At 63.5% G+C, this 453,810-nt stretch carries 415 protein-coding genes, 4 tRNA genes, 39 pseudogenes, 1 riboswitch and 1 other annotated feature (2 of these 460 running past the window's edge); of the genes and pseudogenes, 258 read left to right on the plus strand and 200 right to left on the minus strand.

Annotated features, from left to right (window positions below; genetic code table 11):
• From LZ585_RS06690 to LZ585_RS06705, 4 genes are all read left to right on the plus strand, one after another.
• On the plus strand, positions 1-711 hold the 3' portion of the coding sequence (locus LZ585_RS06690; protein ID WP_256445657.1) for a phosphopentomutase. Its footprint begins 477 nt before the window's first position; only the last 711 of its 1,188 coding nucleotides appear in the window; the start codon falls outside the window, past its left edge; the stop codon is at positions 709-711.
• Positions 708-1,667 carry an adenosine deaminase gene (locus tag LZ585_RS06695; RefSeq protein WP_234855612.1) on the plus strand — a complete coding sequence of 320 codons (960 nt, stop codon included), beginning with the start codon at positions 708-710 and terminating at the stop codon, positions 1,665-1,667. Before LZ585_RS06690 ends, LZ585_RS06695 begins: the two co-directional genes overlap by 4 nt.
• Positions 1,664-2,296, plus strand: a complete 633-nt coding sequence (gene upp, locus LZ585_RS06700) for a uracil phosphoribosyltransferase (protein WP_256445658.1) — start codon at positions 1,664-1,666, stop codon at positions 2,294-2,296. The genes LZ585_RS06695 and upp overlap by 4 nt, the downstream gene beginning before the upstream one ends.
• A 67-nt stretch (positions 2,297-2,363) precedes the next feature.
• Positions 2,364-3,323 carry an SPOR domain-containing protein gene (locus LZ585_RS06705; protein WP_234855613.1) on the plus strand — a complete coding sequence of 320 codons (960 nt, stop codon included), beginning with the start codon at positions 2,364-2,366 and terminating at the stop codon, positions 3,321-3,323.
• 72 nt (positions 3,324-3,395) lie between these two features.
• Here LZ585_RS06705 and LZ585_RS06710 read toward each other — a convergent pair whose 3' ends face one another.
• Entirely contained in the window at positions 3,396-3,533 is a 138-nt protein-coding gene (locus tag LZ585_RS06710) for a hypothetical protein (protein ID WP_234855614.1), read from the minus strand.
• 121 nt (positions 3,534-3,654) lie between these two features.
• Positions 3,655-4,899: a tyrosine--tRNA ligase gene (gene tyrS, locus LZ585_RS06715; RefSeq protein ID WP_234855615.1), complete on the minus strand. Its 1,245-nt coding sequence runs from the start codon at positions 4,897-4,899 to the stop codon at positions 3,655-3,657.
• 59 nt (positions 4,900-4,958) lie between these two features.
• Between tyrS and LZ585_RS06720 the strand changes: the two genes are divergently transcribed.
• From LZ585_RS06720 to LZ585_RS06735, 4 genes are all read left to right on the plus strand, one after another.
• Positions 4,959-6,086 (plus strand): anhydro-N-acetylmuramic acid kinase, encoded by a 1,128-nt coding sequence (locus tag LZ585_RS06720; RefSeq protein WP_234855616.1) that lies wholly within the window; start codon positions 4,959-4,961, stop codon positions 6,084-6,086.
• A 66-nt stretch (positions 6,087-6,152) separates the two neighbouring features.
• Positions 6,153-6,229 (plus strand) — tRNA-Asp (locus LZ585_RS06725).
• A gap of 26 nt (positions 6,230-6,255) precedes the next feature.
• A tRNA-Asp gene (locus LZ585_RS06730) sits at positions 6,256-6,332 on the plus strand.
• 85 nt (positions 6,333-6,417) lie between these two features.
• On the plus strand, positions 6,418-7,683 hold the full coding sequence (locus LZ585_RS06735) for a glutamate-5-semialdehyde dehydrogenase (RefSeq protein WP_234855617.1): 1,266 nt from the start codon (positions 6,418-6,420) through the stop codon (positions 7,681-7,683).
• A 27-nt stretch (positions 7,684-7,710) separates the two neighbouring features.
• On the opposite strand, the gene LZ585_RS06740 is transcribed toward LZ585_RS06735, so the two are convergent.
• Positions 7,711-8,334 carry a histidine phosphotransferase family protein gene (locus LZ585_RS06740; protein WP_234855618.1) on the minus strand — a complete coding sequence of 208 codons (624 nt, stop codon included), beginning with the start codon at positions 8,332-8,334 and terminating at the stop codon, positions 7,711-7,713.
• A 39-nt stretch (positions 8,335-8,373) separates the two neighbouring features.
• Between LZ585_RS06740 and LZ585_RS06745 the strand changes: the two genes are divergently transcribed.
• The 7 genes from LZ585_RS06745 to LZ585_RS06775 all read left to right on the plus strand — a co-directional run bounded on the left by LZ585_RS06745 (position 8,374) and on the right by LZ585_RS06775 (position 16,165).
• Complete coding sequence (locus tag LZ585_RS06745) at positions 8,374-8,553, plus strand: DUF3553 domain-containing protein (protein ID WP_234855619.1); 180 nt, start codon at positions 8,374-8,376, stop codon at positions 8,551-8,553.
• Positions 8,554-8,679: 126 nt separating this feature from the next.
• Positions 8,680-9,489: a GNAT family N-acetyltransferase gene (locus LZ585_RS06750; protein ID WP_234855620.1), complete on the plus strand. Its 810-nt coding sequence runs from the start codon at positions 8,680-8,682 to the stop codon at positions 9,487-9,489.
• Positions 9,486-10,334, plus strand: coding sequence for a lysophospholipid acyltransferase family protein (locus LZ585_RS06755; protein ID WP_390625105.1), 849 nt, complete (start codon positions 9,486-9,488; stop codon positions 10,332-10,334). Before LZ585_RS06750 ends, LZ585_RS06755 begins: the two co-directional genes overlap by 4 nt.
• Before the next feature lie 61 nt (positions 10,335-10,395).
• Positions 10,396-12,660, plus strand: a complete 2,265-nt coding sequence (locus LZ585_RS06760) for an adenosylcobalamin-dependent ribonucleoside-diphosphate reductase (RefSeq protein WP_234855622.1) — start codon at positions 10,396-10,398, stop codon at positions 12,658-12,660.
• A gap of 119 nt (positions 12,661-12,779) precedes the next feature.
• Positions 12,780-13,841, plus strand: a complete 1,062-nt coding sequence (locus LZ585_RS06765) for an IS630 family transposase (protein WP_234853247.1) — start codon at positions 12,780-12,782, stop codon at positions 13,839-13,841.
• Between the two features lie 635 nt (positions 13,842-14,476).
• A complete protein-coding gene (locus LZ585_RS06770; RefSeq protein WP_234855623.1) occupies positions 14,477-14,746 on the plus strand; it encodes a hypothetical protein in 270 nt (89 codons plus the stop codon).
• Between the two features lie 228 nt (positions 14,747-14,974).
• Entirely contained in the window at positions 14,975-16,165 is a 1,191-nt protein-coding gene (locus LZ585_RS06775; RefSeq protein WP_234855624.1) for an IS701 family transposase, read from the plus strand.
• 215 nt (positions 16,166-16,380) lie between these two features.
• On the opposite strand, the gene LZ585_RS06780 is transcribed toward LZ585_RS06775, so the two are convergent.
• The 3 genes from LZ585_RS06780 to LZ585_RS06790 form a co-directional block, all read right to left on the minus strand.
• Positions 16,381-17,338, minus strand: a protein-coding gene (locus LZ585_RS06780; RefSeq protein WP_139086627.1) for an IS630 family transposase whose coding sequence is annotated in 2 segments (ribosomal slippage) — positions 16,381-16,995 and positions 16,997-17,338 — 957 coding nt in all. Because the reading frame shifts where the segments join, the coding sequence is not laid out codon by codon here.
• 83 nt (positions 17,339-17,421) lie between these two features.
• Positions 17,422-18,849 carry a chromate efflux transporter gene (gene chrA, locus LZ585_RS06785; RefSeq protein ID WP_234855625.1) on the minus strand — a complete coding sequence of 476 codons (1,428 nt, stop codon included), beginning with the start codon at positions 18,847-18,849 and terminating at the stop codon, positions 17,422-17,424.
• Positions 18,846-19,685 carry a chromate resistance protein ChrB domain-containing protein gene (locus tag LZ585_RS06790; protein ID WP_234855626.1) on the minus strand — a complete coding sequence of 280 codons (840 nt, stop codon included), beginning with the start codon at positions 19,683-19,685 and terminating at the stop codon, positions 18,846-18,848. The genes chrA and LZ585_RS06790 overlap by 4 nt, the downstream gene beginning before the upstream one ends.
• A gap of 207 nt (positions 19,686-19,892) precedes the next feature.
• Between LZ585_RS06790 and LZ585_RS06795 the strand changes: the two are divergent.
• Positions 19,893-20,208: pseudogene (locus LZ585_RS06795) on the plus strand (IS21 family transposase); the annotation flags it as partial.
• Positions 20,209-20,258: 50 nt separating this feature from the next.
• On the opposite strand, the pseudogene LZ585_RS06800 reads toward LZ585_RS06795, so the two are convergent.
• The 3 genes and pseudogenes from LZ585_RS06800 to LZ585_RS06810 form a co-directional block, all read right to left on the minus strand.
• A pseudogene (locus LZ585_RS06800) lies at positions 20,259-21,552 on the minus strand (IS3 family transposase).
• A 260-nt stretch (positions 21,553-21,812) separates the two neighbouring features.
• Complete coding sequence (locus tag LZ585_RS06805) at positions 21,813-22,589, minus strand: alpha/beta fold hydrolase (RefSeq protein ID WP_234855627.1); 777 nt, start codon at positions 22,587-22,589, stop codon at positions 21,813-21,815.
• A complete protein-coding gene (locus LZ585_RS06810) occupies positions 22,586-23,185 on the minus strand; it encodes a 2-hydroxychromene-2-carboxylate isomerase (protein ID WP_234855628.1) in 600 nt (199 codons plus the stop codon). Before LZ585_RS06810 ends, LZ585_RS06805 begins: the two co-directional genes overlap by 4 nt.
• 86 nt (positions 23,186-23,271) lie before the next feature.
• Between LZ585_RS06810 and LZ585_RS06815 the strand changes: the two genes are divergently transcribed.
• Positions 23,272-24,291, plus strand: a complete 1,020-nt coding sequence (locus LZ585_RS06815) for a ribose-phosphate pyrophosphokinase (protein WP_234855629.1) — start codon at positions 23,272-23,274, stop codon at positions 24,289-24,291.
• 60 nt (positions 24,292-24,351) lie between these two features.
• Here LZ585_RS06815 and purD read toward each other — a convergent pair whose 3' ends face one another.
• Positions 24,352-25,608 carry a phosphoribosylamine--glycine ligase gene (purD, locus tag LZ585_RS06820; protein ID WP_234855630.1) on the minus strand — a complete coding sequence of 419 codons (1,257 nt, stop codon included), beginning with the start codon at positions 25,606-25,608 and terminating at the stop codon, positions 24,352-24,354.
• 62 nt (positions 25,609-25,670) lie between these two features.
• Here purD and xseA point away from each other — a divergent pair, with 62 nt between their 5' ends.
• Entirely contained in the window at positions 25,671-27,224 is a 1,554-nt protein-coding gene (xseA, locus tag LZ585_RS06825; RefSeq protein ID WP_234855631.1) for an exodeoxyribonuclease VII large subunit, read from the plus strand.
• Here xseA and LZ585_RS06830 read toward each other — a convergent pair whose 3' ends face one another.
• The 3 genes from LZ585_RS06830 to trhA all read right to left on the minus strand — a co-directional run bounded on the left by LZ585_RS06830 (position 27,225) and on the right by trhA (position 29,868).
• Positions 27,225-28,427: an MFS transporter gene (locus LZ585_RS06830; RefSeq protein ID WP_234855632.1), complete on the minus strand. Its 1,203-nt coding sequence runs from the start codon at positions 28,425-28,427 to the stop codon at positions 27,225-27,227.
• A 2-nt stretch (positions 28,428-28,429) separates the two neighbouring features.
• The gene (gene eda / locus LZ585_RS06835; RefSeq protein WP_234855633.1) at positions 28,430-29,074 is read right to left on the minus strand and encodes a bifunctional 4-hydroxy-2-oxoglutarate aldolase/2-dehydro-3-deoxy-phosphogluconate aldolase; all 645 of its coding nucleotides are present in this window, start codon (positions 29,072-29,074) and stop codon (positions 28,430-28,432) included.
• Between the two features lie 101 nt (positions 29,075-29,175).
• On the minus strand, positions 29,176-29,868 hold the full coding sequence (trhA, locus tag LZ585_RS06840; RefSeq protein ID WP_234855634.1) for a PAQR family membrane homeostasis protein TrhA: 693 nt from the start codon (positions 29,866-29,868) through the stop codon (positions 29,176-29,178).
• A 193-nt stretch (positions 29,869-30,061) separates the two neighbouring features.
• Here trhA and rpsB point away from each other — a divergent pair, with 193 nt between their 5' ends.
• The 3 genes from rpsB (at position 30,062) to LZ585_RS06855 (ending at position 32,551) form a co-directional block, all read left to right on the plus strand.
• Positions 30,062-30,847: a 30S ribosomal protein S2 gene (gene rpsB / locus LZ585_RS06845; RefSeq protein ID WP_234855635.1), complete on the plus strand. Its 786-nt coding sequence runs from the start codon at positions 30,062-30,064 to the stop codon at positions 30,845-30,847.
• 85 nt (positions 30,848-30,932) lie between these two features.
• Entirely contained in the window at positions 30,933-31,844 is a 912-nt protein-coding gene (gene tsf, locus LZ585_RS06850) for a translation elongation factor Ts (RefSeq protein WP_234855636.1), read from the plus strand.
• 122 nt (positions 31,845-31,966) lie between these two features.
• The gene (locus tag LZ585_RS06855) at positions 31,967-32,551 is read left to right on the plus strand and encodes a (d)CMP kinase (RefSeq protein ID WP_234855637.1); all 585 of its coding nucleotides are present in this window, start codon (positions 31,967-31,969) and stop codon (positions 32,549-32,551) included.
• 4 nt (positions 32,552-32,555) lie between these two features.
• Here the strand turns inward: LZ585_RS06855 and LZ585_RS06860 are convergent, their stop codons facing one another.
• Positions 32,556-32,828, minus strand: a complete 273-nt coding sequence (locus tag LZ585_RS06860; RefSeq protein ID WP_234855638.1) for an I78 family peptidase inhibitor — start codon at positions 32,826-32,828, stop codon at positions 32,556-32,558.
• A 78-nt stretch (positions 32,829-32,906) separates the two neighbouring features.
• Between LZ585_RS06860 and LZ585_RS06865 the strand changes: the two genes are divergently transcribed.
• The gene (locus LZ585_RS06865; protein WP_234855639.1) at positions 32,907-33,209 is read left to right on the plus strand and encodes a hypothetical protein; all 303 of its coding nucleotides are present in this window, start codon (positions 32,907-32,909) and stop codon (positions 33,207-33,209) included.
• Positions 33,210-33,212: 3 nt separating this feature from the next.
• On the opposite strand, the gene LZ585_RS06870 is transcribed toward LZ585_RS06865, so the two are convergent.
• Entirely contained in the window at positions 33,213-33,749 is a 537-nt protein-coding gene (locus tag LZ585_RS06870) for a superoxide dismutase family protein (RefSeq protein ID WP_234855640.1), read from the minus strand.
• Between the two features lie 122 nt (positions 33,750-33,871).
• Here LZ585_RS06870 and LZ585_RS06875 point away from each other — a divergent pair, with 122 nt between their 5' ends.
• From LZ585_RS06875 to LZ585_RS06900, 6 genes are all read left to right on the plus strand, one after another.
• Positions 33,872-34,180: an ETC complex I subunit gene (locus tag LZ585_RS06875; protein WP_234855641.1), complete on the plus strand. Its 309-nt coding sequence runs from the start codon at positions 33,872-33,874 to the stop codon at positions 34,178-34,180.
• Positions 34,181-34,308: 128 nt separating this feature from the next.
• Positions 34,309-35,238 (plus strand): MYG1 family protein, encoded by a 930-nt coding sequence (locus LZ585_RS06880; RefSeq protein ID WP_234855642.1) that lies wholly within the window; start codon positions 34,309-34,311, stop codon positions 35,236-35,238.
• Between the two features lie 520 nt (positions 35,239-35,758).
• Positions 35,759-35,866: riboswitch (TPP riboswitch) on the plus strand.
• Entirely contained in the window at positions 35,857-36,468 is a 612-nt protein-coding gene (locus LZ585_RS06885) for a Ykof family thiamine-binding protein (protein WP_234855643.1), read from the plus strand. (Overlaps the previous riboswitch by 10 nt.)
• A gap of 16 nt (positions 36,469-36,484) precedes the next feature.
• Entirely contained in the window at positions 36,485-37,237 is a 753-nt protein-coding gene (locus LZ585_RS06890) for an ABC transporter permease (protein WP_234855644.1), read from the plus strand.
• Positions 37,230-37,970, plus strand: coding sequence for an ABC transporter ATP-binding protein (locus tag LZ585_RS06895; protein WP_234855645.1), 741 nt, complete (start codon positions 37,230-37,232; stop codon positions 37,968-37,970). The genes LZ585_RS06890 and LZ585_RS06895 overlap by 8 nt, the downstream gene beginning before the upstream one ends.
• Complete coding sequence (locus LZ585_RS06900; RefSeq protein WP_234855646.1) at positions 37,967-38,956, plus strand: ABC transporter substrate-binding protein; 990 nt, start codon at positions 37,967-37,969, stop codon at positions 38,954-38,956. Before LZ585_RS06895 ends, LZ585_RS06900 begins: the two co-directional genes overlap by 4 nt.
• A 699-nt stretch (positions 38,957-39,655) precedes the next feature.
• Here LZ585_RS06900 and LZ585_RS06905 read toward each other — a convergent pair.
• The 5 genes from LZ585_RS06905 to LZ585_RS06925 all read right to left on the minus strand — a co-directional run bounded on the left by LZ585_RS06905 (position 39,656) and on the right by LZ585_RS06925 (position 44,031).
• Positions 39,656-40,192: a CAP domain-containing protein gene (locus tag LZ585_RS06905; RefSeq protein WP_234855647.1), complete on the minus strand. Its 537-nt coding sequence runs from the start codon at positions 40,190-40,192 to the stop codon at positions 39,656-39,658.
• A gap of 895 nt (positions 40,193-41,087) precedes the next feature.
• Positions 41,088-41,468, minus strand: coding sequence for a DUF6481 family protein (locus tag LZ585_RS06910; protein WP_234855648.1), 381 nt, complete (start codon positions 41,466-41,468; stop codon positions 41,088-41,090).
• A gap of 338 nt (positions 41,469-41,806) precedes the next feature.
• Entirely contained in the window at positions 41,807-42,016 is a 210-nt protein-coding gene (locus tag LZ585_RS06915) for a cold-shock protein (RefSeq protein ID WP_234855649.1), read from the minus strand.
• Between the two features lie 248 nt (positions 42,017-42,264).
• Positions 42,265-43,728 (minus strand): FAD/NAD(P)-binding protein, encoded by a 1,464-nt coding sequence (locus tag LZ585_RS06920; RefSeq protein WP_234855650.1) that lies wholly within the window; start codon positions 43,726-43,728, stop codon positions 42,265-42,267.
• A 15-nt stretch (positions 43,729-43,743) separates the two neighbouring features.
• On the minus strand, positions 43,744-44,031 hold the full coding sequence (locus tag LZ585_RS06925) for a hypothetical protein (protein ID WP_234855651.1): 288 nt from the start codon (positions 44,029-44,031) through the stop codon (positions 43,744-43,746).
• 361 nt (positions 44,032-44,392) lie between these two features.
• Here LZ585_RS06925 and msuE point away from each other — a divergent pair, with 361 nt between their 5' ends.
• The 5 genes from msuE to LZ585_RS06950 all read left to right on the plus strand — a co-directional run bounded on the left by msuE (position 44,393) and on the right by LZ585_RS06950 (position 48,990).
• Entirely contained in the window at positions 44,393-44,947 is a 555-nt protein-coding gene (gene msuE / locus LZ585_RS06930) for an FMN reductase (RefSeq protein WP_234855652.1), read from the plus strand.
• 78 nt (positions 44,948-45,025) lie between these two features.
• Entirely contained in the window at positions 45,026-46,378 is a 1,353-nt protein-coding gene (locus tag LZ585_RS06935) for an LLM class flavin-dependent oxidoreductase (RefSeq protein WP_234855653.1), read from the plus strand.
• A gap of 4 nt (positions 46,379-46,382) precedes the next feature.
• The gene (locus LZ585_RS06940) at positions 46,383-47,216 is read left to right on the plus strand and encodes an ABC transporter permease (protein ID WP_234855654.1); all 834 of its coding nucleotides are present in this window, start codon (positions 46,383-46,385) and stop codon (positions 47,214-47,216) included.
• 26 nt (positions 47,217-47,242) lie between these two features.
• The gene (locus tag LZ585_RS06945) at positions 47,243-48,220 is read left to right on the plus strand and encodes an ABC transporter substrate-binding protein (RefSeq protein ID WP_234855655.1); all 978 of its coding nucleotides are present in this window, start codon (positions 47,243-47,245) and stop codon (positions 48,218-48,220) included.
• Positions 48,220-48,990, plus strand: a complete 771-nt coding sequence (locus tag LZ585_RS06950) for an ABC transporter ATP-binding protein (protein ID WP_234855656.1) — start codon at positions 48,220-48,222, stop codon at positions 48,988-48,990. Before LZ585_RS06945 ends, LZ585_RS06950 begins: the two co-directional genes overlap by 1 nt.
• A 608-nt stretch (positions 48,991-49,598) precedes the next feature.
• Here the strand turns inward: LZ585_RS06950 and LZ585_RS06955 are convergent.
• A complete protein-coding gene (locus LZ585_RS06955; protein WP_234855657.1) occupies positions 49,599-49,766 on the minus strand; it encodes a hypothetical protein in 168 nt (55 codons plus the stop codon).
• A 974-nt stretch (positions 49,767-50,740) separates the two neighbouring features.
• Between LZ585_RS06955 and LZ585_RS06960 the strand changes: the two genes are divergently transcribed.
• Positions 50,741-51,055, plus strand: coding sequence for a hypothetical protein (locus LZ585_RS06960; protein ID WP_234855658.1), 315 nt, complete (start codon positions 50,741-50,743; stop codon positions 51,053-51,055).
• Here LZ585_RS06960 and LZ585_RS06965 read toward each other — a convergent pair.
• Positions 51,044-52,138: an ISAs1 family transposase gene (locus LZ585_RS06965; RefSeq protein WP_234855659.1), complete on the minus strand. Its 1,095-nt coding sequence runs from the start codon at positions 52,136-52,138 to the stop codon at positions 51,044-51,046. The genes LZ585_RS06960 and LZ585_RS06965 overlap by 12 nt on opposite strands.
• A gap of 162 nt (positions 52,139-52,300) precedes the next feature.
• On the opposite strand from LZ585_RS06965, the gene LZ585_RS06970 reads away from it, so the two are divergent.
• Positions 52,301-54,859: a Hint domain-containing protein gene (locus LZ585_RS06970; RefSeq protein ID WP_234855660.1), complete on the plus strand. Its 2,559-nt coding sequence runs from the start codon at positions 52,301-52,303 to the stop codon at positions 54,857-54,859.
• A gap of 430 nt (positions 54,860-55,289) precedes the next feature.
• Here LZ585_RS06970 and LZ585_RS06975 read toward each other — a convergent pair.
• A pseudogene (locus LZ585_RS06975) lies at positions 55,290-55,424 on the minus strand (IS3 family transposase); the annotation flags it as partial.
• 199 nt (positions 55,425-55,623) lie between these two features.
• On the opposite strand from LZ585_RS06975, the pseudogene LZ585_RS06980 reads away from it, so the two are divergent.
• The 6 genes and pseudogenes from LZ585_RS06980 (at position 55,624) to LZ585_RS07010 (ending at position 62,824) form a co-directional block, all read left to right on the plus strand.
• Positions 55,624-56,749: pseudogene (locus LZ585_RS06980) on the plus strand (IS3 family transposase).
• A gap of 364 nt (positions 56,750-57,113) precedes the next feature.
• Entirely contained in the window at positions 57,114-57,281 is a 168-nt protein-coding gene (locus LZ585_RS06985; RefSeq protein WP_234855661.1) for a hypothetical protein, read from the plus strand.
• Positions 57,282-57,391: 110 nt separating this feature from the next.
• On the plus strand, positions 57,392-57,982 hold the full coding sequence (locus LZ585_RS06990) for a CHRD domain-containing protein (protein WP_234855662.1): 591 nt from the start codon (positions 57,392-57,394) through the stop codon (positions 57,980-57,982).
• A 2,052-nt stretch (positions 57,983-60,034) separates the two neighbouring features.
• Positions 60,035-60,430, plus strand: coding sequence for a hypothetical protein (locus tag LZ585_RS06995; RefSeq protein ID WP_234855663.1), 396 nt, complete (start codon positions 60,035-60,037; stop codon positions 60,428-60,430).
• A 270-nt stretch (positions 60,431-60,700) separates the two neighbouring features.
• Positions 60,701-61,372: pseudogene (locus LZ585_RS07005) on the plus strand (IS256 family transposase); the annotation flags it as partial.
• Positions 61,373-61,418: 46 nt separating this feature from the next.
• Positions 61,419-62,824 (plus strand): annotated as a pseudogene (locus LZ585_RS07010) (IS30 family transposase).
• A gap of 7 nt (positions 62,825-62,831) precedes the next feature.
• Here LZ585_RS07010 and LZ585_RS07015 read toward each other — a convergent pair.
• The 4 genes and pseudogenes from LZ585_RS07015 to LZ585_RS07030 form a co-directional block, all read right to left on the minus strand.
• Positions 62,832-63,024 (minus strand): annotated as a pseudogene (locus tag LZ585_RS07015) (DDE-type integrase/transposase/recombinase); the annotation flags it as partial.
• A gap of 18 nt (positions 63,025-63,042) precedes the next feature.
• Positions 63,043-64,689 (minus strand): IS1182 family transposase, encoded by a 1,647-nt coding sequence (locus LZ585_RS07020; RefSeq protein ID WP_234855665.1) that lies wholly within the window; start codon positions 64,687-64,689, stop codon positions 63,043-63,045.
• Positions 64,690-64,764: 75 nt separating this feature from the next.
• Positions 64,765-65,184, minus strand: a complete 420-nt coding sequence (locus LZ585_RS07025) for an IS3 family transposase (RefSeq protein WP_234855666.1) — start codon at positions 65,182-65,184, stop codon at positions 64,765-64,767.
• Positions 65,110-65,226: a sequence feature (AL1L pseudoknot), on the minus strand. Its footprint overlaps the gene before it by 75 nt.
• Positions 65,181-65,540, minus strand: a complete 360-nt coding sequence (locus LZ585_RS07030) for a hypothetical protein (RefSeq protein ID WP_234855667.1) — start codon at positions 65,538-65,540, stop codon at positions 65,181-65,183. (Overlaps the previous feature by 46 nt.) Before LZ585_RS07030 ends, LZ585_RS07025 begins: the two co-directional genes overlap by 4 nt.
• Before the next feature lie 45 nt (positions 65,541-65,585).
• On the opposite strand from LZ585_RS07030, the gene istA (LZ585_RS07035) reads away from it, so the two are divergent.
• The 3 genes and pseudogenes from istA (LZ585_RS07035) to LZ585_RS07045 all read left to right on the plus strand — a co-directional run.
• A complete protein-coding gene (gene istA, locus LZ585_RS07035) occupies positions 65,586-67,082 on the plus strand; it encodes an IS21 family transposase (RefSeq protein WP_449301138.1) in 1,497 nt (498 codons plus the stop codon).
• On the plus strand, positions 67,079-67,843 hold the full coding sequence (istB, locus tag LZ585_RS07040) for an IS21-like element helper ATPase IstB (RefSeq protein ID WP_234853208.1): 765 nt from the start codon (positions 67,079-67,081) through the stop codon (positions 67,841-67,843). Before istA (LZ585_RS07035) ends, istB (LZ585_RS07040) begins: the two co-directional genes overlap by 4 nt.
• A gap of 333 nt (positions 67,844-68,176) precedes the next feature.
• Positions 68,177-68,305: pseudogene (locus LZ585_RS07045) on the plus strand (IS5/IS1182 family transposase); the annotation flags it as partial.
• A gap of 312 nt (positions 68,306-68,617) precedes the next feature.
• Here the strand turns inward: LZ585_RS07045 and LZ585_RS07050 are convergent.
• Positions 68,618-69,683 (minus strand): annotated as a pseudogene (locus LZ585_RS07050) (IS110 family transposase).
• A gap of 94 nt (positions 69,684-69,777) precedes the next feature.
• Between LZ585_RS07050 and LZ585_RS14885 the strand changes: the two are divergent.
• The 3 genes from LZ585_RS14885 (at position 69,778) to LZ585_RS07065 (ending at position 71,351) form a co-directional block, all read left to right on the plus strand.
• The gene (locus LZ585_RS14885; RefSeq protein WP_315857649.1) at positions 69,778-69,990 is read left to right on the plus strand and encodes a hypothetical protein; all 213 of its coding nucleotides are present in this window, start codon (positions 69,778-69,780) and stop codon (positions 69,988-69,990) included.
• Positions 69,991-70,142: 152 nt separating this feature from the next.
• Entirely contained in the window at positions 70,143-70,616 is a 474-nt protein-coding gene (locus LZ585_RS07060) for a cell wall hydrolase (protein ID WP_234855668.1), read from the plus strand.
• 180 nt (positions 70,617-70,796) lie between these two features.
• Positions 70,797-71,351: a hypothetical protein gene (locus LZ585_RS07065; protein ID WP_234855669.1), complete on the plus strand. Its 555-nt coding sequence runs from the start codon at positions 70,797-70,799 to the stop codon at positions 71,349-71,351.
• A gap of 81 nt (positions 71,352-71,432) precedes the next feature.
• Here LZ585_RS07065 and LZ585_RS07070 read toward each other — a convergent pair whose 3' ends face one another.
• Positions 71,433-71,627, minus strand: coding sequence for a hypothetical protein (locus tag LZ585_RS07070; RefSeq protein WP_234855670.1), 195 nt, complete (start codon positions 71,625-71,627; stop codon positions 71,433-71,435).
• A 202-nt stretch (positions 71,628-71,829) separates the two neighbouring features.
• Between LZ585_RS07070 and LZ585_RS07075 the strand changes: the two genes are divergently transcribed.
• Positions 71,830-73,194 carry an amidase gene (locus tag LZ585_RS07075; protein WP_234855671.1) on the plus strand — a complete coding sequence of 455 codons (1,365 nt, stop codon included), beginning with the start codon at positions 71,830-71,832 and terminating at the stop codon, positions 73,192-73,194.
• Positions 73,195-73,312: 118 nt separating this feature from the next.
• On the opposite strand, the gene LZ585_RS07080 is transcribed toward LZ585_RS07075, so the two are convergent.
• The 4 genes from LZ585_RS07080 to LZ585_RS07095 all read right to left on the minus strand — a co-directional run bounded on the left by LZ585_RS07080 (position 73,313) and on the right by LZ585_RS07095 (position 77,373).
• A complete protein-coding gene (locus LZ585_RS07080) occupies positions 73,313-73,675 on the minus strand; it encodes a hypothetical protein (RefSeq protein WP_234855672.1) in 363 nt (120 codons plus the stop codon).
• Between the two features lie 37 nt (positions 73,676-73,712).
• Complete coding sequence (locus LZ585_RS07085) at positions 73,713-75,446, minus strand: LuxR C-terminal-related transcriptional regulator (protein ID WP_234855673.1); 1,734 nt, start codon at positions 75,444-75,446, stop codon at positions 73,713-73,715.
• Positions 75,447-75,534: 88 nt separating this feature from the next.
• Positions 75,535-76,053, minus strand: a complete 519-nt coding sequence (locus LZ585_RS07090; RefSeq protein WP_234855674.1) for a calcium-binding protein — start codon at positions 76,051-76,053, stop codon at positions 75,535-75,537.
• Positions 76,054-76,299: 246 nt separating this feature from the next.
• Entirely contained in the window at positions 76,300-77,373 is a 1,074-nt protein-coding gene (locus tag LZ585_RS07095; protein ID WP_234855675.1) for a class I SAM-dependent methyltransferase, read from the minus strand.
• Positions 77,374-77,507: 134 nt separating this feature from the next.
• Between LZ585_RS07095 and LZ585_RS07100 the strand changes: the two genes are divergently transcribed.
• Complete coding sequence (locus tag LZ585_RS07100; protein WP_234855676.1) at positions 77,508-78,500, plus strand: GlxA family transcriptional regulator; 993 nt, start codon at positions 77,508-77,510, stop codon at positions 78,498-78,500.
• 21 nt (positions 78,501-78,521) lie between these two features.
• On the opposite strand, the gene LZ585_RS07105 is transcribed toward LZ585_RS07100, so the two are convergent.
• Positions 78,522-79,217, minus strand: coding sequence for a TetR/AcrR family transcriptional regulator (locus tag LZ585_RS07105; RefSeq protein ID WP_234855677.1), 696 nt, complete (start codon positions 79,215-79,217; stop codon positions 78,522-78,524).
• Between the two features lie 153 nt (positions 79,218-79,370).
• Here LZ585_RS07105 and LZ585_RS07110 point away from each other — a divergent pair, with 153 nt between their 5' ends.
• Both LZ585_RS07110 and LZ585_RS07115 read left to right on the plus strand, forming a co-directional pair.
• Positions 79,371-80,321 carry a homocysteine S-methyltransferase family protein gene (locus LZ585_RS07110; RefSeq protein ID WP_234855678.1) on the plus strand — a complete coding sequence of 317 codons (951 nt, stop codon included), beginning with the start codon at positions 79,371-79,373 and terminating at the stop codon, positions 80,319-80,321.
• A 219-nt stretch (positions 80,322-80,540) separates the two neighbouring features.
• Positions 80,541-81,647: a calcium-binding protein gene (locus tag LZ585_RS07115; RefSeq protein WP_234855679.1), complete on the plus strand. Its 1,107-nt coding sequence runs from the start codon at positions 80,541-80,543 to the stop codon at positions 81,645-81,647.
• Between the two features lie 146 nt (positions 81,648-81,793).
• Here the strand turns inward: LZ585_RS07115 and LZ585_RS07120 are convergent, their stop codons facing one another.
• Positions 81,794-83,017, minus strand: coding sequence for an OmpA family protein (locus LZ585_RS07120; RefSeq protein WP_234855680.1), 1,224 nt, complete (start codon positions 83,015-83,017; stop codon positions 81,794-81,796).
• Between LZ585_RS07120 and LZ585_RS07125 the strand changes: the two genes are divergently transcribed.
• The 5 genes and pseudogenes from LZ585_RS07125 to LZ585_RS07140 all read left to right on the plus strand — a co-directional run bounded on the left by LZ585_RS07125 (position 82,982) and on the right by LZ585_RS07140 (position 86,896).
• On the plus strand, positions 82,982-83,725 hold the full coding sequence (locus LZ585_RS07125; RefSeq protein ID WP_234855681.1) for a hypothetical protein: 744 nt from the start codon (positions 82,982-82,984) through the stop codon (positions 83,723-83,725). The two genes, LZ585_RS07120 and LZ585_RS07125, sit on opposite strands and share 36 nt — an antisense overlap.
• A gap of 241 nt (positions 83,726-83,966) precedes the next feature.
• Positions 83,967-84,047: pseudogene (locus LZ585_RS14945) on the plus strand (ester cyclase); the annotation flags it as partial.
• A 98-nt stretch (positions 84,048-84,145) separates the two neighbouring features.
• The gene (locus LZ585_RS07130; RefSeq protein WP_234855682.1) at positions 84,146-84,808 is read left to right on the plus strand and encodes a GNAT family N-acetyltransferase; all 663 of its coding nucleotides are present in this window, start codon (positions 84,146-84,148) and stop codon (positions 84,806-84,808) included.
• Entirely contained in the window at positions 84,805-85,584 is a 780-nt protein-coding gene (locus tag LZ585_RS07135; protein WP_234855683.1) for an isocitrate lyase/PEP mutase family protein, read from the plus strand. Before LZ585_RS07130 ends, LZ585_RS07135 begins: the two co-directional genes overlap by 4 nt.
• Before the next feature lie 121 nt (positions 85,585-85,705).
• Complete coding sequence (locus tag LZ585_RS07140) at positions 85,706-86,896, plus strand: IS701 family transposase (RefSeq protein WP_234855624.1); 1,191 nt, start codon at positions 85,706-85,708, stop codon at positions 86,894-86,896.
• 360 nt (positions 86,897-87,256) lie between these two features.
• Here LZ585_RS07140 and LZ585_RS07145 read toward each other — a convergent pair whose 3' ends face one another.
• Positions 87,257-88,456, minus strand: a complete 1,200-nt coding sequence (locus LZ585_RS07145; protein WP_234855684.1) for an IS701 family transposase — start codon at positions 88,454-88,456, stop codon at positions 87,257-87,259.
• 263 nt (positions 88,457-88,719) lie between these two features.
• Between LZ585_RS07145 and LZ585_RS07150 the strand changes: the two genes are divergently transcribed.
• The 3 genes from LZ585_RS07150 to glgB are packed head-to-tail and all read left to right on the plus strand — an operon-like array spanning position 88,720 to position 96,223.
• Positions 88,720-90,786: an alpha-1,4-glucan--maltose-1-phosphate maltosyltransferase gene (locus tag LZ585_RS07150; RefSeq protein ID WP_234855685.1), complete on the plus strand. Its 2,067-nt coding sequence runs from the start codon at positions 88,720-88,722 to the stop codon at positions 90,784-90,786.
• Entirely contained in the window at positions 90,786-94,064 is a 3,279-nt protein-coding gene (treS, locus tag LZ585_RS07155) for a maltose alpha-D-glucosyltransferase (protein WP_234855686.1), read from the plus strand. Before LZ585_RS07150 ends, treS (LZ585_RS07155) begins: the two co-directional genes overlap by 1 nt.
• Positions 94,061-96,223, plus strand: coding sequence for a 1,4-alpha-glucan branching protein GlgB (gene glgB / locus LZ585_RS07160; protein WP_234855687.1), 2,163 nt, complete (start codon positions 94,061-94,063; stop codon positions 96,221-96,223). The genes treS (LZ585_RS07155) and glgB overlap by 4 nt, the downstream gene beginning before the upstream one ends.
• Positions 96,224-96,292: 69 nt before the next feature.
• On the opposite strand, the gene LZ585_RS07165 is transcribed toward glgB, so the two are convergent.
• Positions 96,293-96,778 (minus strand): DUF4142 domain-containing protein, encoded by a 486-nt coding sequence (locus tag LZ585_RS07165; protein WP_234855688.1) that lies wholly within the window; start codon positions 96,776-96,778, stop codon positions 96,293-96,295.
• A 592-nt stretch (positions 96,779-97,370) separates the two neighbouring features.
• Here LZ585_RS07165 and LZ585_RS07170 point away from each other — a divergent pair.
• Positions 97,371-97,532: pseudogene (locus tag LZ585_RS07170) on the plus strand (transposase); the annotation flags it as partial.
• 57 nt (positions 97,533-97,589) lie between these two features.
• Here LZ585_RS07170 and LZ585_RS07175 read toward each other — a convergent pair.
• Positions 97,590-98,273: pseudogene (locus LZ585_RS07175) on the minus strand (transposase); the annotation flags it as partial.
• 142 nt (positions 98,274-98,415) lie between these two features.
• Between LZ585_RS07175 and LZ585_RS07180 the strand changes: the two are divergent.
• The 3 genes and pseudogenes from LZ585_RS07180 to LZ585_RS14995 form a co-directional block, all read left to right on the plus strand.
• Positions 98,416-98,643: pseudogene (locus LZ585_RS07180) on the plus strand (integrase core domain-containing protein); the annotation flags it as partial.
• Between the two features lie 31 nt (positions 98,644-98,674).
• The gene (locus LZ585_RS14990; RefSeq protein WP_449301141.1) at positions 98,675-98,797 is read left to right on the plus strand and encodes a transposase; all 123 of its coding nucleotides are present in this window, start codon (positions 98,675-98,677) and stop codon (positions 98,795-98,797) included.
• A 472-nt stretch (positions 98,798-99,269) separates the two neighbouring features.
• Positions 99,270-99,996, plus strand: a pseudogene (locus LZ585_RS14995) (integrase core domain-containing protein); the annotation flags it as partial.
• 70 nt (positions 99,997-100,066) lie between these two features.
• On the opposite strand, the gene LZ585_RS07190 reads toward LZ585_RS14995, so the two are convergent.
• Positions 100,067-100,921 (minus strand): MurR/RpiR family transcriptional regulator, encoded by an 855-nt coding sequence (locus LZ585_RS07190; RefSeq protein WP_234855689.1) that lies wholly within the window; start codon positions 100,919-100,921, stop codon positions 100,067-100,069.
• A 173-nt stretch (positions 100,922-101,094) separates the two neighbouring features.
• Between LZ585_RS07190 and LZ585_RS07195 the strand changes: the two genes are divergently transcribed.
• The 9 genes from LZ585_RS07195 to LZ585_RS07235 all read left to right on the plus strand — a co-directional run bounded on the left by LZ585_RS07195 (position 101,095) and on the right by LZ585_RS07235 (position 109,785).
• A complete protein-coding gene (locus LZ585_RS07195; protein WP_234855690.1) occupies positions 101,095-101,616 on the plus strand; it encodes a TRAP transporter small permease subunit in 522 nt (173 codons plus the stop codon).
• Positions 101,616-102,944: a TRAP transporter large permease gene (locus LZ585_RS07200; protein WP_234855691.1), complete on the plus strand. Its 1,329-nt coding sequence runs from the start codon at positions 101,616-101,618 to the stop codon at positions 102,942-102,944. The genes LZ585_RS07195 and LZ585_RS07200 overlap by 1 nt, the downstream gene beginning before the upstream one ends.
• A gap of 47 nt (positions 102,945-102,991) precedes the next feature.
• Positions 102,992-104,032: a TRAP transporter substrate-binding protein gene (locus LZ585_RS07205; RefSeq protein WP_234855692.1), complete on the plus strand. Its 1,041-nt coding sequence runs from the start codon at positions 102,992-102,994 to the stop codon at positions 104,030-104,032.
• A gap of 56 nt (positions 104,033-104,088) precedes the next feature.
• A complete protein-coding gene (locus LZ585_RS07210; protein WP_234855693.1) occupies positions 104,089-105,450 on the plus strand; it encodes a glutamine synthetase family protein in 1,362 nt (453 codons plus the stop codon).
• An 11-nt stretch (positions 105,451-105,461) separates the two neighbouring features.
• Entirely contained in the window at positions 105,462-106,844 is a 1,383-nt protein-coding gene (locus LZ585_RS07215) for an aldehyde dehydrogenase family protein (protein ID WP_234855694.1), read from the plus strand.
• Between the two features lies 1 nt (position 106,845).
• On the plus strand, positions 106,846-108,006 hold the full coding sequence (locus LZ585_RS07220) for an iron-containing alcohol dehydrogenase (protein ID WP_234855695.1): 1,161 nt from the start codon (positions 106,846-106,848) through the stop codon (positions 108,004-108,006).
• A 181-nt stretch (positions 108,007-108,187) separates the two neighbouring features.
• Entirely contained in the window at positions 108,188-108,508 is a 321-nt protein-coding gene (locus LZ585_RS07225; RefSeq protein ID WP_234855696.1) for a DUF2934 domain-containing protein, read from the plus strand.
• Between the two features lie 283 nt (positions 108,509-108,791).
• Entirely contained in the window at positions 108,792-109,265 is a 474-nt protein-coding gene (locus LZ585_RS07230; protein ID WP_234853179.1) for a winged helix-turn-helix domain-containing protein, read from the plus strand.
• Complete coding sequence (locus tag LZ585_RS07235) at positions 109,252-109,785, plus strand: IS630 family transposase (RefSeq protein WP_256445605.1); 534 nt, start codon at positions 109,252-109,254, stop codon at positions 109,783-109,785. The genes LZ585_RS07230 and LZ585_RS07235 overlap by 14 nt, the downstream gene beginning before the upstream one ends.
• 115 nt (positions 109,786-109,900) lie before the next feature.
• On the opposite strand, the pseudogene LZ585_RS07240 reads toward LZ585_RS07235, so the two are convergent.
• A pseudogene (locus LZ585_RS07240) lies at positions 109,901-111,193 on the minus strand (IS3 family transposase).
• A 376-nt stretch (positions 111,194-111,569) separates the two neighbouring features.
• Entirely contained in the window at positions 111,570-112,310 is a 741-nt protein-coding gene (locus LZ585_RS07245) for an N-formylglutamate amidohydrolase (protein ID WP_234855697.1), read from the minus strand.
• A 114-nt stretch (positions 112,311-112,424) separates the two neighbouring features.
• Here LZ585_RS07245 and pyk point away from each other — a divergent pair, with 114 nt between their 5' ends.
• The 6 genes from pyk (at position 112,425) to LZ585_RS07275 (ending at position 116,658) form a co-directional block, all read left to right on the plus strand.
• On the plus strand, positions 112,425-113,870 hold the full coding sequence (gene pyk / locus LZ585_RS07250; RefSeq protein ID WP_234855698.1) for a pyruvate kinase: 1,446 nt from the start codon (positions 112,425-112,427) through the stop codon (positions 113,868-113,870).
• Between the two features lie 35 nt (positions 113,871-113,905).
• On the plus strand, positions 113,906-114,133 hold the full coding sequence (locus LZ585_RS07255; RefSeq protein WP_234855699.1) for a hypothetical protein: 228 nt from the start codon (positions 113,906-113,908) through the stop codon (positions 114,131-114,133).
• 109 nt (positions 114,134-114,242) lie between these two features.
• Complete coding sequence (rpmI, locus tag LZ585_RS07260; RefSeq protein ID WP_234855700.1) at positions 114,243-114,443, plus strand: 50S ribosomal protein L35; 201 nt, start codon at positions 114,243-114,245, stop codon at positions 114,441-114,443.
• A gap of 17 nt (positions 114,444-114,460) precedes the next feature.
• Positions 114,461-114,820: a 50S ribosomal protein L20 gene (rplT, locus tag LZ585_RS07265; protein WP_234855701.1), complete on the plus strand. Its 360-nt coding sequence runs from the start codon at positions 114,461-114,463 to the stop codon at positions 114,818-114,820.
• Positions 114,821-115,075: 255 nt separating this feature from the next.
• Entirely contained in the window at positions 115,076-116,158 is a 1,083-nt protein-coding gene (gene pheS, locus LZ585_RS07270; RefSeq protein WP_234855702.1) for a phenylalanine--tRNA ligase subunit alpha, read from the plus strand.
• Positions 116,155-116,658, plus strand: coding sequence for a hypothetical protein (locus tag LZ585_RS07275; protein ID WP_234855703.1), 504 nt, complete (start codon positions 116,155-116,157; stop codon positions 116,656-116,658). Before pheS ends, LZ585_RS07275 begins: the two co-directional genes overlap by 4 nt.
• A gap of 34 nt (positions 116,659-116,692) precedes the next feature.
• Here LZ585_RS07275 and LZ585_RS07280 read toward each other — a convergent pair.
• Positions 116,693-117,818, minus strand: a pseudogene (locus tag LZ585_RS07280) (IS3 family transposase).
• 287 nt (positions 117,819-118,105) lie between these two features.
• Positions 118,106-118,597 carry a hypothetical protein gene (locus LZ585_RS07285; protein WP_234855704.1) on the minus strand — a complete coding sequence of 164 codons (492 nt, stop codon included), beginning with the start codon at positions 118,595-118,597 and terminating at the stop codon, positions 118,106-118,108.
• A 110-nt stretch (positions 118,598-118,707) separates the two neighbouring features.
• Here LZ585_RS07285 and LZ585_RS07290 point away from each other — a divergent pair, with 110 nt between their 5' ends.
• Positions 118,708-119,118 (plus strand): SufE family protein, encoded by a 411-nt coding sequence (locus tag LZ585_RS07290; protein ID WP_234855705.1) that lies wholly within the window; start codon positions 118,708-118,710, stop codon positions 119,116-119,118.
• Here the strand turns inward: LZ585_RS07290 and mnmA are convergent.
• Positions 119,090-120,256, minus strand: a complete 1,167-nt coding sequence (gene mnmA, locus LZ585_RS07295; protein ID WP_390625106.1) for a tRNA 2-thiouridine(34) synthase MnmA — start codon at positions 120,254-120,256, stop codon at positions 119,090-119,092. The two genes, LZ585_RS07290 and mnmA, sit on opposite strands and share 29 nt — an antisense overlap.
• Before the next feature lie 145 nt (positions 120,257-120,401).
• On the opposite strand from mnmA, the gene sciP reads away from it, so the two are divergent.
• From sciP to recG, 4 genes are all read left to right on the plus strand, one after another.
• On the plus strand, positions 120,402-120,677 hold the full coding sequence (sciP, locus tag LZ585_RS07300; RefSeq protein ID WP_234855706.1) for a CtrA inhibitor SciP: 276 nt from the start codon (positions 120,402-120,404) through the stop codon (positions 120,675-120,677).
• Between the two features lie 95 nt (positions 120,678-120,772).
• Entirely contained in the window at positions 120,773-121,480 is a 708-nt protein-coding gene (gene ctrA, locus LZ585_RS07305; protein WP_234855707.1) for a response regulator transcription factor CtrA, read from the plus strand.
• A 92-nt stretch (positions 121,481-121,572) separates the two neighbouring features.
• Complete coding sequence (gene ligA / locus LZ585_RS07310; protein WP_234852965.1) at positions 121,573-123,759, plus strand: NAD-dependent DNA ligase LigA; 2,187 nt, start codon at positions 121,573-121,575, stop codon at positions 123,757-123,759.
• The gene (recG, locus tag LZ585_RS07315) at positions 123,756-125,852 is read left to right on the plus strand and encodes an ATP-dependent DNA helicase RecG (protein ID WP_234852966.1); all 2,097 of its coding nucleotides are present in this window, start codon (positions 123,756-123,758) and stop codon (positions 125,850-125,852) included. The genes ligA and recG overlap by 4 nt, the downstream gene beginning before the upstream one ends.
• Before the next feature lie 12 nt (positions 125,853-125,864).
• Here the strand turns inward: recG and LZ585_RS07320 are convergent.
• Positions 125,865-126,822, minus strand: a protein-coding gene (locus LZ585_RS07320) for an IS630 family transposase (RefSeq protein WP_139086627.1) whose coding sequence is annotated in 2 segments (ribosomal slippage) — positions 125,865-126,479 and positions 126,481-126,822 — 957 coding nt in all. Because the reading frame shifts where the segments join, the coding sequence is not laid out codon by codon here.
• A gap of 346 nt (positions 126,823-127,168) precedes the next feature.
• Positions 127,169-127,609 carry an iron-sulfur cluster assembly scaffold protein gene (locus tag LZ585_RS07325; RefSeq protein ID WP_234852967.1) on the minus strand — a complete coding sequence of 147 codons (441 nt, stop codon included), beginning with the start codon at positions 127,607-127,609 and terminating at the stop codon, positions 127,169-127,171.
• 61 nt (positions 127,610-127,670) lie between these two features.
• On the opposite strand from LZ585_RS07325, the gene hisI reads away from it, so the two are divergent.
• The gene (gene hisI / locus LZ585_RS07330; RefSeq protein ID WP_234852968.1) at positions 127,671-128,027 is read left to right on the plus strand and encodes a phosphoribosyl-AMP cyclohydrolase; all 357 of its coding nucleotides are present in this window, start codon (positions 127,671-127,673) and stop codon (positions 128,025-128,027) included.
• Here hisI and gluQRS read toward each other — a convergent pair.
• The 5 genes and pseudogenes from gluQRS to LZ585_RS07355 all read right to left on the minus strand — a co-directional run bounded on the left by gluQRS (position 128,024) and on the right by LZ585_RS07355 (position 132,479).
• Positions 128,024-128,869, minus strand: coding sequence for a tRNA glutamyl-Q(34) synthetase GluQRS (gluQRS, locus tag LZ585_RS07335; protein ID WP_234852969.1), 846 nt, complete (start codon positions 128,867-128,869; stop codon positions 128,024-128,026). The genes hisI and gluQRS overlap by 4 nt on opposite strands.
• Positions 128,851-130,187: pseudogene (gene trmFO / locus LZ585_RS07340) on the minus strand (methylenetetrahydrofolate--tRNA-(uracil(54)-C(5))-methyltransferase (FADH(2)-oxidizing) TrmFO). Before trmFO ends, gluQRS begins: the two are co-directional and overlap by 19 nt.
• 92 nt (positions 130,188-130,279) lie before the next feature.
• Entirely contained in the window at positions 130,280-130,900 is a 621-nt protein-coding gene (locus LZ585_RS07345) for a 50S ribosomal protein L25/general stress protein Ctc (protein WP_234852970.1), read from the minus strand.
• Positions 130,901-130,965: 65 nt separating this feature from the next.
• Positions 130,966-132,174, minus strand: a complete 1,209-nt coding sequence (locus LZ585_RS07350) for an alpha-hydroxy acid oxidase (RefSeq protein ID WP_234852971.1) — start codon at positions 132,172-132,174, stop codon at positions 130,966-130,968.
• 56 nt (positions 132,175-132,230) lie between these two features.
• Positions 132,231-132,479, minus strand: a complete 249-nt coding sequence (locus LZ585_RS07355) for a hypothetical protein (RefSeq protein WP_234852972.1) — start codon at positions 132,477-132,479, stop codon at positions 132,231-132,233.
• Positions 132,480-132,554: 75 nt separating this feature from the next.
• Here LZ585_RS07355 and LZ585_RS07360 point away from each other — a divergent pair, with 75 nt between their 5' ends.
• From LZ585_RS07360 to ribD, 7 genes are all read left to right on the plus strand, one after another.
• The gene (locus tag LZ585_RS07360; protein WP_234852973.1) at positions 132,555-133,139 is read left to right on the plus strand and encodes a TetR/AcrR family transcriptional regulator; all 585 of its coding nucleotides are present in this window, start codon (positions 132,555-132,557) and stop codon (positions 133,137-133,139) included.
• Between the two features lie 32 nt (positions 133,140-133,171).
• On the plus strand, positions 133,172-135,055 hold the full coding sequence (dnaG, locus tag LZ585_RS07365) for a DNA primase (RefSeq protein ID WP_234852974.1): 1,884 nt from the start codon (positions 133,172-133,174) through the stop codon (positions 135,053-135,055).
• A gap of 141 nt (positions 135,056-135,196) precedes the next feature.
• A complete protein-coding gene (gene rpoD, locus LZ585_RS07370) occupies positions 135,197-137,170 on the plus strand; it encodes an RNA polymerase sigma factor RpoD (RefSeq protein WP_234852975.1) in 1,974 nt (657 codons plus the stop codon).
• 105 nt (positions 137,171-137,275) lie between these two features.
• Complete coding sequence (gene rmuC, locus LZ585_RS07375; RefSeq protein ID WP_234852976.1) at positions 137,276-138,706, plus strand: DNA recombination protein RmuC; 1,431 nt, start codon at positions 137,276-137,278, stop codon at positions 138,704-138,706.
• Complete coding sequence (locus LZ585_RS07380) at positions 138,703-139,125, plus strand: secondary thiamine-phosphate synthase enzyme YjbQ (RefSeq protein WP_234852977.1); 423 nt, start codon at positions 138,703-138,705, stop codon at positions 139,123-139,125. The genes rmuC and LZ585_RS07380 overlap by 4 nt, the downstream gene beginning before the upstream one ends.
• A gap of 120 nt (positions 139,126-139,245) precedes the next feature.
• Positions 139,246-139,710, plus strand: a complete 465-nt coding sequence (gene nrdR, locus LZ585_RS07385) for a transcriptional regulator NrdR (protein WP_234852978.1) — start codon at positions 139,246-139,248, stop codon at positions 139,708-139,710.
• 28 nt (positions 139,711-139,738) lie between these two features.
• Positions 139,739-140,722 (plus strand): bifunctional diaminohydroxyphosphoribosylaminopyrimidine deaminase/5-amino-6-(5-phosphoribosylamino)uracil reductase RibD, encoded by a 984-nt coding sequence (gene ribD / locus LZ585_RS07390; RefSeq protein WP_234855780.1) that lies wholly within the window; start codon positions 139,739-139,741, stop codon positions 140,720-140,722.
• Positions 140,723-140,889: 167 nt separating this feature from the next.
• Here ribD and LZ585_RS07395 read toward each other — a convergent pair whose 3' ends face one another.
• A complete protein-coding gene (locus tag LZ585_RS07395; RefSeq protein ID WP_234852979.1) occupies positions 140,890-143,307 on the minus strand; it encodes a penicillin acylase family protein in 2,418 nt (805 codons plus the stop codon).
• Between the two features lie 152 nt (positions 143,308-143,459).
• Here LZ585_RS07395 and LZ585_RS07400 point away from each other — a divergent pair, with 152 nt between their 5' ends.
• The gene (locus LZ585_RS07400; protein ID WP_234852980.1) at positions 143,460-144,323 is read left to right on the plus strand and encodes an NAD(P)-dependent oxidoreductase; all 864 of its coding nucleotides are present in this window, start codon (positions 143,460-143,462) and stop codon (positions 144,321-144,323) included.
• On the opposite strand, the gene LZ585_RS07405 is transcribed toward LZ585_RS07400, so the two are convergent.
• From LZ585_RS07405 to LZ585_RS07415, 3 genes are read right to left on the minus strand one after another with little or no spacing between them, the layout of a single operon-like run.
• Positions 144,320-145,078: a hypothetical protein gene (locus LZ585_RS07405; RefSeq protein ID WP_234852981.1), complete on the minus strand. Its 759-nt coding sequence runs from the start codon at positions 145,076-145,078 to the stop codon at positions 144,320-144,322. The genes LZ585_RS07400 and LZ585_RS07405 overlap by 4 nt on opposite strands.
• An 11-nt stretch (positions 145,079-145,089) precedes the next feature.
• On the minus strand, positions 145,090-146,499 hold the full coding sequence (locus tag LZ585_RS07410) for a dihydrolipoyl dehydrogenase (RefSeq protein WP_234852982.1): 1,410 nt from the start codon (positions 146,497-146,499) through the stop codon (positions 145,090-145,092).
• A 59-nt stretch (positions 146,500-146,558) separates the two neighbouring features.
• A complete protein-coding gene (locus tag LZ585_RS07415) occupies positions 146,559-147,356 on the minus strand; it encodes a 2-dehydro-3-deoxygalactonokinase (RefSeq protein WP_234852983.1) in 798 nt (265 codons plus the stop codon).
• Positions 147,357-147,455: 99 nt separating this feature from the next.
• Here LZ585_RS07415 and LZ585_RS07420 point away from each other — a divergent pair, with 99 nt between their 5' ends.
• The 4 genes from LZ585_RS07420 to LZ585_RS07435 all read left to right on the plus strand — a co-directional run bounded on the left by LZ585_RS07420 (position 147,456) and on the right by LZ585_RS07435 (position 151,375).
• Positions 147,456-148,271 carry a TIGR00282 family metallophosphoesterase gene (locus LZ585_RS07420; protein WP_234852984.1) on the plus strand — a complete coding sequence of 272 codons (816 nt, stop codon included), beginning with the start codon at positions 147,456-147,458 and terminating at the stop codon, positions 148,269-148,271.
• Positions 148,272-148,362: 91 nt separating this feature from the next.
• Positions 148,363-150,141: an SLC13 family permease gene (locus tag LZ585_RS07425; protein WP_234852985.1), complete on the plus strand. Its 1,779-nt coding sequence runs from the start codon at positions 148,363-148,365 to the stop codon at positions 150,139-150,141.
• 131 nt (positions 150,142-150,272) lie between these two features.
• On the plus strand, positions 150,273-150,494 hold the full coding sequence (locus LZ585_RS07430) for a hypothetical protein (protein WP_234852986.1): 222 nt from the start codon (positions 150,273-150,275) through the stop codon (positions 150,492-150,494).
• A 137-nt stretch (positions 150,495-150,631) separates the two neighbouring features.
• A complete protein-coding gene (locus LZ585_RS07435; protein ID WP_234852987.1) occupies positions 150,632-151,375 on the plus strand; it encodes a YebC/PmpR family DNA-binding transcriptional regulator in 744 nt (247 codons plus the stop codon).
• A gap of 59 nt (positions 151,376-151,434) precedes the next feature.
• Here LZ585_RS07435 and LZ585_RS07440 read toward each other — a convergent pair whose 3' ends face one another.
• Positions 151,435-152,295: a LysR family transcriptional regulator ArgP gene (locus tag LZ585_RS07440; protein ID WP_234852988.1), complete on the minus strand. Its 861-nt coding sequence runs from the start codon at positions 152,293-152,295 to the stop codon at positions 151,435-151,437.
• Between the two features lie 78 nt (positions 152,296-152,373).
• Between LZ585_RS07440 and LZ585_RS07445 the strand changes: the two genes are divergently transcribed.
• Together LZ585_RS07445 and LZ585_RS07450 are read left to right on the plus strand one after the other, a co-directional pair.
• Positions 152,374-152,970 carry a LysE/ArgO family amino acid transporter gene (locus LZ585_RS07445; protein WP_390625056.1) on the plus strand — a complete coding sequence of 199 codons (597 nt, stop codon included), beginning with the start codon at positions 152,374-152,376 and terminating at the stop codon, positions 152,968-152,970.
• Between the two features lie 86 nt (positions 152,971-153,056).
• A complete protein-coding gene (locus tag LZ585_RS07450) occupies positions 153,057-153,917 on the plus strand; it encodes a DMT family transporter (RefSeq protein ID WP_234852989.1) in 861 nt (286 codons plus the stop codon).
• Positions 153,918-153,970: 53 nt separating this feature from the next.
• Here LZ585_RS07450 and glyA read toward each other — a convergent pair whose 3' ends face one another.
• Positions 153,971-155,266 carry a serine hydroxymethyltransferase gene (glyA, locus tag LZ585_RS07455; RefSeq protein WP_234852990.1) on the minus strand — a complete coding sequence of 432 codons (1,296 nt, stop codon included), beginning with the start codon at positions 155,264-155,266 and terminating at the stop codon, positions 153,971-153,973.
• A gap of 168 nt (positions 155,267-155,434) precedes the next feature.
• Here glyA and LZ585_RS07460 point away from each other — a divergent pair, with 168 nt between their 5' ends.
• The 7 genes from LZ585_RS07460 to LZ585_RS07490 all read left to right on the plus strand — a co-directional run bounded on the left by LZ585_RS07460 (position 155,435) and on the right by LZ585_RS07490 (position 161,317).
• Positions 155,435-156,196: an NAD kinase gene (locus tag LZ585_RS07460; RefSeq protein ID WP_234852991.1), complete on the plus strand. Its 762-nt coding sequence runs from the start codon at positions 155,435-155,437 to the stop codon at positions 156,194-156,196.
• Between the two features lie 64 nt (positions 156,197-156,260).
• A complete protein-coding gene (alr, locus tag LZ585_RS07465; protein ID WP_234852992.1) occupies positions 156,261-157,277 on the plus strand; it encodes an alanine racemase in 1,017 nt (338 codons plus the stop codon).
• Positions 157,274-158,038: an MlaE family ABC transporter permease gene (locus tag LZ585_RS07470; RefSeq protein WP_234852993.1), complete on the plus strand. Its 765-nt coding sequence runs from the start codon at positions 157,274-157,276 to the stop codon at positions 158,036-158,038. The genes alr and LZ585_RS07470 overlap by 4 nt, the downstream gene beginning before the upstream one ends.
• Entirely contained in the window at positions 158,035-158,748 is a 714-nt protein-coding gene (locus LZ585_RS07475) for an ABC transporter ATP-binding protein (RefSeq protein WP_234852994.1), read from the plus strand. The genes LZ585_RS07470 and LZ585_RS07475 overlap by 4 nt, the downstream gene beginning before the upstream one ends.
• A 61-nt stretch (positions 158,749-158,809) precedes the next feature.
• Entirely contained in the window at positions 158,810-159,886 is a 1,077-nt protein-coding gene (locus LZ585_RS07480; protein ID WP_234852995.1) for a PhoH family protein, read from the plus strand.
• Positions 159,879-160,373: an rRNA maturation RNase YbeY gene (gene ybeY, locus LZ585_RS07485; protein WP_234852996.1), complete on the plus strand. Its 495-nt coding sequence runs from the start codon at positions 159,879-159,881 to the stop codon at positions 160,371-160,373. The genes LZ585_RS07480 and ybeY overlap by 8 nt, the downstream gene beginning before the upstream one ends.
• Positions 160,373-161,317 (plus strand): hemolysin family protein, encoded by a 945-nt coding sequence (locus tag LZ585_RS07490; protein ID WP_234852997.1) that lies wholly within the window; start codon positions 160,373-160,375, stop codon positions 161,315-161,317. The genes ybeY and LZ585_RS07490 overlap by 1 nt, the downstream gene beginning before the upstream one ends.
• Here the strand turns inward: LZ585_RS07490 and LZ585_RS07495 are convergent.
• A complete protein-coding gene (locus LZ585_RS07495; protein ID WP_234852998.1) occupies positions 161,314-162,198 on the minus strand; it encodes an alpha/beta fold hydrolase in 885 nt (294 codons plus the stop codon). The two genes, LZ585_RS07490 and LZ585_RS07495, sit on opposite strands and share 4 nt — an antisense overlap.
• A 76-nt stretch (positions 162,199-162,274) precedes the next feature.
• Positions 162,275-162,559: an SCP2 sterol-binding domain-containing protein gene (locus LZ585_RS07500; protein WP_234852999.1), complete on the minus strand. Its 285-nt coding sequence runs from the start codon at positions 162,557-162,559 to the stop codon at positions 162,275-162,277.
• Positions 162,560-162,747: 188 nt separating this feature from the next.
• On the opposite strand from LZ585_RS07500, the gene LZ585_RS07505 reads away from it, so the two are divergent.
• The 7 genes from LZ585_RS07505 (at position 162,748) to LZ585_RS07535 (ending at position 168,460) form a co-directional block, all read left to right on the plus strand.
• Positions 162,748-163,215: a hypothetical protein gene (locus LZ585_RS07505; protein WP_234853000.1), complete on the plus strand. Its 468-nt coding sequence runs from the start codon at positions 162,748-162,750 to the stop codon at positions 163,213-163,215.
• 3 nt (positions 163,216-163,218) lie between these two features.
• Positions 163,219-166,173 (plus strand): helicase-related protein, encoded by a 2,955-nt coding sequence (locus tag LZ585_RS07510; protein WP_234853001.1) that lies wholly within the window; start codon positions 163,219-163,221, stop codon positions 166,171-166,173.
• Positions 166,170-166,448 (plus strand): RNA-binding S4 domain-containing protein, encoded by a 279-nt coding sequence (locus tag LZ585_RS07515; RefSeq protein ID WP_234853002.1) that lies wholly within the window; start codon positions 166,170-166,172, stop codon positions 166,446-166,448. Before LZ585_RS07510 ends, LZ585_RS07515 begins: the two co-directional genes overlap by 4 nt.
• A 151-nt stretch (positions 166,449-166,599) precedes the next feature.
• The gene (gene fdxA, locus LZ585_RS07520) at positions 166,600-166,938 is read left to right on the plus strand and encodes a ferredoxin FdxA (RefSeq protein ID WP_234853003.1); all 339 of its coding nucleotides are present in this window, start codon (positions 166,600-166,602) and stop codon (positions 166,936-166,938) included.
• Between the two features lie 322 nt (positions 166,939-167,260).
• Entirely contained in the window at positions 167,261-167,770 is a 510-nt protein-coding gene (locus tag LZ585_RS07525) for a CarD family transcriptional regulator (protein ID WP_234853004.1), read from the plus strand.
• Between the two features lie 160 nt (positions 167,771-167,930).
• The gene (locus LZ585_RS07530; RefSeq protein WP_234853005.1) at positions 167,931-168,344 is read left to right on the plus strand and encodes a GNAT family N-acetyltransferase; all 414 of its coding nucleotides are present in this window, start codon (positions 167,931-167,933) and stop codon (positions 168,342-168,344) included.
• A gap of 39 nt (positions 168,345-168,383) precedes the next feature.
• Positions 168,384-168,460, plus strand: a tRNA-Arg gene (locus LZ585_RS07535).
• Positions 168,461-168,563: 103 nt separating this feature from the next.
• On the opposite strand, the gene LZ585_RS07540 is transcribed toward LZ585_RS07535, so the two are convergent.
• Entirely contained in the window at positions 168,564-170,033 is a 1,470-nt protein-coding gene (locus LZ585_RS07540; protein WP_234853006.1) for an APC family permease, read from the minus strand.
• 78 nt (positions 170,034-170,111) lie between these two features.
• Positions 170,112-171,008, minus strand: coding sequence for a LysR family transcriptional regulator (locus LZ585_RS07545; protein ID WP_234853007.1), 897 nt, complete (start codon positions 171,006-171,008; stop codon positions 170,112-170,114).
• Between the two features lie 185 nt (positions 171,009-171,193).
• Here LZ585_RS07545 and LZ585_RS07550 point away from each other — a divergent pair, with 185 nt between their 5' ends.
• From LZ585_RS07550 to LZ585_RS07585, 8 genes are read left to right on the plus strand one after another with little or no spacing between them, the layout of a single operon-like run.
• The gene (locus LZ585_RS07550; protein ID WP_234853008.1) at positions 171,194-172,396 is read left to right on the plus strand and encodes an ABC transporter substrate-binding protein; all 1,203 of its coding nucleotides are present in this window, start codon (positions 171,194-171,196) and stop codon (positions 172,394-172,396) included.
• A gap of 9 nt (positions 172,397-172,405) precedes the next feature.
• Positions 172,406-173,185 (plus strand): ABC transporter ATP-binding protein, encoded by a 780-nt coding sequence (locus LZ585_RS07555; RefSeq protein WP_234853009.1) that lies wholly within the window; start codon positions 172,406-172,408, stop codon positions 173,183-173,185.
• Complete coding sequence (locus LZ585_RS07560; RefSeq protein ID WP_234853010.1) at positions 173,182-173,886, plus strand: ABC transporter ATP-binding protein; 705 nt, start codon at positions 173,182-173,184, stop codon at positions 173,884-173,886. The genes LZ585_RS07555 and LZ585_RS07560 overlap by 4 nt, the downstream gene beginning before the upstream one ends.
• A gap of 2 nt (positions 173,887-173,888) precedes the next feature.
• Positions 173,889-174,776 carry a branched-chain amino acid ABC transporter permease gene (locus tag LZ585_RS07565; RefSeq protein ID WP_234853011.1) on the plus strand — a complete coding sequence of 296 codons (888 nt, stop codon included), beginning with the start codon at positions 173,889-173,891 and terminating at the stop codon, positions 174,774-174,776.
• Between the two features lies 1 nt (position 174,777).
• On the plus strand, positions 174,778-175,776 hold the full coding sequence (locus LZ585_RS07570; RefSeq protein WP_234853012.1) for a branched-chain amino acid ABC transporter permease: 999 nt from the start codon (positions 174,778-174,780) through the stop codon (positions 175,774-175,776).
• Positions 175,776-177,374 (plus strand): GMC family oxidoreductase, encoded by a 1,599-nt coding sequence (locus LZ585_RS07575; RefSeq protein WP_234853013.1) that lies wholly within the window; start codon positions 175,776-175,778, stop codon positions 177,372-177,374. The genes LZ585_RS07570 and LZ585_RS07575 overlap by 1 nt, the downstream gene beginning before the upstream one ends.
• A 51-nt stretch (positions 177,375-177,425) precedes the next feature.
• Positions 177,426-179,024, plus strand: coding sequence for a gamma-glutamyltransferase (gene ggt / locus LZ585_RS07580; protein ID WP_234853014.1), 1,599 nt, complete (start codon positions 177,426-177,428; stop codon positions 179,022-179,024).
• 7 nt (positions 179,025-179,031) lie between these two features.
• Complete coding sequence (locus LZ585_RS07585) at positions 179,032-179,991, plus strand: 2-hydroxyacid dehydrogenase (RefSeq protein ID WP_234853015.1); 960 nt, start codon at positions 179,032-179,034, stop codon at positions 179,989-179,991.
• A gap of 54 nt (positions 179,992-180,045) precedes the next feature.
• Here the strand turns inward: LZ585_RS07585 and LZ585_RS07590 are convergent, their stop codons facing one another.
• Positions 180,046-181,416 carry a dicarboxylate/amino acid:cation symporter gene (locus LZ585_RS07590; RefSeq protein WP_234853016.1) on the minus strand — a complete coding sequence of 457 codons (1,371 nt, stop codon included), beginning with the start codon at positions 181,414-181,416 and terminating at the stop codon, positions 180,046-180,048.
• A 262-nt stretch (positions 181,417-181,678) separates the two neighbouring features.
• Here LZ585_RS07590 and LZ585_RS07595 point away from each other — a divergent pair, with 262 nt between their 5' ends.
• Both LZ585_RS07595 and LZ585_RS07600 read left to right on the plus strand, forming a co-directional pair.
• Positions 181,679-183,307 carry an ATP-binding protein gene (locus tag LZ585_RS07595; protein ID WP_234853017.1) on the plus strand — a complete coding sequence of 543 codons (1,629 nt, stop codon included), beginning with the start codon at positions 181,679-181,681 and terminating at the stop codon, positions 183,305-183,307.
• A complete protein-coding gene (locus LZ585_RS07600) occupies positions 183,304-184,626 on the plus strand; it encodes a sigma-54-dependent transcriptional regulator (protein WP_234853018.1) in 1,323 nt (440 codons plus the stop codon). The genes LZ585_RS07595 and LZ585_RS07600 overlap by 4 nt, the downstream gene beginning before the upstream one ends.
• Here LZ585_RS07600 and cysW read toward each other — a convergent pair whose 3' ends face one another.
• From cysW to LZ585_RS07635, 7 genes are all read right to left on the minus strand, one after another.
• Complete coding sequence (cysW, locus tag LZ585_RS07605; RefSeq protein WP_234853019.1) at positions 184,627-185,457, minus strand: sulfate ABC transporter permease subunit CysW; 831 nt, start codon at positions 185,455-185,457, stop codon at positions 184,627-184,629.
• Positions 185,454-186,311: a sulfate ABC transporter permease subunit CysT gene (gene cysT, locus LZ585_RS07610; RefSeq protein ID WP_234853020.1), complete on the minus strand. Its 858-nt coding sequence runs from the start codon at positions 186,309-186,311 to the stop codon at positions 185,454-185,456. The genes cysW and cysT overlap by 4 nt, the downstream gene beginning before the upstream one ends.
• Complete coding sequence (locus LZ585_RS07615) at positions 186,308-187,303, minus strand: sulfate ABC transporter substrate-binding protein (RefSeq protein ID WP_234853021.1); 996 nt, start codon at positions 187,301-187,303, stop codon at positions 186,308-186,310. The genes cysT and LZ585_RS07615 overlap by 4 nt, the downstream gene beginning before the upstream one ends.
• Positions 187,300-188,397 (minus strand): sulfate/molybdate ABC transporter ATP-binding protein, encoded by a 1,098-nt coding sequence (locus LZ585_RS07620; RefSeq protein WP_234853022.1) that lies wholly within the window; start codon positions 188,395-188,397, stop codon positions 187,300-187,302. Before LZ585_RS07620 ends, LZ585_RS07615 begins: the two co-directional genes overlap by 4 nt.
• Before the next feature lie 208 nt (positions 188,398-188,605).
• Entirely contained in the window at positions 188,606-190,597 is a 1,992-nt protein-coding gene (locus tag LZ585_RS07625; RefSeq protein ID WP_234853023.1) for a capsular polysaccharide biosynthesis protein, read from the minus strand.
• 7 nt (positions 190,598-190,604) lie between these two features.
• Complete coding sequence (locus LZ585_RS07630; RefSeq protein WP_390625114.1) at positions 190,605-191,705, minus strand: polysaccharide biosynthesis/export family protein; 1,101 nt, start codon at positions 191,703-191,705, stop codon at positions 190,605-190,607.
• A gap of 139 nt (positions 191,706-191,844) precedes the next feature.
• The gene (locus LZ585_RS07635) at positions 191,845-193,122 is read right to left on the minus strand and encodes a capsule biosynthesis protein (protein ID WP_234853024.1); all 1,278 of its coding nucleotides are present in this window, start codon (positions 193,120-193,122) and stop codon (positions 191,845-191,847) included.
• Between the two features lie 191 nt (positions 193,123-193,313).
• Between LZ585_RS07635 and LZ585_RS07640 the strand changes: the two genes are divergently transcribed.
• From LZ585_RS07640 to LZ585_RS07660, 5 genes are all read left to right on the plus strand, one after another.
• On the plus strand, positions 193,314-193,931 hold the full coding sequence (locus LZ585_RS07640; RefSeq protein ID WP_234853025.1) for a riboflavin synthase: 618 nt from the start codon (positions 193,314-193,316) through the stop codon (positions 193,929-193,931).
• Between the two features lie 53 nt (positions 193,932-193,984).
• Entirely contained in the window at positions 193,985-194,473 is a 489-nt protein-coding gene (nusB, locus tag LZ585_RS07645) for a transcription antitermination factor NusB (protein ID WP_234853026.1), read from the plus strand.
• A gap of 74 nt (positions 194,474-194,547) precedes the next feature.
• Complete coding sequence (locus LZ585_RS07650) at positions 194,548-194,859, plus strand: hypothetical protein (RefSeq protein WP_234853027.1); 312 nt, start codon at positions 194,548-194,550, stop codon at positions 194,857-194,859.
• A 411-nt stretch (positions 194,860-195,270) separates the two neighbouring features.
• Positions 195,271-196,248 (plus strand): DUF481 domain-containing protein, encoded by a 978-nt coding sequence (locus LZ585_RS07655; RefSeq protein WP_234853028.1) that lies wholly within the window; start codon positions 195,271-195,273, stop codon positions 196,246-196,248.
• A 330-nt stretch (positions 196,249-196,578) separates the two neighbouring features.
• Complete coding sequence (locus LZ585_RS07660) at positions 196,579-197,043, plus strand: MmcB family DNA repair protein (RefSeq protein WP_234853029.1); 465 nt, start codon at positions 196,579-196,581, stop codon at positions 197,041-197,043.
• Here LZ585_RS07660 and LZ585_RS07665 read toward each other — a convergent pair.
• Positions 197,024-197,242 (minus strand): DUF6324 family protein, encoded by a 219-nt coding sequence (locus LZ585_RS07665; RefSeq protein WP_234853030.1) that lies wholly within the window; start codon positions 197,240-197,242, stop codon positions 197,024-197,026. The genes LZ585_RS07660 and LZ585_RS07665 overlap by 20 nt on opposite strands.
• A gap of 100 nt (positions 197,243-197,342) precedes the next feature.
• Between LZ585_RS07665 and LZ585_RS07670 the strand changes: the two genes are divergently transcribed.
• From LZ585_RS07670 to LZ585_RS07680, 3 genes are all read left to right on the plus strand, one after another.
• Positions 197,343-197,419: transfer RNA gene (locus LZ585_RS07670), tRNA-His, on the plus strand.
• Positions 197,420-197,525: 106 nt separating this feature from the next.
• Positions 197,526-197,960, plus strand: a complete 435-nt coding sequence (locus LZ585_RS07675; protein WP_234853031.1) for a DUF883 family protein — start codon at positions 197,526-197,528, stop codon at positions 197,958-197,960.
• 9 nt (positions 197,961-197,969) lie between these two features.
• Positions 197,970-198,629, plus strand: a complete 660-nt coding sequence (locus LZ585_RS07680) for a phage holin family protein (protein WP_234853032.1) — start codon at positions 197,970-197,972, stop codon at positions 198,627-198,629.
• 51 nt (positions 198,630-198,680) lie between these two features.
• Here LZ585_RS07680 and grxD read toward each other — a convergent pair whose 3' ends face one another.
• The 6 genes and pseudogenes from grxD to LZ585_RS15000 all read right to left on the minus strand — a co-directional run.
• Positions 198,681-199,043 (minus strand): Grx4 family monothiol glutaredoxin, encoded by a 363-nt coding sequence (gene grxD / locus LZ585_RS07685; protein WP_234855783.1) that lies wholly within the window; start codon positions 199,041-199,043, stop codon positions 198,681-198,683.
• 44 nt (positions 199,044-199,087) lie between these two features.
• Complete coding sequence (locus LZ585_RS07690) at positions 199,088-199,330, minus strand: BolA/IbaG family iron-sulfur metabolism protein (protein ID WP_234853033.1); 243 nt, start codon at positions 199,328-199,330, stop codon at positions 199,088-199,090.
• Positions 199,331-199,441: 111 nt separating this feature from the next.
• A complete protein-coding gene (locus LZ585_RS07695; RefSeq protein WP_234853034.1) occupies positions 199,442-199,609 on the minus strand; it encodes a hypothetical protein in 168 nt (55 codons plus the stop codon).
• 123 nt (positions 199,610-199,732) lie between these two features.
• A complete protein-coding gene (locus tag LZ585_RS07700; protein WP_234853035.1) occupies positions 199,733-200,743 on the minus strand; it encodes an IS30 family transposase in 1,011 nt (336 codons plus the stop codon).
• Between the two features lie 330 nt (positions 200,744-201,073).
• The gene (locus tag LZ585_RS07705; RefSeq protein WP_234853036.1) at positions 201,074-202,450 is read right to left on the minus strand and encodes an ISNCY family transposase; all 1,377 of its coding nucleotides are present in this window, start codon (positions 202,448-202,450) and stop codon (positions 201,074-201,076) included.
• A gap of 311 nt (positions 202,451-202,761) precedes the next feature.
• Positions 202,762-202,983, minus strand: a pseudogene (locus LZ585_RS15000) (transposase); the annotation flags it as partial.
• Between the two features lie 122 nt (positions 202,984-203,105).
• Between LZ585_RS15000 and LZ585_RS07710 the strand changes: the two are divergent.
• Positions 203,106-204,137, plus strand: coding sequence for an IS110 family RNA-guided transposase (locus LZ585_RS07710; RefSeq protein WP_234855784.1), 1,032 nt, complete (start codon positions 203,106-203,108; stop codon positions 204,135-204,137).
• A gap of 330 nt (positions 204,138-204,467) precedes the next feature.
• Here the strand turns inward: LZ585_RS07710 and LZ585_RS07715 are convergent.
• A pseudogene (locus LZ585_RS07715) lies at positions 204,468-205,244 on the minus strand (IS30 family transposase); the annotation flags it as partial.
• Between the two features lie 369 nt (positions 205,245-205,613).
• On the opposite strand from LZ585_RS07715, the gene LZ585_RS07720 reads away from it, so the two are divergent.
• From LZ585_RS07720 to LZ585_RS07735, 4 genes are all read left to right on the plus strand, one after another.
• Positions 205,614-205,979: a thioredoxin domain-containing protein gene (locus LZ585_RS07720; protein ID WP_234853038.1), complete on the plus strand. Its 366-nt coding sequence runs from the start codon at positions 205,614-205,616 to the stop codon at positions 205,977-205,979.
• Complete coding sequence (gph, locus tag LZ585_RS07725; protein ID WP_234853039.1) at positions 205,976-206,656, plus strand: phosphoglycolate phosphatase; 681 nt, start codon at positions 205,976-205,978, stop codon at positions 206,654-206,656. The genes LZ585_RS07720 and gph overlap by 4 nt, the downstream gene beginning before the upstream one ends.
• Positions 206,657-206,828: 172 nt before the next feature.
• Positions 206,829-206,975: a hypothetical protein gene (locus LZ585_RS07730; RefSeq protein WP_234853040.1), complete on the plus strand. Its 147-nt coding sequence runs from the start codon at positions 206,829-206,831 to the stop codon at positions 206,973-206,975.
• Positions 206,976-207,127: 152 nt separating this feature from the next.
• The gene (locus tag LZ585_RS07735; RefSeq protein ID WP_234853041.1) at positions 207,128-207,553 is read left to right on the plus strand and encodes a TIGR01244 family sulfur transferase; all 426 of its coding nucleotides are present in this window, start codon (positions 207,128-207,130) and stop codon (positions 207,551-207,553) included.
• 3 nt (positions 207,554-207,556) lie between these two features.
• On the opposite strand, the gene LZ585_RS07740 is transcribed toward LZ585_RS07735, so the two are convergent.
• Entirely contained in the window at positions 207,557-207,898 is a 342-nt protein-coding gene (locus LZ585_RS07740; RefSeq protein ID WP_234853042.1) for an arsenate reductase family protein, read from the minus strand.
• Between the two features lie 104 nt (positions 207,899-208,002).
• Between LZ585_RS07740 and LZ585_RS07745 the strand changes: the two genes are divergently transcribed.
• Positions 208,003-209,062, plus strand: a protein-coding gene (locus LZ585_RS07745) for an IS630 family transposase (protein WP_234853043.1) whose coding sequence is annotated in 2 segments (ribosomal slippage) — positions 208,003-208,475 and positions 208,474-209,062 — 1,062 coding nt in all. Because the reading frame shifts where the segments join, the coding sequence is not laid out codon by codon here.
• Positions 209,063-209,208: 146 nt separating this feature from the next.
• Here the strand turns inward: LZ585_RS07745 and LZ585_RS07750 are convergent.
• The 4 genes from LZ585_RS07750 to LZ585_RS07765 form a co-directional block, all read right to left on the minus strand.
• Positions 209,209-210,516 carry a DUF3422 family protein gene (locus tag LZ585_RS07750; protein ID WP_234853044.1) on the minus strand — a complete coding sequence of 436 codons (1,308 nt, stop codon included), beginning with the start codon at positions 210,514-210,516 and terminating at the stop codon, positions 209,209-209,211.
• Between the two features lie 60 nt (positions 210,517-210,576).
• Positions 210,577-212,019 carry an NAD(P)(+) transhydrogenase (Re/Si-specific) subunit beta gene (locus tag LZ585_RS07755; RefSeq protein WP_234853045.1) on the minus strand — a complete coding sequence of 481 codons (1,443 nt, stop codon included), beginning with the start codon at positions 212,017-212,019 and terminating at the stop codon, positions 210,577-210,579.
• A 10-nt stretch (positions 212,020-212,029) separates the two neighbouring features.
• Entirely contained in the window at positions 212,030-213,601 is a 1,572-nt protein-coding gene (locus LZ585_RS07760; protein ID WP_234853046.1) for a Re/Si-specific NAD(P)(+) transhydrogenase subunit alpha, read from the minus strand.
• Positions 213,602-213,777: 176 nt separating this feature from the next.
• A complete protein-coding gene (locus LZ585_RS07765; RefSeq protein ID WP_234853047.1) occupies positions 213,778-214,407 on the minus strand; it encodes a hypothetical protein in 630 nt (209 codons plus the stop codon).
• A 199-nt stretch (positions 214,408-214,606) separates the two neighbouring features.
• On the opposite strand from LZ585_RS07765, the gene pepN reads away from it, so the two are divergent.
• Both pepN and LZ585_RS07775 read left to right on the plus strand, forming a co-directional pair.
• On the plus strand, positions 214,607-217,198 hold the full coding sequence (gene pepN / locus LZ585_RS07770) for an aminopeptidase N (RefSeq protein WP_234853048.1): 2,592 nt from the start codon (positions 214,607-214,609) through the stop codon (positions 217,196-217,198).
• A gap of 42 nt (positions 217,199-217,240) precedes the next feature.
• Positions 217,241-218,149 carry a 1-acyl-sn-glycerol-3-phosphate acyltransferase gene (locus LZ585_RS07775; protein WP_234853049.1) on the plus strand — a complete coding sequence of 303 codons (909 nt, stop codon included), beginning with the start codon at positions 217,241-217,243 and terminating at the stop codon, positions 218,147-218,149.
• On the opposite strand, the gene LZ585_RS07780 is transcribed toward LZ585_RS07775, so the two are convergent.
• On the minus strand, positions 218,146-219,006 hold the full coding sequence (locus LZ585_RS07780) for a D-amino-acid transaminase (protein WP_234853050.1): 861 nt from the start codon (positions 219,004-219,006) through the stop codon (positions 218,146-218,148). The two genes, LZ585_RS07775 and LZ585_RS07780, sit on opposite strands and share 4 nt — an antisense overlap.
• 147 nt (positions 219,007-219,153) lie before the next feature.
• Between LZ585_RS07780 and LZ585_RS07785 the strand changes: the two genes are divergently transcribed.
• Positions 219,154-220,110: an L-malyl-CoA/beta-methylmalyl-CoA lyase gene (locus tag LZ585_RS07785; RefSeq protein ID WP_234853051.1), complete on the plus strand. Its 957-nt coding sequence runs from the start codon at positions 219,154-219,156 to the stop codon at positions 220,108-220,110.
• Here the strand turns inward: LZ585_RS07785 and LZ585_RS07790 are convergent.
• Both LZ585_RS07790 and LZ585_RS07795 read right to left on the minus strand, forming a co-directional pair.
• A complete protein-coding gene (locus LZ585_RS07790; protein ID WP_234853052.1) occupies positions 220,107-220,946 on the minus strand; it encodes a TIGR02186 family protein in 840 nt (279 codons plus the stop codon). The two genes, LZ585_RS07785 and LZ585_RS07790, sit on opposite strands and share 4 nt — an antisense overlap.
• Positions 220,946-221,860 (minus strand): sulfite exporter TauE/SafE family protein, encoded by a 915-nt coding sequence (locus LZ585_RS07795; RefSeq protein WP_234853053.1) that lies wholly within the window; start codon positions 221,858-221,860, stop codon positions 220,946-220,948. Before LZ585_RS07795 ends, LZ585_RS07790 begins: the two co-directional genes overlap by 1 nt.
• A 170-nt stretch (positions 221,861-222,030) precedes the next feature.
• Here LZ585_RS07795 and surE point away from each other — a divergent pair, with 170 nt between their 5' ends.
• From surE to LZ585_RS07815, 4 genes are all read left to right on the plus strand, one after another.
• The gene (surE, locus tag LZ585_RS07800) at positions 222,031-222,843 is read left to right on the plus strand and encodes a 5'/3'-nucleotidase SurE (RefSeq protein ID WP_234853054.1); all 813 of its coding nucleotides are present in this window, start codon (positions 222,031-222,033) and stop codon (positions 222,841-222,843) included.
• Positions 222,840-223,502, plus strand: coding sequence for a protein-L-isoaspartate(D-aspartate) O-methyltransferase (locus LZ585_RS07805; protein WP_234853055.1), 663 nt, complete (start codon positions 222,840-222,842; stop codon positions 223,500-223,502). Before surE ends, LZ585_RS07805 begins: the two co-directional genes overlap by 4 nt.
• Positions 223,503-223,539: 37 nt before the next feature.
• Complete coding sequence (locus tag LZ585_RS07810; protein ID WP_234853056.1) at positions 223,540-224,676, plus strand: M23 family metallopeptidase; 1,137 nt, start codon at positions 223,540-223,542, stop codon at positions 224,674-224,676.
• A 66-nt stretch (positions 224,677-224,742) separates the two neighbouring features.
• Positions 224,743-225,039, plus strand: coding sequence for a PRC-barrel domain-containing protein (locus LZ585_RS07815; protein ID WP_234853057.1), 297 nt, complete (start codon positions 224,743-224,745; stop codon positions 225,037-225,039).
• Between the two features lie 31 nt (positions 225,040-225,070).
• On the opposite strand, the gene LZ585_RS07820 is transcribed toward LZ585_RS07815, so the two are convergent.
• From LZ585_RS07820 to purC, 7 genes are all read right to left on the minus strand, one after another.
• Positions 225,071-226,402 (minus strand): glutamine synthetase family protein, encoded by a 1,332-nt coding sequence (locus tag LZ585_RS07820; protein ID WP_234853058.1) that lies wholly within the window; start codon positions 226,400-226,402, stop codon positions 225,071-225,073.
• 4 nt (positions 226,403-226,406) lie between these two features.
• On the minus strand, positions 226,407-227,231 hold the full coding sequence (locus tag LZ585_RS07825; RefSeq protein ID WP_234853059.1) for an ABC transporter permease: 825 nt from the start codon (positions 227,229-227,231) through the stop codon (positions 226,407-226,409).
• The gene (locus LZ585_RS07830; RefSeq protein ID WP_234853060.1) at positions 227,228-228,109 is read right to left on the minus strand and encodes an ABC transporter permease; all 882 of its coding nucleotides are present in this window, start codon (positions 228,107-228,109) and stop codon (positions 227,228-227,230) included. The genes LZ585_RS07825 and LZ585_RS07830 overlap by 4 nt, the downstream gene beginning before the upstream one ends.
• Before the next feature lie 48 nt (positions 228,110-228,157).
• Positions 228,158-228,880 (minus strand): transporter substrate-binding domain-containing protein, encoded by a 723-nt coding sequence (locus tag LZ585_RS07835; RefSeq protein WP_234853061.1) that lies wholly within the window; start codon positions 228,878-228,880, stop codon positions 228,158-228,160.
• A 28-nt stretch (positions 228,881-228,908) separates the two neighbouring features.
• Positions 228,909-229,706, minus strand: coding sequence for an ABC transporter ATP-binding protein (locus LZ585_RS07840; protein WP_390625057.1), 798 nt, complete (start codon positions 229,704-229,706; stop codon positions 228,909-228,911).
• Between the two features lie 81 nt (positions 229,707-229,787).
• Positions 229,788-230,027: a phosphoribosylformylglycinamidine synthase subunit PurS gene (gene purS, locus LZ585_RS07845; RefSeq protein ID WP_234853062.1), complete on the minus strand. Its 240-nt coding sequence runs from the start codon at positions 230,025-230,027 to the stop codon at positions 229,788-229,790.
• A gap of 14 nt (positions 230,028-230,041) precedes the next feature.
• The gene (purC, locus tag LZ585_RS07850) at positions 230,042-230,803 is read right to left on the minus strand and encodes a phosphoribosylaminoimidazolesuccinocarboxamide synthase (protein WP_234853063.1); all 762 of its coding nucleotides are present in this window, start codon (positions 230,801-230,803) and stop codon (positions 230,042-230,044) included.
• A 125-nt stretch (positions 230,804-230,928) separates the two neighbouring features.
• Here purC and LZ585_RS07855 point away from each other — a divergent pair, with 125 nt between their 5' ends.
• Positions 230,929-231,246, plus strand: coding sequence for a DUF1476 domain-containing protein (locus tag LZ585_RS07855; protein ID WP_234853064.1), 318 nt, complete (start codon positions 230,929-230,931; stop codon positions 231,244-231,246).
• A 33-nt stretch (positions 231,247-231,279) separates the two neighbouring features.
• Here the strand turns inward: LZ585_RS07855 and LZ585_RS07860 are convergent, their stop codons facing one another.
• From LZ585_RS07860 to LZ585_RS07870, 3 genes are read right to left on the minus strand one after another with little or no spacing between them, the layout of a single operon-like run.
• A complete protein-coding gene (locus LZ585_RS07860; RefSeq protein ID WP_234853065.1) occupies positions 231,280-232,578 on the minus strand; it encodes an MATE family efflux transporter in 1,299 nt (432 codons plus the stop codon).
• A 10-nt stretch (positions 232,579-232,588) separates the two neighbouring features.
• Positions 232,589-233,089 carry a PaaI family thioesterase gene (locus tag LZ585_RS07865; RefSeq protein ID WP_234853066.1) on the minus strand — a complete coding sequence of 167 codons (501 nt, stop codon included), beginning with the start codon at positions 233,087-233,089 and terminating at the stop codon, positions 232,589-232,591.
• Positions 233,090-233,092: 3 nt separating this feature from the next.
• Positions 233,093-233,515: a PaaI family thioesterase gene (locus LZ585_RS07870; protein WP_234853067.1), complete on the minus strand. Its 423-nt coding sequence runs from the start codon at positions 233,513-233,515 to the stop codon at positions 233,093-233,095.
• Positions 233,516-233,667: 152 nt separating this feature from the next.
• On the opposite strand from LZ585_RS07870, the gene LZ585_RS07875 reads away from it, so the two are divergent.
• The 7 genes from LZ585_RS07875 to LZ585_RS07905 all read left to right on the plus strand — a co-directional run bounded on the left by LZ585_RS07875 (position 233,668) and on the right by LZ585_RS07905 (position 241,114).
• Positions 233,668-234,048, plus strand: a complete 381-nt coding sequence (locus LZ585_RS07875; protein ID WP_234853068.1) for a MerR family transcriptional regulator — start codon at positions 233,668-233,670, stop codon at positions 234,046-234,048.
• Between the two features lie 121 nt (positions 234,049-234,169).
• The gene (locus tag LZ585_RS07880; RefSeq protein WP_234853069.1) at positions 234,170-234,568 is read left to right on the plus strand and encodes a MerR family transcriptional regulator; all 399 of its coding nucleotides are present in this window, start codon (positions 234,170-234,172) and stop codon (positions 234,566-234,568) included.
• A gap of 4 nt (positions 234,569-234,572) precedes the next feature.
• Positions 234,573-236,345, plus strand: coding sequence for an acyl-CoA dehydrogenase C-terminal domain-containing protein (locus tag LZ585_RS07885; protein ID WP_234853070.1), 1,773 nt, complete (start codon positions 234,573-234,575; stop codon positions 236,343-236,345).
• A gap of 272 nt (positions 236,346-236,617) precedes the next feature.
• On the plus strand, positions 236,618-237,259 hold the full coding sequence (locus LZ585_RS07890) for a glutathione S-transferase family protein (protein ID WP_234853071.1): 642 nt from the start codon (positions 236,618-236,620) through the stop codon (positions 237,257-237,259).
• A complete protein-coding gene (locus LZ585_RS07895; RefSeq protein ID WP_234853072.1) occupies positions 237,256-238,467 on the plus strand; it encodes an acetyl-CoA C-acetyltransferase in 1,212 nt (403 codons plus the stop codon). The genes LZ585_RS07890 and LZ585_RS07895 overlap by 4 nt, the downstream gene beginning before the upstream one ends.
• Positions 238,467-238,934: a cupin domain-containing protein gene (locus tag LZ585_RS07900; protein WP_234853073.1), complete on the plus strand. Its 468-nt coding sequence runs from the start codon at positions 238,467-238,469 to the stop codon at positions 238,932-238,934. Before LZ585_RS07895 ends, LZ585_RS07900 begins: the two co-directional genes overlap by 1 nt.
• Positions 238,931-241,114, plus strand: a complete 2,184-nt coding sequence (locus LZ585_RS07905; protein WP_234853074.1) for a 3-hydroxyacyl-CoA dehydrogenase NAD-binding domain-containing protein — start codon at positions 238,931-238,933, stop codon at positions 241,112-241,114. Before LZ585_RS07900 ends, LZ585_RS07905 begins: the two co-directional genes overlap by 4 nt.
• Positions 241,115-241,174: 60 nt before the next feature.
• Here the strand turns inward: LZ585_RS07905 and LZ585_RS07910 are convergent, their stop codons facing one another.
• The 3 genes from LZ585_RS07910 to obgE all read right to left on the minus strand — a co-directional run bounded on the left by LZ585_RS07910 (position 241,175) and on the right by obgE (position 243,689).
• Positions 241,175-241,456 carry a hypothetical protein gene (locus LZ585_RS07910; protein WP_234853075.1) on the minus strand — a complete coding sequence of 94 codons (282 nt, stop codon included), beginning with the start codon at positions 241,454-241,456 and terminating at the stop codon, positions 241,175-241,177.
• 101 nt (positions 241,457-241,557) lie between these two features.
• Entirely contained in the window at positions 241,558-242,658 is a 1,101-nt protein-coding gene (gene proB / locus LZ585_RS07915; protein WP_234855786.1) for a glutamate 5-kinase, read from the minus strand.
• The gene (obgE, locus tag LZ585_RS07920; RefSeq protein ID WP_234853076.1) at positions 242,658-243,689 is read right to left on the minus strand and encodes a GTPase ObgE; all 1,032 of its coding nucleotides are present in this window, start codon (positions 243,687-243,689) and stop codon (positions 242,658-242,660) included. Before obgE ends, proB begins: the two co-directional genes overlap by 1 nt.
• A gap of 112 nt (positions 243,690-243,801) precedes the next feature.
• On the opposite strand from obgE, the gene LZ585_RS07925 reads away from it, so the two are divergent.
• From LZ585_RS07925 to LZ585_RS07940, 4 genes are all read left to right on the plus strand, one after another.
• Positions 243,802-245,202 (plus strand): protein adenylyltransferase SelO, encoded by a 1,401-nt coding sequence (locus LZ585_RS07925; protein WP_234853077.1) that lies wholly within the window; start codon positions 243,802-243,804, stop codon positions 245,200-245,202.
• Positions 245,203-245,277: 75 nt separating this feature from the next.
• The gene (locus LZ585_RS07930) at positions 245,278-245,955 is read left to right on the plus strand and encodes an endonuclease/exonuclease/phosphatase family protein (RefSeq protein WP_256445602.1); all 678 of its coding nucleotides are present in this window, start codon (positions 245,278-245,280) and stop codon (positions 245,953-245,955) included.
• A 68-nt stretch (positions 245,956-246,023) separates the two neighbouring features.
• On the plus strand, positions 246,024-247,298 hold the full coding sequence (gene eno / locus LZ585_RS07935; protein WP_234853079.1) for a phosphopyruvate hydratase: 1,275 nt from the start codon (positions 246,024-246,026) through the stop codon (positions 247,296-247,298).
• Positions 247,299-247,494: 196 nt separating this feature from the next.
• The gene (locus LZ585_RS07940) at positions 247,495-248,616 is read left to right on the plus strand and encodes a TRAP transporter substrate-binding protein (RefSeq protein WP_234855787.1); all 1,122 of its coding nucleotides are present in this window, start codon (positions 247,495-247,497) and stop codon (positions 248,614-248,616) included.
• A 102-nt stretch (positions 248,617-248,718) separates the two neighbouring features.
• On the opposite strand, the gene LZ585_RS07945 is transcribed toward LZ585_RS07940, so the two are convergent.
• Both LZ585_RS07945 and LZ585_RS07950 read right to left on the minus strand, forming a co-directional pair.
• A complete protein-coding gene (locus tag LZ585_RS07945; protein WP_234853080.1) occupies positions 248,719-250,578 on the minus strand; it encodes a TRAP transporter large permease in 1,860 nt (619 codons plus the stop codon).
• A complete protein-coding gene (locus LZ585_RS07950; protein WP_234853081.1) occupies positions 250,575-251,216 on the minus strand; it encodes a TRAP transporter small permease subunit in 642 nt (213 codons plus the stop codon). Before LZ585_RS07950 ends, LZ585_RS07945 begins: the two co-directional genes overlap by 4 nt.
• Before the next feature lie 600 nt (positions 251,217-251,816).
• Between LZ585_RS07950 and LZ585_RS07955 the strand changes: the two genes are divergently transcribed.
• The 5 genes from LZ585_RS07955 to LZ585_RS07975 are packed head-to-tail and all read left to right on the plus strand — an operon-like array spanning position 251,817 to position 257,285.
• A complete protein-coding gene (locus LZ585_RS07955) occupies positions 251,817-253,418 on the plus strand; it encodes a peptide ABC transporter substrate-binding protein (RefSeq protein WP_234853082.1) in 1,602 nt (533 codons plus the stop codon).
• Between the two features lie 10 nt (positions 253,419-253,428).
• Positions 253,429-254,352, plus strand: coding sequence for an oligopeptide ABC transporter permease OppB (oppB, locus tag LZ585_RS07960; protein ID WP_234853083.1), 924 nt, complete (start codon positions 253,429-253,431; stop codon positions 254,350-254,352).
• Between the two features lie 24 nt (positions 254,353-254,376).
• Positions 254,377-255,276 carry an ABC transporter permease subunit gene (locus LZ585_RS07965; RefSeq protein ID WP_234853084.1) on the plus strand — a complete coding sequence of 300 codons (900 nt, stop codon included), beginning with the start codon at positions 254,377-254,379 and terminating at the stop codon, positions 255,274-255,276.
• A 1-nt stretch (position 255,277) separates the two neighbouring features.
• Complete coding sequence (locus LZ585_RS07970; RefSeq protein ID WP_234853085.1) at positions 255,278-256,279, plus strand: oligopeptide/dipeptide ABC transporter ATP-binding protein; 1,002 nt, start codon at positions 255,278-255,280, stop codon at positions 256,277-256,279.
• The gene (locus tag LZ585_RS07975; RefSeq protein WP_315857650.1) at positions 256,263-257,285 is read left to right on the plus strand and encodes an oligopeptide/dipeptide ABC transporter ATP-binding protein; all 1,023 of its coding nucleotides are present in this window, start codon (positions 256,263-256,265) and stop codon (positions 257,283-257,285) included. The genes LZ585_RS07970 and LZ585_RS07975 overlap by 17 nt, the downstream gene beginning before the upstream one ends.
• A 49-nt stretch (positions 257,286-257,334) precedes the next feature.
• On the opposite strand, the gene selD is transcribed toward LZ585_RS07975, so the two are convergent.
• A complete protein-coding gene (selD, locus tag LZ585_RS07980; RefSeq protein ID WP_234853087.1) occupies positions 257,335-258,390 on the minus strand; it encodes a selenide, water dikinase SelD in 1,056 nt (351 codons plus the stop codon).
• Positions 258,391-258,486: 96 nt separating this feature from the next.
• On the opposite strand from selD, the gene hisF reads away from it, so the two are divergent.
• The 5 genes from hisF to aat all read left to right on the plus strand — a co-directional run bounded on the left by hisF (position 258,487) and on the right by aat (position 262,157).
• Positions 258,487-259,248, plus strand: a complete 762-nt coding sequence (gene hisF / locus LZ585_RS07985) for an imidazole glycerol phosphate synthase subunit HisF (protein WP_234853088.1) — start codon at positions 258,487-258,489, stop codon at positions 259,246-259,248.
• The gene (locus LZ585_RS07990) at positions 259,245-259,559 is read left to right on the plus strand and encodes a phosphoribosyl-ATP diphosphatase (RefSeq protein WP_234853089.1); all 315 of its coding nucleotides are present in this window, start codon (positions 259,245-259,247) and stop codon (positions 259,557-259,559) included. Before hisF ends, LZ585_RS07990 begins: the two co-directional genes overlap by 4 nt.
• A 100-nt stretch (positions 259,560-259,659) precedes the next feature.
• Positions 259,660-260,163 (plus strand): acetyl-CoA carboxylase biotin carboxyl carrier protein, encoded by a 504-nt coding sequence (locus LZ585_RS07995; RefSeq protein WP_234853090.1) that lies wholly within the window; start codon positions 259,660-259,662, stop codon positions 260,161-260,163.
• Between the two features lie 8 nt (positions 260,164-260,171).
• The gene (accC, locus tag LZ585_RS08000; RefSeq protein WP_234853091.1) at positions 260,172-261,518 is read left to right on the plus strand and encodes an acetyl-CoA carboxylase biotin carboxylase subunit; all 1,347 of its coding nucleotides are present in this window, start codon (positions 260,172-260,174) and stop codon (positions 261,516-261,518) included.
• Between the two features lie 9 nt (positions 261,519-261,527).
• Positions 261,528-262,157 (plus strand): leucyl/phenylalanyl-tRNA--protein transferase, encoded by a 630-nt coding sequence (gene aat / locus LZ585_RS08005; protein WP_256445603.1) that lies wholly within the window; start codon positions 261,528-261,530, stop codon positions 262,155-262,157.
• Here the strand turns inward: aat and LZ585_RS08010 are convergent.
• The 5 genes from LZ585_RS08010 to LZ585_RS08030 all read right to left on the minus strand — a co-directional run bounded on the left by LZ585_RS08010 (position 262,124) and on the right by LZ585_RS08030 (position 265,507).
• Positions 262,124-262,474 carry a DUF2155 domain-containing protein gene (locus tag LZ585_RS08010; RefSeq protein WP_315857582.1) on the minus strand — a complete coding sequence of 117 codons (351 nt, stop codon included), beginning with the start codon at positions 262,472-262,474 and terminating at the stop codon, positions 262,124-262,126. The two genes, aat and LZ585_RS08010, sit on opposite strands and share 34 nt — an antisense overlap.
• Complete coding sequence (gene mlaD / locus LZ585_RS08015; protein WP_234853093.1) at positions 262,471-262,935, minus strand: outer membrane lipid asymmetry maintenance protein MlaD; 465 nt, start codon at positions 262,933-262,935, stop codon at positions 262,471-262,473. Before mlaD ends, LZ585_RS08010 begins: the two co-directional genes overlap by 4 nt.
• Positions 262,936-263,310 (minus strand): NADH:ubiquinone oxidoreductase subunit NDUFA12, encoded by a 375-nt coding sequence (locus tag LZ585_RS08020; protein WP_234853094.1) that lies wholly within the window; start codon positions 263,308-263,310, stop codon positions 262,936-262,938. It abuts the gene before it with no gap.
• Positions 263,311-263,456: 146 nt separating this feature from the next.
• On the minus strand, positions 263,457-264,722 hold the full coding sequence (gene clpX, locus LZ585_RS08025) for an ATP-dependent Clp protease ATP-binding subunit ClpX (RefSeq protein WP_234853095.1): 1,266 nt from the start codon (positions 264,720-264,722) through the stop codon (positions 263,457-263,459).
• A gap of 152 nt (positions 264,723-264,874) precedes the next feature.
• Positions 264,875-265,507 (minus strand): ATP-dependent Clp protease proteolytic subunit, encoded by a 633-nt coding sequence (locus LZ585_RS08030; protein WP_234853096.1) that lies wholly within the window; start codon positions 265,505-265,507, stop codon positions 264,875-264,877.
• A 164-nt stretch (positions 265,508-265,671) separates the two neighbouring features.
• Between LZ585_RS08030 and pth the strand changes: the two genes are divergently transcribed.
• Genes pth through LZ585_RS08045 form a run of 3 tightly spaced genes read left to right on the plus strand, consistent with a single transcriptional unit; the run spans position 265,672 to position 267,387 of the window.
• A complete protein-coding gene (gene pth / locus LZ585_RS08035; RefSeq protein ID WP_234853097.1) occupies positions 265,672-266,364 on the plus strand; it encodes an aminoacyl-tRNA hydrolase in 693 nt (230 codons plus the stop codon).
• 56 nt (positions 266,365-266,420) lie between these two features.
• Positions 266,421-266,795 carry a DUF2237 family protein gene (locus LZ585_RS08040; RefSeq protein ID WP_234853098.1) on the plus strand — a complete coding sequence of 125 codons (375 nt, stop codon included), beginning with the start codon at positions 266,421-266,423 and terminating at the stop codon, positions 266,793-266,795.
• A complete protein-coding gene (locus LZ585_RS08045; protein WP_234853099.1) occupies positions 266,782-267,387 on the plus strand; it encodes a DUF4893 domain-containing protein in 606 nt (201 codons plus the stop codon). The genes LZ585_RS08040 and LZ585_RS08045 overlap by 14 nt, the downstream gene beginning before the upstream one ends.
• Positions 267,388-267,393: 6 nt before the next feature.
• Here the strand turns inward: LZ585_RS08045 and trpB are convergent, their stop codons facing one another.
• The 6 genes from trpB to rpsA all read right to left on the minus strand — a co-directional run bounded on the left by trpB (position 267,394) and on the right by rpsA (position 272,377).
• Entirely contained in the window at positions 267,394-268,620 is a 1,227-nt protein-coding gene (trpB, locus tag LZ585_RS08050; protein ID WP_234853100.1) for a tryptophan synthase subunit beta, read from the minus strand.
• 24 nt (positions 268,621-268,644) lie between these two features.
• The gene (locus LZ585_RS08055; protein WP_234853101.1) at positions 268,645-269,091 is read right to left on the minus strand and encodes a GNAT family N-acetyltransferase; all 447 of its coding nucleotides are present in this window, start codon (positions 269,089-269,091) and stop codon (positions 268,645-268,647) included.
• On the minus strand, positions 269,088-269,720 hold the full coding sequence (locus LZ585_RS08060; RefSeq protein ID WP_234853102.1) for a phosphoribosylanthranilate isomerase: 633 nt from the start codon (positions 269,718-269,720) through the stop codon (positions 269,088-269,090). Before LZ585_RS08060 ends, LZ585_RS08055 begins: the two co-directional genes overlap by 4 nt.
• 3 nt (positions 269,721-269,723) lie before the next feature.
• Positions 269,724-270,143 (minus strand): lipopolysaccharide assembly protein LapA domain-containing protein, encoded by a 420-nt coding sequence (locus LZ585_RS08065; protein WP_234853103.1) that lies wholly within the window; start codon positions 270,141-270,143, stop codon positions 269,724-269,726.
• A 60-nt stretch (positions 270,144-270,203) separates the two neighbouring features.
• The gene (ihfB, locus tag LZ585_RS08070) at positions 270,204-270,488 is read right to left on the minus strand and encodes an integration host factor subunit beta (protein ID WP_234855789.1); all 285 of its coding nucleotides are present in this window, start codon (positions 270,486-270,488) and stop codon (positions 270,204-270,206) included.
• Between the two features lie 209 nt (positions 270,489-270,697).
• Positions 270,698-272,377 carry a 30S ribosomal protein S1 gene (gene rpsA, locus LZ585_RS08075; RefSeq protein ID WP_234853104.1) on the minus strand — a complete coding sequence of 560 codons (1,680 nt, stop codon included), beginning with the start codon at positions 272,375-272,377 and terminating at the stop codon, positions 270,698-270,700.
• Between the two features lie 287 nt (positions 272,378-272,664).
• Here rpsA and modA point away from each other — a divergent pair, with 287 nt between their 5' ends.
• The 3 genes from modA to modC are packed head-to-tail and all read left to right on the plus strand — an operon-like array spanning position 272,665 to position 275,190.
• Positions 272,665-273,408, plus strand: coding sequence for a molybdate ABC transporter substrate-binding protein (gene modA, locus LZ585_RS08080; protein WP_234853105.1), 744 nt, complete (start codon positions 272,665-272,667; stop codon positions 273,406-273,408).
• A 1-nt stretch (position 273,409) separates the two neighbouring features.
• Entirely contained in the window at positions 273,410-274,105 is a 696-nt protein-coding gene (modB, locus tag LZ585_RS08085; protein ID WP_234853106.1) for a molybdate ABC transporter permease subunit, read from the plus strand.
• Complete coding sequence (modC, locus tag LZ585_RS08090; RefSeq protein ID WP_234853107.1) at positions 274,102-275,190, plus strand: molybdenum ABC transporter ATP-binding protein; 1,089 nt, start codon at positions 274,102-274,104, stop codon at positions 275,188-275,190. Before modB ends, modC begins: the two co-directional genes overlap by 4 nt.
• On the opposite strand, the gene LZ585_RS08095 is transcribed toward modC, so the two are convergent.
• The 10 genes from LZ585_RS08095 to LZ585_RS08140 form a co-directional block, all read right to left on the minus strand.
• Positions 275,130-275,975, minus strand: coding sequence for a metallophosphoesterase family protein (locus LZ585_RS08095; protein WP_234853108.1), 846 nt, complete (start codon positions 275,973-275,975; stop codon positions 275,130-275,132). The genes modC and LZ585_RS08095 overlap by 61 nt on opposite strands.
• Positions 275,972-276,919, minus strand: a complete 948-nt coding sequence (locus LZ585_RS08100; protein ID WP_234853109.1) for a diacylglycerol/lipid kinase family protein — start codon at positions 276,917-276,919, stop codon at positions 275,972-275,974. The genes LZ585_RS08095 and LZ585_RS08100 overlap by 4 nt, the downstream gene beginning before the upstream one ends.
• 65 nt (positions 276,920-276,984) lie before the next feature.
• Positions 276,985-277,185 carry a formate dehydrogenase subunit delta gene (locus LZ585_RS08105; protein WP_234853110.1) on the minus strand — a complete coding sequence of 67 codons (201 nt, stop codon included), beginning with the start codon at positions 277,183-277,185 and terminating at the stop codon, positions 276,985-276,987.
• Complete coding sequence (gene fdhD, locus LZ585_RS08110; RefSeq protein ID WP_234853111.1) at positions 277,175-277,999, minus strand: formate dehydrogenase accessory sulfurtransferase FdhD; 825 nt, start codon at positions 277,997-277,999, stop codon at positions 277,175-277,177. The genes LZ585_RS08105 and fdhD overlap by 11 nt, the downstream gene beginning before the upstream one ends.
• A 3-nt stretch (positions 278,000-278,002) precedes the next feature.
• Positions 278,003-280,909 carry a formate dehydrogenase subunit alpha gene (gene fdhF, locus LZ585_RS08115; RefSeq protein ID WP_234853112.1) on the minus strand — a complete coding sequence of 969 codons (2,907 nt, stop codon included), beginning with the start codon at positions 280,907-280,909 and terminating at the stop codon, positions 278,003-278,005.
• The gene (locus LZ585_RS08120; protein ID WP_234853113.1) at positions 280,906-282,423 is read right to left on the minus strand and encodes a formate dehydrogenase beta subunit; all 1,518 of its coding nucleotides are present in this window, start codon (positions 282,421-282,423) and stop codon (positions 280,906-280,908) included. The genes fdhF and LZ585_RS08120 overlap by 4 nt, the downstream gene beginning before the upstream one ends.
• A complete protein-coding gene (locus tag LZ585_RS08125) occupies positions 282,420-282,896 on the minus strand; it encodes a formate dehydrogenase subunit gamma (RefSeq protein WP_234853114.1) in 477 nt (158 codons plus the stop codon). Before LZ585_RS08125 ends, LZ585_RS08120 begins: the two co-directional genes overlap by 4 nt.
• 85 nt (positions 282,897-282,981) lie before the next feature.
• Complete coding sequence (locus LZ585_RS08130) at positions 282,982-283,869, minus strand: LysR family transcriptional regulator (protein WP_234853115.1); 888 nt, start codon at positions 283,867-283,869, stop codon at positions 282,982-282,984.
• Complete coding sequence (locus tag LZ585_RS08135) at positions 283,866-286,988, minus strand: efflux RND transporter permease subunit (RefSeq protein WP_234853116.1); 3,123 nt, start codon at positions 286,986-286,988, stop codon at positions 283,866-283,868. The genes LZ585_RS08130 and LZ585_RS08135 overlap by 4 nt, the downstream gene beginning before the upstream one ends.
• A gap of 29 nt (positions 286,989-287,017) precedes the next feature.
• Complete coding sequence (locus LZ585_RS08140) at positions 287,018-288,211, minus strand: efflux RND transporter periplasmic adaptor subunit (RefSeq protein WP_234853117.1); 1,194 nt, start codon at positions 288,209-288,211, stop codon at positions 287,018-287,020.
• A 194-nt stretch (positions 288,212-288,405) separates the two neighbouring features.
• On the opposite strand from LZ585_RS08140, the gene LZ585_RS08145 reads away from it, so the two are divergent.
• Positions 288,406-288,732, plus strand: a complete 327-nt coding sequence (locus LZ585_RS08145) for a DUF1330 domain-containing protein (protein ID WP_234853118.1) — start codon at positions 288,406-288,408, stop codon at positions 288,730-288,732.
• A gap of 80 nt (positions 288,733-288,812) precedes the next feature.
• A complete protein-coding gene (locus LZ585_RS08150; protein ID WP_234853119.1) occupies positions 288,813-289,562 on the plus strand; it encodes a WecB/TagA/CpsF family glycosyltransferase in 750 nt (249 codons plus the stop codon).
• On the opposite strand, the gene LZ585_RS08155 is transcribed toward LZ585_RS08150, so the two are convergent.
• Positions 289,563-290,240, minus strand: coding sequence for a sugar transferase (locus LZ585_RS08155; RefSeq protein WP_234853120.1), 678 nt, complete (start codon positions 290,238-290,240; stop codon positions 289,563-289,565).
• A gap of 319 nt (positions 290,241-290,559) precedes the next feature.
• On the opposite strand from LZ585_RS08155, the gene LZ585_RS08160 reads away from it, so the two are divergent.
• Genes LZ585_RS08160 through LZ585_RS08175 form a run of 4 tightly spaced genes read left to right on the plus strand, consistent with a single transcriptional unit; the run spans position 290,560 to position 295,194 of the window.
• Positions 290,560-291,732 (plus strand): toxic anion resistance protein, encoded by a 1,173-nt coding sequence (locus LZ585_RS08160; RefSeq protein ID WP_234853121.1) that lies wholly within the window; start codon positions 290,560-290,562, stop codon positions 291,730-291,732.
• Complete coding sequence (locus LZ585_RS08165; protein ID WP_234853122.1) at positions 291,729-292,757, plus strand: DUF2927 domain-containing protein; 1,029 nt, start codon at positions 291,729-291,731, stop codon at positions 292,755-292,757. The genes LZ585_RS08160 and LZ585_RS08165 overlap by 4 nt, the downstream gene beginning before the upstream one ends.
• A 57-nt stretch (positions 292,758-292,814) precedes the next feature.
• Positions 292,815-293,927, plus strand: a complete 1,113-nt coding sequence (locus LZ585_RS08170) for an SPFH domain-containing protein (RefSeq protein WP_234853123.1) — start codon at positions 292,815-292,817, stop codon at positions 293,925-293,927.
• Between the two features lie 7 nt (positions 293,928-293,934).
• A complete protein-coding gene (locus LZ585_RS08175; protein ID WP_234853124.1) occupies positions 293,935-295,194 on the plus strand; it encodes a zinc ribbon domain-containing protein in 1,260 nt (419 codons plus the stop codon).
• A 60-nt stretch (positions 295,195-295,254) separates the two neighbouring features.
• Here the strand turns inward: LZ585_RS08175 and LZ585_RS08180 are convergent, their stop codons facing one another.
• Positions 295,255-295,968: a VPLPA-CTERM sorting domain-containing protein gene (locus tag LZ585_RS08180; RefSeq protein ID WP_234853125.1), complete on the minus strand. Its 714-nt coding sequence runs from the start codon at positions 295,966-295,968 to the stop codon at positions 295,255-295,257.
• 40 nt (positions 295,969-296,008) lie between these two features.
• On the opposite strand from LZ585_RS08180, the gene LZ585_RS08185 reads away from it, so the two are divergent.
• From LZ585_RS08185 to lexA, 5 genes are all read left to right on the plus strand, one after another.
• Positions 296,009-296,920 carry a carbohydrate kinase family protein gene (locus LZ585_RS08185; RefSeq protein WP_234853126.1) on the plus strand — a complete coding sequence of 304 codons (912 nt, stop codon included), beginning with the start codon at positions 296,009-296,011 and terminating at the stop codon, positions 296,918-296,920.
• Positions 296,921-296,962: 42 nt separating this feature from the next.
• Entirely contained in the window at positions 296,963-297,754 is a 792-nt protein-coding gene (trpC, locus tag LZ585_RS08190; protein ID WP_234853127.1) for an indole-3-glycerol phosphate synthase TrpC, read from the plus strand.
• Complete coding sequence (gene moaC, locus LZ585_RS08195) at positions 297,751-298,224, plus strand: cyclic pyranopterin monophosphate synthase MoaC (protein ID WP_234853128.1); 474 nt, start codon at positions 297,751-297,753, stop codon at positions 298,222-298,224. The genes trpC and moaC overlap by 4 nt, the downstream gene beginning before the upstream one ends.
• Complete coding sequence (locus tag LZ585_RS08200; RefSeq protein ID WP_234853129.1) at positions 298,221-299,399, plus strand: molybdopterin molybdotransferase MoeA; 1,179 nt, start codon at positions 298,221-298,223, stop codon at positions 299,397-299,399. The genes moaC and LZ585_RS08200 overlap by 4 nt, the downstream gene beginning before the upstream one ends.
• A gap of 101 nt (positions 299,400-299,500) precedes the next feature.
• Positions 299,501-300,220, plus strand: coding sequence for a transcriptional repressor LexA (lexA, locus tag LZ585_RS08205; RefSeq protein WP_234855790.1), 720 nt, complete (start codon positions 299,501-299,503; stop codon positions 300,218-300,220).
• A 15-nt stretch (positions 300,221-300,235) separates the two neighbouring features.
• On the opposite strand, the gene hemC is transcribed toward lexA, so the two are convergent.
• Positions 300,236-301,168, minus strand: coding sequence for a hydroxymethylbilane synthase (hemC, locus tag LZ585_RS08210; RefSeq protein ID WP_234853130.1), 933 nt, complete (start codon positions 301,166-301,168; stop codon positions 300,236-300,238).
• Positions 301,169-301,251: 83 nt separating this feature from the next.
• On the opposite strand from hemC, the gene hemE reads away from it, so the two are divergent.
• A complete protein-coding gene (hemE, locus tag LZ585_RS08215; RefSeq protein WP_234853131.1) occupies positions 301,252-302,280 on the plus strand; it encodes a uroporphyrinogen decarboxylase in 1,029 nt (342 codons plus the stop codon).
• Positions 302,277-303,149, plus strand: a complete 873-nt coding sequence (locus LZ585_RS08220) for a DMT family transporter (protein ID WP_234853132.1) — start codon at positions 302,277-302,279, stop codon at positions 303,147-303,149. The genes hemE and LZ585_RS08220 overlap by 4 nt, the downstream gene beginning before the upstream one ends.
• Positions 303,150-303,546: 397 nt before the next feature.
• On the opposite strand, the gene hemF is transcribed toward LZ585_RS08220, so the two are convergent.
• The gene (gene hemF, locus LZ585_RS08225; protein WP_234853133.1) at positions 303,547-304,401 is read right to left on the minus strand and encodes an oxygen-dependent coproporphyrinogen oxidase; all 855 of its coding nucleotides are present in this window, start codon (positions 304,399-304,401) and stop codon (positions 303,547-303,549) included.
• A gap of 76 nt (positions 304,402-304,477) precedes the next feature.
• On the opposite strand from hemF, the gene LZ585_RS08230 reads away from it, so the two are divergent.
• The gene (locus LZ585_RS08230; RefSeq protein WP_234853134.1) at positions 304,478-304,897 is read left to right on the plus strand and encodes a hypothetical protein; all 420 of its coding nucleotides are present in this window, start codon (positions 304,478-304,480) and stop codon (positions 304,895-304,897) included.
• Here LZ585_RS08230 and LZ585_RS08235 read toward each other — a convergent pair whose 3' ends face one another.
• Genes LZ585_RS08235 through clpS form a run of 3 tightly spaced genes read right to left on the minus strand, consistent with a single transcriptional unit; the run spans position 304,898 to position 307,046 of the window.
• A complete protein-coding gene (locus tag LZ585_RS08235) occupies positions 304,898-305,710 on the minus strand; it encodes an SDR family NAD(P)-dependent oxidoreductase (RefSeq protein ID WP_234853135.1) in 813 nt (270 codons plus the stop codon).
• Positions 305,710-306,726, minus strand: a complete 1,017-nt coding sequence (locus tag LZ585_RS08240; protein ID WP_234853136.1) for a class I SAM-dependent methyltransferase — start codon at positions 306,724-306,726, stop codon at positions 305,710-305,712. The genes LZ585_RS08235 and LZ585_RS08240 overlap by 1 nt, the downstream gene beginning before the upstream one ends.
• A 2-nt stretch (positions 306,727-306,728) precedes the next feature.
• Positions 306,729-307,046, minus strand: a complete 318-nt coding sequence (gene clpS / locus LZ585_RS08245) for an ATP-dependent Clp protease adapter ClpS (RefSeq protein ID WP_234853137.1) — start codon at positions 307,044-307,046, stop codon at positions 306,729-306,731.
• A gap of 216 nt (positions 307,047-307,262) precedes the next feature.
• Between clpS and LZ585_RS08250 the strand changes: the two genes are divergently transcribed.
• Entirely contained in the window at positions 307,263-308,912 is a 1,650-nt protein-coding gene (locus LZ585_RS08250) for a serine hydrolase (RefSeq protein WP_315857585.1), read from the plus strand.
• 68 nt (positions 308,913-308,980) lie between these two features.
• Here LZ585_RS08250 and ccoS read toward each other — a convergent pair whose 3' ends face one another.
• From ccoS to LZ585_RS08270, 4 genes are read right to left on the minus strand one after another with little or no spacing between them, the layout of a single operon-like run.
• Entirely contained in the window at positions 308,981-309,142 is a 162-nt protein-coding gene (gene ccoS / locus LZ585_RS08255) for a cbb3-type cytochrome oxidase assembly protein CcoS (RefSeq protein WP_234853138.1), read from the minus strand.
• 12 nt (positions 309,143-309,154) lie between these two features.
• Positions 309,155-311,347: a heavy metal translocating P-type ATPase gene (locus tag LZ585_RS08260; RefSeq protein WP_234853139.1), complete on the minus strand. Its 2,193-nt coding sequence runs from the start codon at positions 311,345-311,347 to the stop codon at positions 309,155-309,157.
• A gap of 1 nt (position 311,348) precedes the next feature.
• Complete coding sequence (locus LZ585_RS08265) at positions 311,349-311,819, minus strand: FixH family protein (protein ID WP_315857586.1); 471 nt, start codon at positions 311,817-311,819, stop codon at positions 311,349-311,351.
• Positions 311,816-313,366 (minus strand): RdxA/RdxB/FixG family protein, encoded by a 1,551-nt coding sequence (locus LZ585_RS08270; protein WP_234853140.1) that lies wholly within the window; start codon positions 313,364-313,366, stop codon positions 311,816-311,818. The genes LZ585_RS08265 and LZ585_RS08270 overlap by 4 nt, the downstream gene beginning before the upstream one ends.
• A gap of 375 nt (positions 313,367-313,741) precedes the next feature.
• Here LZ585_RS08270 and LZ585_RS08275 point away from each other — a divergent pair, with 375 nt between their 5' ends.
• The 5 genes from LZ585_RS08275 to LZ585_RS08295 all read left to right on the plus strand — a co-directional run bounded on the left by LZ585_RS08275 (position 313,742) and on the right by LZ585_RS08295 (position 318,382).
• Positions 313,742-314,401: a glutathione S-transferase family protein gene (locus LZ585_RS08275; protein ID WP_234853141.1), complete on the plus strand. Its 660-nt coding sequence runs from the start codon at positions 313,742-313,744 to the stop codon at positions 314,399-314,401.
• A gap of 258 nt (positions 314,402-314,659) precedes the next feature.
• Positions 314,660-316,618, plus strand: coding sequence for a DNA topoisomerase IV subunit B (gene parE / locus LZ585_RS08280; protein ID WP_234853142.1), 1,959 nt, complete (start codon positions 314,660-314,662; stop codon positions 316,616-316,618).
• Between the two features lies 1 nt (position 316,619).
• Complete coding sequence (locus tag LZ585_RS08285) at positions 316,620-317,453, plus strand: thymidylate synthase (RefSeq protein WP_234853143.1); 834 nt, start codon at positions 316,620-316,622, stop codon at positions 317,451-317,453.
• A 1-nt stretch (position 317,454) separates the two neighbouring features.
• Positions 317,455-317,934: a dihydrofolate reductase gene (locus tag LZ585_RS08290; protein WP_234853144.1), complete on the plus strand. Its 480-nt coding sequence runs from the start codon at positions 317,455-317,457 to the stop codon at positions 317,932-317,934.
• A 19-nt stretch (positions 317,935-317,953) separates the two neighbouring features.
• Positions 317,954-318,382 carry a VOC family protein gene (locus LZ585_RS08295; protein ID WP_234853145.1) on the plus strand — a complete coding sequence of 143 codons (429 nt, stop codon included), beginning with the start codon at positions 317,954-317,956 and terminating at the stop codon, positions 318,380-318,382.
• 12 nt (positions 318,383-318,394) lie between these two features.
• On the opposite strand, the gene LZ585_RS08300 is transcribed toward LZ585_RS08295, so the two are convergent.
• Together LZ585_RS08300 and LZ585_RS08305 are read right to left on the minus strand one after the other, a co-directional pair.
• On the minus strand, positions 318,395-318,895 hold the full coding sequence (locus LZ585_RS08300; RefSeq protein WP_234855793.1) for a MarR family winged helix-turn-helix transcriptional regulator: 501 nt from the start codon (positions 318,893-318,895) through the stop codon (positions 318,395-318,397).
• Between the two features lie 127 nt (positions 318,896-319,022).
• Complete coding sequence (locus tag LZ585_RS08305) at positions 319,023-319,313, minus strand: FAD assembly factor SdhE (RefSeq protein WP_234853146.1); 291 nt, start codon at positions 319,311-319,313, stop codon at positions 319,023-319,025.
• An 87-nt stretch (positions 319,314-319,400) separates the two neighbouring features.
• On the opposite strand from LZ585_RS08305, the gene LZ585_RS08310 reads away from it, so the two are divergent.
• Together LZ585_RS08310 and LZ585_RS08315 are read left to right on the plus strand one after the other, a co-directional pair.
• Entirely contained in the window at positions 319,401-320,603 is a 1,203-nt protein-coding gene (locus tag LZ585_RS08310; protein ID WP_234853147.1) for a pyridoxal phosphate-dependent aminotransferase, read from the plus strand.
• Between the two features lie 45 nt (positions 320,604-320,648).
• Positions 320,649-321,029 carry a baeRF12 domain-containing protein gene (locus LZ585_RS08315; protein ID WP_234853148.1) on the plus strand — a complete coding sequence of 127 codons (381 nt, stop codon included), beginning with the start codon at positions 320,649-320,651 and terminating at the stop codon, positions 321,027-321,029.
• A 36-nt stretch (positions 321,030-321,065) separates the two neighbouring features.
• Here LZ585_RS08315 and LZ585_RS08320 read toward each other — a convergent pair whose 3' ends face one another.
• Positions 321,066-321,848 (minus strand): 3-hydroxybutyrate dehydrogenase, encoded by a 783-nt coding sequence (locus LZ585_RS08320; protein WP_234853149.1) that lies wholly within the window; start codon positions 321,846-321,848, stop codon positions 321,066-321,068.
• Between the two features lie 350 nt (positions 321,849-322,198).
• Here LZ585_RS08320 and LZ585_RS08325 point away from each other — a divergent pair, with 350 nt between their 5' ends.
• The 3 genes from LZ585_RS08325 to LZ585_RS08330 are packed head-to-tail and all read left to right on the plus strand — an operon-like array spanning position 322,199 to position 324,443.
• Positions 322,199-323,977 (plus strand): extracellular solute-binding protein, encoded by a 1,779-nt coding sequence (locus LZ585_RS08325; RefSeq protein WP_234853150.1) that lies wholly within the window; start codon positions 322,199-322,201, stop codon positions 323,975-323,977.
• Positions 323,974-324,102, plus strand: a complete 129-nt coding sequence (locus LZ585_RS14860) for a hypothetical protein (RefSeq protein WP_256445604.1) — start codon at positions 323,974-323,976, stop codon at positions 324,100-324,102. Before LZ585_RS08325 ends, LZ585_RS14860 begins: the two co-directional genes overlap by 4 nt.
• Complete coding sequence (locus tag LZ585_RS08330; RefSeq protein WP_234853151.1) at positions 324,102-324,443, plus strand: hypothetical protein; 342 nt, start codon at positions 324,102-324,104, stop codon at positions 324,441-324,443. The genes LZ585_RS14860 and LZ585_RS08330 overlap by 1 nt, the downstream gene beginning before the upstream one ends.
• 3 nt (positions 324,444-324,446) lie before the next feature.
• Here the strand turns inward: LZ585_RS08330 and LZ585_RS08335 are convergent, their stop codons facing one another.
• On the minus strand, positions 324,447-324,773 hold the full coding sequence (locus LZ585_RS08335) for a YnfA family protein (protein ID WP_234853152.1): 327 nt from the start codon (positions 324,771-324,773) through the stop codon (positions 324,447-324,449).
• A gap of 114 nt (positions 324,774-324,887) precedes the next feature.
• Here LZ585_RS08335 and LZ585_RS08340 point away from each other — a divergent pair, with 114 nt between their 5' ends.
• Complete coding sequence (locus LZ585_RS08340; RefSeq protein WP_234853153.1) at positions 324,888-325,775, plus strand: cation diffusion facilitator family transporter; 888 nt, start codon at positions 324,888-324,890, stop codon at positions 325,773-325,775.
• Here LZ585_RS08340 and xth read toward each other — a convergent pair.
• Complete coding sequence (gene xth, locus LZ585_RS08345) at positions 325,772-326,557, minus strand: exodeoxyribonuclease III (RefSeq protein WP_234853154.1); 786 nt, start codon at positions 326,555-326,557, stop codon at positions 325,772-325,774. The two genes, LZ585_RS08340 and xth, sit on opposite strands and share 4 nt — an antisense overlap.
• 64 nt (positions 326,558-326,621) lie before the next feature.
• On the opposite strand from xth, the gene LZ585_RS08350 reads away from it, so the two are divergent.
• Positions 326,622-327,194 carry a hypothetical protein gene (locus tag LZ585_RS08350; protein WP_234853155.1) on the plus strand — a complete coding sequence of 191 codons (573 nt, stop codon included), beginning with the start codon at positions 326,622-326,624 and terminating at the stop codon, positions 327,192-327,194.
• Here the strand turns inward: LZ585_RS08350 and LZ585_RS08355 are convergent.
• Positions 327,191-327,514, minus strand: a complete 324-nt coding sequence (locus LZ585_RS08355) for a HesB/IscA family protein (RefSeq protein WP_234853156.1) — start codon at positions 327,512-327,514, stop codon at positions 327,191-327,193. The two genes, LZ585_RS08350 and LZ585_RS08355, sit on opposite strands and share 4 nt — an antisense overlap.
• Before the next feature lie 75 nt (positions 327,515-327,589).
• On the opposite strand from LZ585_RS08355, the gene LZ585_RS08360 reads away from it, so the two are divergent.
• The 7 genes from LZ585_RS08360 (at position 327,590) to LZ585_RS08390 (ending at position 332,997) form a co-directional block, all read left to right on the plus strand.
• Entirely contained in the window at positions 327,590-328,747 is a 1,158-nt protein-coding gene (locus tag LZ585_RS08360; RefSeq protein ID WP_234853157.1) for a deoxyguanosinetriphosphate triphosphohydrolase, read from the plus strand.
• 75 nt (positions 328,748-328,822) lie between these two features.
• Entirely contained in the window at positions 328,823-329,245 is a 423-nt protein-coding gene (locus LZ585_RS08365) for an OsmC family protein (RefSeq protein WP_234853158.1), read from the plus strand.
• A gap of 23 nt (positions 329,246-329,268) precedes the next feature.
• The gene (locus LZ585_RS08370) at positions 329,269-330,087 is read left to right on the plus strand and encodes a transglutaminase-like domain-containing protein (RefSeq protein WP_234853159.1); all 819 of its coding nucleotides are present in this window, start codon (positions 329,269-329,271) and stop codon (positions 330,085-330,087) included.
• Between the two features lie 58 nt (positions 330,088-330,145).
• Positions 330,146-331,036, plus strand: a complete 891-nt coding sequence (locus tag LZ585_RS08375; protein ID WP_234853160.1) for a dihydrodipicolinate synthase family protein — start codon at positions 330,146-330,148, stop codon at positions 331,034-331,036.
• A gap of 80 nt (positions 331,037-331,116) precedes the next feature.
• Complete coding sequence (fumC, locus tag LZ585_RS08380; RefSeq protein ID WP_234853161.1) at positions 331,117-332,511, plus strand: class II fumarate hydratase; 1,395 nt, start codon at positions 331,117-331,119, stop codon at positions 332,509-332,511.
• Between the two features lie 65 nt (positions 332,512-332,576).
• On the plus strand, positions 332,577-332,768 hold the full coding sequence (locus LZ585_RS08385; protein WP_234853162.1) for a DUF4169 family protein: 192 nt from the start codon (positions 332,577-332,579) through the stop codon (positions 332,766-332,768).
• The gene (locus LZ585_RS08390; protein ID WP_234853163.1) at positions 332,761-332,997 is read left to right on the plus strand and encodes a ribbon-helix-helix domain-containing protein; all 237 of its coding nucleotides are present in this window, start codon (positions 332,761-332,763) and stop codon (positions 332,995-332,997) included. Before LZ585_RS08385 ends, LZ585_RS08390 begins: the two co-directional genes overlap by 8 nt.
• Before the next feature lie 72 nt (positions 332,998-333,069).
• On the opposite strand, the gene pheT is transcribed toward LZ585_RS08390, so the two are convergent.
• Positions 333,070-335,457 (minus strand): phenylalanine--tRNA ligase subunit beta, encoded by a 2,388-nt coding sequence (gene pheT, locus LZ585_RS08395; protein ID WP_234853164.1) that lies wholly within the window; start codon positions 335,455-335,457, stop codon positions 333,070-333,072.
• A gap of 175 nt (positions 335,458-335,632) precedes the next feature.
• Between pheT and LZ585_RS08400 the strand changes: the two genes are divergently transcribed.
• Together LZ585_RS08400 and LZ585_RS08405 are read left to right on the plus strand one after the other, a co-directional pair.
• Positions 335,633-336,898, plus strand: coding sequence for a hypothetical protein (locus LZ585_RS08400; protein ID WP_234853165.1), 1,266 nt, complete (start codon positions 335,633-335,635; stop codon positions 336,896-336,898).
• A gap of 76 nt (positions 336,899-336,974) precedes the next feature.
• Positions 336,975-337,292, plus strand: coding sequence for a TM2 domain-containing protein (locus tag LZ585_RS08405; protein WP_234853166.1), 318 nt, complete (start codon positions 336,975-336,977; stop codon positions 337,290-337,292).
• Between the two features lie 55 nt (positions 337,293-337,347).
• On the opposite strand, the gene infC is transcribed toward LZ585_RS08405, so the two are convergent.
• Positions 337,348-337,836, minus strand: coding sequence for a translation initiation factor IF-3 (gene infC / locus LZ585_RS08410; RefSeq protein ID WP_234853167.1), 489 nt, complete (start codon positions 337,834-337,836; stop codon positions 337,348-337,350).
• A 240-nt stretch (positions 337,837-338,076) separates the two neighbouring features.
• Between infC and LZ585_RS08415 the strand changes: the two genes are divergently transcribed.
• Positions 338,077-338,706: a hypothetical protein gene (locus LZ585_RS08415; protein ID WP_234853168.1), complete on the plus strand. Its 630-nt coding sequence runs from the start codon at positions 338,077-338,079 to the stop codon at positions 338,704-338,706.
• On the plus strand, positions 338,703-339,572 hold the full coding sequence (locus LZ585_RS08420; protein ID WP_234853169.1) for a glycosyltransferase family 2 protein: 870 nt from the start codon (positions 338,703-338,705) through the stop codon (positions 339,570-339,572). Before LZ585_RS08415 ends, LZ585_RS08420 begins: the two co-directional genes overlap by 4 nt.
• A gap of 120 nt (positions 339,573-339,692) precedes the next feature.
• Here LZ585_RS08420 and LZ585_RS08425 read toward each other — a convergent pair whose 3' ends face one another.
• The 3 genes from LZ585_RS08425 to LZ585_RS08435 are packed head-to-tail and all read right to left on the minus strand — an operon-like array spanning position 339,693 to position 342,442.
• Positions 339,693-340,982 (minus strand): TRAP transporter large permease, encoded by a 1,290-nt coding sequence (locus tag LZ585_RS08425; protein ID WP_315857587.1) that lies wholly within the window; start codon positions 340,980-340,982, stop codon positions 339,693-339,695.
• On the minus strand, positions 340,975-341,481 hold the full coding sequence (locus LZ585_RS08430) for a TRAP transporter small permease (RefSeq protein WP_234853171.1): 507 nt from the start codon (positions 341,479-341,481) through the stop codon (positions 340,975-340,977). Before LZ585_RS08430 ends, LZ585_RS08425 begins: the two co-directional genes overlap by 8 nt.
• Positions 341,474-342,442, minus strand: coding sequence for a TRAP transporter substrate-binding protein (locus LZ585_RS08435; RefSeq protein ID WP_234853172.1), 969 nt, complete (start codon positions 342,440-342,442; stop codon positions 341,474-341,476). The genes LZ585_RS08430 and LZ585_RS08435 overlap by 8 nt, the downstream gene beginning before the upstream one ends.
• A 219-nt stretch (positions 342,443-342,661) precedes the next feature.
• Here LZ585_RS08435 and gfa point away from each other — a divergent pair.
• From gfa to LZ585_RS08455, 4 genes and pseudogenes are all read left to right on the plus strand, one after another.
• A pseudogene (gfa, locus tag LZ585_RS08440) lies at positions 342,662-343,240 on the plus strand (S-(hydroxymethyl)glutathione synthase); the annotation flags it as partial.
• Positions 343,241-343,933: 693 nt separating this feature from the next.
• Positions 343,934-344,584 (plus strand): ABC transporter ATP-binding protein, encoded by a 651-nt coding sequence (locus tag LZ585_RS08445; RefSeq protein WP_234853173.1) that lies wholly within the window; start codon positions 343,934-343,936, stop codon positions 344,582-344,584.
• Complete coding sequence (locus LZ585_RS08450) at positions 344,581-346,983, plus strand: FtsX-like permease family protein (protein ID WP_234853174.1); 2,403 nt, start codon at positions 344,581-344,583, stop codon at positions 346,981-346,983. Before LZ585_RS08445 ends, LZ585_RS08450 begins: the two co-directional genes overlap by 4 nt.
• Positions 346,973-348,007, plus strand: a complete 1,035-nt coding sequence (locus LZ585_RS08455; RefSeq protein ID WP_234853175.1) for a lipocalin-like domain-containing protein — start codon at positions 346,973-346,975, stop codon at positions 348,005-348,007. The genes LZ585_RS08450 and LZ585_RS08455 overlap by 11 nt, the downstream gene beginning before the upstream one ends.
• Before the next feature lie 102 nt (positions 348,008-348,109).
• Here LZ585_RS08455 and LZ585_RS08460 read toward each other — a convergent pair whose 3' ends face one another.
• The 6 genes and pseudogenes from LZ585_RS08460 to LZ585_RS08485 form a co-directional block, all read right to left on the minus strand.
• Entirely contained in the window at positions 348,110-348,880 is a 771-nt protein-coding gene (locus tag LZ585_RS08460; protein WP_234853176.1) for an IS5 family transposase, read from the minus strand.
• A gap of 497 nt (positions 348,881-349,377) precedes the next feature.
• A pseudogene (locus tag LZ585_RS08465) lies at positions 349,378-349,527 on the minus strand (IS110 family transposase); the annotation flags it as partial.
• Between the two features lie 72 nt (positions 349,528-349,599).
• Positions 349,600-350,052 (minus strand): annotated as a pseudogene (locus LZ585_RS08470) (ATP-binding protein); the annotation flags it as partial.
• A gap of 32 nt (positions 350,053-350,084) precedes the next feature.
• Positions 350,085-351,422 (minus strand): IS110 family RNA-guided transposase, encoded by a 1,338-nt coding sequence (locus LZ585_RS08475; RefSeq protein WP_234853177.1) that lies wholly within the window; start codon positions 351,420-351,422, stop codon positions 350,085-350,087.
• 396 nt (positions 351,423-351,818) lie between these two features.
• Complete coding sequence (locus LZ585_RS08480; protein WP_315857588.1) at positions 351,819-352,061, minus strand: ATP-binding protein; 243 nt, start codon at positions 352,059-352,061, stop codon at positions 351,819-351,821.
• A gap of 31 nt (positions 352,062-352,092) precedes the next feature.
• Positions 352,093-352,445: pseudogene (locus LZ585_RS08485) on the minus strand (Mu transposase domain-containing protein); the annotation flags it as partial.
• Positions 352,446-352,495: 50 nt separating this feature from the next.
• Here LZ585_RS08485 and LZ585_RS08490 point away from each other — a divergent pair.
• Positions 352,496-353,731: pseudogene (locus tag LZ585_RS08490) on the plus strand (IS3 family transposase).
• A 115-nt stretch (positions 353,732-353,846) separates the two neighbouring features.
• On the opposite strand, the gene LZ585_RS08495 reads toward LZ585_RS08490, so the two are convergent.
• The 5 genes from LZ585_RS08495 to LZ585_RS08515 all read right to left on the minus strand — a co-directional run bounded on the left by LZ585_RS08495 (position 353,847) and on the right by LZ585_RS08515 (position 357,794).
• Positions 353,847-354,380, minus strand: coding sequence for an IS630 family transposase (locus LZ585_RS08495; RefSeq protein WP_256445605.1), 534 nt, complete (start codon positions 354,378-354,380; stop codon positions 353,847-353,849).
• Entirely contained in the window at positions 354,367-354,840 is a 474-nt protein-coding gene (locus LZ585_RS08500) for a winged helix-turn-helix domain-containing protein (protein ID WP_234853179.1), read from the minus strand. Before LZ585_RS08500 ends, LZ585_RS08495 begins: the two co-directional genes overlap by 14 nt.
• Positions 354,841-354,976: 136 nt before the next feature.
• Positions 354,977-356,005, minus strand: a complete 1,029-nt coding sequence (gene ltaE / locus LZ585_RS08505) for a low-specificity L-threonine aldolase (protein WP_234853180.1) — start codon at positions 356,003-356,005, stop codon at positions 354,977-354,979.
• A gap of 203 nt (positions 356,006-356,208) precedes the next feature.
• Entirely contained in the window at positions 356,209-357,300 is a 1,092-nt protein-coding gene (locus LZ585_RS08510) for a zinc-binding dehydrogenase (RefSeq protein ID WP_234853181.1), read from the minus strand.
• Positions 357,301-357,569: 269 nt separating this feature from the next.
• Positions 357,570-357,794 carry a hypothetical protein gene (locus LZ585_RS08515; RefSeq protein ID WP_315857589.1) on the minus strand — a complete coding sequence of 75 codons (225 nt, stop codon included), beginning with the start codon at positions 357,792-357,794 and terminating at the stop codon, positions 357,570-357,572.
• A gap of 183 nt (positions 357,795-357,977) precedes the next feature.
• Between LZ585_RS08515 and minC the strand changes: the two genes are divergently transcribed.
• The 6 genes and pseudogenes from minC to LZ585_RS08545 form a co-directional block, all read left to right on the plus strand.
• Entirely contained in the window at positions 357,978-358,721 is a 744-nt protein-coding gene (gene minC / locus LZ585_RS08520; RefSeq protein WP_234853182.1) for a septum site-determining protein MinC, read from the plus strand.
• Positions 358,718-359,566 carry a septum site-determining protein MinD gene (minD, locus tag LZ585_RS08525; protein ID WP_234853183.1) on the plus strand — a complete coding sequence of 283 codons (849 nt, stop codon included), beginning with the start codon at positions 358,718-358,720 and terminating at the stop codon, positions 359,564-359,566. The genes minC and minD overlap by 4 nt, the downstream gene beginning before the upstream one ends.
• Positions 359,563-359,838: a cell division topological specificity factor MinE gene (gene minE, locus LZ585_RS08530; RefSeq protein ID WP_234853184.1), complete on the plus strand. Its 276-nt coding sequence runs from the start codon at positions 359,563-359,565 to the stop codon at positions 359,836-359,838. The genes minD and minE overlap by 4 nt, the downstream gene beginning before the upstream one ends.
• A 126-nt stretch (positions 359,839-359,964) precedes the next feature.
• A complete protein-coding gene (locus LZ585_RS08535; protein WP_234853185.1) occupies positions 359,965-360,600 on the plus strand; it encodes an exopolysaccharide biosynthesis protein in 636 nt (211 codons plus the stop codon).
• 246 nt (positions 360,601-360,846) lie between these two features.
• Positions 360,847-361,608 (plus strand): transposase, encoded by a 762-nt coding sequence (locus LZ585_RS08540; RefSeq protein WP_234853186.1) that lies wholly within the window; start codon positions 360,847-360,849, stop codon positions 361,606-361,608.
• A 33-nt stretch (positions 361,609-361,641) separates the two neighbouring features.
• Positions 361,642-362,226 (plus strand): annotated as a pseudogene (locus LZ585_RS08545) (transposase); the annotation flags it as partial.
• 339 nt (positions 362,227-362,565) lie between these two features.
• Here LZ585_RS08545 and LZ585_RS08550 read toward each other — a convergent pair.
• From LZ585_RS08550 to LZ585_RS08560, 3 genes are read right to left on the minus strand one after another with little or no spacing between them, the layout of a single operon-like run.
• Positions 362,566-363,609 (minus strand): HlyD family secretion protein, encoded by a 1,044-nt coding sequence (locus LZ585_RS08550; RefSeq protein ID WP_234853188.1) that lies wholly within the window; start codon positions 363,607-363,609, stop codon positions 362,566-362,568.
• Positions 363,606-365,237 carry an MFS transporter gene (locus tag LZ585_RS08555; RefSeq protein ID WP_234853189.1) on the minus strand — a complete coding sequence of 544 codons (1,632 nt, stop codon included), beginning with the start codon at positions 365,235-365,237 and terminating at the stop codon, positions 363,606-363,608. Before LZ585_RS08555 ends, LZ585_RS08550 begins: the two co-directional genes overlap by 4 nt.
• Positions 365,234-365,662, minus strand: a complete 429-nt coding sequence (locus tag LZ585_RS08560; protein WP_234853190.1) for a MarR family winged helix-turn-helix transcriptional regulator — start codon at positions 365,660-365,662, stop codon at positions 365,234-365,236. Before LZ585_RS08560 ends, LZ585_RS08555 begins: the two co-directional genes overlap by 4 nt.
• A 378-nt stretch (positions 365,663-366,040) precedes the next feature.
• Here LZ585_RS08560 and LZ585_RS08565 point away from each other — a divergent pair, with 378 nt between their 5' ends.
• From LZ585_RS08565 to treS (LZ585_RS08595), 7 genes are all read left to right on the plus strand, one after another.
• The gene (locus LZ585_RS08565) at positions 366,041-366,592 is read left to right on the plus strand and encodes a TetR/AcrR family transcriptional regulator (RefSeq protein ID WP_234853191.1); all 552 of its coding nucleotides are present in this window, start codon (positions 366,041-366,043) and stop codon (positions 366,590-366,592) included.
• A 23-nt stretch (positions 366,593-366,615) separates the two neighbouring features.
• Positions 366,616-367,800 (plus strand): efflux RND transporter periplasmic adaptor subunit, encoded by a 1,185-nt coding sequence (locus LZ585_RS08570; RefSeq protein WP_234853192.1) that lies wholly within the window; start codon positions 366,616-366,618, stop codon positions 367,798-367,800.
• Between the two features lie 9 nt (positions 367,801-367,809).
• Entirely contained in the window at positions 367,810-370,920 is a 3,111-nt protein-coding gene (locus tag LZ585_RS08575; RefSeq protein WP_234853193.1) for an efflux RND transporter permease subunit, read from the plus strand.
• Positions 370,921-371,073: 153 nt separating this feature from the next.
• Positions 371,074-372,399, plus strand: coding sequence for an efflux transporter outer membrane subunit (locus LZ585_RS08580; protein WP_256445607.1), 1,326 nt, complete (start codon positions 371,074-371,076; stop codon positions 372,397-372,399).
• A 225-nt stretch (positions 372,400-372,624) separates the two neighbouring features.
• The gene (locus LZ585_RS08585) at positions 372,625-373,242 is read left to right on the plus strand and encodes a hypothetical protein (protein ID WP_234853195.1); all 618 of its coding nucleotides are present in this window, start codon (positions 372,625-372,627) and stop codon (positions 373,240-373,242) included.
• 109 nt (positions 373,243-373,351) lie between these two features.
• The gene (locus LZ585_RS08590) at positions 373,352-373,600 is read left to right on the plus strand and encodes a GMC oxidoreductase (protein ID WP_234853196.1); all 249 of its coding nucleotides are present in this window, start codon (positions 373,352-373,354) and stop codon (positions 373,598-373,600) included.
• Positions 373,601-373,710: 110 nt separating this feature from the next.
• A complete protein-coding gene (gene treS, locus LZ585_RS08595) occupies positions 373,711-375,783 on the plus strand; it encodes a maltose alpha-D-glucosyltransferase (protein ID WP_234853197.1) in 2,073 nt (690 codons plus the stop codon).
• Between the two features lie 193 nt (positions 375,784-375,976).
• Here the strand turns inward: treS (LZ585_RS08595) and gspD are convergent, their stop codons facing one another.
• The 5 genes from gspD to gspG are packed head-to-tail and all read right to left on the minus strand — an operon-like array spanning position 375,977 to position 380,418.
• Complete coding sequence (gspD, locus tag LZ585_RS08600) at positions 375,977-378,145, minus strand: type II secretion system secretin GspD (RefSeq protein ID WP_234853198.1); 2,169 nt, start codon at positions 378,143-378,145, stop codon at positions 375,977-375,979.
• Between the two features lie 29 nt (positions 378,146-378,174).
• On the minus strand, positions 378,175-379,050 hold the full coding sequence (locus LZ585_RS08605) for a type II secretion system protein N (RefSeq protein WP_234853199.1): 876 nt from the start codon (positions 379,048-379,050) through the stop codon (positions 378,175-378,177).
• Positions 379,047-379,409, minus strand: a complete 363-nt coding sequence (gene gspI / locus LZ585_RS08610) for a type II secretion system minor pseudopilin GspI (protein WP_234853200.1) — start codon at positions 379,407-379,409, stop codon at positions 379,047-379,049. Before gspI ends, LZ585_RS08605 begins: the two co-directional genes overlap by 4 nt.
• A complete protein-coding gene (locus tag LZ585_RS08615; protein ID WP_234853201.1) occupies positions 379,406-379,900 on the minus strand; it encodes a pilus assembly FimT family protein in 495 nt (164 codons plus the stop codon). Before LZ585_RS08615 ends, gspI begins: the two co-directional genes overlap by 4 nt.
• On the minus strand, positions 379,897-380,418 hold the full coding sequence (gene gspG / locus LZ585_RS08620; RefSeq protein ID WP_315857590.1) for a type II secretion system major pseudopilin GspG: 522 nt from the start codon (positions 380,416-380,418) through the stop codon (positions 379,897-379,899). The genes LZ585_RS08615 and gspG overlap by 4 nt, the downstream gene beginning before the upstream one ends.
• A gap of 218 nt (positions 380,419-380,636) precedes the next feature.
• Between gspG and gspL the strand changes: the two genes are divergently transcribed.
• Genes gspL through LZ585_RS08635 form a run of 3 tightly spaced genes read left to right on the plus strand, consistent with a single transcriptional unit; the run spans position 380,637 to position 383,586 of the window.
• Positions 380,637-381,644, plus strand: coding sequence for a type II secretion system protein GspL (gene gspL / locus LZ585_RS08625; protein ID WP_234853202.1), 1,008 nt, complete (start codon positions 380,637-380,639; stop codon positions 381,642-381,644).
• The gene (gene gspM / locus LZ585_RS08630) at positions 381,641-382,111 is read left to right on the plus strand and encodes a type II secretion system protein GspM (RefSeq protein ID WP_234853203.1); all 471 of its coding nucleotides are present in this window, start codon (positions 381,641-381,643) and stop codon (positions 382,109-382,111) included. Before gspL ends, gspM begins: the two co-directional genes overlap by 4 nt.
• On the plus strand, positions 382,108-383,586 hold the full coding sequence (locus tag LZ585_RS08635) for a GspE/PulE family protein (RefSeq protein ID WP_234853204.1): 1,479 nt from the start codon (positions 382,108-382,110) through the stop codon (positions 383,584-383,586). The genes gspM and LZ585_RS08635 overlap by 4 nt, the downstream gene beginning before the upstream one ends.
• A 65-nt stretch (positions 383,587-383,651) precedes the next feature.
• Here LZ585_RS08635 and LZ585_RS08640 read toward each other — a convergent pair whose 3' ends face one another.
• Together LZ585_RS08640 and LZ585_RS08645 are read right to left on the minus strand one after the other, a co-directional pair.
• A complete protein-coding gene (locus LZ585_RS08640; RefSeq protein ID WP_234853205.1) occupies positions 383,652-384,701 on the minus strand; it encodes an SCO family protein in 1,050 nt (349 codons plus the stop codon).
• 138 nt (positions 384,702-384,839) lie between these two features.
• A complete protein-coding gene (locus LZ585_RS08645; RefSeq protein WP_234853206.1) occupies positions 384,840-386,639 on the minus strand; it encodes a multicopper oxidase family protein in 1,800 nt (599 codons plus the stop codon).
• Between the two features lie 136 nt (positions 386,640-386,775).
• Between LZ585_RS08645 and istA (LZ585_RS08650) the strand changes: the two genes are divergently transcribed.
• On the plus strand, positions 386,776-388,272 hold the full coding sequence (istA, locus tag LZ585_RS08650) for an IS21 family transposase (protein ID WP_449301138.1): 1,497 nt from the start codon (positions 386,776-386,778) through the stop codon (positions 388,270-388,272).
• Entirely contained in the window at positions 388,269-389,033 is a 765-nt protein-coding gene (istB, locus tag LZ585_RS08655; protein ID WP_234853208.1) for an IS21-like element helper ATPase IstB, read from the plus strand. Before istA (LZ585_RS08650) ends, istB (LZ585_RS08655) begins: the two co-directional genes overlap by 4 nt.
• A 147-nt stretch (positions 389,034-389,180) precedes the next feature.
• On the opposite strand, the pseudogene LZ585_RS08660 reads toward istB (LZ585_RS08655), so the two are convergent.
• The 6 genes and pseudogenes from LZ585_RS08660 to denD all read right to left on the minus strand — a co-directional run.
• Positions 389,181-389,995: pseudogene (locus tag LZ585_RS08660) on the minus strand (IS3 family transposase); the annotation flags it as partial.
• Positions 389,996-390,056: 61 nt separating this feature from the next.
• Positions 390,057-390,266: pseudogene (locus LZ585_RS08665) on the minus strand (IS481 family transposase); the annotation flags it as partial.
• A gap of 839 nt (positions 390,267-391,105) precedes the next feature.
• Positions 391,106-391,873, minus strand: a complete 768-nt coding sequence (locus LZ585_RS08670; RefSeq protein ID WP_234853209.1) for an SDR family oxidoreductase — start codon at positions 391,871-391,873, stop codon at positions 391,106-391,108.
• Positions 391,874-391,919: 46 nt separating this feature from the next.
• Entirely contained in the window at positions 391,920-393,704 is a 1,785-nt protein-coding gene (locus LZ585_RS08675) for an IlvD/Edd family dehydratase (RefSeq protein WP_234853210.1), read from the minus strand.
• Positions 393,691-394,593, minus strand: a complete 903-nt coding sequence (locus tag LZ585_RS08680; RefSeq protein ID WP_234853211.1) for an NAD(P)-dependent oxidoreductase — start codon at positions 394,591-394,593, stop codon at positions 393,691-393,693. Before LZ585_RS08680 ends, LZ585_RS08675 begins: the two co-directional genes overlap by 14 nt.
• Positions 394,590-395,573: a D-erythronate dehydrogenase gene (denD, locus tag LZ585_RS08685; protein ID WP_234853212.1), complete on the minus strand. Its 984-nt coding sequence runs from the start codon at positions 395,571-395,573 to the stop codon at positions 394,590-394,592. The genes LZ585_RS08680 and denD overlap by 4 nt, the downstream gene beginning before the upstream one ends.
• A 98-nt stretch (positions 395,574-395,671) precedes the next feature.
• Here denD and LZ585_RS08690 point away from each other — a divergent pair, with 98 nt between their 5' ends.
• The 7 genes from LZ585_RS08690 (at position 395,672) to LZ585_RS08720 (ending at position 403,140) form a co-directional block, all read left to right on the plus strand.
• On the plus strand, positions 395,672-397,138 hold the full coding sequence (locus LZ585_RS08690; protein WP_234853213.1) for an FAD-binding oxidoreductase: 1,467 nt from the start codon (positions 395,672-395,674) through the stop codon (positions 397,136-397,138).
• 31 nt (positions 397,139-397,169) lie between these two features.
• On the plus strand, positions 397,170-397,889 hold the full coding sequence (locus LZ585_RS08695) for a FadR/GntR family transcriptional regulator (RefSeq protein WP_234853214.1): 720 nt from the start codon (positions 397,170-397,172) through the stop codon (positions 397,887-397,889).
• Positions 397,890-398,017: 128 nt separating this feature from the next.
• On the plus strand, positions 398,018-399,184 hold the full coding sequence (locus tag LZ585_RS08700) for a fumarylacetoacetate hydrolase family protein (protein WP_234853215.1): 1,167 nt from the start codon (positions 398,018-398,020) through the stop codon (positions 399,182-399,184).
• 1 nt (position 399,185) lies between these two features.
• Positions 399,186-399,731 carry a TRAP transporter small permease gene (locus tag LZ585_RS08705; RefSeq protein WP_234853216.1) on the plus strand — a complete coding sequence of 182 codons (546 nt, stop codon included), beginning with the start codon at positions 399,186-399,188 and terminating at the stop codon, positions 399,729-399,731.
• Complete coding sequence (locus LZ585_RS08710; protein WP_234853217.1) at positions 399,728-401,005, plus strand: TRAP transporter large permease; 1,278 nt, start codon at positions 399,728-399,730, stop codon at positions 401,003-401,005. Before LZ585_RS08705 ends, LZ585_RS08710 begins: the two co-directional genes overlap by 4 nt.
• Positions 401,006-401,035: 30 nt before the next feature.
• Positions 401,036-402,049 (plus strand): TRAP transporter substrate-binding protein, encoded by a 1,014-nt coding sequence (locus LZ585_RS08715; protein WP_234853218.1) that lies wholly within the window; start codon positions 401,036-401,038, stop codon positions 402,047-402,049.
• A gap of 80 nt (positions 402,050-402,129) precedes the next feature.
• Positions 402,130-403,140 carry a DMT family transporter gene (locus LZ585_RS08720; protein WP_234853219.1) on the plus strand — a complete coding sequence of 337 codons (1,011 nt, stop codon included), beginning with the start codon at positions 402,130-402,132 and terminating at the stop codon, positions 403,138-403,140.
• On the opposite strand, the gene LZ585_RS08725 is transcribed toward LZ585_RS08720, so the two are convergent.
• Complete coding sequence (locus LZ585_RS08725) at positions 403,110-403,649, minus strand: cell wall hydrolase (RefSeq protein ID WP_234853220.1); 540 nt, start codon at positions 403,647-403,649, stop codon at positions 403,110-403,112. The genes LZ585_RS08720 and LZ585_RS08725 overlap by 31 nt on opposite strands.
• A 466-nt stretch (positions 403,650-404,115) precedes the next feature.
• Between LZ585_RS08725 and LZ585_RS08730 the strand changes: the two genes are divergently transcribed.
• On the plus strand, positions 404,116-404,427 hold the full coding sequence (locus LZ585_RS08730; protein ID WP_234853221.1) for an H-NS histone family protein: 312 nt from the start codon (positions 404,116-404,118) through the stop codon (positions 404,425-404,427).
• Positions 404,428-404,811: 384 nt separating this feature from the next.
• Positions 404,812-405,783 carry an IS481 family transposase gene (locus LZ585_RS08735; protein WP_234853222.1) on the plus strand — a complete coding sequence of 324 codons (972 nt, stop codon included), beginning with the start codon at positions 404,812-404,814 and terminating at the stop codon, positions 405,781-405,783.
• Positions 405,784-406,218: 435 nt separating this feature from the next.
• Here LZ585_RS08735 and LZ585_RS08740 read toward each other — a convergent pair whose 3' ends face one another.
• The 5 genes and pseudogenes from LZ585_RS08740 to LZ585_RS08760 all read right to left on the minus strand — a co-directional run.
• Entirely contained in the window at positions 406,219-407,286 is a 1,068-nt protein-coding gene (locus LZ585_RS08740; RefSeq protein ID WP_234853223.1) for a DUF475 domain-containing protein, read from the minus strand.
• A 425-nt stretch (positions 407,287-407,711) separates the two neighbouring features.
• Positions 407,712-408,164, minus strand: a pseudogene (locus LZ585_RS08745) (ATP-binding protein); the annotation flags it as partial.
• A 32-nt stretch (positions 408,165-408,196) separates the two neighbouring features.
• The gene (locus LZ585_RS08750) at positions 408,197-409,534 is read right to left on the minus strand and encodes an IS110 family RNA-guided transposase (protein ID WP_234853177.1); all 1,338 of its coding nucleotides are present in this window, start codon (positions 409,532-409,534) and stop codon (positions 408,197-408,199) included.
• A 396-nt stretch (positions 409,535-409,930) separates the two neighbouring features.
• Entirely contained in the window at positions 409,931-410,173 is a 243-nt protein-coding gene (locus LZ585_RS08755; RefSeq protein WP_315857588.1) for an ATP-binding protein, read from the minus strand.
• Between the two features lie 31 nt (positions 410,174-410,204).
• Positions 410,205-410,557: pseudogene (locus tag LZ585_RS08760) on the minus strand (Mu transposase domain-containing protein); the annotation flags it as partial.
• A gap of 50 nt (positions 410,558-410,607) precedes the next feature.
• On the opposite strand from LZ585_RS08760, the pseudogene LZ585_RS08765 reads away from it, so the two are divergent.
• The 5 genes and pseudogenes from LZ585_RS08765 to LZ585_RS08785 all read left to right on the plus strand — a co-directional run.
• Positions 410,608-411,185 (plus strand): annotated as a pseudogene (locus LZ585_RS08765) (transposase); the annotation flags it as partial.
• 87 nt (positions 411,186-411,272) lie between these two features.
• Positions 411,273-412,332, plus strand: a protein-coding gene (locus LZ585_RS08770; RefSeq protein WP_234853224.1) for an IS630 family transposase whose coding sequence is annotated in 2 segments (ribosomal slippage) — positions 411,273-411,745 and positions 411,744-412,332 — 1,062 coding nt in all. Because the reading frame shifts where the segments join, the coding sequence is not laid out codon by codon here.
• Positions 412,310-413,006: pseudogene (locus tag LZ585_RS08775) on the plus strand (IS3 family transposase); the annotation flags it as partial. The gene LZ585_RS08770 and the pseudogene LZ585_RS08775, both read left to right, overlap by 23 nt.
• 30 nt (positions 413,007-413,036) lie before the next feature.
• Positions 413,037-413,876 (plus strand): annotated as a pseudogene (locus LZ585_RS08780) (IS5/IS1182 family transposase); the annotation flags it as partial.
• Between the two features lie 165 nt (positions 413,877-414,041).
• Positions 414,042-414,413, plus strand: a complete 372-nt coding sequence (locus LZ585_RS08785; RefSeq protein WP_315857651.1) for an ATP-binding protein — start codon at positions 414,042-414,044, stop codon at positions 414,411-414,413.
• On the opposite strand, the gene LZ585_RS08790 is transcribed toward LZ585_RS08785, so the two are convergent.
• The 6 genes from LZ585_RS08790 to LZ585_RS08815 all read right to left on the minus strand — a co-directional run bounded on the left by LZ585_RS08790 (position 414,375) and on the right by LZ585_RS08815 (position 421,890).
• Positions 414,375-415,280, minus strand: a complete 906-nt coding sequence (locus LZ585_RS08790) for a DMT family transporter (protein ID WP_234853225.1) — start codon at positions 415,278-415,280, stop codon at positions 414,375-414,377. The two genes, LZ585_RS08785 and LZ585_RS08790, sit on opposite strands and share 39 nt — an antisense overlap.
• A gap of 243 nt (positions 415,281-415,523) precedes the next feature.
• Positions 415,524-417,344, minus strand: coding sequence for a D-lactate dehydrogenase (dld, locus tag LZ585_RS08795; RefSeq protein WP_234853226.1), 1,821 nt, complete (start codon positions 417,342-417,344; stop codon positions 415,524-415,526).
• Complete coding sequence (locus LZ585_RS08800) at positions 417,289-417,927, minus strand: LutC/YkgG family protein (RefSeq protein ID WP_234853227.1); 639 nt, start codon at positions 417,925-417,927, stop codon at positions 417,289-417,291. The genes dld and LZ585_RS08800 overlap by 56 nt, the downstream gene beginning before the upstream one ends.
• Entirely contained in the window at positions 417,924-419,345 is a 1,422-nt protein-coding gene (locus LZ585_RS08805) for a lactate utilization protein B (RefSeq protein ID WP_234853228.1), read from the minus strand. Before LZ585_RS08805 ends, LZ585_RS08800 begins: the two co-directional genes overlap by 4 nt.
• A 2-nt stretch (positions 419,346-419,347) precedes the next feature.
• Positions 419,348-420,115 carry a (Fe-S)-binding protein gene (locus LZ585_RS08810; protein ID WP_234853229.1) on the minus strand — a complete coding sequence of 256 codons (768 nt, stop codon included), beginning with the start codon at positions 420,113-420,115 and terminating at the stop codon, positions 419,348-419,350.
• Between the two features lie 5 nt (positions 420,116-420,120).
• Entirely contained in the window at positions 420,121-421,890 is a 1,770-nt protein-coding gene (locus tag LZ585_RS08815) for an L-lactate permease (protein ID WP_234853230.1), read from the minus strand.
• A 540-nt stretch (positions 421,891-422,430) separates the two neighbouring features.
• On the opposite strand from LZ585_RS08815, the gene LZ585_RS08820 reads away from it, so the two are divergent.
• Positions 422,431-423,204, plus strand: a complete 774-nt coding sequence (locus tag LZ585_RS08820; protein ID WP_234853231.1) for a FadR/GntR family transcriptional regulator — start codon at positions 422,431-422,433, stop codon at positions 423,202-423,204.
• A 15-nt stretch (positions 423,205-423,219) separates the two neighbouring features.
• Here LZ585_RS08820 and LZ585_RS08825 read toward each other — a convergent pair whose 3' ends face one another.
• The gene (locus LZ585_RS08825; protein ID WP_234853232.1) at positions 423,220-424,044 is read right to left on the minus strand and encodes an HAD-IIA family hydrolase; all 825 of its coding nucleotides are present in this window, start codon (positions 424,042-424,044) and stop codon (positions 423,220-423,222) included.
• A 169-nt stretch (positions 424,045-424,213) separates the two neighbouring features.
• On the opposite strand from LZ585_RS08825, the gene LZ585_RS08830 reads away from it, so the two are divergent.
• Positions 424,214-424,525 (plus strand): hypothetical protein, encoded by a 312-nt coding sequence (locus LZ585_RS08830; protein ID WP_234853233.1) that lies wholly within the window; start codon positions 424,214-424,216, stop codon positions 424,523-424,525.
• A gap of 306 nt (positions 424,526-424,831) precedes the next feature.
• Here the strand turns inward: LZ585_RS08830 and istB (LZ585_RS08835) are convergent, their stop codons facing one another.
• Both istB (LZ585_RS08835) and istA (LZ585_RS08840) read right to left on the minus strand, forming a co-directional pair.
• A complete protein-coding gene (istB, locus tag LZ585_RS08835; RefSeq protein WP_234854650.1) occupies positions 424,832-425,626 on the minus strand; it encodes an IS21-like element helper ATPase IstB in 795 nt (264 codons plus the stop codon).
• Positions 425,616-427,148, minus strand: a complete 1,533-nt coding sequence (istA, locus tag LZ585_RS08840; RefSeq protein WP_234853234.1) for an IS21 family transposase — start codon at positions 427,146-427,148, stop codon at positions 425,616-425,618. The genes istB (LZ585_RS08835) and istA (LZ585_RS08840) overlap by 11 nt, the downstream gene beginning before the upstream one ends.
• 277 nt (positions 427,149-427,425) lie before the next feature.
• Between istA (LZ585_RS08840) and LZ585_RS08845 the strand changes: the two are divergent.
• From LZ585_RS08845 to LZ585_RS08865, 5 genes and pseudogenes are all read left to right on the plus strand, one after another.
• Positions 427,426-428,414 (plus strand): annotated as a pseudogene (locus tag LZ585_RS08845) (IS256 family transposase); the annotation flags it as partial.
• A 100-nt stretch (positions 428,415-428,514) separates the two neighbouring features.
• Positions 428,515-428,610, plus strand: coding sequence for a VPLPA-CTERM sorting domain-containing protein (locus tag LZ585_RS14865; RefSeq protein ID WP_256445608.1), 96 nt, complete (start codon positions 428,515-428,517; stop codon positions 428,608-428,610).
• A 298-nt stretch (positions 428,611-428,908) separates the two neighbouring features.
• Complete coding sequence (locus tag LZ585_RS08855; protein ID WP_234853235.1) at positions 428,909-430,699, plus strand: sigma-54-dependent Fis family transcriptional regulator; 1,791 nt, start codon at positions 428,909-428,911, stop codon at positions 430,697-430,699.
• 133 nt (positions 430,700-430,832) lie between these two features.
• Positions 430,833-432,632, plus strand: coding sequence for an NAD(P)/FAD-dependent oxidoreductase (locus LZ585_RS08860; RefSeq protein ID WP_234853236.1), 1,800 nt, complete (start codon positions 430,833-430,835; stop codon positions 432,630-432,632).
• Positions 432,633-432,695: 63 nt separating this feature from the next.
• Complete coding sequence (locus LZ585_RS08865; RefSeq protein ID WP_234853237.1) at positions 432,696-433,748, plus strand: 2,3-butanediol dehydrogenase; 1,053 nt, start codon at positions 432,696-432,698, stop codon at positions 433,746-433,748.
• Between the two features lie 660 nt (positions 433,749-434,408).
• Here LZ585_RS08865 and LZ585_RS08870 read toward each other — a convergent pair.
• A pseudogene (locus tag LZ585_RS08870) lies at positions 434,409-435,534 on the minus strand (IS3 family transposase).
• Positions 435,535-435,605: 71 nt separating this feature from the next.
• On the opposite strand from LZ585_RS08870, the pseudogene LZ585_RS08875 reads away from it, so the two are divergent.
• A pseudogene (locus tag LZ585_RS08875) lies at positions 435,606-436,163 on the plus strand (transposase); the annotation flags it as partial.
• Positions 436,164-436,341: 178 nt separating this feature from the next.
• Here the strand turns inward: LZ585_RS08875 and LZ585_RS08880 are convergent.
• The 6 genes and pseudogenes from LZ585_RS08880 to LZ585_RS08910 form a co-directional block, all read right to left on the minus strand.
• Positions 436,342-437,328 carry an ABC transporter permease gene (locus tag LZ585_RS08880; RefSeq protein WP_234853238.1) on the minus strand — a complete coding sequence of 329 codons (987 nt, stop codon included), beginning with the start codon at positions 437,326-437,328 and terminating at the stop codon, positions 436,342-436,344.
• Complete coding sequence (locus tag LZ585_RS08885) at positions 437,318-438,820, minus strand: sugar ABC transporter ATP-binding protein (RefSeq protein ID WP_234853239.1); 1,503 nt, start codon at positions 438,818-438,820, stop codon at positions 437,318-437,320. The genes LZ585_RS08880 and LZ585_RS08885 overlap by 11 nt, the downstream gene beginning before the upstream one ends.
• Positions 438,821-438,869: 49 nt before the next feature.
• Complete coding sequence (locus tag LZ585_RS08890; RefSeq protein ID WP_234853240.1) at positions 438,870-439,814, minus strand: substrate-binding domain-containing protein; 945 nt, start codon at positions 439,812-439,814, stop codon at positions 438,870-438,872.
• A gap of 306 nt (positions 439,815-440,120) precedes the next feature.
• Positions 440,121-441,078, minus strand: a protein-coding gene (locus LZ585_RS14950; protein ID WP_390625058.1) for an IS630 family transposase whose coding sequence is annotated in 2 segments (ribosomal slippage) — positions 440,121-440,738 and positions 440,740-441,078 — 957 coding nt in all. Because the reading frame shifts where the segments join, the coding sequence is not laid out codon by codon here.
• A gap of 361 nt (positions 441,079-441,439) precedes the next feature.
• Positions 441,440-442,791 (minus strand): annotated as a pseudogene (locus LZ585_RS08905) (IS3 family transposase).
• A gap of 225 nt (positions 442,792-443,016) precedes the next feature.
• Positions 443,017-444,243, minus strand: a complete 1,227-nt coding sequence (locus tag LZ585_RS08910) for an IS256 family transposase (protein WP_234853242.1) — start codon at positions 444,241-444,243, stop codon at positions 443,017-443,019.
• Between the two features lie 381 nt (positions 444,244-444,624).
• On the opposite strand from LZ585_RS08910, the gene tnpA reads away from it, so the two are divergent.
• The 3 genes from tnpA to tnpC all read left to right on the plus strand — a co-directional run bounded on the left by tnpA (position 444,625) and on the right by tnpC (position 447,140).
• Positions 444,625-445,074, plus strand: a complete 450-nt coding sequence (tnpA, locus tag LZ585_RS08915) for an IS66-like element accessory protein TnpA (RefSeq protein ID WP_256445610.1) — start codon at positions 444,625-444,627, stop codon at positions 445,072-445,074.
• A gap of 17 nt (positions 445,075-445,091) precedes the next feature.
• Positions 445,092-445,424: an IS66 family insertion sequence element accessory protein TnpB gene (gene tnpB / locus LZ585_RS08920; RefSeq protein WP_234853244.1), complete on the plus strand. Its 333-nt coding sequence runs from the start codon at positions 445,092-445,094 to the stop codon at positions 445,422-445,424.
• 63 nt (positions 445,425-445,487) lie between these two features.
• Positions 445,488-447,140 (plus strand): IS66 family transposase, encoded by a 1,653-nt coding sequence (tnpC, locus tag LZ585_RS08925; protein ID WP_234853245.1) that lies wholly within the window; start codon positions 445,488-445,490, stop codon positions 447,138-447,140.
• Between the two features lie 288 nt (positions 447,141-447,428).
• On the opposite strand, the gene LZ585_RS08930 is transcribed toward tnpC, so the two are convergent.
• The 4 genes and pseudogenes from LZ585_RS08930 to LZ585_RS08945 form a co-directional block, all read right to left on the minus strand.
• The gene (locus LZ585_RS08930) at positions 447,429-447,602 is read right to left on the minus strand and encodes a hypothetical protein (protein ID WP_234853246.1); all 174 of its coding nucleotides are present in this window, start codon (positions 447,600-447,602) and stop codon (positions 447,429-447,431) included.
• Between the two features lie 225 nt (positions 447,603-447,827).
• Positions 447,828-448,403, minus strand: a pseudogene (locus LZ585_RS08935) (IS630 family transposase); the annotation flags it as partial.
• A gap of 10 nt (positions 448,404-448,413) precedes the next feature.
• Entirely contained in the window at positions 448,414-449,475 is a 1,062-nt protein-coding gene (locus LZ585_RS08940; protein WP_234853247.1) for an IS630 family transposase, read from the minus strand.
• A gap of 82 nt (positions 449,476-449,557) precedes the next feature.
• Positions 449,558-449,938: pseudogene (locus LZ585_RS08945) on the minus strand (helix-turn-helix domain-containing protein); the annotation flags it as partial.
• A 94-nt stretch (positions 449,939-450,032) separates the two neighbouring features.
• Between LZ585_RS08945 and LZ585_RS08950 the strand changes: the two are divergent.
• Positions 450,033-450,185, plus strand: a pseudogene (locus LZ585_RS08950) (IS256 family transposase); the annotation flags it as partial.
• A gap of 151 nt (positions 450,186-450,336) precedes the next feature.
• Here LZ585_RS08950 and istB (LZ585_RS08955) read toward each other — a convergent pair.
• The 3 genes from istB (LZ585_RS08955) to LZ585_RS08965 form a co-directional block, all read right to left on the minus strand.
• Entirely contained in the window at positions 450,337-451,101 is a 765-nt protein-coding gene (istB, locus tag LZ585_RS08955) for an IS21-like element helper ATPase IstB (protein ID WP_234853208.1), read from the minus strand.
• Positions 451,098-452,594, minus strand: coding sequence for an IS21 family transposase (gene istA / locus LZ585_RS08960; protein ID WP_449301138.1), 1,497 nt, complete (start codon positions 452,592-452,594; stop codon positions 451,098-451,100). The genes istB (LZ585_RS08955) and istA (LZ585_RS08960) overlap by 4 nt, the downstream gene beginning before the upstream one ends.
• Positions 452,595-452,711: 117 nt before the next feature.
• Positions 452,712-453,810: the 3' portion of a UvrD-helicase domain-containing protein gene (locus tag LZ585_RS08965; RefSeq protein WP_234853248.1), read on the minus strand. The gene runs 731 nt beyond the window's last position; the window shows 1,099 of its 1,830 coding nt (coding positions 732-1,830); its start codon lies beyond the right edge, outside the window; its stop codon occupies positions 452,712-452,714.

The following is a 453,810-nucleotide window of genomic DNA, read 5'->3' on the forward strand; positions in this document are numbered from 1 at the left end:
CCGATCTGCTATACCTCGGTTGACAGCGTGTTGCAGATCGCCGCGCACGAGGATCATTTCGGGTTGGATCGCCTGATCGGGTTGTGCGAGGTGCTTGCCCCCAGCCTGCACGCGATGCGCGTGGGCCGCGTGATCGCCCGTCCCTTCCTGGGCGAGGCGCCGGGCGCGTTTCGCCGCACCGGCAACCGCCGGGACTTTGCCATCGCGCCCCCCGGCCGCACGATCCTGGACATTGCCCAGGGGGCGGGCCGCGTCACCCATGCCGTCGGCAAGATCGGCGATATCTTCAGCCATCGTGGCATCACCCGTCTGCACAAGGGCAAGTCCGACGCCGATCTGGCCGATCACCTGATCCGTCTGGGGCGCGATGCCGAACCAGGCAGCCTCACATTTGCCAATTTCGTCGAATTCGACACAAATTTCGGTCACCGCCGCGACATTCCCGGCTATGCCGCGCAACTGGAATGGTTCGACGGGGTGGCAGGCCGGTTCCTTGCCACGCTTCGCCCCGGCGATCTGGCGATCTTCACCGCCGATCATGGCAACGACCCGTCCTGGGCCGGCACCGACCATACGCGTGAACGCGTTGCGGTCCTGGGCCATGGTCTTGGCGCGCAGAACATCGGGCTGGTGGGTTTCAGCGACATCGGCGCCTCGACCCTCGCGCATCTGGGCCTGCCGCCGCCCGATCATGGAAGGTCGTTCCTGTGAAGAAGATCGAACTGCACCTGCATCTGGAAGGCGCGGCCCCCCCTGCCTTCATCCGCAGCCTTGCGGCGGAAAAGCACGCCGACCTGTCAGGCGTTTTCGATGAGCGCGGCGATTACGCCTATGACAGCTTCGACGGTTTCCTGCGCTGCTACGAGGCGGCAAGCAGCGTCCTGCAAACGCCCCCGGACTATGCCCGCCTGTTGGCCGAGGTTCTGGAACGGTCTGCCGAACAGGACGTGGTTTATACTGAGTTGTTCGTGTCGCCCGAATTCTGCGGCGGCGGCGACCTGTCGGCTTGGCGCGACTTTCTGGCCGCTATGGCCGAAGTCGCTGAAAAGGCGCGGGGCGAGGGCATCGACAGCCGTGCCATCCTGACCGCCATCCGTCATTTCGGCCCGGACCGCGCCAAGAAGACGGCGATTTGCGCGGCCGAAACAGCGGGCGCCTGGGTCACAGGCTTTGGCATGGGCGGGTCCGAGACCGTGGGCCGCGCGACCGATTACGCCTGGTCCTTCGACTGCGCGCGGGAAGCCGGGCTGGCCCTGACCTGCCATGCCGGCGAATGGCGCGGTCCCGACAGCATCCGCGACGCCCTGGCGCTTGGCTGTAGCCGAATCGGACACGGCGTCCGCGCCATCGAGGATCCGGCCCTTGTGCGCAATCTGGCCGAATCCGGCATCACGCTGGAGGTTTGCCCCGGATCGAATGTGGCGCTTGGCCTTTATCCCGATTGGCCTGCCCATCCCATTGCCCGGCTGGCCGACGCAGGCGTGCGCGTTACCGTGTCCACCGACGACCCGCCGTTCTTCCACACGACCATGCGGCATGAATACGACCGGCTTGCCGATGCCTTCGGTTGGGGCGATACGGAGTTCGCGCAGATCAACCGCTGGGCCGCCGATGCCGCATTCTGCGACCAGGCGACCCGCGACCGGCTTTTGAAGGAGTTTCCGTGAACCAGCACCTGACCGTCATCGACCACCCGCTTGTCCAGCACAAGCTGACGATCATGCGGCAGAAGGACGTGTCCACCGCCGGATTCCGGCGTCTGCTGCGCGAAATCAGCCTGCTTTTGGCCTATGAGGTGACGCGCGAACTGGAACTGACCATGACGCGGATTGAAACTCCGGTCTGCGCAATGGATGCACCGACGTTGGAAGGAAAGAAGCTTGCCCTGATCTCGATCCTGCGGGCGGGGAACGGACTTCTGGACGGAATCCTGGAAATGATCCCCGGCGCGCGCGTGGGCTTCGTGGGCCTGTATCGCGATCCCGAAACGCTGCAACCTGTGGAATATTACTGCAAGGTTCCCAAGGAGCTGGATGTGCGGCTGACCATTGTCGTGGATCCCATGCTGGCGACCGGCAATTCCTCCGTTGCGGCGATCGACATGCTCAAGGCGCGGGGTGCCACCAACCTGCGTTTCCTGTGCCTGCTGGCCGCGCCCGAAGGGGTCGAACGGATGCGCCAGGCGCATCCCGACGTGCCGATCTTTACCGCGTCCTTGGACGAACGGCTGGACGACCACGGCTATATCGTGCCGGGCCTGGGGGATGCAGGCGACCGGATGTTCGGCACCAAGTAGCCGCGTTAACCGGCGCTTCAGTCTTTGTCCCTATGCAGGATTTGTGAAGTCGAATCGCGGGTGGCGAATGTGGGTCTTGCGTTGGATGGTGCTGGTGATTTTGCTGCCGGGACGGATCTTGGCAATGCCCGAGCCGCCCCCGCCCGGGGACTTCCCGGGCGCGCAATATATCGACAGGTCCGGCTGCGTCTTTGTTCGCAAGGGCGAAGCCTGGGAACCCCGGACGGACAAGCAGGGCGCACCGATCTGCGGTTTTCCCCCTAGCCTGCCGGCCTTGGCCGACACGACGCCTGTTGAAGCCCCGCCGTCGCCCGAGGAAGCCTTGGTCGAGGTTCTGGCCCAAGGGTTGAAATCCGGCGATCTGGTAACGGATGCCCCGGCGACGCCCAAGGCCGACATCCCTCTCGACCCTGCGCAGGCGGTGCTGGATGCGACCTTGCAGGACCAGATCGACCTGGAGGCCCGGCTGCGCAGCGCCATGGCGGGGCAAGCGCCCGATGGCCTTTGCGCGCGGCTTGGCTACCGTCCAGTGGCGGGTCAGAAAGCGATCATCGGGGGTGATGTGACGCAGGGTCTTTGTCCCGGCATGACAGCGCCCGATCCCATGCCGCAGATCACAGGAACGACCGCGACATCGACCCCCGCAGTGGAAACCGAAACGCCCGCCAACCTGTCAGCCGATCCCACAACCCGCCAGGCTGTGCGCCCGCGTGAGTCGGGGCCCAGGCCTGCCTCTGTCGTCGCTCGCAGGCTGGCAACCTCCAAGGCTGAAAAATCAGCCATGGTCGAGATGATCCCGGCCAATGCCCGGTATGTGGAGATCGGCACCTATGCCGATGAGGCCAATGCGATGGCGGCATTGCGACGCTTGGCAGGCTTGGGCTATCGCACGGCGCAGCGCGATCAGAAGGTGAAGGACAATCCTGGCAAGGCGATCCTTGCCGGGCCATTTGCAGACAGGCAGGCCTTGGTGGCGGCACTTTCACGGCTGCGGGCAAATGGCTGGCCCCGCGCCGTGGCTCGCTAGGGATGCCGAGGCACAGACATGCAAAGGGGGCGCGAACGCCCCCGGGAAATACTGCTGGTCAGGGTGTCGCGCTTAGGCTGCGCGGCGCGTTTCGATCACGCGCGGTGCTTCCTCGCGGGTGAAATAAGCGAACATCTGATCCAGCACGGCATCGGCCTGGGCCTGCAACTTGCGGGCGCTGATGCTGAGGGGTTGTGTGTCTTGTGCCATTGTCATGTCTTTCGGGTCGAAGTGGTTCTCCCACGATGAAAGATAGGGGCGGTATGCCATGGTGTCCATTGCTGCGACGCAGCGTAAACCCCCCTTGCAATGCTGCCATGCAGCAGATGCATCAGCCGATCTGGACCATCCGGTGCTTCTTCTTGCCCACCGACACCTTCAGCCCGTCCCCGATCAGCGCCGCGTCCACCACCATCTGCGGATCGGACACTGCCTGGTTGTTCAGCCGCAACCCCCCCTCGGCGATCAGGCGCTTGGCCTCTTTTCCCGAAGCCGTGATGCCCGTCTGCACCAGCAGTTGCGCCACGGTCAGGCCGCCTGACAGCACATCGGCAGGAACCATCGCGGTTTCCAGGTCACCCCCCGCGCCGCCCTGTTCAAAGACCTCGCGCGCGGTTGCCTCGGCGCGGGCCGCGGCGTCCGCCCCGTGCAGCAGGGTCGTGACCTCGTTCGCCAGGCGGATCTTGGCCTCGTTGATCTCGGACCCTTGCAGGGCGCCCAGACGGTCGCATTCGCTGACCGGCAGTTCGGTGTACAGCTTCAGGAACCGCCCAACATCGGCATCCGTGGTGTTGCGCCAGAACTGCCAGAAGTCATAGGGCGACAGCATCGCCCCGTTCAGCCAGACGGCACCACCGGCCGACTTGCCCATCTTGCGCCCGTCGCTGGTCGTCAGCAGCGGAGAGGTCAGCCCCCAGACCACCGCATCGTCCACCCGCCGGGTCAGGTCTATGCCGTTGACGATATTGCCCCATTGATCCGACCCGCCCATCTGCAACCGGCAGCCATAGCGGCGGTGCAGTTCCAGGAAGTCATAGGCCTGCAGGATCATGTAGTTGAATTCCAGGAAGGACAGCGACTGTTCGCGATCCAGCCGGGATTTGACCGATTCAAAGGACAGCATCCGGTTGACGCTGAAATGGCGCCCGATGTCACGCAGGAATTCCAGATAGTTCAGCCCGTCCAGCCATTCGGCATTGTTCAGCATGGTGGCCGCGTTGTCGCCATAGGACAGATAGCGCGCAAAAACCTGCTGCATCCCGTCGATATTGGACTGGATCGCGGCATCGTCCAGCAAGGGTCGTTCCTCGGACCGGAAGGACGGGTCGCCCACCTTGGTCGTGCCCCCGCCCATCAGCGTGATCGGGCGGTTGCCGGTCTTCTGGAACCACCGCAGCATCATGATGTTCAGCAGATGGCCGACGTGCAGCGACGCCGCCGTCGCGTCATAGCCGATATAGGCCGTGACCGGCCCCTCCAGCAGCGCCCCGTCCAGTGCCGCATAATCCGTGCAATCGGCGACATAGCCGCGCTCGATCATCACGCGCAGGAAATCGGACTTGGGCTGAAAGGTCATGGGCTTCTTCCTTCTGGTCGGGGCGGATATACCGGCTAGGGCAGGGAAGGAAAAGCGCGATGATCCGGGTTCTGGGAATGATGTCGGGCACCTCGATGGACGGGGTGGACGCGGCGATGATCGAAACCGACGGCGTGCGGATCGGCGGTTTTGGCCGCAGCGGGTTCCGCGCTTACTCTGACAACGAATCCGCTGCGCTGCATGGGGCGCTTGGCCGCTGGCCGGGAGCGGCGGGGGTGGCAGACGCCGCTGCAATCTCGGTTGAAAGCCACATGGCCCTAGCCGCCGATTTTCCCGAAGCCGAGTTGATCGGCTATCACGGCCAGACCCTGGCCCATGATCCGCAGGGCAGGGGGACGCATCAGGCGGGCGACGGCGCGCTGCTGGCGCGGCAGGCGGATCGCCCGGTCGTCTGGAATTTTCGGACCGAAGATGTGCGCCAGGGTGGCGAAGGCGCGCCTTTGGCGCCGTTCTTCCATTGGGCCTGCGCGGCCTGGGCTGCGGGGCAGGGGCTGCTGCCCGCGCAGCCGGTGGCTTTCCTGAACCTGGGCGGGGTGGGCAACATCACCTGGGTCGATCCCACGGCGCCAGCGCCTGAAGCGGCGGGGGCCTGCCTCGCCTTCGACACCGGACCAGCCAATGCGCCGATCAACGACCTAACACGGCGCAGGCTGCGCCGCAGTCACGATGCGGACGGTGCGCTTGCCGCCGCGGGCCGGGCGGATGACGGCATCGTCGCGGATTTTCTGAGCCATCGCTGGTTCGACCGCCCGCCACCCAAGTCGCTGGACCGCGACCAGTTCGCGGGCCTTGTCGCCTCCGTGGAACCGCTGTCGGATGCCGATGCCGCCGCCACCCTGGTTGCCGCCTTGACAGGCGCGGTCGCGGCCGGGTTCCGCTGGCTGCCCTCCGTTCCTGCCGCCGTGCTGGTTTGCGGCGGTGGGCGGCATAACCTCGTGATCATGGAACACCTGGCGATGGCGCTGCCCTGCGATGTCCAGAAGGTCGAGGCTGCGGGCCTGGACGGTGATATGCTGGAAGCGCAGGCCTTTGGCTGGCTGGCTGCGCGTGTCCTGCAAGGATTGCCGACCTCGGGGCCTTCCACGACCGGTGTTCCCGCACCCTGTTGCGGCGGGCGGATCAGTTATCCGCGCCGCACGCGCCGATTTTTTCCGACGCGCCCTTGACGGGGGCGATGTGTCTGCGTAAACCGCCCCTCACCCCGAAGGGCGATCTGTCGGGGTGGTGAGTGTGCGGTTGTAGCTCAGTTGGTTAGAGTACCGGCCTGTCACGCCGGGGGTCGCGGGTTCGAGCCCCGTCAACCGCGCCACACACACCATTCGCCCGGATATATGCGCGGTTGTAGCTCAGTTGGTTAGAGTACCGGCCTGTCACGCCGGGGGTCGCGGGTTCGAGCCCCGTCAACCGCGCCATATCCCCCTTTTTTGATCTAACATTTCCTGTGCTTGTCCGCTAAGACGTAACCCCGCTGGCGGAGGATTGCGAATGGACACTGGCATGACCGACCAAGACAACGCAACGGCGCTGATCGCCCGGATGGGCGAGGCCGCGCGCGCGGCGGCGGTGGCTTTGGCGCAGGCCACAGCCGGGCAGAAGCACACGGCCCTGATCCGCGCCGCCGATGCGCTGCGGGATCGTCAGGCCGACATCCTGGCTGCGAACGAAAAGGATATGCAGTTTGGCCGCGACAAGGGCCTAGCCGAATCCATGCTGGACAGGCTGCGCCTGGATCCCGACCGCCTGCGCGGCATCGAGGACGGGCTGCGCGCCGTAGCCGAACAGCCCGATCCGGTGGGCGAGGTCGTGGCAGAATGGGACCGCCCGAACGGGCTGCATATCCAACGGGTCCGCACCCCCATCGGCGTGATCGGTGTCATCTATGAAAGCCGTCCGAACGTGACCGCAGATGCGGGCGCCCTGGCGTTGAAATCCGGCAACGCGGTGATCCTGCGGGGCGGGTCGGAAAGCCTGCATTCCGCCCGTGCGATCCACGCCTGCATGGTCGAAGGGCTGCGCCAGGCGGGTCTGCCCGAAGCCGCGATCCAGCTTGTGCCGACCCGCGACCGTGACGCCGTAACCGCCATGCTGCAAGCGCAAGGGCTGATCGACGTGATCATTCCGCGCGGCGGCAAGGGCTTGGTCGGGCTGGTTCAGCGCGAGGCGCGGGTGCCGGTCTTTGCGCATCTGGAAGGCATCTGCCACATCTATGTCGATGCCGCCGCCGACCCAGAGAAGGCGCTTCGCGTGGTGTTGAACGCCAAGACCCGTCGCACCGGCATCTGCGGCGCGGCGGAATGCCTGCTGATCGACCAAGCCTATCACGCCAAGCACGGTCCCGCGTTGATCGAGGCCCTGCTGGAGGCGGGGGTCGAGGTCCGCGCGGATGAAGCCCTGGCGGGGATACCGGGCACGGTTCCGGCGCAGCCCGACGACTTCGGGCGTGAATTCCTGGACATGATCATTGCCGCAAGGCTGGTCGATGGCGTGGACGAGGCCATCGCCCATATCCGCCGGTATGGCAGCCAGCATACCGAATCGATCCTGACCGAAGATGACGCGACAGCGCAGCGGTTCCTGGCCGGACTGGACAGTGCGATCCTGATGCACAACGCCTCGACCCAGTTCGCCGATGGCGGGGAATTCGGAATGGGCGCGGAAATCGGCATCGCCACGGGCAAGATGCACGCGCGTGGTCCGGTGGGGGCGGAACAACTGACCAGCTTCAAATACCTGGTCCGGGGCGACGGGACGATTCGCGCCTGATTCCCTGGGCCTGGACCGTGGCCGGGATCAGAATGCGATCTCGGCCCCCTTTTCGTCCATATCCCAGGCAGGCTGGCGGTTTGCATCGGCAAGGGCTTGGGCCAGAAGGGCAAAGTGAACCTCGGACGGGGCGGGGGTCCGGGGATCGTCGCCGCCCAGCCAGGCCCACAGGGCGGGATCCTGCTTGACCCGGTCGGCCTGTCCCACCAGCCGCCACCGGCCCCCGTCATGGACCACCGTGACGGCACCTCCCCAAGGCAGGGCGCTTTCCAGACACATCATTGCCAGCATGATCATGCGCAGTTCCACGCGGGCGAAATCGCCCTCGGCCTCCAGTTGGACACGCAGGCGGCCCTGACCAGAAAAGCCGTCCAGAAGTTGCGCCAGACTTGCCCGAGACACGCGTTGATCGCCTTGTACCTGACCGAACGCCACGCGGAACAACTGGATGCGCGCGCGTGCCGCCGCCACCGATTCCGCGATCAGCATGAGTTCGGGACTGGCGCCGATGCCCGGAAATTCCGGCGACATTTCCAGCAGTTCCACCCCGTTGCCGATGGCCCCCAAAGGTGAGACCAGGTCATGGCACAGCCGCGAGCCAAGCAGTTGCGCCAGATCGGCCTGCGCGATGCGCGTTGTATCGGGGGTCATGCGGCGTTACCTTTCACGAAGTCACGAAGGGGGTTTGCCGTGAACGAAATCCTGGAACCCGGCATGATCGTCAGACATCCCGGCGCGCCCGAATGGGGGGAAGGCCAGGTGCAATCACGCATCGGCGACCGGATCACGGTCAATTTCGCCGAAGCCGGAAAGCAGGTGATAGACGGCAGGCGGGTTTCACTGGATATCGTCTGGTCGCACGGCGGCTAAGCGGTTCATGCAGAACGATTGCAACCTTTGATTGTCTGGCGCAAGCCGTCTTGCGGCTGTCCATGACGTTTGTGGCAGCCTGCTGCATCGTTGCAATGCCCGGCCTTGCGCCATAGAAGGACCGCGATGCCCATGTCCGCCGCTGCCGCCCGCACCAAATCCGACCCATCCTTTTTCGACATCCGCCTGGCTGTGTCGGAACAGGATCTGCTGGCCGCGCAGCGCCTGCGCTATCGCGTCTTCGTCGAGGAACTGGGCGGCGACGGTCCCCTGGTCGATCACGACCGACGGCTGGAACGCGACGACTTCGATCCCGTCGTGGACCACCTGTGCCTGATCGACAACCGCCGGTCTGCGGACGACCTAGACCATGTGGTGGGCGTGTATCGCCTGCTGCGCGGCGACCGGGCCCAAGATTTCGGGCGTTTTTACTGCGATGCGGAATACGATTTGACGCCGCTGCGCCAGTCCGGGCGGCCGCTGCTGGAACTGGGCCGGTCCTGCGTCGATCCGTCCTGCCGGGGCGGGTCGGGGATGTTCCTGTTATGGAATGCGCTTGCCGATTATGTGCTGGACCATGGGATCCAAGTCCTGTTCGGCGTGGCCAGCTTTCACGGCACCGATCCGGCGACGCTGGCGCCTTCGCTCAGTTGGCTGCACCACCATCATCTTGCGCCCTCGGACCTGCGCCCCCGCGCGCAGCCCGAGGGGTTTCACAGCATGGACCTGATCCCCGCCGACAGGCTGGACCGGCGCGCCGCGCTGATCGGGATGCCCGCGCTGATCAAGGCCTATCTGCGGCTGGGCGGCATGGTGGGCGAGGGGGCGTTCATAGACCGCGCCTTCAACACCACCGACGTGTTTCTGCTGATGGACACCGCCGCGATGTCGGACAAGCACCGACAGTTCTATGAAAGCCGCTGGCAGCCGCAATGATCCCGCCGTCTTCCGTTGATCCAGGGCGAGGCGATGCGACCTGGCGCGACGCAGTGCCGCCTGTGGCCCGACCCCAAGACTTGCGCGATTGGATTCGGGTTCTGCGCCGGGGTGCGAGTGCGGTTCTGGCGCTGCTGGTGGGCGTGCTGCTGATCCTGCCCTTGCGCGGGATCGAGCGTCTGTTCCACGGTCAACGCCGCCCCTGGACAGGACCGTTGGTGCAGATCGTCTGCCGCCTGGCTCTGGCCTGCATCGGCATCCGCTGGCAGCGGCTGGGGGTGCCCATGCGCGGCCCCGGCGCGGTCGTGGCCAACCATTCAAGCTGGCTGGACATCCTGGTGCTGAACGCTGCCATGCCGGTGTTTTTCGTCAGCAAGTCCGAGGTCGCGGGCTGGCCAGGCATCAATATCCTGACGCGGGTGACGAACACCCATTTCGTCGTCCGCGATCCCCGGCTGGCCCAGGCCCAGGCCGGTGAATTCGCGGCGCGCATCAGCGCAGGCCACCGGTTGCTGTTCTTTCCCGAAGGCACCTCGACCGACGGGCGGCGCCTGCTGCCCTTCAAGCCGACGCTGTTCCAGGGGTTCCTGGACCCGGCGCTGCCACGGGGACTGGCGATCCAGCCGGCCAGCACGGTTTACCAGGCGCCCGAAGGGGCCGATCCGCGTTTCTATGGCTGGTGGGGCGACATGGACCTAGGGCCGCATCTGCTGGCCGTGCTTGCGGCGCGGCGTCAGGGAACCGCGACGGTTATCCTGCATGATCCCATTCCGGTCGCCGGGCAGACGCGCAAGACGCTGGCCTTTGCTTGCGAAGAAGCCGTGCGCCAAGGTCTTGTCGCTTGATCGTGCGACCGATTGGACCATATTTGGTAGGATAACCTTTCGCAGCCCCTAGGGACCCGTCATGACCCGCTTTGCCGCGCCCATTGCCGAACAAATCTGGGACATGAAATACCGGCTGAAGGATGTCGAGGGCCGCGCTCTTGATGCCACGGTCGAGGATAGCTGGCGCCGCGTCGCGCGCGATCTGGCGCAGGTCGAGGCGAATCCCGCGGAATGGGAAGATCGCTTCTATGCCGCATTGCAGGATTTCAGGTTTCTGCCCGCAGGCCGGATTCTGGCAGGGGCCGGCACCGGGCGGTCGGTCACGTTGTTCAACTGTTTCGTCATGGGCACCATCGCCGACAGCATGGCGGGCATCTTCGATGCGCTGAAGGAGGCTGCGCTGACCATGCAGCAGGGCGGCGGCATCGGCTATGATTTCAGCACGCTGCGCCCCAAGGGGGCCGAGGTTCGGGGGGTGGCGGCCGATGCATCCGGCCCGCTGTCCTTCATGGATGTGTGGGATTCAATGTGCCGCACGATCATGTCTGCGGGGTCACGGCGGGGCGCGATGATGGCGACCATGCGCTGCGATCACCCTGATATCGGCGATTTCATCGGGGCCAAGCGGGACAGCGCGCGGCTGCGCATGTTCAACCTGTCGGTGCTGGTGACGGATGCCTTCATGCAGGCGGTCAAGGCGGACGGGCCCTGGGATCTGGTTTTCGGGGGCCGGGTCTATCAGACCGTCCCGGCGCGCGATCTGTGGAACCGGATCATGCGCGCAACCTATGATTATGCCGAACCGGGCGTGATCTTCATCGACCGCATCAACCAGCAGAACAACCTGCATTATGCGGAAACCATCGCTGCCACCAATCCCTGCGGGGAACAGCCGCTGCCCCCCTATGGCGCCTGCCTTCTGGGATCGGTGAACCTGGCGCGGCTGGTCGGCGACCCTTTTACCCCGCAGGCGCGGCTGGACATGGCGGCGCTTGACGACTTGGTTCGCGTGGCCGTGCGGATGATGGACAACGTGGTGGATGCCTCGCGCTTTCCCCTGCCGCAGCAGGCGGCCGAGGCGCAGGCCAAGCGCCGCATCGGTCTGGGTGTCACGGGCCTTGCCGATGCGCTGCTGATGCTGGGCCTGCGCTATGGCGCCCCGGCTGCGGTGGACCAGACGCGCATCTGGATGAAAGCGATTGCGCGGTCGGCCTATCTGGCCAGCGCGGATCTGGCGCGGGAAAAGGGGGCATTTCCACTGTTCGACCGCGATGCGTTCCTGGATTCGGGCTTCATGCGGAGGATGGACGGGGATGTGCGCGACGCGGTGGCGACCTATGGGATCCGCAACGCCCTGCTGACATCCATCGCGCCCACGGGGACGATCAGCCTTTATGCGGGCAACGTGTCCAGCGGGATCGAGCCGGTCTTTGCCTATGCCTATACCCGCAAGGTTCTTCAAAAGGACGGATCGCGGACCGAGGAGGAGGTCGTCGATTACGCCGTCCAGATGTGGCGCGACCTGCATGGCGATGGACCCTTGCCCGGCCATTTCGCGAATGCCCAGACCTTGGCGCCCCAGGATCACGTCGCTATGCAGGCGGCAGCCCAGGAATGGGTGGACAGTTCCATTTCCAAGACGATCAACTGCCCCCCCGACATTTCCTTCGAGGATTTCAAGGAGGTCTATCTGTCCGCCTGGGATCTGGGCTGCAAGGGCTGCACGACCTATCGCCCGAACGACGTGACGGGCAGCGTGCTGTCGGTCAGCGAACAGGCCGAGGCGGTCCCCCAGGTCGATACCGGGGCCGATGTCGTCTATCTGACCGAGCCGCTGGACCGGCCGGCCGCCCTGGAAGGCGCGACCTACAAGCTGAAATGGCCCGCCAGCGAACACGCGATCTATATCACCATCAACGACATCATCCAGGCAGGCCATCGCCGCCCCTTCGAGATCTTCATCAACTCCAAGAACATGGAGCATTTTGCCTGGACCGTCGCCTTGACCCGCATGATCAGCGCGGTCTTCCGGCGCGGCGGCGATGTCAGCTTTGTGGTCGAGGAATTGAAGGCCGTCTTCGACCCACGCGGCGGGGCCTGGATGGGCGGCCGCTATGTCCCTTCGATCCTGGCCGCGATCGGGGGGGTTATCGAGCGCCACATGATCGCCATCGGCTTTCTGGCAGGCGAGGGAATGGGCCTGAAGTCCGACCCGCATATTGAGGCAGTGGCCGTGGGAGAACGCCCCCTCGGCCAGGCCTGCCCGAGCTGCGGCCAATATGGAATGCGCATGAACGAAGGCTGCATGACCTGCCCCAACTGCGGGCATTCGAAATGTGGGTAAAGCGTGGTGGGGTAGGCTGGTTGTGCCGCCGGCCATAATTTTTCCTTTTATACTCGGAGTCCTGCGGCAGCCGAATTTGGTGACTTGACGGCTGGGTTTGGAACGATTCAGCTACGCCTATGATCCGCCCCGGCTTTCTTTCCTCAGCAGACCGCCTCGAGCTTGAGGCGTGCGTGCGTCGTCAGCGCGAGGACCACGGCATTGCCCGCCGGGCAAATGCGATCCTGCTGCTCGACGACGGGGAAAGCTGTGCCCGGATCGCAAAATTTCTCTATCTGGACGACGATACCATTCGGGGCTGGCATAAAACCTACCTGCAAGATGGTTGGGATGCGCTTGCCTACGACGGCTGGAAAGGCGGCCAGTCCCGTATGACGCAGGCACAGGAGACTGCGCTGTGCGCATGGCTGCAAGTGCGCTTCTGTCGCTCGACGGTCGAGATCAGGGCTCACCTCGCGGCTGAGTGCGGTCTGAACTACTCCCATTCTGGCTGCATCAAACTTCTCGCCCGACTGGGCTTTGAATACCGCAAGCCCAAGCCTCTGCCGCGCGTGGCATCTGCGGAAAAGCAGACAGCTTTCATCGCATTCTACGAACGCCTGATGCGTGAGTTACCAGCAGATGAAGCCGTCTACTTCGCCGATGCGGTGCATCCGGAATACCAGACCAAGCCTGCATTCGGCTGGGTGAAGGTGGGATCAAATCCAGCGGTTCTCAGCACAGCAGGGCGCGGTCGTGTGAACATTCATGGGGCTGTAAACCTCGAAACTTTCGATGCACCCTTTGTCGAGCCCACAACCGTCGACGGGGTCAGTGCCGTGCAGCTTCTCACCAAGATCGAGGAGCGCAACCCTGACAAGCGCATCATTCATGTCATCTGGGACAACGCTGCCTACCACAAAGGACCCGATGTCAGAGCCTTCCTCGCCAAGACAGCTTGCCGTATCCATCTGATCCAGCTGCCACCCTATTGCCCTCATCTCAATCCGATTGAGCGGCTTTGGGCTGTCTTGCATCAATACGTTACCCACAACCGCTACTACCCAAGTCAGAAGCAGTTCGCCGACGCCATCCTTGCATTCATGCGTGAAACCATCCCGCAGGAATGGACAAAATTCCGCGACAAGGTCTCTGACAACTTCCGCGTCATAACCCACGAGAACTTTCGGGTTTTGCAGTAGAAGCGGTATATCGCCATAATTTTTCCTTTTGACAGGCAAAAGGTTTCTTTCGGACGTGAGAGGAAGTTGTGGCTGGCGCTATCACTTAATAATCCCGCCTGCCACAATACCCTGCTTGAAGCGGGGTTTTGGCTCGCGTCAGACGGCCTATAGCGAAGGGGTGCAGTGATGGCTCCAAGCCCAACAGAATATACAGGCACGCCGCAGCACAGTGCTGGGCAAAGTATGTGCAACGAAGGTCGGCTCGTACCGGCCAACCATGCTCTGTCATGTGCTGCAAAGGAGCCCGCGAAACGAAGCTTAAGATTCGGAACGACAAGATTGTGGTGGCGTAGTCAGTTGTGCGGGACGTAACTACCCTTCGATGCACTTGTCATAGGTAGATTTGGCTTAATCTGCCCCCTCTATCATCGTGAAGTTGGAGTATTGCAGGTGGGATTTTGCAATGGCGAAGTCCCCGAAAGATACTAAACGTCCGATAATGAAAACTGGCCCGAATAAGGGGGAGAACCGCTTTCGAAACGAGGACGGGAGATGGAGAGCCAAGCGCTCCGATGCGCGCAAACCGCGTCCAGCCAGGGTAACTCAGAGAGCGAAAAAAATGTGCTTTCTTACTACCGCGGCATGCAAAATGCGTGGCCTTCCAGACAATTGCTACGAACTTCGAGTGCTTCGCCGTTTTTAGAGATGATGTTTTGGTTAGGTCTGGCGAAGGGCGCGCTTTGGTGAAGGAGTATTACAGAGACGCGCCCAGGCGAGTTCCGCTTGCCAAATTGAACGGCGAACAGGACAATGTCTGGCGCGAGATCCAATCGACGATCGACCACATTGAACAAGGTGATTACTTGGCTGCCATCGCAGCCTATCGATTTATATTCGAACGCCTGCGCGGCATGGCCGATTAAAATTACTGTTGGTAATGCGTTGATATGTAGATCAGCGTAGGCGAGGCCGTTGCCGTTCGGGGCTGTCCAAGAGAGGAAAAGCCATTCTTATCTATCCTAACTCTCGATGAAATGCTGCAGGTATCGCCAATGACGCTCGTCGGAATGATCCCGCCTAATACTACAGTTGCGGTTTATATGGGTTTGTGGTTCCCCTGCCATGATATCGCTTAGCGGGAACTGGGTGGTATGTCTGTTGCGGACTGGACGGGAACACTGCTCGACTGGCAAGCCGCGCTCAAGGAATTGAGAGAGATCATTGCGCCGGCATTTAGGCGCCGCGAGCAGCAGCAATCGGCAAGCGCCTTCATCGATGGTGTGCTTTCGGGAGCCGAGCGCAAGACCGGCTGGATGTTGGCGGAAGAGGCCGGCTTTGAGCGTCCTTACTGCATCCAGTCGCTTCTGGGTCGATCCTCCTGGTCGGCCGATGATCTCTGCCGCCTGGTGAGATGCTATGCAATCCAGGCGCTTAGCGATCCGGACGGGGTGCTGGTGGTGGATGAAACCGGGTTCTTGAAGAAGGGGACCGCATCTGCCGGTGTGGCGCGCCAGTATTCGGGAACGGCCGGGCGGGTTGAGAACTGCCAGATCGGTGTCTTTGCCGCTTATGCCAGCCGCTTTGGGCATGCGCTTGTTGATCGGCGCCTGTATTTGCCCAAGGTCTGGGCCGAAGATGCGGCGCGTCGGGCAAAGGCGCATATTCCAGAGGACGTGGCCTTCGCCACCAAGCCGGCGATGGCACGCGAGATGATCGCCCGTCTTCTGGATGAAGGCACTCCTTGCCGCTTTGTCCTGGCCGATGCCGTTTATGGATCGGATCGCCAGTTTCGGCGCGTGCTGGAGATGCGCAAGCAGTCTTATGTCTTGGCAGTGCGTTCCACCCACATGGTGCGCTTCTTTCAAGACGAGATGCTCATCCAGACCGATCCGGCGACGCTCTTCGCAGCGCTTGACGCGGACATGTGGCATGGCTGTGCAGCAGGGGAAGGTGCAAAAGGTCCGCGTCTTTACCACTGGGCTCGCCTGCCGCTGGGAACGGCGCGAGAGAACGGGTTTGAGCGCTGGATGCTGGCGCGCAGGAGCCGCCATGATCCAGAGGCAGTGGCCTATTGCTTCGCCTTTGCTCCGGCCGGCACACCGCTTGCCGAGCTTGCCGCAGCAGCTGGGCTGCGTTGGATGATCGAGGAATGCTTTCTGCGCGCCAAGGATGATCTGGGGCTCGATCATTGTGAGGCCCGCTCCTGGCACGGCTGGCACCGGCATATGAGCCTGGTGATGGCAGGGGCGGCGTTTCTCGCCGGGCTGACCGCAGAGCAGCGCCGTCACGCTTGGGGAAAACCGAACAAAACGAGTCCAGCGCTCCAACTCAGCGTCGCATGAGCTTTGTTCGTGCCGAGCTTTACACCACGCCGACATATCTCACGACATCAGAAGTTCTGCGCTTGGTGGAGCGCGGCTCATCCTCAGCCGCGCTCCACCAACCGAAGTCATTCTGCCATGGTCATTCTGGCGCCGACAACATTAGGCCAATCCAGCAAACGCGCATCGGAGAAGACGCGCATGAAATGAAACTGTAGTGTTAGAGCGCGTTGCGTCTAATCGGTTTCATATCCGGCGGCTTTGAAGAAATTGTAGCATTCCTCATCGGTGAAAAGATCGCAGACCTGCCCGACGGCGTGCCAGAGAGCCTCGTAGGTTCGCGCGGCGGCTCTCCGGATCAGGGCCTTGAGCTTTGCGAAGGCCATCTCGATCGGGTTCAGATCCGGACTGTAGGGAGGCAAGAACAAGAACCACGCGCCAACGGCGCTCATAGTCGCCGCTGCCTTGGGACTCTTGTGCGATGACAGGTTATCCAGAATGATCACATCGCCGGGTCGCAGTGTCGGGGCCAGTTGGGTTTCGACATAGAGCTCGAACAGTTCGCGGTTCATGGCACCGTCGATCACCCAGGGCGCATCCAGCCGGTCATGGCGCAGGGCGGCGATGAAGGTCTGGGTGTTCCAGTGGCCGAAGGGCGCATGGTCGACAAGGCGCGCGCCTTTTGGAGACCATCCGGTGGTCTTGGCCATGTTCGTCTTCAGCGACGTCTCGTCGATGAAACCAAGGCGCGTCAACGCGCTGCGCATGAACGGTTGGCGTCGTGTGATCCAGATATGGCGTGCCTGCCGGATCTCAGGCCGCTTCTGCTCGAGGGCTTGCAGGTCTTTTTTTGTGTGTCAGCCCGAGACCGCGCAAAAACCGCCAAACCGAGACACGGTGAATGGCGATGCCGTGATGATCCGCAAGTTCGCCGACCAGGTCGTTCAGCGTCAGATCGGGCTTCGCCTTCATGCGCGCGGTGATCCAGTCCCCCACACCAACCAATTTGCCATGACCACCACCATGGCCTTGGGCACGCGGAGCTAACCCGCCCGTCTCGCGCTTCAGGATCACCATGTCGTTGACGAACTTCACCGAAACCCGGAACCGCGCAGCGGCTGAACGGTGCGAGTTCCCTTCCTCCACAAACGCCACAACGCGCTCTCGGAGCGCCATAGGATGCGGTCTGCCCATATCATCCCTCCACCTGTCATGCAGGCAGGGAATCACAGATCAAGCCACAGGGGTATCCTGAATCGGGAAAGCCGCAATACGCTCTAGGCGATCACTCCCACGGCATGAAGGCAGACGCCGAGGCCCGCCGCCCCGGCAAGCACCGTTGTCATCCCAAGCTTCAGCCGGAACACGGCAACAAGGGCGAGCACGGACAGCACCGCCGCGATCCAGTCGATGGAGCCTGGGACCGGCAGTTCCATGGACAGGGGGCCGGCCTCGATCCGCCGCACTTCGCGCCAGATTACATGGACCGCGAACCAGATCGCCAGGTTCAGGATCACGCCCACCACCGAAGCCGTGACGGCCGTCAGGGCCGCGGACAAGGCCCGGTTGGCCCGCAGCCGCTCCATATAGGGGGCGCCCAGGAAGATGAAGGCAAAGCAGGGCGCGAAGGTGACCCAGGTGGTCAGCAACCCTCCCAGTGTCCCTGCCAGAAGCGCGCTTTCCCATCCGGCGTCGCGGAACGCGCCCAGAAAGCCCACGAATTGCAGCACCATGATCAGCGGCCCCGGCGTGGTTTCGGCCATGCCCAGGCCGTCCAGCATCTCTCCGGGGTGGAGCCAGCCATAGGTTCCGACCGCCTCTTGCGCGACATAGGCCAGGACCGCATAGGCGCCGCCAAAGGTCACAACCGCCATCTTCGAGAAGAACAGCGCAATCTGTGCAAAGACATTGCCTTGCCCCAGGACAAGGACCAGAACGGCCACCGGCAGCAGCCACAGGATCAGCGCCGCCCCACCCGCCATCAGCGCACCACGCCGCGCCGCAGCCGGCATTTCGGCCATCTCCTCGCCAAGCAGCGTTTCGGCATCGTCGACATGGACCCCGCCGACCGACCCATGGCCGCCCGCCGGCGCAAAGGCGCGAAAGCCGGTCCGGGCACCCAGATAGCCGATCACCCCGGCCGTCAGCACAATCAGCGGAAAGGGCGCATCGAAGGCGAAGATGGCGACAAAGGACAGCGCCGCGATCAGGCGCATGGCGTTGTTCCTCAGGGCTCGCCGGCCGATGCGGACCACGGCTTGCAGCACGATGGCCAGGATGGCTGCCTTGAGGCCGAAGAACAGCGCCTCCACCAGGCCCACGTCCCCATACAGGGCGTAAAGCCAGCTCAGCGCCATGATCGCGACCATACCGGGCAGCACGAACAGCCCGCCCGCGATCAAGCCCCCGCGCGTCCCGTGCAGGAGCCAGCCGATATAGGTGGCAAGCTGCTGCGCCTCGGGTCCGGGAAGAAGCATACAGAAGTTCAGCGCGTGCAGGAACCGCCCGTCGCCGATCCACCGCTTTTCCTCGACAAGGATGCGGTGCATCACAGCGATCTGCCCGGCCGGCCCGCCAAAGGACAAAAGCGCGATCCGCGCCCAGGTGCGGGTGGCCTCGGCAAGGGTGGGAAATGGGGGCCGAGAGGCATGGGCAGCGGGCTTGCCGGGCACGCCCGGTTCAGGCGCAGTCCTGGCATCGGTCATGGCGCGGCTCCGGTCTTGGCATTGGGCCAGTTGTGGGTCTCGCCCGTGGCATCCCGTGCCCAGCGATAGAAGGCATCATAGACCAGCATTCCGGCCTCGAGTTGTTCAAGATCGTCGGCATACATCCGCGACAGGCCCAGCGAGGCGGCAAGCAGACCGGCTGCCTCGGGCGCAAGATTAAGGCGCGCGGTATCCGCGCCCCGGACGATGGTAGCCAGCCTGTCCAAGGCCGGAAGGGACAGTCCCAACTCCATCAGCAGGACATCAAAGGTGCAAAGCTCTCCGCGATGGCTCCAGAAGGTGTCTTCGATATCATAGGCCATGCCGCCCCACTGCTCGGCCACCGCCATGACCTCCGAGGGTGCGACGTAAAGAAACACCGCTCTCGGATCGACAAAGCGGCGGATGAGCCAGGGGCAGGCAATCCGGTCGATCTTGGGCCGCGCCCGGGTGACCCAGACCGTGCGGCCCTGATCGTCCCGCTTCGTGATCCTGCCGGGATTGACCCGGGGCAGCCCGGCTGCGGTCCAGGCGGCTTGCCCACCCTCCAGATACTCGGCCGAAAGCCCGAGGTGACGCAGCCACGCGGCCGCGCCCTGGCTCCGCCCATGCCCTTCGGCGCAGACCACGACCACGGCCTGGCCGGCCAGCACCCCGGCAAGACGTCCAAGCTCGTCGGAGCACAGATCCGCTTCGTTCAGCGGCCGGGCACCCGGCAGCAGGCGCGGTTCCGAGCCGCGCAGGGCTTCGCGCCGAACATCGAGAATGACGGGACATCGGGGCGTCCCGATCAGCTTTGACAGTTTCTCGGCAGTTATGGCATCAGACGCGGCCATGCGTCCCCCGGGATCAGAGAGAATGGGTGGAACGCGCACTTTGGCTGGCGCCTCGTGGGAGGCGCAGGCCCCATGTCGACGAGTAAAAATGGGAAGCCCCCTGACGTCAACCCGTCACGCGTCGATCATGTGTCACCCGAACTGACAAACTGACCCCCTGACGACTCTAGGAACTGACCCCCTCGGATCTGCCGAGAGGAGGGACAGATGAGGAGCGGTGCTTCAGAGTTTCCAGCGCGATCGCGGTCGATGCGGGGAGAGGAGATGCTTCAAGGCAGAGGAGGTGGCCGCGATGATGCGGCTGCATAAACTGGGCTGGGTGGCGAAGCGGCTGTCGAAGGAGTTCGGCTGCGCCCGCAATACGGTCCGACGCTATGTGGATGCCGGTGGCGTTGTTTCTTACACCAAGCCGGTGCACAAGACGACCTTCGACGGGCTTGATGACTGACTGCGTGAGCAGTTTTTTCGGCATGGCGGCAATGCCGATGTCATCCGGCAGGAGCTGTCCAGTGAGCATGGTGTCGCTTAGCGCGCATTGGCCCTGTCCCGTATTTGTGCTGCTCTGGTGCTCGTTCAGGCTGCTTGGCGCTCAAGGGCCAAGGGGGTTTTTCCTCCCGATGCTGAATGCCGACGGCGCGAGTTATAAAAGCCGTTGATGTATTGGAAGATGGCTGTCTCAGCCTGGCGACGCGTTTCCCACGACCTGCGCCCGATCAGTTCGGCCTTGATGGTTTTGAAGAAGGTTTCGGCGGCAGCGTTCTGCGCCTTTGAAAGATCCACAGGATCGGTCAATCCCCTGGCGCGGACCGCCTTGAACTCATGGCAGTTGCCTTTGCCGCTCAGCGACGCTTGCAGGCCATGTTCGCGCGGGACCTTCCGGTAGTCATGCGAACAGTGTTGCGAGCCGCGTCAGCTCGTGGAAGACGCGGCCCCGCGGCGGTGATCGCAGGGCGATGGCCATTCTCAATGCCCGGATCGCCAGATCGCGTTTCCTGCGGTTGGCTCGCGGCCCAGCCGATCACGCGCCGGCAGTGCAGGTCCAGGAGCGAGGCCATGTCCGCCACCGGTCCGAGGACCATGGTCGAGCGCCAGATGCAGCCAACCCTCGCGGGTCCAGATGTAGCTGATGTCGCCCGCCCATGTCGCTGCGCGGTCTTTCGGTTCTGGTCGGGCCGATCTGCCATGAAGTCACGATCCAAGCCGGGTTCGGCGCGATGTTGAAAGTATGATCGCTGTCCGTGGTCGCCTTGAATTTGCGCGTTCTTTCAACGACGATCCCGTTCTCCCGCATCAGTCGCCCGCCCCGGCGATGGCCTACATCGATGCCACCTTCCTTCAGGTTTCCGGTCATCCGCGGGCGGCCATCGCGGCCCAGGCTCAGACGCGACTGTTCCTTGACAGGGGCCCAGAACAACCCTGTCCATGCGCTGCCAGCGACTGGCCGGGCGGCTGCAAAAGGCCCGCAGCCCGCGGGGGCTGACATTCCTCACCTGGCACAGCCGGTCGATCGGGAAGGCCCCACGCTGCTCTTCGACGAACCTGAACCGCACGGCTTTTGGCTCGCGAAGAACTGGGTGGCTTTTTTCCAGGATCTCCCCCTTTCGCCGGGGAAACAATCCCCCAGACTGTTTCGCGGATCCGGCTCAAATCCTTGAGGATGCGGATCTCGCGCCCAAGCCGTTATTCTCCGGGCAAGCTCGCGGTCCTCTGCTGAGACCACATCCGTGTCGCGATGGGCGTTCCCCCATGGGTTCAAGGTCGACACGCCGGCCCCCAGATCATCCGCAATCTGACGTCGCGAAAGCCCGCTCGTCCGTGCAATGCGCACCGCATCCTTGCGAAACTCATCCGTCCTGCCTGTGCCCAGGGTTCATCTCCTTTGCCGCACATTGTGCTATCAAAGGAGCGCCACCAAGCCGCGACAGGTCCAGCTTTGTTCGTGCCGAGCTTTACACCACGCCGACATATCTCACGACATCAGAAGTTCTGCGCTTGGTGGCGCGGCTCATCCTCAGCCGCGCTCCACCAACCGAAGTCATTCTGCCATGGTCATTCTGGCGCCGACAACATCAGGCCAATCCAGCAAACGCGCATCGGAGAAGACGCGCATGAAATGAAACTGTAGTGTTAAGACCGATCCAGATTCAGGGCGATCAGTCCGGCAGTCTGGTCGGGATGGGTCAGGGGCAGCATATGACCCGCATCCGGCACGACCGCCCGGCCGACATCGGCCAGCTTTGTCGCCAGGGCATCGGCGATCCGGTGGATCACGGGCGGAGAGTTTCCACCCGCCACAATCAGCACCGGTACGTCAATGGATTCCAATCCTCCCTCGCGCAGGATGTTTGCCTTGTCCCTGGTCAGGGTATCGTCCGTCTCCGCCACCAGGCTAATTTGGCGGGTCATCGCCTCTCGTGTGGGTTGGGGCAGGCTGTCAAAGGGCTGCGCGCCCCAGATGTCGATGAAGCCACGCGCGGCATCATCCGGTCGGCCATGGGCCAGATGGTCCGCCATTGCCCGGTCTCGGGCAGTCTGGTCCGGGTCGTGGGCAGCGGCAAACAGGACGGGTTCGATCAGCGTCAGGCTGCGCACGGCGTCGGGCGCGGCCACGGCGATGCGCAGGGCCACGGTCGCGCCCAGGCTGTGACCGATCAGATCCAGCGGGCGGTCGATGAAGCTGGCGGCGATCCGGGTCACGGCGGTGTGGAAATCCGGTCCCTCGGACCCGGGTGTCCAGGGACCGCTGCGGCCATGGCCCGGCATATCGAAACCTTTCAGATCGACCCGGCCCTCAAGCCGCTTGGCGATTGGTCCCCAATAAGCCCCGCTGCCCATCATGCAATGCAAGGCAAGGGCCGGGCGGTCCTTGTCCCCCGGCCAGTGTCGCTTGTGGATGCCGGTCATAGGCTGGCAAGGTGCCGATCAAGGAAGTCCAGCCGGTCCTGGCCCCAGAATTTCTGACCGCTTTCCCGCACCACATAGAAGGGCGATCCAAACACCCCGGCCTCGACCGCCTGTTCCAGGTTGCGGCCATAGGTTTCGGCGCCGACGAACAAGCCCTTGTCGGCCAAGGCCGGGTCGAATCCATGGGCGGACAGGATGTCGCGGATGACCGTATCGTCGCTGATGTCGCGATCCTCGGCCCAGACAGCGCGCAGGAAGCCTTGCACCAGACCGCCCGTATCGCCGCCACCCGCCGCTTGCGCCGCAATGATCGCATAGGACGACGGCGCCATGTTGACCGGCCAGAAGGAGGGCTTCAGGTTCAAGGGCAGGCCCAGATGATCGGCCCAGCGGGGCAATTCCTGCGCGCGGTAATCCATCCGGCTGGGATGGCGGTTGGCGGGGCGGACCCCGCCCGTGCGGTCGAACAGTTGCAGGATGTCCAGCGGTTTATAGGTGATCGCCGCGCCATGGCGGGCGGCGATCCGTTCCAGCCGGTCGCCCGCCAGATAGGCAAAGGGACTGATCGTCCCGAAATAGTAGTCGATATTGGCCATAAGGACGATCCTTCGCGGTTTGCCCGCAGGCTAACCGGGTGGTAAGGCGGGCGCAATCTGGCGAATCCCAGCGAAAAGGCCCCCATATGCCCGTCATGACCGAACCCAAGCTGATTTCCGGCAATGCCAACCGCACGCTGGCCGCGTCCATTGCCCGGCGCATGTCGATGCACCGGGGCATGAATGTCAGCCTGTGCGATGCCCGGATCGAGCGGTTCAACGACCAGGAAATCTTTGTCGAGGTGTTCGAGAATGTCCGGGGCGAGGATATGTACATCATCCAGCCGACCTCGAACCCGGCCAATGACAACCTGATGGAACTGATGGTCATGACCGATGCGCTGAGGCGGTCGTCGGCGGCCCGGATCACGGCGGTCATTCCGTATTTCGGCTATGCCCGACAGGACCGCCGGGCCAAGGCCCGCACGCCCATCAGCGCCAAGCTGGTGGCAAACCTTCTGACCGAGGCGGGGATCGACCGCGTGCTGACGCTGGATTTGCACGCGGCGCAGATCCAAGGGTTCTTCGACATTCCGGTGGACAACCTGTATGCCGCGCCCGTCTTTGCCCTGGACGTTCAGCATCATTTCCGGGGCCGGATGGGCGATCTGATGGTGGTGTCGCCCGACGTGGGGGGCGTGGCCCGTGCCCGGGAATTGGCGACCCGGATCGGCGCGCCCCTGTCCATCGTAGACAAGCGGCGGGAAAAGGCAGGCGAAGTGGCCGAGATGACGGTTATCGGCGATGTCGCGGGCAAGGTCTGCATCATCGTTGACGATATCTGCGACACCGCAGGCACGCTGGTGAAAGCCGCTCAGACCCTGACGGACAGCGGCGCCACCGAGGTCCATGCCTATATCACCCATGGGGTCCTGTCCGGCCCTGCGGTCGAACGGGTCAGCAAGTCCGTGATGAAATCGCTGGTCATCACCGATTCAATCCAGCCCACCGATGCGGTGAAATCGGCCCCCAACATCCGCATTGTCCCGACGGCGCCGATGTTTACGCAAGCCATCCTGAACATCTGGAACGGAACATCCGTCAGCAGCCTGTTCGAAACGGATACCCTGCTGCCGATCTATGAAGGATTGTATTCCAGCCTGTGACGTTTGCGGCTGCGCTCCCCGTCGGATGCCTCCGGCGGGGATATTTAAGTGAAGAAGACGTCAGAGCGCACGCCAGCCGATATCCCGGCGGCAGAATCCGTCCGGCCAGTTGATGGCATCGACCTGGGCATAGGCGCGCCGATGTGCCTCGGCCAGTGTGGCGCCTCGGCCGGTGCAGGTCAGGACGCGCCCGCCCGCGGCGATGACCTGGCCGTCCTTGCTGGCGGTGCCTGCATGAAAGGTCATTTCGAAACTGGTTTCGGCCAGCTTGTCCAGTCCGCCGATCACGCTGCCTTTCTTATAGCTGCCGGGATAGCCGCGCGCGGCCATCACGACCGTCAGGGCATGATCGTCAGCCCAGTTGACCGAGGCTCCGGCCAGCCGCCCCTCGGCGCAGGCCAGAAGCAGGTCCAGCATCTGCCCGCCAAGCCGCATCATCAGCGCCTGGCATTCCGGATCCCCGAAGCGGACGTTGTATTCGACCAGACGCGCCCGGCCTTCGTGGATCATCAGCCCCGCGTAGAGGACACCCTGGAAGGGCATTCCCCGCGCTGCCATCTGGGCCACGGTCGGGCGCACGATCTGCGCCATCACCTGTTCCTGCAAGGCATCGGTCAGGACCGGCGCGGGGCTGTATGCGCCCATGCCGCCAGTGTTGGGGCCGTTGTCCCCTTCGCCTACGCGCTTGTGGTCCTGGGCTGTGCCCAGGGGCAAGCAGTCGGTCCCGTCGCACAGGATGAAGAAGCTGGCTTCCTCGCCCGCCATGAATTCTTCGATGACGACCGACATCTCGCCGAATTCGCCGTCGAAGATCGCGTCGATCGCCCCCTGCGCCTGTTCCACGGTTTCGGCCACGGTCACGCCCTTGCCTGCGGCCAACCCGTCGGCCTTGACCACGATGGGGGCGCCATGGGCGGTGACATGGTCGCGTGCGCTTGCGGCATCGGTGAAACGCGCCCAGGCTGCAGTGGGCGCCCCGCAGGCATCGCAGATTTTCTTGGTAAAGGCCTTTGACGCCTCGAGCTGCGCTGCGGCCTGGGAGGGACCGAAAACCAGAAAACCGGCATCGCGCAGGGCGTCGGATACACCGGCGGCCAACGGCGCCTCGGGTCCGATCACCACAAAGTCGACGGCATTTTCCTGGGCGAATTCCAGAACCTCGGCGCGCGACAGGATGTTCAGGTCTGCGCATTCCGCGACATTGGCGATGCCCGCATTGCCCGGCGCCACGATCAGGCGGTCGCATTTCGGGTTCTGCCGGATGGCCCAGGCCAAGGCGTGTTCGCGCCCGCCGCCGCCAAGGATCAGGATGTTCATGGGCCGCCCTTTCGCTTCTGGTGGCGGCGTTCTAGTCTGGGGCGGACAAGGGAACAAGACGCATGGATTTGCTGGAAGACGTGCCGGGCAGCAATGCCCATGAATTTACGGTTTCGGAACTGTCGGGCGCGGTGAAGCGCAGCCTGGAGGATCAGTTCGGCCGCGTCCGCGTGCGCGGAGAGATCGGGCGGGTTTCGCGGCCGTCGTCGGGGCATATCTACTTCGACCTCAAGGATGATCGGTCTGTCTTGGCCGCCGTGACCTGGAAAGGGCAGGCGGCCAAGCTGGCGCAGCGTCCCGAGGAGGGGATGGAAGTCATCGCCACCGGTCGCATCACCACCTTTCCGGGCCAATCCAAGTATCAGCTGATCGTCGATCAGATCGAACCGGCGGGACTGGGCGCGCTGATGGCAATGCTGGAAAAGCGTCGTCAGGCCCTTGCCGCCGAGGGGCTGTTCGATGAAGGGCGCAAGCGTCCCTTGCCAAGCTTGCCACGCGTGATCGGGGTCGTGACCTCGCCGTCCGGAGCGGTGATCCGCGACATCCTGCACCGGCTGCGGGACCGCTTTCCCACACGCGTGCTGATCTGGCCGGTGGCCGTTCAGGGCGAAGGCTGCGCGCCGCAGGTGGCGGCGGCGATCCGGGGGTTCAACGATCTGCCGCCCGGGGGGCCGATCCCGCGTCCCGACCTGCTTATCGTCGCACGGGGTGGCGGCAGCCTGGAGGATTTGTGGGGCTTCAATGAGGAGGCCGTGGTCCGTGCGGCCGCCGAAAGCCGCATTCCGCTGATTTCCGCCGTGGGCCATGAAACCGACACGACGCTGATCGACTTTGCATCCGACCGCCGCGCGCCGACGCCCACGGCTGCGGCGGAAATGGCGGTGCCGGTCCTTGCGGAACTGGCTGCTCGACTGGCGGAATCGCAGGCGCGGCTGACTCGGTGCAGCCAGCATCACATCGACCGCCCACGCCAGCGGCTGCGCGACCTGTCCCGCGCGCTTGGCCGCCCCGGCGCGCTGACGGAAGCGGCGCGGCAGCGGCTGGACCTGTGGGCCGGACGGCTGGATCCCGCTCTGCATGGGTTGGTGCGGACGCGCAGGCACCAATTGGCCGCGCGTCCCATGCCGGTGGCCCTGCTGCGGCGGTTCACGGATCGCAAGGCGCACACGCTGCATGGGCTGGAGCATCGGCTGGATGCGGCTGCGGCCCGCAGGCTGGAACGACGTCGCGATCGGACAACCGCCATGGGGCAACGGCTGGACGCCTCGCTTGTGCGGGTGATGGCCACCACACGGCGGGCGATTGCCCAGCAGGACGGGCGGCTGGCGGACCTGACGCGGCGGCTTGGCCTAGCCGTTCAGCGGTCGATCAGCAGCCGCGACCAAGCCATGCAACGGGTGGACCGGCTGCGATTGTCGCTAGGCTACAAGGAAACGCTGAAGCGCGGTTTTGTGGTCGTCCACGGTCCTGAAGGCGTGATCACCACGGTACAGGCGGCGCGGCAGATGCCGCAGGTCGATCTGGAATTCGCCGATGGCCGCGTGACGGTTCGCCCCGAGGGCGTGCCGAAACCTGCCAGGAAACCCAAGCCGCCCGAGCAGCAGACCTTGTTCTGATCAGGCTTCCTTCGGGCTCAGCATCAGCCAGATCAGCGCCGCGCCCGCCAGCACAAGGAAAGGCAGCATTGCCAGATTGACCGCGTTCCAGCCCGCGACGACCGTTCCGCTGCTGCAATTCATCAGCCCGCCCGACGATAGCGAAGCCAGGAAGACCCCACCGAAGACCACGGCGTCGTTCAGGCCCTGGACGCCGCCCCGTTCCTCGGGGGCATGGGCGCGGGTCAGCATGGTCGTCGCGCCGATGTAACCAAAGTTCCAACCCATCCCCAGAAGGACCAGGGCGGCGAAGAAATGCGACAGCTCCACCCCTGACAGCGCCGCGGCACCCGCCAGGGCCAGCAGGAACAGGCCAAGGGCAACGATCCGTTCGGCGCCAAAGCGCGCAATCAGGTGCCCGGTGAAAAAGCTGGGGGCAAACATCGCCAGCACGTGCGCGCTGACGATGTTGGCGGCATCCGTGGGGGCGAACCCGCAGCCTACGACCGCCAGCGGCGTCGAGGTCATCACCAGGTTCATCAGCGCATAGGCGACCATACCGCAGATCGTTGCGACCGCGATCTGCGGTCGGCGCACCAGTTCGGCCAGCGGACGGCCTGCGGGCTGGTTGCCCTCTGCGGCGGCAGGCCTGGGGCTGTCGAGGAACGCGAACAGGAAAGGTCCAAGCGCGTTCAGTCCGATCACCGCCAGATAGGCCGCCAAGAATGGGACTGCCGTCAGGCCATCCGTCGCGCGCACAATGGCGGGGCCGATGATCGCGGCGGCCAACCCCCCCGCCATGACCCAGCTGATCGCACGGGGGGCATAGTCGTCGGACGCAAGATCGGTCGCGGCAAAGCGATAGAACCCTTGGGCCGACATATAGACGCCGGTCAGCAGCGATCCTGCCATGAACAGCCAGAACGACCCCGCCCAAAGCCCCCAGGCCGCTAGGGCCGCGCCCAGCCCGCCCGCCAGAACGGCCAGCAAGAACCCCGCCTGCCTGCCGTGATCCTGCATGAATCGTGCCAAGGGCCGCGCAGTCAATGCGGACCCCAGGACGATCATCGACAAGGGCAGGGTGGCGACGCAGGGATTGGGCGCCAGGATCTGGCCTGCAAGCCCGCCGACAATGAAGATCACCGACATCTGTGCGCCCAGGATGGCCTGCGCCGCAACCAGCACGATCACGTTGCGCCGGGCGCGGCCCAGGTCCGGGGGCAAGATCAGCCCCTGCTCAGCCGGGCGGCAGCATGGGCGCGTTCCTGGATCGCCCCCCAGTTTTCGGCGTTGACGTCGGCATCGGTGGCAATCCAGCTTCCGCCGACGCAAACGACGTTCGGCAGGGCAAGATAGTCTGCGGCGTTACTCAGGGTGATGCCGCCTGTCGGGCAAAAGCGGACCTTGGGCAACGGCCCGGCGAGGGATTTCAGCGCAGGCGCGCCCCCACTCGATTCGGCCGGAAAGAACTTGACCATGTCATAGCCTGCATCAGCCGCGCGCATCACCTCGGATGCGGTAGCGGTGCCGGGCAACAGGGGCAGTTCCAATTCCTCGCAGGCGGCGATCAGCCGGTCGGTCAGGCCAGGAGAGACGGCAAAGCTTGCCCCCGCGTCCTTGGCGCGCTTCGCATCGTCCGGGGTCAGCACCGTGCCCGCGCCGACGTGACCGCCGGATACCCCTGACATGGCGCGGATCGCATCAAGGGCCGCGTCCGACCGCAGCGTGATCTCCAGCACCGGCAGCCCGCCCGATACCAGAGCCCGCGCCAGGCCTGCCGCGCGTTCGGCATTCTTGATCACGATCACCGGAATGACCGGGGCCAGGCTGCACAACGCCCGTGTCTTTTGCGACTGGATTTCAGGGTTCATGGCGCCACCTTCCGTTCCGCGATCTGCGGGCAAACTGCCCGCTGGCGGGTGGCGATGCAAGCGGTTTGCCGCCCTGCGGCGCAAATCACGTTATCGCTAACCTAGATCGCCGACAGCACTGCGACATAGTGGATGGCGGCGGCTGTGACCACAAAACCGTGCCAGATCGCGTTTTGAAAGCGCAACCGTTCCCAGACATGAAAGATCACGCCCACGGTATAGATGATGCCGCCGATCACGATCAGCAGCATGGACAAGGGCGGCAGGTTGTCGGCGATGGGGCCGATGGCGACAAGCCCGCTCCACCCCATCAGGATATAGAGCAGGATCGCCAGCCGGTCATACCGCCCGGGCAACAGCCATTTCAACGCAACGCCAAGGGCAGCCATGGTCCAGATGCAGACCAGCAGCACAAAGACCACCGGATCGGCGGATGCCTTGTGCAGGAACGGCGTGTAGGTGGCCGCGATCAGGATGAAGATCGCGGAATGATCGGCCCTGCGCAATTTCCATTTCAGCGCGGAATGCGGCAACATATTATAGACAAACGACACTGCAAGCGACAGGATCAGCCCGCCGCCATAGATCGACACGGCCAGAACCTCGGCCCCCGTGGCGGTGACTGCGGCCTGGAAGACCAGCACCGCCACCCCCACGACTGCCAGGACGACGCCGATGGCATGGACGATGCCATCCGCCAGCCTTTCGTGGAAATCATAGTGCCGCCCGAAGCGGAACTGGCTGTCAGTCATGAAGAACCCCTTGATCTCCTTATCCTGCCTGACCTGCGTCATCCGGGCAATTGACAGTTCGTTCAAATGCCGCGTGATCTGCGTGACCCCTTGCAAACAGGACGCGAAGGGTCTAACTGCGCGATCACTTCACAGGCAGGGGCGGGCCTTTTGCGGGGAGAAATCCGCAAGGGTCCACCGGTTGGGGCATCCGCCCTGAATCCCCTGCCAAGGCGCAAACCGGAAAGGACATGGAATGGCGCTTCCCGAATTCAATCTGCGTCAGCTCTTGGAAGCTGGCGTTCACTATGGTCACCAAACGCAACGCTGGAATCCGCGCATGGCGGAATTCATCTATGGCGACCGCAACGGCATCCACATCCTGGACCTGACCCAGACCCTGCCAATGCTGGACGCGGCGCTGCAAGTCGTTCGCGACACCGTTGCCAAGGGCGGCCGCGTGCTGTTCGTGGGCACCAAGCGCCAGGCGCAAAAGCCGGTCGCGGACGCCGCCGAACGGTCCGCGCAGTTCTATATGAACCACCGCTGGCTGGGCGGCACGCTGACCAACTGGAAGACCGTTTCCCAGTCGATCAACCGCCTGAAAGCCATTGACGAGACGATGGCCGGTGGTGCCGAGGGCATGACCAAGAAAGAGCGTCTGCAGCTGGAACGCGAACAGGCGAAACTGCAAGCCTCGCTTGGCGGCATCCGCCACATGGGCGGCCTGCCGGATCTGCTGTTCGTCATCGACGTGAACAAGGAAGATCTGGCCATCCTGGAAGCCAAGAAGCTGGGCATCCCGGTCGTGGCCGTGGTCGATACCAACTGCTCGCCCGAAGGCGTGGATTACATCATCCCCGGCAACGACGATGCGGCCCGGGCCATTGCGCTGTATTGCGACCTGGCCAGCCGTGCGGCGCTTGACGGCATGTCGGCCCAGATGGGCGCCGCCGGCGTCGATGTCGGTGCGCTGTCGGATGCGCCCGAGGAACTGCTGGACGAGCCTGCGGCCGAGGAACAGGCAACCGCCGACGCCTGACCGGCGCCTGCGTCCCAAGTATTCATGGAATTGTCGTCAGGCGGGAATATTTCCCGCCTGACGCGTTGATCAAAGGAGACGGATCATGGCTATCACCGCCGCGATGGTGAAAGAGCTGCGCGAAACGACCGGCGCAGGGATGATGGACGCCAAGAAGGCATTGACGGAAACCGACGGCAACATGGAAGCGGCCATTGACTGGCTGCGCACCAAGGGTCTGGCCAAGGCCGCCAAGAAGGCCGATCGCGTCGCTGCCGAAGGTCTGATCGGCGTGCAGGTCACGGATGGTCGCGGCATTGCGGTCGAGATCAACTCGGAAACCGATTTCGTTGCCAAGAACGCCGATTTTCAGCAGCTTGTCCGCGACATCACCGACATCGCCCTGACCACCGCGACGGATGTCGAGGTTCTGAGGGCCACGCATCTGAACGGCAAGCCCGTGTCCGAGGTGCTGACCGACGCCATTGCCCGCATCGGCGAAAACCTGACCCTGCGCCGGATGCACCTGCTGGAGGGTGATACGGTCGTGTCCTATGTCCACAACGCCGCAACCGAAGGCATGGGCAAGATCGGTGTTCTGGTCGCGCTGAACGGCGACAAGGACAAGGCACAGGCGATCGGCAAGCAATTCGCGATGCACATCGCGGCGACGAACCCCGTGTCGCTGTCCGAAGCCACGCTGGACCCGACGCTGCTGGCACGCGAGTTGGAAGTGCAGACCGCCAAGGCCCTGGAAGAAAACGCATCTTCCGCCAAGCCGAAACCCGAGGCGGTGATCCAGAACAACATCATTCCCGGCCGGATGAAGAAGTTCGTGGGTGAAAACACCCTGCTGGGCCAGCCTTTCGTGATCAATCCCGACCTGACGGTCGAGCAGGCCGCGAAGGAAGCCGGGGTCGAGATCACCGGCTTTGCCCGCGTCGCAGTTGGCGAAGGGATCGAGAAGAAAGAAGAAGATTTCGCAGCCGAAGTCGCAAAGACCCTCAGCGGCGCCTGATCCTTCGTGACGAATGCCAAGCGCTGGTCCCTGGGGCCGGCGCTTTTCATTGCCCGATTGCCTGTGGACCTTTGTCGCGGCGCCATGCGATGGAAGGGCGCGAAACCAGATCTGCGTGCCCCATGCCATTCATCATTGCCATCGACGGACCCGCCGCCTCGGGCAAGGGCACCATTGCCCGCGCGCTTGCCTCGCATTTCGGATTTCACCATCTGGACACCGGGTTGCTGTATCGGGCGACTGGAGCCAAGGGAGGCGATCCTGTCGCGGCGGCCCGGTCGCTGCAAGCCAGTGACCTAGACCGCCCCGACCTGCGCAGCGCCGAGGCGGGTCAAGCCGCCAGCCGCATTGCCGCGATCCCCGAGGTGCGCGAAGCTCTGGTGGCATTCCAACACCGCTTTGCCGCGCAGGAACCCGGCGCCGTTCTGGACGGGCGCGATATCGGAACGGTGATCTGCCCCGACGCGGCGGTCAAGCTGTATGTGACCGCATCGGATCAGGTGCGTGCCGTGCGCAGGGCTGCCGAACTGGGGGCCGACGCGGACGAGATGCTGGCGCAGTTGCAGGAACGGGACCGGCGCGACAGCGAGCGTGCGACGGCGCCACTAAGGCCCGCCCCGGATGCGGTTCTTCTGGACACCAGCCACCTGACCATTCCCGAAGCCATCGCCCTGGCCGTCGCCCAGGTTGACAGGGTGCGGGGCTAGGCCGTCAGCCGCAGCTTACCCGCCCGATCCAGCCCTTGGGATCCAGGAAGATGTTCAGGCGCCCCGGCTGATATTCCTGCGTGACAACCTGACCAGGGCTGATTTCCCGATAATGCAGTTGCGGCGGCAGATAAACCTCGCCGATATTCATGCCGACCAACGCCTGATGCCGGGCCGGATCGCAGCGCGTCGCAGAGACGGTGGGTGCATAGCCGGTGGCGCAGGCGGCCAATGTGAGGGTCAGGGCGGGCAAGGCCCCGCGCGGGAAGATGGGCATCCGATCACCTTTGTGTTTGCGTCAGAACGATATGCGGGGCAGATGCGTTCCCCATCCCATCCTCGAGGGAGACGAAAGATGAAACAAAGGGCTATTGCGATTTCCCTGGCGCTCATGCCCGCCATGGCCATGGCCTCCAGCGAGGATGCCTGGGATGAATTTCGCGACAAGGTCGAAACGGAATGCCTAGCCCTGGTGGACGTGCCAGAGTCCACGCCCGTCTCGGTCGAAGTCAATCCCTTTGGGTCGGAAACCTATGGGGCGGCCTTGGTGACAGCGGCCCATCCCGGCGGCACAGAGCGGATGATCTGTATCTTTCACAAGCAGACTGGACTTGCCGAGATCACGGCGCCCTTCACGGACGCCGCGCCTGTCGAATAGAGCCTAGTTCGCCTGGGCAAAGGTGCCGCAGCCGATGCGACCACCTGCATGGCCAGATGGTTGGCCGACATAATCGTCGGGTTGCTCGTGGATGATGATTGCCGATCCGTCTTCGTCGGCCATCAGGTCCGGCGTCAGCCCTGCGGCGAAATGCTCCACCATCAACGCACCGCTTTCCGGGACATGGATGTTCGGCAGATCGCCCGGATGGGGGCCGTTTGCCGCCATGATGCCATGTTCCTTGTCGCCTGCCAGGTGACCCCCGGCGGATTCGAAATCGGGCGGTGCGCATTCGCCGGTTTCATGGACATGGGCGCCGTGGATGCCCGCAGGAACACCCTGCAATTCCAGCGTGACCAGCATCACGCCGGACGGTGTGGCAACCGCAGTCGCGGTTCCCAGGCTTTGACCCTCGGCGGTCTTGATTTCGGCGATCATGGGTGCCTGGCCTTCGGTCGGGGCGGCGGGGGCGGCGGTGTCTTGCGCGGCGGCGGGAAAGGCCAGCAACAAGCCCAGGGCGGCAGCGGTTCGCAAGGGCATCGGATTCTCCTGTTTCTTACGGTCCCGGTTCAACGCAAGGGCGGCGAAGCCGTTCCGGGTCTTGATCAGCGCGCTCCGATTGGCGATAAGTCGCAGGACTTCCGACCGAAAGGCAGCCTCGAATGCGCGTCCGCATCTATCAACCCGCCCGCAATGCCATGCAGTCCGGCAATGCGCGGACGAAAAAATGGGTGATGGAATTTTCCCCCCAAGGCCGCGACATCGATCCGCTGATGGGCTGGATCAGCGCCGACGATACGCAAAGCCAGGTTCGCCTGCGCTTTGACACGCTGAAGCAGGCCGAGGATTATGCCCGCGAACGTGGTCTGGAATACGTCGTCCAGCCTCCGCACAGCCGCGCGACCAATGTCCGTCCGCGGGGCTATGGAGAGAACTTCGCCACAGACCGGCGCGCGCCCTGGACGCATTGACTGTTGTTGTTCGGAGCATAGTTGCTGCCGGCTAGGGGTATATTTGTTCAGTTCGGGGCAAAGATTTCGTAATGTATTGATTCTCTTTTGACCGCCTCCGGGCGGTCATCTCTTTTCCAGGACATGTCATGAATATTGCTCATCTTGTCACCCATTCCGGTGGCTTTCACGCTGACGAGCTTCTCTCCTCCGTTATCCTGACGCGACTTTTCCCAAAAGCGCGGATCACGCGGACGCGTGATGCGGCTTGGACCACACCGGCGCCGGACCGGGTGATCTATGACGTCGGCCGCGATCACGATCCGGAGCGGCTGATCTTCGATCACCACCAGAAGAGCCCACCTCTGCGCGACGACAGCCAGCCCTACAGCTCGTTCGGCCTGATCTGGCGGCACTTCGGCAGGGACTATCTGCGGGCCTTTGGTGTTCCTGATGGGGATCTGGACATGATCCATGCAGCGTTCGACGCCGATTTCGTCCTGCCCATCGACCTGGTGGACAATGGAGCCCTGTCGCCAACCGGGCTGCTCGGAGACCTGTCCCTGCCGCTCCTGCTGGAAAGCCTCAAACCCGTCTTCGACGATCGCAGCCCGGGTGCCGATGATCGGGCCTTCGAGCATGCGTTGACCATCGCTCGTGCCTTCGTTGAGGCGGCGGTTGCACGAAAGGCCGCCAAGCTGCGGGCCGAGGCTGTCGTCATGGAGGCCATCGCCGCCGCCGGAGAAAGCCGGGTCCTCGAACTCCCGATGGGCATGCCCTTCCGCTCTGCCATCGAGAAGGCGGGCGCCGATCACCTGCTGTTCGTGGTTCACCCCCGAGAAACAGACTGGACCCTGACCGGCATCCGCCGCGAGCCCGAGGGTTTCGCCCTTCGCGCCGACCTGCCGGAGGCCTGGGCGGGACTGACCGACGCGGCCTTTGAAGCTGCATCTGGCGTTCCTGGCTCACGCTTCTGCCACAACGCCCGCTTCATTGCTGTGGCCGCAGATCGTAAGGCTGCTCTGCAGCTTGCCACTCTGGCAGTTCAACATACGAAGGCCCTACGAGGAGCAGCTTGAAGCTTACACTTGTCCCAGGTGGAAGCATCTCGTCACCAAATGGGCGAAGAGCGGCTTGGCGGCGGGGCAGTATTGTAGTTGATAGCGAAATCGAAGCACACATCCACACGGCAAACGAAACGGGGCCGCACAGCCCCGCGACAGGAGGCGGAAGCCTGTCAACGTCTTTCATCCTTTACGATCCTCTGCGGCAAGCAAATCCGTAAGCATTGCGAATTACAATCCTTGTTCACCGAAAAGTCCATCAGGACGCTTTTCCTTGGATCATCTCTAAGGCATCCCGAGAAATGAAGGTAACCCATTAGATATTTTCGCCTTTTCACTACCATCTTTTCGAAAAGCCCACATTTTATTAGTCGATCAACGATACCAGAGGCCTCGTTCACGTGCAGGCCTGCTCATGCGCCCCAGCCACCACGCCGGATCCAGCAAACGGCGCCTGCAGCCGGTTGGTGCGATAGGGTCGCCGCTGTGTGCCGGACTGCATTGACAGCGGCCGCGGCAATTGTCATGGTCTGGCCGACATCAACGGGGGTGCTCCATTTTCGGGGCTGAGATACGCAAGTCGCGTGAACCCTTTTTAGCTGATCCGGGTAATGCCGGCGGAGCGAGGAACCCATGTTCATTGGCGCGCAAGTGTCGCTATATCCCATGACGTCCGATTTCGCAGGCGTCATCCTGTCCAGCCTCAGGGGGCTTGATCCCTATCGCGGCAGGCTCCGGATCGAGACGGACGATATTTCCACTTTAATGGTCGGGGGGCCAGAGCCGTTGTTCGATGCCGTGCGCGACCTTTTCGCCCGCGCCGCGCGCGATCCAGCGCATGTGACGATGCACGTCACATTCTCGCGTGGCTGCCCCGGAGAACCTGACGACCCGACCTGCCGCTGCGACACGCTGACTCGTGCGCAGGGCTTGTCCCTGGCGGAACGTCAGGCCGGGGCGCTTGAGGCGGTACGAACTGCGCCGGTCCTTGGCGTGGATATCGACGTGCAGTTTTCGCTTTATGTGCTGGGCCAGTACCGCCACATGGACGAGATCTATGGCTGCATCGACTTTCTCAAGAACTCTGGCACGTTCCTGCGGTCCAAGAACTTTTGCACCCGCCTGCGGGGCGATGCGGGGGCGGTCTTCGAGGCGCTGCGCCAAGCCTTCCTGCGCTTTGGCCCGGCCGAGGGGCATGTAACCATCGACATGACGGCCTCGGCTAACAGTCCCGGCAGGCACTGATCCCCGGGGGACGGCCATGTTGCTGCGTATCCTGCCGCCCTTGATCGTGGTTGCCTGCCTGCTGGGGGGGTGGGAGGCCTATTGCCGACTGGCCGACATCTCTCCGCTGATCCTGCCCGCGCCCTCGGGCGTGGTCCGGGCGCTGATTCTGAACCGGGTCGAGATCGGTGGCCATGCGCTGTCCACAATATCGGTTGCGGCCTTGGGCTTTTCGTTCTCGATCGGATTCGGCTTTTCCACCTCGGTCATGCTGCATTTCCTGCCTTGGACCGAAAAGGGGCTGATGCCGGTGTTCGTGGCAAGCCAGACCGTGCCGCTGGTCGCGCTGGCGCCGCTGATGATCCTGTGGTTCGGCTTCGGCTTGTTGCCAAAGGTGCTGCTGGTGATCCTTGTCACCTTTTTCCCGATGCTGCTGAGCTTGCTGTCCGGCTATCGGCAGGTGCCCCCCGCTTTTGTCGAAATTCTGTCCTCGATGAGCGCCGGGCGGTGGTTCGTCTTTCGGCGGGCCGTTCTGCCTTCGGCCAGGTCAAGCTTCCTTGCCGGGCTGCGGATCTCGGCCACCTATGCGATCGTTGCCACGATCTTTGCCGAATATGCCGGAGCGTCTCGGGGCTTGGGTATCTATATCCTGGCTGCCAAGAACAACTTCCGGGCCGATCTGGTGCTGGCCGCGGTTGTGGTGTCCGCCGGGCTGACGCTTGCGCTGCTGGGTGCGATCCGGCTGGGAGACCGCCTGACGGCTCGCGAACCCAAGATGCGCCATGCTTGACCTGCGCCACCTGACCGTCGGTACAGACAATGCAACACTGGTTCGCGACCTGTCGCTGATGGTGCCTGCCAAGGGGATCACGGCGCTTGTCGGGCCGTCCGGTTGCGGCAAAAGCTCGGTTCTGAAGTGGTTGGCAGGTATCCTTCCCCAAGGTCTGAGAGCGGAAGGGCAAGCGACGCTGGATGGGCAGCCCGTCTCTCTTCCTTGTTCGGCGATCAGCTATCAGCCGCAAAGCGATGCGTTGTTTCCCTGGTTGACATTGGCCGAGAATGCCGCCTTGGGCCTGCGGGTGAAGGGGCGGTCCCGACCCGACGCCCTGGCACGTGTCGCACCGCTGCTTCGCAGCTTCGGCCTGGAAGGGGCGGAAGGCCAGTTTCCGGCACAGCTTTCGGGCGGAATGCGTCAACGCGCCGCATTCCTGCGCACTGTCGTGCAGGACAGCCGCTATGTTCTTCTGGACGAACCCTTTTCTGCCCTGGATGCGGTTACGCGGCTGCGGATGCAGGACTGGCTGCTCGGACGGCTGGCCGAGCGCCCGCGCGGTGTTCTGCTTGTTACCCACGACCTGCACGAGGCGACCAGCCTTGCCGACCGCATCCTGGTCATGGCGGCCAGCCCCGGCCGGATCGTGGCCGAGATCCCCGTGACGCTTTCCCCTGGACAGCGAAGCGAGGCGGCCCTCGCACCCCTGCGCGACATACTGAAACTTCTTCTGTTGGAAAACACCTCATGACCATCCGCCTTTTTGCACTTGGCCTTTGCCTGGCCATCCCACTGCCCGCGTGGGCCGAAACTCCTGTAAGCGTGGCGCTCGACTGGATGCTGAACACCAACCACATCGGCCTGGTGGTCGCCCGCGACCGGGGGCTTTACGCCGCCGAAGGGCTGGAGGTCGAGTTGCTGCCCTATTCCGACACGAATTCGGCGGCACTGCTGGCAGGGGGTGCTGCGGATTTTGCCTACATGACCTCGCTTGGTTTCATGGCGGCGCGGGCAGGCGGGGCAGATCTGGTGGCCCTGTGGGCCACGATGCAGCACGATCCGGGGCGGCTGGTCTATAACAGCGACAACGCGGACATCACCCGACCTGCGGATCTGTCAGGCAAGACCTATGCGGGCTTTGGCAGCGCCTGGGAAGGGGCACTGATCGGCACGATGATCCGCAATGACGGCGGCGAGCCGGTCTGGGACACCGTGATCTTGGGCACCGGTGCCTATGAGGCCCTGGCCTCGGGCGCGGTGGACTTCACGTTGGAGGTCGCGACATGGGAAGGCGTCAACAGCACGCTTTTGGGCCGCAAGCAATCTTCATTCGCCTATTCCGACTATGGCATCCCCGACCAGCAGACCGGCTATGTCGGAACGCGCGCGGAAACCCTTGCCCAAGACCCGGATCTGGCCGGGCGCTTCATGCGGGCGACACTGGCGGGCTATGAATGGGCAGCCGATCACCCGGACGAGGCTGCGCAGATCCTGATCGCCGCCGGGGACTTCCCGAACCCGGGCCTGGTCCAGGGCTCGATGAAGGCGATTGCCGAAGGCGGTTACCTCCGCGATGGGGACACGCCTGTTGGCAGCATTGATCCGGTCCGCTTTTCCGCCATGGCAAAATTCCTGTTCGACAGCGGCGTTCTCAGGGATGTGGGCGGCAATGCCCTGGATTGGCCAGGTGACGTCTCGACCTGGTTCGACCAGGGCTGGAGAGGGCAGGGGTCGTGACGGACGCCAGCAGCGTTGGGTGCCTGTATCAAATGAAGATCTGCCATGTTTCTGGCTGAACTCCCTCCAGGGCGGCACATTCAGGTCTTCTTACAAAACCATCAAGGCCCTGATACGACGGCTGCAATGGTCTGAACGGCATCATCCATGTCAAACGGCTGGGGTTCGATGGCAAGAGACACCAGCCGCGTATGGGCACTGCAAGGTCCAGTTTGCCCGCTGACCCCTGGCAACATCTTCACCAGAAATTTCACGCGTCGGCGCGGCCAAGGCTGCGACAAGCGCTTGCTGGATGACAAGGCTCAGGATGCGGGTTGGCTGCGCGTTGGCATTAGGGACCATAGAATCCATCCTTGCATAACGCCCCCAGGATCCGTGCAGGAAACCTGCCGGATGCAACCAAGCGCGTTTATCGAAAACACTGCCGCACGCCCGGTGATCAGAAAGGCACGGACAGCGCTATTGTGCGGCCGCAGGGCCGAAACCTTCCTCCCACTCCACGAAGGTGCTGATGCAACCCGTGGCGCAAGGGTTGGGATCCTGCGCACAGGCAGCAAGAAGAACAACGGCGCAAAGAGCAAAACGGAACATGAGACTGACCTTTCACAGAGCATGAAAGGTAATTCTTTGGCGGCCGGCGAGAAAGATGTTCTTTTGTGCAGGCGAAAGCCTGCGATGCGTGTCGGGCAAAGCCCAGGCTCAACGCGGCGCCGCATAGACGGCAACCCAATAGACCGTCCTTCCGTCCGACCCGATTGCGCTTCCAATGCCATAATCGCGCAGCGGAGGAATAAGGATGTTCTGCAAGTGTCCACTGGACGCGTTCCAAGCCGCCAGGGCTTGTCCTGCGTCATAGGGTCCGGCCGCGATATTTTCCGCAGTCACGCGTGGTGCATAGCCAAGGCTCTTTACGCGCGGCCCTGGTCCCGAGGTGGAGCTTCCCTTATGAGTCATCCGCCCCCGTTTTGCCATATCGCAGGCATGGGCTGCGGCGGCACGTGCCAAGGTGGCATTGGCTTGCACCGCTGACAAACCGGCCCGGGACCGCACGGCATTCGTCGCCTGCACACCAGCCAACTGCTCGGCCGCCTTGGGGCTGAAGCATTGTGCCTTACCGGGGGCGGAGGCCTGGACGGCATGGGCATCCGCGCTTTCCGCCGAGGGGGATGTCGTGCAGGCGGCGATGCTGAGGACGAATACGGCGGCGAAAGCAAATTTGACGGCGCTGAAAGTCATCGACCAGATCTCCTTGGCTGAACTTTACACTGGCTTGGTCTAAATTGGCATGCAATCTAAAGTTGTAAAGATTAGCGGAAGGTATGGATGTGTTGGAGGGTCTAGCGCCATCGGTTGCCACGATCTTGCTTCTGGCCAAGGCCAAAGCAAGAAACCCCCGGCGTGTCGTGGCGCCGGGGGCTGCGCAATCTGGGGTGAGCGTTACCGCATTGCAATCTGAAGGTATTATGATTCTGCATAGCGTGCAAGTCTTGTGTCGAACGTGGTGCCGCAATCAATGCATTAACGCGCCAGTGCGGTGGACCATGATCTGGACCGACAATGAAAAAGACCCTCGCGTGGCAGCGCGAGGGTCTTTCGTTTAGCTGCCTGTATGCCTAGTCCACAACTACAGGTAGCGATTTATTGCGCATCACGCAACAGCCTTCATAGGCGGGTGGCTTGACCAAGTACTGCTACATCCCCGGGGCATTCAGAGAGAGCCGTCCGCAAGCTAAAGCTTCTGCGTTCGCTCGCGAGCATTTGGCGTGGTATGGAGACATGGTGAAACTGCCACTTGGGAATCAACGCCGCTGTAAGCAACCGCAAGCTCGTTCACCGGATGAAGAACTTCTTTGCGTCGCCGGATCTCGAGAGAATTGGCGACAATCCTGACCAACTATGGCGCCTGTCCTTTGGAACCCGAAGGATCAAGGGCGAATGGCAGCCCAAGGACTGCGCATCGTACGACTGCCGCACGCCGACAATCATGGCTATGGAAGAGCCTGCCACAAGCGGGCAGCCGCAGTTCTCACAGCTTCTGTATCAGCCTTGTCCGCAGGTTCCGCCAAAAGAGGTTGTGGCACAGCCTGATAGGGAGCAAGGCGGCCTTTGGGCCGCGTTGCTGATGCGCGCCTCAACCCTGGCGTAGTTTACGGGCGGCGTATCTCTGGTCGCGCATCGCCTTGCGCATGGCCTCGTCGTCAAGAACGCGGGCGATCCGTTGGTCCTGGGCACGCTCTCGGGCGTCAGCTTCGGCCGTGGCTGCCTTGGCAATGGCGGCCTCGCGCTCACGGGTTTCCGCTTCAAGACGAGCCTGTTCCTCGCGCCTTGCCTGGTCGCGGGCTGCCTGGCGTGCTTCCCGTGCTCTGGCAATCTCCATGCGCTCCTGCTCGCGCGCCTCGCGAAGAGGCTCCGCGGCTTCCTTCGCGGCCCGATAGGCCTGGAGAAGGGCGACTTTTGCGTCCATGGCCGTGCTACGGCGTTCGGACAGTTCGGTCTTTTTGGGGGTTCTCAAATCTTTGTTCCAGATAGTTTAGGTTGATCGCGGTCACGGCTTGGTATTGTCCTGCGCGTCCCTTGCAAGCCGGGCCTCGCGCAGCCTTTGGGTCTTTTCGTCCTGGACAGCCTTGATCGCGTCAAGCTCTTCAAAGGCCCGTTCGCGCGTCGTGGATGGCGGGGACGTCTTGCTGAAGTGACTTTCTGCCCGCTCACGCGGAGTCTGGTGGTCTGACATCATGCTGTCCCGATGAAAAGGGCGGCAACAAAAAAGGCCAGGCAAGCTGCCTGACCCAAATTTCGAAATGCCCCGTCAGCAGAAATCTGTCCCGCGTGCGACAAGGGCAATTCTCCGGTTTATGCGGCCTGAAGGCTGCATGCCGACATCTTGCCCGACTTGCGGTCGCGCTCCATGTCATAGGACAGCTTCTGGCCTTCGACGAGTTCGCCCAAGCCTGCGCGTTCGACGGCAGAGATGTGAACAAACGCATCCGGTCCGCCGTCGTCAGGCTGAATGAAGCCGAAGCCTTTGGCGGAATTGAACCATTTGACGATGCCGGTGGTCATGATGAACCCTTTCAAGGCAGGTGTGATAACCGTAACGCGATGGCGTGACGGCAAGGCATAACGACTTTGAAAGAGGAGATCAGCTCAGAGCGCGGTGCCAAACGCGCAACAATCATAGCTCGGCAGACAAATATCGGTAGGCTGCAGATAGGGCTGACCATTGCATTTGTCAATAGTTATCGATGCAGGCGTCGCCACCCGACGCAACTTCACCGTTGTCGCAATGCTGGCCTGGGTTTCGTGCCGCCTTACGATGCGGTCCACTGGGTGGCCTGCAGGACAGGGAATTGCAAAGGGGCGCATCCCGGGCGAAGGCTTTCGGGCTGTCCTCTAAGCAGCTCTTTGGCCAGTTGCGCGGTCTGGTTGCGTATGTCGGGAATGGCCGTGATTTCCCAGAAGGCCGCGCGGGACGCAGGGCCGATGGCGAAGATGCGGGTCGACGGAACGCCACGGCGGTCCAGCAGCGCGGCCTCGGGGCTGACATCAAGCCCAAGCCGCAGCGGGTCGATGCGTGCGCGTCCATCCCGCAGCAGGCTTGCCACGACCGGCGTTGCGTTTTCCTCGGGGTCGCGCCGGATACCCCGGCAGTCGATGATGCGCGCGGCCTTGACCCGCTGCTCGATCCCGCTGCCACGACATCGGATGACGGCCAAAAGCTGGCCGTCGCAATGTCGCTCGGCACCTTGGAAACTTGCCGCAAGAAGGCGGATCCGGCCGGTCCTGATCGCGGCACGGATCGGGGCCGCGCTTTCAGGGGGCAGGCGGTGGCGGTGAACCTCCCACCAGGGGGCGGCATGGCGCAGGAAACGCGAACGCTCGGCCAAGGGCAGCGCCTGCCAGATCGCCCGAAGATGCGGGCGCACCCCGTCCACGGCATCGCGCCAACTGCCGCCCGCGTCCTCGGCTTGCCGGGCCAGGCCACGCAACCAGGCCATCATCTGGCTGACCGGCGCCCCGAAGGGAATGTCTTCGGCCGGGACAGCCAAGGGCTGCGTTTCCGCGTGCTCACGCGGCAGCTGGGCGCGCCGCGAGACGACCAGAATGTCGCCCCGGTGCCCACGGCGCAAAAGGCTGAGAACCTGATCCACCATCGACAGGCCCGATCCCACGATCACCACCCGGTCGTCGCGGTCGGGAAGTTCTTGCTGGTCCCAGGATCCCTGCACCAGTCCCTGGGGGTCCGGCTCGGGCACGGCATGGCCCGTCGCCAGGACCGCCTTGTCGGCCTGGATGATGCGGCCATCGGACAAATGTGCCGTGACGCCGTTTGCGTCCTCGGTCAGGCCCACGCAGACATCGCGCAGGCAGCGCAGTCGGCGGGAACCCTCGCCCCGCGTCCATGGCTCGATCAGGCTGGCCATGTAGCTGCCATAGGTGGAGCGGCTTACGAAGCTGTCCCCTGCCTGCGGTCCGGCGGAAATGCCTTGTCGAGCCAGCCAGTCGCGGAAATGGTCTGGCCGGTCGGGAAAGGCGCTCATGCTGCTGGCGTGGGTGTTCAGCAGGTGGTCGGGATCGCTGGTTGAATAGGCAATGCCGCAGCCCAGCATATGCCTGCCTTCGATGATGGTGACCTGGGCCTGACCCTGTGGTGCGCGCAGAAGATGGGCGGCCATCAGCACGCCGCTGGCCCCGCCGCCGATGATGACGACATAGGGGCGGGCGCTGTCCGGCAGCGGGGCCAAGGGGGCTGCGGGGATGGGATCAAGCGTCATGGTTCCCCCGCAGGATCAGAACAGCGCAGCGGCCAGAAGCGACAGGACCACCAAATCCGCCGCGATCACGATTGCGCAGGTGGCAAGACCCGCGCCCTGGTCTGCCTGGTCATCGGATTCGCCATGGCGCAGGTGCATTTCCGTCTGGAGGTAGGTCATCGAGGGCAGTCCGAAATCGATGATAGGGCAGGGATTGCCACGAGCTTCGGTGGGCGCGCTGTCCGGCCCGGCAGCCTGCGCCCAGCTTTGCCAATAAGACATGGGCGATCCGTCAAGGTGAAGAGCGATCAGGGTCTTGGACATGGCATGGTTCCTTCCGTCTGCTGGAATTACACTACTAGCCTTGTCGTGATTTATCATTCCAAAGATCCCCAGGCGAAGAGAAGATGAATCTCCGGAAGGGGGGGCATGTGGAAGTCATCGGCAGCGTCAGCCGGTCACAGGCGAATTGCCAGGACAGGCGCGGCAAAGACTGCGTGACAAGATGTCTCTGTCTGCCTCGCCAGCCTTGCAAAGCGTAGGAAAGGGGTAAGGCAGGAAAGAACATTCCCACAATCCGTCCCGCCGCGAATAATTCTGTTCGCATGGGGCAGGATCTTTGGAATGGCCCTCACCAAAGCTAACAGCCAATATCGACAAGATCAGTCGTTATTAGGAAAGCGCAATGCCCCAACGCATCATCGGCTTCTCGGGCAGCCTCAGCAGCCCCTCTCGAACCCGGGCTTTGGTCGATCTGGCCGTCTCTCGCACCGCCCCCCGCTTTGGCTGCACCGCAGCGACCTACGAGATCGCGGACCTGCAGCCGTCCCTGGGGCAGGCACAGTCGGTCGCCCAACTGGATTCGCTGCCGCGCATGATCCTGGACACGATCCTGTCGGCGGACGCCCTGGTCGTGGGCACGCCGGTCTACAAGGGCAGCTTCACGGGCCTGTTCAAGCATATGATCGACCTGATCGATCCTGCTGCCCTTGCGGGCAAGCCGGTGCTGCTGACCGCGACGGGCGGCGGCAGCCGGCACGCCCTAGTGATCGAGCACCAGTTGCGCCCGCTTTTCGGCTTTTTCGAGGCCGCGACCCTGCCCACCGGCGTCTATGCCGAACCCAGTGATTTCCACGAGGGCCAGCCTGCATCCGATGCGCTGCTGGCGCGGCTTGACCGGGCAGTCGATCAGTTCGCGCCCTGGCTGTCCCAGACCCAAGCGGCCAGTTCCGCCGCCTGATCCCAGCAACCTGACCGGTCCGCATGAACCCGCCTTTCCGGCGGGGCGGTCCCCTTCACCCCGCAAAGGATTGACGACATGACACGCAAGATCCGCCTTGGCGCCTTCCTTCCCGGAGGCGGCCAGCACATCGCCGCCTGGCGTCACCCCGACCAGCCTGCCGACGGCGCCACCAGCCTTGCCTTTCACGCGGACCTCGCACGCGAGGCGGAACGCGGGCTTTTCGACGCCTATTTTCTGGCCGACGGCCTTGCCGTGGCCTTTGGCGGGGGCACCGAGGGCGGCAATGCCAAGGTTGCAGGTTTCGAGCCGGTGACGCTGTTCGCGGCGCTTGCCCCCCTGACGAAGAACCTGGGCTTCATCGCCACCGCCTCGACCACCTATGAGGAACCCTACAGCACCGCGCGCAAGTTCGCGTCGCTGGACCTGATCTCGGATGGCCGCGCGGGCTGGAACGTGGTCACCACCGCGACCGAGGCCGCCGCCCGGAACTTCAACCTCGACCGGCAACTGCCGCACGCCGACCGCTACAAGCGCGCGGCCGAGCATGTCGATGTGGTGAAGAAGCTGTGGGACAGCTTCGAGGATGACGTGTTCATCCGCGACAAGGAAACGGGCGTCTTTTATGACACCGCCCGCGTCCACCATGCCGACCACCGGGGTGAGCATTTCAAGGTCCGCGGACCGCTGAACGTCAGCCGCAGCCCGCAGGGCCATCCGGTGATCGTGCAGGCGGGCCAGTCCGAAGACGGACGCGGCCTTGCTGCCGCAACCGCCGAGGTGATCTTCACCGCCCATCAGCGGCTGGACACCGCGCAGGAGTTCTATCGCGACATCAAGGCCCGTGCCCGGGGCCTGGGGCGCGATCCAGGCCACATCCTGATCATGCCCGGCGTTTCACCCTTTGTCGGCCGGTCTGAATCCGAGGCGCAAGAAAAATACGACTGCCTGACCAGCCTGATCCTGGAGGAAGACGGCATCGCTCTGATCAAGGGCCTGACCGGCGGCTCGCTGGACCTGACGGGCCATGACCTCGACAGGCCTCTGCCGGAGCTGGAGCATACCGAGGGCAACCAGTCCCGGCAAATGCTGATCCGCCAGATCGCCGACGAAAACGGCTTCACGATCCGCCAGCTTTATCAGTGGGTCGCCTCGGCGCGGGGGCATTTCACCGTGGTGGGCACCCCAGCCCAGATCGCAGACACCCTGCAGGACTGGTTCGAGAATGAGGGTGCGGACGGCTTCAACATCCTGCCGCCCTGGTTGCCGACGGGGCTGACCGATTTCGTGGACCTGGTGATTCCGGAGCTTCAGCGCCGCGGGCTGTTCCGCACCGAGTACGAGGGCCGGACCCTGCGCGAGAACCTGGGCCTTCCTTATCCCGTCAACCGCCACGCCGCCGCCCGCGCGGCCGTGCAGGCAGCGGAGTAGGGCCATGGCGCTGCAATCTCTCGACGCTCCCTTCGAAGGCAGATCCTCCTCGGGCGCTGCGATCCGGCGCCGGGTGGGGGCCGGGGCGCGGGGCTTTGCCTCGCGCTATGGGCTGCTGGTCGGATTTGTCGTGCTGTGGCAGGTTTCCTCCAGGCAGGGCTGGGTGAACCCTGCCGTCTTCCCGCCCTTGGACAGCATCGCGACGGCCTTGTGGAAGGGCCTCGCCTCGGGCGCGTTGCTGGACGACATCGCGATCAGCCTGCAGCGGTCCGGGCTGGCCTTTGGCGCGGCGGTGGCGCTTGGCATCCCGCTCGGCCTGTTCATGGGCCAGATCGCTGCGGTGGAACGGGCGCTCGACCCGATCCTGCAACTGTTCCGGCAGACCTCGGCCCTGGCGCTTTATCCGGTGTTCATCCTGCTGCTGGGCCTGGGCGAGGCCTCCAAGGTCTTTGTCATCTTTTGGGCCACCCTGTTCCCGGTCCTGCTGGCGACCATCGGCGGGGTGAAGCAGGTGGACCGCAAGCTGGTCGAGATGGCGCAGACCTTCGGCGCGGGCCACCTGACCGTCTTTCGCCGCGTCGTGCTGCCCGCCACGGTGCCCGCGATCTTCGTGGGGCTGCGGCTTTCGGCCACCACGGCGCTGCTGCTGCTGATCGCGGCCGAGATGATCGGCGCGAACAAGGGCGTGGGCTTTCAGGTGATGAATGCCCAGTACAACTTCCAGATCCCGCTGATGTTCGCGGCCATCTTCCTGCTGGCGGGCCTGGGCCTTGCCGCGAACCTTGTCCTCGTCCTGTTGCAGCGGCGGCTGTGCCGCTGGGCCGAAGTGACGCGCTGATCCATCATTTTCCAAGGAACACGACCATGACCCTTTCGCTTCGCAATCTTGCCCTGACCACTGCCCTCGGCCTTGCTTTTGCAGGCGCCGCCCAAGCCGAGGTGACGATCCGCTATCTCGCCAGCCATGGGGGGCTGTCCGCCCACGAATTGGCGCAGGAGCTTGGCTATTTCGAGGGCACCGGCATCACCCTGGAAAACGTGGGCTATGCCAGCGGCGGGCCAGAGTCGCTGATGGCATTGGCGGGCGGCAGCGTCGAACTGGGCAGCGCCGCCACGGCGGCCGTCCTGAACTCTATCGCGGGCGGCAGTGATTTCGTCGCGGCCTATCCCTCGAATGGAATCAACGACGAGGCACAGTCGATCTTCTATGTGCTGGAAGACAGTCCCATCCACAGCATCGAAGACATCGCCGGCAAGACCGTCGCGGTGAACACGCTAGGGGCCCATCTCGACTATACCGTGCGCGAGGCGCTGCACCAGAAGGGACTGCCGCAGGACGCGGCCAACCTTGTCGCCGTGCCGGGCCCGCAACTGGAACAGGTGCTGCGCTCGGGGCAGGTCGATGTGGCGGCCTTCGGCTATTGGCAGACGACCTTCGAAGGGGCGGCGCGGCAGAACGGGGGCCTTCGGGCGGTCTTCGACGACACCGACATATTGGGCGAGATCGCGGGCGGCTTTATCGTCCTGCGCCGCGACTGGGTGGACGCCCATCCCGCCGAGGCCCGGGCCTTTGTCGATGGTTCGGCCAGGGCGCTCGACCATGCCCGCGACAACCCCCAGGAAACCCGTGCCATCTTCGCCCGCCTGCTGGAAGAACGTGGTGAGAACCCCGAGGTCGCCCAGTTCTTCAAGGGCTATGGCGTGCGCGAGGGCGGCCGCGCCACGGAACACGACCTGAGCTTCTGGATCGACGTTCTGGAGCGCGAGGGCCGGCTGGAACCCGGCAAGCTGAAGGCGGCGGATATCCTGTTCGCCCCGGCCCAGAACGTGGCGGCCAAGTGATGGGTGTGCATCAACCTGTCGCGGGCGGAGCGGTCACGATCCGCGACCTGTCCAAGTCCTTCACCCTGAACCGAGCCTCGCTTCCAGTCCTGCAGGGACTGAACCTTGGCATCAGGCCGGGCGAAAGCCTGGCCGTCGTGGGCCCCTCGGGCTGCGGCAAGACCACGCTGCTGCGGATCCTGGCGGGATTGGAAAGGCCAGACCGGGGCGAGGTGCTGATTGACGGGCGTCCTGTTCATGGCGTCGGAACGGAACGCGCGATCATCTTTCAGGAACCGCGCCTTCTGCCTTGGCTGACGGTCCTGGGCAATGTCGCCTTTGGATTAGAGGCACGCGGCATCCCCCGGGCGAAGGCCCAATTGCAGGCCCGCCACTACATCCGCCTTGTAGGCCTGACCGAATTCGAGGACGCCTATCCCACCCAACTTTCAGGCGGCATGGCGCAACGCGTCGGCATTGCCCGTGCGCTGACCGTGCAACCCGAAATCCTGCTGCTGGACGAACCCTTGGGCGCCCTGGACGCGATGACCCGGATCACCATGCAGGATGAGCTTGCCCGCATCTGGCGAGAACAGCAGGTGACAATGATTTTGGTCACGCATGACCTGGAAGAGGCGATCTTTCTTGCCGACCGGGTGCTGGTAATGCCACGCGAGAAGGGCACTGTCCCGCGCCTGATCGACATCGACCTGCCCCGCCCCCGCGACCGCAGCGAAAGCCGCTTCGTGGCCATGCGCCGACGGCTTATGGCGGAATTTGGCCTGCATTGAGGTTCTTCGTTGTCGTTTGTCGTCCGGCGGCGGCTTGTCATACAGCCTTTAAGTGCGCGCTAATTCATGCGTATTGATCAGACGTGCCAATAAAGGCGACGTTGGCAGTTTGACCGAGGGCGGCCTGGCGCTCATGCCTTGCCAATCAATGACCCAGCAACGCTGATGCTTTGGCCGTCGCTCGGTCGGATCGACCTATTTCTTGGGCGATTTCAGCACTGTCAACCGCCTATGGTTCCTGCTGGGCCAAGTGACTTATGCGTCGGCCGACATCGGGACTCTGCCGGGGCGGAAGCGAGAACTATCACAAGACCTCGCTTGCCGTGCAGAAGCGGTTGCCGGTGGGCCTTTTCAGCTTGCGCCTGGGCCACAACCTCAGTTTGGACGGGCTTTTCGCCGGTTTCTCCATCAACACGTTCCGAGGCGACATGATCGAATATATCCGTTGACGCTGATGGGGCTTCAGCACAGTTTCGGTTTTGAGCCTCTTTCCGCAAACGCGCCCGGTCGATGGTCCGCCAGCTTATCCAAGACCGGCGAATGTCGCCATCGGTTGCCAGGATGCCGCGGTCCGGCTCGCCCGCGATGTGACGCTCGTGCCGGGGGAACTAGATGCAGGCAAGCGCGGCCATTGCCGGAACAAGCAGGTTATAGATCGTCCAGAACAGCACGACCCACTTTCCGTCGCCCGCATCCTGATACGAGAAGCCGTCGAAGAAGATGCCCAATATCAGTGCGACGGCTGTAAGCGCCAGCAGGATCAGGAATGGCATCATTATTTGCCACTGCACGGTGATCTTCGTGCGGTCGCCGCCCTTGGGGATGACCGCGAACGAGTGACCCTTGAGCTTGAACAGCCGTGAAGGCGGCGCGGCTGATGGGGATTGCGCCGATCAGTTGGCCCACGTCGTGCAGGATCCGCACCACCATGCCCCACGTCGGAGCCCGCTGCACCTACCAGCATCTCGGGGGCCAAAGTTCCGCGAGAACTCGACGCTTTGGCGGGGATTTATGATAAGCCCCCTGCAGGGCAATGCTCTGTCAATAAGCAGGTGGTTGTCGTGGTTGCCGGCCTGGGTTTGCTTGATTGCGATCATCCAGGGCTGGCCTCACCTGGTCTATTCCTGCTTGCGGGACAGTCCGTCATGCCAGCGGCCAAGGCTGTCGGTCCGAATGCTGTAGGCAATGCGAAAGCAGAACACGAAGTGCCCGGGAAGCGTTCACTGACCTGCTGCGCCATGGAAAGATTCTGCCACGAGGAAGCGCGAAGCTACGGTAACCGATTCGAAGCATCCGGCAGTAATCAACACAGCGCCGCAGGCCACGGGCCTGATCAAGCCCACAAAGAAATGCAGGCGTCTCGAACATGGGGGCGTTCTATGTTCGAGGTTCTGGCCGGGACGGGGCAATAGGCAAACCTATCCGAGTCAAACTCTATCTAAGGTTGTTCTTAACCAAGAATGCTGATATTGTTCCGAGACTGGTCGAGCGTGATCGGCCTTCGATTGACAATATGTCGTCTGAATAGGTTTCTTGCATGTCCCCACGATCTTCATGGTTCGCGGCTGAGAAAATTCGCCCGCACAAACGGCCGAACAGTCTCCGAAGGCGGCTGTTCACCAGTCCTTGATCGCGTTCTCGCGCGGCAAGAAACCGATCCCTGACATTGACACCCCTACCATTTCGCTTTGCGCCGAAGTTTTCGACGCTTAATTGCCATTCCCGTTCTTGGGCTGACACAGGATAGACCATGCCGACGACATTCAATTGGATTTACCTTGGAATTCCGCGTAGTTCCCTGGGCACAGCTGTTATTGTCGATCCTTTGGAAACGATTTCAGGGGCCGAGAATGCGGCCGGCCTGCTGACCGCCCAAAATAACCTGGGTCCGCGGGTCTTCGGTTCGTTGGACACGCCGCTTTACGGCAACATCACGTCTGCCACGATGATCAATCGGTCCGGCGAAGCGAACGCGTTAGAAACGAACACCGCATTAGGCAGCCAGGTTGACCAGTTCTCGACCAACATCGGTGCCAGGGCAATCGCATATGGCTCATGGTGCTAAGTTGTTGAGCACGCTGCGGAGGAAGTCGTCGTCCCAGCCGGCTCGCTTGAGCTTGATGGAGAGGGAGCCGTTCGAGGTGTCCCTGCGCATGACGTCGAGGGCGCGGCGGCGCAGGACCGCGATGTTGCCGGGGCTGTTATCCTTGCGGTTGCGCGCGGCGTCCTCGCGGAAAGAGACATCAAGCTGCCAGTGCAAGGCGTTCTCGATGGCCCAGTGGGCGCGCACGGTGGCCAGCAGAACGTCCGGCGTCGGCATCCACGACAGCGCGAAGTATCGCGTCTCCGAGCTTGTGCCCGTGGCCGTTTCTCGCGTCGCCTCGACCCGACCGAAGGCCTTGAGAGCGGGGAAATCATGATGCTCTGCCAGATCCCTGGCCCCGACTACGACTGCCGTTCGGACCTCCGTCCGACCGTGACCGGCATCTTTGGTGACGGCAGTGGCGTGGCCGTCCTTCACCCTGCCGAAACAGGCCCGTGCATCAGACAGGAGCGAGTCCTGGTTGGCCTTGAGCGCCAGGCACCAGTCGCCGCCGCCGGCGTTGATCGCCGCAACCGTGCGGCGATTGCAGTGGAGCGCATCCGCCGTCACCACCTTACCCTTGAGCGCGATCAACCCGAGCGCCTCGATCGCGGCTTCCAGTTCCGTGCCCCGATCGGCCGGCACGCTGGCCAGGGTCAGGCGCAGCCGCGCCGCGTAGGCCGAGACCATCATCCGCGTCCGCGCGCTCTCGCCCGCGTGCCGGGCGCCGCGCAGGGCCTTGCCGTCGATGGCGATCACATCGCCCTCGCGCAGGAGCGCCGCAACATCGGCCAGCACCCGGCCAAAGGCGGCGTCGAGCGCCTTTGGATCGATCATCCGGAAAACGGCCGAGAAGGTGTCGTGCGACGGAACCGCATGCGTGAGCTTCAGGAAGCCTCTGAAAACGCGTTCCTTCGCACGACCGAAGGCGGCCATTTCGGCGCAGGATGAGGCACCGCACAGCACCGACACAAAGGCGATGACGAGCAACTCGCCAAGGTCATGTCGGATGTTCCCGGCGCGGGGATCGGGAACATCTTCGAAGGCGGTCAGGAACAGATGCATGGCGGCGGGAGGCTCCGAGGGATGGGTCCACTCCCAGAATCCATCAAGCCCTCAGCCGCAAGGGGCGCCGCTCAGATTGCCAAGGTCATATGCGATTCCCCTGACATCGGTGCAGGAACCCAGACGTTCAATTTCGATGCGCTCGTCAATTATACGGGCACCGTGACCTATGCAGATGGCACGACGGCGACCAACGTGACATTGCAGCTTGTCCAGGCCGAAACAGGCGAACTGTTTCTGGCACCGCCTGCTTCGACAGCAACGAATGCGCCCCTGACAGCCAAGCCCATTGCTTCCATTCGGCTGGATGCGGTCGCAAACAACAACGTGAACCTACTGGTCGACCGTCAGCTTGGCATCTTCGACGACGGGTTCGTAGATGGCACAAGCGGAAACGACTCGATCGGTGCAGGTTATATTGAACCAGGCACAAACGGTTCGGACCAGATTGACGGTGGAGACGGCATTTCCAGTCCGGCAACCGGCTTCAACGATGACCGCATTCGTGCGGGCGCCGGCAACGACACGATTGACGGTGGCCTTGGAAATGACCTCATCGACGCCAGCGACGGCAATGACCTGGTCAACCTGACCGGCACCTTCGGCAACGACACAATCACCGGGGGAACGGGCAGCGACACGCTGTCGGGCGCCGCGCTGGCGGGCGCGAGCACCGTGACCTTCAACGGCGGCACCGGCACCCTGGTCAACGGCGGCAGCACCGCCAGCTTCAACACCATCGAGGCGGTCACCACCGGCGCGGGCGCCGACACCGTCACCATCACCGGCACCACGGCGGGCTTGTTCACCACCGGCGATGGCGCGGACACCATCAATGCCGGCGGCTCGGGCGCCGACGTGATCAACGCCGGCGACGGCAATGACCTGGTCAACCTGACCGGCACCTTCGGCAACGACACAATCACCGGGGGAACGGGCAGCGACACGCTGTCGGGCGCCGCGCTGGCGGGCGCGAGCACCGTGACCTTCAACGGCGGCACCGGCACCCTGGTCAACGGCGGCAGCACCGCCAGCTTCAACACCATCGAGGCGGTCACCACCGGCGCGGGCGCCGACACCGTCACCATCACCGGCACCACGGCGGGCTCGTTCACCACCGGCGATGGCGCGGACACCATCAATGCCGGCGGCTCGGGCGCCGACGTGATCAACGCCGGCGACGGCAATGACCTGGTCAACCTGACCGGCACCTTCGGCAACGACACAATCACCGGGGGAACGGGCGGCGACACGCTGTCGGGCGCCAGCTTTGCCGCCGGGCAAGGCGCAACAGTGACCTACACGAATGGCAGCGGAACCTTTGCCAGCAGCGGGGGAACGGCCAGCTTCAACACCATCGAATCCATCGTAACCGGCGCGGGCGCCGACGCCATCAATGCTTCGACCAACGCCGTGGCAGCCAGCTTCGCTATGGGGGCGGGAAACGACAGCTTTACCGGCGGCCTTGGGGCTGAAACCGTCGACGGGGGTGCAGGCGATGACGTTATCGTGTCAGGCGGAGGCAATGACAGCATACTGGCCGGCGACGGAAACGACCGGGTCGAGGCCGAAGACGGCGACGACTATGTGGATGCCGGCACGGGCAACGACACAGTCGACGGGGGTATCGGAAACGACACCCTTCTGGGCGGAATCGGCGACGACCAGCTGAGCGGAGGCGCTGGCAATGACAGCCTGTTCGGCGGTGCCGGCAACGATGTCCTTCTGGGTGGCGATGGCAACGATTACCTGGAGGGCGGCGCGGGGGCGGATACGCTGACGGGCGGCGCTGGCAACGACTTCTTTGCGGCAACGTCAGGCGACCTGATCACCGACTTCACCGTGGGTGATACAGCCAACAACGACAGCGTCGATCTGACAGGCTTTTACAACGCCACGAACCTTGCCATCATCAACGCCCAGCGGACGACACTCGGCCTTCGGCCTTACGAGTCCGCCCTTGGCTGGCTCAAGGCGGACCAAGCCGATGATGGCGTGCTCAACAGCATCCGGACCGATGCCGGTTTCTCCGAGAACTTCACCCTGAGGATACAAAACGGCGGAACGGCAGTGAGCGCCTCGGACTTGACCGAGAATGCGACCGCTGTAGTGTGCTTTGGGGCTGATGCGATGATCGCAACGGCCGACGGGCCAGTGCCGGCGGGCGCGTTGAAGGTCGCCGACATGGTGCTGACCCGCGACAATGGTTATCAGCCCATCCGCTGGGTCGGACAGCGCACGCTGGATGCTGCCACTCTGGCGGCCAATGCCCAGCTTCGACCCATCCGCATCAGGACAGGCGCCTTGGGTCAGGGCTTGCCCACAAGCGACCTGATCGTTTCTCCGCAACACCGCATCCTGGTGCGATCGAAGATTGCCGAGCGGATGTTCGGACACTGCGAGGTGCTGGTTGCGGCCAAGCAGCTGATGGTGACCGAAGGCATTGACATCGCCGATGATCTGGAATCGGTGACCTATGTCCACTTCCTGTTCGAAGCCCACCAGATCGTCCTGTCGAACGGCGCCGAAACCGAGTCCCTTTATACCGGGGCCGAGGCGCTGAAATCCGTGCCTCGGGAAGCCCAGAAGGAAATCCTGGCGGTGTTCCCTGAACTTGCCGAGGGCAACGCCCGCCCGGCGGTGCGGGAAATGCTTTCTGGACGCATGGGCCGCAAGCTGGCGCAACGCCATGCCCAGAACGGAAAGAAGCTGGTGGCGTGAACAACCTGGGCGTGGTTGCATTTCCGCCACGCCTTTCCCAAATCGCAGCAACCAGGCCAGAAGGGAAAATCGGCCTCAAGCTTACCGAAACGAAGTCGAGCACAGGCTGACGAGGGTTAAGGCCCATGGACCAACAGTCAGGTCGAGGGGGCGAACCGTAGGTTCGAGGAAGGTGAAGCAGATCGCAAGACGGCCCGAAGGATCGTTTTCCTGCTGAACGTCAGGCGCTGCCATTACGACAATGACGATCACCTGCGAACGTCTCTTGCAGGTTTCATCGTCCCCTGTAACTTCGCCAATCGGCTCGAGACACTGAGCAGCCTCACGCCTTGCGAAAAAATCTACAAGACCGGGATAAAGCTTTGACGCGCCCCCGGTCTTCCCTCGTTCATAACGAGATTCCTTTGGGTCGATGCGCTGCTCCCCAACCTTGGACCCGCCGCTTCGGGTTCTTGTTCCTGAGCTGCAAGGCCAGTTCAGTGTAAATCCTGCGGGTCTTCTTGATGGTGATCATCCACCCCTCCCGGCGCAGCAGGACATGCCCGCGCCGACAGCCATAGCGCACACCAATCGCCGTCGGGCTCAGACCGATGGCGCCGCGACGGCTCATCTCTCGCAGATCTCCTGATCCGTCGTGCGACGGCCGCCTGGTCGGTGCGCCGGGAGGTGGAGGGAAACGTGGAGGTGTCGATCGGGTAATCCTCCCCATGGTTAAAGGGATGCGGAAGTAGAATTTTCTCGGCAAGTTGGACGAGGAGATTCAGATGAAGAAAACCCGTTTCACCGAGGCCCAGATCATGGGCGTGCTGCGTCAGGCCGAGGGTGGTTTGCCTGTGCCTGAACTGTGTCGCGAGCATGGGATCAGCAGCGCGACGTTTTACAAATGGCGTGCCAGGTATGGCGGCATGGATGCATCCATGATGGGCCAGATGAAGTTACTGGAGGACGAAAACCGGCGGCTGAAGCGCATGTTTGCCGATCTGAGCATGCAAGCCGATCTGCTCCGGGAGGCGCTTGGAAAAAAGTGACGCGGCCAGCTCAGCGTCGCGAGCTGGCCGCAAAGGCTGTGGCGACGAAGGGGATCAGCATTGCGCTGGCTTGCCGGGCATTCGGCGTCAGCGAGACCTGTTTCCGCTACAGCCCGAAGCGCGACAACGAGAACGAGCAGATCGCCGACCTGCTCATTGGGCTAACCAAGACCAGGAAGACTTGGGGCTTTGGCTTGTGTTTCCTGTATCTGCGCAACGTCCAGGGCCATGGTTGGAACCACAAACGCGTCTACCGGATCTATCGTGAGCTGGAACTGAACCTGAGGAGTGAGCCATGGAACGCCACTGGTCCGAGTGACCATGGCGAACGCCTCGCAAGCGGCTGAAGCGGGAGAAGTCCGAGGAACTGGCTGTGCCGGAAGCTCCCAACGCGGTCTGGTCCATGGACTTCATGGCAGATCGCCTTGGGGACGGGCGAGCCTTCCGTCTTCTGAACGTCCTGGACGACTTCAACCGCGAGGGCCTGGGCATCGAGGTGGACTTCTCGCTGCCGGCCGAGCGCGTCGTCCGGACCCTGAACCAAATCATCGAATGGCGGGGAGCACCAAAGGCGATCAGGGTTGATAACGGCCCGGAATATATCAGTGGCCGTCTGATGGAATGGGCCGAGGACAAGGGCATTACCCTGACCTATATCCAGCCCGGAAAGCCGCAGCAGAACGCTTACGTCGAGCGCTACAACCGGACAGTCCGGCACGAATGGCTGGACCTATACATCTTTGAAACCATCGAGGAGGTGCAGAACATCGCCACCGAGTGGCTCTGGACCTACAACAACGAACGCCCCAACATGGGCATCGGCGGGATCACCCCTGCCATGAAGCTGAGAATGGCCGCGTGAATTCTACGTCTGCGCCCCGTTAAAACGGGGAGGATTACCGGACAATCTATGCATCGTAAGACAATGTAGCCAGCAGATGACGCAGCTCGGTTGAGACGGGCTACTGTTGAGCCAATGAAGCGTGAACGCTTTTGTTAAGGCCAAAACCCACAGGGATAGCAATGTGGTCGCGGCAAAATAGGCTCCGCGACACCCAGCGAACCTGCAAACCCCGATTTTCTGCCCGGAACTGGAAGTTTTGCGCGACAAAGCCCACCGCATACGAAAGGGGCCGGAAAGACCCAAAAGAGGGCGGATGTTTATGAGGAGCAACCGGTGTGCAAGATGTTCTACTGGAGCAGCCTTTGGAGGTGGACCGTGCCGAATGCTGACTGCGCTGCCCAGCCCAATCCATCTGAAGCGGCCCCAGCGCCAGCGTCACCTCATGGCTCTGTCGCGCCTTCAGGAGCCCTTCGAGGATCTCGGGCGCGAGCAGTGTAAGGCGCAGGACGAGGATCATGTAGGAGAACTCGATCTCTTCACTTTCGGCTAGTTCGCGATCACTGCAAGGTGAAAACGCTGTGACCGCAAGACCTGTGTGTGCTAGTATTGCAACAGGTCCCGGCGCAAGGGGCGCCCCGGTTTCCTGGGAGGATGCGAACGATGAAAGCCAAGACATGGGTGCTTGCCGCGCTGCTCTGCGGCTTGACTGCCGTTCCCGGGGCCGCGGCAACGCTGACCTTCGTAACGAGCCTTAAGGGGTCAAGTGAGGCGCCGCCAAACGACTCGCCTGCAACGGGTTCAGGCAAGGTGACGATTGATACGGTCGCCGCGACTATGGCGGTCGCATTCGAGTTTGACGGACTGGTCGGTACGCTAATCGCCGCGCATATCCACGGTCCGACTGCGGAGCCGCGTACGGGGACCGCGGGGGTGATGACGCAGATTCCGACCTTTCCGGGCACTCCGTTGGGGGTGACGAGCGGCAGCTACAGCAACATCTTTGACATGACTGATATCGCGAGCTACAACCCAGCCTTCCTGTCAGCGCAGGGTGGTTCAGCGCTATCGGGCTTCGATGCGCTGATCGCGTCCATCACCGGCGGTAGAGCCTATCTCAACCTCCATTCGACCGAATATCCGGGCGGCGAGATTCGCGGCTTCTTGGCGCCAGTCCCGCTGCCGGGGGCAGTCTGGCTGATGCTGGCGGGCGTCGCGGCGCTTGTAGCGGCGGGGCGGCGGAAGATGGGTTGAGAACTGCCGAACTGGGAGGATGGCCTATAGCGTCCAGTTCGATACACCACCTTCTTGGCGACCATGCTGCCGGTTCTCTTCAGCTTACCGCAGGCGACAGCGCCGTTCGGGATCTAAAGAGCATGCTTTTTCTTCCGGGCAAGCAGCGATGGGTGAAAACCCGCGAAAGGGCCAGATGCCTGCCGTCGTGGCGAACCTCAAGCCAAAGGGGTCCGCAACCCGATCAAGGGCCAACCGACACCTGCCTATATCGCGTTCCGCACTGACCTTCATTCGGATCAGACCTGCTGCGCGGCTCGGACGAAGATACCGACGGACAAGGTCCAGCCCACAGGAAGCCGATGTGTGTCCTGGCATCGAAGCCGGGCAGTGTCTGAGCGAGATGGGCACGTGTGAGATCCAGCGTGTCCACAGGCGGGGTCCATATGTAGCCTGTGTCGGTACTCCATGAACGAGCAGCTTCATGATGACACCCACACCTTCCGAGACCCGAGGCCAGATCGTATGTTTAAAACATACTACATGCCCGTTTAGTCGCCGGCGCCACCGGCCTCGCAACTGCCTTGCGGGTACCCGCCGGTCCTCAACTGTCAGCTCTTCGCGGCTTTGTGGATCGGAGCCGCGCGTGGTAGTGTTGCATGCGACCGCGTCAGAATGGCGCGCATTTGGGTGGTACAGTTATGGTTCAGCCTGCGCGAGAACCGCAGCACCAGCCTGCTGCTGATGCTCCGTCTGGCAACATGCTGCCCTACGATCCTGAAGAATGGAAACACCGGGTAGCGGCTGCCCGCGCCCAGCGAGAGGAAGTGCTGCGGCAGCGTGCGGCAGAGCAGCAGCAGGCGTCCGAACGCCGAAGTGTCGGGCCTTCTGAACGCGCGGACCTGCCTATCATGGTACCGGCGCCAAGCGTGCCAGCACTCATAAGCGCTGTGAAAAACGAGCAGCCTGAAGCCGCAGGCGCCATACCCTATTCCTTCGGTCCGCGTCAGGTTCTCGCGGCCTTGGCGCAGATAAGGAGAAAGACCCCCTTTGGCGGTCGTGTGCCTCCGATGCTGTTGGGGCTGGTGATTGGCGGCTTGGCAGGCGCCTTCCTTGTCAGCCTTGGCGCAACCCGCCCCAGCGGCATCGATCCTCAGAGCGAGAGTGCCCCGCCGGTTTCCTCGGCTGGTCCTTTCGTGGATGCTGCGCCTTCCTATGCGACACCGGTCAGGGCGCCACCTTTGACGACATGGTCCTCGGGCCTAGGCGTTGTACCGTCTGCCGATGCACAAGAGACTGCCTTTTCATCACCTGATGTGTTGTCTGCCCCGTCATCTCGTGGACTGGAGCTGCCTGCCTTAGCGAAAGCGGCTGCTGCCCCCAGCATGCCAGCGATTGCTGCACTTCCTATCGCTTCCGAACAGCCCGGCTCCGGGACGAGCCCCGAGATGGCCGCAGTGGCACTCGGCTTGGCCTTCCGGGAGGCAAAGCAAGTTCCCTTTGTGTCACCGCCGCAGCTTGTCCGTCCCCCGGTGCCGGCGTCGGATGCCAGCGCTCAGCTGCTGTTGTCGAACGGGGAAAAGCCACCCATGCGCTTGGCCATGTATGTCCCGGAGCGTCTTGCGGGCGAGCGGCGAAACCAGACGATGGTGCAGCTCTCGGAAATAGGATGGTCGCCCGAGGAAGCATCGACACCCTTCACGATCGGTGAGACGCATGTCCGGTATTATCACCCGCAGGATCGGGCGGCAGCCGAAGAACTGGCAGCTTCGCTGAACACTGAGGCGCGGGACTTCGTTAGCTTTACGCCGTCTCCGAAGGAGGGCTACCTGGAACTGTGGCTGGGCGGCCAAGGAGCGCCTCCAAAGCCCAAGGCTGTCGCCACGCGCAGAGAAGTCGAAGCCCCGAGCCGGGCGAATGGGGCAGGGCGCGGCAGCAAGGTGCCACAAACGACCTCTGGTGCCCGCAGACGGGCGGCCCCAGGCGGAGGAGACAACGAATGGGTGCGAACCTCGAGCAGCCGCAATCTGGCTGGCGTCAGGAATAGCACCGGAGGCAACAGCGGGAGCCGCAATGGAGGCGGTGGCGAGGGTAGGGCTGGCGATCATGGAGGCAGTGGCGGCGGCAGCAGCAACGGCGGCAGTGGCAGCGCGGGCGGCGGCGGCAGTAACGGGAACAGTGGCGGCGACATTGGCGGCAGCGGGAACGGCGGAGGCAACGGCAACGGTGGTGGAAACGGCAATGGTGGTGGAAACGGTGGTGGAAACGGAAACGGCGGTGGTAATGGCAACGGCGGGGGCAATGGGAACGGTGGTGGAAACGGAAACGGCGGCGGCGGCAATGGGAACGGTGGCGGGAACGGTGGCGGTGGCAAGGGTGGCGGAAACGGTGGTGGTGGCGGAAACGGCGGCGGCAAAGGTGGCCGAGACTAAACCCAAAACTCGCACCGTCCAAACCTCCTTCTTGTAGGCGGCCCTGACCTAGCTGGACTCGGTAACCTGACGCACCTTGCACACGAGGCTTCGGGGTCGTGCGGGCAGACACGGGCCATGCGCGTGAACGATCTCTCCATGATCCGCCAGACCGGGCAGGAGGCCTACCTTGCCTTCGGCAAGCGCTGGCCATCCGAGCGTTCCTGGGTGGTTAGCCGATGCGACTTTCAGGTGCCGTATCGATGAGAGTGTCCGACCTTCTGTGTATCGGTGATCTGGTCCATGCTTCCTAAGAGGAGCATGGACGATGACGATTTCGAACGAGTTGCTGAAGGGCTGCAAGCGGCCTGATGATCTGCTTGGCGAGGCCGGGCTGATGAAAGAACTGAAGATCCGGCTGATGGAAGGGATGCTCGGGGCCGAACTGACCGCGCATCTGGCTATGAGGCCGGTGCCGAGGCACCGCAGGAACAGTCCAACTGCCGCAACGGGATTTCAACCAAACGCGTGAAGGGTTCGGATGGCGAAGTGCCCCTGTCCGTTCCGCGCGACCGGGACGGCAGTTTCGAGCCAGAGCTGGTGAAGAAGGCCAAGCCCGGATCGACGGGGTGGATAACAAGATCATCGGTCTTTACGCCACAGGCCTGTCAGTGCGCGACATCCAGGCCCATCTTGAGGACCTTTACGGTCTTCGGGTCTCGCCGGACTTGATCAGCCGTGTGACGGATGCTGTTTTGGACGAGGTCCGTGAATGGCAGCACCGGGCGCTGGACCGGATGTATCCGATCGTTATCTTCGACGCGCTGAGGGTCAAGATCCGCGATGCTGACAGCCGGATGGGCAAGAACAAGGCCGTTTACATCGCCTTGGGCGACACCTGTGACGAGGAGCGCGAGGTCCTCGGCTCTGGATCGCCGACAACGAAGGCGCCAAGTTCTGGCTGTCGGTGATGAACGAACTGCGCAAAAGAGGCGTCCAAGGCGGATTCAACCGGTCGTCGCAACACCCTGAACTTGGAGGTGTAGGTGACGACAGGAAGCCGAAAATCCGAACGATCCACGCGGCGCAAATTGTCCTCGCCAGGACGGTCGCCCATCTGGCAGCGTGAGCATCTGTGTCAGTTCTGGCGGGGGATTGCGGCAGGTCTCTCAAGTGAAGAGGCCGGTGTCGAAGCCGGTGTTTCTGCTCCTGTCGGAAGCCGCTGATTTCGGAGTTCTGGCGGAATGCCTCCCACACATCTGGCCCCATCTTCACCGCAGCCGAAAAGCCGCAATCTTTCCTTTGCTGAGCGTGAGGAAATAGTCTTGGAATGTGCTCGGATGACCGGGGTGCGCGCCATCGCTCGCAAGCTGGGGCGTTCGCCCAGCACGATCTCGAGGGAGATCAGGCGTAACTCCGCAACCCGTGGCGAAGACTTCGACTATCGGGCTATCACCGCGCAGTGGCACGCGGACCGTGCTGCCCGACGTCCGAAAGCCAGTAAGTTGGCGAGCAATCCTGCCCTGCGCAACTACGTACAGGACCGCCTCGCCGGCTTGATCACCACACCGCAGGGCGTCACTTTTGATGGGCCCTTCGTGGTATGGAGGAAACGGCGGGCAGTTCATCGGCAAAGCGGACTCTGGTCCGTGGCATGGATCCCGGAACAGATCGCACAACGCTTGAAGGTGGACTATCCTGAGGATCCGAATATGCGCATAAGCCATGAGGCAATCTACCAGGCACTCTACATTCAGGGACGCGGTGCCCTGAAGCAGGAGCTTTCCGCCTGCCTGCGTTCTGGCCGAGCGCTGCGTCTGCCGCGTGAACGCGCCCGGAACAGGGGCAAGTCTTTTGTCAGGCATGCATTGATGATCAGCGATTGCCCGGCCGAGGTCGGTGACAGGGCAGTGCCGGGCCACTGGGAGGGCGATCTCATTCTTGGTGTTGGCAGTTCGGCGATCGGCACCTTGGTTGAGCGAACCAGGCGCTTCACAATGTTGCTGCATCTGCCGCGGATGGAGAATCATGGAAAGGCCAAATCATTAAGAACGGCCCGGCCCTTGCCGGCCATGGCGCCGAAGCTTTTTGCGATGCAATCGCAGGCACTATCATGGAACTGCCAGCACATCTGCGCAGATCATTGACCTGGGACCAGGGCGCGGAGATGGCGCAACACGTCCAGCTCCATATCGATACCGGTCTCGACGTCTACTTCTGCGACCCGCAAAGCCCTTGGCAGCGCGGCAGCAACGAAAACACCAATGGGCTGCTGCGCCAATACTTTCCCAAGGGAACGGGTCTTAGCCGGCACGGTGCCGACGAGTTGAGCGCTGTTGCCAATGTGTTGAACACACGTCCACGCAAGACACTTGGCTGGCAAACACCGGCAGAGGCACTCGACAGGATGCTGAAAGTGGAGATGATCAAAGGTGTTGCGACAACCGGTTGAGTCTGCCTTGCGAACCGCGGTCGCTATGATGAATCAGCTTGTCGGCCTTGCCCGGCGCGCTGGCAGATGGCCTGGTTCAGGGCATCGAGCACGAAACCGGTCGTCATCGAGGTTGAGACACGCCAGCCGACGATCCTTCGGGCGAAGACATCGATGACAAAGGCCACGTAAACCATGCTCTGCCAGCTTGAGACATAGGTGAGATACTGTCGGCGAATTCAGGCGGCGGCCAAAGCAGCAAAGCGAGTCACACGTGTGTTGGCGCGTGGCACGCCTTCAAGCCAGTTGACGACCCGTGCCACGTTCATGGCGGCGGCAATGCAGACCTGCTGGAGACTGGTCTTCGCCAGCCCGATGTAGCGGCTGCGGCGCATGCCAAAGGCACGCACGCCTTGAGAGAGTGTGCCTTCGATGCCGGCGCGTACATGGTAGTGCTCCTTCCACTCAGGGTCGTCCATGCGGGCCCGTGCGGCGTTCAGCGCCTCGTACTCGGCCTGTGGGTGGAAGTAGATGGAGCGACGTCCCTCCTTCGCTCGCGTGCAGAGTGCGCGGGTGGCGCAGGCGCCGCAATCGGTGCGGCTGAAGAGCGCGCGGATGCGCGGCCCCCCGACATCGTCGAGCCCGGGCCGCCAAGTCACCGAAGTCTTGCCTTGGGGGCAGGTGACCTGCTCGCGCGCCCAGTCGATCACGAAGTGGCGCAGTTCATAGGCTTGCTCCGCTTCAGAGCGCCGCTTTGTGATAGCCCGCACCGGTCCTTGGAGGGTGATCCCGTGGTCGCGCCGGCTGGCCACCAGCAGGGCTGCGTCGACATAGCCGGCATCAACGAAGTGCTCGGCCGGCAGCAGTCCCTTGGCGGCCAGGCGCTCATGGATCTCGGCGGTGCAGGTCATGTCGGGCCGCATGGCCTGGTCGGTTTTGACATGGGTGACCAGATGCGCGGCCTCCGCATCACAGGTCTCGGTCACATGCACCTTGTAGCCCGACCACTCGAGCCCGAACTTGGTGCTGTAGTGCATCTCGGGATCATAGGGCGACTGCAGTCGATCCCCGACCGGCGGCAGTTCGGCCCCGGTGCGCCAGCGCAGCCGGTCCTCGTCACGTGCGTAATGCACGCGCCAGACATGGCGCAGCGTCTGGATCATGGGGTGCGCGCGCGCCGCGGGCGGAGTGTCGGGTGCCTCGAGCGCATCGAGCAGCTGAAAGCCATCCACACCGATCTCGAGAGCAAGCGCCTCGCGCTTGGCTCGGCTCCTGGGTAGGTGGTAGTCCTCGATCCGGTGCCTGTAGCGCTCGAACCAGGCAGGCTGGGCGATCGTGCGCAGCCAGTCCGGCACGACGGCAGCGAGATCATCAAGGGCGGCGCGCATCGTCTCACCGACCAATTCCAGAAGATGCAGGTCGTGGACCGCACCCAGAACATGGGTGCTGTCGGTGCGCTGCTTGCCGCGTGCCTTGACGAGACCCCGAGCCTTGAAGTGGTCGAGCATGCGATCGAGCAGCAGATGCTCGGCTCCGCCGGCGACAAGCCGTTGGCGGAATTCGGCAAGCCCGCTGAAGTGAAAGCCGGGATCGGCCAGTTCGAGCCCGAGCGCATACTTCCAGTCGATCCGGGCGCGCACCGCATCCGCGGCTTGGCGATCGCTCAGATGCTCGAGGAACTGGAACACCGTGACCAGCGCCAGTCGCCACGGCGCCAGAGCCGGTTGGCCGCGGGTGGGGTAGAAGGCCGCAAAGTCGGCGTCGCTGTAAAGCGCGCTGAACTCGTTACGCAGTCGCATGACAACCGTCCCCTTCGGGAAGGCGGCGTGGGCAATGCGAACGGTCTCGGCGGGGATGTCGCCGATCGCTTGTTGATGAAGGCTCATGGCTGACCTCCCTCCTGTTTGATCCATGCAGGAGGATGGTCCCTTCTCAGACCCAAGGCAATTCGCCGACAGTATCTAGGTGAAATCCGATACCCAGAGCTGGTTCGGCATATCCGCAACGAAGGCCCGGTTCACCTTGTCATCGGGACAGGGGTGGGCGGTATCGGGATTAGGCGTGACCACCTTCTTGCCACGAACACCGCCTTGCAATCCCATCCCCTTCATCAGCCGCCCCACCGTGCAGCGGCCGATGGCGCGTTCCTCGCGGCGCAACTGGTGCCAGACCTTGCGCGCGCCATATCTGCCTCGGCTGCCATCGAAGGCCTGCTTGATGGCGGCCATGTCCAAGCGATCCTGCCTGGCCCGATCCGACGCCAGATCGGGATTACGCTCTACGGCCTTGAAGGCATGATACGTCGATGGTGCGATCCCCAGAACCCGGCAGATCGGCCCGACACCATAAACACAACGGTGATCGTCGATGAACGCGATCATTTGCGGAACGGGCGGTCGAACTCCGCCGCTGCGAAATATGCGCTGGCCTTCTTCAGGATCTCATTGGCCTGGCGCAGTTCACGGACCTCGCGCTCCAACTCCCTGATCCGATCCTTCTCGGCGCTCGTTAGACCGCCGCGCTGACCGGCATCACGTTCGGCCTGCTGGCACCAGACACGCAGACTGTCAGGCGAACAGCCAAGCCTCACGCGCAATCGCCTTGCAAGCCGCCGTATCGCTGGCATAGCTGGCGCGGTTCTCTTGAAACAGCCGAACACCGCTGAGAACGGCAGTGAGAAATTAGTCCACGGAAGCGGCGGCATGGAGCTGCTGCGGGCGGCGTAAAAGTCGTCCACCCTTTCCCTTTCTGCGACAGCAGGGAGGGTGCGAGGATTTTCAGCGTGGAACTATATCTCAGGGTTCGCCAGGCCTGCGCGGCGGGCATGAGCCAGCGTCAGGCGGCGAAGGCCTTCAACATCTCCCGTGATACGGTTGCGAAGATGATGACGTTCTCGGTGCCGCCGGGCTACCGGCGGACGGCCGAGGTCAGGCGGCCGAAGCTTGATCCTTTCGTCCCGATCATCGAGGGCTGGCTTGAGGCGGATCGCTCCATGCCACGCAAGCAGCGGCACACCGCGAAGCGGGTGTTCGACCGGCTGCGTGACGAATGCGAGTTCACCGGCGGCTACACGATCATCAAGGATTACATCCGGGAGCGGGAACGGCGGGGCCAGGAAGTGTTCGTGCCGCTGGCGCATCCTCCGGGCCATGCGCAGGCCGACTTCGGCGAGGCGATGGTCAGGATTGGCGGTGTCGAGCAAAAGGCGCATTTCTTCGTGCTGGACCTGCCGCATAGCGACGCCTGTTACGTCCGCGCCTATCCGGCGGCTGTGGCCGAGGCTTGGGTGGATGGCCATATCCACGCCTTTGCCTTCTTTGGGGCGGTCCCCCAGTCGATTGTCTATGACAATGACAGATGCCTGGTGGCGAAGATCCTGCCCGATGGCACCCGTAAGCGGGCCGTCCTGTTCAGCGGCTTTCTGTCGCATTACCTGATCCGGGACCGCTACGGCCGTCCTGGCAAAGGGAACGACAAGGGGAATGTCGAAGGGTTGGTGGGCTATTGCCGCCGCAACTTCATGGTGCCGCTCCCCGAGTTCCCGACGTGGGAGGCGTTCAACCTTTGGCTGGAAGAGCAATGCCGCAAGCGCCAGCAGGATGTCCTGCGCGGCGAAAGCGAAACAATCGGCGAGCGGTTGCAACGCGATCTGGCAGAGATGCGATCCTTGCCTGCGTCACCCTTTGACGCCTGCGACCAAGACACCGGCCGCGTCTCGTCCCAGTGTCTGGTGCGCTACAAGACCAACGACTACTCGGTGCCGGTTGCTTATGGTCATCAGGATGTCTGGATCCGGGCTTATGTCCACGACGTGGTGATCGGCTGTCGGGGCGAGGTCATTGCCCACCATCCCCGGTGCTGGGACCGCGAAGAATTCATCTTCGATCCGATCCACTACCTGCCGCTGCTGGAGCAAAAGATCAACGCACTCGACCAGGCCGCGCCGTTGCACGGCTGGGAGCTTCCCGAGGAATTCGCCACGTTGCGCCGTCTGATGGAAGCCCGCATGAACCGGCATGGCCGACGCGAATACGTCCAGGTCCTGCGGTTGCTGGAAACTTTCGACCTGGCTGATCTGCATGCCGCGGTGAAGCAGGCGCTTCAGATGGGCGCGATTGGCTTTGACGCCGTAAAGCACCTGCTGCTTTGTCGTGTAGAACGCCGTCCGGCCCGACTGGACCTGGACTGCTATCCCTATCTGCCCAAGGCCACGGTCGAGAAGACCAAGGCCGGTTCCTACATGCGGCTGTTGTCAGGCAATGCGGAGGACGCGGCATGAACGATGTCCCGGAAATCCTGCTCGCCCATCACCTCAAGGCGCTGAAGCTGCCGACGTTTCTGCGGGAACATCAGAAGCTGGCCCGGCAATGCGCGGCCGAAGGCATGGACCATGTCCGATACCTCGCCCGGCTTGTTGAGCTGGAGTTGATCGACCGGGAGCGGAGGATGGTCGAACGCCGCATCAAGGCCGCCAAATTCCCCACTGTCAAAAGCCTCGACAGCTTCGACTTCAGCGCCATACCGAAGCTCAACAAGATGCAGGTGCTGGAACTGGCGCGGTGTGAATGGATCGACCATCGCGAGAACGTCATTGCCCTCGGCCCAAGTGGCACGGGCAAGACGCACATTGCCCTTGGCCTCGGACTGGCAGCTTGCCAAAAGGGGCTCTCTGTTGGCTTCACCACCGCCGCGAGCCTGGTCAGTGAGATGATGGAGGCCCGCGACGAGCGCCGCCTGCTTCGCGTTCAGAAGCAAATGGCCGGTTACAAGCTGCTCATCATCGACGAGCTGGGCTTCGTGCCGCTGTCCAAGACCGGTGCCGAATTGCTGTTCGAACTGATCTCGCAACGCTACGAGCGCGGCTCGACCCTGATCACCAGCAATCTGCCCTTTGATGAATGGACCGAGACCTTCGGCTCCGAGCGCCTCACCGGCGCACTGCTCGACCGGCTGACACACCACGTCAGCATCCTCGAGATGAACGGCGAGAGCTATCGCCTCGCCAACAGCACTGCCCGAAAGCGGCAACAAAAGTCCTGAGATCAGATCGCTCGTTTTGGCCCAAAGAGGCCAATGCGCCATGGCACGCGCTAGCTATTGGTAAGCGCGCGCGCCATGGCGCCGGCCACCGCCACCTGACCTGGTCTTACGCCGCCGCGTGGCCGGATTTTACGCCGCCGTTGACACACCGCGTTCGCGAAGTTCAGCCGGATAGGCGGGGTGTATCTCTGCTTTGACATAGGGTTCATCCTTTGAGTGTTTACTCTCCGGTAAGCCCGCGGCGGTTCAGGTCGGCTATCGCGTCTGAAGTCGGATCGAGGCGAGAATGCCCTCGCAGGTTCGCTCGAACCTGTGGCGCTGAACCTGCTCGACCTCAAATCCTTCGGCGAGCGCATCGCCTCACGAAGCCCGGATAGACAAACAACCGAAGTTCACATCCGTATCGCGCTCATGAACCGCTTCAACGCGCGCGGCACCGCCGAGATCGAACGCGTGGCATGAGGTCAGCGGGGGTAAGGGGTAACCCTGCATCAACGGTGAATTCTGCAGCATATGTAACCGCCCCAAGCGCAAGAGGGATTTTTGGAGCTGATCTTGGCGCGTCATCGGGTGCTGACATGTGTCCGGCCTCCTGAAGCGGCGCGATCCATGCCGCAGGGTCCGTATGGTGTTCGGGGATCAGGCTCCACATCAACGCCGCGAGCTCGATGGCACTTTGTTGCAGGCTGGTTCCCCTGATCCCGTCTCACGACCGTTGCGCCAAACTTCTCCTTGCCCTTCTTACGCTCCGACGTCCTCGCGATCTGCGGCGGCTTACGCCGTCGCAGCCGGGGCTCGATAGTCCTGGCCCTTTGCCATCAGGACCCAGACAATGCGTGCCGTTCGCGGCACGCTCGAACCAATGGCGCTTCGCCGCTCACTGTCGGCCAGTGCGACACGCACCAGCATCGGTGGCTTGCGCGACAGCATCCCCGCCAGCCAGGTGCCGGGTCGCGCCGCGGCATGGACGTGGCGCTTGATGATGACGCTGTTGGCGCCAAGGATCAGCAGGCGCCTGAGAGATCGTTCGCCCATCTTTGTCGTCGATCCAAGACGGTGCTTGCCGCCGGTCGAATGCTGTCGTGGCACCAGACCAAGCCAGGCGGCAAAGTCGCGTGCCTTGCGGAACGTCTCGGGTGGGGGAGCCAGAACCGCGATGGCCGTAGCAATCAGCGGCCCGATGCCCGGCACCGTCATCAGCCGCCGGGCGACGTCATTCTCCTTAGCGCGACGGGCGATCTCCGCATCGAATTTGGCGATCTCTGCCTCCAGATGCATGAGCGCCATGATCAAAGCCTTCAGCGTGGGGATGGCATCGGCAGGCAGGTCACTCTCCGGATCCTCGACGAGGGCGACCAGCTTTGATGCGTTGGCCGCTCCCTGGGGCACGATCTGCCCGAACTCGGTCAGGTGGCCGCGCAGCGCGTTGATCGCCTGCGTGCGCTGCCGGATCAGCAGATCGCGCACACGAAAGACCATTGCCGCGCCCTGGGTCTCTTCGCTCTTGACCGGAACAAAGCGCATCGTGGGTCGCATCGCCGCCTCGCGAGACGCGCCTCCGCATCCGCCATGTCGTTCTTCTGGCGCTTCACGAAGGGCTTCACATAGGCAGGCAGGATCAGCCGCACGTCATGGCCCAGCTTGCCGATCTCGCGGCTCTAAAAATGGGCACCGCCACAGGCGTCCATCGCCACGACGCAGGAGGGCAGCTGGCTGAAAAACTCGAGCACCTGCGCTCGCCGTATCTTTTTGCGCAGAACGGCTCGCCTGCGCCGTCGGCTCCATGCACCTGGAACACATTCTTCGCAAGATCGAGCCCGACTGTGATAATCTCCGACATGACCGCTCCCCTTTTTGTGGATCCTCGCAGACCCACCTTGGCACAGAGATGCCGTCGGGGGGCGGTTACATCATCAACGCCCGTCCCGCGAAACATGGGTTCCGGCGCCCGCTTCGACTGCTCCGCGATCGGCGATACGGTAAACCTGGCCGCGCGGCTGGAAGGCATGACAAAGGACATGGGCGTCCCCCTGATCGCGGGTGAGGCGACCGCCGCGCCGCTTGGTCTGAAAGGGGGCCTGCGCCTGCTGGGCAATGCCAATGTTCGGGACCGCACCATGGCGACACAGATTTTCACGCGGCCATGAACACGTGGAGTCAGCCCTCTTTTGCACCAAGTTTCCTTCACGGCATTCCCTCAACTCGCGTGGCTTGCCGTCCGCCCTTGCCTGCGCCAAGGTGCCGCAAAACAAATTTGGGGACCGTGCCGATGAGATCTGGCCGTGCTGCGGCAAGCTTGATGACCGCAATTGCCGCCGTGGCGGCGCTATCGGGCTGTGGAATGTTTGGAGGGCCGTCGGAACTCGAATGCATGGAGCGGGCGATGTATTTCGAATCCAACCGCTCCAGCCGGGACGGGATGGTGGCGGTGGGCAGCGTGGTGATGAACCGCGTCGAATCAGGCCGCTATCCCCGGTCCGTCTGCGGCGTCGTCGGGCAGAAGAACCAGTTTGCCCGCGGCGTGATGAAGCGCCGCATGGACGCGCGTTCGGCCCCGATGATCCGCAGCGCGGCCGTTTCGGTGTTGCGCGGCGAACGCCATCCCATGATCGGCGATGCCCAGTTCTTCCACACGGCAAGCTATCGCGCCAAATACGACAATATGCACTATGTGCTGACAACGGGCGGCAACGCCTTTTACGAGCGGCGCAAACCGGAACTGGTGCGCCAGCCTTTTCCGCTGCCCCCCATCGAAGGGATCACGGGGCGGTGACGCCACGGCCTTGACAGATCAGGCCGGCGCGGAATGTCGCGCATGGCGGTCTGGCCAGTGGAAGCACGGGAAAATCGGCGTATCATCGTGCCCTGCAACGCAGGGGCGTGACCAGAAAGCGTCGCCCGTTGGTCCAATGAATGTTGCCAGGTGTGTGTTTAACGAGATCGAGGCTGGAGAATGGCGCAACGGAGAAGATGTCTGAATGCCCGGCTGGTGGCCTTGACCGCGATGGTCTGCCTTGTGGCAGCACAGGCAGATGCGCAGCGGATCGAGGGAAATCTTCCAACGGCGCAGGAGATCTGGCGGCATCTGCCGGGAAGAACCATCGAAACCGCACCAGCACCGGCACCCGAACCAGCACCTGAATCACGCCCTGCCTCGCGGGTCGAGCGCCCTTCTGTGGACCGGCCCCGTGCTGCGGTTGCCGAAGCCGAGCCGTCCCGGACCCTAGCCCAGGCCCGCGTCGTGATCCACTATCCCGAGCGAGGGGGATTTGAGCGTGCCGAGGAAATCGTCCGCCTTTTGCGGGCATTGGGCACCGCCGAGGTGGAAACGCGCCCGGTCAGGTATGCAGTGGAACGGCAAAGCATACGCTATTTCCACGCCGCCGACCGAGAAGCATCCGCCCAGATCAGCCTGGCCCTGAGCGGAGGAGGGGGGGAAACCCCGTCCGACTTCACGTTCTTTCGGCCGTCGCCGCGCCGGGGCACCATCGAGATCTGGCTGCCGTGAACGCTGCACGACCGAGGCTCGGGTTGTTGAACCCCCGGCTGCCGATGTGCCCGCACTGCCCCGCCCACGTAGCCCCGGATCCTACAAGGACAAGTCCTCGAGGATTTCCGCGCGGACGCCTTTCAGCGGATCCTCATCATTGTGTCGCAGCAGATAATCATAGGCCGCATCGTGGCTGTCGAAGGGCATGGGGGCCTCGACGGAACTGAACTCTCGCCCCCCGCGCGACAGCTTCATGTGCGGCGCAGCGCCCATGGCAATGACAAACAGACCCATCCGATCTCTCCTTGGCGGTTCCTGTTGCAGAGCAAGGCAATCACCCCGCCCCCGCGACCAGCAACGCGTCTGGGTCGCCGCCGGCTCCAAACCCTGAGCAATGCAGCGCGTGAATCATTGGGTACGGCGTTATGAACGCGGCCCAAAGCGCCGTGGACGGCACGGTATTGACCCCGCCCTGCCGCCGGGCATGAATGGCGGCATGATTGATCATGACGCGACCCACCAACTGGCGGCCCTGCGTGCCGGAACCATCACCGCCCGGGAACTGATGGCGGAAACGCTGGACCGGATCGACAAGGCCAATCCGGCGCTCAACGCCATCGTGGCGCTGCGCGACCGCGACACACTGCTGGCCGAGGCCGAGGGGGCGCTGCCGGGTCCGCTGCAGGGTCTGCCCATGGCGATCAAGGATCTGGCCGAAACGGCGGGGATCGTCACCACCTATGGCTCGCCCGCCTTCCGCGACCATGTTCCGGCCGCCGACAGCCCGATGGTGGCGCGGCTGCGCAGGGCAGGGGCGGTGATCATCGGCAAGACCAACACGCCGGAATTCGGACTTGGCTCGCACAGCTATAACCCGGTCTATGGCGTGACGCGCAATCCTTATGACCCCACGCGTTCCGCAGGCGGATCCAGCGGGGGCGCCGGTGCGGCCCTGGCCAGCCGCATGGTGGCGCTTGCCGACGGGTCCGACATGATGGGATCGCTGCGCAATCCTGCAGGGTGGAACAACGTCTTCGGATTTCGCCCCAGCTATGGCCTTGTGGCGAACGGTGGGCCGGGGGATATGTTCCTGGCGCAACTGTCCACGGACGGACCCATGGCGCGGTCGATCCGCGACCTTGAACTGCTTCTGGCGATCCAGTCCGAACATGATCCGCGCCATCCGCATTCCAGCGGTCCCTATAGTCCCCAGGCGCCGGGCCGAAAGCTGCGCATCGGCTGGGCGGCTGACTGGGGCGGTGCCTATCCGACCGAGCCGGGCGTCCTTGATCTTTGCGAGACAGCAATGCGCGTGTTCGAGGGGATGGGCCACTATGTCACCGCCATCGAGCCTCCCTTTCCCGCCGAGGCGCTGTGGGAGGCCTGGACCACCTTGCGCAGCTGGACCATCGCCGGCAACCTGGAAGCCCTGCTGCGCACGTTGCCCGACATGGTCAAACCCGAACTGCGGTGGGAAATCGAGCGTGGCCTTGCCTTGTCCGCCGCAGATCTCCGCCGGGCCAGCACCATCCGGTCCGACTGGTTCCGCCGCACCGCCGGGTTGGAGGTCGATGTCCTGGCCCTGCCATCGGCGCAGCTTTTCGCCTTTGACGCCGACTGGTCCTGGCCGCGCGAGATCGCCGGAACCGCCATGGACAGCTATCACCGCTGGATGGAAGTCGTGGTGCCCGCGTCGCTGACTGGGCTTCCCGCCCTTTGCGTGCCGGCAGGGTTCGGCCCGGCGGGCACACCGATGGGCCTGCAACTGATCGGCCATCGCGGCCAGGATGCTGCGATCCTGAACCTGGGACGCGAATACGAGGCGGCCACCACCTGGATCAAGCGTGCGCCAAGCCCCTGAAACCGGGACTTGGCGATGCTGTTTTGGGGACCGGGGGCAATCTGACTTGGTGGTCCGTGCCACCTGCTATGTCCTGACGCCCTTTCCTATGGCCGAAGCTGCTGCCATGACGCCCCAGTCAGAGCGACACTTCGCGCCTCTCGGCGTGGCGGCTCAGCCAGCGCTGCACCTGCCATTCGGGATTGCCCTGCTGCCAGGGGGCGATAACGGCCTGCCCGCTGATCATGCAGGTCATCAGAGAGACCTCTCGGTTATCGAAAAGAAGGGAGAAGTCCCTGCAAACCGGCCCGGTGGTCAGGCAGGCAGAGATCAAAAGCTCAATCATCACCACAATCCTTGAAAGCGGCCGCCCGGATGACGTGACCGGGCCGGCCTGAAACGGCATTGCTTGGAAAGCCGCAACCGGCCTGAAGGCCGATCCGGCATGGCTGGCATCACCCAGCCACGCGTTCAGGATCGGATATTCCCGTGCCTTGATCATCTATCAGGTGATGGATGCCGCATCATGGGGCCGCAATTCAGCCGGGTGGCAAGCAGGACCGTTGGTCGGGCGGCACCGTCGGTGCCCAGGCCTGCCCGACCATATCGAGCACCTCGGGCCAGTGGACATGAGCCACAAGTTCGCCTTCGTCCGGCCAGGCGACGCAGCGCCATTCGGGATACATGGCGCAGTATTCAAGCGCGGTTTCAAAGGGCGCGTTGCCGTCCTGATGGCCATGGATAAGGGTGACGGGGCAGGCGACATGGCCCAGGCCGTCGGGCCAGTCCTCGTGGAACAGCGGCACCTCGGCGCAGAAGGCGGTCTCGGACCAAGGCTCGGTGAAGAACAGCTTCTCGACACCGGCGTAAAAGGCTGCCGCGACCTCGGGATCAGCCATGGCCCGAGCATCGGCCGGGATGCGCGCCACAATTCCATGCAGATAACGGTCGAGACCGTAGCAGGCGATGACGCCGCGCATACTGCGCATCAGGAAAGGCAGCACCTTCGGGCTGTAGCGGGAACAGGTCCGGGTGAACCGGGCCACCGGGATCAGGCGGCGATACTGGGCATCGTTCAGGATCGGAAAGCCCGCGCCAATGGCAAAGATGGCGCGCACCCGGTCCGGTGCAGCCTTGGCCAGCATCAGCGCAATGCGGATGTCGTCGCCAGGGGCGACCACGACTGCGGATGGAAGGCGAAGCTGGCGCATCAAGTTCTGCAGGTCGGCAACGGCAAGCTTCAGGGGGTGACTGCCGGGCGGGGCGGGATCGCTGCCGCAATAGCCTGCGCGGAAGGGCACCAGTACCCTCAGGCGGCGTCGGGCAAGATCCGCCTCGGCGCCACGCGGCAGCCGCCACAGCCCATAGGTGGATTGCATCCAGATCACCGGCCGTCCCGCTTGGTCACCAAAGCTCATCACCTCGATGCGCCGACCGTCCGGCATCCTGAAGAATCGCTGATGGGGCAGGGGCATCGCAGGGGCGCGGTCCGGTTCGGCACCTGCCGGCACCGACTGCACCAGCAGGACCGCCAGGCGCATCAACTCGGCCTGATTGCGGGTGCCGGTCTTTTGCAGCACCGCGTGAAGTTGCGAACGCACCGTGCCCGTGCCCCGGCCGGTTGCGGCGGCAATGCCCGCAACGGTGCCGCCGCCGACCAGCAGGCGCATCACCTCGGTTTCGGCGGGGGTCAGCTTGAAGACGCGGGCCAGAAACTCCGGGACGGTCTGCGGCCAGTCAAGTTCGCTTGTCACCGCCAGCACGCGCCGACGGCTGCCCTCGCCCTTCATTGCCTTGAGATGCACCAGGACCGGATGGTCGAACCCGGCAGGGCGAAGCCGCAGGATATCTTCGGACAAGGTGCCGGCCGCGATTTCGGACAGACGGGTTTCCAAGGCGTCGAGGTCGTCCGGGTCAACCGGCATCAGGCGGATGGAACAGCCCGGTCCCAGGCAGAAAAGACGCCGCGCCGCATCGTTGGCCGCCAGGACCGAACCATCCGCCATCAGCACCATCGCGGCCCCCAGGATCGATGACAGCAGGTCGTTGGCCTGGCGCAACTCGGCCGCCTGCAGTTGCTCGAGGATCTGCAGAACCCCGGCGATCTGACGGGCAAAGCCGGGACCGGCGAAGTCCGCAAGGCTGGGCTGGTTCAACCCGCCCTGTTCCATCTGCGCATCCCAGGACGCGATCAGTTCATCGACGCGCTCGGGACCGACCGAGGCATCAAAGAGATGCTCGACCAGTTGCCAGGATTGAACCTTGCTTTCCATGGCCCCTCCTGGAAAACAGTGTCACACCCCAGGGCGGTCCGCTCAACCACCAATCGCGGGGATCGGCAGTCAGGCCCACGGGGGCCGCTCAGGCCAGAAGATCAAGTTCGCCAAAGGTCATGACGTTCGGACCCGAAAGGCTCCAGTTCTGGCTGCCTCTGACACCCAGCAGGACGATGGTCGCGTCGTTGCTCAGGGTCAGCACCGTATCGGTCCTGCCGTCGAAATCGACATCCGCCCGAAAGCTTGCATTCGCGTTGACCCGCAGCCCGTCGCCAAGCACCAACTGGTCCTCTCCCACCCTGAAATCCCGGATGGTATCGGTGGCGGTGCCGTCTGCGGCGCGGAAGATGAAATAGTCGGTGTTCGATCCGCCCGCCAGCACATCGGCGCCCGATCCCCCTCGCAGCCTGTCCATCCCCGCCTCACCCCGCAGATAATCGGAACCCGAACCTCCGTCGAGGCTGTCGTCGCCATATCCGCCATAAAGGTTGTCGGCCCCGTTCAGGCCGAGGATGATATCATCGCCGTCGCCGCCCCAAAGCAGATCCTTGCTGCTTGATCCGGTCAGCCCGCCGCCGTCGTTGTCCGCAAATCTGATCGCCATGATGTCCTCCCTTAAGGCACAAGCAGTCGAGATCGACTCGGCGATCATGGGTCTGTGTTTCGGACGGCGCATCTATCAGGTGATAGACGCTGTGCCCTGATTCCAGGGGAAGTTACGGCTGCCGCCAGAGTAACCTCAAACGTTGCAGAGCCTGGTCTGTAAACCAAGCCCTGCAACGTCTGTCTGCCCCTCGCACAACCGCCCCAAGGCGCTGGGGCAAGGTGGCGGACCCTGGTCAGGCGGCGGTCAGGGCCGCGCCTCCAGGATCAGGTTGAAGGGCGTCTGGATCGCCTTGCGGATGCGCGAGAAGCCTGCCTCGCGGCAAACCTGCGCCAGCCGCGCCTCGCCCGCCTGCGCACCCAGGACATGCGTGCCTTCCTCGGAAATGGCATGGGCGCAGCACAGCCAGGTCGACCCGGTGTAATAGATCCGCCCGATCGGGTTCAGGTTCTCCTCGACCCGGTCCGATGCTGCCGGTTCGACCAGCATCAGCGTGCCGTCGGGGGCCAGTGCCTCGCGCGCGCGGCGCGCCGCCTCGACCGGATAGCCCAGGTCGTGCAGGCAGTCGAAGAAGCAGATCAGGTCGAAGACCCCTGGCAGCGGCGCCCTTGCATCGGCCAGCAGGAACTCCACCCGGTCCGACAGCCCCGCCTGCTGCGCATTGGCGCGCGCGGCAGTGATCGAGGCAGGATGGGTGTCGATGCCCAGAAAGCGGCTGTTCGGGAAAGCCTCGGCCATCAGAAGGGTCGAATGCCCGTGGCCGCAGCCGATATCCGCCACCCGCGCCCCCGCCTGCAGCCTTGGCACCACGCCTTCCAGCGATGGCAGCCATTCCGGCACCAGGCTGGCGCGATAGCCGTTGCGGAAAAAAGCCGCGACGCCGCAATGCAGGCCACCATCGTGATCGCCCCAGGCCACGCCCTTGCCGGTCCTGATCGCCTGGGCCGTCTGCCCCGCATCGGCCCAGGCGGCGGCAACGACTTCCCAGATGGCGGGCATGAAGACCGGGCTGGTATCGTCGGCCAGGATCGCTGCCTGTTCGGGCGTCAGTTCATAGGTCTGGCTGGCGAGATGATAGGCAACGTATCCCCCTGCCGCCTGTGCGTTCAGCCATTCGCGCACATAGCGTTCCGCGCAGCCGGCGGCCTGCGCGACCTCGTGGCTGGTCATCGGCCCCACGCCCGCCATGGCCCGGTAAAGGCCCAGCCTGTTGCCGATGGCGATCATCACGCCACCATATCCCGCGCCAAGTTCCGAGACAGCCTTGCCGACCAGGTCATCCAGCCGGGCGGTTTCGATCATCTGATTGTCCAGTGCCATGGTTCATTCCTTTCCAGAAAACACCCCCGCATCATTGCGGTTGCCGGGTCGGCGAACGAGTGCGAGACTGGCCACAAAGGGTCCGCATCGGTCAGGAGCGGCGGATGGGCGGGGATGGATCAAGGCCGGTTCGCGTGGGCATCGTCGCCATCCCCGAGGCAGGCCTTGCCACGCTGAGCGGCATCTTCGACGTGCTGAACAGCCTTGACTGGCTTTCGGGAAGCGAGGGCATTCCCGCGGATACCCCCTTTCAGGTCGAGTTGCTGGGAGAGGCGGACGGCCCGGTGCGGCTTGCCAGCGGCATCACCCTGCCACTGCACGGGGCGGCCAAGGAACGGCCCTGCGACCTGATCATCGTGCCGTCGCTGTTCGTGCGCGACAGCGGCTGGGTCCCTGGGCGCTATCCCACCCTTGCCCGATGGATCACGGAACGGCACCGGGCGGGGGCGACGATCTGTTCGGCCTGTTCGGGCCTGTTCCTGATCGCCGAGACGGGGCTTTTCGACGGGGTGGACGCGACGGTCCACTGGCCTTACGCGCGCAGGTTCAGCGCCCAGTATCCGGCCGTGCGCGTGCATCCCGACCGCGCCCTGATCGTGTCCGGATCCAGGGGCGAGCTGGTCAGTTCCGGCGCCTCGACCAGTTGGCACGATCTGGTTCTGTACCTGATCGGTCGCGAGGCCGGGCCGGCTGCGGCGCAAGCGGTCTGCAAGGTCTTTGCCCTGCAACGCCATGTGGACGGGTTGGCGCCCTTTATGGTCTTCGATCCGCCGCGCAGCCATGGCGACGCGGTGGTCGAGGCATCGCAAGCCTGGCTCGACACCCATGCCTCGGTCGCGTTTCCCGTGCGGGAGATGGTCAGCCGCTCGGGCCTGTCGGAACGCGGCTTCTCGCGCCGCTTCCAGGCGGCGACGGGCTATGCGCCTCAGGCTTATGTCCAGCATCTGCGGATAGAGCAGGCCAAGCGCCGGCTGGAGCGCACGAGCGAACCGATCGAACAGGTGGCCTGGGCCGTCGGCTATGAGGATCCCTCGGCCTTCCGTCGCCTGTTCCAGCGGATCGCGGGGATCACTCCCGGCCAGTACCGACGCCAGTTCGCGCAGCCTGTCGAGCAGTACCGGGCTTGACGCCGCATTCCAGCAAACACCTCAGGCCCGGCTGAAAAGGGCGCGGACCAGCAAGCGGAAGGTCAGGATCTGGCGTTCCAGTTCATCGGGCTTGCCCAGCACCTTGCCCAGGATGATGCCCCCTTCCAGCACGCCCGACAGCATATGCGCCAGATCCTCCAGATCGACCGGTTCTCGGGGCGGAGTGGTGGCGGCGATGTCCTGGAGGTATCCCAGGAAACGGGTGTTCCAGCGTTCCACGGCCTGGCGGTTGATCTCGCAAACCTCGCGGTCGAACAGGCGTTCCTGATAACAGACGCTTGCCACCAGGCAGCCGGGATGGCCGCTGGGCAGGTCGTGCATCACATCCGCCAAAAGCTTCAGCCCGATCAGGAAGGCTTGCAGCGGATCGTCGGCAAGGTCGCGGCCGCGGTTGAAGGAGGCGTCGAAGACGGCCTCGTCGCTGGCCACGTAACGGCGCAGCATCTCGCGGGCCAACTCGTTCTTGTCCCGGAAATGGTAGAAGAAGCCCGACTTGGTCAGCCCGGCCTCGGCGATGACCTCGTCGATGGAGGTGGCGCCAAATCCCTTGGCCAGGACCGAGGCCTCGGCGATGGCAAGGATCCGTTCGCGCGTGGCCTCGCCCTTTCGCGGCTGGATGCCGTCGAACCGTACCGGCGGTATGGTTTTCGCCTTGGGTTCCTTGGCGCCGGAAGGGTGTTCGGGAACGGGTGACATGCCCAACCCTCTGTTATTTCCCAGCTAAAATAGAAATCCATGCCTCACCGGACTGCAAGTGTTCTAGCCCGGACATGACGGGACGTGGGATAACCCGGTGTCCGATCCAGGACCGCAACCCGCAGTGTTTCCCTTATACCATTTCCGAGGTTAATGATGACGCAAAATCGCAAGACCCTTGCCCATATGAACGGCAGCCTTGTGCTGACCGATGGCGGCATGGAAACGACCCTGATCTTTCACGAGGGCCTGGACCTGCCCCATTTCGCGGCCTTTCCGCTGATCGACAGCGACGAAGGGCGGGCCGCGCTGACGCGCTATTATGAAAGATACCTGGGCCTTGCCCGGGAAAGCCGCCTCGGCTTCATCCTCGATACGCCGACCTGGCGGGCCAGCCCGGACTGGGCGCCCCGCCTGGGCTATGATCTGGCGGCGCTGAGGCGCGTCAATATCGACGGGGTACGCTTTGTGCAGCATCTGCGCGACGAATGGTCATCGGCCGTGTCGCCCTGCGTGATCAACGGGGTGATCGGCCCGCGCGGTGACGGCTATGTCGCAGGCACCATGGATCCGTCCGCGGCCGAGGATTATCACGCCTTCCAGGCTGAAGCCCTGGCCGCCGCCGGCGTGGACATGATTTCGGCCATGACCATGAACACCATCGGCGAGGCGACCGGCATCGCCCGTGCCGCAGCGGCCCTTGGCTTGCCCCATGTGATTTCGTTCACGCTGGAAACCGACGGACGTCTGGTGGGCGGCGCCAGCCTACGCGAGGCGATTGAGTCCGTGGACGAGGCGACCGGCGGGTCGCCTGCCTATTACATGATCAACTGCGCCCATCCTCTCCATCTCGAGGGCGCGATCGGCACGGGCGAAGCCTGGACCGCGCGGTTGGGCGGATTGCGGGCCAATGCCTCGACGCTCAGCCATGCTGAACTGGATGAGGCCGAGACATTGGACGAAGGCGATCCAGCCGACCTGGGCCGCCGCTATCGGGCGCTTCAACGCAGCCATCCCGGCCTGCGCGTGGTCGGCGGGTGCTGCGGGACAGACCACCGCCATGTCGAGGCGATCCGCGACGCCTGCCTGGACGCGGTCGCTTAAACCCGAACCCAGGTGTTGCCGGCTCGCACCAATGCGGTCGCCTGCTGGCAACTTTATCAGGCCCGCTGCGGGAGGACAAAGCTCCTGCCTACGCCGGCCTTGACCCCCTGTCCATCCACGTTTGCTGACGGATGCGGACCCATTGTGGCCAGTCCCGCACTCGTGCGCCACGGCAGCGATCGCAATGATGGCAGGGTATTTTTTGCAAAGGAATGAACAATGGCGACCTTCAACGGCTCCAACCTGCACGACCTCATCGACGGCACGACGCTGGATGATTTCATCTTCGGTCAAGGGGGCCACGACACGCTTCGGGGTGGCGGCGGCAATGACGTGATCCGAGCAGGAACCGGCCTGGACATCCTGGAAGGCGGATGGGGCAACGACCGGCTTTTCGCCGATATCGGCCCAAGCTCTCTATTCGGCGGCGAGGGTTCGGATATCCTTGTATCGGGCACGGGATCCGACCTGCTCAACGGCGGCAGCGGCATCGACCTTGCCAGCTATGAACAGGCCAATGGCCGGGTCGTGCTGGACCTGACCATCGGCAGGGGCTTTCACGGTGACAGCATCGATACGCTGGTGCAGATCGAAAACCTGCTGGGCGGCGATTTTGACGATGCCTTGTCGGGCAATGCCGGCGCCAACGACCTTTACGGTGGCCGCGGCAATGACAACCTCAGCGGCCTGGGCGGCAACAACCGGGTTTACGGCCAAGACGGCAACGACAATGTTTACGGCCAAGCCGTGGACGACCTGCTGGAGGGTGGTGCGGGCAATGACACGCTTGACGGCGGCGCGGGCATCAACCGGCTTGAGGGTGGCACCGGCATCGACACGGCGGATTATTCGATGCTGACAACAGCGGCCGACATCAGGCTGAATATCGGGCAGGCCGTATCGGCCGACCGGGCCGATAAATTGGCCGGCATCGAGAACGTCAAGGGCACCAAGGCGTCGGACACCATCATCGGCGACAAGGCCGCGAACCGGATCGAGGGTGGCGGCGGCGACGACCGGATCGACGGCGGGACCGGCAATGACGTGCTGGCGGGCGGCAGCGGCAACGACCGCTTCATTTTCAAGGCTTCCGATATCTTCGGAAAGGGGCAGCGGCCGTTCGATTCAGGCGATGACCTGATCCTGGATTTCTCGCTGGCCGACAAGATCGACCTGTCGGGCCATGTGGATGCCACGACCTTTGCGGCACTCAGGGCAGGGACGCGGCAGGTGGGCGAGGATGCGGTCATCACATTGGGGGAGGACACGATCACCTTGGACAACTTCCAGGCGGCCGAGCTTATCCCGTCGATGTTCCTGTTCTGAGCCTTCCCATCCGGCAAAAACTGCGTCCAGAGGCCGCCAAGCCTCTGGACTGAGTGTGATCGTCAGCCTGCGTTGCCACAGCATCGTTGATGCCCTGCGGGAAGCCCTGCTATCCAAACAACGCCCTGTTGCAATTGCTGCGTTTCTTACTGCGCATCTGCCGTTTGCAGCAGATCGGTGATCCGCCGGACCGCAGCGCGGCGGTTTTCACGCACATCGCCTTCCTGGCGAACCTGCAGGAATTGTTCGCCATAGCCTTGCACGACAAGGTTCTCGGGCGGCACCTGGAAATACTCGGACAGTGCCAGGGCCACCGATTCCGCGCGGCGGTCGGACAGCGCCAGATTTGCCGCATCGGCGCCGACTGTATCGGTATGGCCTTCGATCAGGAACATCTCCTGCGGGTTCTGCGCAACAGCGTCCTGGATCACGCTGCCCAATGTCGACAGCTGCTTGGCCTGGTCAGGAGAGATCGCCGCCGATCCGGTGTCAAAGGTGATGGCGTCGATCGTGACCGGCGGGACCAGGGCGCGAACCTGGGGAATGGACCGCACCTGGCCAAGCGTGAAACGGCGGTCGACATTCACTTGCCGTTGCAAGGCTTCGCGCAAGGCCGCCTCGTCCTGGGACACGCCGGTGGCCGTGACCGGCGCGGGGGCCGGCAGGGTGGACAGATCGACGGGTTCGACCTCGGCCGTGTCGTCGATCAGGCGGGTCTGGGTGCCGTCGGGGGAAACTAGCGTGCGGCGCAGCACGCGCAGATCGGCATCGCGGATGGTCACGACGCGGCTGCCATCGGCGCGGGTCACGACGGTGCGCGACGATCCGTCATCGAAGTTCTCGGTCGCCACGGTGGATCCGGGCTGGCGCAGCAGGGCGACCTCGTCCTTGATCACCTCCTGGCTGCCGTCGGCGCGGGTCACCACGACCCGGTCGGGAGCACTCAGCGCGACCTGGCGGTTGTTGTTCAGATAGCTTCCGACCGCAACCGCGCCCAGGCCCAGCAGCAGGGCCTTGGCCAAGTCGTTGTTGTCGTCGTCGTTGTTGTCGTCGCGCGCCTCCGCGCGCTGCTGATCGCGCCCCCGCAAGGCATCGCGCAGGCTTGTCTCGAAATCCTCGTCCGATGATCGGCTGTTCTCTCGGGTGATCCGCTGTTCGACAATCTCTCCCCGTTGGTCCTCGTTCAGTGCAGCGGCACGGGCGGCCCGCCTTTCACGCGCAGCCTGCCGGGCAGCTTTGGTCTGACGGGCATCCGCGTCCGCTGCGCGGGCCTGCTTCGGCGCAGGTTCGGCAGCCCTTTGCGGCGTGCCTTCGCCACGGGTCGTTATATTGCGTTGCTGCTGTTCTTCCTGCTGACGGGCGTCCCGCACGGCCGGCTCGGCCGGGGCATTCGCCTTGGCTGGCTGGCGCGCGCCTTGGCGGCCGCCATTGTCATCGGGGTTGGCGCCCGGGGATTGCCTTTCAGACTGTCGCCGGGCCGGGCGCTCGGACTCCTGCTCGCGTGCGGCGGGACGTTCCCGGTTCTGGTCGCGTTCGCGGCGCTCGGCCTGCTCGCGGCGCGGGGCGGCTTCCCCGCCTTGTTGAGACCTCTGGCGTTCCTCGGCCCGCCGGGGATTTCTATCCTTCTGATCCTGCTCGGCACGCTCCTGCGTTCGGACAGATTGCCGTTCCTGTTGCACGCGTTCCTGCGCACGTTCTTTCCGCTGAGAGGCTGCCTCTTGCTTGTCCTGTGCAGCCTCGCGGCGCTGGCGTTCGCGTTGCGGGCGCTCGTCCCGCTGCTGGGCGGCAGGCTTGCGGGCTTGCTCGCGTCGTTCCTCGGCCTGCCTTGCAGGTACTTCCTTCGATTGACGGCGATCCTGGCGCCGATCCGCATCTTGCGCCTGCTCTCTGGCCCGCTGCGGCTTCCGCTCGTCCTTGGGCTGGTTTTGACGTTCCGCCCGCTGCGCCTGACCGCGGCGGACAGGGGGCTCCTCCCGCTCGGCCTGGGCCAGGCGCAGCGGCGCGTCGCCATGACCATCCGCGCTTCTGCCCGTGGATGCAGGAGCGATGACAAAGGCTTGCGAAACTTGCGGCAGTAAGAGCGACAGGCAGGCTGCGATGGCAGTTGTGTTGCGAACGATCCGACGCATGGCGTCTTCCTTCCTTCAAGCGGGGTCATCACCTGGCAGAAATAACCGTTTGGCACAGGCCGAAGTTCCTTGCAGGTCGCGGCGTCACAGGCCGCCGATGATCGCCAGCAGGCTTTGGTTCGACTGCACGCCGGTTGGAACCCTGTCCGACCTGCCCGTCAACGGCAAGCGCGTGTAGTTCAGCGAGAACGTCTTCTACAAGATCGAGAAGGGCAGAATTCGGAATGTCTGGTCGGTGATCGACAAGGCTGCCGTTGCGGCGCAGATTTGAACAGTTGCAAGAGAAACCTTGACACGAAGGACCATGTGCCGGTTCGCATGCAAAAGGCGACAAACTGGCACCCTTGCGCGATGAAAGGACAGGAAATCATGGATCTGGCAGATTGGTCGGCACGGACGCGTCCGGCGCAGGCGCCAATGGAGGGGCGTTATGTGCAGCTGGAACCGTTGGAACAGGGGCACGCCGACACGCTCTATCAGGCGGCATCGGCGGACGGCGCGGAAGATCGTTTTCGATGGCTGTTCGAGACCCCGCCTCGGGACCGCGCCGAATTCGACGCCTGGATCAGGACCGCATCAGCCTCGACCGATCCGCTGTTCTTTGCCGTGATCGACAAGGCCACGGGCCGTGCCGAAGGCCGCCAGGCCTTGATGCGGATCGACCAAGCCCATGGGGTGATCGAGATCGGCAACATCATGTGGGGGCCTGCGCTTCAACGGACGCGGGCGGCGACCGAGGCGCTTTACCTGTTTGCCGACCATGTCTTTGCCCTTGGCTATCGGCGGTTCGAATGGAAGTGCAACGACCTGAACACCCCCTCCAAACGCGCGGCCATCCGCTTCGGTTTTCGGCCTGAGGGCGTGTTCCGTCAGCACATGGTCGTCAAGGGCACTAGTCGCGACACCGCCTGGTTCGCCATGACCGAGGGGGACTGGTTGCGCTTGCGCCCATGCTACGAGGCATGGTTGTCACCTGCCAACTTTGACACGTGCGGCCGGCAACGCCGCAGGCTGGAGGAATGCCTGACATGACAACCGAACCTAGCGCATCGGAAAAGCGTGTGGCTTTCCGGCAGATGCATGACAGGGGGTTTTTCCTGCTGCCGAATGCCTGGGATGCGGGCAGCGCCGTCCGCCTTGCCAGGGCCGGATTCCGGGCAATCGCCTCGACCAGTGCCGGTGCGGCCTGGGCCGCAGGCAAGGAGGATGGAGAGCTTGGGTTTGCCGAAGTGCTGGATCATCTGCGGATGCTGGTATCGGCCACACCCTTGCCGGTGAATGCCGATCTCGAGAATGGCTTTGCGGATCGGCCCGATGACGTGGCGCAGAATGTCTCGCTTGCCTTGGGAACGGGTGTCGCAGCCGTCTCGATCGAGGACTGGTCTGGAAGCGTCATGTATGAAACCGGGTTGGCGGTGGAACGCCTGCAGGCTGCCCGTGCGGCAATCGACGCCATCGACCCGGCGGCCATGCTGATTGGCCGAAACGAAAACTTTCGCCTGCCTGGGATGACAGCCGCCGCCAGCATCGCCCGCGCCGTGGCTTATGCCGAGGCCGGGGCGGATTGCCTGTTCGTGCCCTTCATTGCGGACCACGGCGCCGTGGCCGAATTGGTTGCGGCGGTTGCGCCAAAGCCGGTCAACGTCGTGGTGCATGATTACGACGACAATATCCGTGCCTTTGCGGCGCTTGGCGTCCGGCGTTGCAGCGTCGGCGGCAGTCTTGCCAAACGCTCGTGGGCGGCATTCGATGACGCGGCGACGGTCCTCAGACAATGTGAACGCGAAGCCGTCAGCCGCGAGGGGTGACGGCGACTGCCGCCGGTCGTCCATCCCGCAGCATGGCGCAACCTTGCCTAATACTACAGTTGCGGTTTATATGGGTTTGTGGTTCCCCTGCCATGATATCGCTTAGCGGGAACTGGGTGGTATGTCTGTTGCGGACTGGACGGGAACACTGCTCGACTGGCAAGCCGCGCTCAAGGAATTGAGAGAGATCATTGCGCCGGCATTTAGGCGCCGCGAGCAGCAGCAATCGGCAAGCGCCTTCATCGATGGTGTGCTTTCGGGAGCCGAGCGCAAGACCGGCTGGATGTTGGCGGAAGAGGCCGGCTTTGAGCGTCCTTACTGCATCCAGTCGCTTCTGGGTCGATCCTCCTGGTCGGCCGATGATCTCTGCCGCCTGGTGAGATGCTATGCAATCCAGGCGCTTAGCGATCCGGACGGGGTGCTGGTGGTGGATGAAACCGGGTTCTTGAAGAAGGGGACCGCATCTGCCGGTGTGGCGCGCCAGTATTCGGGAACGGCCGGGCGGGTTGAGAACTGCCAGATCGGTGTCTTTGCCGCTTATGCCAGCCGCTTTGGGCATGCGCTTGTTGATCGGCGCCTGTATTTGCCCAAGGTCTGGGCCGAAGATGCGGCGCGTCGGGCAAAGGCGCATATTCCAGAGGACGTGGCCTTCGCCACCAAGCCGGCGATGGCACGCGAGATGATCGCCCGTCTTCTGGATGAAGGCACTCCTTGCCGCTTTGTCCTGGCCGATGCCGTTTATGGATCGGATCGCCAGTTTCGGCGCGTGCTGGAGATGCGCAAGCAGTCTTATGTCTTGGCAGTGCGTTCCACCCACATGGTGCGCTTCTTTCAAGACGAGATGCTCATCCAGACCGATCCGGCGACGCTCTTCGCAGCGCTTGACGCGGACATGTGGCATGGCTGTGCAGCAGGGGAAGGTGCAAAAGGTCCGCGTCTTTACCACTGGGCTCGCCTGCCGCTGGGAACGGCGCGAGAGAACGGGTTTGAGCGCTGGATGCTGGCGCGCAGGAGCCGCCATGATCCAGAGGCAGTGGCCTATTGCTTCGCCTTTGCTCCGGCCGGCACACCGCTTGCCGAGCTTGCCGCAGCAGCTGGGCTGCGTTGGATGATCGAGGAATGCTTTCTGCGCGCCAAGGATGATCTGGGGCTCGATCATTGTGAGGCCCGCTCCTGGCACGGCTGGCACCGGCATATGAGCCTGGTGATGGCAGGGGCGGCGTTTCTCGCCGGGCTGACCGCAGAGCAGCGCCGTCACGCTTGGGGAAAACCGAACAAAACGAGTCCAGCGCTCCAACTCAGCGTCGCATGAGCTTTGTTCGTGCCGAGCTTTACACCACGCCGACATATCTCACGACATCAGAAGTTCTGCGCTTGGTGGAGCGCGGCTCATCCTCAGCCGCGCTCCACCAACCGAAGTCATTCTGCCATGGTCATTCTGGCGCCGACAACATTAGGCCAATCCAGCACCCTGCCTACGCAGTCGATCGCGCAGCACCGCGTCGATCCTTCGACTAGCATTACAGTTGCACATTTCTTCGTAGGTGTGCCTGCTTTGCCGCGGCTTGATGGGCCCTTCGCCACATCGACCATGCAATGATATGAGCCGGTTCGATCCGACGTTGGGCCAGCCGATTGGCGATGCGTCGGATCTCCTGGATTGACCAACGGATCAGCCTGGGTTTGCTGGCATCCTGCGCATGGTTTTTTTGGGCGGTTCGGCATTGGCGTGATGGCGAATGGTCGCCATCATGGCAAAGGCCAGCATGACCAACGACACATGGCGGTGCCACCCGTGCCAGGAGCGGGTCTCGTTGTGATCGAGGCCGAGTTCGTTCTTTGCGGTCTCGAAGCTGTCCTCGATTGCCCATCGATGTCCTTCGACGCGCACCAGTGTATCCATGCCCGTGCCCTGCGGACACCAGGTGGTGAAGAACGCCAACTCGCCATCAGAGATATTGCGGCGGATCAGCAGGCCTCGGGTCCAGACCCCGCGGAAATCGGCATTGAAGTCGCCTGCGTCGAGATCAGCCAGATCAAGGTAGGCCCAGTCGTGGAGGCGCTCGCCCTTTGTGCCCGAGCCTGCCGAAAGGCGCTGCCAGGCTTCTGGCGGTAAGGCTCCCGCGATGTCCCTTGCGGTTCCGCTGACGGCATGGGGTTTGGCCCAGGACGTGAAGGAATGATTGGCGCTGACGCCCAGCACATAGCCCTTGCCGGCGCGGCGCAGTGCCATTTCGATGGCGCCGACGCCATAAACGCTGTCGGCAGCCACCCAGGAGAAAGGGACATCAGCCAACAGCGCACGCTCGATCATGGCGCGGGCAAGAGCAGGTTTTGTGGCGAATTGCACAGTCTCGGGAACATGGGCCCTGGTTCGCCGCTCCAGATCATCAGTCCAGGCTTTTGGCAGATAAAGCGCCCGATCGATAAAGGCATGTCCATGGCGCGAGACATAGCTGGCGAAGACGCCAATCTGGCAATTGGTGATCTTGCCTGCAGATCCGGTGTATTGGCGCGCTACTCCACAGGACGCGTGGCCCTGCTTCAGAAAGCCGGTTTCATCGATCACCAGCACCGCCTCGGGATCAGCAAGAGTGTCCAGGGCGTAGTCCCGAACAATATCGCGCAGGGCATCGGCATCCCAAGGGGCGCGTCCCAGAATGGCCTGCTGCCGCCAAGGACCCGGATCTCCAGCCGCCTCCGCTCGCATCCAGCCCGTCTTGCGCCGTTCCTCGCCCAACAAACCGTCGAGAAACCGTTCGGCCGATGCCGCAACCCGTGCCTGCGTGAACAGCGGGCGCATGCGAGCCTTCGCAGCACGAAGCGACGAGGCCCAAAGCTCCAGTGTCTCCTCGACCGACAAGCCTGCCATCCACACCCCCCCATCAATCATGAGAGCGCATGGATTCAGACAGAAGAGGAAAATGCAACTGTAATGCTAGGTGAAGCAGGCCTTGAGCAAGGCTGGTTCCTTGATGGGCTGAAACAAGCGGCACCCTCCCCGGACAGATACGGTCCTGAATTCGAGCCAAGATTCGGGCAGGTGATAACTGCATGGGCCTTGGACCGCCCCTTAACAGGAACCTTCGCCGCCAAGTCTTGTTGTCTTGCCACGTAGCGGTCAGGGAAGAAACGATGCCAGGCGACGAACCAAAGGTCACGACAGCGCAGGACGCTGCAAGCACTGGAACAGGATCCGATGCCCGGTTGCGCGCGCTTGCCGCGCAGCGCATCGTGATCGAAGGGGTCTCGATCGAAATCGACGGTGGCCGCTTTCCCGCCAAGGCCGTGGCGGGTCAGCCGACCGCGATCCGGGCCGACATCTTTTCGGACGGGCACGATTCCCTTTCGGCCGTGCTTTCCTGGCGCCGCGCAGGCCATGGGGAAGCATCCCAGGAGGCCCAGGAATCCGCCCTGACGCTGGTTGAAAACGACCGCTGGACCACGTCGGTCGTCTTTCCCGAAAACGACTATTACGAATGCACCCTCCTTGCCTGGCGCGATCTTTTCGCGACCTGGCACAAGGAAGTCACCAAGAAGTTGGCAGCCGGGCAAAGGATCGCGCTTGAGTTGGAAGAAGGGCGCAGGTTGCTGCAAGCCGCGTTGGAGGACGGACGCGCCTCGGCGGAAGGGCGGGCCGCCCTTGTCGGACTTCTGGCCGCCGATGCCGCCCACGCCGAAGCCGGCAGCGAGGATGGGGCCGTTCAGGCAGCCCGCTTTGCGCGCATGGGCGATCCTGCCGTGGTCGCGCTGATGCAGGCGTCCGGTCCGCGCACCAACCTGACCGAATACAAGACCCTGACCCTGTTCGTGGACCGCAAGGCCGCCGCCTTTAGTGCATGGTACGAGATCATGCCCCGGTCCCAGTCGGGCGACGTGAACCGCCACGGCACCTTTGGCGACGTGATCGCGCGGCTGCCCTATGTCCGCGACCTGGGTTTCGACGTGCTGTATTTCCCCCCCATCCATCCCATCGGCAAGACCAACCGCAAGGGCCGCAACAACAGTCTGACCGCGCAAGAAGGCGAACCCGGCAGCCCCTATGCCATCGGCAGCGAGGACGGCGGCCATGATGCCATCCATCCCGAACTGGGCAGCTTCGAGGATTTCCGCCGCCTGATCTCTGCTGCCAAGGATCACGGGCTTGAGATTGCCTTGGATTTCGCCATCCAGTGTTCGCCCGACCATCCCTGGATCCGGGAACATCCCGAATGGTTCGACTGGCGCCCGGACGGGACCATCAAGTTCGCCGAGAACCCGCCCAAGAAATACGAGGACATCGTCAACGTCCATTTCTATCGCCGCGCGTTGCCCGATCTGTGGTATGCGTTGCGCGACGTGGTGCTGTTCTGGGTGGACCAGGGCGTTCGCATCTTCCGCGTGGACAACCCCCACACCAAACCCTTTCCCTTTTGGGAATGGCTGATCGAGGAGGTGCGCGCCAAGGATCCCGGCGTCATCTTCCTGGCCGAGGCCTTCACCCGGCCCAAGGTGATGAAGCGGCTGGCGAAGGTGGGCTATTCGCAGTCCTATTCCTATTTCACCTGGCGCAACGAAAAGCAGGAGATCATCGACTACCTGACCGAACTGACGCAGGAAGAATGCCGCGAATACATGCGGCCCAATTTCTTCGTGAACACGCCCGACATCAACCCGCGCTTCCTGCAGTCCAGCGGCCGGCCCGGCTTCCGCACCCGGCTGGTTCTGGCGGCGACCCTTGGCGGCAATTACGGCGTCTATAACGGCTACGAAATCTGCGAGGCGGCAGCCGTGCCGGGCAAGGAAGAATATCTCAATTCCGAGAAATACGAGATCCGCGCCTGGGACATGAACCAGCCCGGCAACATCCAGGACGACATCCGCCTGATGAACCGGCTGCGCCAAAGCCACCCGGCGTTGCAGGACTTTACCAACGTCACCTTCTACAAGGCGTCCAGCGACAAGGTGCTGTCATACGGAAAGCAGACGGGCGACGACTTCGTCCTGGTCCATGTCAACCTGGACCCCCACAACACCCAGACCTTCGAATTCGAGGTGCCCTTGTGGGAATGGGGCCTGCCCGACGAGGCATCCGTCGAGGTGCGCGACCTGATCCACGGCAACAGCTTCACCTGGCACGGCAAGAACCAGTGGCTGGAGCTTGAGCCGCACAGCCGGCCCTATGCCATCTGGCAGCTTTTCGCGCCCGGAGTTCCCCGCTGATGAATGTTGCCACGACCCCATCCGACGCCAACTTCGCCGTCCGCACCGACGGGATCGACCGCAGCCAGGCGGACTGGTACAAGGACGCCGTCATTTATCAGTTGCACATCAAGGCCTTCATGGATTCCAACGGCGACGGGATCGGAGATTTCGCCGGCCTGATGCAGCGGCTGGACTATGTGCAGGAACTGGGCGTCACGGCGATCTGGCTTTTGCCCTTCTATCCGTCCCCACTGCGCGACGATGGCTATGACATCGCGGATTACCGGTCGATCAACCCGTCATACGGGTCGATGAAGGACTTCAAGGCCTTCGTGAAAGAGGCCCACCGGCGCGGCATCCGCGTCATCACCGAACTGGTCATCAACCACACCTCGGACCAGCATCCCTGGTTCCAGCGGGCGCGCCGCGCCAAACCCGGATCGGCGGCGCGCGACTGGTATGTGTGGTCCGACACGGACGAGAAATGGCCCGAAACCCGGATCATCTTCCTGGACACCGAAAAGTCGAACTGGACCTGGGATCCGGTCGCGGGGGCCTATTACTGGCACCGCTTCTATTCGCATCAACCGGACCTGAACTTCGACAATCCCAAGGTGCTGGAAGAAGTCCTGAAGGTCATGCGCATGTGGCTGGACATGGGCGTTGATGGGCTGCGGCTGGACGCGATCCCCTATCTGGTCGAACGTGACGGCACCAACAACGAGAACCTGCCCGAAACCCATGACGTGCTGAAGGCGATCCGCGCCGACCTGGACCAGCATTTTCCCGATCGGATGCTGCTGGCCGAAGCGAACCAGTGGCCCGAGGACACCCGCCCCTATTTCGGCGAGGGCGACGAATGCCACATGGGCTTCCACTTCCCCCTGATGCCGCGGATGTACATGGCCTTGGCGCAAGCCGACCGACATCCCATCACCGACATCATCCGCCAGACCCCCGAGATCCCCGAGGCCTGCCAATGGGGCATCTTCCTGCGCAACCATGACGAGTTGACGCTGGAAATGGTCACCTCCGAGGAACGCGACTATCTGTGGCAAACCTATGCGGCCGACACGCGGGCGCGCATCAACCTGGGGATCCGCCGCCGCCTGGCGCCCCTGATGCAGAACGACCGGCGCAAGATCCAGCTGATGAATTCCATGCTGCTATCCATGCCCGGCACGCCGATCATCTATTACGGCGACGAAATCGGCATGGGTGACAACTACTACCTGGGCGACCGGGACGGGGTCAGGACGCCGATGCAATGGTCGGGCGACCGCAACGCGGGCTTTTCCCGCGCCAAGCCCCAGCAGCTTTACCTGCCCGCGATCATCGACGCCGTTTATGGCCACCAGGTCATCAATGTCGAGGCGCAGGCAGACGATCCGTCGTCGCTGCTGAACTGGATGCGCCGCATGATCACCGTGCGCCGCCAGCACCCGGCCTTTGGGCGGGGCGAGATGATCCTGCTGTATCCGCGCAACCGCAAGGTTCTGGCCTATCTGCGCGAACACGAGGGGCGGGCCTATCTGTGTGTGGCGAACCTGGCCGACAGCGCGCAGGCGGTGGAACTGGATCTGTCTCGCCATCGCGGCACCGTTCCGATCGAACTGACGGGCCGGTCGGCTTTCCCGCCGGTGGGCGATCTGCCCTATATGCTGACGCTGCCCGCATATGGCTTTTACTGGTTCGCGCTGAGCGCCGAGGAGGAAACCCCATCCTGGCATGAATCGCTGCCCGACATCCTGCCCGAGTTCATGACCCTGACCACGCGCGACGGGCGGGTGGCGACCGCCATCGGCGGGCGCGAGGGGGCGCAGTTCCGCAACGACGTGCTGCCGCAATGGCTGCCCCTGCAGCGCTGGTTCGCGGGCAAGGACAAGGGCATCGACGCCGTGCGCATGACCCCCCTTGGCGACCTGAACAACGGGGAACATGAACTGGTCGCCGTCACAGTAACCGTGGGCGACGAGGAACAGGGTTATCTGCTGCCCATCTCGGCCCGCTGGGGGGACGAAAACCTGCGTCCCGGTGCGCCGAAGCTGTCCTATACCTTGGCCAAGATCCGCCATACGGCACGAGTCGGTGCGCTGATCGACGGCGCCTATGACGAACGCCTGCCGCAACTGCTGCTGGATGGACTGAAGGAAGGCCGCACGGATGGCGACCTGCGCTTTGAAGGCACGGACGCCCTGCGCGGGATCGAGGATCCGGGCGATCCCCGGCAGCTTGGCGCGGAACAGTCGAACCTGTCCATCGCCTTCAGCGACAAGATCATCCTGAAACTGTATCGCCGCATCCGCGAAGGCGAGCAGCCCGATGTCGAGGTTGCGAAGTTCCTGACGGAAGTCGCGGGCTATCAGCACACGCCGCGCTATCTGGGCCAGGTCGTGCATGGCTCGACCACGCTGGCGGCGGCCTTTGCCTTTGTGCCGAACCGGGGCGATGCCTGGTCCGGCATCGTCGACGCCCTGGGCTTGGAGCTGCACGAGCACGAGACATGGGCCTCGACCGGCGAGGCGCGGCCGGAAGCCGTCGGCTATGACTTCCCGCTCAGCGTCGGGGCGCTTCTGGGGCAGCGGACGGCGGAACTGCACAAGGCTTTGGCGACCGATACCGACGACCCGGATTTCGCGACCGAGGATGTGACTGCCGACCAGCTTGGGCAATGGGCCTCCGATGCGGAAGCCGAGGCGCAGGCCTTGCTGGACCGTCTGGACCAAGCGCAACTGCCTGACGAGGCCGCGCCCCTGGGGCAATCGCTGCTGGAACGGCGCGACGACCTGCTGTCGCGCTTGCGCTCGGTCGCGGATATCGCGCCCAGCTTCAAGCTGTCGCGCATCCACGGTGATTTCCACTTGGGGCAGGTGTTGCTGGCCCAGAACGACGTTGCGATCATCGACTTCGAAGGCGAACCCGCCCGCAGCCTGGCCGAGCGGCGGCAGAAATCCTCGCCCTTGCGCGACGTGGCGGGGATGCTGCGGTCCTTCGACTATGCCGCGATGACAGTGGCCTCGCGCCAGCGCGACAGCTTTGGCGGGGCCGAACGCGGCCTGGACCGGATCGAGCATTGGCGGCAATCCACGATGCGCGATTTCCTGGAAGCCTATCGCGGCTATTCGAAAGGCGCAGCCAGCCTGCCCGAGGATGAGGCAGCCTGGCAAACGCTGCTGGACTTCTTCCTGCTGCACAAGGCTATCTATGAAGCAGGCTATGAACTGAGCAACCGGCCCGCTTGGATCGGCATTCCGCTGAGGGGCATCATTGAACTTCTGGGACAAAGCGGACAATGACAACAGCCTTGGCAAGTGACATCGCGGCGATCCTTCGTGGCAGCCATTCCAATCCTTTCGCCGTCCTTGGCCCACATGATGGCGAGGTGCGGGTCTTCGCCCCCCAGGCCTCCGAGGTCGCGGCGATTTCCGGCGACAAGCGGATACCGCTGGAGCGCGTCCATCCCGAGGGCTTCTTTGCCGGGCCTGTCGATAGCCGTCACTACCAGTTGGAAATCACATCCGGCGACCGGACCTGGCTGGCCGAGGATCCCTATCGCTTCGGCCTCGTGCTGGGCGAGATGGACGAATACCTGCTGGCCGAGGGCCGCCATCGCCGGCTTTACGAAAAGCTGGGTGCCCATCCGATGACCCATGACGGCGTCGATGGCGTGGCCTTCGCCGTCTGGGCCCCCAATGCGCGGCGGGTCAGCGTCGTGGGCAACTTCAACGCCTGGGACGGCCGGCGCCACCCGATGCGCAGGCGCCAGGGGCCGGGCATCTGGGAACTGTTCATCCCCGGCCTGTCGGTGGGCGAGCTGTACAAATACGAGATCATCAGCGCCCATGGCGAGCCGATGCCGCTGAAGGCCGATCCCGTAGGCTTTTCGCATGAACAGTCGCCCGGCACGGCCTCGATCATCAGCGGGCTGCCCGATTACGCCTGGCAGGATACCGGATGGATGGCTCAGCGGGCGGAACGACAGGACCGCAAGGCCCCGATCTCGATCTATGAGGTCCATCTTGGCTCATGGCGGCGCGGCGGCGAGAACGAGATCCTGGATTATGATGCCATCGCCGACCTGCTGGTCCCCTATGTCACCGAAATGGGCTTTACCCATGTGGAATTCCTGCCGGTGTCGGAACATCCCTTTACCGGCTCCTGGGGCTATCAGCCGATCGGCCTGTTTGCCCCCACAAGCCGCCATGGCTCGGCCGAGGCTTTCGCGCGGCTGGTGGACCGCCTGCACGCGGCAGATGTCGGCGTCATCATCGACTGGGTTCCCGCGCATTTCCCGTCCGACGCGCACGGGCTTGGCCGGTTCGACGGCACCGCGCTTTACGAACACGCCGACCCCCGCCAAGGCTTCCACCAGGATTGGAACACGCTGATCTACAATTTCGGCAGACAAGAGGTCGCGAACTTCCTGCAAGCCAGTGCGCTTTACTGGCTGGACAGGTTCCACATCGACGCCCTGCGCGTGGATGCGGTGGCCTCGATGCTGTATCTGGATTATTCGCGCGAGGCGGGCCAGTGGATCCCCAACCAGTTTGGCGGGAACGAGAACCTGGAAGCCATCGACTTCCTGCGCGGCGTAAATGAACGGGTTTGCGCGGATTATCCCGGCGCCATCACCATCGCCGAGGAATCGACCGCCTTTCCCAAGGTCAGCCGCCCGGTCAAGGACGGCGGCCTGGGCTTTGCGTTCAAGTGGAACATGGGCTGGATGCATGACACGCTGGGCTATTTCCGGCGTGATCCGATCCATCGCCGCCACCACCAGAACGACCTGACCTTCGGGATGGTCTATGCCTGGTCCGAGGATTTCGTCCTGCCGCTGAGCCATGACGAGGTGGTCCACGGCAAGGGATCCCTGATCCGCCAGATGGCCGGGGACAGATGGCAGAAATTCGCAAACCTGCGCGCCTATTTCGGCTTCATGTGGACCCATCCGGGCAAGAAGCTGTTGTTCATGGGCGGGGAATTTGCCCAGGACCGCGAATGGAACCACGACCAGTCGCTGGATTGGCACCTGCTGGACGATCCGCTGCACGGCGGGATGCAGAAACTGGTCCGCGACCTGAACCACCTTTACCGCGACCAGCCCGCACTGCATCGGCTGGATTGCGAACCCGAAGGATTCGAATGGATCGACGCCAGCGACGCAGAGCAAAGTGTCCTGGTTTTCCTGCGGAAATCGGACAATGGCGCCCCTCCGGTCGTGGTCCTGTGCAACCTGACCCCGCAGGTTCATCACGATTACCGCATTGGCGTCCCCCTGGCCGGGGCATGGAGCGAAATCCTAAACACCGATGATGCCGCTTATGGCGGGTCGGATGTGGGCAATCGGGGCGTGCTTCAGACCGAGGATGTCCCTTGGCATGGGCGGCAGGCATCGCTGTCCCTGACGCTTCCTCCGCTTGCGACCATCGTGCTGGCCCCGATTGTCAAGGCCTGACGCTGGCCCCTTCGATATAAATGGAAGCTGCCGTTCGTCAGGCGACCGGCAGCTTCCATCGGCTTGACGTTACTGGCCAAGCCCTTGCGCATGTTCCAGGTGCTGCTGCAGCACGGGCAGGCTTTTCTGGGCATAGGCCATCAGCGCCTCGTTGTCGCCTCCTTCGGCATAGGTTTGATACAGCGTGACTGCCGTTTCATGGGCCGTGGCCTGGTTCTGGACATAGGCGGTGTCAAAGGCCTCGCCCTCGGCATCCTGCAAGGTCTGCATCATTTCGGTATGCGGGCTGGCGATTTCGGTCGGCATGGTCAGGTTCTCGGCCTGGACAATGGTCATCAGTTCCTGGTTGTTGGCCGTGTGGTCCGTGATCATCTGATTGGCGAATTCCTGCACCTCGGTGCTTTGCGAGCGTTCAAGGGCCAGTTCGCTCGACTGCACTTCGAACAGGCCACCGCTGGCGGCCTGATTGACGAATTCCTGGGCTGTCATGTCCTGCGCCCAAGCGGCGCCCATAGACATAAGACCAACGGCTGCGGAAAGAAAAAGGGTCTTCATCTTCATCTCCTTGATAATGCATAAGCCCGGATTTATCCGAGCAGGGGTGCGACACAGCCATCCGAAGCTCTCCGGCGGACAGGGCGTCGATCCCCCTGCGGCGTACGACCTGTGAACAACAGAAAGCCCGCCGGAAGGTTCCCGGGTCAGAAAGGGCAAAACACGAGCATATTAGGTGAGCTGCCTTGGCCCTTATGTGACTGGGTGCGCGGACGGGCAAAGAATGCGGCATGAGCAATGGCGTGGCTGCTGAAAACAGGATCGCTTCACATTGCTGGGACTTCAGGGACGGGAATTGCCCCAACATAATGGGATACTGCGCAAGGTGACCCGGTGAAGGCGTCACTGGTTGAGGCCTTCTGGCGACCGTATGTTTCGCGCAGGCGTAACTCGACCGCCTGTTAATCGTCCTGGCGTCACAAGGGCCGGGCCTTGCGGGCGGATGCATTGTGATAGACTGTCGGTTCACGGTGATGGTTGGGCGGCATGGAAGGCTGTGTGGCAACCACGTTCGACGCGTTTGTGGAAGCCTTGGTGAACGTGATCGGGCATGTGGATCGTGCGGAGCCTTGATGATTGCACGGGGTTGATGATGCCCGCGCCGCGCAAAAGCGTGGCGCCGGTGGCCGCGGTGACGGCACCTTCGCGTGTTTGCGCCAGGCATCAGTCCCTTTTGCATTTTGTGGGACAAGCCCCTTGGTCAGACGAAGCGTTGAGGGCGCGCGTTCGCGATCGGGTTTTGCCCCCGCATGAAAGGCGGTGGCCCGGTAACGGGCTTTCCCAAAAAGGCAACCATTCCGTGAGTGTCGCCCGCCACGAGCGCGGCTTCCATCCCCGGGGCGCTGTCAACGATCACGAACTCAGGTCGTCTCAGGCCGCGGGCATCCAGACCGGTGAGGAACTGGCGCCCGGCTGCCGTGCTTTCGCCGCCCATGTTCCGGATGGACAACAGCACCTTCTGGCCGTCGCGGCGTACGCCGATCGCTGCCAGCACCGAGATGTTGGTGGCCTTGCGGTCCAGCCGGGTCTTGATCACGGTGCCATCGAGGATCAGGCGGTGTCCCAGTCGACCTCCACCTTGCGGCCCAAGCCCGGCTGACCACGTCCTTGCCTACCGCGCCCTCGAACAGCCCGAACAGCGCCCGCTTGACGCGCCGCGTGTTGGTGCCGGCCAGGTAGACCGCCGTTATCAGGGCCTCGGCCTTCTTCGTCAGCCGCCTGTAGCGGGGCAGTGCCTTCGATCGCCATTCGCTGACCTGGCCGGTCTCGTTCTCGATCCGGGCACGCGGCACGCGGACCGTCCCAGTTCCAAACGTGCCGGTGAGTTGCCGTTCGCGGTGCCCGTGGCGGTAGCCCCTGGCCCGCTCGTTGCCGCGCCCGTAGCGAAGCCGACCAAGAAAGCCGGCCAGTTCCTCTTCGAACATGGCTTCGATCGTGACACGGACGTTCGCCCGCAGGCGATCCTCGATCGGATCATACCCGCTTGCGTCGGCAGTGGGGAAAAGGACGAGCTGTCGGTATTCTGCTTCCTGGCGTGATCTCCCTGGCAGTTGGCGCCGCCGGGTGGGTGGGTGCCAGTCCACCCGGAGATTACGCCGCCAGCCAACTTCTACCACTTCAAAGATACGGCCAGATCTTTTGACAGCCTGGCTGATGCCCGCTGCAAGCTGGCTTTCTGGTGCTACGACTATAACCACGTCAGGCCGCATTCTTTGCTGGGCAGCAAGACGCCCGCAGAAGCACGCCGGGCGCTTGAGCTATTTGAGGGCAATGCGCCCGGCGTGCTTGCCACACCCGAAACCGAAAACTATCAACCGCTCTGCCCCCTGGAAACTGGACCGTTTGAAACAGGAGTTTGTAGCTGACCTTCCCGGGCTGGGAGAGGAGCTGAGAACGATGAAGGCATCGAAGTTCACCGAGGCGCAGAAGGCGTTCATCCTGAAACAAGGCGAGGAAGGCACGCCGGTTGCGGAGATCTGCCGCAGGGCGTGGATCCGCGAGGTGGCCTCTTTCACCTGAAGTAAGGAGGATCAGTGAAGGTTCCGGTGGACTGTTTACCCGGCGATCGCGTTATGGCGGGCTGCTGGCGGACGAGATGCTCCGGCTGAAGGCGCTCGAAGAGCGAGCTTGTGAAGGCCACGGGTTCGAGAGAGCAGGCGAACAACAGCCGGCTCAAGAAGATGGCGGCGGCCCTGACGCTGGACCGGGAGATGCTGTGAGGCACGTCATCCGCCGAAAGCTTTGACGCCCACCGGCTTGAACCGGGGGCGCCTGCTGGCTCACCTTGGCCTGATGCGCGAACTGGTTCGCGGGATGTGCATCGATTGGGGCGTGTCGATCCGCGGGGCTTGCGGGATCCTGCAGTTCGACACCTCCACGTTTCCCTCCACCTCCCGGCGCACCGACCAGGCGGCCGTCGCACAACGGATCAGGAGATCTGCGAGAGATGAGCCGTCGCGGCGCCATCGGTCCGAGCCCGACGGCGATTGGTGTGCGCTATGGCTATCGGCGCGGGCATGTCCTGCTGCGCCGGGAGGGGTAGATGATCACCATCAAGAAGGATTTACACTGAACTGGCCTTGCAGATCAGGAACAAGAACTCGAAGCGGCGGGTCAAGGCGAAGCTGCGTGATGACCGTCAGGAGGCAGTTGGCCCCAACGATATCTGGACCATGGAATGAGCCGGGCCAGAAAACAGTCCAGGGGACTGCTTTCCCGGCGAATGTGCATGACCAACTCGCCCTGGGTACGAAGCTTCGCATCCTGACCATTGTCGATACGCACTCCCGCGTTTACCCGGCTGCCGATCCCCGCTTCACCTGCCGCGGCGAAGAGGTGGTTCGGACACTGGAACAGGTCTGTGCCCAAGTCGGCTATCCCAGAACCATCCGGGTGGACAACGGCAGCAAGCTCATCTCCCGCGATCTCGATCTGTGGGCCTATGCAAGGACGTCACGCTGGACTTCTCACGTCCCGGCAAGCCGACGGACAACGGCTTCATCGAGGAGTTCACCAGCAAGCTCCGCGCAGAATGCCTGAACGCGCGTCGCCCTTGTCGCTCGGACCAAGGGCGCAACAATGGCGACTTCATGAGCCTTGCGGATGCACAGGGAAAGCTGGAGGATTGGCGCAGGCACCACAACGAAGACCGACCCCACAGCGCGATCGGGTACAAGATCCCGTTCACGCTGCATTATCCCGGCAGATCGACCATGTAGCCTGCGACGTGCTGGATCTGTCGACCGGACCATGTCGTGTCATTGGCATCACCAAGCCCGGGAAGATGCCTCAGCGTCCCAGTTTCGGCGCCCGGAAGATGCGGGTCTTTGCAAAAACATCTTCCAGCCGGTTCAGGCGGTCCTGCACCTGATCGGCGCAATGGCCCTGGACCCGGCCCAGCAGGGCCTCGACCAGCATTAGAATGGTTACCGTTGAATCCCACGCCGCCGGCATGTCGATGCGGCAAGGCAAGGTGTGATGGGCGTGGCCGGCGGCAGGCGACAGCCAGTGGTCGGTGATCAGCACGATCCTGGCTCCTTGGCGGGCCGCCAGTTCTGCCATGTGAACGGCGTTCGCCTCGTATCGCCGGATGTCGAAGATCACCACCACGTCGTCCGCCCGCAGGTCTAGAAACGCCTGCTGCCAGTCGGTCAGATGGTCCGAGACATAGGTGACACCCGGTCGGATCACGCGCAGGAGCGTTGCCATGTAATCGGCATGGGCGTGGGTCAGCCGCCCCCCCATGATGGCGACATGGCGGGCGGGATCGGCCAGAAGCGCAGCCGCCGCATCGAATTCCTGCGTTGCGATCTGATCCAGCGTTGCCTGGATGTTCGTGATGGCCTGCGCCGCAAAGGACTGCATCGGATGGCGCCGCGGTTCGTGGTCCGGCAGGGCCAGGGGCGCGGCCAGCAGGCGTCCGACCTCGGCGCGCAGGGCGGCCTGGTATTCGGCATAGCCCTTGAAGCCCAGCTTTTGCACCAGACGCACGATGGTGGGGGCCGACACCTCGGCCGCGCTTGCCAGCATGGTGATGGATCCAAGGGCCGACATGGGAAAATGCGACAAGATATGGGTCGCGGCCTGTCGTTCGGCGCGGGTCAGCGAGGTCAGGCTGGCGCGCATCCGCTGTTCGATGGTCATGGCGCCTCCGGGTTCTGGAAAGATTCTACCAAAAGAAAACGAAAAGAAAAATTCTTGACAGAACGCAAGGACCGGGAGGACGCTGAACCAAAAACAGGGAGAAGAATCGTGGCCCTGCCGCCATTTCAGCGCGTTTTCGCGCCCGATGTTCTGTTGCCCGAAGGGTGCTGCTGATGCCGGCCCTGGCGCTCGGTTTTGTGCGCATCGTCGAGGCGATAAACCGGCGCGTCGGACGCATCGCGATCTATCTGCTGTTCGTGCTGGCGGGCGTGCTGGCCTGGTCAATCATCGCCAAGGCCCTCTTCCGGCCCGCGCTGTGGACCCAGGAAATGGCGCAGTTCACCATGATTGCCTATGTCGTGCTGGGGGGCGCTTATTCGCTGATGGGGGGCGCCCATGTGCGGATGGACCTGCTGTATTCCCGCTGGTCGATCCGGACGCGCGCAGCGGTGGACAGTGTGACGATCCTCGCGCTGATCGTGTTCCTGGCCGTTATCCTGTGGGGCGGCATCGAAAGCACGATCTATGCCTTCGAGGTGGGAGAGCGGTCGCGCACCGTCTGGCGGCCCTATATGGCGCCGATCAAGATCGTGATCTGCCTTGGCACCTTGCTGATGCTGCTGCAATCGGTCGTGTTCCTGATCCGCGACATCGCCACCCTGCGCGGCACCCCCATCCCCGAGGCGCGCGTTTGATGTCATATGAGTTGATCGCGATCTCGATGTTCCTGGGGATGCTGGCGCTGCTGATGACGGGGCAACGCGTCTTTGCCGGGATCGGCTTTGTCGCCGTGATCGCGGCGATCGCGTTGTGGGGTGACCGGGGCGGGTATGACCTGGCCTTCACCAGTGCGATCAAGCTGATGAACTGGTTTCCGATGCTGACCCTGCCGATGTTCGTCTGGATGGGCTATGTCATGTCGGAAACCCGCATGGCGGACGACCTGTACCGGATGTTCCATGTCTGGTTCGGCCCGGTGCCGGGCGGACTGGCGGTGGGTACCATCCTGCTGATGGTGCTGGTGTCGGCCATGAACGGGCTGTCAGTCGCGGGCCTTGCGATCGGCGCAACCATCGCGCTGCCGGAAATGCTACGGCGGGGCTATGACAAGGTGATGGTCACGGGCATCATCCAGGGCGGATCGTCCCTGGGCATTTTGGTGCCGCCGTCCATCGTGCTGGTGCTTTATGCGATGATCGCGCGCCAGCCGGTGGGGCATCTGTGGCTGGCGGGAGTCTTTCCCGGCCTGCTGATGGCGGGGCTGTTCATCGTCTATGTGCTGATCCGCTGCGGGCTGAACCCGCGCCTTGCGCCACGCCTGTCGGCCGAGGAACGGGCCGCCATCACCTGGGGCGAAAGGCTGCGCCTGCTGCGTGCGGGGATCATGCCGCTGGTGATCTTCGGGGCGATGATGGGGCCCTTCGTGGCGGGCTATGTCAGCCTAGTCGAATCCTCGGTGGTGGGGGCGGTCATCGCCTCGCTGGTGGCGGTCATCAAGGGCCGCTGGACCCGCACCGTCTGGGAGGTATGCATGCGCGGCACGCTGAACGTGACCTGCATGTTCATGTGGATCCTGCTGGCCGCCCTTGCTTTTGGCGCCGTCTTCGACGGGCTTGGCGCGGTGCGCGCCATCGAGTCCTTCTTTCTGGAGGATCTGGGCCTGACTCGCTGGCAGGTCATCATCCTGATGCAGGTGTCCTTCCTGATCATGGGGATGTTCCTGGACGACACGGCCATGCTGGTGATCGTCGCGCCGCTCTATATCCCGCTGGTGCGCGCCCTGGAATTCGACCTGATCTGGTACGGCATCCTTTACACGATCACCTGCCAGATCGCCTATATCACGCCGCCCTTCGGCTATAACCTGTTCCTGATGCGGGCGCTTGCCCCCGACCATGTGTCGCTGGGCGATATCTATCGCTCCATCGTGCCCATCGTCGGCATCATGATCCTGACGCTGGCGATCATCATGGCTTTCCCGCAGATCGCCTTGTGGCTGCCTGGGCAGGTTTACGGACAATGACAAGAGGGCGGCGAACCGCCCCTTTTCCCAATATATCGGAGGTTCAGATGACGACACGACGCAAGTTTCTGATGACCGCGCCCCTGGCCGCAGGGGCCGCCACCCTGGCCGCGCCCGCCGTCCATGCGCAGGGCGCGCCGATCCGCTGGCGGATGCAGACCTATGCGGGCGCCGCCTTGGGCGAACACGTGGTCAAGCCCGCCATAGACCGCTTCAACGCCATCGCCGAAGGCCAGATGCAGATCGAGCTTTACTACGCCGACCAGCTTGTGCCCACGTCGGAACTGTTCCGCGCCATGCAGAACGGCACCATCGACGCGGTGCAGTCCGACGACGATTCCATGCAGTCGCCCACCGAGGTGACCGTGTTCGGCGGATACTTCCCCTTTGCCAGCCGCTACAGCCTGGATGTGCCGGTGCTGTTCAACCAATACGGCCTGAAGGAAATCTGGGACCAGGAATACGCGGCCGTGGGGGTCAAGCACATCTCGGCCGGGGCCTGGGATCCGTGCCATTTCGCCACAAAGGATCCGATCAACAGCCTGGCCGACCTGGAGGGCAAGCGGGTCTTCACCTTCCCGACCGCTGGCCGGTTCCTCGCGCAGTTCGGCGTGGTGCCCATGCAGCTTCCGTGGGAGGATATCCAGGTCGCCCTGCAGACCGGGGAACTGGACGGCATTGCCTGGTCCGGCATCACCGAGGATTACACGGTCGGCTGGGCCGACGTGACCCAGTATTTTCTCACGAACAACATCTCGGGCGCCTGGATCGGGCATTTCTTCGCCAATGCCGACCGCTGGGCCGAGGTGCCGGACAAGCTGAAGATGCTGATGGAGGTCTGCTTCGAGCAGTCCCATTACTATCGCCAGTGGTGGTATTGGGGCGGCGAGGCCGATCTGCGCGTGAACGGCCCCAAGCTGCAACTGACCTCGATCCCTGACGAGGAATGGGCCACCGTCGAGGAACGCGCCCGCGCCTTCTGGGACGAGATTGCCGCCGAATCCGAGGTCAAGGCCCGCGTCGTGGAAATCTTCAAGCGATACAACGACGTCATGGCCAAGGCGGGCCGGCCCTATCGCTATACCTGACGCCGCTGCCGCCGGGCGCCCCAGTCCGGCGGCATGATCCCTGGGATTGGACGATCATGCCTGCAAACCTGACACTCGACAGCCTGAGGACGGCCTTTGACGCCGGCGATATCGACACCGTCCTGGTGGTCTTTCCCGACATGCAGGGCCGCCTGATGGGCAAGCGGTTCCACGCCGGCTTCTTCCTGGACGGCGGCCACCAGGAGACCCATTGCTGCAACTATCTGCTGGCGCTCGACATGGAGATGAACACCGTGCCGGGCTATCGCAGCGCGGGTTGGGAACAGGGCTATGGCGATTACGTCATGCGCCCGGACCTGTCCACGCTGCGCCGCCTGCCATGGCTGCCGGGCACCGCGATGGTCATGTGCGACCTGCTGGACCACCACACGCACCAGGAGATCGCGGTGTCCCCCCGCGCGATCCTGAAACGCCAGATCGCCCGTGCCCGCGAAATGGGGTTTGACGCGTTGATGGCGACGGAACTGGAATTCTATCTGTTCGACAACAGCTATGAAAGCCTGCGCGGCGGCGTCACCGGGTTGGTGCCATCGTCCGGCTATAACGAGGATTACCACATCTTCCAGACCACCCGAGAGGAAGACGTGATGCGCGCCGTGCGCAACCACCTGTATGGCGCAGGCATCCCCATCGAGAGCACCAAGGGAGAGGCCGACGCGGGCCAGATCGAGGTGAACTATCGCTATTCCGACGCGCTCGATACGGCGGACAACCACACGATCATCAAGCAGGGAGTCAAGGAAATCGCCTGGTCGCGCGGCAAGTCCGTGACCTTCATGGCGAAATACGACACCGCCAAGGCGGGATCGGCGGCCCATGTGCATCAATCGCTATGGGCTGGTGACAAGCCCGCCTTCCATGACCCCGGCGACGACCACGGCATGTCGGCCACAATGAAGCATTTCCTGGCGGGTCAGCTTGCCGGGGCCGACCAGATGATGGTCTTTCTGGCGCCCTATGTGAACAGCTACAAGCGGTTCTGCACCGGGCTGTTCGCGCCGACCAAGGCCGTCTGGTCCTGCGACAACCGCACGGCGGGTTTCCGAGTCTGCGGCGAAGGGACCAAGGGCGTGCGGGTCGAATGCCGCATCCCCGGCGCGGATGCCAACCCCTATCTGGCCTGCGCCGCGCTGCTTGCCGCAGGCTTGGACGGGATCGAGCGCAAGCTGGAACTGGAGCCGGAGATCCGCGGCGACCTGTATCGGGCGGAAAACGTGCCCGAGGTTCCCAAGACCCTGCGCGACGCCGCCGAACGTCTGAAAGCATCGGACCTTTACAGGCGGGCCTTTGGCGGCGATGTGGTCGATCATTATCACCACGCCGCGGAGTGGGAGATTGCCGAGACCGACCGCATCGTCACCGACCACGACCTGCGCCGACTGCTGGAACGCGCCTAACAGGACCCACCATGAAAGACATCAACCTGATTTCCCCCATCGACGGATCGGTGCTGATCCGGCGCACACCCCTGGACCGCGACGCCGCCCAGGTCGCTGTGGCCCGCGCGCGCGCGGCTCAGGCGGAATGGGCCGCCCGCCCGCTGGACGACCGGATCGCCCTGGTGAAGGCGGGCGTGGCCGCGCTGACCGCCATGAAGGACGACATCGCCACAGAACTGGCGCAACAGATGGGCCGCCCCATCCGCTTCGGCGCCGGAGAGATGGGCGGCGTGAACGCCCGCACTGACTACATGGCGGACATCGCCGCCGAGACGCTGGCCCCGAAGGTAATTGAGGACAGCAACAGCTTCCGCCGCGTCCTGGCGCGCGAGGCCTTGGGCGTGGTCTTCGTGATCGCTCCCTGGAACTATCCTTTTCTGACGGCGATCAACACCATCGTACCTGCGCTGATCGCAGGCAATGCGGTGGTGCTGAAGCACGCCAGCCAGACCCTGCTGGCGGGCGAACGGCTGGCCCAAGCCTTCCACGCGGGTGGCGTGCCCGAAGATGTGTTCCAGAATGTCGTTCTGGATCACGCGACGACGGAAAGTCTGATCGCCGCGCGGACCTTCGACTTCGTGAACTTCACGGGATCGGTCGCGGGGGGCCGCGCCATCGAACGCGCGGCGGCGGGCACCTTTGTGCCCCTGGGCCTGGAACTGGGCGGCAAGGATCCGGGCTATGTCCGCGCTGACGCCGATCTGGACGCGGCGGTCGAGGGGCTGATGGACGGCGCGATGTTCAATTCCGGCCAATGCTGCTGCGGGATCGAGCGGATTTATGTCCATGACAGCCTGTATGACGTCTTTGTCGAAAAGGCCTTGGCCTGGGTGAACGCGCTGAAGCTGGGCGATCCGCTGGACCCTGCCACGACGCTGGGGCCGATGGCCCATGTCCGCTTTGCTCAAACCGTCCGCGACCAGGTGGCTGAAGCGGTGGGCCAGGGTGCGCGTGCGCTGATCGATCCGTCCGCCTTTCCGCAGGACGACGGCGCAGCCTATCTTGCCCCGCAGGTGCTGGTGGATGTCGATCATTCCATGCGCGTGATGGTCGAGGAAAGCTTCGGCCCGGTCGTGGGCATCATGCGCGTGTCAGACGACGATGAGGCGATCCGCCTGATGAACGACAGCCCCTATGGCCTGACCGCCAGCATCTGGACGCGCGACGACGATGCCGCCGCCGCGATCGGCGCGCGGATCCAGACCGGTACCGTCTTCATGAACCGTGCCGATTATCTTGACCCCGCGCTGTGCTGGACCGGGTGCAAGGACACGGGGCGCGGCGGCAGCCTGTCCTATCTTGGTTACCTTTCCGTGACCCGCCCGAAATCCTATCACCTGAAAAGGGCGTGACATGACCTTTGATGTCCCCAACCGCAACTGGTCCTATCCGACCGCGATCAAGTTCGGCACGGGCCGGATTTCGGAACTGGCCGACCATGCGAAGGCCGCGGGCCTGTCGCGCCCGCTGCTGGTCACCGACAGGGCCTTGGCTGACCTGCCCATCACCGCCGGCGCGCTGGATGTCCTGGACCGCGCGGGGCTTGGCCGCGCCGTCTTTTCCGACGTGGACCCCAACCCGACCGAGGCGAACATGGCGGCGGGCATCGCGGCATACCGGGCAGGCGGGCATGACGGGGTGATCTGCTTCGGTGGCGGATCGGCATTGGATCTGGGCAAGATGGTCGCCCTGATGACTGGGCAGCGCGCCGACTTGTCGGTCTGGGATCTGGAGGATGTGGACGATTGGTTCACCCGCGCGGATGCCGATGCCATCGCCCCCCTCGTCGCCGTGCCGACCACGGCGGGCACGGGCAGCGAGGTCGGGCGCGCGGGGGTGCTGACCAATTCGGAAACCCATCGCAAAAAGATCATCTTTCACCCCCGGCTGATGCCAACGGTCACGATCTGCGATCCCGAACTGACCGTCGGGATGCCCGCCTTTGTCACCGCAGGCACTGGCATGGACGCTCTGGCCCATTGCTTGGAGGCGTATTGCTCGCCTCATTACCACCCGATGAGCCAGGGGATCGCGCTTGAAGGGATGCGCCTGGTCTTCGAGAACCTGCCGGTCGTCTATCGCGACCCCGGCAACCTGACCGCGCGCGCCCATATGATGAGCGCGGCGCTGATGGGTGCTGTCGCGTTCCAAAAGGGTCTTGGCGCGATCCATTCTCTGTCCCACCCGGTCGGCGCGGTCTATGGCACCCATCACGGCACCACCAATGCGGTGGTGATGCCCGCCGTCCTGGACTTCAACCGTCCCGCCATCGAGGATCGCATCGCCGCCGCTGCCGCCTATCTGGGCATCCACGGCGGCTTCGACGGCTTCCGCAGCCGGATCGTGGCGCTGTGTTCTGAACTGAAAATTCCCAAGGGCCTGGCCGCGATGGGCGTCCAGGCCGACCGCCTGGATGAATTGACCGCCATGGCTCTGGAAGACCCCTCCTGCGGGGGGAACCCCATACCCATGACAACCCAAAACACCCGGTCGATGTTCGAGGCGGCCATGTAGATCGGTCGACAAAATGGCGGGCGTATGTGTAACCACAGCCGGGTGAACGCTGAAGGTTCGAAGGGTTTCTTGCACGGCCACGGATGCCAGCCATGTCCATTCCCGATGAGGCAAGCCGCATCGGTGCAGCGGGAACATTTCGCCGCACCTGGGGTTTGGCAGCATGGGCTTGGAGGATCAGATGGACGACACCGAACGAATTCGCCAGCGCGCGCATCAGATTTGGGAAGCGGAAGGACGCCCCGAAGGCCGTGAGGCAGAGCATTGGGCGCAGGCCGAGGATGATCTTCAACGCGACAGTGCCACAGGGGGCGATGCGTTGTCCGGGGGATACGAGGACGACGGCCTTTTGGAACTTCCTGCCGAACTTGCGTCAGGAGACGAGAGTGCAGCAGATGGGCGCATTGTCGAGGCTGGCGAGAGCGGGATCTCGGGTGGTCTCGACGAAGCGGAAGAAGCCATTCTGTCGCCAGTCTATCCAGATGGAGAGGACCGCCGCTGAGGCAACGCCATGACGGTTGACGGTCCCTAGCGGTTGCAGGGCCGTATGGTGCGGACATCCTGTGACGAAGATGTCGAGCGATGCGTCATAGGCTAACAGTGTGGGCACATCATTTTCCTCGCCAAGGGCATCCTGGCGAAGGAATTAGGCCTGTCATTCTTGCTCCTGCGACTTTATTTTACGCGGGTTTCCCGCCACTACAGCGTATCGCGGGCATTAGATTCAGGATTCCCCGTTTCTTGGGATGTGCTTCCCTTTTGCTGAGGCAGGTATGGGTTAGTTGATGGGCAAGCCACATCCAATGGAGCTTCGGACGCGGGGTGTCGCGTATGTGGATGAAGGCCACAGGCATCGCGAGGTGGCGCGGCACTTTCGAGTGTCGCCCAAATTCGTCAACGATCTGGTGAAGCTGCGGCGCGAGACCGGGTTGCTGAGGCCGAGGCGGCAAGGCAATGGTGGGGGACATGGCAAGCTCGCCGGCGTGACCAGTTGGCTCAAGGCGCGTGTTACGGCCAAAGGTGAGATAACGCTTGATGAGTTGGTGGTCGAACTGGCAAAAACCCACGGCATCGCCGTCCACCGTGCCACCGTCTGGCGGGTGTTGCGCGGGCTCGGACTGACACACAAAAAAGCCCTGCAGGCGCTTGAACAGAAGCGCCAGGGCGTCGCTGGCCTGCGTCATGTCTGGATCGCGAGGCGCCAGCCTTTCATGGCCAATCACCTAGAGCGGCTGGCTTTCCTTGATGGTGAGGCGTGAGCCCGCCACCGGTCCGAGGGCCACGCCGAACGGAATCAAGACGAACATGACCAAGACCACCGGCTGGGCGCCTTGTGGGCAGCGCCTCGTCGATCATGCGCCGTTCGGACATTGGCGGAGCCAGACCTTCATTGCAGCTCTGCGCCATGACCGGTTGGACGCGCCTTGGGTGATCGATGGGGCAATGAACGCCGAGATGTTCAACCTTTATCCCAAAACCCAGTTGGTCCCGACACTCCATCCCGGCGACGTTGTCATTCTGGACAACCTTTCCAGCCATAAAAGTCCTGCCGCAGCGGCAGCGCTGCGCGATGTCGGCGCGTGGTTCCTGCGCCGGACGCCATACAGTCCTGACCTCAACCCGATCGAAATGGCCTTCTCCAAACTCAAGGCGCTGATCAGAAAAGCCGCCGCCCGAACCTACGATCAGCTTTGGGCGGCGGTTGGCAAGGTCTGCGACCTCTTCTCCGACGAGGAATGCTACAACTACTTCAAAGCCGCAGGGCATGAGGTCGATTGAATGCAACGGGATCTAGTACTACAGTTGCATTTCATGTAGGTTTGTGGTTCCCTTGCCATGGTGTCGCTTAGCGCGCATTGGCCCTGTCCCGTATTTGTGCTGCTCTGGTGCTCGTTCAGGCTGCTTGGCGCTCAAGGGCCAAGGGGGTTTTTCCTCCCGATGCTGAATGCCGACGGCGCGAGTTATAAAAGCCGTTGATGTATTGGAAGATGGCTGTCTCAGCCTGGCGACGCGTTTCCCACGACCTGCGCCCGATCAGTTCGGCCTTGATGGTTTTGAAGAAGGTTTCGGCGGCAGCGTTCTGCGCCTTTGAAAGATCCACAGGATCGGTCAATCCCCTGGCGCGGACCGCCTTGAACTCATGGCAGTTGCCTTTGCCGCTCAGCGACGCTTGCAGGCCATGTTCGCGCGGGACCTTCCGGTAGTCATGCGAACAGTGTTGCGAGCCGCGTCAGCTCGTGGAAGACGCGGCCCCGCGGCGGTGATCGCAGGGCGATGGCCATTCTCAATGCCCGGATCGCCAGATCGCGTTTCCTGCGGTTGGCTCGCGGCCCAGCCGATCACGCGCCGGCAGTGCAGGTCCAGGAGCGAGGCCATGTCCGCCACCGGTCCGAGGACCATGGTCGAGCGCCAGATGCAGCCAACCCTCGCGGGTCCAGATGTAGCTGATGTCGCCCGCCCATGTCGCTGCGCGGTCTTTCGGTTCTGGTCGGGCCGATCTGCCATGAAGTCACGATCCAAGCCGGGTTCGGCGCGCTGTTGAAGGCGTGATTGCTGTCCGTGGTCGCCTTGAATTTGCGCGTTCTTTCAACGACGATCCCGTTCTCCCGCATCAGTCGCCCGCCCCGGCGATGGCCTACATCGATGCCAACTTCCTTCAGTTCCTCAGTCATCCGGGGACGGCCATGGCTGCCCAGGCTCAGACGCGACTGTTCCTTGACAGGGGCAAGAACAACCATGTCCATACGCTGCCAGCGACTGGCCGGGCGGCTGCAAAAGGCCCGCAGCCCGCGGGGGCTGACATTCCTCACCTGGCACAGCCGGTCGATCGGGAAGGCCCCACGCTGCTCTTCGACGAACCTGAACCGCACGGCTTTTGGCTCGCGAAGAACTGGGTGGCTTTTTTCCAGGATCTCCCCCTTTCGCCGGGGAAACAATCCCCCAGACTGTTTCGCGGATCCGGCTCAAATCCTTAAGGATGCGGATCTCGCGCCCAAGCCGTTATTCTCCGGGCAAGCTCGCGGTCCTCTGCTGAGACCACATCCGTGTCGCGATGGGCGTTCCCCCATGGGTTCAAGGTCGACACGCCGACCCCCAGATCATCCGCAATCTGACGTCGCGAAAGCCCGCTCGTCCGTGCAATGCGCACCGCATCCTTGCGAAACTCATCCGTCCTGCCTGTGCCCAGGGTTCATCTCCTTTGCCGCACATTGTGCTATCAAAGGAGCGCCACCAAGCCGCGACAGGTCCAGCTTTGTTCGTGCCGAGCTTTACACCACGCCGACATATCTCACGACATCAGAAGTTCTGCGCTTGGTGGAGCGCGGCTCATCCTCAGCCGCGCTCCACCAACCGAAGTCATTCTGCCATGGTCATTCTGGCGCCGACAACATTAGGCCAATCCAGCAAACGCGCATCGGAGAAGACGCGCATGAAATGAAACTGTAGTGTTAAGCAACACGGTTCTATCTTCGCTCCCTGGGCATTCGTCAGCACAGTGCGATCCATCCGGAGCGTGAATCACATCCACGCTGCCTCGTGAAGCCCCACAGGGCCTAGTGTCCTTACAACCCCGCAACCGCCAACGTCGCCGTGATCACCGGTGCCAGGCGCGCGGCCCAGTCGGCCTGACCGGCCGTATCTGCGATCAGGTCGTTGCGAACCTCGATCAGTATGTTGGGACGGCCTTTCTGCAAGGCATGGCGGTCGATCGAATCCCCCTCCAGATGGCCGTCGTACGGTTGGTTTTCGCCCGTGACCCAGCCAGCCGCACGGCAGGCCTGGACCATTGGCGGACCCAGGCGCACGTCCTGCCAGGAATAAAGGATCCCCACCTGCCAAGGCCGCATCGGACGCCCGCGCAGTTGCGGCGTAAAGCTGTGGATCGCGCAAATGCAGCGGTCAGGATGGCCCGCCGCCAGCCGGGAAAGCGCCTCGTGATACGGGCGGTGCAGCCGTTCCAGCCGCCGGTTGCGCTCTGCCGGATCGGCGTGCTTGTTCGCCGGGATCACCGTGCCGTCGTAAAGGCGCATCAGCAGGGTCGGGTCATCCTCGCCCCGGTTGGGGTCGATCACCAGCCGCGAAAAGTCGGAAAAGATCGCCGGCGCATCCAGCAGCGCAGCCAGCCGGGACGCCAGCCCCGAAGCCCCCAGGTCATAGGCGATGTGGCGGGCCATGTCCGCAGCCCCGATTCCCAGATTGCCCCCGCCCACCCAGGCCGGCACCCGGTTCGTGGCATGGTCGCACGTGACCAGCCAGCGGGACGGGCGGCCCTCGCCTTCGATCCAGAAGGCGCGTTCTGTCATCGGTCGGTCATCCTTCATCTTGATGGGTGTCTATGCCATGGTGCCAGCGGACGCCAGTTGCAGCCGCAGGCGTTCTGGACCATAGTTAGCGCAAACGGAAAAAGGCGGCCTGTAATGAGACGACATCGCAACGTGAAGATCGTGGCAACGCTGGGTCCGGCTTCCTCGACCCGCGAGATGATCCGCGCGCTGTTCGACACGGGTGCCGACGTGTTCCGCCTTAACATGAGCCATGGCAGCCACGATGACCACCGCGCCCGCTATGACGCGATCCGTTCGGTCGAGGCGGAAACCGGCCGTCCCATCGCCATCCTGGCGGACCTCCAAGGCCCCAAGCTGCGGGTGGGCCAGTTCACTGCGGGCGCCCATGACCTGGAGGAAGGGGACCGTTTCCGCTTTGACCTGAATGCCGCATTGGGCGATTCCCATCGCGTCCAATTGCCCCATCCCGAGATTTTCGCGGCCTTGACGCCGGGCAGTGGCCTGCTGGTTAATGACGGCAAGATCCGTCTTCGTGTCGAGGATTGCGGCCCCGATTTCGCCAATTGCATCGTGACGGTCGGCGGCACGATCAGCGACCGCAAAGGCGTGAACGTGCCTGACGTGGTGCTGCCACTGGCCGCGCTGTCGGACAAGGACCGGGCGGATCTGGAATTTGCCTGCGAACTTGGCGTGGACTGGCTGGCCTTGTCCTTTGTCCAACGCGCCGCCGATGTCGAGGAGGCGCGTGCCCTGGCCAAGGGGCGCGCGGCCATCCTGTCCAAGATCGAGAAACCGGCAGCGGTCGATGCCTTCGAGGAAATCCTTGCCGCATCCGACGGGATCATGGTGGCGCGGGGCGACCTGGGCGTCGAATTGCCGATCCATTCGGTCCCACCGATCCAGAAACGTCTGGTCCGCAAATGCCGGTCCGCCGCCAAGCCTGTGATCGTGGCGACCCAGATGTTGGAATCAATGATCGACAGCCCGATGCCAACCCGGGCCGAGGTTAGCGATGTTGCCAATGCCATCTACGAAGGCGCCGATGCGGTGATGCTGTCGGCGGAAAGCGCCGCCGGCTCGTATCCCATCGAGGCTGTGCGCACCATGGACAACGTCGCCCGCTCGGTCGAGGCCGACAGCAACTATCGCGCCATCATCGAGGCATCGCGCCAGAACAAGCTGCACAGCGTGGCCGACGCCATCGTCACCGCCGCCCGAGAGATCGCTGAAACAACCGACATCGCCGCCATCTGCGCCTTCAGCCAATCGGGCAAGACCGCGAGCCTTGTTGCCCGGGAACGGCCGCGCGTCCCGATCATCGCCCTGACCCATGTCGAATCGGTGCTGCGCCGGATGTGCCTGACCTGGGGCACGCATTGCGTGATCACCCCTCAACTGACCCGATTCAAGGAAGCGGTGGTCAATGCGACCCGCGCGGCGCGGGAATTCAACTTTGCCGACGAATCCCGGCAGGTCGTCGTCATCGCCGGGGTGCCCTTCAACGTGCCGGGCACGACCAACATCGTCCGCATCGCGCCTTGCGACGAACGCTTGATCTTCGCGTCCGATCCAGAATAAGCCCCAGGGCGAACGATATCATCACGGGGACGTCCATGTCCGATTACCTGCTTCTGGGCGGCATCGCGCTGTGCCTTCTGTCCGTCATCGTCGCGGTCGTGCAGCTTTTGCAGACGCGCCCGCCGCGTATGGCCGCGATCCTGCTGATCCTGGGGATCGTGGCGATCCTCGCCGCGGCCTATCTGTCGCCGCAACCGTTCAGCCTGGAACAGGTGCCGCAGGCCTGGGTCCGGCTGACCGGCGGGGCAACCACCACGCCCTGAAGCCCTTGCCAAAACCCCCAGGCGCGCTTATACGGCGCGCTTCCTATCCGTGCGTCCGGCCACCATGGCATTGCCGAGGCGTATGTTCACTTCGATCAAGGAGAAGAAAATGCCGAAGATGAAGACCAAGTCGGCCGCCAAGAAGCGGTTCTCGTTCACGGCTTCGGGCAAGGTGAAATCCGCCCAGGCCGGCAAGCGCCACGGCATGATCAAGCGCACGATCAAGTTCATTCGCGACGCGCGCGGCACCAGCGTCCTGTCGGACGCCGATGCCAAGATCGTCAAGAAATACATGCCCTATAACCGCTGATCGCTGAGGACTGAACAATGGCACGAGTTAAATCCGGCAAGGTTACGCACGCCCGCCACAAGAAGGTGCTGGAAGCGGCCAAAGGCTATTACGGCGCCCGGTCGCGCAACTTCCGCACCGCCACGCAGGCTGTGGACAAGGCGAACCAGTACGCCACCCGCGACCGCAAGAACCGCAAGCGCAACTTCCGCGCCCTGTGGATCCAGCGGATCAACGCCGCCGTCCGTCTGGTTGATGCGGAAATGACCTATTCGCGTTTCATCAATCTGCTCGCGAAAGCCGGGATCGAGGTTGACCGCAAGGTTTTGGCCGACCTGGCCGTGAATGAACCCGATGCGTTCGGCGCGATCGTCGAAAAGGCGAAAGCCGCAGCCTGACCTGTCAGGCAGGCGAAGATCTTGGGGTCGGTGTGTCATGCACCGGCCTTTTTCAATAGACCGCCCTGTATCTTTGCTTCCTGTTATTTCGGCGGAAACATCAAACGCGGTCCGGCTATTCCGGCCCGAAAGCCCGTCATGTCAGGCAAGATGAGGGTGCGGCTTCGCATGGCGATGGACCCTGAGCTGCGCTGGAGGCTTTCCCCTTGGCCGCACAAATGCTAACGCGATGCCCGACAAGGACGAGGCATCACGATGGACGATCTGACCCCCCTGCGCCAGCAATGGCTTGACCGCATCAACGGCGCCGCAGACCCGGCCGCCATCGAGGAGGTGCGCCTGTCCGCCCTTGGCAAGAAGGGCGAGATCAGTCTGAAGATGCGCGAACTGGGCCGCATGACGCCCGAGGAACGCCAGACCACCGGCCGCGCCCTGAACGAACTCCGCGATGAACTGGACGCGGCCCTCCGTGCCCGCAAGCTGTCGCTGGAAGATGCCGCGTTGGAGGCCCGGCTGGCGAGCGAATGGCTGGACGTGACGCTGCCGGGCCGCCCCCGGCCGCAAGGGACGATCCACCCGATCAGCCAGGTGACCGAGGAAGTGACCGCGATCTTCGCCGACATGGGCTTTGCCGTGGCCGAGGGTCCGCAGGTGGAATCTGACTGGTACAACTTCGACGCGCTGAACATCGCGCCTGAACATCCTGCGCGCCAGGAACACGACACCTTCTTCATGCATCGCGCGCCAGGCGACAACCGCCCGCCTCATGTGCTGCGCACCCATACCAGCCCCGTGCAGATCCGCGCGATGCAGGACCAGGGCGCGCCGATCCGCGTGATCTGCCCCGGCCGCGTCTATCGCATGGACATGGACCAGACCCACACGCCGATGTTCCACCAAGTCGAGGGACTTGCCATCGACCGCGACATTTCCATGGCGCAACTGAAATGGACGCTCGAGGAGTTCTGCCGCGCCTTCTTCGAGGTAGGCCAGGTCGAACTGCGGTTCCGCGCCAGCCATTTCCCCTTCACCGAACCCTCGGCCGAGGTCGATATCCGCTGCGACTGGTCCGGCGGGCAATTGAAGATCGGCGAGGGTGACAGTTGGTTGGAGATCCTCGGGTCCGGCATGGTGCATCCGAAGGTTCTGCAAGCAGGCGGGATCGACCCAGCGCAGTGGCAGGGCTTTGCATTTGGGATGGGCATCGACCGGATTGCGATGCTGAAATACGGGATTCCTGATTTGCGGGCGTTCTTCGAGAGCGACCTGCGGTGGCTGCGGCACTATGGGTTTGCAGCGGGGGATGTGCCGAGTGTGAGTGGGGGGTTGAGTAGGTGAGTTACGCGTCGATTGTAGTGCCTACTTTTTTCGGCTTTGTTGCGGGGGGACTAGCAATCCGGCACTTCGAGAAAAGAGAAATCAAAGCTGCGCGACATGACAACTTCACTGATTTCCGCGAAAGATTAGGTTTCTACGCGCAGATGAAAACGCCATGCGCGACAATCTACCATCCTGCTTCCTCAAACACAAATTTCGTACCATCTGGTTTTATGCTAAACGAAGACCAGCACGATATTCTTTTGGGAATATTAAAGAAGATAGAAGCCAAAAGCGCAATGGTAGCGGTAGTTCTGGTTTTGGCATTCGATCTGATGGCAACAAACCTGCCTAAGGAATTTAAAATGGCAGCAACAATCTTTTGGGGCGTAGCGAACGGATTGTTAATATCTATGTTGCTTGCCTCGATGGATGCTGCACCTCATTTAGGACAGAGGCATTTCAGAAAAATGCCAATAAGACCAGAGATCGCTGGACGAGAACTACAGTTGGTTTGGTAATCCTCCCCGTTTTAACGGGGCGCAGACGTAGAATTCACGCGGCCATTCTCAGCTTCATGGCAGGGGTGATCCCGCCGATGCCCATGTTGGGGCGTTCGTTGTTGTAGGTCCAGAGCCACTCGGTGGCGATGTTCTGCACCTCCTCGATGGTTTCAAAGATGTATAGGTCCAGCCATTCGTGCCGGACTGTCCGGTTGTAGCGCTCGACGTAAGCGTTCTGCTGCGGCTTTCCGGGCTGGATATAGGTCAGGGTAATGCCCTTGTCCTCGGCCCATTCCATCAGACGGCCACTGATATATTCCGGGCCGTTATCAACCCTGATCGCCTTTGGTGCTCCCCGCCATTCGATGATTTGGTTCAGGGTCCGGACGACGCGCTCGGCCGGCAGCGAGAAGTCCACCTCGATGCCCAGGCCCTCGCGGTTGAAGTCGTCCAGGACGTTCAGAAGACGGAAGGCTCGCCCGTCCCCAAGGCGATCTGCCATGAAGTCCATGGACCAGACCGCGTTGGGAGCTTCCGGCACAGCCAGTTCCTCGGACTTCTCCCGCTTCAGCCGCTTGCGAGGCGTTCGCCATGGTCACTCGGACCAGTGGCGTTCCATGGCTCACTCCTCAGGTTCAGTTCCAGCTCACGATAGATCCGGTAGACGCGTTTGTGGTTCCAACCATGGCCCTGGACGTTGCGCAGATACAGGAAACACAAGCCAAAGCCCCAAGTCTTCCTGGTCTTGGTTAGCCCAATGAGCAGGTCGGCGATCTGCTCGTTCTCGTTGTCGCGCTTCGGGCTGTAGCGGAAACAGGTCTCGCTGACGCCGAATGCCCGGCAAGCCAGCGCAATGCTGATCCCCTTCGTCGCCACAGCCTTTGCGGCCAGCTCGCGACGCTGAGCTGGCCGCGTCACTTTTTTCCAAGCGCCTCCCGGAGCAGATCGGCTTGCATGCTCAGATCGGCAAACATGCGCTTCAGCCGCCGGTTTTCGTCCTCCAGTAACTTCATCTGGCCCATCATGGATGCATCCATGCCGCCATACCTGGCACGCCATTTGTAAAACGTCGCGCTGCTGATCCCATGCTCGCGACACAGTTCAGGCACAGGCAAACCACCCTCGGCCTGACGCAGCACGCCCATGATCTGGGCCTCGGTGAAACGGGTTTTCTTCATCTGAATCTCCTCGTCCAACTTGCCGAGAAAATTCTACTTCCGCATCCCTTTAACCATGGGGAGGATTACCGCTTTGATTAACGATGCGTTAAGAAAAGAAGGTGCATTCTCATCCTTTTACTTACTTGTTCCGATAGTTATGACGTGTGTGCTTGTCGCATTTTTCGTGAACGAAGTAGGCTGGTGAAAATGTGGTAGGGCCGGGCCGAGTTCTGCCGTCTGTCCTCTGCTAACTGCACCGATATGGACGGATACCCCTACCCTGAACTGACTAATGCGGCACCACCCTACCGTCCCAATCTAACCACATTCCCCGCGCTCGTGATCTCTACCGCCACGATCCGCGACAACTGCACCGACGACAGCGCCATCGCGGCCGTGATGTCGTCCACGCCGGGGCGGGCGGGCAGGGCGGCGGTGCTGCCGGGCGCGGGCGGGACGCCCACCAGACGCAGCCGCAGCACGCCGTCAGCGTCAGGAGAGATGCGGTCGCCCGGCATGGGCCGCGCAGTGACAAGCGCCACCGAGGAATAGCCGCGCACAGGGGCAAAGCCGTTCACGACCAGCAGACGGCCCTCGTTCAGCGGCTCCCACCGGGCTGCGGTGATCTGGGGGACGTCGGGGCGTGCATCGGGTACCTGGGCATAGCCGCCCTCGGGTTCCAGCGTGCGGGTGGGCGCGCTGCCCCAGGAAAGCGGGTTCCAGCTGCTGTCGCCAAGGCGCCCGCAGCCTGCAAGCGCGACCGTGGCGATCAGCAAAGGCGCGGTCAGTTTGATCATGTCACCATCCCCCAGGCGTTTTCGGTTTGTTAGGCGAAAACCGCAGGGTGATAAAGGCACTTTGACCTTGCCGTCCCGCCGCGATAACCAAAGGGCAAAAGGACCGCGCCATGGCAACCCAAGCCTTCGAAGACATCGCCGAGACCTTCGACTTCCTGGACGACTGGGAAGACCGCTATCGCCACGTGATCGAACTGGGCCGTGCCATACCGCCGATGGATCCCGCGCTTCAGGTTCCCGCCACCAAGGTCGATGGCTGCGCCAGCCAGGTCTGGATCATGCCGCGGATCGAGAACGGCCGCTTCGACTTTCAGGGCGACAGCGACGCGATGATCGTGCGGGGGCTGATCGCCGTGTTGCACGCGCTTTATTCCGGGGTGCCGGTGGGGCAGGTGGGCCAGATCGATGCACAGGCTGAACTGGCCCGTCTGGGACTGGACGAACACCTTTCGTCCCAGCGGTCGAACGGCCTGCGGGCGATGATCCAGCGAATCAGGCTGCTTTCCGACGCCGCAGCGTGATCCAGCCACCGCCCAGAACGCGGGTGCTTTCGGGTTCGTAGAAGACGCAGGCCTGGCCGGGGCTGACGCCTTCCTCGGCATCCAGCAATTCGACCTCGGCGCGGGTGGCGTCGATGGGCCGCAGGATCGCCGGGCGTGGTGGGCGGGTGGACCTGATGCGGACCATCACCGGGATCTCGCCCGTGAAGGGCTGGTCGCCCAACCAGTTGATTTCGCTGATCGGCACGACCGTTGTCGCGAGGGCCGATTTCGGACCGACGACAACACGCCGCGTGTCCGGGTCCAGCCGCACGACGTACAAGGGATCGCCCAGACCCCCGATGCCCAATCCGCGCCGCTGGCCAATAGTATAGTGAATCACGCCACGGTGCTGGCCCAGGACGTTGCCGTCCATGTCAACGATATCGCCCGGTTCTGCCGCGTTGGGACGCAACTTCTCGATCACGGCGGCATAGTTGCCGTTCGGAACAAAGCAGATGTCCTGGCTGTCGGGCTTGTCCGCGACCGCCAGGCCGTATTCCGCAGCCAGGGCGCGCGTCTCGGCCTTGCTTTCCAGATGGCCTAGCGGAAACCGCAGAAAATCAAGCTGTTCCTGCGTGGTCGAGAACAGGAAATAGCTTTGGTCACGGTTCGCATCGGCAGCCATGTGCAATTCGGCACGCGCTGCGCCGTCCTTGCGCTGGATGTAATGTCCGGTCGCCATGCAGTCGGCATCCAGGTCGCGCGCCGTTTCCAGCAGGTCGCGGAACTTGACCCTCTCATTACAGCGAATGCAGGGAACCGGCGTCGCGCCCGCCAGATAGGCGTCGGCGAATTCGTCGATCACTGATTCGCGGAACTTGTTCTCGTAATCCAAGACATAGTGCGGAAAGCCCATGCGTTCCGCCACTCGCCGTGCATCATGGATGTCCTGGCCCGCACAGCAGGCGCCCTTTTTTGCCAGTGCCGCGCCATGATCGTAAAGCTGCAATGTGACACCGATCACGTCATAGCCTTCGGATTTCAGCTTGGCCGCCACGACCGAGCTGTCCACGCCCCCCGACATGGCCACCACCACCCGCGTCTGCGCAGGGGACTTGGCAAAGCCCAGGCTGTTCAATGGGGTCGCACGCACAGGCGCGCGGTGATGAAGGGTCATGGCATATCCCGGATACAATTGCGTCGAAATATAGGCAAATGCTGTCTATTCTCAAGCAGCCAGCCGCAGAAAAACCTGTCACGGTCAATCGAGCCTTAAGAGGATCCGGGCCAATGTTGTCCATACGCGACATAGGACAGGTGGGATGTTCTTGAAGAAAACCGACGCACCTCGCATTGTGACACTGCCCTGCGGCAGGATCCTCACGCTTGCGGATCTGCCTCCCGATCAGACGCGATGGGTGGCTAGCCGCAAGGAAACCGTGGTGAACGCTGTGATCCATGGCCTGATCACCAAGGACGAAGCCTTGCGGCGCTATGGCCTGTCCGAGGAGGAATTTGGCAGCTGGATCAAGGCCGTGCAGTATCATGGTCCTGCTGCCCTGAAGATAACGGCCATCCAGCGTTTTCGGCAACCATAGATTGCGCGAGATCAATCAACAGATCGTGGTAACAACATATTAACCTTATGGGTCGATGGTCGAATCCAGCGAATACACGAATCGGGGCATATATTATGAGAATTCTGTTGGTTGAGGATGATCCCAGCACGGCGCGGGCCATCGAACTGATGTTGACTGCCGCCAGCTACAACGTCTTTCGAACGGACATGGGCGAGGAAGGGATCGACCTTGCCAAGCTTTATGATTATGACCTGATCCTTCTGGATCTCGACCTGCCCGATATGCACGGGATGGAGGTTCTGCGCCATCTGCGGCTGGCGCGCGTCGACACGCCGATCCTGATCCTAACCGGGTCCGACGATACCGAAAGCAAACTGCGCGGCTTTGGCTTCGGTGCCGACGATTACATGACCAAGCCCTTTAACCGCGAGGAATTGCAGGCCCGTATCCAGGCGATCATCCGCCGGTCCAAGGGCCACAGCCAGGCGATCATCAAGACCGGCGAAATCGTGGTGAACCTGGATGCGCGCTCGGTCCAGGTCAAGGGCAAGGCCGTGAACCTGACCGGCAAGGAATATCAGATCCTGGAACTGCTCAGCCTGCGCAAGGGCACGACGCTGACAAAGGAAATGTTCCTGAACCACCTTTACGGCGGCATGGACGAACCGGAACTGAAGATCATTGACGTCTTCATCTGCAAGTTGCGTAAAAAGCTGTCCGAGGCGATCGGCGGCGAAAGCCATATCGAAACCGTCTGGGGCCGTGGCTATGTCCTGCGCGAACCCGCCCCCAATGCCGAGCGCCTGGCGATCGGCGCCTGACCGGGCGGCTGCCGCAGGATCCTTGCGGCAGCCCCTGTAAAACCCTTTGCCGAACGTCGTATAGAGCAGACAGACGGAAGGCGGAGGCAGCGATGACGGATGCAAGGCAGGATGACAGCGTAACGGCGCGACCGGATCCGGCCACGCTTGACGAACAGCGCGCGAGCGATGAAATTGCCGACCTGACCGCCCAGATCGCCCAGGCGAACGAGGATTATCACCTTAAGGATGCCCCGGTCCTGACGGATGCGGAATATGACGCACTGAAACAGCGGCTGCTGGCGCTGGAACGCGCCTTTCCTCAGCTTGCGCGGCCGGACAGCCCGACGCAGGCGGTCGGGGCCGCGCCGGCCGAAGGTTTCGGCAAGGTCACGCACGCGCAGCGGATGATGTCGCTGGAAAACGGCTTCGACGCCGAGGACGTGGCGGATTTCGTAGCGCGCGTCCGCAGCTTTCTGGGTCTGCGCGACGGGGATCTGGCCTTTACCGCCGAACCCAAAATTGACGGCCTGTCCCTGTCCCTGCGATACGAGGACGGCGTGCTGGTTCAGGCCGCAACGCGCGGCGACGGCGCGGTGGGTGAAAACGTCACCTCCAACGCCCGCACCATTCCCGACATTCCCCACCGGCTGACTGGCGCCCCCGCCATTCTTGAGGTCCGGGGCGAAGTCTACATGAGCCATGCCGATTTCGAACGCCTGAACGCAGCCGAAGGGGGCCGGATTTTTGCCAATCCCCGCAACGCCGCCGCCGGATCGCTGCGCCAGATCGACCCGAACGTGACCGCCTCGCGCCCCTTGCGGTTCTTCGCCTATGGATGGGGGCAGGTCAGCGAACCGCTGGCCGCGACCCAGAGGGGCGCTGTCGATCGGCTTGCGGCGCTTGGCTTCCAGACGAACCCGCTGACGCGCCTGTGCCATGACGCGGAACAGATGCTGGCGGTCTGGGCAGATATCGAACAACAGCGCGCAACGCTGGGCTATGACATCGATGGGGTGGTCTACAAGATCAACGACCTGTCCTATCAGACCCGTCTCGGATACCGTTCGACCACGCCGCGATGGGCGCTTGCACACAAGTTTCCCGCCGAAACCGCCTGGACGCGATTGGACCGGATCGACATCCAGGTTGGCCGTACCGGCGCGCTGTCCCCCATCGCGCGGCTGGAACCGGTGACGGTGGGCGGAGTGGTGGTGTCGAATGCCACCCTGCACAACGAGGATTACATCGCCGGGCGCGACAGCAACGGCGCGCCGATCCGCGAGGGCCGCGACATTCGCGAGGGCGACTGGGTCAAGGTTTACCGCGCGGGCGATGTTATCCCCAAGATCGCCGATGTCGATCTGTCCCGCAGACAGCCCGACAAGCAGCCGTACTGTTTCCCCGAAACCTGCCCGCAATGTGGATCCGATGCGATCCGGGAACCCGGCGATTCGGTTCGCCGCTGCACCGGCGGACTGGTTTGCCCAGCCCAAGCCATCGAAAAGCTGAAGCATTTCGTCAGCCGCGCGGCCTTTGACATCGACGGCTTGGGCGCCAAGCAGGTCGAGATGTTCTTTGCCGACGCCACCCTGCCGATCCGCGAACCCGCCGATATCTTCACCTTGGCCCAACGCGATGCCCGTTCCATTGCCAGGTTGAAGAACCGCGAAGGCTTTGGCGCCCGATCCGTCGAAAAACTGTTCGCCGCCATCGAGGACAAGCGTCGCATCCCGCTGGAACGCCTAATCTTCGCCCTTGGCATCCGCCATGTGGGCGAGGTTGCGGCAGGGATCCTTGCGCGGCATTTCGGCACATGGGACGCGCTGATCGCGGCCGTGGACGCCGCCGCGCTTGAACCCGCCTTTGCCGCCGACGACAAGGCCCGCCGGGCCGTTCTGGCCGACAGCCCCAACTGGACGGAACTGACCACGATCAACGGCATCGGCGCGGTGCTGGTTCAGTCGCTTGTCACCACCCTGACCCAGGCCGCCGAACGTGCCAGCATCGACCGCCTGATCGCTCAGATAACGGTGATCCCCGCCGCCGCCCGACAGGTCCAGCAGACCGAGATCAGCGGCAAGACCATTGTCTTCACCGGCACCCTGGAACGCATGACCCGGGCCGAGGCCAAGGCCCGGGCCGAGGCGATGGGCGCCAAGGTGGCCGGATCCGTCAGCGCTAAGACAGACCTGCTGATCGCGGGGCCGGGGGCAGGATCCAAGGCCGCAAAGGCCACCGAACTGGGCGTCGCCGTGATCGACGAAGACGAATGGTTGCGCATCGCGGGCGGCGCATGACGCAGCCAAAGGGACGCCCGCCTGCTCTTTTCCCGCTGTTCGCCGCCATCGACACCTTGCCGGGCGTAGGTCCGAAAAGCCGCGACGCCTTGGCGCAGATGGGTGTCGAACGTCCGCGCGACCTGATCCTGACCCTGCCTACCAGCGGCGTTACCCGTCGCCGGATCGCGCGCATCAGCGATGCCCGTCCGCCCGAGGTGGTGACGATCGCCGTCACCGTGGGTCGTCATTACCCACCCGCTGCCAAGGGGCGCCCCTGGCGGGTTCATTGCTCTGACGGGGCAGGGGATCTGACGTTGGTTTTCTTTCACCCGCGCAAGGAGTGGATCGAAAGCCAGCTTCCGCCGGGCGCGCGTCGTATCGTCAGCGGCAAGGTCGAACTGTTCGACGGCCTGGCCCAGATGGTCCACCCCGACCATGTTCAGCGCGAGGACGACCCGCCCCTGCCAGAATTCGAGGCGGTTTATCCCCTGACGGCCGGGTTGACGCGCAAGGTCGTGATCAAGGCCGTCGAGGCCGCCTTGACCCGTCTGCCCGAGACGCAGGAATGGATCGACCCGCAGCTTGTGGCGCAGCGCGGCTGGCCGGATTTCACGACGGCACTGCGACACGCGCATGAGCCTCAAGCAATGCGCGATCTGTCGCCCGAAGCACCGGCACGGGCGCGGCTGGCCTATGACGAGTTTTTGGCCCATCAGATGACACTGGCCCTGGTGCGGCGGGAAAGGCGTCGTCTGCGGGGGCGGCGCAGCGCAGGCGATGGCCGGTTGCGCCGGGCGGTTCTGGATCACCTGCCTTGGCCGCCGACGGGTGCCCAGATGCGCGCGACTCGGGAAATCGCGGCCGACATGGCGGGCGACGGACGCATGAACCGCTTGCTGCAAGGCGATGTGGGATCAGGCAAGACGCTGGTCGCGATGCTGGCTGCCCTTGTCGCGGTCGAGGCGGGCGGGCAGGCGGTGCTGATGGCGCCTACCGAGATCCTGGCCCGCCAACACGCCCGGGCGCTGGAACCCTTGGCCAGCGCGGCGGGCATTCGGTTGGCGGCACTGACCGGGCGCGACAAGGGCGATTTGCGCGGTCAACTGTTGGAAGATTTGGCCCAGGGTCGCATCGACATCCTGGTCGGCACCCATGCGGTGTTTCAGCGTGGCGTCGAATTCCACGACCTGCGGCTGGCGATCATCGACGAACAGCACCGCTTCGGCGTGGCGCAGCGGCTGGAACTTTCGGCCAAGGGCCAAGTTCCGCCCGATATGCTGATCATGACCGCGACGCCGATCCCGCGTTCGCTGGCATTGACGCAGTATGGCGATCTGGACATCTCGATCCTGGATGAAAAGCCGCCGGGGCGCCAGCCAATCACCACGGTGATGATTGGCGATGGCCGTCTGGACGAGGTGACGGCCCGGCTGCGCCACGTTCTGGATCAGGGCGCGCGCGCATATTGGGTCTGTCCCTTGGTCGAGGAAAGCGAGGTCACGGATCTGACCGCGGCCGAGGCGCGGTTCCAGTCGCTGCGCGCGCAGTTTGGTGACATCGTGCGGCTGGTACACGGCCAGATGCCTGCAGATCAGCGCGACGCCGCCATGACCGATTTCGCCAGCGGTCGTGCGCGGCTTCTGGTGGCGACAACGGTGATCGAGGTTGGCGTGGATGTGCCGGAAGCCACCATCATGGTGATCGAACGCGCGGAAAGTTTCGGCTTGGCCCAGTTGCACCAGTTGCGCGGCCGGGTTGGGCGGGGGACGGGGGCATCGACCTGTCTGTTGATGTATCATTCGCCCCTGAACGAAACCGGCGCGCGGCGCCTGACCACCTTGCGCGACACCGAGGACGGTTTCCGCATTGCCGAGGTCGATCTGGAAATGCGGGGGGCGGGCGACGTGATCGGCACTGCGCAATCGGGCCTGCCCCGGTTCCGCATCGGCGATCTGGAGCACCAGGCCGGGCTGATGGCCGTGGCGCGGCAGGATGCCCGCAATCTTTTGGACCGCGATCCTGCCTTGGAAAGCCCACGAGGGCAGGCCGTTCGGATGCTGATGTGGTTGATGAGCCAGGACGAGGCGATCCGTTTGATCTCGGTTGGCTAGAGCGCGTTGCGTCTAATCGGTTTCATATCCGGCGGCTTTGAAGAAATTGTAGCATTCCTCATCGGTGAAAAGATCGCAGACCTGCCCGACGGCGTGCCAGAGAGCCTCGTAGGTTCGCGCGGCGGCTCTCCGGATCAGGGCCTTGAGCTTTGCGAAGGCCATCTCGATCGGGTTCAGATCCGGACTGTAGGGAGGCAAGAACAAGAACCACGCGCCAACGGCGCTCATAGTCGCCGCTGCCTTGGGACTCTTGTGCGATGACAGGTTATCCAGAATGATCACATCGCCGGGTCGCAGTGTCGGGGCCAGTTGGGTTTCGACATAGAGCTCGAACAGTTCGCGGTTCATGGCACCGTCGATCACCCAGGGCGCATCCAGCCGGTCATGGCGCAGGGCGGCGATGAAGGTCTGGGTGTTCCAGTGGCCGAAGGGCGCATGGTCGACAAGGCGCGCGCCTTTTGGAGACCATCCGGTGGTCTTGGCCATGTTCGTCTTCAGCGACGTCTCGTCGATGAAACCAAGGCGCGTCAACGCGCTGCGCATGAACGGTTGGCGTCGTGTGATCCAGATATGGCGTGCCTGCCGGATCTCAGGCCGCTTCTGCTCGAGGGCTTGCAGGTCTTTTTTTGTGTGTCAGCCCGAGACCGCGCAAAAACCGCCAAACCGAGACACGGTGAATGGCGATGCCGTGATGATCCGCAAGTTCGCCGACCAGGTCGTTCAGCGTCAGATCGGGCTTCGCCTTCATGCGCGCGGTGATCCAGTCCCCCACACCAACCAATTTGCCATGACCACCACCATGGCCTTGGGCACGCGGAGCTAACCCGCCCGTCTCGCGCTTCAGGATCACCATGTCGTTGACGAACTTCACCGAAACCCGGAACCGCGCAGCGGCTGAACGGTGCGAGTTCCCTTCCTCCACAAATGCCACAACGCGCTCTCGGAGCGCCATAGGATGCGGTCTGCCCATATCATCCCTCCACCTGTCATGCAGGCAGGGAATCACAGATCAAGCCACAGGGGTATCCTGAATCGGGAAAGCCGCAATACGCTCTAAAATGTTCTTAAAATGTTCTTTACGAATCGTTCTGAAAATGAGAACAAATAGGCAACACGAAGGAGTTGCCCATGTCCCGTGATTTCATATGCGATCTTCTGGGTGTGACCGCCTTGACCGTCACCACTATCATTGTCCTGTGGTTGCCTGCGATCCTGCAGGCCTGATCTCTGCCCCGCGTTGCCCTGACGGCGCTTGCCTGTGCGCCCGTCGATCCCCAGCACGCGCACCTGCCGGTCCTGTCACGGGACCGGCTTTTTCATAACTGCGTGGCTTGGTCGATGGCATCCAGCGTGGCATCCCAGGCCAGCAGGATGGATGCATGGCGATTGGGGTAATCCCGCGCAGGCAACAGCGCCTCGAGATCCGCGAATGGCGCGGCGGGGGGATCCCCCGCATCCGTCAGCATCGTCCGCAAGGCATCGCGAGTGGCGGCAACTTCCGCCCGGCTTCGCCCGACAACTGCCTGCCCCAGGACCGAGGCCGAGGCTTGGCCAAGCGCGCAGGCCCGCACCTCTTGCCGAAAATCGGCGATTCGGTCGCCATCCATCGCCACATAGGCCGTGACAGACGATCCGCATTGCGGCGACCTGCGCATGGCCTTGCCGTCGAAGGCGGGCAGCGCCCCCAGGTGCGGGATGGCGGTCGTCAGCGCCAGGATCCTGCGGGAATAAAGCTGCATCAGGTCGCTGTCGGCCATCGGTCTTTCCCCTGCGCTGCACTTTGCCTAGATAGGGACGCGACCCGCGAAAGGAAACCCGATGTTCGATCCTGCCCGCCTGAAATACGACGCCCATGGCCTGATCCCGGCCATTGCGCAGGATGCCGACGGGGGCGAAGTTTTGATGATGGCTTGGATGAACGCAGAAAGCGTGGCGCGGACGCTGGACACCGGGCGGGTCACCTATTGGTCGCGGTCGCGGCAGGCATTCTGGGTCAAGGGTGAAAGCTCGGGCCATGTGCAGGAACTGGTCGAACTGCGGGTGGATTGCGACAGCGATTGCCTGCTGGTGCTTGTGCGCCAGACCGGACCCGCGTGCCACACCAACCGGCGCAGCTGCTTTTACACCGCAATCCGTGACGGGGCCGAGGTCGAGATCCTGGCGCCCCTGAGCTAGAACCCCACCAGTCGGCGAATGTCCTGCGGGGTTGCGCCGTCGTCGCGGTAATGGCGGATGGCGCGGGCATCGTCGCGCTTGGCCAGCCGCTTGCCGGCATCGTCGCGAATAAGGCGGTGGTGGTGATACCGGGGAGTGGGCAAGTTCAGCAATTTCTGAAGAAGCACATGTATGTAGGTTGAATCGAAAAGATCTTTTCCCCGCGTGACCATGGTGACGCCCTGTGCGGCATCGTCCACGACCACGGCCAGATGATAGGACGTTCCCATGCCACGCCGCGACAGGATCACGTCGCCGATGCCGTCCAGGAACTGATCACGAGACAGTGCGTGATCTTCATCGGGCAAAATGGTTTGGTCCCGGAAGGCGACGCGGCCGATGCCCAGGGCATCCAGCGCGCGGGCGGCGTCCAGGCGGATCACATCGTCCGGCCCCGCATCCGCCATGCTGCGCCCCCGGCAGGTGCCGGGATAAACAAGGCCGTCAGGCCCGGCCGGCAGGGCGCCTTCCTGCGGGGCCGACAGCGCCGCGCGGATATCGCCCCGACGGCAGCGGCAGGGATAGGTCAGGGATGCAAGCTGCTTCAGCGCGTCGCGGTAAGCCGCCATCCGATCCGATTGCCGCATCACCGGGCGCTGCCAGGCCAAGCCTAGCCAGGTCAGATCCTCGTAAATTGCTGCCTCGCATTCGGGGCGGCAGCGGTCGCGGTCGATATCCTCAATCCGCAGCAGGAACTGTCCGGGATCGGCCAGCCGTTCCGCCACAAGCGCCGCATAGGCATGGCCCAGATGCAGCAATCCCGTGGGCGAGGGTGCAAAGCGGGTTACTGTGCGGCCAGCCATGCGCTGAAATCGTCCTTGGCCCGCTGGGTATAGGCCGGGTAGCGATCCTTGCGTCCCTTCCTGCCGCTGCGCATTTCCTCCAGAGGAGGGAACAAGCCGAAATTCACGTTCATCGGCTGGAATGTCTTGGCCTCGGCCCCGCCCGTGATGTGGCTGACCAGGGCCCCCATCGCGGTCGTAGGACCCGGGGGCGGCAGGTCGCGGCCCTGCGCTTGCGCGGCGGCCATCCGGCCCGCCAGCAGACCCATCGCCGCGCTTTCGACATAACCCTCGACCCCGGTGACCTGGCCCGCAAAGCGCAGGTTGGGACGCAGGCGCAGGCGCATCCGGTCATTCAGCAGCGTGGGCGAGTTCAGGAACGAGTTGCGGTGGATTCCGCCAAGCCGCGCAAAGCTGGCATTTTCCAACCCGGGGATCATGCGGAACACCTGGGTTTGGGCGCCGTATTTCATCTTTGTCTGGAAGCCTACGATATTATACAGCGTTCCCAGGCGTTATCCCGCCGAAGTTGAACCACCGCATAAGCTTTTTCTTCGGGCTTGTGGGCATTGGTCAGCCCCACCGGCTTCATCGGCCCATGGCGCAGGGTTTCGCGCCCGCGTTCGGCCATCACCTCGATCGGCAGGCAGCCATCGAAATAACCGGCGGTTTCGCCTTCGTGGAACTCGGCTTTGTCGGCGGCCAGAAGGGCGTCGATGAAAGCCTCGTATTGGTCGCGGGTCATGGGGCAGTTGATATAGGCCTTTTGCTCGGCCTCGGTCTCGCCCTTGTCATATCGGCTTTGTTCCCAGGCCACCGACATATCGATGGTGTCGGCATGAACGATGGGGGCGATGGCGTCGAAGAAGGCGAGGGCATCCGTGCCCGTGACCGACCGGATCGCCCTCGCGAGGCTGTCCGAGGTCAGCGGCCCGGTAGCCACGATCCAGTTGCCCGTGTCGGGCAGGTCCGTTACTTCGCCCGGGACGATCTGGATCAGCGGTTCGGCCTGCAAGGCTTGGGTCACGGCCGCCGAGAAAGCGTCGCGATCGACTGCCAGGGCGCCGCCTGCGGGCAGCTTGTGGCGGTCGGCATTGGCCATGATCAGCCCGCCGGCCGCACGCATTTCCCAATGCAACTGGCCCACGGCGTTCATCACGTCATCGTCGGACCGGAAGCTGTTGGAACAAACCATTTCCGCGCAATCGCCGGTCTTGTGGGCGAAGGTGCCCTTGGCCGGGCGCATCTCGTGCAGGATGACGGGGACACCTGCGCGGGCGACCTGCCAGGCGGCCTCGGACCCGGCCAGGCCTGCGCCGATGATGTGGACTGGTTCCATGACAACCTCCTGCGGCGGGGCTAGCAAAGCGGCCCGCAAATGAAAAGGGCGGCGCCAGCGGCACCGCCCGATATTGCCTGCGGCAGCCGGGATCACTCCTCGGTTGCGGCTTCGGCTTCTTCCTCGTCACCGCCCGAGCGCAGCGCAGAGGGGGCGGCGATGTTGGCAATCACGAAGTTGCGGTCGATGGTCGGCTTCGCGCCTTCGGGCAGCTTCACGTCCTCGATATGGATCGTGTCGCCGACGTTCAGGCCTTCCAGATCGACGGTGATGTGATCGGGGATGTCACCCGCCGTCACGACCAACTCGACCTCGGGGCGCACCGTCACCAGCGTGCCGCCGCGCTTGAGGCCGGGGCATTTGTCGTGGTTGATGAAGTCCACGTGGATGAACAGGTTCACCTTGGACGTGCGGCGCAGGCGCATGAAGTCGATATGGATCGGCAGATCCTTGACGACATCCTTTTGCACGCCGCGGCAGATGACGCGCACGTCTTCCTGGCCTTCAACCTGAAGGTTGAACAGCGTGGACATGAAGCGACCGGCGCGCAGTTGCGTCAGCAGCTTGTTGAAGTCGAACTGCACGTTGACCGGGTCTTTGCCGTCGCCATAGACGACTCCGGGTACCTTACCGTCGCGGCGAGCTTGGCGGGCGGCCCCCTTGCCTGACCCCGCGCGCGGCTCGGCCACCAGATCAGGGATCTCTTTGGCCATGATATTTTCCTAACTCAGTTGTGGACGCCGCCATCCTCCAAGGGTGCATGGCAGCAGGTCGCGGCCTATACGGCAACAGGGGCGATTTGTGAAGCCCTCATCGGCGCCTGCACGTCGTATTCGTCCAGGAAGCCCTGAGGGATCATCACGTTCTGCGGCCCGATGTCCTTGACGTTGCGTTCGCCGCACAGCGCCATGCTGATGTCCAGTTCCTTGCGAATGATTTCCAGCGCCTTGGTGACGCCCGCCTCGCCCATCGCGCCAAGACCATGAAGCCAGGCCCGCCCGATCCAGGTCGAATGCGCCCCAAGCGCAAGCGCCTTCAGCACGTCCTGGCCCGACCGGATGCCGCCGTCCATGTGGATCTCGACCCGGTCGCCCACGGCCTTGACGATATGCGGCAGCATCCTGATCGAGGACAAGGCCCCGTCAAGTTGCCGTCCGCCATGGTTGGACACGATGATCGCGTCGGCCCCGAAATCGGCGGCAATGCGGGCATCATCGGGATCCAGCACCCCTTTCAGGATCAGCTTGCCGCCCCACAGATCGCGGATCCGCGCGATCTTGTCCCAGTCCAGCCGTTCGTCGAATTGTTCGGCGGTCCAGCTCATCAAGGACGAGGTGTCGCCGACGCCCTTGGCATGGCCCACGATATTGCCAAAGCCGCGCCGCCTGGTTTGCAGCATCCCCATGCCCCACCGCCAACGGAAGGCAAGATCCAGCAGCGTTGGCAAGGTCAGCTTGGGCGGGGCGGACAGGCCGTTCTTCAGATCCTTGTGCCGCTGGCCCAGGATTTGCAGATCCAGCGTCAGCACCAGGGCGCTGCAATTGGCCTTTTTCGCGCGCTCGATGATGGCGGCCAGGAAATCCTGGTCCTTCATGACGTAAAGCTGGAACATGAAGGGTTTGGTCGTATGTTCCGCCACATCCTCGATCGAGCAGATCGACATCGTGGACAGGCAGAAGGGCACCCCGAACTTTTCCGCCGCGCGGGCCGCATGGATTTCTCCGTCCGCGTGCTGCATCCCCGTCATTCCCACGGGGGCCAGGGCCACGGGCATGGCTGCGGGCAGACCTACGACGTCGGATGCCGTGCTGCGGTTCGACATATCCACGGCCACCTTTTGCCGCAGCTTCAGCCGGGCAAAGTCGGTCGTGTTTTCCCGGAAGGTTTGTTCGGTATAGCTGCCTGATTCCGCATAATCATAGAACATCCGGGGCGCGCGGGCGCGGTGCATCCGCTTCAGATCCTCGATCGAGGTGATGACTGGCATGGCGCTACTCCGCAGATTGGTCAAATTTCTTTACCAGAGCCGCAGGCGATCGGCAATCATTGCTGCGCGCGGATGCGCGCCAGGGTTTCGGGCTCGATCACCGGGCTGCGCAGGGCATCGGCGCGCCGCCGCAGCGCATCTGCCCGGGCCTCGGCCTCGGCATCGACGGCTGCCTGGGGCGCATAGTCGGGCAGGGCGGGTTCGGCCAGGATTTCGTCGGTCGGCAGCAACCGGGGATAAGGCTCTGCATCGCCCGTGCAGGCGGATAGGATCGCGGCGCAGGTCAGGATCAGGGCGTGTTTCATGGCGCCATGATTACGGCGGGGCTGACTGCGGGGCAACAGACTTTCCCGCCGCCGCCGCGCGCGCTAGAAGACCCCATGGCCCGCACCCAAGGTTCCCGTGCCGATGTCACCGGCCCCCTGATCCGCACCCATGCCCGCCGCCTGTTCGCGCGGCAGGGCTTTGCTGCCGTATCCATGCGCCAGATCGCATCGGCCGTTGGGGTGCAGGCAGGGGCGCTCTATGCCTATACCCCCGACAAGCAGGCGCTGCTGTTCGACCTGCTGGAAGCCCATATGCAGGAACTGCTGGGCGCTTGGACCGATGTTCCCGGCGATCCCCTGGCGCGGCTGGAACATTTCGTCCGCTTTCACATCGACACCAGCCTGGATCACGCCGACGCGGTGTTCCTGTCCTATATGGAACTGCGCAACCTCACGCCCGACAATTTCGCCCGGATTGCTGCCCTGCGCGGCGAATACGAGGCGGCGTTGGAATCCATCCTGCGTGACGGGGTGGCGGCGGGCGTGATGCGCCTTGACGATCCAAGGCTTGCGACCATGGCGCTGATTGCCATGCTGACAGGAGTGACCAACTGGTACCGCGAGGGGGGGCGCCTGGACCGCCGCCGGATCGGCGACATCTATTGGGGCCTTGCGCGGGGGGCTGTCGGCGCGCATTGACGCTGATGCCCGCCAAGCCCGATAATCACCCCATGAGTCTTCCCCCCGGCTTTCTTGACGAGATTCGCAACCGTGTCCCGATCAGCCGCGTGATCGGGAAGAAGGTCGTGTGGGATCTGCGCAAGTCGAACCAGGCGCGCGGCGACTGGTGGGCGCCTTGCCCGTTCCACCAGGAAAAATCCGCAAGTTTTCATTGCGATGACCAAAAGGGCTTTTACTACTGCTTTGGCTGTCATGCCAAAGGCGACGTGCTGACCTTCCTGAAGGAAGCCGACGGGATGGAGTTCATCGAGGCCGTCAAGCTGCTGGCGGCCGAGGCTGGGCTTCAGATGCCGGAACCCGACCCCCGTGCCCGCGAAAGGACCGACCGGCGCACCCGTCTGCTGGAGGTGACCGAGGCTACCTGCCGCTGGTTCCGCCTGCAATTGCAGACAGGTGCCGCCGCCGAGGCGCGAGACTATCTGGCCCGGCGCCGCCTGGATCAAGCGGCCCTGGAGAGATTCGAGATCGGCTTTGCCCCCGACAGCCGCACTGCGCTGACCAGTGCCTTGCGCGACAAGGGCTTTGACGAATCGCTGATCGTCGAATCGGGGATGTCGGCCAGGCCGGACAATGGCGGCGCGGCCTATGACCGGTTCCGCGGCCGCATCATCTTTCCGATCCGCGACGGGCAGGGACGCTGCATTGGTTTCGGCGGCCGCGCGATGGATCCGAATGCGCGGGCAAAATACCTCAACAGCCCGGAAACGCCGCTGTTCGACAAGGGACGCAACCTTTACAACCTTGGTCCTGCCCGCGCGGCGGTTGCCAAGGGTCAGCGGTTGATCGTGGCCGAGGGCTATATGGACGTGATCGCCCTGGTCCGTGCGGGGTTCGAGGGCGCCGTGGCCCCTCTGGGCACCGCCATTACCGAGGATCAGTTGCGCCTGATGTGGCGCGTTTCGCCCGAACCGGTGATTGCGCTTGACGGAGATGCGGCGGGACAGCGTGCGGCGCAGCGGCTGATCGACCTTGCCTTGCCCATGACCGGGCCGGGACAGGCGTTGCGGTTCGTTATTCTTCCCGCAGGTCAGGATCCCGACGATCTGATCAAGGCGGCGGGACCGGGCGCCATGGGCGTGCTTCTGGATGGTGCACGTCCCTTGGCCGATCTTTTGTGGTCGCGCGAAACCGAAGGTCAAAGCTTTGACAGCCCCGAACGCAAGGCGGCCCTGGACAAGCGGCTGGCGGATGCGGTCGCGAAAATCCCGGATGAACGGACACGGAATCATTACACCGAGGAGTTCCGGCGCAAGCGGTGGGAACTGTTTGGCAACAGTGCGCGCCGGGGGGATCGAAAGTTCAACGGTCGGGGCGGCGCGAAAAACCAACGCCCTGCGCTGCCTATTTCCGTCACCCCCATCGATCCTTTGGCCGCCGGCATCCTGCTGGAAGGCGCTAGCCTGCTGATCTGCGCGTTGCATCCCGAACTGATCGAACAGGTGGAAACGCGTTTGGAACGTCTGGCACCCCAACACCCGGAACGCGCGGCCCTGCTGTTCGATCTGCTGAGCAATACCCGAAGCATCTTGGGCAAGCGCGGCCTTGAAACACTGCAGGCCGATCCCAACTTGATCCCGATGCAAATAGCCGAGAAGACCCCGGCCGAGGCATCCGCCTATCTGCACGAGGCACTGGATCGCCTGGAAGCTAGGAAGATTTCAGAAAAGGAAATCCTGCGGGCAGAGAATGAAATAAGCGGCGAGGCCGACGAAGGACTGACTTGGCGCTTTCGGCAGATAGGACAAGCGCGTCACCGGATCGAAAGGTTCGATGACGACGACGCAATGGATTTGGACAAGGATCAGAAGGCCTTGTCCGACCAGTTGTCGCAGTTTGTCGATGGCCAAATCTGGCGCAAACCGCCGCGCCGCTGACCACTTACGGCTGATTCGCGGCTTGTACGAATCAGGCGCGTCGCGTGCCCTTTGATTCGGGGGTTGGCCACGCTAAATATGGAACAGATTTTCAGTGATTCGCCGTTTCCGCGAATCGCCGCCTGAAGAAGGGAGCCGTTGATGGCCGCCAAGGACGACGATCACGACAAGACCGACAAGGATGACAACGCCCATTCGCTGGACATGAGCCAGGCAGCTGTCAAACGCATGATCGCCGATGCGCGCGAACGCGGTTATATCACCTACGACCAGTTGAACGCTGCCCTTCCCCCCGAACACGCCTCGTCCGAACAGATCGAGGATGTGATGTCGATGCTGTCGGAAATGGGCATCAACGTGATCGAGGACGACGATGCGGCAGAGGAACCCGAGGGCGGGGCCATCGCCGTGGTCGGATCGACCTCTCGCGAGGTGGCGGTTTCGACCTCGGAAACCGAAAAGCTGGATCGCACCGACGACCCGGTGCGTATGTACCTGCGCGAAATGGGTTCGGTCGAATTGCTGTCCCGCGAGGGCGAGATCGCCATCGCCAAGCGGATCGAGGCCGGCCGCAACACGATGATCGCGGGCCTGTGCGAAAGCCCGCTGACCTTCAAGGCCATCACCATGTGGCGCGAGGAGCTTCTGGACGAGGAGATCCTGCTGCGCGACGTGATCGACCTTGAAACCACCTTCGGCCAGTCGCTTGAAGACGAGGAGGGCGACGAGGAGGAACTGTCCGACGAAACCGCCCCTGCCGAAACCGGTCAAAAGCGCGAGGAACTGGATGCCGACGGCAATCCGATCCTGGGCGAGGAGGACGAGGACGAGGACGAAGGCGCCAACCTGTCGCTGGCCGCGATGGAAGCCAGCCTCAAGCCCAAGGTTCTGGAAACCCTTGAGCGGATCGCACATGATTATGAAACGCTGGCGGCGATGCAGGACCAGCGGATGTCGGCCACGCTGAACGAGGACAACAGCTTTTCGGCCAGTGCGGAAACCGATTATCAGGTGCTGCGGTCGCGCATCGTGGGCCTGGTCAACGAGTTGCACCTGAACAGCAGCCGGATCGAGGCCCTGGTCGATCAGCTTTACGGCATCAACCGCCGGATCGTCACCATCGACAGCGGCATGGTGAAGCTTGCCGATGCCGCCCGCATCAACCGCCGCGAATTCATCGACGCTTATCGCGGGACCGAACTGGACCCCGCATGGGTCGATCGCATGACTCAGCAGGCGGGCCGTGGCTGGCAGGCGCTGTTCGAACGGTCGCGCGACAAGGTCGAGGAATTGCGCAACGAAATGGCGCAGGTCGGCCAATATGTCGGCGTCGATATCGAGGAATTCCGCCGGATCGTGTCCCAGGTCCAGCGGGGCGAAAAGGAAGCCCGCCAGGCCAAGAAGGAAATGGTCGAGGCGAACCTGCGCCTGGTCATCAGCATCGCCAAGAAATACACGAACCGGGGCCTGCAATTCCTTGATCTTATTCAGGAAGGCAATATCGGCCTAATGAAGGCCGTGGACAAGTTCGAATACCGGCGCGGCTATAAGTTCAGCACCTATGCGACCTGGTGGATCCGCCAGGCTATCACCAGGTCCATCGCGGATCAGGCGCGCACGATCCGCATTCCGGTCCATATGATCGAGACGATCAACAAGCTGGTCCGCACCGGCCGCCAGATGCTGCACGAGATTGGCCGGGAACCCACGCCCGAGGAATTGGCCGAAAAGCTGCAGATGCCGCTGGAAAAGGTTCGCAAGGTGATGAAGATCGCCAAGGAACCGATCTCTCTCGAAACCCCCATCGGGGACGAGGAAGACAGCCAGCTTGGCGACTTCATCGAGGACAAGAACGCGATCCTGCCGCTGGAAAGCGCGATCCAGGAAAACCTCAAGGAAACGACGACCCGCGTTCTGGCATCCCTGACGCCGCGCGAAGAACGGGTTCTGCGGATGCGGTTCGGCATCGGCATGAACACCGACCACACGCTAGAGGAGGTGGGCCAGCAGTTCAGCGTGACCCGCGAACGGATTCGCCAGATCGAGGCCAAGGCGCTGCGCAAGCTGAAGCATCCGTCGCGGTCGCGCAAGCTGCGGTCCTTCTTGGACCAGTGACCTTTAATCCACGGCCTTGCCGTCATGGGCGGGGTCGTGGGCCACGCTGCTTGCAAGTTCGGCACAAACCATGAACACTATCCCTGATTGTTCGTGAGGGCGCCGATGCCAAGCCTGCTTGAAGACCCTGCCGTCCTTCGCATCCTGTTGATTGCCGTCGTGGCAATGCTGGCGACCCTGTCCGTTCTGGCGATGGGCTGGCGAAAGGCCCGTCATTCAGCGGAAACCCGCGCCTCTGATCTCGCATTGCAGTTGTCCGCCTTGGGCGAGGAGTCTCGGGCCTTGGCGCTCCGCGCGGGTCAGCACGAAGCCCGGCTTGACGGCCAGTCCGCGCGCCTCTCCGAACTGTCCGAGGAACGCGACGGGCTTGCCGACGCCCTGCACCAAGCCCGGCAACAACTGGCCGCGTCCCGCACCGAACTGGCCGAGGCGCGGCTGCGCGCCGAAAAGGACGGCGAGGCTGCGGCTCGTGAAATCCTGACCCTGCGCGAATTGCGCGCGGAAATGACCGATCAGTTCAGGCTGATGGCGACGGAAACCCTTCGCGTCCAGCAGGGGGATCTGCAAAAGGCCCAGGGCGAACAACTGTCCGCTCTGCTGAACCCGTTCCGTGAACAAGTACATCGGTTCCAGACGGAATTGCAAGCCAGAAACAAGGTCTTGGACGAGGAAGGTGCAAGACTGCGCGAACAGATCGTCTTTCTGCACCAGCGATCCGAGGATATCTCTCGCGAGGCGGTGAACCTGACCCGTGCCCTGAAAGGCGACAAGCAACGGCAGGGCGCCTGGGGCGAGATGGTGCTGGAACGGTTGCTGGAGGATTCGGGCCTGATCGCGGGCACCCATTACGACACCCAATCCAGTTGGACGGACGAGGACGGCAAGCGGTGGCGTCCCGACGTGGTGGTCAGGATGCCGCGCGCCAAGGTCATGGTGATCGACAGCAAGGTGTCGCTGAACGATTACGAGACTGCGGTCAACGCCGAGGATCCGGCCGAGGTTCAGGCTGCCCTGCGCCGCCACGTTGCCGCAGTCCGCAACCATGTGGTGACGCTGGGCGATAAGGGCTATCACCGGATGGACGACGGATCGGTCGATTACGTCCTGATGTTCATCCCCATCGAAGGCGCCCTTTCCGAAGCGTTGCGGGCCGATCCGACGCTGGCCAGCTTTGCCATGGAACGCCGCGTGGGCCTGACGACGCCCACGACCCTGATGCTGACCCTGCGCACCATCGAGCATATCTGGGCCGTCGAGCGGCGAGAGGCGAATGCGACCGAGATCGCCAAGCGTGCGGGCCAGCTTTACGACAAGGTGGCTGGCTTCGTGGAATCCATGGAAGGCGTGGGCCGCGCCCTGGACCAGGCAGGCCGGGCGCATGGGCAGGCCATGGACCGGCTGTGCCGGGGATCGGGCAATGTCATTCGCCAGGTCGAGATGTTGCGCGAATTGGGCGCGCGGACCCAAAAGCGCATCGAAACCAGCCATGACGACGATAATGCCTTCCGGCTGGAGCCGCCGGAGGCTGCCGAATGAACCGCATCTTCACCATTGGGACGCACGGCCCCGCCTGTCACGATTTCACCCGGGACGTTGCGGCCTGGCTGTCCGACCTGGGTGCCGGGGACGGGCTGCTGACCCTGATGGTGCGTCATACGTCCTGTTCGCTGTTGATCCAGGAAAATGCCGATCCCGATGTGCAGACCGACCTGCTGGGCTGGCTTGACCGCATTGCACCGCCCGCCGATCACCCGACCATGTCATGGCTGCGCCATCGCGACGAAGGCCCTGACGATATGCCGGCCCACCTGAAGGCGGCGGTGCTGCCCGTCAGCCTACAAATCCCGGTGGCCGGGGGCCGGATGATGCTGGGCACCTGGCAGGGCGTCTATCTGGTCGAACACCGCCGGGCGGCCCACAGGCGAGAGGTTGCAGCCCTGTTCCAAGGCAATTGACCCCGAGGCATTCCCGTCACAGCCCACCCCAGGAACATTTTGTGCCTCGCCGATAATACTACCCAAATCCTGCCGATATCCTATAGTGCTGGTGATTGTCGGGGCGAAGGGGACAACTGGATGCGCTGCCCGTTTTGCGGAAATGTCGATACCCAGGTCAAGGATTCACGCCCCGCCGAAGACAATGTGGCCATTCGCCGCCGCCGTTTCTGCCCCGCCTGCGGGGGCCGGTTCACGACCTATGAAAGGGTGCAGCTGCGCGATCTGGTCGTCGTCAAGTCCAGCGGCCGGAGAGAGGATTTCGACCGCGACAAGCTGGCCCGCTCCATCCGCATCGCCATGCAAAAACGCCCGGTGGAACCCGAGCGTATTGAACAGATGATCAGCGGCATTGTCCGGCGCCTGGAAAGCACGGGCGAAACCGACATCCCCTCCAAGATGATCGGAGAGATCGTGATGGAATCCCTGTCGCGCATCGATAATGTCGCCTATGTCCGCTTTGCCAGCGTTTACAAGAACTTCCAGGACGCGGACGATTTCGACAAGTTTGTGTCAGAACTGCGCCCCGTGCCCGGCAACGACTGACGTGACCCCTGCGGAAGACCTGTGCCACATGGCCCATGCCCTGCGCCTTGCGCGGCGAGGACTTGGCAATGTCTGGCCCAATCCGGCGGTTGGCTGCGTGGTCGTGCAGGGCACGCGTATTGTGGGGCGGGGTTGGACCCAGCCCGGCGGGCGCCCCCATGCAGAACGAATGGCCCTGGACCAGGCCGGCCCCTTGGCGCGAGGGGCGACGGCCTATGTCACGCTGGAACCCTGCGCCCATCATGGGCGGACGCCGCCTTGCGCGGACGGCCTTGTGGCGGCGGGAATTGCCCGCGTCGTGTCCGCCATGACCGATCCCGATCCGCGCGTCGCCGGACGCGGGCACCGGATCCTGCAGGATGCAAGGATCGCGGTGACCATGGGCATCCGGCAGGTCGAAGCGCAGGAACTGCAGGCGGGGTTCCTGTCGCGCGTCCTGACCGGGCGGCCTTTCGTGACGCTGAAGCTGGCGACCAGCTTTGACGGCCGTATCGCCACGGCCAGCGGTGAAAGCCAGTGGATCACCGGTCCGCAAGCGCGGCTGCACGTTCATGCCATGCGGATGATCCATGATGCGGTAATGGTGGGAGGAAACACCGCCCGTGCCGACCGTCCGTCGCTGAACGTGCGCGGGCTGACCACGCCCCGGCAGCCGGTACGCGTGGTGCTGTCCTCGGCACCCTTGCCCGATCTGCCCGGGGAAGGCCCGATGCACGGCGCCTTGTTGCGGATCGACGCCCCCCCGCAGGATGCCCTTGCGCAGCTTGCGCAGAAGGGCATTACACGGGTGTTCTGCGAAGGCGGAGGGGTTCTGGCTGCGTCCCTGTTGCAGGCGGGGCTGGTCGATCAGGTGATCGGTTATACCGCCGGGATCGTTCTGGGCGGGGACGGCCGGACGGCTGTTGGCCCGATGCCGCTTGCGCACCTGTCCGACGCCCCCCTTTTTCGCCTGGTCGAGACGCGGCGCCTGGGCGACGACCTGTTCCACCGCTGGCGACGCGTCACAGGATGAAGCAGTCCCTTAACGGCTATAAACCTCGTCGCCTTCACGGCAACAGCCGGATTTGCCGCGCCGCTGGCTGAGAACGCTGACCCTGACGCTTGATCAGATCAACGAGGGGGTTCGACCTGCTTGATCGGGGGCGAGGCGATCCGCCAAGTCGTGCTGTTCGAATGTCCCTAGGGCGCGGGTTCCAGGCGGGTGACACCGGTGGCTGCCGCGCGGGCAAGTGCGGGGTCCAGCGACATTCCGATATATTCGCCCCGCCGCCACAGCCCGGCCAGATCGTCGTAATGGCGCGACAGGGGATGGCCCGATTGCCCGGTCGAGGTGATGAAGACCGAACTGTCGGGATCGGCCAGGTCGTAAACGCCGCGATAGCCGGGACCGGTGCGCGCCTCGAAGCGGTCCGTCCCGATCCCCAGCATTCCGGTATGGGAAACCGTGAAGGCGCCCCCGGAAATCGCTTGCGACAGGTTCACGATCCAGCCAAGCGCCGGGATCTGCCCCAGCCCCGGATGGACATGGCGTGCCTGATGCGCGTCGCCCCACCGCCAGCTTGTCACATCCGGACCGAATTGCTGCGTCAGATCCAGGATGGCTCGGTCCAGGGCCTGCCGCGCGACGGTTGTGCAATCCTCGGGCGGGGCGCTTTGGACGACATCGCACCATACGCCTGCGCCATCGCGATTGCGAAAGACGGAATCGATAAAGCCCGGATGCAGGATGCGAATGTCGTCTGCCAGGGGGCCAAGCTCGTCCCGGATCAGGCGGTCTTGCAGGGCGGCCATCCAGGCGGAATAGATCAAGGGCTCCGGAAGATGCTCGCTCATGGCGCCGTCCCATTCGGCCAGCAGGTTCAGCGCATCCTGCCGCTGGCGTTCCGGGGTGCCTGCGGCGGCGGGTTCGCCCGTGAACCAAAGATCGGCGCCGACCAAGGGCAGCAGGGCGCGCGCGGCTGGGCTGACGATGTCCAGTTGCGCCGCGATGAAGCTGTCGCGGGAATGAACCTCTCGGTCGTTCAGCAGATGGGACAGGCGGGCGCGCCGCAGGGCCAGGGGGCCGCGCTCCTCGGTTGCAAAGGCCAGGTTTTCCGGGGTCGGGCTGTCCTGGGTGACAGGCACCATAGCGGCCCATTCGCCCTCGGCCAGCCAGCCGGGAACCGGCAGCGCGCCACCGGTGGGATGGTTCGCCGCCCGTTGCGGCATGGCGCCAACCGTCACCTGCCGGATGCCATCCCCATCGGCCAGCGTGACTGCCATCGCAGGCGCCACGACACGGCCAAGCGCGGTGGCTGCGCTGTCGGCATCGGTGGCGCGCATCAGTCCGATCAGCGCCGACATGGTGGTGTCCGTGGCCGACAGCCCCGTCCACCGCAGCGCGGGGACATGGCCCAGCGGCGTCACATCGGCAAGACCGGGATCTAGCGTCGGCACCAGGAGTCCGTTGCGGCTGCTGCGCAGGGTGATGGCGCGGGCTGGTTCGCCCAGGATACGGATCAACTCTCGTCGCGTGGTGAATTCGGTCCAGCCTTCGGCGCCGCGATAACGGTCGGCTTTGCCGGGCTGGATTTCCTCGATGGCGATGTCGGCATCGTCAGTAGCTGCGGGGGCGATGCCCCATGCCAGTTGCGGATTGCGCCCCGAAAAGATCACCGGCATTCCCGGCACCGTGGCCCCGATCACCCCCCCCGGCGTCAGTTGCAGCCGCGCAAGGTAATAAAGCGAGGGCGCGATCAGCGGGCTTTGCGGATCGTTTGCCAGCAACGCGCCGCCCGCAGCCGTGCGGTCGGCGCCGGCAGCAAAGGCATTGGCGCCAAGCCCCTGGTTCGGGCGCATGAAACCGGCGGCGTCGCGCACGGAGGCATCGCCCAGCCGCGCCTCGGGAGGGGCAAGGCGGGCGCCGGGGAACAGGTCGGCATAGCGGGGCAGGGCGGCGGCGGAATTGCCTTCGCCGAACAGCAGATCCGACCCGCGCTCCGGCCATGTCAGCGAAAGGCGTGCCCGCAGGATCTCCTCGGCCGCAGAATTGCTGGTGGCTGCCGCCAGCAACTTCAGGATCGCCAGCGAATCGGCGGGCTGCCAATAGGCGATTTCCTGGGGAAGGACAAAGAATTCAGGCGCGCCGCGCCCAAGCGCGCCTTTGTTGACCTGGGCGATCCACTGGTTCACACCCTCGGCATAGGCGCGCAGCGCCGCCTGGGTGGCCTGGTCCTGGGAATCCACCGAGCTGGCGGCGTTGCGGTAAAGCTCCAGGCGCCGGGCCAGGTCGTCGGCGGGGAAGGCACCGGGGCCGTAAACCTCGGACAAGCGTCCCTGTGCTGCGCGGCGCAGCAGGGTCATCTGGAACAGTCGGTCCTGGGCATGGGCCAAGCCCAGGGCAAGAAACACATCCTCGTCCGTCTGGCCGAAGATATGGGGGACGTTTTCGGTGGACCGCACGATCTCGACCGGGGCCAGGATGCCCTGGACCTGCACGGTGGCGTTATAGTCGGGCAGGGACCGGACCGCGAAATACCATGCCAGGACCGCGGCCAGCACCAGCAGCACGATCAGCCCGACGGTCAGGCGCAAAAGCCAGCGGAAAAGGGTCAGCATGTCGGAGGATGATCCATGGGCCGGTCCGCTGCCTGTCGTGGGGGTGCCTGTGCGCTTGACCATGGCGCGCTGGAATGTTGGGGTGCTGCATAAATCAGGCGCGTCACCAGTTCAATGTGGGGTGCCATCCACTGCGGCAGATCGAGGGACATATGGCAAAGCTGGCATTTCTGGGACTTGGCGTCATGGGGGCGCCGATGGCGGGGCATCTGAAGCTTGCGGGCCACGACTTGACCGTCTTCAACCGCACCGCCGCCAAGGCCGAAGCCTGGGTGGCCCGGCATGGCGGCGCCCTTGCCGAAACTCCGCGCCAGGCTGCGCAGGATGCCGACTTTGTTCTGGCCTGCGTGGGCAACGACGACGATCTGCGCCATGTCTGCCTTGGTCCCGATGCCGCATTCGTCGGGATGCGGCCCGGCGCGATCTTTGTCGATCACACCACGGTGTCGGCGGCAGTCACGCGCGAACTGGCCGGGGCGGCGCAGGCAATGGGCCTGGGCTATGTCGATGCGCCCGTGTCGGGTGGACAGGCAGGGGCCGAAAATGGGCAGCTTTCCGTGATGTGCGGCGGTGCCGAGGCGGATTTCGACGCGGCTGCCCCCGTGATCGCGGCCTATGCCCGGATCTGCCGCCGCATGGGCGATGTCGGCGCGGGCCAGATTACCAAGATGTGCAACCAGATCGCCATCGCCGGGCTGGTCCAAGCGCTGTCAGAATCGCTGGCCTTTGCCAAGAAGTCTGGACTGGAGGTCGAGAAGGTGGTCGAGGTTATCAGCCAAGGCGCCGCCGGAAGCTGGCAGATGGCCAACCGCCATAAGACCATGGACCAGGGCCATTTCGAACATGGTTTCGCGGTGGACTGGATGCGCAAGGATCTGGCGATCTGCCTGGCCGCCGCGGACGAAGTAGGGGCGTCTCTGCCCGTGACCGCCCTTGTCGACCAGTTCTACAAGGATGTGCAGCGCATGGGCGGAGGCCGCTGGGACACCTCGTCCCTGATCGCGCGACTGGGTTAGGACCGCTTTGCCTCGAACCGTTTCAAGGCGGGTTCCGCGCGGGCCAGGGCTTGGTCAATGTGGTGTGGAAAGCTGCCCGGCGCGATTGCCAGCGTTGCGGAATGGGCGGCGCAGACGGTCTGGACATCGCCCCATTCCCTTGCAATCCGCAAGGCCCAGGCGCGGAAATCCTGTGCCGCGCCGGGACGGTCCAGCAAGGCTTGTCCCAGGGTCGGGTGAAAGGCAAGGCGCGGCAGGCGCAGCAGCCGCCGCACCAGACCGGGGATCGGCAGCACGTTCAGCGTGTCATCGACATGGAGGCTGCGGCTTGCGGGGTGGAAGGCCAGCAGCGACCCGGCATGGACCCGTTCGTTCTGGCAGATGTAGTCGATCCCGTCCGGCAGCGAAAATCGCAGGTCCGGGAACCGTGCCGCAACCTTGGGCGATTCGACCGCCTGCGGCTGCCAAGGCAGGTCGGGCCATTTGCGGCGGTGGCGGTCCGATCCGAACAGTTCGGCCTGCGGGAACATCCGGTGCATCGTTTCGCAATGAATGGTGTGGAACGGATGCAGGTTCAGGATCGCCTGCACCGCCCGGCCTCCATCTATCAGGGCCATGACTTGCTGGGTCACTTCATCCGCAAAGCCATAGGAATCGAGGAACACGAATCCCCCGGATGACAGGCGCACCAGCGAAGAATGCGTGCCGACATTCACCACCCCGCCGATCCGCAGCGTGCCGCGGATGTTCCAAAATCCGTTCCCCAGATCGATCATGCGTTCAGACATCATGCCCCCGGCGGGTTGCCGCTGTCGCGGCTGATGGACAGATGAAGGCTTGCCGCCTTGCAGATAGCGCGCAGGGCGGGCTTCATCCCTTCCTCCAGCGTGGGGTGGTAAAAGGGCAAGTCCAGCAGGTCACTGGCCGTGCTGCCGTTCATGACGGCCGCGACCAGCAGATGCGCCAGGTGATCGGCCCCCGGGACGGCCAGGTCGGCGCCGGTCAGCCTGCCTTGGGCATCGGAGCCGAGACGCAGCATTCCACCGGCCCGCGCCTCGATCCGCGCGCGGCCCTGGTCGGAGTAATCGGCAAAGCCGTGGATCGCGGTCTTGTCGGGCGCGGCACCGATGGCCGCGACGGGCGGATCGGTAAAGGTAATGGCGAACAGCGGCGGGCGGTCGGCAGGCGCCACATCGGGATAGCGGGCCGCATTGGCCCCTGCGATGGCGCCTTCCAGCGATGCCTCGTGCAGGACCGGGGCATCGGCATCCGCGTCGCCTGCGATGAAGATGGCGCTGTTCCCGCATTGCAGGGTGTCGCGGTCGAAATCGGGAACGCCCCTGTCATCCAGCCTCAGGTCGGCCGCATCCAGGTTCAACCCGTCCAAGGCAGGCGCGCGGCCCGTCGCGACCAGCACGCAATCGTAATCCTGATGCTGGCCGTTCCAGGCCAGACGTATCCCGTCGCCCTGCGCAGAAGGTTCGGGGGCGCAGCCCAGATGCAGCGGGACATCGCGGGCGTAAAGCTCGCGAAACGCGTCATGCACCCGGTCGCAGCGGATCTTGGCCAGCCGGTCGCCTTGGTCGAACAGCGCCACCCGAACCCCCAGCCGCCCGAAGGCCTGCGCCAGTTCCGCACCCAGCGGACCGGCGCCGATCACAGCCATGCTGCGGGGCAAATCCTGCATTTCGAACACGGTGTCGTTGGTCAGCACGCGGGGGCCAAGATCGCGATAAGGCTTCGGGATCACCGGGGCCGATCCGGTGGCGATCACCACCGCCTTCGCGGCGATCTGGCGGCCATCATCCAGTTCCAGCCGGTCGGGGGCCGCAAACTGCGCACGGGCGTCGATCCGAGCGCCATCGGGCAGGCTTTCCATCCCCTTGCGGGTGGCTGCGACAAAGCGGTCACGTTCAAACCGCAGCCGTTCCATGACCCGCCGCCCGTCCACCTGCGCCGCCGGAATGTCGATGCCCATCAGCCGGGCCTTGTGCAGGTCGGCATGGGCGCCGGCGGCAGCGATCAGCAGCTTGGACGGCATACAGCCGGTCGTGGCGCACAGCGTGCCGGTGAACCCGTCGTCGATCAGCAAGGTACGCGCGCCCGCCCGCCGCGCCGCCCGTTCCGCAGCCAGTCCCGCCGTGCCTGCGCCGATGATCGCCACGTCGCAGGACAGATCGGGCTTGGTATCGGGCATGGTCTTCTCCTGCTGGTTCGGGAATAGAACCGCAGACCCGGGCAGGGGTTCCTTGCCGCTTACAACGCCCGGTGGGCAGACCGCATCCCGTCCCGCCAAGCCTGAGCCGGATCGGCGCGTCCCGCAGTTACCCCGTGCGCCGTCAAGGCACCGGCATAGCAATCGGCAAGCCAGCCCGTGCCGATGACCGTGACATTCTGTCCCAGCCACCATGGCCGGGCCGCAGCCAGTTCCGCGCCGATCAGCAGCCCGGCCATGCGGGCTTGGGCTTCCGCAGGGCCGATCCGGGCCAAGGCACGTTCCGCGCGCACCGAGGCCAGTTCCGCCGCAAGTGCCGCCGGGCGAGACATGGCTTGCCCGACGGCGTCGGCGAAACCGGCGCTGTCGGGTCCATCGGCCAGATCGCACAAGGCCGACAGGATCTCGACCGTCAGGAAGCTGCGAAAGCTGACGACCTCACCCGCGCTGATCTGCACCCAGGCCGAGGGTCGGCCGGGCAGGCACAGCACACCGTCGAAATTCGGGTCTTTGGCCAGATGACCCAGGATCCGGGGAACGGCATTGTCGATCAGATCGGCAGGGCGGTCCTGAACCAGGCCGGGCAGGGGGTGCAACCGGATCTGCGGGTCGACTGTCACGAAGGGACCGGGCGTCGGGGGCGGGCAGGGAACGCGCTGCGGTTCCACCCCCGGCCAGCCGGATGCGATAACGGACACGACCTGCCCCCGGACCAGCAAGGGCAGCAGCAATTCGCGCAGCACCGCCGCCGGATCATCGCGGCAGGGCGCCGTCAGGGTCTGGTCCCCTTGCCACACCCGCAACTGCCCGTCTGCCCATTCAGCCGCTGCCCAATCCATCCGAACCCCCGTCGTGACGACGCGCAAGATGATCGCCTGGCAGGACGCTGTCCAGAGACGGCGCTTGAACCGCCGCGATCATGGGCGTAACGACCCCCTATGCGGATTGTTTTTCTTGGCGATGTGATGGGGCGGGCCGGGCGGCGCGCGATCGTTGAACGGCTGGCCCCCCTGCGGGCGCGGCTAAAGGCCGACCTGGTCGTGGTGAATGCCGAAAACACCAGCGGCGGGCGCGGCTGCACGGCGGGACACGCCCAGCTTTTGCTGGAATCGGGCGCGGATTGCCTGACGCTGGGGGACCACGCTTTCGATCAAAAGGACATGATGGCCTTTATCGACCGCGAACCGCGCATCGTCCGCCCGCTGAACTTCGCGAAAGAGGCGCCCGGGCGTGGCAGCACGATCATCAGCGACACCCGTGGCCGAAAGCTGCTGGTGACCCAGGCGTTGGGGCAGGTGTTCATGTCACGCCCTTACGACGATCCGTTTTCCGCCCTTGATGCGGTGCTGCGCGCGCATCCGCCCGGCGGCATGGTACAGGCTTCGCTAGTCGATATCCATGCCGAGGCGACCAGCGAAAAGATGGCTGCGGGCCATTTCTGCGACGGACGCGCAAGCATCGTGGTAGGCACCCACACCCATGTCCCTACGGCGGACGCCCAGATCCTTCCGCGTGGCACGGCATACCAGTCCGACGCCGGAATGTGCGGCGACTACGACAGCGTCATCGGCATGGACAAGGTCGAACCCCTGCGCCGCTTTATCACCGGCATGGCTCGGGATCGCTTCACCCCCGCCGAGGGCGAGGCGACCCTGTCAGGCGCCCTAATCGTCACCGACGACCGCACCGGGCGCGCCACGGCGATCGAACCCCTGCGCGACGGCGGGCGCCTGGCCCAGACCCATCCTGCCTGAGGAACAACGGCTTTCGCTTGCGGTCGCGGAGAAAACAATTCTATCTCGCCCCACGATCCGCCGGTGAACGGCGCCCAACGACAGGGGCTTCATGCTTGGATTTGACCTGACTGGAACGAATGCGTCGATCGCGATGCTTGTCATCGTAACGATCACCTTCATCCAGTTCATCCGCGAAAAGCAGCCGCCCGAGGTCGTGGCCATCGGTTCCGCCGCCACCATGCTTGTGTTGGGCCTTCTGCCTGCCGACGATGCGGCGGGCGTGTTGTCCAATTCGGCGCCCTGGACCATCGCCTTCATGTTCCTGATCATGGGCGGGCTGCTGCGCACAGGCGCGTTGGAGATGATGTCCCGGATCGTGACATCGCGGGCTGCCACAAATCCCGCCTTTACCGTTTGCGCACTGTTCGGGTTTGTGATCGTCGCCTCGGCCGTGATGAACAACACCCCTGTCGTGGCCGTGATGATCCCGATCTTCATCCAGCTTGCCAGCCGCCTGAAGATCGCGCCGTCCAAGCTGTTGATGCCGCTTAGTTACTTTACCATCCTGGGAGGCATGATTACCCTGATCGGCACCTCGACCAACCTGCTGGTCGATGGTGTGGCGCGCGAACAGGGCATGGAGCCCTTTACCATTTTTGAAATCGCGCCGGTCGGAATCGCGATTACCTTGGCGGGGATCGCCTATTTTGCCCTGTTCGGCCGCAAGCTGCTGCCCGACCGCACCTCGCTGGCGGGGTTTTTGGGGTCGCGCCGGGGCATGAAGTATTTCACCGAACTGGCGGTCCCGCAGGATTCCAGCCTGGTGGGCCAAAAGGCCGTTGACGTAACGCTGTTCAAGCGCGAGGCCGTGCGCCTGATCGATGTGCTGCGCGGCGATGCATCCTTGCGCCGCGATCTGGCAAGCGTCGTCCTGGAACCCGGCGACCGGGTGGTGCTGCGGTCTGAAATGGCCGACCTGCTGGAACTTCTGGGCAACAAGAACCTGCAAGTCGTGGACAAGCTGAGTTCGGTGGCCACCGATACGGTCGAGGTGCTGATCTCGCCCGGGGCGCAACTGATCGGGCGGCGGCTGGGCGATATGCGGCTGCGACGCCGTTATGGCATCTATGTGCTGGCGGCACACCGGCGCGACCAGAACTTGGGGCGGCAACTGGACGACCTGGTCGTGCGCGTAGGCGACACCCTGCTGCTGGAAGGCGCGCCCGAGGATATCGCCCGGCTGGCCGTGGACATGGGCCTGGTCGATGTGACCCGGCCGTCGATCCGGGCCTATCGCCGGGAACGCGCGCCCATCGCCATTGCCTGCCTGCTGTCGGTGGTGACGCTTGCCTCTCTGGACGTGGCACCGATCATGGTGCTGTCATTCCTGGCAGCGGCCGTGATCCTGCTGACCCGCTGCATCGACGCCGAGGAAGCGTTCCAGTTCATAGACGGTCGGCTGATGGCGATGATCTTTGCCATGCTAGCCGTGGGCGAGGCCCTGGAACATACCGGCACCGTCGGGCTGATCGTCGATTTCGTCACCCCTTGGCTGCGCGACCTGCCGCCCTTTGCAACGCTTATCGCGATCTATTTCCTGGGCCTGGTGATGACGGAAATCCTGTCGAACAACGCCGTGGCCGTGCTGCTGACCCCCATTGCCATCGCGCTGGCCCAATCGCTGGGCCACGATCCCCGCGCCTATGTCGTGGCAGTGATGTTTTCGGCCACCGTCGCCTTTGCCACGCCCATCGGATACCAGACGCACATGATGGTCTATGGGCCGGGCGGCTACAAGTTCAGCGACTTTGTGCGCGTGGGCGTTCCCTTGGACATCATCTGCGGCATCGTGGCCTGTCTTGTGATTCCGCTGTTCTGGCCCCTTTAATCTTCAGTTAACCCGTCCCGCCCCGCCTGCAATGCTGCCATGCAGCATTGGGCGTTGAGAAGCTGATGGCGGGCGGCCATATGAAGAACAAGGGGAGGAAATCGCCTTGTGCTTCTTGAAAGGGTTTTCCCATGGCCAACATCACCATCGACACACCGCGCGGGTCTTTCCTGGGGTTTATCGCCGCGCCCTTTGCTGCCCTGGGCCGGTTCCTGGTCCTGATCGCCGAAGCCAATTCCACGGTCCGAGAGCTTGAGCGCCTGAATCTGCGCAGCGATGCCCAACTGGCGGCCCGCGGCCTGACCCGTGACGGCGAAATCCGCCGCATCATGGGCGTGTCTGCCGCTCTCTGACGCTGAATGCCTGACCGGTTGCGCAGCGCCCGCCCCTAAGGGGGATCGGGCGCTTTTGCATTTGCATGGTGTCTTGCGAGGGACCGCCGGGCTGGACTAAAAGCGGCCGAAACCTGAAATGCGAAGGACGACCGATCATGGCAGGCCATTCCAAATGGGCCAACATCCAGCATCGCAAAGGGCGGCAAGACAAGATCCGTGCGAAGCTGTTTTCCAAGCTGTCAAAGGAAATCACGGTTGCCGCCAAGATGGGCGACCCTGATCCCGACAAGAACCCGCGCCTGCGCCTGGCGGTGAAGGAAGCCAAGTCCAGTTCCGTGCCCAAGGACGTGATCGACCGCGCGATCAAGAAGTCGCAGGGCGGCGATGCCGAGAATTACGAAGAAATCCGGTATGAGGGTTATGGCCCGAACGGCATCGCCCTTGTGGTCGAGGCGATGACCGACAACCGCAACCGTACCGCCTCCAACGTCCGCAGCTATTTCACGAAGGCGGGCGGCGACCTGGGGCAAAGTGGCTCGGTCAGCTTCATGTTCGACCGCGTGGGCGAGATCATGTATCCTGCATCAGTCGGCGATGCCGACACCGTCATGCTTGCCGCCATCGAGGCGGGTGCCGACGATGTCGAGACGGACGAGGAAGGCCACTGGATCTATTGCGCCGATACCGCGCTGAACGAAGTGTCCACCGCGCTTGAAGCATCGTTGGGCGAGTCCGAGACCGCGAAGCTGATCTGGAAGCCCCAGTCGCCCACCGAGATCGCCGATCTGGAAACGGCGCAAAAGCTGATGAAACTGATCGACACGCTGGAAGACGACGACGACGTGCAGAACGTCACCGGAAACTTTGACCTGTCCGAGGCAGTTGCGGCGCAGTTGTAGACAGCAGCGGGGGCCAGCCCCCGCGCCCCCGGGATATTTGAACCAAGGCAAAAAGGCCGTCAGGGCAGCAATGCTGCACGGGCGGCCTTTTTGATGGCATCGGTCAGGGGCGCGAGAGCAAGTCCAGTGATGCGGCTGAACTGCCAGTAAAGCGGCACCTCCAGCGGCAACGCGGGGGCCAGATCGACAAGGCGGCCTTGGGCCAGATCCTCGCGGACCAGCATTTCCGGGTTCATGCCCCAGCCAAGACCCAACCGCGCGGCATCGGCAAAGGCGTGCGACACGGGGATGCGGTGCATGGGCAGGGCCAGCCGCTTGCCGGTCAGCGCCTGCACCCAGCGGCTTTGCAGCGCGTCCTTGCTGTTGAAGCACAGCGCCGGGGCGAGGGCCAGTTGGGCAGTTGTCACGCCGCGGGGAAAATGGCGGGCGACGAAGTCCGGGCTGGCGGTCGCGCGATATCGCATGGCGCCCAGGCGCAGGCTGTCGCAGCCGGGAACGGGACGGCTGTGACTGGTGATCGCAGCCACCACCAATCCACCACGCAGCCAAGCAAGCGCGTGGTCCTGGTCGTCAATGGTCAGATCCAGCAGCCCTGGCGTGGCGGCAAGGGCGGGCATGACCCAGGTCGCCAGGCTGTCTGCATTGACAGCCAGGCGCAGCACGGGCTTGTCCGGGGACAGTTCTGCCAAACCAGATTCCAGAAGCCGGACCTGATCCAGATGCACGGCAAGCCGCAGGCCCTGCGCCGTTGGCCTGACGGGCGGTCCCCGGTCAATCAGGACGCTCCCTGTCCGATCCTCGAGGCTGCGGATCCGTTGAGAGATGGCAGAGGGCGTGACCCGCAGCGCGGCGGCTGCGGCGTCAAAGGAACCGCGCCTGATGACCTCGGCCAAGGCGGCCAGAGCGGGATAGTCGAACATTAGCAGCGCTTCATCAGAGTAAGGAATTTTCATTTTATCTGATCCGCGGGCTGTGCGACAGGGCGGGTCGGAGGTGCCATGATGATGTCCTATACCGCCGGGCTTGGAACTGGGTTGTCGCTGATCGTCGCCATCGGGGCGCAGAATGCCTTTGTCCTGAAGCAGGGGCTGATGCGGCGCCATGTGTTCTGGGTGTGCCTGTTCTGCGCCTTGTCCGATGCCGCCTTGATCCTGCTGGGGGTGACGGGCATGACGCACGTGGTCGCCCTAGCCCCCTGGCTTGCGGATGCGATGCGGTGGGCGGGGGTGGCGTTCCTGGTCTGGTATGGTGCGAGATCCTTTCGCGCGGCCTGGCATGGGGGCCATGCGCTGCGCCCCCAGGGGGACGGAGCGACCTTGGGCCGGACCTTGGCGATGATCGCGGCCCTGACCTGGCTGAATCCCCATGTCTGGCTGGATACGGTCGTGCTGCTGGGGGCGGTGTCTGCGGGCTGGCCGGATCCGCTGGCCTTCGGCCTAGGCGCCATGGCCGGTTCGTTCCTGTTCTTCTTTGCCTTGGGTTACGGGGCGCGGCTGCTGGCGCCGGTCTTTGCCCGGCGCCGCGCCTGGCAGGTGCTGGAACTGTTGATCGGCATTGTGATGTGGTTGATCGCCTTGTCCCTGATCGTGGATTGAGCTTGCGTCCCTGTGGCAAAGCGGTCCAACTGCACATCATGCAATTGGACGCGCAAACACGCCGCGATCTTGCGGGAATCGGATGGATGCTGGTGACGGGTCTGTGCTTCGTTGCCGTGAATGGCATCGTGCGAAGCTTGGAGGGCGCGGTGCCTGCGGCGCAGGCAGCCTTTATCCGCTTTGTCTTTGGGTTGCTTTTCGTCGGCCCCTTGGTGATCCCGGCGCTGCGAACCGGATTTACTCGCCGCATCTGGCAGCTTCTGACGGTGCGTGGAGGGCTGCATGTGCTGGCGACCGTCGCCTGGTTTTATGCCATGTCGCGCATCACCGTGGCCGAGGTGACGGCCATCGGCTTTCTGAACCCCATTGTCGTGACCGTAGGCGCCGCCCTGTTCATGGGCGAGCGTCTGGCCGCGCGGCGGATGATGGCGGTCGGCGTCGCGCTGATGGGCGCGCTGATCGTGCTGCGGCCGGGACTGAGGGAACTGGATCCGGGCCATCTGTCGCAGATCCTGGCCTCGGTGGCATTCGGGGCGTCCTACCTTGTTGCCAAGCGCATCACCGACCATGTGTCGCCTGCGGTAGTCGTCGCCATGCTGTCGCTGACGGTGTCGATCGGTCTTGCGCCCTTGGCCTGGATGGTCTGGGTTCCGCCGACTTGGGGCCAAGTCGTGTGGCTGGGTCTGGTCGCGGTGTTCGGGACGGCGGGCCATTACAGCATGACCCGCGCCTTCGCCGTCGCGCCGATGACGGTAACGCAGCCGGTCACCTTCCTGCAACTGATCTGGGCCAGCCTTGTCGGCGTCTTCATCTTCCACGAGCCGCTGGACGGCTGGGTGATCCTGGGCGGCGGGCTGATGATCGGGGCGATCTGCTATATCACCTGGCGGGAAGCGCGGCTGCGGGCGCGCGCAAGTGCCACCATCGTTGCGACTGCCGCCGAATAGGCGTGAAAAAACCCGCCGTGCGATGCGCGGCGGGTTTCGATCCGTTCAGCCGATCACATCCCGGCATACAGCGGGAAGCGCGCGCACATCTGGGCGACCTCGGCCTTGACCTTGGCCTCCACGGCGGCATTGCCTTCCTCGCCATTGGCTGCCAGGCCGTCCACGACCTCGACGATCCAGCGGGCGATCTGGCGGAATTCCTCCTCGCCGAAGCCGCGCGTCGTGCCTGCAGGGGCGCCCAGGCGGATGCCCGAGGTGACGAAGGGCTTTTCGGGATCGAAGGGCACGCCGTTCTTGTTGCAGGTGATATGGGCGCGGCCAAGCGCGGCCTCGGTCGCCTTGCCGGTGACCCCCTTCGGACGCAGGTCGGCCAGGCAGAGGTGGTTGTCGGTGCCGCCCGACACGATGTCGATGCCGCCCTTCATCAACTCGTCCGCCATGGCCTGCGCGTTCTTCACGACCTGCGCTGCATAGGCCCGGAACGAGGGTTGCAGCGCCTCGCCAAAGGCCACGGCCTTGGCGGCGATCACGTGCATCAGCGGGCCGCCCTGAAGGCCGGGGAACACGGCGCTGTTGATCTTTTTCGCGATGTCGGCGTCATTGGTCAGCACCATCCCGCCGCGCGGGCCGCGCAGGGACTTGTGCGTGGTAGTGGTCACGACATGGGCGTGGGGCAGGGGCGAGGGATGGGCGCCGCCTGCAACCAACCCTGCGATATGGGCCATGTCCACCATCAGATAGGCGCCAACCTCGTCCGCGATCTTGCGGAACGCGGCCCAATCCCAGGTGCGGCTGTATGCCGTGCCGCCCGCGATGATCAGCTTGGGCTTATGCTGGCGGGCGCTTTCGGCAATCGCGTCCATGTCCAGCAACTGGTCCTGCTGGCGCACGCCATAGCTGACAACGTTGAACCATTTGCCCGACATGTTCACCGGCGATCCATGGGTCAGGTGGCCGCCCGAGTTCAGGTCCAGCCCCATGAAGGTATCGCCCGGCTGCAGCAGCGCCAGGAACACCGCCTGGTTCATCTGCGAACCGCTGTTTGGCTGGACATTGGCAAATTCGCAGTCGAACAGCTGTTTCGCCCGCTCGATCGCCAGGGTTTCGACGATATCGACATACTGACAGCCGCCGTAATAACGCTTGCCCGGATAGCCTTCGGCGTATTTGTTGGTCAGGACCGAACCCTGCGCCTCGAGCACGGCCTTGGACACGATGTTTTCCGAGGCGATCAATTCGATCTCGTCGCGCTGGCGGCCCAGTTCCTGGGTGATGGCCTTGGCGATTTCGGGATCGCCGTTGACAAGGGCTTCGGTAAAGAATCCGGTCTCGCGGGTCGGGGCGTTCATGGTCTCGCGTCCTTTCGTCAGGCCAGGGGACAGGCTGTTCCGGGCCGTCATACCCCAGGGTTGACGGTGCGGAAAGCCACAAAAGCGACGAGACGGGGGTCGATGGCGACGGGGCTTGCAATGCCGGGTGACGCATCGGATGCTGCCCGCCGACAAGCAAGGACCATCATGGCGCCGAAGATCCACTTCACCGCAAGCGAGGCCGAGATTGCGCAAAACGCCCTTGCGGCGTTGTCGGCGCGCTACGGCAGCGTGTCCCTGGACCAGGCGGATGTGGCCGTGGCGCTTGGCGGCGACGGATTCATGCTGCAAACGCTGCACGCGCTGACGAACCGCGATGTGCCGGTTTACGGGATGAACCGGGGCACCGTGGGGTTCCTGATGAACAGCTATGCCGAAGGGGGGCTGATCGAACGGCTGGTGGCGGCCGAGGAAACCGTCATCAATCCCCTGCGGATGTGCGCGTTCCGGGCCGACGGATCTACCCACGAAGCCCTGGCCATCAACGAGGTCAGCATGTTGCGCGAAGGCCCGCAGGCCGCCAAGCTGCGCATCCATGTCGATGGCAGGATGCGGATGGAGGAATTGGTTTGCGATGGCGTGCTGATCGCCACACCCGCGGGTTCGACGGCGTATAACTATTCCGCGCATGGTCCTATTCTGCCAATCAATTCCGAAGTTCTGGCTCTTACTGCCATCGCACCGTTCCGCCCCCGCCGCTGGCGTGGCGCCCTGCTGCCCAAGGGCGCGCAGGTCGAGGTCGAGGTGCTGAACCCCGAACGCCGGCCCGTCATGGCCGACGCGGATTCCCGGTTTGTGCGGCATGTTGTGCGCGTCCAGATCAGCAGCGCGCAGGACGTGCGCCACCGGCTGTTGTTCGACAGCGGTCATGGGCTGGAGGAACGGCTGCTGCGCGAACAGTTCGTCTGATCCGGGCTGGAAGCGCGGCGGGATTTCTGGTTTTAGATGCGCGATCACCACAGGACGGCCCGCCATGACCCTGCATATCGACCTGCAAGCCATTGTCGCCAACTGGTCTGCGCTTGCCGCCAAGGCCCCCGGCGCCCGTGCCAGTGCCGTGGTCAAGGCCGATGCCTATGGCCTGGGCGCCGCCCGCGTGGCCGCCGCGCTGTACGAGGCAGGGGCGCGGGATTTCTTCGTGGCCCTTGCATCCGAGGGCCGCGCCCTGCGTCCACATCTGCCCCGCGACGCGCGCATCAATGTCCTGTCCGGCCATATAGAGGGTGCGGACCTGACCGGTCTGGTGCCCGTCCTGAACAGCTCGGAACAATTCTTCCGCGACCGCGCCATGCGGCCGGGCAAGCCTTTTGCGATCCAGCTTGACACCGGCATGAACCGGCTGGGCCTTGAGGCGGGCGAATGGTCTGCCATCCGCGCCGAGGCACTGGCTGCCAAGCCCGATTTCATCATGTCGCACCTGGCCTGCGCGGACGAACCCGGCCACCCCGCCAATGCCAGCCAGCTTGCCGCGTTCCGCGCCATGACCGAGGGCTGCGATGTGCCGCTTTCGCTGTCTGCAACGGGGGGGATCCTGCTGGGACCGGATTATCATTTCGACCTGATCCGCCCGGGCGTGGGTCTTTACGGCGGGCTGCCTTTTGCCGACGCGCAACCGGTCGTGCGGTTGTCGCTGCCGGTGATTCAGACGCGGACCGTCCAGGCGGGCGAGTTCGTGGGTTACAGCGCCACCTGGACTGCGGATTCCCCGCGCCGGATTGCCACGGTCGCGGCGGGCTATGCCGACGGGATACTGCGGTCGATCTCGTCCAAGGGGGCCCGCCTTTATGCGGCACGAACGGCCTGTCCCATCGTCGGGCGCGTGTCGATGGACCTGATCACTGTCGATGTGACCGGCTTGGCGGATATTCCGGCGGAACTGGACCTCATTTGCCCCGCGCAACCGGTGGATCGGGTCGCGGATTATGCCGGGACGATCGGCTATGAAATCCTGACCTCCCTTGGCCGCCGCTACGACCGGACCTGGCGGTGAACCCAGTCCGCCTGATCGGCCGGGCCGCGCTGTCGCTGACGCGCGGCATTGGCTCGGCAGCCTTGTTCACCATGCGCGGATTGTTCCTGCTGCGGCCGTTCCATGGACGCGCCTTTGGGGCGCAACTGGTGCAGATCGGCTGGTTGTCGCTGCCGGTGGTCGGCCTGACCGCGCTGTTCACCGGTGCGGCGCTTGCCTTGCAGATCCATTCCGGCGGCGCGCGGTTCCAGGCCAGCGACGTGGTGCCCGCGATTGTCGCCATTGGCATGGTGCGCGAACTTGGCCCGGTTCTGGGCGGGCTGATGGTGGCGGCACGCGTGGCAAGCTCCATCGCGGCGGAAATCGGCACGATGAAGGTCACGGAACAGATCGACGCGCTTGTGACGCTGTCCACCGACCCGATGCGATGGCTGGTCACGCCACGCCTGTGGGCGGCCGTGCTGACCGTGCCCGTGCTGGTCGGGGTGGGCGACATCATCGGCATCATGGGCGGCTGGCTGGTCGGCACGCAGTCGCTGGGCTTCAATTCCGCGTCCTATCTGGCGAACAGCGCGGCCTATCTGGAACGCTGGGACGTGGTGTCGGGGCTGCTGAAGGGTGCGGTTTTCGGCCTGATCGTTGCGGTCTGCGGCTGCTGGTTCGGGATCCATTCCGGGCGCGGCGCAGCGGGCGTGGGGCGGGCCACCAAGTCTGCCGTGGTCGCCGCCGCCGTAGGCATCCTGGCCGCAAATTTCATGCTGACCGGGCTGTTCTTCGAATGATCCAGATCAGCGGCCTGCGCAAATCCTTTGGCGGCAAGGCGGTTTTGGCGGGCGTCGATTTGGCCGTGGAACAGGGCGAAAGCCTGTGCGTCATCGGCCAGTCGGGGACGGGCAAGTCCGTGTTGCTGAAATGCATCCTGGGCCTGACGGCGCCCGATGCGGGACAAATCCTGTGGCAGGGAAAGGCGCTGGATCCCACCACCCGCCCGGCCTTCCTTGCCCGCTTCGGGATGCTGTTCCAAGGGGCGGCGCTGTTCGACAGCCTGACCGTCTGGCAGAACGTGGCCTTTCGCCTGCGCCAGCGGATGCCCGATGCCCGGGCCCGCGCCATTGCCTTGGAAAAGATGGCCCGTGTCGGCCTGGGGCCGGAAACCGCCGACCTGATGCCTGCCGAATTGTCGGGGGGCATGGCCAAGCGCGCCGGCCTGGCCCGCGCCATTGCCGACGATCCGGCGGTGATTTTTTTCGACGAACCCACGACTGGCCTTGACCCGATCAGGGCGCGGCGCATCAACGACCTGATCCGGGGCATCGTGACGGAAACCGGCGCCATGGCCATCACCATCACCCATGACATGGAATCGGTGCGCGCCATTGGCGATCGGGTGGCGCTGTTGCAGGACGGGCGCATTGCCTGGGATGGTCCGGTTTCACTGATGAACCACGCCGCGCCCTTGGCGGGGTTTCTTGGCAACACCGCGCCACTATGACCTTGTGCGAATCCCCTTGGATCGCCACCATTATGACAAGACGCCTGAGCAGGAGAAAGATTTGGGCCTTACGCCTACGCCCCCCGTCGCGACCCCTTCGAATGAAACCCTGCTGGAATTTCCCGACAACAGGCTGCTGATCGACCTGTGCGGGGCCAATGACCGTCACCTGGCCCGGATCGAGGAGGCGCTTGGCGTCCACATCCTGCGGCGCGGCAACCAGTTGGCCGTGGTCGGCACTCCCGAGGCCCAGGCCGAGGCTGCGCTGCTGCTGCGCGGCCTTTACGCGCGCCTGGAACAGGGCCGCCCCGTGTCCCTGGCCGAGGTCGAGGCCGCGTTGCGCATGGGCATCGACGATGCGGCGCCCGCCACGCCTGCGGAACAGATGGAGATGTTCGCGGCGGGCGATTACGAACTGCGCACCCGCAAGAAATCCATCGAACCGCGCACGGACGCGCAGAAAGCCTATGTCCGGTCGCTGTTCCAGAACGAACTGGCCTTTGGCATCGGCCCGGCGGGCACGGGTAAGACCTATCTGGCGGTCGCGGTCGGCGTGACCATGCTGATCGGCGGCCATGTGGACAAGATCATCCTGTCGCGTCCCGCGGTCGAGGCGGGGGAGCGCCTGGGTTTCCTTCCGGGCGACATGAAGGAAAAGGTCGATCCCTATATGCAGCCCCTTTATGACGCGCTGAACGATTTCCTGCCCGCCAAGCAGATGCAGAAGCTGATGGAGGAAAAACGGATCGAGATCGCGCCCCTGGCCTTCATGCGCGGGCGCACGCTGGCCAACGCCTTTGTCGTCCTGGACGAGGCGCAGAACGCCACCACCATGCAGATGAAGATGTTCCTGACCCGGCTTGGCGAAGGATCGCGGATGGTCGTCACCGGCGACCGCACCCAGATCGACCTGCCGCGCGGCATAAATTCGGGCCTTGTCGATGCCGAACGCATCCTGGATGGGGTCAAGGGCATCAGCTTCAGCTACTTCACCGCCAAGGATGTCGTGCGCCACCCGCTTGTCGCGCGCATCATCACGGCGTATGACGCGGAAGATGCCGCCGCCCTTGCGCGCGGCGAATCAGAGGGACCGCGCGGACAATACGCACCCCGCCGGGCAATGCGAGGCGATGCCTGACGACATATCAACCGATTGCGTCATCGAGGATGACCGATGGGACAGCCTGGGGCTTGAAGCCCTGGCCGAACGCGCCATCTCTGCCGCGCTGACCTGGCACGGCATTGGCGGAGAGGTCGTGGTCATGGGCTGCGACGACGCCCGCATCGCGTCCCTGAACGCCGATTTCCGGGGCAAGCCGCGTGCGACGAACGTGCTGTCCTGGCCCTCGACGGAACACATTCCCCACGAACCGGGCGTCCCGCCAGACCTGCCGGATACCGAGGAACTGGGCGACATCGCCATCGCCTATGAAACCTGCCTGGCCGAGGCAGAGGTCCAGGGCAAGGCCGTGGACCATCACGTCACGCATCTGCTGGTCCATGCGACCCTGCATTTGCTGGGCTATGACCATGGCAACGATGCCGATGCGGAAACCATGGAAGCTGCCGAGCGTTCAATCCTGGCGCGCCTGAATATCCCCGATCCTTATCACGAGAAGGTCTGATGAATTCCGAGTCTCGATTACCTGCCCAGCCCCTTGGCGCCGATGCTGCAAGTGCTTCGGATGGCGTCGGAGGGGAGGGGCGGGATCTTCCCGCCTCTCGCGGTTTCCTGGGACGTTTCTTCGATGCCCTGACCGGCGGGGATGATGACACGGATGATGCCCCGAACAGGTCCGCGCCCGTCGTGCCCGGCATGGTCAACCTGCGGCGGATGCGCGTCGATGACGTGGCGGTTCCCAAGGCGGAAATGGTGGCTGCGTCTGACACCAGCAGCCTGGACGACCTGGTTGCGCTGTTTCGCGAACATGGCTTCTCGCGCCTGCCGGTCTATGCCGAAACGCTGGACAGCCCGCTGGGCATGATCCACCTCAAGGATCTGGCGCTGAAGCATGGCTTTGGGCAGGCGGGCGATTTTCATCTGCGGCCCATGCTGCGGCCCTTGCTGTATGTGCCGCCGTCGATGCCTATCGGCGTGCTGTTGCAGCAGATGCAGCAGAAACGCATCCACATGGCCCTTGTGATCGACGAATACGGCGGCGTGGACGGCCTTGTGACCATCGAGGATCTGATCGAGCAGGTTATCGGAGAGATCGAGGACGAGCATGACGAGGCCGAGGGCAGCCTGTGGGTCTTGGAGAAGCCCGGTCAATGGCTGATCCAGGCCCGTGCTTCCCTTTCCGATGTCGAGGGCGAAACGGGCCTGGCGCTGATGGGGGAAGACCAAGGCGAGGATATCGATACCCTGGGCGGCCTGGTCTTTGCCCTGGCAGGCCATCTTCCGTCCGAGGGCGAGGTGATCCCCCATGCCTCTGGCGCAGAGTTCGAGGTGGTGGATGCCGACCCGCGCCGGATCAAGCGCGTGCGGCTGCGTCTGCCGGCGGCATCGGCGGCCGACAAGGTGATGCCGGTCCATATTCCCCAGCCAACGCCTGACAGGGGCGCCTAGACGCTGTCTTGAAACAGGTCCAGCGCCGCTGACAGAAAAGCAGCGCGGCGGTCAGGGCGGCACATCATGACCTCGTGCCTTGCGCCCTCGACCTCTATCAGCGAGGCGGCGGGCCATCGGGCGGCGCGGTCACGGATTGCCGTGGGCGAGACGATCTTTTCCCTACTGCCCAAGCTGATCAGGGCCGGAAGGTCAGGCGATGGCATTCGGGAGAGGCGCAGGCATTCGTTCAACGCCTTACCCACCCAGTCGAAACTCGCGCCGCCCAAGGTCATGTCGGGCCAGACCGCGGCCTCGCGCACCATGCGGCACCATTGGTCGGCATCTTCGGTCAGCAGGTTGGCGCTGAAGCATTCGTCCAGCACATAGGTGCCCATGGCGCCACCGCCGCTGCCCGGCGCCAGACGACCGCCCCGGCCCAGCCGCCCTGCCAGATAGGCCATGCCAACCGCCACGCCATGCGACATAGGCCGCAGGTTGATGCCCCACATGGGTGCCGAAAAGGCCGCCGAGGCAACCGGCAGGCCCCCGTGCAGCGCCGCAAGGCCGATACAGCCGCCCATCGAATGGGCCAGCAGATGCCAGGGCTTGGGCAAATTCCGTTCGGTCGCGGCCACAACCATCTCGACCACGTCGCGCTGATAATCGCCGAATTGCGCGACATGGCCCAGCCGCACATCCGGCAACAGGCGGTCCGACAATCCCTGGCCGCGCCAGTCGATCGCCAGGACATCATAGCCGGAATCCGTCAAAAAGGCCGCAGTGCCGGAATATTTCTCGATATACTCGGTGCGGCCGGGGAACAGCAGCACGCTGCCCCGGCTGTCCGACGCGGCAGGCCAATGGGCCAGCCGCAATGTCACGCCGTCATCGGCCTGCATCCAGAAAGCCTGCGCCGGACGAAGGATATCGCCCGGCAATTGCCTGAACGGTGCCGCCTGACCGCGCATCGGTGAATCAGGACAGCGCCTGGCCCAGTTGCATGGCCACGCCCATGGAACCGTCGATCTTCAGCTTGCCCATCATGAAGGCGGTGGCGGGATTGACGCTGCCGTTCAGGATGCCTTCAAAGGTGTCGCGGCTGGCGAACAGCGTGACCTCGGCTTCCTCGTCGCCCGCGCGAACCCCGTTTTCGTCGATCATGATGGCGCCCTCATCCTCGATCACGAATTTCGCGGTCGAGCCGAAGCTGCCGATCTTCTCGTTCAGTTTCTCGACGGCGGCGTTCACAACATTGCTCATTTTCAGGTCTTTCGTTTCAGGTGGGCTGGCGCCCGGCAGGCGGGCTGGATAACATCCCCCATATGCGCCCGCTCTGCCACATTTTCCATAATGTCGTCGCGGCAATATGCCACCGAATAGTTACGGTTTTCTTCATTTTCACGATATTTCTGTCAGCCGGTGCTGCGTGTGCCCAGGATCCGCCTGATATGGACGATCTTTTCCGCCGCCTAGCCGAACCCCAGGGCGAAGCCTGGCGCATAGCCGAATCGGATATCCTGCGCGAATGGTCGAAATCCGGGTCCGCTGCCATGGACGTGCTGCTGCAACGGGGCGAAAAGGCCCTGGACGAGGGGGACGCGGCGGCTGCCGTGGGCCATCTTACGGCGCTGACAGACCACGCGCCGGATTTTGCGACCGGTTTTTACACCCGCGCGGCGGCCTATGCGACTTTGGGCCAGTTTGGCCCGGCCTTCCAGGACCTGGCCCGAACCCTGCAACTGGAACCCCGCCACTTCTCGGCGCTGACGCAACTGGCCGTCATGCTGGAGGAAACGGGCGATACCGAACGCGCGCTGGCCGCCTATCGCCAAAGCCTGACCATCCATCCCCATCAGCCAGAGGCGATAGATGGCGTCGCCCGTCTGGAACGCCAGCAGGACGGCACCGATATCTAGCCCATGACAGTTCATGAACGCGGCCGCGTAACGGCCATCCTTGGTCCCACCAATACCGGGAAGACGCATTACGCCATCGAGCGGATGCTGGCGCATCGCACCGGCGTGATCGGCCTGCCGCTGCGCCTGCTGGCGCGAGAGGTTTATGACCGGATCGTCAAGGCACGCGGTCCATCCGTCGTGGCCCTTGTCACCGGCGAGGAGCGCATCGTTCCCGAACGCGTGCAATACTGGGTCGCCACGACCGAGGCGATGCCCGAGATCGGCGCGGATTTCGTCGCCATCGACGAGATCCAGTTATGCGCCGATCCCGAACGCGGGCACGTGTTCACCGACCGCCTGCTGCGGATGCGGGGCTTGCACGAAACGCTGCTGCTGGGCAGCGACACCATGCGCCCCGCCATCGCGGCGCTGATCCCCGGTGTCCAGTTCCAGCGGCGCGACCGGCTGTCGCAACTATCCTGGTCGGGGTCGAAGAAGCTGTCGCGGATGCCCCCGCGGTCCGCCATCGTCGGGTTCAGCGTCGATGATGTCTATGCCATGGCCGAACTGATCCGGCGCCAGAAGGGCGGCTGCGCGGTCGTCATGGGCGCATTGTCACCCCGCACGCGCAACGCCCAGGTGGCGATGTATCAGGCCGGAGAGGTCGATTACCTGGTTGCCACTGACGCTATCGGCATGGGCTTGAACCTGGATATCCGGCACGTCGCCTTTTCGGCGACCCATAAGTTCGATGGCCGCCGCGTCCGCCCGCTGTTTCCCCACGAGATCGGCCAGATTGCGGGCCGCGCCGGACGCCATACCGAATCCGGCACCTTTGGCGTGACGGGCGAGGCCGAGATCCTGGACGAGGGCCTGATCGATGCCATCGAGAACCACCGCTTCGCGCCTATCCAGCGGCTGACCTGGCGCAACACGGACCTGCAGTTCGGTACCATGGACCGGCTGGTGGAAAGCCTGGAATCGCCTTCGGGCCACGCGCTGCTGGGACGGGGGCGCGATGCCGACGACGTGCAGGCGCTGAAGACCTTGCGCGAGTTTCCTGAAATCCGCGACCGGGTAGGGGGCGGAAAGGATGTGCGCCTGCTGTGGGATGTCTGCCGGGTGCCCGATTTCCGGGGCATCTCGCCTGCGGAACATACCACGCTTCTGGCGCGAATCTTCGGCTTCCTGCAGGATGGGGCGATACCTTCGGATTGGCTGGCCAATGCCATCAAGCGCATCGACCTGACGCAGGGCGACATCGACGCGCTGTCGAAACGGCTGGCCTATATCCGCACCTGGACCTATGTCGCGCAGAGATCCGGCTGGGTTCAGGACGAAAGCCATTGGCGCGGGGAAACGCGCGCGGTAGAAGACCGCTTGTCGGACGCGTTGCACGCGGCACTGACCCAACGATTTGTGGACCGGCGCACATCCGTGCTGCTGCGCCGGCTCAAGCAGAAGGAGAGCCTTGTGGCCGAAGTGAACGACAAGGGCGAAGTGACGGTCGAAGGCGAATTCGCCGGCCGTCTGGACGGTTTCCGTTTTCGCCCCGACCAGACCGGATCGGCGGACGAGGCCCGGATGCTGAACCGCGCCAGCTACGAGGCGCTGCGCCCCGAGTTCCACCTGCGGGCCGACCGCTTCTATAACGCGCCGGACCCCGAGCTTGATTATACCGAGCAAGGCGGTCTGATGTGGGGCAGTGCCGCCATCGGCAAGCTGGTGCGCGGTTCTGATGCCCTGCATCCGGGCGTCGAGGTCTTCGTGGACGAGGAGGCAGGGTCCGAGATCGCCGACAAGGTCAAGCGCCGCCTGCAGCATTTCATCGACCGCAAGATTGCCGCGCTGTTCGAACCCCTGCTGACGCTGCAGAAAGACGAGGCGCTGACCGGCCTTGCGCGCGGCTTTGCCTTTCGCTTGGTGGAATCCCTGGGCATCCTGCCGCGCGACGGCGTGGCGCACGAGGTCAAGGAACTGGATCAGGACGCGCGCGGCGCGCTGCGCAAGCACGGCGTCCGCTTTGGCCAGTTCACGATCTTCATGCCCGCGCTGCTGAAGCCCGCGCCAACCCGGCTTCGGCTGGTGTTGTGGTCGCTGGCCGAAGGTCTGGACACCTTCCCGGAAAGCCCGCCCCCCGGCCTGGTGACGATCCCGCATATCGCCGAGGTGCCGGAACAGCATTACACGCTGTCGGGATACCGACCGGCAGGCGAGCGTGCCATCCGCATCGATATGCTGGAACGGCTGGCCGACCTGCTGCGCACCCAGGAAACGCGCGCCGGGTTCGAGGCCAATCCCGATATGCTGTCGATCACGGGCATGACGCTGGAACAGTTTTCGCGCCTGATGGAAGGCCTAGGCTATGCTGCCGAAAAAGGTGAGCGGGCCAAGGTCAAGGCCGCCGAGGCGCCCGTCGTGTTGCCCGTGCCCGAGGGCGAGGCATCCGACGCCCCGCTGACCGAGGAGGAAAGCGTCCTCGCCGCTGAAACCCGCGCCCGCTGGGAAGCCGAGCAGGCCGAGAAACGCCGTGCCGAGGCCGAGGCCGCGGGCGAGGTGGTCGAGGAACCGGCCCCTGAAATGGAGGTGTTCTATACCTTCCGCTGGGCGCCCAAGCCCCGTCCGAACCGCCGTCCGCAGGGAGAGGGCCAAGGCCGCCGCAACGGCCCGCGCCGCGACGCGGCCCCGCAGGACGCGCCGCGCGAGCCTCGCGCCGAACGCCAGGACCGTGGTCAAGGCGAACGCCCGGCCCAGGGCGAGCGTCCCGACCGGCCCGAAGGCGGTCGTCCGAACCGGGAACATCGTGAAAAGCGCGATTACGGCGATGGTGGCAAGCCGCGCGGCAAGGACAACTTCAAGAAGGGCGGGGGCAAGCCGCAGCACAACAAGCCTGCGACCTTCTCGTCCCGGCCTGAAAAGAAGGCTGATCCTGATAGCCCCTTTGCGATCCTTGCGGCCTTGAAGGACAAGAAGTGACGGAAGGCCCGGACGGGCTTCGTCTGGACAAGTGGTTGTTTTTCGCGCGGGTCTTCAAGTCCCGCGCGATTGCCGTCGAACGGATCGAGGGGGGCGGAATCCGTGTGAACGACCAGCCCTGCAACAAGCCGGGCAAGCTGGTGCGGCCTGGCGACCGGATTGTTGTCTCTGCCTTCGGCCAGGTGCGTGTTCTGGAAATCACCGCGCTTGGACAGCGGCGCGGCCCTGCCGCCGAGGCCCAGGGCCTGTATCACGACCTGGACGCAACGGCCTGACCATCCTTGTTCGGTTCTGCGGCTGAAGTGATGCGCAGGAAAGACTTTTGGCCCTTGAAGCCTATAGGGAACCGCAGTCTTTTCCAAAGCTGCGGCCTTGAATGATCGGATGCCGGGGCGTAACTAGCCTTCGGACGGAATGGAGCCTGCAATGACCTATGTCGTGACCGATAATTGCATCATGTGCAAATACACCGACTGTGTCGAGGTCTGCCCCGTGGATTGCTTCTACGAGGGCGAGAACACGCTGGTCATCCATCCCGACGAATGCATCGACTGCGGCGTGTGCGAACCCGAATGCCCCGCAGATGCAATCCGCCCCGATACCGAACCGGCGATGGACGAATGGGTCGAGTTCAACCGGAAATATTCGGAAATCTGGCCGGTCATCACGCAGAAGAAAGAACCCCTGCCCACTGCCACTGAAATGGACGGGGTGCCGGGCAAGCTGGCGAAATATTTCTCCGAAGCTCCTGGCGAAAGCGACTGATTATCGCGATTCGGAGCATCCGGCAGGGCCGGAATGTTGTCAGCTATTCGATAGCCTATTGAATCCGAAAGTTTCTTTCTGTTTTCACCATGAATGAAATACGTTCCACAGGATGCTTTTTTTAGCGCCTTGTTTGTGATATGTTCAGCAAACATTCGCATCTGATGGGAGTCAGAGGCCCAGACGATGTGCGCCCCGAACTGTCGATCCCTTGCCTTCTGCCAGGCAGGGATAACATCCTGATCAATACACAGACCGAAGGTGGCATATGCCGCTTTCGGTTCTTTGTGTCCTTCTAAAGACACTATCCAGAGGAAGCCAGATGTCCAAGACCAAGAAAAACGAATTCCGTCCTGACGATTTTGTTGTCTATCCTGCCCATGGCGTCGGCCGCATCGTGTCGATCGACGAACAGGAAGTTGCTGGCCTGCGGCTGGAGATGTTTGTGATTTCCTTTGAAAAGGACAAGATGACCCTGCGGGTTCCGACCGCCCGTGCGTCCGAAATCGGTATGCGCAGCTTGTCAACGCCCGACCTGATCGACCGCGCCCTGGAAACCCTGAAGGGCAAGGCCCGGGTCAAGCGCGCCATGTGGTCGCGCCGTGCGCAGGAATACGACCAGAAGATCAATTCGGGCGACCTGATGTCGATTGCCGAGGTCGTGCGCGACCTGCACCGCAACGACGATCAGCGCGAACAGTCCTATTCCGAACGCCAGCTTTACGAAGCCGCCCTGGATCGGCTGACCCGTGAAGTTGCGGCAGTCAACGGCTTGGACGAAGGCACCGCCCAGAAGCGGGTCGAGGAAGTCCTGCTGTCCCGCGCCGCCTGAGCAGGCCTTGACGATGCGACAAGGGCGGCCATTGGGCCGCCTTTTTGCTGCCCGATTGCCGTCCCCTGCAATCCCGGCTAATTTTGCCGCATCCAGCGAGGTCGATGTGACAGAAACCCTTTCCTTTGCCGTGGAATCACCTCTCGCTGACGACCTGGCCATGATGTTTGGGCGTCACACGGTAGAAATGCACGCCGATACCCCGCCCGAATCCATTCACATGATGCCGCGCGAAACGCTGGTCTCGCCTGACATCGACTTTTTCGTGCTGCGCCGGGCAGGCGTGCCGGTCGGAATGGCCGCACTGAAACGACTTGACTCGACGCATGGCGAAATCAAGTCCATGCACGTCTTGACCGAAGCGCGGGGGGCTGGCCTGTCGCGGCTGATGCTGGACCGTCTGATCGGTCATGCGCGCAGGTCCGGCTTGGCGCATCTGTCGCTGGAAACCGGCGCCCAGCCCAGTTTTGCTGCCGCGCGCGGGCTGTATGGACAGGGCGGTTTCGTCGAATGCCCGCCCTTCGGGACTTATCGTCCCGATCCCAACAGCGTCTTCATGACCCTTGCGCTGTGACTTGCACATCGGCCCGCGATCCCGCAAAACTGCCCTGAAGGTCCCGTAGCTCAACTGGATAGAGCAAGTGACTTCTAATCACTAGGTTGGGCGTTCGAGTCGTCCCGGGATCGCCACTACTTCTTCGCATTGCCTGCTGTATCCCCCTCAAACGGGGGCATACGTTTGTGGCCACGGCACAGGCGTACCACCCTTCCGATCGACGAAAGGATCCGGCCCTCAATTGCGGGGTGAATCGCCATGATGTTCGCGCATCTGCTCGATGTCGCCCAAGCTGCCCGGATGGGGTTTGCGGCGCGCCTTGTTCCAAAGCCATGTCGCGGCCCATAGCACCACCCCCAAGCCCAGCAGCCAGCCTGCGATGCGGTATTGGTCCATCTGTGCCGCGCTGCGCGCCCATGGTCCCACCAGAAAGGCGCAGGTCACGGCGCCGATCCATGGCGTGATCCAGGGCGCGCGAAAATGGTCACGCCCGGACGGCTGGCGGCGCAGCACGATCAGCGAGATGTTGACGACGGTGAACACGCACAGCAGCAGCAGCGATGTCGTGCCGCCCAGAAGACTGACGGCAGGCAGGTCCGAACGCGTCACCACGAACCAGATCAGCCCAAAGGCCAGAGCGGTCGTGAACAGGATCGCCACCCAGGGCGTGCGCCGCTGCCGATGGACCAGCCCCAACCCGTGCGGCAGCACCCCCTGGCGCGCAAGGCCATAGATCAGACGGCTGGCCATCATCATGTTGATCAGCGCCGAATTGGCCACCGCGAACATCCCGATGAACGGGAAGATAGTGTCAAAGGGCAGGTTCGGAGCGCCTGCGCGGACCACCTGGGTCAGGGCCGACCCAAGTTCGGGATTCGATAAATCGCCCACCGGCACCAGGGCCACCGCGCAGATCGACACAAGGACATAGATCACCCCGGTGATCGCCAGCCCGGTCAGCATGATGCGGGGGAAGATGCGGACGGGATCCTTGACCTCCTCGGCCATGTTGACCGAATCCTCGAAGCCCACCATGGCGAAGAAGGCAAGGGCGGTCGCTGCGGTCAGGGACAGGAAGGCGCCCTTTTCCTCGGACGACTGAAAGACCATCACTTCGGAAAAATCGGCGCGGCCCTGGGCCATGGCGTAGAACCCCACGAAGATGATCATCAACAACCCGGTCAGTTCGACGCAGGTCAGGATGACGTTCGCCTTGACGCTTTCGCCCACCCCGCGCAGGTTGATCGCCGCGACAAGGGCCATGAAGCCTAACGCGATCAGCAGGATCCCCGCGCCTCCCTTCTGGAAGCCCAGGCCGAAGCCGTCGTTCAGGAACCCCGCGAAGGCATTCGATGCAGTCGAGGCCGAGGTAATCCCTGAACACATCACGGTAAAGGCCACGAGGAAGGTCAGGAAATGAACGCCGAATGCGCGATGGGCATAAAGCGCTGCGCCCGCGGCCTGGGGAAAGCGGGTCACCAGTTCAAGATAGGACAGGGCGGTGATGGTGGCGACCAGGAACGCGATCAGGAAAGGCGCCCAGGCAGCACCCCCCACCTCGGCCGCGACGGTGCCGGTCAGGGCATAAACACCGGTTCCCAGGATGTCGCCGACAATGAACAGCAACAACAGCTTTGGACCCATGACCCGGTGCAGTTCGGGCTGATGCGGCGCGGCAGCTGCCCCGGCTTGAAGTGCGTCTTGCATATCCCACCTCCCTTGACATCACGTTAATGTCAAAGTTGATCCTCCGGTTGCGCCGCGGCAAGCGGAATCGCGCAAGGCTCAGGCCGGGCGCACCAGTTCGGACCCTCGCGCCCGCAGGCTGTCGGTCAGGAAAGCAATCACCGCGCGTTCCCGGCGCATCGTCCGCACGTCGCGGTGACAGGTCAGCCAATAGCTGCGGTTCAAGGTGATTTCGTCGGGAAGGACGATCCGCAATTCAGGATATTTCGACGCGATGTAATGGGGCAGAACAGCAATCCCAAGATGGTTCCGAGACGCTGCCAACTGATTGAATACACTGGAACTCTTGATGGACGCGCGAATTCCCGGCAAGACTTCGTTCAGGTAGTCCAGGCCGGGGGCAAAGATCATTTCCTCGATATAGCCGATGATGCGGTGGCGGCGCAGATCCTCTCGGCTGGCGATGGGGGGGTTGGTGGCCAGATAGGCGGCGGTCGCGTAAAGATGCAGGGTGTAATTGGCCATCCGTTCGGACCGATATGGCCCGCTGGAAATCGGATCCAGCGTCACCGACATATCCGCCTCGCGCCGAGACAAGGACAGGATCTGCGGCATGGTGATCAGCTCCAGCGAGATCAGCGGGAACTGTGCGATGAAATCGGGCCACAGATGCTGGGAAAACAGGCTGGCAAAGCCTTCGGGCACGGCCAGCCGCAGCGGCCCGGCCTGGCGGGATGCGGCGCCCTGATCGACGGGAATCTGGTCGGCTGCTTCCTCCATCCGCTCGGCGGTTTCCACAAGCCGGCGGCCGGCGGGGGTCGGTTCGTATCCTCGCGGGTTGCGCTCGAACAGCCGGGTGTTCAGCGCCTGTTCAAGACGGTCGATCCGTCGCGACACGGTGACGTGCGACGTGCCCAACAGCCGCGCGGCCCGCGACAACTGGCCTTCGCGCGCGACGGCAAGGAAGAACTGGAGATCATCCCAGCTAAGCGTCATTGTTCAAATTTGTTCATAACCTGAACGAAATTAGACTGCATTGAACGCTTGTGTCAAAGTGACTTTGAGGTCATCCTTTCGTCGAACGAAGGCTGGTGGAGAGGCCTTCGTCATTATGGACAGGACATCATCCCAAGCCGCGGCACGAACCGCAGCATTGATGGATCATGCCCAAGGGAGGTTGAATGCGTAAACTCTTGTTGTCGGCCGCGTCTGTCGGCCTGATTGCCGCACCTGCCGTGGCCGAGATATCGGACGGCACCGTCAAGATCGGCATTCTGAACGACCAATCCGGCGTTTATTCCGACTTTGGCGGTAAGAATTCCTATGAAGCCGCCCTGATGGCGGTCGAGGATTTCGGCGGCAAGGTTCTGGACGCGCCGATCGAGGTCGTGACTGCCGACCACCAGAACAAGGCCGACATCGCGTCGAACATCGCGCGCCAGTGGTATGACACCGAACAGGTGGACAGCATCATGGAGCTGACCACTTCTTCGGTGGCGCTCGCCGTTCAGGCTTTGTCCACCGAGAAACAGAAGATCACCATGACCACGGGGGCTGCAACGACCGAGCTGACCGGCGCGCAATGTTCGCCCTATGGTTTCCACTGGGCTTATGACACCCACGCCTTGGCCGTGGGCACGGGCGGCGCCCTGGTGCAGGAAGGCGGGGACAGCTGGTTCTTCTTGACCGCCGATTACGCCTTTGGCTATTCGTTGGAAGAACAGACCAGTGCCTTTGTCACGGAAAAAGGCGGCACGATTGCCGGTTCCGTCCGGCATCCGCTGGCGTCCACCGATTTCTCGTCCTTCCTGTTGCAGGCGCAGGCGTCCGGGGCAAAGGTCATCGGTCTGGCCAATGCAGGTGCCGACACGCAGAACGCCATTAAGCAGGCCGCCGAATTCGGGATCACCCAAGGCGGGCAAAAGCTGGCGGCGCTGCTGTTCACGCTGGCGGATGTCCACGGCCTGGGGGCCGAGGCCGCACAGGGCCTGAACCTGACCGAAAGCTTCTATTGGAAGCGTAACGCCGAGTCCGAGGAATTCGGCCGCCGCTTCATGGAACGCACCGGGTCGATGCCGAACATGATCCATGCCGGCACCTATTCGACCGTCATGTCCTATCTGAAGGCCATCGAGGCTGCCGGAACGGATGAAACCGAAGCCGTTGCCGCCAAGCTGCATGAACTGCCCGTGAACGACGTCTTTGCCCAGGACGGCAAGGTCGGCGCCAACGGTCGCCTGATCAAGGACGTCTACCTGATGGAGGTGAAGGCCCCTGCCGACATCACCGAAGAATGGGACTATTACAACGTCCTGGCGACGATCCCCGGCAGCGAAGCCTATCTGGATCCGGCTGAAAGCGGCTGCCCGCTTGTCACCCAGTAAGGCGCGCAAATGAACGTTGCGCCTGCCATGACGCAAACCGAACCGCGGGTGGTGCTGACCGCCCGCGGCCTCGGCAAGGATTTCGCCGGCTTCACCGCTGTCAACAATGTCGATCTGGATGTGGAACACGCGCGCATTCATGCGCTGATCGGACCGAACGGCGCGGGCAAAACGACCGTCTTCAACCTGCTGACCAAGTTCCTGCAACCGACGCGCGGCAAGATCACGCTGCTGGGCCAGGACATCACCCAGACCAAGCCCGACAAGGTGGCGCGGATGGGGCTGGTTCGGTCGTTCCAGATCTCGGCCGTGTTCCCGCACCTGACCGTGCGGGAAAACGTCAAGGTCGCGTTGCAGCGTCCGGCGGGCTTGGCGGTGCAGTTCTGGAAACCCCTGTCCTCGCTGGACCGGCTGAACGCGCGTGCGGATGAACTGATCGACCACCTGGGCCTGACCCCATACCGCGATCATCGCGCCGCCGACCTGTCCTATGGCCGCAAGCGCGTGCTGGAGATTGCGACGACCCTCGCCCTTGATCCCGAGGTTCTGTTGCTGGACGAACCGATGGCGGGAATGGGTCAGGAAGACGTGCGCATGGTGGCGGAAATCATCCGCGACGTGGCGCGCACCCGCGCCGTGCTGATGGTCGAACATAACCTGACCGTGGTCGCCGACATCTGCCATCACGTCACCGTGCTGCAACGGGGCGAGATCATCGCGACCGGCGATTACGCCTCTGTCTCTGCCGATCCGCGCGTTCGCACCGCCTATATGGGAACCGAAGCATGACGGCCCCGCTTCTGGAAACCGCCGGGCTGCAAGCTTGGTATGGCGAAAGCCATGTGCTGCACGGCGTCGATCTGCACGTCAACGAAGGCGAGATGATCTGCATCCTGGGCCGCAACGGCATGGGCAAGACCACGACGCTGCGCACGATCATGGGCATCCTGCGCAAGCGCACGGGCCGCATCACATTCGCGGGCCGCGACATGATGTCCGTGCCGCTGCACAAGACCGCCCGCGCGGGCCTGGGCTTCGTCCCCGAGGAACGCGGAATCTTCGCGACCCTTTCTGTTGAGGAAAACCTGATGCTGCCGCCAAAGGTCGCCGATGGCGGCATGTCGGTGGCCGAGATCTATGACCTGTTCCCCAACCTTCAGGAACGCCGCAACAGCCCCGGCACCAAGCTGTCGGGGGGCGAACAGCAGATGCTGGCCATGGCGCGGATCCTGCGCACCGGGGCGCGTTGCCTTTTGCTGGACGAGCCGACCGAGGGGCTGGCCCCGGTCATCATCAACGCCATTGGCGACGTGCTGCGCAAACTGAAACAACGCGGCATGACCGTGGTGCTGGTGGAACAGAACTTCCGCTTTGCCGCCAAGGTCGCGGATCGCTTTTATCTGATGGACCATGGCACCATGACCGCCGAATTCCCGGTATCCGATCTGCCAAACCGGATGGACCTGCTGCATCGGGAACTGGGGGTGTAACCATGACCATGATCTTTGGCATCCCTGTTCAGGCGCTGATGGGCCAATTGCTTGTCGGCCTGATCAACGGATCCTTCTATGCGCTGCTGTCGCTTGGGCTGGCCGTCATCTTTGGCCTGCTGCGGGTGATCAACTTCGCGCATGGTGCGCAATATATGCTGGGCGCCTTTGTCGCGCTGTTGCTGCTGACGGTCGGCGGCATCAACTATTGGCTTGCGCTGATTGCCGCGCCGCTGATCGTCGGCCTGTTCGGGGCGATCATCGAACGCACGATGCTGTCGCGCCTGTACAAGCTGGACCATCTTTATGGATTGCTGTTCACCTTTGGTCTTGCCTTGGCGATTGAAGGCACGTTCCGATATTTCTATGGGGCGTCCGGGATGCCTTATGCCCCGCCGTCGCAACTGACAGGCGCGGTCAACCTTGGCTTCATGTTTTTGCCGATCTATCGCGGCTGGGTGGTGATCGCCTCGCTGATCGTCTGCCTGGCGGTCTGGTTCATGATCGAGAAGACGAAGCTGGGCGCATACCTGCGCGCGGCCACGGAGAACCCGACCCTGGTGCAAAGCTTCGGCGTCAACGTGCCGTTGCTGCTGACGCTGACCTATGCGCTGGGGGCGGGGCTTGCGGCCTTTGCGGGGGTGCTGGCGGCGCCGGTCTATCAGGTCAGCCCGCTGATGGGATCGAACCTGATCATCATCGTCTTTGCCGTGGTGGTCGTGGGCGGCATGGGGTCGATCCTGGGGGCCATCGTCACCGGCTATATGCTGGGTGTGGTCGAGGGGCTGACCAAGGTTTTCTACCCCGAGGCATCCAACATCGTGGTCTTTGTCATCATGGCGATCGTCTTGATCCTGCGGCCTGCGGGCCTTTTCGGAAAGGATGCCTGACATGGCCGGCAAATCCGAACCCATCGCGACTGAACAGATCGCCATCCACCCCAGGGCCGGGCAAGTCCAGCTTGTCCTGCTGGCCATCATCGCGGCCGCGCTGCTGCTGGCGCCGCAGTTCCTGTATCCGATCTTCCTGATGAAACTGCTGGCCTTCGGGCTGTTCGCCGCGGCCTTCAACCTGCTGCTGGGCTATACGGGGCTTCTGTCCTTTGGCCATGCCACCTTCTTCGGGGGCGCGGCCTATTTCACCGCACACGCGGTCAAAGTCTGGGGCTGGCCGCCCGAGGCGGGCATCCTGCTGGGCGTTCTGGGCGCTGCTGCCCTGGGCCTGGTCATGGGTGCCATCGCCATCCGCCGCCAGGGCATCTATTTCGCGATGATCACGCTTGCCTTGTCGCAGATGTTCTTTTTCTTCTGCCTGCAAGCAGGCTTTACCCATGGCGAGGATGGCATCCAGTCCGTCCCGCGCGGCACCCTGTTCGGCATCTTCGACCTGAGCCAGCCGATGACCATGTATTACTTTGTCCTGGCCGTGTTCATCCTGGGGATGCTGATCATCTGGCGCTTCGTCAACTCGCCTTTCGGGATGATCCTGAAATCAATTCGCGAAAACGAACAGCGCGCGATCTCGCTGGGCTATTCGGTCAGCCGCTACAAGCTGGGGGCCTTCGTGATGTCGGCGGCGCTGGCCGGCTTGGCAGGGGGCGTCAAGGCGCTGATCTTCCAGTTCGCGACACTGACCGACGTGGCCTGGCAGATGTCGGGCGAAGTGATCCTGATGACCCTGCTGGGCGGCATCGGCACGCTGGCGGGGCCGGTTGTCGGCGCGGGTCTGGTGGTGACGCTGCAGAACTATCTCGCCACCTCGGACTTTCCGGTAACGATCATCACGGGCGTGGTCTTCATGGTCTGCGTGCTGGTCTTCCGGCGCGGTCTGATCGGCGAATTCTTCGCCAGCAAACTGGGCCGCAAGCTGGGCTTCAGGTCGGAAAGCTGATGGAAAGCTATGATTATATCGTCATCGGCGCGGGCAGCGCCGGTTGCGTTCTGGCCAACCGCCTGTCCGCCGATCCCAGGACGCGGGTCCTGCTGTTGGAGGCCGGGGGCCGCGACAATTACCACTGGATCCATATCCCGGTCGGATACCTGTATTGCATCGGCAATCCGCGCACAGATTGGGGATTTCGAACCCAGGCCGAGGAAGCGTTGGGCGGTCGCCAACTGCTCTATCCGCGTGGACGGGTGCTGGGCGGAAGTTCGTCGATCAACGGCATGATCTATATGCGCGGGCAGGCGGCGGATTATGACAGTTGGCGCCAGATGGGCTGCACCGGCTGGGGCTGGGACGACATCCTGCCCTTGTTCCGCGATCAGGAGGATTTCTATCGCGGCGCCGATGACGCGCATGGTGCGGGGGGCGAGCTGCGGGTGGAAACCGCGCGGGTCCGCTGGGCCGTCCTGGACGCCTTCATGGAGGCCGCCGAACAGGCAGGCATCCCGCGCACCGAGGATTTCAACCGGGGCGATAATGAAGGCAGCGGATATTTCGACGTGACCCAACGCGCCGGCTGGCGTTGGAGCGCGGCCAAGGCCTTTCTGCGCCCGGTCCTGTCCCGTCCGAACCTGCGGGTGCTGACCGGGGCCGAGGTCGAACGCTTGGTGATTGAAGCGGGCGAGGTCACGGGTGTCGCCTTTCACCATGGCGGGCAGCGGCGCGAAGTACGGGCCATGCGCGAAACCGTGCTGTCGGCAGGTGCCGTAGGGTCCGTGCAGATCCTGGAACAGTCGGGCATCGGGCGCGGCGAGGTGTTGCAGGAAGCGGGCATCACGCCGCAGGTTGAGGCGGCTGGGGTGGGTGAAAACCTGCAAGACCACCTGCAACTGCGCCTGGTCTACAAGGTGCATGGGGTGCCGACGCTGAACGAAAAGGCCTCGCGTCTGCTGGGCAAGGCATCCATTGGGCTGGAATACCTGCTGAAACGGTCCGGTCCCATGTCCATGGCACCCAGCCAGTTGGGCATCTTCGCGAAATCCGGCCCCGACAAGGCGACCGCGGATCTGGAGTTTCACGTCCAGCCCGTCAGCCTGGACAAGTTCGGCGATCCGGTCCACGCCTTCCCGGCCATGACCGCCAGCGTCTGCAACCTGCGGCCCGAAAGCCGGGGGTCGGTCCATGTCACCGGCCCGGACTTTCGCGCGCATCCGGCGATCCGACCCAATTACCTTTCGACCCCCGGCGACCGGGACGTGGCGGTCCGCGCCATTCGCCTGGCCCGCAAGATCGCGGCGCAACCGGCCTTTACGCGCTTTGACCCAAGCGAGCACGTCCCCGGCATCGCCTTCCAGACCGACGACGATCTGGTCAAGGCTGCGGGCGCGGTGGGCACGACGATCTTCCACCCGGTCGGCACCTGCCGGATGGGTGCGGACGACGCCTCGGTCGTGGACCCGCGCTTGCGGATGCGTGCGGTGGGGCGGTTGCGGATTGCGGATGCCTCGGTCATGCCGACAATCATCAGCGGCAACACCAATGCGCCGGTGATGATGATCGCGGAAAAGGCCGCTCGCATGATGCTGGAGGATGCGCGGGCTTGATGGCCGCTTCGTCCCTTGCCTAAGCTGGCCGCGAACAACGGAACGATCAGCATGACCTTGCCATTTGTTTGTGAAAAGCGCCCGGCATCGGGATCGCAGGGGGTCGTGGTGACGAACGCCCCCATGGGCACCATGGCGGGGTCCGAGATGCTGGCCATTGGCGGCAACGCCGTGGATGCGGCGGTTGCGGCGCTGCTGACCCTGACGGTGGTAGAGCCGATGATGGTCGGCATCGCGGGTGGCGGCATCGCGCATCTGCGGCTGGCTGACGGACGCCATGTCGTATTCGACGCGCTGTCGGTGGCGGGGCAGAACGCCCGGCCCGATATGTTCACGCCGGTATCGGATGTGCCCGACAGGTATATGGACACCAAGGGGCGGCGGAACACGATAGGGCCGTCCGCCGTCGCAGTGCCGGGCAACCTGCGCGGCTGGTATCTGATGCAGCGCCGATACGGGCGGCTGCCTTGGGCCGATGTGGTGGAACCTGCCATCCGCGTCGCGGCGCGGGGATTTGTGGTCAGCCCCTATCTGCACGGCGCGATCATCGAACACGGGAATGACCTGCGCGCGGACCCTGAAATGGCGCGGATGCTGCTGCCCGATGGCGCGCCGCTGGACCCGGGGTCGCGCCTGGTAATGAACGATTACGCCGAAAGCCTTCGGCTGATCCAAGCCCAGGGCGACGCGGCCCTGCATGGCGGCGATCTGGGCCGCGCCCTGGCGGACCGGCTGGCCGACGACGGTCACGTCACGCTGGCCGACCTGACTGCGGCAAGCGCCATCGAAAGGCAGGCGATCACCGGCACCTATCGCGGCCATGTCATCGTCGGCCCGCCGCCGCCTGCATCCTCGGGCGTTCACATTGTGCAGATGCTGAATATGCTGGAACCCCACGACCTGCGGACAATGGGTTTTGGCAGCCCCGAAACGATGGGCCTGATGGCGCAAGCGATCGCCCTTGCGTTCGAGGATCGCCGCGCCGCATCAGGCGATCCCGACTTTGTCGATGTGCCGGTGGACCGCTTCACGTCCAAGGATTACGCCCGCCAGCGGATGCCATACGAAAGCCGCGACACGACCCATGTGACGGTGGCCGACGCGGATGGCACCATCGTCAGCGCGACGCATACGATCAACGGGCTGTGGGGTGCCTGCTTCATGGTGCCGGGGACGGGGATCATTCCCAACAACTATATGTTGAACTATGACCCCCGGCCGGGGCGGGCGCTGTCGATCGTGCCGGGCAAGCGGGTGCCGACATCCATGGCACCAATGATGGTGCTGCGTGACGGGCAGCCGGTCTATGCGCTTGGCCTTCCGGGCGGCCTGAGGATTTTTCCGTCGGCCATGCAGGCCATCGTCAACCTGATCGACCACAACATGACCCTGCAACAGGCGGTCGAGGCGCCGCGTTTGTGGACCGAAGGCCATCACCTGGAACTGGAGCCTGCCTATGCGTTCCAAGCCGAGGCCATGCGCGCCAGGGGCCATGACGTGCGGCTGGTCAAGACCATCGGCGGCGGCATGAATGCCATCGGCTTTGCCCCCGACGGCACCATGACCGGGGCAGGCTGCTGGCGGGCGGACGGCACCGTCATGGCGCAGGGCGGCGGGCTGGCCCGCCCCGGCATTCGTTTCGTAATCTGAGAGAGCCATGACCAAGCTTGTCCTTCTCGACCCCACGGCCCCCGAACGGCTGGACCGTCTCCGCCCCTTCCTGCCTCCGGGATGGGTGCTGACCACAGCAGCCTCTCGCACGCCCCAGGACCAGCTTGCCGCGCTGCAAGGCGCCAGCTTTGCAATCACCGGCGATATGCCCGTGACCGGGGCGATGATGGCCAGCCCCGGGCTGCGGGCAGTTCATAAATGGGGCGTGGGCTATGACGGGATCGACCTGGACGCCGCGAAACGGCACGTGGTGCGGGTCTTGCGGACCACCGGATCGAATGCGGTTGCGGTGGCCGAAACGACGCTGGGCCTGATCCTGGCCGTGAACCGCAACATCGTGCGCGGCCATGTGGGCATTTTGAATGGGGGCTGGCCCAAGGGGCAGGTCGCCCCCAGTTCCATCACCCTGTCGGGTCGCACGGTGGGCATCGTCGGCATGGGCTGCATCGGCAAGGCATTAGTCCGGCTGCTGCGCGCCTTTGGCTGCACGATCCTGTACACCAAGCGAAACCCGCTGCCTTCGGCCGAGGAAGCGGACCTGAATGCCCGCTTTGCGCCCTTGGACGAGCTGCTGACGGCGTCCGATGTCGTGACGCTGAATTGCGACCTGAACGACAGCACCCGGAACCTGATCGACGCCCGCCGCCTGGCGCTGATGAAGCCCGACGCAATCCTGGTCAACGCCGCGCGGGGCGGGGTTCTGGTCGAAGCCGACCTGGCCCAGGCGCTCCGCGAGGGCCGGCTGCGCGGTGCCGGGATCGACGTCTTCTCGGTCGAGCCGATCACGCCTGACAATTCGCTGCTGGGCCTGGACCGGGTTGTCCTGACCCCGCATCTGGGGGCGTTGGATGCAAACGGCTTTGCGCCGTCTGTCACGCGGATGATGGACAACCTGCTGGCGGTGCAGAACGGCACGCCGCCGCGCGACATGGACATTCTGGTCTGACAAACGGAAAGGCACCGCAGCGATGCGGTGCCCTTATGTTGGCGGAAAAGCGCGTCAGTCGGCGCTGCGTTCACCCAGCTGCAGGCCGGCGGGCGCCATGGCCAGCCCCGGGGCGGGAACGATGAAGTCTTCCGGATCCTGCCCGCCCATCACGGCATCGAACCGTTCGCGGTCCAGCGCGCCATGCCAGCGGCTGACGACCACGGTCGCAACCGCATTGCCAATGAAGTTGGTGATCGACCGGCATTCCGACATGAAGCGGTCCACGCCCAGGATCAGCGCCATCCCGGCGACAGGCACGGTCGGCACCACCGACAGCGTGGCGGCCAGCGTGATGAAGCCCGCACCCGTGACGCCCGCCGCACCCTTGGACGACAGCATCGCGACCAGCAGCAGCAGCACCTGCTGTTGCAGCGAGAGGTCGGTGTTCGTCGCCTGTGCGATGAACAGCGCGGCCAGCGTCATGTAGATGTTGGTGCCATCCAGGTTGAAGCTGTAGCCGGTCGGCACGACAAGGCCCACTACGGGACGTGCGCAGCCTGCCTTTTCCATCTTTTCCATCAGCGAGGGCAGGGCGGATTCCGACGACGACGTTCCCAGGACCAGCAGGATTTCCGCCTTCAGATAGGAAATCAGCCGGAAGATCGAGAACCCGTTGACCATGCACACGGTGCCCAGGATCACGATCACGAACAACGCCGAGGTTAGGTAGAACGTGCCCACCAGCATCGCCAGGTTCATGATCGACGCGATGCCGTATTTGCCGATGGTAAAGGCAAAGGCACCAAAGGCGCCGATGGGGGCTGCCTTCATCAGGATGTCCACCACGCGGAAGATCGCAAAGCTGGCCGATTCCAGGATGTTCAGCACGGGCTTGCCCTTGTCGCCCACTAGGATCAGGCCGATGCCGAACAGGATCGCGACGAACAGCACCTGCAGGATGTTGCCTTCGACAAAGGCCGACACCAGCGTGGTCGGGATGATGTCCATGACAAACCCGGTCAGCGATGTTTCATGCGCCTTTTCGGTATAGGTCGCCACGGTAGAGGAATCCAGGGATGCCGGGTCGATGTTCATTCCCGAACCTGGCTGGATCACGTTGGCTACGATCAGCCCCACGATCAGAGCCAGGGTCGAGAAGGTCAGGAAATAGGTGAAAGCCTTGCCCACGACGGACCCAACGCCGCGCAGCGATCCCATGCCCGCCAAGCCGGTGACGATGGTCAGGAAGATGACCGGGGCAATGATCATCTTGACCAGCTTGATGAAGCCGTCGCCCAGGGGCTTCAGTGCCTCGCCCGTTTGGGGATAGAAATGACCCAGCAGGGCGCCCGCCGCGATGGCGATGATGACCTGGAAGTAAAGGTGACGATAGAACGGCCGTTTTTCATGGGCCATGGGATGCGCGGAAGTGTCCAACTGCATGGAAAGGCCTCCTCCTGCCTGTATGTCGATGCGATCGGGACATCCTACGCGGGCCGCATGGTTGCCCAAAAAACTTGCGGCATAGCGGCAATGCGCTGAAAACATGGCTATTTTCGGGTCTCAGCCCTGAAAAGATGTGTGGTTTTCCGCACAGGCTCAAACTGCTAGTGTGGGATTTGAAACACCATTCCGGGGGCGCCAGGGCTTGGCGGACACAGAAGGCACCGTATTGAGTGCTGGCGATTCGCCAGCCCTGCCACGCGTGGCGGGATGGTTTGCGATGCTGACGGCCTTGGCATTGCTGGTCCTGGTTCCGGCCGCAACCTTCTGGGCTATCCGCGCAGGCGCGTTAGAGGATCTGCGCAATGAAGGGCTTGCCGCAGCTCAGTCACGTGCCCTGACGCTGGAAAGCATCCTTGACCGGCAGCGCGCGGTTGTCGCCATCCTGGCCGACGACGCCATGGTCAAGTCCATCCTGCGCGGATCGGCGCGCGAAGGGCGCGATGCGGTATCGGCCAAGCTGGAGCGCCTGGGGGCCGAGACGCAAAGCGCGGTCCTGTATCTGCTGGATGCCGATGGCCGGACCATTGCCGCGTCGAACTGGAACCAGCCGGACAGTTTCGTGGGGCACGATTACAGCTTTCGCAATTATTTCCGCCAAGCGCATCCCACGGCGATGGAATTCGCGCTTGGCACCGTCAGCGGGCAGCCGGGGCTGTACCTGTCCCACGATGTGCGCGACGGCGCGGCGGTTTTGGGGGTCGTGGTTGTCAAGGTGCAATTCGATGCGCTCGAGTCAGCCTGGGCGCGCAGCCCGAACGCCACCCATGTGACCGAAGGCGACGGCCGCGTCATCATCACGACGGATCCCGCGCGCCGCTTTGCGGTCGCGGTTCCGCCGGCGCCTGACAGCCTGCCCATCACCCTGCCGGTCCGGGGGACGAGATGGACCGTGACCATGCTGGTCCCGCTGCGCGAGGTCCAGCAGACGGCAGGCTATGCCGCAGGCGCGGCAGGCTTGGCGGTGCTGCTGCTGCTGGCAATGGCCGATCAGGCCCGCCGGTCGCGCCTGCGGTCAGTTCGAAAGGCTGCGGCCGACCGCAGCTATCGTGCGGAACTTGAACGCGCGGTGACTGAGCGCACCCGCGACCTGTCCGAGGAGATGCGCGAACGTCAGGCTGCACAGGCAAGGCTGTCGCAAATGCAGGCCGATCTGGTCCAGGCCAATAAGCTGGCAACGATGGGCCAGATCACCGCAGGCGTCGCGCACGAGATCAACCAGCCACTGGCGACGATCCGGCTGCTGGCGGAAAACGCACAGGTCATGCAGCCATGCGGTCCTGCAAGCGACAACCTGACCCGCATTGCCCGCATGACCGACCGGATCGGCCAGATCACCGACCAGCTTCGCGGCTTTGCCCGCAAGGCGACTGGTCAGGTCACCGCCGTTCCTCTGCGCCCAGTGATCGAGGCGTCCTTGCTGCTGACCGCCAGTCGCCGCAAGGCTGGGGACATCGCCATCCACCTTCCCGATATGCCGGAAGGACTGGCCGTCATGGGCGAACAGGTCCGGCTGGAACAGATCCTGGTCAACCTTCTGACCAATGCCTTCGAGGCCCAGGAAGGCTGCCCCGATCCGTGGATCCGTATCGAGGTCGGTGCACGGGGGGATCGCGTCGTGGTGACGGTTGCCGACAACGGACCCGGCATATCGCCAGATGTGATGAAACAACTGTTCGCGCCCTTTGCGACCGGCAAGGCGCAGGGGCTTGGCCTTGGCCTCGTCATTTCCCGCGACATCGCCCGCGATTTCGGCGGCGAATTGACGGCGGATGAACCGGTCCTAGGCCGCGGGGCGGCGTTTCACCTGACGCTGAGGAAAGCCGCATGACGGGACTGGTCCGGCTGGTGGACGATGACGAGGATTTGCGCGCGGTCCAAGTGCAGACCCTGAAAATGGCGGGTTTGCAGGTCGAGGATTTCAGCCTTGCCGCCGATGCCCTGAAAGGGATGACGCGCGATTATCCGGGCGTCGTTCTGTCCGATGTGCGAATGCCCGGGATGGATGGGCTGCAATTCTTCGGCCACCTGCACGCCATCGACGCGGATCTGCCTGTGATCCTGCTGACCGGGCATGGGGACGTGCCGATGGCGGTGGCCGCGCTGAAGGCAGGGGCTTATGATTTCCTGACCAAGCCCGTGGCGCGCGACGGGCTGCTGGCCGCGCTGAACCGCGCCTTGTCGGCCCGCGCACTGGTGCTGGAAAACCGCGACTTGCGGCAGGCCAGCCACGACGCATCGGGCAGCTTTCCCGAACTGTCCGGCAGCAGCGAGGTGATGGCCCATCTGCGCGCAGCCCTGGACCGCGTGGCCGGCGCGGGGGGCAGCGCCCTGCTGACCGGACCTGACGGCGCGGGCAAGCTGGTCCTGGCCCGCGCCATCCACCGCCAAGGCCCGCGCCGCGCCCGCAGTTTCGTGCATCTGGCTTGCGACGCCCTGGACGATGCACGTTTTGAAGCCGACCTGCTGGGCAGCGAAGCGCCGGGACCGCGCGGCACCCGGCAGACGGGCCAGTTGGAACGGGCGCAGCGTGGGGTGTTGTTCCTGGACCGCGTGGATGGGCTGTCGCCCTCCATGCAGGCGCGGCTGGCCGCGGTGCTGGAGGCAGGTGAGTTCTGGCCCACCGGCGCCGCCGCGCCGCGCCCGACGGATGTGCAGCTTCTGGCCTCGACCAGCGCCGATCTTGCGCGGCTGGCGGCGGATGGCCGGTTCGACACGAGACTGTTCTATCGCCTGTCGGGCACGGTGCTGCCCGTCCCGTCGCTGGCAGAGCGTCGAGAGGACATCCCGGCGCTGTATCGCCATTTCCTGCTGGCTGCCTGTGCGCGGCTGGATCGGCCAGCGCCCGCGATGACGGGCGCGGTCAAGGCGCGGCTGTCGGGGCATGGCTGGCCGGGCAACCTGCCAGAACTGCGGGGATTTGCCGAAAGCCAGGCTCTTGGCGTGACGCCCTTTGATGCGCAGGGCAACAACGATGCACCGGGATTGGCCGATCTGGTGGCCGCATACGAGGCCGAACTGATCCGTGATGCCCTGCGGCTGGCGGGCGGGAATGCAACGGCTGCGATGGGACGGCTGCAACTGCCGCGAAAGACGTTTTACGACAAGCTGGCCCGGCACGGGATCAGGCCCACGGATTTCCGGCGCTGATCAGCGCGTCCGTCCCTCGATGATGGTTTTCAGGACCAACACGATGAGGGCGATCAGGGTCAGGGTCGATGCGGCGGCAAAGGCGCCGGCGGTATTCAGGTCGTTGAACAGCAGCTCGATCTGCAAGGGCAGGGTGTTCGTCTGCCCCCGGATTGCGCCCGATACGACCGAAACTGCGCCGAATTCCCCCACTGCCCGCGCCGTTGCAAGCACCGCGCCATAAAGCAGCGCCCAGCGGATATTGGGCAGCGTCACCCGACGGAAGATCTGCCAGCCGGACGCGCCCAATGTGAGAGCCGCCTGTTCCTGTTCCGACCCCTGGGCCTGCATCAGGGGCAGAACCTCTCGGGCAACGAAAGGACCGGTCACGAACAGCGTCACGAGGACGATGCCGGGCAGCGCGAACAGGATCTTGATGTCGCCCGCCGCAAGGACGGGGCCAAGCAACCCTTGCCGGCCGTAAAGCAGCAAATAGCAGACCCCGGCGATGATGGGTGAGATGGAAAACGGCAGCTCGATGATGGTCAACAGCAGCTTGCGACCGGGGAACGTGAAGCGGGCGATCAACCACGCGGCGCTGATCCCGATGGCCAGGTTGACCGGCAGGGTGATCACGGCGACGACCGAGGTCAGCCAGATCGCGTGCAGCGTGTCGGGCGCCAGGATGTTCTGGGCAAAGACCGCAAAGCCTTCGGACAGCGCGCGCCAAAGGATATAGATCAGCGGCACGACGACGATGAACAGCGTCAGCGCCACGGCCAGGCCGATCAGCAGCCGTGCGGTGCCGCGATCGGGGCGGGGGGCAAGGGCTGCGGGGGCTAGCGCGTTCATGCCGGAACCCTCCGCCGGGTCAGGCGCGCTTGCAGCCAGTTCGACAGCGCCAGCAGCACAAGGGCGATGGCGACCAGTGTCAATGCGATGGCCGCAGCACCGTTATAGTCATATTCCTCAAGCCGGATCACCGCCAGAAGCGAGGCGATCTCGGTCTTCATGGGCAGGTTCCCGGCGATAAAGATCACCGCGCCGAATTCGCCCAGCGAGCGCGCAAAGGCGATGGTTGTGCCGATCAGGAAGGCAGGCAGGATCGCCGGAAAGATCACCCTGGTGAAGATCTGGAATGGCGTCGCGCCCAGCGTGCGGGCGGCTTCTTCCTGGCCGGGGTCCAGATCCTCGAGGATCGGCTGGACGGTGCGGACCACAAAGGGGATCGAGGTAAAGGACATCGCGATCGCAATGCCCCAGATGGTATAGACAACCGAAATTCCGGTGGGCGCCAGGATCGCGCCATACCAGCCATTCGCAGAAAACAGCGCCGTCAGCGCCAGACCCGCCACGGCGGTGGGCAGGGCAAAGGGAATGTCCATCATCGCATCCAGCAGCCGGCGACCCGGAAAGCGATAGCGGACCAGCACCCAGGCCATCAACAGCCCGTATGCCGCATTGAACACCGTCGCCAGGGCGGCCGCGGTGATGGTCAGGCGCAGCGCGGCCAGTGTGCGGGGGGCGGTCACGATCTCCCAGAACCGGGTGGGGCCGATTTCCGCCCCCTTCAGCACCAGGGCGATGACGGGCAGCATCACGATGATGCCGACATAGGTCAGCGTCAGGCCCATGGTCAGGCCAAAGCCCGGAAGCACCCGTTTTTGCCGCCCGGCAGGGGCGTCGATGACCGCCGCAACGCTCATTGGTTCACGAACACGGAATCAAGGATCCCGCCTTCGGCGAAATGTTCTTGCTGGACCTTGTCCCAGCCGCCGAACACCTCTTCGACCGTGACCAGCTTCACCTTGGGGAAGTTCGCGGCGAATTCGGCGGTGATCGCCTCGTCATGCACGCGGTTGAAGTTTTGCGCAAGGATACGCTGCGCATCGGGCGAATACAGGAAATCGAGATAAGCCTTCGACACCTCGGCGGTGCCTTTGCTTTCCGCGTTCTCCGTCACGACAGCGACCGGGAATTCGGCCAGAACCGACAGCGATGGCGTGACCCGTTCCAGTTTCGCATCGGCATATTGGCGGGCAATGCCGCCGGTTTCGGCCTCGAAGGTGATCAGCACGTCGCCAATGCCGCGTTCGGCGAAGGTTGCGGTGGCCGCACGCCCGCCTTGGTCGAAGACCGGCACGTTGGCAAAGACCTTCTTGACGAACTCCTGCGCCGCCGCCTGATCCCCGTTGTTCTTGTCCAGCGCATAGGCATAGGCCGCAAGATAGGTATAGCGCGCATTGCCGCTGGTCTTGGGGTTCGGGAAGATGACCTGAACCCCTTTTTGGATCAGGTCATCCCAGTCGTCGATGTTCTTGGGATTGCCTTCGCGCACCAGGAATGCGGGCAGCGAATAATAGGGCGACGCCTGGTTCGGGAATGCCTCGCGCCAGTCGGCGCCGACCAGGCCGTCCTTGGCCAGCACGTCGATATCTGTCACCTGGTTGAAGGTCACGACATCGGCGGGCAGCCCTTCCAGGATTGCGCGCGCCTGTTTAGACGAACCGCCATGGGACTGGTCGATGGTTACGCTGCGGCCCGTTTCCGCCTGCCATTTCTCGGCAAAGACCGGGTTCAGTTCGGCAAACAACTCGCGTGCGATGTCATAGGATACGTTCAGGATCGCGTCCTGCGCGGCGACGGGCGATGCAAGGCCCAGAACAAGGGCAAGGGCAGTGGTCAGGCGGGTTTTCAAGAGCGGGCCTCCTTGAGGGTCTTCGGGGTCTGGATCGGCAGGGCGGACTGCGACGCGCCGCCGGGAAAAATCTGGCCTGCCACGGCGCGCAAGGCCACGGGCTGGCCCTGGCGCAGCCCGCGGCCGTCGCGGCGCGGAACCTCAGCCTCGATCCGGCAGCCGGTGCCGTCCTCGGCCGCGACCCGCAGCAGCGCGCCGGTCGTGGCGATCTCGGTCACGCGGAAGGGCGCGGCGGGGTCGGGGATGGGCTGGATGTCGGCGGGACGCAGGAACAGCCGGGCCGGTCCATCAGGCAGCGCCCGCCGGGGCAGGGCGGCCAGATCCAGTCCCACCGCATAGGCCCGGCCTGCCGCCATCGTAACAGGCAGATCGACCGTCAGGCCCAGGAAACGCGCGACAAAGGGCGTCGCAGGGTGGTCGTAAATCTCGTCCGGCTGGCCGATCTGTTCGACGACGCCGCCGTTCATCACAACCACGCGGTCGGCCAGTTCAAAGGCTTCTTCCTGGTCGTGGGTCACGAAGATCGTGGTGGTGCCGGCGCTGTCGTGGACCCCGCGCAGCCAGCGGCGCAGGTCGCGGCGGACCTGGGCGTCAAGCGCGCCAAAGGGTTCGTCCAGCAGCAGAACACGCGGGTTGATGGCCATGGCGCGGCCCAGGGCGACCCGCTGGCGCTGCCCGCCCGACAGTTCGGCGGGATATCGGTCGGCCAGCCTGTCGATCTGCAGGAAGCGCAGCAGCCCGTCCACGGTCGCCGCGATCTGCGCCTTGCCGGGGCGCTCGGCGCGCGGCAGAACCGTCAGGCCAAAGGCGATGTTGTCGCGCACCGTCATATGGGGAAACAGCGCGTAATGCTGGAACACGAAACCGATGCGGCGTTCGGCGGCGGATTTCGTCAGCCAGTCCATGCCGTCAAAGGACAACGCGCCCGCATCGGGCCAATCCAGCCCGGCGATGATGCGCAGCAGCGTGGTCTTGCCCGACCCCGAGGGGCCAAGAAGCGCGACCAGTTCGCCCTCGGCCACGGTCAGGTCGATGCCGCGCAAGACCTGGGTTGCGCCAAAGCGTCGGGCAAGATGCGAAACGGCAAGGGACATGGGTGGACTTTCCTGTTTGCGGGCAACAGTTAACAACGCGCAACTCACTTGCCAAGGAACCCCCCTCGGCGTTCCGCGCGCGTGCCAGAGAACCGCATTCTTCGCCGGCACGACTGCAGAAAATCCCGGTCTGCAACACGCCGCACAGCGCAGGTGGCGTTCGGGATAGCCGCGGATGCCGCGCGACGTTTTCCCTTTTTTGCAATTCTCAGCGCCGCCAGATCCAACTGTGCCCGGCAAGCCGTCCCTGCACCTTGGCAAGGACGCGCAGCGCGGGTTGACGCGGGCTGATGCCGTCGCGCAGGCGATCCACCGCGACCTCGGCAGGGCAGGGCAGGCCTGTCACCGGATCGCGATAGCGGGGATAGGCGATCAGGCAGGCATGGGCCAGATCCGTTATGCCGGGCCGGGCGGTGCGTCGCCGGGGGACCGGACCCAGATCCCGGGTCAGGCCCCACCCCGCATAAAAGGGTGCGCCAAGGGTCGTCACGGGGATGCCGCGCAACAGCGCCTCGAGTCCCAAGGTCGAGGTGATCGTCCAGACCTCGTCCACATGGGACAGCAAGGATATGGGATCGGAGGCGACTGCCACCCCGTCGGCATGGGGCGTGGCGTCCACCGCGCCGGGGCGCAGGCCCGATTCGACGTCGGGGTGGGGCTTGAAGATCAGATGCGCATCCGGGTTTTCCCGGCGCACACGGCGCAACAGATCCTCGTTCGTGCGTTCCGCCCCGGCGCCCAACCGGACCGAGGCATCGTCCTCGACCTGGCCTGGAACAAGGATGCGGCGGCGATGGGTCGCGGTGGGCCGATAGCTGCCGGTCAGGTTGTACTTGGACAAGCCCGCCTTGCGAATGGCCGCAATCAGCCGTTCGGCCCGTGCGGCGCCACCCGGGGGCGGACCCTTTGCGATCAGGCGTTCCAGGCGGCTTTCGCGCGTCGGGTCGTAATAGATGCCCAGATCGTCGGCCACCAGCGACAAGGGCGGCGTCAACGCAGCCCCCAGACCACGCGACCGCAGGAATCCGTCTTCCACCCGGATCGCGCCCGGCACCCGCCCTGCCTTGCCCGCACAAGCCAGCGTCACATCGGGCGACGGCTTGCCAGTAAACCGGACCCCCGCGCCGTCGCCGAAGGCGCGCGATATGACGGGGCGTTTCCATAGCCGCATCCCATAGGCCAGATGCCCGTCGCGGTCCTGCCGGAACGCCTTTGCTTCCGCCTCGATCTGGGCCAGGGCGCCTTCGAAATCGGTCAGCCGGTCGCGGCAGGGATCATACCAGACCGGCGCCAACAGGTGGCTGGCGGCGAACAGCGCCTCAACTTTTGCAGGGCCGCGCCGTTCCGGGGGCAGGGGATATTCGTCTTGGGACAGGCCCCATCCGGCATAGAATGGCTGGCCGAACAGGCGGGGGCGGTGCCCGGCCAGGATCGCCTCGTATGCCAATTGCGAACTGAAGGCATAAACGGAATGGGCGTTCTCCAGCAGCTTCCAGGGGGATGTTTCCCGGTCGCACAGGATGTCCCCCGGTCGCAGGTCGCCGCGGGTCAGATGGCCGGGCCGCAGGCCTCGGATCGTTTCAGGGTGGCTTCGCAGCAGGATGGGACGGTCCGGGTGCTCGCGCCGGGCCGTGTCCAACATTGCCAGAAACCGGTCGCGCCCCGCGCCCATCAGGGATGCGTCACCGTGCGTCTGGTCGATCACCAGGACATAGCCTGGATCCGGGACGGGCAGATCCGGGCGGTGGCTGTTGTATTTCGATAAATCGGCCGCACGCAGCCGGGCGATACCGTCACGGGCGCGCTGTTCCAGCCCGGCGGTTGCGCCTTGGACGATCAGCCGTTCGATCAGCGAGGGGCGGGTGGCGTCGAAATGCACCCCGAACGGGTCGATCTGCAAGCCGATCGGCCCGCGCCGCGCAAGGTGGCCCCTTGCCCGGCCGGGCTGGATGGATCGCAGGAACGCATCCTCGACCGTCACCAGACCCGCCTTGGTGCGCCGCGCAATGGCGCGGCCGCGCCACGCGGTCGGACTGCTGCCCCAGATCGCCACGCTATCGCCCGTGCCAGGCAGGCCCAGTCGCAAATCCCAACCCGCCAGCGTCAGGATGCGGCGCAGGCGCGGCGCCCGCCAGAACCCTCCGTTGAATGCGAAAAGCCGCCGGTCCTGTTTGCCGGCGGCTTTCAGGTCATCCGTCATCCGCAGGTCAGTTGGACAGGTTCTGGATCGAGTTTGCGGAGTTGATCGGCCCGATCAAGGCTGCCAGCCGCTTTTGCCACTGAACATAGGGCGCCTCGGTCACATAGACCGTGTCTTCGTCCCGGATGAGGAAGTCGCGGGCTAGGAACAGCCCGTTGGGCCGTGTCAGGTCCAGGACATAGGCGATGCGCTGCGATCCTTGCACCGTCTTGCCCAGAACCCGAGAGGCCACCTGCTCGGGCTCGTCGCGCAGGATGAAAACTCCGGTCGGGTCGGCGAGGTTGGAATTGAGACCGCCGACCATCGCCACCGCCTCGACCGCGTTGATCATCTCGTTGCCCAGGGGCACGCGGGTCTGGCCGCCAAGCGCGCCAAGTGCGGTAAAGCTGCGCTGATCTTCCTCGACCAGGATCACGTCGCCGGGGCGCAGCGCGATGTCGTTGCTGGAATTGGAATAGAGATCGGTCAGCCAGACCTTGCCGTTGTTGTTGCCGCGCTTGACCGTGATCACGGCGATCTCGGGCTCGATGGAGACGCCGCCTGCACGGGCCAGCATGGCCGACAGCGACCGGGTGGGCCGCTCGATCGGATAAACGCCCTGGGCCGTGACCTTGCCCATGACCGATACCGTGGCCCCGTCGCCTGCCACGCGGGTTACAGTCACCTGGGGGTCGGGCGTTTGCGTCGCCAACCGCTCGGTGATGACTTGGCGCAACTGGTCGGGCGTGTTGCCCGCCGCCTGCACCCGGCCCGCATAGGGCACGAAGATATAGCCGCCGCTGTCCACCTGGATTTCCTGCAAGGCCGTCGAGCTGGCCCCCAGCGAGGTCAGCAGCCCATCGTCGACGTTTTCCCAGATCGCCAGTCCCAGCACGTCGCCTGCCCGGATTTCATCCGCGCCGACCTGTCCCGCGCCCAGGAAGCTGTTGGAAAAGCCATAGGACGGGGTGAAGTTCGTGGTGCGCGCAACGTGATCGTTCACATAGATCACATGGGTGTTCCCGCCCTTCTCGACGGCGCCCGAATAGATCTCGGACTTGCTGGGGCCGGACCGGGGCAGGCTGCACGCCGTAAGCAGCGCCATGGCCACGATCAGGGTCAGGCGCATGGCCAGACCTGCTGCCGGACGGGCAGGAGAAAGCTTCACTGTCACCTTTCGAAACTCCTGTTCCTTGTCCCGGACTTGCCGCCCGGTTGTGCGCGCAATCTAGACCCTGCGCCGTACGGATGCCACACCTTCCTGAACCCTAGTCCAGAACTTCGCCGATTTGCTGGCGGCGGTGGACACGCCCCGTGGCCAGGGCCTGATAGGGATCCTCGGGTGCAAGGATCAGGTCTGCGACCAGCCGCAGGGCATGGGCGCGCGAACGGCGGGAATAAAATCCTCCCGGAACCTGGCTGGTTTGCAGCAGATAGTCACGAAAGATGCGATAGGCGGCAATATCGGGCCGCTGGGGATGGGCCATGAAATCGGCCAGAGTCTGGTCCGACACCAACCCAGGCTTGCAATAGACGGCGCGGCCCAGGGCCTTGACCGGCAGCCCGCGCCACAATGCCTGCTGGGCGGCCGTCGAATTGACGGTGATCACCGCGCGAGCATGGGCCATCATGTCGGCCAGCTTGCCGCCCCGGAAATAATGCACCCGGTGCGCCACGCCATGCCGGGACGCCGCATCGCGGATGGCACGGCGGTTCCTGGCACGGCCGTCCTCCAGCGGGTGCGCCTTGAACAGCAGGTGATGATGCCTGGGGGCGGACCGCGCAAACTCTGCCACCACCTGCTCCACGAAGTCGCGGTTCCGGGAAAACGGCGAATGCCCCAGCATATTGGAATCATGTTCCAGTTGCATCGGCACAAGCAGGTAAGGATCGCCCGTCAGTCTGAAACGCCGCCATTGAATCGCCCGCGCCACCGAATGACCCGGCGTCAGCATCAGGCGGCGCAGGTTCAGCCGGAACTCGGCAAAGATCGGCAAGGCGCGGTGGCTGGCGAACTGGCGATAGCGGCGGTTCGCCGCCAGAACCAGGAAATGATAGAACGCGCCATAGGTCTTGTGCTGGCGCATATCGCCCCAATGGGCAGGCGGGCGGCGAACCTCGGATGCGGTGTCGCGCAGGGTTGCGCGCATCTCGGTCAGGGATATGTCCAAAAGCGCCGAATGCCCGTTCGACCCGCCGCGTTCATAGCTGATCCAGTAGGGGCGGAGATAGCCTTCCTCGAACACGTGCAGGCGCAGGTCCAGGGCTTGGGCCGCATGGCGCGCGGCCGCGTGGATCGGGCGCACATCGCCGTAAAGGACGATATCCGTCACCCCTTTTTCGGCCAAAATCCGCGCCAGGAACGCGGGCCAGTCTGCGCTGCTGCCGGTATGGCGCAGCAGATGCGCCGGATCAGACCAGAAGAACTCGTCCCCCGCATTGAACGCGCATCGCCAGACTTGCGCACCCGCAGCCCGCAACATCTGGCCTAGCCGGTCAAAGAACGGGCCGTGCGGACCCTGCAATAACAGAAAAACGCGCGGCACGGGATCGGGCGCAACGGCCGTGTACGACGAAAGGGATTGTCGGTTTTGCAGCACCATACCATTCCTGTTAACGGCGGGGCGTTTCTGTTGGCACCTGGTACAATGGGGAATACAGACGGCAACGGGCCGTGCGATGCTTGCGCTGCACCATGCTATCGCCTAGGTCTTTGCCGAAGAAAAGAGGTTTTCGCGTGTTCACAGGCATCATCACGGATATCGGCACCGTAGCCGCGGTTGAAATGCGGGGCGACATGCGTGCGCGGATCGACTGCGGCTATGACATGGCGACCGTGGATCTGGGCGCCTCGATTGCCTGCGACGGGGTGTGCCTGACCGTGGTGGACAAAGGCCCGGGTTGGTTCACCGTCGATATCTCGGCCGAGACGCTGTCCAAGACCAATATCGGTGCCGGGGGCTGGCAGGCCGGACGCCGCCTGAACCTGGAACGCGCCCTGCGCGTGGGCGATGAGTTGGGGGGCCATATCGTCAGCGGCCATGTCGATGGCGTGGCCCGTGTGGTTGGTCTGCACGACGAAGGCGACAGCCTACGCCTGACATTCGAGGCTCCGTCCGCTTTGGCCCGATATATCGCCCCCAAAGGATCGGTCGCACTGAACGGCACCTCCCTGACCGTGAACGAGGTGGCTGGCAACCGCTTTGGCGTGAACCTGATCCCGCATACCCGCCAGGTGACGACCTGGGGCGGGGTTGCCATGGGCGACGAGGTCAACCTGGAGATCGACACCCTGGCTAGATACGTTGCCCGGTTGGCCGAGGCAATGAGCGCGCCCCTGCCTGCCGGGGCTTGACGCGGGGCGGCTTTCACGACATTGCAGCCGGTCTCTTTGACAAGGCCCGATCCATGAACCCGAACGACGACAAGCAGAACGACAAGCGTGCCGACCGCCGGGCGAAAAGCAGCGGCGCGCGCTTTTACGCCGTTCAGGCCCTTTATCAGATGGAAGCTGCGGGCCAGTCTGCCGAACGGGTGATGCGGGAATTCGAAACCCACCGCTTGGGGGCCGAGGATGAGGATGGCCGGTATCTGCCCGCCGATGAAGGGCTGTTTACCCGTGTCGTCGACGGGGCGGTGAATTGGCAGTCGCGGATCGACCAGGCGACCGATCGCGGTCTGGTGGCCAAGTGGCCCATCGACCGGATCGACCCGGTGCTGCGCGCCTTGTTCCGCGCGGCGGGGGCCGAGTTGGTGACGCCGCAGACCCCACCCAAGGTCGTCATCACCGAATACGTCCGCTTGGCCGAGGCGTTCTTTCCCGAGGGCCGCGAACCGAAGTTCGTGAATGCCGTCCTGGACCACGTTGCCCGAGAGCTGCGTCCCGAGGCGTTCTGACGCAGCACGCACTTCCTGCTGCATTTCTCACATAAATGCCCTATATTCGGGACTTCATGCGTCCGGGGTGTATCATGCCGATGATGATTCGTGTCTATATCCGAAGCGTCTTGATCGGCGCCGCACTGGCCTGTTGCTTTGTTGCCGCATTGATGTCCTTGGACGTGGCACATTTGCGCCACCTGATCCTGAACAGCAGCGTAGGCTGGCTGGCAGTCATCATGCTGATCGTTTTCAACACAATTGTCTTTGCAGGGGTTCAGTTCGCGATTGCCGTGATGGGACAGGCAGAATCCCCGCCTTCATCGGGCCGCCGATCATCTGTCAGGCGTCCTCGTCCGATGGCCAGAGTCCATGTCCCAGCGGCAACGACACGGCGAAAATAAAAGAAATCAGACAAGCACGACGCGATTGCTTTGTGCATCGTGTCCATTCTGCAACATCTTGCCCGGCTGGAACACGCCGCCTTACTGTCTAAAATTTGGGCATTCACGTCTTTGTTTCAAATCGAATAATATTTATGACGCCTTTATTTCGTGCTTCGGAAGATGATTTTATTAATCTTGGCAGAGGCTTCCCATCTATTCAGTTTGGTTCCTTCGTTTGATATCACTGACGTATTTCGGCAAGTTTTGGCCCAAGTAGCTCGGCGGCATTTACCCTCACGTTTTTGGGAGTCGTGGACGTTCTTTAGGGGTCTATGAATCAAGACAGGGCAGGATTACTTCATCTTTCGCAGAGATGCTCTGGCGTCTGACAGTCGTCCAGAACAACGAAACTCAGCTCGCGAGGATGAGATGAAAAAAATTACGTTGCTGACCGGCACCGCCGCTCTGATTGCCGCTCTGTCCGCTCCGGCTTTTGCCCAGACGGAAATCGCCGCAGGCGCCGATGCGACCGGAATTTCCGGCATCAATGACCGCATCATTGACGTTGAAGATGCGGTGCAGGACGATTTTGACCGCGATAACGACGACGCGCGTTTCGGCAACCCGGATCGCCGCGAGGGCCTGTTTGGTTCGGTTGCGCTGACATATGCGGGTGATAGTGGCAACAGCGAAGGCCAAGACTTTTCGCTGGCTGGCCGTGTGTCGAATAATGCTGGCCCCTGGCAGCAGTCGATCGGGATGCTGCTCGAGTTCGGCGAGGACGATGATGGCGATAAGGATAGGGAAGACGTCTCGGTCATCTATGATGGTGCGTACTACTTCAACGATCGCTTTTATGCCTTCGTGTTGGGACGCTTCAGCATCGATGGTCTTGCCAACGGTGATCAGTTCGGCATCGACGACGATGAGGATGTTGCCGAAGATCTCGACCAACTTGCTCGCGATGGCTTCATTGGGGTCGGCCCCGGCTATCGCGTGATCAATACTGAACAGACCGCATGGCGTGTCCAGGCTGGTATCGGCTATCGCTATACCCAGAGCGGCGCACAGAAATCGGGCTTCGATCTGGTTGAAGTTGGTACAGACCCAGTGACCGGCGATGCCATCTATGACACCGTTGCAGTTGATGACTCCTCGGACAGCGGTCTTGGCTACATCGTGTCGTCGCGGCTGTATCACCGCTTCAACGACATGGTCTTCATCACCAACGACACTGATTTCTTGTCGTCGGAAGACTCGCCCGACGTGATCACCAACCAGTTCGGTGTGAACTTCCAGATGTCAGACCAACTGGCGACCCGCATCAGCTATACCACTGAGTACGAAGAAGACCGCGATATCCGCACGGACAACACCTTGGGTGTATCGGTCGTTTACGGCTTCTGATCTACGTCGCAGGCATAAAGAAGGGCGGTCGCAAGGCCGCCCGTTTCGCATGGAAAAACCGCCGCTGCGGGGCAGGGCGCTTTGAAAGGTGGCGGGAACCGCAGCAACCGCGGCAGCGCGAGATTTCCCGAAAGCCTGGATTACCAGGTGGGCGCCGGATAACGAGACCAGGGTCACGCCAGAGCCAGCCCCCTCGGAAAGATTATAGGCCAGTGGAAAAATGGCCGCACGCAAGAGGAGCAGAAACCCGCCGTGATGAAAGATAAGGGCGTGGAGGGGGCTGTTCAAGCGGGTTGTGGAATGTTGCCGCTTCGTTCTATAGATCGCGCCATGACCGACCTGGAACCCGTCCTTCCCGCGATGCCCGGCCAGCGTCTTGCACGCGGCGTGGGTCGCCTGCTGCGCAGCATGGATCATGCCGTGCTGACGGAATTCACGCCTAGCCGGGGGTTGCGGGTCGATGTGATCAGCATGGGGCCAAAGGGCGAGTTCTGGATCGTCGAATGCAAAAGCTGCCGGGCCGATTTCATGGGCGACCGCAAGTGGCAGGGTTACCTCGAATGGTGCGACCGCTATTTCTGGGCAGTCGATTGCGACTTTCCCTCAGAATTGCTTCCCGCCGACACCGGCCTGATCTGCGCCGATGCCTATGGTGCCGAAATCCAGCGGATGGCGCCCGAAACGCGGCTGGCCGGCGCGCGGCGCAGCAAGGTCATGCGTGATTTCGCCCGTGCATCCGCCCTGCGCCTGCAAGGGCTGACCGACCCCGATGCGTTCACCGCCGGGGCTTTTTAGGCTTTCCGCTGGTTTTCCCCATGTCGTTTGCCGCTTCGGCCGCAGCAAGCAGTTCCTCGGCTATTTCTGCCGCTTCCTCGGGGTCGAAATCCAGAGGCAGGTCGATCCCTTCGCCTTGCAGGTAAATCCGCACCATGCCCTGATCCGTGGGGCCGATCTGCAGATTGGCCGCGATGTCGCTTTGGCTGTTGATGCCCATGATTGTGATCCTTCCTTGATGGCTTTCTGTAGCCTGCATGAAATTTCCCGGCAAGACAGGCTTGCAACCACGCGTGCTGGGGTTTACAGAACGCATCCATGCCGCCTTAGCTCAGTTGGTTAGAGCGCTAGATTGTGGATCTAGAGGTCGCCCGTTCGAACCGGGCAGGCGGTACCATCCCCCCAAGCCTTTGCCTTTCAATTATTCTTCTGGTCTGCGGAACAATGGTCTTGGTCCGTGTGTTTAAGCCTTGATGGTGACAATCACACCGGAGGATATTCCCATGGCTGAACACAACCCTACTGCAAACGACATGAAGAAAGACGCCACCGCTGCTGGGCAGCAGGCGAAGAAGGACCTGAATGAAGGCGCCAAGAAGATCGGCGACGACATTCGCGATACCGCCAGCAACCTGTCAAACAACGCGGGTGCCGAGAATCTCAAGGACCGCGGGGCCAATCTGGCACAGAAAGCCACGGAAACCGCGCAGGAATATGCCGACCGGATGCGCGACATGGGCGGCGAATATGCCGGCCGCGCCAAGGCCGAGGCTGAACGGTTGTATCAGACCAGCCAGCAGAAGGCATCCGAAGTCGCCCACTATGCCGAGGAACGGTATGACGAGGTGTCCGAAATGGTCCGCCGCAACCCGGCGCAGGCCTTGGGCATCGCCGCCGGTATCGGCTTCCTGGTCGGCCTGATCCTGGCCCGTCGCTGAGGTTTCACCATGTTCGACTATGCGCAGCGTCTTCAACTCGCACTCAAGGACACGGCGCGTCGGTCGGCCATGAAGGCAGCGGCTGGGATCGTCCTGGCCGTCGCCGCAGGCTTTCTTGTCGCCGCCTTGTGGTCCTTCTTGGCGCATAACCTAGGCTGGGGTCCGGCCTTGGCGTCGCTGGTCGTGGCTGGGCTGTTCATTCTGGCGGGGCTGATCCTGTTCGGAATGTCCAAGGCCACCCACCATGAGATGCCCACGACAGATGATTTGAAGAAGGAAGTCGAGGCCCGGGTCAGCCTGGCAAGGGACGCGGCTATCGAGAAGGCAAGGGCCGAAGCCGAACGGGTCGTCGACATGGCGGGGAACAAGGTTTCGTCTTTGATGGACGAGGCCAGCTACAAGGTGACGAAGCTGGCCGACGATACGGAACGCCGTGTCTTCGGGGTGGCCCGCAATGCCGCACAAGCCGTGGGCTTTACCCAAACGAACATGGATACCGTAAGGTCCAAGGTCGAAGGCGCGACGGATACCCTGTCACGCGCCAATAGCAGCAATGCTGGTAGCATGGCAAAGCTGTTGGGGGCCTTCGCAATCGGGGTCACATTGGCGGCCAAGTTGCGAGAGCGCGAAGACGAGGATGATTACGAATATCAGGACGATATCCTGTAAAGAAGCGGGCCGCCCTAGGGCGGCCCATTTTATGTTAAATCTCCTGACTGATCAGGCATTCGCCTCGCGGATTTTCTCGGCAGCGGCCTTGTCATAGGATACACCTTTCTGGTCGAACAACTGGTCCAACTCACCCGACAGGGTCATTTCCGTCACAATGTCGCAGCCCCCGACGAATTCGCCCTTGACGTAAAGCTGCGGAATGGTCGGCCAATCCGAAAAATCCTTGATGCCTTGGCGAACGTCATCGTCAGCCAGAACGTTCACGTCTCGATAATCGACGCCCATATAGTTGAGTACGCCAGCAACCCGGCTGGAAAATCCGCATTGCGGCATTTCCTTGGTGCCTTTCATGAACAATACGACATCCGCATTGTCCACCAATCCTTGTATCTTGTCAGTTACTTCGGTCATGTCTTTCATCCTGTGTCTGATGGTCTGGCCAAGGGGCAGGGGCCTCAGTCAGGCGCTTTGGTGGTCAATGCCAAGGCATGAAGGGCGCCCGATTTTCCCGCCATCTTGTCTTGCAATGCTGCATAGACGGCACGCTGCTGTTGAACGCGGTTCTGGCCCCGAAAGCTTTCGTCGATGACCTCGGCGGCGTAATGGTTGCCGTCGCCCGCAAGGTCGGTGATCGTGATCTGTGCTTGCGGAAAGGCCGCACGGATGAGGGCCTCGATGTCATGCGCTTCCATGGCCATGGGATTGTCCTTCTGCCTTTGCCTATATGATGTAAGGGAAGGCTAAAGCACCCGCAAGGCCAACGGGAAACGGCCGCGACAAGCGCGGCCGTTGAGGCAGTGATGGCAAGATCAGTTGGCGGTTGCCGCCCCTACAGTTCCGCCAACGACCGCGCCTGCAGGCCCGGCAATAACCGCCCCGCCCAGGCCTCCGGTCGCCGCGCGTTCCGTCGCCGTATTTCCGCAGGCCGCCAGCATGAAAACGATGCTGCCGCAAAGAGTCGCTGTCATCAGTCGCATCAGATTATCCTTTCTGCGCGCCCAATTGCGCTGCTGTTCGAGAAAGGTTTGGAAGGAATAAAAGTTCCGCAACAGGGGAGGAAATTGTGGACTCACGCCGAAGCGCAAATCGTTGTTTTTCTTCTACTCCAGTCTGTTTCTGAGAGTCATCAGGTTGCTTTCGAAGACCTCTGCGGGTGTCCGATAGCCCAGACATTTGCGAGGCGTGGAATTAAGGGGGTGGCAAATCGACCTCAAATATCGATTTGTCAGAGCCGTCGGTTCGGTCGAGCGGGGCAGGTGCTTTCTGAGCCTGCCATTCGTGTTCTCGACCGTTCCCTTTTGCCACGGTGCCTGCGCATCGCAGAACCAGGTGGCGGCACCGATCCCGTCCTTCAGTCGCCGCCAGGCAGAGAACTCGGTGCCACGATCAAAGGTGATTGACTGGCGTGCTTCGGCGGGCAAGGGGGCGAGCCCCGCGATCAGCGCTTCCATGATCGGCTCGGAGTGGCGATCCTCATTACGCATGATAACGGTAAACCGGCTGACCCGCTCGACCAGAGAGGTGACATTCACCTTGCCTTTTTCCTTGCGGAACATCATCAGATCGCACTCCCAATGGCCGAACTCCTGACGCTCGGCAACAACCGGAGGCCGGTGACACAAGCTCTGGCTGTCCTGGATGTGACTACGCTGATGTCGTCGGTGGTTTCGCGGCCTGCGACGTCTGCGCTGCTCGGGCAGGTGGCGATAGAAGGCTTCCTCAAGGCCAAGCTTCGAGTAAGCAAAGCGGTAGATCGTTTCATGGCTGACGCAGATGCGGTGGTGCTCAAGCCGCATTCGGCCAGCAATCTGTTCCGGAGACCAACCCGCCTTGAGCGCATCCTCGACCGCTGCCTTCACCTCCGGGTCGGCGACCAGCTTTCGGTGAACCGCACGGCGGTGCTCGTACTTGTCCTGAGCAGTCACCGCATAGTAGCCGCTATACTGCGGGAGCTCGGCGTCCTGATACGTGTTCCGCTTCAGCTCCCGATAGATTGTCGAGGCTGGGCGCGAAAGGCGGTCTGCGATTTCCGGCACCGGCATCTTGCCTTCGCGCCATTTGGCAATCTTCCGACGTTCTTCAAAACTCAGGTGCTGGTAGTGGGAAGCCATTCGTCAACCTCAATGAAAATACCTGTATTATCTTGACATTTGCACTTCGTTTGTGAATCCACCCAGCTATAGGCTGTTGCAACCATCGAGAAATGTCCTGTGCTCCGCCATTCAGAAGTGTCCTTCAATGGGGCGACGATGCCGGCAGCCGGGCAGGGCGGAGACATCCGCCATCGCAGCCCTGACCGGCTGCCCAGCGACGAGACCGCGCGGGACAAAGCTACAATCAGGGCAGGTCTCTCATCGGAGTTCGGACGAACGACAGCACGTGACGCTGTCGCCAAAAGCAAACAGCCGCATCGGCGCCGGGGCGCAACCGGGCGCTTGTCGTCACTCCGCCGGCGGCGGAAGTGACGCGGCCTGGGCCTCTGCCGCGCGTCGTTCAGCGCGCTTGTCGAGCCAGCTCTTGCGCCCGGGGCTCTTCCGGCCGGTCGGTTCATAGCGGGTGCGCTGCGCACCGACGCGACGCAACTTCGGCGGGTTGTTTTCCTGCTGTTCCTTGATGAAGCGCAGCACCTCGCTCAGGCGCTTGTTCTCGGTGATGGCGGCATGGGTCACGCGTTGCTCCTTGTCGAACATCCTGTAGGGCAGGGAGATGCCATTCATCACCACCTCAACGGCTCCATCAGCGTATTCGTAGACATCGACATATTTGCCGGCCGCAGAAAGACTGAGATCATTGGGCTCAAGGATGATGCGCTGCTTCTCGTAGGACAGCGCCAGTTGTTGCGATACAAAGCGCTCATCCCGGCGGCAGAGGATCTTGCGCAGAGGCTCCGGCTCCATGTTCAAGGGGCGATGCAGGTTGTCCGGCCGCCGGGGCGTGCGCGCGAAGCGCCGGTTGTGGGCTTCGATGAACCCCGGCAGAAAGGCATTGGCGGTCTCCATGTCGGAGATGCCGGCCAGCCGCAGTTCCTTCACAAGGCGGTCCTGCAGGGTGCGGTTGGCGCGCTCGACGCGGCCCTTTGCTTGCGAGGAGTTGGCGCACAGGATCTCGATGTTCAGCTCGTTCAAGGCCCGGCCGAACTGGGTCATTCCATGACCAGTCTTTGCACCTTGTTGCGCGACCCGGAACACGGTGTGCTTGTCCGAGTAAAAGGCGACCGGCCGGCCGTGGAGCGTCAGATACCGCTCCAAGGCTCCGAAATAGCTGAAGGTGCTCTCCGAACCAACAAACTCGAGATGCATCAGGGTGCTGGTGGCGTCATCGATGAACACCAGCAGGGTGCAGGCCGGACCGCGATCCTCAAACCAGCGATGGTCCGAGCCGTCGATCTGGATCAACTCGCCAAGGCACTCCCGGCGCAGGCGCGGTTGATGCAGGGCCCGGTTGTGCCGGCGAGACGCCCAGAGCCCATCCGCGATCATCCATTTGCGCAAGGTCTCGTGCGAAATCCGAATGCTATGCAACTCTGCCAGCTTTTCGGCCGCCAACGTCGGGCCGAAGTCAGGAAATCGCTCTCGGACAAGGGTAAGGATTGCTTCGCGACGATCAGCCGGCGTGGCATTGTTGGGCGCACGGCCGCGTCCGCGATGCACCAGACCTGCGGCGCCCTTGGTGCCGAACCGGACCAGCAAGCGGTGCAGCTGACGACGGCTGAGGTTCAGCACCACCGCCGCCTCGGTGGCGGGCAGCCGCCCAGCCACAACATCCCGCAAGACCGCCGCGCGGCTCAGATCTCGTTCGCTCATCATCACCCATCCCATGCCTGCCTCCCTGGAATCGCCAGGGGAGTGTGACATTCCTGAATTGCCAAGGTGAGACATTTTAGCTTTGCGGTGCGGATTCAAGTTGAAACGCGACACGAGCGTTGACGCAGCCTGACCCGGCCGGGCGGAGACATCCGCCATCGCAGCCCGGCCGGGTCAGGCGGGAAAGTGAATCAGCGATGCCGGCTTCAATTCCATAGCCAGCGTTCGGTCGGAGCCGACAGCACCCTGCCTACGCAGTCGATCGCCCAGCACCGCGTCGATCCTGCACTCGAAGTGAACGGCAGTTCTGTCCCGCAAAGCGGATGCTACTGCAGGCCTGAGGCCCTTGCCAGTTCTTCGCGGAAGACCTCCGCGGGTGTCCTGTAGCCCAAACATTTGCGCGGCGTGGCGTTCATGCGCTGCGCGAGGCCCCCGAACTCCTTTGGGTCTATCGTCAGCAATATGGTGTCACGGGGAAGCCAGCGTCGGACGCGCCGGTTGGTGTTCTCGACCGTAGGCTTCTGCCAAGGTGCCTGCGGATCGCAAAACATGGGGGTAATCGCGCGTCGCGTTTCTCGGACCCTGTATCGTTGAACCGAGCCGCCGCCCGATATGATGAGAACGCCGGGCTGATGAACGACTCGGTCGCGCCATTGGATGGAGAATGACCATGGATCAGTATGTTGGACTTGATGTTTCTCTGAAGGACACAACGATCTCGATCCGCCAGGGCGGGCGGCGGATCTGGCGAGGGAAATGCCCCTCTGACCCCAAGGCCGTTGCCCAAACCATTCGCAAGCACGCTGCTCAGCCCCAAAAGGTCATCTTCGAGAGCGGCCCGCTGGCGACCTGGTTCTTTCACGCCTTGACGGAGGAAGGGCTGCCCGCGATCTGCATTGAGGCGCGCCACGCTCAAAAGATACTCAGCGAGACCCTCAACAAGACCGATGCGAACGACGCGGATGGCTTGGCGCACTTGGCTGAGGCGGGCTTTTACAAGGCCGTGCGGGTCAAGTCGTTCGGAGCCATGCGGATCCGCACGCTCATTGCGGCGCGTGCTCAGCTCCTGAACATGACGACCCAGCTGACCAACCAGATCCGCGGCTTCATGAAAACCTTTGGGCTGATCGTTCCGAAGGGCACCGGGCGTGTTTTCGATTGCCATGTCCGAAAGCTGGTGGCAGACGACGGCCAGCTGGCGCAGATCATCTTGCCGCTGCTGGATGTCTGGCTCGAACTGCGCAAACGAGCCGCCCGTCTGAGTCAACATCTGCTTGCCACGGCCCGGCAAAGCTCGGCCATGAAGCTCCTTATGACAATACCCGGCATCGGTGCCATCACAGCAATCTCCTATGTTGCCGCGGTCGAACATCCGGACAACTTCCGAAACTCCCGTGCCGTCGGTGCCTGGCTGGGCCTGACCACCCGCCGCTATCAATCCGGTGAAGTTGATTATGACGGTCATATCTCGCGGCGAGGTGACCGCCGTCTGCGCGGCTTGCTCTACGAGGCGGCAACAGCACTGCTCACCAGAACCAGCAGTGAAACTGAGAACCGGCTCAAGGCCTGGGGCCTACATCTGCGACAGCGGCTCGGCTTCAAGCGCGCTGCTGTAGCCGTGGCACGCAAGCTGGCCGTGATCATGCACACCATGCTGAAGACGGGCGAGCGCTTCAACCCAATGGCTGGAAGCCCGGCATAAGACTTCCAGCTCAACAAGCTCAGCGTGTCAGATCCCCTGATACGAGGAGGCGTCCCTGTCTCGGACGAAGGTCAAGCCATTCTGGTAGACGTGGCTGCAGCCGTAATGGACTGCGTGCAAAACATAAGAAGGCTTTACCTGCGGAGACCGAAATGCGGCAGCCTTATGCTGACCGCGGAGACAACCATGCTCCGGACATACGCGCAGACTCCAGGATGCTGACAAAGAGGGGCTTGGCTGGTCCTGCTGCACCTAACCTTGGCGGGCCTGAATGGCGCGGCTTGTATCGCTTTTTCAGAAGGGCTTGACCGATGCGATGCGATTAGACAACCACGCTTGCGCTCCAAGCCCTTTCTCAAGCTCGCGCCAGGAGACGAATTCCAGTCCCCGGTCGAAGGTCAGGCTCTGCCGGGCATCCCGGGGCAGGGGCGAGAGCAGGTCGATCAGCCTGTTCATGAGCGGCCTGGACCGACGGTCATTGTTGCAGAAGATAACCGTATAGCGGCTCATCCGCTCGACGACTGTGGCCACGTTGGCCGGGCCATGCTCCTTGCGAAAGATCATCAGGTCAGCCTCCCAATGCCCAAAAACCTGCCGGTCCTTGACCGCCTGAGGACGGTTCCTGATCATGCAACGCTCAGGAAACACGAGGCTTCTTGGTTTACGGGCGTAGCGCGCCTTTCGCTTGCGACGCCGCTCGGGAAGGTGGCGGCCCAGCTCCTGCGCCTGGCCCTCGGGTGAGTAGACATAGCGGTAGATAGTCTCGTGGCACACACGAGGGCGACCACATTCAAGACGCAAGCGTCCGGCAATCTGTTGGGGTGACCAGCCGGCCTTGAGCCCGGCGATCACGCCGTCGCGCAAGTCATTATCCTGCAGCAGCTTGGTCTGCCTTTTGCGGCGACTGGCAGCGAGGTGCTGGGCATTCATGTGCCAGTAACCAGTCGCCATCGGCACTTCGTCGTCGTGCCAGAAGTTGCGCCGGATCTCGCGATGGATGGTGGAGCGATGTCGGCCGAGTTGGACGGCGATCTGCGCCACGCTGATCTTGCGCTGCAGCATGGCCGCAACAATGCGACGCTCAGGAAGGGTCAGGTGCGATGCCAAAGGGAGGTTCCTCGAACTGCAAAAGCTAGCAAATCATGGCTTGTCGCATCTCGAAATAGAACCCACCCGGCTATAGGTTCAACGTGGATAATCTGTATTATGGAGCAAAAATCTAGTTATTATTGTCGCACTTGTCGTTATTGCCATGGTTCGGAAACCTTGTCCTGACTCTTAGAAGAATTCATGGCAGTCTTACCCAGCATACAACTTTGGTGCGCCTTGGCATGATTTCTAGTTGTCGGGAACTGACGGCCAGATGTACAGGCTGGCTGATGGGGCTGGCACGGGCGGCACGCTAGTCATATTCATCTGCAATCACCGCCCCTATGTCCAGTCTATCATCGACCGCGTCGTTCGTGATGCGCGTGAATGCAGAATGCGGGCATCGGAGCCGTTTCGATCTCGTCCAACGATGTTGTGGATGATCCACAGAACGGTCCTGACCACATGAAGGCCCTGGCTGCACTCCACGGTTTCACTTTCCTTTATCTTTACGCCAAAACGCAGGTTATTGCCAAAGTCTACGGGACGGAATGCACGCCGGATTTCCTTTGCCACAACGCCCCTGGCGAGTTGCAATATCGCGGCCGGTTCGGTGCCTCGGCACAAACACCAGACTCCACCGAAATATGCCAGAAACGGCTGGAGGCGATGCTTCAGATCACCGAAACTGGCAAGGGGCCGGAGAATAAGGTTCCCTCGATGGGCTGCTCAATCGAATGGGAATCCGCATGAATGTTTGCCTTGCCCCCTGCCCGATCATTTTCGATCTTGATGGCACGCTGATCGACAGTTCCCCCGACATTCATGCCTGCGTGAACGACGTTCTGGGCCAGCATGGGACTCCGCCGTTGACGCTGGACCAGGTGCGCAGCTTCATCGGCGGCGGCGTGGATGTGCTGTGGCACAAGATCATCGCCGCGCAGGAACTTCCCGATGCGAAGAAGGCAGAATATATCGCAGCCTTCATGACCTGTTATCAGGATGCGACGCAGTTGACGCAGCTGTTTCCCGATGTTGCACAAACGCTGGAAACGCTGGCGGATCGCGGCCATCCCTTGGGCATTTGCACCAACAAGCCGTTGGCCGTGACCCAGGCCATCCTGACGCATTTCCGCATCCCGCATCTGTTCGGTTGCGTAATCGGCGGGGATTCGGTTCTCGAGCGTAAGCCCCATCCCGCCCCCTTGCGAGCCGCGCTGCAAAGGCTGGGCGCAGACCCGAGGCAGCCCAAGGCGATCTATGTAGGGGACAGCGAATTCGATGCGGCCTGCGCGGCAGCGGTGCCGGTGCCCTTCCTGATCTATACCCAGGGCTATCGCCAGACCCCGGTCGAGGATCTGCCCCATCTTGCAGCCTTTGACGATTTCTCCGCGCTGCCTGCTCTGATCGAGGCAAAAGTCTTGGCATGATCCGTGCCCCGATCTGGGACGTGGACGGCACCCTGCCCGAGAGAAGGATCTAAGGAAAGGTGATCCGATCTGGATCAGCTGCACTGGGCCCAGGTGTTGTCGATGCTCTGGTCCTGGCAATATTGAGAAAACCGCCGACCAAGTCTTCGAGGTCACTGCCGCAGGCGACAAGGTGGCTGCCAGGAAGCCCGCGCCGGATGTCTATCTGCTGGCCTTGCACCGGCTTGGCATCGTGCCGTCCGGCTGCATCGCAATGGAAGACAGCCCGCCTTGCCTGCGCACAAGCGGCAGGTCTGCGCGTTCTGGTTACACCCTTTAGCTATACGCGGGACGAGGATTGCACTGCAGCCGACTGGCTGTTGCCCGATCTGGCGTCGCCCCCGCCCGCCCCGCTGGCAGGCCTTCTTGCGAGTGCTTGACATTGCGGTCGCAGATGCGCCAATCCGGGACTGTGCCACGGAAAGGCTTGTCATGGACCTGCGCCAGCTTACCCCGAACCTTGCAGTCTCGCCGCAGATCGATCTGCCGGACGTGGCCCTGCTGGCCCGGTCGGGCTTCAAGACCCTGATCAACAACCGCCCCGACGACGAGGACGGCGCGATCGATCATCAGGTAATGGCCCAAGCCGCGGCGGATGCGGGAATGGAATACCATTACCTGCCGTTTCGTCCCGGCCAAATTACGCCCGACCTGATCCACGGCTTTTCCGCCGCCCTGGATGGACCAAAGCCTGCAATCGCCTTTTGCAGATCGGGAAACCGCTCCACGGTCCTGTGGGCGCTTGGTCAGGCAGGCAAGCTGTCCGAGGCCGAGGTGCTGAATACAGCATCGCAGGCAGGCTACGACCTGTCCGGCGTGGTGCCGCTGATGCGGTCGCTGGCGGGCGCCAGCCGCTGACGTCTAGACCGGGACGTTCAGCGCCCGTTTGACATTGGCGGTCCAACCCAGCAAGCGCAGATCGTCCGCCACGATGGCCGGGCGCTTCATCACACTGGGTTTCGCGCCCATCATGGCCACAGGATCCGCCGCTCGCTCATCATCCGACATGGCCCGCCAGGTCAGGCTGGCGCGGTTGACGATCTTGTCACCGAATTCCTTGGCCAGCCGCGCGCGTTCGGCATTCGACAACGGCTGCTTCTGGACATCGCGGAAATCGACCGTCCAGCCGTTCTGTTCCAGGTCGGCCTGTGCCTTTTGGCAGGTGGAACAATGTGCCAGTCCATACAGGATCAGGGATCTCATCACGGGATCCTCTTATACCAGCGGCATGAACCATCGACTCTGAAGATGGTTTGCTTTGCGGCCGACCTCTGATTCACTCCCTTGCAAGGCGGAGGAGGATCAGGATGGCAGTGGGCATCACACGCACGGACCTTTCAGCATCGGATCTGCGGCGGGAGGCGGCTCAAGTGAAGGACGCGCGAGCGTCGCGCCGGATGCTTGCGCTGGCGCATGTGCTTGACGGGCGAAGCCGGACGGAAGCGGCACAAAGCTGCGGTATGGATCGGCAGACGCTGCGTGACTGGGTTCATCGTTACAATGCCGAAGGGCTGGCCGGCCTTGGCGATCGGCCGCTTTCCGGGCGGCCAGCGCGGCTCAGCGCCGAGCAGATGCGCGAACTTGCCGTGATCGTCGAAACGGGGCCTGACCCGTCGACGGATAAGGTCGTGCGTTGGCGTCGGATTGACCTCTGCAACGTGGTTGACCAGCGGTTTGGCATTCGCGTGGCGGAGAGGACCATGAGCGCGATCCTTCACCGGCTCGGCTTTGCGCGTCTCTCAGTCCGGCCGCGCCATCCGCAGGCCGATGGCGAAGCGCAAGCGGTATATAAAAAACTTTGCCGAACTGGCGCGCGCAGCCTTGCCTAACGAAGCGCAAGGAAAGCCCTTGGAGATTTGGTTCCAAGATGAGGCCAGGGTGGGCCAGCAGGGAACATTGACACGCGTGTGGGCGAGAAAGGGCACACGCCCGCGGGCGCCAAAAGACTGCCGCTACGCCTGGGCCTACATCTTCGGGGCGGTCTGCCCGGCCCGCAGGATCGGTGCGGCGCTCGTCATGCCCTACGCGAACACGGAGGCGATGAACGCCCACCTGGCCGAAATCAGCGGGCAGGTATCGCCCGGTGCACACGCGCTCCTTGTTCTCGATGGCGCCGGCTGGCACAGCTCCACAGACCTCATCATCCCGCCCAACATCAGCCTGCTGCCACTGCCACCTTACAGTCCGGAACTGAACCCGGTCGAGAACCTCTGGCAGTTCCTCCGTCAGAACACCCTCGCGAACCGGGTCTTCGACAGCTACGACGCCATTGTCGACGTCTGCTGCGATGCCTGGAACACCCTCCTCGCAATGCCGGAACGCGTCGCTTCAATCACCTCACGCGATTGGGCGCAGGTCAGTGGATAATGCCGTTGGTATTAGACGAACGGGACCAGCGGCACACCGCAGGCGGTCAGGGTCAGAAGCGCGGCAAGGGCAAGCATCAGTTTCACGATGGGCTCCGGCGAAATATGATGGGACTGGTTATTTCCATCCCGCAGACCTAGGGCAAGTCACAAATCGCCTGCCGGACCATGCTTGTGCAGGCGGCGGCGCACCTGCCGCATCGCCCCCCACACGATCAGCACTGCGACCGGCGTCAGTGCCGCGATCAGATAGGCCTTGTCCACCCCCAGGGCCGAGGCCACCGGATAGAGTGCATAGGACAACAGCCCCACGGCATAATAGCTGATCGCGACCACCGACAGCCCCTCGACCGTGTGTTGCAGGCGCAGTTGCAGGTCGGCGCGCCGGTCCATGCGCTCCAGCAGGGCCTGGTTCTGGGCAGACCGTTCAACATCGACCCGCGTGCGCAGCAAGTCGGCCGCACGGCGGGTTCGTTCGATCATCGCGCGCAACCGATCTTCGGCCGAGGCAACGGTGCGCATGGCCGGACGGTACCGGCGGCGCATGAATTCTGCCAGCATCTGCCGGCCAAGGAACCGCGTTTCGCGCAGCGCCGTTACGCGGTCCATGACGATCGCCTCATAAGCCTTGGTCGCGCCAAAGCGGAAGAAATGCTGGACCGCCTGTGCCTCCAATTCGGCGGAAACCTCCAGCAGTTCGTGCAGCACGGCCTCGGCCGGGCGGGCGTTGTCGTGCATTCCGTCCACGATGGCGGAAAGACGGGGTTCCAGTTCGTTCAACCGGCGCGACAGGCTGCGCGACCGGCCCAGGCCCAGCATCGACATCGCGCGATAGGTTTCCAGTTCGACCAGCCGATGCACGATGCGCCCTATCCGCCCCGCACCCACATCGGGGCGCACAAAGACGGCAAAGCGCATCCATCCATCCGGATCGATGCGAAAATCCCCAGCGATCATCGCAGCTTCTTCCAGCACCCAGACGGCCGTCAGGCTGTCCTTGGCAAACCAATTTTCGATCCGGGACAGCAGGTCTGCGGGATTTTCCGGCAGGATGTCAATCTGGACCAGCACGGCGGCGACACGCCGCCCCGGCGCATCCCCCTGCCATTCGGCCGAAAAGATTGCGCCCGCGCTTGGATCGAAGGGCCGGATCGGCAGGCCCGGCGTCGTGGCCATATAGGTCACGAATTCCGTATGGCTTTCCCATTTCAGGTCATGGCGGCCCAGTCGGCCCTGATAATGGCTGTCATCGGGATCGGGACGCGACCCCCCGTGGCGGGCCGTCAGCGCGGTCAGATGCGCGAAATCCCGAAGCCTGTCACGGTTGGCCGCGTCGCGCGGTTCCTTGAAGGCCACAAAGGCGCAGGTCGCGGGTGCGGACAGGCGGGGCGACGGCCTGGCATGCAGTTCGTTGACTAGATCGTATCGCAACGGGTGTTCGATTTCCTGCCCCAAGCCATTCTCCTTTGGTGCCAGTCCGGGGCGAATGGGGGCGATTTCCCGCCCCCATTTCTCTCACTCGACCATGGGCAGCAGCTTGTTGAGGCTGTCCTTGGCGTCGCCATAGAACATCCGGGTGTTTTCCTTGAAGAACAGCGGGTTCTCGATGCCGGAATAGCCGGTGCCCTGCCCGCGCTTGCTGACGAAGACCTGCTTGGCCTTCCAGACCTCCAGCACCGGCATCCCGGCGATGGGGCTGTTCGGGTCGTCCTGCGCCGCCGGGTTGACGATGTCGTTCGAGCCGATGACGATCACCACATCCGTGGAAGGGAAGTCCTCGTTGATTTCGTCCATCTCCAGCACGATGTCATAGGGCACCTTCGCCTCGGCCAGCAGCACGTTCATGTGGCCCGGAAGGCGTCCCGCGACGGGGTGGATTGCAAAGCGCACCGTCTTGCCCGCCGCGCGCAGCTTGCGGGTCAGTTCGCTGACCGCGCCCTGCGCCTGGGCCACCGCCATGCCATAGCCCGGCACGATGATGACGCTGTCGGCGTCGTTCAGCGCCGCCGCCACGCCATCGGCATCGATCGCGATCTGTTCGCCGGTGATCTCGGCCGCAGGGCCAGCCTCGCCGCCAAAGCCGCCCAGGATCACGCTGACGAAGTTGCGGTTCATCGCCCTGCACATGATATAGGACAGGATCGCACCGCTTGAGCCGACAAGCGCGCCGACCACGATCAGCAGGTCGTTGCCCAGGGTAAAGCCGATGGCCGCCGCCGCCCAGCCGGAATAGCTGTTCAGCATCGACACCACGACCGGCATGTCCGCGCCGCCGATGCCCATGATCAGGTGATAGCCGATGAAGAAGGCCAGCAGCGTGATCAGGACCAGCCACAGGATCGCAGGTCCGACGCCTGTGAAGTACAGGACGCCCAGCAGCACCGACAACGCAAGCGCGCCGGCGTTCAGCATATGCCCGCCCGGCAGCTTCCTGGGCTTGCCGTCGACGCGGCCCGCCAGCTTGCCAAAGGCCACGACCGACCCGGTAAAGGTCACGGCGCCGATGAAGATGCCCAGGAACACCTCGATCTTCAGCATGGCGATCTCGGCCGGGGTCTTGTGGGCCAGCACGGCGGCAAAGCCGTGAAAGACCTGCACGCCGCCCTCGGCCTTGGCGCGCAGCACACGAGCCAGTTCGATCTGGGCGTTGAAGCCCACGAAGACCGCTGCCAGGCCGACCAGCGAATGCATGGCGGCCACAAGCTGCGGCATTTCCGTCATCTGCACGCGCTGCGCCACGACCCAGCCGATGGCCCCGCCAATGGCGATCATGACCAGCGACAACAGCCAGTTGCCCGCGCCCGGCCCGAACAGCGTGGCCAGCACCGCCAGGCCCATGCCGACGATCCCGTACCAGATCGCGCGCTTGGCGCTTTCCTGTCCCGACAATCCCCCCAGCGAGAGGATGAACAGCACGGCTGCGACCACATAGGCCGCGGTGGTGAATCCGTATTCCATTGCTGTCCCCTTACGACTTCTGGAACATGGCGAGCATCCGGCGCGTGACCATGAAGCCGCCGAAGATATTGACGCCCGCCATCAGCACGGCCAGCGCACCCAGCCCGACGACCCACCAGGACCCGGACCCGATCTGCATCAGCGCGCCCAGGATGATGATGGAACTGATCGCGTTGGTGATCGCCATCAGCGGCGTGTGCAGCGAATGGGCGACGTTCCAGATCACGCGGAAGCCGATAAAGCAGGCCAGCACGAAGACGATGAAGTGCTGCATGAAGCTGAAGGGCGCAAACAGCCCGATCAGCAGCAGCACCGCCGCACCCACCACCAGCAGCGTGACCTGCGACCGGGTTTCGGCCTTGAAGGCGGCGACTTCGGCGGCGCGGCGCTCCTCGACCGTCAGGGCCTTTGGCTTTTCCTTGGGCTTCTGGGCGGCAATGGCCGCGATCTTGGGCGGCGGCGGCGGCCAGGTGATGTCATGGTCGCGCGTGACCGTGGCGCCCCGGATCACGTCGTCCTCCATGTTGTGAAGGATCACGCCGTCCTTCTTGGGCGTCAGATCGGTCAGGAAGTGACGGACGTTGTTGCCGTAAAGCTCGGATGCCTGGGCGCCCATGCGCGACGGGAAATCGGTATAGCCGATGATCGTCACGCCGTTTTCGGTCACGTGGCGTTCATCGGGAATGGTCAGTTCGCAATTGCCGCCGCGTTCGGCGGCCAGGTCCACGATCACGCTGCCGGGCTTCATCGCCTCGACCATGTCGCGTGTCCACAGCTTCGGCGCATCGCGCCCGGGGATCAGCGCGGTGGTGATGACCACGTCCATCTGCGGCGCAAGCTCGCGGAACTTGGCAAGCTGCTTGTCGCGGAACTCGGGCGAGGAAGGCGCGGCATAGCCGCCGGTCGCGGCCCCGTCCTGCGCTTCCTCGAAATCGAGATAAACGAACTCGGCGCCCATGGATTCGATCTGCTCGGCCACCTCGGGACGCACGTCAAAGGCATAAACCTGCGCGCCCAGGGAGACCGCCGTGCCGATGGACGCAAGACCCGCCACCCCTGCCCCGACAACCAGCACCTTGGCCGGCGGCACCTTGCCCGCAGCCGTCACCTGGCCGGTGAAGAAGCGGCCAAAGTTGTTCGCAGCCTCGATCACCGCGCGATAGCCCGCGATGTTGGCCATCGACGACAGCGCGTCCATCTTTTGCGCGCGGCTGATGCGCGGCACCATGTCCATGGCGATGGCGGTGATGCCCTGTTCCTTGGCAAGGGCCAGCATCTCGGGGCTTTGGCCGGGATAGAAAAAGCTGATCAGCGTCTGCCCCGGCTGCATCTGCCGGATTTCGGCATCCGAGGGCTGGCGCACCTTGGCCACCACATCGACCGACCGGATCAGTTCGGCGGAATTGAGCTGCACCGTCACGCCTGCGGCACGATAGCTGTCGTCCGAAAACCCGGCCCGCGCCCCTGCGCCGCTTTCAATGAAAACCTCGTGCCCCAGCTTCATCAGATGCCCGGCAGAGGAAGGAGTAATCGCGACCCGCGCTTCCCCCTCGAAACCTTCCTTCAACGCGCCGATCTTCATGGCTGTGTTGTCCCCCGCTCGCTTCATTTTGGTCGCACGACTGATAGCACCGCGAAATAATCTTTCACAAGTCCGTGCATCACCTGTTCAATACGAATGTCTTGGGAGGGAAAGCCGCAAAAGAAAACGCCCAAGGCCGAAAGACCTTGGGCGCCAGTTTCAACGTAAAGCCTCGATCAGTTCGCAGGCGCGGGGGTTCCGGGGGCCGGGGTCGTACCGGTCGCAGGCGCTTCCTCGACCGAGATCGCGTCATCCACGGCCTCGCCCGCATTGCTTGCGGCATCGGCTGCGGTTTCGGCTGCGCTGTCAGCCGCAGTGCTGGCGGCATCGGCTGCATCTTCCAGCGCGGTGCCAGTAGCATCGGCTGCATTGTCAGCTGCAGAAGCTGCGCTCTCGGCAGCGCTTTCAGCAGCATCGGCTGCATTTTCGGCCGCATCCTGGGTCGCATCGGCTGCATTGTCCGCAGCGTTTTCCGTCGCCGTGGCAGCGCTGTCGGCTGCGGCCTCAGCATCGTCCGCTGCGGCTTCCGCATCGGCTGCGGCATTGCTGGCCGCGTCGCTGGCAGGCGCGTCGGTCGTGGTCACGGTTGTTGTGTCGCCATCGACTGCCACCGTGTCATCGCCTGTGAAGCGTTGCAGCACGAAATACGCCAAGGCCAGTGCCAGCAGGACGCCGATGATCAGCGGCAGCGGCGAAGAGCGACGTTCGACCGGTTCGACATAGGTTTCATTGCGAACCAGCGGATCAACGGGACGGGCGGGATCGACAGGCCGGGTACGGTTCGGGTCGTTCGGATCATGGGTCATTGCTGGCCTCCAAAGTTCTGTGTTGAGACACCGGTTTCAGTGTCGCGTGCGGTGTGTCCCGCCTGTCGCCCGCCGTCAATTCGACCGGTCGGACCATCGGTGGAACCAGCCGACTTGCGACCCGGCCTTCATGCGACTAACACCTTGGTCAAGATCAGGTTCCGCCAGCCGGAGCAGCTTTCTTCATGCCGAGGATGCGATGACCACGACCCAAGGGCAAAATGTGCAGCTTCTTGCCGATTATCGGCCCTATCCTTTTGTTTTGTCGGCGACACGCATGGGATTCAGGCTGTCTCCGACCGATACGCGGGTACGCACCGAACTGTCGCTGACGCCCCGCGATCGCGAACAGTCTGCGGACCTGGTTCTGGATGGCGGCAAGGCGGTCAGGCTTTTGTCGCTGACCATCGACGGAACGGCCCCTGACTCCGCCCATGTGACGCGCAGCGACGAAACCCTGACGATTGCCGCAGCCGCCCTGCCCCGCCATCCTTTCCTTCTGGAAACCGAGGTCGGCATCGATCCGTCCGCCAATACTGCCTTCGAAGGCCTGTATATGTCGAACGGCCTGTTCTGCACCCAGTGCGAGGCCGAGGGGTTCCGGCACATCACCTTCTATCCCGACCGTCCCGACGTGATGGCCACGTTCCACGTGACCATCGACAGCGATTTGCCGGTGCTTTTGTCGAACGGCAACCCGGTCGGCCAGTCGCAGGGCCGCGCGGAATGGCACGATCCTTGGCCCAAGCCGTCCTATCTGTTCGCGCTTGTCGCGGGCGATCTGGTGGCCGTCAGCGACAGCTTTACCACCCGGTCGGGGCGCAGCGTGGCCCTGAACGTCTGGGTCAGGCCGGGTGATCAGGACCGTGCGGGATTCGCAATGGAATCGCTGATCAAGTCCATGCGCTGGGACGAGGATGTCTATGGCCGCGAATACGACCTGGACGTGTTCAACATCGTCGCCGTCGATGACTTCAACATGGGCGCTATGGAAAACAAAGGGTTGAACATCTTCAACTCGAAACTGGTGCTTGCAAGTCCCGAGACCGCGACCGATGGCGACTATGAGCGCATCGAGGCGGTGATAGCCCATGAATATTTCCACAACTGGACCGGCAACCGCATCACCTGCCGCGACTGGTTCCAGCTGTGTCTCAAGGAAGGCCTGACGGTTTTTCGCGACCAGCAGTTCACCGGCGATATGCGCAGCGCGGCAGTCAAGCGGATCGAGGATGTCCGCGCCCTTCGCGCCCGCCAGTTCCGCGAGGACCAGGGTCCATTGGCCCATCCCCCGCGCCCTGATCGGTACGAGGAAATCAACAACTTCTATACCGCGACCGTCTATGAAAAAGGCGCCGAAGTGATCGGGATGCTCAAGCGCCTTGTGGGCGATGACGGCTATCGCCGGGCGCTCGATCTGTATTTCGACCGTCATGACGGCGACGCTGCCACTATCGAGGATTGGTTGCAGGTTTTCCAGGATGCGACGGGCCGCGACCTGGCCCAGTTCAAGCGGTGGTATACCGACGCGGGAACGCCCCGCCTGACCATGACCGAGGATTGGCAGGGTGCCGAGGCTGGCGGCACCCTGGTCCTGACCTTCGCGCAAGACACGCCGCCCACGCCCGGCCAGACCGAAAAACTGCCCCGCGTGATCCCCATCGCCCTGGGTCTGATCGGTCCCAACGGGAATGAGGTCGTGGCCACGCAGGTTCTGGAAATGACCGAAAGTCGCCAGGCCTTTGCCTTTGACGGGCTGGGTGTGCGTCCTGTGGTATCTGCCCTGCGCGGATTTTCCGCCCCCGTGATCCTGTTGCGCGACCTGGACGACGCGACCCGCGCCTTCCTGCTGGCCCATGACACCGATCCCTTCGCCCGTTGGGAAGCCGGACGGGAACTGGCCCTGTCCGCACTGATCGCGGCCTCGCAGGGGCAGGCTGCGGGTGACGATTATGTGCGATCCATCGGCCGCCTGATCGCCGACGATACCGCCGACCCCGCTTTCCGCGCCCTGTGCCTGACGTTGCCGGGCGAGGAGGAGATCGCCACCCGCCTGTCTGCAGATGGCATGACCCCCGATCCCGATGCGATCCACGCCGCGCGCGAATCCCTGGCCCATCAAATTGCCTCGACCCATCTGGATCTTTTGTCGCGGCTCTACGACGACAAGACCGTGGACGGCCCCTATCGCCCCGACGCGGCGGACGCGGCGCGCCGTTCGCTGCGCAATGCCGTGCTGGCGCTGCTGAGCCGCATTGACGGCGGTGAACGGGCCGAGGTTCTGTTCGGCATCGCCGGAAACATGACCGAGCGCATGGCAGCCCTGACAGCCTTGCTGCGGCGCGGACGCGGACAGGCGGAACTGGCTGCGCTGCATGATCAGTTTGCGGACAACCGTCTGGTCATGGACAAGTGGTTTGCGATCCAGCCCATGGCCGCGCGCCCTTCTGACGCCGCCGCCATCGCCGGCGCGCTGTCGCAGCGCCAAGATTTCGACTGGAAGAACCCCAACCGCTTCCGCGCCCTGATCGGCGGGCTGTCGGGCAACCATGCCGGTTTTCACGCCGCCGACGGCTCGGGCTATGACTTCGTGGCCGAATGGCTGATGCGCATGGATCCGGTCAACCCGCAGATCGCCGCGCGGATGTCCACCGCGTTCGAAACCTGGACCCGATACGACGCAGGCCGCCGTGCCAAGACCTTGGCCGCATTGGAACGAATCGCCGCTGTCAGAGGTTTGAGCAAGAACACCCGCGAGATGGTGTCGCGGATGATCGCTGCAGGCCGGTGATGCCGCTTTCAGGCACCCAGGCAGCGGGGCAGAAAGACCGGAATGACTGACCGTGACGCCATTGCCAAGGCCGAGATGCAGGCCCGTCTGGACCCGCTGATCGCCGAGCGGGCGCCCTGGCTTTACTCCGGCAAGCCCCATCACCGGCTGGCGAAATGGGCGATGATGGGCCTGCTGCGCTATCCCACTACCCTGCGCCTTGGTGCCGATTTCCGTGACCTGCCCACGATCGAGATCATGCGGCGCATGACGGACCTGATCGTCCGCGATGTCCGGGTCGAGGGGATGGAGCATATTCCCGCGACCGGCCCGGCCTTGATCGTGGCAAACCACCCTACCGGCATCGCGGACGGAATCGTCGTTCATGCGCTGATGTCGCAACTGCGCGACGACCTGTTCATCTATGCCAACCACGACATGATCCGCGTGCTGCCGCAGACTGCTGATCTGATCGCAGGCGTGGAATGGCGCCTGGAAAAGCGCAGCCACGCCAAGACCAAGGCGACGATGGATTACACGCGCGAGGCATTGGCGGCGGGCCGGATCGGCTTGATCTTCCCGTCAGGCCGCCTAGCGAAACGCCACGGCCTGACGCTGCACGAACGGCCCTGGATGGCAAGTGCCGCGATGATAGCGCGCAAGTTCGGTGTGCCGATCATCCCCATGAACATCCGCGCCCGCAATTCGGCGTTGTTCTATCTGCTGGACGCGATCCATCCGACGCTGCGCGACGTGACACTGTTCAACGAGGTTCTGAACAAGCGCCGCCAACCATACCGCATCACGGTCGGCGCCCCCGTCGACCCCGCGACCCTGCCCAAGGGCGAGGACGCGATCAACGTCCTGCGCGACAGGGTGCTGGCCCTGCCCGCGCCGGGGCCGGATGCCGCGCGCCTGATGCAGGATCGCAGCGGGGCGCGGCTTGTGCGCGGGTCCGAAGGTCTGGCCTAGATCGCGGCCTTGCGGCTTTCTTCCAGATAGATCTCTCGCAGCCGCGTGGCGACCGGACCCACCTGCCCCGTGCCAATTGCCGCCCCGTCGATTTCCACGACCGGCATCACGAAAGCCGAGGCCGAGGTGATGAAAGCCTCATCCGCACCCTGGGCTTCCTCGATGGAAAAGCTGCGTTCCTCGACCTGCATCTGCGCCTCGGTGGCAAACCGCAGCACGGCGGCGCGGGTGATGCCGTGCAGGATGTCGTTGGAGAGCGCACGGGTCACGATGGTGCCGTTCTTGACGATATAGGCGTTGTTGCTGGTGCCTTCGGTCACCTTGCCATCCTCGACCATCCAGGCGTCGTCCACGCCGCGGGCCTTGGCCTCCATCTTGGCGATGGATGGGAACAGAAGCTGCACCGTCTTGATGTCGCGACGTGCCCACCGTTGATCTTCGACACTGATGACCTTCCAACCGGTCCTGGCAGCGGGCGCATTGGCCAGGCCAGGCTTGGATTGCGTGAACATCACCACCGTGGGCCGGGTGCCTGCGGGGGGATAGGCGAAATCGCGATCCCCAGGGTTGCCGCGCGTCACTTGCAGATAGATCATCCCGTCGGTGATCGCGTTCTTTTCCACCAACGCGCGGAAGGCCGTCAGGTAATCGTCATCCTGCAGCGGATTGTCCATCGCCAGTTCGGACAGCGACCGCTTCAGCCGCACCAGGTGGCCGTCGAAGTCCAGCAGCTTGCCGTCCAGGACGCTGACAACCTCGTAAACGCCGTCGGCCATCAGGAACCCCCGGTCGAAGATCGAGATGGTGGCCTGATCCTCGGGCAGGTAGTCGCCGTTTACATAGACCGTGCGCGTCATGGTGTCCCCTTGTGTTCAGCGGTTGTGGCAGCGGTCCTGCGCCCAAAGAACCGGCGCGTCAAGCCAAACCAAACTGCAGGCTTGATGCTGCAGGTGCGAAACAATATTGCTTCCTGCAACGCAAATCTTTTCGGAACGGATCCTTGCATGAGCTTTCGCCCCCAACCCTTGCCGCCTGCCCGCCTGAACCGCTGCCAGTTGTTCGGCCCCGGATCGCGGGAAAGCCTGTTCGAGAAGATGGCGAAATCCGCAGCCGATGTCGTCAACCTGGACTTGGAAGACTCGGTGGCGCCCGACGACAAGGACCGGGCGCGCCAGAACATCATCCAGGCAATTGGCGACATCGACTGGGGCGACAAGACGCTGTCGGTCCGTATCAACGGACTGGACACGCCCTTCTGGTATCGCGACGTGGTGGACCTGCTGGAACAGGCCGGTGATCGGCTGGACCAGATCATGATCCCCAAGGCCGGGAGCGCCAGCGACATCTATGCTGTCGATGCCTTGGTGACGGCGGTCGAACGCGCCAAGGGGCGAGCCAAGCGCATCAATTTCGAGGTCATCATCGAAAGCGCCGCGGGCATCTGCCATGTCGAGGAGATTGCGGCATCGTCCCCCCGGATGCAGGCGATCAGCCTGGGCGCCGCCGATTTCGCGGCCTCCATGGGGATGGCGACGACCGGCATCGGCGGGACGCAGGAAAATTACTACATGATCCGCGACGGGCAGAAATACTGGCCCGATCCCTGGCATTGGGCGCAAACCGCCATTGTCGCCGCCTGCCGCACCCACGGATTGCTGCCGGTCGATGGCCCGTTCGGCGATTTCAGCGATGCAGATGGTTTCATCGCACAGGCCCGCCGGTCTGCCACGCTGGGCATGGTCGGCAAATGGGCGATCCACCCCAGCCAGGTGGCGCTTGCGAACGAGGTGTTTTCGCCCAGCGACGCCGCCGTGACCGAGGCGCGAGAGATCCTGGCCGCCATGGAAAAGGCCAAGGCCGAGGGCGCGGGCGCCACCGTCTACAAGGGCCGGCTGGTCGACATCGCCTCAATCAAGCAGGCCGAGGTGATCGTGAGGCAGGCCGAGCTGATCGCAGGCTAGGGTCGGCGCAGCTTTCTGAAGGCGGCGGACGCGCCCCAGCCGGCAAAAACCGCCACGGCCAGCGACATCAGGCCGTAAAGAAACGGCTGGTCAAAGGCGAGCCGATAAAGCCAGCGTTCCAGTCCCACCTTGCGCACATTGATGGGCGCCACGAACACGTCGATGACCTGCCCGTCGCGCAGCAGGAAGATGCGGGTCTTGTAGGCCCCCTCGACCAGGTTGGCGGGCAGGCTGACATCGGCGCGGAACAGGGTCTGGTCGATCAGCGACACGCTGCCTTCGTCCAGGCGATACAGCCCCTCGTCTTCGCGGATGCGGATCAGGGCCTCGGTAAAGGGAACGGCGCTTTCGACGGCGATCTGGCCCGCAAAGGCCCGCATGGCATGGGACAGGGATATCCGATACCGGCTGTCCCATTCGGGCAGCAGGATATCGTCCAGGGCGGATGACGTGGCGACCGCATAGAAACCCGGCGCGGCGCCGATCCTGACGGCTTCGGAATTGACCCAGATCCCCGCCTTGCGCTCCTTGCGCCAGACGGTGACGGCACTGGACGGGGCCTCGACCGTGACGATCACCTGCAAGGGCGGGCCGGATGGGATAGGGGCTTCGCGCTTTATCGCGCCATAGATCAGGATGTCCGATCCGTTGAAGCTGGCCGTGATCGCCACGCTGTCGCTGGACAGGCCCGCCACCACACTCTCGGCCGGGGGCGGTTCGGCAACGGGCGTGGCCTGGATGGGCAAGGCATCGGCATTGCCCTGCGGCACCGTTGATTGCGCGCTTGCAGTGCAGGCCAGGACCAGCATCATCAGCGCCGCGATCCGCGTCCGCATCAGCCGATCCCCGGCTGGATGACGTACAGGTCGTCGGGCGTCAGGAACAGGTCAAGCGCCAGCTTGCCGCAAACGGCCAGCACCAGAAGCGCCAGCAGGATCCGCAACTGTTCCGCCCGCAGCCTTGCCCCCAGCGTGGTGCCGAACTGTGCGCCCACGACCCCGCCGATGATCAGCAGCACCGCCAGCATCATGTCCACGGTGTTATAGCTGACCGCGTGCATCAGCGTGGTAAAGGCAGTCACGAACGTGATCTGGAACAGCGACGTGCCAACCACGACCCGGGTCGGCATCCCCAGCAGATAGATCATCGCAGGCACCATGATGAAGCCGCCGCCCACCCCCATGATCGCGGCCAGCACCCCCACGGCCACCCCCACCAGCAGCGGAGGAAAGGCACTGATATACAGGCCCGAGGTGCGGAACTTGATCTTCAGCGGCCACCGGTGGACCCAGTTGTGCTGATGCAGCCGCTTGCGATGGCCGGGCTTGGACGACCGGTGCAGGGCGCGGATGCTTTCCTGCAACATCATGGCGCCAATCAGGCCCAGGAACACGACATAGCACAACTGCACGACCAGATCGACCTGGCCCACCTGCTGCAGCAGGGTAAAGACCCAGACCCCCATCCAGGATCCCACAAGCCCCCCCGCCAGCAGCACGCCGCCCATTCTGAAATCGACGCTCTTGCGCTTCACATGGGCCAGAACGCCCGAAACCGAGGATGCGACGACTTGGTTCGCGCCCGTCGCCACGGCGATGGCGGGCGGGATGCCGATGAAGAACAACAGCGGCGTGATCAGGAAACCCCCGCCCACGCCGAAAAGCCCGCTCATCAGTCCGACAAGTCCGCCAAGCCCGATCAGCGTGAAGGCGTTCACGGATACTTCTGCAATGGGAAGATAAATCTGCATGACCCGCGCGCCGGTTGCGTTGGCAGAAAGGATGCAACGGCCCGGCAGTCCCGTCAAACCGCTTTCGGGCATCGCTGGCCCCTCTGGCGCTTGAAGCGGGCGGGTCGCCCGGCTAAGCAGGAACGAAGACGTGAACTGACGCTGCCGCAGCGTCCAAGAACGGCCGGAAGATGCGCATATTGATCACCAATGACGACGGCATCAACGCACCGGGCCTGGCGGTTCTGGCGGAAATCGCCACAACTCTTGTCGGTCCCTCGGGACAGGTCTGGACGGTGGCCCCGGCATTCGAACAATCGGGCGTCGCCCATTGCATCAGCTATTCCCATCCGACCATGGTCGCGCGCCTGGATGAACGCCGCTATGCGACCGAGGGAAGCCCCGCCGATTGCGTGCTGGCCGCCCTGTGCGACATCATGGCCGATGCGCCGCCGGACCTTGTGCTGTCGGGCGTGAACCGGGGCAACAATTCGGGTGAAAACGCGATGTATTCGGGCACGATCGGCGGCGCGATGGAGGCCGCGTTGCAAGGCCTGCCGGCCATCGCCCTGTCGCAATACCTCGGCCCGCAGACATCGACGCTGGCCGATCCGTTCGAGGGTGCGCGCCAGCACGGCGCGGCGGTCATCCGCCGGCTGCTGGATCATGGCGACTGGACCTCGGACGCGGATTTCCGGCTGTTCTACAACATCAACTTTCCGCCTGTCCCCGCGGCAGGGGTGCGCGGCACCCGCGTTGTCCGCCAGGGACGCAGGCAGGGAACGAATTTCAGCGTCGTGCCCTATACCGCGCCCAACGGCCGCCGCTTCATGTGGGCGGCCGGCGGGGCGCAGAACGCCCCGGCCCAAGCCGGCACCGATGTGGCGGTGAACCTGGACGGCTTTATCTCGGTCACCCCGATGCGCGCCGATCTGACCTGCCATGCCTCGCTGCAAGACATGGCGGATCTGTTCGACGATACCTCGAAGGCAGAGATGCCATGACCGAAGGCCCCGACGGCAACGACGACCCGGCCGAGCGCAAGATGCGCTTTCTGTTCCAGTTGCGGTCGCGCGGTGTGACCGACCCGCGCGTGCTGGCGTCGATGGAAAGGATCGACCGGGGCCTGTTCGTGCGCGGGCAGTTCGCCGACCGGGCCTATGAGGACACTCCCCTGCCCATCCCATGCGGCCAGACGATCAGCCAGCCCTCGGTCGTCGGCCTGATGACGCAGTCGCTGAACCCCGGCGCGCGCGATACCGTGCTGGAGATCGGGACCGGATCGGGATACCAAGCGGCGATCCTGTCGGGTCTGTGTCGCCGCGTTTATACCGTGGACCGCCACCGCCGCCTTGTGACCGAGGCCGAGGCGATCTTTCGCCAGCTCGGCCTGTCGAACATCACCGCGCAGGTGGCCGACGGATCGCGGGGCTTGCCCGATCAGGCGCCCTTTGATCGCATCCTTGTCACCGCCGCAGCCGAGGATCCGCCGGGGCCGCTGTTGGCACAGTTGAAGATCGGCGGTATCATGGTTGTGCCGGTGGGACAGTCCGATGCGGTCCAGACGCTGATCCGCGTGACACGGACAGAAGCCGGCTATGACTATGACGAATTGCGTCAAGTGCGATTTGTGCCGCTGGTCGAAGGGTTGGGACCGACATGACCCGGATCTGCGGCGTGGCAGGTTAAGGACGACGGAAATGAGCAGGACTTTCAGACAAGCCGCCAGCGTCGGGGCGGCTGCCTTGCTTCTGGCTTCGTGCGGGGCGACCGGGTTTGACCCCGACTTGCGCGGCTGGATGCCGGGCGCGTTGACCACTGCTGACGCCGCCGCCCGCGCGGCACCCCGCCCGCAGCCCGATGATCGGGGCGTGATAACATTCCCGACCTATCAGGTCGTCGTGGCCCGCAATGGCGATACCGTTTCGACCGTCGCGTCCCGGCTGGGCATCGATGCCGCGCGGCTGGCACAGCACAATGCCCTGCCCGCCAATGCCCCCTTGGCTGCAGGGCAGACCCTGGTTCTGTCGCAACGCGTGACAGGCGGGGGGGCGGCAGCGGGTGGAGCCGCATCGGGGGCCGTGGCAGACCCCTTTGCGGGCCAGCCTGCCCGGCAGGCGGCACCTGCGGCTGCAAGCGCTCCCAAACCTCCGGCCAGTCCTGCCAATCCGGCGCAGCACGTCGTCGCCTCGGGCGAGACGGCTTGGTCCATCGCGCGCAAATACGACGTCAGCGTGCAGGATCTGGCAACCTGGAACGGGCTTCCCGTGTCGATGACTCTGCGGGTGGGACAGCGGCTGATCGTGCCGGTCGCGGGCCAGAAGGCCCCCGATCCGGCGGTGGTCACGACCGCGCCCGGCACCGGCAGCCCGACTCCGCGCCCGCCGTCCGCCGCGCAGCCCTTGCCTTCGGAAACGACCATTCCTGCCGCCGAACCCGGCCCAAAGGCACCAGCGACCGACCTGGGCGCGACCCGGACCGCAGCGTCCACGGGGGGGCGGTTCCAGATGCCGGTGTCGGGCTCGATCATCCGGGTCTATGAAAAGGGCAAGAACGACGGCATCGACATTTCCGCCACCGCCGGAACAGCCGTCAAGGCAGCGGGCCGCGGCACGGTTGCGGCCGTGACAACGGACACGTCCGGCGCGCCCATCGTCGTGGTTCGCCATGACGGCAATCTGATGACGGTCTATACCGGGCTGGACGCCCTGGATATCGCCAAGGGCGACAGCGTGTCGGCGGGCCAGTCCATCGGCACAGCAGGCCGCGGCGGTTTCGTGCATTTCGAGGTGCGCCAGGGCTTTGACAGCGTGGATCCCGAAAAATACCTGAACTGACCAGACGGAACACCCGACCGTCCCAGACGTTGGCCCGACATGATCAAGGCTAACGGAGGATAGGACATGGATCATTCCGAACATCCCCGGCTGTTGCCGGATGAGATGACCGATGCCGTGCTGACGGGCGCAACCGTTTACGGCCCCGGTGACAGCACGGTCGGCACCGTATCCCATGTGCATGGGTCGGGCAGCAGCGCGCGGGTGGTGATCGACGTGGGCGGGTTCCTGGGCATCGGGTCCAAGCCCGTGCTGGTGCCGGTATCCGATCTGGACGTGATGCGCGACGGCGACGGGGTCGTTCACGCGGTGTCGCGCTGGACCAAGGACGACTTGAAGGCTTTGCCCGAACATCGGGACTGACGCGAAAGGCGGCGGCTTTCCCGCCGCCTTTTCAAACGGTGTCCAGATACAGTTCCACCGTTTCCTCGTCCGAAAGTTCCGCCATGTAGTGCAATTCCTGGCGCTTGGTCATGACAAAGTTCTCGATCAGGTGGGCAGGAAAGATGCGGCGCATTTCAGGGCAGGTATCAAATGCGTCAATCGCCTCGCCCCAGCTTGCGGGAAGCTGGGCCAGGTTCTGGTCATAGGCATTGCCCCGGAACGGCGCAGGCGCCTCCAGCCGGTCCAGGATGCCGTTCAACGCCGCCCCCAGGATCGCGGCCACCGTCAGATAGGGGTTCACGTCGCCCCCCGCCACCCGGTGTTCGATGCGGCGCGCCTTTGGTCCGGATGACGGAATACGGATCGCCGCCGTGCGGTTTTCATACGCCCAGCCAATGCCGGTCGGTGCATGGGCGTTCGGCACCAGCCGGTCATAGCTGTTTTCATGGGGTGCAAACAGCAGCGTCGATCCCGGCATGGCGCGCAGGCAACCCGCAACGGCATGGCGCAGTTGTTCCGTCCCCTCGTCCCGGCCATTGTCGAAGATGTTCTGCCCGTCCCTGTCCAGGATCGAGAAATGCATATGCATCCCGTTGCCCGAAAACGTCTCATAGGGCTTGGCCATGAAGCTGCCCGCGAATCCGTATTGGCGCGCGATGCCCTTGACCAGCATCTTGAAGAACCAGGTGTCATCCGCAGCCTTGAGGGGATCGGCCTGATGCATCAGGTTGATCTCGAACTGGCCTGGCCCGGCTTCGGAAATGGCGGTGTCGGCGGGGATGTCCATGCTTTCGCAGGCATCATACAGCGTGGTGAAGAACTGGTCGAAGGCATCCAGGGCGCGCAGGCTCAGCACTTCGCCCCCCGTGCGGCGCTTGCCAGAGCGCGGGCTGGGGGGGACGCGCAAATGGCGGCCTGAATCGTCGATCAGGAAGAATTCCAGTTCCGTTGCCACGACGGGCGTCAGGCCCGCCTGGGTATAGCGTTCGACCACGCGGGCCAGGGCCTGGCGCGGATCGCCTTCGTAAGGGCGGCCATCGGTATGAAACATCCACAAGGGCAGCAACGCCGTCGGCGCATCCAGCCAGGGCATCGGCAGAAAGCCCCGTTCAGTGGGCAGCAGCAAGCCGTCCGGGTCACCGATCTCGAAGACCAGGGGGCTGTCCTCGACATCCTCGCCCCAGATATCCAGGTTCAGGACGGAATATGGAAACTTGGTTCCTTCATCAAAGACCTTGTGGGCATAGCGCGCAGGGATGCGCTTGCCGCGCGCCACGCCGTTCAGGTCGGCTGCGGCCACGCGGATCGTCTTGACCTCGGGATGTTCTTTCAGCCAGTCCATAACTTCACCGGATCACTTGCGGACGATAACGGATGCGCCCCACGGCACCGGGCAGGTGGCGGTTCAGGCGCCGGTTCACGATGCCGAACAAGCCGATGAGCGCAAGGGTCGATAGGACGAAATAGCCTGCCACAATGGGATAAGCGACAAAGGGGTTGAATGTCTGGCCCGCAAAATAGCTGGCGTAATACAGGCTGTCGCCCCGTTGCTGGAAGGCCGGAAAGCCCGAAAAGAACACCAGCGTGGTGGCATGGAACAGGAAGATCGCCTCGTTCGTGTAGGAAGGCCAGGCCAGCCGCAGCATGGTGGGCCACAGAACGCGGCGGAACCTTGTCCAGCCCGTCATACCGTAAGCCTCGGCGGCCTCGATATCGCCCTTGGGCACTGCCATCAGCGCGCCGTGGAAAATCTGCGCGGAATAGGCGGCGGTGTTCAGCGTCAGCACGATCAACGCACCGGCCCAGGCTTTCGCAAGCCAGCTTGTCGCCACCGTCATGCCGAAGATTTCGATGCCCGCGCGGGGCAGCAGCACCAAAGCCTCGTAGGCCAGGAAGAACTGGATGAACAACGGGCTGCCCCGGAACAGGAAGATGAAGGCGTCGGCAGGCTTGCGCAGGAAGGGGTTCGTGCTGGTCTTGGCAAGGGCAAGGGCAGTTGCCAGGAAGAACCCGAACAACAGCGCGAAAAAGGCGAAATACAGGTTCCAGATCAGGCCCGACCCGATCAGCGTCACCTGCTGGCACAACGTGAAATCGCTGCGCGGCAGCAGCCGTTCTCCAATGCCCAGCGACCGCAGGCCATAGTCGATGATCGTCTGCGCGCAGGTCATGCCACGCCTGCCTTGCGCTGCGCCTCGCCGGCCATGGTCGCCTGGCCCGCGGACAGGCGCCGGATCACCCGGTCCAACACGCGTTCTGACACCCAGGTCATCAGCAGATAGAAGACCAGCACCGCGATGAAGTAATACAGCCGCCAATCGGGATGGGGATAGGCAAAGGACCGTGTCTTGGCACTGCCCAGTTCCCGCGCCCAATAGACGATATCCTCGATTCCCAGCAGGAACAGCAGGGGCGTGGCCTTGATCAGGATCATCCACAGGTTCGACAGCCCCGGCAGGGCATAGGTCCACATCTGCGGCACCAGGATCCGGCGCGACACCTGGCGCGGGGTCATGCCATAAGCCTCGGCCGTTTCCAGTTGCGCGCGCGGAACCGCCTGCATCGCGCCATAAAGGACATTCGCCGCGAAGGCCCCAAAGACCACCGAAAAGGCGATCACGGCCAGCGACATGGCATAGATGTCGTGGACCCATTCCGGGCTGGTTGACAAAGGCAGCTTGGCCGCCGCGCAGACAACGAAATCATTGCCCTGCCGCACCGGGGCGTCACTGTCGCACAGCGCCTTGTGGCGCAGCCATTCCAGCCCCTGGTCAAGCGCAATGGGCACGAACAGGAAGAAGACGATATCCGGCACACCCCGCACCATCGAGGTATAGATCTTGCCCAGCCAGCGCAGCGGCAAGATCCGCGACCGCGACGCCATTGCCCCGCCATATCCGAACAGCAGCGCAATGGGGGCAGTGATCGCCAGAAGCAGCAGCACCACAAGGAAGCTGGCATAGAACAGCATATGCGTGCCGGTCGTCAGATAGCACGACAACCACGCAAAACCGTCCAGCACCGAAGGGTCGCTGCAATAGGAAAACATTCGCCTGTCCCGTTGGCCGCCGCAGGTGAACCCCGCGGCGGCATCAGATCATTCGTAAGTCTGCGCGTCGTCGCCGAAGTGCTTCTTGATCAGCGCGTTCAGGCTGCCATCTTCCTTCATCGCGGTAATGGCCGCATCCAGCTTCTCGCGCAATTCGGTATCGGACTGGCGCAGGCCCACGCCGATGCCTTCGTCCAGGTTCACCTGCTCGCCCACGAAGACCAGATCGTTGCTGTCCTCGACAAAGGGACGCATGACCTCGTGGTCACCAAAGCCCGCATCGGCCTCGCCATTGCGGATGGCGGCAAGAACCTGGTCGATGTTGGGAAATTCCAGCATCGTCGCGCCGGTTTCGGCGACATGGGACGCCTGCACGGTGCCGGTCTGCACGGCAACCACGCCGCTATCCAGATCCACGCCATCCTGCAGCGCGACATAGGACGAAGGCGCGGGCGGCAGGTAATCCTGGGTAAAGGCGATGACCGCCTTGCGTTCCTCGTTGATGCTCATCGCGGCCATGATGGTGTCATAGTTCGACGACACCAGGTTCGGGATGATCGAGTCCCAGTCGTTCTTGACCCAGGTGCAGTCCAGTTCGGCCCGCTTGCACAGTTCGTCGCCCAGTTCGCGTTCGAAGCCCGCGACCTCGCCCGCCTCGTTGATGAAGTTATAGGGGGGGTATGCGCCCTCGGTCCCCATGCGGACGGTCTGGGCCATCCCCAACCCGGCGGTCAAGGCCAGGGCGGTCGCGGCAAGCAGCAGTTTCTTCATTCTCAAACACTCCTGTTGGTCGTCTTGTTCAATGCGCAAGCGAGGCGCTGAGGAATTGGCGCAGCCGGTCGGTTCTCGGCGCGCCGAAAAGCTGGTCGGGCGGGCCTTCCTCGGCGATCAGGCCCTGGTGCAGAAAGACCACATGATCGCTGACATCGGCCGCCAGGCGCATATCATGCGTCACGATGATCATGGTGCGGCTTTCTCCCGCCAGATCCTTGATGACGCGCACGACTTCCTGCTGCAACTCGGGATCGAGGGCGCTTGTCGGTTCGTCGAACAACAAGGCCTTGGGCTGCATGCACAAGGCGCGCGCGATGGCGGCGCGCTGCTGCTGGCCGCCCGACAGTTGCGCGGGCCAGGCTTCGGCCTTGTCGCCGATGCCCACCTTGTCCAGCAGCATCCGGGCGCGGGCCTCGACTTCTGCACGGTCTTCGCGCAAAACGGTCACAGGCGCCTCCATGACGTTTTGCAGGATCGTCATGTGGGACCACAGGTTGAACTGCTGGAAGACCATCGACAGGTTGGTGCGAAACCGCATCACCTGCGCGCGGTCGGCGGGCACGCGGGCCATGCCCTGTCCTTTCCACCGCACGGCTTCGCCTTCAAAGCTGATCTCGCCCGCCTGGCTGTTTTCCAGCAGGTTGCAACAGCGCAGCAGGGTGGATTTGCCCGAACCCGACGACCCGATCAGGCTGACCACATGGCCGCGCGGCGCGGACATGGACACGCCCTTGAGCACCTCGACCGATCCATAGGCCTTGTGCAGCCCCTGGATCTGGATCACGGGGGCGGCGTCCTTGGGTGCGGCTTTATCGTTCATCATCGGCGCATTGGGCGATAATCCCGGCGCTTTTGCAACGGGGTCTGCGGGGCAACCTGACGATAAACGCAGGTTGCCGCTACGTCAGACGATTTCGACCGAATATTTCTCGATAACGGTATTGGCCAGCAGGCCTTCGCACATCCGCGCAACCTCGGTCCGGGCGGCGTCGGCATCGGTCGCATCCAGGTCCAGCTCGATCAGCTTGCCCTGGCGCACGCCCGAGACGCCCCGATGGCCCAGCCCGCCAAGCGCGTGGCGGATCGCCTCGCCTTGCGGATCAAGGACGCCATCCTTCAGCATGATCGTGACGCGGGCTTTCATCGTGGCAGTCCTTCTTAGTTGATCGTGGCCGACTTCAGGCTGGTCGTGTTGGCGGGCATCAGGCCCAGGCGCCGCGCAACCTCGGTATAGGCGTCGGTCAGGTTGCCCAGGTCGCGGCGGAACACGTCCTTGTCCAGCTTCTGGCCGGTCTTCATGTCCCACAAACGGCAGCTGTCGGGGCTGATCTCGTCGGCGACGATCAGGCGCATGAAGTCGTTGTCCCACACGCGGCCGATCTCGATCTTGAAGTCGATCAGCTTGATCCCGACGCCATAGAAGACTCCAGACAGGAAGTCGTTCACCCGCAGCGCCAGCGACACGATGTCGTCCAGATCCTGCTGGGTCGCCCAGCCAAAGGCGATGATGTATTCCTCGGACACCATCGGGTCGCCCAACTCGTCGTTCTTGAAGCTGTATTCGACGATGGGACGGGGCAGCAGCGTGCCTTCCTCAAGCCCAAGGCGCTTGGAAATGGATCCTGCGGCGAAATTGCGCACGATCACTTCCAGCGGCACGATTTCGACCTGGCGGATCAGCTGTTCGCGCATATTGATGCGACGGATGAAATGGTTGGGGACGCCGATATTCGTCAAACCGTTCATGAAGAATTCGGACAGGCGGTTGTTCAGGACGCCCTTGCCCTCGATCACGGCCTTTTTCTGCGCGTTGAAAGCGGTGGCGTCATCCTTGAAGTATTGGACCAGCGTGCCGGGCTCGGTGCCTTCGTACAGGATCTTCGCCTTGCCTTCGTAAACTTTCTTCCGGCGCGGTGCCATGGCGGCGTCCTTTCGCATGTCCCTTATCCCAAGCGCCTTACCCCACAAGCGGCACCGGGGGCAATACAAGGCTTGCAAGCGCCCGTGGGCGGGCTAAGATCCGGGCAAATGGACTGGAGACTGCAATGACCACCTTTGACGACCGCGAACGCGGTTACGAGGCGAAATTCGCGCATGACGCCGATCTGCGCTTTCGGGCCGAGGCCCGCCGGAACCGCCTGCTGGGCGAATGGGCGGCAGGGCTTCTGGGCAAGACGGGCGACGATGCCCGGACCTATGCAATGGCGGTGGTGACATCGGATTTCAGCGAGCCGGGCGACGAGGACGTGTTCCGCAAGCTGGAGGCCGATCTGGCCGGGCTGGCCGATGCAGCGACGATCCGCGCCAAGATGGCCGAACTGGTGCACCCGGCTCGCCTCCAGGTGCTTGAAGAAAAGGAATAGGCTCCGGGCTCGGGCGCGGGGCGATGCGATCCTTCAGGTCGCTGCGGCCTCGGCCCGATGGTAACGGCGCGCCATGGTCAGCCCCCGCGCGGCGTTCAGGATCATCAGCGCCAGCCACAGCCCGTGATTGCCCATTGCCGGCGGCAGGACGATCACCGCTGCCCCAAACAGCGCGACCGACTGGATCATGGCGACGCGCATTTCCCGGGTCAGGGTCGCGCCGATGAAGATCCCGTCCAGCATCCAGCTTGCCACCCCGATCAGCGGCGCCAAGCCCAGCCAGGGCAGATAGGCGCGCGCCTCGGTGCGGACCGCGGGGGATGTCGTCAGCAGGTCGATGATGGTGCCGCCCCCGAACCAGAAGACCGCCGCCAGGACCACCGCCCCGGCCACGCCCCACCGCGATGTCAGGATCGCGGCGCGGCGCACCCTGTCGGACCGGCGCGCCCCCACCGCCTGGCCCACCAGGCTTTCGGCGGCAAACGCAAAGCCGTCCAAGGCATAGGCCGTGATCGACAGGAATTGCAGCAGCACCTGGTTGGCGGCCAGGGTCACGTCGCCCTGCCCCGCACCCAGAAAGACAAAGCTGGTAAAGCTGGCTTGCAGCAGCACCGACCGGATCATGATGTCGCCATTGACCCGCACCAGTCGCGCCAGCTTGTTGCGCCCGAACAGATGCGCCGCCCGAAATCCGTCCCGCACGGCCCGCCGCGTCATCCACAAGCCCAGCAGGAATCCCCCGTATTCGGCAATCAGCGTGGCCGCAGCCACGCCTGGCACGCCCAGGTCCAGCCCCAGGACGAACCAGACTGACAGGACGACATTCGCCCCGTTCTGCACCAGCTGCAGCAGCAGGACCAACCGCGCGCGTTCAACTGCGATCAGCCAACCGGTAATGGCATATAGGGCAATGGTGGCGGGCGCCCCCCAGATGCGGATTGCCAGGTATTCCCCCGCGAGCCTTTCAACCGCAGCCGAAGCCGGGGCGATGCGGAAAGCCGCCGCAAAGATGCTGCCCTGCAGCAGGATCATGGCAAGCCCCGCCGCTCCGGCAATGGCCAGGGCGCGCAACAGATGTGCCCCCGCCTCGGACCCGTCGCCCGCGCCATGGCTTTGGGCCACAAGGCCCGACGTGCCCATGCGGAGGAACCCGAAGATCCAGTAGATCGAGGTCAGGATCACCGCGCCGATGGCAACGGCGCCGATCGCCTCGGGTCGGCCCAACTGGCCGATCACGCCGGTATCGACCAGCCCCAGCAGCGGCACCGTCGCGTTCGACAACACGATGGGCAGGGCAATCGACAGCACCCGCCGGTTGGTCAGCCTGTCCATCCCGGGCCGCTTATCCCTGCGGCATCAGGAAATGCCCGGTTGCCTGCGCCATAAGGCGGGTCCGGTTGTCCTGCCATGCCTCGACCCGGACGCTTGCATAACGCCGTCCCGACCGCACCACCCGCGCGCGGGCATAGGCGTCGCGCGGCAGCCCGCTGCGCAGGTAATCCACGGTAAAGTCGATGGTCTTGGGCAGGCGCGGCACGCTGGTGGCCATCGCGGCGTCAGGAACGGTGCGGCCCGATTCCATATCCTCCCACATAGCGGTCCAGGCCAGCTCGATGATCGCCGTGGTTTCCAGGAACGCCGCGGTGACCCCGCCATGGATCGCGGGCAGCAACGGGTTGCCGATCAGCTTCCGGTCGTAAGGCAGGATCGCTGTCAGTTCATCCCCGCGCCTGTCAAAGCGGATACCCAGCCAGGCCAGATAGGGCACCCCGCCCACCAGGGCCGCCAGCGCCGAATCGCGGCGCGACTTGATCTGGTCCAGGGGTTCGCGTCGGTCGATCATCGCTTACCTTTCCACCGTAAAGGCGCCGGTCGCGGCCGCAACCGGGTTGTCGCCGCTTTCGTCCAGGGCAACGGCGCGAACAAAGGCCACGGTTCGCGTGATGTGATAGCATTCGGCCCGCGCCGTGATCCGCTGTCCCTTGGTGGCCGAGCGCATATAGTCGATGCGCAGGTCGATCGTCGCGGTGGACCCCGGACCCGACGGATGGGCCATCACGGCCGCCCCGCAGCAGGTATCCATCAGCGCCGACACCACCCCGCCATGCACCACCCCGCTGCGTGGATCGCCCACCAGATGTTCGGCCCAGGGCATACTGATGGTGGCCGTTCCGGCACCAAGCGCATCGACCTGCATCCCCAAGGCGCGGGCATGGGGGATCGCCTCGATGAACTGTTGCGCGATTCGGGTCTGGTCCGTGTCCGTCATGCCTTGGTCCTGTCCATCGCCGCCCCCTGCTTGCAGCCGACACGCTATCCGCGACTGGGCCGCACGCTCAACCCTTTCCCGATGTTCGCACCGGTTGAGAAGCGCGTGCCAACCCGTTAGCCTTGCCCCAGATGCTGACGGAAGGGGGGCGGATGCCGGGCGATCAGACAATCAGCTTCAAGGATATGTGCACACGCTTCGACGTGACGCCCCGAACGCTGCGCTATTACGAATATATCGAACTGCTGAACCCCCGGAAGGAAGGACGGTCCCGGTTCTATGGACCCCGGGAAATCGCCCGCATGACCTTGATCCTGCGCGGCCGCCGCTTCGGATTTTCCCTGGAGGATATCCGGCAATGGCTGCTGATCTATGAACAAAAGGGATCGCGTGAACAGTACCAGGTCTGGCTGGATCTGGCGGACCGGCAGTTGAAGGTCTTGGACGAACAGATCACCGATCTGACTGCAGCCCGGGCCGATCTGGAAGCCCTGCGCGATACCGCCGCCCAAGACCTGAGCAAGATGGGTTGACCCTGCGTCACGGTTGGCCTTGACTTCACCTGTGACGCGGCGTCTTGCTTACGTTCGCGTCAACTTGCCCCTATAGTGTGGTCAAGGACGGCAGACGGTGAATGAGGAGGAACCGCGATCCATGTCCGATGAGATGATGACGATTCGCCAGATGTGCGATGCGTTCGATGTCACCCCCCGCACGCTGCGTTTCTATGAGGCGCGCGAGCTGATCTTTCCCGAACGTCGCGGGCAGCATCGCCTGTATGACCGCCGGGACCGGGCGCGGCTGACATTGATCCTGCGCGGCAAGCGGTTCGGCTTCAGCCTCGAGGAAATCCGCCAGTTGCTTGAACTGTATGAACCCGGCGGCACGAACAAGGCGCAGATCGCCGCGACCATTTCGGTCGGGCGCCAACGCCTTGGCGACATGGAACGTCAATATGCTGAACTGAGCGAGGCGATCGTCGAACTCAAGACCCAGCTTTCCGATGCAGAAACCCGACTTGCCGCCGCGTCCAACGACACGACCACAGGGTAGAGCCATGACGATTTACATCCCGCCTGTCACCGACATGCAGTTTGCGCTGCATGACGTGCTGAAGCTGTCGCAATCCGGCCTGCCGGGGCACGAGGATCTGGACCGCGACTTCACCGAAGCGGTGCTGGACGCCGCAGGCAAGCTGGCGGCCGAGGTTCTGGCACCGCTGAACGCCGTTGGCGACCGGCAGGGATGCCGCCTGGAAAACGGCGTGGTGCGCACGCCCGACGGGTTCGACCGGGCTTTCCAGGCCATGAAGGAAGGCGGCTGGACCGCGCTCGACTGCGACCCCGATTATGGCGGGCAGGGAATGCCCTATGTGATGGGTGTCGCCACGGGCGAGATGTTCGTGTCGGCGAACATGGCCTTCAACATGTACCAGGGCCTGACCCACGGCGCCTATTCCGCCATCCATGCCCATGGGACCGATGACCAGAAGCAGACCTATCTGCCGAAAATGGTCAGCTGCGACTGGACCGGCACCATGAACCTGACGGAACCGCATTGCGGCACCGACCTGGGCTTGCTGCGCACCAGGGCCGAACCCCAGGACGACGGCAGCTATCTGATCACCGGGCAAAAGATCTTCATCTCGGCCGGCGATCACGATCTTGCGGAAAACGTCATCCATCTGGTCCTGGCCAAGGCACCCGGCGGGGGCGAAGGCACAAAGGGCATCAGCCTGTTCATCGTGCCGAAGTTCCTTGTGAATGCCGACGGATCCCTGGGCGAGCGCAACGGCGTGTCCGTGGGCGCCCTGGAAGAAAAGATGGGCATCCACGGCAATGCTACCTGCGTGATGAACTTCGACGGCGCAAAGGGCTGGCTGCTGGGCGATTTGCACAAGGGGATGCGGGCCATGTTCACCATGATGAACGAGGCGCGCCTGGGCGTGGGCCTGCAGGGCTATGCCTGCGCGGTGCCCGCCTATCAGAACGCGGTTGCCTATGCCAAGGACCGCCTGCAGGGCCGCGCCGTGACGGGCGCGCAGAATGCCGCCGGGGCGGCAGATCCGCTGATCGTCCATCCCGACATCCGCCGCAGCCTGATGGACCAGAAGTCGTTCCTGGAAGGCGCGCGGATGCTCGCGCTTTGGGGCGCCCATCTGATCGACAAGGGTCACAATGGCGATGCGGATGCCGAGGGTCTGGTGTCGCTGCTGACCCCCGTCATCAAGGGATTTCTGACCGACAAGGGATTCGAGACGGCAGTGCTGGCCCAGCAGGTCTTCGGAGGCCACGGCTATATCGAGGAATGGGGCATGAGCCAGTTCGTCCGCGATGCCCGGATCACCATGATCTATGAAGGCGCGAACGGCGTACAGGCCCTGGACTTGGTGGGCCGCAAGCTGGCCCAGGACGGAGGCAAGCACGTGATGGCCTTCTTCGAGATGGTCAAGGCCTTCTGCAAGCAGCATGGCGACAGCGCCATCGCGGACGACTTCATCGCGCCGCTGAAGGCCGCGTCCAAGGATCTGCAGACCGCCGCCATGTTCTTCATGGAACGGGGCATGAAGAACCCCAACGACGCGCTGTCGGGCAGCTATGACTTCATGCACCTGTTCGGTCATGTCGCGCTTGGCTTCATGTGGGCGCAGATGGCGGTCGCGGCGCAAGCGGCCCTAGATGCGGGTGATCGGGATGCGGCGTTCCTGAAGACCAAGCTGGCGACCGGGCGATACTACATGAAGCGGCAGTTGCCGATGACCGCGACGCATCTGGCGCGCATCCAGTCGGGCGCCGCGCCGGTGATGGAACTGGAGGCGGAGGCGTTCTGATACCCTATCGTGACTCTGGCTTCACGAGCCGGAGCCTCCGGCGGGGATATTTAAGTCAAGAAGAAGCGGCATTTCCGGCCCGCGCTCGGCCAAAGGCATCAGACTCGCAGGCCGGAAACGTCTCCTTCAGCGGTCATCGGCTTCCCAGCCTGTACCGCACTTCCAAGATTAGGTGCAGAATGTTGAAGAAGGTTTAACCCGTCCCTTCTTCTTCACGAAAATATCCCGCGGGGGTCCGGGGGCGCGAAGCCCCCGGTGGTTGGAGGAACAGGATGACGGCGAAACTGTGGTGCTTTGGCGAATCCGGCAATGCCTACAAGGCGGCCCTGACCCTGGAACTGGCCCATTACGACTGGACCCCGGTTTTTGTCGATTTCTTCAACGGCGAGGCACAAGGCCCCGCATTTCGCGCGATCAATGCCATGGGCGAGGTTCCTGTCTTTCGCGAGGGCGACCTGACTCTGACGCAATCGGCGGTAATCCAGCTTTATGTGGCGGAACGCACAGGGAAGTTCCTGGGAAGTGACCGGAACGAAACTCTCCGCTGGCTGATGTTCGACAATCACAAGCTGTCGGGCCAGGCCGGCCCGGCGCGGTTCCTGCTGAACTTCCTGCCTGCGGACAAACGCCCGGCAGGCGCGGCGGAATACCTGCAGGGGCGGCTGAAGGCGACCTACCGGGTGCTGGACGACCACTTGGCCAACCACGACTGGGTTGCCGACAGCGCACCGACGATCGCCGATTTCGCCTGTTGCGGATACCTGTTCTATCCCGAACCCTTCGGCTTTGACCGCAAGGACTGGCCCCATATCGACCGCTGGCTGGACGCGATCAGCGCCCTGCCCGGCTGGAAACACCCCTATGACCTGATGCCCGGCAACCCTGCCGACCGGGCGCCCAAGGAGGACGCATGACCGACGCATTCATCTATGACACGGCCCGCACGCCGCGCGGCAAGGGCCGCCCGGATGGCAGCCTGCACGAAGTGACATCCTTGGCGCTGTCGGCCCGGCTGCTGAACGCTGTCAAGGAACGCAACAATCTGGAAGGCCACGCCGTCGAGGATGTGATCTGGGGCAATGTCACCCAGATCAAGGAACAGGGAGGCTGCCTTGCGCGGTCGGCTGTCCTTGCCTCGGACCTGGACGAACGCATCCCTGGCCTGTCGATCAATCGCTTCTGTGCCAGCGGCATGGAGGCCGTGAACCTGGCTGCCAACCAGGTCAAGGCGGGCGCCGGCAACGGCTATATCGCCGGCGGGGTCGAGATGATGAGCCGCGTTCCCATGGGCAGCGACGGCGCGGCCATCGCCGTGGATCCCGGCCTGGCGATGAAGACCTATTTCGTGCCGCAAGGCATCAGCGCCGACATCATTGCCACTGAATACGGTTTCACGCGCGAGGAGGCCGACAAGCTGGCCGTCGAAAGCCAGAGCCGCGCCGCCCGTGCATGGGAGGAAGGCCGCTTCTCTCGCTCCATCGTTCCGGTTATGGATCAGAACGGCCTGACCATCCTGGGCCGCGACGAATACATGCGGCCCGGCACCACCATGGAGGATCTGGCCAAGCTGAAGCCCGCCTTCAAGGACATGGGCGAGATGATGCCCGGCTTCGACAAGGTCGCAATGCTGAAATACCCGCATCTTGACCGAATCGAGCATATCCACCACGCCGGAAACAGCAGCGGCATCGTGGACGGCGCCGCCGCCGTGCTGATCGGGAACGAGGAGTTCGGCCGTGCCCATGGGTTGAAGCCCCGCGCCCGCATCCGTGCCACCGCCAAGATCGGCACCGATCCCACCATCATGCTGACCGGCCCGGTGCCCGTGACCGAGAAGATCCTGTCGGACAGCGGCCTGTCGATCAGCGACATCGACCTGTTCGAGGTGAACGAGGCCTTTGCCGCCGTGGTCCTGCGATTCATGCAGGCGTTCCAAGTCGACCCCGGCAAGGTGAATGTCAATGGCGGCGCCATGGCAATGGGCCACCCGCTCGGCGCGACCGGCGCCATCATCATCGGCACCCTGTTGGACGAACTTGAACGGCAGGACAAGACCGTGGGCCTAGCCACGCTGTGCATCGCGTCCGGCATGGGCGCGGCCACCATCATCGAGCGCGTGTGATGATCATCCGCAAGGACAGCGTGCCCGTGACCGAGGCTGTCTCAGGCTATCCCCGGCCGCTCAACCTGGGTCGCGGCTTCCTGTCCTATCGTCACCTGACCGAGGCGGGTGGGCTGACCCAGTTCGGGATTGCGCTTGAAACCCTGCATCCCGGCAAGCAGTCAAGCCAGCCCCATTGGGAACAGCACGAGGACGAGTTCCTCTATCTGCTTGAAGGTACGCTGACCGTTGTCGAGGATGGCGTGGAAACCGTTATCCACCCTGGCGACGCCTGCTGCTGGAAGGCGGGCACACCCGTCGCCCACACCCTGAAAAACCACACCGGACAGCCCGCCGTCTATCTGATCGCGGGCAGCCGGAATCCGAACAACATCACGCATTATCCGGGCCTCGATATGCTGGCGACGCCTGCGGGGTACACGCACCTGGACGGCACCCCCTACCCGACCGAGGGAGAGAACGAATGACCGATTTCACCATGCAGAAGGACGCAGATGGCGTCGCCGTCATCACCTGGGACGTGCCCGGAAAGTCGATGAACGTGCTGTCGCTGGAAGGCGCGTCCGAACTGAACGCGCTGATCGACGACGCTCTGGCCGATGAGGCCGTCAAGGGGATCGTCATCACCAGCGGCAAGAAGGATTTCGCCGCCGGGATGGACCTGAACGTCATCGCGCAGATGAAGCAGGGCGGCGCGCAGCAGGTATTTGACGGGATCATGTCGCTGCACCATGTCCTGCGAAAGATCGAGCGTGCGGGCATGGACCCCAAGACGCTCAAGGGCGGCAAGCCCATCGCGGCGGCCCTGCCGGGCACCGCGCTTGGCATCGGCCTGGAACTGTCGCTGGCCACGCATCGCATCTTTGCCGCCGACAATCCCAAGGCCAAGATCGGCCTGCCCGAGATCATGGTCGGCATTTTCCCTGGCGGCGGCGGCACGATCCGCCTGTCGCGCAAGCTGGGCGCCATGGCAGCCGCCCCCTTCCTTCTGGAAGTCAAGCTGTCGGACCCCAAGAAGGCCAAGGCTGCCGGGCTGATCGACGAGGTAGTGGCCGATCCGGTTGCCGCCGCCCGCGAATGGGTGCTGAATGCCAAAGACGCGGACCTGGTCAAGCCTTGGGACGCCAAGGGTTACAAGATGCCCGGGGGCGAGCCGTTCCATCCGGCGGGCTTCATGACCTTCGTTGGTGCGTCCGCGATGGTCAACGGCAAGACGATGGGTATCTATCCGGCGGCCAAGGCGCTGCTGTCGGCGGTCTATGAAGGCGCGCAGGTACCCTTTGACACGGCGCTTAAGATCGAGGCGCGGTGGTTTACCAGCGTGCTGATGAACCCGTCCAGCACCGCGATGATCCGCAGCCTTTTCATCAACAAGGAAGCGTTGGAAAAGGGCGCGAACCGTCCCGAGGCACCGGACCAGTCGGTGAAAAAGGTCGGTATCCTGGGCGCCGGGATGATGGGCGCGGGCATCGCCTATGTCAGCGCCATGGCGGGGATTCAGGTGGTGCTGATCGACGCGAAGCAGGACAGCGCCGACAAGGGCAAGGCCTATTCCGAAGGCCTGCTGGAAAAGGCCATCAGCCGCAAGAAATCGACGCCCGAGAAAAAGGCCGAGGTTCTGGACCGCATCACCGCCACTACCGATTATGCCGCGCTCGAAGGCTGCGACCTTATCGTGGAAGCCGTTTTCGAGGATCCCGCCATCAAGGCCGAGGTCACGAAGCGCGCCGAGGCCGTCATCCCGCCCGATGCGATCTTCGCCACCAACACCTCGACCCTGCCGATCAGCGACCTAGCGCGGGCCAGTGCCCGGCCCGACCGGTTCATCGGCATCCACTTCTTCAGCCCCGTGGATAAGATGATGCTGGTGGAAATCATCAAGGGCCAGCAGACCGGCCCTGTTGCCGTTGCCAAGGCGCTCGATTTCGTGCGCCAGATCCGCAAGACGCCCATCGTCGTGAACGATGCACGGTTCTTTTATGCCAACCGGTGCATCATCCCCTATATCAACGAAGGCATCCGCATGGTGGCCGAGGGGGTGAACCCGGTTCTGGTCGAAAACGCCGCCAAGATGATGGGAATGCCCCTGGGACCGCTGCAACTGGTGGATGAGACATCCATTGACCTGGGCGTGAAGATCGCCAAGGCCACGCGCGCCGCCATGGGCGAGGCCTATCCGGACGGGTCGGTCGATGAGGTGCTGTTCTGGATGGCCGACCAGGGTCGCCTGGGGCGCAAATCCAACGCAGGCTTTTATGCCTATGGCGAGGACGGCAAGCGGCAAGGGCTGTGGGAGGGCTTGGCCGCGCGCCATCCCCAAGCCGAGGACCAGCCGGATCTGACCACCGTTCAGCACCGCCTGATGTTCGCCCAGACTCTGGAAGCCGTGCGGGCCTTCGAGGACGGCGTGCTGGAGGATATCCGAGAGGGCGACGTGGGCGCGATCCTGGGCTGGGGCTTTGCGCCCTGGTCGGGCGGGCCGTTTGCATGGCTGGACATGATGGGCGCGGCCCGAGCGGTCCAGATCTGCGACCGGCTGGCGGCGGATCATGGCGATCGCTTTGCCGCGCCCAGGCTGTTGCGCGACATGGCCGAAAGTGGCCAAGGCTTCTACGACCGCTATGGCAGCGGCAAGCAGGCCGCCTGACAAAGGAAACGCCCCGGCCTTGTGGCCGGGGCGTGCCTGATCCTGCCCCTTCTTTATTATTCAGTCCTCATCGCCCCACCGGCCACGGCGATCATCGTCGTCATCGCCGTCATCATCCCAGCGATCATCATCGTCATCGTCATAGTCGTCGTCATGGCCGACGCGATAAGCGCCGCCCCACCAGCGGTCGTCGTTCCGATCCCGGCCCTGCATATCGAACTGCGAGGTGGCAAGTCCGCGAAGGATGCGGTTGCCGTCGTCGTTGTCATCGGCCAGGGCGGCGCCCGGCATGGCAAGTCCGGCGCTTGTCGCCAAGGCGAGCAGAAGGCTGTGCCGTGTCATGGCTGCGGTCCTTCATCTGTCACAGGCCATCCTGCCTGCGGGATGATGACGGATGGGGCGCAGGATTATTCCCGCAGAGACGAAAAAACGTGGCCCGCGCCCTACAGCGCCATGTCGTCGCGATGCACCAGGGCCGCGCGGGCGGTGTATCCCAGGATCGCCTCGATCCGGTCGGACCGGTGGCCCGCGATCCGCCGCGCTTCGTCCGCAGTATAGCGGGTCAGGCCAACCGCCAGCGTCTGGCCCGAAGGCCCGGTGATCGCCACGGGATCGCCACGCCCGAATTCGCCCACAATTGTCTGGACCCCGGCGGGCAGCAGGGATTTCCCGCCTTGCAGCGCCAGCACGGCGCCCTCATCGACAACCAAGGCTCCCTTGGGTTTCATGGCCGCGATCCAGCGCTTGCGGGCAAGCTGAGGGTCGCTTTCGGGCAGGAACCAACTGCACCGCGCGCCGTCCACCACGGCCGACAGCGGGCGCATCACCGATCCTTCGGCAATCGCCATGGCGCAGCCCCCGGCGATGGCCGTGCGCGCAGCCATCAGCTTGGTCTTCATGCCACCCTTGGACAGGCCGGATACCGGATCGCCGCCCATCGCCTCGATCTCCGGCGTCAGAGCTTCGATCACCGGCAGGTGGCGGGCGGTGGGATCGGTCTTGGGATTGGACGTGTAAAGCCCGTCCACGTCCGACAGCAGCAGCAACTGGTCCGCGCCGCAGGTAACGGCAATCTGCGCGGCCAGGCGGTCGTTGTCGCCAAAGCGTATCTCATCGGTGGCGACCGTGTCGTTCTCGTTGACGATGGGCACGACGCCCAAGCCCAGCAGCGTCTGCATGGTCGCGCGGCTGTTCAGATACCGGCGCCGGTCCGCGCTGTCCTCCAGCGTCAGCAGCACTTGCGCGGTGGTCACGCCATGGGGGGCCAGGGCTTCCTCGTAAGCCCGCGCCAGCCGGATCTGGCCCACGGCGGCGGCGGCCTGCGCCTGTTCCAGCGGCAGCGCACCGAGGGGCAAGCCCAGCACCCGCCGTCCAAGCGCGATGGATCCCGACGACACCAGCACCACGTCGCAGCCGCGCCCGCGCCACAAGGCCACGTCGTCGCACAACCCCCGCAGCCAGTCGCCCCGCAAGCCCCGGTCATCGACCAGCAGCGCGGATCCGACCTTGACGACCAACCGCCGGGCTTGCGCCAGGGTCGGGATCACGGCTGCCATGGCGCCTCTGATTCATCCTTCCTGACGCTGCGGGATGGTTCGATCTGGGACCACAAAGCGCGCAGAACCTCGGTCACGCCCAGTTTCGCGACACCCGACATCAGCAGGACCGGAGTGCCGATCTCTGCTTCAAGCTCTGCCTTGCGCAGGGCGATGGTTTCATCATCCATGGCGTCGATCTTGTTCAGCGCCGTGACGCGCGGCTTTTCCATCAGGACCGGGGAATAGGCCGCAAGCTCGGTCAGGATGGTGCGGGCATCGGTTGCCACATCATCGGACGTGCCATCAACCAGATGCAACAGCACGCGGGACCGTTCGACATGGCCCAGGAACTGGTCGCCAAGGCCCCTGCCCTCGCTGGCGCCTTCGATCAGGCCGGGGATGTCGGCCATGACGAATTCATGGCCGTCGATGCCCACAACGCCCAGGTTCGGGTGCAGCGTGGTAAAGGGATAATCCGCGATCTTGGGCCGGGCGTTCGACACGGCCGCCAAGAAGGTCGATTTTCCGGCATTCGGCAGGCCAACCAGGCCCGCATCCGCGATCAGCTTCAGCCGCAGCCAGATCGTGCGCTCCACCCCCTCCTGGCCAGGATTGGCATTGCGCGGGCTGCGATTGGTCGAGGTCTTGAAATGCAGGTTCCCCCACCCGCCATTGCCGCCGCGCGCCAGCAGGACCCGTTGCCCTGGTTCGGTCAGGTCCGCGATGACGGTTTCCTCGTCTTCTTCCAGGATCTCGGTCCCGACCGGCACCTTCAGCACGACATCATCCGCCGACTTGCCGGTCATCTGGCTGCCCATGCCGTGCTGGCCGGATTTCGCGAAGAAGTGCTGCTGATAGCGGAAGTCGATCAGGGTGTTCAGCCCTTCCACTGCCTCGGCCCAGACATCGCCGCCATTGCCGCCGTCCCCACCGTCGGGGCCACCGTATTCGATGAACTTCTCGCGCCGAAAGGACACGCAGCCCGCACCGCCCCCGCCCGAGCGGATATAGACTTTGGCGAGGTCAAGAAATTTCATGGCAAAGGCTCCTGTTCAGGAAATGCGATACGCGCTTGGTTTCGGTCGTGCAAGGGCGCGGTCTGGCAATGCGGCTGGTCTGTCCTATGTAAAGCTTATCAAGGAGGCCCCCATGATCCACTTCGACAACAGCTATGCCCGTCTGCCGCAGGGCTTCTTCGCCCGCGTTTCGCCCACGCCCGTGGCCGAGCCTCGGCTGCTGGCGCTGAACAACGGGCTGGCGCGCAGGCTGGGCCTGGATGCGGACTGGCTGGCTGGACCCGAGGGCCTTGCGATGCTAGCGGGAAATGCCGTGCCTGCGGGGGCCGAACCCCTTGCCCAGGCCTATGCCGGCCACCAGTTCGGCGGTTTTGTGCCCCAGCTTGGCGACGGCCGCGCCGTGCTGCTGGGCGAGGTCGTGGCCCCCGATGGCGCCCGCTTCGACATCCAGTTGAAGGGCAGCGGGCCAACGCCCTTTTCACGGCGCGGCGACGGGCGGGCCTGGGTCGGGCCGGTGCTGCGGGAATATGTCGTCAGCGAATTCATGCACGCGATGGGCGTGCCGACCACCCGCGCCCTGGCCGCCGTCGCAACCGGAGAAACGGTGTGGCGCGAAGACGCCCTGCCGGGCGCGGTCCTGACCCGCATCGCCTCCAGCCATATTCGGGTCGGCACCTTCCAGTACTTCGCCGTCCGGGGCCAGGAGGACGCCTTGGCCGCCCTGACCGACCATGTCATTTCCCGGCACTATCCAACAGCCAATGGTCCATTGTCGCTGCTGGATCATGTCGTGGCGCGGCAGGCGGAAACAATTGCGCACTGGATGGCGCTTGGCTTCATTCACGGCGTGATGAACACCGACAACATGGCCGTGTCGGGCGAGACAATCGACTATGGTCCTTGCGCCTTCATGGACGTGTACCACCCCGACACGGTGTTTTCATCCATCGACCGGGGCGGGCGCTATGCCTGGGCGCAGCAGCCGCAGATCGCCGTCTGGAACCTGGCGCAGCTTGCCACCAGCCTGATCCCCCTGATGGGCGACCGCGACGCCGCGATCGAGGCTGCGACGAAATCCGTCCACAGCTTCGCCCCGTTGTATCAGGCCGCCTGGCTGCGGCGTTTCGGCGAAAAGCTGGGCCTGACCGAAGGCGCAGACGTGCAGCCTCTGGTCGAACGCCTGCTGACCATCATGGCGCAGCAGCGGGCGGATTTCACCCGCGTCTTCGCGGGACTGGCCGATGGCAACGCTCGCGACGAATTCGTCGACCGCGATGCCTTTGATGCTTGGGCCGCCGAATGGCGGGCGCAGGATCCCGATCCGGATCTGATGCGCCATGCCAACCCCGTCCGCATCCCGCGCAACCACCGGATCGAGGAAGCCATTGCCGCAGCAGTGTCCGGCGACCTGGACCCCTTCCACCGGCTGTTCGATGCGGTGACGCATCCGCGCCAGGGGCGGGCGGATTGGGACGACCTTGCCCATGCACCGCGCGACGAACAGATCGTGCGCAACACCTTCTGCGGCACCTGACCGGTCAGCCCGCCCCTTGCAACGTCCCCTTCCCCGGCTATCCTGCGCGCAAGCACGAAAGGCGGCACGTCCTTGTTGAGACTGGCAAGTTACAATCTGCACAAATGTCGCGGCTTGACCGGCCCCCATGCCCCTGAACGCAACCTTGCCGTCATCGCCGCGCTGAAGCCCGACATCATCGCCCTGCAAGAGGTGGATTTTCGCCTGGGCGCCCGCCCCGAGGCCCTGCCCCGCCGCCTGATCCGAGAGGCGACAGGCCTGGTCCCGGCCGACATGACGACGACGGGCGAAAATTCACTGGGCTGGCATGGGCAGACGATCCTGATGCGTCCCGATCTGGCTGACAACGCCGTGCTGCGCCGTCTGCCCCTGCCTGGGCTTGAACCGCGCGGGGCCGTGGTCCTGCGCCTGCCCAAGCTGACGGTGATAGGGGTGCATCTGGGCCTTGCCCGATCATCCCGGCGCGCGCAACTGGCCCGGATCACGGCGCAGGCGGCGCGGATCGCGGATGACAACATCGTCCTGATGGGCGATTTCAACGAATGGCACGACAGCCGAGGGCTGGAATCGCTGGCGGGCTTTCGGGTTGTTGCGCCCGGCCCGTCCTATCCTGCGCCCATGCCGCAGTTCCGGTTCGACCGCATCGCCATGTCCCAGCACCTGAGCCTGCTGGATCATGGCGTCTTTACAGGTGCAAGGGCACGCGAGGCATCCGATCACCTGCCCATCTGGGCCGAGATCGAGCAGCCCTGAAATTGCCGCTTTCGGCCTGCCCTTGCGGCAGCTATGAAGACGCCGGCATCAAACACCGGAGGGGCAACATGACCGCCATCATCGACATCTTCGCGCGAGAGATCCTGGACAGCCGCGGCAACCCGACGGTCGAGGTCGACGTGACGCTGGAAGACGGCACCATGGGCCGGGCGGCGGTGCCCTCGGGCGCGTCCACCGGCGCGCATGAGGCTGTCGAAAAGCGCGATGGCGACAAGACGCGCTATCTGGGCAAGGGTGTGCTGGAAGCGGTCGCCGCCGTGAACGGCGAGATTGCCGAGAACCTGATCGGCGAGGACGCGACCGAACAGCGCGCCATCGACGCGATGATGTGCGAACTGGACGGCACCCCCAACAAGGGCCGGCTGGGCGCGAACGCGATCCTGGGCGTGTCGCTGGCAGTGGCCAAGGCTGCGGCGGACGGCACCAACCAGCCGCTCTACCGCTATGTCGGGGGCACGGCCGCGCGGATCCTGCCGGTGCCGATGATGAACATCATCAATGGCGGCGAACACGCCGACAACCCCATCGACATCCAGGAATTCATGATCATGCCGGTTGCTGCGGAAAACATCCGCGATGCCGTCCGCATGGGATCCGAGGTGTTCCACACGTTGAAAAAGGAACTGTCGGCGGCGGGGCTTTCGACCGGGATCGGCGACGAGGGCGGCTTTGCGCCCAACCTGTCCTCGGCCCGCGACGCGTTGGACTTCATCCTGCGCGCGGTCGAGAAGGCGGGCTACAAGCCGGGTGACGACATCATGCTGGCGCTGGATTGCGCAGCGACCGAGTACTTCAAGAACGGCAAGTACGAGATGACGGGCGAAGGCAAGTCGCTGACCTCGGCCGAGAACGTGGACTATCTGGCCGCGCTTTGCGCCGATTATCCGATCCTGTCGATCGAGGATGGCTGCGCCGAGGATGACTGGGACGGCTGGAAACTGCTGACCGACCGTCTGGGCGGCAGCGTGCAGCTGGTCGGCGACGACCTGTTCGTGACCAACCCGACCCGGCTGGCCCAAGGGATCGAGCGCGGCTGCGGCAACAGCCTGCTGGTCAAGGTGAACCAGATCGGCACCCTGTCCGAAACGCTTGACGCCGTGCGCATGGCCGACCGGGCCGGCTATACCTCGGTGATGTCGCATCGTTCCGGGGAAACCGAGGACGCGACCATCGCCGATCTGGCCGTCGCCACCAACTGCGGCCAGATCAAGACCGGCAGCCTTGCCCGATCCGACCGCCTGGCGAAATACAACCAGCTGATCCGCATCGAGGAAATGCTGGGCGCCACCGCCGAATACGCGGGACGCAGCATCCTGCGCTGATCGCCCAAACCTGTTCCAGCATCAAGGCCGCCCCTGCTTCCGCCGGGGCGGCCTCATTTTTTCTGCGGACAGGGCGCAGCCCCCTCGACAGACGAGGATCACGGGCTAAACTGCATCCCATTCGGGCCGGGAACCCGCTGAGGAGGCCATCCCGACAGCCCTGATCGGAGGAGAGTTCATGAAAGATTCCAAGACGCTGCACCGTAGGTCGTTCCTGACAACGGCTTCGGTGGGCGGCGTTGCCGCCGCAGCCGGTGCCACGCTGGCCGCCCCCGCCATCGCGCAGGAGGCGCCGACGATCAACTGGCGGGTTGCCTCGTCCTTCCCCAAGTCGCTGGACACGATCTATGGCGGCGGCGAAGAGGTCGCGCTGCGCCTGCGCGAAGCGTCCGATGGCAAGTTCAACCTTCAGGTCTTTGCCGCAGGCGAGATCGTTCCGGGCCTGGACGCGATCAATGCCGCCGCAGACGGCACCGTGGAATGCGCCCATTCCGTCGGCTATTACAACTGGGGCAAGGATCCTGCCTTCGCCTGCGGCGCCGACCTGCCCTTCACCTTCAGCGCACGGGCCAAAGCTGCCTATAACTATCATGGCGGGGGGATCGACCAGTATAACCAGTTCCTGGAGACGGTCGGACTGGTGGCCTATCCCAGCGGCAACACCGGCGTGCAGATGGGCGGCTGGTATCGCAAGGAGGTGAACACCCTTGCCGATATGCAGGGCCTGAAGATGCGCATTTCCGGTCTGGCCGGGCGCGTCGTCGAGAAACTGGGCGTGGTGCCGCAGCAGATCGCGGGCGGGGACATCTATCCGTCGCTGGAAAAGGGCACCATCGACGCCGCCGAATGGGTCGGCCCCTATGACGACAACAAGCTCGGCTTCCAGAAGGTCGCGCCCTATTACTATTATCCTGGCTTCTGGGAAGGCGGGCCGACGGTCAGCTTCTTCGTCAACAAGGGCAAGTTTGACGAGCTCCCTGAACATTACAAATCGCTTCTGCGCACCTGCTGCCAGGCGGCCGATCAGAATATGCTGGCGAAATACGACTTCAAGAACCCGACTGCGCTTAAGGAACTGGCCGCGTCGGGCGCGCAGCTGAGGTCGTTCAGCGAGGAAATCATGAATGCGGCCTTCCAGGCGGCGAACGAGGTTTATGCCGAACTGTCCACGCAGAACGAACACTTCAAGCGGCAATACGAGGCGCAGCTGCAGTTCCGCGACGACTGGTATCTGTACAACCAGACCGCGGAGTACACCTTCGATACCTTTATGATGATCCAGCAGCGCAACGGCAAGCTGGCCCCCACCCAAGGCTGAGGCCATCTTCTGAATGGAAAATCGCCGCAGGCCAGCCTGCGGCGGTTTTTTCGTGACTGCGGCAAGGAAAAAGGGCCGGTATCCCGGCCCTCTGGAATCCTGTCAGTTTCCGCCCAGGCCCGGCGGTGGACCGCCCAGGCCCAGACCGCCGCTGCCTTGGGTCTGATCGGGTTGCGGTGTCGCAGGTGCCGGGGCTTGCGGCGCTGCGGGGGTTGCTGGCGTGCCGAAATTCGGCGCGCCGCCCAAGCCGCCACCCAGACCGCCAGGGGCGGGTTGGCCCTCCCCCGGGGCCGCGCCCTGGCCGAAGGGCGATCCCAGACCGCCGCCCAGTCCGCCAAAGCCCCCCGAACCGCCTGCCGGAATTTCCAGCCGCACGCCTGATGGATCGATCGCTGGCCCCTTGTAGTGCATGACCAGTTGCGGAAAGGCGATCACCACCGCGATCATCACGATCTGGATGCAGACATAGGGCACCGCCCCCCAATAGATCTGGCTGGTACGGATCGGATCCATCATCATGCCGGTTACCCGGTCCTTGTAGGGAGCCTTGGGCGCCACGGATCGCAGATAGAACAGCGCGAATCCAAAGGGAGGGTGCATGAAGCTGGTTTGCATATTCACCCCCAGGATGATGCCGAACCAGATCAGGTCGATGCCCAGGCTTTCAGCGGCAGGCGCCAGCAGGGGCACGATGATAAACGCCAGTTCGAAGAAATCCAGGAAGAAGGCCAGCAGGAACACCAGCAACGACACTGCGATCAGGAAGCCAAGCTCACCCCCCGGTAACGAGGTCAGCAGGTGTTCCACCCACAGATGCCCGTTCACGCCATAGAAGGTCAGCGAGAAGATCCGCGCCCCGATCAGGATGAACATCACAAAGGCCGACAAACGCGTGGTCGCCGCCAGGGCCTGGTTGATGACGCCAAGGTTCAGCCGCCCCTTGACACCCGCCAGGAACAACGAGCCGACCGCGCCCATCGCGCCGCCCTCGGTCGGGGTGGCAATGCCCAGGAAGATCGTGCCCAGCACAAGAAAGATCAGCGCCAAGGGCGGGATCAGCACGATGATGACCTGCTGGGCCAACCGCGACATCAGGCCGATCTTCATGGTCTTGTCGATCAATGCCGCCGCATAGATGACCAGCACCGCGACGACCACGGCCAGGATGTCGGCATCCGCGCCATGGGTGTCGTGCAGCCAGTGCCACATCCCATAGAAAATGCCCCCTGCCACCAAAAGCGCCACGAGCAGCGACGTGATGCCCGATCCCAGGGTCCGTGCCTCGGGTGGCAGGGCCGGCAGGGCATTCGGCCGCAGGATCGTCATGACGAAGATATACAGCATATACAGCCCGGTCAGCACCAGGCCGGGGATCATCGCGCCCTTGTACATATCGCCAACCGACCGGCCCAGCTGGTCGGCCAGAACGATCAGCACCAGCGACGGCGGGATGATCTGCGCCAATGTTCCCGACGCGGCAATGGTCCCCGACGCGATCCGCCGGTCATAGCCGTATCGCAGCATGATCGGCAGCGAGATCAGGCCCATCGCGATCACGGACGCCGCCACCACGCCCGTGGTCGCAGCAAGCAGCGCGCCCACGATGATCACCGCATAGGCCAGGCCGCCCCGGATCGGGCCGAACAACTGGCCGATCGTGTCCAGCAAATCCTCGGCCATGCCGGATTTTTCCAGCACGATCCCCATGAAGGTGAAGAATGGCACCGCCAGCAATGTCTCGTTCGCGACAACGCCGCCGAAGAAGCGGTCGGGGATCGCCCCCAGCAGGGGCCAGCTGAGGTTGATCGAGCCGTTGGACAGGGGCGCCAGTTCAACACCGATGATGAAGAACAACAGCCCGTTGGCGCCAAGGGCGAAGGCCACCGGATAACCGACCAGCAAGAAGGCGATCAGCGAAACGAACATGATCGGCGCCATGTTCTGCGCAATAAGCTCCATCATTTGCGGGGTTCCTTGCGCACGTCATCGACCAGATCGGTCAGCGGATGGTCGGGATCTGCAAAGCCCGCCTGGGCGGCCAGGTCGGGGTCGATCTCCAACGGGGCATGGTGGCTGGTCGCCGGGAAGGGATCGGGGATCAGCCCGCGCATGACGGCGATCTTCTTGATGATCTCGGAAATGCCCTGAAAGAACAGCAGCACGAAGCCCGCGAACAGCATGGCCTTGGCAGGCCACAGCATCAGCCCGCCCGCGTTCATCGACATCTCTCCGCCACGGATGCTGCGCATGAGCCAGGGCCAGACGAAATACAGCGTCAGCAACACCACCGGCATCAGAAAGAAGATCGTGCCCAGAAGGTCGATCCAGTGCTGCACCCGGCGCGAAAAGGCGCCATACACGATGTCGATGCGGATATGTTCGTTTTCCAGCAACGTATAGGCGGCCGCCAGCAGGAACGCCGCGCCATACAGATACCACTGCAATTCCAGATAGGCGTTCGACGACACGCTGAACACCTTGCGCACGACGGCATTGATTGCGCTGACAAAGATCGCCAGCAGGATCAGCCAGGCCGCGCTACGTCCAATCACTGTGTTGACGCGGTCGATACCGCGCGACAGGGCCAAAAGGCCGTTCATCAAGATTACTCCCCCTTGAATACCAGCCTTATGGGCCGTTTGGCCGACTGTTCATTCATTCGCATATGCGCGAACCGCCAAAACCGGTCAAGAAGTTCAGTGATTGATGCGTAATGTGGGCAGCACGCATGGCGATCTTGCCACCGGATCTGCATCCGTCCGCATCTGACGCTACGTCGCGGCCGGGGTATTTGCCTGATGCAGTCCCGGCGCATTGGCCCAAGTTTCGTGCCGGATCACTGTCCCGTCTGGCGGTCGCTGCGCAAAGCAGGAGTGCAGCGTCCCGGCCCTCCGGGTTCTCCATGCCAAGTGGAGAAGAAGGTTGTTCCGATTGAACATTCCGCCGTTCCCTCACCCGGCAGGATATTCTCGCATGGAACGGGTTCGGCGTTTGTCCTGTGGCTCAGCCCACGACCTACCCTGCTCTCGGAACCTTTGCCGCCAGCGGGCCGACACCGGTCGTGCATCGGATGCCGATACGGCCCCTTCACAAGGATGGGAACCAGGAACCGTGCGTTCGATCTTTACCGCCGCGCTTGATGGGCTAGGCTTTGCGCCTGCGTGCATCACGATGCCGCCATTCAACGACAAGGGGAGCCGATGTCCAAGCTGTTCACGACCACCGCCCTTTTGGCCGCTCTGGCCCTGCCCGCCCAAGCCGTGCAACCCGCCGAGGGTGAGACTTTGGCCGACAGCCAGACCTATACCTATTGGCTGCTGGACGCGATCAAGACGCTGGACCCGGCCAAGAACACCGATGTCGAAGGCTCGGACGTGCTGCGCCAGTTGTTCGAGGGGCTGATGAACGACAACCAGACCGGCGCCATGATCCCCGGCGTGGCGGAAAGCCATACGGAAAGCGACGACGGCCTGACCCATACCTTCACCCTGCGCGACGCCAAGTGGTCGAACGGCGATCCGGTCACGGCGGGGGATTTTGTCTATGCCTGGCAGCGCGTGGTGAACCCCGAAACCGCGTCCGAATACGCCTGGTTCCTGGAACTGATGAACATCCAGAACGCCACCCAGATCATCGCGGGCGAGATGACGCCCGACCAGCTTGGCGTGCGCGCGGTGGATGACAAGACGCTGGAGGTCAAGCTGACCACGCGCACCCCCTATTTCCTCAAGACGCTGTCCCACGCCACCACCTTTCCGGTGCCGCAAAAGGTCGTCGAACAGCACGGCGATGCCTGGACCCAGCCCGGCAACCTGGTCGGCAACGGCGCCTTCATGCTGGACAGCCACAACCTGGGCGTGGACATCACGCTGGTGAAGAACCCGAATTATTGGGACGCCGAGAACGTGGTGATGGAAACCGTGCGCGGCGTGACCGTGAACGACAACAACATCGGCCTGACCCGGTATCTGGCAGGCGAACTGGACCGCGTGCAGATCCCCGCAGGCCAGTATCCCCGCCTGTCGCAGGAATATCCCGACCAGGCGATCTCGATCCCGTATTCCTGCTCCTATGCCTATGTCTTCAACGTGTCGGACAAGGGCCCCGAGGCGCTGAAGGACGTGCGCGTGCGTCAGGCCCTGTCGCTGGGCCTGAACCGCGACATCATCGTGGACCAGGTGCTGCAAGGCGGCCAGAAGCCTGCATACAGCTGGACGCATTGGGCGATCGAGGGATTCCAGTCGCCCGATGCGGAAATCGCCACCATGACCCAGGAACAGCGCATCGAGAAAGCCCGTGGCCTTCTGGCGGATGCGGGTTACGGTCCCGACAACCCGCTGGCCTTGTCGCTGCAATACAACACGGACGAGAACCACAAGAAGCTGGCCATCGCGGCCCAGCAGTTCTGGAAGCCCCTGGGCGTGAACATCACGCTGAACAATGTCGAATGGAAGGTGCATACCGACCGGATGCAAAGCCAGGACTTCGACATGGCCCGCTATGCCTGGTGCGCCGACTATAACGAGGCGACGACCTTCCTGGATTGGTTCCGCACCGACGGCTACAACTCGGGCAAGTGGTCGAACGCGGAATACGACAAGCTGATGGCGGATTCCAAGACGGCCGAGGATACCGCGCCTTTGTACAAGCGGGCCGAGGAGATCCTGGCCGAAGAGGTGCCCGCGGCCTTTGTTTACCACTATTCCAAGGTCGATATGATCAATCCGGTGGTCAAGGGCCTTCCCTTGGAAAACGTGACCAACGCCTGGTATGCCAAGGATCTGTATCGGATCGCCGAATAAGGCCTGACCGATGTTCGCCTATATCCTGCGGCGGCTGGCAATGGCGGTTCCCACGCTGCTGTTGCTGATTGTCCTGTCGTTCCTGCTGATGCACCTTGCGCCCGGCGGGCCGTTCACCCAGGAACGCGCCCTGCCGCCGCAGGTCCTGGCGAACCTGAATGCCAAATACGGGTTGGACGACCCGCTGTGGCGCCAGATCTGGAACTATGTCTGGGGCATCGTCGTCCATTTCGACTTCGGTCCCAGCTTCGTCTATCCCGACCGGACGGTGAACCAGTTGATCGCGGACGGCTTTCCGGTGACGCTGACCTATGGTTCGCTGGCCTTTCTGGCCGCAGTCCTTGTGGGGGTCACGCTTGGCACGGCGGCTGCGATCCGGCAGAACAGTTGGCTGGACTATCTGGCGGTCGGCATCTCGATCGGCGCGCAGGTGCTGCCGAACTTCGTGATGGCGCCGCTGCTGGTCCTGACCCTGACCCTGTGGCTGGGATGGCTGCCCGGCGGGGGATGGAGCTTTTCGGACCCCTCCTTCTGGATCATGCCGGTGATCGCGCTGTCCACCAGCTACATGGCATCCATCGCGCGGATCACCCGGTCATCCATGCTCGAGGTGCTGGGCAGCAACCACATCCGCACCGCGCGCGCCAAGGGGATGCCCGAACGCCGCGTCATCCTGCGTCACGCGCTGCGCCCGGCGATGCTGCCGGTCGTCAGCTATCTTGGCCCGGTCTTCGTGTCGATGATCACTGGATCGGTGGTGATCGACATCTATTTTTCCACCGGGGGCATCGGCAAGGCTTTCGTGGATTCGGCGCTGAACCGCGATTACGCGGTAATGATGGGCGTGACGATCCTAGTCGGCGCGCTGACCATCCTGTTCAACCTGGTCGTGGACATCCTGTATGCCTGGATCGACCCGAAGATCCGGTATTAAGCCATGGTCATCGAAGAACAAAAGATGCGCTCGCTTGCCCATCGCATGACCGAGGTCAAGGGCCGGTCCCCTTGGGCCGATGCCCGCAGGCGGTTCTGGCGCAACAAGGCGGCCATGGCTGGTCTGGTGATCCTGATCCTGGTCGCGCTGTTTGCGATCTTCGGCAGCCAGTTCGCCGTCTGGTCGAACGAGGAGCTGGACTTCACCGTCATGGGCCAGGTCGCCACAATGGGCGCGCCCTCCTGGTCGAACGGCCATTACTTCGGCACCGACGACCTGGGCCGCGACCTGTTCGCCCGCACCGTGCAGGGCACGCAGATCAGCCTGCTGGTGGGGATCGTCGGCGCAGGCATCGCGGTGATCGTGGGTACGCTCTACGGCGCTGTCGCGGGCTATGTCGGTGGGCGCACCGACCAGGTGATGATGCGGACGGTCGATATCCTGATGTCGATCCCCTATATGTTTGTGCTGATCCTGCTGCTGGTGATGTTCGGCCGGTCCATGTCCATGCTTTTTCTGGGCATCGGCCTGATTTCCTGGCTGGACATGGCGCGGATCGTGCGCGGCCAGACCCTGTCCCTGAAGAACCGCGAGTTCATCGAGGCTGCTCGCGCCACCGGCGTATCGACCTGGCGCATCATCACCCGCCATATCGTGCCGAACCTGCTGGGCGTCGTTGCGGTTTATGCCACGCTTCTGGTGCCGCTGATGATCCTGACCGAAAGCTTCATCAGCTTCCTGGGCCTGGGCGTGCAGGAACCGCTGACCTCCTGGGGGGCGCTGATTTCGGAAGGCGCGGGCACCATGAGCTATGGCACCCTGTGGCAGCTTGCCTTTCCGTTGTTCTTCTTTGTCATCACGCTGTTCGGTTTCTTCTTCGTGGGCGACGGCTTGCGCGACGCGCTTGATCCGAAGGAACGCTGACATGGCACTTCTGGACATCCGCGACCTGTCGGTCCGCTTCCACACCCATGACGCCGAGGTTCATGCAGTCACCAATCTCAGCCTGACCGTCCAGCCGGGCGAGACGCTGGGCATCGTCGGCGAATCCGGGTCAGGCAAGTCGCAGCTTGCCTTCGCGGTCATGGGCCTTCTGGCACGCAACGGCCAAGCATCGGGCAGCGTGCAACTGGACGGGCAGGAAATCCTGAACGCCCCGCCCAAGGTCATCAACCGGGTCCGGGCGGAAAAGATCGCGATGATCTTCCAGGATCCGATGACCTCGCTGAACCCCTATATGCGCGTGGCCGACCAGATGGCCGAGGTGCTGGTCCTGCACAAGGGTCTCTCTCGGCACGCGGCCGTGGCCGAATCCGTGCGAATGCTGGACGCGGTGCGCATCCCCGACGCCAAGGGGCGCATCAGGCTTTATCCCCATGAATTCAGCGGAGGGATGCGCCAGCGGGTGATGATCGCGATGGCATTGCTGTGCCGTCCGAAACTGCTGATCGCCGACGAACCGACAACCGCGCTTGACGTGACAGTGCAGGCACAGATCATGACGCTGCTGGCCGACTTGCAGCGCGATTTTGGCATGGCAATGATCCTGATCACCCATGACCTGGGTGTGGTCGCCGGTTCCTGCGAACGTGTCGGGGTCATGTATGGGGGCCGCATCCGCGAACTGGGGCCGGTCGGCCCTGTCTTTGCCGATCCTGCCCACCCCTATACCCAGGGGCTGCTCTCGGCGATCCCGCGCATCGACTCACACGCCGCGGAACTGGTCGTCATCCCCGGCCAGCCACCGGACATGAGCCGCCCGCCCGAAGGTTGCGCCTTCCGGCCACGTTGCGCGTATCGGCGCGAGGAATGCCTGAACCGCCCGGTCCTTGCAGACTTTGCCCTGGACCGCTGGCGTGCCTGCTTTGCGCCCTTGGATGAACTGCGGTCGGGAAGGAACCATGCCCATGATCAAACCCTTGCTTGACGTTCGCGACCTGCGGGTCAGTTTCCCCATCCGGCAGGCGGGCGCGATGCCCTGGGCCAGGCCCCGGAACCTGCGTGCCGTGAACGGCGTGGACTTCACGCTGGGGGCGGGTCAGACCCTAGGCGTCGTGGGTGAATCCGGCTGCGGCAAATCCACCATGGCGCGTGCTTTGATCGGCCTGGTTCCGGCCACGGGCAGCGCGGAATGGATCGACGGCGCCGACCTGATCGGCCTGTCGCCCCGGCGGATGATGGCCTATCGCAGCCAGATCCAGATGATCTTCCAGGATCCGCTGGCCAGCCTCAACCCTCGCATGACCGTAGGCCAGATCATCGCGGAACCGCTGGAAACCCATCATCCGGGAATGCCCAGGGCGCAGGTCAAGGACCGGGTCAGGGCGATGATGGACCGGGTCGGGCTTCTGCCCAGCCAGATCAACCGTTATCCGCATGAATTCAGCGGCGGCCAGTGCCAGCGGATCGGCATCGCTCGTGCGCTGATCGTGGAACCGCGACTGATCATCTGCGACGAACCCGTCAGCGCGCTGGACGTGTCGATCCAAGCGCAGGTCATCAACCTGCTGATGCGGTTGCAGGCCGATCTTGGCCTGTCGCTGATCTTCATTGCCCATGACTTGTCCGTGGTACGCCATATCAGCGACCGGGTGATGGTGCTGTATCTGGGCAAGGTGATGGAGATTGCCTCGGCGGACGATCTGTATGCCCGCCCGCAGCATCCCTATACCCAGGCGCTGCTGTCAGCGGTGCCGGTGCCCGACCCCGCGCAGGATCCGGCGACGCGGATCGTCCCGTTGCGGGGGGAACTGCCCTCGCCCACGACCCCCCCAACGGGCTGCGTGTTCCGCACGCGCTGCCCCCGCGCCCAAGCCCGTTGCGCGGCCGAGGTTCCGGCCCTGACGGGCGGCGATCATCAGACTGCCTGCCATTTCCCCGGCCCCCTGACCGCCGAAGAAATCGCCCGCGCCCGGACAGTGGAAGCAGCCTGACCCGGCCGCTTCTTCTTCACTCAAATATCCCCGCCGGAGGCGGTGGACCTCAGCCGATGACAATCCGCCCCGGGCCTGCGACCGCCCGCCCGATCACCACGGCCTCGGCAAAGCCGTGCTTGGCAAAGATCGCCAAGGCGGCATCTGCCTGATCTTCGGCGCAGGCAACCAGCAGCCCGCCGCTGGTCTGCGGATCGGTCAACAGCGCGCGGTCAAGATCGGCAAACCCTTCGGACAGCACCACATCCCCGCCATAGCTGGCCCAGTTCCGCCCTGACGCCCCGGTGACAAATTCGCCCGCCGCCAGATCGCGCACCTCGGCCAACAACGGCACGGCAGGCCAGTCCAACCGCAACTCGCAACCAGACCCTCGCGCCATTTCCAGGGCGTGACCCGCCAGGCCGAAGCCCGTCACATCCGTCATCGCATGAACACCCGCCAGCCGCGCCAGATCCGGGCCGGAGGTGTTCAGCTTGGTTGTGGCGGCGATCATCGCGCGATAGCCTTCGTCGGACAGCGCGCCCTTCTTCAGGGCCGCCGACATCACGCCCACGCCCAGCGGCTTGCCCAGGATCAGCACGTCGCCCGGCCGCGCGCCCGAATTGCGCTTCACATGGGCGGGATGGACCAGGCCAAGCGCCACCAAGCCATAGATCGCCTCGACCGAATCAATGGTGTGGCCGCCGCCGATGGGAATGCCCGCCTCGCGGCAGGCCATGGCGCCACCCTCCAGAATCCGGGCAATCGTCTCGCCCGACAGGGTGTTGATCGGCATCCCCACAAGCGACAGCGCCATGATCGGCGTCCCGCCCATGGCATAAACGTCGCTGATCGCATTCGTCGCGGCGATGCGCCCGAAATCCAGCGGATCATCCACAATGGGCATGAAGAAATCCGTCGTCGCCACAAGCGCCTGCCGGTCGTTCAACTGGTAGACGGCAGCATCGTCCGATGTCTCGATCCCCACCAGCAGCGCATCGGGAACGGGCAGCATGGCGGTGCCGCGCAGCAACCCGGTCAGCACGCCCGGCGCGATCTTGCAGCCGCAGCCGCCGCCATGGGACAGCGAAGTCAGGCGCGGTTCGGTCTTGTGCTGGTCGTCCATGGTGGCCTCCGTTCGGTTCGCGCCACGCTATCACCCGCAAATCGCATCTTCAACGAAGCACGGTTTCGGCATAGGACGGTCCCGCAAGGAGAAGCCATGCTCAAGACCCGCATCATCCCCTGCCTGGACGTGGCCGATGGCCGCGTCGTCAAGGGCGTCAACTTCGTGGACCTGATCGACGCCGGCGACCCGGTCCAAGCCGCGCGCGCCTATGACGCAGCGGGCGCGGACGAAATCTGCTTCCTCGACATCCACGCCACCCATGAAAACCGGGGCACGATGTTCGACCTGGTGACGCGAACGGCGGAACAATGCTTCGTACCGCTGACCGTGGGCGGCGGCGTGCGCAGCCATCGGGACGTGCGCGACCTGCTGCTGGCGGGGGCCGACAAGGTCAGCTTCAATTCCGCCGCCGTGGCCGACCCCGATGTCGTGGCCCATGCCGCCGACCGCTTTGGCAGCCAGTGCATCGTCGTGGCGATCGACGCCAAGACCGTGGCCGATGGACGCTGGGAAATCTTCACCCATGGCGGGCGCAAGCCCACCGGCATCGACGCCGTCGAATTCGCCCGCACCGTCGAGGGCAAGGGCGCCGGAGAGATCCTGCTGACCAGCATGGACCGCGACGGCACGCGCGCCGGGTTCAACATCCCCCTGACCCGTGCCATTGCCGATGCGGTGAACATCCCCGTGATCGCCTCGGGCGGGGTCGGCACGCTGGACCACCTGGTCGAAGGGGTGACCGAGGGCCATGCAAGCGCGGTCCTTGCCGCCTCGATCTTTCACTTCGGCACCTTCACCATCGGCCAGGCCAAGGCCCACATGGCCGCAGCCGGCATTCCCATGAGGCTTGCATGAGCGCGATCCACAACCTAGCCGCCACCATTGCCGCCCGCAAGACCGCTGACCCGGACGAAAGCTGGACCGCGAAACTGCTGGCCAAAGGCCCCGAGAAATGCGCCGAGAAATTCGGCGAGGAAGCGGTCGAGGCCATCATCGAAGCCGTCAAGGGCGACCGCGCCCGCCTGACGGCGGAAGCTGCGGACGTGATCTTTCACCTGCTGGTCATGCTGGCCGCACGCGACCTGACCCTGGCGGATGTGGAATCCGAACTGGACCGACGCGCAGGCACCTCGGGGATCGCGGAAAAGGCGACGCGACCGTCCTAGGCGGACAAACCCTTCCCCTTGGCGGGGCTTGGGGTCTATAAGCGGGCAAATTGTTGCGGTCCGCGCGGCCGGCGACATCATAAACATGGCAGAGGACCGCATGAGCAACGATTCCCAGAACGGCAAACATCACGAGGGCGACGTGGCTTTCATCCAGTCGCTTGCGGAACTGTTGAATGCCAGCGGCCTGTTGGAACTGTCGGTCAAGCGTGAATATGGCGAACACGACCGGCTGACGGTCAGCCTGTCCAAGCAGGGCAAGCAGGTGACCTATGCCGCACCCGCCCCTGTCGCAGCCCCGGCGCCTGTTGGTATGCCTGCCCCCGCCGCCGCGCAGTTGCCCGCGATCAGCGAGGATCCGGCCAGCCTGCCCGGCGCCGTGACATCGCCCATGGTCGGCACCGCTTATCTGTCGGCGGAACCGGGCAGTGCGCCCTTTGTCCAGATCGGGCAATCCGTGGCCGAAGGCGATACGCTGCTGATCGTCGAGGCGATGAAGACCATGAACCACATCCCCTCGCCCCGCGCGGGCATCGTGCGGCGCATCCTGATCGACGACGGCACCCCTGTCGAGTTCGGCGCCCCCCTGATGGTCGTCGAGTGAGGGTCGGGATGTTCGACAAGATCCTGATCGCCAACCGGGGTGAAATCGCCCTGCGCGTGATTCGCGCCTGCCGGGAAATGGGTATCCCCTCGGTCGCGGTGCATTCCACCGCCGACGCCGATGCGATGCACGTCCGCATGGCCGACGAATCCGTCTGCATCGGTCCCGCCCCATCATCGGCCAGCTATCTGTCGATGCCCGCCATCATCTCGGCCTGCGAGATCACGGGCGCACAGGCAATCCATCCCGGTTACGGCTTCCTGTCCGAAAACGCGGCCTTCGTGCAGATGGTCGAGGATCACGGCCTTACCTTCATCGGTCCGCGCGCGGAACATATCCGCATCATGGGCGACAAGATCACCGCCAAGGACACGATGAAGAACCTGGGCGTGCCCTGCGTTCCCGGCAGCGACGGCGGCGTCGATGACGTCGACCAGGCCAAGCAGGTTGCGGCGCAGATCGGCTATCCGGTCATCATCAAGGCCACGGCCGGCGGCGGCGGACGCGGCATGAAGGTCGCCCAGGACGAAGCAGGCCTGGAAGTCGCCTTTCGCACCGCACGCGCCGAGGCCAAGGCCGCCTTCGGCAATCCGGACGTCTATATCGAGAAATACCTGCAAAGGCCGCGCCATATCGAGATTCAGGTCTTTGGCGACGGCAAAGGCCGCGCGGTCCACCTGGGGGAACGCGATTGTTCCCTGCAGCGCCGCCACCAGAAGGTGCTGGAGGAAGCGCCAGGCCCCGCGATCAGCGCACAGGAACGCGCCCGCATCGGCAAGACCTGCGCCGATGCGGTGGCCCGGATCGGCTATTCGGGGGCGGGGACCATCGAGTTCCTGTACGAGGACGGCGAGTTCTATTTCATCGAGATGAACACCCGCCTGCAGGTCGAGCACCCCGTGACCGAGGCGATCTTCGGCGTCGACCTGGTCCGCCAGCAGATTCTGGTCGCCGCCGGCCACGACATGGAATTCCGCCAAGAGGATCTGTCGATCCGCGGCCATTCGATCGAGGTTCGCATCAACGCCGAAAAGGTGCCAGGCTTTTCGCCCTGTCCGGGACGGATCACGCAATACCATGCGCCGGGCGGGCTGGGGGTGCGCATCGACAGCGCGCTTTACGACGGCTATTCTATCCCGCCCTATTACGACAGCCTTATCGGCAAGCTGATCGTGCATGGCCGCGACCGGTCCGAAGCCCTGGCTCGTCTGGACCGCGCCTTGGGCGAATTGATCGTGGACGGCATCGATACCACCGTGCCGCTGTTCACCGCGCTGTTGCAGGAACCCGACATTCAGGCAGGCAACTATTCGATCCACTGGCTGGAACGCTGGCTGGACAAGAAGTTCGGCTGATTATCTGCCATGCTGACGCCCGCGCAATTGCTTAAAGGCTATGCGCAGGGGGTCTTCCCTATGGCTGACAGCGCCTATGATCCGCGCCTTTACTGGTACGATCCCCCTACGCGGGGGATCCTGCCCGTAGGCGGTGTCCATGCCTCGCGCTCGCTTCGTCGCGATTTGCGACGGGGGGGCTGGTCGGCCCATCTCGACAGCGATTTCGACGCCGTGGTTGCCGCCTGCGGGGACCGGGAAACGACCTGGATCAACGCAACCCTGGCCCGGCTTTATCAACAGTTGCACCGGGCAGGCCATGCCCATGCCCTCGAAATCCGATACGACGGACGATTTGCGGGCGGGATTTTCGGCGTGACCTTGGGGGCGGCGTTTTTCGGGGAATCCATGGTATCCGCCCGAACCAATGGGTCCAAGATAGCGCTTCTGTGGATGTCCAGCCATCTTGCGCGCTGCGGATTTTCACTGTTCGATACGCAATTCCTGACGCCGCATCTGGAACGCATGGGTGGGCGGGAAATCCCCCGTTCCGATTATCACCTGATGCTGAACGATGCACTGGCACGACGCGCCGATCTGGGGTCACGGCCTTTGCCGACAGCCGATCAGCTTTGGCAGGAAATCACCCACACATCATAACGGGTGTCGTCCAAGGCCGACAGTGCGGGGGAAGACGCAATCATCCAGCCGCTGAACAGGGTGACATTCTGCGCGGTGTCGGTGATCGTCAACTGCGCATAAGCATCCGAACTGGGATCGCCCGCTGGAAAGCGGCATTCGCCCAGCCGGACCTGCAAGCGGCCATATTGGACGGCCTGCCCCACCAACACCGGCAAATCCGTGGTCCTGCCCGATATCTTGTCCAAGCCCCGCAATAATGCGCCCTCTGCACGGGCAACCTCTTGCGCGGCAGCGGGGGCTGTCAGGATCGCAACCAAGGCCAAGGCGCGGATCACGAGTTTTCCTCATCCCCGGCTTGGCTGTCCACGAATTTCATCATCAGTTGCAACAAGCTGACGGCACCCTGCACATCCTCGATCTCATCTCCAGGGACAAGGTTGTCGGCGCTGCCGCCCGGCTGGATCTGGATATAGGCCCCGCCCAGCAGTCCATCCGACTGGATCAGCGCCGCGCTGTCGCTGGGCAGCGCGATATCGGCCGGAATGGTCAGCCGCGCATCGGCCATATAGGTGGCAGGGTTCAGTGACACGCTGGACACCCGCCCGACAGGAACGCCTGCCAGCCGGACCTCGGTCCCCACGGCGACGCCGTCCACATCGGGAAAGGACGCCCTGACCTCATAGCCGGTTTCGCGGGCAAATCCCTTGCCGAACCCCCAGAACAGGAACCCGGCGGCGACGGCCAGAACAATGGCGCCTGCCACCAGTTCCGCCCGATGTTCGGCCCCGGTGGTCATCTATTCGGGCTGCCAGGCATCATAGTCGCGGCGCACAGGCTGGTCCGCGCGATAAAGCGACCCTTCCGGGTAATAAGCGCCAGTTGTCCCTGTCCGGTTTTCCTGATGCGGCTTTTCCCAAGCCTGATGGGTCAAGGGCACCTTGGTCGGCGGTTCGTCCCAGGTGTAATGCAGCCAGCCATGCCATTCCGGGCTGACACGGCTTGCCTGTGATTCGCCGCTGAAGATCACCCAGCGGCGGGATCCGTCCTTGTTCTGGTAAAAGACGTTCCCCTCGGCATCTTCGCCCACCTTGGTGCCGTTCCGCCAGGTCCAGAACTGCGTGTTGATGGTCTGGCTGTTCCACCAGGTCAGGGCGCGAAGCAGAAAGGACATGGGCTGGAACCTTCTATTCATGGCTGCGAGAGATATGACGCAAAGCGCCTCCAAGATCCAGCCTGCCCCATCCTTGGCGCGCAAATATCCATTGGGATTGCCCAAAGGAAACGGGGGCCATACGGCCCCCGACAATACCCCGTGGCTCAACCAGCCGAGGCCGTTTCCTTCTTGGCATCCGCATGGATCAGCAAGGGCTTGGTGGCGGCGTTATCCACCGCTTCCTCGTTCACCACGACTTCCTCGACGCTGTCCATGCCGGGCAGTTCGAACATGGTATCCAGCAGGATATCCTCCATGATCGACCGCAGACCCCGGGCGCCCGTCTTGCGCTTGATCGCGCGCTTGGCGATGGCTTGCAGCGCGTCTTCGGTAAAGGTCAGCTGCACGCCTTCCAGGTCGAACAGGCGCTGATATTGCTTGACCAAGGCGTTCTTCGGCTTGGTCAGGATGATGATCAGGGCTTCCTCATCCAGGTCGGTCAGCGTCGCAATGACCGGCAGGCGGCCGACAAATTCGGGGATCAGGCCGAATTTCAGCAGATCCTCGGGTTCCAGTTCCTTGAACATCTCGCCCACGCCGCGGTCGTCATTGTCCTTGACAGAGGCGCCAAAGCCCATGGCAGTGCCCTTGTTGCGCTGCGCGATGATCCGTTCCAGGCCGGCGAATGCGCCGCCGCAGATGAACAGGATGTTGGTCGTGTCCACTTGCAGGAATTCTTGCTGCGGATGCTTGCGCCCGCCCTGCGGAGGCACGGATGCAACCGTGCCTTCCATGATCTTCAGCAAGGCCTGCTGCACGCCCTCTCCGCTCACGTCGCGGGTGATCGAGGGGTTGTCGGACTTGCGGGTGATCTTGTCCACCTCGTCGATATAGACGATGCCGCGCTGTGCGCGCTCGACATTGTATTCCGATGCCTGAAGCAGCTTGAGGATGATGTTCTCGACATCCTCGCCCACATAGCCCGCCTCGGTCAGCGTGGTCGCATCGGCCATGGTGAAGGGCACGTCCAGGATGCGGGCCAGCGTCTGCGCCAGCAGGGTCTTGCCGCAGCCGGTCGGGCCGATCAGCAGGATGTTCGACTTGGCAAGTTCGATGTCGCCCTTGGTGCCGTGGTTAAGTCGCTTGTAGTGGTTGTGGACCGCCACGGACAGAACCCGCTTGGCGTGTTCCTGGCCGATGACGTAATCGTCCAGAACCGCGCAGATTTCCTTGGGCGTGGGCACTCCGTCGCCCGATTTCAGGCCCGAGGATTTCGTTTCCTCGCGGATGATGTCCATGCACAATTCGACGCATTCATCGCAGATGAAGACGGTCGGTCCCGCAATGAGCTTGCGAACCTCGTGCTGGCTCTTGCCGCAAAAGCTGCAATAGAGCGTGTTCTTGCTGTCACTGCCGGACTGGTTCGCCATCGTCCACGTTCCTTGATTGCCGCAGGTCTGCCAACCCGCTGGCGGCGCCGGTCGCCCCTTGCCGCACCTGAATTGATCCGTGGCGAACGCGCCGCCACGGGGTCTGTCCTTTATGTTAGGGTTGACGCGCGTCCGTCACAATCCCCAACGGTCTATTTCTTCTCGGGCTGGGCCTTTCCACGAGGGGCCACCACCTCGTCGATCAGGCCCCAGTCCTTTGCCTCGTCCGGCGACATGAAGCGGTCGCGCTCCAACGCTTCCTCGACCTCGGACAGGTCGCGGCCCGTATGGGTCACATAGATTTCATTCAACCGCCGCTTCAGCTTTTCGGTTTCGCGCGCATGGATCAGGATGTCGGTCGCCTGCCCCTGGAACCCGCCGGACGGCTGGTGGACCATGACCCGGCTGTTGGGCAGCGAATAGCGCAGCCCCGGTTCGCCCGCCGCCAGCAGCAGCGATCCCATCGACGCGGCTTGGCCCACGACCAGCGTGGAAACCCGGGGGCGGATATACTGCATCGTGTCATAGATCGACAAGCCCGAGGTTACGACGCCGCCCGGGCTGTTGATATACATGCTGATATCCTTGTTCGGATTTTCCGCTTCCAGAAACAGCAGTTGCGCGCAGATCAGCGTGGACATGCCGTCATGGACCGGCCCCGACACGAAGATGATCCGTTCCTTGAGCAGGCGCGAGAAGATGTCATAAGCCCGTTCCCCGCGCGAGGTCTGTTCGACCACCATGGGAACGAGGTTGTTCATGTAGAATTCTGCCGGATCGGTCATCGTCTGTCCTTGCCTTGTGTCCCTGTTCCCGCGATTCGCCAGGGCGCTGATCCCATCGTTAGACGCGAAAGGTTGACAGAGTCTTAGTAACGGGCAAGGTCCGCCGCAAGGCATGGAACGAACTTTGCCCCCCGCCCCGGGGCCGAAACCGCAGGAGACAGCGCGTGAAACTGATCGTCGGACTGGGCAATCCAGGCGCGAAATATGCGGCCAACCGCCACAACATTGGTTTCATGGCCTTGGACCGGATTGCGGAGGATCACGGTTTTTCACCCTGGAAGGCGCGGTTTCAGGGACTTGCGGCCGAAGGCAGGCTTGGCGATGCGCGCGTCACCTTCTTGAAGCCGCAGACCTTCATGAACCTTTCGGGTCAATCCGTGGGCGAGGCGATGCGCTATCTGAAGGTGACGCCGTCCGAAGTGATCGTGCTGCATGATGAACTGGACCTTGCCCCGGGAAAATGCCGTGTGAAGCAAGGTGGCGGCCATGCCGGCCATAACGGGTTGCGGTCGATCCATCAGCATATCGGTGCCGACTATCACCGCGTGCGCCTGGGCATCGGGCATCCGGGGCACAAGGATCGTGTTGCGGGCTATGTCCTGTCGGATTTCGCCAAGACGGACGGGGACTGGCTGGACGATCTGCTGCGGGGCATATCGGACGGCGCGCCTGCCCTGGCACAGGGGGACAGCGCGCGGTTCCAGAACCTGGTCGCGGCCCGCACCCAGCCTGCGCGCAACAGCGGCACGATGCCTGTGCCCGCAGCCACGGCTAAGGCACCCCCTGCCCCGGCGGTCCCCGACCAGCCCGCCAGCCTGACCGACAAGCTGCGCCAGCTGACCGACCGCTTTCGCTGATCCGGGGCTTGGCGCAAGCCCCGCTCGGCTGTAGCCTGACTGGAGGAGGACTGGACATGGATCCATCGCTGAACGTGCTGGGAACGCGGCTGGAACCGTGTTCGATGAAGCCGCTGACGGGTTTTTACCGCAACGGCTGCTGTGATACCGGTCAGGGCGACGCGGGCAGCCATACGGTCTGCGTTATTGTCGATGCAGAATTCCTGGCCGTGTCGAAATACCTGGGAAACGACCTGTCCACGCCGCGTCCCGAATTCCGGTTCGACGGGCTGAAACCGGGCGATCGCTGGTGCCTGTGCGCCGCGCGGTTCCTGCAAGCCGCGCAAGAGTTTGCCGCGCCCAAGGTTGTGCTGGAATCGACCCATGCCCGTGCCCTGGACATCATCCCGCTGGAACTGCTGCGGGTCCATTCGGTCGATGCGCAGGGCTGATCTTGCCGCCGTGGTGGTGGCCTGCCTGCTGCCTGGGGCTGCCCTGTCGCAGCAGCTTGCCGATGGAACGCCGCTTCATGCGGACGATGCCCGCAGGCTGGGCGAATATCACGCCGCAGCGGGCGAGGCGATGCTGGACGCATTTTCCGGCGGCGATCCCGACGATCTTGTGATCTTGACCAATGTTCTGCAGGGCGACCCGCTGCCTTCGGATCAGGTCTTGGCAATGATCCCGGGGGATTGGTCCTGTCGGACAATCAAGATGGGCGGGCTTCTGCCCATCACCGTCTATCAGCCGTTTCGATGCCGGATCGGCAACGATGGAAGCTTGGAAAAGCTGACCGGATCCCAGCGGACCAGGGGGCGGATTCATGTGGACGGCGACCGTCTGGTCTATCTGGGCACCGGCTTCATTGCTGGCGACACGCCGCCGCCTTATGCCGACCTGCCACCCTTTTCCGAACCCGGATCCGGCCCGCAAAGGATGCCCGAGATCGGCCTGGTCGAGATGACCGGGAACACTAGGGGCCGGGTGATGTTCCCCGACCCTTATCTGGAATCCCGCTTCAACATCCTGACCCTAAGCCGTTGAGGATGCTCATATTTTCATCTCGAAGCCCAGGTGCTTGGCGACGGTGAAGATATCCTTGTCGCCCCGTCCGCACATATTCATGACGATCAGGTGGTCGCGCGGCAGATCGGGCGCGATCTTCATCACATGAGCCAGGGCGTGGCTGGGTTCCAGTGCAGGAATGATCCCCTCCTGGGCGCAGCACAACTGGAACGCCGCCAGGGCCTCGTCATCGGTGATGCTGACATATTCCGCCCGACCCATGTCCTTGAGCCAGGCGTGTTCCGGCCCGATGCCGGGATAATCCAGACCCGCGCTGATCGAGTGGCCTTCCAGGATCTGACCGTCGTCGTCCTGGAGCAGATAGGTGCGGTTGCCGTGCAGCACGCCCGCCCGCCCGCCCGAAAGGCTGGCGCAGTGTTCCATCCTGTCGTCCACGCCCTTGCCCCCCGCCTCGACGCCGATGATGCGGACCTCCTTGTCGTCAAGGAAGGGATAGAACAGACCCATCGCATTCGATCCGCCGCCGATGGCCGCGATGATGGTATCGGGCAGGCGGCCTTCGCGGGGCAGGATCTGTTCCTTGACCTCTTTTCCGATGATCGACTGGAAATCGCGCACCATGGCCGGATAAGGATGCGGACCCGCCACCGTGCCGATGCAGTAAAAGGTGTCGCGCACGTTCGTGACCCAGTCGCGCAGCGCGTCGTTCATCGCATCCTTCAGCGTGCCGCGACCCGATGTGACGGGCACAACCTCGGCCCCCAGCAGGCGCATCCGAAAGACGTTCGGCGCCTGGCGTTCCACGTCGGTCGCGCCCATATAGACGATGCACTTCAACCCAAAGCGCGCGCAGACGGTGGCGGTCGCCACGCCGTGCTGGCCCGCGCCCGTTTCCGCGATGATGCGGGTCTTGCCCATCCGGCGGGCCAGCAGGATCTGGCCCAGCACGTTGTTGATCTTGTGCGCGCCGGTGTGGTTCAGTTCGTCCCGCTTCATGTAGATTTTGGCACCGCCCAGGTGGTCGGTCAGCCGTTCGGCGAAATACAGGGGCGAGGGGCGGCCCACGTAATGCGTCCACAGATCATCCATCTCGGCCCAGAAGTCTGCGTCGGTCTTGGCGCGTTCGTATTCGGCCTCGAGATCCAGGATCAGCGGCATCAGGGTTTCGCTGACAAAGCGGCCGCCATAGATGCCGAAGCGCCCCTGTTCGTCGGGACCAGACTTGTAGCTGTTCACCAGATCATCTGCCATCGGACGCGCCTTCATGTGGAAGCCTCAAAGGGCTTTCTTATAGCCGATATGGCTGGGGGTGAAGCCCAGCCTGTCATAGAAGCGGTGGGCATCGGTCCGCGACCTGTTGGTGGTCAACTGCATCTGGCCGCACCCTGCCGCCCGCGCGCGATCCTCGGCATCGGCGATCAGCTGCGCGCCAAGACCCCTGCCGCGCAGATCGGACGCAACGCGCACCCCTTCGATTTGGGCACGGCGGGCGGCAGCAGCGGAGAGGCCGGAAATGAACAGGATCTGATAGCACGCGACGATCCGGTCACCCAGCAAGCCCACGATCAGCATATTGCCGTTTTGCGCCTGCATGGCATCAAAGGCCGCAAGATAGGGATCCATGTCGGCCCCCTCTCGGTCCCGGCCCAGCACATCGTCGGCCAACAGGGCCACGACCGAAGGAACCTCGTCCCGCAAGGCGGGGCGGAACCGGACGGTCACGACGCCGCCGCGACAAAGGCCCGGATCAACCCTTCGTCCTTGACCCCCGGCTCGGTTTCCACGCCCGAGGAAACATCGACCGCAGGCGCGCCGGTCAGCCGGATCGCCTCGGCTACGTTTTGCGGGGTCAGGCCACCGGCCAGCATCCAGGGGCGCAGCCACTTGCGCCCCACCAGCAGCCGCCAATCGAAGGACAGTCCGTTACCGCCGGGCAGGACCGCGTCCTGGGGCGGCTTGGCATCAACCAGCAGCATATCGGCCACCAAGCCATAGTCGGTCAGCGCAGGCAGGTCGGCAGGGCCTGACAGCCCGACGGACTTCATCACAGGCAGGCCCGTCAAACCCTTGACCTGTGCCACCCGATCCGGGCTTTCACTGCCATGAAGCTGGATGATGTCCAGGGGTACCTTGCCCAGCACGGCATCCAGCATCGCATCGTCGGGATCCACGAACAGTCCAACCCGCGCCATGCCGACGGGCACGTGCAAAACCAGTGCCGCGGCCTCGTCGGCTGACACGGCGCGCGGTGATTTTGGAAAGAAGACCAACCCGACATAACGCGCGCCCGCATCGGCTGCGGCCTCGATATGCTCGGGTCGGCGCAGGCCGCATATCTTGACCTGGGCCATCCCTCAGCGCCTGGCGGGCAGCGTGGTGCCGGGCGCCGGTTCGGCCGAAGCCACAGGCAGCGCAGGCACCGTGGTCCCGGGGCGCTCCAAGATCGCCAGAACGTCATCCTTGGGGGCGGCGTGGCGGTTGCGCAGGTGGCCTACCTCGCTCTCCAGCTGGGCGGCGCGAAAGGCCTGCGCGCGGGCCTCGCGGCGGATGTGGGATTCGCGCAGCCATTCCCAGACCAGGCCCGCCAGCATCCCCAAGGCAAAGGCCAGAAAGATCACCAGGAACAGCGGCAAGGCAACCGACCAGCGTCCGCCCAGATACTGCCCGAAATTCGCGGGAAAGGCCGACAGCGTCACCGTTTCACGATTGGCCAAGGCAACGGCGATCAGGACGATTGCCAAAGCCACCACGAAGATCAGTCGAAGAAAGCGCATGAAATGTCCTTGGTTGCGGCCGCCATGCGCGGCCCGGTATCCTGCCGGCTTCTACGCCGTTCAGGCCTCCCCGTTCAACCGATCACGCAACAGTTTGCCGGTCTTGAAAAAGGGGACGTATTTCTGGTCCACATCCACGGCCTCGCCCGTGCGCGGGTTGCGGCCGGTTCGCGAGTCGCGCTTCTTGACGGAAAAGGCGCCAAAGCCGCGCAGTTCGACCCTGTCGCCGCGCGCCATGGCGTCGATGATTTCCTCGAACACGGTGTTCACGATCCGCTCTACATCGCGACGGAACAGATGCGGGTTTTCGTCAGCGATCAGCTGGATCAGTTCGGACCGGATCATCATCCCCCCAGGTGGCGTAACGGCTGCAAGACGTCGTCCGCAGGACTAGCGACAAAAGGCAACGCAGGAAAAGGTTCCTAGTTTCCATAGCGATGCCAGTTTTGCCCCTGCCGCGCAAGAGAAGTGAACACCCCCTGCCTATCCAGCGGGCATGAAAAAGCCCGTCCCGCGCAAGCGGAACGGGCGATGATGCATCGCAAAGGGCGCGATCAGGCGTTGCGGTTCAGCGCGGCGCCCAGGATGTCGCCCAGCGACGCGCCCGAATCGGACGATCCGTACTGGTCGATGGCTTCCTTTTCCTCGGCAATCTCGCGCGCCTTGATCGACAGGCCCAGACGGCGGGTCTTGGTGTCGATGTTGGTAACGCGGGCATCGACCTTGTCGCCGACCTGGAACCGCTCGGGACGCTGGTCCTGACGGTCGCGGGCCAGATCCGAACGGCGGATGAACGACTTGACGCCGTTGTATTCCACCTCGACCCCGCCTTCTTCGATGGCGGTGACTTCGACGGTCACGACCGTGCCACGCTTCACGCCGTCAACGGCTTCGGCCATGTGCTCGTTTTCCAGCGACTTGATCGACAGGCTGATGCGCTCTTTCTCGACATCCACGTCCTGGACGACCGCTTTCACCACGTCGCCCTTGCGGAAGTCCTGGATCGCATCCTCGCCACGGGCATCCCACGAGATGTCCGACAGGTGGACCATGCCGTCGATATCGCCTTCGAGGCCGACGAACAGACCGAATTCGGTGATGTTCTTGACTTCGCCCTCGATCACGGTGCCCGACGGATGGGTTTCCGCGAACACTTCCCACGGGTTGCGCTGCGTCTGCTTCAGGCCCAGCGACACGCGGCGCTTGGCTTCGTCGATTTCCAGAACCATTACTTCGACCTCTTGCGAGGTGGAGACGATCTTGCCCGGATGGACGTTCTTCTTGGTCCAGCTCATTTCACTGACGTGGACCAGACCCTCGACACCGGCTTCCAGTTCGACAAAGGCGCCGTAGTCGGTGATGTTGGTCACGCGGCCCTGGTGGACCGAACCGATCGGGAACTTGTCGCCCACGGTATCCCACGGATCGGCCTGCAGCTGCTTCATGCCCAGGCTGATGCGGTGGCTGTCCTTGTTGATCTTGATGACCTGAACTTTCAGGGTCTCGCCGATCGCCAGGATTTCGGACGGGTGGTTGACGCGGCGCCAGGCCATGTCGGTGACGTGCAGCAGCCCGTCAACACCGCCCAGATCGACGAACGCCCCGTATTCGGTGATGTTCTTGACCACGCCGTCGACCGTCTGACCTTCGGTCAGGTTGGCAATGACTTCGGCGCGCTGTTCGGCGCGGCTTTCTTCCAGGATGGCGCGGCGCGACACGACAATGTTGCCACGGCGGCGGTCCATTTTCAGGATCTGGAACGGCTGCTTCAGGCCCATCAGCGGGCCGGCGTCGCGCACGGGGCGCACATCGACCTGCGAACCGGGCAGGAAGGCCACGGCGCCGCCCAGATCGACAGTGAAGCCGCCCTTGACGCGACCGAAGATGGCGCCTTCGACGCGCTCTTCATCGGCATAGGCTCTTTCCAGACGGTCCCAGGCTTCTTCGCGGCGGGCTTTTTCGCGGCTGATGCTGGCTTCGCCGCGGGCATTTTCCACGCGGTCCAGATAAACCTCGACTTCGTCGCCAACCTTGATGTTGGGTTCTTCGCCGGGATTTGCGAATTCTTTCAGATCGACGCGGCCTTCCATCTTGTAGCCGACGTCGATGATGGCCTGGCCCGCCTCGATGGCGATGACACGGCCTTTGACAACCGAACCTTCGTCCGGGGTGTCGATGTCGAAGCTTTCGTTCAGGAGGGCTTCGAATTCCTCCATGGTCGCTTTAGCGCACATATATAATCAGTTTCCTTTGGTCGATTTCACTGGCCATGCGGTTGGCTCCGCCGGTCTTTATGGCTGCCCTTCGGGAACGACAAAGGGTCGCGGCTGGCGCCCGACCCGTTCAGATGCGGTCTGTTCTGACCATGTCGCCCTTGGACTGGCGGTCATATAGTCGTGTTTTTGCTGCAACTCAACGTAAAAAGTAAGATGCGGCTTCGATATGGCCAATCGGAAATATCGCTTGCGGGTTGCCTTGCCCGGACGATAGCTTCGGACAACCATAACCAGCCGAGGTTCCCGTGCGCCCTGCCCTGCTGGCCGCCGCCCTGACCCTGTCTGCCGCGCCCGCCTGGGCCGAGGATGTCAGCGTCTTCGCCGCCGCCTCCCTGAAGAACGCGCTTGATGAGGTCGCGGCACAGTTCACGGCCCAGACGGGCAACACGGTGACGATTTCATATGCCGGATCCAACGCGCTTGCCAAACAGATCATCGAGGGGGCGCCCGCCGATCTGTTCCTGTCGGCCAATGCGGAATGGATGGATCAGGTCGACCAAGCAGGGCTTGTGCAGGACCGCGCCGATATCCTGGGCAACCGCCTGGTGCTGATCGGCCATGGCGATGCTGCACCCGTGCGGATTTCGGCGGGCACCGACTTGGCTGGGATGCTGAATGGCGGCAAACTGGCGATGGCCCTGGTGGATTCCGTTCCCGCCGGTCAGTACGGCAAGGCGGCATTGGAAAACCTGGGGCTTTGGGACGACGTGGGCGCCGATGTCGCGCAATCGGACAATGTGCGCGCGGCTTTGGTCCTGGTCGCTGCGGGCGAGGCACCTTACGGCATCGTCTATGCCACCGATGCGGCCGCCGAAGATGATGTGGCGATTGTGGGGAATTTTCCTGCGGACAGCTATCCCACGATCACCTATCCTGCCGCCCTTTTGACAGAGGCTGCCGATGACGCCGACCGCGCATTTTTCGACGCCATAAGGTGGGATGCCGCGGACGAGGTCTTTGCAAAACATGGCTTTACGGTGACGGACTGACGTGACCGACTGGCTGACCCCCGAGGCGTGGCAGGCCCTTCGACTGTCATTGAAGGTATCGCTGTGGGCCGTGGCAACCAGCCTGCCTCTGGGGATCCTTGCAGCCTATGCCCTGGCGCGATGGCGTTTTCCGGGACACGGCCTGCTGAACGGGCTGGTGCATCTGCCGCTGGTCTTGCCGCCCGTTGTCACGGGCTATCTGTTGCTGCTGACCTTTGGACGGCGCGGATGGGTCGGGCAATGGCTGGACGGGATCGGCATCGTTCTGGCATTCCGCTGGACCGGCGCAGCCCTGGCCGCCGCGATCATGGCATTTCCCCTGATGGTCCGCGCCATCCGCCTGTCGATCGAGGCGGTGGATCCCCGGCTGGAACAGGCCGCATCCACACTCGGCGCCCCACGGGCCTGGGTGTTCCTGACCGTCACCCTGCCCCTGATCCTGCCCGGCATCCTCGCGGGCGCGATCCTGGCATTCGCAAAGGCCATGGGGGAATTCGGCGCCACCATCACATTCGTATCGAACATCCCCGGCCAGACGCAGACCCTGCCATCGGCCATCTATGCATTCCTGCAGGTGCCGGGAGGAGAGGCTGCGGCGGCGCGGCTGGTCATCATCGCCGTCGCCGTCGCCATGGGCGCGCTGTTCCTGTCGGAATGGCTGTCGCGGGCCATTGCCCGGCGCATTCGGGGCGCGTGATGCTGACCGTCGCGCTGCGTCATGCCTTTCCGGGCTTCCTGCTGGATGCGGCCTTCGATGCCCCATCGGGGCTGACGGCGTTGTTCGGACATTCGGGTTCGGGAAAGACCACCATCGTCAACGCCGTCGCAGGGCTTCTGCGGCCTGACCACGGGCGCATCGCTGACGGCGGCACCGTGCTGACAGACAGCCGCCAAGGCATCTTCCTGCCGCCGCACCGGCGCGGCATCGGCTATGTCTTCCAGGATGCAAGGCTGTTTCCGCACCTGACGGTCCGGCAGAACCTGCTGTACGGCCACTGGTTCACAGGCCGCGGGCGGCAATCCGACCTGGACCGCGTGACAGAAATGCTGGGCATCGGTCCGCTGCTGTCCCGTCGCCCCGCCGCGCTGTCGGGGGGCGAGCGCCAGCGCGTCGCGCTTGGCCGGGCAATCCTGTCCCATCCCCGGCTGCTGTTGATGGACGAGCCTCTGGCGGCCCTGGACCAGCCCCGCAAGGACGAGATCCTTCCCTATCTGGAACGCCTGCGCGATCATGCCGGGCTGCCGATCCTTTATGTCACCCATTCCCCGGCCGAGGTCGCGCGCCTGGCCACCACCATCGTCCTGGTGGTCGGGGGCCGCGTGACGGCTGCCGGACCAGCGGCGCAGATGCTGTCGGATCCCGCCATCGCCCCCATGCTGGGCCTTGCCGAAATCGGTGCTGTGCTGACCGCGCGGGTATGCGGGCAGGACGCGGATGGCCTGACCCGGCTTGCAACCCCTGCCGGGGCGCTGTTCCTGCCCCGGGTCGCGGCCCCTGTGGGCAGCATTCTGCGGCTGCGGATCCTGGCCCAGGACGTGATGATCGCGACCATCCCGCCGCAAGGCATCTCGGCGCTGAACGTCATCCCTGCCACGGTCCGCGACCTGACCGACAGCGAGGGCAGCGTGCTGGTGCGCCTGGATGCCGGGGGTCAGGCGATCCTGTCGCGCATCACCGCCCGGTCCGCCCGCGCCCTTGACCTGCATCCCGGCAAGCCGGTTCACGCCGTGCTGAAGGCGGTTTCCGTGGCACCCGGAACGATCGGCTTTTCCGCAGGCTGATGGGCGACCCAGATGCCGCTTTCACGAGAGAAATATTCATATTCAGGCGCCTGAAATCCCTGCCCCATGGGCGCGATATGCCGTTCGATGGTCAGCAACGCGCCGTCGATCTGCAAGACCGCAAATTCGCTTTGCCGGTCCGACAGTCGCGCGCACAGCGCCGTCCCTGCTTGCACCTGCAGCAGGCTCGGATGCGCAGTCTGGTCCAGCATGGCGCCCGTCGCCCAGACGTGCAGGTGCCCTGACAGCGCGATCTGCGCCCCCGCGCGTTCCAGCCGCGCCAAGGCCTGCGGGGCGCGGCGCGTCAGTTCCTTGTCTACCTGCGCCAGATGTTCCAGCGGATGATGCAGCGCCACGATGTTCATGCAAGTCGGATCGAGACTGCGTTCCAGCCGCGCGATCTCTCCGCTCCGGATCACACCCCGCTGCACGGCCAAGGGATCGACGCTGTTCAGCGCAAGAACCCGAACCGAGCCAACCTGGCGCGTGGGCGTCAGGTCCGGTCCGACTGCCCGCCGAAAGCCGTGCCAAGGCGCCAGGAACCGCACCGGCAGGTTATACAGCGGCACGTCGTGATTGCCGGGCAGCACCATCAGTGGTGCCTGGACGCGCCCCAGGAACGCCGCCGCCTCGGCGTATTGATCGGCGCGGGCGCGGTGGGTGACATCGCCCGTCACCACCACCAGATCGGCCCCCGCGTCGTTCACACGATCCAGAAGGGGTTCGACCAGCTCGGCCCGGTGAAACCCGAAATGCAGGTCGGACAGATGGACGATGCGCGTCACGCGGCCGGATCCTGGGTCTTGCCGCCATCGGCCGGAACCAGCACCGTCAGGGCTCCGTGCAGGACCTGGACGTGAAACGGGGTTTTCATGCGGGTCTTTTCACCGTCGTGCGCGATCAGCTGGCGAAACTGGCCGGTGTCGATCACCAGGCTGTCGGTCACGATCAGGTCGAAGTCGCTGTCTTTCGCGCTGAGGCCCAGGGCCAGCCGGAAGGCTGACCGAAGAAGCGGCAGGGGCTTGCGCGCCTTGGCGATCAGCACCGCCATGTTTCCCGCGCGGATCGCATCGGCCCCGTCCAGGCCGAAGGCGTCCAACTGATAGGCGCTGCGTGCCACGAACACGAGGGCTGTGGTAAAGCGCCGTTCCTGCCCATCGACCTTGGCCGTCAGGCGCATTGGATGGCGCAACCGGCGCAGCGCCACCAGCACCGACCAATAGGCCGCCATGCGCGACCGGCCCCAGCGTTTGTAAATCCCTTCGCGCGTCTTCAGGATATGCGGATAGGCGCCCAGGCTGACATTGTTCAAAAACACCAGATCCTCGATCTGGCCGATGTCAACTGCCCGGGGGCGGGCATCCTGAAGGGTTTCCAGCCCTTCCTCGATCGTTTCGCCCACGCCCAAGTCGCGCGCGAAGTAATTGAACGTCCCCCCCGGCAGAACCCCCATCATCGTACCGGTGCCCGCCAGGGCACCCGCGACCGCCGATTGCGTGCCGTCCCCGCCCGCTGCCACGACGATATCGAAACCGTCGGCCACCGCCTGCCGGGCCAGATGGATAAGCCGGTCGCCCCGGTCGGTTTCCCGCAGGGCAAATTCGGCCACCTTGTCTTGCAGCGCCGCGCGGATCGTTTCCGCCTGGTCGTCCTGCTTGCCCGATCCACGGTTGCGGATCACGCACAACCTGCACGCGGAAAGATCGACCTTGTCGGCTGTATCGCGCATTTGCCCCTCCGGTGATTGCGGGGGAACAACACGGGGGGCAGCAGCGCGGTTTCACGCCGGGTGCATCAAAGACGATGCATTGCCTGTTCGACCGAGGGGCGCAGCCCCGCACCCCCTGCGGCGATATAGGATTTCAACTGCTCGCGCATCCGCGGTTCCCAGTAATCCTTCAGGTGATCGGCGATCTTGTCCGGGGCATCGCCTGGCTGGGTGTCGAAAAAGGTGGCGATCTGGTTGGCCATGGTGACCATCTTTTCAGGCGACATCGGAAACCTTTGCCCGCAGGCGTTCGGGGTGGGTGAACAGATCAAAGCCTTCGCCCCGCGCAAAGGCGGCAAGGGTCAGGCCCGCCCCTTCCGCAAGACGCAGGGCGTGCAGCGTGGGGGCAGACACGGCGACCAAGATGGCGCAGCCCGCCATCACGCATTTCTGCACCATCTCGGTCGAGACCCGGCTGGTCAGGACAATGGCGCCCTGGGCCGGGTCGATCCCCTGGCGCGCCATGGCCCCGATCAGCTTGTCCAGGGCGTTGTGGCGGCCCACATCCTCCCTCGCCAGGACAACACCCTGACCCGGCAGCATGAAGCCTGCCGCATGGACGGCCCGCGTCCGGTCGTGCAAGGGCTGCCAGCCGCGCAGGGATTCCGTGGCGGCCGTGATTTCCTGGGCGGTCAGGATCGGCCCCGTCGCGGCAAGGCTGGGCAGGGACCGCATCGCGGCCTCGATGCTGTCGATGCCGCACAGGCCGCAGCCGACCGGACCGGCCAATGTCCGGCGCCGGGCGGCCAGGGCTTCGCCCCGATCCTCGGCCAGCCACATCTGCGCCTCGATCCCCTTGGAATGGGGGATCACGTCGCAACTGGCGATCTGATGAATGCCGTCCACGATGCCTTCCGTCAGCGAAAAACCCACCGCGAAGTCGTCCACGTCGGCGGGCGTCGCCATCATCACGGCATGGGTGGTTCCATCATAGACCATGGCAATGGCCATTTCCTCGGGCAGCGCGCGCGTTACCGCAACGCTGCTGCCCGGTCTGTGATGGATCGCGTCCGAGACCCCGAAGGGCTGCGGCAGGGTCATGTCCTACTCCGCTGCGGTCAGGATCCGCCGCGACCGTTCGGCCTGTTCGTTATAGCTTTCCTGCCATTCGGACGGACCGTTCGAGGGGCTGACCTGCACCGCCGTTACCTTGAATTCGGGGCAGTTCGTCGCCCAGTCCGAGAAATCGGTGGTGACCACGTTAGCCTGCGTCGAGGGGTGATGGAAGGTCGTATAGACCACCCCCGCTGCCACCCGGTCGGTCAGCACGGCCCGAAGGGTCGTTTCCCCCGCTCGCGATGCCAGCCGCACCCAGTCGCCGTCGTTGATGCCCCGGTTCTCGGCATCATGCGGGTTGATCTCCAGCACGTCCTCGGCGTGCCAGACCACGTTCTCGGTCCGCCGGGTCTGGGCACCAACATTGTACTGGGACAGGATCCGCCCCGTGGTCAGCAACAGCGGGAAGCGCGGGCCGGTGCGTTCGTCGGTCGCCACATATTCGGTGACCATGAAATGGCCCTTGCCCGACACGAAGCCGTCGACGTGCATCAAGGGCGTGCCGTCCGGCACCTGCTCGTTGCAGGGCCACTGGACGGACCCCTTTTCCTCCAGCACCTCATAGGTGACGCCGGCAAAGCTGGGCGTGGTCGCGGCGATCTCCTCCATGATCTGGCGAGGATGGGTGTAATGCCAGTCCGCGCCCATAGCATTGGCCAAAAGCTGCGTGACCTCCCAGTCCTCGTATCCGTTGCGGGGGGCCATCACCTTGCGGACGCGGTTGATGCGGCGTTCGGCATTGGTGAAGGTGCCGTCCTTTTCCAGGAAGGTCGAACCCGGCAGGAAGACATGAGCATAGTTCGCGGTTTCGTTCAGGAACAGGTCGTGGACGATCACGCATTCCATCGCCGCCAGACCCGCGGCGACGTGGTGGGTGTCGGGATCGGATTGCAGGATATCCTCGCCCTGGCAGTAAAGGCCTTTGAAAGTGCCCTCGACCGCCGCGTCCAGCATATTGGGGATGCGGAGACCGGGTTCAGGGTCGATCTCGCAGTTCCAGGCCTTCTCGAAGATCGCGCGAACGTCGGGCAGCTTGACGTGACGATAGCCGGGCAGTTCATGCGGGAAGCTGCCCATGTCGCAGGAACCCTGCACGTTGTTCTGGCCCCGCAGCGGGTTCACGCCCACACCCGCCCGACCGATATTGCCGGTCAGCATGGCAAGGTTGGCGATCCCGATCACGGTCGTGGACCCCTGGCTGTGTTCCGTCACGCCCAGCCCGTAATAGATCGCGCCATTGCCGCCGGTGGCATAAAGCCGTGCGGCCGCGCGCAGGTCGGCCGCAGGAACGCCGGTCAGCAGTTCCACATTCTCCGGCGCATGGCGCGGGTCGCTGACGAAATCGACATAGAACTGGAATTCGTCCCAGTCGCAGCGGGTGCGGATGAAGTCCTGGTCGAACAACCCCTCGGTGACGATCACATGGGCCATGGCCGTGACAACCGCGACGTTGGTGCCGGGCTTCAACGGCAGGTGGTGGGCGGCCTCGACATGGGCCGACCGCACGATGTCGGTGCGGCGCGGATCGACGACAATCAGCTTGGCACCATCGCGCAGGCGTTTTTTCAACCGGCTGGCAAAGACCGGGTGCCCGTCGGTCGGATTTGCCCCGATGATCATCACGACATCGGCCTGTTCGACCGAGTCGAAATCCTGCGTTCCGGCCGATGTGCCATAGGTCTTGCCCAGCCCGTATCCGGTGGGCGAATGGCAGACGCGGGCGCAGGTGTCGGTGTTGTTGTTGCCAAAGACCGCGCGGGTCAGTTTCTGCACCAGATAAGTTTCCTCGTTGGTGCAGCGGCTGGAGGTGATGACGCCGACCGACTTGCGGCCGTATTTCTGCTGGATGCCCTTCATCTTCGCGGCGGCGAAGGACAGCGCCTCGGCCCATTCGACCTCGCGCCAGGGTTCCTCGATGGTATCGCGGATCATGGGCTTGAGGATGCGGTCCTTGTGCTGGGCATAGCCATAGGCGAAGCGGCCCTTGACGCAGCTATGGCCCCGGTTGGCCTTGCCGTGCTTGTAGGGGACCATGCGGACCAGCTGATCGCCGTTCAGTTCGGCCTTGAAGGAGCAGCCCACGCCGCAATAAGCGCAGGTGGTGATAACGGACCGTTCAGGCGTGCCCAGTTCGATCACGGATTTTTCCTGCAGGGTCGCGGTCGGGCAGGCCTGCACGCAGGCGCCGCAGGACACGCAGTCCGAGGTCAGGAAGCTGTCCTCGGACGTGCCCGCGCGGACGCGGCTGTCAAAGCCCCGTCCCTCGATGGTCAGCGCAAAGGTGCCCTGGACCTCCTCGCAGGCGCGGACGCAGCGGGAACAGACGATGCACTTGGCCGGATCAAAGGTGAAATACGGATTGCTTTCATCCTTGGGGATATAATGCGCATTCACCCCGGCCCCGTCGCGTTGGGCGAAATGGTTCAGCAGCGTCCGACCCTCGGGCGCCTTGTAGCGCACGTCGCGCAGGCCGACATTGCCCGCCATGTCCTGCAGTTCGCAATCGCCATTGGCGGCGCAGGTCAGGCAATCCAGCGGGTGGTCGCTGATGTAAAGCTCCATCACACCCTTGCGCATCCGGCGCAGCTTGTCGGACTGGGTGTGGACGACCATGCCCTCCATCACCGGCGTGGTGCAGGATGCGGGCGTGCCGCGGCGGCCTTCGATTTCCACGACGCACAGGCGGCAGGAACCAAAGGCCTCGATGTTGTCGCTGGCGCACAGCTTGGGCACCATGATCCCGGCCTCGGCTGCGGCGCGCATGACGGATGTGCCCTCGGGCACCGTCACGTCGATCCCGTCCACGCTGATCGTCACCGGCAGCCCGACCTTGGCTGGCGTGCCCATGTCGCGATCGTCGCCCGGCGGGAATTGGGGGATGATGAAGTCTCTCATTCGGCTGCCTCCTGCAAGGTGGCGAAATCGTCGGGGAAATGGGTGAGGGCGGACATGACCGGAAACGGCGTGAAGCCGCCAAGCGCGCAGAGCGAGCCGTCCTTCATCGTCTCGCACAAGTCGGTCAGCAGCGGGATCGCGGCGGCGTCGCCTTGCGCAATGCGGTCGATGGTTTCCACCCCGCGCACCGCGCCGACCCGGCAGGGCGTGCATTTGCCGCAGGATTCGACAGCGCAGAACTCCATGGCAAAGCGCGCCATGCGCAGCATATCCACCGTATCGTCAAAGACCACCAGGCCAGCATGGCCGATCAGCCCGCCGTTCCGGTCGAATTCCTCATATCCCATCGGCGTGTCGAACTTCTCGACCGGCATATAGGCGCCGAGGGGGCCGCCGACCTGCACCGCCTTGACGGGACGGCCGGTGGCGGTGCCGCCGCCGATGTCATTCACGACTTGGCCCAGGGTCATGCCGAATGCGGTTTCGAACAGCCCGCCGCGCTTGACGTTGCCCGCGATCTGCAAGGTCACGGTGCCGCGCGACCGGCCAAGGCCAAAATCGGCGTAGTGCTTCGCGCCGCGTTCGAAGATCACCGGGACCGTCGCCAGAGAGATCACGTTGTTCACGACCGTGGGCCGTCCCAGGAAACCCTGCAGCGCAGGCAGCGGCGGCTTGGCGCGCACGGTGCCGCGCTTGCCTTCCAGGCTGTTCAGAAGGCTGGTTTCCTCGCCGCAGACATAGGCGCCCGCGCCCGTGCGGACCTCCATGTCAAAGGCGCGGCCCGACCCCAGCACGTCCGGCCCCAGCAAGCCCCGCTGGCGGGCGGTCCTTACCGCCTGCGACAGAACCGCGATGGCGTCCGGGTATTCGGACCGCAGATAAACATAGCCGCGCGTCGCGCCCACTCCCAAGCCGGCAATCGCCATGCCCTCGATCAGCGAGAACGGATCGCCCTCGATGATCATGCGGTCGGCGAATGTGCCGCTGTCGCCCTCGTCGGCATTGCAGACGATGTATTTCTGCGGGGCTTCCGCCTCGGCCACGGTCTTCCATTTGATACCGGTCGGAAAGCCTGCGCCGCCGCGTCCGCGCAGACCGCTGTCGGTGACTTCCTGCACGATCTGGGGCTTGGTCATGCCAAGCGCGCGGCCCAGGCCCACCAAGCCGCCATGGGCGGCATAGTCATCCAGATCCAGCGGATCGATCACGCCGCAGCGGGCAAAGGTCAGGCGCGTCTGGCGGGCGAACCAATCGATATCCTCGACCCGTCCCAGGCCGTTCAGCTTGCCATCCAGCAAATCCGGCACCTGATCGGGGGTCACGTTTCCGTAACCCATGCGGCCTTCCGGCGTCTCGACCTCGACCAGGGGTTCCAGCCAGACCATGCCGCGCGTGCCGTTGCGAACGATCTTCACGTCCAGATCGCGCGCGCCTGCCTGCCGCGCGATGGCATCGGCCACCTCGTCCGCGCCAAGCGCCTTGGCCGCGCTGTCCAGGGGAACAAAGATCTTCATGCGCCCACCTCGGCCAGGATGCGATCCATCCGGGCATCATCGACGCGCCCCACCACGCGCCCATCCACCATGGCAGCAGGCGCGCAGGCGCACATCCCAAGGCAATAGACGGGTTCGACCGTTACGGCGCCATTCGGGGTGGTGCCATGCCATCCGATGCCCAGCTTGCGCAGCGTTTCCTCGGCCAGGGCATTGGCGCCCATGGATTGGCAGGCCTCGGCCCGGCAGAGCTTCAGGACGTGGCGGCCTGTGGGATGATCGCGGAAATCATGGTAAAAGCTGATGACGCCATGCACCTCGGCCCGACCGAGGTTCAGGATATCGGCCAGCACCGGCACGGCGCCCTGCGGCACGCAGCCCCAGGTTTCCTGCAACGCGTGCAACATTGGCAAAAGCGGCCCTTCCAAGGATACCAACGGCGCGACAACGCTGCGGATCTCCTCCTCGGACGGGGCTGGCGCATGGGAGTGCATAAGCTGGCCTTTCAACGGTCTGGTGCGCCATGAAACCGGACAGCCATTTCAAAATCAATAACGTTGTTCCGTCAGTCGATAGAAATCATCTATCGTTTGCCATCCGACGTGCCTCGGCCAGTAAGGCCTCCAGCACCGGCGTATGGGGTTCCCGCCACGGTGCGACCAGGCCCACCGCATGGCTGGCCCCGGCCCCGTCCAGCGGGATCATGCGCAGGGGCTTTCCTTCGGTCAGGAAGGCCGCGATGTCCTCGGGCAGGATGGTGATCCAGCCGCCCTCCAGCACATGGGCAACAAGAACAACGGTCGAACTGGATTCGACGGTTGCCTGGGGAACAACGCCCGCCTCGATCAGGTTGCGGTTGATGATGCGGCGGTTCTGCATATCGCTGGTCAAGAGGCACAGCCGATGCCCCGCAAGATCGGCCCAACCTACCCGGTCCTGCAGGGCCAGGGGCGATCCCTCGGCGCAGACCAGCATATAGCGTTCGTCATAAAGGCGCACCGTGCTGACCCGGCCCAGGGGTTCGTTGTCCAGATACGATATCCCCGCGTCCACTGTCAGATCGTCGATCATCTGCAGGATCTCGACCGAGGTGCGCGACAGGATCGTCATGCCGACATTGGGATGGGCCGCGCCAAACCGGGCGCTGATCCGTGCCGCCCAGGTCAAGGCGGTCGGGATCACGGCGATGCGAAGCTGGCCCGACAGCCCATGGCGCGTCGCTCGCATCTCTTCTCGCAACTGCCGGGTGTCGCCGACGATGCGGCGCGCCCAGACCAGGGCTGACTGCCCTTCGGGCGTCAGGCCACCGTAACGCGAGCCGCGAAAGATCAGCAGCACGCCAAGCTGTTCTTCCAACTGCTTGATGCCCGCCGACAACGTGGGCTGGGTGATCCCCAGGCTTTCGGCGGCGCGGCCGAAATGGCGTTCCTTGGCCACTGCCAGGAACATTTCCAGCTTGTCGATCATTCCGCCGGCGCAAGCGTGGCTTCGTCCAGCCGGTCCTTGCGCCCCAGAAGACGGCGCATCAGCACATAGAACAGCGGCGCGAACAGGATGCCCAGCACGGTCGACGCGATGGTTCCGCCGATCACCGTGGCGCCGATGGCATTCCGGCCATTGGCGCCTGCCCCGGTGGACAGGACCAGGGGCAGCACGCCCAGCGTGAAGGCGATCGAGGTCATTACGATGGGACGAAACCGCTGGCGCGCGGCCTCGAGCACGGCCTTGAACAGGGGAACACCCGCCTCGGACTGCTCTCGCGCGAATTCCACGATCAGGATGGCGTTCTTGCCCGTCAGGCCGATCACCGTCAGCAGGCCCACCTGGAAGAACACGCCGTTGTCGAACCCGCCCAGGAACGCCCCCAACAGCGCGCCCAGAACGCCGATGGGCATCACCAGGATCACCGCCAGCGGGATCGACCAGCTTTCATACAGCGCAGCCAGGCACAGGAACACGGCGGCCAGCGACAGCGCGTACAGCAGCATGGTCTGGTCGCCGGATTCCTGTTCTTCCAGCGACAGGCCGGTCCAAGCCACGGCGAAACCGGGCATCTGCGCGACCAGGCGTTCCACCTCGGCCATGGCATCGCCGGAACTGACGCCGGGGGGCGGACCGCCCTGGATCTGCATCGCGGGAATTCCGTTGTATCGGCTGAGACCCTGCGGCCCGAAGGACCAGTTTCCCTGCGAGAAATTCGAGAAAGGAACCAGTCCGCCCATCGCGTTCCTGACCCGCCACTTGTCAAAGTCGCCGGGTGTCGCGCGCGACATCGCCTCGCCCTGGACGTAAACGCGCTTGATGCGACCGCGATCCACGAAGTCGTTGACGTAGCGGCCCGTCCAGGCGATCTGCAACAGGTTCGCCACATCGGTCGCGGTCACGCCCATCGCGCCCGCCTGGCGCCAGTCGATGTCCAGGCTGAACTGTGCCGCATCCTCCAACCCGGAGGGCCGGGCCTGGGCGATCATCGGGCTTTGCGCCGCCATGCCCAGGAACTGGTTGCGCGCATCCAGCAATTCCTCATGCGATTGCCCGCCGCGGGCTTGCAGATAGAAATCGAAGCCCGACACGTTGCCCAGCTCGATCACCGAGGGGGGCACGATGGGAAAGACCATCGCGTCTTGAATGCCGCTGAGCGCGCCAAAGGCCCTGCCCGCGACGGCCTGCACGGATTGCGAGGGGTCGGGGCGTTCGTCCCAGTCCTTCATCCGAACAAAGGCCATGCCGACATTCTGCCCCTGCCCGGCAAAGCTGAAGCCCACGACGCCGAACATCGAATCGACGGAATCCTTTTCCTGATTCAGGAAGTAATCCTGCACCTGGTCGATCACGGCGGCGGTGCGTTCCGCCGTGGCGCCGGTCGGTCCCTGGATCAGGACGAACATGATGCCCTGATCCTCGTCCGGCAGGAATCCTTCGGGCGTGCGCATGAACAGCAGCACCATGGCCGCGCCGATGGCCGCATAGACCAGCAGCGACCGCAGCGGTCGGCGCACGATCCAGCCCACCGAACCGGTATAGCCGTTGGTCAGCCGGTCAAAGTTGCGGTTGAACCAGCCGAACAGGCCACGTTTCGAATGATGGTCCTTGGACCGCAGCAGCGTGGCGCACAGCGCGGGCGTCAGCGTCAGCGCGACCAGTACCGACAGGCCCATGGCGGACACGATGGTGATCGCGAATTGCTGATAGATCACCCCGGTGGATCCGCCGAAAAAGGCCATCGGCACGAAGACCGCCGACAGGACCAGGGCAATGCCGATCAGCGCGCCGGTGATCTGGCCCATGGACTTGCGCGTGGCCTCCCTGGGCTCAAGCCCTTCCTCCTCCATGATGCGTTCGACGTTTTCGACGACCACGATGGCATCGTCCACAAGCAACCCGATGGCCAGCACCATGGCCAGCATGGTCAGCGTGTTGATGGTGAAACCAAAGGCCGACATGATGCCAAAGGTGCCCAACAGCACAATGGGAACGGCCAGGGTCGGGATCAGCGTCGCCCGCCAGTTCTGCAGGAAGATATACATGACGATGAAGACCAGCACGATGGCCTCGATCAGCGTCTTGACGACCTCCTCGATGGAAATGGACACAAAGGGGGACGTGTCGAAGGGGATCACGTAATCCACGCCTTCGGGGAAGAATTCGGCAAATTCCTCCATTCGCGCCTTGACCAGTTCGGCGGTGTCAAGCGCGTTGGCCCCGGGCGCCAGGGACAGCGCCATCCCCGAGGCAGGACGCCCGTTATAGGTCGCGTCGGTGGCATAGCTTTCCGCACCGATTTCCACCCGCGCCACATCGCGCAACAGGACAAGGCCGCCGTTCTCCTCGGCCCGCAGGACGATCTGGCGGAAATCCTCGGGGGTGGACAGCAGCGACTGCGCGGTGACGGTGGCGTTCAGCTGTTGCCCCTGAACCGTGGGCAGGTCGCCAAAGGCTCCGGCAGAAATCTGGGTATTCTGCGCGGATACCGAGGCCACGACGTCCGAGGGCGTGATCTCGTAGGCTGCCAGCTTGTCGGGATCCAGCCAGATGCGCATGGCATAGGGCGAGCCGAAGACCTGGACGCTGCCCACGCCCTCGACCCGGGACAGGTCGTCCACCAGGTTGGAGAACATATAGTCCGACAGGTCGGTCTGGTCGTAATTGTCGTCGCCGATCAGGCCGATGACCATCAGGAATCCGGCGGTCGATTTCTCGACCACGACGCCCTGGCGCTGCACCGGCTCGGGCAGCAGGGCCGTTGCCTGGGACAGCTTGTTCTGGACCTGGACCTGGGCGATGTCCACGTCCGTTCCGGTTTCGAAGGTCAGGGTGGTCGAGGATGAACCGGCCGAGGTCGAGTTGGACGAAATATAGCGCAGCCCGTCGAGGCCGGTCATCTGCTGCTCGATCACCTGCGTCACGGTGTTCGAGATGGTTTCAGCCGAGGCGCCGGGATAGGTCGCGCGGATCGTGACCGACGGGGGCGCGATCTGGGGATATTGCGCCACCGGCAGGGTCAGGATCGACAGGATGCCGATGCCCATGATGATAATGGAAATCACCCAGGCGAACACCGGACGATCGATAAAGAAACGGGCCATGATCTGTCACGCCTTCGCGGGCTGGGGCGTCAGTTGCTGGACGCGGCTTCGGCCTGTGCTGCCTGATCGGGGGACGGGGCGGCAGGATCCTCGGAGCCGCGCTCCTGCGGTGTGACCGGGGCCCCCGGCGCAATGCGCTGGACGCCGGCCACGATGATGCGGTCGCCCGCAGCCAGGCCGCCGGTCACAACCCATTGGTTGCCCTGGTCCTGGGCAATTTCCAGGGCGCGTTCCTCGACCAGGTTCTGATCGTTCACGACCATCGCCACCGGACGGCCGCGCCGGTCGCGGCTGACGCCTTCCTGTGGGGCCAGAACAGCCCCTTTCAGTTGCGCCTGTGGGATGTCGGCCAACACGAACATCCCGGGCAGCAGAAACCCGTCGGGATTGGCAAACTCCATCCGCAGGGTAATCACGCCGGTTGTTTCATCGACATGGGGTTCGGCAGCGGTCAGGGATCCGGTGTGTTCATAGGTGCTGCCATCGGCCAGCCGCAGCGCCACGGTGCGGTCGGCACCCTCGGGCAGCGCGGCATTCGGACCCATGCGCTGCCAGCGGATGATTTCGGCGGCCGACTGGGTCACGTCCACGCGCACCGGGTCGATGCGGCGGATCACGGTCAGCGGCGCGGCCTGGCCCGCAGTCACCAGGGCGCCGGGGCTGACCTGGGCCAGGCCGATCACGCCGTCCAGCGGCGCGGTGATGGTGGTGCGATCCAGGTCGATCTGGGCTGCCAGCAACTGCGCCTCGGCTGCCTTGACCGCCGCCTCGGCGGCGTCGCGGGCGGCGATGGCGCTGTCTTCGGTTTGCTCGCTGGCCACGCGCCGATCACGCAGAGCCACGACCCGTTCGGCGTCGCGGCGGGCGGCATCGGCTTGTGCCTGGGCCTGGGCCTGGGCTGCCCTGGCCTGGGCCACCGCCGCTTCATATGTGCGCGGGTCGATGCGATACAGCGGATCGCCCTGGGATACCTCGCTGCCTTCCTCGAACAGGCGTTCGACGATCAGGCCGCCGACCTGAGGACGCAATTCCGCCTCGGCCGAGGCGACGACTCGGCCCGGCAGGCTGGCGGTCAGGGTCACGTCCTGGGCCTTCAAGGTCACAACGGTAACGGCAGGGGGCGGCATATCCCCGCCCGGCGCCTGGGCAAACGAACCCAGGGGGGCCACTGCCGCCATGCCTGCAAGAACAAGGATTCGTGTCAGCGTCGCCATGCTGTCCATACCGTTTGAAGGATTCCCGATGCTGGCGACTGCCGGCTTGGGCCAGGCAGTCCGTCGCCGCCGATAACGCTATCGTCAACCGGCAAAAAGGACAACGGGGTCGATGCAATTTCTGTGCGGCGGGGCAATGGCGCGCTTGCTTCATGCCCGGCCCGCAGGCACTGTGATCCCGCAGATGAATGGGGGAGTGTCCAATGACTGCCTATCTGATCGCGGACGTGACCGTGACCGACGATTCCTGGGTGCCGGAATACGCCGCCCGCGTTCATGAAATTGCAGCCCGGCATGGCGGGCGCTATCTGTCGCGGTCGGGCAATATCGACACGCTGGAAGGCAAGGCCTTGGGCGGCACCCTGGTCGCGCTGATCGAGTTTCCGACAAAGGATGCCGCCCGCGCCTTTGCCGCCGATCCCGACTATGCCCCCTTTGCCCAAGCACGCAAAGCAGGCAGCATCAGCAATTTCCACCTGATCGACGACACCGATCTGGCAGGCGCCATCCCCTATTTGCCGAAAGCTTGAACTGTCGGATTGCGGTGCCTGCACAAAGCTGCAAGGAAACGGCAGATGCCGGTCCCCGGCCAAGTGCGGAACAGGTCGCGATGCAATTTTCCTATGGATCGACGGCGGTCCGGGTCAACATGCCCGATCCCTCCTCGCTTATGGCCGAGATCACGCGTCGCCTGCGCAACGGCCAGGGTTTTGCCCTTGCGACCATAAACCTGGATCACCTGGTCAAGCTGCGCCAGGACGAAAGCTTTCGCGACGCCTATGCCGCACAGGATCTGGTGGTGGCGGATGGAAATCCAATCGTCTGGCTTTCACGCCTGGCCAGCCATCCGGTCGGCCTGGTGACAGGATCGGATCTGGTGATTCCGCTGGCCCGGCTGGCCGCGACCGAGGATGTGGGCGTGGCCCTGGTCGGCACCACTGACAAGGCTCTGGCAGCGGCGGCAGAAGAAATTCAACGCCGCGCGCCGGGTTGCCGGATCGTGGCCCGGATCGCCCCGCCGATGGGTTTCGATCCCGACAGCGATGCCGCCCGCGATCTTCTGTTGCAGGTGCGCAGCAGCGGGGCGCGATTGTGCCTTCTGGCGCTTGGTGCCCCGAAACAGGAACGGCTGGCGGCGCAGGGCCGGTCGGTGGCGCCGGAAATCGGCTTTGCATCGATCGGTGCGGGTCTGGATTTCTTGGCGGGCAACCAGACCAGGGCGCCGCAATGGGTCAGGCGGATCGCGATGGAATGGGCATGGCGGATGATGTCGGCGCCCGGACGGCTTGTCCCCCGCTATGCCCGCTGCGCCGCCATCCTGCCGTCCGAGGCGGTGGCGGCCTTGCGGCAGCGCCTTTGATCAGCAGCCGGTCCGGCCCAGCACAACGGACACGGTGCGCAGCAGGATCGCAGCATCGCTGGCGAAAGACAGGCTGCGTTCGTAACAGTCGTCATACCATGCACGCGCCGCGAAGGTGGTCTTGTTGCGGCCCGAGGTCTGCCAGAAGCCGGTGATGCCGGGACGCAAGCGGTAATACCCCTGGCCCGAATACATTCCCTGCTGGTCGGGCATCATGGGACGCGGGCCGACAAGGCTCATGTCCCCGGTCACGACATTCCACAATTGCGGCAATTCGTCCATCGAACAGGCGCGCAGCACCCGCCCGAAGCCAGTCACGCGCGGATCGTCGCGCAGCTTCTGCGTATCGTCCCATTCCTGCCGGGCCTGCGGGTTCTGGGCCAGATGTTCTTCCAGCCGCTGGTCGGCATCGGGAACCATGCTGCGAAGCTTCCACATCCTGAATATACGGCCATCGCGGCCGATTCGCTGCTGCGAATAGAACGGGTTCCTGCCGTCCAGCATGACGATCAGCGCGAAAAGCACCACCAGCGGAAGCACGACCGGACAGGTCAGCAGCACCAATGTCATGTCCAACGGACGCTTGAGCAGGCTGCGATATAACCAGGGACGTGGGGTTTCGATCGAAGGGGCGGCCGTAACGCGGGCCATCGCGACCGACTGGGACTTAACCGACATCTTTACCTGCACTAGCACTTGGAAAAAATATGCCCCCGAAACACCGAAGGCGGACACCGATAACAAGACTGACGTTAGCATTTCCGCGAGCGGGTTAATATGCACAAAGTTTGATTTAATTGGGTTAATGACCTGACATTTTGGATAGGCTGCGACCCGATACTGCCGGAAGGCGACCTGAGGCGCCGCGAATCGCCATTCGTGACGGGTCCACACGGGACTGTGCATTTTTCAGCCGAGGTTCGGTTGAACTGCGCCGCGTTCCGCCTATGCTGCACTGCGACATACCCGCCTTAACAGGCCTAGGGAAGGAAGCGCCATGACCGACGAGACCCGCCGCCGCGCCGAAGACATCCGCACCGAAATCGAAACGGTGATTTCGGCACCCTTGCCCCAGCCCAAGGATGAACCGGTGTCGGTCCGTACGGCGGACCCCCAGCTTGCCGCCGAGATCCGCCGCCGCATGGACGAGATCGACCTGACCGATTCAGGATCCATTGTCCGGTTTGGCACCCGTGCGCAGGCGGGCTTGCAGGAAATCAGCCAGAAGATGCTGGCCGACGTGAAAAGCAAGGACGTCGGTCCGGCAGGCGAAAGCCTGCGCGGCATCGTGACCACGATCCGGGGATTTTCCACCAGCGAACTGGACATGCGCCGGACGCGAAGCTGGTGGGAAAAGCTGCTGGGCCGATCGGCGCCCTTTGCCAAGTTCGTGGCGAATTACGAACAGGTCCAGACCCAGATCGACCGCATCACCGTGGAGTTGGAACGGCACGAGCAAACCTTGCTGAAGGACATCAAGGCGCTGGACCTGCTGTATGACCATACGCTGAACTTCTATGACGAACTCGCCCTGTATATTGCCGCGGGCGAGGAGAAGTTGCAGGAACTGGACAGCACGGCGATCCCCGAAATGGAAGCGCGCGTAAAGGCCGTCCCCGAGGATGACCAGGTCATGCAGGCCCAGGCCCTGCGCGACCTGCGGGCCGTCCGCGACGATCTGGAACGCCGCGTTCACGACCTGAAGCTGACGCGGCAGGTGACGATGCAGTCGTTGCCCTCGATCCGGCTGGTTCAGGAAAACGACAAGTCCCTGGTCACCAAGATCAACTCGACCCTGGTGAACACGGTGCCGCTGTGGGAAACCCAGCTTGCCCAGGCGGTGACCATCCAACGCAGCGCCGAGGCGGCGCGCGCCGTCAAGGAGGCCAGCGACCTGACCAATGACCTGCTGACCCGCAATGCCGACAACCTGCGCCAGGCGAACGTCCAGATCCGCACCCAGACCGAACGCGGCGTGTTCGACATCAATTCGGTCAAGGCGGCCAACGCCCAGCTGATCGCCACCATCGAGGACAGCCTGCGCATTGCCGACGAGGGCCGCGCCCGCCGCGCCGCCGCCGAAAGCGACCTGACCAAGATGGAGGCCGATCTGCGCGACACCCTGGCTCGCGCAACAGCCCAGCGGCAGGGGGCGCCGGCCCGGACATGATGCAGAAGACAACCGGTTTCCGGCGCAGCCTGCCCCTGCTGGGGCTGCTGGCCTTGGCCGCCTGCCAGGCACCTGACCCCGCGCCGCGACCGGTTCCCGCGCCCCGCCCGCAGGCGCGTCCCGAAAACACCGGCCCGTCGCAGGAGGAGTTGCGCAAGGCCCGCGCCGAACGCAACCGTGCCGCCAATATCGCTGCGTCACAGGCGCTGACCAAGGCCAGCCTTGCCAGCAACGCGCAGCGGGATTTCTATGCCCGCGCCGAACGCGCGCTGCGCGATGGGGGACGCTTGCGCCGTGACCGGGTTCCGCTGGATGCGCCCATCGACGCGGACACCTTGACCCGCAACTTTATCGCCATCGCCCTGCGCGACGAATATGGCGCGGGCGGAATGCAGGCAAATGGCGGTGGCGCGCCTGCCCCCCTGCGCCGCTGGCAGGAACCGGTGCGGGTGCAGCTGGAATTCGGGGCGGTCGTGGATGTGGCCACCCGCCGCGCTTATCGGGTCGAGGTCAGCCAGTTTGCCGAGCGCCTGGCGCAGGCGACCGGGAATGGCGTGTCGCTGACCGACAGCGGCGGCAATTTCATCGTTCTGGTGCTGTCCGACGACGAACGCCGTGCCGTCGGTTCGCGGCTGGCGCAGCTGGTGCCAGGGATACCGCCACAGGACATCGCCGTCATGCAGGCCCTGGACGCAGACAATTTCTGCACCGTCTTTGCCTATTCGCGCGGAGCCTCGCCGGTTTATTCGAATGCCGTCGCGCTGATCCGCGCCGAACTGCCCCCGCTGTTGCAGACCTCTTGCATCCACGAGGAACTGGCCCAGGGCATGGGTCTTGCCAATGACAGCCCCGCCGCCCGCCCCTCGGTCTTCAACGACGATGAAGAATTCGCCCTGCTGACCCGGCATGACGAGTTGCTGCTGCGGATCCTTTACGATCCCCGGCTGCGCCCCGGGATGTCCGCGGCCGAGGCCGAACCCATCGTCCGCCAGATCGCGACGGAACTCGTGGCGCAAAGCATCTGACTTGCGCCGCCACCGCGCTTGGCCGCATAAAAGACACGACATCCTGCGGAGGGAAAGATGGCGATCTTCGACATTCTCGGCGGCGAGTTCATCGAGGTCATCGAATGGACGGACGATACGCGCGACACGATGGTCTGGCGCTATCCGACCGTCGGCAACGCGATCAAATACGGCGCCAAGCTGACCGTTCGCGAAGGCCAGGCCGCTGTTTTCATCCATGAAGGCCAACTGGCCGATACCTTCGGGCCCGGCCTTTATATGCTGGAAACCAACAACCTGCCGATCCTGACCCGGTTGCAGCACTGGGACCACGGTTTTCGCAGCCCCTTCAAGTCCGAGATCTATTTCATCAGCACCACCCGCTTCAACGACCTGAAATGGGGCACCAAGAATCCGGTCATGACGCGCGATGCGGAATTCGGTCCCGTGCGCCTGCGCGCCTTTGGCACCTATTCCCTGCGCGTCACCGACCCCGCCCGCTTCATGACGGAAATCGTCGGCACCGACGGTGAATTCACCAGTGACGAGATCACGTTCCAGATCCGCAATGTCATCACCCAGGAATTTTCCCGCGTCATCGCCGGGTCGGGAATTCCGGTGCTGGACATGGCGGCCAATACCGGCGACCTGGGCCGGCTGATAGCCCAGGCGATTGAACCCACAATCGCAGCCTATGGCCTGTCAATTCCAGAATTCTATATTGAGAACATCAGCCTTCCGCAGGAAGTCGAGAAGATGCTGGACAAGCGCACCTCGATGGGAATTTTGGGCGACCTGGACCGCTTTGGTCAATATGCAGCGTCCGAGGCGATGCTGAATGCCAGCCAGAACCCTGGTTCCGCAGGGGCGGGCATGGGGGCCGCCATGGGCGCGGTGCTTGGCGCGGGAATGGCAAACCGGCCCGCGCAAGGGCCATGGGGCAGCATTCCGCAGGGCGGCGCCACGCCGCCGCCATTGCCCGGACAGGCCCAGCCGGTCTGGCACGTTGCCCTGAACGGCAAATCCGAAGGACCATTCGACCGCGCCGGGCTGGAGCGCTTGGCAACCGAGGGACGGTTCATGCACGAAACGCTGGTCTGGGCACCCGGCCAGGACGGCTGGCGCAAGGCAGGCGAGATCCCGGAATTGGCGGCGTTGTTCCCCACCATGCCGCCGCCCTTGCCGGGCTGACCGCCTTATGCCCACGCTACAGGCCGAACACCGATACCCCTGCGAGCAATGCGGGGCAAGCCTGCGCTTTCAGCCGGGCCAGCAGGTGCTGGTCTGCGACTGGTGTGGGCACCGCCAGGCCATCGGCTCCGGTCCCGCCCGCGCGCCTGCGCGCCAGACCCAGGGCGGGCCCGAGGGCGAGGACGCGATCCTTGCCGATCCGAAAACCGGCAGGGCCTTGCAGTGGGACGCGGGCCACAAATCGCTTGATCTGGTCGAAATCCCTCTGGACCAAGGCCTGCGGCTGGAGGCCGGATCCGAGCTGGCCGAGACCGTCCGTCTGCTGTCCTGCCCCAATTGCGGCGCCCAGATCGAGTTGGGGGATACCACCCATGCCAGTGCCTGCCCCTTTTGTGCCACGCCGGTTGTCACCGACACCGGGACCAGCCGCAAGATCAAGCCGCAAGGCGTGCTGCCCTTTCGCCTGACCGAGGATCAGGCGCACCGGGCGATGCAGGATTGGCTGGGCAACCTGTGGTTCGCGCCATCGGGCCTGACCGCCTATGCCCGCCGGGGGCGAAGGATGCGCGGAATCTATTCCCCTTATTGGACCTTCGACGCGCGCACGCGGTCTGCCTATGCCGGACAGCGGGGCGATTACTATTACGAAACCGTTTGGGTCACCCAGCAGGTCAATGGCCGCAACCAGCAGGTGGCGCGGCAAGTCAGGCGCACAAGATGGCGCCCCGCGTCGGGCCGTGTGGCACGTGATTTCAACGATGTTCTGGTGCTTGCCTCGGCATCACTGCCGCGCAAATTCGTGGATGCGCTGACGCCTTGGGATCTGTCCCACCTGCGCCCGTATCGCCCTGATTATCTGGCTGGCCTGGAGTCCGAAGCCTATACGATCCCCTTGGCAGACGGGCACAAGACGGCGCGGGCTGAAATGGCAGGGGTGATCCTGAACGATGCCCGCCGCGACATCGGCGGCGACGAACAGCGCGTCGATCACATTCAGACAGACCATGCGGACGAGACATTCAAGCATGTCCTGCTGCCGGTCTGGTCGGCAGCTTATCGTTACAATGGCAAGAGCTATCGTTTTGTGGTCAACGGCCAGTCCGGCCGCGTCATGGGCGAACGGCCCTGGTCAGCGTGGAAGATTGCAGCCGCAGTAATCGCGGCCTTGATCGCGTTGGCGGCTTTTTTCTATCTGGCAGAGGCAGGGGGCTATATCGATATGGGCGCTGCGCTTCGGGATGCCGGACCGGTCATCCAAGGCTTCTGAAAACCGCGCATGGCGATGAACGGCCCGACGCTGCCGGGCCGTTTCTGTGCGACCTTGGGGTCAGGCGGCGCGGCGGCGGCGCAGCAGGGCAAAGCCGGCCATTCCCGCAGCAAGAAACGGCATGGTCGCAGGCAGCGGCACAGGCGCCACGGCCACGTCAAAGCTCATCGTGCTGCCGTCAACATAGCTCACGCCCGGCCAGGTGATGAACAGATTGCCAGCGTCGAAACTGGTTCCGAACGGCGCGATCGAACCACCCGTATGCGAGAAGCCGGTGAATGCGGTGCCCGACAGCAGCGAGATCTGGAGTCCGTTGAAGGGCGTGCTTTCCCAAGTCGGATTGGTCAACGTCGTGTTGAACGTGACCGTGAGGGCGTTCGCGGCAAAGTCCAGCAGGATATCGGTGACGCCCTCGACGCTGATGGTGGCATCGATGCCTGCCCCGACCGTGAACGGACCCGTTTCAGTCGCTTCCGGATAGACCGTTCCGGCATCGGGATAAAGATAGACGGCCGACAGGGTCATTCCGTCCAGCGTCGCGGCCCTGGCCTCTGGCGCCGCCAGGGCGGCAAGGGCGATAAGGGCGGCACCTGCATAGTTCAACATCTCACTCTCCACGATACAGACTGGGATGAACCTTGCCTGCATCGCAGCTTTGGCCCTAAGTAAATTTCCGCGGCCTGTCCAAAAAAGCAGGTGCAACAGCAACCGCAGGACGAGACCGGAATCCTGGATGAAACCATCGCGTTCATGCACGCCGGAACCGCGTATCATCCGCGCAACCTGTCAGCCCATATCGCAATACGAGGCTTAAATGATCTTATGCGCAGGTGAATCCCTGATCGACATGGTGCCGCAGGACCGGGGCTTCCGCCCTCTCGCGGGCGGTTCGGTTTACAACACCGCCATTGCCCTTGGCCGGCTGGGGGAAGCGGTGGCCTATCTCTGGCCCATCAGCCGCGATCCTTTTGGCGAGGTTCTGCTGCGTCCCCTAAAAGATGCCGGGGTGAATACCGACCTGTGTCCCCGCACCGACCGCCTGACGACGCTTGCCCTCGTGACGCTGGCAGGGGGCGAGGCGCGTTATTCCTTTTACGATGAGGGATCGGCGGGCCGGATGCTGACGGCGCAGGATATTCCCGCCCTGCCGGACAGCGTTGATGCCCTGTTCGCGGGGGGCATCAGCTTGGTCCCGGATCCCTGCGGAGCAGCGATCGAATCGTTGATCGCGCGAGACGGCGGGCGTCTGCCGGTCATGCTGGATCCGAATATCCGCCCCTTCTTCATCGCTGATGCCGACGCCTATTGCTCGCGACTGTCGCGGCTGATCGCGGGGGCGGATATCGTCAAGCTGTCAGGCGACGATCTGGACTGGCTGTATCCGGGCATGACACCCGATGACGCCGCGCGTCAGGTGCTGGCTCAAGGTCCACGGCTGGTCCTGCAGACGGGCGGCGCGGCGGGCGCGCGGGCGCATTGGGCAGGCGATCCTGTCGCGGTTCCGGCGATCCGCACTGCCGTTGCCGACACGATCGGTGCGGGCGATACATTCAACGCGGGCGTCCTCGCCAGCCTGCGCCGCCAAGGCGTGCTGACCAAGGCCGGATTGGCTGCGATCACCGCAGATCAGATCGCCGCCGCGCTGTCCTTGGGCGCGCAAGCCGCCGCGATCACCGTGTCCCGACCTGGCGCCAATCCCCCTTGGGCGCATGAGATGCCTGCCTAAACCCCCTTTCCGAAACGTGCGAGCGGCGTTAGAACCGTGCCCATGGATATTCTGGACAAGATCAAGGCCTATAAGCTGGACGAGATCGCAGCCGCCAAGGCCGCGCGTCCGCTGGCCGATGTCGAGGCTGCCGCCCGCGCAGCCTCCGCTCCCCGTGGTTTTGCGCGCGCCTTGTCGGCAAAGGCCGCAACCGGCGCTGCGCTGATTGCGGAAATCAAGAAGGCCAGTCCCTCTAAGGGACTGATCCGTCCCGACTTCGATCCCCCGGCCCTGGCCCGTGCCTATGAGGCGGGCGGCGCGGCTTGCCTGTCGGTCCTGACAGACGCACCCAGCTTTCAGGGCGCGCCCGAATACCTGACCGCAGCCCGAAACGCCTGCTCCCTGCCCGCCTTGCGCAAGGACTTTCTTTACGACCCCTATCAGGTGGCCGAGGCGCGGGCTTGGGGCGCGGACTGCATCCTGATCATCATGGCCTCGGTCGACGACCCCCTTGCGGCCGAGTTGGAGGACGCGGCCTTCCACTGGAGCATGGACGCGCTGATCGAGGTTCACAACCGGGCCGAACTGGACCGCGCCTTGCGCCTGAAATCCTCGCTGATCGGTATAAACAATCGCAATCTCAAGACTTTCGATCTGTCTTTGGATGTAACGCGCGAACTGGCCCCCGCTATCCCCACGGATCGTGACATCGTCTGCGAAAGCGGCTTGTTCACCCCCTCCGATCTGGGTGCAATGATGCAGGTGGGCGCGCGCCGCTTCCTGATCGGAGAAAGCCTGATGCGCCAACCGGACGTGACCGCCGCAACGCGCAACATTCTGGATGTCGCCGCATGAGCCTGACCCACTTCGACGCCGCCGGTCAGGCCCATATGGTCGATGTGTCGGACAAGGCTATCACGACGCGCGAGGCCGTGGCCGAAGGCTGCATCACGATGTCGGCGGAAACGCTGGCCCTTGCGCAAGGCGGCGCAGCCAAGGGCGACGTAATGGGCGTAGCCCGTCTTGCCGGGATCATGGCCGCCAAGCGGACTGCCGACCTGATCCCGCTATGCCACCCGTTGCCTATTACCAAGGTGTCGCTCGATCTGACTCCAGACGCGGCCCTGCCAGGACTTCGCATTACGGCCACTGTCCGCACCACCGGCCAAACCGGAGTCGAGATGGAGGCATTGACCGCCGTATCGGTCGCCTGCCTGACGGTCTATGACATGCTCAAGGCCGTCGAGAAATCCATGACGATCGAGGGGATTAGGCTGATGCGAAAAAGCGGTGGAAAATCCGGTTTCTACGAGGCCAATCTGTGATTTCGGTCGAACAGGCGCTGGCACAGGTGCTGGCGCTTGCTCCGGCCCCGGAGGCCGAGCATCTCCCGCTTGACCAGGCTTGGGGCCGCGCCTTGCTGGAACCGGCCTTGTCGCGCATGACGCAGCCGCCCTTCGACGCTTCCGCCATGGACGGGTATGCGATCCGTGACGCCGACATCGACCAGAACCTTCATGTGGTTGGAGAAGCTGCTGCGGGACATCCCTATTCGGGTCCGGCAGCCCCCGGCACGGCAGTGCGCATTTTCACGGGCGCGCCGGTTCCTGCGGGATATGACCGTGTGATCATGCAGGAAAACGTGATCCGCGACGGGGATCGCATCACGGTCGCGGACAAGTCGGGCGGGACCAATATCCGCCCTGCTGGCGACGATTTTTGCAAAGGCGACAGGGTGACGCCCGGACGCAGGCTTTCGGCCGCAGATATTGCGTTGCTGGCTGCGATGAACGTGCCAGTGGTCACAGTCTCTCGCCGCCCCCGCGTGGCAATCCTGGCGGGCGGAGATGAGTTGGTGCCGCCGGGGGTCGCACCGGGGCCGGGCCAGATCATCAGTTCCAACGACTTGGCCATTGCAGCCCTGGCCCGCCAGGCAGGTGCAATGCCGGAAATTCTGCCGATCGCACGGGATACCGAAGAAAGCCTGCGCGCCAGCTTTGCTGCGGCCCAGGGCGCCGATCTGCTGGTCACGATTGGTGGCGCGTCCGTCGGGGATCACGACCTGATCGGCAAGGTTGCGTCGGATTTGGGCTTGCAGCGCGCCTTCTACAAGGTCGCGATGCGGCCCGGCAAGCCGCTGATGGCGGGAAGCCTTGACACCATGCCTATGCTTGGACTGCCTGGAAATCCAGTTTCTACAATGGTTTGTGCAATTTTATTCCTGCAGCCTCTGATACGGGCGATGCAAGGCCTGCCCCCTCGGCTGCACCTTCGGAAAGCGCGCCTTGCCCATCAGCTTTCAGCCGAAGGAAACCGTCAGCACTACCTGCGCGCCACGGTGACGGAAGGCCCCAGCCTTCCGCTGATCCACCCTTTCCCCAGCCAGGACTCGGCCCGGTTGTCCCTGATGGCCCAAGCCGATGCGCTGCTGGTCCGTCCCGCTGGTGATCCGGCGCGGTCTGCAGATGATATCGTCGATTACCTTCCCTTGTATGTCTAAGGATTAACTAAATTTTCAATTCCTTATGTTCTGTTCGTTGACGCAATTCAGCTTGTGCGATAGAACATAAAAGGAACAATACGATGCCGGGGATGGACGCAATGCTGACTAAGAAGCAAATCCAGTTGCTGGATTTCATTCAAAAGCGCATGGCGCGCGACGGTGTGCCGCCGTCCTTTGATGAAATGAAGGAAGCCTTGGATCTGCGGTCGAAATCCGGCATTCACCGACTTGTCACGGCATTGGAAGAACGGGGATTCATCCGCCGCCTGCCGCACCGGGCGCGGGCTTTGGAAATCGTGCGTCTGCCGGACGCGTTGCTTGGCAACCAAGCGGCCGAGCCTGTCCAGGCGAAGCAAGCGGGATTTACCCCTCGGGTCATTGCCAATACCCGGCCGCCTCGTCCGCGGGGCGCAATCTCGATCATGGACAGCCCGGCCGTCGAATTGCCTCTGATGGGCCGGATTGCGGCTGGTGTCCCGATCGAGGCGATATCCGAAGTTTCCCACCACGTCGCGGTGCCGGGCACCATGTTGTCGGGGCGCGAACACCATTACGCGCTCGAGGTGCAGGGCGATTCGATGATCGAGGCGGGGATCAACGACGGCGACGTTGTGGTGATCCGGGAACAGGACACGGCGGATAATGGCGATATCGTCGTCGCCTTGGTCGATGGCAGCGAGGCGACCCTGAAACGCTATCGCCGTCGCGGCGGAATGATCGCATTGGAGGCTGCGAATGCGGCCTATGAACCCCGCATCCTGCCCGAAGATCGGGTTCGCATCCAGGGACGCCTTGTCGGTCTGATCCGCAGCTATTGAACCAGGTTGCGGGGATCAGAGGTGGTCGAAGAACCCCGCGCCGGCCCGGTCCAGAAGTTCTTGTGCAAGGTCGGCACCCATGGCCGGACCGTTGTGCAGACCGCCCTCGCGGTGCCCGCTGATCGCAGCGGACCCGTCGGGACGCAGGATCTCTCCGCGTAACAGCAGGGTATCGTCGCGGATTTCGGCCAATCCTGCGATTGGCGTTTCGCAGGATCCGTCCAGCCGGGCCAGAAACGCGCGTTCTGCAGCGATACGATGGCCCGTTGGTCCGTGATGGATTGCGGCCAACAGCATTGCCGCCACTTCATCATCGGCACGCCGTTCCACCCCGATCGCGCCCTGGGCCACGGCGGGCAACATCTCGGCCGGATCGATGGGTCCGCGCGCCACATGCAGCATATCCAGCCTCGAAAGCCCCGCCATCGCCAGGAAGGTTGCGACCGCAATGCCGTCATCCAGTTTCCTCAACCGGGTCTGCACGTTGCCGCGAAACTCGACCAGATGCAAATCCGGGCGACGATGGGCCAGTTGCGCGCGCCGCCGCAGGCTGGAGGTTCCGACAACTGCACCGGCCGCAAGCCCGGTTATGGAGTCGGTATGCGGGCTGACAAAGGCATCGCGCACGTCTTCGCGGGGCAGCAGGCAGTCGATCACCAAGCCCTCGGGCTGGATGGTCGGCATATCCTTCATCGAATGCACGGCGATGTCGATCTGGCCCGCGATCAGGGCATCCTCGATTTCCTTGGTGAACAGCCCCTTGCCACCGATGTCCTTCAAGGGCCGGTCGATGATCCGGTCGCCGGTGGTCTTGATGACGACAATGTCGAAGGCATCAGGTGCCAGCCCATGGGCGGCTGCCAGACGGTCGCGCGTCTCGTGCGCCTGGGCGAGGGCCAGCATGGAACCGCGCGTTCCGATTTTCAGGGGGCGTGTGGGATCGGGCATTTGCATCATGGTTCCGGCATAGCGTCAGGCGGGCTGCTTGACAACGCCCCCTGCCTCGCCTTGAACGGGCTTCAGGAGGCCACATGACCAAACTTCTTCTGCGCGCCCTGGCGGGTGAAAGCCTGCCCACCCCGCCGATCTGGATGATGCGCCAGGCTGGCCGCTATTTGCCGGAATATCGCGCCACGCGGGCACAGGCCGGGGATTTTCTGTCCCTGTGCTACAACCCCGATCTGGCGGCCGAGGTGACGTTGCAGCCCATTCGCCGTTTCGGCTTTGACGCTGCGATCTTGTTTGCGGATATCCTGTTGATCCCTCAGGCGCTTGGCGCCGACGTGTGGTTCGTCACGGGCGAGGGTCCGCGTCTGTCCACGATCACCTCGGCAGGTGATCTGGCGCGTCTGAAACCGGCTGACCAGATCCATGATCGCCTGGCTCCGGTTTACGAGACTCTGCGTATCCTGGCGCGGGAATTGCCAAGGGACACTGCACTGATCGGCTTTGCAGGTGCGCCCTGGACGGTTGCCACCTATATGATCGCCGGGCGCGGCACGCCGGACCAAGGTCCGGCCCATGCGTTGAAAGACATGGACCGCGCCACCTTTACGGCGCTGATCGACCGCATCACCGAGGCTACGATTCTGTACCTGTCCGCCCAGATCGAGGCGGGGGCCGAAGTCGTCAAGCTGTTCGACAGCTGGGCAGGAAGCCTGAGGGGTGCGGATTTCGACGACTTTGCCGTCGCGCCTGTGCAGCGGATCATTGCCGCGTTGAAGGAACGTCATCCTGGCACCCCCATCCTCGCCTTCCCGAGGGAAGCGGGCGAGCGTTACATCGGCTTCGCCCGCGCGACCGGGGCCGATTGCGTTGCCCTGGACAATTCGGTCGATGCGGAATGGGCAGCGCGGCATATTCAGCCAGACGGCTGCGTTCAGGGCAACCTCGACCCGCGGCATATGGTCACGGGCGGTCCCGCCCTTGTGGCCGAAGCACAGCGCATCACCCGCACGCTGCGGGGGGGGCCGCATATCTTCAATCTGGGCCATGGTATCACGCCGGACGCGAACCCCGACAATGTCTCCGCGATGATCGAGGCTGTCCGCAGCGCATGATCTGGGTCGCGGCCACGCTGATCGCGGCCACGGCGCAGACGGCACGAAACGCCGCCCAGGCGGGTCTGACGCGGCAGGTCGGAACGATCGGCGCAACCGCCGTGCGCTTTGTGTTCGGCTTTCCCTTTGCGGCATTCGCGCTGGCGATCGCGGCGGCATGGGTGCCCATTCCCCTGCCTGGTGCGCTGGTGCTGGGATGGGCGGCGCTTGGCGCCCTCGCGCAGATCGGGGCGACGGCCCTGATGCTGGTCACGATGCGGGGCCAAAGTTTCGGCGTCGCCACCGCGCTGATGAAGACCGAGCCGGTGACGCTGGCGCTGATCGGCGCGGTGGTTCTGGCCGAACCGCTGGGCCCGGCCCGGATGGGTGCCATCGCTGTCGCAACCCTTGGCGTCGTTCTGGCATCGGGTGCGGCATGGGGCCGTGCGCCCTGGGGCGCAGTTGCAACGGGCGTCATGTCGGGCGCGTTGTTCGGGCTGTCCGCCATAGGCTTTCGCGGCGCCTTGCTGGGCCTGCCCGACGGGGGCTATGTGATCCGCGCGATAACGGTCTTGGCAATCACCCTGGGGATCCAGGCGGCACTGATGATAACTTGGCTGGTCCTGCGCGACCGCCGCGCGCTGAAGGGGGTTTTGGCCGAATGGCGCGTGTCGTTGGGGGCTGGGTTCCTGGGGGCCTTTGCCTCGCTGTTTTGGTTCATTGGTTTTGCGCTGACGCCCGCCGCCGATGTCCGCACCTTGGCCCTTGTCGAGGTGGTGATGGCGCAGACCTTGTCAGGGCGGCTGTTTCGCCAAACCGTTCGCCCGCTGCAACTGGCCGGCATGGCGCTGATCCTGGCGGGGGTCGGCTGGCTGCTGGCGGTGGCGTAAGCATATGCTCGCTTCCTCAGCGCAAGCGAGACCGCCACCAGCATCAAAGACAGAAACCGGCGCATCACGACCATGCCGCGCGAATCCCGCAGCATTTGGCGGCTGCACCTGCAACCGTAATGATCCCGGCATGGATCACGATCGCAATTGCCACATGAACCAGCGACAACCCGACCGCCGGCGGCACAAGGAGGTGATCGGGTGACAGAAACCCAGGCAGCACCGCGATTTAAAAAGCAAAAGCCTTGGGGTTGGCAGCGTAACCCGCGCGCCGCCCGTCGCCAAGCGCAAGGATCGCCGGAGAGGCCATGTTGGTCCGGGCGTGATCTCTGTCAGGATCGCCGCAAGGACAAAGCCCCATGCTGCCTCGGATCGACCCCGCCCAACAGGCTTTGCGTCAGGTCCATTTCGCCAAGGGTGGCAGGCTCATCAGCACCGCATCGGCGTTATGGCCGGTTTCCAGCCCGAATTTCGTGCCCCGGTCGTAAACAAGGTTGTATTCCGCATAAAGCCCCCGATGGACAAGTTGGGTGTCGCGGTCGTCATCGGTGAAAGGGTGGCCCATCCGCAATTCGGCCAAAGGCAGGAAGGCGGGCAGGAACGCCTCGCCCACGGCGCGGGTAAAGGCGAAATCGGCCTGCCAAGCGCCAGTATTCAGATCGTCGAAGAAGATGCCGCCGACGCCCCGCGCCCGGCTGCGATGGGGGATGAAAAAGTATTCATCCGCCCAGGCCTTGAAACGGTCGTAATAATCGGCGCTGTGGGCGTCGCAGGCGGTGCGAAGGGTGGTGTGGAAATGCGCCGTGTCTTCGGCATATTCGATGCAGGGGTTCAGGTCCGCCCCGCCGCCGAACCACCAGGCACCCGGCGTCCAGAACATCCGCGTGTTCATGTGGACCGCAGGGGCGTGGGGATTTTGCATATGTGCGACCAGGCTAATGCCCGATGCCCAGAAGCGCGGATCGCTGTCGATCCCCGGCACGCCGCGCGATGCCATGGCGGCCTGGGCGCGGGGGGCAAGGGTGCCGTGAACCTCGGACCAGTTGACGCCGACCTTTTCGAAGACGCGGCCGCCGCGCATGACCGACATCAGACCGCCGCCGCCATCGTCGGCGCGGATGGTCGGGGTCACGTCGAACCGTCCTGCGGCAGCGGTTCCCGGCCCGAGATCCTCCAACCCTTCGAAGGCGGCAACGATGCGGTCGCGCAGGGTGCGGAACCAAGCGGCGGCGGTGCGGCGTTCCTGATCCATCTGCCTTCTCCAATCTTGATTTGCCAGCCTGTGCGCGCGGCGTTAGCATCCCTTACCCGCTGTAAAGAGACCCGTCATGACCCGCAACACCGCCCTTGCCGCGACCTTGGCCTTGCCATTGCTGGTGGCGGCCTGCGGCACCCCCCAGGAACGCTGCATCAGCAACAACACCAGTGAATACCGAACCGTCAGCCGCCTGCTGGCCGAGGTCGAGGGGAACCTGGCACGCGGCTATGCCTGGGAGGAACGGCAGGTCGTGCGCGACCGGCTGACCCAGTGCCGGACGATCTGGCGCGACAAGGACGGCAATGCGGTCACAGGATACGAACCCTGCTGGCGCGATTATGTGGATACGGAGCGTTTCCGCGTGCCCATCGACCCGGCCGCGGAACAGCGCAAGCGCGACAACCTGGCGGCGCGTCAAACGCAACTGGGCGACCGGGCGGCAGCCGTGGTGCAGGCCTGCCGCGCGGCTTTTCCGGAAGATCAGGGCTGATCAGACCGTCTGCACCGCCACCCGATCGGCCAGGCTGCGCCCGCCGTCAACAGTCACGATCTGTCCGGTCACGAACCGCGACGCATCGCTTGCCAGATACAGCACGGTGTCAGCCAGTTCATCGGCAGGGGCGATGCGTCCCATGGGCGTCGCCGCGACGATCCGGTTGCGCAGGTCGGGCTTTTCGCGCAGCGATTCCTGCAATTCGTGGGACATCACGCTTCCGAAACGGACGCCGTTCACCCGTATTTTGTGGGGTGCAAGCGCCAGGGCCATCCCGCGCGTCGCCTGTTCCTGTGCCGCATAGGCGATGGAATATCCCAGCATGGTCGGCACCGGATGCAGCGCGGCCAGGGTCGAGATGTTTACGATCGCCCCTGCCGCGCCGGCGGCGGGATCGGCCTCGGTCTCGGCCTGCTTGATCATGCGCTTGGCCACGATCTGGGTCATCCGCAGCCCGGCCATGACGTTCTGGCGCAACAGTTGTTCCAGCACATCCAGATCGGTATCCAGCGGGTCGGACGCTTTGACCAGCCGATGCGCGTTGACCAGGATATCGACCCGGTCAAAGGCATCCAGCGTCGCAGACAACAGGTTCGCCGTCGCCAGCTTTTCCGACATCCGGCCCGAAAAGCAGCGGACATGGGGATCGCCGTCGGCGTAATCGGACATCGCCGTGGCCAGTGCGGCTTCGTCCCAGTCGGCGAACATGACATGGGCGCCGCGTTCAACGAAGTGCCGCGCAATGGCCAAACCGATACCGCGCCCTGCCCCCGTCACGATGGCGGTCTTGCCCTGGATGGACAGGCCCATCAGCGCCGCGCCTTGCGCACCGGGTTGCGGCTGGCATTGCGACCCGCGCCCGTTGCCTCGATCACCTTGAAGCGGTTGTCGCCGCGCAGTTCAGTGACTTGGGCGAAATGCTGCGCCAGGGCGGTTTCATAGGGCAGGTGCCGGTTGGCAACCATCCACAGCCGCCCCGCCCCGGTCAGCAGGCGCGCGGCAGCGGCGATGAAATCCGCCCCGATCCGGGGGTCGGCCATACGACCATCATGAAAGGGCGGGTTCATGATCACCCCGTTCACAGGTTCGCGCAGGGTGAACTCGCGGGCATCCGCCCAGTGGAACTGCGCACGCGGATCCAAGATATTGTCACGTGCGGACTCCAGGGCGGCGTGATCTGCCTCGACCAGATGAATGGCCTCGATCCCTGGGCGGGCCAAGGCCTGCGCGGACAGCCAACCCCATCCGGCACCCAGATCGACCACGCGGGTCGGCATCCGGTCGGGCAGCGCAGCCGCCAGCATGGCCGATCCGGGATCGATTCCGTCGGCGGAAAACACGCCGGGCCGCGTCACGAAGCCCGGCACGACCTCGCGCGCGCGCGCGGTCCAGTCCTCAGGCAACCAGTCGCCCGCCGGCACGGTCACGCGAAAGATCTTGCCGTGCGCCTTGCTGTGAACCTCGTCCACCGGGGCAAGCAGCCGCAGCTCCCGCAGCATCGAATCGATGCCATCGGTCTTTTGCCCGTCGATCCACAGCGCGGCACCGGGCACCAGGCGGGACGCGGCATCGGCGATGCGAGCGCGTGCCTCGGCCTTGGCGCGGGGCAGGATGACCAGGGCGCCGTCGAACCGGCCCTCGACCGCAGGCGCAACAAGGAAGCCGCGCGCGGCCAAGGCGTTGTGATCGGGGAAATGTCCTTGCCGGATGCGGGTATGCGCCGGGTCCAGCGGCGACAGATCATCGCCCCCCCGCGCGCCGATCACAAGAAAATCCCCTTCGGGACAGCTATCCGAAAGGGCCAGGGCCAGACGTGTCGTTGTCACTGTTATTCTTTTTCCATTGTGCATTGCAGCGGGTGCTGCTGGCGCCGCGCCAGTTCCATGACCTGCGCGACCTTTGTTTCGGCAACCTCGTGCGAAAATACGCCCACAACAGCCACGCCCTTGCGATGGACGGTCAGCATGATGTCGATCGCCTGGGCATGGGTCATGTTGAACAGCCGTTCCAGGACATGGACCACGAATTCCATCGGCGTGAAATCGTCGTTCAGCATCAGCACCTTGTACATCGGCGGGCGCTGCGTGCGCGTGCGTGGCTTGACGGCCAGTTCGATGTGGTCGTCGGGTCCGTCGCCGTCTGTCATCCAGTGCGCCATGCTGTCCGTCTGGTCCTGCGATCCTGCTGCCCAAGCCAATATAGTCTATTTCACCGGCGATGAAAGCCCGCCCAAAGTTGAGATGGGACAAGAAAATACACCAAATGGGCGGTTACATGGCTGTGAATGCCGTGCTATTATCCAGATATTAAGCAAGGGCATGCGACAAACGACATGCCGTCCCGAGGCAGAGAGACAGCGACAGTGATCCGTATTTCCCAGACAGCCCGGCTGTGGGCCTTTCTCGTGCTGGCCATGCTCGTTCCGGCGACGCTTTCGGCGGCACCTTTTGCCGCCTATGTGATCGACGCGCGCACAGGCCAGCCCATCTACAAGCAAAACGAGGATACGCGGCTTCATCCCGCGTCCCTGACCAAGATGATGACGCTGTACATGGCCTTTACCGCAATCGAACGCGGGCAGGTCCGGCTGGATTCGCAATTCCCCGTATCCACCAATGCGGCGTCCGAACCGCCATCCAAGCTGGGGCTGAAGGCGGGGCAGCGAATCGAATTGCGCTATCTGATCCGCGCCGCCGCGATCAAGTCCGCGAACGACGCCGCCACCACCATCGGCGAAGGCTTGGCCGGGTCGGAAGAAGCCTTTGCCCAGCAGATGACGCAGATGGCCCGCGCCTTGGGGATGCGGAACAGCAATTTCCGCAACGCCCATGGCCTGACTCAGGAGGGGCATTATTCGTCGGCCCACGACATGACCATCCTGGGGCGGCGGCTGTTCTATGATTTTCCGCAATATTACAACATCTTTTCGCGCCGGTCGGCGGATGCGGGAATTGCGCAGGTGGCCTCGACCAACAAGCGGTTCCTGGATGCCTATGAAGGCGCGGACGGAATCAAGACCGGCTATACCCGTGCGGCAGGCTTCAACCTGACGGCGTCTGCTCAGCGCGGCAACAAGCGGGTGATCGCTACGGTTCTGGGCGGCACCTCGACCGCGCATCGCAACCAGGTCATGGCACAACTGCTGGATGCTGGCTTCAGCCGGGTTCCGAACCGCGTCCGCGAGGTCCGCCCCGAAGCACCGCGCCTGCTGGCACAACGTGTCGTGCGGCGCGCGCAGGTCGAGCCCTCGGCCGCAGCGACGACACCGGAACCGCAGCGGCTGGTGCTGTCGGCATCTGCGCCGCCCGTGCGGGTCAGCCGTCCTGCCTTGGCCTCGACAGCCGCCGTGGCCCAGGCCCCGCAGGTCGCACGCGAAGCGGCCCCGGTGGGCGGCCTGACCTTGGCGGCCAGTGCGCGCCCGGTCAGCCGCCGCGCGACCGCACCTGTCGCGGAAGCCCAAGTCGCCGAAGCTGCGCCACAGGCGCAATCCGCCAGCCTGGCCGCCCCGGTTCTGGCCGCATCGGCCCGTCCTGCCCCGTCACCACGGTCCCGCACAGCCAGCACGGCGGTTGTCGCGACCCCCAATCCCGGGGCCGAACCCGAGGCCATCGCCCGCGCCGTGGCCGAGGCCGTTCCGCAGAACGGCGGAACCTCGATGTCGCTGCTGGCCTCGCCCGCGCCGAAGCCGCGTTCCGAAACGGTGATCCTGGCGGCCATGGGGGAAGGCGACATAGCCGACCCCGAGACGTTGGAGATCGTGTCCCGCCCCGCCAATGGCGGACGCGGCTGGGGCGTGACGCTGGGTATGTTTGCGTCCCGGGCCGAGGCGGAAAAGCTGCTGTTGCGCAGCGCCTTGCAAGACGGTGCAATCCTGGGCGGCGCCGCGCGACACGTTGCCGATACCAAGCGCGGCTTCCAGCCCAGCTTTGCCAACATGACAAAGGGCAATGCCGAACTGGTGTGCGAACGCTTCGTTAGCCGGTCGCAGGAATGCCAGGTCGTCGGCCGCTGAAAGCCGTCACCGTTCCATGACGAAGGGGGCAGAGTGATCTCTGCCCCCTTTTTCATTGCCCGGCCGGGTCAATCGGGCTTGGGGCGGTCGTCCCATTTGTCGCTGAGGATGCGTTGGGCATCCCCTTTCGGATCCTCGAACTGATGCGACCGCAAGGCCCAGATAAAGGCCACAAGACCTGCCGCCCCCAGGCCAAGTGAAACGGGGATCAGAATGGACAGGATCTCCATGCGTGCTTCCTTTCAATCCCGCAGCCGCAGCGCGTTCAGCGTCACCGTGATCGAGCTGAGCGACATCGCAAGCGCCGCAATCAGCGGGGTGACCATGCCAGCCACCGCCAGCGGAACCGCCACGATATTATAGGCGATGGAGATTGCAAAGTTCTGGCGAATACGCCGCGTCGCCAAACGGGCGGTCGCGACCGCCTCGGCCACGGGCACCAGATCGTTGCCGGTCAGCACCATGTCACTGGCCACCCGCGCCGCGTCCAATGCGCTGGCGGGCGAGACCGAGGCATGGGCCCGGGCCAATGCCGCCGTGTCGTTCAGCCCGTCGCCTACCATCAGGACGCGCGCGCCCTTGGCAGCCAGGCCCGCCACCATCGCCTCTTTTCCCTGGGGATCGACGGCGGCGTGGAAATCCTGGATGCCCAGGCGCCCAGCCAGATCCGCAACGGCCGCCTTGCGGTCCCCCGATATCAGCACGACCCGCAGCCCTGCCTTGCGCAGCATCGCCACGCATTCCGCAGCGCCGGGGCGCAATTCGTCGGTGAACTCCAGCCGGACGGGGGCTTGACCTTCGACCGCCAGCCATGTCGCGCTCGTGGGCCTGTCTTCGTCGTCATCGGCGACACCCAGCCAGTCGGCGCGGCCCAGCCGGACGATGCGGCCACCCCAGCAGGCCGAGACGCCAAAGCCTGGATGTTCGGCCACGTCGGAAAGATCTGCAAACGGATGATCGGCCAGGGCCGCAGCCAAGGCAACTGACAGCGGATGAGAGGAACCTTGGGCCAGGGCATGGGCAACTGGGCGCATCTCGGCAGGCAGCGGATCGGCGCTGACCAGCGACGGACGGCCCAGGGTCAGGGTGCCGGTCTTGTCGAAGACGACGGTATCGACCTCGGCCAGGCGTTCCAGGGCGGTGCCGTCCTTGATCAGCAGCCCGCGCCGGAACAGCCGCCCCGATGTGGCGGTGGCAACCGCCGGAACCGCCAGGCCAAGCGCGCAGGGACAGGTCACGATCAGCACCGCCGCCGCAATGTTGACGGCAAGGCGCAGGTCGCCCGTGGCCCAGACCCACCCCGCAAAGCTGCACAGCGCCATCAGGTGAACGCTGGGCGAATAGGTCCGAGAAGCCCGTTCGGCCAGAGAGGTATAGCGTCCGCGTGCGGCCTCGGCCGCCTCGACAAGGGCGGTCAGCCGGGACAGGGACGAATCGCGGCCCGCAGCCGTCACGCGCAGCACCAGCGGCCCGGTCAGGTTCACCTCGCCTGCCGACAGCATCTGGCCGGGCGCGGCCAGCACGGGCAGGGTTTCGCCGGTCAACAAGGCACGGTCGATTTCAGACCGCCCCTCGACGATCTCTCCATCCGCGGGAACGCGCGCGCCGGGCCGGATGCGGATCAGGTCGCCGGGGCGCAGGTTTGCGACGGGAACCGTCTGTTCCGTCCCCTCGACCAGCAGGGTCGCACGCGGAACCTCCAGCGCGGTCAGCTCGGCTGCGGCAGACCGGGCGATGGCGCGGGTGCGGTGGTCCAGATAGCGCCCGATCAGCAAGAAAAAGCATAGCATCGCCGCAGCGTCGAAATAGGCGTGATGCCCCGATTCCATCGTCTCATAGACCGAGATCGCACTGGCCAGGATCAGCGCCAGCGAGATCGGCACGTCCATGCCCAGCCGCCCCACCCGGATCGCCGCCCAGGCACTGCGAAAGAAAGGCTGGCCCGCGAAAAATACCGTCGGCAGGGCGATGGCGCCGCTGATCCAGTGGAACAGGTCGCGCGTGGCGGATTCGGCGCCAGACCAGACGGCCACCGACAGGATCATGATGTTCATCATCGCGAAACCCGACACGCCGATGCGCATCAGCAGGTCGCGTCCCTGCCGGTCGGCCGTGGTGGCGGAAAGCGCGTCGGGATCAAGCTCGTGTGCCTCGAACCCGACGCCCGCCAGCACGAGGATCAGATCATCCGCCGTCAGCCCCGGCGCATCGATGGTGACGCGGCGCAGGGTCAGGTTGACGCGGGCATTCTGCACGCCGGGATGGGCCGTCAGTGCGGTTTCCACATCGGTGATGCAGGTTGCACAATGGGCTGTGGGCAGGGACAGGATCACTGTGCCCCGCGCCACCTCGGCCCGGTCCGCCAGGCGTTGCGCCAAGGGTGCCGCGTCGCAGGCGGGACAGGCGCTGAAGCCTGATGCGGTCAGGTCTGCCATCTTATTTCACCCTCGCCCCGGCGTAATGGTCCAGCCGTTGCCGGAACGGTGTTCCGTCCGGCGCCGTTGCCTGGACATGAATGTTCCAGACCCCCGGTTCCAGCACCAGGGACGCGCGATAGATACCGCCGCCCGCAGGATCGAATTGCGGCGTCACGTCGGAGCGCTTGTGGGTCGGGCGCCCGATGGTGGCGGTAAAATCGCGCAGGATGGGATGGGCGCCTTGGCTGTCCACGAGCTCGATGACGACTTCGGTGCCGTCATAGCGGGCCTTGGCCGTCCAACCCAGGTTTTCCTGCGCCAGCCGGTCCCGGTCGAATTCCTGGGATGCGACATAGCTATTACTGACCTCAAGCCCCGGAAAGCTGCCAATGGCTAGGAAAGCCATGACCAGGTTGACGGAAATGATGACCCCGAATGCCGCCAGAGTGATGATCAGGACATGGCGCCCCGTCAGTTCTTTTGCCATCATTCGCCCTTTCCGTGGAAGATCGTGCCGACCGTGGCGGTGGTGCCGTCAAGTTCGTCCCGCACGACCAGGTCCAGCGATGTCGTGGCGCTTGTGGCAAGATCGGACCCCGCAGGCGCGGTCACGTACAGCCTGCGGCTAAGGGTTTCATCCGCAGGCACGTCAACTGTCCCCGTGGATGACCCTTCCACGGTGACCGCCAGATCCTCGGCCCCTTCGACCGCAAAGGCAAAGCTGCGGGCGTCTTGCTGCTTGTTGCGCAACCGCACCTCATAGGTATTGCGGACAGCACCGTCGGACATGGTCACGAACATCGGATTGCGCACCGGAGAAACGTTCAGATCAAAGGGAGAACGCATGAACAGCGCGACAATCAGCGCAACCCCGATCCCGGCCCACAGGGTGAAGTAAAGGACCGTGCGGGGACGGAAGATATGCCTCCAGACCGACTTTGGCGCAGCGCCCGCGCGTTCGGCGGTCTCGTCCCTCAGCGCCATATAGTCGATAAGTCCGCGCGGCTTGCCGATCTTGTCCATGATCTCGTCGCAGGCGTCGATGCACAGCGCGCAGGTGATGCATTCCATCTGCTGGCCGTCGCGGATGTCGATGCCCATGGGGCAGACGTTCACGCAGGCCATGCAGTCGATGCAGTCGCCCGCAGAGTTCAGCGGGATCGGCCCGCCCACGCCCGTGCGCACGCCTGGATAGGGAATGGGCGGATATTGTCCCCCTGCCGTGGGACCGGCGGCATGGCTCTCGGCCTCGGCCTGGAAGGCGACGGCGGCGGGGCGGTTTCGGACATTGCCCTTGCCGCGCGGCTCGCCCCGCCATTCGCGATAGGCGACGGTCAGCGTGTCTTCGTCCATCATCGCGGCCTGAATGCGCGGCCAGGGGCAGGCATAGATGCAGATCTGTTCGCGCGCAAAACCGCCGAACAGAAAGGTGGTCCCCGTCAGGATGGCCATCGTGATATAGGCGACAGGATGGGCCTGCCCGGTCAGCAGGTTGCCCAGCAAGGTGGGGGCGTCGGTGAAATAGAAAACCCAAGCCCCGCCGGTCAACAGCGCGATCACCAGCCAGATCGACCATTTCGCGGCCCGCAACCGGATCTTGTGGGTGTCCCATTTCTGGCGGTGCAGGCGGATCTGGTTGTTCCGATCACCTTCGATCCAGCGTTCGACCAGGGTGAACAGGTCGGTCCAGACGGTCTGCGGACAGGCATAGCCGCACCACACGCGACCCAGGGCCGACGTGAACAGGAACAGCCCCAGCCCAGCCATGACCAGAAGCCCTGCCACGAAATAGAATTCGTGCGGCCAGATCTCGATCCAGAAAAAGAAAAACCGGCGGTTTGCCAGGTCTACCAGAACTGCCTGGTCGGGCATGGCCGGGCCACGTTCCCAACGCAGCCAAGGCATGACGTAATAGATCGTCAGGGCCACCGCCATGACGATCCACTTGAGGTTCCTGAACCGCCCTTGCACGCGCTTGGGGAAAATCGGTTCCCGCTTGGCGTAAAGGCTGGGGGGGTCCAACTCGGGGGTGGACATATGAAGAATCGCTCCTGTTTCGCCCATCCGGTCTAGACCGGACAGGCAGTGGATTCTTTGACCTGCATCAAATGCAATCCGGTGCAGCGGCGCCTGCCAAGTGCGTCCAGGGTGCGGCGGGGCCACGAAACTGGGCAAAGCGATCGTCGGTCTTGGCCGCCAGAATATGATCATCACAAGCGCGCAGCCAGTCCGCAGGCAGATGTCGCCCTGTCCGCCGAGTTCTGCCTGTGGACGGGACCACCCATAACTGCACGGCTTGGAGCAATCGTGCCTGTCACGGCCGCCATCGGTCTGCGTCTTGCGCAGCCAAATCATCGTGCTTTCCGGCGCTGCCATGCTGACGTAACCTGCAGGCCGATGAAGGAGCCTTTCATGCTGACCATCCATGGCGTCACCCGTTCGCGCGCCTCGCGCATCATCTGGCTGTGCCACGAGATCGGATTGGAGTTTCGCCAGATCCCAGTCATTCAGGCCTATCGCCTGGGCCACCCCGATGCGCCCGATGCGCCCCTGAACACGCATTCCCCGGCCTTCCTGGCGCTGTCGCCCGCAGGAACCATCCCGGTGATCGAGGATGGCGGCCTGACCCTAAGCGAATCCCTTGCCGCCACCTTGTATCTGGCACGCAAGTACGGCGGCCACCTTGGCCCCGCCGACCTGGACGAAGACGCGCAGATGATGCAGTGGAGCTTTTACGCCGCCACTGCCGTCGAACCCGAGGCGCTGACGATCCTGTTCCTTCACGCCCCGTCACGCCTGCAATCGGGCGACGATCAAGCTCTTGTCGCCAATGCAGCCGAACGCCTGATCCGGCCCTTGAAGGTGATCGAAGGTCATCTGGCCACCCATGAACATCTGGTCGGAAACCGCTTTACGGTGGCCGATCTGAACCTTGCCGAGGTGCTGCGCTATGCCCAGGGATATGGCGAGTTGATGGGACAGTTTCCCGCAGTGATGGCTTGGCTGGAACGGTGCCAGTCCCGTCCGGCATTTCGAAAGATGTGGGAAGCCCGGCTGGCCGAACCGGAGTAAAGCGCCCTCGTAGAACCAGAAGATTACCACGGGCCCCCTGACAAGCCGCAACTGCATGACCACCGTATTGAGCGAGCCGCATGGTATTTTTGGGATGCACGCCTGCCGCGACTCCAATGTCCAAGACTTCGGTCATAAGATCGCAGCCCTGGTCCAAGGCATGACGAACAATCGGCACGCTGGGCCGGGTGCAGCGGGACTGGCCTTGGTCCCGCTTGCATGAGATAGTCCCCCAACCGAGAACAAGAGCAGAACCCCATGGCCGACGATCTTCTTTCCGCAGTCGATGCGATCGACAGCTATTCCGCCGCCTCGATCGAGGTTCTGGAAGGGTTGGAGCCTGTGCGCAAACGGCCCGGCATGTATATCGGCGGGACGGACGAACGCGCGCTGCATCACCTTGTGGCAGAGATTCTCGACAACTCGATGGACGAGGCGGTGGCAGGCCATGCCACCCGAATCGAGGTCGAGCTGCTGGCCGATCACAGTGTCGTCGTGCGTGACAACGGACGCGGCATCCCGATTGACCCGCATCCCAAGTTTCCCGGCAAATCCGCGCTCGAGGTGATCCTTTGCACCCTGCACGCCGGCGGCAAATTCTCGGGCGATGCCTACCAGACCTCGGGGGGGCTGCACGGGGTCGGCGCCTCGGTCGTGAATGCGCTGTCGGACCTTATGGTGGTGCAGGTCGCGCGCAACAAGGAACTGTTCGAACAGCGTTTTTCGCGCGGCGTTCCGCAGGGGCCGGTGGCCAGGATCGGGGCCGCCCCCAACCGGCGCGGCACAACCGTGACATTCCACGCCGACGAGGACATCTTCGGCCACCACCGCTTCAAGCCCGCGCGGCTGCTGAAGATGGTGAAATCCAAGGCCTATCTGTTCAGTGGCGTGGAAATCCGCTGGAAATCGGAAATCGACGACGGCGAAACTCCGCGAGAGGCGACGTTCCATTTCCCCGGCGGCCTGGCCGATTACCTTGCCGAAACACTGACGGGCGCCAGCACCTATGCCGACCGGCCATTCGCGGGCACTGTCGATTTCCGCCGCCAGGGCGCGCCCGGCAAGGTGGACTGGGCGATCAACTGGACGCCTTCGCGCGACGGCTTCATCCAGTCCTATTGCAACACCGTGCCCACACCCGAAGGCGGCACACATGAAGCGGGCTTCTGGGCCGCGATCCTGAAAGGCGTGCGCGCCTATGGCGAGCGGATCAGCAACAAGAAAGCCGCCAATATCACCCGAGAGGATCTGCTGACCGGCGGCTGCGCGCTTGTCAGTTGCTTTATCCGCGAGCCGGAATTCGTAGGCCAGACCAAGGACCGTCTTGCCACGACCGAGGCCGCGCGCCTGGTCGAGAACGCCGTGCGGGACCATTTCGACACCTGGCTGGCGGGGGATACGAAATCCGCGGGCGCAATCCTGGATTTTCTGGTCTTGCGTGCCGACGAACGCCTGCGCCGCAAGCAGGAAAAGGAAACCGCGCGCAAGACGGCCACGAAAAAGCTGCGCCTGCCCGGCAAGCTGGTCGATTGCAGCGCCACCAGCCGGGACGGCACCGAACTGTTCATCGTCGAGGGCGACAGTGCGGGCGGATCGGCCAAGATGGCGCGGGACCGCACCAACCAGGCGCTGTTGCCGCTGCGCGGAAAAATTCTGAACGTGCTGGGCGCGGCCTCCACCAAGATGGGGGCCAATCAGGAAATCAGCAATCTTTGTCAAGCGCTTGGCGTCGGAATGGGATCCAAGTTCAAGGTCGATGACCTGCGCTATGACAAGGTCATAATCATGACGGACGCCGATGTGGACGGCGCTCATATCGCCTCGCTGCTGATGACGTTCTTCTTTACGCAAATGCGGCCGATGATCGACAAGGGGCATCTGTATCTGGCCTGCCCGCCGCTGTACCGCCTGACCCAGGGGGCGCATCGGGTTTATGTTGCGGATGACGCCGAAAAGGAACGGATGCTGGTCAAGGGCCTGGGCGGGCGCGGCAAGATCGACGTGCAGCGGTTCAAGGGCCTGGGCGAGATGGACGCCAAGGATCTGAAGGACACGACCATGAATCCCAAGACCCGCAAGCTGATACGCGTCAGCATCGACGACGACGAAGGCGGGGAAACCGGCGAACTGGTTGAACGGCTGATGGGCAAGAAGCCCGAATTGCGGTTTGAGTACATCCAGGAAAACGCGCGCTTCGCCGAAGAGCTGGACGTCTGAGATGCGCCAGTATCACGACGCCTTGCGCATGGTCCTGGATCAGGGGCACGAAAGCACGGACCGTACGGGAACGGGTACGATCAGCCATTTCGGCCTGCAATGCCGATATCCGCTGGCGGACGGCTTTCCGCTGGTGACGACCAAGAAGCTGCACCTGCGGTCGATCATCCACGAACTGCTGTGGTTCCTGTCCGGCGACACAAACATCCGATATCTAAAGGAAAATGGTGTCTCCATCTGGGACGAATGGGCGGATGAGAACGGCGACCTTGGCCCCGTCTATGGCCGCCAGTGGCGGCTTTTCCCGAAGCTGGTGCCCAGCGGGCAGGATTCCGGCGGCCGCGCGTTGTTCTTTGCGGATCATGTCGATCAGATCGCTGACCTGGTTCAGGCGATCCGCAAGACGCCTGACTCGCGCCGTCTGATCGTGTCGGCCTGGAACCCGGGCGACGTCCCGGACATGGCGCTGCCCCCCTGCCACACGCTGTGGCAGGTGCGCATTCTTGCTGGCAAGCTGCATCTGCAACTGTATCAGCGCTCGGCGGATATGTTCCTGGGGGTGCCGTTCAACATCGCGTCCTATGCGTTGTTGCAGGTGATGCTGGCCCATGTCACCGGATACGAACCCGGCGACTTCGTGCATTCCATCGGGGATGCGCATATCTATTCCAACCATCTGGACCAAGTGCGGACCCAGCTTGCCCGGACGCCCAAGCCCCTGCCCCAAATACGCCTGCGCCGCGATGTCGCGTCGATCTTTGATTTCCGGTACGAGGATTTCGAGGTTCTGAACTATGATCCCGACCCGGCCATCAAGGCCCCGGTGGCCGTGTAAGATGCTGACCTTGATCGCAGCCCGCGACCGCAACGGCGCCATCGGCAAGGACAACGACATCCCCTGGCGCGCGCCCGAGGATCTGGCTTTCTTTCAGCGAGAAACAACCGGCGGCGCGGTCGTCATGGGCCGCAAGACCTGGGACAGCCTGCCCTTCAAGCCCCTGAAGAACCGCCTGAACCTGGTGGTATCCTCGAACCCGGACGCGGCGGACCATGTTGCTGCCACGCCTCGGGCTGCCCTTGATCATGCGCATTCCATGGGTTATCGGCGGGTTTACGGCATTGGCGGGGCAGGTATCTATGAGGCGCTGTTGCCCCTGGCCGACCGGCTGTTGCTGACCGAGGTGGATCTGGACGTGCGGGATGCCGATACATTCTTTCCCGCCTTCGACAGGAACGAATGGGACTGCCTGGGCTCCGTCGATTTGCGCCATGAACACCCGCGCTGCACCCTGTTCGAATATCTGCGCCGACGTTGAACCACCGGAAGGGATCTCCATGAACATTCGTTATCTGCACACCATGGTCCGGGTCGCCGATCTGGACAAGACCATGGCCTTTTTCAAGCTGCTGGGGCTGGAGGAAACCCGTCGTATCGACAACGACAAGGGCCGCTTCACACTAGTCTTCATGGCCCCGCCCGGCCAGCCGGAATGCCCGGTCGAGCTGACTTATAACTGGGATGGCGACGACGGCCTGCCCTCGGACAGCCGCCATTTTGGCCACCTGGCGTACCGCGTCGGCAATATCTATGACCTGTGCCAGCGGCTGATGGATGCAGGCGTCACCATCAACCGCCCGCCGCGGGACGGGCACATGGCCTTTGTTCGCAGTCCGGACAACGTGTCGGTCGAGCTGCTGCAAGAAGGCGATGCCCTGCCTCCGGCGGAACCCTGGGCCAGCATGGAAAATACCGGCCATTGGTAAGGCTCCTTTCGGTCAATAGATATAGCGGATCTGCTCCAGCCAGAACCGTTCGATCCGGCGGCTTTGCAGGTTGACCTGGTCCAAGGGGGGATCTTCCAGCACGCCGGACATGGCCAGCCCTTCTGCATGGCGCAGGAACAGGCGGTGGACCATGTCGCGGACCGCCTGTCCATCAGGCGTCAGCTTTACCCGCACGGACCGGCGGTCCATGTCGCTGCGTTCGTGGTGGACATAGCCCATCGTTACCAGCTTTTTCAGATTATAGCTGACGTTTGAGCCCTGATACATGCCACGTGACCGCAGTTCGCCTGCAGAAACCTCGGCCCCACCGAGGTTGTACAGGATCATCGCCTGGACTGGGGTCAGGTCGTGTTGGCCCAGACGTTCGAATTCGTCCTTGACCAGATCCAGCATCAGCCGGTGCAGCCGTTCCAGAAGCTGCAGGGATTCAAGATAAGCCTCGGTCGTATCTGCCAGGTCCGGCAGGGCCTGAACGTCAGCTTGGGGGCGCATATCGCGCGGCGCGGGGGAAATCATGGCGTCTCGCGGTCCTGATTTGTTCCTCATGACCCGACATTGCCGCAAAAACGAAAATCTTCAGTTAATGCAACGGAACTTCCGCGGAAGATTGGGGAAAATTTTATCGAACGGGCTTCAGCCGTTCCGCTGCATGGGCCGCGATCCGGTCCAGGACGGCCGCGATGCTTGCCGGGCCACGATCCGTCCCGCCATTAACCCGCGCCGTCACCCAAAGATACAGATCCTGATCGTTTTCGGACAGCATGACCTCGTAGGCATCCAGGTCGGCGCCATCCAGCGATGCCAGGGCGTCATCTGCGAAATGACCCAGGATCAGGTCCATTTCCTTCATTCCCCGGCGCCAACTGCGCATTTTCAGACGCCGCAGACGGGTTTCAGCAGATTCGATCATTCCATGCATCCTTTCGGGCGTGCTTGCCGTCCCTGACGGGTCAGCATAAGCCATACCGCAACGTCGTTCAAATCACCAAGGTTTGCCATGGGTTTCCTGTCCGATCGCCTGAACCGAATCAAACCCTCGCCTACCATCGCGATGACCACCCGCGCGGCGGAACTGCGGGCGCAGGGCCGCGACATCATCGGCCTGTCCGCTGGCGAACCGGATTTCGACACGCCCGTCCATATCCGCGACGCCGCCAAGGTCGCCATTGATGCAGGCCACACGCGCTATACTGCGGTGGACGGCACGCCGTCGCTGAAGCGCGCGATCTGCGACAAGCTCGCGAGGGAAAACGGGCTGGATTACACCCCGTCCCAGGTTACCGTCGGCACGGGCGGAAAGCAGATCCTGTTCAATGCGCTGATGGCGACGCTGGACGAAGGCGACGAGGTGATCGTCCCCGCCCCGTACTGGGTCAGTTATCCCGACATGGTGCTGCTTGCCGGGGGAACGCCGGTGATCGTGGAATGCGGGCAGGATCAAGGGTTTCGCCTGACACCCGAGGCACTGGATGCGGCGATCACGCCGCGCACGAAATGGCTGATCCTCAATTCGCCGTCCAATCCGTCCGGCGCAGGATACGACCGCGCGGCGATGCAGGCCCTGACTGACGTATTGCTGCGCCATCCGCAGGTCTGGATCCTGGCAGATGACATCTATGAACACCTGGTCTTTGACGGGTTCGAGTTCGTGACCCCCGTCCAGGTCGAGCCGCTGCTGAAGGACCGGACGCTGACGATGAACGGGGTCAGCAAGGCCTATGCCATGACGGGCTGGCGCATCGGTTACGGCGCGGCGCCGGAACCGCTGATCCGGGCCATGGCCAAACTGCAGTCGCAATCGACCTCGAACCCTTGTTCGATCAGCCAATATGCGGCCCAGGCTGCGCTGACCGGACCGCAGGATTACATCGCCGAAAGCCGAACGGTCTTCCAACGACGCCGCGATCTGGTCGTGGCCGGGTTGAACGCCTGCTCCGGCATCGACTGCCCCACGCCGCAGGGTGCGTTTTATGTCTATCCCTCGATTGCAGGGCTGATCGGCAAGACCTCGGGCGCGGGCACGGTCATCGCGGATGACGAGGCTTTCGCCAATGCGCTGCTGGACGAAACCGGGGTTGCGGTGGTCTTTGGCGCAGCCTTCGGCCTCAGCCCGCATTTCCGCATTTCCTATGCGACCAGCGACGAACAGCTGACCGAGGCCGTCGCCCGCATCCGGCGGTTCTGCGAAGGCTGCAACTGACCGCAGCCGCGGCGCGTTAACAGGCAGCATGAAAGGGAGACAAAGATGCTGCCCCACAACGCCCTGATCGTCGTGGCCGACGGCCGTTCCGCGACGCTGTTTCGCAATACAGCCAAGCATGGCCTTGAGTTGACGGAAACGGAACGGGTCACATTGGAAAGCCTGAACCAGCCCAAGGCCGGCGATGCCATTCCTGATGTCATTCCGGGCGATGACCCCGATATGTTCGCGCATCAGCTTGCCGATCACCTGAATGCGATGGTGCTGAAGCACAAGATCGATGACATCGCGGTGATCGCCGATCCCTCGACCCTGGGGGCGTTGCGCAGACGATATCACAAGGAACTGCAGTTCCGCCTGCGCAAGGAGGTCGCCAAGAACCTGACCAATTCCGATCTGCGCAGCGTCGAGGACGCGTTGGCCTGACAGGGGGACGCCACCCGTGCCAGGATGGCGTTTCCTTCACATCGCAGTCCAGCCGCCATCCACGCTGATGGTCGTGCCGGTGATCTGCGCCGCCGCATCGCTGCACAGAAAGGCCGTGGTGTCGCCCAACTGCTCTACCGTGACGAAATCCTTGGAGGGCTGGCGTTCCAGCATCACCTTGTGGATCACCTCGTCCCGGGTCATGCGGTATTCCTTCATCGTGTCGGGAATCTGCGCCTCGACCAAGGGGGTCAGGACATAGCCGGGACATACCGCATTGCAGGTGATGGGTTCTTTCGCGGTTTCCAGGGCGGTGACCTTGGAAAATCCCACAATCCCGTGCTTGGCCGCGACATAGGCTGACTTGAAGGGGCTTGCCGTCAGCCCGTGGGCGGAAGAGATGTTGACGATCCGGCCCCAGCGGGCGGCGCGCATCATCGGCAAGGCGGCCGCAGTGGTGTGAAAGGCCGAAGTCAGGTTGATCGCGATGATCGCGTCCCATTTGTCCACGGGAAAATCCTGGATCGGTGCGACGTGCTGGATGCCTGCGTTGTTGACGAGGATATCGCAACGCCCCGCCTGTTCGATCAAGGCACGGCATTCGGCGCCCTGCGACATATCCGCCTTGATATAGCGGACCGCTACGCCATGTTCCTCAGCCAGATTCCGGGCCAGGGCATGATCCTCGTCCCGGTCCGTGAAGCTGTTCAGGACGACATCCGCCCCGGCCATGGCCAGACGACGCGCCACCCCAAGCCCGATGCCAGAGTTGGAACCCGTCACGATTGCGGTTTTACCGCCTAGAAATTTTTGGAACATCGCCCCCCTCCTGACTGATGACTTTAAACGGTCTGACACAGGGCCAGATCGTTTGCTGGTGCAGCATGGGCAAAAAAAAACGCCCGCACAAGGCGGGCGCTAAGTCATGAGGCAGGTTTCATACAGGCAAGAAACCTATCGAGCAGTAAGCCATTTATACGCCAACAACCGTCAGAGTCCAACGAAGAAGTTCGACCCGCCATTGACGATCCCCATCCGAGTCAGTTGAATTTGTATCGAAAACAAGAAAAGCACGCGGACGGGCAATGAAAATCTTAAGAAACCTTAACAAATTCGCGTTTATCCGCGCCTTGTGCCTGATTTTGGGGGCTTTTCCGGGTGTTGCAACTATGCCGCTGCAAGGCCATGCCGCCCCTGCTCATGCCATTGCGATGTATGGTGAACCCGCTCTACCGCAGGGATTTTCCGCTCTGCCCTATGTCAACCCCGACGCGCCGGGGGGCGGGATGATTCGTTTGGCCGAGCCGGGGGGATTCGACTCGCTCAAGCCTTGGGTGCTGAAAGGCAATGCAGCATGGGGCGTCGGCATCCATGTGGCCGAGACGCTGATGTATCGCAGTCTGGACGAGCCGTTCACGCTTTACGGCCTTTTGGCCCAGTCGGTCGAAGCCGCGGCGGACCGGTCTTCGGTCGAATTCACCCTGCGCCCCGAGGCGCGGTTTTCGGATGGATCGCCCGTCACGGTGGCGGATGTGATGTGGTCCTATGAGACATTGGGCACCCAAGGCCATCCGCGTTACCACGGTGCCTGGTCCAAGGTCGTGAAGATGGAACAAACCGGCGACCGCAGCATCCGGTTTTCCTTCACCGAGAACGATCGAGAACTGGCCATGCTGATGGGTCTGCGCCCGGTCCTGAAAAAGGCCCAGTGGGAGGGGAAGGAGTTTTCCGCCTCGAGCCTGGACGTGCCCATCGGGTCCGGTCCCTACATTGTGGATCAGGTCGATCCGGGCCGCATGATCACCTTTCGCCGTGACCCCGATTATTGGGGCAAGGATCTGGCGGTCAATCGCGGGCGCAACAATCTGGATGTGATCCGCTATGACTATTTCGGCGATGCCAATGCCATGTTCGAGGCGTTCAAGGCGGGCGAGGTGACGGTCTGGAGAGAGTTGTCCGCGCTGAAATGGGATCGCGAATACGACTTTCCGCTGATCGCGCGCGGCGATGCGGTCAAGGCCGAGATTCCCAACAGCCGGCCGTCGGGTATCATGGGCCTGGTGATGAACACCCGAAACCCGCTGTTTGCCGACTGGCGGGTGCGGCAGGCGATGATCGAGGCGTTCAATTTCCGCTTCATCAACACGACGCTGAACGGCGGCAAGGACCGGCGCATCACGTCCTATTTCGCCAATTCCACCCTGGCGATGCAGCCCGGTCCCGCGACCGGCCGCGTGGCCGACCTGCTGGCGCCCTTTGCCGCAGACCTGCCGCCGGGAACCATCGAAGGTTATACCCTGCCCGAGGGGTCGGACCGCGCGCTTGACCGTGCAGGCCTGCGCCGGGCTATTGCGCTGCTGTCGGATGCAGGCTGGACGGTCCGCGACGGCGTGTTGCAAAATGCGGAAGGCCGCCCATTCGCCTTCGAAATCCTGCTGAACCAGTCCGGCACCTCGATGCGCACGGCATCGGAAACCCAGCAGATCGCCGACATCTATGTCCAGGCGCTGCGCAACCTGGGAATGCAGGCGCGCATCACCCTGCTGGATTCGGCGCAGTTCGTGCAGCGCACCAATGAATTCCAGTTCGACATGACCTGGTATGAACGCGCCTTGTCGCTGTCGCCGGGCAACGAACAGCTGCTGTATTGGGGATCGGATGCCGCCGATCAGCCCGGCAGCCGCAACTGGATGGGCATGAAAAGCCCCGCTGCCGAGGCCGTGATCGCCGCCATGGTCAACTCGCAAACCGACGCGGATTTCACCGCAGCCGTGCGTGCCTTGGATCGAATCCTGACTGCCGGGCGTTACGTCATACCGGTCGGGTTCTCGCCGGTCTCGCGGCTGGCCCATGCCGCGGACCTGCGGTATCCTGCCGAAACAACGCCGCTTTACGGAGATTGGCCGGGCTTCATGCCCGAGCTTTGGTGGCAGGAGGCAGAGGAATGAGAGCAGTGATAGGCATGGCATTGGCCTGCGCGATGCTGGCCGGATGCAATACGGTCGCCGGCGTGGGCGAGGATATAACGGGCGTCGCAAACTGGGCGCAGTCGTCGATGGGAGGCGGATACTGATGAAATGGCAGCATGTGCAGCAGAACTGGGCCGCTTTCTATGAAGCGATCGTGGAAAAATGGCCCGAAGTCGATGAATCCGACCTGGACGAGATCGACGGCGATCAGCGCGCCTTCATATCGCATCTGGCGGAAACGACCGGGCAGGAACCGTCCGAGATCCGCGAGGAATTGCGCGAATGGCTGGCCGGAGAGATACCGTCCGACGTGGTGATGGATCCGGCGCACGACAATCACTCAATCGCCCTCAGTGCCAAGTATGTGGGCGAGGGCGAGGATGAATTCGCCGATGATGCCCGTTTCGGGGATGACGACGAATATCCGAACGACGGCGACGACTGACCGTCAGGCGGCGCGCGGTCCCCACAGGATGATGGCCGCGCCCGCTAGGCAGACCACGGTCCCTGTCACGTCCCATTGATCCGGTCTGCGCCCCTCGGCCAGCCACATCCACAGAACCGACGCGGTGATGTAGACGCCGCCATAAACGGCATAGGCCCGGCCCGCATGATCTGCCGGGCTGAGCGTCAACACCCACGCGAACAACGCCAGCGATGCCATCCCAGGCAGCAGCCACAGGGGTGATTTTTCCAGCCGGAACCAGGCCCAGAAGGCGAAACAGCCGGCGATTTCGGCTAAGGCGGCGATCAGGTAGAGCGCGAATGCCTGCATCGCGGCTGGATAGCGAAGGCCACGCGCAGCGTCCAGCACCCCTTTCCAGTTGCAACTGACCTCTGCTTCTGTCAAATGCCGCCCGACGGGGGGATGACACGAAGGACCGTCGCGATGAATCGCACCATCAAGATCGCCATGGGCAGCATCGCAATCGGGATCGTGGTCCTGGCGCTGAAGACGCTGGCCTGGCGACTGACGGGGTCGGTGGCGTTGCTGTCGGATGCCCTGGAAAGCACCGTCAATGTGGCGACCGCCCTGGCCGCCCTGATCGCGATCCGCATTGCCCAGCGGCCTGCCGATCAAAGCCACCCTTACGGACATCACAAGGCCGAATTCCTGTCCGCCGTGCTGGAAGGCGTCATGATCATCGTAGCGGCCCTGCTGATCCTGGAAGAAGCCTATCACGGCATCCGCAACCCCCGTCCGCTGGATGCGCCCGTTCTGGGCCTGGCAATCAACGCATTCGCCGGGGCCATCAACGCGGTCTGGTGCAGCGTCCTGATCCGCCAGGGCCGCCGCCTGAAATCGCCCGCATTGGTTGCGGACGGGCGGCACCTGTTGTCGGATGTCGTGACCTCGGCCGGGGTGATCCTGGGGGTTTCCCTGGCAATTGCGACGGGTCATGCGATCTTGGACCCCATCCTGGCGGCGGTGGTCGCCGTCAATATCCTGTGGTCGGGCTGGAAGGTGATGACCGCATCGCTGGGCGGGCTGATGGACCGGGCGGTTTCCGACGATATGCTGCGCGACATCCGGGCCACGATTTCCGACCATGCCGATGGCGCTATCGAGGCGCATGACCTGCGCACCCGCCATGCGGGCAGCATGACATTCATCGACTTTCATCTGGTGGTGGACGGCGAAACCCCGGTGGCCGAGGCCCACGCCATTTGCGACCGGATCGAAGCCGCGTTGCGGGGGCAACTGGACGACGCGCAGATCACCATCCATGTCGAACCCGAACACAAGGCCAAGCATTCGGGCGTTCTGGTGATTTAGGCCGCCAGCCTGACCCAGACGGGAACATGGTCGCTGGGCTTTTCCGCAGCGCGCGCATCCTTGTCGATGCCGGTTTCCACCAGAAGGTCGGCGGCTTGCGGGGACAGCAGCAGGTGGTCGATGCGGATGCCGTCGTCGCGCGACCAGGATCCCGCCTGGTAGTCCCAGAACGTGAATGGCCCGCGCGTGGCCCAAGGGTCGCGAATGCGCACGGCGTCCGTCCAGCCCTGGGCCACGATCCGGCGAAAGGCCGCCCGGCTTTCAGGCAGGAACAGCGCGTCATCGACCCAGGCTGCCGGACGAGCAGCGTCGCGCGGTTCCGGGATGACGTTGAAGTCGCCCAGCATCACCACCGGCATTTCGCTTGCCAGCAGTTCTTCTGCGCGCAGGCGCAGCCGTTCCATCCAGGCCAGCTTGTAATCATATTTCGGTCCCGGCGCGGGGTTGCCGTTGGGCAGATACAGCCCCGCGATGCGGACGGCATGGGTGCCCAGCACCGTCGCCTCGATATAGCGGGCCTGTTCGTCTGCCTCGTCGCCGGGCAGGCCGCGAGTTACATCCTCCAGCGGCAGCCGGGACAGGATCGCCACGCCGTTGAAGCCCTTTTGTCCATGGGTTTCGACGGTCCAGCCCAGATCCTCGAAATGCTGTCGGGGAAACCCCTCGTCCACCGACTTGATTTCCTGCAGGACGACCAGGTCAGCCCCCGATCCGGCCAACCAGTCAGTCAGCGCCGGGATGCGGGCCTTGACGCCATTGATGTTGAATGTCGCGATTTTCATGGCCGCATCATCAGTGAATGCCGCGCGATTGGCAACCGCAGGAGGGAAGCTTGCGTTCACCCCCATGCGCCGCCTGCTTGCCCTGCTGCTGTTGATTGTCTTGGCCCTGCCCGCCTGGGCGCAGGACCGGCCGCGCGCCGGGCTGATGTGGAACCGTAGCGGATTGCCGGCCACGCTGCCCCTGGTGGTCAAGACCATGCCGGGGCAGGATTATGTCGTCTTCCTGGCACCGCCTGACGGGGGCGATCCGGTCATGGCCGGCTATATCCACGGCGGCAGTTTCTTTCGCCTGCTTGTCCCGCCTGGCACCTGGGACATCCGTTTCGCCCATGGCCGCGACTGGCAGGACGAAGATACGCTGTTCGGTCCGGCGACCGAATGGACCACCATGGACCAGCCGATGAGCTTTGGCGCATCGGTGGCGCGCAAGCACGGCTATATCATCCGGCTGATGGAAAGCGACGGCAGGATGACGGTCGTGTCCGCCGGGCCGCTGGATCTGTGCCAGGGACTGACCGTGACAACCGATCTGATCGAGCTGGACGAGGAACGCGAGGACGATTTGAACCGCCTGCCCACCCCCGGCCTGCGCAGGCTCGAGATCGATCTGGACACCCGCACCCGCGTCTGCGGCTAGATCGAGAAGGACGTGCCGCAGCCGCAACTGGCCGATGCGTTCGGGTTGTCGATGACAAAGCGCGCGCCGATCAACTCGTCGGCAAAGTCGATGACCGCCCCGGCCAGATAAGGCAGCGATACAGGATCGACGACGACCTTCTGGCCCGCGCCTTCCAGCACCAGATCGTCGGCCTCGGCCTGGTCCAGGCGGATGTCGTACTGGAACCCCGAACAGCCGCCGCCCGATACGGCCACACGCAAGGGGCGAACATTGTCCGAATCGTTGATCTCGGCCAGTTTGGCAAAGGCGCGTTCGGTGACTTTGGGCGGCAGGTTCATGGGGCGTTCCCGTTTTCGTCGGCAGTTCCTAAATATAGGCTCGAACGCACCTGTTGCAAGGAAGGCCCTGCCCCCGTGAATGCCCCCTATGCCTGTCATCCCGACGCCAGCCGCGGGCGGCTGCACCCTGAACGGATGTCCACCTTTCGCAGTCCTTGGCAGCGCGACCGGGACAGGATTATCCATTCGTCGGCCTTCCGCCGCCTCAAGCACAAGACCCAGGTTTTCGTGGAACACGATGGCGAGGCCTATCGCGGCGATTATTTCCGCACCCGCCTGACCCACACGGTCGAGGTGGCCCAGGTCGCCCGCACCATCGCAGGCGCGCTTGGCCTTAACACGGATCTGGCCGAAACGGTGGCCTTGGCGCATGACTTGGGCCATCCCCCCTTCGGCCATACCGGCGAAGATGCCCTGGCGGCATTGATGGAACCCTATGGCGGGTTCGACCACAACGCCCAGGCACTGCGGATCGTCACCCGGCTGGAACGCCATTACGCCGATTTCGACGGGCTGAACCTGACGTGGGAGGCGTTGGAGGGGATCGCCAAACACAACGGTCCCGTCACCGGCCCCCTGGCCTATGCCCTGGCCGAGGTGAACGCGGACTGGGATCTGGAACTGCACACCAATGCCAGCGCGGAAGCCCAGGTCGCGGCAGTGGCCGACGACGTGGCCTATAACCATCACGACCTGCACGATGGGCTGCGGGCGGAACTGTTCACCGAAGACGAACTGGCCGAACTGCCCGTCGTCGGTCCCGCCTTTGCCGAGGTGGACCGGCTTTACCCCGGACTGGACCCGACGCGCCGCCGCTACGAGGCGCTGCGCCGCGTCTTCGGCACCATGGTCGAGGACGTGATTGCCGTCGCCCAGAACCGCCTGGCCGGGTTGCAGCCGCAATCCGCGCAGGACATCCGCAACATGGACGGGCCGATCATCCGCTTTTCCAAGCCGCTCTACCAGAACATCAAGGCAATCAAGTCCTTCCTGTTCACGCGGATGTATCGCGCGCCCTCGGTCGTGGTGGAACGCGGCAACGTGACGGCGATGCTGAACGACCTGTTTCCCCTGTTCCTGCACGATCCGGGCCAGATGCCCGACCACTGGTCCAGCATCGCAAGGGAGGCGGGGGACGAGACGCAATGCGCCCGTGTCGTTCTTGATTACGTCGCAGGCATGACCGACCGTTTTGCCATCGCGGAACACCAGCGTCTGTTCAACGGGCGGTGATATTTTCGCCGGACCTGAACCTCTGCCTGCCCAATGCGTTCGGGGCTGAACCTTGGATGCAGAAAGGACGCAGGAATGTTCACGCGCAGCGGATCGGCCACTTGGCAGGGCGGGCTGAAGGACGGCAACGGCACCGTATCGACCCAGTCGGGTGCCCTGAAAGAATTGTCCTATGGATTTAACAAGCGCTTCGGCGACGAGCCGGGCACCAACCCCGAGGAATTGATCGGTGCGGCCCATGCGTCGTGCTTCAGCATGGCGCTGGCCAATATGCTGTCGGGCGCGGGCCTTGGCGGTATCGACATCAAGACGACCTCCAAGATCACGCTGGAAAAGGATGGAGACGGCTTTACCGTCACCAAGGCTCATCTGGTCACGACCATCTCGGCCGACGGGGACAAGGCGCAGATCAGGGAATTGGCCCAGCAGGCCAAGGAAGGCTGCCCCATTTCCAAGCTGCTGAACGCCGAAGTCACGATGGAGGCGACAGTCGCCTGATGCGCATCCGGATCGGGCACGAGATGACGATACAGACGCCTCAGGACACCCCCCTGATCTGTCTGACCACGCCCGAGACGGCGCGGCAGCGTGACTATGTCTTCCCCGAGGACTTCACGACGACGCCCTCGGTCCCGGTCCAGAGCTATGTCGATCGCTTCGGCAATATCTGCCGGCGCATGATGGCGCCGGCTGGGGCCTTTACCATCTACAGCGACATCACGGTAAACGACCCCGGCACACGGGACGAGGCCGACCTCAATGCCGCCGAATGGCCGGTCGAGGCATTGCCGACCGAGGTTCTGGGATTTCTGACCGCCTCGCGGTATGTCGAAACCGATCTGGTCAGTGACGAGGCCTGGCGGCTGTTCGGCAATGTCGCGCCCGGCTGGAACCGGGTGCAATACATCGTCGATCATGTGAACGGCAGCCTGGTGTTCGACTATAAGCTGGCCTCGCAGTTCCGCACGGCGGCAAGCGCCCGGAACGACGGGGTCGCCGTCTGCCGTGACTTTGCGCATCTGGCGCTGGCCTATCTGCGGGCGCTGAACATCCCGGCACGCTACGTCAACGGCTATGTCGGCGATATCGGCGTGCCCCCGGCCGCTGCGGCGATGGATTTTGCCGCTTGGATCGAGGTGTTCCTGGGCGGCAAGTGGTGGACCTTTGATCCCCGCAACAACGAACGCCGCATTGGCCGCGTGGTGGTGGCGCGCGGACTGGACGCCGCGGACGTGCCCCTGATCAACACCTTCGGTCCCCATACCCTGACCAAATTTCGGGTCTGGTGTTTTCCCGTGGATGACCAAGGGAACGAACTGGACGGGATGCTGTTCGCCTGACCTTGCCATTCCGGTCGCCGCATGACCTTCTGCTCCGATGCCATGCGGGGACAGTATCATGCATTTCAAATGCCTTTCCGCCTTCCCGATCACCCCTGCCGATGCGGACGGACAGGTGATCCCCGGCGATCTGCGCCGGTTCGTCAGGCGGGCGGCGGATGCTGGGGTCGATTCAGTTTGCGTTCTGGGCAGCACCGGCAGCTTTGCCTATCTGGACCCCGATCAGCGCCGCGTCGCCGTGGACGCGTCCATGGCCGAATTGGACGGCAGCCTGCCCCTGATCGTGGGCGTTGGTGCATTGCGCACCGACATGGCCATCTCGCTTGCCCGCCATGCCAAGGCCGCCGGGGCGGACGCGCTGCTGGTGCCGCCGATATCCTACATTCCCCTGACGGATGACGAGGTGTTCACCCATTTCGGCGCCATCGCGGACGCGGGCGAGCTGCCGGTTTGCATCTACAACAACCCGACCACCACGCATTTCACTTTCTCGCCCGATCTGCTGGTCCGCCTGTCGGCCATTCCACAGATCCGCGCGGTCAAGATGCCCCTGCCCGCACACGACGACTTCGCGACTGAAATCGCAGGTCTGCGCGCCGATCTGCCGCAGGGGTTTTCCATCGGCTACAGCGGTGATTGGGGCTGCGGGGCGGCAATGCTGGCGGGCGCCGATGCCTTCTACAGCGTGGCTGCGGGCACCTGGCCCGACGCCACGCTGCGTCTGGTGCGGGCGGCCCAAGCAGGCGACAGTCGGGAAGCCGATCGGATCGACGCGAGCTTTCAGCCGCTCTGGTCGCTGTTTCGCCAATACGGCAGCTTCCGCGTCGTTCATCGTGCGGCCAATCTGATGGACCTGTCGGATGCGCAGCCGCCGCGTCCGATCCTGCCGCTTGCGCCCGATCACGACGTGGCGCTGCGCAATGCCATTTCCGCCCTGGACGAGATCTGAAACCGGCATACCGTTGCATACCGATTGCCTATCGGTCTTTCGGCGGCTAGAACCGCGCGAAATCGCGAGGGAGCCTTTCCATGACCAAGACCCGCACCGAAACCGACAGCTTTGGCCCGCTGGAGGTTGACGCCAGCAAATACTGGGGCGCGCAGACCCAAAGGTCGATCCAGAACTTTCCCATCGGTTGGGAACGCCAGCCTGTCGCCATCATCCGCGCGTTGGGCGCGGTCAAGCTGGCGGCGGCGCGCGTGAACCAGGAAAACGGCGACCTGGATGCCGGCATTGGCAATGCGATGGAACAGGCTGCAACCGAGGTGTTCGAGGGAAAGTTTGACGACAACTTTCCCCTGGTTGTCTGGCAGACGGGTTCCGGCACCCAGTCGAACATGAATGCCAACGAGGTGATTTCCAACCGCGCGATCGAGATCCTGGGCGGGGAACTGGGGTCGAAAAAGCCGGTCCACCCGAACGATCACGTCAACATGAGCCAGTCGTCGAACGACACCTTCCCGACCGCGATGCACGTCGCCATCGGCATGGTCGCGCGCGACACTCTGATCCCCGGCCTGGAAAAGCTGCACAAGGCGCTTGAGGCAAAGGCGCAGGAATTCAAAGATATCATCAAGATCGGCCGCACGCACACGCAGGACGCGACGCCCCTGACGCTGGGCCAGGAATTCGGCGGCTATGCCCATCAGGTCGCCAAGGGGATCGAGCGGGTCAAGCTGGCGCTGACCGACATCTATGAACTGGCGCAGGGCGGCACGGCGGTTGGCACCGGCTTGAACACCAAGAAGGGCTGGGACACGGCCATCGCGGCGGAAATCGCCCGGATTACTGGCCTGCCCTTTGTCACCGCGCCGAACAAGTTCGAAGCCCTGGCCGCGCATGACGCGATGGTCTTCTTCTCGGGCGCGCTCAAGACGGTTGCGGCATCGCTGTTCAAGATCGCCAACGATATGCGCCTGCTCGGGTCCGGCCCGCGGTCGGGTCTGGGCGAATTGATCCTGCCGGAAAACGAGCCGGGCTCGTCCATCATGCCGGGCAAGGTCAACCCGACCCAGGCCGAGGCCCTGACCATGGTGTGCGCCCATGTCATGGGCAATGACGCGGCGGTGGGTTTTGCCGGGTCGCAGGGGCATTTCGAACTGAACGTCTATAACCCGATGATGTCCTATAATGTCCTGCAATCCATGCAATTGCTGGGCGACGCGGCGGGGTCGTTCACCGACAGCATGGTGGTGGGTACCCAGGCGAACGTCGCCCGCATCGACAAGCTGATGAAGGAATCGCTGATGCTGGTCACGGCGCTGGCGCCGACCATCGGATACGACAACGCGACCAAAGTGGCCAAGACCGCACACAAGAACGGCACCACCCTGCGCGAAGAAGCCATTGCCCTTGGTCTGGTGGATGGCGAAACCTTTGATCGCGTCGTCCGTCCCGAAGACATGATCGGCCCCAAGGATTGATCGCGGCTTGACCAGTGACGGCAGGGGCGGGGTATAATGGCCGCGCCCTTGTTCGTTGGATCCGCATGACCAAGATCGTCAACCTGCGCCAGACTCGCAAGCAACGTGCCCGCGACGCGAAACGCGCGGCGGGCGATGCCAATGCTGCACGCTTTGGCGAGGCGAAGCCCGTCCGGGAGGCCCGCCAGGCGGAAGCGGACCGCGCCGGCCGTGTTCTTGATGCGCATCGCCGCGACGATACCGCGACCGATGATTGACCTGCCGCCGATGACCCCGCCGGTCAAGCGGTCGGTGACGATCGACGGGCACCGCACGTCGGTTTCGCTGGAAGAGGCATTCTGGCGCGGCATCGCCGATGCCGCCCGCACGCGAGGCATGACCCGGGCGTACCTGATCGGGCAGATCGATCACGCTCGCCCGCCCGAGGTTGGTCTGGCGACGGCGCTGCGGCTGTTCGTGGTCGCGGACCTGCGGCGGCATGATTGATCGCGTCCCGCGAGGAGCGGGGGACTTCGCGTCCCCCGGACCCCCTGCGGGATATTTACGTGAAGAAGACCCTTAGCTGCGCAGGGTGCCCCCGGTGGCCTTTTGCACCTTGTCGATGATCTTCTGGCTGACGGCCTCGATTTCCGAATCGGTCAGGGTTTTCCCGCGAGGTTGCAGGCGGGCGGTGATGGCGATGGATTTCCGGCCGCCCTCCAGCCCGGTGAACTGGTCAAAGACCGTCACGCCGTCGATAAGCGCCTTGTCCGCGCCTGCGGCGGCATTGACCAGGGCCAAGGCCTCGACCTGAGGATCCACGACAAAGGCGAAGTCGCGTTCGACCGCCTGCAATTCCGAAAGGGTGAGCGCGGGCCGTGTGGCCGTGCGGGTCTTAGGAAATGGCACATTGGCGATGCGGACGGTGAAGGCGACGGCTGGACCCTTCACATCCAGGCTGCGCAGGATTCGCGGGTGGATTTCGCCAAAGGTCGCCAGCACATTCGGGCCAAGCGCGATATTACCCGCGCGGCCCGGATGCCACCACAGATCCAGCTTGCGGTTCACCTGCACCCTGGCGGGCGCGCCGATGGCTGCCAGCACGGCCTCGGCATCGGCCTTGGCGTCGTAGAGATCGACTCTGCGGCGGCTGCCGAAAGGATCGCGGGGGGCGGTATTGCCGATCATCAGCCCTGCGATCTGCGTGGTCTGTTCGCCGGGTTCACCCCCTGCGAAAACCGGGCCAAGTTCGAACAGCGCAAGGTCGGAAAACCCGCGTGCCTGATTGCGGGCAGCAGCACTCAGCAGGCCGGGCAGCAGGTCGGGGCGCAGATGGGTCATTTCGCTGCTGATCGGGTTTTCGACCCGGACGGTATCCGAACCGCCGCCGAACAGCTCAGCCGAGGCGCGGTCGATGAAGCTGTAGGTGACGCACTCATTATAGCCCAATGCGGCGGCGTGACGCCGCGCGGTGCGTTCACGGACCTGCAAGGGGGTCAGGACCGGCTGCGGCACGCCGGGGCGCGGGCGCGGCAAGGGCTGGCCTTGCAGTTTCGTCAGGCTGGCAATGCGGGCGATTTCCTCGACAAGGTCGGCCTCTCCCAATACATCGGGACGCCAGGACGGTACATGGGCCATGTCGCCGTCCATGCGGAAACCAAGCGCCGTCAGCGTGGCACGCTGCTGGTCAGCCGGAATGTCCATGCCGACCAAGCTGGCAGTCCGCGCCGTATCCAGCCGATAGGCGCGGGCAGTGTCGGGAACCGCCCCCGCCTCGATCACTTCGGACGGCTCGCCGCCGCACCAATCCAGGATCAGTTGTGTCGCCAGTTCAAGCCCCGGACGGGTGAACGCTGGATCGACGCCCCGTTCAAAGCGATAGCGGGCGTCGCTGTTGATCTTCAACGCCCGGCCCGCCGCCGCGATGGCGATGGGATCCCAATAGGCGCTTTCCAGAAAGACATCGGTCGTGTCGTCCGAACAGCCCGAGTGTTCGCCCCCCATGATGCCCGCGATGCTTTCCGGGCCATTCGCATCGGCGATCACCATGGCGCCATCGGGCAGCGCATAGGTCTTGCCGTCGAGAGCCAGGATTTCCTCGCCCGGCGCTGCGGAACGGACAAGAAGGTTGCCGAAAACCTTTGCCAGGTCAAAGACGTGCAGCGGCCTGTTCAAGTCATAGGTGAACAGGTTGGTGATATCGACAAGGGCGTTGATGGGTCGCAGACCGATGGCGCGCAACCGTTGTTGCAGCCATTCCGGCGAAGGACCGTTCCTGACGCTGCGGATCACCCGGCCTGCGAAATAGGGGGCCTTGTCTGCAATCTTGGGGCCGATGGAAACAGCGATGGGACTGGCAAAGCGCCCTGCCACCACTGTACCCGCAACCGGCTTCAGCACCCCTAGGCCCCGCGCCGCGAGGTCGCGTGCGATGCCATGGACGCCAAGCGCGTCTGGGCGGTTGGGCGTGATCTTGATGTGGATCATCGGGTCAACCTTGTCCGGCGCATTTTCGGCCAGCCAATCCACGAACCGCTGCCCCACCTCGCCCGAGGGCAGCTCGATGATGCCGTCATGTTCCTCGGACAGTTCCAGTTCCCGTTCCGACGCCATCATGCCGTGGCTTTCGATGCCCCGGATCTTGCCCACGCCCAGCGTCACGTCGATGCCGGGGACATAGTCGCCGGGCTTGGCCAGAACCACGGTGATGCCTTCGCGGGCATTGGGGGCGCCGCAGACGATCTGCTTTTCCCCCTCGTCGGTCATCACGCGGCAAACGCGCAGGCGGTCGGCGTCCGGGTGCTGCTGGGCGTGCAGCACGCGCGCCAAGGTGAAAGCCTTCAGCTTCGCTGCCGGATCACGAACCTCCTCGACCTCCAGGCCCAGGTCGGTCAACGCCTCGGTGATCTGGTCCAGGGTCGCGGTTGTTTCCAGATGCTCTTTGAGCCAGGAGAGGGTGAACTTCATGACTTCGCTTTCCGGTTACGTCAGCACGGGCATTTGCCAGCGTTGAACCGTTCCGGGGCGGGATGGTCAAGCGCCAAGCTGCCCCAATCCGCCGAAATCGTGCAGGCGGTGATTGCCCCAGGCCCATGGGAATGCCAGAACTGGCGAAAATCCCTTCCCCTTCCCAAGGTCGATCATGCCATATCATCATCATCCGGTCCTTGCCGGTCTGACCCTTGCAGCCGCCATGAGCCTGGGTCTGCCCGCCGCCGCGCAACAGGCATCGGACAGCACGCCAGTCTGCGGCGGCGATGCGCAATGGCTAGGGGGTGATGGCAGCCAGGACATCGCCGACAGCCCGGCTGCGCTGTCGGCCCAGGCGCAGGTGGCGGGCGGACAACAGGCGCTTTTCGCCTTTCGCACGGGCGCTGCAGGCCAGGCCCTGCGGGTCGAGGCAAGCGCCCCGGACGGCGATCCCGCGATTACCCTGCTGACCGAGGACGGGGACGTGATCGCGGAAAACGACGATACGCCGGTGTCGCTGAACTCGGCCCTCGAAACAACCGTGGGAGCGGGCATTTACTGCGTTGCGGTCCGGTCGGTGGGAAACAGCGCCATGTCGGCCACGGTCCAGGTCTCGCGCCCCGAGCAAGCCGCCCTGCTGCCGCAGGGCGGAGACGATGCGGGCATCGACCGGATCGCCGCCTGTACGCCGGACACTCCGGCCGAGTCCTTGGTTCAGGGCGTCCTGGACGAACGCCTGGGCCAGGGGGCCGTGACGGCGACGCAGGACGGCACGCAGACGGGATACTACCGTTTCAGCCTGGCGCAGGGAATGCCGCTGACGCTGCGCGCCGCAAGTCCGACGCTGGATCCCATGCTGCGCCTGTATGACGCCCAAGGCACCCTGCTGGGGGAAAACGACGATGCCGACGGGCTGAATTCGCGTCTGGATTTCGCCACGGCCCTGACGCCGGCGGATTACTGCGTCGCGGTTGCCGCGCTTTCCGCGCAGCCGGGCGAACTGACGGTCAGCGCGGAAAAGCTGGACGTGGAGGCTTTCCTGCGCAATGCCTATCGCAAGGGGGAACTGAGCCCGCCTGCGGACGGCACCCATCCGATCCAGGCGGTCGACCTGGCGCAGGTCGCGCAGACGGTTGTCCTGCATGACGGCGCCACGCAATGGCTGGGCTTCGATCTGGACCAGCCGACCGTGGTCATCATCAATGCCTTTGGCGGGCTTGTCGGGGCCGATCCCAGGCTGGTGCTGTTCGCCGCATCGGGCGCGGTGGCAGGCGAAAACGACGATGTCGATGGCGGCACGGATGCCCGCTTGGGTCCGGTACTGCTGGAGCCGGGCCGCTATCACCTGGGGGTGGTCGATGTCGGGCGCAACGATGGCAGCGCCGGGCCGATCCGTCCCATCGGCCTGACCTTCGACCGTTTCCTGCGGGCCGAATAATCTTGCACCCCTGCCCGCCAATCCTATCTATCAAGCAAAGGGGCGGCGGTTCCGCCCCCTCTGATAGGAGAAGCCCTTGTCGGACAATGTCCAGCAACAGCTGTTGATCGAACAGCGCGTCGCAAACGAATCAAAATCGCAGCTGGTCGCCTATCTGCTGGCGGTCCTGTTATGGGGACTGGGCGTTCACCGCATGTATCTGGGCCGCTGGGTCAGCGGCATCATCATGCTGGTCTTGTCCGGCATAGGCGCGTTGACCGCGCCGATCCTGATCGGCTGGATCCCCCTGGCCTTTGTCTGGGTCTGGGCGGTCATCGACCTGTTCCTGATCCCCGGCATGATCCGCGACGACCAAGCGGTGATCCGGCAACGGCTGATGGCAGGACGCTGGTAACAAAAAGGCCGCGCAGGCAATCGCCCGCGCGGCCTTTCCTTTCCGGGGGATCGCCTTATTTCGGGGCGATCATCATCACCATCTGCCGGCCTTCCAGCTTTGGCATGGATTCGACCTTGCCCGCTTCGCCCACGTCGGTACGGACGCGGTTCAGCAGTTCCAGTCCCAGATCCTGGTGGGCCATCTCGCGACCGCGGAAGCGCAGGGTCACCTTGACCTTGTCGCCTTCCTCCAGGAACTTCATCACGGATCGCATCTTGACATCATAGTCATGGGTATCGGTTCCCGGACGGAACTTGATCTCCTTGATCTCGATGATCTTCTGCTTCTTGCGAGCCTCGGCCTCGCGCTTTTGCTGTTCATACTTGAACTTGCCCAAGTCCATGACCTTGCAGACCGGAGGGGTCGCGTTGGGCGAGATTTCGACCAGATCCAGCCCGGCGTCCTGCGCCATCTGCAACCCGACCGAGGGCGGAACCACGCCGACATTCTCTCCATCGGCGCCGATCAGGCGGATTTCGGACACGCGGATGCGTTCGTTCACGCGGGGTCCAGTATCACGGGTGGGCGGTGCGTTATGCGGTCGGCGGGCTATGGCTGTGCTCCTTTGATAGCCAAATCGGAATAGACGGAAAATAAGCGTCCAAACGGGATTGTTCAACTGGATTTGATGCTTTGCCCAAAGGCGGGGCCAAATCCCCCTGCCTTTGTGTGCGCCCGGCGCCTTTTCCGTGCCTCGCCCCTGTGCCATAGCTGGCGAAACGTCTGCAAGGAACCGTCCGCCATGCGCATTCTACTGGCCCTGATCGTGATTCTGACCCTTGGCCTGGGAGGATGGTGGATCTGGCAAGACGGTCGGCTGGCGCAAGACGTGCCCGCACCTGACGCGCCAGTGGCGGCCGACACCGACGCAGCCCCTTCCGCAGCCACCCAGGCGACCGAGGCTGCGGCCGACGCCGCAGCCGATGCCGCAGCCATCGCCGCCGATGTGGCGGCAGAGGCGGTCGAAGCGTCAGAGGAGGCGGGCGTGGCCCCCGTCAGCGACGCGGCAGCCGAAGCGGAGGCCGCAGCCGAGGCTGCGTTGGAGGCTGCGGATCGTGCGGCAGATGCGGCAGCCACCGCCGCCAGTGGCGCCGTCGCCCCCGTGGCCCAGGCGGTCCAGGATGCCGCACAGGCCGCGAATGATGCAGCTGCCGCGACGGACCAGGCCGCAACCGCTGCCGTTGCCGCGACGCGCATTCAGTCGCTGTTGACGCCCGAAGGGTTTGACGCGGCCCAGGTCGCCCGGATCATCGACGACGCCGCCCTTGGCGATGCGCAGAAAGCCACGCTGAAACGGCTGGTCGAAACCGCCCGGTCCAACCCGGATCTGCTGAGGCAGGCCCTGGATCAGGTCAAGGCCGTGATGCCGTGACAGCCCATCCGCCGCTGGCGGCCTTTCTGAAATCGCGCCCCCCCGTTCTGGACCGCGGTCCCATCGCCATCATCCTGATCGAAGACGATGCGGCGGTCGAGGAAACCCTGCGCCACCACCTTGGCCTCGGGTTCCGGCATATCCTGGCCTTGTCGCCCGATCCTGTCACCCTGCCCCCGGACCTGGCGGGCCGCATCACCAACCTGCACTGGAACGCCCGCGATGCCATGGCCCATCAGGGCGCAGTCAATGCGGTGATCGCTGCCGTCCCTGCAGGAACCTGGCTTTATTACTGCTACAACGCAGAATTCCTGTTCTTTCCCTTTTCGGAAACCCGCAGCGTGGCCGAGCTTCTGGCCTTTCACGCCGAGGAACGGCGCAGCGCCATGCTGACCTATGTCATCGACCTTTACTCGACAAACCTGACACGCGATCCGAACGCGGTCAGCCTGACAGAGGCGATGTTCGACCGTGCGGGGTATTTCGCGCTTGGCCGCAAGGGACCGGATGGGCAGCCGCTGGACCGGCAACTGGATTTTCATGGCGGTCTGCGGTGGCGGTTCGAGGAACACGTCGCCCCCGCCCGCCGCCGCATCGACCGCATCGCCCTGTTCCGCGCGGCGCCCGGCCTGCACCTGGAAGCCGACCACAGGTTCGGCATTCCCGAATACAACACCTATGCCTGCCCCTGGCACAACAACCTGACCGCCGCCATTGCATCATTCCGCGCCGCCAAGGCCCTGGCCACGAATCCCGGTTCCCGGGAAGCAGTGGGCAGTTTTCAGTGGCGGAACTCGGAACGCTTCCAATGGAACGCGCAGCAACTGATGGATCTGGGGCTGATGGAACCGGGACAATGGTTCTAGCCGCAAGAGGATAGGACGTCATAGTCCTGGCGGTGAGCCTTTCCACCACCAGCCTAACACCCTGCCCGCCTTTGACATCATCTTGCCTTGCAATCATTCGCCCGGTGTTGCTGCAGGCCGTCAGTGAGCAAAGCCGCTGATCCTGGGCAGCCAGGTGGACAGCGCGGGCACAAAGGTCAGGATCAGCAGCGACACGATTGCCGCAAGGAAGAAGGGCGGCAATTCGCGGACCAGCGCGGACGGCTTTTGCTTGGTCGCCGAGGCAACCACGAAAATGAGTCCCCCCACTGGCGGGGTCATAAGCCCGAACGTCAGGTTGACGATGACGATGATGGCAAAGTGATCCGGCGCGATGCCGAGGTTATGGGCGATGGGCGCCAGAATCGGAACCAGGATCATCACACCGGGCAAGGGATCCATGAACATCCCGAAGAACAGCAGCAGCAGGTTGACCATCAGCAGAAAGGCGACGGGCGACAGGTCCATCGCGATCACGGCACTGGCCATGGCTTGCGGGACGCCCTCGATGATCAGCACCCATGCAAAGGCACGGGCTGCCGCCAGGATCATCAGCACGGCGACCGACATGATGGCCGAACGCAGGAACGCGCCCCACAGGTCGGCAAAGGTGAAACCGCGATAGATGACCGCGCTTGCAACGATTGCGTAGAAGACCGCCACCACCGACGCCTCGGTCGGCGTGAAGATGCCGCCGCGGATGCCGCCAACGATGGTGACGATCAAAAGCAGCGCGGGAAGCGCGGCTATGGTGTTGCGCACCATCTGCGAGGCAGGGGGACGCGTCTCAAGGCTGCGATAGTTGCGCTTGCGGCTGATCCACCAGTTCACGCCGGCGATGAGGCCAGAGATCAGCAGGCCCGGCAGAAGTCCCGCCATGAACAGCGACCCGACCGATACATTGCGGTCCTGCAGCGCATAGATGATCATCGTGATCGACGGCGGTATGATCGGGTCCACGACAGCCACCGAAATCGTCAGCGCGCCAGCATAAGCCTTGGAATAGCCGCTGCGCTCCATCATCCGGGCCATCATCGCCCCCGGGCCTGCCGCCGACGCCAGAGCCGAGCCTGAAATACCAGCAAACAGAGTTCCGGTCAGAACGTTTGCATAGCCCAGGCCGCCGCGCAGATGCCCCACGAATTGCGATGCGAACCGCATCAACATACGCGATATTGCGCCCGTGGACATGATCTCGGCCGCAAGGATGAAAAACGGGACGGCCAAAAGCGGAAAGCTGTCGAGACCGGTGAACATCTCCTTCACGACGACGACCATGGGGTAGCGTCCGTCGATGGCCACCGCCGCAAAGGCCGCCATGGCAAGGCTGAATGCGACGGGCACCCCCATGATCATCAGGATCAGGAATGCGGCGATCATGATCTCAGCCAAGGGCACTCTCTTCCGGGTGTTCCATGCCAGCACGCAAATAGCGGGGCGCCATCAGGACAAGATGAACGATCATCAGCAGAAAGCCGGCTGGCATTGCCGCATAGACCCACTTCATTGGAACTTGCAATGCGGCCGACCGCTGGACTGCCATGCGATTCATGTAGTCGACCCCGACCCACACCATGAAGCCGAAGAACCCCAGCAGAACCAACAGGATCAGCACGCGCAGTGCGCGCTGCAACGGTCCCGGCAGCGCATCCTGCGCATTGGTGATGGCTGCGTGCGCGCCCTCGCGAAGCGCAAGGCCGCTGCCGAGGAAGGTCAGCCAGATCATCGAATAACGCGCCACCTCGTCTGCCCAGCTCAGGGAATTGCCTGTGAGATAGCGGCCAAGCACATTCCAGCCAAGAATGACCGACATCGCCATCAGCCCAAGCACCAACACAGTGCCGTTCAGCGTCACAAAGGCATTTTCGAGGCGGCGCATCTGATCACTCAAAGGCCTGGATGCGGTCCATAAGCTCCTTGCCGAACTGTGCCTCATAGGCCTTGTAGGGCTCGGCAAGCGCCTCACGGAAGGCCGCCTTCTGCTCGGCCGATAGTTCGTTCACCGTCATGCCGGCCTCCTGCATCCGGGCGACACCGGATGCGTCCACCTCATCGACATAGGCCCGCATGGCGAAAACGGCGTCGTCGGCGGCTTTCTCGAAGGCGGCTTTCTGCTCGTCATCCAGGTTCCCCCAGAGCGAGGGGGAAATCAGGATGATCGTCGAGGAATAGACGTGCCCGTCCAGCGTCAGGTTCTTCTGAACCTCGTTCAGCTTGGCCGAGACAATGACCGAAAGCGGGTTTTCCTGGCCATCGATTGCCCCTTGCTGAAGCGCGCCGATCACCTCGGGCCATGCCATGGGTGTGGGTGCTGCGCCCAGGGCGCGGAACGCCTCGATATGGACCGGGTTCTCCATGGTGCGGATCTTCAGGCCCTCAAGATCGGCCGGCGTCTCGATGGGGCCGCGGTTGCTGGTGATGTGGCGAAAGCCCTGTTCCCCCCAGGCAAGCGCGTGCAGGCCTGCGTTCTCGAACTTGGCAAGCATCTCGTCGCCGATTTCGCCATCAAGGACCGCACGGGCATGGTCCTTGTCGCGCAGAAGGAACGGGATGCCCAGAACGCCGACTTCGGGAACAAAGTTCGACAGCGTTCCATCCGAGGCGATCGTCATCTCGACCGTGCCGAGTTGCAGCCCTTCCAGAACCTCGCGTTCACCCCCAAGGCCAGAGGACGGGAAGTGGCGGAAGGTGAACTGGTCACCAAGGCTGTTCTTCAAGGACTCCTCGAACGCCTTGGCCCCGGCGCCATAATGGCTGTCCTCGGCCAGCGCATAGCCGATCTTGATTTCCTGTGCAGCGGCAGGCGCTGCCAAGACCAAGCCAAGAACAGCGGCAGCAACAAAATTCTTCATATCTCAGGTCCCTCCCTCGGATCGGGCAAAACTAGCTTTAGCCGCCCGGGATGCGCAACCTGTGAACGCAACAATAAACCGGAACGGCGTCCGTAATTCTGCAAGGGCATCAAAGGTGAACACCTTTTTTCAACAGATCAATCCTCCACTTTCTGCTAGGTTGCCCATCAGGCCCGGCGGGGAGAGGCTGGGACAATCTAGTCACCGAAGGAGAGGCTCATGGCAAATACACAAGGCGTGCTTATTCATCCCGCAGTCGACAACGGGATAAAGCGTGGGAACCCGGATTTTTCCGGCGGCGTCCTGACCTGCAAATGCGCGACGAAGCCAGTCAAGGTCCGGGTCGGCGCGCAGACCGCCCATAACCACGTTTGCGGCTGCACGAAATGCTGGAAGCCCGACGGGGCGGTCTTCAGCCAGGTGGCCGTCGTGTCGCGCGACGCGGTCCAGGTTCTGGAAAACGGCGACAAGCTGCAGATCGTCAACAAGGACGCGCCCATCCAGCGTTACGCCTGCACCGGCTGCGGCGTTCATATGTATGGCCGGATCGAGAACAAGGACCATCCGTTCTATGGACTGGACTTTGTCCATACCGAACTGTCGAACGAAGCCGGCTGGTCGGCCCCCGAGTTCGCGGCCTTTGTCAGCTCGGTCATCGAGTCGGGCGTTGCTCCGTCCCGAATGGAGGGCATCCGGGCGCGGCTGCGCGAGTTGGGGCTTACTCCCTATGATACATTGTCGCCGCCCCTGATGGACGCCATCGCGACCCATGTGGCCAAGCGTCAGGCGAAACCAGCACCCGCCGCGGCAACGCAGAACGTGTCACCGGCGCCCGCCGAGACACGGCAAAGCGCCTCGGCCCCGCCGCAGCATAAATCCGCCCCGCCGCCCCCTGCCAAAGAAAGCGGGTCGATCTTCGGCCGGTTGCTGAGCAAACTTTTTAGTGGCGGCCAGCGATAGGAGAATAGGCATAGCGCTGGACGACGAAATTGGCGTGGCCAATCTCGTCGTCCAGACCGCGACCCATTGAATTTCCGCGCCAAAATTAGGAATGTCGCGGCGAGGGCGACGGCTCAGGAGACGCTTTCTGGACAATAATCGCGGTTCCACCGTTCAACAGCGGCTACCAGTGGCGGTGCCGCGAATGGTCCAAACCCCATCGCAGCTTTCGCCTTGAGCCAAGTCAACTTGCTGATACCGGCATGGGCCTGCGCAACTGAGAGCGGCAGGTATTCATCCCCCGCCCGATGTTCTGACGACCCTCAGTCAGACCTGGTTTCCAGCCTCCGCAATGGGAACAGCATATCGCTATAGGTCGGCGATGGAACAGCCTGATCCCTTGTTCAACCTTGCTATCCAATGTGCCGTCCCAGATTTATCGGCAGAGCAAGCAGCGCCGCATAGGCACCGAAGACTGCGGCAGCACATCAAGTCCACCGCCCCCTTTTCTGTGACCGGTTGCGGCTTATCTGACTCCTCAAAGGATACCTGATGCTGCTGAGCCTTCGTGACGTCACCAAGACCTATCCGGCCGCAACTGCACCGGTGCTGAGCGGTGTCTCCCTTGATCTGGAGCGAGGCCAGATGCTGGCGCTGACGGGCGAGTCCGGCTCGGGCAAAAGCACGCTGCTGCATCTGATCGGCGGGCTGGACACGGCCGATCAGGGCGTGGTGGCGATCGACGGCACCGATCTAACGCCGATGGACGATGCGGGACGCGCGGGCTTTCGACGTGGTGCCGTGGGCGTGATCTTTCAGCAGTTCAACCTCATCCCGTCGCTGACCGTGGCGGCAAACATCGCCTTCCAGGCGCGACTGGCGGGCCGCCATGACGCGGACCGCGCCAAGGCGCTGACCGCCCGGCTGGGATTGAACGATCACCTGCACAAGTATCCAGAACAGTTGTCCGGGGGCCAGCAGCAGCGGGTGGCGATCGCCCGCACGCTTGCGCCGCGCCCAGATCTCGTGTTGGCCGATGAGCCGACTGGCAATCTGGATGAAGCCACGGCGGACATCGTTCTGACCATGCTGCAGGAACTGGTCGAAGAAACGGGCGCAGGGTTGATCCTGGTCACCCATTCCGAACGGCTGGCGTCCCGTATGCCACGCCGGTTGCGCCTGCACGCGGGTCGTCTGGAGTGACTGCCGCGATCCTCTCGGCCCTCGCATCCCATTGGCGACGCAATCCCTTGCAACTGCTCACGCTTCTGGTCGGGCTGGCCCTCTCGACCGCCCTGTGGTCTGGGGTGCAGGCGATCAACGCCGAGGCGCGCGCCAGTTATGGGGCCGCAGCGGCAACCCTTGGCGAAGGCCAGTTCGCCCAGATCACGGCCCGGAACGGCGGGGCGATCCCTCAGCAAACCTATGTCGCGCTGCGACGGGCCGGATGGATGGTCTCGCCGGTGGTCGAGGGTCGCCTTGGCCCCGTGCGGATCTTGGGGCTGGAGCCTTTGACCGCCCCCGGTGACCTGGTTCCAGCCGGCCCCGAAAGCGGCGCCGATTTCCAGGCCTTCCTGTCCGCGCCCGGGCAGGTTTTTGCGCGCGAAGATACCCTCGCCCGACTGCCTGACCTCGACTCCGAGGCTGTTGTGTCCCCGGATGTCGCACCCGACACCGCGATTGCCGATATCGGACTGGCGCAGCGCCTGCTGAACCGACCCGGTCAGATCGACCGGCTGATCGTCCTTCCCAATCAGCCCCTGACCCGCCGCCCGCTGGCCGATGTGGCGCCCGACCTGACCGTGGTTGCGCCGCAGGGCGGCAACGATATCTCGCAACTGACGGACAGCTTTCACCTGAACCTGACCGCCTTTGGCCTGCTGTCCTTTGCCGTGGGATTGTTCATCGTGCATGGCGCCATTGGACTGGCCTTCGAGCAGCGCCGCGCGATGGTGCGCACGCTTCGGGCGCTTGGTGCGCCGCTGGGGCGGCTGATCGCGCTGATGGCCGCGGAGCTTGCGGTGCTGGCCCTTGTTGCAGGCCTGATCGGCGTGGCCTTGGGGTATCTCATCGCAGCGGCCCTGTTGCCAGACGTGGCGGCAACCTTGCGCGGGCTTTACGGTGCGGATGTCTCGGGTCAGATGACGCTGCGCCCGGTGTGGTGGCTATCGGGGCTGGCAATAGCATTGGTCGGCACGGCCGTGGCCGCAAGCGGGGCACTGTGGTCGCTTGCACGGATGCCGCTGCTCAGCGGAGCGCACGCGCGCGCCCTGACCATGTCCCACCGCCATGGAAGGCAGTCGGCGGTGGCGGCGGGCCTGCTTGTCATCGCTGCGGCACTGGCGATCGGGGGCCAGGGGCTGCAGGCCGGGTTCGCCATGCTGGGTGCCCTCCTGATCGGCGGCGCACTGGCCCTGCCCCCGGTGCTGACCTTGCTGTTGTCCTGGGCCGAGAGGCGCGCCAGGGCACCGGTGACACAATGGTTCTGGGCCGATACCCGCCAGCAGGTGCCGGGCCTTTCCCTGGCGCTGATGGCCCTGATGCTGGCGATGGCGGCCAATGTGGGCGTCTCGACGATGGTTTCCTCATTCCGGCTGACCTTTGTCGGATTCCTGGACCAGCGACTGGCGGCTGAACTGTATGTCAGGGTCGAAGATCCCGCGCAGGCCGACGCCATCACCGCAGCCGCAACCCGGCACGCCCATGCGATATTGCCGCTGCTGAGCGTGGATCGCCAAATCGCTGGCCTGCCAGGAGAGATCCTGGGCCAGCGCGATGATGCGACCTATCGCGACAACTGGCGGCTTCTGCGCGCGGTCCCCGATGCCTGGGACCGTCTGGCGCAGGGTGAAGGCGTGCTGATCAACGAGCAGATCTATCGGCGGGCGGATCTGGATTTGGGTACCGAGATCGCTGTGCCTGGGGATACGGGAATGCCGGATGTCACACTTCCGGTGCTGGGCGTTTACGGCGATTATGGCAACCCGGTCGGACAGGTCGTCCTGACCGAGACATTGTTTCGCAACCTGTTTCCGGATGCCACGGTCACGCAGTTCGGCCTGCGCGTCGATCCGGGTCGCGTCGATGCCTTGCGGGATCGCCTGAGCGCCGAAGCCGGAGTGGCCGAAAGCGCGATGATTGACCAGGCCGCGGTCAAGGCCGCCTCTCTGGCGGTCTTCGAGCGGACCTTTACCGTGACGGCCGCGCTGAATGTGCTGACCTTGGCGGTCGCGGGCTTTGCCATCCTGATGAGCCTTTTGACCCTGGCCGCGATGCGGCTGCCGCAACTGGCCCCGGTCTGGGCGCTTGGGTCGACGCGGCGCAGGCTGGCGGAGCTGGACCTGCTGCGGGCCTTGGTGCTGGCCACGCTGACCGGGGCACTGGCGCTGCCCTTGGGTTTGGCGCTGGCTTGGTCCCTGCTCGCCATCGTCAATGTCGAGGCCTTTGGCTGGCGGCTGCCGATGTATCTTTTCCCGCTCGACTACCTGCGGCTGGGGATGCTGACCCTTCTGGCGGCGGCGATTGCCGCGATATGGCCGGCATGGCGGCTGTCGCGCACACCGCCCGCGCAACTTCTGGGGGTATTCCGCCATGAACGTTAAAGCGTTAGTCCTTTTGCTGCTTTTCCCGGTTACGGCGCTGGCGCAAGGCTTTGCCGGTCTGGGCTCAGAAGCCGAGGATTTCGCACTGCCTATCCCCGGCACCGCGTTGGAGTTTCCGGCCGACCATGGCGCCCACCCCGCCTACAGGATCGAATGGTGGTATCTGACCGCCAACATGACCGGCCGTGACGGAACGCCATACGGCCTGCAATGGACGCTGTTCCGGTCCGCCCTGGCACCGCGCGACGGGGAAGGATGGGAAACGCCGCAGCTTTGGATGGGTCATGCGGCGGTCACCACGCCTGACGAGCATCATGTGGCGGAACGATTGGCCCGTGGGGGTATCGGCCAGGCGGGGGTGCAGGCCGATCCATTCTCGGCCTGGATCGACGACTGGGTCATGGAAGGGCCGGATTTCGATACCCTGCGCCTGACGGCGTCCGGATCTGACTTTGCCTATGACGTGCAGCTGCGCGCGTCCGGTCCCCTGGTCCGCCATGGGCAGGACGGCTATTCCGTCAAATCTGCCGCAGGACAAGCCAGCTACTATTATTCGCAGCCCTTCTTCAATCTGTCCGGCACGCTGTCCCTGCCGGATGGAGATGTTCCCGTGACCGGCACGGCATGGCTGGATCGGGAATGGTCATCGCAACCGCTGGCCGAAGATCAGCAGGGCTGGGACTGGTTCTCGTTGTCGTTTGATGATGGCGGCAAGCTGATGGGCTTTGTTCTGCGCGGCGCCAGTGACTATACCTCCGCGACCTGGATAGCCGCCGATGGACAGGCCACCCCCCTTCCCGATGGTGCCTTCACCGCCGCGCCGCTGTCTCGTCACAGCGTGGCCGGACGGCAAGTGCCGACGACATGGAAGGTCAGCTTGCCCGCGAAGGGTGTGGTGGTGACGGTGGAAGCCCTGAACCCCGATGCCTGGATGCAAACCTTGGTGCCATACTGGGAGGGGCCGGTGACCATCACGGGCAGCCACAGCGGCGCCGGCTATCTCGAGATGACAGGCTACGACTGATCAACGCCTTTTCATCCGATCCCGTGGGGAATGCCGCGCAAACGCATTCCCGGCTTCATCAATAGGCAACCGGCGCATCAGGGCGCTTTTTGAAATGGTGGATCAGCCCTTGTAGGGGACGACCTCATCCCTTCGGCCATACATACAATCAGCGGCCTGAGCGTGTGGATGATTTTGACGGTGCTGCCATGGTAGGCGAGAACCTCGGCAAGCTTCTTGTAAATCTCGGTGGTATTCGCTCCATCTCTCCCGGATTGTCCGGCCGAAGCGCGTCGATGTCCGCAGGATATCGTTGCTGGCAATCGCCCCGGCGGTGCCGGGTTTCCAAGGCTTGGCGTTCTTGCGGGGCGGCATGATCGCGGCGGCACCACGGGCAGCGATGGCCTCATGGCACTTGCGGGTGTCGAATGCGCCGTCGGCGGTGACGCTGGCGGTATCCCGCGCAGGGGGTCTGGTCGAGCAGTTCAGGCAGCACGGGCGCATCGCCGATGTCGCTTGTGATGCGCTCGGCCGCCCGGATATCCAGCGTCTTTTCATCGATCCCGATGTGGATCTTGCGCCGTGAGCCATGTCGCGCCACTGGTCCGAGCGGCCATGGCGAACCCGCCTTTTGGCGCCGCCATGTTTGCGCGCGTTCCACTCTCCTTCGCCTTCAGCCTTGATGCCGGTGATGTCCGCCAGCAGGTGCAAGGGGCCGTTTGTGCCGCGATAGGGGATGTTCACCTTCAGCATCCTTTTGTGATGACTGAGCGTGCTGAAGTTGGGCACGGTCCAGTCCAGGCCGATAAGTCGCACCAGGCTCTCGACGAACCCTGTGGTCTGCCTGGGCGCCATGCCGAACAGAACCTTTATTGTCAGGCAGGTCTGGATCACGGTCGCTGTAGTCACGCTGTCGGGCGCGCTTGCCGGTCGGACTCGCTTCCCGGGCCATGGCGAGATCGAACCAGATCAAACGGAGAGCCTCGGGGTCTGAGCACTTCGTTGTGGGCGGGCCAGTTTTTGGTCTTGTAGGTCGGAGGAGTCCGTCGGGCCATGCCGACTAGCTACCATCCCGGATACACCAGATGAATCCTATTGGCATTTGTGCATGTATGGATGCTCCCGTTGGTGGATGTTGTTTTTGAACGGCTCGATCGTGTGATCGGGTGCGGTCATGTATCAGGCCTCTTGTTGCGGCGCTGATGGAGCCGCGAGCCGGTATGGCGATGCGCGGATCAGAAGCATATCAACAGATCGAACTCGATGGCTCCTGCACAAAGTCTGCTTTCCCTGACCCGGATCTGATCGATCCTTTGCCCTTACTGTTCAGTGACCTCCTCACCCCCCCCGACGTGCCGGAACGCAATGGCCGGCGCGGTGCGGTATGCCATCGTCGTCACCAGGTTCCGGTAATCCTCCTGCTTCATCATCATGGCCCAGAGACCGCGCGCCATCTTGTTTGCCAGCGCGATCGCGGCGACCATGCGTGGCTTGCGGGCCAGCGGGCGCTTCAGCCAACCATTATTCGGGGTGTCAAATCGCTCGACCGCCTGCAGCATGTCAAACGAACTGAAGAATTGACCCCTTTGGCGACGTGAAGAACTGACCCCCTCTCATGAATGGCTGGCATTGTCAGTTTCGAACCCGGCCCCGGCCTTTTGCAGGAGACCAGACCTGCGCTTTTCGCGAAGACGGTAGCTGTCACCGCGGATAGTGATCACCGTTAAATGATGCAGCAGCCTGTCAAGAATTGCCGTTGCAACCACAGGGTCACCAAACACACTGCCCCATTCGCCGACAGAACGGTTCGAGGTGATCAGGATCGAGCCTTTCTCGTAACGGCGCGAGATCCGCTGGAAGAACAGGTGGGCGGCGTTGGCCTCAAAGGGTAGGTAACCCAACTCGTCAATGATCAGAAGCTTGGGCCGGCTGAGCTGCGTCAGCTGCTTTTCGAGAAGGCCGTCGTCATGACCCTTGGCCAGCATTGCCACAAGGGTGGCCGCAGTCACAAACTGCACCGAGTGGTTCTGCCGGATCGCTTCTCGTCCTAAGGCGACAGCCAGATGATCTTGTACCGATAGCGCAAGGCTTTTTTCGGCTATGCCGCAATGGAAACTCGATTGACGCGCCGTGTGGCACGGATGCTTTCGGATACGGTGTAGCGCTCGGTGATCAGGGCCTTTGCCTCGGCAAGAGAGATCTCGCGCCCGTCTCGGTCACGCAAGATATATGGCTTCCCAGTTCGCAAAACGTGGAAGATGCGGCTGACGAGCCGATTGGCGACGGCGCAGAGGGCTTGCTTGTGGTGGTGGCTCCGGTGGGTCATCATCTTGCAGTAGACCTCGGCAAGATCAGGATCGATCTTTCGGGCGGCGTCGGCTGCCAGCATAAGAGCACGCTTGATCCGATCATTGCCGCCTTGGGTGATCTTCTGGCCTGGCCTTTCGGTGCCGCCGCTGTCCGAACGGCGCGGAAACAGACCGCAGAAGCCGCGAATGTGTCGCTCAGATTGGAAGCGGTCGGCACAATGGAGCACCCCCAGCAGCACGGGTGCCAGATGGCGACCGATGCCGGGGATGGTGCGCAGGACATCTTCGGGCTGCAATTCGCAGTAAATTGCCTCGATCTTGAGCGTCAACTGGTCCCGAGCGAGCATGTTGACCTTCATGACATCAATCTCGATGCAGATCTCGGCCTGCAGTTCAGTAAAGTCGAGATGATCGCGATGAAGGGCAAGGGCTTCCCGGGCGGCCTGGCGGAGCCCTTCGATAAGCGCATCAACAAAGGCACCGCTATGAGGATGATTTCCGCTGGCATGCAGGGCAATGAAGCGTGCGATCGTAGACCTTCGCGCCTTGAGGACTACCTCCGGATCGACCCAATGCTGCAGAAGCGCCATGGCGAGCCGGGTGCCGAAGTCTGGCAGCACGCGCTCGAGAAGCGGGGATGCCCATCGAACGAGATCGAGAAGCCGACGCTTGGCTGAGGCAACGGCATCCTGGAAGCGGCTGCGCTGCTTGGTAAGACGCTGCAAGGCATGGCTCTTCGGGGCTGGGATATGAACCGGATCGAGCCTCGGCCCTCCGAAGCTCGGAATGGCAGCCAAGACATGCGCATCCGCCAGATCGGTCTTGGCGTGTTCAGACAGGTAGCGGCGCAGGGCCTTCACCCGCTTGCCTTTGACGCGCGCGACTGCGACGCCGACATCGGCGAGCCGGTGGGCAACCGGAAACCAGCTCATGCCGGTGGGTTCCATGATCGCCTGCACGCAGTCATCCGGGCCTATATCGGAGATTGCGCGCGCAACGAAAGCGTCTAGGGAGCAAGGGTTGTGACGGAACCGTATGGGCCGGCCGACAGGCTGGCCATTGTCGTAGATCTGGGCGACATGATCACCTCGGATGGCGAGGTCTATTCCAATCGTTCTGTTGATCATTGCTAGGATCCTTGTTGGTGAAGAACCACGCGTCGCCAGCACAGTCAGGTATGTCATTCGTGGCCTATGCTTCCGGCGGGAAGCGACACCACAATCGTGTTACACTTGCCTCGTCGACGCGGCCGGATCGGGATTATGATTTCACGGTCACGAGACGATCTTCGGATCTCTCAGGGTCTTCGACCCGAACCGGCCCGGTTCGCGTCGACACATTGACCCGGTTCCAGAATATCGGGAACCGGATCTGATCCGCGATCACCTCGTCGAAGCAAGATCAGCACTGTCTTCCCCGTGGCATCAGACCCGGCCCGCTATGGATACCTGCGTTTTCCCGGTCGCGGGCGGCCCCAGAAGCAGTGTCGTGTCGCCATGCGCGATCCACCGGCTGGTCGCGAGTTAGCGGATCTGCCCCGGATCCAGCGAAGGCCACGCTTCGAACTCGAAGCCCGCGAGTTCACGCACAAACGGAAACTGCGCGAGCTTGCTTGCCATGGATATGCGCCGCTCGTCGCGCCGGGCGGGCTCGCGCCGGACCAGAAAGGCCAGGGACTCGCGCAAGGTCATGTCAGCCCGTGCGGCTTCGTCCAGCAGGGTGTCGAGCTGGTCCCAAGTGGCCGTGAGCTTGAGCCGGTCGAGCATTGCCAGCAGTGTTCGTGATCAACCGCTGTCATCACCAGCCTCCTCCGACAACCGCTTCATACGCGGCAAGCGGGCGCAGCAAGGCAGGTGTCTGGATGCTCGGTGCCGGCTCCTCCTGGATCGGTCCGCCTCCAACCACATCGATCAGGTGCGCCTTGTCGGTGACCCATTGACGGCGGCTCTGACAAACCGGATGGTCGGCCACCACGTTGCCGGCATGACGCACGATCATGCGGCCAGCAAGGACCAGGACCGCACGGTCTCGCCGACCAGGCGCCAGGGCACCGAGTAGCTGTTAGTATCTAGGTCGATTGCGCAGTCGGGACGAACCTTGCGGATCAGGTCACGCAACTGACCAAACGGAGCCCGACTGGACCTGTCGCGGCTTGGTGGCGCTCCTTTGATAGCACAATGTGCGGCAAAGGAGATGAACCCTGGGCACAGGCAGGACGGATGAGTTTCGCAAGGATGCGGTGCGCATTGCACGGACGAGCGGGCTTTCGCGACGTCAGATTGCGGATGATCTGGGGGTCGGCGTGTCGACCTTGAACCCATGGGGGAACGCCCATCGCGACACGGATGTGGTCTCAGCAGAGGACCGCGAGCTTGCCCGGAGAATAACGGCTTGGGCGCGAGATCCGCATCCTCAAGGATTTGAGCCGGATCCGCGAAACAGTCTGGGGGATTGTTTCCCCGGCGAAAGGGGGAGATCCTGGAAAAAAGCCACCCAGTTCTTCGCGAGCCAAAAGCCGTGCGGTTCAGGTTCGTCGAAGAGCAGCGTGGGGCCTTCCCGATCGACCGGCTGTGCCAGGTGAGGAATGTCAGCCCCCGCGGGCTGCGGGCCTTTTGCAGCCGCCCGGCCAGTCGCTGGCAGCGCATGGACATGGTTGTTCTTGCCCCTGTCAAGGAACAGTCGCGTCTGAGCCTGGGCAGCCATGGCCGTCCCCGGATGACTGAGGAACTGAAGGAAGTTGGCATCGATGTAGGCCATCGCCGGGGCGGGCGACTGATGCGGGAGAACGGGATCGTCGTTGAAAGAACGCGCAAATTCAAGGCGACCACGGACAGCAATCACGCCTTCAACAGCGCGCCGAACCCGGCTTGGATCGTGACTTCATGGCAGATCGGCCCGACCAGAACCGAAAGACCGCGCAGCGACATGGGCGGGCGACATCAGCTACATCTGGACCCGCGAGGGTTGGCTGCATCTGGCGCTCGACCATGGTCCTCGGACCGGTGGCGGACATGGCCTCGCTCCTGGACCTGCACTGCCGGCGCGTGATCGGCTGGGCCGCGAGCCAACCGCAGGAAACGCGATCTGGCGATCCGGGCATTGAGAATGGCCATCGCCCTGCGATCACCGCCGCGGGGCCGCGTCTTCCACGAGCTGACGCGGCTCGCAACACTGTTCGCATGACTACCGGAAGGTCCCGCGCGAACATGGCCTGCAAGCGTCGCTGAGCGGCAAAGGCAACTGTTACGACAATGCCGCCGTCGAACCTTTCTTCAAAACCATCAAGGCCGAACTGATCGGGCGCAGGTCGTGGGAAACGCGTCGCCAGGCTGAGACAGCCATCTTCCAATACATCAACGGCTTTTATAACTCGCGCCGTCGGCATTCAGCATCGGGAGGAAAAACCCCCTTGGCCCTTGAGCGCCAAGCAGCCTGAACGAGCACCAGAGCAGCACAAATACGGGACAGGGCCAATGCGCGCTAAGCGACACCATGGCAAGGGAACCACAAACCTACATGAAATGCAACTGTAGTACTAGATCCCGTTGCATTCAATCGACCTCATGCCCTGCGGCTTTGAAGTAGTTGTAGCATTCCTCGTCGGAGAAGAGGTCGCAGACCTTGCCAACCGCCGCCCAAAGCTGATCGTAGGTTCGGGCGGCGGCTTTTCTGATCAGCGCCTTGAGTTTGGAGAAGGCCATTTCGATCGGGTTGAGGTCAGGACTGTATGGCGTCCGGCGCAGGAACCACGCGCCGACATCGCGCAGCGCTGCCGCTGCGGCAGGACTTTTATGGCTGGAAAGGTTGTCCAGAATGACAACGTCGCCGGGATGGAGTGTCGGGACCAACTGGGTTTTGGGATAAAGGTTGAACATCTCGGCGTTCATTGCCCCATCGATCACCCAAGGCGCGTCCAACCGGTCATGGCGCAGAGCTGCAATGAAGGTCTGGCTCCGCCAATGTCCGAACGGCGCATGATCGACGAGGCGCTGCCCACAAGGCGCCCAGCCGGTGGTCTTGGTCATGTTCGTCTTGATTCCGTTCGGCGTGGCCCTCGGACCGGTGGCGGGCTCACGCCTCACCATCAAGGAAAGCCAGCCGCTCTAGGTGATTGGCCATGAAAGGCTGGCGCCTCGCGATCCAGACATGACGCAGGCCAGCGACGCCCTGGCGCTTCTGTTCAAGCGCCTGCAGGGCTTTTTTGTGTGTCAGTCCGAGCCCGCGCAACACCCGCCAGACGGTGGCACGGTGGACGGCGATGCCGTGGGTTTTTGCCAGTTCGACCACCAACTCATCAAGCGTTATCTCACCTTTGGCCGTAACACGCGCCTTGAGCCAACTGGTCACGCCGGCGAGCTTGCCATGTCCCCCACCATTGCCTTGCCGCCTCGGCCTCAGCAACCCGGTCTCGCGCCGCAGCTTCACCAGATCGTTGACGAATTTGGGCGACACTCGAAAGTGCCGCGCCACCTCGCGATGCCTGTGGCCTTCATCCACATACGCGACACCCCGCGTCCGAAGCTCCATTGGATGTGGCTTGCCCATCAACTAACCCATACCTGCCTCAGCAAAAGGGAAGCACATCCCAAGAAACGGGGAATCCTGAATCTAATGCCCGCGATACGCTGTAGTGGCACGGGCGCGACATCAAACGCTCACGCCTGCGCCTCGTGTTGCCGTCCTAGTGAGGCCCATCCCCGGAAAAGTAGTCCTCGCAAGCAGCCTGGACCCTGTCGACCGATGCATTATCGACATCCAGATGCGTGACCCACCGCAGGTTGCCATAGCGGCCGCCGACGGCGATGCCGCGATCGGCCAGGAAACGCCGGAAGGCATCCACGTCGATGGCAACGGGTGTCATGAACACCATGTTGGTTTGCGCCGGTCCGGATCCCAACTCAAGAAAGGCTGCCAGGACATCGGCAAGGCGCGCGGCACGGGCGTGGTCGTCCGCCAGTCGCGCGACGTTGTGTTCAAGCGCGTGGATGCCCGCAGCCGCCAGGATGCCCGTCTGCCGCATCCCGCCCCCCAGCATCTTGCGCAGCCTGCGGGCGGCCTGGATCAGATCCCTCGGCCCAGCCAGGACCGAGCCTACGGGCGCCCCCAACCCCTTCGACAGGCACAGCGAGACCGTGTCGAAACCCCGTGCAAGCACGTCCGCCTCGCAGCCGGTGGCGACGGAGGCATTCATCAGCCGCGCGCCGTCCAGATGGGTGCCCAGGCCATGCCTGCGTGCCAGCCCGGTCGCGGCCTCCAGATAGGCAGGGTCCAGCACCGACCCGCTGAAGGTGTTTTCCAAGGTCAGAAGCCTGGTGCGGGCATGGTGGAAATCGTCAGGCTTGATCGCGTCTTCGATCGCGGCCAGAGAGATGGTCCCGTCCGGCTCATTGGGCAACGGCTGCGGCTGGATCGAACCCAGCACCGCCGCCCCGCCTCCTTCATAAAGAAAGGTATGCGCCTTGTGCCCGACCAGGTATTCGTCGCCCCGGCCGCAATGCGCCATCAGTGCGGCAAGATTCGACTGCGTGCCCGTTGGAAAGAACAACGCCGCCTCCTTGCCAAGGCGCTCTGCCGCCATAGCCTCGAGCCTGTGGGTGGTCGGGCAGTCCTCGTAAACCGCATCCCCGACCGCGGCCGAGGCCATGACGGCCCGCATCGCAGCATCCGGCCGCGTCACGGTGTCCGAGCGAAAGTCATCCATGCCTGTCATGTACCGTTCCCTTGGCGGGCCGAGGGTGGCCCGAAGGCAGGAAAGCCGCCGCCGGGCCGAAGATCAAGCTGTTGCCTGCGCCTTCCCCTTGGTGTCTTGCGACCGACTGGGCGCTTGGCTCGTGGTCTGCAACATAGGCAGCACCTTGGAGGCAGACGCCCCGGCAGTGCCATGAACCACCTGAGGAACGACTGACGCCCCGGTCAAGGCCGTTGCGGCGTCAGCAGATACTTCGCGCCTGTGGACTTGCGCGTATAGGCCGCGACCGTGTCGGGCCGAAGCGCCTGCTCCAGCGTGATGCGGGCCGTATAGTGGCTTGCGAAGGTGGTGGTCATTTCGTCCAGGATCCGCTTGCGCATGGCTTCGACCGTTCCCGGATCAAGGCGGCGCAGCGCGTGGAACAACAGCCAGCCGCCAACGCTCCAGGTAAAGCCGAAGCCGCGCCGCAGGATCGAAGGCCCGGTATCCAGCGCGCCATAGATATAGCCCTGCTTCATCACGGCCGAGCCATAGCGGTCATAGCTGGTCATGCGGCGCATCGCGACCGCCTCCATGGCGTTCAGGATGATGCTGGTCATCTCGCCCCCGCCGATGGCGTCAAAGGACAGGGTGGCGCCGGTCGCGTCGATGGCCTCTGTCAGGTCGTGGCGGAAGCTGTCGGTGCTGCTGTCCACCACATGGACCGCCCCAAGACTGCGCAACAGGGCCACCTGTTCCTGGCTGCGGACGATATTGACCAGGCCGATGCCGTCCGCCTTGCAGATGCGCACCAGCATCTGTCCCAGGTTGGATGCCGCCGGGGCGTGAACGATCGCCTTGTGTCCCTCGGCCCGCATCGTCTCGACAAAGCCAAGCGCGGTCAGGGGATTGACGAACAGCGCCGCGCCCTCTTCGGCCGAGGCGCCGTCCGGCAGCACCAGGCAATCCTTGGCCGCGATCAGCCGCAGGCTGGCATACATCGCGCCGCCCAGCATCGCGACCCGCTTGCCGATCAGATGTTGCTGGTCCGGGCCTGCCGCAATGACGATGCCCGCCCCTTCGTTGCCGATGGGCAGCGACTGGTCGATGCGCGCCTGCATGGCGGGCATGGCGCGGTCGGGAATGCGCGCCGTCAACGCCTGTCCGTCAAAGTGGAGGCTGTCCATATCGGCCGGCCCGAACATGAGGCCCAGATCGGACGGATTGATGGGTGCCGCCTCAACCTGCACCAGAACCTCTCCCGGTCCCGGTTCGGCCAGGCGCACCGTCGCAAGTTCCAGGCGCAGCGTGCCATCCGCGCGCACAATCGATCTCATTTCCAAGCTGTCGTGATCCATGTGCCCTCCGTTGCAGTCCCGGCAATAGTTCCGCATTGGCGGGCGGTGTTCAACCGCCACTCTAGTGCCCTTATCCCAGGGACGTTGGATGGCACCGGTCCCTGCGCGCTAACGAGTGAATTTTGGGAACCGCATCGTTCCCGAAATGCACCCCATGATCAGTGCGCTGCGGTGCGGGCCTGTTGATCCGGGGCAATCGTGTCTCACAGTTCATCACAGACCATGGTCCGCCGCAGGGTCGTATCTCCTCAATGCGCCTCCACCCCCTTCTGGAACCACGCGGCGAAGGCAGCCTCGGTTACACCGCCCGAAGCCAGATCTTCCCTCATACGAACGCCTTGGACCGGTTCGGGGAGAAAGCCCAAGCCGTTGAGGCGCACGAAGGTCAGTGCCGTGACAAAGGCCGTGCGCTTGTTGCCATCGACAAAGGCGTGCGCCTTCGATGCGGTATCGCTTCCGGGGCCAACCCACACCACTGCATTCGCGTCTGGACACGGACTGCGGCACAGGGCAATCACACGCCATGGGCGTCGGCGGGTTCCTGCCGGCACGCACGAAGCGTCTTCCACCCATGGGGCGCTTCGTGGGAAATGGCCCCCTAACAAGAGCGGCGTGGCCCGAGTCGCGATCCGCCAGAGCAGGAGCAGAGTGTCGACGTGTCAGAAGGATACGCCCGTGCCCGGCATGACCGGCCCTCGGCCAAGACAGCCACGTTCCAGGTTCGCGGCCGCTTCCTGACCGTTCTGGCGCTTCGGATCGACGGCGACATGGCCGACGACCGCTTCCATGCGCAACTGGATGAACAACTGGGCCGCACGCCGCAGTTCTTTTCCGGCGCGCCGATGGTGCTGGATCTGGGCCAGTCCCCGGGCTTCCAGGAACCGGACCGTATCCGCACCCTGCTGGACAGTCTGCGCCAGCGTGAACTGCGGGTGTTCGGCGTCCAGAATGCCGCCGGATTTGACCCGGCTCTGCTTGACGACCTGGGGCTGATTGCCGTGAACACCGGCCGCGATGCCCCTCTGCCCCGCGATCCCGGCCCCGCGCCGGCCGCCATCCCACCTCGACCGGCCGAGACCAAGGTCATCCGCTCTCCGGTGCGGTCGGGCCAGATGATCGTGGCCGATCAGGGCGACCTGACCGTGATCGGAACGGTCGCCTCGGGGGCGGAGCTGATCGCGGCAGGCAATATCCACGTCTATGGCACGTTACGGGGTCGGGCCATGGCGGGCTGCCACGGCAACGAAAACGCCCATATCTTCTGCCAGAACCTGGACGCCGAACTGGTGGCCATCGCGGGCCTCTACCAGACCAGCGAGACGCTGGATCAGGCCGCCCGAGACCGCTGCACCCATATTTACCTGGAGAACGAGAAACTTCGCATGGAGGTAATCGCATGACATCGCAAGCCAAGAAGGACGCGCCCCTGGGGCGGGTCATCGTGATCACCTCGGGCAAGGGGGGCGTCGGCAAGACGACCTCGTCCGCGGCAATTTCCGCCGGGCTGGCAAAGCAGGGCTTCAAGACCGTCGTCATCGACTTTGACGTGGGCCTTCGCAACCTGGACATGATCATGGGCTGCGAACGCCGGGTGGTCTTCGACTTCATCAACGTCATCCAGGGCGATGCCAAGCTGAAGCAGGCGCTGATCAAGGACAAGCGCCTGGAAACGCTGTTCATCCTGCCGACCTCGCAGACCCGCGACAAGGACGCCCTGACCAAGGAGGGCGTCGAGCAGATCCTGACCGAGCTGAAGGCCGAGTTCGACTATATCATCTGCGACAGTCCCGCGGGGATCGAACGCGGCGCCCAGTTGGCGATGTATTACGCCGACGAGGCCGTGGTCGTGACCAATCCCGAGGTGTCCTCGGTCCGCGACAGCGACCGCGTGCTGGGCTTGCTCAGCAGCCAGACCCGCCGTGCCGAAACCGACGGCGCCGAGCCGATCAAGGCCCAGGTCCTGCTGACCCGCTATGACCAGGCCCGCGTCGACAGCGGCGAGATGATGACGGTCGAGGACGTGCTGGAGATCCTGGCCGTGCCGCTGCTGGGCGTGATCCCGGAAAGCAAGGCGATCCTCAAGGCCTCAAACGTGGGCACGCCCGTGGTTCTGGACGAACCCTCGGCCGCGTCCCGCGCCTATGAGGATGCGGTGTCCCGGCTGACCGGCACCCAGGTCGAGATGCGCATCCAGGGCGAGCGTCGCCCCGGCCTGTTCCAGCGGTTGTTCAAGCGTGCGTCATGAACCTGTTCAGTTTTGTTCGCAAGCCGCGCCCGACCCCGACAGCCCAGACTGCAAAAGACCGGCTGCAGATCCTTCTGGCCCATGAACGCAGCAGCGGCACCGCCGAGGCGGATTACCTGCCGATGCTGCAGCGCGACATCATTGCGGCGATCCGCAAGTATGTCCCGATTGGGGAAAAGGAGGTCGACGTCCGCATGGAGCGCGGCGACCAGATGTCCAGCCTCGAGATCAACATCGAGCTGCCCGGCGCCGTCCCGTCACCGAAAAGCTGATGATCGCATCAACCGCCTGGCGCCGTATCCCGGCGCCAGGAACGGGTCTGACCGGATGCCGGCATGACCCGCAGTCTCCTGCCCGGCAATGCCCACATCATCCGCGACCAGATCGCGTGACCGTGCATGGAACGGCTGACAGGAACCAGCAGCCTTGCGCGCTCGTTGGCCCGGATGAGCAGTCAAGACAGCAGCCTTTCCGACCTTGTCAAGCACCTTGGTAATCTTGGAGAAGAGCAGGACCAAGTCAGCGTCCACGACATCCGCCAAGCCTTGGGAGAGCGCAGCTTTGGGCCATTCCTGGCCATTCCGGCACTGGTCGAGATCACGCCGATCGGCGGCATTCCCGGCCTTCCTACGCTGATCGCCCTTGGGATTGCCTTGGTCGCTGCACAGATCCTTTTTGGTCGCGACCATCTCTGGCTTCCCGATGTGCTGGAGCGCCGGACACTGGACGGCGACCGCGTCAAGAAAGGCATGGAATGGCTGAAACGGCCAGCGGGCTGGATAGACCGGGTGCTCCGACCGCGGCTTGATTGGCTGACTGGAAAGGCCGGCCTGCGCCTTGTCGCCCTTCTGTGCATCCTGCTCTGCGCCACTGTTCCGCCGCTGGAGCTTCTGCCCTTTGCCTCCTCGATTCCAATGGGTGCAATTGCCTCGATGGGCCTGGGTCTGATGGTCCGAGATGGCTTGGTGATCCTCGTGGCCGCCCTTGGCGCGCTTCTGGGATTGGGCGGGACACTGATGACCGTATTGGGCTGAGCCTGCCTCGTCTGGGGTTTCTGATCGGGACAGATGTGGAATCTGCCTCCACTTGTGAAATCCAGCAGGCTCGCGGTTTGCGGCGTCAATCCTGGCGGATTGCAAAACCTTGAGTTCGTACGACGACCGTACCAGACCGTGTGAAAACACCTGTGGGATTCCCTGACATCCATGCGGGTGATATGCTCAGCCATGGCACATATCTCAGGTAGTGACCGATCTCGGCTTCTGCTCTTGCCCGAGTCGGTGGACGACTATGTAGGGCCGGACAATACTGTCCGGTTCATCGAAGCATTTGTCGATAGTCTGGATCTGGAGGCGTGCGGCTTTGCACGGGTCCGCGGCAAGGCCACCGGTAGGCCAGGCTATAATCCCGCTGACCTGCTCAAGCTCTACATCTATGGGTATCTTAACAGGGTGCGGTCCAGCCGACGCCTGGAAGCTGAAACACGGCGCAACATTGAGGTCATCTGGCTGATGCGCCGTCTTTCTCCCGATTTCAAAACGATCGCTGACTTCCGGCGTGACAACCGGGCCGCATTCCGACAGGTCTTCAGGGCATTCGTTGTTCTCTGCCGAGAGCTTGATCTGTACGGCCGCGAGTTGGTTGCCGTCGATGGCACCCGCCTGAAGGCCGTAAATAGCCGGGATCGTAATTTCACAAAAGCAAAGCTGGAGAGACGCCTCCGCGAAAGCGAAGAGAAGCTGGATCGCTATCTGAAGCAACTGGATATCGCGGACAAGGACGACGTAGACGGAGCTGATCCATCCAAAGCCAAAGATCTGCAGGCAAAGATCGCAAAGGTGCGGGAACGGCGCGTTCATATTGAAGCCTGCCAGTCCGACGTCGCAAAGAGTGCGGAGGATCAGATATCGCTGACGGATCCAGTCAGCCGTGCGATGCATCCGTCGAGCCGTGTGAGCGTCGGCTACAATGTTCAGATCGCCGTCGACACCAAGCATAAGCTCATCGCCGAACAGCAAGTTCACAGCCGTGTCGCCGACTAGGGCCTTTTAGCTGAAACGGCGAACGCCGCACGCGAGAACTTGGCCGTTGAAGAGATAAAGGCTGTTGCGGACCGAGGCTACTACAGCATGGAGGATATCGCGGCCTGTGAGGCCGCCGCCGTCATTCCTCATGTCTGCAAGCCGAATAAAAGCATCGCGGCACGCAGCGGTCATTTTACGAAAGAGATGTTCCGCTACGACGCCGTGGCCAATCTCTATATTTGCCCCGGAAAGCATAATCTTGAACCAAGATATGTCGACCGGACACGGGCCCCCACAAAGATCGAATATTGCAATCGCGCCGCCTGTCGGACCTGCGATCTTCGTTCCCTCTGCACCAACGGCTCATATCGCAAGATCACCCGGGCGGAGGATGAAGCCTTGCTGGAGCAAATGGCGGAGCGATTGCGCGCCAGGCCAGAACTTCTGGATATACGTCGCGAGACCGTTGAACATCCATTCGGCACAATCAAGCAGTGGATGGGGCAAGGTGCATTCCTGATGAGGCGTCTCGAAAACGTGCGGGGCGAGTTCAGCCTGACAGCGTTGGCGTACAACATCCGTCGGGCAATCACCCTGGTTGGCGTTTCCGGTCTGATTGCAGCAGCTGCCGACTGAAATCTGGTGCAGTTATGCCTGAAACAGCACAGAAACGTCTACAATCCTCAAAGACTACAGCGCTTTTGCCCATCTGAGGATGAATTGCTGCGCAAAAATGCGCGAGACGACCAGCAGAACAAACGGACCGAATTTCCTGCCACCTCTTCGGGTTTTCACACGGTCTGGTACCTTCTCGGAACAGTCGAGAACTGTCGTGCCCATACTGAAGGATAGAGCCACCAGCTTCCGGTGGCGACAAGGTGCCGCCGGACTCTTTGCAGTTCGGGGGCCACCTATCCTTGGACAGTTTCCACGGAGAAGACATCGGCAGGTTAGCAAATCGTGGCTTACAAGCCCTCAAGACTGACTCGCCTTTGCATCGACCGTCACGATGACCGAGAGGCCGGGCGCCAGGTGTTCGCCCATCTCCTGCCCCGGATCGATCGAGATGCGCACAGGCAGGCGCTGCACGATCTTGGTGAAGTTCCCGGTCGTGTTGGAACCCGCCAGCAGGCTGAACTCGGAGGCTGTCGCGGGCGAGAATGCCTCGACCTTGCCGTTGAAATGGCGGCCCTGCAGGGCATCGACGGTGAAATCCACCCGCTGCCCAAGCCGCATCCCATGCATTCCGGTTTCGGGGAAGTTGGCGACGATCCAGACCTCCTGCCCGATAAGCGGAACCATGGCCGTGCCGGCCGTTACATATTGCCCCAACCGGGCAGAGACCTGGCCCAGCCGTCCCGCCTCGGGTGCGTGAAGTTGGGTATTGGCAAGATCAAGATGCGCCAGTTCCACCGCCGCCTCGGCGCTGGCAATATCGGCATGACGGGCGTTCACTTCGGTGCGGGCGCTTTCGATGTTCTGGACCTGGATCTCCAACTGCGCCTCGGCCTGCTGAACAGCGGCGGCGGCTTGCCGGCGGGCGAGTTGCGCCTGTTCGCGGGCCGTGTCGCTTGACACGCCGCGTGACGACAACTCCTGGGCGCGGCGGTCGTCGGCATTCGCCAGGGCGAGGCCCGCGCGGGCGGAGGCCAAGGCCGCTTCGTTCGCGCGTCGGACGGCCTCGGCGGAACGGACATTCTGCTCGCTCACGGCCAGTGCAGCACGCGCGGTTTCCAGTCCGGCCTGGGCCTGTGCGAGCTTCTGGCGATAGATGCGGTCGTCGATCCGGGCGATCGGATCGCCCTGCTTTACCTCCTGGAAGTCGTGGACATAGACCTCGCTCACATAGCCGGACAGTTGTGGCGCGATCAAGGTGACGCGCCCCCGGATATAGGCATTCTCGGTCGTCGGTTCCGCAGAACGGAATGGCGGCAGATGCCAGGCAAAAAGCACCAGCAGCACGCCCGCGATGCCGATGATCAGGGCGATGACGGTGGGAAGGATATGGGTTTTGGTCATGTCTGGTGCCCAGCATCAGAGGAGGAAGGGGAGGAGGTCGCACGGGCGGCCATCCAGTCGCGCGTCACATGGAGGACGAGAAAGAACAGCCCTGCGGACGCAATCAGGAAGATAAGGAAATAAAGGTCGTTGTAGGCCATGACGAAAGCCTGCCTCGATGCCTCTTGTGCGATCTGCGCGACAGCCTGGGCGCGCTGCGCCGCCGTGTCGGCGATCTGCGGGGCCAATGCGGCCATCCCGCGCGCAAGTTCGGCTGATAACAAGGGGGTCGTAGTGGTGATCTGTTCGTTGAGAGCCTGCAAATGGAAGGCCTGCCGCCAGTTGACCAGCGTGTTGAAGATCCCGCCGCCGATCACCCCGCCGATGCTCTGGGTGGAAAGGAACACGATCACGAAGGACAGAAGATAGTTAGGCCCCTTCTTCAAGGCCGCCATCAACCCCGCCATCATCGCGGGCGGCATGAACAGCATCCCGGCAAAGCCGATCATGGCCTGGCTGATGAGCATCTGTTCCGGCCGCGTGTCCAGCGTGGATTGCGAATCCATCCAGGCGCCTGCGGCGATCAGCACCAAGGCAACGAAATGGAACTGCGGCTCGCGCCCCGGCTTGATCCAGGCGACACAGGCCAGCCCACCGAGGATACTGGCCAGGCAGATCACCGCGAAAAGCCCGGTCATCTGTTCGGGCGCCACTCCCAGCACCTGGAACATCCTCGGTGCGCCGGCGCTTTGTTCCGACAAGAGCAGCCGGAACAGCAGCAGCGTCCCGGTCAGGTGCAGCATGGCCGGGGTCACCAGCCAGCGGATGTCCAACAGCGGCGACTTGCGGTGAAGCTCGACGACCACTGCCGCCGCCAAGGCGGCGACCGAAGCTGCCAGCAGGACACCGATCCAGGGCGTGGCCCTCCACCAATGGATCGGTCCCATGATGGCGCCCACGGTGATGCCGCCAAAGCCAAAGCTGATCAGCCCGAAGCTGACCAGATCCATCGGCTTGATGACCTTCTCGTGGGGCACGGGCGTCAGCCGCAGCCGATAGACCAGCATCAACGAGATCAGGGCCAGGCCCAGCACCAGCAGGTGAACCCGCAAAAGTCCGCCGTCACCGATCAGCGACGGCGAGATGACACGCGCCAATGACGGCCCGAGCATCATCAGGCTCAGCGCCATCGGCAGACCGAGGCGCATCTTCCATTCCCGTGACAGCGGTTCGAGGAAGTAGAGGAAGGCCAGCGTCGACAACGGTGCCGAGGTGACGCCAGCCAGGAACTGCATCACCACGGCCGAGCGCATATCCTCGATCCAGACCGAACCAAAGGCCACGACGACATAGCAGACGATGCCCACCTCGGCGAAACGGCGCAGGCCGAACTGGGTGCGGATCTTGATCAGCATCAGCGGCAGCGAGGACCGAGGGATCAGATAGGCCGCCATCAGCCAGCTTGCATCCGTGGCCGAGATGCCCAGATCGCCGGCGAACTGCTGGACATTGGCCGAAACGAACCCCTGCCCCAATCCCTGCGCCATGGCCAGCAGAACGCCCGCAAGCATATAGCCCAACACCAACGGAAGGGGCGTCGCTTGCGGCGGCGGCGGGGCAGCCAAGGTCCGATCCTCGGCTGCGCTCATGTGTTGTTCATGCGTGCGGCGTTGTCGGCCAGCCGCTCCAGCAGGCCGCGAAGCTGCGCCTGCTCCTCGGCACTGACGCCATCCACAAGCTTGCCGTGAATGCTGTCCATGTATCGGGTGATGGGAAGCACCTTGGCCCGCCGCGTCAGGAACAGCGCCCTTTTACGCGCGTCTCCGTCGAACCCGCGCCGCTCTATCAGCCCTTCGGATTCCAGCAGATCCAGTTGCCGTTTCAGGCTGGGCGCCTCGATGCCCATTGCGGCGGCCAGTTCCGCCTGTGTGGAACCCTCTTGCCGCGTCAGCGCCGACAGAACCCGTGCGCGCGAGAAGGAAAGGCCCAGCCCGCGCACCTCGTCATCGTAATTCTGCCGCAGCTCCTTCAGAAGCCGGAACAAGGTCAGCAGGAGAGGAGTGCTGTTGCTCATGAGTGGAAACTGCCATCAGGCTGCTTGGATAGCGGGCTAACTAAGAAGCATGATAGGAACTTGCAAGAGGTGCTGCGGGTCTTATCGCGCCACCTTGGAAACCCGGCAACTCACCGGGTGGTCTATGCGGATTGAGCAACCGGCCCCTCGCGTTTCGCCGGGATCTCATCGCGGCTACAGTGAGAAATTCGATGGCGCAGGACGCTCGTATCCCTTTGGCATCCCGCAGATCAGACCGGCAAAGCGTCAGCAGGGGATGAAAACGAAGCGGAATTGCCGACTGCACCTTGACTTGCTCCGAACCCGATTATAGTCGAACGTTCGATCTGATTTGAGGTAGATGTGGGACGAAAGCGCACCATTGACCGCGATGCCCTTATGGATGCCGTGGAAAGCGTTGCACGCCGCGAGGGGGTCAGCGGCCTCAGCATTGATGCCGTGGCGCGGGAAGTGGGCATCAGCAAGTCCAGTGTCGTCTATGATTGCGGAAGCAAGGCCGCGCTGCTGACAGCATTTACGCGTCATCAGTTGTGTCAGTACCGCGCCCGCTTTGACGAAGTCTTGCAGGCTCATGCGGGGCGGCCCAACGCATGGTTGCGCGCGATGATCGACATGGGGCGCGAAGCGCCCACGGAAGACGACGTGGCGATCACCATGCTGATCAGCGCCAGCATGGGCGAGCACGCGGAATGCCGTGAACTGATGCGTGCATCCCTTGCCGAGGATGCCCGCCGCGTCGCGGCAGATGCCGAGGACCAGGGAAAGATGCTGCAGCTTCTGCTTGCGGTCCATGGTCTGCTTTTTCTTGAATGCTTTGAACTTCAGCGCTTTGACGAGACCACCCGCCAGGAACTCTTGGACGGGCTCATGAAGACACTCGAGACCGACAAGGGCTCATCTTCCACAGCCTCAGTTCCCCTCGACAAGTAATCCTTCTTTCCGAAAGACCGACCATGCACAGATCTCGAGTCCTGACCGGGCTTCTTGTTGCGCTGCTGGCCCAGCCGGTGGCTTTGCGCGCAAGTGCGCAGGATATGCCGCCCACGCCCGTCAGCGTCCTAACCATGACACCGCAACCCTTGCCCGTGGTGAACGAGCTGCCCGGACGCGTTGCTGCGACCCGCACCGCCGAGGTGCGGCCCCGTGTCGGTGGCATCGTCGTCGAGCGGATCTTCACGCAAGGCTCTGTCGTGAAGGCCGGCGATGTTCTCTACAAGATCGACCCCGCGCCCTATGCGGTGCGCGTTGCCAGTGCCGAGGCCACCCTGGCGCGGGCCGAGGCGACCCGGCAGAACGCCCAGGACCAGCTTGCCCGCACCGAGGCGCTGCGCGAACGCCGCGTAACCGCAGGAGTGGATCTTGAAAACGCCACCACCACCCTGGCCCAGGCCGATGCGGACGTTGCCATCGCCAATGCCAGCCTCCAGGAAGCGCAGCTGAACCTGGGCTATACCGACGTGACCGCCCCAATCGACGGCGTCGTCGGGCGCGCCCTGGTGACCGAAGGTGCCCTGGTCACCGCGCAGACCGACATCCTGGCCACGATCCAGCAGCTTGACCCGGTCTATGTGGACGTGACCCAGTCATCCGCGCAATTGTTCGCCCTGCAACGCGCACGGGCAGCCGGAGAGCTGATGATGACCGCGCCCGACGAGGCGCAGGTCCAGCTGTTCTTCGATGACGGGTCGGCATACCCGCATATGGGCAAGTTGCTTTTTTCGGAAGCCAGCGTCGACAGCTCGACGGGGCAGATCACGCTGCGGGCCGAGTTCCCCAATGCGGACGGGATGCTGTTGCCGGGCCTTTATGTCCGTGCGCGGCTTGAACAGGCTGTCCGCGAAAACGCGCTCAGCATCCCGCAGATGGCGGTTCAGCGCGATACCAGCGGCCAGGCCTTTGTTTACGTCCTGAAGGGCGAGGATACCGTTGAACGCCGGGACGTGTCCCTGGGCCTGACCTTCAAGAACGAATGGTTGGTCGAAGATGGCCTGCAGCCCGGAGACCGCGTTGTCATCGAAGGGGCGCAGAAGCTGTACCCGGATGCGAAGGTCGTCGCGGAACTCGTCAATGCAAAACCCGAGGCAGCCGCCACGCAATCCGCCCGGCCTGCCGCGCAGACCGCCGATCACAAGGGCTGAGAACGCAGCATGGCACAGTTCTTCATTCTTCGCCCGGTCCTGGCCTGGGTGATCTCGATCTTTATTGTCATCGCCGGGCTGATTGCCCTGCCCCAGATGCCGATCGCCCAATATCCCCAGGTCGCGCCCCCGCAAATCCAGATCTCGACCTTCTATACCGGCGCCTCGCCCAACGAGATGTACCAGTCCGTCGCCCAGCCCATCGAGGAGGAGCTGAACGGTATCCAAGGCATCCAGTACTTTGAATCGACTTCGGACGTGTCCGGCGCGATCTCGATCACGGCGACCTTTGAACCGGGGACGGATGTCGGCACGGCGCAGGTGGATATTCAGAATGCCGTAAGCCGGGTCGAACCCGTGCTGCCGCAGACGGTCGTCGACCAGGGCGTCACCGTCGAGGAGGCCGGAGCAGGCTTTCTGATGATGGTCTCTTTGACGTCGTCGGATGGGTCGATGAACGATGTGGCGCTTGGCGATTACATCAACCGCAACGTCGTGGGCGAAATCCGCCGCATCGACGGCGTCGGTCGCGCCCAGGTCTTTGCATCCGAGGAAGCGCTGCGGATCTGGATCGATCCCGACAAGCTGACCGGCCTCAACCTGTCACCCGCTGACGTGTCGGCAGCGATCCGCGCGCAGAATGCCCAGGTGGCGGCAGGCCAGATCGGCGCGGACCCGAACCCGGTGAACCAGCAACTGACAGCGACCGTCCTGGTCAGGGGTCAGCTGACCCAACCCGAAGAATTCGGCAATATCGTGCTGCGCGCCAACCCGGACGGATCGACCGTGCGGCTTCGCGACGTGGCCGAGATCGAGGTCGGCGCCGACACCTACAACTTCGCCTCGCGCCTGAACGGCCAGCCGACGGCTGCGGTGGGGATCCAGCTGTCCTCTACCGGCAACGCGCTTGCCACGTCCGAGGCTGTGCGACACACGATGGAGGAACTGTCGGGCTTTTTCCCCGAGGGCATCGAATATGCGATCCCCTATGACACGGCGCCTTTCGTGGAAAAATCCATCGAGAAGGTGATCCACACCCTGATCGAGGCCGTGATCCTGGTCTTCGTGGTGATGTTCCTGTTCCTGCAGAACTTCCGCTATACGCTCATCCCGACGATCGTCGTGCCGATTGCACTGGCAGGCACCATTGCGGTCATGCTCGTGGCGGGCTTCTCGATCAACGTGCTGACGATGTTCGCGATGGTGCTGGCTATCGGCATCCTGGTGGACGACGCCATCGTCGTCATCGAAAACGTCGAGCGGATCATGGCGACCGAAGGGTTGCCGCCCAAGGAGGCCACGCAAAAGGCCATGGGCGAAATCTCGGGCGCGATCATCGGCATCACGCTGGTGCTGGCGGCCGTGTTCATCCCGATGGCCTTCTTCCCCGGATCGACCGGCATCATCTATCGCCAGTTCGCGCTGACGATGGTGGTATCCATTCTGTTCTCGGCCTTCCTGGCGCTGACGCTGACGCCCGCGCTTTGCGCGACCTTCCTCAAGCCTATTAAGGGCCATCACGAGAAGAAGGGCTTCTTCGGCTGGTTCAACCGCAAGTTCGATGCGGCCACCGAACGCTATGGCCGGGCGGTGACGATGCTGACACGGCGGACCGGCCTGGTGATGCTGGTCTATCTGGGCATTGTCGTGCTGACAGGTATTGGCTTCAGTTCACTGCCCACGGGCTTTCTGCCCGACGAGGACCAGGGCTTCATCATTTCGGACATCCAGACGCCGCCGACCGCCAGTTCGCAGCGGACCGACGCGGCCATCGAGGTGATCGAGAACCATTATGGCCAGAACCCCGCGGTCGAGAACGTCGTCGGCATCCGGGGCTTCTCGTTCTCGGGTCAGGGGCCGAATGCGGGGCTTGCCTTTATCACCTTCACGGACTGGTCCGAGCGCGACCAGAGTGCGACCCAGATCGCCAATGAGGCCAACATGGCCTTGTTCGCGACCAAGGACGCGCAGATCTATTCGCTGTCGCCCCCGCCTATTCCCGGCTTTGGCACCTCGGGCGGGTTCAGCTTCCGCCTGCAGGATCGTGGCGGCAATGGCCAGCAAGCCTTGAACGCGGCAGCCCAGCAACTGATTGCAGAAGCCCAAGCCGGGGGCGTCGTCGCTGGCCTGAGGGTGGAAGGTATGCCGGCGGCAGCGCAGGTGAACGTCCCGATCGACCGCGACAAGGCCCAGACTTTTGGTGTGGCCTTTGCGGATATCAACCAGACCCTGTCCGCGAACCTGGGGTCGTCCTATGTCAACGACTTCCCGAACCAGGGCCGGATGCAGCGCGTGATCGTGCAGGCGCAGGAAGAAAGCCGGATGCAGGCCGAGAACGTCCTGAACCTGACGGTGCGCAATTCGAACGGCGGAATGGTTCCGTTCTCGTCCTTTGCGACGGTGGAATGGAACCAGGGTCCAAGCCAGGTGGTGGGCTATAACGGCTATCCTTCGGTGCGGATTGCCGGGAATGCCTTGCCCGGCTTCTCGTCGGGCGCGGCCGTGGCCGAGATGGAACGGCTGGCGGCGGGGCTGCCGGAAGGCTTTGCCTATGAATGGACCGGCCAGACGCTTGAGGAGATCAATTCAGGCAACACCTCGACGATCCTGTTCGCGATGTCGATCCTGTTTGTCTTCCTGTTGCTGTCCGGGCTGTATGAAAGCTGGGCTATTCCGCTGTCGGTGATGCTGGTCGTGCCCCTGGGGATCATCGGATGCATTGCGGCGGTGATGCTGCGCGATATGCCGAACGACGTTTATTTCAAGGTCGGCCTTATCGCCATCATCGGGCTTTCCGCCAAGAACGCCATCCTGATCGTGGAATTCGCCAAGGATCTGCGCGAGGAAGGCATGAGCCTGATCGATGCGGCCGTAAAGGCGGCCAAGCTGCGCTTCCGTCCGATCCTGATGACCTCGCTGGCCTTTACTTTGGGCGTCGTGCCGCTGGCCATCGCCACGGGTGCTTCGGCGGCGTCCCAGAACGCCATCGGCACCGGCGTGATCGGCGGCATGATCTCGGCCACGATCCTGGCGGTGTTCTTCGTCCCAGTGTTCTTTGTCTTCGTGCTGGGCCTGTTCAGCCGGATGCGCCGGAAACACACCGAGGCTGCCGCGGTCTAAGCGTGATGCCGGTCTTTTGCGGGCGGGGTCCAGCGATCCCGCCCACTTTCATTCGGCCCGATTTTTCCGGCCAAGCAGAAAGTTCATTCTGATGTCGAATTCCCTGCCTTTTCAAGGCGTTTCCTTCTGGCGACGACCGGGGCCACGCTGGCTTTGTCTGCCTGCGGCCAACTGCCCGCATATCAGGCGCCCGAAGCCGATATGCCGGAACGCTTTGCAGCCGACTCGCCTGCCCGACGCGCCGGTGCCCAGGCTTGGTGGGCCGCGTTCCAGGACAGCAATCTGGACAGTCTTGTCGCCGCCGGACTGGCGCGCAATCTCGATGTCCTGACCGCCCTGTCGGTCATCCGAGAAGCGCAGGCCAATGCCCGGCTGGTTGGCGCGAACGACCTGCCACAAGTCGCCGCGCAGGCCGCAGCCTCGCGCGGGGATACCGCGGGCAATGGACCGATCATCGACCAAAGCTCGGGCACGCTTGGCGTTTCGTGGCTGATCGACCTTTTCGGTGCCAACCGTGCGGCGCGGCGCGGGGCCGGCGCTCGCCTTGATGCGGCCTACCTGTCGGCCGAGGTCGCGCGCCTGACCGTGGCCAGTGCCATCGCCCAGGCCTATGTCGATGCGCGATACTATCAGCAGGCGACCAGCCTGACCCGGCAAAGCCTGGAAAGCCGCCGCCGCACGCTGGAAATGACCCGGCAGCAGGATGTGCTGGGAAGCGTGTCGAGGATCGAGGTCTTGCAGGCCGAGCAGCTTGTCACCCAGGCCGAAGCCGCGTTGCCGGCTTTGGAACTGGGCTTTGACCAGTCGGTCAATCGCCTGGCCACGCTTACGGCGACATCCAGCACGGACGTTGCCGCCCGGACCCGCCGGGGCGGCAGCCAGCCACGCGCGCGGTATCGTGCCAGTGTTGGGGTGCCTGCCGACGTGGTCCGCGCACGTCCCGATGTCCGCGTGGCCGAACGTCGGCTTGCCACGGCAGTTGCCGATGTCGCACAGGCCAAGGCCGCCTTCTATCCGCAACTGACGCTAAGCGGCACTGTGACCCCCGTCGATCTGGGCCGGGCGGGCAGCCTCAAGACCTGGAGCGTCGGGCCGCAGCTTTCCGTCCCCCTGTTCAACGCCGCCAATCAGGCCAACCTGTCGGCCGCCGAGGCGCGGGCCGAACAGGCGCGCCTTGCCTGGCTCGCCGCGGTCCTGAACGCCGTCGAAGAGGTCGAGAACGCCTTAGCGGGATACAACCGCGACGCACGCGCCGTGGATGCGCAATCCCGTCTTGTCGCCAATGCCTCCGAGGCGGTGGACCTGACCCGGACCGCTTACGAACTGGGAGACGCCGCGTTCTTCCCGGTGCTGGACGCAGAGCGGACCGTTCTGGAAGCCCGCCAGCAGCTTGCCAACGCCGTACGGCAGCAGGCGCTGAACTTCATTGCGCTCAGCGTGGCGGCCTCCGGCGGGGTTGGTATCGCAAGTGCTTCCTAGCGCTTGTGGTATAGGTCATATTCTTCATATCCAAAGTGTCATCGCAAAAACCCTCCAACCTGAACCCAGCCAAATGCGGGAAGGTGAAGAAGCGGGCCCGGCATTCCACCGCGTCGGGCGTCACCCCGGCAGGCAGTTGCAGAACGTGGCTTCGGGCCAATGAAACGAACGGAAGTCAGTATGTCACCTGAAAGGCCCATTCGGCCCGCCCGTGTCCTTTCGCTCATGCTGGGCATCACCCTGGCAGGATTGGGAATTGACCTGCTGATGCACGATTCCGTGTCGGAGATCTTCAAGGAAGGGCATTCGATCGAAGCATTGTCCGTGGTCATTCTTGTCGCTGCCGCCTTTTGGTCGTTCGGCAATCGGGGCATCACAGGACGGGAATGGCATATTCCCGTCATCCTGATCCTGATGGCGCTGCGCGAACTCGACATCGACAAGCGCCTCACCTCCGAAGGAGTCCTGCAGCTTCGGCTTTACACCGGCACCGCGCCGCTGTGGGAGAAGGCAGCAGGCTTTGCGGTGGTCGTGCTGATCCTTGTCTGCCTTATCCGGCTGGCATGGCTGAACCTGCCGCAGTGGTGGCGGGGATTGCAACAGGGCGCCGGTTCGGCGTGGCTTGCGACCGGTGCGGCCCTGCTGATCGTGATCGCCAAGTCCATGGATGGGCTGGATCGCAAGCTTGCGCCTCTGGGAATGACGCTTACCACCGAGATGGTCACAATGGCAGGGCGGCTCGAGGAGATGCTGGAACTCGCCGCCTATATCATGCTGGCACAGGCGGCGGTTTACGTTGCCCGTCCGCATACTCTTGCACGGCGGCGCGACCCTGCCGCATAACTTGGGGTTGAAGCGTGGTTTCCCTTACCGCACCAAGCCCTTGGCACGCGAGTGATGTGGCGGGCGGGCTTTACTATGGCGCTGAGGCGCGTTCCGCAACAAGATCATCATGTTGGATCCGTGCAACACCGCGGATCGGCGCAAGGCGATCGTGGACCTGAATTGCTGCAGCCATGACGAGCCGAACCTGTGGATCACCGATGCGGCAGTGCTGCCCACTTCGGCGGCAGTCAACCCGACCCTGACGATTGCCCCGTTGGCCTGGAAGCCGACAACTGCCATTGCCTTCGAACTGGAACACGGGGGAAAGACCACGCGACGCCCATTCCGCAATCTGGACTTGCTTGAGGGATGGTAGGGCAATCCCGATGATGCGCTTGGCGGAAGCAGCCGGAAAGCGGGCATGGCCAAGGAACTACCGTCACCGTCTTCTGTTGTTCCCTGCAGAGCAGGATGGAATTGCCCTTCATGACCACGGATCCCGAGGCTGATACGATTGATAAGCTGATATCGTTATCAATGCTGTATCAAGCACGTCGCCTTGCCGAGAACTATGGCGGCAAAGGCCGGATGTGGCAAAATCCCTATGCCGAGTCCCGGCCCCGGGCAGCTTCGGCGATCGCCCCCGTCTGGTTCACGGCCTATCCCCCTTCCGTGATCACGCATCCCGGCCAGACCGTTCTTGGCGCGCTTGGGGATTCCCGGCTATGGTCCGCGTTGGCCTCGATGGGGATCCGGGCGATCCATACTGGCCCGACCAAGCAGGCCGGCGGCTATAAGGACGGACGATACACGCCGACGGTCGACGGAAACTTCGACCGGATCGGCTTCGGAACAGACCCGGCCTTCGGCACGACCGAGGAGTTTCAGGCGATCAGCCGAATGGCCGCTGCCCACAATGCCGTCGTGATTGACGACGTTATCCCCGCCCATACTGGCAAGGGGCCGGACTTCCGCTTGGCGGAAATGAATCACTCCCTCTATCCGGGCCTTTATCACATGGTGGAAGTTCCTGAGGAAGAGTGGGCCTTGCTCCCCGAGGTTCCCCAGGGGCGCGATTCCGTCAACCTGCCGCCTGCAATCGTCGACCATCTCAAGGAGCGCGGGTTGATCGTCGGGCAGTTGCAGCGGGTCATCTTCTTCGAACCGGGCATCAAGGAAACGGATTGGAGCGTGACCGGTCCCGTGTCAGGCATCGACGGCAAGATTCGCCGCTGGGTTTATCTTCACTATTTCAAGGAAGGGCAGCCAAGTCTCAATTGGCTCGATCCCTCATTTGCGGCACAACAGATGATCATCGGCGATGCCCTGCATTCGATCGATCATATGGGCGCGCGAGGGCTGCGGCTGGATGCGAATGGCTTTCTTGGCGTCGAGCGGCGCAGCGACGGCGCCTCTGCCTGGTCGGAAAGCCATCCGCTTTCCGTCACCGGGAACGCCTTGCTGGCCGGCACGATCAGGAAGGCTGGCGGCTTCTCGTTCCAGGAACTGAACCTCACCGTTGACGATATTGCCTTGATGTCAAAAGGCGGGGCCGATCTTTCCTATGATTTCATCACCCGGCCTGCCTATCATCATGCTCTTCTTACCGGTAATACCGAGTTCCTGCGCATGATGCTGCGCATGGTGCATGATTTCGGCATTGATCCGGCATCCTTGATCCATGCCCTCCAGAACCATGATGAACTGACCACGGAACTGGTCCACTTCTGGACCCTGCACGCAGACGATATCTTCACTTTTGCCGACAAGACATGGCAAGGGCGCACCCTGCGGATGCATTTGCGTGACGAAATCAGGGAACGCCTGACCGGCACCAACGCGCCTTACAATCTTCCCTTCGTGACGAACGGAATTGCCTGCACGACTGCCAGCGTCATAACCGCCGCGCTTGGCATCTCCGATCTGGAGAAGATCGGCGATGAAGACATCCAGCTTATCAGAAAGATTCACCTGCTGCTTGTCATGTACAACGCATTCCAGCCAGGAGTATTTGCCCTGTCCGGCTGGGATCTTGTCGGCGCGCTGCCCTTGGATGCGGCCGCCGTGCAAGACCTCATGACGGACGGCGACACGCGTTGGATCGAGCGTGGCGCATATGACCTGACGGGACAGGCTGCGGATCAGGCGTTTTCGTCAGACGGGATACCACGGACCCGTGCGCTCTACGGTTCGATCTGCGAGCAACTGGAACAGCCCGACTCGTTTGCATCGCAACTCAAGCGCCTTCTTGCGGTCCGTGAAGCCTATGGCTTGGCGGCAAGTCACCAGACGCAGATCCCAGATGTTTCCGCGGCGGGCCTGCTGGTGATGGTTCATATCTTGCCCAATGGCCGAGGGACGCAGGTGACAGCCCTGAATTTCAGCGCCGAGGCCATCAAGGAAGTCATTCACCTGACCGAAGTTCCGCCAGGTCCGGTCGTCGACATGATCGCGGAAACGGTTTTGGGGGACTTGGGAGAGGATGGATCGCTTACGATCAATCTGGATCCTTATGAGGGGCTCTCGCTACGAGTGGTCAGTACGTCACCCTTGCTCTGACCCCGGGCAAAGGGAAAAGTCTTCGCTTCAGGCCGGACGTCGCGCCGCAGCCGGATCGGAGACCACGTCCGGGCGACCAAACGACCGGCGAAGGGTCTGACGCGGCGCATAACAGTTGTCCAAAGGTCTCGCTTCAGCCATGCACCTCGCTGCCGCCGTGGTGTTCCCGGTATGAACAAGAACAGTCCCGGCCCTAGTAGAGGCCGTCGATCTCGACGGGAAGACGGCGTACCGGCTTGGGTTCAGTCAGCAGACTGCGTTGGTCGTCCGGACTGGCCTCGATGGCGCGCAGCCGTTGGAACCGGTTGCCCGACACGGCCGAAACGTCCCCGCGCGTGCGCAGGATTGTCGGCCGCAGGAAGACGAACAGGGTCTGCCGCCGCGCCGATTCCTGTGTCGATCTGAACAGGCCGCCGACCACGGGCAGCCGGCTGAGGCCCGGAACGCCGGTGCGGTTCGTCTGCCGGTCGTCCGAAATCAGCCCACCCAGCACGATGGTGCCGCCGTTGTCCGCCAGAACGGTCGTCTTGATGACCCGGGTGTTGGTGATGATGTCGGCGGCGCCCTGCACGGCGGCCTGCGACAGGGACGACACCTCTTGCGTGATGTCCAGCTGAACCACGTCGCCTTGGTTGACGCGCGGGACCACGCGCATCGTGATGCCGACGTCGCGGCGCTCGATCGTGCTCTGGGTGCTGCCTTCGCTTGTGAAAGAGCCGGTCCTGAACGGCACGTTCTGGCCCACGACGATTTCCGCCGGCTGGTTGTCCAGCGTGGTGATCGAGGGGTTGGACAGCAGGTTGGCCTTGGTGGAGGTTCCCAAAGCCTGAAGCAACAAGCCGAACTGATCCTCGCGCGACAGCCCTATGGAAAGGCCTTGCGGGGAAATCCCCGGCGCGACCGGCGCATCCAACAGGGCCAGGATGTTGCGCAAGGTTGGCCCCTGCGGCGAGAACGACGTGGCGGCAAAACCCGCAGGCGGCGCCGCCGAGCCGAAACCCAGCTGAACCCCAAGGGCTTCCGCGATGTCGCCGGACACTTCGACAATGGCGGCCTCGATCAACACCTGCGGGCGGCGCTGATCCAGTTGACCGATCAAGGCGGCCAGGTCGACCTGCACCTCTTCCCGGGCGCGCACGATGATGGCATTGGAGGCCACCACCGGCTGGATCGAGATGTTTTCCTCGGTGGGTGCGGTGAAGGATTCTATCGGCGCTGTCTCAAGCTGCCCCAAGGTGGCATCCACCACCTCACCGCTGAAGAAGTCGGGATCGGGCAATGCCTCGGTCACGGGGTTGGTGGCGATGCCGCCCGACCCCACAAGGCCTTGAAGCACCTCAGCCATCGAAGCGGCATCGGCGAAGCGCAGGTTGTAGACCCGCGTCACCGGCAGGTTCGAAGGTGCCGGCGGACCGGGGATGTCCAGGTTCGCGGCGATGTCGCGGGCTATGGCGAAGGTCTGGGGATCGGCGTTCACAAGGATCGTGTTCGACCGCGGATCGACGGTGATCCTAGGAACCAGCGCATTGCCGGGCGCGCCTTCGACCGGGGTTCCCAAGGCTCCCTTCAGGGCCTCGGCCACTTGGGTGGCGTCCGCATTGCGAAGACGGACCGAATAGACCTGCTGGCCGTTATCGACATCAAGGGTGCGGACGATGTCCTCGATCCGGCGCACGTTCTCGGCGGTGTCGGTGATGACCAGCGTATTGGTATCCACGATTGCCTCGATATAGCCGTAGCTGGCGACAAGGGGACGCAGGGCGGCCACGGCGGTGGTCGCCGGGAAGTTCCGCAGGGGAACAAGTTCGGTGATCACGTCCAGACGACCAGGATTCGGGGTTTCCTGCGGCGTGGTGCCTCCCTCGCGGATGGTGGCTTGCGGCACGATCCGCCACAGGTTGCCAGACGGCAGCGCGACATAGCCTTGGACGGCCAGGACCGACTGGAACAGTTCCCACACGCCCGAGGCTGTCAAAGGATTTGCCGATATGACGGTCACCACGCCCGAGACGTTTGGATCGAGAACCAGCGTACGGTCCGTGATTTCCGACACCTGTTCCGACAAAGAGCGGATATCGGCATCGCGCAGGTTGATGACATAGGTCGCCTCGGTATCGGGCAGCGGCGCGGTCGGCGCGGGAACCAAGGCCCCCGGCGGGACGGCGATGACCGGCGGCGTGATCGAGCCATCGGGTGCCGCCTGCTCCTCCAACGGCAGCGCTTCCTGGCCCGGTGCCACGCCGGGCACCGAGGGGGCCGCTTCTGGCGGAATGCTTTCCTGGGGAACGGGGGTGGCTGCCTCCTGCGCCAGCGCAGGATTGCCCAAGACGCACAGGGCCGTCAGGACGACGGCCGCAAACAACTTTTGGCTGGGAGTCACGCGCATTGTGATCATTGTAGAAGAAATGACATGGCAATCGCCTGCCCGTCACGCTGCAATTCGACCCGAAGCTGGCCAGAGGCCACGATGTCGTCAAAATGTTGCCTGTCGGCATCAATGTCGCCGACCTGTCGGCCATTTACCAAGCTTATCACATCGCCGGGCAGAAACCCGGCCTGAGCCAATTCTGGCCCGGGGTTGGCGCCGATCTGATACCCCCCTTGAGCGGGAGCCAGTCCAAGTTCTTCCAGAAGCCTGCCCGGATCGGCGTCCAGGGCATCCCGATACCGGGCGATCGTTTCGTCGAGGGGGCTGGCGGGGCCGGACGGTGCAACGGATCGGGGTCCGGCGGCTGGCGGTGGCAGGTTGCGAAAATTGTTTCCGGTATCAGGCGCCGCGGCCTCGGGCCGTTTCGTGAATGACAGCGTTTCGGGTTGCCCATTGACGCGCAACACGACGTGATCACCGTTCACTTCGGCCAGATCTGCGTTGGCCGTGATGCGCGCCCCGACGGGATAGCTGGCAACCGGGGTGTCCCCGCCCGAAATGATCGCCCGCGAAGCAGAGGCCGGATTGCCGATTGTCACCCCTAGCAGGACGAGGCCAAGGCTGGACTCGCCCGCTGCCTGCGGTTCGGGGCCAGGCGTGCTGTCCTGCCCAAAGGGCGCGAAGGCCAGGATAGGCTCCAGATCGGTTTGCGTGGCAGGTTCGTCCGGGGCTGCTGAAGCGGCGGGGATGATCTGCCCGCTTTCGCCTTTCACGCGCCAGATCACCGGGGCTGCGGTCCAGCCCAGGCTGACGGCGCAGAGCGCGGCACCTCCCCACAGGGCCGCCCGTCCCAGCAGGGGTGGGATACGCCTGCCCTCGAACGCCGCCACGTCGATCATTGCTCGGCGATCCGCAGGACGAAGCCTGTCAGACGTGCATAAACCTGCCCATCGGCCATGTCTGTTGCCGCAAGATCGACCTGTTCCAGGCCGGGATCGCTGGTGGGGCTGCGCGTTTCCGTCACACGAATGGAATGCCCCATCATGGATACGGGGTCCGCCTGCGGCTTGGCGCCGATGACCAGTTCGGCCAGATGGTTTTCGGCTGCCCATTGCGCCGCCGCACGGGCCTCCAGGGCGGCAATGTTGCGGATATGGGCTTGGGTTGCGCCCAGAAGGGCCATGGCCGCCATTGCCAGGACAGCCAGCGCAACCAGCGTCTCGACCAGGGTGAAGCCCGCATCGCCGCGCCTGTTCATGTCGGCCCTCGTGGGACGGCCAAGGCGCTGAAGCCGTCGAACTCGACACGCCAGGGCAAGCCAATGCCCTGGAAATCGATACGGCGGGCAAGCCCGCTGCCGCTGGCTGCAATCATCAGCGCGTCCCCTGTTCCCGAAACCGCCATGCTCAGCGGTGGGCGAAGATCGTGACGGGCCGCCAGCATGGGCACCGCAGCCGGCTGCCATTCCGCATCGCCGCCCGTCCATTGCACAAAGGCATAGCCGCGCTCATCCCACAGCAGTTGCAGGGGCATTCCCGACACAAGCGCCTCGTCAGCGGCAAGCGACAGGTGCCGCGCCAGGCGCACGGCCTCGGCTTGGGCGCGATCCCCGCGGTCGGAGCCGTTCAGGCCCATCATGGCGGCCGCCGTCGCGACTCCGATCACCGCGATGACGATGAGCGTTTCGATCAGAGTCAGCCCCGCCTGGGAGTTACGCCGCTTCCCCCAGGCAGGCCGCGCCAGTATCATCCGCTTGCGGCTGCCGAAGCGACCCCGGGGCCATAGCGGATGTCCGCATCGACCCCCTCGCCACCCGGTGCGCGGTCCGCGCCAAGCGACATCAGTTCATAAGGGCCGTTCTGTCCGGGCGACTGATATACGTAAGGGCTGCCCCAAGGGTCGGCAGGAATATCCGGCAGATACCCGCCCGGCGCCCAGTTGACCGGCAGGGGCGCCTGGTTCGGCGGCGAGGCAAGCGCGGACAACCCCTGGGATGTGGTGGGATAGGTGCGATTGTCGAGGCGATACATCTCGAGGCTTGACGCGATCGTGCGCATGTCTGCGCCCGCGACAGCGGCCCGCGCCTGGTCAGGACGTCCCATCACCTGCGGCACGACCAGCGACGCCACGATCCCGATGATGACCAGCACAACCATCATCTCGATCAGGGTGACGCCGCTTTCGGGATGGCGGCAGCTGCGCGTGCAGTCTGGCAAGGCTGCATGGTCGGGAAAGACGGACTTGCGCAGCTGTTGTACCGAAAGCATTGGCCGGACTTTCAAGCGGTTTCGGCGGGTCCAGGGTCATATTCCTTGAAACCTGGCCGGGTTTCCCCTTCTACTTCCAGAATGAAGAAAACCGCTCGTTTTAGCAAGGCTGCTGGCACGACATGAACGAGCCCGCTATCACTGCGCCACCACCATCTCGGGCCGCTACGCGAATACCGTTGATCGCTGCGCGGGCGGCACCTGTCCCAGGCGGCGGTGTGTCGGTCGTGGCCCCTGACGCGACCTATATTCCGGGCGAGGATGTGCTGCTGCTTTCGGTTGACTTGCCCGCCATGTCCCCGGCGCAGCGCCGGACAGCCATAGGCTTTGCCGTCGAAGACAGCCTGGCCCAGCCGCTGGATCAGGTTCACGTTGCGCTTGGGCCGCAGATGGCCTCGGGCTCTTGGCTGGTCGGCGTCGTCAGCCGCGACCTGTTGGGTGGGATCGCCGGGCCCCCGGGGCACCGGCTGGTGCCGGATACCCTTGTCGTGCCGGTCCCTGGGGCGGGTTGGGCAGTGCTGGGCCAGGACGAGCGCGTTCTTGTGCGGCTACCCGACGGCACTGGATTTGCCGCCGATCCCATGTCGGTTGCCCAGCTTTGGCACATGGCGGGAATGCCGCCGGTCCTGTCCTATGGCGGGCCAATGCCCCCAGGCATGATCGTCGCGGAAACGGCCCGGCTGCCCGAAGCTCCGGACAGGGTGCTGGCCCAGTTTGATCTTCGGGCCGGGTTGCAAACGGCGCAGGGGTTCCGCCTGTCCCGCCGATGGGCGATGCCCCTTGGCATCCTTGCAGCCTTTGTGCTGGGGCACCTTCTGATCGCCGCGGCAGATCTCGTGGCCCTGAACCGCATAGAGGCCGAGCGTGCCGAACAGTTGCGTGGGTTGCTGGCGGCAGCAGGCATCCCGGCAGGCAATGATCTTTCCGACGCCGTGTCGCACGCCCTGGTTGCCAAGGAGCCGCCTGCCCAGGGAACGTTCCTGGACCTTTCGACGCGGATTTTCGGGGCGATTTCGGGCTATATCGGTCAGGCTACGCTTCGCGACCTGCGATACACGGCCGCACAAGACAGCATCGTCATGACACTTGAGGCCGCCAGCCTCGAAGCATTGCAGGAAATCGAGGACACCCTGCGCTCTGCTGGTCTTTCGGTGCAGACCGGTGCCGCCACCACCAGCGAGGACAGGGCCGAGGTGCAGATGACCGTGGGCAGGACTGCGCCATGAGGGCGACGATGCACGGATATGCGGACCGTTGGCTCAAGCAATCCACCGCGCGGGAACGATGGCTGCTGATCGCGGGGGGCGCGGCAGTGCTGATCTGGATCGTCTTTGCGCTGGTCTGGCAACCCATGCAGGTACGTCGTGATGCGGTCAGCCGCCAGATAGCCCTCTACGAACGCGCCATCGGGGCGCTGCAAGCTGCGCCCGCCCCGACAGCCGCTGCCCCCGTGGATCCCAGATCCCTGAATGCGATCGTCACCGATGCCGCAGGCAGATTTGGCCTTTCGATCCGTCGCCTGGAACCCGAAGGCAACCGCATCCGGGTCACCGTAAACGACGCTGCGTTCCAGTCCCTGATCCTCTGGCTCGACGCCATGCAAAAAGATTCGGGACTGCACGCCAGCGAACTCGACATGACGCGAGGCCCCGCCCCCGGTGTCGTCAACGCCACCCTTGTGCTGGAGAGATGAGCATGTCCCGTGAGGATAGGTTGCCCTATGCATTCGCCCGCCAGCACGGCGTTCTGCTGGAATACGGGCCACAAGGTCCGGTCTGCCTGGCCCGTCCCGCCGCGCCGCTGGCCGCCCTTGCCGAGGTGCGTCGGCTGGCAGGCCAGACGGTGCGGCTGGAACAGGTTACCCAAGATATTTTCGACGCTCGTGTATCGGTTGTTTACCGCGACGATGCGGTTTTGGCGTCGGCTGCGGCGGGGGATGCGGCGGGGGATGGGGGCGGGCTTGGCTCGCTGGCGGACACGGCGGCGGTTGTGGACGATCTTCTGGACCGCTCGGGCGATGCGCCGGTGGTGCGGCTGATCAACGCCCTGCTGCTCGAGGCGATCCGCGAGCGGGCCTCCGACATCCACATCGAGACCCAGGAAAAGCGCCTGGTGGTGCGCCTGCGCATCGACGGCATCCTGCGCCCGGTGCTGGAACCCAAGCGCGCGCTCGCCCCGCTTCTGGTCAGCCGCATCAAGGTGATGGCGCGCCTCGACATCGCCGAAAAGCGCCAGCCCCAGGACGGCCGGGTGTCGCTGCGGGTGGGCCCCCACGAGGTCGACGTGCGGGTGTCCACCATCCCCTCGCAGTTCGGCGAGCGGGTGGTCTTGCGCCTTCTGGACCGCGACCAGGCCCGGCTGGGGCTGGACCGGCTGGGCATGAGCGCGCGCGACGCCGAGGTCTTCGCGCGCCTGCTGGCGCGTCCCAGCGGGATGGTGCTGGTGACGGGGCCCACAGGCTCGGGCAAGACCACCACGCTTTACGCCGCCCTCGAGCGGCTCAACGACCGGACGCGCAACATCATGACGGTCGAGGATCCGATCGAGTATTCGCTGGACGGCATCGGCCAAGTGCAGGTCAACCCGCGCACCGACCTGAGCTTTGCCCGCGGGCTGCGGGCCATCCTGCGCCAGGACCCCGACGTGATCATGGTGGGCGAGATCCGCGACCGCGACACCGCCCAGATCGCGGCCGAGGCGGCGATGACGGGCCATCTGGTGCTGTCCACGCTCCACACCACCACCGCCATCGGCGCGGTGTCGCGGCTGATCGACCTGGGGGTGGAGCGGTTCCTGCTGGCGCCCATGCTGGTGGGCCTGGTGGCCCAGCGGCTGGTGCGCAGGCTGTGCCCCCAGTGCCGGCGCCCCGAAGCGGCCAGCCCGGCCGATGCCGCCCTGCTGGACGGCCTGGCCGTGGGCGAGCGGGTGTTTCGCGCCACAGGCTGCCCGGCCTGCCAGGGCCAGGGCTACGCGGGCCGCCTGGCCCTTTACGAGGTGATCGCCGTCACCCGCGATCTCGAGGAGATGATCCACGGGGGCGCCGCCGAGGCCGATCTGGCCCGCACGGCCCGCCGCCACGGCCCAGGCCTCATGGCCGACGGGCTGCGCAACATCCAGGAAGGAAACACAACAACCGAAGACGTCGCACGCGTCTTTCACGAAACCTGAACCGTGCCGGCCGGCCGGCTGCACGCCGGCATCCAACGATCCCCCGAAGGGCATCCGAAGTTCCGTCAGTGATGTTGGTGGCGCTGCCCATCCGGGTGAGTGTGCCCGGAATGGTCGTGCTCGGAATGATCAGCATGATCATGGACCGAGGCCTCGGCCACCTCTTGCGCTTGGCCCAGCAACTCGGTCTGGCCCGACAGGTAATGGATCAGGTCTTCGACGTCGGTGTCGTTGAGCTGGAGATTCGGCATGCGAACAGCCGGAAATGCGTTATCGAGTGCCACCGCCACGGCATCTCCTTGCGCAAGCAGCCGGTTGGGCGCGAGCAGGTAGGCCTTCAGCCATTCCCTTTCTCGGCGCAATGTCACACCGGATAGATCCGGTCCGACACGTATGCCTTCACCAATGGTGTGGCATGCCGCGCAGGCGGCGAGAAACAGCCCTTCTCCATGGGTGTCCTTGATGACCAGTTGCTCCTGAGGGATAGCTGACATGGTGGCCGCCGGAGGAGGGCGCGACCACGCCGGATCCAGCGAAAGAATCTCCTCGGTCAGGACGACAAGGCTGCCCATGAGCGACGCACGGCGCCATTCTCCGGTCGCCGCATTGCCGATGACCATGTCGGAGCGATGCTGGGCCAGGCTTTCGCTGCGCTCTCCCATCTTGAAGCGGACGATGTCCACATCCTCGGGGCTGCCCGTCAGGAACATCCACCCGTCAGGCGCGTCGAAAGCATCCGCATAATCCCTGAGCCGCTGTGGCGTGTCGGTTTCGGGGTCGAGCGAGATCGAATAAATGAAGATGTCCTTGCCGATCCTTTCGCCCAGCCAATCGACAACCTGAGCCATCCGCGCGGTCGACAAGCCGCAAATGTCCGGGCATTCGGTATAGACGAAGTTCACGACCACGATCTTGTTGCGCAGAAGGTCGTCCCAGAAGCGAAGCGGCACGCCATCCTGGTTTACCAGTTCAACATTCGGAAAGTAGGACTCGTCCCATTCCGCAGTGGCAGGGCCGATTGTGGTCGCCGACAGTGCCGCGGCAGCGACCAAGGCAAGCAGGCAGCGCCGCATCTGCCCAATGTGGCCCCATACAGCGCGATATGTATTGGACATGATCTACTCTTTCGACAGGCCAGCGATGAAAACGCCGCAGGTTGTTGTCCAGTGGCAGAAAGGATCCGGATGACCACCCGAAACGGGCAGCCATCCAGGGTTCTTGTCGGGCGCCATCAAGGACACGCCCTTGCGGACCTAGATCCGGCCGCTTGGAAACGGCCTGAAGGATCTGGCGAACGGGTTTCCTTCCGGCAGGATCTCCGGCGTCACATAGGTGACCCCGTTCGGCGATGGACTAGGCGTTGGGATGACCGACCGGTGGGTCTGGGAAACCTTGTCGTTCTTCTGGTCCGTCAGGATGTCATAGCGCATCACCATCGCCCAATCCTCATGGACGGTATTGTGGCAGTGCGTCACATAGGCGCCACCGAACTCGCCAAATCTCACCTGGATCTTAAGCTTGCCGTTCACGCCAAGCCGCCAGACATCCTTGCGCGAGTTCCGTTCCAAGGCAGTCAGAGCCTTGCTGCCCCGGCTGATGGTGCGGCCTTCCTCGAAATGAAGGTGCATCGGGTGGTCCCAGCCGCCGCCGCCATTGATGATGGTCCAGTGCTCCACCTCTCCGGGACGGGGGATCAGCATCGAAATCCGGTTGGCGTTCAGGAAATGGTTCGATTCGCCATTGATCTTCAGCGTATAGCCGAACCGTTCCTTTTCGCCGCAATCGGGGAAGCACTCGCCTGTCAGCTTGTCGAGTTCTCCGTCCGCGCCCTTGAACTCGATGACACGCTCGCGCACCGGCTGCTCGATCGGGATGACATCCGTCAGCTTTGGTGGGATGACACTGCGGTCGATATCGCCCGCCTTGTGTATCTTGCCAGGCGCATCCACGCTTTCGACCTGCCCCACGACGCGGAATTGCATCACGTCCCCGATCGCGGGATCGTTGGATTTGCGCGCAAGCGTATCGGCAAGGCTAAGCTGCTCCTTGGCCCTGTTGCCGTCCTCGTGTTCCAGCATGTTCACCAGACGCAGCCGGCTTGTAATCGGAAATGCCGAGAAATCCACGATGACATCAAAACGCTCGCCAACGCTCTGCCAGTCGAGCGATGTCACGGTAACCGGCGCGGGAAGGAAGTTTCCATCCGTTGCGATCACGGTCATCGGCACGGCCTTGCCCATGCTGTTGACCAACGCGAACTTCCAGAACCGCGACATGCTGGCGGCAAGGATCCGGAACCGGTATTTCCGGGGCAGGACCTCGAAGAACGGCTTGTAGGTGAAGTTCACCAGAACCTGGTCGGCGATAAAGCCGATGGTGTTGAAGATGTCGAACTGGTATTGCCCGTCCTGATCAAGTGCGGCGTCCGACACGATCAAGTTCACATCGAAGTCGATGTTGCCCCAATCCAGCTCCGTACCGCTTGGCAATCTCAGGTTGACACCGTCGTCGATCGCCTCGTTCCCGCGATCCGGCCCGCTATAGTAATTCAGCGCGCCCAGATGTCCTTTGTAAACATTCTCGGCCGTGTAGAAGAAGCGGTGGTCATGGAACCACATCGACCCCTGCAACTCGCGATAATCGCCCGCCACATTCCAGAGACCGCCCTTGCCGTCCGGTCCAGACGCCTTGCTGTTCATCGCCGAGGTATTGGTCATGTCGGCGCGGGCCAGACAGGTTGTCCAATGATAATCATAGAACTGGCCAGGATAATGATGAGCATTCGATGCCCCGTCGCTGCCAGAACCATTATGCCCGTTATGATTGTGGGTTGCCTGGCTGTTCGATCCGAAGCCGCCATTATCCCTCGGATTCAATGGAAGCATGTTATAGCTGCGGACTATCGCAGGCTCTCCATAGCGCATCTTTATGAGCGGCGGTGGCATTGTCGATTTTCCAGTCCGCCCCTCACCAAAGCCCCAGACCTTGTTTTCCTCCTGCTCGGGGAAGTTGTCATGGAACGAGATGTTACTCTCAACCGGCGCAAGCGACATTATATACGCAACTTCATGAGAACGGCAGTGAGAAATTAGTCCACGGAAGCGGCGGCATGGAGCTGCTGCGGGCGGCGTAAAAGTCGTCCACCCTTTCCCTTTCTGCGACAGCAGGGAGGGTGCGAGGATTTTCAGCGTGGAACTATATCTCAGGGTTCGCCAGGCCTGCGCGGCGGGCATGAGCCAGCGTCAGGCGGCGAAGGCCTTCAACATCTCCCGTGATACGGTTGCGAAGATGATGACGTTCTCGGTGCCGCCGGGCTACCGGCGGACGGCCGAGGTCAGGCGGCCGAAGCTTGATCCTTTCGTCCCGATCATCGAGGGCTGGCTTGAGGCGGATCGCTCCATGCCACGCAAGCAGCGGCACACCGCGAAGCGGGTGTTCGACCGGCTGCGTGACGAATGCGAGTTCACCGGCGGCTACACGATCATCAAGGATTACATCCGGGAGCGGGAACGGCGGGGCCAGGAAGTGTTCGTGCCGCTGGCGCATCCTCCGGGCCATGCGCAGGCCGACTTCGGCGAGGCGATGGTCAGGATTGGCGGTGTCGAGCAAAAGGCGCATTTCTTCGTGCTGGACCTGCCGCATAGCGACGCCTGTTACGTCCGCGCCTATCCGGCGGCTGTGGCCGAGGCTTGGGTGGATGGCCATATCCACGCCTTTGCCTTCTTTGGGGCGGTCCCCCAGTCGATTGTCTATGACAATGACAGATGCCTGGTGGCGAAGATCCTGCCCGATGGCACCCGTAAGCGGGCCGTCCTGTTCAGCGGCTTTCTGTCGCATTACCTGATCCGGGACCGCTACGGCCGTCCTGGCAAAGGGAACGACAAGGGGAATGTCGAAGGGTTGGTGGGCTATTGCCGCCGCAACTTCATGGTGCCGCTCCCCGAGTTCCCGACGTGGGAGGCGTTCAACCTTTGGCTGGAAGAGCAATGCCGCAAGCGCCAGCAGGATGTCCTGCGCGGCGAAAGCGAAACAATCGGCGAGCGGTTGCAACGCGATCTGGCAGAGATGCGATCCTTGCCTGCGTCACCCTTTGACGCCTGCGACCAAGACACCGGCCGCGTCTCGTCCCAGTGTCTGGTGCGCTACAAGACCAACGACTACTCGGTGCCGGTTGCTTATGGTCATCAGGATGTCTGGATCCGGGCTTATGTCCACGACGTGGTGATCGGCTGTCGGGGCGAGGTCATTGCCCACCATCCCCGGTGCTGGGACCGCGAAGAATTCATCTTCGATCCGATCCACTACCTGCCGCTGCTGGAGCAAAAGATCAACGCACTCGACCAGGCCGCGCCGTTGCACGGCTGGGAGCTTCCCGAGGAATTCGCCACGTTGCGCCGTCTGATGGAAGCCCGCATGAACCGGCATGGCCGACGCGAATACGTCCAGGTCCTGCGGTTGCTGGAAACTTTCGACCTGGCTGATCTGCATGCCGCGGTGAAGCAGGCGCTTCAGATGGGCGCGATTGGCTTTGACGCCGTAAAGCACCTGCTGCTTTGTCGTGTAGAACGCCGTCCGGCCCGACTGGACCTGGACTGCTATCCCTATCTGCCCAAGGCCACGGTCGAGAAGACCAAGGCCGGTTCCTACATGCGGCTGTTGTCAGGCAATGCGGAGGACGCGGCATGAACGATGTCCCGGAAATCCTGCTCGCCCATCACCTCAAGGCGCTGAAGCTGCCGACGTTTCTGCGGGAACATCAGAAGCTGGCCCGGCAATGCGCGGCCGAAGGCATGGACCATGTCCGATACCTCGCCCGGCTTGTTGAGCTGGAGTTGATCGACCGGGAGCGGAGGATGGTCGAACGCCGCATCAAGGCCGCCAAATTCCCCACTGTCAAAAGCCTCGACAGCTTCGACTTCAGCGCCATACCGAAGCTCAACAAGATGCAGGTGCTGGAACTGGCGCGGTGTGAATGGATCGACCATCGCGAGAACGTCATTGCCCTCGGCCCAAGTGGCACGGGCAAGACGCACATTGCCCTTGGCCTCGGACTGGCAGCTTGCCAAAAGGGGCTCTCTGTTGGCTTCACCACCGCCGCGAGCCTGGTCAGTGAGATGATGGAGGCCCGCGACGAGCGCCGCCTGCTTCGCGTTCAGAAGCAAATGGCCGGTTACAAGCTGCTCATCATCGACGAGCTGGGCTTCGTGCCGCTGTCCAAGACCGGTGCCGAATTGCTGTTCGAACTGATCTCGCAACGCTACGAGCGCGGCTCGACCCTGATCACCAGCAATCTGCCCTTTGATGAATGGACCGAGACCTTCGGCTCCGAGCGCCTCACCGGCGCACTGCTCGACCGGCTGACACACCACGTCAGCATCCTCGAGATGAACGGCGAGAGCTATCGCCTCGCCAACAGCACTGCCCGAAAGCGGCAACAAAAGTCCTGAGATCAGATCGCTCGTTTTGGCCCAAAGAGGCCAATGCGCCATGGCACGCGCTAGCTATTGGTAAGCGCGCGCGCCATGGCGCCGGCCACCGCCACCTGACCTGGTCTTACGCCGCCGCGTGGCCGGATTTTACGCCGCCGTTGACACATATCGGGCCAGTGCCTCCTTCAGGGCCTCGACGCAAAAGCTCGCGTCCATGGAGTTCGACAGCCGCCAGCCGAGCATCTTGCGGCTGTGCCAGTCCATGATGGCCACCAGGTAAAGAACCCCTCCGGCGCATGGGGATGTAGCTGATGTCGGGGCGACCTGCCCTGATTGGGGCGGCTGATGGCCAGGTTCTTGAGCAGATATGTGTAAATCTTGTGCTCTGGATGCTTCTGGCTGGTCCTGGGCTCCTGGTAGATCGGCACCAGACGCATCAGCTTCATCAGCCGGCGGACCCGATGGCGCCCGCACCGATGCCCTTCCCGTTGCATATGACGGGCCATTTGCCGCGAGCCATACCACGGCGTCTCGAGGAACTGCCGGTCGATGATGGCCATGAACTTCAGGTTCTCGGCGCTTTCGCCGCGCGGCTGACAGTCAAAGGCCGGAGCGCGCCAGCGACAGCAGGCTGCATTGCCGCCGCACGCTGAGATCGGGATGATCCTGCTTCACCGCTTTTTGCCTCCAGTGCCGAGAATGAGGCTGGAGGCTGCGGACAAAAAATCCCGTTCCACCACCAGCTGGCCGATCTTGGCATGCAGCGTCTCGACCTCACCCGCAGAAATCGCCGGTTCAGCGGCGTTCTTGCCGTCAAAGGCCGAGGCCATGTTCAGGGTCGCGGTCCTCTTCCAGCCCGTGATCATCGTCGGATGGATGTCGTATTTCTTGGCCAACTTGGCCGTCGTCAGGTCCTCGCGGATGGCCTCCAACGCCACCTTCGCCTTGAACTCGGCCCCATAGCGCTTGCGTTTCGTCATGCGGATCAGTCCTTCGTCAATCGCCAAAGCTCAGCAACTGGTCCGAATTCCTGCGACCACGTCTGACAGCGGCAATGTCGATGTGGAAGAACCCTATAGGGTAGCGTTTGAACCTCGACCGCTTCGGCTTCAGTGAAGACGGTGGACCGCGGCTCCATCGGCCCGGTTTTCAGATCTTTGGCCGTTGCGCGCTTACGCCACTTCGCAACGGTCTGGGGTTGATGCCCAGCCCTCGGTTCAGCTGCGCGAGCGAAGCTTGCAATCGCTGTATTGCTGCTCAGACAGCATGCGTGGTCGTGGCGCTGCCATGACGAATTTGTCCCATAGAGCATCCTTCCATTCCAAAGAAAGGATCCCACCATCAAACCGTGGGATCAAACATCAGCTTTACTATAAAATTGGTAATCACCTCTGCTCGGTTCCGGCGCAGACATTGAAACCGCAAGCCTGGCCACTGATCCATCATGAACGGCACGTAAGGCAAGTAGTAACTAACGATATCCCCGATAGCGGACATCTTTGGCAAACTACACGCATGCGGCAGCGGGGCATTTCGATTTGGCACCAATGGGTCCGCTGTCACGCCCAGTTCTCCACCACCGAGAATAGCGATGAAGTCCCGCATCACGGATCCGATTGTTGCTTCGGCATCCGACCGCGCCATAGACGACGAGTTGATCTCATGAAAGCAGAGCGTTTCAGGCTGGCCGTTTAGAGGAATCACCAAGGATGAAGATCCGCAGTTTCCGGTGCCAAGGCCAAAACAATCCCTCTGCCCGTCTTTGCAAGCTCCGATGCTCGCGTTTGCTTAGGTTCATCAGCTGTATCATGACAGTTTTACTCCCCTCGCGCGCTCAAGATTCCTGCTAGACAGGAGGTCTGCCAGTGAGGCGATTATCTTCTAGAGCCGCCTGGATTGGGCCTCTCGGGGTCTGGTGTTATCGCTTCTGCACGCGTCAATGAGCTATGCGTTCCTGCGGAAGCGGAAAGTTCTGGCCCGATCCTACTGCAGATGTTTCGGACATCGTCGAGCAGGGGTCTGCAGGTAAGTGACGTTGGCTCCGGTCAGACGGCGACGTCAAGGGACATCGGAGATGGACCGGGAGCCCGTCACAGCACCGAGGTCATGCCGCCATCGGCATAGATGATCTGGCCGGACACATAGCTTGAAGCATCTGACGCCAGATAGATCACCGTGCCGGCCAGTTCCCTGGGCAGACCCCAGCGGCGCATAGGCGTGCGTCCCTTGACCCAGGCGTCGAAGTCGGGGTTGTCCAGCAAGGCCTTGTTCATCTCCGTGACCATATAGCCCGGTCCGATGGCATTGGCCTGGATGCCCTTTTCGCCCCATTCGGCGGCCATCGCCTTGGTCAGCATCACGATGCCGCCCTTGGCGGCCGTATAGGGGGCGATCGTGGCGCGGGCCATGTGCGAGTTGACCGAGCCGATGTTGATGATCTTGCCCCGCCCGCGCACGGCCATGCGTCGGGCGGCCTCTCGCCCGATGACAAAGGCCGAAGTCAGGTTGATGTCGATCACCCGCCGCCAGTCGGCGCTGTCCAGTTCCAGCATGGGGCGGCGGAACTGGATGCCTGCGTTATTGACCAGAATGTCCACGTCAACGCCTTCGGCATCCAGCCGCTGGAAGGCCGCAACGACGGCGTCTTCGTCGGCTACGTCAAAGGCAAGCGTCAGCACGTCATGTCCTTGGGAGCGCATTTCAGTGGCGGCTGCTTCCAGCCGGTCATTGTCCTGGCCGTTCAGGATGACGCGCGCGCCTGCCCCGGCCAATCCTTCCGCGAAGGCCCGGCCCAGCCCACGGGACGAGCCGGTAACAAGCGCCGTCCTGCCCGTCAGGTCAAACAGCGAAATGGACATCTTCGGGTCTCCTTGGACGGCTGGTCGGACAGGGGCTCCTGCCGCATCAGTGGTTATGACGGGGCAGGGTCGCGCTGATGCGGCGGAAGTCGTCGGCGCCGCGGATGGTCGCGCCGTCGGCAAGCTGCGTCACCGTTTCGCGATAGATCTGCTGCCAGGGCGTGGCCGAGGGCGGGACGGGCGGCAGCCCCTCGGCCTGGCGGCGGGCGATCTCGGCATCGTCCACCATCATGTCGCACCGCCCGTGGTTCAGGTCGATGCGGATGCGGTCGCCCGTGCGCAGGAAGGCCAGCCCGCCCCCCGCCGCGCTTTCCGGCGAGGCATTCAGGATCGAGGGGCTGTCCGCCGTCCCCGACTGCCGCCCGTCGCCAAGGGTGGGCAGGCTGCGGATGCCGCGCCGGATCAGGCGGTCGGGCGGCTGCATGTTCACCACCTCGGCCGCGCCGGGCCAGCCAATCGGCCCCGCCCCCCGGATCACCAGGATCGAGTTCTCGTCGATGGGCAGGTCCGGGTCGTTGATGCGGTCGTGGTAATCGGCCGATCCGTCGAAGACGAAGGCCGTGCCCTCGAACACGCCCTCGTGGCCCGGCTGGCACAGGTAGCGGGCGCGGAAATCCTCGGAGATCACGCTGGTCTTCATGATTGCGAAGTCGAACAGGTTGCCCTTCAGCACCAGGAAGCCCGCGCGGTCCATCAGCGGCGCGTCGAAGGGGCGGATCACCTCTCGGTCGGTGGCCTCGCGGCCCACAAGGTTTTGGGCCATGGTCTTGCCGGTCACGGTCGGGCAGTCGCCCTCCAGCAGCCCTGCCCCCATCAGTTCCCACATGATCGCGGGCACCCCGCCCGCGCGGTGGAAGCGTTCGCCCAGATAGGCCCCGGCGGGCTGGACATTGGCCAGCAGCGGCACGTCATAGCCATGCGTCTGCCAGTCGGATGGATCAAGCGCAACGCCCGCGTGCCTGGCCATCGCCATCAGGTGCGGCTGCGCGTTGGTGGACCCGCCGATGGCCGAATTGACGCGGATCGCGTTCAGGAAGGCCCCGCGCGTCAGGATGTCCGAGGGCCGGATATCCTCGTTCACCAGTTCAACCGCACGCCTGCCTGTGCGATAGGCGATCTGGCCCCGTTCGCGATAGGCGGCGGGGATGGCGGCGCAGCCGGTCAGCGACATGCCAAGCGCCTCGGCAATGGCGTTCATCGTGGAGGCGGTGCCCATCGTGTTGCAATGTCCGATGGAGGGCGCGCTGTCCAAGGCGGTCTGCAGGAACTCGTCGCGGGTGATCTCGCCCGCCGCGTATTTGCGGCGGGACTGCCAGATCACGGTACCCGACCCGGCCAGCTTTCCCTCGTGCCAGCCGTCCAGCATGGGCCCGCCCGACAGAACGATGGCCGGAATATCGACTGTTGCCGCCGCCATGATGGCGGACGGCGTGGTCTTGTCGCAGCCCGTGGTCAGCACGACCCCGTCGAAGGGATAGCCGTAAAGCAGTTCCACCAGGCCCAGATAGGCCAGGTTGCGGTCCAGCGCCGCCGTGGGTCGCTTGCAATTCTCGAACAGCGGATGGCTGGGAAACTCGATGGGGATGCCGCCCGCGTCGCGGATGCCGTCGCGCACCCGGCGGGCCAGATCCAGGTGGTGCCGGTTGCAGGGGTTCAGGTCGCTGCCCGACTGGGCGATGCCGATGATGGGTCGGCCCGACCGCAATTCTTCGGGCGTGGTGCCATAGTTCATGAACCGTTCAAGATAAAGCGCGGTCATGTCGGCATGGTCGGGATTATCGAACCAGTCCTGCGAACGCAGGCGGCGGGGCGGGTTGTCAGGTGCGGTCATCGGTCGTCCTTGCTTCGGGATGCGCGGCGTTCATCGCTTCAAGATGAAGCAGCAGCCCGCTGTGGTCTGTGTCGCCATGGCCCGAGGCCACGAAGTCGCTGAAACCCGCCCGCACCGCTTCGGTCAGCGGCAGGGTCAGCCCCGCGCTTGCCGCCAGATCCGCGACGGCGTTCAGATCCTTCAACTGGAACCGGGAAGACCCGCCGGGTTCAAAGTCGCGGGCGATCATCCGGGCGCCGTGCAGTTCCAGGATGCGGCTTTCGGCGAAACCGCCGCGGATTGCCTCGCGGAACTTGGCGCGGTCCGCCCCGCCCGAGGAGACAAGCATCATCGCCTCGGCCACGGCGCCGATGGTGATTGCGACGATCTGCTGGTTTGCCAGCTTGCAGACCTGCCCTGCCCCGGCAGGCCCGACATGGGTCAACCGGCCCAGCACGGCCATGATCCCGGCAATCCGGGCGATCACCGCGGCCTCGCCCCCGGCCATCAGCGCAAGCGTGCCGTTCTCTGCCCCCGCGACGCCTCCGGAAACGGGACAGTCGATTGCATGAATACCCTTGAGGGCAAGGGTTTGTGCATGATCGCGGGCCAGTGCGGGCGTGATCGAGGAGGTGTCGATCAGCACCGTGTCTTCGCGCATGGCATCGGCGGCGCCGCGCGAAAACAGCACCTCGGCCACCGCCGGTCCGTCCGCCAGCATGGTGAACACGATTTCTGCACCGGCCACGGCCCGCGCGGGATCAGGGGCAGGAACCGCGCCCGCTTCAGCCAGCGTCTGCGCCTTTTCAGGCGTGCGGTTCCAGACTGTGACGTGGTGGCCCGCCGCCAGCAGCCGCCGAACCATCGGGGCGCCCATCAGCCCGGTGCCCAGGAACGCGATCCGGGTCATGCCGTGCCGCCCAGTTCATCCTCGATATGCGCGCGGATGATGTCATCGAAGCTGTCTTCCGAAACAAAGCCCAGGTGGCGTGCGCGCGTTGCCTCGAAACCCGGGGCCCAGCCTTCGCACATCCGGGTGATGGCCGCATCGGGTTCCCGGCGGATCAGCCGGGCCGCGCCTTCGCCCGCCACCCGGCGCAGGGCCTCGATCTGCTCGCCCACGGTCGCGCTGACGCCCGGCATGGACAGGTTGCGTCTTGGCCCGACGGCAGACAGATCCATTGTGGCCGCGTGGATCATGAAGCCCACCGCCGAACGCGGTGAGGTGTGCCAGTGCCGGACGCTGTCGGGCACCGGCAGGACGGCCTCTTGCCCGACCAGGGGTTCGCGCAGGATGCTGGAAAAGAACCCCGACGCCGCCTTGTTCGGCTTGCCGGGGCGGATGCAGATCGTGGGCAGACGGATGCCGATCCCGTCAAAGAACCCGCGCCGGGTGTAATCGGCCAGCAGCAATTCGCTGATCGCCTTTTGCGTGCCATAGCTTGTTAGCGGCGTCGTGTGGAAATCGTCCGGGATCGGATAGGGCAGCGGCGCCCCCATCACCGCAATGGACGAAGCGAATACCACGCGCGGGAAATAGCCGTCGGCGTCATGGGCAAGGCGGATCGCCTCGAACAGGTCGCGGGTCGAATCAAGATTGATCCGATAGCCCTTCTCGAAATCCGCCTCGGCCTCGCCTGACACAATGGCGGCGAAATGGAAGATCACGTCGGGCCGTGACTGGATCAGTTGCGCGGCGGTGCCGGGTGCCGACAGGTCAGCGGCGACCAGCCGAAGCTGGCCCCCGAACCCTTGGGGGGCATCGGGCGTGACCACATCGACCAGGGTCATTGCCTCAAGCGGCCTTCCCCCCAATTCCCCCATTTGCACCAGCCGTTCGGTCAGCTTTCGCCCCAGCATCCCGGCGGCCCCGATGGTCAGGATATGCATTTGCGCGCTCCTCCCTAGATCCCGGTAGAAATTCGGATGATTTAGATTAGTATGATTGTCTGATGACCTGCAAACATAAATATCCTCAAGGCGCGGCGATGAACGATCCACATGGACGGCCCGGCATGACAGCCGAAAGCCCCACCGATTTCCAAGGCCAGTCCCATGCGGACACGCTGACCCGGATGCTTGGACCCGACATGGTCCTGTCCGGGGATGCCGTCCTGCCCTATTGCCGCGACTGGCATGGCGATGTGCAAAGCAGCGCACTTGCGGTCCTGCGCCCGCGCGACACCGCAGAGGTCCAGGCCTGCGTTCGCGCCGCCGTGGCCCTGGATCTGCAGATCGTTCCGCAGGGCGGCAATACCGGCCTGGTGCTGGGGGCCGTCCCCGACAGCCCCGCAAGGCAGGTGGTCATCACCCTTGAACGCATGGCCCGCATCCGCAGCCTGGACGCCGAGAACTTTTCGGCGGTGATCGAGGCAGGCGCGGTTCTGGAACAGGTCAAGGATGCCGTGGCGGGGGCGGGCCTGTATTTCCCGCTGACCCTGGGGGCGCAGGGCAGTTGCCAGATCGGCGGCAATGTCTCGACCAATGCGGGCGGGGTGAACGTCCTGCGCTATGGCATGACGCGCGACCTTGTTCTGGGGCTGGAGGTGGTGCTGCCTGACGGCGAGCTGTTCGAGGGACTGTCGCAACTGCGCAAGGACAACAGCGGCCTCGACCTCAAGCAGTTGTTCATCGGCGCGGAAGGCACGCTGGGCATCATCACTGCCGTGTCGGTCAAGCTGCTGCCCGCGCCCGACCAGGTGGCGACCGCCGTGGTGGCCCTGTCCCGGTTGGAGGATGTGATCGAGCTGTACCGCCGCGCGCGCCGGGATTGCTGCGACCTGATGTCGGCCTTCGAGTTCATGCCGCCCTTGGCCATCGACCTGGCAAAGGAAGCGATGCCGGATCTGCCGATCCCGCTGGAGGCCACCTATCCCGCCTATGCCCTGATCGAGATCGCAGGCTCGGGCCTGGTCGATATCGGCGACCTGATGCACCGCTTTCTGGAGGCTGCGTTCGAATCCGGCCTTGCCGTCGACGGGGTTGTTGCCCAGTCGCAGGCGCAGGCCAGGAACCTTTGGGCGATCCGCGAAGGCATGAACCTGGGGCAGGCCCAGCGTGGCCGGCACCTGCGGACCGATGTGTCGGTGCCGCTGTCGCGTCTGGCCGATTTCGTGGCCGAGGCCGAAGCCGCGATCACGGCGCGGATGCCGGGCTGCATCTGCGTGTCCTATGGCCATGTGGGCGACGGCAACGTGCACCTGAACGTGCTGCCGGACTTTGCCCAAGACCCGGCCAGCGTCGACGCCCAGATCCTGATGGCAAAGAAGATCGTGAACGAGGTTCTGGATCGATACAACGGCTCGATCAGCGCGGAACACGGCATCGGTCGGTTGAAAAAGGCTGATTTCGACGACCGTTTGCCTGCGGTAAGGCGTCAGCTTCTTGCCCGGGTCAAGACTGCGCTGGATCCGAAGATGACGATGAACCCCGGCTGCCAGGTCAATCTGTCCTGACCCGGACAAGGGCAGACACCATAGGAGTTGGATGATGAACGGCGATTTTACCCAGATCATGCGCACGGAACATTTGCCGACCCGCATCGCGACTCAGTTCTCGCGGCAGATCCAGAAAGGCGCGCTGAAGCCGGGCGACAGGCTGCCCACGGAACTTGCCTTGTCGAAAAGCTTCGGCGTCAGCCGCACCGTCATCCGCGAAGCCATCGCGCAGCTGCGCAACGAAGGCATGATCGAGACGCGTCAGGGCGTAGGCGCCTTCGTGACCGAGCGTCCGACCCGCCACATCCGCCTGGACGACGGAGGCGAGATGGACAAGCACGCCTTCCGCGACCTGTTCCAGTTACGCGTGCCGCTTGAAATCGAGGCTGCGGGCCTTGCCGCGAGTTATCACCGAACCGAACATCTGCAGCAGATGGACCAGGCCCTGGCCCGCATAACCGCCACTGGCGAACGTGCGAACGACGGGATCATTGCCGATCTGGATTTTCACCGGACTATCGCAGTGGCGACTGGCAACGATTATTTCGTCCAGTTCCTTGGCGCCATATCGGATCGGATCATGCAGACCATCGTCGCATCGCGCGAACGGCTGCAACTGGACGAAATCGTGGCAATCGTCAGTCACGAGCATCGTGCTCTGCGCGATGCCATCGCCGCACGCGATCCCCTGCGCGCACGCGAGGCGATGAGGGAACATATGCGCAATTCGGCAGACCGCGTGGCCCTGAAGCTGGAGGTCTATGCCTGAGGGCAAAGGGCGGCGGCGCGAAATTTCCGTGGACAAGACGGTTTCCTCCTCGTTATGGTCCGATCATACGGTTGTCTGACATCGACAGCCCGGTGCTGGAGGGCGCCGACCGGAGGGGGAGAAAACAGGTGGCTTTGCAACAGGCCGTGAACGCATCCATGCTTTTGCCGGATGACGCGGATCGTGCGACCTTGCTGGCGCGCGTCTGGTCCAACCGTCAGGGCGGGCCCTGCCCCGCCCTGCTGCGCAACGGCCGGGTTTTCGATCTGTCGGGTGTATCGGCCACGATGTCGGGCCTTCTGGAACGGCCTGATCTGAAAGCGGGTATAGCCGTCGACGGCCTGCCCGATCTTGGGGCGATGGACGACTTTCTGGACGGGACGGCGGGCCGCCTGCTGGCGCCGGTCGACCTGCAGGCCGTCAAAGCCGCGGGCGTCACCTTTGCCGACAGCATGCTTGAACGCGTGATCGAGGAGCAAGCCCGCGGCGACAGCGCCCGCGCCCAGGATGTGCGTGCCCGCCTGACCCCGGTGATCGGGGACAGCCTGCGCGGCGTCAAGGCGGGGTCCCACAAGGCAGCGCAGGTCAAGTCGCTGCTGCAGGAAATGGGCCTGTGGTCCCAATACCTGGAGGTGGGCATCGGCCCGGATGCCGAGATCTTCACCAAGGCCCAGCCCATGTCGGCGGTCGGATGCGGCGACAAGGTCGGCATCCACCCCATCTCGGAATGGAACAACCCCGAACCCGAGGTCGTGCTGGTGGTGCGGTCCGACGGCGCGATCCTGGGCGCCACGCTGGGCAATGACGTCAACCTGCGCGATGTCGAGGGGCGTTCCGCCCTGCTGCTGGGCAAGGCCAAGGACAACAACGCATCCTGCGCGATCGGCCCATTCATCCGCCTGTTTGACGACGCGTTTACCCCCGATGACTTGGCCCGGATCCGCGTCTCGCTGCGGGTCGAGGGCGAGGACGGCTTCGTGATGACCGGCGAAAGCCCGATGGAGGCGATCAGCCGCAGCCCCCAGGATTTGGTGTGCCAGCTTCTGAACCGCTCGCATCAGTATCCCGACGGGGCGGTGCTGTTTCTGGGCACCATGTTCGCCCCGGTCAAGGACCGCCGCGGCGCGGGCCAGGGCTTTACCCACGAGGTGGGCGACCGGGTCGAGATCGCATCCCCCCACCTGGGCCGGCTGATCAACTGGGTGGACCGCACCGACCGGTGCCCCCCATGGGATTTCGGCGTCGGCGCGCTGATGCGCAATCTGGTCGGGCGCGGCCTTGGCGAAAGGATCTGACATGGCGCGCGCGGTGCATCTGTTCTTCCGGTTCCTCGACATCCTTCTGGCGCTGCTGCTGGCCACGATGGCGATCATGGTCTTTGTCAACGTCGTGATGCGCTATACCATGAACTCGGGCATCGCCGTGTCAGACGAACTGTCGCGCTTTGCCTTTGTCTGGCTGACCTTTATCGGCGCGGTCGTGGCCCATTACCACCACCAGCACATGGGAATGGAAACCTTGGTGGCCCGCTTCGGCCGCCGGGGCCGGACCGTGCTGATGGGCCTGTCCGACCTGCTGATCCTGGGCTGCGCAGGCGTGCTGACCGTGGGCACCTGGAAGCAGCTTCCCATCAATGCCAGCATGAGCGCGCCGGTCACGGGCCTGTCGATGGCCTGGGTTTATGGCATCGGCCTGTTCGCCGGCATCGGCATCATCGTCATCACGGCCGAGCGGCTGTTCCGCCTGCTGACCGGCAGGGTGACGGATGCCGAGATTGCCGCCTTTGGCGGCGACCATGACGATACCCTGCCGGAGGGCAGCACCCGGGGACACATGGAATGACGCTGCTGATCTTCATCGTCTCGCTGCTGGGGGCCATGGCCATCGGCGCGCCGGTCGCCTTCGCGCTGATCTTCTGCGGCGTCGTGCTCATGTCCTACATGGGCATGTTCAACACCCAGATCATCGCCCAGAACATGCTGATCGGGGCGGATACCTTTACGCTGCTGGCGATCCCGTTCTTCATCCTCGCGGGCGAGTTGATGAACGCGGGCGGGCTGTCCAAGCGGATCATCGACTTTGCCATCACCTGCGTGGGCCATATCCGTGGCGGCCTGGGCCTTGTGGCGATCATCGCGGCGGTCATCATGGCCTCGATCTCGGGCTCGGCTGCTGCGGACACGGCAGCCCTGGCGGCCATCCTGATCCCGATGATGGCGCGGGCGGGCTATAACGTGCCCAGGTCTGCCGGGCTGATCGCGGCGGGTGGTGTCATTGCGCCCGTGATCCCGCCCTCAATGGCCTTCATCATCTTTGGCGTGGCGGCCAACGTCTCGATCTCCAAGCTGTTCATGGCGGGCATCGTACCGGGCATCCTGATGGGTGTCTCGCTGGCCGTGACCTGGATGATCGTGGCCCGCAACGACCGCGTGGATACCCTGCCCCGCGCAAGCTGGGCCGACCGGGGGCGGGCCTCGGGCCGGGCGGCTTGGGCGCTCGGGATGCCGGTCATCATCCTGGGCGGCATCAAGCTGGGCGTCGTTACCCCGACCGAAGCCGCCGTGATCGCGGCCTTCTATGCCCTGTTCGTCGGCATGTTTGTCTATCGCGAACTGAAGCTGGCCGACTTGCCCAAGGTGCTGATCGCGGCCGGGCGAATCACGGCGGCGATCATGTTCCTGGTCTGCGCAGCCCTGGTGTCGGCCTGGCTGATCACCGCCGCCAACATTCCGGCCGAAATCACCGGCTATATCGAGCCGCTGATCGAGAACCCGAAACTGCTGATGCTGGCCGTCATGATCCTGATCCTGATCGTCGGCACGGCCCTGGACCTGACGCCCACGATCCTGATCCTGACGCCGGTGCTGATGCCCATCATCGCCAAGGCGGGCATCGACCCGATCTATTTCGGCGTCATGTTCATCATGAACTGCTGCATCGGGCTGCTGACGCCGCCGGTGGGCGTCGTGCTGAACGTCGTCAGCGGCGTCGGACGCGTGCCACTGGGCAAGGTGATCATCGGGGTCTGGCCGTTCCTGATCGCGCAAATCCTGGTGCTGCTGCTTCTGGTGGCATTCCCCAGCATCGTGATCGTTCCGGCAAACTGGTTCTACTGAACGCATACAAACGAAACGGGAGGAAATACCATGAAACACACCATCCTGACGGCCGCCCTTTGCGCCGCCACCGCACTGACCGCCGCCGGCCCTGCCCTGGCCCAGTTCCAGGAGCGCACGTTCCGGGTGTCCAACGGCATCAACGAAGACCACCCGGTCAACAATGGGATGCAAGCGATGCAGGCCTGCCTGGACGAAAAGACCGGCGGCAAGATGAAGATGCAGGGCTTCTGGGGCGGCGCGCTTGGCGGCGATCTTCAGGCCACGCAGGCGCTTCGCAGCGGCCTGCAAGAGGCGGTCGTCACCTCGTCCTCGCCTCTGGTGGGAATGGTGCCTGCGCTTGGCGTCTTCGACCTGCCCTTCCTGTTCCGCACCCCGGAAGAGGCCTATGCCATCATGGACGGCGAGTTCGGCGACATGCTGAACCAGAAGCTGGACGAGGTAGGCCTGGTCAACCTCGCCTATTGGGAAAACGGCTTCCGCAACATGTCGAACTCTCAGCGGCCCATCACCAAGTGGGAAGATTTCGAGGGGATGAAGGTTCGCGTGATGCAGAACAACATCTTCCTCGACACCTTCTCGAACTTCGGGGCCAACGCCACACCTATGTCCTTTGGCGAGGTCTTCTCGGCGCTGGAAACCAAGGCGATCGACGCGCAGGAAAACCCCTACGTGACCATCGACACCTCGAAGTTCTACGAGGTGCAGGAATACATCAGCGAGACGAAGCACGCCTATACGCCGTTCCTGTTCCTGTTCTCGAAGGCGATCTTCAACACCTATTCGCCGGAAGAACAGCAGGCGCTGCGCGATTGTGCAATTGTCGGGCGCGATGTCGAACGCGAGGCCATCCAGAAGCTGAACCAGGAATCGCTGGCGAAGATGCAAGAGGCCGGCCTGAAGTTCAACACCATCTCTCCCGAGGATCAGGAGGAGATGCTGGAGAAATCCCAGGTCGTCTATGAAAAGCACAAGGACGCCATCGGCGCCGATGTCGTGGACCAGGTGCAGAAGGCCTTGGCGGAACTGCGCGGGTCGAACTGATCGCACCGCTTGACCTTGGCTCGCGGCGACACGAGTGCGCCGCGAGCATTTCATCAAAAAACTTTAAGGCGGGATAGTTGATGTCTGGCAATCTGGCCGGCGCGCTTTTGATGCTGCTGGGCATGGCGGCATTCGCGCTGAACGACACGATCGGCAAATGGCTGGTGGCCGATTACGGGGTCGCGCAGGTCATCCTGCTCCGCTCGCTTGCGGCGGGACTGATGATGGCGCCCTTTTTCTTGCGTGGCCAGGGCATCGCGGCGCGGTTCAAGGCCGCCCCCCGCCCACGTCTGCAAGCCGTGCGGGCAATCTGCGCCACGGCCGAGGTGTTCTGCTTCTATCTTGCCGTCTATTATATGCCCCTGGTCGATGTCATGGCCTTCTGGATGGCCGCACCCATCTATGTGGTTGCGGTCTCGCCCCTGCTGTTGGGAGAGCGCGTTTCGGCAAAGACCTGGACTGCGGTCGCAATGGGATTTGCAGGCGTGCTGATCTTGCTGGCCCCCTCGCTTCAGGTTTCCGGCCTGGGGGTTCTGTTCGCGCTTTTGGGCACGGCAGCCTTTGCCGCAATGGTCATCCTTGGCCGGTCCCTGCGCGAAACGCCCGACCGCGATCTGGTGCTGTTCCAGCTTGCGGCTGCGACAGTGGCTGGCCTGCTGCTGGCGCCGTTCGACTGGCAGCCACTCAGGTCATATGGAGATTTGGGTTTGCTGTTCCTGCTGGGGGTGGTTGCCACGGGGGCCCATATGCTGGTCACACGCTCGCTCAAGCTGGCCGATGCGTCGGTGGTGGCCCCCTTGCAATATTCCTTGCTGGTCTGGGGCGCGTTGCTTGGTTTTGTCGTGTTCAAGGATGTCCCCGCCCCCGGAATGATCGGGGGGGCAATATTGATCGTCGGTTCCGGCTTGATCGTGCTGCGCCGCGCTGACGAAAAGCCCCAGCCTGCTGGATCCGCCGTGCAATCCCCTGCCTCTGGTCAGCCTGAGGCCAAGGACAGAGCTGCCCCTGAGGGGGCAATGCATCTTCCCGGGTCCACAAGCCCGGCACGTGGGCTGGATTGTCAAAGCGCAGACGACCGGGGATCGACATAGAAGATATGATCGTCGATCAGCCGCACCCGCTTCATCTCTGGCGCCCAGGCAGGGGTGACGGCCGTGGTGTGATAATGATCCGCGCCCTTCAGTTCTGGCATCGGCCCTTCGACAAGGGCACGGGCGGCCAGGCGCACCGCTTTTCGCCAGGCCTCCATGTCGTCGATGGGTGCATAGTCATAGCGCGAGGTCAAAAAGCTGAACTGCGTCGGAACAAGATTGTCGCAAGCCGTGCCACCCCACCGCTGGGGCAGCGCCGCGCGCTGAAGGATCACAGAGGCGACGGCCCGCTGGCCCAGGTCGTCCTGATCTCGCGCCTCGTGATAGATGGCGACAGCAATGCAGGACAGGTCGCTGGCATTGCGCAACGATGCGGGCGGCAGGGGAATGGGCGCGCCCTTCAGGATCTGGACGGCCGTGGCGGGACGCGGATGCGGGCGCGCCGTCTCGACCTGGCTTGGGCGCGGCAAGGGAGCAGCGGCGGTCGTAAGTGCCAGTTGCGACGGCATGGATTTTACGGAGCTGGGCCGCGAGTGGACCGGCTGTCCATTCGTGAAAGCGTGGGGATCCGTACGTGTCGGAACCGAGGGTGATTGCACTGCCCCAAGAGGCGCCGGCTGCCGAACCCGGATCTCGTCCAGACGCGCGAAGACCAGGCTGCTCGAGTTCCAGGCAGCGACAAGAGCAAGGGCCGTGACAAGGACCTCTCGGACCATCGGGCTACTCCTTCGATCATGTCGGAAACAGTGTCGGGGTCAAAAGCGTTCCGAAAGGAAACGCGGCATGGCGGGTTAACGCCGATTGTGGATCGGGAATACCAGTAAGCTATAAACCGACAATCCTGTGCAGGCCTGAATGGTTCTTGAAACGGGATGCGCTTGGGTTCGGCGGCCAATTCCCAACACCATGCAATTTTTCGGGCTTCCCTGAATGGGATGCCCTTTGTATTGAAATGCATCGTTGCAGGAGCGCGCCATGGACATCAATTACAACGAGCTGTCACTCGAGCAGTTGAAAGAGATCAACAAGAAATCAGCAGCGGCCATTGCCGATTTCCAGAACCGCAAGAAGAAGGAAGCCATCGCGAAAGCCACCGAGATTGCAAAGGCCGCAGGGTTTTCCTCGCTGGAAGATATGCTGGCTGCTCAACCCGCCAGGCAGAAAGCCGAGGCGAAATACCGCCACCCGGAAAATCCCGATCTGACCTGGAGCGGCCGCGGGCGCAAGCCGGGATGGATTGTGGAAGCTTTGGAAGCAGGCAGGTCGCTTGACGATCTTGCGATCTGACAAACACCAGTAATCCCGTAGAACGGGGGTTATTTCTTCGACAGCCCCGCGAATCTGTCCGGTCAATGGTCTTTGCCACGCCTTTCGCTGCGGGAACCGGGCACTGGATAATCGTCTGCCCTTGCATGGGATCTTCTGGCGCGGCTGAAATCCTGGAACAACGATACACCCATTCTGGTGATGACCGCGTGCGACATTCTGGCGCAACGCGTGACCTTGTTGCGGAACGGTGCCGCGTTGCAGGAACTTGGCTATATGAGCTGATCTGGCCGAAGTCGACCCAGCGGGTAGGTGTTCCATCCCGGATGATCACATAGACCCTCGCCGGTCTTCCTTTTTCATGGCAAGGTGGATCCTGCGCGAGGTTCGGGAGGGGGTGGGAGGATGCTGATTTCTCTGCACAAGCAGGCGACCACGACGCCAAAGATCCGGGCCGCGATCCAGGCGAGCAGCGAACCGGCATGGCTGGTGGCAGAGCGCTACGGGATCTCCGAGCAGACGGTGTGGAAGTGGCGCAGCCGCGATGACGTCCACGACCGGAGCCACACGCCGCACCGCTTGCAAACGACCCTGACGCCTGCCCAGGAGGCCGTCGCGGTGGCGCTGCGAAGGGCGCTTCTCTTACCGCTCGACGACCTGCTCGCGGTCGTGCGCGAGTTCCTCAATCCGCACGTCTCGCGTTCGGGCCTCGACCGCTGCCTGCGTCGCCATGGGGTGGGAAACCTGCAGGCGTTGAAGCCCCGGGAGCCGAAGCCCGCGCACGGCAGCTTCAAGGCCTATGAGCCCGGTCACCTGCACATCGACATCAAGTATCTGCCGCAGATGGCCGACGAGGATCGCCGCCGCTATCTCTTCGTGGCCATCGACCGGGCGACCCGATGGGTCTTTGTGCGCATCTACCCGGCGCAGACCGCGGCCAACGCGCGTCGTTTCCTGCGCGACCTTGAGCGTGCCGCACCGATGAAGATCACCCGCATGCTGACGGACAACGGCAAGGCTTTCACCGACCGCCTGTTCGGCCTGCGCAAGCGCGCTGCCACCGGCCAGCACGAGTTCGACCTGCTCTGCGCCGAACTTGGCATCGAGCACCGCCTCGCGCCCCCGATGCACCCGCAGACCAACGGAATGGTCGAGCGCTTCAACGGCCGGATAGAGGATGTCCTGCAGAGCCATCGCTTCCACAGCGGCGAGGACCTGGAGCAGACCATCCTGCGATATGTCCACCTCTACAACACGCAGCTCCCGCAATCAGCCCTGAACGCCCGAACACCCATCGGCGCTCTCAAGGACTGGCAACGTCACAGACCCGAGCTGTTCAGGAAACGCGTCTACAATCTCGCGGGATGTGACAGGTAGGGAACAAGGCGCAGAACGGCTTTATGCCGCTATACGCGATCACGACACAGCCAATCTTGGCCGGAATACAGACCAGGACAGAGCTTTACGACACCATCGGTTATTCCGAGATCGAGAGCCTCGACAACTCGATCAGCGCCAGCGTTCTTCCCAGTCAGGAACCGATCCGCAAGGATAATTCTCGACATTCAAACAGAAGACTCTCGATGGCCGAAAAGCTCACGGCTGCGCGGCTTCTGAATCTGCGGGAACGTCATTTGACGACTGCTGGGGCGGCCGGTGCCGCCCCTTTGGCAATGTCGGATCAAAGCCGGTCCGACCGGAGCCGTGAACGGTTTTTGCAGGACAAGTCCGTCGGAGTCCCGTCTGGACGGCCAGTAAGCAAGAGACTCGTCCATGAACCCGGCCGCGGATCACTCCGCGGCCGGGTTTCTGTCACTCGCCTGCCTGGGCGGATCTTCTGTTCCAGCGAATCGAGGACCACAGCGAGACGCCGATCAGCGCCGCGCCGCCCAGGCCGGTGATGACCTCGGGGATATGGACAAAGGATTGCAGGAACATGATCACCGACAGCGCAATGATTGCGTAGAAGGCGCCGTGTTCCAGATAGCGATACTGGGCCAGAGTCCCCTTCTCAACCAGCATGATGGTCATGGATCGCACATACATGGCCCCAATGCCCAACCCGATGGCGATGATGAACAGGTTCTGGGTCAGCGCGAAGGCCCCGATCACGCCGTCAAAGCTGAAGGACGCATCCAGAACCTCTAGATACAGAAAGGCTCCCAGACCGCCCTTGGCGCCCGCGACCAGGGTTTCCTGGGTGCTGTCCAGAAGCCCGCCCAGCACCTCGACCAGCAGAAAGGTCAGCAGGCCCCAGATGGCGGACTTGAAGAAGACCTCGGATTCGACCGGGTCCAGAAAACTCGAGAAGACGAGAATGAGCGACAGCACCAGGGCGACCTCGATGCCGCGGATCGTGGCATATTTCTGCATCTTGGCTTCCAGCCAGCGAACCCAGTGAACGTCCTTCTCGTGGTCGAAGAAGAAGGACAGGCCCACCATCATCAGGAAGGTGCCGCCAAAGGCCGCGATGGGCAGATGGGCGTCATGCATGATGCGGGCGTATTCCTCGGGCTGTGCGGCGGCCAGCACGATGGCCTCCCACGGGCCGATCCGGGCGGCCACCACCACGATCAGAAGCGGAAAGACGATCCGCATCCCGAAGACGGCGATCAGGATGCCCCAAGTCAGAAAGCGGCGCTGCCAGACAGGCGTCATCTCCTTCAGCTTGTTGGCATTGACGATCGCGTTGTCGAAGGACAACGAGATCTCGAGCACCGCCAGGACGGTGCAGATGAAGAAGATCGTCAGCATTCCGCCAAAGGTGCCGGTCATCTGCCAGCCCAGATAGGCGCCAAGCATCAGGCCGATGGCCGTGACGATAAAGGCCCAGGTGAAATAGCGAAGGAGCGGCCGCGCGGCCGCGCCATCAGAAGGCATTCCGTGTTCCATAAGAATAAAGGTCCAAGCGGCTGGTTCAGGGTCAGTGCCGACATCGCGAATGTGCCGCCACATCCGCCAGAGGGGCCCGGTCACCCAGTCTGCATCTGCGGTTCGCAGATGCGGACCCCTTACGTCACTTTGCCAGATTTCAGAAGTGGTTTTTGAGGCTGGAACTACATTCCATGCCCGCTCCTTGGCCACGGCGATTCCTTGCCCCATGCCGATGCGCAGGATGGGGCGCGTGCGCTTGCCCGACGCGACAAGGATTGCGATCTGAACGGCGGCCGGTCCACGCGTTGCTGCCCCTGCTCGTCAGGGTCAGTCCGCCCTCCCATGCGGTCCCCCTCCTGCCACGGCGCCTGCAGCATGTCAAACGAACTGAAGAATTGACCCCTTTGGCGACGTGAAGAACTGACCCCCTCTCATGAATGGCTGGCATTGTCAGTTTCGAACCCGGCCCCGGCCTTTTGCAGGAGACCAGACCTGCGCTTTTCGCGAAGACGGTAGCTGTCACCGCGGATAGTGATCACCGTTAAATGATGCAGCAGCCTGTCAAGAATTGCCGTTGCAACCACAGGGTCACCAAACACACTGCCCCATTCGCCGACAGAACGGTTCGAGGTGATCAGGATCGAGCCTTTCTCGTAACGGCGCGAGATCCGCTGGAAGAACAGGTGGGCGGCGTTGGCCTCAAAGGGTAGGTAACCCAACTCGTCAATGATCAGAAGCTTGGGCCGGCTGAGCTGCGTCAGCTGCTTTTCGAGAAGGCCGTCGTCATGACCCTTGGCCAGCATTGCCACAAGGGTGGCCGCAGTCACAAACTGCACCGAGTGGTTCTGCCGGATCGCTTCTCGTCCTAAGGCGACAGCCAGATGATCTTGTACCGATAGCGCAAGGCTTTTTTCGGCTATGCCGCAATGGAAACTCGATTGACGCGCCGTGTGGCACGGATGCTTTCGGATACGGTGTAGCGCTCGGTGATCAGGGCCTTTGCCTCGGCAAGAGAGATCTCGCGCCCGTCTCGGTCACGCAAGATATATGGCTTCCCAGTTCGCAAAACGTGGAAGATGCGGCTGACGAGCCGATTGGCGACGGCGCAGAGGGCTTGCTTGTGGTGGTGGCTCCGGTGGGTCATCATCTTGCAGTAGACCTCGGCAAGATCAGGATCGATCTTTCGGGCGGCGTCGGCTGCCAGCATAAGAGCACGCTTGATCCGATCATTGCCGCCTTGGGTGATCTTCTGGCCTGGCCTTTCGGTGCCGCCGCTGTCCGAACGGCGCGGAAACAGACCGCAGAAGCCGCGAATGTGTCGCTCAGATTGGAAGCGGTCGGCACAATGGAGCACCCCCAGCAGCACGGGTGCCAGATGGCGACCGATGCCGGGGATGGTGCGCAGGACATCTTCGGGCTGCAATTCGCAGTAAATTGCCTCGATCTTGAGCGTCAACTGGTCCCGAGCGAGCATGTTGACCTTCATGACATCAATCTCGATGCAGATCTCGGCCTGCAGTTCAGTAAAGTCGAGATGATCGCGATGAAGGGCAAGGGCTTCCCGGGCGGCCTGGCGGAGCCCTTCGATAAGCGCATCAACAAAGGCACCGCTATGAGGATGATTTCCGCTGGCATGCAGGGCAATGAAGCGTGCGATCGTAGACCTTCGCGCCTTGAGGACTACCTCCGGATCGACCCAATGCTGCAGAAGCGCCATGGCGAGCCGGGTGCCGAAGTCTGGCAGCACGCGCTCGAGAAGCGGGGATGCCCATCGAACGAGATCGAGAAGCCGACGCTTGGCTGAGGCAACGGCATCCTGGAAGCGGCTGCGCTGCTTGGTAAGACGCTGCAAGGCATGGCTCTTCGGGGCTGGGATATGAACCGGATCGAGCCTCGGCCCTCCGAAGCTCGGAATGGCAGCCAAGACATGCGCATCCGCCAGATCGGTCTTGGCGTGTTCAGACAGGTAGCGGCGCAGGGCCTTCACCCGCTTGCCTTTGACGCGCGCGACTGCGACGCCGACATCGGCGAGCCGGTGGGCAACCGGAAACCAGCTCATGCCGGTGGGTTCCATGATCGCCTGCACGCAGTCATCCGGGCCTATATCGGAGATTGCGCGCGCAACGAAAGCGTCTAGGGAGCAAGGGTTGTGACGGAACCGTATGGGCCGGCCGACAGGCTGGCCATTGTCGTAGATCTGGGCGACATGATCACCTCGGATGGCGAGGTCTATTCCAATCGTTCTGTTGATCATTGCTAGGATCCTTGTTGGTGAAGAACCACGCGTCGCCAGCACAGTCAGGTATGTCATTCGTGGCCTATGCTTCCGGCGGGAAGCGACACCACAATCGTGTTACACTTGCCTCGTCGACGCGGCCGGATCGGGATTATGATTTCACGGTCACGAGACGATCTTCGGATCTCTCAGGGTCTTCGACCCGAACCGGCCCGGTTCGCGTCGACACATTGACCCGGTTCCAGAATATCGGGAACCGGATCTGATCCGCGATCACCTCGTCGAAGCAAGATCAGCACTGTCTTCCCCGTGGCATCAGACCCGGCCCGCTATGGATACCTGCGTTTTCCCGGTCGCGGGCGGCCCCAGAAGCAGTGTCGTGTCGCCATGCGCGATCCACCGGCTGGTCGCGAGTTAGCGGATCTGCCCCGGATCCAGCGAAGGCCACGCTTCGAACTCGAAGCCCGCGAGTTCACGCACAAACGGAAACTGCGCGAGCTTGCTTGCCATGGATATGCGCCGCTCGTCGCGCCGGGCGGGCTCGCGCCGGACCAGAAAGGCCAGGGACTCGCGCAAGGTCATGTCAGCCCGTGCGGCTTCGTCCAGCAGGGTGTCGAGCTGGTCCCAAGTGGCCGTGAGCTTGAGCCGGTCGAGCATTGCCAGCAGTGTTCGTGATCAACCGCTGTCATCACCAGCCTCCTCCGACAACCGCTTCATACGCGGCAAGCGGGCGCAGCAAGGCAGGTGTCTGGATGCTCGGTGCCGGCTCCTCCTGGATCGGTCCGCCTCCAACCACATCGATCAGGTGCGCCTTGTCGGTGACCCATTGACGGCGGCTCTGACAAACCGGATGGTCGGCCACCACGTTGCCGGCATGACGCACGATCATGCGGCCAGCAAGGACCAGGACCGCACGGTCTCGCCGACCAGGCGCCAGGGCACCGAGTAGCTGTTAGTATCTAGGTCGATTGCGCAGTCGGGACGAACCTTGCGGATCAGGTCACGCAACTGACCAAACGGAGCCCGACTGGACCTGTCGCGGCTTGGTGGCGCTCCTTTGATAGCACAATGTGCGGCAAAGGAGATGAACCCTGGGCACAGGCAGGACGGATGAGTTTCGCAAGGATGCGGTGCGCATTGCACGGACGAGCGGGCTTTCGCGACGTCAGATTGCGGATGATCTGGGGGTCGGCGTGTCGACCTTGAACCCATGGGGGAACGCCCATCGCGACACGGATGTGGTCTCAGCAGAGGACCGCGAGCTTGCCCGGAGAATAACGGCTTGGGCGCGAGATCCGCATCCTCAAGGATTTGAGCCGGATCCGCGAAACAGTCTGGGGGATTGTTTCCCCGGCGAAAGGGGGAGATCCTGGAAAAAAGCCACCCAGTTCTTCGCGAGCCAAAAGCCGTGCGGTTCAGGTTCGTCGAAGAGCAGCGTGGGGCCTTCCCGATCGACCGGCTGTGCCAGGTGAGGAATGTCAGCCCCCGCGGGCTGCGGGCCTTTTGCAGCCGCCCGGCCAGTCGCTGGCAGCGTATGGACATGGTTGTTCTTGCCCCTGTCAAGGAACAGTCGCGTCTGAGCCTGGGCAGCCATGGCCGTCCCCGGATGACTGAGGAACTGAAGGAAGTTGGCATCGATGTAGGCCATCGCCGGGGCGGGCGACTGATACCAGCGGCATGAACCATCGACTCTGAAGATGGTTTGCTTTGCGGCCGACCTCTGATTCACTCCCTTGCAAGGCGGAGGAGGATCAGGATGGCAGTGGGCATCACACGCACGGACCTTTCAGCATCGGATCTGCGGCGGGAGGCGGCTCAAGTGAAGGACGCGCGAGCGTCGCGCCGGATGCTTGCGCTGGCGCATGTGCTTGACGGGCGAAGCCGGACGGAAGCGGCACAAAGCTGCGGTATGGATCGGCAGACGCTGCGTGACTGGGTTCATCGTTACAATGCCGAAGGGCTGGCCGGCCTTGTCGATCGGCCGCTTTCCGGGCGGCCAGCGCGGCTCAGCGCCGAGCAGATGCGCGAACTTGCCGTGATCGTCGAAACGGGGCCTGACCCGTCGACGGATAAGGTCGTGCGTTGGCGTCGGATTGACCTCTGCAACGTGGTTGACCAGCGGTTTGGCATTCGCGTGGCGGAGAGGACCATGAGCGCGATCCTTCACCGGCTCGGCTTTGCGCGTCTCTCAGTCCGGCCGCGCCATCCGCAGGCCGATGGCGAAGCGCAAGCGGTATATAAAAAACTTTGCCGAACTGGCGCGCGCAGCCTTGCCTAACGAAGCGCAAGGAAAGCCCTTGGAGATTTGGTTCCAAGATGAGGCCAGGGTGGGCCAGCAGGGAACATTGACACGCGTGTGGGCGAGAAAGGGCACACGCCCGCGGGCGCCAAAAGACTGCCGCTACGCCTGGGCCTACATCTTCGGGGCGGTCTGCCCGGCCCGCAGGATCGGTGCGGCGCTCGTCATGCCCTACGCGAACACGGAGGCGATGAACGCCCACCTGGCCGAAATCAGCGGGCAGGTATCGCCCGGTGCACACGCGCTCCTTGTTCTCGATGGCGCCGGCTGGCACAGCTCCACAGACCTCATCATCCCGCCCAACATCAGCCTGCTGCCACTGCCACCTTACAGTCCGGAACTGAACCCGGTCGAGAACCTCTGGCAGTTCCTCCGTCAGAACACCCTCGCGAACCGGGTCTTCGACAGCTACGACGCCATTGTCGACGTCTGCTGCGATGCCTGGAACACCCTCCTCGCAATGCCGGAACGCGTCGCTTCAATCACCTCACGCGATTGGGCGCAGGTCAGTGGATAATGCCGTTGGTATGATGCGGGAGAACGGGATCGTCGTTGAAAGAACGCGCAAATTCAAGGCGACCACGGACAGCAATCACGCCTTCAACAGCGCGCCGAACCCGGCTTGGATCGTGACTTCATGGCAGATCGGCCCGACCAGAACCGAAAGACCGCGCAGCGACATGGGCGGGCGACATCAGCTACATCTGGACCCGCGAGGGTTGGCTGCATCTGGCGCTCGACCATGGTCCTCGGACCGGTGGCGGACATGGCCTCGCTCCTGGACCTGCACTGCCGGCGCGTGATCGGCTGGGCCGCGAGCCAACCGCAGGAAACGCGATCTGGCGATCCGGGCATTGAGAATGGCCATCGCCCTGCGATCACCGCCGCGGGGCCGCGTCTTCCACGAGCTGACGCGGCTCGCAACACTGTTCGCATGACTACCGGAAGGTCCCGCGCGAACATGGCCTGCAAGCGTCGCTGAGCGGCAAAGGCAACTGTTACGACAATGCCGCCGTCGAACCTTTCTTCAAAACCATCAAGGCCGAACTGATCGGGCGCAGGTCGTGGGAAACGCGTCGCCAGGCTGAGACAGCCATCTTCCAATACATCAACGGCTTTTATAACTCGCGCCGTCGGCATTCAGCATCGGGAGGAAAAACCCCCTTGGCCCTTGAGCGCCAAGCAGCCTGAACGAGCACCAGAGCAGCACAAATACGGGACAGGGCCAATGCGCGGGCACGCGTGCTGCTGGTGAGCTTGGCGAAAGAGGCCGGGGTCGATCTGCGCCAGAGCTACGCCCGCCTTGCGTCGCGATTTGGCTGCCCAGGTCGGGCGGTATGCTCACGCCCGGCAGTTCACGCGCATGGGCAAGGCCCTGCGCCAACTCAGGGGCTTTACTGGAAGGATCTGCCGGGGATCTGCGGCGCCACTTGCAGGACACCCCTGAAGGTGCGCTGCGCGAGAAGGTGTTGGAGGCGCTCTGGCTGGTCGGTCGCCTGCTTGAGCAGGCGCGAAGAGCAAGAACAAGATCTACGCCACGCCACGCCACGCCCTGCACGAGCCCGAGGTCGACTGCATCTCCAAGGGCAAGGCCCGCATCCGTTGCGAGTTTGGCACCAAGGTCAGCCTCGCCACCACCCTTGACGGCGGCTTCGTGGTCGGCGCCCGCAGCTTCCCCGGAAACCCATACGACGGCCATACCCTGGCGCCGCACTGGAGCAGGTCGCCCTCCTCACCAACCACGTGCCGGCTTTGGCTGTGGTTGATCGCGGCTATCGCGGCCATGGCGTGGAGACCACCAAGGTCCTGATCAGCGGGCACAAGACGTGGCATCACCCTGCTCCTGGCAAAGCTCCTCAGGCGACGAAGCGCCATCGCGCCGGAGATCGGGCACATGAAAGCGACGGTCGCCTGGCCAGATCTCCGCTGAAGGGCCGCATCGGCGACGCGATCTTCGCCGTCCTCTGCGCCTGCGGCCACAATGTCTGGAGGATCTTCGCCCATCTCAGGGCTTTTTGGGCTTTGTTCCCTTCCCTGATGCCGGCGTGGCTCCGGCCCCAAAACGCCCCGTCAACGCGAAGCAATGACCGCCTGACACGGGTGTTCAATGCCAAATGCTTATGGGGCCACCAGGGCCAGCAAAACGCACATGGCCGTTGCCTTGGGACGAAAGCAATCCGGCAGAACCACTCGGTGCAGTTTGTGACCGCATTCACCCTCGTGGCAATGCTGTCCAAGGGTCATGACAACCGCCTGTTCTTCCAGCGGATATCGCGCCGTTACGAGAAAGGCTCGATCCTGATCACCTCGAACCGTTCCGTCGGCGAATGGGGCAGTGTGTTTGGCGATCCCGTGGTGGCAACGGCAATCCTTGACTGGCTGCTGCATCATTCAACGTTGATCACCATCCGCGGTGACAGCTACCGTCTTCGCGACAAGGGCAGCCTTGGCCTCTTGCAAAAGGCCGGGCGTGCGTTCGGAGCCGATATCGCCAGACATTCACCAACGGGGTCAGTTCTTCACGTCGCCAAAGGGGTCAATTCTTCAGTTCGTTTGACATCAGGGGCTGTTCGTCCCGCCGACATGGCTTGTCGTTGAACCAACGGGCGTCTGGCGGCGGGGTGCCAGCGCCAGTCCCCCGAGGCCGGATGCGAGGATCACGGCAAGACCCAGAAGCGCAAGCGGCTCGGGCCAGTCGCCGAAGACAAGAAAGCCGATCACGGTCGCGGCGATCAGCTGGAAATAGATCAGCGGCGCCGACACCGTGGCCGGTGTTGTGCGGTTGACCACCACCAGCAGGTAGTTGCCAAAGGCCGAGGCCAAGGAACTGACGATGACCAAGACCCAGATCCGCAGGTCCGCGCTGGCCGGAACGCTGGCAAGGCCCGCAGGAAGCAGCAGAACCGCCCCGATGACCAGTTGCGAGGCCAGCAGAAAGGGCGAGGGATGAAACGGCGCCAACCAACGCGTCGCGGCAAGGTAAGAGCCGTAAAACCCCCCCGCCATCAGCGCGAAGATCATGCCGGTCCCCATGTCGCCCCCTGGTCGGACCACCAGCAACACACCGGCAAAACCCAGCACGAGCATCACGGTGCGGGCCCAGGATGCGCGTTCGCCCAGCAACAGGATCGACAGCACATAGGCCACGATCGGTCCGATGAAGAAGGCGCCGAAGACATTGGCAATGGGTTCTGTTCGCAGCGCGGTCAGGATCGAGGCGATGCCGCCGACGATCAGCGCGGCGCGCAGGATCAGCCTCCAGTCCAGCAGGCGGCCCAGGTTGGTCCGCGGCAAGCCCAGCGACCAGGCAAGCACCAATGCGGCAAGGGCGAAGCGCGACCATGCTACGAACAGCGGCTGCACGCCCGCCTCGGTCAGCAGCTTGCCTGCGGTGTCGCCGCAAACGATTGCCGTGGTGGCGACAGCCACAAGGCCAAGGATGGTCAGAGGCGCAGGGGTCTGCATCGGCAACTTCCTTCAGTCCGCACGGGCGTGCCAGACCGCACCATGCATTTCACGATCCGAACGCCCGCGCCCGGCTGCCGTGTCCGCCACCACCCTTCATCACGGAACGGGGTGACGGACCTGCGGAGGCAGCCGGGTTGCAGGCAGGTTCAAAAGGCCAGCGGGTCTGATAGCCCGGATAGGTCGGACAAGGAAGCCCAAGGGAAACCGGCGGCCGTGTCGGACGCGGTCAAGGAACCCCCATCAGGAACGCCGGGTGCCGCCGATGCCCGGGTTGAAGCGCGCCAAGGGATCGAGGTCTTCATAGAAGGCCGCAAGGGCGGGCTTTGCGTGGTAAAGATGCCCCACATTGTGTTCAGCCGGGTATTCCGCGCCATCTGCGTCCAGCATCTCCAGCATGGCCTTTTTGAAGGCGGCCGGATCGGCGCCCTTTTTCAGCACATAGTCCAGATGGAAGACATGGCACAGGAAATGGCCATAGGAGAGGGTCGCGGCCACCTGATCCGCAAGCGCGGGCGGCACCGGCTTGATCCAGTCGCAATCATTGCGACGCAGGGCAACGTCCAAGGCCACAAGGCCGCCGGTGCGGCGACGGTTCATGGCCTCGTATCGCACCGCAGCCCCTGCGACCGCAAAGCGGTGCAACATCGCCTTGGACCCTTCGACCGGAGAGCAGCGGAACCAGCCGTCGGCCCCAACCGTCTGGTCCAGGATGCGCGCGGCCTGGTCACCGGGGGCTTCCACCTTGAGGATCAGGTGGTGTTCGAAGCGGCGGCGAAACTCTCGCATCCGGCAGGGCAGGCGTCCCGGTGCCAGTTGCCCCGCGACTTGCAGGATCCGGTCGCTGAGATCCGAGGTGAGCGGGATTTTCCGCAGCCGCGCATCTGCCCAACCCTTCAGCGCGAACAGCACGGGCATCCGGGCGGTGCCGAACCATTCGATGAACAGGCGGGTGTCACGTCCAAAACGGGCTGCCATGTCCCAGGCCTCGCGGTGGATGTATTCGCCCACCACCGGCAGCGGGTCCAGTTCGGTCAGCAGCCGCCGGCGCAGCGTGGCCAAGGCCTCGGGGCTGTTGGTGCCGACATAAAGCACTTCGGTGGCGGCGGGCCGGGGAAAGGTGTCCAGACGCACCGCAAAGACGGCAAGCCGCCCGGCGCAGCCCGACGCTTCGTGCAGGCGTCCCGGATCGGCGTTGAAGCGGCCCGGCGTTTCCGCATCCACGTCGCGCACGCGGTCGGCATATTCGTGGTCAGAGGCCGCGCCTGCCTGGGGGTCCACGTCCTCGGGCCGGATCTCTCCTGCATCAAGGCGGCGCAGGATCGTTTCCGGGTCGTTGCCCAGTCGCACCCCAAGATTGTTGACCAGCCGCAGCCTGCCGTCCGCCTCCAGCCGCGCGAACAGCGCAAGCTCGGTATAGGCTGGTCCCCGCTGCACCAGGGCACCGCCGGAATTGTTGCAGACCCCACCCACGACCGAAGCGCCGATGCAGCTTGACCCGATCACCGAATGGGGATCGCGTCCCAGGGGATCCAGCATCCGTTCCAGGTCGTAAAGCGTTGCCCCCGCATGGCAGACGACCTGCGTGCCGTCCAGGACGGGATGGATCCGCGACAGCCGCAGCGTGTTGACGATCACGACCGGCCGTCCATAGTCACCGTTCGGGGTCGATCCTTCGGTCAGCCCCGTATTGGCCGCCTGCGCGATCACGATCCGCCCGGCATTTACGCAAAGCTCAAGCGTTTTCCACAGTTCAAGCAGGGTTCCGGGGCGGACCACCGCCTCGGCCTCGCCCCCGCCCGACCGATATCCCACGCGAAACCGTTCGGTGTCCCGAGGCGTGGTCAGCACATGGCGCGGTCCCACCGTTGCGCGAAGGGCCTCCAGAAAGGCGGGGGCGGGTCCGACGGGGATTTGATCCGCCAGGGTCTGGGTGTGCAGGTGCGGCGTCATGGTCATGCTCCAGTCGGATGGTCCGGGATGCGTGAGATAGGCGTAGAGCGGGCCTTCAGGATCCGACCAGAAGGACGTGCAGGAAACCCGGTCCATGGGCGCCCCGGACATAGCTGCCCTCGATGTCGGTCGTGCCGCTGGGGCCGGTGATCAGGATGGCGTTGCGGGGCTGCGCCGCCCCCTGCACCGCCGCGGCATAGTCTTCCAGATGAGCCAGCAGGTTGTTCCGGTGCAGGACAAGGATGTGGTGCAGCGGCAGGAAGGACAGAAGGATCGGGTTGTCGGGCCCCGAATGCACCACCAGCGATCCGCTTTCGGCGATACCCCAAAGGGCCAGGCCAAGGCCCGCAGCCTCGTCCGGCGCGATGTCCGCGTGGGTGGCGATCCCGTCCCAGTCAAGCGCCGCCAGTTCCGCCGCCGGTTGAAGCGCGACACCTGGCAGGCCATGGTCCGCAAGATAGCGGCGCACGGCGGCAGGGATATCGCCCATCTGGGCCACGTGGTCGATGGTGGTGCCCAGGGCCGTGGCCTTCAGGGCGAAGGCATCGGCCAGGTCCGGTGCCGCAAGCTGGGGCCGGGTTGTCTGCGGGTCCGCCAGCAGGGCTGCGGCCTGCGCAGCGATGGCGTCAGGGTCCGGCCGCCGGGGGGCCAGGCTGTTTCGGATGGCGGACAGGATGCGGTCGCGTGCGGTCATTTGCCACCCCCGCGCCTGGCCTGGTCGGCGCGATACTGTTCCATGAACGTCCGGCCCGGCGGGCGCGGCATATCGCGATAGGCGGTCCAGCCGCGGGCCAGGGGCAGCGTGCTGATCCAGCCCCGCCGCCCCAGCAGCCGCAGGGCACGCACGCCGATCCGGCTGGCCATGCGGTAAAGGGCGGGCCGCCGGGCAAGCATGGCCCAAAGACCGATGCCTGCCCGGACGCTGCCGGGTTCAAGCCGTTCGCGCCAGCTGCGGCGGCGCCATGCGCGCAGCAATGTGGGCAGAGGAATGCCCACGGGGCAGACCTCGGCGCAGCGGCCGTTCATGGTACAGGCGTGCGCTAGGTCGCGCGACTGCGCCAACCCGTCCAGCACCGGGGTCAGCACCGCGCCCATTGGACCGGGATAGGTGCCGCCATAGGCATGGCCGCCGATCTGGCGATAAACGACGCAATGGTTCATGCAGGCGCCGCAGCGGATGCAGCGCAGCATCTCGCGGAACTCGTCGCCCAGCATCCGGCTGCGGCCATTGTCCACCAGGACGATGTGCATCTCCTCGGGGCCGTCGGCGTCGCCCGCGCGCTTCGGCCCGTGGTGAAAGGTGGTGTATTGCGTCATCTCGCCGCCGGTCGCGGACCGAACCAGCAGCCGCAGCAGCGCAAAGGCGTGCGCGGTCGAGGGCACCAGCTTTTCGATCCCCGCCGTCACGATGTGGATGCGCGGCGGCGTGGTGGTCAGTTCCGCATTGCCTTCGTTGGTGACGGTGCAGGTCGCGCCAGTGTCCGCGACCAGGAAGTTCGCGCCCGATATGCCGATGTCGGCGGCCAGGAACTTGGCGCGCAACTCGCGCCGGGCGCTTTGCACCATGGTCCCCGGATCCTCGGCAGCGGGGGGCGGGTTGTGGCCCGTCCTGAACAGATCGGCCACCTGTTCGCGCGTGCGGTGCATGGCGGGCCAGACGATATGCGACGGCCGTTCGCCCGCAAGCTGGATGATGTGTTCGGCCAGGTCCGTCTCGACCCGCTCGATCCCGGCATCGGCCAGGGCATGGGGCAGGCCGATTTCCTCGCCCAGCATGGATTTCGACCGGGTGACCAGCTTGGCATCGGCGTCCAGGCAGATGCGGGTGACGATGGCCCGCGCCTCGGCGTCGTCGGTGGCCCAGTGGACCTGCGCTCCGGCGGCGGTGGCATTGCGCTCGAACATCTCGAGGTAGTGGTCGAGATGGGCGATCACGTGGTCCTTGATCGCCTTGCCCCGTTCGCGCGCGGCGTCGAATTCGGGAAATGCGGCCAGTGCTGTGGCGCGCTTGCGTTCGGCGGTGCCGGTGGTGCGGTCGATGGCGATTTTCAGCGCCCCGTCCGACAGCGCGGCGGCCGCGCGTTCCTTGAAGCCTGTCTGAGGCGCAGTCATGGTCACCCTTCCTCGCCGATGCCCGGACCGTCCGCGTGGCCTGCCAGAACCTCGATGGTGTGGAAGCAGCGCGTCCTGGCGCCGCGCCGGTGCAGCTTGCCGGCCATGTTCATCAGGCAGCCCAGGTCGCCCGCCAGCAGGATATCGGCCCCGCTGCGTTCGACGGCCTCGGCCTTCTCGGTGGTGATGGCGTCCGAAATCTGCGGATACTTCACGCAGAAGGTGCCGCCAAAGCCGCAACAGACATCGTTGCCCTCGAGCGGCCGCATCCGAAGCCCTTCGACCTGGGCCAAAAGCGCGCGGGGCTGTGCGGCGATGCCCAGTTCGCGCAAGCCTGCGCAACTGTCGTGATAGGTGGCCGAGGCATCCAGCCGGCGGCCCTGCGGCCGATAGCCCATCACATCCACCAGGAAGCTGGTGATCTCATGGGTCTTGGCGGCAAAGGCCCTGGCGCGGGCGGCCCATTGGGGGTCGCCCGCCAGCAGTTCAGGATAGGCGTGAACCATCGTTCCCGCGCATGACCCCGAGGGCAGCACGACATGATCGCACCCCTCGAAGGCGGCGATGGTCTGGCGGGCCAGGTGGGCCGCATCGGTCTCATCGCCGCTGTTCAGCGCCGGCTGGCCGCAGCAGGTCTGGCCCTGGGGCACTTCGACCCGGCAGCCCGCCTCCTCCAGCAGTTGGATGGCCGCAAAGCCGATCCCGGGGCGGATCGCATCGACAAGGCAGGTCACGAACAGACCGACGCGGGGACTGGGCTTTGCGGACATCGGTTTCAGGTCCTTGACAGCGCGGGCACGCGGCTGCGGTTCTGCGACATCAGGAACAGCACCGCTGCCGCCCAGATCGCCGCCGCGATCCACCACATGTTAAACCCGCCAGCCAGCAGCGCAAACCCGATGAGCCCACCCTGGATGATATAGTAGGTCATCGGGATCAGGGTCATTCGGATGATCGCGCCTTCGCGGTTGACCAGGCCCACCGTTGCGGATGCAGCCACCACGTTATGCACGCAGATCATGTTGCCAGCCGCCCCGCCGATAGCCTGCAGCGCCACAACGGTGCCCGCGCCAGCCGCGCCCAAACCGATCTGTTCGGCGGTAGAGAACTGGAACAGCGAGAACATCATGTTGCTGACGGTGTTCGACCCGGCGACAAAGGCGCCCATCGACCCTATCAGCGGCGCAAACATCGGCCAGGCCTCGCCAACGGCTGCCGAAACGCCTTCGGCCAGAACAATCGGCATGCTGGCCAGCGTATCGGATGCCGAGTTGATGAACACCTGCACCATCGGCACCGCCAGAAGCAGCGCAGGCGCGGCGGCGATCATGGTCGATCCCGACGACCGCAGCGCCTGGAGGTAGTCGCGCCCTTTCATACCATGCAGGAAGAAGGTGATGATCGAAACCAGGATCAGCACCGTTCCCGGAAGATACAGCACCTGCACCCGCGCGTTGATGCCCGAGCTGAACATGTTGTCGAGCGCGATGGTAACATCGGGAGAGTTCAGCCAGGCCTTCACCGGCCCGACTGCGCGGGTGATGATCAGCAGGGCCACGACCAGGACATAGGGTGCCCAGGCCTTCAGCAGGGGCATGACCGGGCGTCCCGCATGGTGATCTTCAAGATCGTCCAGCTTGCCGACCCAGGCCTCGTCCCACTGGGCGCGCGGCGGAAAGTCGAACACCTCCTTGGGCATGAACAGGCCCGCGCGTGCCGCCGGAACGACGATCATCAGGCCGATGATGCCGCCCAGCAGCGACGGGAATTCCGGCCCTAGAACGCGGGCGATGATGTAGTAGGGGATGGTGAAGGCAAGGCCCGCGAACAGCGCGAATTTCCAGATGCGGAAGCCTTCGATGAACGAGCGGTTGGCCCCGAAGAACCGTGTCAGCATCCCCACCAGGATCAGCGGGATCAGGAAGCCGACAAGACCGTGGATGGTTGCGACCTTCACGGCGATTTCCATCAGATAGTCGGTATAGGCCATGGGCGCGATGGTCGTCTCGACGATCTCCTGGCCACCAAGGCCGGTGTTCACGCCAACCAGAATCGGGGTTCCAACCGCGCCGAAGGACACGGGCGTGCTTTGGATGATCAGCGTCACAAGAACCGCAGCCATGGCCGGAAAGCCGATGGCGACCAGCAGCGGCGCGGCGATGGCGGCAGGCGTGCCAAAGCCCGAAGCACCCTCGATCAGCGATCCGAACATCCAGGCGATGATGATTGCCTGAACGCGCCGGTCGGGCGAAATGCTGGTGAATCCGCCACGGATCGACCGGATCCCGCCGCTTTCCTCAAGCGTATACAGCAGCAGAATGGCGCCGAAGATGATATATAGCAGGCTGATCGCGGTGATCGCGCCGTTCGCGGTGGCGCCAAGAACCTTGTTCAGATCGGTGCCCCAGACCAGCAAGGCCGTGGCTGCCGTCACCAGATAGGCCATAAGCATCGAAAAGCTGGCCGGCCGTGCCAAGACGACCAGCAGCACGAAGACCGTGGCGATCGGCAGCAGGGCCAGAATGAATGTGATGATGTCAGGCATCGTTCCTCCTCGGATAGACGGGGCAGGCCCCGCTGTTTTGTTGTGCCAGCCGCCCCGGCTTTCCCTCCGCGCCGGGTGACCCTTTGGTCAAATTGCGATCCATGCGCCTTTTATACGGCAGGCAAGGATCGGGTCGTCCCGCTTGTCCTTTTGGAAATCCAGACAGCGTCGATTTGCCGCCGGTCAGGTGCTGGATTGCAGCACGACCGTGTCAAAGGGCATGCCTTCCAGCCGCTGTTGGATCGCCTCCTCCGCTCCTTTTCACCCGCTCTCCCTCGGGGCGACAATAAACACTGTCACAAGAGGTAAATAATATGATCCTCTGTCGTGAAGCAACGTATTTGTTGGCCTTCGTGGAGGCGGCGCCAAATCTTGGCCCACCGACGAGGTGGAAAGTTTGGCGGCTATGCATTGCTAGAGAAATAAATATATCCCGTGCAAAGGTTTGGACGCGTCATCGTCTGCTTGAAATTCTCTGCATCTGAGGTAAATAATATTGATCACCTGCTGCGCGACGCAGCCGAGGGAGGGTTACGCCTCATGATAGCGGCACAGGTTTTCGAGCCGGTGGAAAACGAATCGGTCGTTCAGGCTGTGGTGGACAGGATCGAGACGATGATTGTCGATGGCGTTTTGAAGGGAGGTGCGCGTCTTCCTTCGGAACGCGAAATGTCGGACGCCTTTCGTGTCTCGCGGCCCAAGCTGCGCGAGGCGCTGCAAATCCTGGAAAGCCGCAATCTTTTGACCATCCGTCATGGCGACGGTACTTATATCGCGGAACTCACGGGCCGCGCGATGTCACCCGCAATGCTGGCGCTGTATGCGCGTCACGGCGAGGCATTTCACGATTATCTGGAATACCGCCGCGAGCAAGAGGCCTTTGCCACCCGCCTTGCCGCCCAGCGGGCCACAACTGCAGACAGGGAACGGCTGGCGGCCGTCCGCGAGGATCTCGAGGCTGCCTGGAAGGCCGATGACCGCGAGGCCGAATGGGAGGCTGATGCCCGGCTGCACAGCGCGGTCGTGGACGCCAGCCACAACACGACGCTGATCCACATGATGGCGTCGGTCTTCGACCTGACGCGTCGTGGCATCTTCTACAATCGCGACCTGCTGCGCAGCATCGACGGCACCGGCCGCAAGCTTCTGGATCAGCACCTCGAGATCATCGACGCGATCCAGGCGGGGGATCCGCAGCGCGGCGAAAGGGCCGCCCGTGCCCATCTGGATTTCGTCGAGCAATCCATCCACCTGGGCCGGGAATTACAGCGCCGCGAACGGCGCGCGCGGATGCGGCTGAATTCGGAAGGGTGACTGACCGGCCTTCGTCTATCCTGGCAGATGAAGGGTTTCGGCTTCTGCGGCTTTTCCGTCGGACACCAGGGCAAGATCCAGAAGCGTTTCGATATCGAAGTCGGGCAGGATTCCCGGCACGGCCCTGGGCGGAAGGCCGGTTCTGACCAGGATCGTCTTCAGCCCGGCCGCCCGGCCTGCCATGATGTCGGTTTCGATCTGATCGCCCAGCATGAAGGTCGTTTCAGGATCGCTTCCCAAAATTTCCAAGGCCATGTGGATCAGGTCAGGCTGCGGCTTGCCCGTCACAACCGGGGTCACCCCTGACGCCGTCTGGATGGCCGCAAGGATCGATCCGGCGCCGGGTTCGTATCCGAGACCATGCGGCAACATCCTGTCGGCATTGGTCCCGAAGAAGGACGCGCCAGCCAAAAGGGCGGCCTGCGCCTTCTGCAGTTTCTCGAACGTGAAGGCGCGGTCCAGCCCTGCCACGACTGCCCTGACGTCCTTATCCGCAATCTGGAACCCCTGCGCTTCGATTGCACCCACCAGCGAGGCTGCCCCGATCACCATCACGCGCGACCCCGGGGGAAGGTCAGCCTTCACACGCCGTGCCACGACCGCAGAACTGGTGATGACCCGTTCAGGGGTTGCCGGAATCCTCATCCCGTTCAGCTTGTCCGCGAACTCTCGGGCCGTTTTGGTGGAATTGTTGGTCACAAAGGCATAGGGCAGTCCTTGTTCATGCCATTGCCGGAATGCAAGAACAGCCGTCGCGATGGGAACATCACCCCGATACGCAACTCCGTCCAGATCGCTGATGATCGCCGCGTTGCGGGGGATCTTTATCTTCGATGTCACGGCGCTGATTTCCACTCGGATATGAAAAGGATTCGCAGGAAAGCCCTCGGGCTGAACCGCATCGCACCATTTGTACTAGGCTACCCATCGGCCAAACAAGGGTTCAGATTCCTCAGGGATTTGATGTCCAAGGGTTGAGTATAGGGCCGGTTCCATGAATTTCAGCTGTATGATGATCATCGAACCTGCGGGAGGACTTCTCGCGCTTGCTACGCCTTTGCCTGTGCCATCAAAATCTTCCTCTGCTTCAATGGCACCATCCCTTTCTTCAGGCGGCAAGATGCTGGTCGATGGGACCGAAGAACTCGTAATGGATGCGATCGGCGTGGATGCCCGCGGCGCGCAAGCTGCCGACAAAGTGGCGCAGGAAGGGGCGCGGGCCGCAAAGATAAACATCCGCCTGGCCAACGGGGTGTTTCCCTGTAGCCAGTCCAAGGTGATCCGGCTAGGTTTGGCTGTTTCATCCGCGCCGCTTTCGTAGAACGTTTCGACCAGAACATTGCCATGTCGGGCCGCGGCTTTGCGGACCTGGGCGTCATGGGCATGATGCGCCGGGCTGCTTGTGCGGTGGAATTATAAGATGGGCATACCGTGATGCTGCGCTGCGAGAACCTCCAGCATGCTGACGACGGGGGTCAGCCCTACCCCGCCCGACAGCAAAAGCAGGACGCTGTGGCGTGTCGGACAGATAGAAGGCGCCTGCCGGAGGTGTGGCTGTTAATTTCCACGCAGAACTGAGCCGGCATTTCCATCGAGAAGTGAGCCACCCCTGACTATGGATTTCCGGTCATGCAGTGGTCAAGGCATGTGTGGTCTCCTTTTTTTTCGCGGCAACTGCGGCTGAACTGGCCTTGAAGCGGAAGCTGTCGTTTCCGGTTTCCAGGATGTGGCAACGATGGGTGAGACGGTCGAGCAATGCAGTGGTCATCTTGGCATCGCCAAAGACCGTGGCCCATTCGCTGAAGCTGAGGTTGGTGGTGATGATGACGCTGGTGCGCTCATAGAGCTTGCTCAGCAGATGGAAGAGCAGCGCCCCGCCCGAGGCGCTGAACGGCAGGTATCCCAACTCATCGAGGATCACGAGATCGAGGCGGGTCAGGGTTTCGGCAAGCTGTCCGGCCTTTCCCTTGGCCTTCTCCTGTTCAAGGGTATTGACCAGTTCGATGGTGGAGAAGAAGCGGACCTTGCGGCGGTGATGCTCAATGGCCTGGACGCCGAGGGCGGTTGCGGCGTGAGTCTTCCCTGTGCCAGGACCGCCGATCAGAACTACGTTCTGGGCCCCGTCCATGAACTCGCAGCGGTGCAGCTGGCGCACTGTGGCTTCGTTGATCTCGCTGGCGGCGAAGTCGAAGCCTGAGAGATCCTTGTAGGCTGGGAAGCGCGCCGCCTTCATGTGATAGGCGATGGATCGGACCTCACGCTCGGCTATCTCGGCCTTCAGCAGTTGGGACAGGATTGGCACAGCCGCTTCAAAGGCCGGTGCCCCTTGCTCGATCAGGTCCGTCACGGCCTGCGCCATGCCATGCATCTTGAGGCTGCGGAGCATGATGACGATGGCACCGCTGGCGGGATCATGACGCATGATGGCCCCCTGCAACGGGGGTGCGCAGGCCGTCATAGCGCTCGACATTGGCCTTGGGTTCGCGATGGAGAACCAGAGCCTGCGGGGTATCGAGGGGCGGCCCGCCGATGACCTTGCCGTCGACCAGCCGGTGCAACAGGTTCAGCACATGGGTCTTGGTTGCCACGCCCTCGGCCAGGGCCAGTTCCACGGCGGCGAGGACGGCCTGCTCGTCGTGCTGAAGAACCAGGGCAAGGATATCGACCATCTCGCGATCACCACCAGGCTTGCGCAGCATCTGGTCCTGCAGTTGCCGGAAGGCAGGCGGCAGTTCCGCGAATGGTGCTCCGTTCCTGAGAGCCCCGGGCTTGCGCTGGAGAACAGCCAGGTAATGCCGCCAATCGTAGATCGTCCGTGGCGGCACCTGGTGGTTGCGCTGGAACACGCGGCCATGCTCGCACAGGAGGTTGCCCTCGGCCGCCACGACCAGTCGATCCGGGTAAATCCGTAGACTGACAGGCCGGTTCGCAAAGGACGCGGGAACGCTGTAGCGATTGCGCTCGAAGCTGATCAGGCAGGTGGGCGAGACGCGCTTGCTCAACTCGATAAAGCCGTCAAAAGCCGGCGGCAACGGCATCAGCGCGGCCCGCTCCTCAGCCCAGACATCGGCGATCGTGCCGGGCAGCGTGCCATGCGGGGTCTCATGCCACAGCTCCAGGCAACGCTGCTCCAGCCAGGCGTTCATCGTGGCAAGGTCGGGAAAGCCCGGCATCCCCTGCAGGACCTGATGGCGGGAGTCCTGAACGTTCTTCTCGACCTGACCCTTCTCCCATCCTGCCGCCGGATTGCAGAACTCCGGCTCGAAGACATAGTGGTTGGCCATCGCGAGGAAGCGGATGTTGACCTGCCGCTCCTTGCCGCGACCGACACGGTCCACCGCTGTCTTCATGTTATCGTAGATGCCCCGTTCGGGCACGCCACCAAAGACACGGAAGCCATGCCAGTGGGCATCGAAGAGCATCTCGTGGGTCTGCAGTGGGTAGGCGCGCAACAGGAAGGCCCGGCTGTGGGACAGCTTGATATGCGCCATCTGAAGCTTGGTGCGCTCGTCACCCAGAAGCCCGTAGTCTTCGCTCCAGTCGAACTGGAAGGCCTCTCCCGGTCGGAAAGACAGCGGAACGAAGGTGCCGCGTCCTGTGGTCTGCTGTTCCCGCTGGCGATCTGTCCGCCAGTCCCGCGCAAAGGCCGCAACCCGGTTGTAGGAGCCGGTGAAGCCGAGCGTGACGAGATCGGCATGCATCTGCTTCAGCGTCCGCCGCTGCTTGCGCGACTTGCCGGCTTCCGTCTTCAACCAGCCAGCCAGCTTCTCGGAAAAAGGGTCAAGCTTGCTCGGCCGATCCGGCGTGGCAAACTTCGGCTCAATCGTGCCCTCCGCCAGATGCTTGGCAATCGTGTTGCGCGACAGTCCGGTGCGCCGCGCAATCTCGCGTATCGACAGCTTCTGCCGCACATGCATCCGTCGAATGATGTTCAAAAGTCCCATGTGGATCACTCCCGTTGCCCCCGCTGCTCACCGCTCTGGGGGAAGGTTCACATGGCTCAATTCTCAGTGGAAATTACCCGCCTATCCGGCTCAGTTCTGGGTGGAAATCAACAACATTGTGGAAGAAAACTATCGAGGTAGAGAACTCATCTGGCGTAGGACAACGCCACCGTCACACTCAAGGTGACGTCCCAGGGCGTGGTGTAGCTTTCGGTGGTCATCGGGTTTCTCGGTAGGGTCGGGTTGCTGATCCCACCTGAACCGAGGGATGTCCCCGATGACCAAACCCATGATGGACCTGCGTGCGCTCGTAGAGAAGAGCGCCGATGCCGATCTGCTTTCCCGAGATGATCGGCTTTGCTGCCGAGCGGTTGATGCAGCTGGAGGTCGGCGCCAAGACCGGCGCTGACTATGGCGAGAAGAGCAGTGAACGCTTGGCGCAGCGCAACGGCTATCGTGATCGCGACTGGCAGACCCGCGCCGGCAGCGTCGAACTGCGCATCCCGCGCCTGCGCACCAGCTCCTACTTCCCTTCCTTCCTGGATCCGCGGCGCTCGGTTGAGAAGGCTCTAAGCGCCGTGATCCAGGAGGCCTATGTCCATGGCGTCTCGACGCGATCGATGGATGACCTGGTGCAGGCCATGGGCGGCACCGGGGTGTCGAAGAGCCAGGTGAGCCGCCTGTGCGAGGAGATCGACGAGCGTGTGGACGCCTTCCTGACGCGGCCGATCGAGGGCGAATGGCCCTACCTCTGGATCGATGCCACCTACCTCAAGGTGCGCCAGGGCGGGCGGATCGTATCGGTCGCGGTCACGCTCGCAGTGGCGTCAATACCGACGGCAGGCGCGAGGTTCTGGGCATGGCGATTGGTGCCTCCGAGGCGGAGCCCTTCTGGACCGAGTTCCTGCGTGACCTCGTCCGCCGTGGCCTCGGCGGCGTGAAGCTTGTGATCAGCGATGCGCATGAGGGCATCAAGGCTGCCACCGCTCGGGTCCCGTCCACGACCTGGCAGCGCTGCCGCGTCCACTTCCAGCACAATGCGCTCGCCCATGCCGGCAAGAACAGCCGCCGCGTGGTCTCCGCCTTCATCGCCACGGCCTTTGCCCAGCCCGACCATGCAGCGGCGAAGGCCCAGTGGCGGCTCGTGGCGGAGCAGATGCGCGGCAAGCTCCCGAAGCTGGCCACGCTCATGGACACGGCAGAGGAGGACGTCCTAGCCTACATGACATTCCCGGCCAGCATCGCACCAAGCTACACAGCACAAACGGTCGATGAAAGCGGTGCCTTTACGGACGATCACACCTATTGGTTCGGCTTTCCCGAAGGCGCTGCCGAGGGGCTCCGGTATGAGGTCCTGAGCCCCGAAGTGGCGCCGGTCCCGCTGCCAGCATCGGTTTGGCTGCTGGGGGTGTCAGTCGCAGGTCTTGGCGCTCTCCGCAGCAGGCGCAACAGAAAGGCGTAATTGTGCTTGTCTTAGTGGCATGGGATGCAAGTCCCATGCCACTCCGCGATCAATAGGCCCCTCCCGTTTCCGGTCCTAGCTCCGCCCGCTGGATTGGACCGGAAATCCTGCTCCTTTTTGGGTCCTTCCGACGCGGTCATGTATGCGGTGCGCTTCGTCCCGCAAGGTCCTACAGGCAGGGCAAAAATTAGGGTTCGCACCTCCTTAAACCGATGTTGTAAATCTGTGAGCCTGTAAGCCGCAGGTTAAACATACTGGACAGCCGCTGGCCAGAACGGGACAAAAGTCTGGTCTTCCGATGTGCTTGCGCTGTGCTAGCCTGAATTATCGGTTTCGGCTTGAGCTTAGGGAGGGCGGAGTGACAGATCGTCATCACGTCAAGGAGATCGAGCAGGTCCTCGACGGCACGCAGACGGGGCGCGACAGTTTTGTGTCTGCGTCCTGGCGACGCTGCGTCGAGCTTTACGGCATGGATCCCTCGCGCAACGATCCCGCCCATATCGTGACCGAAGCGGAACTGCGCGATCACCGCAAGCAAGCGGAATGGATGATCGGGGCGGCGCGCTCCAGCTTGCAGAGCTTGTTCCGCCAAGTCGCCGGGCAAAACTACGTCCTTCTCCTGACGGATGCGAAAGGTGTCTGCGTCGACTTCTTTGGAGACGACCTCTTCGTCAATGACCTGCGTGGTGCCGGGCTTTACCTCGGATCGAACTGGTCCGAGAACCTCGCAGGCACCTGCGGTGTCGGGGCCTGTATCGTGACGCAGGAGCCAGTAACGGTTCACCAGGACGACCACTTCGGCAATGCACATGTCTCGCTAAGTTGCACCGCCGCACCGATCTTCGACAGCCTGGGTGGGCTAGCGGCGGTGCTTGACATCTCGCTGCTGCGCTCTCCGGCGCCAAAGCGCAGCCAGAACCTTGCGATGAGCCTTGTCACCAATGCGGCACGGCGGGTCGAGATGGCGAACCTCATGGCCGAAGGTCGCCGCGACTGGGTGTTGCGTCTGTCAGACAGCCCAGAATTCCTTGACGTCGATCCCGAGGCCGCTGTTCGGCTGGACGGCTCGGGGCGAGTCCTTGGCTACACCCGCGGGGCACGGCGCCTGTTTCCAGATGGCGGAACCATTCTCGGGCGGTGTATCGACGATGTGCTGGGGCTGACAGTCGATGACCTGCCAGATCTGATGCGCGACCGCCCGACCGAGGATCGAATTATCGAGATGCGGGATGGCGGTGCGCTCTTTGGTCATGCCATCGCACCGCAGGCGCCGCGGACTGCACCGCGCAGCAGCCGTCAAGGCGGTCCGTTGACGGGGCTGGCAGGCGACGATCCCGCGATGGGGCAGGTCCTCGCGCGGGCGGCGAAGCTGGCGCGCACCGACGTGCCGCTGCTGATCACCGGCGAAACGGGGACCGGCAAGACAAGGCTAGCCCGCGCGATCCACATGGTTGGAACAACCAGCGGCTTTCTGAGCATCGACTGCGCCGGACTGTCGGCCGAGGCGCTGCAGGAAACCTGCGCCGATGTGAACAACCCGACAACGCTGCTGCTGCGCCGGATCGAGGATCTGCCCGAGGACACGGCTGCCGCCCTTGCGGCGATGCTGGACAGCCGCAGCTGCCTCAGGCCGCTGTCAACCACATGCGTCGCCCCTAATGAACTGGATCTTCCCCGCCCACTGTTCCATCGCCTCGCCGGCGCTACGCTAACCCTGCCGCCGCTGCGCCAAAGGCAGGATCTCGGCACACTTCTGGACCGCCTGCTGCGGCGGCGTGCACCTGATGACATGCGCCTGTCGCCCGCGGCCCGCGCTGCGCTGCTCGGCCGCCGGTGGCCTGGAAACCTGCGCGAGCTCGAGCAGGTGCTCGACGTAGCTGTCGCACTTTGCGAGGGACGGGTGATCGATCAGCCCGATCTTCCCGCACCCATCGACGCGATGACCCAAGCCACCGGAGCGGAGGAACCGCTCGAGCAGATCATGGAAGCCTGCGGGTGGAACATGTCATGTGCCGCGCGTCGCCTCGGGATCAATCGCTCGACCGTCCTGCGCCGCATGCGCAGAGCCGGGTTGCAACCTCCCGACTAGGTTGTTGCGCGGCGTTGCGTCTGCAACATGCCGCATCGCAGCGGACGAATTTTCGGCACCTGCGCTGGTATTTTCCTAGATCGTGCGTCGAACCGCACCCGATACTTCTCCGAACATAGGAGGAGGAGACGCAATGCTTGATTCAACCGTGACGTCCCGCACGCAGGCGGTGCTGGATACGCTCAATGCCGCGCTGGCCGCAGGAGATGTAGACAGCGCCAAGGCGCTGTTCGCCGCCGACAGCTATTGGCGCGATCTGGTGTCGGTGACGTGGAACCTGAAGACAGTCGAAGGCCCGGAGGGCGTGGCCGACATGCTGTCGCAGCAGTTGGAGCATACGAGGCCCGGCAATTTCCGAATCCAGACAGGAGAGATCCCTGCCGAGGAGGGCGGCGTGATCACCACCTGGATCACCTTCGAGACAAAGGCGGGGCGTGGCTGGGGCCTGATGAGGCTGAAGGACGACCGCATCTGGACGCTGCTGACGGCGATGCAGGAACTGAAGGGCTTTGAGGAAAACCGCGGCAAGCGTCGCCCCATGGGCGCCGAGCACGGCGCGCAGAAGAACCGCACCACTTGGAAGGAAAGCCGCGAAACCGAGGAGGCCCGCCTTGGTTATGACACCCAACCCTACACGGTGATCGTGGGCGGCGGTCAGGGCGGGATCGCGCTTGGGGCAAGGCTGCGGCAGCTTGGTGTGCCGACCATCGTGCTGGACAAGCACGACCGCCCTGGTGACCAGTGGCGCAGCCGCTACAAGTCGCTCTGCCTTCATGACCCGATCTGGTACGACCACCTGCCCTATATCAAGTTTCCCGACAACTGGCCGGTGTTTACGCCCAAGGACAAAGTCGGCGACTGGCTGGAAATGTACACCAAGGTGATGGAGATCAACTACTGGACGCGCTCGGAGGTGCAGTCAGCCCAATATGATGAAGCGTCCGGCACATGGACCGTACAGGTCAACCGCGATGGCGAACAGGTCACGCTGAGGCCCACGCAGCTGGTGCTGGCCACCGGCATGTCGGGCAAGCCAAACATGCCGAAGTTCCCCGGCATGGAGAGCTTCAAGGGCGAAATCCAACATTCGTCGCAGCACAAGGGCCCGGACGCCTGGACCGGCAAGAAGGTCGTCGTCGTCGGCTCCAACAATTCGGCCCATGATATCTGCGCCGCGCTGTGGGAGGCAGATGCCGATGTGACCATGGTGCAGCGCTCCTCGACCCATATCGTCCGGTCGGACAGCCTGATGGAGATCGGCCTTGGTGCGCTTTATTCCGAGGAGGCGCTGGCAAACGGCGTGACGACCGAAAAGGCCGACATGATCTTCGCCTCCCTGCCCTACCGGATCATGCACGAGTTCCAGATCCCCCTTTACAAGCAGATGCGCGAGCGCGACGCCGAGTTCTATGCGGGGCTGGAGAAGGCCGGGTTTGAGCTGGACTGGGGCGAGGACGGATCGGGCCTGTTCATGAAGTACCTGCGGCGCGGCTCGGGCTACTACATCGACGTGGGCGCCAGCCAGCTCATCATCGATGGCGAGGTAAAGCTGGTTAAGGGCCAGGTCGATCACTTCGAGGAAGATGCCGTCGTGCTGACGGATGGCACGCGGCTCGAGGCAGATCTTGTCGTCATGGCAACCGGCTATGGCAGCATGAACGGCTGGGCCGCCGATCTCATCAGCCAGGAGGTTGCGGACAAAGTGGGCAAAGTCTGGGGTCTCGGCTCGGATACGACCAAGGATCCCGGCCCTTGGGAGGGCGAGCAGCGCAACATGTGGAAACCCACGCAGCAGCAGAACCTGTGGTTCCACGGCGGCAACCTGCACCAGTCGCGGCACTACTCGTTGTATCTCGCACTCCAGCTCAAGGCCCGGATGGAGGGTATGGACACGCCCGTCTACGGCCTGCAGCAGGTGCATCACCTGTCGTGATGCATCTTGCGCCCGGCTGCCTCCCGGCCGGGCGCGCCATACCTCAAGAGTTGGAGTAAAAAGATGAAAGCAGCACGTTGGCATGGCGTGAAGGACATCCGCGTCGAGGACGTCGCAGAGCCAAGCCCAAGAGCGGGCGAGGTCAAGGTCAAGGTTGCCTGGACTGGCATCTGCGGCAGCGACCTGCACGAATACCTCGCAGGCCCGATCTTCGTGCCGGTGGAACAGGACCATCCGCTCAGCCACGACAAGGCACCGATCACCATGGGCCATGAATACTGCGGCACCGTCACCGAGTTGGGCGATGGGGTCACTGGCCTGGCCGTAGGAGACCGGGTGGCGATCGAGCCGATTTTCGCCTGTGGTGCATGTTCCGCCTGCCTGGAGGGCAAGTACAACCTCTGCGAGTCGCTGGGCTTCGTGGGGCTGTCCGGTGGGCATGGCGGCTTTGCGGCCTATTCGGTGGTGCCCGCGCGCATGGTTCACAAGATGCCGGAGGCTCTCTCGATGGAGCAAGGCGCGCTGGTGGAACCGGCCGCCGTGGCACTGCACGCCGTACGGCTTTCGAAGATCAAGGCCGGCGACACGGCAGCGGTCTTCGGGGCTGGTCCGATCGGACTGCTGGTTGTCGAGGCATTGCGCGTCGCCGGTGCCGCCCAGATCCATGTGGTGGAGCCATCCGAGGTGCGGCGGCAGAAGGCACTGGATCTGGGCGCCACCACCGCGATAGACCCGATGTCCGCCGATGCCGTTGCTCTGATCCGCGAGGCGACCGGCGGTGTGCATGTTGCCTTCGAGGTGACGGGCGTGCCGCAGGTTCTGGCGCATTGCATCAACGCCACGCGGCACGAAGGCCAAACCCTGATTGTCTCAATCTGGGAAACCGACGCCGCCTTCCAACCAAACACGGTCGTGCTGAAGGAACGCCAGCTACAGGGCACCATTGCTTATCGCAACGTGTACCCAGCCGTGATGGAACTCATGACGCAGGGCTATTTCAGCGCTGAAAAGCTGGTGACCAAGCGGATCGCCATCGACGAAATCGTGGCCGAAGGGTTCGAAGCGCTGGCCGCGGAGAAATCCCAGGTGAAGATCCTCGTGGAAGCACCTGAGTGAAAGCAGCCAGGCGCGGGAGATGAACCCGCGCCCGCCCTCTTTCACCCCCCGCCCCTTCTGAGTCCTTTCGGTGCAGTTTCCCATGCGGTGGGCATTGTCCCGCACATTCTCCAGTTGCGCACCGGAAATTGGGGTTCGCACCCGAGGTTCGCAGGTTCGCACCAGCCATAGTGCGAAGGGAAGTACAGCAAGGTCCGGGGGCAGGTCAGCATCGTGAGCGCAGCGGTGGCATTCCGAATAGAAAGGCCGGCCATCTCAATACCGACCGCCTGAAAACCCGTCCCTTGTTAGACTGCGAATGGCTCCGACAGGATATTCTTTGCCAGGTCATCACCTGGCTTGGATAAATATAGCTCTCCGTAGGCGACGAAGAGGCCGGGCATTGGCATGCCCGATGAGCCGCCAAAGTTATATTGCAAGCTTAACATCCGCGAACCGACCGCCTGAAAACCCGTCGGTCGGTCATGCCTCCCGCGACCTGATGTTTCGCCCAGCTTCTCCGACACAGGCGTTCCTTCTGCCGACGTATCTGACGGGGTTTAAGTCAGTTGACTCAGTTTCTGCTATTGGTCCCGCCTTGCGAGTATCGAGCCGTGTTTCGCCACTAGATTGCGCTGGTTTGGTAATCCTCCCCGTTTTAACGGGGCGCAGACGTAGAATTCACGCGGCCATTCTCAGCTTCATGGCAGGGGTGATCCCGCCGATGCCCATGTTGGGGCGTTCGTTGTTGTAGGTCCAGAGCCACTCGGTGGCGATGTTCTGCACCTCCTCGATGGTTTCAAAGATGTATAGGTCCAGCCATTCGTGCCGGACTGTCCGGTTGTAGCGCTCGACGTAAGCGTTCTGCTGCGGCTTTCCGGGCTGGATATAGGTCAGGGTAATGCCCTTGTCCTCGGCCCATTCCATCAGACGGCCACTGATATATTCCGGGCCGTTATCAACCCTGATCGCCTTTGGTGCTCCCCGCCATTCGATGATTTGGTTCAGGGTCCGGACGACGCGCTCGGCCGGCAGCGAGAAGTCCACCTCGATGCCCAGGCCCTCGCGGTTGAAGTCGTCCAGGACGTTCAGAAGACGGAAGGCTCGCCCGTCCCCAAGGCGATCTGCCATGAAGTCCATGGACCAGACCGCGTTGGGAGCTTCCGGCACAGCCAGTTCCTCGGACTTCTCCCGCTTCAGCCGCTTGCGAGGCGTTCGCCATGGTCACTCGGACCAGTGGCGTTCCATGGCTCACTCCTCAGGTTCAGTTCCAGCTCACGATAGATCCGGTAGACGCGTTTGTGGTTCCAACCATGGCCCTGGACGTTGCGCAGATACAGGAAACACAAGCCAAAGCCCCAAGTCTTCCTGGTCTTGGTTAGCCCAATGAGCAGGTCGGCGATCTGCTCGTTCTCGTTGTCGCGCTTCGGGCTGTAGCGGAAACAGGTCTCGCTGACGCCGAATGCCCGGCAAGCCAGCGCAATGCTGATCCCCTTCGTCGCCACAGCCTTTGCGGCCAGCTCGCGACGCTGAGCTGGCCGCGTCACTTTTTTCCAAGCGCCTCCCGGAGCAGATCGGCTTGCATGCTCAGATCGGCAAACATGCGCTTCAGCCGCCGGTTTTCGTCCTCCAGTAACTTCATCTGGCCCATCATGGATGCATCCATGCCGCCATACCTGGCACGCCATTTGTAAAACGTCGCGCTGCTGATCCCATGCTCGCGACACAGTTCAGGCACAGGCAAACCACCCTCGGCCTGACGCAGCACGCCCATGATCTGGGCCTCGGTGAAACGGGTTTTCTTCATCTGAATCTCCTCGTCCAACTTGCCGAGAAAATTCTACTTCCGCATCCCTTTAACCATGGGGAGGATTACCAACCGACTTCACCTATCTCAAGGTGACAGGCTGGGGATGGTTCTACCTGTCTACGGTGCTGGATGACTTTTCCCGCTACATCGTGGGCTGGAAGCTGTGCACCAGCATGGCGGCGGACGATGTCAGCGCGACGCTTGATATCGCGCTCGCTGCATCCGGATGTGACAGCGCCGCCGTGCTGCACAAGCCGCGGCTGCTCAGCGACAATGGCCCGTGTTACATCGCCGGTGACCTGGCCGAATACCTCGAAGAAAATGGCATGAACCATGTCCGCGGCGCCCCCAATCACCCTCAGACGCAGGGCAAGATCGAGCGCTGGCACCAGACCCTCAAGAACCGCATTCTGCTGGAAAACTATTACCTGCAAGGCGAACTCGAGGCGGCCATCGCGGCCTTCGTCGATCATTACAACAACCACCGCTACCACGAGAGCCTTGGCAATCTCACGCCCGCTGACGTCTACTTCGGACGCGGCACGGCCATCCTGGCAGAAAGGGAGAAGATCAGGAAACTGACCATCCAGAGCCGGCGCTTGAACCATCAGTGCCAGGCAGCATAACCTCAACCCACAGAGCCAGAGCCCTCCAGACCAAAATCAGGCTGCCTGTTCCAAATCATTCGACGACGGACAGTTAAAATTCGGACGGGAGATAGGTTCTCTTAGGGAAAATGGCGGAGGGAACGGACCTGCCGTCGAACCTTCTCCGCCTCTAGTTAGTTATCTCTGAGGTCGACGACTAGACGCTCTCCTTCCGCAGGTATCGCCGCGACAGAGCGTCAAAAGAGATCGCTAGCACCACGATGACGCCGGACACTACGCCCTGCCAATAAGGCGATACGCCAAACAGCACGATTATGTTTTCAATGATTGCGATGATGCCGGCACCGAATATCGCTCCTAGGGGCGACCCGACACCGCCTGTTGTTGCCACTCCGCCAATGACTGCAGCGGCGATGGGCGCCAGGACCCAAGCCTGGCCGATGGAGGGTTGCGCTGTGCCCAGGCGAGCTACCATCAGCAGCCCCGCCAAGGCCGACAACATGCCCGCGAAAGTGAAGACGAGCAGCCGGATGCGGTCTACCCGAATGCCGAGCATCCGCGCTGCTGCAGCATTGTTGCCGATGGCATACATGTAGCGGCCCATTGGCGTTTTGAGTGTCAGGAACAACGCGATGACAAGCACCGCCAGCATGATGAGAAAGGGCACCGGGACTCCCAGGAAGTCGCCTCGGCCCAGGAACTGGATCCCCGCAGGGATGCCCGTGATCGCTACACCTTTCGTGAGAACCAGGATCGCGCCACCATAGATACCCGCCGTGCCGATCGTCAGCACAAGCGAGTGCAATCCAAGTACAGTTACGAGAAAGCCGTTGAGGCAACCAAGCGCCATGCCCAGCAACAAGGCCAATACGAGCGCCACCGGCCAGGGCAGGCCGGCCTGCACCATCAGCATCCCCGATACCACGCCGCAGAGGCCGCCTATGGTGCCCAGGGACAGATCGAGTTCGCCAAGGATCATCAGCGAGGACTGTGCGATCGTTACCAGACCCACGAAAGCCAGACCTCGTGCGATCACAGACATGTTGTAGCCGGTCAGGAAGTAGGGCGAAATGATTGCCGAGATGGCGAAGATTATGACCAAGGCCACAAAGACACCGGCCAGCGGATTGCGGATCAGGATCGACAGGGCGGATGGGCTTTGCGCGGAGGCGTCAGACGACATGGGTAGCTTCCTGTGGTGTGGTAGCGAAGATAGCCCCCACTAGCGTTTCGGTATCGGTTGTGGCGGCGTCGAAATTGCCGGTAATTTGGCCACCATGCATGGTGATGATGCGGCTGGCGCAGCGACGTAGCTCGGTCATCTCGGAAGATATCAAGATGACTCCGACGCCTTGCTCAGCCAGTGCTTTCATGATGCGATAGATTTCAGCCTTGGTGCGGATATCGATGCCTTTGGTGGGTTCGTCAAAGATCAGGATACGAGGCGTCGTGGCCATGGCGCGGCCAATGATCGCCTTCTGCTGGTTGCCGCCCGAAAGGGTGGCCATGCGTTGGCCCGGCCCTGATGCACGGATCCCATAGTCATCAATCACCCGAGCGATGATGCTGCGCTCTTTGCCAGCATCAATACCAAGGGCACCCGAGGTTAGGGAAAGAACAGAAATGCCAATGTTCTCCCGCAATGATAGCAGCGGAAAGATGCCGTGGTGCTTGCGTTCCTCGGACAGATACAGCATCCCGCCCTCAACTGAGGCCGCCGGGTCATTCAGCCGCCAGCCCTGCCCCTCGACAGTCACATGGCCTCCACTTGCCTTGCGGAAGCCGAAGATTGTCTGCATCAGTTCCGACCGACCGGCACCGACCAATCCGGCAAAACCCAGAATTTCACCACGTTTTAGCGTGAAGTTCACGTGTTCGAACATCGTCCCTGACAAGTTCTCAACCTGCATGATCGAATCAGTGGCCGGGCAGTCGGGACGGAAATGCTCATCAATGGCAACGTCACGGCCTGACATGGAACGGATCAATGCAGGCTCGTCAATTTCGGCGATCCGTCCGGCATCTACCTTTTTGCCGTTGCGCAGGACAGTGTAGTCGTCGCCGATAGCGAAAACCTCGTCCATCTTATGAGAGATGAAGACGATAGCGTGATCACGGTCCAGGAACCCACGAATGACGCGGAAGACACGGTCAACCTCCCGTGCCGTCAAGGCGGACGTCGGTTCGTCCAGGATCAGCACCTTCATGGCACGGTTGGTGGACGCCCGCGCGATCTGCAGCAGTTGCTGGTCCGGTACGGAGATATGACGAACAAGGTCTGAGGGACGAGCCTCAATCCCAAAGCGATCTAGGTACTTCTGCGCCTCAGCCTGCATTTGCCGGCGGTTGACCAGCCCGCCGTGGCCAGTGCGGTCAAAGGGCATGAACAGGTTTTCCGCCACGCTGACATCCGGGAACAGTGATAGCTCCTGGGGAACATAAGCAATGTTGCGAAACAGCTCGGCATGGGCCGCAGGATCACGACCACCGATACTGATCGTGCCGCGGCTGGCATGATCGGTACCCGTCAGGATTTTCACCAGCGTTGATTTTCCGGCCCCGTTCTCTCCAGCCAAAACATGGGTCCGACCGAGTTCGATCGATAAATCGACGCCATCAAGGGCTGTTACACCCGGAAAGTCGCGCCCCAAGCCTCTCGCTTCGAGATATGCCATATTTCCTCCAAAAGAAAGCAACCGGCCCGAAGGCCGGCTGCCTACTAAATCAACCGTCCACGTTTTCTTTCGTGAGAAAGGCGTTTCCGGTGTCCAGGTAGTCGGGCACTGGCGCGCCTGTGACCTGCGCCCAGAGAAGCATCACCGACCAGTAACCTTGGAGCTCCGGCTGGGATGCAGAGGAGCTGTCAGCCACACCGGAACGGATCATGTCCAGCATCTCGGGAAGGTTGTCGAGACCGACCAGTGTGACGTCGCCTTCCTTGCCTGCCTCAATGATTGCTTGACCGATCCCAATGGGACCAGCGGCATCTGAGGCGACCCAGCCCTTCAAGTTCGGGTTTGCCTGCATGATCGCAGCTGCCTGCTGCTGCGCAATCTCGATGCTGTCGTTGTCGATGCCTTCAGCCACAACCTTGATGCCAGGATGCTCAGCAAAGACTTCGCGGTGGCAGTCGGCGCGGATCGAGTGGTTCGGCGCAGTGGGCACGCCCATCATGATCGCGACCTCACCTTCGCCGCCTAGCACCTCGACCAGACGGCGGGAGGCCATCTTCGCCTGCTCACAGAAATCGGAGCCTATATAGGGAATCTTCATCCCTTCGGGTGGCACTGAGTCGAAGATGACCAGCGGAATGTCTTGGCTTTGTGCTGCTTCCAGCGATGCACGGTTGCCCGATGGATCCAGAAGGTCGATGGCAATGCCGTCGGGCTGGGTGGAAATGGCGCTTTCGACGATCTGCACTTGCTGGACGACGTCAGCCGTCTGAGGAGCAGAATAAACGATCTCGACATCGGCGCCGGTCTGCGCCTCAAGGGCGGCCGCGGCCATCTGTGCACCTTCGTTCACCTTGTCGAACCAAGGATGGACAACCTTTGGCACGATCAGAAAGCGATAGCTGTCCTTCTTGGTGGTGCCTGGCGCATCCTGTGCCAAGGCTACGATGGGCGACGCGATGGCCAATCCCGCCAGAAGTGTCACCAGTGTTCTCATGTTATTCCTCCTCGATGGACCACTGTGTGCGTCGACGACTATCGTATGACGCGAATCAGATTTCCGAGGGCACCATCACACGCCGGATTCTGAATTTACAGCCGCCACAGAATGGACTGGGGCGTACAGGCAGCCGGCCATTCTATGGACGCAGCTTTAGTAATCTCACACCCGGATTGGCCCCGTCTTCATGATCTTGCCAGCGCCAGTGAAAGCAAAGCGGTGATGAAAATCAAGGCACCTTCCGCGCCTCAACCTCTTTGCTGATTGACAGGTCTCTTCTCCCGGCCTTAGAGCCTGTTGCACTCAATCGGTCTCATACCCTGCGGCTTTGAAGTAGTTGTAGCACTCCTCATCGGAGAACAGATCGCAGACCTGGCCAACCGCAGCCCAAAGCTGATCGTAGGTGCGGGCGGCGGCTTTTCTGATCAGCGTCTTGAGTTTGGCGAAGGCCATCTCGATCGGGTTGAGGTCGGGGCTGTATGGCGGCAGGAAAAGGAACCACGCGCCAACATCGCGCAGTGCTGCCGCTGCGGCAGGGCTCTTGTGGCTGGAGAGATTGTCCAGAATGACGACATCGCCGGGCCGGAGTGTCGGGACCAACTGGGTTTTGGTGTAGAGATCGAACATCTCGGCGTTCATTGCGCCGTCGATTACCCAGGGCGCATCCAACCGGTCATGGCGCAGGGCCGCGACAAAGGTCTGGGTGCGCCAATGCCCGAACGGCGCATGATCAACGAGGCGCTGCCCGCAGGGTGCCCAGCCGGAGGTCTTGGCCATGTTCGTCTTGACCCCGGTCTCATCAACAAACGCCAATCGCTCCAGGTGATTGGCCATGAAAGGCTGGCGTCTCGCGATCCAGACATGGCGCAGAGCGGCGACGTCCTTTCGCTTTTGTTCAAGCGCCTGCAGAGTTTTTTTTATGGCTCAGTCCGAGACCCCGCAGAACGCGCCAGACGGTGGCGCGGTGGACATCGATGCCATGCGTCTCAGCCAACTCGGCTACGAGTTCATCAAGCGTGATCCCGCTTTTGGCCGTGACGCGGGCCTTGAGCCAGCCGGTCATGCCCACCAGCTTGCCATGTCCGCCGCCATTGCCTTGTCGCCTCGGGGTCAAACATCCGATCTCGCGTCGCAGCTTCACCAGATCATTGACGAATTTCGGCGACACCCGAAAGTGCCGGGCCGCCTGACGGTGTCCGTGACCTTCGTCCACGTAGCCGATAACCCGGCTACGAAGCTCTGCTGGATGTGGCTTGCCCATCTGAAATCTCCATCTGCCTCAGCAGAAGGGAATCACATCATTGGCAGGCTGGGAATCCTGAATCTTGATGGCTGAAATACGCTCTAGCGTGTGAGATGTGCTAGGCAACTGCGCCGTCATGCACAGCTCTGATGACATCGACATAATGGCAACTCCGCCCTGGGCACTCGCTGCCTCAGGGCTGTTTTCACGTGGACACGAGCTTGGAACACATCTCACTTCAGATCGGCCTGCTATTCTCGACCGAGGGGCCTTACGCCACGGTCGCCCAGGCACTTCTGAATGGGGCTGTCCGTCGTCGAATGATTTGGAACAGGCAGCCTGATTTTGGTCTGGAGGGCTCTGGCTCTGTAGGTTGAGGTTATGCTGCCTGGCACTGATGGTTCAAGCGCCGGCTTTGGATGGTCAGTTTCTTGATCTTCTCCCTTTCTGCCAGAATGGCCGGGCCGCGTCCGAAGTAGACGTCAGCGGGCGTGAGGTTGCCAAGGCTCTCGTGATAGCGGTGGTTGTTGTAATGCTCGACAAAGGCTGCGATGGCCGCCTCGAGTTCGCCCTGCAGGTAGTAGTTTTCCAGAAGGATGCGGTTCTTGAGGGTCTGGTGCCAGCGTTCGATCTTGCCCTGCGTCTGAGGGTGATTGGGGGCGCCGCGGACATGATCCATGCCATTTTCTTCGAGGTATTCAGCCAGCTCACCGGCGATGTAGCACGGGCCATTGTCGCTGAGCAGCCGCGGCTTGTGCAGCACGGCGGCGCTGTCACATCCGGATGCAGCAAGGGCGATATCAAGCGTCGCGCTGACATCGTCGGCCGCCATGCTGGTGCACAGCTTCCAGCCAACGATATAGCGGGAAAAGTCATCGAGCACAGTGGACAGATAGAACCATCCTCAGCCTGTCACCTTGAGATAGGTGAAGTCGGTTTGCCACATCTGGTTTGGCCGGGTGGTCTTGTCCCTGAACTCGTCCCCGGCCTTGACAACCACATAGGCCGGGCTGGTGATCAGGTCATAGGACTTCAGCAGCCGATACACGGACGCTTCTGACACGAAATACTTTTCTGTATCCGTGAAACGAACAGCCAGTTCCCGCGGCGACAGGTCGGGCTCTTCGAGCGCCAGAGCGACAATCCGGTCCCGTACAGCGTCGGGAATGCGGTTCCAGACCCTGGACGGTCGTGAGGGGCGATCTTCCAGCCCCTCCGGGCCGTGTTCGACGTATCGATCATACCACCGGTAAAAGGTCGTGGGCGGCACCCCGATCTGTGCCAGGGTCCGACGGACCGGCAGGTGGGATTGCTCGACGATGCGGATGATCTCGAGCTTCTCGGACGCTGGATATCTCATGCGTGCTCGCCCCCAGCCCCGCTCGTGTTTTTTTTGAGCAGGCGGTTCTCAAGGGTGAGGTCGGCCACAACCTCCTTGAGCGCCAGTGCCTCGGCGCGCAGGTCCTTGACCTCGCCACTGGTCGCCTGTCGGGCAGTGTCGCCGGCGAGGCGCTTCTTGCCGGCCTCGAGGAATTCCTTCGACCAGCTGTAATACAAGCTCTGGGCGATCCCTTCGCGGCGGCACAGCTCGGCAATGCTGTCCTCGCCCCGAAGCCCCGTCAGGACAATCCTGATCTTCTCTTCGGCGTTGTGGATCTTGCGCGTCGCCCGGCGGATATCTTTGACCGCCTTCTCCGCCTCGGCTTTCGTCGTCATGGGCTTCTTGCTCATCTTCGCTCCATAAGGGCTACGATGAGCCAAAAACCCTCCGTCACGCAATCTGCCTAATCTGTCCCATGGGCGCTGACGTCAGACAGGCCTGCAATGGTCCGAGGCAGAACTGCTGAACCAGGCATATGCATACGAACAGCTAACGCGGCATCGCAAGCCGGTCGTGTCGCGAATGTGGTGGAAATTGCCGGGCAGCGGGCTCCGGGCATGTGACGTTGGCTCCAGTCAGGCCGCGAGGTCAAGGGACATCGGCACGAGTGGCTGAGAAAGGGTTTCCCAGCCGTCGACCTTTCGCATCTGGATTTGGCCCGAGGCCAGGAGCGCCCAGAGCAGCATGGGCACGGTTTCCGCACAGGGCAGCACGGTCTGGGTCTTGATGCGGCGGCGGAACTCTTCGTTCAGGCGCTCGATGGCATTGGTGGTTCTTGCGGATTTCCATTGCGAGGGATCGAGGCGGGTGAAGCTGAAGAGCCGGTCTCCTGCTTCCTCAAGGCTATCGGCCACGGCCCGGCACTTCAGCGTCCATTTGCGAAGGAACGCCTTGCGACGCTTCTCGATCTCAGCGGCTGTGTCAGCGTAGATCATGTCGCGATAGTCTTCACTCAGCTCGTCATGCAGGCGCTTGGGGGCGTGGCCGAGCAGGTTGCGGTGCTTGTGAACCGTGCAGCGCTGGATGGGCAGGTCCCCGCCCCAGAGCGCCACAAGCGCGGCCTCAAGGCCAGGGGCGCCGTCAACGATCACGAATTCGGGCCGCCGCAGGCCCCGGGCATCCAAGTCGGCAAGGAACCTGCTCCAGGCAGCCGTGCTTTCGCCGCCCATGTTCCTGATGGCGAGAAGAACCTTTTGCCCGTCGCGCCGCACCCCGATCGCCGCCAGCACCGAGATATTGGTGGCCTTGCGGTCCAGCCGGGTCTTGATCACGGTGCCATCGAGGATAAGCCGAACGATATCCTCCTCGGCCAGGTCGCGGGTGGACCAGGCGTCCCAGTCGACCTTCACCTTGCGCCAGGCCCGGCTGACCACATCCTTGCTCACCGCGCCTTCGAACAGCCCGAACAACGCCCGCTTGACGCGGCGCGTGTTGGTGCCAGCCAGGTAGACCGCTGCGATCAGGGCCTCGGCCTTCTTCGTCAGCCGCCTGTAGCGTGGCAGGGCCTTCGAGCGCCATTCGGTGACCTTTCCGGTCTCGTTCTCGATCCGGGCACGTGGCACCCGCACCGTCTCGGTGCCGAATGTGCCGGTAAGCTGTCGCTCCCGGTGCCCGTGGCGGTAACCCTTGGCACCCTCGTCACTGCGACCATAGCGAAGACGGCCAAGAAATTCGGCCAGTTCCTCTTCAAACATGGCCTCAATGGTGGCACGGACATTCGCCCGCAGGCGGTCCTCGATCGGATCATACCCGCCTGCGTCGGGCAGTAGCGAAAAGGACGAGCTGTCGGTATTCTGCTTCATGGCGTGATCTCCCTGGCGGTTGCCGCCGCCGGTTGGGTGGGTGTTGGTTCACCCGGAGATTACGCCGCCAGCCAATTTCTACCACTTCCGAGACACGACCCGCAAGCCTGCTGTCTGATTGAATTCGCTTGCAAAACAGAACCGGCGGAAGAACTTGCGCGCTCGAAAGGGAGACCCTCATGCGCATCGGCGTTCTGAGTTGGCCCCCTCCGAAGGCGTCTGCGTACCTAGGTTCGTTCGCAAACGATCCACGAAAGGGAGCGGCCATACCCAGAATTGCCATGAATTAACTGTATGCGCCGTCTCTGCCCCATTGATTTTGCGCATTCCTGGCTTGGGTGGTCTCTGCCACCTGTCCGTTGAAGCAGACGGAGAGGCGATATGGCAGGCAGTGTGGAAGGTTTTGTTGGTCAGTGCGAGGTTGTTGAGCCTCGGCGCGGAAACCGGCGGTGGCCAGACGAGGTAAAGGCTCGGATTGTGGCAGAGAGCCTCGCTCCTGGGGCGCGGGTGGTTGATGTCGCGGCACGCCATGATCTTGTCCCGCACCAGCTTTCGGATTGGCGGCGCCGGGCTCGCGAGGGGCTTCTTGCGCTTCCGGCTGATCTGCTGGAGGGGCTGTCGCTGCCGTCCAAGGTTCTTGGCGATCCGGTCTTTGTTCCCTTGGCCATTGCGGCCGAACCGACGAGATCGGCGAAGCTGCCGGAGAGAGCCGAGATCTTGTCTGGTGTCATGAGCGTCGAGATCGGTGACGATGTGGTGCTGCGTGTGCCGAGCGATGTTCCCGTCGAGCGGGCAGCAGCCCTGATCCGTGCCTTGCGCAGTGCAACATGATCGTCGCGGGACAGAGATTGCCGATCCTGATCGCGACGAAGCCGGTGGATTTCCGCTGCGGGCATAACGCTTTGGCGCTGATGGTGCAGACGGAGCTGAAGCTGGATCCGTATTCGGGTGTGACGGTGGTGTTCCGCTCGAAGCGCGGTGACAGGCTGAAGATCCTGGTATGGGACGGCACTGGCATGGTGCTGATCTACAAGGTTCTGGAAGTTTCAAAGTTCTGCTGGCCCCGGGTTCAGGACGGGGTGATGCAGCTGTCACGAGCGCAATATGAGGCCCTGTTCGAAGGCGCGGCGTGGCTTGGGATGAGCACGCCGAAAGTGCTTCCGCCGACTGCGGCAGGGTGACTCAGCAGGCGGCTTTGGCATTGTTTTGCTGGGCTTTCTGCACCGGATCGGGTAAGAAGGCGCATGTCGCAATCCTTCGATCTCAGTCTGTTTCCGAACTTGCCGCCCGAGGTGGTGAAGGCCTTTGGGGCCGTCCAGTTCGAGCTCTCCGTGGAGCGTGCGGCGCGTCAGCATGAGCAGGCGGTGGTGGCGGAGAAAGACGCTTTCATCACCGAGTTGAAAGCGCTGATCGAGCGGCTGGAAGGCCAGGTTCAGGACTACCGGCGCACGAAGTTCGGGCCGAAGTCGGAGAAGCTGGACCCGGCGCAACTGGAACTGGCACTGGAAGATCTGGAAACGGCCATCGCCGAGACGCAGGCCCGGATCGCCGCTGTCGAGGACAGGATCGCGGCCAGTGAGCCTGACCCCGAGAAGAAAACGCCCCGGGCGCCTCGCAAGGCGCGGGCCCTGCCTGAAGGCCTGCCGCGCGCCCTGCGCGTGATCGAACCCGACAGCATCGCCTGTCCCTGCGGCTGCGGCGACATGGTCCGGATCGGCGAGGACCGGACCGAGCGGCTGGATTACATCCCGGCGCGCTATCAGGTCATTGTCACGGTGCGCCCCCGATACGCTTGTCCCAAGGGACGTGCGGGCGTGGTGCAGGCCAAGGCCCCGGCGCATCTGCTGGAGGGCAGCTGGCCCACCGAGGCGCTTCTGGCGCAGATTGCCGTCTCCAAGCATTCCGAGCACATGCCGCTGAACCGGCAGGCCATGGTGATGGCTCGTCACGGCGTGCCGATCGACCGCTCGGTGCTCGCCGATTGGATGGGTCGCACGGGCGCGCTGATCGCTCCTGTGGTCGAGCATATGGCCAAACGCCTGATGACAGACAGCACCCGGCTTTATGTCGACGAGACCACCGCCCCGGTGCTCGATCCGGGGCGCGGCAAGACGAAAACCGGCTATCTCTGGGCGGTGCTGCGCGATGATCGTGGCTGGAACGGCCCTGCGCCGCCGGGAGTGGTGTTCCACTACCGGCCGGGGCGGAACGGCGAATATGCCGCCGAGATCCTTGAGGGCTTCAACGGCACGATCCAGGTCGATGCTTATGGCGGCTATTCCCATCTGGCCACGCCGAAACGCACAGGCGGCAAGCCACTGCGTCTGGCCTTCTGTTGGGCGCATGGACGGCGCAAGCTGATCAAGGCCAAGCCCAAGAAGGGCTCGCCCATCGTCGATGAGGCGCTGCTGCGCATTGCGGCCCTTTACAAGATCGAGGACAGCATCCGCGGCGCCGATCCCGATGAGCGCCGGGCGGTTCGCCAGGACCTGTCCCGTCCCTTGGTGGATGCCTTCTTCGCCTGGCTGTCAGCCCAGGCCGCGCGCGTCTCGCGCAAGTCCGACCTCGGCGTGGCGATGACCTACATGCTGAAGCGTCAGGACGGCTTTCGGCTGTTTCTTGACGATGGCCGCGTCGACATGGACTCCAACCTGGTGGAAAATGCCATCCGCAGCCCGGCCATGAATCGCCGAAATGCACTTTTTGCCGGTCACGACGAGGGTGGCAGGAGTTGGGCCTGCTTCGCCAGCCTGATCGGCACCTGCAAGATGAACGGTGTCGAACCCTACGCCTACCTGTGCGATCTGTTCACCCGTCTTGCCAACGGCCACTTGGCCAAGGACATCGACGCCTTGATGCCCTGGGCTTATGCAAGGCAGACCATCGCCTCACAATGACCTCGTCCGGGACTCCCCGGTGAGCTCATAGCACAACAGCCAAGCAGCAGGCCGCCCCGAAGCAATCAGAAAATCAATGGGGCGTAGCCGCCGCTTACAATTAACTCAACGTGGCCGTTGCGCCATACGCAGTGGGTAAGCCTCGCGGTGACGAGGACGACTTTGGAAGCTCGTTAGACCGTAGGAAGGATATTGCCGGCGGCTCAGATCCCTAAACTTCAGCACTCGGCTGGGGACCCCTCTTGGAGTATGAGTTATGAGACTTCTGCGAAAATTTGTCTGGCGGGGCTATTTTGCCTTCCGTGTCGCGGGTTTTTTCTTCTTCGGCTTTGCAGCACCCCCCAAGCCGATCGCGCGCATCGCCTCTTTGGTGGCAGCACTCTGCTGTCGGCGCAGCTCGGCCGTTACCAACCCGCGGCCTACACCGAGCGCACGGTTTGCGTTACTCAACCATATGCTCATGAAAGGGTTTTTCATCCGGTTTGTCCTGTCGCGTGTAGCGGGGTCTCCTCCGGAGTTGGGGCTCTGGTAGCTGAACCGCAAGGCTCGGCGCGACGATCGGCCTGATGTGCAAGTTTCCCTTTTTGGGGACGGGCTAAGCATAGCCTCTTCGAAGTCCGTGCAGAGCGCGGAGGTCTAAGCGCGGATCAGTCGCCTTAGTGATCTTGCAATATTATACCAACGGCATTATCCACTGACCTGCGCCCAATCGCGTGAGGTGATTGAAGCGACGCGTTCCGGCATTGCGAGGAGGGTGTTCCAGGCATCGCAGCAGACGTCGACAATGGCGTCGTAGCTGTCGAAGACCCGGTTCGCGAGGGTGTTCTGACGGAGGAACTGCCAGAGGTTCTCGACCGGGTTCAGTTCCGGACTGTAAGGTGGCAGTGGCAGCAGGCTGATGTTGGGCGGGATGATGAGGTCTGTGGAGCTGTGCCAGCCGGCGCCATCGAGAACAAGGAGCGCGTGTGCACCGGGCGATACCTGCCCGCTGATTTCGGCCAGGTGGGCGTTCATCGCCTCCGTGTTCGCGTAGGGCATGACGAGCGCCGCACCGATCCTGCGGGCCGGGCAGACCGCCCCGAAGATGTAGGCCCAGGCGTAGCGGCAGTCTTTTGGCGCCCGCGGGCGTGTGCCCTTTCTCGCCCACACGCGTGTCAATGTTCCCTGCTGGCCCACCCTGGCCTCATCTTGGAACCAAATCTCCAAGGGCTTTCCTTGCGCTTCGTTAGGCAAGGCTGCGCGCGCCAGTTCGGCAAAGTTTTTTATACCGCTTCTACTGCAAAACCCGAAAGTTCTCGTGGGTTATGACGCGGAAGTTGTCGGAGACCTTGTCGCGGAATTTTGTCCATTCCTGCGGGATGGTTTCACGCATGAATGCAAGGATGGCGTCGGCGAACTGCTTCTGACTTGGGTAGTAGCGGTTGTGGGTAACGTATTGATGCAAGACAGCCCAAAGCCGCTCAATCGGATTGAGATGAGGGCAATAGGGTGGCAGCTGGATCAGATGGATACGGCAAGCTGTCTTGGCGAGGAAGGCTCTGACATCGGGTCCTTTGTGGTAGGCAGCGTTGTCCCAGATGACATGAATGATGCGCTTGTCAGGGTTGCGCTCCTCGATCTTGGTGAGAAGCTGCACGGCACTGACCCCGTCGACGGTTGTGGGCTCGACAAAGGGTGCATCGAAAGTTTCGAGGTTTACAGCCCCATGAATGTTCACACGACCGCGCCCTGCTGTGCTGAGAACCGCTGGATTTGATCCCACCTTCACCCAGCCGAATGCAGGCTTGGTCTGGTATTCCGGATGCACCGCATCGGCGAAGTAGACGGCTTCATCTGCTGGTAACTCACGCATCAGGCGTTCGTAGAATGCGATGAAAGCTGTCTGCTTTTCCGCAGATGCCACGCGCGGCAGAGGCTTGGGCTTGCGGTATTCAAAGCCCAGTCGGGCGAGAAGTTTGATGCAGCCAGAATGGGAGTAGTTCAGACCGCACTCAGCCGCGAGGTGAGCCCTGATCTCGACCGTCGAGCGACAGAAGCGCACTTGCAGCCATGCGCACAGCGCAGTCTCCTGTGCCTGCGTCATACGGGACTGGCCGCCTTTCCAGCCGTCGTAGGCAAGCGCATCCCAACCATCTTGCAGGTAGGTTTTATGCCAGCCCCGAATGGTATCGTCGTCCAGATAGAGAAATTTTGCGATCCGGGCACAGCTTTCCCCGTCGTCGAGCAGCAGGATCGCATTTGCCCGGCGGGCAATGCCGTGGTCCTCGCGCTGACGACGCACGCACGCCTCAAGCTCGAGGCGGTCTGCTGAGGAAAGAAAGCCGGGGCGGATCATAGGCGTAGCTGAATCGTTCCAAACCCAGCCGTCAAGTCACCAAATTCGGCTGCCGCAGGACTCCGAGTATATATACCGCTTGCGCTTCGCCATCGGCCTGCGGATGGCGCGGCCGGACTGAGAGACGCGCAAAGCCGAGCCGGTGAAGGATCGCGCTCATGGTCCTCTCCGCCACGCGAATGCCAAACCGCTGGTCAACCACGTTGCAGAGGTCAATCCGACGCCAACGCACGACCTTATCCGTCGACGGGTCAGGCCCCGTTTCGACGATCACGGCAAGTTCGCGCATCTGCTCGGCGCTGAGCCGCGCTGGCCGCCCGGAAAGCGGCCGATCGACAAGGCCGGCCAGCCCTTCGGCATTGTAACGATGAACCCAGTCACGCAGCGTCTGCCGATCCATACCGCAGCTTTGTGCCGCTTCCGTCCGGCTTCGCCCGTCAAGCACATGCGCCAGCGCAAGCAGAGCTATTCGGGGAAATGGGTGACGGGGTTTGAGAGGGCGGCGTATCGTGGCGGGTGCTGAAGCCTGCCAGAACTTCCAAAAGGAACGATACGCCATGGAGAAGACTACAGACATCGTCCCCCTTCGTCAGCCGGAATCTGTTGAGGACCCGCTGACCGAGATCGCTCGCGACGGGGCACGCCGGATGCTGGCTGCCGCGCTGCGGGCCGAGGCCGACGCCTTTGTCGCGCAGCACGCCGAAGAGATCCTGCCTGTCAACGGCGGCGTAAAATCCGGCCACGCGGCGGCGTAAGACCAGGTCAGGTGGCGGTGGCCGGCGCCATGGCGCGCGCGCTTACCAATAGCTAGCGCGTGCCATGGCGCATTGGCCTCTTTGGGCCAAAACGAGCGATCTGATCTCAGGACTTTTGTTGCCGCTTTCGGGCAGTGCTGTTGGCGAGGCGATAGCTCTCGCCGTTCATCTCGAGGATGCTGACGTGGTGTGTCAGCCGGTCGAGCAGTGCGCCGGTGAGGCGCTCGGAGCCGAAGGTCTCGGTCCATTCATCAAAGGGCAGATTGCTGGTGATCAGGGTCGAGCCGCGCTCGTAGCGTTGCGAGATCAGTTCGAACAGCAATTCGGCACCGGTCTTGGACAGCGGCACGAAGCCCAGCTCGTCGATGATGAGCAGCTTGTAACCGGCCATTTGCTTCTGAACGCGAAGCAGGCGGCGCTCGTCGCGGGCCTCCATCATCTCACTGACCAGGCTCGCGGCGGTGGTGAAGCCAACAGAGAGCCCCTTTTGGCAAGCTGCCAGTCCGAGGCCAAGGGCAATGTGCGTCTTGCCCGTGCCACTTGGGCCGAGGGCAATGACGTTCTCGCGATGGTCGATCCATTCACACCGCGCCAGTTCCAGCACCTGCATCTTGTTGAGCTTCGGTATGGCGCTGAAGTCGAAGCTGTCGAGGCTTTTGACAGTGGGGAATTTGGCGGCCTTGATGCGGCGTTCGACCATCCTCCGCTCCCGGTCGATCAACTCCAGCTCAACAAGCCGGGCGAGGTATCGGACATGGTCCATGCCTTCGGCCGCGCATTGCCGGGCCAGCTTCTGATGTTCCCGCAGAAACGTCGGCAGCTTCAGCGCCTTGAGGTGATGGGCGAGCAGGATTTCCGGGACATCGTTCATGCCGCGTCCTCCGCATTGCCTGACAACAGCCGCATGTAGGAACCGGCCTTGGTCTTCTCGACCGTGGCCTTGGGCAGATAGGGATAGCAGTCCAGGTCCAGTCGGGCCGGACGGCGTTCTACACGACAAAGCAGCAGGTGCTTTACGGCGTCAAAGCCAATCGCGCCCATCTGAAGCGCCTGCTTCACCGCGGCATGCAGATCAGCCAGGTCGAAAGTTTCCAGCAACCGCAGGACCTGGACGTATTCGCGTCGGCCATGCCGGTTCATGCGGGCTTCCATCAGACGGCGCAACGTGGCGAATTCCTCGGGAAGCTCCCAGCCGTGCAACGGCGCGGCCTGGTCGAGTGCGTTGATCTTTTGCTCCAGCAGCGGCAGGTAGTGGATCGGATCGAAGATGAATTCTTCGCGGTCCCAGCACCGGGGATGGTGGGCAATGACCTCGCCCCGACAGCCGATCACCACGTCGTGGACATAAGCCCGGATCCAGACATCCTGATGACCATAAGCAACCGGCACCGAGTAGTCGTTGGTCTTGTAGCGCACCAGACACTGGGACGAGACGCGGCCGGTGTCTTGGTCGCAGGCGTCAAAGGGTGACGCAGGCAAGGATCGCATCTCTGCCAGATCGCGTTGCAACCGCTCGCCGATTGTTTCGCTTTCGCCGCGCAGGACATCCTGCTGGCGCTTGCGGCATTGCTCTTCCAGCCAAAGGTTGAACGCCTCCCACGTCGGGAACTCGGGGAGCGGCACCATGAAGTTGCGGCGGCAATAGCCCACCAACCCTTCGACATTCCCCTTGTCGTTCCCTTTGCCAGGACGGCCGTAGCGGTCCCGGATCAGGTAATGCGACAGAAAGCCGCTGAACAGGACGGCCCGCTTACGGGTGCCATCGGGCAGGATCTTCGCCACCAGGCATCTGTCATTGTCATAGACAATCGACTGGGGGACCGCCCCAAAGAAGGCAAAGGCGTGGATATGGCCATCCACCCAAGCCTCGGCCACAGCCGCCGGATAGGCGCGGACGTAACAGGCGTCGCTATGCGGCAGGTCCAGCACGAAGAAATGCGCCTTTTGCTCGACACCGCCAATCCTGACCATCGCCTCGCCGAAGTCGGCCTGCGCATGGCCCGGAGGATGCGCCAGCGGCACGAACACTTCCTGGCCCCGCCGTTCCCGCTCCCGGATGTAATCCTTGATGATCGTGTAGCCGCCGGTGAACTCGCATTCGTCACGCAGCCGGTCGAACACCCGCTTCGCGGTGTGCCGCTGCTTGCGTGGCATGGAGCGATCCGCCTCAAGCCAGCCCTCGATGATCGGGACGAAAGGATCAAGCTTCGGCCGCCTGACCTCGGCCGTCCGCCGGTAGCCCGGCGGCACCGAGAACGTCATCATCTTCGCAACCGTATCACGGGAGATGTTGAAGGCCTTCGCCGCCTGACGCTGGCTCATGCCCGCCGCGCAGGCCTGGCGAACCCTGAGATATAGTTCCACGCTGAAAATCCTCGCACCCTCCCTGCTGTCGCAGAAAGGGAAAGGGTGGACGACTTTTACGCCGCCCGCAGCAGCTCCATGCCGCCGCTTCCGTGGACTAATTTCTCACTGCCGTTCTCACTTTGGATCTAGAATTTCAAGATCCTTCTCAGGACGATCTAACATTTCATCGTGCAGGTTCTGATACAGCACATGATATGCCGCCTCCAGAATCTGTCTCGTGTTACGATAGTTGCGCTGAATTCTACGTCTCCGGCCTCCGATGTCGATTCCAGCTTCCGGAAGGACACGATGCTTGGGCAGGATGTGCTGAGCGATATCCCCACACAGGAAGATATCATTGGGGCCGGTCGGGACCAATTGCCTCAAGATCGAGAGCTCCATTGTCCCAAAGTCCTGCGCCTCGTCGATAACAACCTTCGTGAAGCGATCTGAGAGCTTGTCCTTATAACGCAACAACGCGGTGGTCAGCCCCAGGTAGTCAATGACCCCAACGTGCTCCATCTTCTGCTCCCAGCTTTCCAAACCCTTCAGGATAGCTCTGCGCCACTCCTCTTGTATCGGATGCGTGCGGCCCAGCCGCTGCGTCTTTTTGGCGAAGGAATAGTCCATTCTCGCATCTGGAGGCAGCGCGCTGCGAATCCAGTCAAACTCCTCGCGAAGATACGCTTCCGAATTGATGCCTTGTGCGCAAAGGCTCCGATGTATCGGCGTGAGCACCTCGGCCGTTCGGGAGTTTGTCCAGCAACGGTAGTACTCCCTGAACACCTCATCGATGTGTTCATTCAGCTTCCAAGAGACGGCATCGTAATAATGCAATCTGTCGGGTTCAAACTCACAAAGCAGCTCCTGGCACAACTCGAAAAACGATGTCACCTTCACACGCGCCCGCAATTCCTCAGCATCCGCCGCTGCGTCTACCAGTTTTGAAATTAGGCCCGCGAGACTCCGGTTTAACGTCACTAGGAGAACCTTTTCATCTTCGCTGAAGCCAGCGAGCCGGAGTGCACGACGTACCGCAATGCATGTTTTGCCAGAACCTGAAACACCGGAGAGCTGTGAAGCGCCTTGGAAGTCCTCGTTAACAATTCTTTCCTGTTCAGGATGCATGAACAGCATCCACTCAAGATGGGAGCCCTCGAGGGAGAAGCGTTTCAGCCACTCGTCATATTCTTTAGAGCCAACAACAAGACGCCTGATCGTGTCGCCGTTCTTG

Source organism: Paracoccus everestensis, from assembly GCF_021491915.1.
Classification (GTDB): domain Bacteria; phylum Pseudomonadota; class Alphaproteobacteria; order Rhodobacterales; family Rhodobacteraceae; genus Paracoccus; species Paracoccus everestensis.

Excerpts from the sequence above, each read along its gene's own strand:
- LZ585_RS07145 (WP_234855684.1), bottom strand. The coding sequence starts at position 88,456 with ATGGCAGGCTTGTCGGTCGAGGAGACACTGGAGCTTTGGGCCTCGTCG.
- LZ585_RS07220 (WP_234855695.1), top strand. The coding sequence starts at position 106,846 with ATGACCTTTGATGTCCCCAACCGCAACTGGTCCTATCCGACCGCGATC.
- LZ585_RS08710 (WP_234853217.1), top strand. The coding sequence starts at position 399,728 with ATGACGCTGCTGATCTTCATCGTCTCGCTGCTGGGGGCCATGGCCATC.
- LZ585_RS08040 (WP_234853098.1), top strand. The coding sequence starts at position 266,421 with ATGGATCCATCGCTGAACGTGCTGGGAACGCGGCTGGAACCGTGTTCG.
- LZ585_RS08790 (WP_234853225.1), bottom strand. The coding sequence starts at position 415,280 with ATGCAGACCCCTGCGCCTCTGACCATCCTTGGCCTTGTGGCTGTCGCC.
- LZ585_RS06710 (WP_234855614.1), bottom strand. The coding sequence starts at position 3,533 with ATGGCACAAGACACACAACCCCTCAGCATCAGCGCCCGCAAGTTGCAG.
- LZ585_RS07660 (WP_234853029.1), top strand. The coding sequence starts at position 196,579 with ATGACCGACCTGGAACCCGTCCTTCCCGCGATGCCCGGCCAGCGTCTT.
- LZ585_RS07500 (WP_234852999.1), bottom strand. The coding sequence starts at position 162,559 with ATGAGCAATGTTGTGAACGCCGCCGTCGAGAAACTGAACGAGAAGATC.
- LZ585_RS08180 (WP_234853125.1), bottom strand. The coding sequence starts at position 295,968 with ATGATACGCGGTTCCGGCGTGCATGAACGCGATGGTTTCATCCAGGAT.
- LZ585_RS08385 (WP_234853162.1), top strand. The coding sequence starts at position 332,577 with ATGACCAAGATCGTCAACCTGCGCCAGACTCGCAAGCAACGTGCCCGC.
- LZ585_RS06865 (WP_234855639.1), top strand. The coding sequence starts at position 32,907 with ATGAAACAAAGGGCTATTGCGATTTCCCTGGCGCTCATGCCCGCCATG.
- accC (WP_234853091.1), top strand. The coding sequence starts at position 260,172 with ATGTTCGACAAGATCCTGATCGCCAACCGGGGTGAAATCGCCCTGCGC.
- LZ585_RS07495 (WP_234852998.1), bottom strand. The coding sequence starts at position 162,198 with ATGCAGGCCGATGACGGCGTGACATTGCGGCTGGCCCATTGGCCTGCC.
- mlaD (WP_234853093.1), bottom strand. The coding sequence starts at position 262,935 with ATGACCACCGGGGCCGAACATCGGGCGGAACTGGTGGCAGGCGCCATT.
- LZ585_RS08105 (WP_234853110.1), bottom strand. The coding sequence starts at position 277,185 with ATGTCGCCTGAAAAGATGGTCACCATGGCCAACCAGATCGCCACCTTT.
- LZ585_RS08100 (WP_234853109.1), bottom strand. The coding sequence starts at position 276,919 with ATGCGCGATACAGCCGACAAGGTCGATCTTTCCGCGTGCAGGTTGTGC.
- LZ585_RS08675 (WP_234853210.1), bottom strand. The coding sequence starts at position 393,704 with ATGACCGCACCTGACAACCCGCCCCGCCGCCTGCGTTCGCAGGACTGG.
- LZ585_RS06860 (WP_234855638.1), bottom strand. The coding sequence starts at position 32,828 with ATGCCCATCTTCCCGCGCGGGGCCTTGCCCGCCCTGACCCTCACATTG.
- LZ585_RS08130 (WP_234853115.1), bottom strand. The coding sequence starts at position 283,869 with ATGATCGACAAGCTGGAAATGTTCCTGGCAGTGGCCAAGGAACGCCAT.
- LZ585_RS07585 (WP_234853015.1), top strand. The coding sequence starts at position 179,032 with ATGACCAAGCTTGTCCTTCTCGACCCCACGGCCCCCGAACGGCTGGAC.
- LZ585_RS08170 (WP_234853123.1), top strand. The coding sequence starts at position 292,815 with ATGGCGATCTTCGACATTCTCGGCGGCGAGTTCATCGAGGTCATCGAA.
- LZ585_RS07130 (WP_234855682.1), top strand. The coding sequence starts at position 84,146 with ATGGATCTGGCAGATTGGTCGGCACGGACGCGTCCGGCGCAGGCGCCA.
- LZ585_RS08375 (WP_234853160.1), top strand. The coding sequence starts at position 330,146 with ATGCATTTCAAATGCCTTTCCGCCTTCCCGATCACCCCTGCCGATGCG.
- istB (WP_234853208.1), bottom strand. The coding sequence starts at position 451,101 with ATGAACGATGTCCCGGAAATCCTGCTCGCCCATCACCTCAAGGCGCTG.
- LZ585_RS08810 (WP_234853229.1), bottom strand. The coding sequence starts at position 420,115 with ATGTCCGCAAAGCCCAGTCCCCGCGTCGGTCTGTTCGTGACCTGCCTT.
- LZ585_RS06790 (WP_234855626.1), bottom strand. The coding sequence starts at position 19,685 with ATGGCCGCGTCTGATGCCATAACTGCCGAGAAACTGTCAAAGCTGATC.
- LZ585_RS07620 (WP_234853022.1), bottom strand. The coding sequence starts at position 188,397 with ATGTCCCTTGCCGTTTCGCATCTTGCCCGACGCTTTGGCGCAACCCAG.
- LZ585_RS06895 (WP_234855645.1), top strand. The coding sequence starts at position 37,230 with ATGCTTGACCTGCGCCACCTGACCGTCGGTACAGACAATGCAACACTG.
- LZ585_RS07410 (WP_234852982.1), bottom strand. The coding sequence starts at position 146,499 with ATGCCCGATACCAAGCCCGATCTGTCCTGCGACGTGGCGATCATCGGC.
- LZ585_RS08570 (WP_234853192.1), top strand. The coding sequence starts at position 366,616 with ATGCACAGATCTCGAGTCCTGACCGGGCTTCTTGTTGCGCTGCTGGCC.
- istB (WP_234853208.1), top strand. The coding sequence starts at position 67,079 with ATGAACGATGTCCCGGAAATCCTGCTCGCCCATCACCTCAAGGCGCTG.
- LZ585_RS08150 (WP_234853119.1), top strand. The coding sequence starts at position 288,813 with ATGCAATTTTCCTATGGATCGACGGCGGTCCGGGTCAACATGCCCGAT.
- LZ585_RS07965 (WP_234853084.1), top strand. The coding sequence starts at position 254,377 with ATGCGCTCGCTTGCCCATCGCATGACCGAGGTCAAGGGCCGGTCCCCT.
- LZ585_RS07110 (WP_234855678.1), top strand. The coding sequence starts at position 79,371 with ATGATGACGCAAAATCGCAAGACCCTTGCCCATATGAACGGCAGCCTT.
- LZ585_RS07775 (WP_234853049.1), top strand. The coding sequence starts at position 217,241 with ATGACTGACCGTGACGCCATTGCCAAGGCCGAGATGCAGGCCCGTCTG.
- LZ585_RS07245 (WP_234855697.1), bottom strand. The coding sequence starts at position 112,310 with ATGACAGAACGCGCCTTCTGGATCGAAGGCGAGGGCCGCCCGTCCCGC.
- LZ585_RS08185 (WP_234853126.1), top strand. The coding sequence starts at position 296,009 with ATGATCTTATGCGCAGGTGAATCCCTGATCGACATGGTGCCGCAGGAC.
- LZ585_RS07925 (WP_234853077.1), top strand. The coding sequence starts at position 243,802 with ATGATCCACTTCGACAACAGCTATGCCCGTCTGCCGCAGGGCTTCTTC.
- LZ585_RS08495 (WP_256445605.1), bottom strand. The coding sequence starts at position 354,380 with ATGGTGAGGCGTGAGCCCGCCACCGGTCCGAGGGCCACGCCGAACGGA.
- nrdR (WP_234852978.1), top strand. The coding sequence starts at position 139,246 with ATGCGCTGCCCGTTTTGCGGAAATGTCGATACCCAGGTCAAGGATTCA.
- LZ585_RS07205 (WP_234855692.1), top strand. The coding sequence starts at position 102,992 with ATGACGACACGACGCAAGTTTCTGATGACCGCGCCCCTGGCCGCAGGG.
- LZ585_RS08560 (WP_234853190.1), bottom strand. The coding sequence starts at position 365,662 with ATGAGCAACAGCACTCCTCTCCTGCTGACCTTGTTCCGGCTTCTGAAG.
- LZ585_RS08725 (WP_234853220.1), bottom strand. The coding sequence starts at position 403,649 with ATGCCGTCGCAACTGGCACTTACGACCGCCGCTGCTCCCTTGCCGCGC.
- LZ585_RS08315 (WP_234853148.1), top strand. The coding sequence starts at position 320,649 with ATGCTGCCCCACAACGCCCTGATCGTCGTGGCCGACGGCCGTTCCGCG.
- ctrA (WP_234855707.1), top strand. The coding sequence starts at position 120,773 with ATGAGAATTCTGTTGGTTGAGGATGATCCCAGCACGGCGCGGGCCATC.
- LZ585_RS07070 (WP_234855670.1), bottom strand. The coding sequence starts at position 71,627 with ATGGGTCTGTTTGTCATTGCCATGGGCGCTGCGCCGCACATGAAGCTG.
- LZ585_RS07200 (WP_234855691.1), top strand. The coding sequence starts at position 101,616 with ATGTCATATGAGTTGATCGCGATCTCGATGTTCCTGGGGATGCTGGCG.
- cysT (WP_234853020.1), bottom strand. The coding sequence starts at position 186,311 with ATGAGCGTTGCGGCGGTCATCGACGCCCCTGCCGGGCGGCAAAAACGG.
- LZ585_RS08585 (WP_234853195.1), top strand. The coding sequence starts at position 372,625 with ATGCTGGGCATCACCCTGGCAGGATTGGGAATTGACCTGCTGATGCAC.
- LZ585_RS08165 (WP_234853122.1), top strand. The coding sequence starts at position 291,729 with ATGATGCAGAAGACAACCGGTTTCCGGCGCAGCCTGCCCCTGCTGGGG.
- LZ585_RS07865 (WP_234853066.1), bottom strand. The coding sequence starts at position 233,089 with ATGATCGACCGACGCGAACCCCTGGACCAGATCAAGTCGCGCCGCGAT.
- LZ585_RS07215 (WP_234855694.1), top strand. The coding sequence starts at position 105,462 with ATGAAAGACATCAACCTGATTTCCCCCATCGACGGATCGGTGCTGATC.
- dld (WP_234853226.1), bottom strand. The coding sequence starts at position 417,344 with ATGTCCGGGGCGCCCATGGACCGGGTTTCCTGCACGTCCTTCTGGTCG.
- LZ585_RS08290 (WP_234853144.1), top strand. The coding sequence starts at position 317,455 with ATGCTGACCTTGATCGCAGCCCGCGACCGCAACGGCGCCATCGGCAAG.
- ribD (WP_234855780.1), top strand. The coding sequence starts at position 139,739 with ATGGCCCATGCCCTGCGCCTTGCGCGGCGAGGACTTGGCAATGTCTGG.
- LZ585_RS07195 (WP_234855690.1), top strand. The coding sequence starts at position 101,095 with ATGCCGGCCCTGGCGCTCGGTTTTGTGCGCATCGTCGAGGCGATAAAC.
- hemF (WP_234853133.1), bottom strand. The coding sequence starts at position 304,401 with ATGGATCAGGAACGCCGCACCGCCGCCGCTTGGTTCCGCACCCTGCGC.
- LZ585_RS06740 (WP_234855618.1), bottom strand. The coding sequence starts at position 8,334 with ATGACCCCCGATACAACGCGCATCGCGCAGGCCGATCTGGCGCAACTG.
- hemC (WP_234853130.1), bottom strand. The coding sequence starts at position 301,168 with ATGCCCGATCCCACACGCCCCCTGAAAATCGGAACGCGCGGTTCCATG.
- LZ585_RS07970 (WP_234853085.1), top strand. The coding sequence starts at position 255,278 with ATGGCACTTCTGGACATCCGCGACCTGTCGGTCCGCTTCCACACCCAT.
- LZ585_RS07560 (WP_234853010.1), top strand. The coding sequence starts at position 173,182 with ATGACGGCCCCGCTTCTGGAAACCGCCGGGCTGCAAGCTTGGTATGGC.
- eda (WP_234855633.1), bottom strand. The coding sequence starts at position 29,074 with ATGAACCCTGAAATCCAGTCGCAAAAGACACGGGCGTTGTGCAGCCTG.
- LZ585_RS06955 (WP_234855657.1), bottom strand. The coding sequence starts at position 49,766 with ATGATGCCATTCCTGATCCTGCTGGCGCTTACAGCCGTCGCACTGATA.
- LZ585_RS08715 (WP_234853218.1), top strand. The coding sequence starts at position 401,036 with ATGAAACACACCATCCTGACGGCCGCCCTTTGCGCCGCCACCGCACTG.
- hemE (WP_234853131.1), top strand. The coding sequence starts at position 301,252 with ATGACCAAACTTCTTCTGCGCGCCCTGGCGGGTGAAAGCCTGCCCACC.
- LZ585_RS08615 (WP_234853201.1), bottom strand. The coding sequence starts at position 379,900 with ATGATACTGGCGCGGCCTGCCTGGGGGAAGCGGCGTAACTCCCAGGCG.
- minE (WP_234853184.1), top strand. The coding sequence starts at position 359,563 with ATGAACCTGTTCAGTTTTGTTCGCAAGCCGCGCCCGACCCCGACAGCC.
- LZ585_RS07060 (WP_234855668.1), top strand. The coding sequence starts at position 70,143 with ATGACCGCAATTGCCGCCGTGGCGGCGCTATCGGGCTGTGGAATGTTT.
- alr (WP_234852992.1), top strand. The coding sequence starts at position 156,261 with ATGACCCTGCATATCGACCTGCAAGCCATTGTCGCCAACTGGTCTGCG.
- LZ585_RS08140 (WP_234853117.1), bottom strand. The coding sequence starts at position 288,211 with ATGGACAGCATGGCGACGCTGACACGAATCCTTGTTCTTGCAGGCATG.
- LZ585_RS08640 (WP_234853205.1), bottom strand. The coding sequence starts at position 384,701 with ATGTCCAATACATATCGCGCTGTATGGGGCCACATTGGGCAGATGCGG.
- LZ585_RS07450 (WP_234852989.1), top strand. The coding sequence starts at position 153,057 with ATGCTGGTGACGGGTCTGTGCTTCGTTGCCGTGAATGGCATCGTGCGA.
- purS (WP_234853062.1), bottom strand. The coding sequence starts at position 230,027 with ATGAAAGCCCGCGTCACGATCATGCTGAAGGATGGCGTCCTTGATCCG.
- LZ585_RS08670 (WP_234853209.1), bottom strand. The coding sequence starts at position 391,873 with ATGTCCATTTCGCTGTTTGACCTGACGGGCAGGACGGCGCTTGTTACC.
- LZ585_RS07680 (WP_234853032.1), top strand. The coding sequence starts at position 197,970 with ATGTTCGACTATGCGCAGCGTCTTCAACTCGCACTCAAGGACACGGCG.
- LZ585_RS08575 (WP_234853193.1), top strand. The coding sequence starts at position 367,810 with ATGGCACAGTTCTTCATTCTTCGCCCGGTCCTGGCCTGGGTGATCTCG.
- LZ585_RS07590 (WP_234853016.1), bottom strand. The coding sequence starts at position 181,416 with ATGCAGTTGGACACTTCCGCGCATCCCATGGCCCATGAAAAACGGCCG.
- ligA (WP_234852965.1), top strand. The coding sequence starts at position 121,573 with ATGACGGATGCAAGGCAGGATGACAGCGTAACGGCGCGACCGGATCCG.
- rmuC (WP_234852976.1), top strand. The coding sequence starts at position 137,276 with ATGCCAAGCCTGCTTGAAGACCCTGCCGTCCTTCGCATCCTGTTGATT.
- LZ585_RS07135 (WP_234855683.1), top strand. The coding sequence starts at position 84,805 with ATGACAACCGAACCTAGCGCATCGGAAAAGCGTGTGGCTTTCCGGCAG.
- LZ585_RS06950 (WP_234855656.1), top strand. The coding sequence starts at position 48,220 with ATGGGTGTGCATCAACCTGTCGCGGGCGGAGCGGTCACGATCCGCGAC.
- LZ585_RS07565 (WP_234853011.1), top strand. The coding sequence starts at position 173,889 with ATGACCATGATCTTTGGCATCCCTGTTCAGGCGCTGATGGGCCAATTG.
- LZ585_RS07875 (WP_234853068.1), top strand. The coding sequence starts at position 233,668 with ATGCCGGGCGATCAGACAATCAGCTTCAAGGATATGTGCACACGCTTC.
- LZ585_RS08300 (WP_234855793.1), bottom strand. The coding sequence starts at position 318,895 with ATGCGCCCCCAAGCTGACGTTCAGGCCCTGCCGGACCTGGCAGATACG.
- LZ585_RS07210 (WP_234855693.1), top strand. The coding sequence starts at position 104,089 with ATGCCTGCAAACCTGACACTCGACAGCCTGAGGACGGCCTTTGACGCC.
- LZ585_RS07825 (WP_234853059.1), bottom strand. The coding sequence starts at position 227,231 with ATGACCTGCGCGCAGACGATCATCGACTATGGCCTGCGGTCGCTGGGC.
- LZ585_RS08160 (WP_234853121.1), top strand. The coding sequence starts at position 290,560 with ATGACCGACGAGACCCGCCGCCGCGCCGAAGACATCCGCACCGAAATC.
- LZ585_RS08020 (WP_234853094.1), bottom strand. The coding sequence starts at position 263,310 with ATGTCCTTTCTGCTTCGCGCCCTGACCTGGTGGAACAGCCAGACCATC.
- LZ585_RS07525 (WP_234853004.1), top strand. The coding sequence starts at position 167,261 with ATGTCCAAGACCAAGAAAAACGAATTCCGTCCTGACGATTTTGTTGTC.
- LZ585_RS07090 (WP_234855674.1), bottom strand. The coding sequence starts at position 76,053 with ATGGCGATCAGATTTGCGGACAACGACGGCGGCGGGCTGACCGGATCA.
- LZ585_RS06810 (WP_234855628.1), bottom strand. The coding sequence starts at position 23,185 with ATGGCCAATATCGACTACTATTTCGGGACGATCAGTCCCTTTGCCTAT.
- LZ585_RS08415 (WP_234853168.1), top strand. The coding sequence starts at position 338,077 with ATGCGCATTCTACTGGCCCTGATCGTGATTCTGACCCTTGGCCTGGGA.
- LZ585_RS07550 (WP_234853008.1), top strand. The coding sequence starts at position 171,194 with ATGCGTAAACTCTTGTTGTCGGCCGCGTCTGTCGGCCTGATTGCCGCA.
- gluQRS (WP_234852969.1), bottom strand. The coding sequence starts at position 128,869 with ATGGCTGGCCGCACAGTAACCCGCTTTGCACCCTCGCCCACGGGATTG.
- LZ585_RS08590 (WP_234853196.1), top strand. The coding sequence starts at position 373,352 with ATGTTGGATCCGTGCAACACCGCGGATCGGCGCAAGGCGATCGTGGAC.
- LZ585_RS08320 (WP_234853149.1), bottom strand. The coding sequence starts at position 321,848 with ATGTTCCAAAAATTTCTAGGCGGTAAAACCGCAATCGTGACGGGTTCC.
- LZ585_RS08755 (WP_315857588.1), bottom strand. The coding sequence starts at position 410,173 with ATGCTCGACCGGCTCAAGCTCACGGCCACTTGGGACCAGCTCGACACC.
- LZ585_RS08400 (WP_234853165.1), top strand. The coding sequence starts at position 335,633 with ATGCCATATCATCATCATCCGGTCCTTGCCGGTCTGACCCTTGCAGCC.
- LZ585_RS07555 (WP_234853009.1), top strand. The coding sequence starts at position 172,406 with ATGAACGTTGCGCCTGCCATGACGCAAACCGAACCGCGGGTGGTGCTG.
- LZ585_RS07760 (WP_234853046.1), bottom strand. The coding sequence starts at position 213,601 with ATGAAGATCGGCGCGTTGAAGGAAGGTTTCGAGGGGGAAGCGCGGGTC.
- LZ585_RS06935 (WP_234855653.1), top strand. The coding sequence starts at position 45,026 with ATGACACGCAAGATCCGCCTTGGCGCCTTCCTTCCCGGAGGCGGCCAG.
- LZ585_RS06995 (WP_234855663.1), top strand. The coding sequence starts at position 60,035 with ATGGAGGCGGTGGCGAGGGTAGGGCTGGCGATCATGGAGGCAGTGGCG.
- LZ585_RS07430 (WP_234852986.1), top strand. The coding sequence starts at position 150,273 with ATGGCCAACATCACCATCGACACACCGCGCGGGTCTTTCCTGGGGTTT.
- LZ585_RS07510 (WP_234853001.1), top strand. The coding sequence starts at position 163,219 with ATGACAGTTCATGAACGCGGCCGCGTAACGGCCATCCTTGGTCCCACC.
- LZ585_RS08550 (WP_234853188.1), bottom strand. The coding sequence starts at position 363,609 with ATGACCAAAACCCATATCCTTCCCACCGTCATCGCCCTGATCATCGGC.
- LZ585_RS07665 (WP_234853030.1), bottom strand. The coding sequence starts at position 197,242 with ATGGGCATCAACAGCCAAAGCGACATCGCGGCCAATCTGCAGATCGGC.
- LZ585_RS07395 (WP_234852979.1), bottom strand. The coding sequence starts at position 143,307 with ATGCTGACCCTTTTCCGCTGGCTTTTGCGCCTGACCGTCGGGCTGATC.
- tnpA (WP_256445610.1), top strand. The coding sequence starts at position 444,625 with ATGGCAGGCAGTGTGGAAGGTTTTGTTGGTCAGTGCGAGGTTGTTGAG.
- LZ585_RS07810 (WP_234853056.1), top strand. The coding sequence starts at position 223,540 with ATGAGCAGGACTTTCAGACAAGCCGCCAGCGTCGGGGCGGCTGCCTTG.
- LZ585_RS07540 (WP_234853006.1), bottom strand. The coding sequence starts at position 170,033 with ATGCAAGACGCACTTCAAGCCGGGGCAGCTGCCGCGCCGCATCAGCCC.
- clpX (WP_234853095.1), bottom strand. The coding sequence starts at position 264,722 with ATGGCGAACCAGTCCGGCAGTGACAGCAAGAACACGCTCTATTGCAGC.
- LZ585_RS06775 (WP_234855624.1), top strand. The coding sequence starts at position 14,975 with ATGTCTGTTGCGGACTGGACGGGAACACTGCTCGACTGGCAAGCCGCG.
- LZ585_RS07995 (WP_234853090.1), top strand. The coding sequence starts at position 259,660 with ATGAGCAACGATTCCCAGAACGGCAAACATCACGAGGGCGACGTGGCT.
- LZ585_RS07230 (WP_234853179.1), top strand. The coding sequence starts at position 108,792 with ATGGGCAAGCCACATCCAATGGAGCTTCGGACGCGGGGTGTCGCGTAT.
- LZ585_RS08750 (WP_234853177.1), bottom strand. The coding sequence starts at position 409,534 with ATGATCAACAGAACGATTGGAATAGACCTCGCCATCCGAGGTGATCAT.
- ccoS (WP_234853138.1), bottom strand. The coding sequence starts at position 309,142 with ATGGAGATCCTGTCCATTCTGATCCCCGTTTCACTTGGCCTGGGGGCG.
- LZ585_RS08330 (WP_234853151.1), top strand. The coding sequence starts at position 324,102 with ATGAAATGGCAGCATGTGCAGCAGAACTGGGCCGCTTTCTATGAAGCG.
- moaC (WP_234853128.1), top strand. The coding sequence starts at position 297,751 with ATGAGCCTGACCCACTTCGACGCCGCCGGTCAGGCCCATATGGTCGAT.
- LZ585_RS08930 (WP_234853246.1), bottom strand. The coding sequence starts at position 447,602 with ATGAGCATATGGTTGAGTAACGCAAACCGTGCGCTCGGTGTAGGCCGC.
- LZ585_RS08830 (WP_234853233.1), top strand. The coding sequence starts at position 424,214 with ATGATGATCATCGAACCTGCGGGAGGACTTCTCGCGCTTGCTACGCCT.
- xth (WP_234853154.1), bottom strand. The coding sequence starts at position 326,557 with ATGAAAATCGCGACATTCAACATCAATGGCGTCAAGGCCCGCATCCCG.
- LZ585_RS08235 (WP_234853135.1), bottom strand. The coding sequence starts at position 305,710 with ATGGGCCTGTCCATCCAGGGCAAGACCGCCATCGTGACGGGGGCAGGG.
- LZ585_RS14885 (WP_315857649.1), top strand. The coding sequence starts at position 69,778 with ATGGGTTCCGGCGCCCGCTTCGACTGCTCCGCGATCGGCGATACGGTA.
- istB (WP_234853208.1), top strand. The coding sequence starts at position 388,269 with ATGAACGATGTCCCGGAAATCCTGCTCGCCCATCACCTCAAGGCGCTG.
- LZ585_RS07345 (WP_234852970.1), bottom strand. The coding sequence starts at position 130,900 with ATGGCCAAAGAGATCCCTGATCTGGTGGCCGAGCCGCGCGCGGGGTCA.
- LZ585_RS08135 (WP_234853116.1), bottom strand. The coding sequence starts at position 286,988 with ATGGCCCGTTTCTTTATCGATCGTCCGGTGTTCGCCTGGGTGATTTCC.
- LZ585_RS08885 (WP_234853239.1), bottom strand. The coding sequence starts at position 438,820 with ATGGCATATCTCGAAGCGAGAGGCTTGGGGCGCGACTTTCCGGGTGTA.
- rplT (WP_234855701.1), top strand. The coding sequence starts at position 114,461 with ATGGCACGAGTTAAATCCGGCAAGGTTACGCACGCCCGCCACAAGAAG.
- LZ585_RS07860 (WP_234853065.1), bottom strand. The coding sequence starts at position 232,578 with ATGGACAGGCTGACCAACCGGCGGGTGCTGTCGATTGCCCTGCCCATC.
- oppB (WP_234853083.1), top strand. The coding sequence starts at position 253,429 with ATGTTCGCCTATATCCTGCGGCGGCTGGCAATGGCGGTTCCCACGCTG.
- LZ585_RS07150 (WP_234855685.1), top strand. The coding sequence starts at position 88,720 with ATGCCAGGCGACGAACCAAAGGTCACGACAGCGCAGGACGCTGCAAGC.
- gspG (WP_315857590.1), bottom strand. The coding sequence starts at position 380,418 with ATGCTTTCGGTACAACAGCTGCGCAAGTCCGTCTTTCCCGACCATGCA.
- mnmA (WP_390625106.1), bottom strand. The coding sequence starts at position 120,256 with ATGACCCTTCATCACCGCGCGCCTGTGCGTGCGACCCCATTGAACAGC.
- LZ585_RS06885 (WP_234855643.1), top strand. The coding sequence starts at position 35,857 with ATGTTCATTGGCGCGCAAGTGTCGCTATATCCCATGACGTCCGATTTC.
- LZ585_RS07955 (WP_234853082.1), top strand. The coding sequence starts at position 251,817 with ATGTCCAAGCTGTTCACGACCACCGCCCTTTTGGCCGCTCTGGCCCTG.
- LZ585_RS06705 (WP_234855613.1), top strand. The coding sequence starts at position 2,364 with ATGTGGGTCTTGCGTTGGATGGTGCTGGTGATTTTGCTGCCGGGACGG.
- treS (WP_234855686.1), top strand. The coding sequence starts at position 90,786 with ATGAATGTTGCCACGACCCCATCCGACGCCAACTTCGCCGTCCGCACC.
- LZ585_RS06815 (WP_234855629.1), top strand. The coding sequence starts at position 23,272 with ATGCCCGTCATGACCGAACCCAAGCTGATTTCCGGCAATGCCAACCGC.
- pyk (WP_234855698.1), top strand. The coding sequence starts at position 112,425 with ATGAGACGACATCGCAACGTGAAGATCGTGGCAACGCTGGGTCCGGCT.
- ihfB (WP_234855789.1), bottom strand. The coding sequence starts at position 270,488 with ATGATCCGGTCCGAACTGATCCAGCTGATCGCTGACGAAAACCCGCAT.
- treS (WP_234853197.1), top strand. The coding sequence starts at position 373,711 with ATGACCACGGATCCCGAGGCTGATACGATTGATAAGCTGATATCGTTA.
- LZ585_RS08855 (WP_234853235.1), top strand. The coding sequence starts at position 428,909 with ATGTGCTTGCGCTGTGCTAGCCTGAATTATCGGTTTCGGCTTGAGCTT.
- tnpC (WP_234853245.1), top strand. The coding sequence starts at position 445,488 with ATGTCGCAATCCTTCGATCTCAGTCTGTTTCCGAACTTGCCGCCCGAG.
- rpsB (WP_234855635.1), top strand. The coding sequence starts at position 30,062 with ATGGCGCTTCCCGAATTCAATCTGCGTCAGCTCTTGGAAGCTGGCGTT.
- LZ585_RS08370 (WP_234853159.1), top strand. The coding sequence starts at position 329,269 with ATGACGATACAGACGCCTCAGGACACCCCCCTGATCTGTCTGACCACG.
- LZ585_RS08435 (WP_234853172.1), bottom strand. The coding sequence starts at position 342,442 with ATGAAGAATTTTGTTGCTGCCGCTGTTCTTGGCTTGGTCTTGGCAGCG.
- LZ585_RS07350 (WP_234852971.1), bottom strand. The coding sequence starts at position 132,174 with ATGCCAGTCATCACCTCGATCGAGGATCTGAAGCGGATGCACCGCGCC.
- LZ585_RS07895 (WP_234853072.1), top strand. The coding sequence starts at position 237,256 with ATGACCGACGCATTCATCTATGACACGGCCCGCACGCCGCGCGGCAAG.
- LZ585_RS08175 (WP_234853124.1), top strand. The coding sequence starts at position 293,935 with ATGCCCACGCTACAGGCCGAACACCGATACCCCTGCGAGCAATGCGGG.
- LZ585_RS07945 (WP_234853080.1), bottom strand. The coding sequence starts at position 250,578 with ATGATGGAGCTTATTGCGCAGAACATGGCGCCGATCATGTTCGTTTCG.
- LZ585_RS08635 (WP_234853204.1), top strand. The coding sequence starts at position 382,108 with ATGAGCATGTCCCGTGAGGATAGGTTGCCCTATGCATTCGCCCGCCAG.
- LZ585_RS07435 (WP_234852987.1), top strand. The coding sequence starts at position 150,632 with ATGGCAGGCCATTCCAAATGGGCCAACATCCAGCATCGCAAAGGGCGG.
- LZ585_RS08305 (WP_234853146.1), bottom strand. The coding sequence starts at position 319,313 with ATGATCGAATCTGCTGAAACCCGTCTGCGGCGTCTGAAAATGCGCAGT.
- LZ585_RS08355 (WP_234853156.1), bottom strand. The coding sequence starts at position 327,514 with ATGAACCTGCCGCCCAAAGTCACCGAACGCGCCTTTGCCAAACTGGCC.
- LZ585_RS07705 (WP_234853036.1), bottom strand. The coding sequence starts at position 202,450 with ATGGGATGGGTGATGATGAGCGAACGAGATCTGAGCCGCGCGGCGGTC.
- LZ585_RS07950 (WP_234853081.1), bottom strand. The coding sequence starts at position 251,216 with ATGAACGGCCTTTTGGCCCTGTCGCGCGGTATCGACCGCGTCAACACA.
- LZ585_RS08260 (WP_234853139.1), bottom strand. The coding sequence starts at position 311,347 with ATGGCAGACCTGACCGCATCAGGCTTCAGCGCCTGTCCCGCCTGCGAC.
- LZ585_RS08145 (WP_234853118.1), top strand. The coding sequence starts at position 288,406 with ATGACTGCCTATCTGATCGCGGACGTGACCGTGACCGACGATTCCTGG.
- LZ585_RS08120 (WP_234853113.1), bottom strand. The coding sequence starts at position 282,423 with ATGAAGATCTTTGTTCCCCTGGACAGCGCGGCCAAGGCGCTTGGCGCG.
- LZ585_RS06990 (WP_234855662.1), top strand. The coding sequence starts at position 57,392 with ATGAAAGCCAAGACATGGGTGCTTGCCGCGCTGCTCTGCGGCTTGACT.
- LZ585_RS07165 (WP_234855688.1), bottom strand. The coding sequence starts at position 96,778 with ATGAAGACCCTTTTTCTTTCCGCAGCCGTTGGTCTTATGTCTATGGGC.
- LZ585_RS07870 (WP_234853067.1), bottom strand. The coding sequence starts at position 233,515 with ATGACGGACACGGACCAGACCCGAATCGCGCAACAGTTCATCGAGGCG.
- rpmI (WP_234855700.1), top strand. The coding sequence starts at position 114,243 with ATGCCGAAGATGAAGACCAAGTCGGCCGCCAAGAAGCGGTTCTCGTTC.
- tyrS (WP_234855615.1), bottom strand. The coding sequence starts at position 4,899 with ATGACCTTTCAGCCCAAGTCCGATTTCCTGCGCGTGATGATCGAGCGC.
- LZ585_RS08065 (WP_234853103.1), bottom strand. The coding sequence starts at position 270,143 with ATGCGCTTTCTTCGACTGATCTTCGTGGTGGCTTTGGCAATCGTCCTG.
- LZ585_RS08295 (WP_234853145.1), top strand. The coding sequence starts at position 317,954 with ATGAACATTCGTTATCTGCACACCATGGTCCGGGTCGCCGATCTGGAC.
- pepN (WP_234853048.1), top strand. The coding sequence starts at position 214,607 with ATGACCACGACCCAAGGGCAAAATGTGCAGCTTCTTGCCGATTATCGG.
- LZ585_RS08350 (WP_234853155.1), top strand. The coding sequence starts at position 326,622 with ATGCGCCGCCTGCTTGCCCTGCTGCTGTTGATTGTCTTGGCCCTGCCC.
- LZ585_RS07425 (WP_234852985.1), top strand. The coding sequence starts at position 148,363 with ATGCTTGGATTTGACCTGACTGGAACGAATGCGTCGATCGCGATGCTT.
- LZ585_RS07700 (WP_234853035.1), bottom strand. The coding sequence starts at position 200,743 with ATGGCTTCCCACTACCAGCACCTGAGTTTTGAAGAACGTCGGAAGATT.
- LZ585_RS07695 (WP_234853034.1), bottom strand. The coding sequence starts at position 199,609 with ATGCGACTGATGACAGCGACTCTTTGCGGCAGCATCGTTTTCATGCTG.
- istB (WP_234854650.1), bottom strand. The coding sequence starts at position 425,626 with ATGCGTCATGATCCCGCCAGCGGTGCCATCGTCATCATGCTCCGCAGC.
- LZ585_RS07805 (WP_234853055.1), top strand. The coding sequence starts at position 222,840 with ATGACCGAAGGCCCCGACGGCAACGACGACCCGGCCGAGCGCAAGATG.
- LZ585_RS07420 (WP_234852984.1), top strand. The coding sequence starts at position 147,456 with ATGCGGATTGTTTTTCTTGGCGATGTGATGGGGCGGGCCGGGCGGCGC.
- purD (WP_234855630.1), bottom strand. The coding sequence starts at position 25,608 with ATGAACATCCTGATCCTTGGCGGCGGCGGGCGCGAACACGCCTTGGCC.
- LZ585_RS07625 (WP_234853023.1), bottom strand. The coding sequence starts at position 190,597 with ATGACGGATGACCTGAAAGCCGCCGGCAAACAGGACCGGCGGCTTTTC.
- LZ585_RS08690 (WP_234853213.1), top strand. The coding sequence starts at position 395,672 with ATGAACGATCCACATGGACGGCCCGGCATGACAGCCGAAAGCCCCACC.
- LZ585_RS06755 (WP_390625105.1), top strand. The coding sequence starts at position 9,486 with ATGATCCCGCCGTCTTCCGTTGATCCAGGGCGAGGCGATGCGACCTGG.
- LZ585_RS08155 (WP_234853120.1), bottom strand. The coding sequence starts at position 290,240 with ATGTCGGTTAAGTCCCAGTCGGTCGCGATGGCCCGCGTTACGGCCGCC.
- glgB (WP_234855687.1), top strand. The coding sequence starts at position 94,061 with ATGACAACAGCCTTGGCAAGTGACATCGCGGCGATCCTTCGTGGCAGC.
- trpC (WP_234853127.1), top strand. The coding sequence starts at position 296,963 with ATGGATATTCTGGACAAGATCAAGGCCTATAAGCTGGACGAGATCGCA.
- LZ585_RS07490 (WP_234852997.1), top strand. The coding sequence starts at position 160,373 with ATGAATTCCGAGTCTCGATTACCTGCCCAGCCCCTTGGCGCCGATGCT.
- LZ585_RS07355 (WP_234852972.1), bottom strand. The coding sequence starts at position 132,479 with ATGAAACACGCCCTGATCCTGACCTGCGCCGCGATCCTATCCGCCTGC.
- LZ585_RS08475 (WP_234853177.1), bottom strand. The coding sequence starts at position 351,422 with ATGATCAACAGAACGATTGGAATAGACCTCGCCATCCGAGGTGATCAT.
- LZ585_RS07025 (WP_234855666.1), bottom strand. The coding sequence starts at position 65,184 with ATGATCGCGTTCATCGACGATCACCGTTGTGTTTATGGTGTCGGGCCG.
- LZ585_RS07910 (WP_234853075.1), bottom strand. The coding sequence starts at position 241,456 with ATGACACGGCACAGCCTTCTGCTCGCCTTGGCGACAAGCGCCGGACTT.
- LZ585_RS08535 (WP_234853185.1), top strand. The coding sequence starts at position 359,965 with ATGGAACGGCTGACAGGAACCAGCAGCCTTGCGCGCTCGTTGGCCCGG.
- LZ585_RS07885 (WP_234853070.1), top strand. The coding sequence starts at position 234,573 with ATGACGATTTACATCCCGCCTGTCACCGACATGCAGTTTGCGCTGCAT.
- LZ585_RS08605 (WP_234853199.1), bottom strand. The coding sequence starts at position 379,050 with ATGATCGACGTGGCGGCGTTCGAGGGCAGGCGTATCCCACCCCTGCTG.
- LZ585_RS07765 (WP_234853047.1), bottom strand. The coding sequence starts at position 214,407 with ATGACCCATGATCCGAACGACCCGAACCGTACCCGGCCTGTCGATCCC.
- LZ585_RS07795 (WP_234853053.1), bottom strand. The coding sequence starts at position 221,860 with ATGCAGATTTATCTTCCCATTGCAGAAGTATCCGTGAACGCCTTCACG.
- LZ585_RS07360 (WP_234852973.1), top strand. The coding sequence starts at position 132,555 with ATGGCCCGCACCCAAGGTTCCCGTGCCGATGTCACCGGCCCCCTGATC.
- LZ585_RS07735 (WP_234853041.1), top strand. The coding sequence starts at position 207,128 with ATGGACCTGCGCCAGCTTACCCCGAACCTTGCAGTCTCGCCGCAGATC.
- LZ585_RS08680 (WP_234853211.1), bottom strand. The coding sequence starts at position 394,593 with ATGACCCGGATCGCGTTCCTGGGCACCGGGCTGATGGGCGCCCCGATG.
- LZ585_RS08735 (WP_234853222.1), top strand. The coding sequence starts at position 404,812 with ATGCTGATTTCTCTGCACAAGCAGGCGACCACGACGCCAAAGATCCGG.
- ltaE (WP_234853180.1), bottom strand. The coding sequence starts at position 356,005 with ATGACAGGCATGGATGACTTTCGCTCGGACACCGTGACGCGGCCGGAT.
- LZ585_RS07820 (WP_234853058.1), bottom strand. The coding sequence starts at position 226,402 with ATGGACTGGCTGAAAGAACATCCCGAGGTCAAGACGATCCGCGTGGCC.
- selD (WP_234853087.1), bottom strand. The coding sequence starts at position 258,390 with ATGGACGACCAGCACAAGACCGAACCGCGCCTGACTTCGCTGTCCCAT.
- ybeY (WP_234852996.1), top strand. The coding sequence starts at position 159,879 with ATGCCTGACGACATATCAACCGATTGCGTCATCGAGGATGACCGATGG.
- LZ585_RS06875 (WP_234855641.1), top strand. The coding sequence starts at position 33,872 with ATGCGCGTCCGCATCTATCAACCCGCCCGCAATGCCATGCAGTCCGGC.
- LZ585_RS08510 (WP_234853181.1), bottom strand. The coding sequence starts at position 357,300 with ATGAGATCGATTGTGCGCGCGGATGGCACGCTGCGCCTGGAACTTGCG.
- rpoD (WP_234852975.1), top strand. The coding sequence starts at position 135,197 with ATGGCCGCCAAGGACGACGATCACGACAAGACCGACAAGGATGACAAC.
- LZ585_RS07095 (WP_234855675.1), bottom strand. The coding sequence starts at position 77,373 with ATGGCACTGGACAATCAGATGATCGAAACCGCCCGGCTGGATGACCTG.
- LZ585_RS07105 (WP_234855677.1), bottom strand. The coding sequence starts at position 79,217 with ATGTCACCCGTTCCCGAACACCCTTCCGGCGCCAAGGAACCCAAGGCG.
- LZ585_RS07080 (WP_234855672.1), bottom strand. The coding sequence starts at position 73,675 with ATGATCAAGGCACGGGAATATCCGATCCTGAACGCGTGGCTGGGTGAT.
- LZ585_RS07020 (WP_234855665.1), bottom strand. The coding sequence starts at position 64,689 with ATGAGCCTTCATCAACAAGCGATCGGCGACATCCCCGCCGAGACCGTT.
- LZ585_RS07545 (WP_234853007.1), bottom strand. The coding sequence starts at position 171,008 with ATGACGCTTAGCTGGGATGATCTCCAGTTCTTCCTTGCCGTCGCGCGC.
- LZ585_RS07630 (WP_390625114.1), bottom strand. The coding sequence starts at position 191,705 with ATGCGCCTGACCCTGATCGTGGCCATGGCGCTGCTTACGGCGTGCAGC.
- LZ585_RS08555 (WP_234853189.1), bottom strand. The coding sequence starts at position 365,237 with ATGAGCGCAGCCGAGGATCGGACCTTGGCTGCCCCGCCGCCGCCGCAA.
- eno (WP_234853079.1), top strand. The coding sequence starts at position 246,024 with ATGACCGCCATCATCGACATCTTCGCGCGAGAGATCCTGGACAGCCGC.
- LZ585_RS07830 (WP_234853060.1), bottom strand. The coding sequence starts at position 228,109 with ATGTTTTCCTATTGCAGCGACCCTTCGGTGCTGGACGGTTTTGCGTGG.
- xseA (WP_234855631.1), top strand. The coding sequence starts at position 25,671 with ATGGATTTGCTGGAAGACGTGCCGGGCAGCAATGCCCATGAATTTACG.
- tsf (WP_234855636.1), top strand. The coding sequence starts at position 30,933 with ATGGCTATCACCGCCGCGATGGTGAAAGAGCTGCGCGAAACGACCGGC.
- LZ585_RS08500 (WP_234853179.1), bottom strand. The coding sequence starts at position 354,840 with ATGGGCAAGCCACATCCAATGGAGCTTCGGACGCGGGGTGTCGCGTAT.
- LZ585_RS07255 (WP_234855699.1), top strand. The coding sequence starts at position 113,906 with ATGTCCGATTACCTGCTTCTGGGCGGCATCGCGCTGTGCCTTCTGTCC.
- LZ585_RS08285 (WP_234853143.1), top strand. The coding sequence starts at position 316,620 with ATGCGCCAGTATCACGACGCCTTGCGCATGGTCCTGGATCAGGGGCAC.
- LZ585_RS08880 (WP_234853238.1), bottom strand. The coding sequence starts at position 437,328 with ATGTCGTCTGACGCCTCCGCGCAAAGCCCATCCGCCCTGTCGATCCTG.
- LZ585_RS08940 (WP_234853247.1), bottom strand. The coding sequence starts at position 449,475 with ATGATCCGCCCCGGCTTTCTTTCCTCAGCAGACCGCCTCGAGCTTGAG.
- gspI (WP_234853200.1), bottom strand. The coding sequence starts at position 379,409 with ATGAACAGGCGCGGCGATGCGGGCTTCACCCTGGTCGAGACGCTGGTT.
- LZ585_RS08815 (WP_234853230.1), bottom strand. The coding sequence starts at position 421,890 with ATGCCTGACATCATCACATTCATTCTGGCCCTGCTGCCGATCGCCACG.
- LZ585_RS06750 (WP_234855620.1), top strand. The coding sequence starts at position 8,680 with ATGCCCATGTCCGCCGCTGCCGCCCGCACCAAATCCGACCCATCCTTT.
- LZ585_RS08365 (WP_234853158.1), top strand. The coding sequence starts at position 328,823 with ATGTTCACGCGCAGCGGATCGGCCACTTGGCAGGGCGGGCTGAAGGAC.
- LZ585_RS07655 (WP_234853028.1), top strand. The coding sequence starts at position 195,271 with ATGAAAAAAATTACGTTGCTGACCGGCACCGCCGCTCTGATTGCCGCT.
- hisF (WP_234853088.1), top strand. The coding sequence starts at position 258,487 with ATGCTCAAGACCCGCATCATCCCCTGCCTGGACGTGGCCGATGGCCGC.
- LZ585_RS08390 (WP_234853163.1), top strand. The coding sequence starts at position 332,761 with ATGATTGACCTGCCGCCGATGACCCCGCCGGTCAAGCGGTCGGTGACG.
- LZ585_RS06945 (WP_234855655.1), top strand. The coding sequence starts at position 47,243 with ATGACCCTTTCGCTTCGCAATCTTGCCCTGACCACTGCCCTCGGCCTT.
- LZ585_RS07290 (WP_234855705.1), top strand. The coding sequence starts at position 118,708 with ATGGCAACCCAAGCCTTCGAAGACATCGCCGAGACCTTCGACTTCCTG.
- LZ585_RS07690 (WP_234853033.1), bottom strand. The coding sequence starts at position 199,330 with ATGGCCATGGAAGCGCATGACATCGAGGCCCTCATCCGTGCGGCCTTT.
- istA (WP_234853234.1), bottom strand. The coding sequence starts at position 427,148 with ATGGGACTTTTGAACATCATTCGACGGATGCATGTGCGGCAGAAGCTG.
- LZ585_RS06920 (WP_234855650.1), bottom strand. The coding sequence starts at position 43,728 with ATGACGCTTGATCCCATCCCCGCAGCCCCCTTGGCCCCGCTGCCGGAC.
- aat (WP_256445603.1), top strand. The coding sequence starts at position 261,528 with ATGCTGACGCCCGCGCAATTGCTTAAAGGCTATGCGCAGGGGGTCTTC.
- LZ585_RS07740 (WP_234853042.1), bottom strand. The coding sequence starts at position 207,898 with ATGAGATCCCTGATCCTGTATGGACTGGCACATTGTTCCACCTGCCAA.
- LZ585_RS08820 (WP_234853231.1), top strand. The coding sequence starts at position 422,431 with ATGATAGCGGCACAGGTTTTCGAGCCGGTGGAAAACGAATCGGTCGTT.
- recG (WP_234852966.1), top strand. The coding sequence starts at position 123,756 with ATGACGCAGCCAAAGGGACGCCCGCCTGCTCTTTTCCCGCTGTTCGCC.
- fdhF (WP_234853112.1), bottom strand. The coding sequence starts at position 280,909 with ATGAGAGACTTCATCATCCCCCAATTCCCGCCGGGCGACGATCGCGAC.
- LZ585_RS06765 (WP_234853247.1), top strand. The coding sequence starts at position 12,780 with ATGATCCGCCCCGGCTTTCTTTCCTCAGCAGACCGCCTCGAGCTTGAG.
- clpS (WP_234853137.1), bottom strand. The coding sequence starts at position 307,046 with ATGACAGACGGCGACGGACCCGACGACCACATCGAACTGGCCGTCAAG.
- rpsA (WP_234853104.1), bottom strand. The coding sequence starts at position 272,377 with ATGTGCGCTAAAGCGACCATGGAGGAATTCGAAGCCCTCCTGAACGAA.
- fdhD (WP_234853111.1), bottom strand. The coding sequence starts at position 277,999 with ATGACCCTGCCGCAGCCCTTCGGGGTCTCGGACGCGATCCATCACAGA.
- LZ585_RS07075 (WP_234855671.1), top strand. The coding sequence starts at position 71,830 with ATGATTGATCATGACGCGACCCACCAACTGGCGGCCCTGCGTGCCGGA.
- LZ585_RS06900 (WP_234855646.1), top strand. The coding sequence starts at position 37,967 with ATGACCATCCGCCTTTTTGCACTTGGCCTTTGCCTGGCCATCCCACTG.
- ggt (WP_234853014.1), top strand. The coding sequence starts at position 177,426 with ATGACCTTGCCATTTGTTTGTGAAAAGCGCCCGGCATCGGGATCGCAG.
- LZ585_RS07570 (WP_234853012.1), top strand. The coding sequence starts at position 174,778 with ATGGCCGGCAAATCCGAACCCATCGCGACTGAACAGATCGCCATCCAC.
- LZ585_RS07530 (WP_234853005.1), top strand. The coding sequence starts at position 167,931 with ATGATGTTTGGGCGTCACACGGTAGAAATGCACGCCGATACCCCGCCC.
- LZ585_RS08455 (WP_234853175.1), top strand. The coding sequence starts at position 346,973 with ATGAACGTTAAAGCGTTAGTCCTTTTGCTGCTTTTCCCGGTTACGGCG.
- LZ585_RS07285 (WP_234855704.1), bottom strand. The coding sequence starts at position 118,597 with ATGATCAAACTGACCGCGCCTTTGCTGATCGCCACGGTCGCGCTTGCA.
- LZ585_RS08325 (WP_234853150.1), top strand. The coding sequence starts at position 322,199 with ATGCCGCTGCAAGGCCATGCCGCCCCTGCTCATGCCATTGCGATGTAT.
- LZ585_RS07190 (WP_234855689.1), bottom strand. The coding sequence starts at position 100,921 with ATGACCATCGAACAGCGGATGCGCGCCAGCCTGACCTCGCTGACCCGC.
- LZ585_RS06940 (WP_234855654.1), top strand. The coding sequence starts at position 46,383 with ATGGCGCTGCAATCTCTCGACGCTCCCTTCGAAGGCAGATCCTCCTCG.
- LZ585_RS06805 (WP_234855627.1), bottom strand. The coding sequence starts at position 22,589 with ATGACCGGCATCCACAAGCGACACTGGCCGGGGGACAAGGACCGCCCG.
- hisI (WP_234852968.1), top strand. The coding sequence starts at position 127,671 with ATGTTCGATCCTGCCCGCCTGAAATACGACGCCCATGGCCTGATCCCG.
- LZ585_RS06880 (WP_234855642.1), top strand. The coding sequence starts at position 34,309 with ATGAATATTGCTCATCTTGTCACCCATTCCGGTGGCTTTCACGCTGAC.
- LZ585_RS08695 (WP_234853214.1), top strand. The coding sequence starts at position 397,170 with ATGATGAACGGCGATTTTACCCAGATCATGCGCACGGAACATTTGCCG.
- LZ585_RS08335 (WP_234853152.1), bottom strand. The coding sequence starts at position 324,773 with ATGCAGGCATTCGCGCTCTACCTGATCGCCGCCTTAGCCGAAATCGCC.
- LZ585_RS08800 (WP_234853227.1), bottom strand. The coding sequence starts at position 417,927 with ATGACCGCACGCGACCGCATCCTGTCCGCCATCCGAAACAGCCTGGCC.
- chrA (WP_234855625.1), bottom strand. The coding sequence starts at position 18,849 with ATGACCGATGCCAGGACTGCGCCTGAACCGGGCGTGCCCGGCAAGCCC.
- LZ585_RS08480 (WP_315857588.1), bottom strand. The coding sequence starts at position 352,061 with ATGCTCGACCGGCTCAAGCTCACGGCCACTTGGGACCAGCTCGACACC.
- LZ585_RS06985 (WP_234855661.1), top strand. The coding sequence starts at position 57,114 with ATGCTGACTGCGCTGCCCAGCCCAATCCATCTGAAGCGGCCCCAGCGC.
- pheT (WP_234853164.1), bottom strand. The coding sequence starts at position 335,457 with ATGAAGTTCACCCTCTCCTGGCTCAAAGAGCATCTGGAAACAACCGCG.
- LZ585_RS08890 (WP_234853240.1), bottom strand. The coding sequence starts at position 439,814 with ATGAGAACACTGGTGACACTTCTGGCGGGATTGGCCATCGCGTCGCCC.
- LZ585_RS06890 (WP_234855644.1), top strand. The coding sequence starts at position 36,485 with ATGTTGCTGCGTATCCTGCCGCCCTTGATCGTGGTTGCCTGCCTGCTG.
- LZ585_RS07710 (WP_234855784.1), top strand. The coding sequence starts at position 203,106 with ATGGATCAGTATGTTGGACTTGATGTTTCTCTGAAGGACACAACGATC.
- LZ585_RS06855 (WP_234855637.1), top strand. The coding sequence starts at position 31,967 with ATGCCATTCATCATTGCCATCGACGGACCCGCCGCCTCGGGCAAGGGC.
- LZ585_RS08565 (WP_234853191.1), top strand. The coding sequence starts at position 366,041 with ATGGATGCCGTGGAAAGCGTTGCACGCCGCGAGGGGGTCAGCGGCCTC.
- LZ585_RS07905 (WP_234853074.1), top strand. The coding sequence starts at position 238,931 with ATGACCGATTTCACCATGCAGAAGGACGCAGATGGCGTCGCCGTCATC.
- LZ585_RS07140 (WP_234855624.1), top strand. The coding sequence starts at position 85,706 with ATGTCTGTTGCGGACTGGACGGGAACACTGCTCGACTGGCAAGCCGCG.
- LZ585_RS14990 (WP_449301141.1), top strand. The coding sequence starts at position 98,675 with ATGAAGGCATCGAAGTTCACCGAGGCGCAGAAGGCGTTCATCCTGAAA.
- LZ585_RS06760 (WP_234855622.1), top strand. The coding sequence starts at position 10,396 with ATGACCCGCTTTGCCGCGCCCATTGCCGAACAAATCTGGGACATGAAA.
- LZ585_RS07405 (WP_234852981.1), bottom strand. The coding sequence starts at position 145,078 with ATGATCGATCTGGGGAACGGATTTTGGAACATCCGCGGCACGCTGCGG.
- LZ585_RS08270 (WP_234853140.1), bottom strand. The coding sequence starts at position 313,366 with ATGTCCACCCCCGAGTTGGACCCCCCCAGCCTTTACGCCAAGCGGGAA.
- fumC (WP_234853161.1), top strand. The coding sequence starts at position 331,117 with ATGACCAAGACCCGCACCGAAACCGACAGCTTTGGCCCGCTGGAGGTT.
- LZ585_RS08785 (WP_315857651.1), top strand. The coding sequence starts at position 414,042 with ATGCTGTCCAAGGGTCATGACAACCGCCTGTTCTTCCAGCGGATATCG.
- trpB (WP_234853100.1), bottom strand. The coding sequence starts at position 268,620 with ATGGCAGATGATCTGGTGAACAGCTACAAGTCTGGTCCCGACGAACAG.
- LZ585_RS07600 (WP_234853018.1), top strand. The coding sequence starts at position 183,304 with ATGACGGGACTGGTCCGGCTGGTGGACGATGACGAGGATTTGCGCGCG.
- LZ585_RS06870 (WP_234855640.1), bottom strand. The coding sequence starts at position 33,749 with ATGCCCTTGCGAACCGCTGCCGCCCTGGGCTTGTTGCTGGCCTTTCCC.
- LZ585_RS07445 (WP_390625056.1), top strand. The coding sequence starts at position 152,374 with ATGATGATGTCCTATACCGCCGGGCTTGGAACTGGGTTGTCGCTGATC.
- LZ585_RS08030 (WP_234853096.1), bottom strand. The coding sequence starts at position 265,507 with ATGACCGATCCGGCAGAATTCTACATGAACAACCTCGTTCCCATGGTG.
- LZ585_RS06965 (WP_234855659.1), bottom strand. The coding sequence starts at position 52,138 with ATGCATCTGTTCCTGACCGCCTTCGAAGATGTTCCCGATCCCCGCGCC.
- LZ585_RS07115 (WP_234855679.1), top strand. The coding sequence starts at position 80,541 with ATGGCGACCTTCAACGGCTCCAACCTGCACGACCTCATCGACGGCACG.
- LZ585_RS08705 (WP_234853216.1), top strand. The coding sequence starts at position 399,186 with ATGGCGCGCGCGGTGCATCTGTTCTTCCGGTTCCTCGACATCCTTCTG.
- LZ585_RS07415 (WP_234852983.1), bottom strand. The coding sequence starts at position 147,356 with ATGGATTGGGCAGCGGCTGAATGGGCAGACGGGCAGTTGCGGGTGTGG.
- LZ585_RS07720 (WP_234853038.1), top strand. The coding sequence starts at position 205,614 with ATGCAGAATGCGGGCATCGGAGCCGTTTCGATCTCGTCCAACGATGTT.
- LZ585_RS07990 (WP_234853089.1), top strand. The coding sequence starts at position 259,245 with ATGAGCGCGATCCACAACCTAGCCGCCACCATTGCCGCCCGCAAGACC.
- grxD (WP_234855783.1), bottom strand. The coding sequence starts at position 199,043 with ATGACCGAAGTAACTGACAAGATACAAGGATTGGTGGACAATGCGGAT.
- LZ585_RS07790 (WP_234853052.1), bottom strand. The coding sequence starts at position 220,946 with ATGCGGACGCGGATCGCGGCGCTGATGATGCTGGTCCTGGCCTGCACT.
- LZ585_RS07755 (WP_234853045.1), bottom strand. The coding sequence starts at position 212,019 with ATGGAATACGGATTCACCACCGCGGCCTATGTGGTCGCAGCCGTGCTG.
- LZ585_RS08340 (WP_234853153.1), top strand. The coding sequence starts at position 324,888 with ATGAATCGCACCATCAAGATCGCCATGGGCAGCATCGCAATCGGGATC.
- glyA (WP_234852990.1), bottom strand. The coding sequence starts at position 155,266 with ATGAACGCCCCGACCCGCGAGACCGGATTCTTTACCGAAGCCCTTGTC.
- LZ585_RS07880 (WP_234853069.1), top strand. The coding sequence starts at position 234,170 with ATGTCCGATGAGATGATGACGATTCGCCAGATGTGCGATGCGTTCGAT.
- sciP (WP_234855706.1), top strand. The coding sequence starts at position 120,402 with ATGTTCTTGAAGAAAACCGACGCACCTCGCATTGTGACACTGCCCTGC.
- LZ585_RS08220 (WP_234853132.1), top strand. The coding sequence starts at position 302,277 with ATGATCTGGGTCGCGGCCACGCTGATCGCGGCCACGGCGCAGACGGCA.
- LZ585_RS08730 (WP_234853221.1), top strand. The coding sequence starts at position 404,116 with ATGGACATCAATTACAACGAGCTGTCACTCGAGCAGTTGAAAGAGATC.
- LZ585_RS06905 (WP_234855647.1), bottom strand. The coding sequence starts at position 40,192 with ATGACTTTCAGCGCCGTCAAATTTGCTTTCGCCGCCGTATTCGTCCTC.
- LZ585_RS07505 (WP_234853000.1), top strand. The coding sequence starts at position 162,748 with ATGGACGATCTTTTCCGCCGCCTAGCCGAACCCCAGGGCGAAGCCTGG.
- pheS (WP_234855702.1), top strand. The coding sequence starts at position 115,076 with ATGGACGATCTGACCCCCCTGCGCCAGCAATGGCTTGACCGCATCAAC.
- LZ585_RS08045 (WP_234853099.1), top strand. The coding sequence starts at position 266,782 with ATGCGCAGGGCTGATCTTGCCGCCGTGGTGGTGGCCTGCCTGCTGCCT.
- trhA (WP_234855634.1), bottom strand. The coding sequence starts at position 29,868 with ATGACGCAGGTCAGGCAGGATAAGGAGATCAAGGGGTTCTTCATGACT.
- LZ585_RS07475 (WP_234852994.1), top strand. The coding sequence starts at position 158,035 with ATGATCCAGATCAGCGGCCTGCGCAAATCCTTTGGCGGCAAGGCGGTT.
- gspM (WP_234853203.1), top strand. The coding sequence starts at position 381,641 with ATGAGGGCGACGATGCACGGATATGCGGACCGTTGGCTCAAGCAATCC.
- LZ585_RS08860 (WP_234853236.1), top strand. The coding sequence starts at position 430,833 with ATGCTTGATTCAACCGTGACGTCCCGCACGCAGGCGGTGCTGGATACG.
- LZ585_RS08265 (WP_315857586.1), bottom strand. The coding sequence starts at position 311,819 with ATGATGGCAAAAGAACTGACGGGGCGCCATGTCCTGATCATCACTCTG.
- dnaG (WP_234852974.1), top strand. The coding sequence starts at position 133,172 with ATGAGTCTTCCCCCCGGCTTTCTTGACGAGATTCGCAACCGTGTCCCG.
- LZ585_RS07440 (WP_234852988.1), bottom strand. The coding sequence starts at position 152,295 with ATGTTCGACTATCCCGCTCTGGCCGCCTTGGCCGAGGTCATCAGGCGC.
- minD (WP_234853183.1), top strand. The coding sequence starts at position 358,718 with ATGACATCGCAAGCCAAGAAGGACGCGCCCCTGGGGCGGGTCATCGTG.
- LZ585_RS07460 (WP_234852991.1), top strand. The coding sequence starts at position 155,435 with ATGGCGCCGAAGATCCACTTCACCGCAAGCGAGGCCGAGATTGCGCAA.
- LZ585_RS08805 (WP_234853228.1), bottom strand. The coding sequence starts at position 419,345 with ATGACTGCGCCTCAGACAGGCTTCAAGGAACGCGCGGCCGCCGCGCTG.
- LZ585_RS06925 (WP_234855651.1), bottom strand. The coding sequence starts at position 44,031 with ATGTCCAAGACCCTGATCGCTCTTCACCTTGACGGATCGCCCATGTCT.
- LZ585_RS07575 (WP_234853013.1), top strand. The coding sequence starts at position 175,776 with ATGGAAAGCTATGATTATATCGTCATCGGCGCGGGCAGCGCCGGTTGC.
- LZ585_RS07780 (WP_234853050.1), bottom strand. The coding sequence starts at position 219,006 with ATGACGCGCACGGTCTATGTAAACGGCGACTACCTGCCCGAGGATCAG.
- LZ585_RS08060 (WP_234853102.1), bottom strand. The coding sequence starts at position 269,720 with ATGGCCCAGGTCAAGATATGCGGCCTGCGCCGACCCGAGCATATCGAG.
- LZ585_RS06960 (WP_234855658.1), top strand. The coding sequence starts at position 50,741 with ATGCCGACGACATTCAATTGGATTTACCTTGGAATTCCGCGTAGTTCC.
- LZ585_RS08310 (WP_234853147.1), top strand. The coding sequence starts at position 319,401 with ATGGGTTTCCTGTCCGATCGCCTGAACCGAATCAAACCCTCGCCTACC.
- LZ585_RS08865 (WP_234853237.1), top strand. The coding sequence starts at position 432,696 with ATGAAAGCAGCACGTTGGCATGGCGTGAAGGACATCCGCGTCGAGGAC.
- LZ585_RS14860 (WP_256445604.1), top strand. The coding sequence starts at position 323,974 with ATGAGAGCAGTGATAGGCATGGCATTGGCCTGCGCGATGCTGGCCGGA.
- LZ585_RS07085 (WP_234855673.1), bottom strand. The coding sequence starts at position 75,446 with ATGGAAAGCAAGGTTCAATCCTGGCAACTGGTCGAGCATCTCTTTGAT.
- gph (WP_234853039.1), top strand. The coding sequence starts at position 205,976 with ATGAATGTTTGCCTTGCCCCCTGCCCGATCATTTTCGATCTTGATGGC.
- LZ585_RS08645 (WP_234853206.1), bottom strand. The coding sequence starts at position 386,639 with ATGTCGCTTGCGCCGGTTGAGAGTAACATCTCGTTCCATGACAACTTC.
- LZ585_RS07325 (WP_234852967.1), bottom strand. The coding sequence starts at position 127,609 with ATGGCCGACAGCGACCTGATGCAGCTTTATTCCCGCAGGATCCTGGCG.
- LZ585_RS07840 (WP_390625057.1), bottom strand. The coding sequence starts at position 229,706 with ATGATGAACGATAAAGCCGCACCCAAGGACGCCGCCCCCGTGATCCAG.
- LZ585_RS06915 (WP_234855649.1), bottom strand. The coding sequence starts at position 42,016 with ATGACCACCGGCATCGTCAAATGGTTCAATTCCGCCAAAGGCTTCGGC.
- LZ585_RS07225 (WP_234855696.1), top strand. The coding sequence starts at position 108,188 with ATGGACGACACCGAACGAATTCGCCAGCGCGCGCATCAGATTTGGGAA.
- LZ585_RS08910 (WP_234853242.1), bottom strand. The coding sequence starts at position 444,243 with ATGAAGCAGAATACCGACAGCTCGTCCTTTTCGCTACTGCCCGACGCA.
- LZ585_RS06720 (WP_234855616.1), top strand. The coding sequence starts at position 4,959 with ATGATCCGGGTTCTGGGAATGATGTCGGGCACCTCGATGGACGGGGTG.
- msuE (WP_234855652.1), top strand. The coding sequence starts at position 44,393 with ATGCCCCAACGCATCATCGGCTTCTCGGGCAGCCTCAGCAGCCCCTCT.
- LZ585_RS08445 (WP_234853173.1), top strand. The coding sequence starts at position 343,934 with ATGCTGCTGAGCCTTCGTGACGTCACCAAGACCTATCCGGCCGCAACT.
- obgE (WP_234853076.1), bottom strand. The coding sequence starts at position 243,689 with ATGAAATTTCTTGACCTCGCCAAAGTCTATATCCGCTCGGGCGGGGGC.
- LZ585_RS07785 (WP_234853051.1), top strand. The coding sequence starts at position 219,154 with ATGAGCTTTCGCCCCCAACCCTTGCCGCCTGCCCGCCTGAACCGCTGC.
- surE (WP_234853054.1), top strand. The coding sequence starts at position 222,031 with ATGCGCATATTGATCACCAATGACGACGGCATCAACGCACCGGGCCTG.
- LZ585_RS07380 (WP_234852977.1), top strand. The coding sequence starts at position 138,703 with ATGAACCGCATCTTCACCATTGGGACGCACGGCCCCGCCTGTCACGAT.
- fdxA (WP_234853003.1), top strand. The coding sequence starts at position 166,600 with ATGACCTATGTCGTGACCGATAATTGCATCATGTGCAAATACACCGAC.
- LZ585_RS07235 (WP_256445605.1), top strand. The coding sequence starts at position 109,252 with ATGGTGAGGCGTGAGCCCGCCACCGGTCCGAGGGCCACGCCGAACGGA.
- denD (WP_234853212.1), bottom strand. The coding sequence starts at position 395,573 with ATGCATATCCTGACCATCGGGGCCGCCGGGATGCTGGGGCGAAAGCTG.
- LZ585_RS08125 (WP_234853114.1), bottom strand. The coding sequence starts at position 282,896 with ATGCACTCCCATGCGCCAGCCCCGTCCGAGGAGGAGATCCGCAGCGTT.
- LZ585_RS07835 (WP_234853061.1), bottom strand. The coding sequence starts at position 228,880 with ATGAAGAAACTGCTGCTTGCCGCGACCGCCCTGGCCTTGACCGCCGGG.
- LZ585_RS06735 (WP_234855617.1), top strand. The coding sequence starts at position 6,418 with ATGACCGACCAAGACAACGCAACGGCGCTGATCGCCCGGATGGGCGAG.
- LZ585_RS07900 (WP_234853073.1), top strand. The coding sequence starts at position 238,467 with ATGATCATCCGCAAGGACAGCGTGCCCGTGACCGAGGCTGTCTCAGGC.
- cysW (WP_234853019.1), bottom strand. The coding sequence starts at position 185,457 with ATGAACGCGCTAGCCCCCGCAGCCCTTGCCCCCCGCCCCGATCGCGGC.
- LZ585_RS07650 (WP_234853027.1), top strand. The coding sequence starts at position 194,548 with ATGCCGATGATGATTCGTGTCTATATCCGAAGCGTCTTGATCGGCGCC.
- LZ585_RS07400 (WP_234852980.1), top strand. The coding sequence starts at position 143,460 with ATGGCAAAGCTGGCATTTCTGGGACTTGGCGTCATGGGGGCGCCGATG.
- nusB (WP_234853026.1), top strand. The coding sequence starts at position 193,985 with ATGAACCCGAACGACGACAAGCAGAACGACAAGCGTGCCGACCGCCGG.
- LZ585_RS08230 (WP_234853134.1), top strand. The coding sequence starts at position 304,478 with ATGACCCGCAACACCGCCCTTGCCGCGACCTTGGCCTTGCCATTGCTG.
- parE (WP_234853142.1), top strand. The coding sequence starts at position 314,660 with ATGGCCGACGATCTTCTTTCCGCAGTCGATGCGATCGACAGCTATTCC.
- LZ585_RS07065 (WP_234855669.1), top strand. The coding sequence starts at position 70,797 with ATGGCGCAACGGAGAAGATGTCTGAATGCCCGGCTGGTGGCCTTGACC.
- LZ585_RS07855 (WP_234853064.1), top strand. The coding sequence starts at position 230,929 with ATGACCACCTTTGACGACCGCGAACGCGGTTACGAGGCGAAATTCGCG.
- LZ585_RS07815 (WP_234853057.1), top strand. The coding sequence starts at position 224,743 with ATGGATCATTCCGAACATCCCCGGCTGTTGCCGGATGAGATGACCGAT.
- LZ585_RS07890 (WP_234853071.1), top strand. The coding sequence starts at position 236,618 with ATGACGGCGAAACTGTGGTGCTTTGGCGAATCCGGCAATGCCTACAAG.
- purC (WP_234853063.1), bottom strand. The coding sequence starts at position 230,803 with ATGGCACCGCGCCGGAAGAAAGTTTACGAAGGCAAGGCGAAGATCCTG.
- LZ585_RS08275 (WP_234853141.1), top strand. The coding sequence starts at position 313,742 with ATGCTGACCATCCATGGCGTCACCCGTTCGCGCGCCTCGCGCATCATC.
- LZ585_RS08740 (WP_234853223.1), bottom strand. The coding sequence starts at position 407,286 with ATGCCTTCTGATGGCGCGGCCGCGCGGCCGCTCCTTCGCTATTTCACC.
- lexA (WP_234855790.1), top strand. The coding sequence starts at position 299,501 with ATGCTGACTAAGAAGCAAATCCAGTTGCTGGATTTCATTCAAAAGCGC.
- LZ585_RS07675 (WP_234853031.1), top strand. The coding sequence starts at position 197,526 with ATGGCTGAACACAACCCTACTGCAAACGACATGAAGAAAGACGCCACC.
- LZ585_RS08720 (WP_234853219.1), top strand. The coding sequence starts at position 402,130 with ATGTCTGGCAATCTGGCCGGCGCGCTTTTGATGCTGCTGGGCATGGCG.